Origin of the sequence: Rahnella victoriana (assembly GCF_021276285.1) — a bacterium.
GTDB classification, from domain to species: domain Bacteria; phylum Pseudomonadota; class Gammaproteobacteria; order Enterobacterales; family Enterobacteriaceae; genus Rahnella; species Rahnella victoriana.
On the sequence record NZ_CP089919.1, the window covers coordinates 1,440,363 to 1,901,735 of the forward strand.

Annotated in this window: 401 protein-coding genes, 10 tRNA genes, 6 rRNA genes, 3 other RNA genes, 3 pseudogenes and 1 riboswitch (2 of these 424 running past the window's edge); of the genes and pseudogenes, 197 read left to right on the forward strand and 226 right to left on the reverse strand. The window is 53.5% G+C overall.

Annotated elements, in window-relative coordinates:
* A protein-coding gene (gene yigL, locus J9880_RS06635; RefSeq protein WP_095924212.1) for a sugar/pyridoxal phosphate phosphatase YigL crosses the window boundary here: on the reverse strand, window positions 1-554 show its 5' portion. Its footprint begins 256 nt before the window's first position; 554 of the gene's 810 nt are visible here — the first part of the coding sequence; its start codon is at window positions 552-554; its stop codon lies beyond the left edge, outside the window.
* A 48-nt stretch (window positions 555-602) separates the two neighbouring features.
* A complete protein-coding gene (gene pldB, locus J9880_RS06640) occupies window positions 603-1,595 on the reverse strand; it encodes a lysophospholipase L2 (RefSeq protein ID WP_119822773.1) in 993 nt (330 codons plus the stop codon).
* A 137-nt stretch (window positions 1,596-1,732) separates the two neighbouring features.
* On the opposite strand from pldB, the gene rhtB reads away from it, so the two are divergent.
* Window positions 1,733-2,353, forward strand: coding sequence for a homoserine/homoserine lactone efflux protein (gene rhtB / locus J9880_RS06645; RefSeq protein ID WP_095924210.1), 621 nt, complete (start codon window positions 1,733-1,735; stop codon window positions 2,351-2,353).
* A 78-nt stretch (window positions 2,354-2,431) separates the two neighbouring features.
* Here rhtB and rhtC read toward each other — a convergent pair whose 3' ends face one another.
* The 3 genes from rhtC to pldA form a co-directional block, all read right to left on the reverse strand.
* A complete protein-coding gene (rhtC, locus tag J9880_RS06650; RefSeq protein WP_232770242.1) occupies window positions 2,432-3,061 on the reverse strand; it encodes a threonine export protein RhtC in 630 nt (209 codons plus the stop codon).
* Between the two features lie 37 nt (window positions 3,062-3,098).
* The gene (gene recQ / locus J9880_RS06655) at window positions 3,099-4,931 is read right to left on the reverse strand and encodes an ATP-dependent DNA helicase RecQ (protein ID WP_095924208.1); all 1,833 of its coding nucleotides are present in this window, start codon (window positions 4,929-4,931) and stop codon (window positions 3,099-3,101) included.
* Window positions 4,932-5,062: 131 nt separating this feature from the next.
* Window positions 5,063-5,941: a phospholipase A gene (pldA, locus tag J9880_RS06660; protein WP_095924207.1), complete on the reverse strand. Its 879-nt coding sequence runs from the start codon at window positions 5,939-5,941 to the stop codon at window positions 5,063-5,065.
* 253 nt (window positions 5,942-6,194) lie between these two features.
* Between pldA and J9880_RS06665 the strand changes: the two genes are divergently transcribed.
* Together J9880_RS06665 and rarD are read left to right on the forward strand one after the other, a co-directional pair.
* On the forward strand, window positions 6,195-6,677 hold the full coding sequence (locus tag J9880_RS06665) for a thioesterase family protein (RefSeq protein WP_095924206.1): 483 nt from the start codon (window positions 6,195-6,197) through the stop codon (window positions 6,675-6,677).
* 48 nt (window positions 6,678-6,725) lie between these two features.
* Complete coding sequence (gene rarD / locus J9880_RS06670) at window positions 6,726-7,640, forward strand: EamA family transporter RarD (RefSeq protein WP_232770243.1); 915 nt, start codon at window positions 6,726-6,728, stop codon at window positions 7,638-7,640.
* On the opposite strand, the gene J9880_RS06675 is transcribed toward rarD, so the two are convergent.
* Both J9880_RS06675 and corA read right to left on the reverse strand, forming a co-directional pair.
* Window positions 7,605-8,657, reverse strand: a complete 1,053-nt coding sequence (locus tag J9880_RS06675; RefSeq protein ID WP_408637231.1) for an AbrB family transcriptional regulator — start codon at window positions 8,655-8,657, stop codon at window positions 7,605-7,607. The genes rarD and J9880_RS06675 overlap by 36 nt on opposite strands.
* 21 nt (window positions 8,658-8,678) lie before the next feature.
* Complete coding sequence (gene corA, locus J9880_RS06680; protein ID WP_095924204.1) at window positions 8,679-9,629, reverse strand: magnesium/cobalt transporter CorA; 951 nt, start codon at window positions 9,627-9,629, stop codon at window positions 8,679-8,681.
* Between the two features lie 418 nt (window positions 9,630-10,047).
* Here corA and J9880_RS06685 point away from each other — a divergent pair, with 418 nt between their 5' ends.
* Window positions 10,048-10,524, forward strand: coding sequence for a WbuC family cupin fold metalloprotein (locus J9880_RS06685; protein ID WP_232770245.1), 477 nt, complete (start codon window positions 10,048-10,050; stop codon window positions 10,522-10,524).
* A 142-nt stretch (window positions 10,525-10,666) separates the two neighbouring features.
* On the opposite strand, the gene uvrD is transcribed toward J9880_RS06685, so the two are convergent.
* From uvrD to J9880_RS06720, 7 genes are all read right to left on the reverse strand, one after another.
* Complete coding sequence (uvrD, locus tag J9880_RS06690) at window positions 10,667-12,829, reverse strand: DNA helicase II (protein WP_232770246.1); 2,163 nt, start codon at window positions 12,827-12,829, stop codon at window positions 10,667-10,669.
* Between the two features lie 97 nt (window positions 12,830-12,926).
* Window positions 12,927-13,643: a 5-amino-6-(5-phospho-D-ribitylamino)uracil phosphatase YigB gene (gene yigB / locus J9880_RS06695; protein WP_232770247.1), complete on the reverse strand. Its 717-nt coding sequence runs from the start codon at window positions 13,641-13,643 to the stop codon at window positions 12,927-12,929.
* Window positions 13,643-14,554 (reverse strand): tyrosine recombinase XerC, encoded by a 912-nt coding sequence (xerC, locus tag J9880_RS06700; RefSeq protein ID WP_095924200.1) that lies wholly within the window; start codon window positions 14,552-14,554, stop codon window positions 13,643-13,645. The genes yigB and xerC overlap by 1 nt, the downstream gene beginning before the upstream one ends.
* A complete protein-coding gene (locus J9880_RS06705; RefSeq protein ID WP_095924199.1) occupies window positions 14,551-15,255 on the reverse strand; it encodes a DUF484 domain-containing protein in 705 nt (234 codons plus the stop codon). Before J9880_RS06705 ends, xerC begins: the two co-directional genes overlap by 4 nt.
* Window positions 15,252-16,076 (reverse strand): diaminopimelate epimerase, encoded by an 825-nt coding sequence (gene dapF / locus J9880_RS06710; RefSeq protein WP_095924198.1) that lies wholly within the window; start codon window positions 16,074-16,076, stop codon window positions 15,252-15,254. Before dapF ends, J9880_RS06705 begins: the two co-directional genes overlap by 4 nt.
* A 98-nt stretch (window positions 16,077-16,174) precedes the next feature.
* Window positions 16,175-16,381, reverse strand: coding sequence for an LPS translocon maturation chaperone LptM (gene lptM, locus J9880_RS06715; RefSeq protein ID WP_119822785.1), 207 nt, complete (start codon window positions 16,379-16,381; stop codon window positions 16,175-16,177).
* A 158-nt stretch (window positions 16,382-16,539) separates the two neighbouring features.
* The gene (locus tag J9880_RS06720; protein WP_119822786.1) at window positions 16,540-19,098 is read right to left on the reverse strand and encodes a class I adenylate cyclase; all 2,559 of its coding nucleotides are present in this window, start codon (window positions 19,096-19,098) and stop codon (window positions 16,540-16,542) included.
* 330 nt (window positions 19,099-19,428) lie between these two features.
* Here J9880_RS06720 and hemC point away from each other — a divergent pair, with 330 nt between their 5' ends.
* Genes hemC through hemY form a run of 4 tightly spaced genes read left to right on the forward strand, consistent with a single transcriptional unit; the run spans window position 19,429 to window position 23,481 of the window.
* Window positions 19,429-20,370 (forward strand): hydroxymethylbilane synthase, encoded by a 942-nt coding sequence (gene hemC / locus J9880_RS06725; protein WP_119822787.1) that lies wholly within the window; start codon window positions 19,429-19,431, stop codon window positions 20,368-20,370.
* On the forward strand, window positions 20,367-21,116 hold the full coding sequence (hemD, locus tag J9880_RS06730; protein ID WP_095924194.1) for a uroporphyrinogen-III synthase: 750 nt from the start codon (window positions 20,367-20,369) through the stop codon (window positions 21,114-21,116). The genes hemC and hemD overlap by 4 nt, the downstream gene beginning before the upstream one ends.
* 13 nt (window positions 21,117-21,129) lie before the next feature.
* Window positions 21,130-22,281 carry a uroporphyrinogen-III C-methyltransferase gene (hemX, locus tag J9880_RS06735; RefSeq protein ID WP_095924193.1) on the forward strand — a complete coding sequence of 384 codons (1,152 nt, stop codon included), beginning with the start codon at window positions 21,130-21,132 and terminating at the stop codon, window positions 22,279-22,281.
* Between the two features lie 3 nt (window positions 22,282-22,284).
* On the forward strand, window positions 22,285-23,481 hold the full coding sequence (gene hemY / locus J9880_RS06740; RefSeq protein WP_119822789.1) for a protoheme IX biogenesis protein HemY: 1,197 nt from the start codon (window positions 22,285-22,287) through the stop codon (window positions 23,479-23,481).
* Between the two features lie 726 nt (window positions 23,482-24,207).
* Here hemY and J9880_RS06745 read toward each other — a convergent pair.
* The 20 genes from J9880_RS06745 to trxA form a co-directional block, all read right to left on the reverse strand.
* Window positions 24,208-24,337: non-coding RNA, RtT sRNA (locus J9880_RS06745), on the reverse strand.
* A 34-nt stretch (window positions 24,338-24,371) separates the two neighbouring features.
* Window positions 24,372-24,448, reverse strand: a tRNA-Pro gene (locus J9880_RS06750).
* Between the two features lie 59 nt (window positions 24,449-24,507).
* Window positions 24,508-24,593, reverse strand: a tRNA-Leu gene (locus J9880_RS06755).
* A gap of 28 nt (window positions 24,594-24,621) precedes the next feature.
* Window positions 24,622-24,697: transfer RNA gene (locus J9880_RS06760), tRNA-His, on the reverse strand.
* 65 nt (window positions 24,698-24,762) lie between these two features.
* A tRNA-Arg gene (locus J9880_RS06765) sits at window positions 24,763-24,839 on the reverse strand.
* A 143-nt stretch (window positions 24,840-24,982) separates the two neighbouring features.
* Window positions 24,983-26,377, reverse strand: coding sequence for a bifunctional threonine/serine APC transporter ThrP (gene thrP / locus J9880_RS06770; RefSeq protein WP_095924191.1), 1,395 nt, complete (start codon window positions 26,375-26,377; stop codon window positions 24,983-24,985).
* A 240-nt stretch (window positions 26,378-26,617) separates the two neighbouring features.
* On the reverse strand, window positions 26,618-27,358 hold the full coding sequence (wecG, locus tag J9880_RS06775) for a lipopolysaccharide N-acetylmannosaminouronosyltransferase (RefSeq protein ID WP_119822791.1): 741 nt from the start codon (window positions 27,356-27,358) through the stop codon (window positions 26,618-26,620).
* Window positions 27,342-28,721, reverse strand: coding sequence for an ECA oligosaccharide polymerase (gene wzyE / locus J9880_RS06780; protein ID WP_095924189.1), 1,380 nt, complete (start codon window positions 28,719-28,721; stop codon window positions 27,342-27,344). The genes wecG and wzyE overlap by 17 nt, the downstream gene beginning before the upstream one ends.
* Entirely contained in the window at window positions 28,718-29,800 is a 1,083-nt protein-coding gene (locus J9880_RS06785) for a TDP-N-acetylfucosamine:lipid II N-acetylfucosaminyltransferase (protein WP_232770248.1), read from the reverse strand. The genes wzyE and J9880_RS06785 overlap by 4 nt, the downstream gene beginning before the upstream one ends.
* Window positions 29,797-31,047: a lipid III flippase WzxE gene (gene wzxE, locus J9880_RS06790; RefSeq protein ID WP_095924187.1), complete on the reverse strand. Its 1,251-nt coding sequence runs from the start codon at window positions 31,045-31,047 to the stop codon at window positions 29,797-29,799. Before wzxE ends, J9880_RS06785 begins: the two co-directional genes overlap by 4 nt.
* 1 nt (window position 31,048) lies before the next feature.
* Window positions 31,049-32,179 (reverse strand): dTDP-4-amino-4,6-dideoxygalactose transaminase, encoded by a 1,131-nt coding sequence (gene rffA / locus J9880_RS06795; protein WP_095924186.1) that lies wholly within the window; start codon window positions 32,177-32,179, stop codon window positions 31,049-31,051.
* 4 nt (window positions 32,180-32,183) lie between these two features.
* A complete protein-coding gene (rffC, locus tag J9880_RS06800; RefSeq protein WP_119822795.1) occupies window positions 32,184-32,882 on the reverse strand; it encodes a dTDP-4-amino-4,6-dideoxy-D-galactose acyltransferase in 699 nt (232 codons plus the stop codon).
* The gene (gene rfbA, locus J9880_RS06805; RefSeq protein WP_095924184.1) at window positions 32,860-33,741 is read right to left on the reverse strand and encodes a glucose-1-phosphate thymidylyltransferase RfbA; all 882 of its coding nucleotides are present in this window, start codon (window positions 33,739-33,741) and stop codon (window positions 32,860-32,862) included. The genes rffC and rfbA overlap by 23 nt, the downstream gene beginning before the upstream one ends.
* A 34-nt stretch (window positions 33,742-33,775) precedes the next feature.
* Entirely contained in the window at window positions 33,776-34,849 is a 1,074-nt protein-coding gene (gene rffG, locus J9880_RS06810) for a dTDP-glucose 4,6-dehydratase (RefSeq protein ID WP_207391109.1), read from the reverse strand.
* Window positions 34,840-36,102 carry a UDP-N-acetyl-D-mannosamine dehydrogenase gene (gene wecC, locus J9880_RS06815; protein ID WP_095924183.1) on the reverse strand — a complete coding sequence of 421 codons (1,263 nt, stop codon included), beginning with the start codon at window positions 36,100-36,102 and terminating at the stop codon, window positions 34,840-34,842. Before wecC ends, rffG begins: the two co-directional genes overlap by 10 nt.
* Window positions 36,099-37,229, reverse strand: coding sequence for a non-hydrolyzing UDP-N-acetylglucosamine 2-epimerase (gene wecB, locus J9880_RS06820; RefSeq protein WP_095924182.1), 1,131 nt, complete (start codon window positions 37,227-37,229; stop codon window positions 36,099-36,101). Before wecB ends, wecC begins: the two co-directional genes overlap by 4 nt.
* The gene (gene wzzE, locus J9880_RS06825) at window positions 37,226-38,278 is read right to left on the reverse strand and encodes an ECA polysaccharide chain length modulation protein (RefSeq protein ID WP_133824163.1); all 1,053 of its coding nucleotides are present in this window, start codon (window positions 38,276-38,278) and stop codon (window positions 37,226-37,228) included. Before wzzE ends, wecB begins: the two co-directional genes overlap by 4 nt.
* Window positions 38,279-38,326: 48 nt before the next feature.
* Window positions 38,327-39,412, reverse strand: a complete 1,086-nt coding sequence (gene wecA / locus J9880_RS06830) for a UDP-N-acetylglucosamine--undecaprenyl-phosphate N-acetylglucosaminephosphotransferase (protein ID WP_095924181.1) — start codon at window positions 39,410-39,412, stop codon at window positions 38,327-38,329.
* Between the two features lie 292 nt (window positions 39,413-39,704).
* The gene (rho, locus tag J9880_RS06835; RefSeq protein WP_013577536.1) at window positions 39,705-40,964 is read right to left on the reverse strand and encodes a transcription termination factor Rho; all 1,260 of its coding nucleotides are present in this window, start codon (window positions 40,962-40,964) and stop codon (window positions 39,705-39,707) included.
* 414 nt (window positions 40,965-41,378) lie between these two features.
* The gene (trxA, locus tag J9880_RS06840; RefSeq protein ID WP_013577537.1) at window positions 41,379-41,705 is read right to left on the reverse strand and encodes a thioredoxin TrxA; all 327 of its coding nucleotides are present in this window, start codon (window positions 41,703-41,705) and stop codon (window positions 41,379-41,381) included.
* Window positions 41,706-41,822: 117 nt separating this feature from the next.
* Here trxA and rhlB point away from each other — a divergent pair, with 117 nt between their 5' ends.
* Window positions 41,823-43,115: an ATP-dependent RNA helicase RhlB gene (gene rhlB / locus J9880_RS06845; RefSeq protein WP_119822797.1), complete on the forward strand. Its 1,293-nt coding sequence runs from the start codon at window positions 41,823-41,825 to the stop codon at window positions 43,113-43,115.
* 6 nt (window positions 43,116-43,121) lie between these two features.
* Entirely contained in the window at window positions 43,122-44,612 is a 1,491-nt protein-coding gene (gene gppA / locus J9880_RS06850) for a guanosine-5'-triphosphate,3'-diphosphate diphosphatase (protein WP_131694295.1), read from the forward strand.
* 85 nt (window positions 44,613-44,697) lie between these two features.
* Here gppA and rep read toward each other — a convergent pair whose 3' ends face one another.
* Window positions 44,698-46,722: a DNA helicase Rep gene (gene rep / locus J9880_RS06855; protein WP_232770249.1), complete on the reverse strand. Its 2,025-nt coding sequence runs from the start codon at window positions 46,720-46,722 to the stop codon at window positions 44,698-44,700.
* Between the two features lie 175 nt (window positions 46,723-46,897).
* Between rep and ppiC the strand changes: the two genes are divergently transcribed.
* Window positions 46,898-47,179, forward strand: a complete 282-nt coding sequence (ppiC, locus tag J9880_RS06860) for a peptidylprolyl isomerase PpiC (protein ID WP_015690589.1) — start codon at window positions 46,898-46,900, stop codon at window positions 47,177-47,179.
* Window positions 47,180-47,449: 270 nt separating this feature from the next.
* On the opposite strand, the gene ilvC is transcribed toward ppiC, so the two are convergent.
* Window positions 47,450-48,925, reverse strand: a complete 1,476-nt coding sequence (gene ilvC / locus J9880_RS06865; RefSeq protein ID WP_056772344.1) for a ketol-acid reductoisomerase — start codon at window positions 48,923-48,925, stop codon at window positions 47,450-47,452.
* Window positions 48,926-49,111: 186 nt separating this feature from the next.
* Between ilvC and ilvY the strand changes: the two genes are divergently transcribed.
* Entirely contained in the window at window positions 49,112-49,993 is an 882-nt protein-coding gene (gene ilvY, locus J9880_RS06870) for an HTH-type transcriptional activator IlvY (protein WP_095924177.1), read from the forward strand.
* A 50-nt stretch (window positions 49,994-50,043) separates the two neighbouring features.
* On the opposite strand, the gene ilvA is transcribed toward ilvY, so the two are convergent.
* From ilvA to J9880_RS06905, 7 genes are all read right to left on the reverse strand, one after another.
* Entirely contained in the window at window positions 50,044-51,588 is a 1,545-nt protein-coding gene (ilvA, locus tag J9880_RS06875; RefSeq protein WP_095924176.1) for a threonine ammonia-lyase, biosynthetic, read from the reverse strand.
* 5 nt (window positions 51,589-51,593) lie between these two features.
* Window positions 51,594-53,444 (reverse strand): dihydroxy-acid dehydratase, encoded by a 1,851-nt coding sequence (gene ilvD / locus J9880_RS06880; protein WP_095925244.1) that lies wholly within the window; start codon window positions 53,442-53,444, stop codon window positions 51,594-51,596.
* A 203-nt stretch (window positions 53,445-53,647) separates the two neighbouring features.
* On the reverse strand, window positions 53,648-54,577 hold the full coding sequence (locus J9880_RS06885) for a branched-chain amino acid transaminase (protein WP_095924174.1): 930 nt from the start codon (window positions 54,575-54,577) through the stop codon (window positions 53,648-53,650).
* 16 nt (window positions 54,578-54,593) lie between these two features.
* Window positions 54,594-54,857: an acetolactate synthase 2 small subunit gene (gene ilvM / locus J9880_RS06890; protein ID WP_013577547.1), complete on the reverse strand. Its 264-nt coding sequence runs from the start codon at window positions 54,855-54,857 to the stop codon at window positions 54,594-54,596.
* Complete coding sequence (gene ilvG / locus J9880_RS06895) at window positions 54,854-56,500, reverse strand: acetolactate synthase 2 catalytic subunit (RefSeq protein WP_232770250.1); 1,647 nt, start codon at window positions 56,498-56,500, stop codon at window positions 54,854-54,856. The genes ilvM and ilvG overlap by 4 nt, the downstream gene beginning before the upstream one ends.
* Before the next feature lie 147 nt (window positions 56,501-56,647).
* Complete coding sequence (gene ilvL / locus J9880_RS06900) at window positions 56,648-56,749, reverse strand: ilv operon leader peptide (protein ID WP_015699153.1); 102 nt, start codon at window positions 56,747-56,749, stop codon at window positions 56,648-56,650.
* A gap of 132 nt (window positions 56,750-56,881) precedes the next feature.
* Window positions 56,882-58,120 (reverse strand): MFS transporter, encoded by a 1,239-nt coding sequence (locus J9880_RS06905; protein WP_119822803.1) that lies wholly within the window; start codon window positions 58,118-58,120, stop codon window positions 56,882-56,884.
* A 366-nt stretch (window positions 58,121-58,486) separates the two neighbouring features.
* Between J9880_RS06905 and J9880_RS06910 the strand changes: the two genes are divergently transcribed.
* Window positions 58,487-60,022 (forward strand): YifB family Mg chelatase-like AAA ATPase, encoded by a 1,536-nt coding sequence (locus J9880_RS06910; protein WP_095924171.1) that lies wholly within the window; start codon window positions 58,487-58,489, stop codon window positions 60,020-60,022.
* A gap of 25 nt (window positions 60,023-60,047) precedes the next feature.
* On the opposite strand, the gene J9880_RS06915 is transcribed toward J9880_RS06910, so the two are convergent.
* Window positions 60,048-60,386, reverse strand: a complete 339-nt coding sequence (locus tag J9880_RS06915) for a DUF413 domain-containing protein (protein WP_095924170.1) — start codon at window positions 60,384-60,386, stop codon at window positions 60,048-60,050.
* 118 nt (window positions 60,387-60,504) lie between these two features.
* Between J9880_RS06915 and hdfR the strand changes: the two genes are divergently transcribed.
* Window positions 60,505-61,329, forward strand: coding sequence for an HTH-type transcriptional regulator HdfR (gene hdfR / locus J9880_RS06920; RefSeq protein ID WP_232770251.1), 825 nt, complete (start codon window positions 60,505-60,507; stop codon window positions 61,327-61,329).
* Window positions 61,330-61,340: 11 nt separating this feature from the next.
* Here the strand turns inward: hdfR and yjfF are convergent, their stop codons facing one another.
* From yjfF to btuB, 13 genes are all read right to left on the reverse strand, one after another.
* On the reverse strand, window positions 61,341-62,327 hold the full coding sequence (gene yjfF / locus J9880_RS06925; protein ID WP_232770252.1) for a galactofuranose ABC transporter, permease protein YjfF: 987 nt from the start codon (window positions 62,325-62,327) through the stop codon (window positions 61,341-61,343).
* Complete coding sequence (ytfT, locus tag J9880_RS06930; RefSeq protein WP_119822807.1) at window positions 62,327-63,346, reverse strand: galactofuranose ABC transporter, ATP-binding protein YtfT; 1,020 nt, start codon at window positions 63,344-63,346, stop codon at window positions 62,327-62,329. Before ytfT ends, yjfF begins: the two co-directional genes overlap by 1 nt.
* Window positions 63,347-63,356: 10 nt before the next feature.
* On the reverse strand, window positions 63,357-64,838 hold the full coding sequence (gene ytfR, locus J9880_RS06935) for a galactofuranose ABC transporter, ATP-binding protein YtfR (RefSeq protein WP_208294502.1): 1,482 nt from the start codon (window positions 64,836-64,838) through the stop codon (window positions 63,357-63,359).
* A 110-nt stretch (window positions 64,839-64,948) separates the two neighbouring features.
* The gene (ytfQ, locus tag J9880_RS06940; protein ID WP_015699160.1) at window positions 64,949-65,905 is read right to left on the reverse strand and encodes a galactofuranose ABC transporter, galactofuranose-binding protein YtfQ; all 957 of its coding nucleotides are present in this window, start codon (window positions 65,903-65,905) and stop codon (window positions 64,949-64,951) included.
* A gap of 403 nt (window positions 65,906-66,308) precedes the next feature.
* A tRNA-Trp gene (locus tag J9880_RS06945) sits at window positions 66,309-66,384 on the reverse strand.
* Between the two features lie 53 nt (window positions 66,385-66,437).
* Window positions 66,438-66,514 (reverse strand) — tRNA-Asp (locus J9880_RS06950).
* A 103-nt stretch (window positions 66,515-66,617) separates the two neighbouring features.
* Window positions 66,618-66,733: ribosomal RNA gene (gene rrf / locus J9880_RS06955) — 5S ribosomal RNA — on the reverse strand.
* A gap of 127 nt (window positions 66,734-66,860) precedes the next feature.
* Window positions 66,861-69,763, reverse strand: a 23S ribosomal RNA gene (locus tag J9880_RS06960).
* Window positions 69,764-69,977: 214 nt separating this feature from the next.
* Window positions 69,978-70,053, reverse strand: a tRNA-Ala gene (locus J9880_RS06965).
* A gap of 137 nt (window positions 70,054-70,190) precedes the next feature.
* A tRNA-Ile gene (locus J9880_RS06970) sits at window positions 70,191-70,267 on the reverse strand.
* A gap of 71 nt (window positions 70,268-70,338) precedes the next feature.
* Window positions 70,339-71,876, reverse strand: a 16S ribosomal RNA gene (locus J9880_RS06975).
* The 16S, 23S and 5S rRNA genes sit together here with 4 tRNA genes alongside, the layout of an rRNA operon.
* 408 nt (window positions 71,877-72,284) lie before the next feature.
* On the reverse strand, window positions 72,285-73,166 hold the full coding sequence (gene murI / locus J9880_RS06980; RefSeq protein WP_232770253.1) for a glutamate racemase: 882 nt from the start codon (window positions 73,164-73,166) through the stop codon (window positions 72,285-72,287).
* Window positions 73,111-74,973 (reverse strand): TonB-dependent vitamin B12 receptor BtuB, encoded by a 1,863-nt coding sequence (btuB, locus tag J9880_RS06985; RefSeq protein WP_095924164.1) that lies wholly within the window; start codon window positions 74,971-74,973, stop codon window positions 73,111-73,113. The genes murI and btuB overlap by 56 nt, the downstream gene beginning before the upstream one ends.
* A gap of 71 nt (window positions 74,974-75,044) precedes the next feature.
* Window positions 75,045-75,303, reverse strand: a riboswitch (cobalamin riboswitch).
* A gap of 141 nt (window positions 75,304-75,444) precedes the next feature.
* On the opposite strand from btuB, the gene trmA reads away from it, so the two are divergent.
* The gene (gene trmA / locus J9880_RS06990) at window positions 75,445-76,545 is read left to right on the forward strand and encodes a tRNA (uridine(54)-C5)-methyltransferase TrmA (protein WP_095924163.1); all 1,101 of its coding nucleotides are present in this window, start codon (window positions 75,445-75,447) and stop codon (window positions 76,543-76,545) included.
* An 83-nt stretch (window positions 76,546-76,628) separates the two neighbouring features.
* Here the strand turns inward: trmA and bglB are convergent, their stop codons facing one another.
* The 4 genes from bglB to fabR form a co-directional block, all read right to left on the reverse strand.
* Window positions 76,629-77,768 (reverse strand): beta-galactosidase BglB, encoded by a 1,140-nt coding sequence (bglB, locus tag J9880_RS06995; protein ID WP_119823873.1) that lies wholly within the window; start codon window positions 77,766-77,768, stop codon window positions 76,629-76,631.
* A gap of 24 nt (window positions 77,769-77,792) precedes the next feature.
* Window positions 77,793-79,379 (reverse strand): MFS transporter, encoded by a 1,587-nt coding sequence (locus J9880_RS07000; RefSeq protein WP_232770254.1) that lies wholly within the window; start codon window positions 79,377-79,379, stop codon window positions 77,793-77,795.
* Between the two features lie 277 nt (window positions 79,380-79,656).
* The gene (locus J9880_RS07005; protein WP_095924160.1) at window positions 79,657-80,016 is read right to left on the reverse strand and encodes a YijD family membrane protein; all 360 of its coding nucleotides are present in this window, start codon (window positions 80,014-80,016) and stop codon (window positions 79,657-79,659) included.
* A complete protein-coding gene (gene fabR / locus J9880_RS07010) occupies window positions 79,991-80,671 on the reverse strand; it encodes an HTH-type transcriptional repressor FabR (RefSeq protein ID WP_095924159.1) in 681 nt (226 codons plus the stop codon). The genes J9880_RS07005 and fabR overlap by 26 nt, the downstream gene beginning before the upstream one ends.
* Before the next feature lie 212 nt (window positions 80,672-80,883).
* Here fabR and sthA point away from each other — a divergent pair, with 212 nt between their 5' ends.
* Window positions 80,884-82,284: a Si-specific NAD(P)(+) transhydrogenase gene (gene sthA / locus J9880_RS07015; protein WP_095924158.1), complete on the forward strand. Its 1,401-nt coding sequence runs from the start codon at window positions 80,884-80,886 to the stop codon at window positions 82,282-82,284.
* Here the strand turns inward: sthA and oxyR are convergent.
* Window positions 82,267-83,190, reverse strand: a complete 924-nt coding sequence (oxyR, locus tag J9880_RS07020; protein ID WP_095924157.1) for a DNA-binding transcriptional regulator OxyR — start codon at window positions 83,188-83,190, stop codon at window positions 82,267-82,269. The genes sthA and oxyR overlap by 18 nt on opposite strands.
* A gap of 160 nt (window positions 83,191-83,350) precedes the next feature.
* Here oxyR and J9880_RS07025 point away from each other — a divergent pair, with 160 nt between their 5' ends.
* From J9880_RS07025 to J9880_RS07050, 6 genes are all read left to right on the forward strand, one after another.
* Window positions 83,351-84,112: a glutathione peroxidase gene (locus tag J9880_RS07025; protein ID WP_131693808.1), complete on the forward strand. Its 762-nt coding sequence runs from the start codon at window positions 83,351-83,353 to the stop codon at window positions 84,110-84,112.
* Between the two features lie 205 nt (window positions 84,113-84,317).
* On the forward strand, window positions 84,318-85,337 hold the full coding sequence (locus J9880_RS07030) for a LacI family DNA-binding transcriptional regulator (RefSeq protein WP_166654484.1): 1,020 nt from the start codon (window positions 84,318-84,320) through the stop codon (window positions 85,335-85,337).
* A 134-nt stretch (window positions 85,338-85,471) separates the two neighbouring features.
* A complete protein-coding gene (locus tag J9880_RS07035) occupies window positions 85,472-86,860 on the forward strand; it encodes a Sapep family Mn(2+)-dependent dipeptidase (RefSeq protein ID WP_119823879.1) in 1,389 nt (462 codons plus the stop codon).
* A gap of 2 nt (window positions 86,861-86,862) precedes the next feature.
* The gene (locus J9880_RS07040) at window positions 86,863-87,183 is read left to right on the forward strand and encodes a PTS fructose transporter subunit IIB (RefSeq protein ID WP_095924153.1); all 321 of its coding nucleotides are present in this window, start codon (window positions 86,863-86,865) and stop codon (window positions 87,181-87,183) included.
* A gap of 36 nt (window positions 87,184-87,219) precedes the next feature.
* Window positions 87,220-88,452 (forward strand): PTS fructose transporter subunit IIC, encoded by a 1,233-nt coding sequence (locus J9880_RS07045; protein ID WP_205948381.1) that lies wholly within the window; start codon window positions 87,220-87,222, stop codon window positions 88,450-88,452.
* 14 nt (window positions 88,453-88,466) lie between these two features.
* Window positions 88,467-89,534 carry an aminopeptidase P family protein gene (locus J9880_RS07050; protein ID WP_232770255.1) on the forward strand — a complete coding sequence of 356 codons (1,068 nt, stop codon included), beginning with the start codon at window positions 88,467-88,469 and terminating at the stop codon, window positions 89,532-89,534.
* Window positions 89,535-89,574: 40 nt separating this feature from the next.
* On the opposite strand, the gene argH is transcribed toward J9880_RS07050, so the two are convergent.
* From argH to argC, 3 genes are all read right to left on the reverse strand, one after another.
* Window positions 89,575-90,951, reverse strand: a complete 1,377-nt coding sequence (gene argH, locus J9880_RS07055) for an argininosuccinate lyase (protein ID WP_119823883.1) — start codon at window positions 90,949-90,951, stop codon at window positions 89,575-89,577.
* A gap of 86 nt (window positions 90,952-91,037) precedes the next feature.
* Window positions 91,038-91,811: an acetylglutamate kinase gene (argB, locus tag J9880_RS07060; RefSeq protein WP_095924150.1), complete on the reverse strand. Its 774-nt coding sequence runs from the start codon at window positions 91,809-91,811 to the stop codon at window positions 91,038-91,040.
* A gap of 132 nt (window positions 91,812-91,943) precedes the next feature.
* Entirely contained in the window at window positions 91,944-92,948 is a 1,005-nt protein-coding gene (argC, locus tag J9880_RS07065; RefSeq protein WP_095924149.1) for an N-acetyl-gamma-glutamyl-phosphate reductase, read from the reverse strand.
* 138 nt (window positions 92,949-93,086) lie between these two features.
* Here argC and argE point away from each other — a divergent pair, with 138 nt between their 5' ends.
* The gene (argE, locus tag J9880_RS07070; protein ID WP_195818217.1) at window positions 93,087-94,238 is read left to right on the forward strand and encodes an acetylornithine deacetylase; all 1,152 of its coding nucleotides are present in this window, start codon (window positions 93,087-93,089) and stop codon (window positions 94,236-94,238) included.
* A gap of 290 nt (window positions 94,239-94,528) precedes the next feature.
* Entirely contained in the window at window positions 94,529-97,174 is a 2,646-nt protein-coding gene (gene ppc, locus J9880_RS07075) for a phosphoenolpyruvate carboxylase (protein WP_095924147.1), read from the forward strand.
* Between the two features lie 73 nt (window positions 97,175-97,247).
* Here the strand turns inward: ppc and metF are convergent, their stop codons facing one another.
* The 3 genes from metF to metB form a co-directional block, all read right to left on the reverse strand.
* Window positions 97,248-98,156: a methylenetetrahydrofolate reductase gene (gene metF, locus J9880_RS07080; RefSeq protein ID WP_095924146.1), complete on the reverse strand. Its 909-nt coding sequence runs from the start codon at window positions 98,154-98,156 to the stop codon at window positions 97,248-97,250.
* A gap of 278 nt (window positions 98,157-98,434) precedes the next feature.
* On the reverse strand, window positions 98,435-100,870 hold the full coding sequence (locus tag J9880_RS07085; protein WP_095924145.1) for a bifunctional aspartate kinase/homoserine dehydrogenase II: 2,436 nt from the start codon (window positions 100,868-100,870) through the stop codon (window positions 98,435-98,437).
* Between the two features lie 2 nt (window positions 100,871-100,872).
* A complete protein-coding gene (gene metB, locus J9880_RS07090; protein ID WP_095924144.1) occupies window positions 100,873-102,033 on the reverse strand; it encodes a cystathionine gamma-synthase in 1,161 nt (386 codons plus the stop codon).
* Between the two features lie 330 nt (window positions 102,034-102,363).
* Here metB and metJ point away from each other — a divergent pair, with 330 nt between their 5' ends.
* Window positions 102,364-102,681, forward strand: coding sequence for a met regulon transcriptional regulator MetJ (gene metJ, locus J9880_RS07095; protein ID WP_004392248.1), 318 nt, complete (start codon window positions 102,364-102,366; stop codon window positions 102,679-102,681).
* Window positions 102,682-102,852: 171 nt separating this feature from the next.
* Here the strand turns inward: metJ and rpmE are convergent, their stop codons facing one another.
* Entirely contained in the window at window positions 102,853-103,065 is a 213-nt protein-coding gene (gene rpmE / locus J9880_RS07100; protein ID WP_112289349.1) for a 50S ribosomal protein L31, read from the reverse strand.
* A gap of 201 nt (window positions 103,066-103,266) precedes the next feature.
* Between rpmE and priA the strand changes: the two genes are divergently transcribed.
* The 7 genes from priA to rraA all read left to right on the forward strand — a co-directional run bounded on the left by priA (window position 103,267) and on the right by rraA (window position 111,357).
* Window positions 103,267-105,462, forward strand: coding sequence for a primosomal protein N' (priA, locus tag J9880_RS07105; RefSeq protein ID WP_232770256.1), 2,196 nt, complete (start codon window positions 103,267-103,269; stop codon window positions 105,460-105,462).
* A gap of 203 nt (window positions 105,463-105,665) precedes the next feature.
* Entirely contained in the window at window positions 105,666-106,694 is a 1,029-nt protein-coding gene (cytR, locus tag J9880_RS07110; protein ID WP_095924140.1) for a DNA-binding transcriptional regulator CytR, read from the forward strand.
* Window positions 106,695-106,793: 99 nt separating this feature from the next.
* Window positions 106,794-107,735, forward strand: coding sequence for a cell division protein FtsN (ftsN, locus tag J9880_RS07115; protein ID WP_095924139.1), 942 nt, complete (start codon window positions 106,794-106,796; stop codon window positions 107,733-107,735).
* A 115-nt stretch (window positions 107,736-107,850) separates the two neighbouring features.
* Complete coding sequence (hslV, locus tag J9880_RS07120) at window positions 107,851-108,381, forward strand: ATP-dependent protease subunit HslV (protein ID WP_095924138.1); 531 nt, start codon at window positions 107,851-107,853, stop codon at window positions 108,379-108,381.
* Between the two features lie 12 nt (window positions 108,382-108,393).
* Entirely contained in the window at window positions 108,394-109,728 is a 1,335-nt protein-coding gene (gene hslU / locus J9880_RS07125) for an HslU--HslV peptidase ATPase subunit (RefSeq protein ID WP_095924137.1), read from the forward strand.
* Window positions 109,729-109,824: 96 nt separating this feature from the next.
* The gene (locus J9880_RS07130) at window positions 109,825-110,751 is read left to right on the forward strand and encodes a 1,4-dihydroxy-2-naphthoate polyprenyltransferase (protein WP_232770257.1); all 927 of its coding nucleotides are present in this window, start codon (window positions 109,825-109,827) and stop codon (window positions 110,749-110,751) included.
* A gap of 120 nt (window positions 110,752-110,871) precedes the next feature.
* Entirely contained in the window at window positions 110,872-111,357 is a 486-nt protein-coding gene (gene rraA / locus J9880_RS07135; RefSeq protein ID WP_013577584.1) for a ribonuclease E activity regulator RraA, read from the forward strand.
* 63 nt (window positions 111,358-111,420) lie between these two features.
* Here rraA and zapB read toward each other — a convergent pair whose 3' ends face one another.
* The gene (gene zapB, locus J9880_RS07140) at window positions 111,421-111,660 is read right to left on the reverse strand and encodes a septal ring assembly protein ZapB (protein WP_013577585.1); all 240 of its coding nucleotides are present in this window, start codon (window positions 111,658-111,660) and stop codon (window positions 111,421-111,423) included.
* A 578-nt stretch (window positions 111,661-112,238) separates the two neighbouring features.
* On the opposite strand from zapB, the gene J9880_RS07145 reads away from it, so the two are divergent.
* The 3 genes from J9880_RS07145 (at window position 112,239) to glpX (J9880_RS07155) (ending at window position 115,810) form a co-directional block, all read left to right on the forward strand.
* Window positions 112,239-113,087, forward strand: coding sequence for an MIP/aquaporin family protein (locus J9880_RS07145; protein ID WP_119823896.1), 849 nt, complete (start codon window positions 112,239-112,241; stop codon window positions 113,085-113,087).
* 45 nt (window positions 113,088-113,132) lie between these two features.
* Window positions 113,133-114,656: a glycerol kinase GlpK gene (gene glpK / locus J9880_RS07150; protein ID WP_095924134.1), complete on the forward strand. Its 1,524-nt coding sequence runs from the start codon at window positions 113,133-113,135 to the stop codon at window positions 114,654-114,656.
* A 143-nt stretch (window positions 114,657-114,799) separates the two neighbouring features.
* Entirely contained in the window at window positions 114,800-115,810 is a 1,011-nt protein-coding gene (gene glpX / locus J9880_RS07155) for a class II fructose-bisphosphatase (protein WP_232770258.1), read from the forward strand.
* Window positions 115,811-115,865: 55 nt separating this feature from the next.
* Here glpX (J9880_RS07155) and emrD read toward each other — a convergent pair whose 3' ends face one another.
* Window positions 115,866-117,059: a multidrug efflux MFS transporter EmrD gene (gene emrD, locus J9880_RS07160; protein ID WP_232770259.1), complete on the reverse strand. Its 1,194-nt coding sequence runs from the start codon at window positions 117,057-117,059 to the stop codon at window positions 115,866-115,868.
* Window positions 117,060-117,382: 323 nt separating this feature from the next.
* Here emrD and fpr point away from each other — a divergent pair, with 323 nt between their 5' ends.
* The gene (gene fpr / locus J9880_RS07165; protein WP_232770260.1) at window positions 117,383-118,129 is read left to right on the forward strand and encodes a ferredoxin--NADP(+) reductase; all 747 of its coding nucleotides are present in this window, start codon (window positions 117,383-117,385) and stop codon (window positions 118,127-118,129) included.
* Window positions 118,130-118,145: 16 nt separating this feature from the next.
* Here fpr and J9880_RS07170 read toward each other — a convergent pair whose 3' ends face one another.
* Complete coding sequence (locus J9880_RS07170) at window positions 118,146-118,568, reverse strand: DUF805 domain-containing protein (protein ID WP_095924130.1); 423 nt, start codon at window positions 118,566-118,568, stop codon at window positions 118,146-118,148.
* Window positions 118,569-118,726: 158 nt separating this feature from the next.
* On the opposite strand from J9880_RS07170, the gene J9880_RS07175 reads away from it, so the two are divergent.
* Together J9880_RS07175 and tpiA are read left to right on the forward strand one after the other, a co-directional pair.
* Window positions 118,727-119,335, forward strand: coding sequence for a DUF1454 family protein (locus J9880_RS07175; RefSeq protein ID WP_232770261.1), 609 nt, complete (start codon window positions 118,727-118,729; stop codon window positions 119,333-119,335).
* Between the two features lie 127 nt (window positions 119,336-119,462).
* On the forward strand, window positions 119,463-120,230 hold the full coding sequence (gene tpiA / locus J9880_RS07180; protein ID WP_095924128.1) for a triose-phosphate isomerase: 768 nt from the start codon (window positions 119,463-119,465) through the stop codon (window positions 120,228-120,230).
* Between the two features lie 65 nt (window positions 120,231-120,295).
* Here tpiA and J9880_RS07185 read toward each other — a convergent pair whose 3' ends face one another.
* The 3 genes from J9880_RS07185 to cpxP all read right to left on the reverse strand — a co-directional run bounded on the left by J9880_RS07185 (window position 120,296) and on the right by cpxP (window position 123,315).
* Entirely contained in the window at window positions 120,296-121,285 is a 990-nt protein-coding gene (locus J9880_RS07185; protein ID WP_095924127.1) for a sulfate ABC transporter substrate-binding protein, read from the reverse strand.
* Between the two features lie 187 nt (window positions 121,286-121,472).
* Window positions 121,473-122,459: a 6-phosphofructokinase gene (pfkA, locus tag J9880_RS07190; protein WP_095924126.1), complete on the reverse strand. Its 987-nt coding sequence runs from the start codon at window positions 122,457-122,459 to the stop codon at window positions 121,473-121,475.
* A 346-nt stretch (window positions 122,460-122,805) separates the two neighbouring features.
* Window positions 122,806-123,315: a cell-envelope stress modulator CpxP gene (gene cpxP / locus J9880_RS07195; protein WP_095924125.1), complete on the reverse strand. Its 510-nt coding sequence runs from the start codon at window positions 123,313-123,315 to the stop codon at window positions 122,806-122,808.
* A gap of 152 nt (window positions 123,316-123,467) precedes the next feature.
* On the opposite strand from cpxP, the gene cpxR reads away from it, so the two are divergent.
* Genes cpxR through trmL form a run of 3 tightly spaced genes read left to right on the forward strand, consistent with a single transcriptional unit; the run spans window position 123,468 to window position 126,047 of the window.
* Window positions 123,468-124,169, forward strand: coding sequence for an envelope stress response regulator transcription factor CpxR (gene cpxR / locus J9880_RS07200; protein ID WP_013577597.1), 702 nt, complete (start codon window positions 123,468-123,470; stop codon window positions 124,167-124,169).
* Window positions 124,166-125,536, forward strand: coding sequence for an envelope stress sensor histidine kinase CpxA (cpxA, locus tag J9880_RS07205; RefSeq protein WP_119823910.1), 1,371 nt, complete (start codon window positions 124,166-124,168; stop codon window positions 125,534-125,536). The genes cpxR and cpxA overlap by 4 nt, the downstream gene beginning before the upstream one ends.
* 37 nt (window positions 125,537-125,573) lie before the next feature.
* Window positions 125,574-126,047 carry a tRNA (uridine(34)/cytosine(34)/5-carboxymethylaminomethyluridine(34)-2'-O)-methyltransferase TrmL gene (gene trmL, locus J9880_RS07210; protein ID WP_095924123.1) on the forward strand — a complete coding sequence of 158 codons (474 nt, stop codon included), beginning with the start codon at window positions 125,574-125,576 and terminating at the stop codon, window positions 126,045-126,047.
* A 54-nt stretch (window positions 126,048-126,101) separates the two neighbouring features.
* Here the strand turns inward: trmL and cysE are convergent, their stop codons facing one another.
* From cysE to J9880_RS07235, 5 genes are all read right to left on the reverse strand, one after another.
* Window positions 126,102-126,923: a serine O-acetyltransferase gene (gene cysE, locus J9880_RS07215; protein ID WP_095924122.1), complete on the reverse strand. Its 822-nt coding sequence runs from the start codon at window positions 126,921-126,923 to the stop codon at window positions 126,102-126,104.
* An 87-nt stretch (window positions 126,924-127,010) separates the two neighbouring features.
* Window positions 127,011-128,030, reverse strand: a complete 1,020-nt coding sequence (gene gpsA / locus J9880_RS07220; protein ID WP_047608257.1) for an NAD(P)H-dependent glycerol-3-phosphate dehydrogenase — start codon at window positions 128,028-128,030, stop codon at window positions 127,011-127,013.
* Window positions 128,030-128,500 (reverse strand): protein-export chaperone SecB, encoded by a 471-nt coding sequence (secB, locus tag J9880_RS07225; RefSeq protein WP_013577602.1) that lies wholly within the window; start codon window positions 128,498-128,500, stop codon window positions 128,030-128,032. The genes gpsA and secB overlap by 1 nt, the downstream gene beginning before the upstream one ends.
* A gap of 64 nt (window positions 128,501-128,564) precedes the next feature.
* Window positions 128,565-128,816: a glutaredoxin 3 gene (gene grxC, locus J9880_RS07230; RefSeq protein WP_013577603.1), complete on the reverse strand. Its 252-nt coding sequence runs from the start codon at window positions 128,814-128,816 to the stop codon at window positions 128,565-128,567.
* Between the two features lie 52 nt (window positions 128,817-128,868).
* The gene (locus tag J9880_RS07235) at window positions 128,869-129,300 is read right to left on the reverse strand and encodes a rhodanese-like domain-containing protein (RefSeq protein WP_119823914.1); all 432 of its coding nucleotides are present in this window, start codon (window positions 129,298-129,300) and stop codon (window positions 128,869-128,871) included.
* A 304-nt stretch (window positions 129,301-129,604) separates the two neighbouring features.
* Here J9880_RS07235 and gpmM point away from each other — a divergent pair, with 304 nt between their 5' ends.
* From gpmM to J9880_RS07260, 5 genes are all read left to right on the forward strand, one after another.
* The gene (gene gpmM / locus J9880_RS07240; protein WP_133823919.1) at window positions 129,605-131,149 is read left to right on the forward strand and encodes a 2,3-bisphosphoglycerate-independent phosphoglycerate mutase; all 1,545 of its coding nucleotides are present in this window, start codon (window positions 129,605-129,607) and stop codon (window positions 131,147-131,149) included.
* Between the two features lie 172 nt (window positions 131,150-131,321).
* The gene (envC, locus tag J9880_RS07245; RefSeq protein ID WP_408637232.1) at window positions 131,322-132,587 is read left to right on the forward strand and encodes a murein hydrolase activator EnvC; all 1,266 of its coding nucleotides are present in this window, start codon (window positions 131,322-131,324) and stop codon (window positions 132,585-132,587) included.
* Between the two features lie 2 nt (window positions 132,588-132,589).
* Window positions 132,590-133,513: a divergent polysaccharide deacetylase family protein gene (locus J9880_RS07250; RefSeq protein WP_131693820.1), complete on the forward strand. Its 924-nt coding sequence runs from the start codon at window positions 132,590-132,592 to the stop codon at window positions 133,511-133,513.
* A gap of 182 nt (window positions 133,514-133,695) precedes the next feature.
* Window positions 133,696-134,919: a glycosyltransferase gene (locus tag J9880_RS07255; RefSeq protein WP_095924117.1), complete on the forward strand. Its 1,224-nt coding sequence runs from the start codon at window positions 133,696-133,698 to the stop codon at window positions 134,917-134,919.
* Between the two features lie 2 nt (window positions 134,920-134,921).
* Entirely contained in the window at window positions 134,922-135,851 is a 930-nt protein-coding gene (locus tag J9880_RS07260) for a hypothetical protein (protein WP_232770262.1), read from the forward strand.
* Window positions 135,852-135,918: 67 nt separating this feature from the next.
* Here J9880_RS07260 and tdh read toward each other — a convergent pair whose 3' ends face one another.
* On the reverse strand, window positions 135,919-136,941 hold the full coding sequence (tdh, locus tag J9880_RS07265) for an L-threonine 3-dehydrogenase (RefSeq protein WP_095924115.1): 1,023 nt from the start codon (window positions 136,939-136,941) through the stop codon (window positions 135,919-135,921).
* 9 nt (window positions 136,942-136,950) lie between these two features.
* Window positions 136,951-138,147 (reverse strand): glycine C-acetyltransferase, encoded by a 1,197-nt coding sequence (gene kbl / locus J9880_RS07270; protein ID WP_095924114.1) that lies wholly within the window; start codon window positions 138,145-138,147, stop codon window positions 136,951-136,953.
* A gap of 242 nt (window positions 138,148-138,389) precedes the next feature.
* On the opposite strand from kbl, the gene rfaD reads away from it, so the two are divergent.
* The 12 genes from rfaD (at window position 138,390) to coaD (ending at window position 150,874) form a co-directional block, all read left to right on the forward strand.
* Window positions 138,390-139,322 (forward strand): ADP-glyceromanno-heptose 6-epimerase, encoded by a 933-nt coding sequence (gene rfaD / locus J9880_RS07275; protein WP_095924113.1) that lies wholly within the window; start codon window positions 138,390-138,392, stop codon window positions 139,320-139,322.
* 30 nt (window positions 139,323-139,352) lie between these two features.
* Window positions 139,353-140,402 carry an ADP-heptose--LPS heptosyltransferase RfaF gene (gene rfaF / locus J9880_RS07280; RefSeq protein WP_119823924.1) on the forward strand — a complete coding sequence of 350 codons (1,050 nt, stop codon included), beginning with the start codon at window positions 139,353-139,355 and terminating at the stop codon, window positions 140,400-140,402.
* The gene (rfaC, locus tag J9880_RS07285; RefSeq protein WP_095924111.1) at window positions 140,402-141,385 is read left to right on the forward strand and encodes a lipopolysaccharide heptosyltransferase RfaC; all 984 of its coding nucleotides are present in this window, start codon (window positions 140,402-140,404) and stop codon (window positions 141,383-141,385) included. The genes rfaF and rfaC overlap by 1 nt, the downstream gene beginning before the upstream one ends.
* A gap of 2 nt (window positions 141,386-141,387) precedes the next feature.
* Window positions 141,388-142,485, forward strand: coding sequence for a glycosyltransferase family 9 protein (locus tag J9880_RS07290; RefSeq protein ID WP_131693825.1), 1,098 nt, complete (start codon window positions 141,388-141,390; stop codon window positions 142,483-142,485).
* Window positions 142,478-143,482: a glycosyltransferase family 8 protein gene (locus tag J9880_RS07295; RefSeq protein WP_095924109.1), complete on the forward strand. Its 1,005-nt coding sequence runs from the start codon at window positions 142,478-142,480 to the stop codon at window positions 143,480-143,482. Before J9880_RS07290 ends, J9880_RS07295 begins: the two co-directional genes overlap by 8 nt.
* Window positions 143,479-144,765 carry an O-antigen ligase family protein gene (locus tag J9880_RS07300; RefSeq protein WP_131693826.1) on the forward strand — a complete coding sequence of 429 codons (1,287 nt, stop codon included), beginning with the start codon at window positions 143,479-143,481 and terminating at the stop codon, window positions 144,763-144,765. Before J9880_RS07295 ends, J9880_RS07300 begins: the two co-directional genes overlap by 4 nt.
* 69 nt (window positions 144,766-144,834) lie before the next feature.
* Window positions 144,835-145,842, forward strand: coding sequence for a glycosyltransferase (locus J9880_RS07305; protein ID WP_131693827.1), 1,008 nt, complete (start codon window positions 144,835-144,837; stop codon window positions 145,840-145,842).
* A 160-nt stretch (window positions 145,843-146,002) separates the two neighbouring features.
* Window positions 146,003-147,085, forward strand: a complete 1,083-nt coding sequence (gene rfaQ / locus J9880_RS07310) for a putative lipopolysaccharide heptosyltransferase III (RefSeq protein WP_131693828.1) — start codon at window positions 146,003-146,005, stop codon at window positions 147,083-147,085.
* On the forward strand, window positions 147,078-148,223 hold the full coding sequence (locus J9880_RS07315; RefSeq protein WP_232770263.1) for a glycosyltransferase family 4 protein: 1,146 nt from the start codon (window positions 147,078-147,080) through the stop codon (window positions 148,221-148,223). The genes rfaQ and J9880_RS07315 overlap by 8 nt, the downstream gene beginning before the upstream one ends.
* 120 nt (window positions 148,224-148,343) lie before the next feature.
* Window positions 148,344-149,618 (forward strand): lipid IV(A) 3-deoxy-D-manno-octulosonic acid transferase, encoded by a 1,275-nt coding sequence (gene waaA / locus J9880_RS07320; protein WP_232770264.1) that lies wholly within the window; start codon window positions 148,344-148,346, stop codon window positions 149,616-149,618.
* Window positions 149,618-150,385: a glycosyltransferase family 2 protein gene (locus tag J9880_RS07325; RefSeq protein ID WP_232770265.1), complete on the forward strand. Its 768-nt coding sequence runs from the start codon at window positions 149,618-149,620 to the stop codon at window positions 150,383-150,385. Before waaA ends, J9880_RS07325 begins: the two co-directional genes overlap by 1 nt.
* 6 nt (window positions 150,386-150,391) lie before the next feature.
* Window positions 150,392-150,874, forward strand: coding sequence for a pantetheine-phosphate adenylyltransferase (gene coaD, locus J9880_RS07330; RefSeq protein WP_095924102.1), 483 nt, complete (start codon window positions 150,392-150,394; stop codon window positions 150,872-150,874).
* Window positions 150,875-150,882: 8 nt separating this feature from the next.
* Here the strand turns inward: coaD and mutM are convergent, their stop codons facing one another.
* The 4 genes from mutM to radC form a co-directional block, all read right to left on the reverse strand.
* Window positions 150,883-151,692: a bifunctional DNA-formamidopyrimidine glycosylase/DNA-(apurinic or apyrimidinic site) lyase gene (gene mutM / locus J9880_RS07335; protein ID WP_095924101.1), complete on the reverse strand. Its 810-nt coding sequence runs from the start codon at window positions 151,690-151,692 to the stop codon at window positions 150,883-150,885.
* Between the two features lie 141 nt (window positions 151,693-151,833).
* Window positions 151,834-152,001 (reverse strand): 50S ribosomal protein L33, encoded by a 168-nt coding sequence (gene rpmG / locus J9880_RS07340; RefSeq protein WP_004392084.1) that lies wholly within the window; start codon window positions 151,999-152,001, stop codon window positions 151,834-151,836.
* A gap of 11 nt (window positions 152,002-152,012) precedes the next feature.
* Window positions 152,013-152,249: a 50S ribosomal protein L28 gene (gene rpmB / locus J9880_RS07345; protein ID WP_004931195.1), complete on the reverse strand. Its 237-nt coding sequence runs from the start codon at window positions 152,247-152,249 to the stop codon at window positions 152,013-152,015.
* A 265-nt stretch (window positions 152,250-152,514) separates the two neighbouring features.
* Complete coding sequence (gene radC, locus J9880_RS07350) at window positions 152,515-153,195, reverse strand: RadC family protein (RefSeq protein WP_095924100.1); 681 nt, start codon at window positions 153,193-153,195, stop codon at window positions 152,515-152,517.
* Between the two features lie 184 nt (window positions 153,196-153,379).
* Between radC and coaBC the strand changes: the two genes are divergently transcribed.
* The 3 genes from coaBC (at window position 153,380) to slmA (ending at window position 155,801) form a co-directional block, all read left to right on the forward strand.
* A complete protein-coding gene (gene coaBC / locus J9880_RS07355) occupies window positions 153,380-154,597 on the forward strand; it encodes a bifunctional phosphopantothenoylcysteine decarboxylase/phosphopantothenate--cysteine ligase CoaBC (protein ID WP_232770266.1) in 1,218 nt (405 codons plus the stop codon).
* A complete protein-coding gene (gene dut / locus J9880_RS07360) occupies window positions 154,575-155,033 on the forward strand; it encodes a dUTP diphosphatase (protein ID WP_013577627.1) in 459 nt (152 codons plus the stop codon). The genes coaBC and dut overlap by 23 nt, the downstream gene beginning before the upstream one ends.
* A gap of 171 nt (window positions 155,034-155,204) precedes the next feature.
* Window positions 155,205-155,801 carry a nucleoid occlusion factor SlmA gene (gene slmA / locus J9880_RS07365; protein WP_013577628.1) on the forward strand — a complete coding sequence of 199 codons (597 nt, stop codon included), beginning with the start codon at window positions 155,205-155,207 and terminating at the stop codon, window positions 155,799-155,801.
* 68 nt (window positions 155,802-155,869) lie between these two features.
* Here the strand turns inward: slmA and pyrE are convergent, their stop codons facing one another.
* On the reverse strand, window positions 155,870-156,511 hold the full coding sequence (gene pyrE / locus J9880_RS07370; protein ID WP_232770267.1) for an orotate phosphoribosyltransferase: 642 nt from the start codon (window positions 156,509-156,511) through the stop codon (window positions 155,870-155,872).
* Between the two features lie 83 nt (window positions 156,512-156,594).
* Complete coding sequence (gene rph, locus J9880_RS07375; RefSeq protein WP_013577632.1) at window positions 156,595-157,311, reverse strand: ribonuclease PH; 717 nt, start codon at window positions 157,309-157,311, stop codon at window positions 156,595-156,597.
* 126 nt (window positions 157,312-157,437) lie between these two features.
* Between rph and J9880_RS07380 the strand changes: the two genes are divergently transcribed.
* On the forward strand, window positions 157,438-158,301 hold the full coding sequence (locus J9880_RS07380; protein WP_095924097.1) for a YicC/YloC family endoribonuclease: 864 nt from the start codon (window positions 157,438-157,440) through the stop codon (window positions 158,299-158,301).
* An 81-nt stretch (window positions 158,302-158,382) separates the two neighbouring features.
* Here the strand turns inward: J9880_RS07380 and fabF are convergent, their stop codons facing one another.
* Window positions 158,383-159,657, reverse strand: coding sequence for a beta-ketoacyl-ACP synthase II (fabF, locus tag J9880_RS07385; RefSeq protein WP_095924095.1), 1,275 nt, complete (start codon window positions 159,655-159,657; stop codon window positions 158,383-158,385).
* Window positions 159,658-159,799: 142 nt separating this feature from the next.
* Window positions 159,800-160,420: a TetR/AcrR family transcriptional regulator gene (locus tag J9880_RS07390; RefSeq protein ID WP_095924094.1), complete on the reverse strand. Its 621-nt coding sequence runs from the start codon at window positions 160,418-160,420 to the stop codon at window positions 159,800-159,802.
* Window positions 160,421-160,763: 343 nt separating this feature from the next.
* On the opposite strand from J9880_RS07390, the gene J9880_RS07395 reads away from it, so the two are divergent.
* Entirely contained in the window at window positions 160,764-161,381 is a 618-nt protein-coding gene (locus J9880_RS07395; protein WP_095924093.1) for a trimeric intracellular cation channel family protein, read from the forward strand.
* A 20-nt stretch (window positions 161,382-161,401) separates the two neighbouring features.
* Here the strand turns inward: J9880_RS07395 and ligB are convergent, their stop codons facing one another.
* Complete coding sequence (gene ligB / locus J9880_RS07400) at window positions 161,402-163,099, reverse strand: NAD-dependent DNA ligase LigB (RefSeq protein WP_232770268.1); 1,698 nt, start codon at window positions 163,097-163,099, stop codon at window positions 161,402-161,404.
* Between the two features lie 278 nt (window positions 163,100-163,377).
* On the opposite strand from ligB, the gene gmk reads away from it, so the two are divergent.
* The 6 genes from gmk to J9880_RS07430 all read left to right on the forward strand — a co-directional run bounded on the left by gmk (window position 163,378) and on the right by J9880_RS07430 (window position 170,797).
* A complete protein-coding gene (gmk, locus tag J9880_RS07405; RefSeq protein WP_095924091.1) occupies window positions 163,378-164,001 on the forward strand; it encodes a guanylate kinase in 624 nt (207 codons plus the stop codon).
* A gap of 54 nt (window positions 164,002-164,055) precedes the next feature.
* On the forward strand, window positions 164,056-164,331 hold the full coding sequence (gene rpoZ, locus J9880_RS07410; RefSeq protein WP_015699238.1) for a DNA-directed RNA polymerase subunit omega: 276 nt from the start codon (window positions 164,056-164,058) through the stop codon (window positions 164,329-164,331).
* A gap of 19 nt (window positions 164,332-164,350) precedes the next feature.
* Window positions 164,351-166,459, forward strand: a complete 2,109-nt coding sequence (gene spoT, locus J9880_RS07415) for a bifunctional GTP diphosphokinase/guanosine-3',5'-bis pyrophosphate 3'-pyrophosphohydrolase (protein WP_095924090.1) — start codon at window positions 164,351-164,353, stop codon at window positions 166,457-166,459.
* Between the two features lie 5 nt (window positions 166,460-166,464).
* Window positions 166,465-167,163, forward strand: coding sequence for a tRNA (guanosine(18)-2'-O)-methyltransferase TrmH (gene trmH / locus J9880_RS07420; RefSeq protein WP_119823938.1), 699 nt, complete (start codon window positions 166,465-166,467; stop codon window positions 167,161-167,163).
* On the forward strand, window positions 167,160-169,241 hold the full coding sequence (recG, locus tag J9880_RS07425) for an ATP-dependent DNA helicase RecG (RefSeq protein ID WP_095924088.1): 2,082 nt from the start codon (window positions 167,160-167,162) through the stop codon (window positions 169,239-169,241). Before trmH ends, recG begins: the two co-directional genes overlap by 4 nt.
* 230 nt (window positions 169,242-169,471) lie before the next feature.
* Complete coding sequence (locus tag J9880_RS07430) at window positions 169,472-170,797, forward strand: PTS sugar transporter subunit IIC (protein ID WP_232770269.1); 1,326 nt, start codon at window positions 169,472-169,474, stop codon at window positions 170,795-170,797.
* Between the two features lie 54 nt (window positions 170,798-170,851).
* On the opposite strand, the gene gltS is transcribed toward J9880_RS07430, so the two are convergent.
* Window positions 170,852-172,063, reverse strand: a complete 1,212-nt coding sequence (gene gltS, locus J9880_RS07435; RefSeq protein WP_095924086.1) for a sodium/glutamate symporter — start codon at window positions 172,061-172,063, stop codon at window positions 170,852-170,854.
* A 238-nt stretch (window positions 172,064-172,301) separates the two neighbouring features.
* Between gltS and J9880_RS07440 the strand changes: the two genes are divergently transcribed.
* Together J9880_RS07440 and J9880_RS07445 are read left to right on the forward strand one after the other, a co-directional pair.
* Window positions 172,302-173,696, forward strand: coding sequence for a nucleobase:cation symporter-2 family protein (locus tag J9880_RS07440; RefSeq protein ID WP_133823903.1), 1,395 nt, complete (start codon window positions 172,302-172,304; stop codon window positions 173,694-173,696).
* Between the two features lie 154 nt (window positions 173,697-173,850).
* Window positions 173,851-175,566 carry an AsmA family protein gene (locus tag J9880_RS07445; protein WP_232770270.1) on the forward strand — a complete coding sequence of 572 codons (1,716 nt, stop codon included), beginning with the start codon at window positions 173,851-173,853 and terminating at the stop codon, window positions 175,564-175,566.
* A 6-nt stretch (window positions 175,567-175,572) separates the two neighbouring features.
* Here J9880_RS07445 and fabY read toward each other — a convergent pair whose 3' ends face one another.
* The 5 genes from fabY to typA form a co-directional block, all read right to left on the reverse strand.
* Complete coding sequence (gene fabY, locus J9880_RS07450; protein ID WP_095924083.1) at window positions 175,573-176,505, reverse strand: fatty acid biosynthesis protein FabY; 933 nt, start codon at window positions 176,503-176,505, stop codon at window positions 175,573-175,575.
* Window positions 176,506-176,538: 33 nt separating this feature from the next.
* Window positions 176,539-176,976, reverse strand: coding sequence for a D-aminoacyl-tRNA deacylase (dtd, locus tag J9880_RS07455; RefSeq protein ID WP_095924082.1), 438 nt, complete (start codon window positions 176,974-176,976; stop codon window positions 176,539-176,541).
* A gap of 18 nt (window positions 176,977-176,994) precedes the next feature.
* On the reverse strand, window positions 176,995-177,864 hold the full coding sequence (locus J9880_RS07460; RefSeq protein ID WP_095924081.1) for a virulence factor BrkB family protein: 870 nt from the start codon (window positions 177,862-177,864) through the stop codon (window positions 176,995-176,997).
* Window positions 177,865-177,875: 11 nt separating this feature from the next.
* Window positions 177,876-178,463, reverse strand: a complete 588-nt coding sequence (yihX, locus tag J9880_RS07465) for a glucose-1-phosphatase (protein ID WP_095924080.1) — start codon at window positions 178,461-178,463, stop codon at window positions 177,876-177,878.
* A 164-nt stretch (window positions 178,464-178,627) separates the two neighbouring features.
* Window positions 178,628-180,451: a ribosome-dependent GTPase TypA gene (gene typA, locus J9880_RS07470; RefSeq protein WP_095924079.1), complete on the reverse strand. Its 1,824-nt coding sequence runs from the start codon at window positions 180,449-180,451 to the stop codon at window positions 178,628-178,630.
* 457 nt (window positions 180,452-180,908) lie between these two features.
* Here typA and glnA point away from each other — a divergent pair, with 457 nt between their 5' ends.
* The 3 genes from glnA to glnG all read left to right on the forward strand — a co-directional run bounded on the left by glnA (window position 180,909) and on the right by glnG (window position 185,055).
* Window positions 180,909-182,318 carry a glutamate--ammonia ligase gene (glnA, locus tag J9880_RS07475; protein ID WP_232770271.1) on the forward strand — a complete coding sequence of 470 codons (1,410 nt, stop codon included), beginning with the start codon at window positions 180,909-180,911 and terminating at the stop codon, window positions 182,316-182,318.
* Between the two features lie 267 nt (window positions 182,319-182,585).
* Window positions 182,586-183,635 (forward strand): nitrogen regulation protein NR(II), encoded by a 1,050-nt coding sequence (glnL, locus tag J9880_RS07480; RefSeq protein ID WP_013577653.1) that lies wholly within the window; start codon window positions 182,586-182,588, stop codon window positions 183,633-183,635.
* Between the two features lie 7 nt (window positions 183,636-183,642).
* Window positions 183,643-185,055, forward strand: coding sequence for a nitrogen regulation protein NR(I) (gene glnG / locus J9880_RS07485; protein WP_095924078.1), 1,413 nt, complete (start codon window positions 183,643-183,645; stop codon window positions 185,053-185,055).
* A gap of 67 nt (window positions 185,056-185,122) precedes the next feature.
* On the opposite strand, the gene hemN is transcribed toward glnG, so the two are convergent.
* A complete protein-coding gene (gene hemN / locus J9880_RS07490) occupies window positions 185,123-186,496 on the reverse strand; it encodes an oxygen-independent coproporphyrinogen III oxidase (RefSeq protein WP_232770272.1) in 1,374 nt (457 codons plus the stop codon).
* A 187-nt stretch (window positions 186,497-186,683) separates the two neighbouring features.
* Window positions 186,684-187,235, reverse strand: coding sequence for a Der GTPase-activating protein YihI (yihI, locus tag J9880_RS07495; protein ID WP_119823949.1), 552 nt, complete (start codon window positions 187,233-187,235; stop codon window positions 186,684-186,686).
* A 580-nt stretch (window positions 187,236-187,815) separates the two neighbouring features.
* Here yihI and yihA point away from each other — a divergent pair.
* A complete protein-coding gene (gene yihA, locus J9880_RS07500; protein ID WP_095924073.1) occupies window positions 187,816-188,466 on the forward strand; it encodes a ribosome biogenesis GTP-binding protein YihA/YsxC in 651 nt (216 codons plus the stop codon).
* Window positions 188,467-188,613: 147 nt separating this feature from the next.
* On the opposite strand, the gene J9880_RS25240 is transcribed toward yihA, so the two are convergent.
* The 5 genes from J9880_RS25240 to J9880_RS07520 form a co-directional block, all read right to left on the reverse strand.
* Entirely contained in the window at window positions 188,614-188,661 is a 48-nt protein-coding gene (locus J9880_RS25240) for a spot 42 RNA, inhibition of DNA synthesis (protein WP_071892919.1), read from the reverse strand.
* A gap of 164 nt (window positions 188,662-188,825) precedes the next feature.
* Window positions 188,826-191,630: a DNA polymerase I gene (gene polA, locus J9880_RS07505; protein WP_119823954.1), complete on the reverse strand. Its 2,805-nt coding sequence runs from the start codon at window positions 191,628-191,630 to the stop codon at window positions 188,826-188,828.
* 389 nt (window positions 191,631-192,019) lie between these two features.
* Complete coding sequence (dsbA, locus tag J9880_RS07510) at window positions 192,020-192,643, reverse strand: thiol:disulfide interchange protein DsbA (RefSeq protein ID WP_056777623.1); 624 nt, start codon at window positions 192,641-192,643, stop codon at window positions 192,020-192,022.
* 46 nt (window positions 192,644-192,689) lie between these two features.
* Window positions 192,690-193,676, reverse strand: a complete 987-nt coding sequence (locus tag J9880_RS07515; RefSeq protein ID WP_095924070.1) for a serine/threonine protein kinase — start codon at window positions 193,674-193,676, stop codon at window positions 192,690-192,692.
* Between the two features lie 92 nt (window positions 193,677-193,768).
* Window positions 193,769-194,038, reverse strand: a complete 270-nt coding sequence (locus J9880_RS07520) for a YihD family protein (RefSeq protein WP_095924069.1) — start codon at window positions 194,036-194,038, stop codon at window positions 193,769-193,771.
* 152 nt (window positions 194,039-194,190) lie between these two features.
* On the opposite strand from J9880_RS07520, the gene mobA reads away from it, so the two are divergent.
* Together mobA and mobB are read left to right on the forward strand one after the other, a co-directional pair.
* On the forward strand, window positions 194,191-194,775 hold the full coding sequence (mobA, locus tag J9880_RS07525; RefSeq protein WP_131693841.1) for a molybdenum cofactor guanylyltransferase MobA: 585 nt from the start codon (window positions 194,191-194,193) through the stop codon (window positions 194,773-194,775).
* A complete protein-coding gene (mobB, locus tag J9880_RS07530) occupies window positions 194,775-195,299 on the forward strand; it encodes a molybdopterin-guanine dinucleotide biosynthesis protein MobB (protein WP_095924067.1) in 525 nt (174 codons plus the stop codon). Before mobA ends, mobB begins: the two co-directional genes overlap by 1 nt.
* Window positions 195,300-195,387: 88 nt before the next feature.
* Here the strand turns inward: mobB and rrf (J9880_RS07535) are convergent.
* The 4 genes from rrf (J9880_RS07535) to J9880_RS07550 all read right to left on the reverse strand — a co-directional run bounded on the left by rrf (J9880_RS07535) (window position 195,388) and on the right by J9880_RS07550 (window position 200,535).
* Window positions 195,388-195,503: ribosomal RNA gene (gene rrf / locus J9880_RS07535) — 5S ribosomal RNA — on the reverse strand.
* A gap of 127 nt (window positions 195,504-195,630) precedes the next feature.
* Window positions 195,631-198,536: ribosomal RNA gene (locus J9880_RS07540) — 23S ribosomal RNA — on the reverse strand.
* Window positions 198,537-198,777: 241 nt separating this feature from the next.
* Window positions 198,778-198,853: transfer RNA gene (locus tag J9880_RS07545), tRNA-Glu, on the reverse strand.
* Between the two features lie 143 nt (window positions 198,854-198,996).
* Window positions 198,997-200,535: ribosomal RNA gene (locus J9880_RS07550) — 16S ribosomal RNA — on the reverse strand.
* Window positions 200,536-201,053: 518 nt separating this feature from the next.
* Here J9880_RS07550 and J9880_RS07555 point away from each other — a divergent pair.
* Entirely contained in the window at window positions 201,054-201,743 is a 690-nt protein-coding gene (locus J9880_RS07555; protein WP_133822999.1) for a FadR/GntR family transcriptional regulator, read from the forward strand.
* On the opposite strand, the gene rbsR is transcribed toward J9880_RS07555, so the two are convergent.
* The 7 genes from rbsR to kup all read right to left on the reverse strand — a co-directional run bounded on the left by rbsR (window position 201,726) and on the right by kup (window position 209,641).
* Complete coding sequence (gene rbsR / locus J9880_RS07560; RefSeq protein WP_133823000.1) at window positions 201,726-202,736, reverse strand: ribose operon transcriptional repressor RbsR; 1,011 nt, start codon at window positions 202,734-202,736, stop codon at window positions 201,726-201,728. The two genes, J9880_RS07555 and rbsR, sit on opposite strands and share 18 nt — an antisense overlap.
* A complete protein-coding gene (gene rbsK, locus J9880_RS07565; protein WP_133823001.1) occupies window positions 202,737-203,666 on the reverse strand; it encodes a ribokinase in 930 nt (309 codons plus the stop codon). It lies immediately after the preceding gene.
* Window positions 203,667-203,732: 66 nt separating this feature from the next.
* Window positions 203,733-204,623 (reverse strand): ribose ABC transporter substrate-binding protein RbsB, encoded by an 891-nt coding sequence (gene rbsB / locus J9880_RS07570; protein WP_095924063.1) that lies wholly within the window; start codon window positions 204,621-204,623, stop codon window positions 203,733-203,735.
* A 23-nt stretch (window positions 204,624-204,646) separates the two neighbouring features.
* Window positions 204,647-205,618, reverse strand: coding sequence for a ribose ABC transporter permease (gene rbsC / locus J9880_RS07575; protein WP_013577668.1), 972 nt, complete (start codon window positions 205,616-205,618; stop codon window positions 204,647-204,649).
* Between the two features lie 6 nt (window positions 205,619-205,624).
* Window positions 205,625-207,130 (reverse strand): ribose ABC transporter ATP-binding protein RbsA, encoded by a 1,506-nt coding sequence (gene rbsA, locus J9880_RS07580; protein ID WP_119825604.1) that lies wholly within the window; start codon window positions 207,128-207,130, stop codon window positions 205,625-205,627.
* Between the two features lie 7 nt (window positions 207,131-207,137).
* Window positions 207,138-207,557, reverse strand: a complete 420-nt coding sequence (rbsD, locus tag J9880_RS07585) for a D-ribose pyranase (protein WP_095924061.1) — start codon at window positions 207,555-207,557, stop codon at window positions 207,138-207,140.
* Window positions 207,558-207,772: 215 nt separating this feature from the next.
* Window positions 207,773-209,641: a low affinity potassium transporter Kup gene (kup, locus tag J9880_RS07590; RefSeq protein WP_095924060.1), complete on the reverse strand. Its 1,869-nt coding sequence runs from the start codon at window positions 209,639-209,641 to the stop codon at window positions 207,773-207,775.
* A 267-nt stretch (window positions 209,642-209,908) separates the two neighbouring features.
* Here kup and ravA point away from each other — a divergent pair, with 267 nt between their 5' ends.
* The 23 genes from ravA to phoU all read left to right on the forward strand — a co-directional run bounded on the left by ravA (window position 209,909) and on the right by phoU (window position 233,946).
* Window positions 209,909-211,417: an ATPase RavA gene (gene ravA, locus J9880_RS07595; RefSeq protein WP_195817557.1), complete on the forward strand. Its 1,509-nt coding sequence runs from the start codon at window positions 209,909-209,911 to the stop codon at window positions 211,415-211,417.
* Between the two features lie 2 nt (window positions 211,418-211,419).
* Window positions 211,420-212,889, forward strand: a complete 1,470-nt coding sequence (gene viaA / locus J9880_RS07600) for an ATPase RavA stimulator ViaA (protein ID WP_232770273.1) — start codon at window positions 211,420-211,422, stop codon at window positions 212,887-212,889.
* 20 nt (window positions 212,890-212,909) lie between these two features.
* Window positions 212,910-213,371, forward strand: coding sequence for a transcriptional regulator AsnC (gene asnC, locus J9880_RS07605; RefSeq protein WP_095924057.1), 462 nt, complete (start codon window positions 212,910-212,912; stop codon window positions 213,369-213,371).
* 88 nt (window positions 213,372-213,459) lie between these two features.
* A complete protein-coding gene (gene mioC / locus J9880_RS07610; RefSeq protein WP_119825599.1) occupies window positions 213,460-213,903 on the forward strand; it encodes an FMN-binding protein MioC in 444 nt (147 codons plus the stop codon).
* Between the two features lie 379 nt (window positions 213,904-214,282).
* A complete protein-coding gene (mnmG, locus tag J9880_RS07615; protein WP_095924055.1) occupies window positions 214,283-216,172 on the forward strand; it encodes a tRNA uridine-5-carboxymethylaminomethyl(34) synthesis enzyme MnmG in 1,890 nt (629 codons plus the stop codon).
* Window positions 216,173-216,302: 130 nt separating this feature from the next.
* Window positions 216,303-216,923 carry a 16S rRNA (guanine(527)-N(7))-methyltransferase RsmG gene (gene rsmG / locus J9880_RS07620; RefSeq protein WP_119825597.1) on the forward strand — a complete coding sequence of 207 codons (621 nt, stop codon included), beginning with the start codon at window positions 216,303-216,305 and terminating at the stop codon, window positions 216,921-216,923.
* A gap of 649 nt (window positions 216,924-217,572) precedes the next feature.
* Window positions 217,573-217,971: a F0F1 ATP synthase subunit I gene (gene atpI, locus J9880_RS07625; protein WP_095924053.1), complete on the forward strand. Its 399-nt coding sequence runs from the start codon at window positions 217,573-217,575 to the stop codon at window positions 217,969-217,971.
* A 22-nt stretch (window positions 217,972-217,993) separates the two neighbouring features.
* A complete protein-coding gene (gene atpB / locus J9880_RS07630) occupies window positions 217,994-218,776 on the forward strand; it encodes a F0F1 ATP synthase subunit A (protein WP_095924052.1) in 783 nt (260 codons plus the stop codon).
* Window positions 218,777-218,825: 49 nt separating this feature from the next.
* Window positions 218,826-219,065 carry a F0F1 ATP synthase subunit C gene (gene atpE, locus J9880_RS07635; protein ID WP_004093904.1) on the forward strand — a complete coding sequence of 80 codons (240 nt, stop codon included), beginning with the start codon at window positions 218,826-218,828 and terminating at the stop codon, window positions 219,063-219,065.
* A 65-nt stretch (window positions 219,066-219,130) separates the two neighbouring features.
* Window positions 219,131-219,601, forward strand: coding sequence for a F0F1 ATP synthase subunit B (gene atpF, locus J9880_RS07640; protein WP_095924051.1), 471 nt, complete (start codon window positions 219,131-219,133; stop codon window positions 219,599-219,601).
* 14 nt (window positions 219,602-219,615) lie between these two features.
* Window positions 219,616-220,149, forward strand: a complete 534-nt coding sequence (gene atpH / locus J9880_RS07645; RefSeq protein ID WP_095924050.1) for a F0F1 ATP synthase subunit delta — start codon at window positions 219,616-219,618, stop codon at window positions 220,147-220,149.
* Window positions 220,150-220,161: 12 nt separating this feature from the next.
* Window positions 220,162-221,703, forward strand: a complete 1,542-nt coding sequence (atpA, locus tag J9880_RS07650; protein ID WP_013577682.1) for a F0F1 ATP synthase subunit alpha — start codon at window positions 220,162-220,164, stop codon at window positions 221,701-221,703.
* A 71-nt stretch (window positions 221,704-221,774) separates the two neighbouring features.
* Window positions 221,775-222,638 (forward strand): F0F1 ATP synthase subunit gamma, encoded by an 864-nt coding sequence (gene atpG / locus J9880_RS07655; RefSeq protein WP_013577683.1) that lies wholly within the window; start codon window positions 221,775-221,777, stop codon window positions 222,636-222,638.
* 32 nt (window positions 222,639-222,670) lie between these two features.
* A complete protein-coding gene (gene atpD / locus J9880_RS07660) occupies window positions 222,671-224,053 on the forward strand; it encodes a F0F1 ATP synthase subunit beta (RefSeq protein ID WP_095924049.1) in 1,383 nt (460 codons plus the stop codon).
* 27 nt (window positions 224,054-224,080) lie between these two features.
* Window positions 224,081-224,503 (forward strand): F0F1 ATP synthase subunit epsilon, encoded by a 423-nt coding sequence (locus J9880_RS07665; protein ID WP_095924048.1) that lies wholly within the window; start codon window positions 224,081-224,083, stop codon window positions 224,501-224,503.
* Between the two features lie 271 nt (window positions 224,504-224,774).
* Window positions 224,775-226,145 (forward strand): bifunctional UDP-N-acetylglucosamine diphosphorylase/glucosamine-1-phosphate N-acetyltransferase GlmU, encoded by a 1,371-nt coding sequence (gene glmU / locus J9880_RS07670; protein ID WP_195817558.1) that lies wholly within the window; start codon window positions 224,775-224,777, stop codon window positions 226,143-226,145.
* Between the two features lie 131 nt (window positions 226,146-226,276).
* Window positions 226,277-228,106: a glutamine--fructose-6-phosphate transaminase (isomerizing) gene (gene glmS, locus J9880_RS07675; RefSeq protein WP_095924046.1), complete on the forward strand. Its 1,830-nt coding sequence runs from the start codon at window positions 226,277-226,279 to the stop codon at window positions 228,104-228,106.
* A 165-nt stretch (window positions 228,107-228,271) separates the two neighbouring features.
* On the forward strand, window positions 228,272-229,144 hold the full coding sequence (gene rluF / locus J9880_RS07680; protein ID WP_232770274.1) for a 23S rRNA pseudouridine(2604) synthase RluF: 873 nt from the start codon (window positions 228,272-228,274) through the stop codon (window positions 229,142-229,144).
* A gap of 216 nt (window positions 229,145-229,360) precedes the next feature.
* Window positions 229,361-230,401, forward strand: coding sequence for a phosphate ABC transporter substrate-binding protein PstS (gene pstS / locus J9880_RS07685; RefSeq protein WP_232770275.1), 1,041 nt, complete (start codon window positions 229,361-229,363; stop codon window positions 230,399-230,401).
* A 94-nt stretch (window positions 230,402-230,495) separates the two neighbouring features.
* Complete coding sequence (gene pstC, locus J9880_RS07690) at window positions 230,496-231,452, forward strand: phosphate ABC transporter permease PstC (protein ID WP_095924043.1); 957 nt, start codon at window positions 230,496-230,498, stop codon at window positions 231,450-231,452.
* 1 nt (window position 231,453) lies between these two features.
* On the forward strand, window positions 231,454-232,341 hold the full coding sequence (gene pstA, locus J9880_RS07695) for a phosphate ABC transporter permease PstA (protein ID WP_119825590.1): 888 nt from the start codon (window positions 231,454-231,456) through the stop codon (window positions 232,339-232,341).
* A 92-nt stretch (window positions 232,342-232,433) separates the two neighbouring features.
* Window positions 232,434-233,201 carry a phosphate ABC transporter ATP-binding protein PstB gene (gene pstB, locus J9880_RS07700; RefSeq protein WP_013577692.1) on the forward strand — a complete coding sequence of 256 codons (768 nt, stop codon included), beginning with the start codon at window positions 232,434-232,436 and terminating at the stop codon, window positions 233,199-233,201.
* Window positions 233,202-233,211: 10 nt separating this feature from the next.
* Window positions 233,212-233,946 (forward strand): phosphate signaling complex protein PhoU, encoded by a 735-nt coding sequence (phoU, locus tag J9880_RS07705; protein WP_232770276.1) that lies wholly within the window; start codon window positions 233,212-233,214, stop codon window positions 233,944-233,946.
* A gap of 84 nt (window positions 233,947-234,030) precedes the next feature.
* Here the strand turns inward: phoU and J9880_RS07710 are convergent, their stop codons facing one another.
* The gene (locus J9880_RS07710) at window positions 234,031-234,723 is read right to left on the reverse strand and encodes a TetR family transcriptional regulator (protein WP_095924040.1); all 693 of its coding nucleotides are present in this window, start codon (window positions 234,721-234,723) and stop codon (window positions 234,031-234,033) included.
* A gap of 110 nt (window positions 234,724-234,833) precedes the next feature.
* Between J9880_RS07710 and J9880_RS07715 the strand changes: the two are divergent.
* Window positions 234,834-235,631, forward strand: a pseudogene (locus J9880_RS07715) (sugar phosphate isomerase/epimerase family protein); the annotation flags it as partial.
* Window positions 235,632-235,653: 22 nt separating this feature from the next.
* Here the strand turns inward: J9880_RS07715 and yieH are convergent.
* Window positions 235,654-236,319, reverse strand: coding sequence for a 6-phosphogluconate phosphatase (gene yieH, locus J9880_RS07720; RefSeq protein WP_095924038.1), 666 nt, complete (start codon window positions 236,317-236,319; stop codon window positions 235,654-235,656).
* Window positions 236,320-236,471: 152 nt separating this feature from the next.
* Between yieH and J9880_RS07725 the strand changes: the two genes are divergently transcribed.
* Window positions 236,472-237,809 carry an NCS2 family permease gene (locus J9880_RS07725; protein ID WP_095924037.1) on the forward strand — a complete coding sequence of 446 codons (1,338 nt, stop codon included), beginning with the start codon at window positions 236,472-236,474 and terminating at the stop codon, window positions 237,807-237,809.
* A 66-nt stretch (window positions 237,810-237,875) separates the two neighbouring features.
* On the opposite strand, the gene J9880_RS07730 is transcribed toward J9880_RS07725, so the two are convergent.
* Together J9880_RS07730 and J9880_RS07735 are read right to left on the reverse strand one after the other, a co-directional pair.
* Window positions 237,876-238,445, reverse strand: a complete 570-nt coding sequence (locus J9880_RS07730) for an NADPH-dependent FMN reductase (RefSeq protein WP_232770277.1) — start codon at window positions 238,443-238,445, stop codon at window positions 237,876-237,878.
* Between the two features lie 34 nt (window positions 238,446-238,479).
* Window positions 238,480-239,205, reverse strand: a complete 726-nt coding sequence (locus tag J9880_RS07735; RefSeq protein ID WP_133823007.1) for a 4'-phosphopantetheinyl transferase family protein — start codon at window positions 239,203-239,205, stop codon at window positions 238,480-238,482.
* A gap of 323 nt (window positions 239,206-239,528) precedes the next feature.
* On the opposite strand from J9880_RS07735, the gene J9880_RS07740 reads away from it, so the two are divergent.
* A complete protein-coding gene (locus J9880_RS07740; RefSeq protein ID WP_095924034.1) occupies window positions 239,529-241,424 on the forward strand; it encodes a methyl-accepting chemotaxis protein in 1,896 nt (631 codons plus the stop codon).
* 75 nt (window positions 241,425-241,499) lie between these two features.
* On the opposite strand, the gene J9880_RS07745 is transcribed toward J9880_RS07740, so the two are convergent.
* Window positions 241,500-242,387 (reverse strand): LysR family transcriptional regulator, encoded by an 888-nt coding sequence (locus tag J9880_RS07745; protein ID WP_133823009.1) that lies wholly within the window; start codon window positions 242,385-242,387, stop codon window positions 241,500-241,502.
* Window positions 242,388-242,488: 101 nt separating this feature from the next.
* Between J9880_RS07745 and J9880_RS07750 the strand changes: the two genes are divergently transcribed.
* On the forward strand, window positions 242,489-243,088 hold the full coding sequence (locus J9880_RS07750; protein WP_095924032.1) for a short chain dehydrogenase: 600 nt from the start codon (window positions 242,489-242,491) through the stop codon (window positions 243,086-243,088).
* 71 nt (window positions 243,089-243,159) lie between these two features.
* On the opposite strand, the gene mnmE is transcribed toward J9880_RS07750, so the two are convergent.
* From mnmE to rpmH, 5 genes are all read right to left on the reverse strand, one after another.
* A complete protein-coding gene (gene mnmE / locus J9880_RS07755; RefSeq protein ID WP_119825582.1) occupies window positions 243,160-244,524 on the reverse strand; it encodes a tRNA uridine-5-carboxymethylaminomethyl(34) synthesis GTPase MnmE in 1,365 nt (454 codons plus the stop codon).
* 112 nt (window positions 244,525-244,636) lie between these two features.
* On the reverse strand, window positions 244,637-246,271 hold the full coding sequence (yidC, locus tag J9880_RS07760) for a membrane protein insertase YidC (protein WP_095924030.1): 1,635 nt from the start codon (window positions 246,269-246,271) through the stop codon (window positions 244,637-244,639).
* A 2-nt stretch (window positions 246,272-246,273) separates the two neighbouring features.
* On the reverse strand, window positions 246,274-246,531 hold the full coding sequence (yidD, locus tag J9880_RS07765; RefSeq protein ID WP_095924029.1) for a membrane protein insertion efficiency factor YidD: 258 nt from the start codon (window positions 246,529-246,531) through the stop codon (window positions 246,274-246,276).
* Window positions 246,495-246,854, reverse strand: a complete 360-nt coding sequence (gene rnpA, locus J9880_RS07770; protein ID WP_071823635.1) for a ribonuclease P protein component — start codon at window positions 246,852-246,854, stop codon at window positions 246,495-246,497. Before rnpA ends, yidD begins: the two co-directional genes overlap by 37 nt.
* An 18-nt stretch (window positions 246,855-246,872) precedes the next feature.
* Window positions 246,873-247,013, reverse strand: coding sequence for a 50S ribosomal protein L34 (rpmH, locus tag J9880_RS07775; RefSeq protein WP_009637487.1), 141 nt, complete (start codon window positions 247,011-247,013; stop codon window positions 246,873-246,875).
* 685 nt (window positions 247,014-247,698) lie between these two features.
* Between rpmH and dnaA the strand changes: the two genes are divergently transcribed.
* The 6 genes from dnaA (at window position 247,699) to J9880_RS07805 (ending at window position 256,095) form a co-directional block, all read left to right on the forward strand.
* On the forward strand, window positions 247,699-249,090 hold the full coding sequence (gene dnaA, locus J9880_RS07780) for a chromosomal replication initiator protein DnaA (RefSeq protein WP_013573352.1): 1,392 nt from the start codon (window positions 247,699-247,701) through the stop codon (window positions 249,088-249,090).
* A gap of 4 nt (window positions 249,091-249,094) precedes the next feature.
* Entirely contained in the window at window positions 249,095-250,195 is a 1,101-nt protein-coding gene (gene dnaN / locus J9880_RS07785) for a DNA polymerase III subunit beta (RefSeq protein ID WP_013573353.1), read from the forward strand.
* A gap of 130 nt (window positions 250,196-250,325) precedes the next feature.
* Window positions 250,326-251,414 (forward strand): DNA replication/repair protein RecF, encoded by a 1,089-nt coding sequence (recF, locus tag J9880_RS07790; protein ID WP_112287222.1) that lies wholly within the window; start codon window positions 250,326-250,328, stop codon window positions 251,412-251,414.
* A 19-nt stretch (window positions 251,415-251,433) separates the two neighbouring features.
* On the forward strand, window positions 251,434-253,848 hold the full coding sequence (gene gyrB / locus J9880_RS07795; RefSeq protein ID WP_095924027.1) for a DNA topoisomerase (ATP-hydrolyzing) subunit B: 2,415 nt from the start codon (window positions 251,434-251,436) through the stop codon (window positions 253,846-253,848).
* A 142-nt stretch (window positions 253,849-253,990) separates the two neighbouring features.
* The gene (yidA, locus tag J9880_RS07800; RefSeq protein WP_195817562.1) at window positions 253,991-254,806 is read left to right on the forward strand and encodes a sugar-phosphatase; all 816 of its coding nucleotides are present in this window, start codon (window positions 253,991-253,993) and stop codon (window positions 254,804-254,806) included.
* 26 nt (window positions 254,807-254,832) lie between these two features.
* Window positions 254,833-256,095 (forward strand): DUF3748 domain-containing protein, encoded by a 1,263-nt coding sequence (locus tag J9880_RS07805; RefSeq protein WP_119825576.1) that lies wholly within the window; start codon window positions 254,833-254,835, stop codon window positions 256,093-256,095.
* Window positions 256,096-256,157: 62 nt separating this feature from the next.
* On the opposite strand, the gene J9880_RS07810 is transcribed toward J9880_RS07805, so the two are convergent.
* Window positions 256,158-256,535 carry a YceK/YidQ family lipoprotein gene (locus J9880_RS07810; RefSeq protein ID WP_232770278.1) on the reverse strand — a complete coding sequence of 126 codons (378 nt, stop codon included), beginning with the start codon at window positions 256,533-256,535 and terminating at the stop codon, window positions 256,158-256,160.
* 381 nt (window positions 256,536-256,916) lie between these two features.
* Between J9880_RS07810 and ibpA the strand changes: the two genes are divergently transcribed.
* Complete coding sequence (gene ibpA / locus J9880_RS07815; protein ID WP_013573359.1) at window positions 256,917-257,327, forward strand: small heat shock chaperone IbpA; 411 nt, start codon at window positions 256,917-256,919, stop codon at window positions 257,325-257,327.
* Window positions 257,328-257,469: 142 nt separating this feature from the next.
* Window positions 257,470-257,904, forward strand: coding sequence for a small heat shock chaperone IbpB (gene ibpB / locus J9880_RS07820; RefSeq protein ID WP_119825572.1), 435 nt, complete (start codon window positions 257,470-257,472; stop codon window positions 257,902-257,904).
* A gap of 72 nt (window positions 257,905-257,976) precedes the next feature.
* Here the strand turns inward: ibpB and J9880_RS07825 are convergent, their stop codons facing one another.
* Window positions 257,977-258,765, reverse strand: a complete 789-nt coding sequence (locus J9880_RS07825) for a YopT-type cysteine protease domain-containing protein (protein WP_133823013.1) — start codon at window positions 258,763-258,765, stop codon at window positions 257,977-257,979.
* Window positions 258,766-258,979: 214 nt separating this feature from the next.
* On the reverse strand, window positions 258,980-260,230 hold the full coding sequence (locus J9880_RS07830; RefSeq protein ID WP_095924021.1) for a valine--pyruvate transaminase: 1,251 nt from the start codon (window positions 260,228-260,230) through the stop codon (window positions 258,980-258,982).
* Window positions 260,231-260,503: 273 nt separating this feature from the next.
* Between J9880_RS07830 and J9880_RS07835 the strand changes: the two genes are divergently transcribed.
* Complete coding sequence (locus J9880_RS07835) at window positions 260,504-261,694, forward strand: hypothetical protein (RefSeq protein ID WP_232770279.1); 1,191 nt, start codon at window positions 260,504-260,506, stop codon at window positions 261,692-261,694.
* Between the two features lie 70 nt (window positions 261,695-261,764).
* Here J9880_RS07835 and ghrB read toward each other — a convergent pair whose 3' ends face one another.
* The 10 genes from ghrB to J9880_RS07885 form a co-directional block, all read right to left on the reverse strand.
* Window positions 261,765-262,742 (reverse strand): glyoxylate/hydroxypyruvate reductase GhrB, encoded by a 978-nt coding sequence (ghrB, locus tag J9880_RS07840; RefSeq protein ID WP_131693750.1) that lies wholly within the window; start codon window positions 262,740-262,742, stop codon window positions 261,765-261,767.
* On the reverse strand, window positions 262,739-264,031 hold the full coding sequence (locus J9880_RS07845; RefSeq protein ID WP_095924019.1) for an MFS transporter: 1,293 nt from the start codon (window positions 264,029-264,031) through the stop codon (window positions 262,739-262,741). Before J9880_RS07845 ends, ghrB begins: the two co-directional genes overlap by 4 nt.
* 43 nt (window positions 264,032-264,074) lie before the next feature.
* Window positions 264,075-264,824 carry a sugar phosphate isomerase/epimerase family protein gene (locus tag J9880_RS07850; RefSeq protein ID WP_095924018.1) on the reverse strand — a complete coding sequence of 250 codons (750 nt, stop codon included), beginning with the start codon at window positions 264,822-264,824 and terminating at the stop codon, window positions 264,075-264,077.
* A gap of 213 nt (window positions 264,825-265,037) precedes the next feature.
* Window positions 265,038-266,072: a LacI family DNA-binding transcriptional regulator gene (locus J9880_RS07855; protein ID WP_232770280.1), complete on the reverse strand. Its 1,035-nt coding sequence runs from the start codon at window positions 266,070-266,072 to the stop codon at window positions 265,038-265,040.
* A 68-nt stretch (window positions 266,073-266,140) separates the two neighbouring features.
* Window positions 266,141-267,427, reverse strand: a complete 1,287-nt coding sequence (locus J9880_RS07860) for an MFS transporter (RefSeq protein ID WP_131693752.1) — start codon at window positions 267,425-267,427, stop codon at window positions 266,141-266,143.
* 59 nt (window positions 267,428-267,486) lie between these two features.
* A complete protein-coding gene (locus J9880_RS07865; RefSeq protein ID WP_095924015.1) occupies window positions 267,487-269,613 on the reverse strand; it encodes an alpha-galactosidase in 2,127 nt (708 codons plus the stop codon).
* 143 nt (window positions 269,614-269,756) lie between these two features.
* Window positions 269,757-270,764, reverse strand: a complete 1,008-nt coding sequence (locus J9880_RS07870; RefSeq protein ID WP_232770281.1) for a LacI family DNA-binding transcriptional regulator — start codon at window positions 270,762-270,764, stop codon at window positions 269,757-269,759.
* 113 nt (window positions 270,765-270,877) lie between these two features.
* Entirely contained in the window at window positions 270,878-271,540 is a 663-nt protein-coding gene (locus J9880_RS07875) for an OmpA family lipoprotein (RefSeq protein WP_133823019.1), read from the reverse strand.
* Window positions 271,541-271,761: 221 nt separating this feature from the next.
* Window positions 271,762-272,205: an N-acetyltransferase gene (locus J9880_RS07880; protein ID WP_232770282.1), complete on the reverse strand. Its 444-nt coding sequence runs from the start codon at window positions 272,203-272,205 to the stop codon at window positions 271,762-271,764.
* Window positions 272,202-272,774 carry a DNA-3-methyladenine glycosylase I gene (locus J9880_RS07885; protein WP_133823020.1) on the reverse strand — a complete coding sequence of 191 codons (573 nt, stop codon included), beginning with the start codon at window positions 272,772-272,774 and terminating at the stop codon, window positions 272,202-272,204. Before J9880_RS07885 ends, J9880_RS07880 begins: the two co-directional genes overlap by 4 nt.
* 193 nt (window positions 272,775-272,967) lie before the next feature.
* Here J9880_RS07885 and J9880_RS07890 point away from each other — a divergent pair, with 193 nt between their 5' ends.
* The 14 genes from J9880_RS07890 (at window position 272,968) to J9880_RS07955 (ending at window position 290,125) form a co-directional block, all read left to right on the forward strand.
* Complete coding sequence (locus J9880_RS07890) at window positions 272,968-274,974, forward strand: autotransporter outer membrane beta-barrel domain-containing protein (protein ID WP_232770283.1); 2,007 nt, start codon at window positions 272,968-272,970, stop codon at window positions 274,972-274,974.
* Window positions 274,975-275,162: 188 nt separating this feature from the next.
* On the forward strand, window positions 275,163-276,077 hold the full coding sequence (glyQ, locus tag J9880_RS07895) for a glycine--tRNA ligase subunit alpha (protein WP_095924009.1): 915 nt from the start codon (window positions 275,163-275,165) through the stop codon (window positions 276,075-276,077).
* A 9-nt stretch (window positions 276,078-276,086) separates the two neighbouring features.
* Complete coding sequence (gene glyS, locus J9880_RS07900; protein WP_095924008.1) at window positions 276,087-278,156, forward strand: glycine--tRNA ligase subunit beta; 2,070 nt, start codon at window positions 276,087-276,089, stop codon at window positions 278,154-278,156.
* 283 nt (window positions 278,157-278,439) lie between these two features.
* Window positions 278,440-279,162, forward strand: a complete 723-nt coding sequence (locus tag J9880_RS07905) for a DUF3053 domain-containing protein (protein ID WP_095924007.1) — start codon at window positions 278,440-278,442, stop codon at window positions 279,160-279,162.
* Window positions 279,163-279,490: 328 nt separating this feature from the next.
* Window positions 279,491-279,937, forward strand: a complete 447-nt coding sequence (cmtB, locus tag J9880_RS07910) for a PTS mannitol transporter subunit IIA (RefSeq protein ID WP_095924006.1) — start codon at window positions 279,491-279,493, stop codon at window positions 279,935-279,937.
* A 30-nt stretch (window positions 279,938-279,967) separates the two neighbouring features.
* The gene (locus tag J9880_RS07915) at window positions 279,968-281,371 is read left to right on the forward strand and encodes a PTS mannitol transporter subunit IICB (RefSeq protein WP_095924005.1); all 1,404 of its coding nucleotides are present in this window, start codon (window positions 279,968-279,970) and stop codon (window positions 281,369-281,371) included.
* Window positions 281,368-282,648, forward strand: a complete 1,281-nt coding sequence (locus tag J9880_RS07920) for a zinc-binding dehydrogenase (protein WP_095924004.1) — start codon at window positions 281,368-281,370, stop codon at window positions 282,646-282,648. The genes J9880_RS07915 and J9880_RS07920 overlap by 4 nt, the downstream gene beginning before the upstream one ends.
* Window positions 282,645-283,613 (forward strand): class II fructose-bisphosphatase, encoded by a 969-nt coding sequence (gene glpX / locus J9880_RS07925; protein WP_095924003.1) that lies wholly within the window; start codon window positions 282,645-282,647, stop codon window positions 283,611-283,613. The genes J9880_RS07920 and glpX (J9880_RS07925) overlap by 4 nt, the downstream gene beginning before the upstream one ends.
* Before the next feature lie 17 nt (window positions 283,614-283,630).
* Window positions 283,631-284,158, forward strand: coding sequence for an MltR family transcriptional regulator (locus J9880_RS07930; protein WP_232770284.1), 528 nt, complete (start codon window positions 283,631-283,633; stop codon window positions 284,156-284,158).
* Entirely contained in the window at window positions 284,136-284,843 is a 708-nt protein-coding gene (locus J9880_RS07935) for a nucleoside/nucleotide kinase family protein (protein ID WP_195817573.1), read from the forward strand. Before J9880_RS07930 ends, J9880_RS07935 begins: the two co-directional genes overlap by 23 nt.
* A gap of 116 nt (window positions 284,844-284,959) precedes the next feature.
* A complete protein-coding gene (locus J9880_RS07940) occupies window positions 284,960-285,754 on the forward strand; it encodes a DsbA family protein (RefSeq protein WP_119825556.1) in 795 nt (264 codons plus the stop codon).
* Between the two features lie 525 nt (window positions 285,755-286,279).
* Complete coding sequence (locus J9880_RS07945) at window positions 286,280-288,193, forward strand: PTS mannitol transporter subunit IICBA (RefSeq protein ID WP_095923998.1); 1,914 nt, start codon at window positions 286,280-286,282, stop codon at window positions 288,191-288,193.
* Window positions 288,194-288,291: 98 nt separating this feature from the next.
* Window positions 288,292-289,440 (forward strand): mannitol-1-phosphate 5-dehydrogenase, encoded by a 1,149-nt coding sequence (locus J9880_RS07950; protein WP_232770285.1) that lies wholly within the window; start codon window positions 288,292-288,294, stop codon window positions 289,438-289,440.
* A gap of 136 nt (window positions 289,441-289,576) precedes the next feature.
* The gene (locus tag J9880_RS07955; protein WP_014411435.1) at window positions 289,577-290,125 is read left to right on the forward strand and encodes an MltR family transcriptional regulator; all 549 of its coding nucleotides are present in this window, start codon (window positions 289,577-289,579) and stop codon (window positions 290,123-290,125) included.
* Window positions 290,126-290,242: 117 nt separating this feature from the next.
* Here the strand turns inward: J9880_RS07955 and J9880_RS07960 are convergent, their stop codons facing one another.
* Window positions 290,243-290,851 (reverse strand): LysE family translocator, encoded by a 609-nt coding sequence (locus J9880_RS07960; RefSeq protein ID WP_095923996.1) that lies wholly within the window; start codon window positions 290,849-290,851, stop codon window positions 290,243-290,245.
* Between the two features lie 145 nt (window positions 290,852-290,996).
* On the opposite strand from J9880_RS07960, the gene J9880_RS07965 reads away from it, so the two are divergent.
* Complete coding sequence (locus tag J9880_RS07965) at window positions 290,997-292,490, forward strand: aminotransferase-like domain-containing protein (RefSeq protein WP_131693758.1); 1,494 nt, start codon at window positions 290,997-290,999, stop codon at window positions 292,488-292,490.
* Here J9880_RS07965 and J9880_RS07970 read toward each other — a convergent pair.
* A complete protein-coding gene (locus J9880_RS07970; protein WP_232770286.1) occupies window positions 292,459-292,881 on the reverse strand; it encodes a hypothetical protein in 423 nt (140 codons plus the stop codon). The genes J9880_RS07965 and J9880_RS07970 overlap by 32 nt on opposite strands.
* A 166-nt stretch (window positions 292,882-293,047) precedes the next feature.
* Between J9880_RS07970 and J9880_RS07975 the strand changes: the two genes are divergently transcribed.
* Window positions 293,048-293,407, forward strand: a complete 360-nt coding sequence (locus J9880_RS07975) for a YibL family ribosome-associated protein (protein ID WP_095923993.1) — start codon at window positions 293,048-293,050, stop codon at window positions 293,405-293,407.
* A gap of 247 nt (window positions 293,408-293,654) precedes the next feature.
* Here J9880_RS07975 and yiiM read toward each other — a convergent pair whose 3' ends face one another.
* The 4 genes from yiiM to fdhD all read right to left on the reverse strand — a co-directional run bounded on the left by yiiM (window position 293,655) and on the right by fdhD (window position 298,320).
* Entirely contained in the window at window positions 293,655-294,326 is a 672-nt protein-coding gene (yiiM, locus tag J9880_RS07980; RefSeq protein ID WP_232770287.1) for a 6-hydroxyaminopurine reductase, read from the reverse strand.
* A 107-nt stretch (window positions 294,327-294,433) separates the two neighbouring features.
* The gene (locus tag J9880_RS07985; protein WP_232770288.1) at window positions 294,434-296,380 is read right to left on the reverse strand and encodes a methyl-accepting chemotaxis protein; all 1,947 of its coding nucleotides are present in this window, start codon (window positions 296,378-296,380) and stop codon (window positions 294,434-294,436) included.
* A gap of 268 nt (window positions 296,381-296,648) precedes the next feature.
* Window positions 296,649-297,269 (reverse strand): superoxide dismutase [Mn], encoded by a 621-nt coding sequence (sodA, locus tag J9880_RS07990; protein WP_014333320.1) that lies wholly within the window; start codon window positions 297,267-297,269, stop codon window positions 296,649-296,651.
* A 208-nt stretch (window positions 297,270-297,477) separates the two neighbouring features.
* Window positions 297,478-298,320 (reverse strand): formate dehydrogenase accessory sulfurtransferase FdhD, encoded by an 843-nt coding sequence (gene fdhD, locus J9880_RS07995; protein WP_131693762.1) that lies wholly within the window; start codon window positions 298,318-298,320, stop codon window positions 297,478-297,480.
* A 145-nt stretch (window positions 298,321-298,465) separates the two neighbouring features.
* On the opposite strand from fdhD, the gene fdnG reads away from it, so the two are divergent.
* The 6 genes from fdnG to exaC all read left to right on the forward strand — a co-directional run bounded on the left by fdnG (window position 298,466) and on the right by exaC (window position 306,373).
* The gene (fdnG, locus tag J9880_RS08000; RefSeq protein ID WP_232770289.1) at window positions 298,466-301,513 is read left to right on the forward strand and encodes a formate dehydrogenase-N subunit alpha; all 3,048 of its coding nucleotides are present in this window, start codon (window positions 298,466-298,468) and stop codon (window positions 301,511-301,513) included.
* A gap of 12 nt (window positions 301,514-301,525) precedes the next feature.
* Window positions 301,526-302,437 (forward strand): formate dehydrogenase subunit beta, encoded by a 912-nt coding sequence (gene fdxH / locus J9880_RS08005; RefSeq protein ID WP_112291572.1) that lies wholly within the window; start codon window positions 301,526-301,528, stop codon window positions 302,435-302,437.
* Window positions 302,434-303,087 (forward strand): formate dehydrogenase cytochrome b556 subunit, encoded by a 654-nt coding sequence (gene fdoI / locus J9880_RS08010; RefSeq protein WP_119825538.1) that lies wholly within the window; start codon window positions 302,434-302,436, stop codon window positions 303,085-303,087. Before fdxH ends, fdoI begins: the two co-directional genes overlap by 4 nt.
* Window positions 303,084-303,998, forward strand: coding sequence for a formate dehydrogenase accessory protein FdhE (fdhE, locus tag J9880_RS08015; RefSeq protein ID WP_119825536.1), 915 nt, complete (start codon window positions 303,084-303,086; stop codon window positions 303,996-303,998). The genes fdoI and fdhE overlap by 4 nt, the downstream gene beginning before the upstream one ends.
* A gap of 93 nt (window positions 303,999-304,091) precedes the next feature.
* Window positions 304,092-304,733, forward strand: a complete 642-nt coding sequence (locus J9880_RS08020; RefSeq protein ID WP_095923985.1) for a glutathione S-transferase — start codon at window positions 304,092-304,094, stop codon at window positions 304,731-304,733.
* A gap of 101 nt (window positions 304,734-304,834) precedes the next feature.
* Entirely contained in the window at window positions 304,835-306,373 is a 1,539-nt protein-coding gene (gene exaC, locus J9880_RS08025; protein WP_095923984.1) for an acetaldehyde dehydrogenase ExaC, read from the forward strand.
* A gap of 128 nt (window positions 306,374-306,501) precedes the next feature.
* On the opposite strand, the gene J9880_RS08030 is transcribed toward exaC, so the two are convergent.
* Window positions 306,502-307,740 carry an MFS transporter gene (locus J9880_RS08030; RefSeq protein WP_095923983.1) on the reverse strand — a complete coding sequence of 413 codons (1,239 nt, stop codon included), beginning with the start codon at window positions 307,738-307,740 and terminating at the stop codon, window positions 306,502-306,504.
* A gap of 237 nt (window positions 307,741-307,977) precedes the next feature.
* Here J9880_RS08030 and J9880_RS08035 point away from each other — a divergent pair, with 237 nt between their 5' ends.
* The gene (locus tag J9880_RS08035) at window positions 307,978-308,973 is read left to right on the forward strand and encodes an acyltransferase (protein ID WP_232770290.1); all 996 of its coding nucleotides are present in this window, start codon (window positions 307,978-307,980) and stop codon (window positions 308,971-308,973) included.
* A gap of 5 nt (window positions 308,974-308,978) precedes the next feature.
* Here the strand turns inward: J9880_RS08035 and J9880_RS08040 are convergent, their stop codons facing one another.
* From J9880_RS08040 to J9880_RS08060, 5 genes and pseudogenes are all read right to left on the reverse strand, one after another.
* The gene (locus J9880_RS08040; protein WP_095923981.1) at window positions 308,979-309,893 is read right to left on the reverse strand and encodes a GlxA family transcriptional regulator; all 915 of its coding nucleotides are present in this window, start codon (window positions 309,891-309,893) and stop codon (window positions 308,979-308,981) included.
* A 47-nt stretch (window positions 309,894-309,940) separates the two neighbouring features.
* A pseudogene (locus J9880_RS08045) lies at window positions 309,941-310,483 on the reverse strand (isochorismatase family protein); the annotation flags it as partial.
* A 129-nt stretch (window positions 310,484-310,612) separates the two neighbouring features.
* Entirely contained in the window at window positions 310,613-311,209 is a 597-nt protein-coding gene (locus J9880_RS08050) for a DJ-1/PfpI family protein (protein WP_095923979.1), read from the reverse strand.
* 87 nt (window positions 311,210-311,296) lie between these two features.
* Window positions 311,297-312,328 carry an L-idonate 5-dehydrogenase gene (gene idnD, locus J9880_RS08055; RefSeq protein WP_232770292.1) on the reverse strand — a complete coding sequence of 344 codons (1,032 nt, stop codon included), beginning with the start codon at window positions 312,326-312,328 and terminating at the stop codon, window positions 311,297-311,299.
* Between the two features lie 122 nt (window positions 312,329-312,450).
* Window positions 312,451-313,653 (reverse strand): benzoate/H(+) symporter BenE family transporter, encoded by a 1,203-nt coding sequence (locus J9880_RS08060; protein WP_232770293.1) that lies wholly within the window; start codon window positions 313,651-313,653, stop codon window positions 312,451-312,453.
* A gap of 137 nt (window positions 313,654-313,790) precedes the next feature.
* Between J9880_RS08060 and J9880_RS08065 the strand changes: the two genes are divergently transcribed.
* Together J9880_RS08065 and J9880_RS08070 are read left to right on the forward strand one after the other, a co-directional pair.
* A complete protein-coding gene (locus J9880_RS08065) occupies window positions 313,791-314,357 on the forward strand; it encodes a helix-turn-helix domain-containing protein (protein WP_119825527.1) in 567 nt (188 codons plus the stop codon).
* 29 nt (window positions 314,358-314,386) lie between these two features.
* The gene (locus J9880_RS08070) at window positions 314,387-314,839 is read left to right on the forward strand and encodes a GNAT family N-acetyltransferase (RefSeq protein WP_095923975.1); all 453 of its coding nucleotides are present in this window, start codon (window positions 314,387-314,389) and stop codon (window positions 314,837-314,839) included.
* On the opposite strand, the gene J9880_RS08075 is transcribed toward J9880_RS08070, so the two are convergent.
* Window positions 314,836-315,309, reverse strand: a complete 474-nt coding sequence (locus J9880_RS08075) for a GNAT family N-acetyltransferase (RefSeq protein WP_229921155.1) — start codon at window positions 315,307-315,309, stop codon at window positions 314,836-314,838. The two genes, J9880_RS08070 and J9880_RS08075, sit on opposite strands and share 4 nt — an antisense overlap.
* An 11-nt stretch (window positions 315,310-315,320) precedes the next feature.
* Window positions 315,321-315,860 (reverse strand): hypothetical protein, encoded by a 540-nt coding sequence (locus tag J9880_RS08080; protein ID WP_095923973.1) that lies wholly within the window; start codon window positions 315,858-315,860, stop codon window positions 315,321-315,323.
* A 307-nt stretch (window positions 315,861-316,167) separates the two neighbouring features.
* Here J9880_RS08080 and J9880_RS08085 point away from each other — a divergent pair.
* Window positions 316,168-316,338: pseudogene (locus tag J9880_RS08085) on the forward strand (methyl-accepting chemotaxis protein); the annotation flags it as partial.
* Window positions 316,339-316,484: 146 nt separating this feature from the next.
* The gene (yfcF, locus tag J9880_RS08090; RefSeq protein ID WP_095923972.1) at window positions 316,485-317,114 is read left to right on the forward strand and encodes a glutathione transferase; all 630 of its coding nucleotides are present in this window, start codon (window positions 316,485-316,487) and stop codon (window positions 317,112-317,114) included.
* Here yfcF and J9880_RS08095 read toward each other — a convergent pair.
* The 3 genes from J9880_RS08095 to bhsA all read right to left on the reverse strand — a co-directional run bounded on the left by J9880_RS08095 (window position 317,106) and on the right by bhsA (window position 318,621).
* On the reverse strand, window positions 317,106-317,552 hold the full coding sequence (locus tag J9880_RS08095; RefSeq protein ID WP_095923971.1) for a GNAT family N-acetyltransferase: 447 nt from the start codon (window positions 317,550-317,552) through the stop codon (window positions 317,106-317,108). The two genes, yfcF and J9880_RS08095, sit on opposite strands and share 9 nt — an antisense overlap.
* A gap of 19 nt (window positions 317,553-317,571) precedes the next feature.
* The gene (locus J9880_RS08100; RefSeq protein ID WP_095923970.1) at window positions 317,572-318,207 is read right to left on the reverse strand and encodes a LysE family translocator; all 636 of its coding nucleotides are present in this window, start codon (window positions 318,205-318,207) and stop codon (window positions 317,572-317,574) included.
* A 156-nt stretch (window positions 318,208-318,363) separates the two neighbouring features.
* On the reverse strand, window positions 318,364-318,621 hold the full coding sequence (gene bhsA / locus J9880_RS08105; protein ID WP_095923969.1) for a multiple stress resistance protein BhsA: 258 nt from the start codon (window positions 318,619-318,621) through the stop codon (window positions 318,364-318,366).
* 405 nt (window positions 318,622-319,026) lie between these two features.
* Between bhsA and J9880_RS08110 the strand changes: the two genes are divergently transcribed.
* Window positions 319,027-319,275 carry a GlsB/YeaQ/YmgE family stress response membrane protein gene (locus J9880_RS08110; protein WP_056775793.1) on the forward strand — a complete coding sequence of 83 codons (249 nt, stop codon included), beginning with the start codon at window positions 319,027-319,029 and terminating at the stop codon, window positions 319,273-319,275.
* 63 nt (window positions 319,276-319,338) lie between these two features.
* Here the strand turns inward: J9880_RS08110 and J9880_RS08115 are convergent, their stop codons facing one another.
* The 11 genes from J9880_RS08115 to atzF all read right to left on the reverse strand — a co-directional run bounded on the left by J9880_RS08115 (window position 319,339) and on the right by atzF (window position 332,413).
* Window positions 319,339-319,722: a hypothetical protein gene (locus tag J9880_RS08115; RefSeq protein WP_133823040.1), complete on the reverse strand. Its 384-nt coding sequence runs from the start codon at window positions 319,720-319,722 to the stop codon at window positions 319,339-319,341.
* A gap of 5 nt (window positions 319,723-319,727) precedes the next feature.
* A complete protein-coding gene (locus J9880_RS08120; RefSeq protein WP_232770294.1) occupies window positions 319,728-320,138 on the reverse strand; it encodes a DUF2442 domain-containing protein in 411 nt (136 codons plus the stop codon).
* Window positions 320,116-320,274: a hypothetical protein gene (locus J9880_RS08125; protein ID WP_166654453.1), complete on the reverse strand. Its 159-nt coding sequence runs from the start codon at window positions 320,272-320,274 to the stop codon at window positions 320,116-320,118. Before J9880_RS08125 ends, J9880_RS08120 begins: the two co-directional genes overlap by 23 nt.
* 181 nt (window positions 320,275-320,455) lie before the next feature.
* A complete protein-coding gene (urtE, locus tag J9880_RS08130; RefSeq protein WP_014333364.1) occupies window positions 320,456-321,154 on the reverse strand; it encodes an urea ABC transporter ATP-binding subunit UrtE in 699 nt (232 codons plus the stop codon).
* A gap of 11 nt (window positions 321,155-321,165) precedes the next feature.
* Window positions 321,166-321,963, reverse strand: a complete 798-nt coding sequence (gene urtD, locus J9880_RS08135; protein WP_095925240.1) for an urea ABC transporter ATP-binding protein UrtD — start codon at window positions 321,961-321,963, stop codon at window positions 321,166-321,168.
* Window positions 321,964-321,971: 8 nt separating this feature from the next.
* Entirely contained in the window at window positions 321,972-323,045 is a 1,074-nt protein-coding gene (gene urtC, locus J9880_RS08140; RefSeq protein WP_232770295.1) for an urea ABC transporter permease subunit UrtC, read from the reverse strand.
* Complete coding sequence (urtB, locus tag J9880_RS08145) at window positions 323,045-324,613, reverse strand: urea ABC transporter permease subunit UrtB (RefSeq protein ID WP_232770296.1); 1,569 nt, start codon at window positions 324,611-324,613, stop codon at window positions 323,045-323,047. Before urtB ends, urtC begins: the two co-directional genes overlap by 1 nt.
* Before the next feature lie 187 nt (window positions 324,614-324,800).
* Window positions 324,801-326,072, reverse strand: a complete 1,272-nt coding sequence (urtA, locus tag J9880_RS08150; protein WP_119825515.1) for an urea ABC transporter substrate-binding protein — start codon at window positions 326,070-326,072, stop codon at window positions 324,801-324,803.
* An 85-nt stretch (window positions 326,073-326,157) separates the two neighbouring features.
* Window positions 326,158-326,880: a GntR family transcriptional regulator gene (locus J9880_RS08155; protein ID WP_095923964.1), complete on the reverse strand. Its 723-nt coding sequence runs from the start codon at window positions 326,878-326,880 to the stop codon at window positions 326,158-326,160.
* A gap of 40 nt (window positions 326,881-326,920) precedes the next feature.
* The gene (gene uca, locus J9880_RS08160; protein WP_232770451.1) at window positions 326,921-330,553 is read right to left on the reverse strand and encodes an urea carboxylase; all 3,633 of its coding nucleotides are present in this window, start codon (window positions 330,551-330,553) and stop codon (window positions 326,921-326,923) included.
* 12 nt (window positions 330,554-330,565) lie between these two features.
* The gene (gene atzF / locus J9880_RS08165; protein ID WP_232770297.1) at window positions 330,566-332,413 is read right to left on the reverse strand and encodes an allophanate hydrolase; all 1,848 of its coding nucleotides are present in this window, start codon (window positions 332,411-332,413) and stop codon (window positions 330,566-330,568) included.
* A gap of 285 nt (window positions 332,414-332,698) precedes the next feature.
* Here atzF and J9880_RS08170 point away from each other — a divergent pair, with 285 nt between their 5' ends.
* The 7 genes from J9880_RS08170 (at window position 332,699) to J9880_RS08200 (ending at window position 337,696) form a co-directional block, all read left to right on the forward strand.
* Window positions 332,699-334,144, forward strand: coding sequence for an alpha/beta hydrolase (locus J9880_RS08170; RefSeq protein ID WP_232770298.1), 1,446 nt, complete (start codon window positions 332,699-332,701; stop codon window positions 334,142-334,144).
* Window positions 334,145-334,216: 72 nt separating this feature from the next.
* The gene (locus J9880_RS08175; RefSeq protein ID WP_095923961.1) at window positions 334,217-334,675 is read left to right on the forward strand and encodes a MarR family winged helix-turn-helix transcriptional regulator; all 459 of its coding nucleotides are present in this window, start codon (window positions 334,217-334,219) and stop codon (window positions 334,673-334,675) included.
* Window positions 334,676-334,808: 133 nt separating this feature from the next.
* Entirely contained in the window at window positions 334,809-335,231 is a 423-nt protein-coding gene (locus J9880_RS08180) for an organic hydroperoxide resistance protein (protein WP_013573432.1), read from the forward strand.
* Window positions 335,232-335,515: 284 nt separating this feature from the next.
* Window positions 335,516-337,195 (forward strand): kdo(2)-lipid A phosphoethanolamine 7''-transferase, encoded by a 1,680-nt coding sequence (gene eptB, locus J9880_RS08185; protein ID WP_119825509.1) that lies wholly within the window; start codon window positions 335,516-335,518, stop codon window positions 337,193-337,195.
* Window positions 337,196-337,295: 100 nt separating this feature from the next.
* Window positions 337,296-337,372, forward strand: a tRNA-Pro gene (locus J9880_RS08190).
* A 32-nt stretch (window positions 337,373-337,404) separates the two neighbouring features.
* Window positions 337,405-337,534: non-coding RNA, RtT sRNA (locus J9880_RS08195), on the forward strand.
* A 32-nt stretch (window positions 337,535-337,566) separates the two neighbouring features.
* Window positions 337,567-337,696, forward strand: a non-coding RNA gene (locus J9880_RS08200) — RtT sRNA.
* Between the two features lie 101 nt (window positions 337,697-337,797).
* Here the strand turns inward: J9880_RS08200 and J9880_RS08205 are convergent.
* The 11 genes from J9880_RS08205 to J9880_RS08255 all read right to left on the reverse strand — a co-directional run bounded on the left by J9880_RS08205 (window position 337,798) and on the right by J9880_RS08255 (window position 348,764).
* Window positions 337,798-338,274, reverse strand: a complete 477-nt coding sequence (locus J9880_RS08205) for a type II toxin-antitoxin system YhaV family toxin (protein WP_232770299.1) — start codon at window positions 338,272-338,274, stop codon at window positions 337,798-337,800.
* A gap of 6 nt (window positions 338,275-338,280) precedes the next feature.
* Window positions 338,281-338,625, reverse strand: coding sequence for a type II toxin-antitoxin system PrlF family antitoxin (locus tag J9880_RS08210; RefSeq protein ID WP_014333376.1), 345 nt, complete (start codon window positions 338,623-338,625; stop codon window positions 338,281-338,283).
* Window positions 338,626-338,706: 81 nt separating this feature from the next.
* Window positions 338,707-338,862, reverse strand: a complete 156-nt coding sequence (locus tag J9880_RS08215; protein ID WP_014411453.1) for a type II toxin-antitoxin system RelE/ParE family toxin — start codon at window positions 338,860-338,862, stop codon at window positions 338,707-338,709.
* A 146-nt stretch (window positions 338,863-339,008) separates the two neighbouring features.
* Entirely contained in the window at window positions 339,009-340,388 is a 1,380-nt protein-coding gene (locus J9880_RS08220; RefSeq protein WP_232770300.1) for an MmgE/PrpD family protein, read from the reverse strand.
* 19 nt (window positions 340,389-340,407) lie between these two features.
* The gene (locus tag J9880_RS08225) at window positions 340,408-341,145 is read right to left on the reverse strand and encodes an ABC transporter ATP-binding protein (protein WP_232770452.1); all 738 of its coding nucleotides are present in this window, start codon (window positions 341,143-341,145) and stop codon (window positions 340,408-340,410) included.
* A gap of 41 nt (window positions 341,146-341,186) precedes the next feature.
* Window positions 341,187-342,053, reverse strand: a complete 867-nt coding sequence (locus J9880_RS08230) for an ABC transporter ATP-binding protein (protein WP_232770301.1) — start codon at window positions 342,051-342,053, stop codon at window positions 341,187-341,189.
* Window positions 342,046-342,981: an ABC transporter permease gene (locus tag J9880_RS08235; RefSeq protein WP_133823050.1), complete on the reverse strand. Its 936-nt coding sequence runs from the start codon at window positions 342,979-342,981 to the stop codon at window positions 342,046-342,048. The genes J9880_RS08230 and J9880_RS08235 overlap by 8 nt, the downstream gene beginning before the upstream one ends.
* Window positions 342,978-344,063, reverse strand: coding sequence for an ABC transporter permease (locus J9880_RS08240; RefSeq protein ID WP_232770302.1), 1,086 nt, complete (start codon window positions 344,061-344,063; stop codon window positions 342,978-342,980). Before J9880_RS08240 ends, J9880_RS08235 begins: the two co-directional genes overlap by 4 nt.
* A 28-nt stretch (window positions 344,064-344,091) precedes the next feature.
* Complete coding sequence (locus J9880_RS08245) at window positions 344,092-345,690, reverse strand: ABC transporter substrate-binding protein (protein WP_232770303.1); 1,599 nt, start codon at window positions 345,688-345,690, stop codon at window positions 344,092-344,094.
* Between the two features lie 449 nt (window positions 345,691-346,139).
* Complete coding sequence (locus J9880_RS08250; RefSeq protein ID WP_232770304.1) at window positions 346,140-347,579, reverse strand: M20 family metallopeptidase; 1,440 nt, start codon at window positions 347,577-347,579, stop codon at window positions 346,140-346,142.
* A 258-nt stretch (window positions 347,580-347,837) separates the two neighbouring features.
* A complete protein-coding gene (locus tag J9880_RS08255) occupies window positions 347,838-348,764 on the reverse strand; it encodes a LysR family transcriptional regulator (protein ID WP_119825492.1) in 927 nt (308 codons plus the stop codon).
* A gap of 89 nt (window positions 348,765-348,853) precedes the next feature.
* On the opposite strand from J9880_RS08255, the gene J9880_RS08260 reads away from it, so the two are divergent.
* From J9880_RS08260 to J9880_RS08290, 7 genes are all read left to right on the forward strand, one after another.
* A complete protein-coding gene (locus tag J9880_RS08260) occupies window positions 348,854-349,087 on the forward strand; it encodes a hypothetical protein (protein ID WP_162928653.1) in 234 nt (77 codons plus the stop codon).
* Between the two features lie 405 nt (window positions 349,088-349,492).
* A complete protein-coding gene (gene dppA, locus J9880_RS08265) occupies window positions 349,493-351,100 on the forward strand; it encodes a dipeptide ABC transporter periplasmic-binding protein DppA (RefSeq protein ID WP_037033811.1) in 1,608 nt (535 codons plus the stop codon).
* A gap of 205 nt (window positions 351,101-351,305) precedes the next feature.
* A complete protein-coding gene (gene dppB, locus J9880_RS08270; RefSeq protein ID WP_013573445.1) occupies window positions 351,306-352,325 on the forward strand; it encodes a dipeptide ABC transporter permease DppB in 1,020 nt (339 codons plus the stop codon).
* Between the two features lie 10 nt (window positions 352,326-352,335).
* Window positions 352,336-353,250: a dipeptide ABC transporter permease DppC gene (dppC, locus tag J9880_RS08275; protein ID WP_095923949.1), complete on the forward strand. Its 915-nt coding sequence runs from the start codon at window positions 352,336-352,338 to the stop codon at window positions 353,248-353,250.
* A gap of 10 nt (window positions 353,251-353,260) precedes the next feature.
* Entirely contained in the window at window positions 353,261-354,286 is a 1,026-nt protein-coding gene (dppD, locus tag J9880_RS08280) for a dipeptide ABC transporter ATP-binding protein (RefSeq protein WP_095923948.1), read from the forward strand.
* Window positions 354,276-355,298, forward strand: coding sequence for a dipeptide ABC transporter ATP-binding subunit DppF (gene dppF / locus J9880_RS08285; RefSeq protein ID WP_095923947.1), 1,023 nt, complete (start codon window positions 354,276-354,278; stop codon window positions 355,296-355,298). The genes dppD and dppF overlap by 11 nt, the downstream gene beginning before the upstream one ends.
* Window positions 355,299-355,447: 149 nt before the next feature.
* Complete coding sequence (locus J9880_RS08290) at window positions 355,448-355,849, forward strand: hypothetical protein (protein WP_133823053.1); 402 nt, start codon at window positions 355,448-355,450, stop codon at window positions 355,847-355,849.
* 41 nt (window positions 355,850-355,890) lie between these two features.
* Here J9880_RS08290 and J9880_RS08295 read toward each other — a convergent pair whose 3' ends face one another.
* A complete protein-coding gene (locus J9880_RS08295; protein ID WP_119825488.1) occupies window positions 355,891-356,370 on the reverse strand; it encodes an Hcp family type VI secretion system effector in 480 nt (159 codons plus the stop codon).
* A 406-nt stretch (window positions 356,371-356,776) separates the two neighbouring features.
* Here J9880_RS08295 and J9880_RS08300 point away from each other — a divergent pair, with 406 nt between their 5' ends.
* The 4 genes from J9880_RS08300 to J9880_RS08315 all read left to right on the forward strand — a co-directional run bounded on the left by J9880_RS08300 (window position 356,777) and on the right by J9880_RS08315 (window position 359,310).
* Entirely contained in the window at window positions 356,777-357,676 is a 900-nt protein-coding gene (locus tag J9880_RS08300) for a DUF3289 family protein (RefSeq protein ID WP_232770305.1), read from the forward strand.
* Window positions 357,673-358,113, forward strand: a complete 441-nt coding sequence (locus J9880_RS08305) for a DUF943 family protein (protein ID WP_133823055.1) — start codon at window positions 357,673-357,675, stop codon at window positions 358,111-358,113. Before J9880_RS08300 ends, J9880_RS08305 begins: the two co-directional genes overlap by 4 nt.
* Window positions 358,114-358,207: 94 nt before the next feature.
* On the forward strand, window positions 358,208-358,681 hold the full coding sequence (locus J9880_RS08310) for a DUF943 family protein (protein ID WP_232770306.1): 474 nt from the start codon (window positions 358,208-358,210) through the stop codon (window positions 358,679-358,681).
* Window positions 358,682-358,869: 188 nt separating this feature from the next.
* Window positions 358,870-359,310 (forward strand): DUF943 family protein, encoded by a 441-nt coding sequence (locus J9880_RS08315; RefSeq protein WP_232770307.1) that lies wholly within the window; start codon window positions 358,870-358,872, stop codon window positions 359,308-359,310.
* A gap of 210 nt (window positions 359,311-359,520) precedes the next feature.
* Here J9880_RS08315 and J9880_RS08320 read toward each other — a convergent pair whose 3' ends face one another.
* Window positions 359,521-360,168 carry an outer membrane beta-barrel protein gene (locus tag J9880_RS08320; protein ID WP_095923946.1) on the reverse strand — a complete coding sequence of 216 codons (648 nt, stop codon included), beginning with the start codon at window positions 360,166-360,168 and terminating at the stop codon, window positions 359,521-359,523.
* A gap of 159 nt (window positions 360,169-360,327) precedes the next feature.
* A complete protein-coding gene (locus J9880_RS08325) occupies window positions 360,328-360,957 on the reverse strand; it encodes a helix-turn-helix domain-containing protein (protein WP_119825476.1) in 630 nt (209 codons plus the stop codon).
* Window positions 360,958-361,318: 361 nt separating this feature from the next.
* Here J9880_RS08325 and J9880_RS08330 point away from each other — a divergent pair, with 361 nt between their 5' ends.
* Window positions 361,319-362,218 (forward strand): DUF3289 family protein, encoded by a 900-nt coding sequence (locus tag J9880_RS08330; protein WP_119825474.1) that lies wholly within the window; start codon window positions 361,319-361,321, stop codon window positions 362,216-362,218.
* Complete coding sequence (locus J9880_RS08335) at window positions 362,215-362,667, forward strand: DUF943 family protein (protein WP_119825472.1); 453 nt, start codon at window positions 362,215-362,217, stop codon at window positions 362,665-362,667. Before J9880_RS08330 ends, J9880_RS08335 begins: the two co-directional genes overlap by 4 nt.
* A 34-nt stretch (window positions 362,668-362,701) precedes the next feature.
* On the opposite strand, the gene J9880_RS08340 is transcribed toward J9880_RS08335, so the two are convergent.
* The 7 genes from J9880_RS08340 to J9880_RS25080 form a co-directional block, all read right to left on the reverse strand.
* Complete coding sequence (locus tag J9880_RS08340) at window positions 362,702-363,715, reverse strand: glycosyl hydrolase family 8 (RefSeq protein WP_232770308.1); 1,014 nt, start codon at window positions 363,713-363,715, stop codon at window positions 362,702-362,704.
* 9 nt (window positions 363,716-363,724) lie between these two features.
* On the reverse strand, window positions 363,725-364,204 hold the full coding sequence (gene bcsD, locus J9880_RS08345) for a cellulose biosynthesis protein BcsD (protein ID WP_119825470.1): 480 nt from the start codon (window positions 364,202-364,204) through the stop codon (window positions 363,725-363,727).
* Window positions 364,205-364,222: 18 nt separating this feature from the next.
* Window positions 364,223-368,185: a cellulose biosynthesis protein BcsC gene (locus tag J9880_RS08350; protein ID WP_232770309.1), complete on the reverse strand. Its 3,963-nt coding sequence runs from the start codon at window positions 368,183-368,185 to the stop codon at window positions 364,223-364,225.
* A gap of 82 nt (window positions 368,186-368,267) precedes the next feature.
* Window positions 368,268-370,751, reverse strand: a complete 2,484-nt coding sequence (gene bcsB / locus J9880_RS08355; RefSeq protein ID WP_232770310.1) for a cellulose biosynthesis cyclic di-GMP-binding regulatory protein BcsB — start codon at window positions 370,749-370,751, stop codon at window positions 368,268-368,270.
* A complete protein-coding gene (gene bcsA, locus J9880_RS08360) occupies window positions 370,748-372,847 on the reverse strand; it encodes a UDP-forming cellulose synthase catalytic subunit (RefSeq protein ID WP_095923940.1) in 2,100 nt (699 codons plus the stop codon). The genes bcsB and bcsA overlap by 4 nt, the downstream gene beginning before the upstream one ends.
* Before the next feature lie 29 nt (window positions 372,848-372,876).
* Complete coding sequence (bcsQ, locus tag J9880_RS08365) at window positions 372,877-373,680, reverse strand: cellulose biosynthesis protein BcsQ (protein WP_119825464.1); 804 nt, start codon at window positions 373,678-373,680, stop codon at window positions 372,877-372,879.
* The gene (locus J9880_RS25080) at window positions 373,671-374,432 is read right to left on the reverse strand and encodes a cellulose biosynthesis protein BcsO (protein WP_269812097.1); all 762 of its coding nucleotides are present in this window, start codon (window positions 374,430-374,432) and stop codon (window positions 373,671-373,673) included. The genes bcsQ and J9880_RS25080 overlap by 10 nt, the downstream gene beginning before the upstream one ends.
* 559 nt (window positions 374,433-374,991) lie before the next feature.
* On the opposite strand from J9880_RS25080, the gene hmsP reads away from it, so the two are divergent.
* The 3 genes from hmsP to J9880_RS08390 all read left to right on the forward strand — a co-directional run bounded on the left by hmsP (window position 374,992) and on the right by J9880_RS08390 (window position 380,328).
* Window positions 374,992-376,974 (forward strand): biofilm formation regulator HmsP, encoded by a 1,983-nt coding sequence (gene hmsP / locus J9880_RS08380; protein WP_232770311.1) that lies wholly within the window; start codon window positions 374,992-374,994, stop codon window positions 376,972-376,974.
* A 226-nt stretch (window positions 376,975-377,200) separates the two neighbouring features.
* A complete protein-coding gene (locus J9880_RS08385) occupies window positions 377,201-378,484 on the forward strand; it encodes a dicarboxylate/amino acid:cation symporter (protein WP_133823063.1) in 1,284 nt (427 codons plus the stop codon).
* 326 nt (window positions 378,485-378,810) lie between these two features.
* The gene (locus J9880_RS08390; protein ID WP_095923935.1) at window positions 378,811-380,328 is read left to right on the forward strand and encodes a M16 family metallopeptidase; all 1,518 of its coding nucleotides are present in this window, start codon (window positions 378,811-378,813) and stop codon (window positions 380,326-380,328) included.
* Between the two features lie 244 nt (window positions 380,329-380,572).
* Here J9880_RS08390 and kdgK read toward each other — a convergent pair whose 3' ends face one another.
* Both kdgK and J9880_RS08400 read right to left on the reverse strand, forming a co-directional pair.
* Complete coding sequence (gene kdgK / locus J9880_RS08395; RefSeq protein ID WP_232770312.1) at window positions 380,573-381,511, reverse strand: 2-dehydro-3-deoxygluconokinase; 939 nt, start codon at window positions 381,509-381,511, stop codon at window positions 380,573-380,575.
* Window positions 381,512-381,704: 193 nt separating this feature from the next.
* Window positions 381,705-381,908 (reverse strand): 2-hydroxymuconate tautomerase family protein, encoded by a 204-nt coding sequence (locus tag J9880_RS08400; RefSeq protein ID WP_095923933.1) that lies wholly within the window; start codon window positions 381,906-381,908, stop codon window positions 381,705-381,707.
* A gap of 322 nt (window positions 381,909-382,230) precedes the next feature.
* On the opposite strand from J9880_RS08400, the gene pdeH reads away from it, so the two are divergent.
* Together pdeH and J9880_RS08410 are read left to right on the forward strand one after the other, a co-directional pair.
* Window positions 382,231-383,007 (forward strand): cyclic-guanylate-specific phosphodiesterase, encoded by a 777-nt coding sequence (gene pdeH / locus J9880_RS08405; RefSeq protein WP_095923932.1) that lies wholly within the window; start codon window positions 382,231-382,233, stop codon window positions 383,005-383,007.
* Between the two features lie 212 nt (window positions 383,008-383,219).
* Window positions 383,220-385,274 carry an AsmA family protein gene (locus J9880_RS08410; RefSeq protein WP_232770313.1) on the forward strand — a complete coding sequence of 685 codons (2,055 nt, stop codon included), beginning with the start codon at window positions 383,220-383,222 and terminating at the stop codon, window positions 385,272-385,274.
* Window positions 385,275-385,332: 58 nt separating this feature from the next.
* Here J9880_RS08410 and J9880_RS08415 read toward each other — a convergent pair whose 3' ends face one another.
* The 4 genes from J9880_RS08415 to J9880_RS08430 all read right to left on the reverse strand — a co-directional run bounded on the left by J9880_RS08415 (window position 385,333) and on the right by J9880_RS08430 (window position 389,878).
* Window positions 385,333-386,100, reverse strand: a complete 768-nt coding sequence (locus tag J9880_RS08415; protein ID WP_119825454.1) for a CDP-diacylglycerol diphosphatase — start codon at window positions 386,098-386,100, stop codon at window positions 385,333-385,335.
* A 59-nt stretch (window positions 386,101-386,159) separates the two neighbouring features.
* Entirely contained in the window at window positions 386,160-387,482 is a 1,323-nt protein-coding gene (locus J9880_RS08420) for an MFS transporter (RefSeq protein WP_119825452.1), read from the reverse strand.
* A gap of 287 nt (window positions 387,483-387,769) precedes the next feature.
* Window positions 387,770-388,894 carry an inner membrane protein YhjD gene (gene yhjD, locus J9880_RS08425; protein ID WP_232770314.1) on the reverse strand — a complete coding sequence of 375 codons (1,125 nt, stop codon included), beginning with the start codon at window positions 388,892-388,894 and terminating at the stop codon, window positions 387,770-387,772.
* An 84-nt stretch (window positions 388,895-388,978) separates the two neighbouring features.
* A complete protein-coding gene (locus tag J9880_RS08430) occupies window positions 388,979-389,878 on the reverse strand; it encodes a LysR family transcriptional regulator (protein WP_165772352.1) in 900 nt (299 codons plus the stop codon).
* Between the two features lie 126 nt (window positions 389,879-390,004).
* On the opposite strand from J9880_RS08430, the gene J9880_RS08435 reads away from it, so the two are divergent.
* A complete protein-coding gene (locus J9880_RS08435; protein ID WP_095923926.1) occupies window positions 390,005-390,763 on the forward strand; it encodes an SDR family NAD(P)-dependent oxidoreductase in 759 nt (252 codons plus the stop codon).
* Between the two features lie 8 nt (window positions 390,764-390,771).
* On the opposite strand, the gene J9880_RS08440 is transcribed toward J9880_RS08435, so the two are convergent.
* Window positions 390,772-391,518, reverse strand: coding sequence for a flagellar brake protein (locus J9880_RS08440; protein ID WP_095923925.1), 747 nt, complete (start codon window positions 391,516-391,518; stop codon window positions 390,772-390,774).
* A 577-nt stretch (window positions 391,519-392,095) separates the two neighbouring features.
* Here J9880_RS08440 and J9880_RS08445 point away from each other — a divergent pair.
* Window positions 392,096-393,745 (forward strand): malate:quinone oxidoreductase, encoded by a 1,650-nt coding sequence (locus tag J9880_RS08445; protein ID WP_232770315.1) that lies wholly within the window; start codon window positions 392,096-392,098, stop codon window positions 393,743-393,745.
* A 69-nt stretch (window positions 393,746-393,814) separates the two neighbouring features.
* On the opposite strand, the gene J9880_RS08450 is transcribed toward J9880_RS08445, so the two are convergent.
* On the reverse strand, window positions 393,815-394,072 hold the full coding sequence (locus tag J9880_RS08450) for a hypothetical protein (RefSeq protein WP_119825442.1): 258 nt from the start codon (window positions 394,070-394,072) through the stop codon (window positions 393,815-393,817).
* A 57-nt stretch (window positions 394,073-394,129) separates the two neighbouring features.
* Here J9880_RS08450 and mqo point away from each other — a divergent pair, with 57 nt between their 5' ends.
* Window positions 394,130-395,782 carry a malate dehydrogenase (quinone) gene (mqo, locus tag J9880_RS08455; protein ID WP_095923914.1) on the forward strand — a complete coding sequence of 551 codons (1,653 nt, stop codon included), beginning with the start codon at window positions 394,130-394,132 and terminating at the stop codon, window positions 395,780-395,782.
* A gap of 514 nt (window positions 395,783-396,296) precedes the next feature.
* Here mqo and cytX read toward each other — a convergent pair.
* The gene (gene cytX, locus J9880_RS08460; RefSeq protein ID WP_232770316.1) at window positions 396,297-397,550 is read right to left on the reverse strand and encodes a putative hydroxymethylpyrimidine transporter CytX; all 1,254 of its coding nucleotides are present in this window, start codon (window positions 397,548-397,550) and stop codon (window positions 396,297-396,299) included.
* Window positions 397,551-398,267: 717 nt separating this feature from the next.
* On the opposite strand from cytX, the gene J9880_RS08465 reads away from it, so the two are divergent.
* The gene (locus J9880_RS08465) at window positions 398,268-399,305 is read left to right on the forward strand and encodes a virulence RhuM family protein (protein WP_131693690.1); all 1,038 of its coding nucleotides are present in this window, start codon (window positions 398,268-398,270) and stop codon (window positions 399,303-399,305) included.
* A gap of 18 nt (window positions 399,306-399,323) precedes the next feature.
* Here J9880_RS08465 and J9880_RS08470 read toward each other — a convergent pair whose 3' ends face one another.
* Complete coding sequence (locus J9880_RS08470) at window positions 399,324-399,980, reverse strand: Qnr family pentapeptide repeat protein (RefSeq protein WP_119825432.1); 657 nt, start codon at window positions 399,978-399,980, stop codon at window positions 399,324-399,326.
* A gap of 187 nt (window positions 399,981-400,167) precedes the next feature.
* On the opposite strand from J9880_RS08470, the gene dcp reads away from it, so the two are divergent.
* The 3 genes from dcp (at window position 400,168) to J9880_RS08485 (ending at window position 404,297) form a co-directional block, all read left to right on the forward strand.
* A complete protein-coding gene (gene dcp, locus J9880_RS08475; RefSeq protein ID WP_232770317.1) occupies window positions 400,168-402,321 on the forward strand; it encodes a peptidyl-dipeptidase Dcp in 2,154 nt (717 codons plus the stop codon).
* A gap of 150 nt (window positions 402,322-402,471) precedes the next feature.
* The gene (locus J9880_RS08480) at window positions 402,472-403,530 is read left to right on the forward strand and encodes a bifunctional transcriptional activator/DNA repair enzyme AdaA (protein WP_119825428.1); all 1,059 of its coding nucleotides are present in this window, start codon (window positions 402,472-402,474) and stop codon (window positions 403,528-403,530) included.
* A 14-nt stretch (window positions 403,531-403,544) separates the two neighbouring features.
* Window positions 403,545-404,297: an isocitrate lyase/PEP mutase family protein gene (locus J9880_RS08485; protein ID WP_195817604.1), complete on the forward strand. Its 753-nt coding sequence runs from the start codon at window positions 403,545-403,547 to the stop codon at window positions 404,295-404,297.
* Here J9880_RS08485 and J9880_RS08490 read toward each other — a convergent pair.
* Together J9880_RS08490 and J9880_RS08495 are read right to left on the reverse strand one after the other, a co-directional pair.
* Window positions 404,269-405,483: an MFS transporter gene (locus J9880_RS08490; protein ID WP_232770318.1), complete on the reverse strand. Its 1,215-nt coding sequence runs from the start codon at window positions 405,481-405,483 to the stop codon at window positions 404,269-404,271. The genes J9880_RS08485 and J9880_RS08490 overlap by 29 nt on opposite strands.
* A 132-nt stretch (window positions 405,484-405,615) precedes the next feature.
* The gene (locus J9880_RS08495; protein ID WP_119825422.1) at window positions 405,616-406,317 is read right to left on the reverse strand and encodes a TetR/AcrR family transcriptional regulator; all 702 of its coding nucleotides are present in this window, start codon (window positions 406,315-406,317) and stop codon (window positions 405,616-405,618) included.
* 84 nt (window positions 406,318-406,401) lie between these two features.
* On the opposite strand from J9880_RS08495, the gene J9880_RS08500 reads away from it, so the two are divergent.
* The gene (locus J9880_RS08500) at window positions 406,402-407,901 is read left to right on the forward strand and encodes an MDR family MFS transporter (RefSeq protein ID WP_232770319.1); all 1,500 of its coding nucleotides are present in this window, start codon (window positions 406,402-406,404) and stop codon (window positions 407,899-407,901) included.
* Between the two features lie 103 nt (window positions 407,902-408,004).
* Complete coding sequence (locus J9880_RS08505; RefSeq protein ID WP_095925237.1) at window positions 408,005-409,837, forward strand: ABC transporter ATP-binding protein; 1,833 nt, start codon at window positions 408,005-408,007, stop codon at window positions 409,835-409,837.
* Between the two features lie 9 nt (window positions 409,838-409,846).
* On the opposite strand, the gene J9880_RS08510 is transcribed toward J9880_RS08505, so the two are convergent.
* Both J9880_RS08510 and J9880_RS08515 read right to left on the reverse strand, forming a co-directional pair.
* Window positions 409,847-410,974 carry a GNAT family N-acetyltransferase gene (locus tag J9880_RS08510; RefSeq protein ID WP_232770320.1) on the reverse strand — a complete coding sequence of 376 codons (1,128 nt, stop codon included), beginning with the start codon at window positions 410,972-410,974 and terminating at the stop codon, window positions 409,847-409,849.
* A gap of 163 nt (window positions 410,975-411,137) precedes the next feature.
* Window positions 411,138-411,773 carry a carbonic anhydrase gene (locus J9880_RS08515; RefSeq protein WP_095923905.1) on the reverse strand — a complete coding sequence of 212 codons (636 nt, stop codon included), beginning with the start codon at window positions 411,771-411,773 and terminating at the stop codon, window positions 411,138-411,140.
* A 222-nt stretch (window positions 411,774-411,995) separates the two neighbouring features.
* Here J9880_RS08515 and msrA point away from each other — a divergent pair, with 222 nt between their 5' ends.
* Window positions 411,996-412,541: a peptide-methionine (S)-S-oxide reductase MsrA gene (gene msrA / locus J9880_RS08520; protein ID WP_095923904.1), complete on the forward strand. Its 546-nt coding sequence runs from the start codon at window positions 411,996-411,998 to the stop codon at window positions 412,539-412,541.
* On the opposite strand, the gene J9880_RS08525 is transcribed toward msrA, so the two are convergent.
* From J9880_RS08525 to J9880_RS08560, 8 genes are all read right to left on the reverse strand, one after another.
* Window positions 412,536-413,060: a sugar ABC transporter gene (locus tag J9880_RS08525; RefSeq protein WP_131693684.1), complete on the reverse strand. Its 525-nt coding sequence runs from the start codon at window positions 413,058-413,060 to the stop codon at window positions 412,536-412,538. The two genes, msrA and J9880_RS08525, sit on opposite strands and share 6 nt — an antisense overlap.
* Window positions 413,061-413,137: 77 nt before the next feature.
* Entirely contained in the window at window positions 413,138-414,328 is a 1,191-nt protein-coding gene (locus J9880_RS08530; protein WP_131693683.1) for a putative PEP-binding protein, read from the reverse strand.
* Complete coding sequence (locus J9880_RS08535) at window positions 414,325-415,521, reverse strand: hypothetical protein (protein ID WP_131693682.1); 1,197 nt, start codon at window positions 415,519-415,521, stop codon at window positions 414,325-414,327. Before J9880_RS08535 ends, J9880_RS08530 begins: the two co-directional genes overlap by 4 nt.
* Window positions 415,518-416,225 carry an L-threonylcarbamoyladenylate synthase gene (locus J9880_RS08540; protein WP_131693681.1) on the reverse strand — a complete coding sequence of 236 codons (708 nt, stop codon included), beginning with the start codon at window positions 416,223-416,225 and terminating at the stop codon, window positions 415,518-415,520. The genes J9880_RS08535 and J9880_RS08540 overlap by 4 nt, the downstream gene beginning before the upstream one ends.
* Before the next feature lie 244 nt (window positions 416,226-416,469).
* The gene (locus tag J9880_RS08545; RefSeq protein WP_131693680.1) at window positions 416,470-417,054 is read right to left on the reverse strand and encodes a helix-turn-helix domain-containing protein; all 585 of its coding nucleotides are present in this window, start codon (window positions 417,052-417,054) and stop codon (window positions 416,470-416,472) included.
* A 225-nt stretch (window positions 417,055-417,279) separates the two neighbouring features.
* Window positions 417,280-418,083, reverse strand: coding sequence for an alpha/beta fold hydrolase (locus J9880_RS08550; protein WP_131693679.1), 804 nt, complete (start codon window positions 418,081-418,083; stop codon window positions 417,280-417,282).
* A gap of 56 nt (window positions 418,084-418,139) precedes the next feature.
* On the reverse strand, window positions 418,140-419,093 hold the full coding sequence (locus tag J9880_RS08555; protein WP_119825418.1) for a DMT family transporter: 954 nt from the start codon (window positions 419,091-419,093) through the stop codon (window positions 418,140-418,142).
* 98 nt (window positions 419,094-419,191) lie between these two features.
* On the reverse strand, window positions 419,192-419,377 hold the full coding sequence (locus tag J9880_RS08560; protein ID WP_232770321.1) for a 4-oxalocrotonate tautomerase: 186 nt from the start codon (window positions 419,375-419,377) through the stop codon (window positions 419,192-419,194).
* Window positions 419,378-419,491: 114 nt separating this feature from the next.
* Between J9880_RS08560 and J9880_RS08565 the strand changes: the two genes are divergently transcribed.
* The 3 genes from J9880_RS08565 to J9880_RS08575 all read left to right on the forward strand — a co-directional run bounded on the left by J9880_RS08565 (window position 419,492) and on the right by J9880_RS08575 (window position 424,192).
* Complete coding sequence (locus tag J9880_RS08565; RefSeq protein WP_119825414.1) at window positions 419,492-420,379, forward strand: LysR family transcriptional regulator; 888 nt, start codon at window positions 419,492-419,494, stop codon at window positions 420,377-420,379.
* Between the two features lie 367 nt (window positions 420,380-420,746).
* A complete protein-coding gene (locus J9880_RS08570) occupies window positions 420,747-421,115 on the forward strand; it encodes a hypothetical protein (RefSeq protein WP_232770322.1) in 369 nt (122 codons plus the stop codon).
* Window positions 421,112-424,192 (forward strand): FKBP-type peptidyl-prolyl cis-trans isomerase N-terminal domain-containing protein, encoded by a 3,081-nt coding sequence (locus J9880_RS08575; protein ID WP_232770323.1) that lies wholly within the window; start codon window positions 421,112-421,114, stop codon window positions 424,190-424,192. Before J9880_RS08570 ends, J9880_RS08575 begins: the two co-directional genes overlap by 4 nt.
* Before the next feature lie 67 nt (window positions 424,193-424,259).
* On the opposite strand, the gene J9880_RS08580 is transcribed toward J9880_RS08575, so the two are convergent.
* Window positions 424,260-425,081, reverse strand: a complete 822-nt coding sequence (locus J9880_RS08580; protein WP_095923898.1) for an alpha/beta fold hydrolase — start codon at window positions 425,079-425,081, stop codon at window positions 424,260-424,262.
* A 325-nt stretch (window positions 425,082-425,406) separates the two neighbouring features.
* On the opposite strand from J9880_RS08580, the gene J9880_RS08585 reads away from it, so the two are divergent.
* From J9880_RS08585 to J9880_RS08595, 3 genes are all read left to right on the forward strand, one after another.
* Window positions 425,407-426,048 (forward strand): hydrolase, encoded by a 642-nt coding sequence (locus tag J9880_RS08585; RefSeq protein ID WP_095923897.1) that lies wholly within the window; start codon window positions 425,407-425,409, stop codon window positions 426,046-426,048.
* A gap of 104 nt (window positions 426,049-426,152) precedes the next feature.
* Window positions 426,153-426,572 (forward strand): DoxX family protein, encoded by a 420-nt coding sequence (locus J9880_RS08590; RefSeq protein WP_119825410.1) that lies wholly within the window; start codon window positions 426,153-426,155, stop codon window positions 426,570-426,572.
* 105 nt (window positions 426,573-426,677) lie between these two features.
* Complete coding sequence (locus J9880_RS08595; RefSeq protein ID WP_232770324.1) at window positions 426,678-426,869, forward strand: MFS transporter; 192 nt, start codon at window positions 426,678-426,680, stop codon at window positions 426,867-426,869.
* A 37-nt stretch (window positions 426,870-426,906) separates the two neighbouring features.
* Here the strand turns inward: J9880_RS08595 and J9880_RS08600 are convergent, their stop codons facing one another.
* The gene (locus J9880_RS08600) at window positions 426,907-427,815 is read right to left on the reverse strand and encodes a LysR family transcriptional regulator (protein ID WP_232770325.1); all 909 of its coding nucleotides are present in this window, start codon (window positions 427,813-427,815) and stop codon (window positions 426,907-426,909) included.
* 139 nt (window positions 427,816-427,954) lie between these two features.
* Here J9880_RS08600 and J9880_RS08605 point away from each other — a divergent pair, with 139 nt between their 5' ends.
* Both J9880_RS08605 and cho read left to right on the forward strand, forming a co-directional pair.
* Complete coding sequence (locus tag J9880_RS08605; RefSeq protein WP_095923893.1) at window positions 427,955-428,263, forward strand: antibiotic biosynthesis monooxygenase; 309 nt, start codon at window positions 427,955-427,957, stop codon at window positions 428,261-428,263.
* 120 nt (window positions 428,264-428,383) lie between these two features.
* Window positions 428,384-429,235: an excinuclease Cho gene (cho, locus tag J9880_RS08610; RefSeq protein WP_119825404.1), complete on the forward strand. Its 852-nt coding sequence runs from the start codon at window positions 428,384-428,386 to the stop codon at window positions 429,233-429,235.
* A gap of 67 nt (window positions 429,236-429,302) precedes the next feature.
* Here cho and gorA read toward each other — a convergent pair whose 3' ends face one another.
* From gorA to J9880_RS08640, 6 genes are all read right to left on the reverse strand, one after another.
* The gene (gene gorA, locus J9880_RS08615) at window positions 429,303-430,655 is read right to left on the reverse strand and encodes a glutathione-disulfide reductase (RefSeq protein WP_232770326.1); all 1,353 of its coding nucleotides are present in this window, start codon (window positions 430,653-430,655) and stop codon (window positions 429,303-429,305) included.
* A gap of 166 nt (window positions 430,656-430,821) precedes the next feature.
* Complete coding sequence (locus J9880_RS08620) at window positions 430,822-431,664, reverse strand: 23S rRNA (adenine(2030)-N(6))-methyltransferase RlmJ (protein ID WP_013573521.1); 843 nt, start codon at window positions 431,662-431,664, stop codon at window positions 430,822-430,824.
* An 80-nt stretch (window positions 431,665-431,744) separates the two neighbouring features.
* Window positions 431,745-432,473: a GntR family transcriptional regulator gene (locus J9880_RS08625; RefSeq protein ID WP_232770327.1), complete on the reverse strand. Its 729-nt coding sequence runs from the start codon at window positions 432,471-432,473 to the stop codon at window positions 431,745-431,747.
* A 90-nt stretch (window positions 432,474-432,563) separates the two neighbouring features.
* Window positions 432,564-433,601 carry an oxidoreductase gene (locus tag J9880_RS08630; protein ID WP_232770328.1) on the reverse strand — a complete coding sequence of 346 codons (1,038 nt, stop codon included), beginning with the start codon at window positions 433,599-433,601 and terminating at the stop codon, window positions 432,564-432,566.
* A gap of 27 nt (window positions 433,602-433,628) precedes the next feature.
* Window positions 433,629-434,882, reverse strand: coding sequence for a PTS sugar transporter subunit IIC (locus J9880_RS08635; RefSeq protein WP_131693671.1), 1,254 nt, complete (start codon window positions 434,880-434,882; stop codon window positions 433,629-433,631).
* Between the two features lie 15 nt (window positions 434,883-434,897).
* The gene (locus J9880_RS08640; protein WP_232770329.1) at window positions 434,898-436,208 is read right to left on the reverse strand and encodes a 6-phospho-beta-glucosidase; all 1,311 of its coding nucleotides are present in this window, start codon (window positions 436,206-436,208) and stop codon (window positions 434,898-434,900) included.
* A gap of 336 nt (window positions 436,209-436,544) precedes the next feature.
* Here J9880_RS08640 and prlC point away from each other — a divergent pair, with 336 nt between their 5' ends.
* Both prlC and rsmJ read left to right on the forward strand, forming a co-directional pair.
* On the forward strand, window positions 436,545-438,605 hold the full coding sequence (prlC, locus tag J9880_RS08645) for an oligopeptidase A (RefSeq protein ID WP_131693669.1): 2,061 nt from the start codon (window positions 436,545-436,547) through the stop codon (window positions 438,603-438,605).
* A gap of 9 nt (window positions 438,606-438,614) precedes the next feature.
* Window positions 438,615-439,361: a 16S rRNA (guanine(1516)-N(2))-methyltransferase RsmJ gene (gene rsmJ, locus J9880_RS08650; protein ID WP_095923886.1), complete on the forward strand. Its 747-nt coding sequence runs from the start codon at window positions 438,615-438,617 to the stop codon at window positions 439,359-439,361.
* A 78-nt stretch (window positions 439,362-439,439) separates the two neighbouring features.
* Here rsmJ and J9880_RS08655 read toward each other — a convergent pair whose 3' ends face one another.
* The 3 genes from J9880_RS08655 to uspA all read right to left on the reverse strand — a co-directional run bounded on the left by J9880_RS08655 (window position 439,440) and on the right by uspA (window position 440,803).
* The gene (locus J9880_RS08655) at window positions 439,440-439,802 is read right to left on the reverse strand and encodes a hypothetical protein (protein WP_014333459.1); all 363 of its coding nucleotides are present in this window, start codon (window positions 439,800-439,802) and stop codon (window positions 439,440-439,442) included.
* Window positions 439,803-439,840: 38 nt separating this feature from the next.
* A complete protein-coding gene (locus J9880_RS08660) occupies window positions 439,841-440,134 on the reverse strand; it encodes a hypothetical protein (RefSeq protein ID WP_047606423.1) in 294 nt (97 codons plus the stop codon).
* Window positions 440,135-440,362: 228 nt separating this feature from the next.
* Window positions 440,363-440,803, reverse strand: coding sequence for a universal stress protein UspA (gene uspA, locus J9880_RS08665; RefSeq protein ID WP_014333460.1), 441 nt, complete (start codon window positions 440,801-440,803; stop codon window positions 440,363-440,365).
* Between the two features lie 338 nt (window positions 440,804-441,141).
* Here uspA and uspB point away from each other — a divergent pair, with 338 nt between their 5' ends.
* On the forward strand, window positions 441,142-441,477 hold the full coding sequence (gene uspB, locus J9880_RS08670) for a universal stress protein UspB (RefSeq protein ID WP_095923883.1): 336 nt from the start codon (window positions 441,142-441,144) through the stop codon (window positions 441,475-441,477).
* 210 nt (window positions 441,478-441,687) lie between these two features.
* On the opposite strand, the gene pitA is transcribed toward uspB, so the two are convergent.
* Window positions 441,688-443,193 (reverse strand): inorganic phosphate transporter PitA, encoded by a 1,506-nt coding sequence (pitA, locus tag J9880_RS08675; RefSeq protein ID WP_095923882.1) that lies wholly within the window; start codon window positions 443,191-443,193, stop codon window positions 441,688-441,690.
* Window positions 443,194-443,514: 321 nt separating this feature from the next.
* On the opposite strand from pitA, the gene J9880_RS08680 reads away from it, so the two are divergent.
* Window positions 443,515-444,723 carry a BaiN/RdsA family NAD(P)/FAD-dependent oxidoreductase gene (locus J9880_RS08680; RefSeq protein ID WP_119825392.1) on the forward strand — a complete coding sequence of 403 codons (1,209 nt, stop codon included), beginning with the start codon at window positions 443,515-443,517 and terminating at the stop codon, window positions 444,721-444,723.
* Between the two features lie 133 nt (window positions 444,724-444,856).
* Window positions 444,857-445,828 (forward strand): FKBP-type peptidyl-prolyl cis-trans isomerase N-terminal domain-containing protein, encoded by a 972-nt coding sequence (locus J9880_RS08685; RefSeq protein ID WP_232770330.1) that lies wholly within the window; start codon window positions 444,857-444,859, stop codon window positions 445,826-445,828.
* A gap of 60 nt (window positions 445,829-445,888) precedes the next feature.
* Here J9880_RS08685 and J9880_RS08690 read toward each other — a convergent pair whose 3' ends face one another.
* Window positions 445,889-446,773, reverse strand: coding sequence for a LysR substrate-binding domain-containing protein (locus tag J9880_RS08690; protein WP_095923879.1), 885 nt, complete (start codon window positions 446,771-446,773; stop codon window positions 445,889-445,891).
* Between the two features lie 135 nt (window positions 446,774-446,908).
* Between J9880_RS08690 and J9880_RS08695 the strand changes: the two genes are divergently transcribed.
* Window positions 446,909-447,175, forward strand: a complete 267-nt coding sequence (locus J9880_RS08695; protein WP_119825386.1) for a hypothetical protein — start codon at window positions 446,909-446,911, stop codon at window positions 447,173-447,175.
* A gap of 146 nt (window positions 447,176-447,321) precedes the next feature.
* On the opposite strand, the gene J9880_RS08700 is transcribed toward J9880_RS08695, so the two are convergent.
* Window positions 447,322-449,022: a lysophospholipid acyltransferase family protein gene (locus tag J9880_RS08700; RefSeq protein WP_195817617.1), complete on the reverse strand. Its 1,701-nt coding sequence runs from the start codon at window positions 449,020-449,022 to the stop codon at window positions 447,322-447,324.
* 198 nt (window positions 449,023-449,220) lie between these two features.
* On the opposite strand from J9880_RS08700, the gene J9880_RS08705 reads away from it, so the two are divergent.
* The gene (locus J9880_RS08705; RefSeq protein WP_131693664.1) at window positions 449,221-450,447 is read left to right on the forward strand and encodes an MFS transporter; all 1,227 of its coding nucleotides are present in this window, start codon (window positions 449,221-449,223) and stop codon (window positions 450,445-450,447) included.
* On the opposite strand, the gene J9880_RS08710 is transcribed toward J9880_RS08705, so the two are convergent.
* Window positions 450,444-450,953, reverse strand: coding sequence for a GNAT family N-acetyltransferase (locus J9880_RS08710; protein WP_095923875.1), 510 nt, complete (start codon window positions 450,951-450,953; stop codon window positions 450,444-450,446). The two genes, J9880_RS08705 and J9880_RS08710, sit on opposite strands and share 4 nt — an antisense overlap.
* Before the next feature lie 511 nt (window positions 450,954-451,464).
* Window positions 451,465-453,315, reverse strand: a complete 1,851-nt coding sequence (locus tag J9880_RS08715) for a hypothetical protein (RefSeq protein ID WP_232770331.1) — start codon at window positions 453,313-453,315, stop codon at window positions 451,465-451,467.
* 263 nt (window positions 453,316-453,578) lie between these two features.
* Here J9880_RS08715 and J9880_RS08720 point away from each other — a divergent pair, with 263 nt between their 5' ends.
* Window positions 453,579-454,274 (forward strand): pirin family protein, encoded by a 696-nt coding sequence (locus tag J9880_RS08720; protein WP_232770332.1) that lies wholly within the window; start codon window positions 453,579-453,581, stop codon window positions 454,272-454,274.
* Window positions 454,275-454,336: 62 nt separating this feature from the next.
* On the opposite strand, the gene J9880_RS08725 is transcribed toward J9880_RS08720, so the two are convergent.
* Entirely contained in the window at window positions 454,337-457,051 is a 2,715-nt protein-coding gene (locus tag J9880_RS08725; RefSeq protein WP_232770333.1) for an autotransporter family protein, read from the reverse strand.
* A 401-nt stretch (window positions 457,052-457,452) separates the two neighbouring features.
* On the opposite strand from J9880_RS08725, the gene J9880_RS08730 reads away from it, so the two are divergent.
* The 4 genes in view from J9880_RS08730 to J9880_RS08745 are tightly spaced (at most 46 nt apart) and all read left to right on the forward strand, a layout consistent with a single transcriptional unit that may run on beyond the window.
* The gene (locus J9880_RS08730) at window positions 457,453-457,776 is read left to right on the forward strand and encodes a PTS sugar transporter subunit IIB (RefSeq protein ID WP_133823090.1); all 324 of its coding nucleotides are present in this window, start codon (window positions 457,453-457,455) and stop codon (window positions 457,774-457,776) included.
* On the forward strand, window positions 457,773-459,101 hold the full coding sequence (locus tag J9880_RS08735; RefSeq protein ID WP_095923869.1) for a PTS sugar transporter subunit IIC: 1,329 nt from the start codon (window positions 457,773-457,775) through the stop codon (window positions 459,099-459,101). The genes J9880_RS08730 and J9880_RS08735 overlap by 4 nt, the downstream gene beginning before the upstream one ends.
* A 46-nt stretch (window positions 459,102-459,147) precedes the next feature.
* Window positions 459,148-460,530 (forward strand): glycoside hydrolase family 1 protein, encoded by a 1,383-nt coding sequence (locus tag J9880_RS08740; protein WP_232770334.1) that lies wholly within the window; start codon window positions 459,148-459,150, stop codon window positions 460,528-460,530.
* 13 nt (window positions 460,531-460,543) lie between these two features.
* A protein-coding gene (locus J9880_RS08745) for a LacI family DNA-binding transcriptional regulator (protein WP_119825367.1) crosses the window boundary here: on the forward strand, window positions 460,544-461,373 show its 5' portion. Its footprint extends 88 nt past the window's final position; only the first 830 of its 918 coding nucleotides appear in the window; it begins with the start codon at window positions 460,544-460,546; the stop codon falls past the right edge of the window.

Below are 461,373 nucleotides of genomic sequence, written 5' to 3' on the forward strand. Positions count from 1 at the left end.
ATCACTTCCAGACAGACCGGCAGGGAGAAACTGACGTTTACACGGTCGCCCCAGCGCGCGTTGATCGCTTCTTCCAGTGGCAACAGTTTTTCGTGGTCTTCACAGGTGAAATACACTTTGCAGATGCCGTCGGTTTCCAGCAGGCCCGGTTCATACAGTTTGTATTTGAAAACGGATTCGCGGAAGAAATCATCCTGATCGGCACGGTCACGGTTCATGTACCAGTCATCATTACGATACACGTTGGTCAGGATATCCGGGTTGTTGTGCATGATGCCGAACAGGTCTTTGGCGATGTCTTCATCCAGATTGTGCGAGAAAATCAGGTCGCCGTCGGTGTTATGCACGCGCGCACCGTTGGAGGTGATCATGTACGCACTGATTTCCAGATTGTCGCGCATCTGCGCCACATCGATATGGTGACGCCCGGTGGCGAACACGAAATGCACGTCGCGCTGGGTCAGCAATTTCAGCGTCTCTTTGGCGAACGGGCTCAGGGTATGATCAGGTGATAGCAGCGTGCCATCTAAATCGGAAGCAACAACATGGTACATAGCGTTAGGTTCTAACCTCTGATGGAGTTGTGCGCGGCGAACCGCGGATTAAAGCTGTCGCGCAAAAAAGCGCATGATAGCGTCCAGCGCCTGTGCCCTCAGGTCGTCCCGTTCAAACAGGATCTCGTGGCGCGCGCCTTCGATGACCAGCGGTTTTTCCCCTTCACAAGGGTGCCCCGCCACGGCCATGGCCTGACAAAAAGCAAGATGGGACCGGTTATCCACCACACGGTCTTCGCTCGCCTGCAATAACAGAACAGGAGTGGTGATTTTTTCGGCTTCTTTCAGGATATGCATCCCCGCCTCAATCCCTTCACGCACCCAGTGATAGGTTGGACCGCCGACCTGCAACTCAGGGTAATCGGCATAAAACCGCAGATTACGGCGATAGCGTTCACGGCTGTGTGTCAGCTGGTTGACGACAAACGGCAGGGGCCGCCAGTGTCCGGTCCCCAGCGCATAACCGTCGCGACGAACCGGGCGATTCTCCGCCCAGTTGAGGATCCGGCGGGATACCCAGCCCGGCATCGGCAAATAAATGCCGGTCATCGGTGCGAGTAACGCCGCTGCATCGAACTGCCCCGGATTTTTCGCCAGAAACAGGGCGAGAATGGCACCGCCCATGGAGTGTGCCAGCGCGAACTTTTTCGCGTACTGACGTGGGGCAATCTCACGCTGATAAAAGGTCTCGAAATCGGCGACATAATCGTCAAAGTGCTTAACGTGGCCGCAATGCGGGTCATCCAGCATACGCCCTGAACGCCCCTGCCCCCGGTGATCCACAATCATCACATCGTAGCCGCAATGGAACAGGTCATACGCCACTTCGGGATATTTTACGTAGCTTTCGATACGCCCCGGTGACACCACGATGACCTTATCGTGCCGGGGCGAACAGAAGCGGACGTAGCGGATCGGCACGTCATCGACGCCGATGAACTCATCTTCTTCGCGTGTTCGCCAGAAATCCAGCAAGGGTCCGGTCGCAAAGGCGGAAAACTCCTTCTCACGTGTTAACCACTTCGCATAATTCACAGACATTCATTGATCCAAAGTTGTCAGACACAAGAGCAGGAAGGTGTTATTTGTGAGCTATAGCGCAACTATAGACAATAGCGTATTGTGCCATAAAACGACGTATTCATGTTCCATAAAAGGCGTATTCAGGGAGTCTCGCAATGACACTGGACTGGTGGTTAACCTACCTGCTCACCACTTCTATTTTAAGTTTATCCCCCGGTTCCGGCGCGATTAATACGATGAGTACGGGCATCAGCCACGGCTATCGCGGTGCGGTGGCGTCCATCGCCGGGTTACAGCTCGGTTTAACCATCCACATCGTGCTGGTCGGTATCGGGCTTGGCGCGCTGATCTCATCCTCGCTGCTGGCCTTTGAGTTTCTCAAATGGTTTGGCGCCGCGTACCTGATCTGGCTCGGTATTTGTCAGTGGCGTTCTGCCGGGGCGATTGACCTGAACGCGCTGGCCAGCAGCATGCCGCGCCGTCGTCTGTTCAAACGGGCCATCCTGGTGAACCTGACCAATCCAAAAAGCATTGTGTTTCTCGCCGCATTATTCCCGCAGTTTATCATTGCTCACCAACCTCAGGCTGCACAATACGTGGTACTGGGTGTCACGACGGTGGTTGTCGATATCATCGTGATGATCGGTTACGCCACGCTGGCTACCCGCATCGCCGGTTGGGTGAAGGCACCGAAACAAATGCAGTTGCTGAACCGCATCTTTGGCTCGCTGTTTATGCTGGTGGGTGTGTTGCTGGCAAGTGCGCGGAAGGTTTGATTTCTCAGAATGTAAAAAGGGTCCGGCATCAACCGAACCCTTTTTTATTAACCAGCTACTTCGCTTAACGATTTCCGCTTAACGATTAATAATCAGCGCAACACCAAAGCCCGCAAACACCACGCCCGCCACGCCATCAATCCATTTCGCTAAACGCTGATAGCCGCGTCGCATTTTCGGCAGCGCGAAGACCAGTGCCACTAATGAGAACCATGCCAGGGTTTCAACGACGATCAGCATGAATATGCCCAGACGCTCGCCGCCGCTGACGCTGTCGCCGACAAACATCGAGAACACGCTGCCGAAGTAGATAACGGCTTTCGGATTGGAAAGGTTGGTCAGCAGGCCGCGCATGAAAGTACGCCCGCTCGCCGGTAACGCGACGACGGGTTCTGCCGCCTCCGTCTCGTCAGACTGCTTTTTAGAACGCGCGGATTTCAGCAACTGCCAGCCCATCCAGCACAGATACAGGCCGCCGCCGACGGTAATAATCTGGTGCAACCAGGCCATTTTTTGCAGGATCAGATGCAGGCCCATCAGCGCCACCGCCGCCCAGACAGCAACACCGAGGGTAATACCAATCACGCCCATCATGGCTTCTTTACGCGAACGACTGGCCGCCGTTTGCGAGACAAAGAAAAAGTCCGGACCAGGACTCACCAGCGCGATCATGTGCATCATCGCAACCATCAGGAATAGCATCAGCATGATTAACTCTCTGTGTTATGTGTAGGAAACAGAATTCTTAGTCGTCGCCGTTATCAATATGGTCACGGATCATCGCCATAAATGGCCGCCCGAATTTCTCCAGCTTACGCTGGCCGACGCCGGTGATATCCAGCAAATCACTCGCGCTGACCGGCAGGTGTTCGGCCATTTCCAGCAGCGTGGTGTCGTTAAACACCACGTACGGCGGCACATTATTGTCATCCGCCAGCGATTTACGCAGTTTGCGCAATTTGGCAAACAGCTTGCGATCGTAATTCCCGCCATAGGTTTTCTGGCTGGCACTGCTTTTAATTTTCAGCGTCTGAATACGCGGTACCGCCAGCTGTAACGGGATTTCGCCACGCAAGACCGGACGCGCTGATTCAGTCAGTTGTAACGCCGAGTGCATGGCGATATTTTGTGTGATCAGCCCGAGGTGGATCAGCTGGCGTACCACGCTGGTCCAGTGTTCGTTGCTGTGTTCTTTGCCGATGCCGTAGACGCTCAGTTTTTCGTGACCGTATTCGCGGATACGCTGATTGTTCGAACCGCGCAGGACTTCGACCACGTAACCTAAGCCAAAACGCTGGCCGACGCGCGCAACCACTGACAGCGCCTTTTGCGCATCCAGTAAGCCATCGTAGCGTTTTGGCGGATCAAGGCAGACGTCGCAGTTGCCGCAGGCGTTCTGTTTACCTTCACCGAAATAGTTCAGCAACACCAGACGGCGACAGGTTTGCGCCTCCGCGAAGGCATTCATCGCATTCAGTTTGTGGCGTTCGACATCCTGCTGAGCGCCAGCCGGTTTTTCTTCCAGACAGCGGCGCAGCCACGCCATATCGGCCGGATCGTAAAGCAGTACCGCTTCGGCAGGCAGGCCGTCACGCCCTGCCCGGCCCGTCTCCTGATAATAAGATTCGATGGTGCGGGGAATATCGAAGTGCACCACAAAACGTACGTTAGGCTTGTTGATGCCCATGCCGAAGGCGACGGTGGCGACCACAATTTGCAGGTCATCACGCTGAAAACCTTCCTGCACGCGGGCGCGGGTGTCGTTATCCAGCCCGGCATGATACGCGCCGACACTCAGCCCGCGGCTTTGCAGACGGGCAGCGGTGTCTTCGACTTTGGCACGGCTGTTACAGTAAATAATGCCGCTTTTGCCGCGCTGATCCTGCACAAAGCGGATCAGCTGATCGAGCGGCTTAAATTTTTCCACCAGCGTGTAACGGATATTCGGACGGTCAAAACTGCTGACCTGAATCAGCGGATCGTTCAGTTCCAGCAGGCGGACGATATCGTTACGGGTGGCTTCATCGGCGGTCGCGGTCAGGGCGATCACCGGCAGTTGCGGATAACGCAGCTTGAGCTGACCCAGGGCGCGGTATTCCGGACGGAAATCGTGGCCCCATTGGGAAATACAGTGGGCTTCATCCACGGCCAGCATCGCCGGATTCCACTGTTGCAGCTGTTCGAGGAAATCGCCCATCATCAGGCGTTCCGGCGCGATATACAGCATTTTAATGCGTCCCGCGCGGCAACCGGCCATCACGTCCAGCTGTTGCTCACGGGTTTGTGTCGAGTTCAGGCAGCCGGCTTCAACACCCGCCGCCATCAGTTGGTCGACCTGATCTTTCATCAGTGAGATAAGGGGCGAGACGACCAGCGTCAGGCCGTCCATCACCAGTGCCGGGATTTGGTAGCACAGCGATTTACCGCCGCCTGTGGGCATCACCACCAGACAATCCCGGCCAGAAATGGCGGTATTAATGATAGTTTGCTGGCCTGGTCTGAATTGCTGATAGCCGAAGGTATCGCGTAATACCTGATGAGCCAGCTCTTCTTTGTTTATCACTGCCGCCGTAGACACTCAATTCCCCAACTGTTCAAACCACCCGGCTAAACCCGAAAGCCGCCGGGGCTGTACTGCTTCGACACCTAATATACCCTAAATCATTCAGGTTGCAGCCAACGCACCTGCAACCTGAAGTATGACGGGTATTACATGATGTCGTTAAGCATAATGCCCACACCGATGCGCGTCTGACGGTGATTGTAGTCGATCAACGACTCGCCGTAACCGCTGAAGACCTGCGTATAGAAGCGTACCTGTTTGGAAATCGGGTAGCTCCAGCCGGTGGTTGCGCCGCCGTAACCGGTATTCCAGTTGTAACGGCTTTCGACGCTGAACACGCTTTCGCCCCACGCATAGCCTATTTTCAGACGGTAATACCCCATGTACTTGGTGATGTCCGGGTTGTCGTCGTTTTTGTCACTTTCCGGAATGCGATACCAGGGTTTGAGATCAACCTGCCAGTTGCCGTTCTGCGCCATAAAGCGCGCGTAGACGCGGTTCCAGCTGCGGGATGTCGGGTCTGAGCGGCCGTTGGACTGATGAGCCACACCGTATTCGGCTTCACGCATTGTCCAGCCAAGGAAATCGTAATCCGTTGCCCAGGCGAGGAACAGTTGCGGCTCGTAGTTGGTCTCACGGAAGGGTGAAGACTGTCCGCTGTTGGAAAGTTGCCAGAAGGATTTCTGGGTATACGACGCGCCCAGCACCGAGTTTTCACCCGCAATGCCACGCCACAGCGGGAAGGCCAGGCTGAGCTGGAATGCCACTTCATCATGACGCGCATTGTCTGCCCAGTCATAAGACTGGATCGCTTTCTTATTGATATTGCTGGTATCGGTGTAAATCAGGTAGTTCGGTTCGTAAGGATACAACGTGAACGGGTTGTCGTGTTCCTGCAACATATTCGCAATAATACTGCCGCGCACCGCAGGTTTATCATGCACTTCCTGCACGGTGGCTTCTGCTGCATGGCCCAGTAATGGCATCGCCAGCATGGTGGCTCCGACAGCCCAATTTTTACGCATTCTTCCGTACCCTCGCCCTAAAGTGAACAATTCATTATTTAATATAAGCCAGCTGCCCGGCCGGATTTTTTTGCTGACTCACGTCAGGAAACCCCAAAGCAGGGCATTTTACACGCAAAATCATGCCAGCATGAGTATTGAATACATTTATCCTTTGCTGGCTAGAAATCCCGTCGCCCCGCACCTAAAATCAACAATCCGTTAACCTTTTCGGCGAACATACGGCTCACTTGTTTTCGTCAGGAATTTATTCATGTCTGCTTCATCCCTCAGCCACGAGGCCGCCCTGCAACTGATCGGCAATATTTTCGTTTACGATATGCCGTTTAACCGCGAACTCGGGCTCGAACTCAAACGTCTCGACTGCGATTATGCAGAGCTGAAATTTGCCAATCAGACCAAACTGGTCGGCAACGCCGCACAAAAAATCTTACACGGGGGCGTGATCGCCGCCGTGCTGGATGTCGCCGCCGGTCTGGTGTGTGTCACCAGTTCGCTGATCCGTCGCGACAAGCCGGATCACCCGTTGCTGGAAGCGGAAATGCGCCAGCGTTTAGCCAAAATGGGCACCATTGATTTGCGCGTGGATTACCTGCGACCGGGCCGTGGCGAATATTTTATTGCCTCGGCCAGCCTGATCCGCGCCGGGAATAAAGTGTCCGTGGCACGCGTGGATCTGCATAGCGACACCGGTATTCATATTGCGACCACTACAGCAACCTATATGGTCGGCTGATATCAGGTAAACTCCGCTTCTTTCCTTACTCTTTTTTCAGGTACCCACATGGACGCACAACGTACCCGGCAAGGTGTTATTTTTGCCTTTATCGCCTATCTGATCTGGGGGATCGCACCGGCGTATTTCAAACTCATCAAACAGGTTCCGGCGGATGAAATTCTGACGCACCGGGTGATCTGGTCTTTCTTCTTCATGTTAGTGCTTCTGTCGGTCAGCCGCAGCTGGGGCGATGTCCGGCGGGTGCTCGCACAGCCGAAGAAAGTCGTCATGTTACTGATCACCGCCCTGCTGGTCGGCAGCAACTGGCTGATTTTCATCTGGGCGATTAACCATAATCACATTCTGGAAGCCAGCCTCGGCTACTTTATCAATCCGCTGGTCAATGTGGTGCTCGGCATGTTGTTTTTGCGGGAAAGATTCCGGAGTTTGCAATGGTTTGCCGTGGCGCTGGCGTTCGCCGGTGTGCTGGTACAGGTGTGGATTTTCGGCTCGGTGCCGATCATCGCCATCGGGCTGTCGCTGACCTTTGCGTTTTACGGTCTGCTGCGTAAAAAAATCGGTGTGGATTCCCAAACCGGCATGCTGATAGAAACCCTGTGGCTGCTGCCGGTCGCCGGGATTTACCTGTTCTTTATCGCCAACAGCCCGACCAGCAATCTGTCCGCGAATCCGTGGTCGCTGGATCTGCTGCTGATGGCCGCCGGGATTATCACCACCATCCCGTTGCTGTTCTTCACCGCCGCAGCTGCCCGGCTGAAACTGTCCACACTGGGCTTTTTCCAGTATCTCGGGCCGACCCTGATGTTCCTGCTGGCCGTGGTGTTTTACGGTGAAACCGTTAACGCCTCCCAGCTCATCACCTTCGGCTTTATCTGGGCAGGTCTGCTGTGCTTTATCAGCGATGCGCTCTATACGCAGGGCCGTTTACGACGGGGGAGAAGCGGGCACAGCGCTGCGTGAGATAAAGCGCGCCATAGCGGGACCGGTGGCCAGGATGGTGATCAGACGCAACGTTTGCATCGCCATCACAAAACCTAAATCCGCATGGCTGCCCGCCGCAATAATCGCCACGGTGTCCAGCCCGCCCGGGCTGGTCGCCAGATACGCCGTCAGCATATCGACGTGCAGCAGTTTGGTCAGCACCCACGCCATTCCCCCGCAAATCAGCATCAGCCCGATAATCGAGGCAATCATCTGCGGCAGCGTACGCAAAGCCAGTTTGAAAATGGGCCGCGTGAAGCGCAATCCGACACTCCAGCCAATCAGCGTATAAGCCATCGCCAGCAGCCATTCCGGCACTTCTAAGGTCACGGTACCGGTGGAATGCAACACCGCGCCGACAATCGCCGGAAGCAGCAACGCGCCGGAAGGAATGCGCAGGCGCGGCCCCAGCCAGACACCGGCAACCGCCAGAAAGACCGTCACAAAGAAACGCCAGGTGAGCGGCGGGAGCCAGACCACAACGGCCGCCAGCGAGGCGCTGTCACCCATCGCCATGCGGGCGACAAAGGCGGCGGCGGTGGCGACAAACAGCACCCGCAGATACTGCATAAATGCCACCAGACGAACATCCGCACCGAAATCACCGGCCATCGCCACCATTGCGCTGGCACCGCCGGGTGACGATCCCCACGCACCGGTCGGGCCGGGCAACTGACTGAACCGCACCAGCAGCCAGCCGGAAAGCCCGCTGGCGAGCAGCGTCGCCACCAGCACCATCAGCACCAGCGGCCAGTCATTGAGTAACGGCGGGAGAATCGAGGGCGACAGGCTTTGCGCGATCATACAGCCCAGCACGCCCTGCGATATTTTGAAAAACAGCGGGTGAATACGCACGCTGGCGCCCAGCAGGCCCATGATGACGCCGACAATCATCGGCCCGAGCAGAAGCGCAGCAGGCACATGGAAGGTTTGAAAAATAATGCCCAGAATCAGTGAGGAAACGACGAGGATCACCCACTGCCCCGCCGGCGCCATCCTTTCCATCAGCATGGTCGGTTATAACCAGTTTTTACGTTTGAAGTATAAATAAGGCGCCAGCCCGGCGAGGATCATCAAGGCAATCGCACCCGGATAACCAAATGACCATTTCAGCTCAGGCATGAATTCGAAGTTCATCCCGTAGCTGGATGCCACCAGCGTGGGCGGCAGGAAGACCACGGATACCACCGAGAAAATCTTGATAATGCGGTTCTGCTCGATGTTGATAAAGCCCATCGCCGCCTGCATCAGGAAGTTCACTTTCTGGAACAGGGATTCGTTGTGCGGCAGCAGGGATTCGATATCGCGTAACACTTCACGCGCCTGCTCCAGCTGACCTGCCGGTAAGCGGGCTTTACGCACCAGGAAGTTGAGGGCACGCTGGGTATCCATCAGACACAAACGGACTTTCCAGCCGATATCTTCCAGCTCGGCGAGCGTGGAAAGCGCGGCGTCATATTCGTCGCCCTGATGCCCTTCCATGATCACCCGGCTGAGTTTTTCCAGATCGCTGTAGATATTTTCGATTTCATCCGCCAGCTGTTCGATTTTGGTTTCGAACAGATCCAGCAGCAGTTCATAGGCATTACCATCGACCAGTTTCTGGTTGCGGGCACGCATACGGTAGAGACGAAAAGCCGGTAATTCGCGTTCGCGCAGGGTATACAGACGGCCTTCGCGCACGGTAAAGGCCACAGTGCTGTTACCGGCATGATCGTCGGCATCTTCGTAATAAAAGAAGGAGTGAATGTGCAGACCGTCTTCGTCTTCAAAAAAACGTGCAGAGGCTTCGATGTCGTCCAGTTCAGGACGTGTCGCCAGGCTTTGCCCTAATTCACATTGAACACGCTCACGTTCCTGATCGTCCGGCTCAACCAAATCAACCCACAATGAGGTTTTGAGATCGTCTGACTCGTCCAGCTCTAAACGGGATAAGCGGCTGTTTTCTAATTTAAAAGCACTCAGCATGTGCCCGTTCTCCCAAGAATGACGGAAAGTGGACAACGCGTTGAAGCACAGAAAATCACGGGGTGAGACGTGTCACCGGCGTAATTCAGACCATGTTCAGATCTGACTCACAGCGACAGAACGGGGGTCGCTGACAACCACTAGGGCCATCAGCAAAGAGGAGGGCCTTAGAAGTGGTACCTGATGAACAGGTTATTGAGCCAGTATCTACTGGGTGTGTCCAAGGCGAAGTTCCTCATTGATAATAGTGCGCGCATGTTACGCCGGGAGTAAAAAGACTGTCAACCGCGAACAAATCTATACTGGCAACATTTATGCATAAAATTCAGGCTGACCGGTTCACCTTTTGCGGCTTATCGGAAGGCGCTTTTTTGGCTACACTCAATGCCCGGATTTCCTCACACTTTCAGAACCCAACATGATTAAGCAGATAAACCAAGACACCTTGTGTGACCTGATCACGCAGGCGGCGAATTCGCCGCGACTGCGTCAGAATCTGAATATCCACCCGGCACCGGAAGACGCAGTCCAGCGTCTGGCGATCGCCATGGAACCCGGCACGTACGTGCGTATTCACCGCCATCCGCATACGTGGGAAATGCTGACCGCGCTGCGCGGCCGCTTTCTGGTGCTGATTTACGATATCAGCGGTAAAGTCACCGAACGCCTGTGGCTCGGTGCAGAAACCCGTCTGCTGGAAATCCCGGCCAATACCTGGCACAGCGTGTTATCCCTCGACGAAGGCGGTGTGATTTTTGAAGTGAAACACGGCGCGTATCAGCCGGTACTGGAACAAGATTATCTGCCAGGCACCCCGCCGGAAGGCGAAGCAGGCGTAAAAGAAACGCTGGAATGGTATGCGAAAGCCGAAGTGGGTGAAACTTTTAGCCTCTGACCTTTCGGCTCCTCCCCCTGCGAAGGGGGAGGATGGGAGGGGGTTTTACAGACAAAACAGGAGATTAAGCGCGCTTAAACGTTGGTTTTTGACCTTAATACCCCACCCCAACCCTCCCCTTCGCAGGGGAGGGAGTTAAAAATCAGACGGCTTCGAGACGGGCGTAGGCGGCGACCAGCCACTTAATCCCTTCCCCCGGGAACGCCACCTGCAAACGGCTGTGTTCGCCGCTGCCTTCCATGTTAACGATGGTACCTTCACCGAATTTTGGATGGAGGACGCGCTGGCCGAGTTTGAAGCCGGTGTCGCTGACGCTGGTTGGCGTGCCGACGCTGCGGTTGCTCATCGGACGCGAGACATTGGCGCGCATTCTGACTTCTTCGACACAGTCTTCCGGCAATTCACCGACAAAACGTGACGGGCGGTGCGAGACTTCTTTACCGTATAAACGGCGGGTTTCCGCGTAGGTCAGGGTCAGTTTCTGCATAGCGCGGGTCACACCGACATAGGCCAGACGGCGTTCTTCTTCCAGACGCCCGCCTTCTTCCAGCGACATCTGGCTCGGGAACATGCCCTCTTCCATCCCGACGATAAACACCTGCGGGAACTCCAACCCTTTGGCCGAGTGCAGCGTCATCAGCTGCGTGGCGTCCTGATTGGCATCTGCCTGCCCTTCGCCCGCTTCCAGTGCGGCATGAGACAGAAATGCCTGCAACGGCATCAGGTCTTCGTCTTCATCCTGATAGCTGAACTGACGCGTCGCCGTTACCAGTTCCTCTAAGTTTTCAATACGAGCCTGACCTTTTTCGCCTTTCTCCTGCTCATACATGATGAACAGGCCGGAATCTTTGATCACCCGGTCAGTCTGCACATGCAGCGGCATATCCGCCGTTTCATGCGCCAGTGCGTCAACCAGTTCGGTAAAGCGTTGTAGTGAAGACGCGGCACGGCCCGCCAGCACTTTTTCCTGCAACAGCGCGCGCGTGGCCTGCCACATGGTCAGCTGACGATCACGGGCGGTCTGGCGCACCACATCCAGCGTACGGTCGCCGATACCGCGCGTCGGGGTGTTCACCACGCGCTCGAATGCGGCATCGTCATTACGGTTGGACATCAGACGCAAATACGCCAGCGCATCTTTGATTTCCTGACGGTCGAAGAACCGCTGCCCGCCGTAAATACGGTACGGCATCGCCATTTGCAATAAGGCTTCTTCCAGCACACGCGACTGGGCGTTGCTGCGGTACAGAATGGCACAGTCTTTCAGCGCGCCGCCGTTGTCCTGCCACGTTTTGATGCGGTTAACTACAAAGCGCGATTCATCCAGTTCGTTGAAGGCGCAATACAGTGAAATCGGCTCGCCTTCGCCGTCTTCGGTCCACAGGTTTTTCCCCATACGACCGTTGTTGTTTTCAATCAGCGAGTTGGCGGCTTTCAGGATGGTGCTGGTCGAGCGGTAGTTCTGCTCCAGACGGATGGTTTCCGCATTCGGGAAATCTTTCAGGAAACGCTGGATGTTTTCGACCTGCGCCCCGCGCCAGCCGTAGATCGACTGGTCATCGTCGCCGACGATCATCACGTTATTGTTATCGCCTGCCAGCAGACGAATCCACGCGTACTGAATGCTGTTGGTGTCCTGGAATTCGTCCACCATCAGGTTGGTAAAGCGTTCGCGGTAATGCTGTAAAATATGCGGCTTGTTCAGCCAGAGTTCGTGGGCGCGCAGCAACAGTTCGGCAAAATCCACCAGCCCGGCACGGTCACAGGCTTCCTGATAGGCCTGATAAATCCGCAGCCAGGTTGCTTCAATCGGGTTGTTGTAGGTTTCGACATGCTGCGGGCGCAGACCTTCGTCTTTTTTGCCGTTGATGTACCACATCGCCTGACGCGGCGGCCATTGTTTATCGTCGATGTTCAGCGCTTTGATCAGGCGCTTGATCAGACGCATCTGGTCGTCGCTGTCGAGAATTTGGAAATCCTGCGGCAGATTGGCGTCTAAATGGTGCGCACGCAGCAAACGGTGCGCGAGACCGTGGAAGGTACCGATCCACATGCCGCCCTGACTGGTGCCAATCAGCTGGTCGATACGGTGGCGCATTTCTGCCGCCGCTTTGTTAGTAAAGGTGACCGCCATGATGGAATACGGCGAGCACTTTTCGACCGCCAGCAGCCACGCAATGCGGTGAACCAGCACACGGGTTTTGCCACTGCCTGCCCCGGCCAGCACCAACAGATTGCTGCGCGGCGCGGCCACGGCTTCACGTTGTTTTTCATTCAGGCTGTCGAGCAGGTCAGAAACGTCCATAGGCACCGTTTGTCAGGATGAGAAAAGCACTCACGCGAAGATTATCGCCGCGAATGCATTTCTACTGTGAATTTATACAGAGTAATTTAAGAAGGGATTATAGCAATGCTGTCAGCGATGCCAACTGCGAAATCTCAATATGCGGCAACAGACGGGCATCCTTAATGTGCATCAGGTTGCCTTCGCGCAGATTAATCCAGCATGACTGCATCCCGCAATGCACGGCACCGGCGACGTCTGTCGTCAGGTCATCGCCGACGTGGAGGATGTTTTCCAGCGGAATATCCAGTTTCAGCGCGGTCTTTTTATACATGTCGGCATAAGGCTTGGCGCGGCCATGCTCACCGGCACGCAGGGTAAACTGCAAATATTGCGACAAACCAAACGCGGTCGGATCGGCATTGCCGTTGGTGATGCCCACCAGAGGCCAGCGTTCTGCCAGTGCCGCCAGCGCGTCATGGTTTTCACCCGGAACATAAATCCGGCTGCGCCACAGGGCGAAGGTTTCCATCGCGGCTTTTGTGCCCAGCGTGGCATCACTTTCGCTCAGACCTGCGCGCTTCATCGCCAGCAACACCGCCTGACGACGCCATTCGGTGACGTCGTGATAAATCTCCGCATCCTCTGCCAGCAGTTCTGCGCGCATCAGGCGGATGGTGTCCGGTGCCATGTCGGCCAGCGCCGGATGGAAACCCTGAATCGATTTCAGCGTTTCAGCATCGGTACGGCGGATAACGTCGTAATTGTCATACAGCGTGTCGTCTAAATCGAAGGTGATCGCTTCAATGCGTTTCAGCGGACGATAGAACTTCATCAGGATTTTCCTCGTTTAGCGCGGGGATGCGCGGCGTCGTAAACCGTCGCCAGATGTTGAAAGTCGAGGTGGGTATAAATCTGGGTGGTGGATAAATTCGCGTGGCCCAGCAGTTCCTGTACCGCACGCAGATCGCCGCTGGATTCCAGCACGTGCGTGGCAAAAGAATGTCGCAGTTTATGCGGATGGATATGGCTGTTCACGCCCTGTTTCACGCCCCACTCGGCAAACCGTTTCTGGACGTTTCGCGCCGAAATACGGCTGCCTTTGCTCGACAAAAACATCGCATCATCCTGCGGATTAAAATCAGCGCGCCGCGCCAGCCAGTGTTCAAGCCAGGTGACGGCCGTCCGGCCAATCGGCACTTTACGTTCTTTGCTGCCTTTCCCCAACACGCGCACTTCGCCGGAGGCCATATCGATATGTTTGCAGTCGATACCCACCAGTTCCGAAAGACGCAATCCGCCGCCGTACATCACTTCCAGCATCGCACGGTCACGCACGGAAAGCGGATCGTTGAGGTCGATTTCCAGCAGTTTATTCACTTCATCGACATCAAGATTTTTCGGCAGATGTTTGGGGGCGCGCGGCGTAGAAATACCTTTGGCGGGGTTGGCGCTCAATACGCCCTGACGTACCAGCCAGTCGAGAAAGCTGCGCAGTGAAGACATGCGCAGCGCCAGACTGGACGCCCCTAAACCGGCGCGTTTGCTGCGTGCCAGTAACATGCGGACTTTTGGCGCATCGAGTTGCTGCCAGCTGGAAATGCCGATCTCGCCGGAGAGGGCGATCAGGGCTTCTAACTGGCGGCTGTAATTGGTGGTGGTAAGCGGGCTGAGCTGACGTTCGACGTGCAGGTAACGCAGAAACGCCTCGACCGCAGGATACAGAGGCGATTCGGTGTGAGTCATACCCGTTCGATCCAGCGTTCCAGCAGGCCGGGCAGCATCTTAGCCAGCTGATCAAGTAAGACGGTGCCCATTCCCGGCTGATAATGCTGCGGGTCACGGCTGCTGAAAATCAGTACGCCCAGCTCACCCTGCTCGCCCATCAGCGACAGAGCAACGGAACCCACGGCTTTCGCCTGCGGTAATAACAGCAGTAATTCCGGGCCGTTCAGGCTGCCGAGATAATGCGGGGTTTCACCCAGACGCTGAATACGCATCGATTCAAACGCGCTGCGGCTCACTGCAAGATGGGTGAAGTCAGACGGCGCACCGATGCGCCAGCCTTCGCTGAACAGACGCACATTGGCGCCCGCCAGCCCCAGACTGCGCGCCCAGCGTTGCAGGCGGTTGAGCATATCCTGCAAACTGCTGGCCGCCGCAAGCGTGGCCTGAAGCTCAATCATCCGCCCGAACAGCGATTCGTTGATCGAGGCCTGCTCCATCAATAAGGTAATTTCTTCTTCAAGCTGCGCGATCTGATGACGCTGACGCCCGAGTTGCCATTCAACCAGCGAAGTGCTGCCTTTCACCGGATGCGGTACGTGCAGTTGCTCGACGCTGCGGGCATTGCGAATAAAGAAATCCGGGTTTTGCAGCAGATATTGCATCACGCTGTCGTCGTCGAGTGCTATCACCGGTTCAATCTGGTCATCAAGATTGTTCATAGATGAATAAATCCGTCGTAAACATGAGTGGCAGGTCCGGTCATATAGAGCGGATGACCCGGCCCTTTCCAGCGAATGTCGAGGCTGCCTCCCGGCAGTTCCACCTGAACTTCTTCTGCGAGTAAACCTTGCTGAATGCCGACCGCAACCGCCGCACAGGCGCCGCTTCCGCACGCCTGGGTTTCACCGGCACCGCGTTCGTACACCCGTAACTTCACGCTTTCCGGGCTGACAATCTGCATGAATCCTACGTTCACACGTTCGGGGAAACGTTCGTGGCTTTCGAGCATCGGCCCGAGAACCTCGACGTCTGCCGTCAGAACATCCTCAACCTGTAACACGCAGTGCGGGTTTCCCATCGACACCACGCCGCAGAATACTGTGCGCTCTTCCGCCCGCAGAATATAGGTCTTTTCCGGTTTCGCTGCACGGAAAGGCACCTGCTGCGGTTCAAAGACCGGCTCGCCCATATTGACCTGCACGTCTTCATCTTCCGTGACGGTCAGCACCATGCGACCTGTCTGCGTACTGACGCGGATATCGCGTTTGTTCGTCAGACCTTTAATCCGCACGAAGCGGGCAAAACAGCGCGCGCCATTGCCGCACTGCGCCACTTCGCTGCCATCCGCATTAAAAATACGGTAATGGAAATCCAGTTCGGGATCGTAAGGCGGTTCCACCACCAGCAGTTGGTCAAAACCCACACCACGGTGACGATCGGACAAACGGCGAATCAATTCAGGCGAGAAATAGACATTTTGAGTCACGGCGTCAACAACCATAAAATCGTTGCCCAGGCCGTGCATTTTGGAGAACTGCATAACTGACTCCGTTTACCGCTGGTCAAATCCAGTCGCGATGATCCCTGCTTGATATGGACCGGCGATCATCAGCCAGCACCTCTGACAATTTTCGTCAGTTAGTCATTATCAGGGCTCGAGGCGAGATCTTCTGGTGAAACGCCCTGCTGCTGGGATGAACCATCGTTACTGGTACCCGGAACCTGACTGGTTTTCTGGGTAGATGTTTTATCCGCTTTAGGGAAATACAGCGGCCCTTTAAGCCCGCAACCGGTAAGAGAAAAGAGTATTGTCGCGGCCAGAGACCAGCGTAAAGCGTTTTTCATTTTATGAATGCCCGTAATTCATGCGACCAAGCTCTCTATAATCGCAGGTGGATCATGAAAAGCAACAGGAATCGATAAATCCCACGGGCACATTTTCAGGGTTCAAAGGGAAGGAAAGCCGGATAATCTGCCACGCGTCCGCGATACGGACGCCTTTTCTAATGCAACTGGAATTGCTGTTTCAGCCGGGAAGGTTCCGCGTCGCTTTCAGGCAATGTGGCGCAGGTCGCCGTTAACGCATTGCTGCGGAAAGGGATCACCTGAATGCGCTCATCGAGGGAAACAATCTGGTAAAACTGCGGCAGGTTGAAGTTGATGAAGCTTGAGCCGTAGGTAAACCGGTCATGAGAAGACGAGTAGAAGCGGCTGACATCGCGCACCAGATCCTCTTTGCTGCCTTCACAATGGTGATAGACCTCGACGCGGTTCGATTCATCCAGAATATAGATGTTGAAACCAATGTCGTCCGCGCTGTCTTCAAAGAAGAACTGAATGATCCCTTCGCTGGCGTAGCCATCAATCACCGCCGGCAGATGCGCCTGGTCGGTTTGCAATTTGACTGACAGACCGTGCAGCTTGTTGTTGGAAATCGCACCGTAGAATTCGATCGCATTTTCCAGCTTTTGCACAGAAACGCTCAGACGTTCGAAGAACAGCCCCCAGGTTTGTCCGGCTACGCGCACGGCCTTGAAACGCCCCGGCTCGAGACGCTTGCTCGACAGGCGCAGCTCAATGCATTCGGTCACAAGCTGCTGGATACGGGTACGGATCAGACCCCGTAAATGCTGGCTGTAGCAGAACACTTCCACCGATTCCGGCGGCGCGGCATCCTGATGCATTTTGCCCAGAATGGTTTTCAGTGCTTCCAGCACCGCCTGTTCACCGCTGAAATGCAGTGTACGCACTTCATTCCATGAGTTGCGATAGAGCAGGTCAATGCTGCCGACCATGCATTCCTGATTCTGCCCGAAGCTGAACACATCCAGTTTACGGAAATCAAAATGCACGACCTGATTACGGAAGGCTGCGGTCGGATCGTGTTCCAGATTGACGATAATCGCTAAGTGACGAATTTCGCACGGGCTGTACAACGCTTTTGGCGTCGGTGCCGCCAGACGCAACGGGAAGTGATGCGAGACATCCGCCACCAGTTCGCGCAGTTTGGCGATATCACACAAGCTGCCACTTTTAATATGCAGCCGCGTGGTGGAGGTCAGCAGACCATTGAAATAGGCCCAGGCCACCAGTTTGTTCAGGTAGCGGTTATATTCAAGCGGCTGATGGCTGACGATAGAATCCATCGACGGCGACTGGTTATACAGATACCAGCCGGTGCGGTTGGCACGGCCAATCGGTACATGAATAAAGGTTAAATCGCTTTCGGACAAATCAGGCGAAATCTGCGGGTTCACCAGCGTGACTTTGCCCGGCAGCGCTTCAAACGCGGCGTACAACTTACGGGTCAGCACGCCGATATCCTGCGGGCTGGCACTGACGCTTAAATTGTTACGACGGGCAAAGCGGATCAGGTTGCGATAGCTTTGCATCATGGCATCAAGCAGTTCGTTATGCGCTTCGCGTACACGCTCGATTTTCCAGTTCGCCCGGTTATCCAGGATCGCCAGACGCTCTTCGTCCCATCCCCATTCAGCCACCAGCTGGCTGAGAATTTCACGACGCCAGCCGACCGACGCCCGTGCACGGGACAGTTTTTCGCACACTTTTAAATAGAAGCAACGGCGGACTAAATCAAGGCGGGTGGTGTCTTCAATCTGAGTGAGGTAGCGGGTCACGCGGTCGAGCATCATACAATAGGAATCAAGCCCGAAGCAGACGATCTCGCCCTGATGCAGACGTTGTTTGATATCCATCGCCAGCAATTGGGTTTGCGGGTATTCCCACGAATAGGTTTCCAGCAGCAGCGTTTTCAGCACCGCCTTATAAGGCGAGTCGATGCTTTTATACAACTGCCACAGGCTCGCCCCGAAATATTCTTCGGCGGACAGGGTACTGAGGCCACCGAGATCCAGCCATTCGTTCGGCGTCAGCGCGCCCTGCGCATACAGCGACAGCACATATTCATCGTAATGCGCTTCTTCTTCGCCCGGCACCATATTCCACAGAATACGCTTACCGGCCAGACGCACGGCGGTACGGTAGAATTCGTCGAGCAATAAGATGTGCTGCGTTGAACCGCAGTCTTCACCGCCCAGACTGCCACTTTCATTATGGCGGAAGCGGTTTTCGTCGATCAGGAAGAAGCTGACTTCCACGCCCAGCGAGGCGGCCCATTTTTCCAGCAGGGTGCATTTTTGCTGTAAGCGGTTGCGTTCTTCGTTGTCGAGCCAGGACTGATGACAGACCCAGATATCCAGGTCGGAGCTTTGGCTCTGACCGATGGAGGATGTGCTGCCCATGGAATAGACGCCGGTGATCGGTAATTCACCTTTCACCAGAGGCTCAAGTGCGCTGCCCCATTTCTCTTCAAGGTCAGTCAGGTAGGTTTGTTGGGATTCATCAGGCGTGAAAACACAGATACCATGCGGAACCTTACCTTCAAGGTATCCCGGCATCAGAGGGTGATGTTGATGTAAAAAGACAGGAAGCAGCTGATAGACCTGTTGAAACGCAGGACCCATGGCAGCCAGCGCACGATCGACCCGTAACTGGTTGATCGCATCCAATCTTTGCTTCAATGTCTCGATGTAGAGGTACAAGACGTTTCGCCTGATTATACAGTGTCTGGAAAGAACCCCGTTCCAAATCCGTCATTTATGGTGATGCTTATGCTTTGAACAACCGTGATTGTGCAAATAGTTGACGAATAATTGCTGGAAACGTGATCAATTTAACACCTTGCTGTTTGACCGTAAAGAAAGTAACGCACCACAATTACTCTTCCGCTTCTCTGGATTTTACCGTCTGTTCCGAAACGGAACAAATCTCTTAGACTCCCGTTAACCTTCCTTGACGAATGGCTTCTTACGCTGACAGCTTTCTATTGTCAGTGGTAGGATGGTCACAGAGACAGTTAAACGGTAACAAACATGTTAGACAAAATCATTCGAATTGCCACCCGCCAGAGCCCTCTGGCTTTGTGGCAGGCACAATATGTTCAAAGCCAGCTGATGGCCTGTCACCCCGGTTTGCAGGTGGAACTGGTCCCAATGGTCACCAAGGGCGATATCATTTTAGATACCCCGCTGGCCAAAGTGGGCGGTAAAGGTTTGTTCGTCAAAGAGCTGGAACTGGCGATGCTTGATGGCCGTGCCGATATCGCCGTGCACTCGATGAAAGATGTGCCGGTGGAGTTCCCTGAAGGTCTGGGACTGGTCACTATTTGTGAGCGTGAAGACCCGCGTGATGCATTCGTCTCCGGTCAGTACGCCAGTCTCGCAGACTTACCGCAAGGCAGTATCGTCGGCACCTCGAGCCTGCGCCGTCAGTGCCAGTTGCGTCAGAAACGTCCGGATCTGGTGATCCGCGATCTGCGCGGCAACGTTGGCACCCGTCTGTCCAAACTCGATAATGGCGAATACGATGCCATTATTCTGGCTGTCGCTGGCCTGAAACGTCTGGGTCTGGAAAACCGCATTACCTGCGCGATGACGCCGGAAGAGTGTCTGCCCGCTGTCGGACAAGGTGCCGTAGGCATCGAATGCCGTCTCGACGATCATATCACCCGCGAGTTACTCGCCCCGCTGGCACACCGTGAAACCACATTACGTGTGCAGGCTGAACGCGCCATGAATATGCGCCTTGAAGGCGGCTGTCAGGTGCCGATTGGCAGTTATGCAGAACTGGAAGGCGACGAGCTGTGGTTGCGTGCGTTGGTCGGCGCACCGGACGGCAGCCTGATGGTATGCGGTGAACGCCGTGGTCCTTCCGCCAATGCGCACAGCATGGGTGTGGATCTGGCAGAAGAGCTGCTGGCCAACGGCGCGCGTGAAATTCTGCATGAGGTCTATCAGGGGAACGCCCCTAAATGACCATTCTGGTCACCCGCCCCTCTCCGGCAGGAGAAGCACTGGTCAGCCGGCTGCGTACTCTGGGTCGGGTCGCCTTCCATTCCCCGTTGATTGAATTTGCACCGGGGAACCAGCTCGCATCGCTGCCGAACCTGCTATCCTCATTAAATCAGCAGGATCTGGTGTTTGTGCTCTCGCAACACGCGGTGAATTACGCTGACCGCGCCTTGCGTCAGTCCGCGACACGCTGGCCGGACACGTTAAATTATTACGCGATCGGACGCACCACGGGCCTGCTTTTTCACCGGGCCAGCAGCCTGCCGGTTCTCTATCCTCAGGATGGCGAAACCAGCGAGACATTACTGAATCTTCCGTCATTGCAGCGCATTCAGGGCAAAAAAGCACTGATATTACGCGGTAATGGCGGACGCGAATTGCTGGCAGAGACACTGGCTGAACGCGGTGTGGAGGTGACCTACTGCGAATGTTACCAGCGCAGCCCGGTTTACTACGATGCCAGCGAACAAAGTGCCCAGTGGCAACGCGCCGGAATTGACACGCTGGTCGTCACCAGCGGAGAAATGCTGCAACAGCTGTACCAGTTAGTTCCTGAATACTACCGACATTCATGGTTACTGCGCTGTAACCTGGTGGTGGTCAGCGAACGTTTGGCAACCCTCGCCAGCCAGCTTGGCTGGAGCGCGATTCGGGTTGCTGAGAATGCAGACAATGATGCGCTGATCCGCGCATTACAATTACCTGACTAAGGGATGTGCCAAAATGACGGAACAAAAAAATCCTTCCGCACCGGATGAGAACGTTGTGATCTCCCCGGCGGTTGAGAGCCCCCAGCCAGACGCTTCCGACCGGGATCAGGAGCTGAAAACGTTGCGCAAAAAGCAGCGCACCGCACCGGTATTAGGTGCCATCGCCATTGTCCTGGTGATCGCACTGGGTGCAGGTCTTTACTATCACGGCCACCAGCAATCGCTGGCGCAGGCCGCTGCAGACCAGTCACTTTCTGAACAACTCGATGCACTGCAAAAAACCCAGCAACAGGACAAACAGCAAATCGCCGCCCTGCTTGCTCAGCAATCGAAAAGTCAGCAGGAAGCAGACCGGCAGCAGGCTTCACTCAGTCGCCAGCTGAACGAATTACAGGATAAAGTCGCCAGCATTTCCGGCAGCGATGCCAAAACCTGGTTACTGGCGCAGGCCGATTATCTGGTGAAACTGGCCGGTCGCAAATTATGGAGCGATCAGGATGTGACCACCGCTGCTGCGCTGCTGAAAAGTGCCGATGCCAGCCTGGCAGATATGAACGATCCGAGCCTGATTGACGTGCGTCGTGCGCTGAACGAAGACGTGGGCAGCCTTTCGGCTGTCACACAGGTCGATTTCGACGGCATCATCCTCAAGCTGAATCAGCTGTCGAATCAGGTGGATAACCTGCGTCTGGCCGACAATGATACGGATGATTCTCCGATGGATAATGACAGCTCCAGCCTCTCTGGTTCGCTGGCCGAATGGCGTCAGAACCTGACCAAAAGCTGGCACAACTTTATGGATGACTTCATCACCATCCGCCGCCGCGATTCCAGTGCCGAACCGCTGCTGGCACCGAATCAGGATGTGTATCTGCGCGAGAATATCCGCTCGCGTCTGCTGATCGCCGCGCAGGCCGTGCCGCGTCATCAGGATGAAGTGTATAAACAGTCGCTGGAAAGTGTCTCGACCTGGGTTCGCGCCTACTTCGATACGACCGATCCGTCGACCAAAGCCTTCCTTGAAGATCTGGATAATCTCAGCCAGCAGTCTGTTTCAATGGATGTGCCGGATGAGCTGAAAAGCCAGCCGATGCTGGAAAAACTGATGCAGACCCGCGTGCGTAACCTGCTTCAGCAGCCCGCCGCCGCCACGCAGGGGGAATAACGCATGTTACGAGTTTTCGTGTTATTCCTGATTGTCTTTGCCGGCATCATCGTCGGCCCGATACTGGCCGGACATCAGGGCTACGTCCTGATCCAGACCGACAATTACAACATCGAGACCAGCGTCACCGGTTTGGTCATCATGATGATCGTACTGATTCTGGTGCTGTTCTTCATTGAATGGATCCTGCGCCGCGTCATGCGTACCGGTGCTCGTACCCGTGGCTGGTTTGCCGGGCGTAAAAGCTCTAAAGCGCGTAAGCAAACGAACGCCGCGATGCTCAAACTGGCAGAAGGCGACCATCGTCAGATGGAAAAACTGCTGGCGCGCAATGCCGATCACGCAGAACAACCGGTGGTGAACTATTTACTGGCCGCAGAAGCTGCACAGCAGCGCGGCGATGATATCCGTACCAATCAGTATCTGGAACGTGCCGCAGAAATTGCGGATACCGATCAGATGCCGGTCGACATTACCCGTGTCCGTATTCAGCTGGCCCGTGGCGAAGTTCACGCCGCACGTCATGGCGTGGACCGGTTGCTGGGGCAGTCGCCACGCCATCCGGAAGTCTTACGTCTGGCGGAGCAGGCATATCTTCTGACCGGCGCGTACGGCTCGCTGCTGGAGATTTTACCGTCGATGGCGAAAGCCGATATTCATACCGACGATGAAATCCGTGTGCTGCAGGAGCAGGCTTATATCGGCATGATGAATCAGCTGATGGCGGAAGAAGGCAGCGAAGGCCTGAAACGCTGGTGGAAAGATCAGAGCCGTAAAACCCGTCATGAAGTGGCGTTGCAGGTGGCGATGGCGACGCATCTGATTGAATGCAACGATCAGGATCTGGCGCAGGAAGTGATCCTCGACGGACTCAAACGCCAGTATGACGATCGTCTGGTGGCACTGATGCCGAAACTGCGTTCGGGTAATCCTGAACAACTGGAAAAAACGCTGCGTCAGCTGATCAAACAGAATGGCACAACGCCGCTGCTGAGCAGCACGCTGGGTCAGTTACTGATGAAGCACGGTGAATGGCAGCAGGCAAGCGATGCGTTCCGTGAGGCCCTGAAACAACGCCCTGACGCCTATGATTATGCCTGGCTGGCTGATGCGCTGGATAAACTGCACAAACCGGCTGAAGCGGCGGAGATGCGCCGTGAAGGGCTGATGCTGACGCTGAATAATTCACAGCAACCGTAAGAAAATTGCTGTCTGCGAAAGGCTCCTTCGGGAGCCTTTTTTATGTCATTAATACGTATACCCTAAATCATTTGAGTTGCAGAAAGGCGGCTAACGCAGCAATCCCGATGAGCTGACTTAAGTCAGTGATTCGGGTGACTCAGAGCAGCCAACACCTCTGCAGCTCAAAGGATGACGGGTATGGGCAAAAAAAAACACCTGCCGGTTATGCAGGTGTATAAAACAATCAGGTCCAGGACAACAGATTTAGTGCCTCACTCAACGTTTTGCCTTCTGGATGATAGCGCATCAGCGTTATCGGTCAGGATGACAATAGGCACTGTAAATTGGCTCTGCATCATTCCCAGGTTTATGAAGCCGGAGCAAACATAATAGGTGGAATGAGCATCTACGGCGGGAATATTGCAGGAGACGTGCCACTATGGCAATACCCGCTGAAAAATATTTAATCATGTTGATTATAAAGGGTTTTATTTTACACTGCAGCGATAACTCTTTTGACTGACCGCTGTTATCCCTCTCCTGCCCCCGGCGATCTGTCGTCTGTAAACGACATCAGAACCACCAGCTCAATTAACGCATGATTTTCAAAGAGATAAATGTCTCCCGTCAGAGACAAAAGAAAACGGGTATGTCGCGGATAAACAACAAAAGCGGGAAAGAGAAAATGAAAGGTTTACTACAGACGAAAAAAAACCTGCTTTAAAAAGCAGGTTTCTTAGAATGTGGTCGGCGAGAGAGGATTATGCGCATCTTCGATGCTTGCCCTGCGGGCCGTTGCTAAAGCAACGTGGTCTCGCTTCGCTCGGCTCAAACCTCCTTCGGAGGTTCTCATCCTCTTAACTACAGACGAAAAAAAACCTGCTTTAAAAAGCAGGTTTCTTAGAATGTGGTCGGCGAGAGAGGATTCGAACCTCCGACCCACTGGTCCCAAACCAGTTGCGCTACCAAGCTGCGCTACTCGCCGATGTCGTGCATCTTACTACTTTCTGACGCTAACTGCATCATTTAAATGTATTTTGTGTGTGGTGCGAAGGGAGGGACTCGAACCCTCACATCCGAAGGACACTAACACCTGAAGCTAGCGCGTCTACCAATTCCGCCACCATCGCATGTCACATCACAAAACCATTTTTAGAGTGGGGTGGCTAATGGGACTCGAACCCACGACAACTGGAATCACAATCCAGGGCTCTACCAACTGAGCTATAGCCACCATATCTCTAACTAACGTGAACTGTCTGACTTCAACATTCCACCGCAACTCTAGCGCATACTAAATGGTGCGCCCGACAGGATTCGAACCTGAGACCTCTGCCTCCGGAGGGCAGCGCTCTATCCAGCTGAGCTACGGGCGCTTAGCGCCGTTGCGGGTGGGGATACTACGGTTTTAACGTCTGGCTGTCTAGTGCTTTTTATCAGAAATATTGCGTTTGATTACGCTTTATCCAATACGCATTAAAAGTAAGCGTCTTGCCTTCCCCACCCATGACTTACGACGTTATTTTGCTTTTTCTGCCGTCTGCGCGGCACGCTTGTGCATGCCGAGGCCGAAGTATATCAGCGACACCGCCGCGATGAAAATACCGCCTACCAGCAAAGAAACCCGCGTATCCGGATTAATCGCCATACCGACCAGCACGCACGCCAGGAAAATCAGCGTCAGATAGTTGGTATAAGGAAAGAGAATCGATTTGAACGGATGGTTTTTCAGTTTCTCTTTATGTGCGTCGCGGAAACGCAGCTGGCTGATCAGCACCACAAACCACGGCACCATGCCCGGCAGGACACTGGCGCTGTAGACATACACGAACACCTTTTCAGGATTCGGGATGATGTAGTTCAGGCACGAACCGACCAGCAGACACAAAATGGTGATCGCAATACCGTACACCGGCACACCGCTTTTCGACACATTGCTTAACAACGCGGGCAACTGACGGTTTTGCGACAGCGCATACAACATGCGTCCGCAGCTGTACATGCCGCTGTTGCAGCCGGAGAGCGCAGCGGTCAGCACCACAAAGTTAATAATACCGGCCGCTGAAGCAATACCAATCTTCGCGAAGGTCAGCACGAACGGACTGCCGTGAGTGCCCATTTCGTTCCACGGGAAGATAGTGATGATAACGAAAATCGCACCGACGTAGAAAATCAGGATACGCCAGAGAATGTTGTTGATTGCACGTTTGAGCGTCACCTGCGGGTTCTTCGCTTCACCGGCGGTGATCCCCACCAGTTCCACGCCCTGATAGGACGCCACAACAATACACAGCGCAAACAGGAAACCCTTCCAGCCGCCGGCAAAGAAGCCACCGTGCGCGGTCAAATTGGCAAAGCCGACGGCTTCACCGTGGTTGCCAAAGCCGAAGAAGATGACGGCCAGCCCGACCACGATCATCACAATGATGGTGGTGATTTTGATCAGCGCGAACCAGAACTCCATTTCGCCATACAGTTTCACCGCGGCAAGGTTGGCCGCGGCGACAATGGCGACGGCGGCCAGTGCGGGGATCCACTGTGGCAACTCGGGGAACCAGTATTGTGCATAGACGCCGATGGCGGTGATTTCTGAAATCCCCACCGCTATCCACATAAACCAGTAACTCCATGCGGTGAGATAGCCGTAATACGGCCCCAGATATTTATGGGCATAGACGGCAAACGAACCGGCTACCGGCTCCAGATGCAGCATCTCGCCCATAGAACGCATGATAAAGAAGACGAACACCCCGGCCAGAATATAGGCCAGCAAGACCGACGGCCCCGCCCATTTCAGGGTACTCGCCGCGCCCATAAACAATCCGACACCAATGGTGCCGCCCAGTGCTATCAGCTCGATGTGCCTTGCCTCAAGCCCCCGGTGTAGCCCACCCTTTTCTTCTTGATTCGCCATAAATCCTCAATTTCTCGTGTTTGCATTTGCCTTCCGGAATGACCGGAATGTTATTTTTATTGTGATATTCCCCCGCTGAAGGCGGAAAAACGGCGTTATGGTTCCGCATTTCAGGATGAGTTGCAAACCACAATGAAGAAAGATACGCATTGCCAGACAAGACGGGATGCAAACGGCGGTAACGCGCGAAATGAAATGAGAGGTACAACGCCGCGCTTAAAATCCCGCGCGGCGCAAGTTTTACAGGCGACCGGTGTAGTAATAGCGAACGAATTTGAGCAGCTTAAGCTGACGGCGCAAACGGCTCGGTTGTAAAATCAGGCGGTAGAACCATTCCAGCCCCATTTTTTGCCAGATTTTTGGCGCGCGTTTCACATGGCCGGTGAAGACATCATAAGTTCCGCCAATCCCCATATAGAGGGCGTCGGGATGCACAAGGCGGCAATCGCGCATCAGGATTTCCTGCTTTGGCGAGCCCATCGCCACCGTCACAATGGCAGCGCCGCTGCTTTTCACCCGTTCGAATAACGCCGCACGCTGATCCGGCGGGAAATAGCCGTTCTGACTGCCAACAATATTGACGTTCCACTGCGCGCGCAGTTTCGCTTCCGTCTGCGCCAGCACATCCGCTTTGCCGCCGATCAGAAAGACCGGCGTGCCCTCGCGGCCTGCGCGCTGCATCAGCCCTTCCCAGAGATCGGCACCGGCAATGCGCGAAATCCTGGCCTGCGGGTATTTACGGCGGATGGCCCGCACGATGCTGATCCCGTCGGCATATTTATATTCCGCCTGACTGATCAGTGCGTTCATTTCCGGGTTGCTTTCGACGGTCAGCAGTTTTTCGGCATTCATCGCCACCAGCGCGCCGGTTTTGACCTGATGACCGGCAAAAAGATAATCGAGAAAATGGGCCATACTGCGAAAGCCCCAAAGGCGTATTCCACGAATATCGTATTGTGGAACGTTATTCTCCTGATTCATTCATTGTCCTTACGGCCAGAGGCTCCATGAGGTTTTTTCCGGCCGGCATTTTGGCACGGATCAGCCCGGCAGCGTCAAACATCCAGTACAGTAATTTTGCGGCGACCAGACAGGCACCGAAAACAACACAGAAAAAGACCACCCGCGAGAAGAAGGAATCCACGCCTTCGCGGGCAAGCACGATCATATTGAACACCGCACCAAAGCAGAAACTTTGCAGGATGGCCGCTTTGTAGGGGTTGGTGTCCGCCTTGCCTTTTTCGTACAACCAGTCGAACCATTTAATGATCATCCCGACCGCCACCGCGCCCAGCGGAATAAACCACACGCCGCCCATGACCACCAGCGAACCGATCAGCGTCGGCGATATCGCCAGCCCGGAATGGTTATCCAGCACGTCCCAGGTGAAATAGTTGGCTGAGTTGAGCACGATGCCCGGCCGGTCATGCCATAGCCAGGTCGGAATAAAGACATAGAAATCGCGGACGATAGGCGCCAGCCCCTGGAAGCTGATTTTGTCGTAATTTTGCAGCAGCAGCCCCAGATTTTCCCACGGTGAGAAGGTATCACGCGTCAGATACAGGAAGGTATAAAACGCTTCCGGGCCGCTGACGTTCAGGCCGTAGCGTTTCAGCGCCAGCCAGAACATGCCGACGATACCGAGCACGCCCGCCGCCGCCAGCATCCACAAACTGATCCAGCCACGGACAATGCCGATAAACAAAAACAGCGCGAAGGCGATGATGATGTTCGCCCGTGTACCGCCGACGATAATGTAAGTCAGCAAACCAAACGCGACGGTGCTGACCAGGAAAAACAGCCAGCGGCGCGGATCGGGTTTGAGAAAGAACACCACCAGCATCGCCGGAAGGAAGAAGTAGAAGAAACGTTTGAGCGCCACGCCGGACACATCACTGGAAAATATCTGGCTGTAAGATTTGAGCTTAAACAGCAGAAAACCGTTATGCATAAAGAAGATGGAAACGGTAACAATGGCAATCAGCGCCAGCATTATCCAGGTCAGATGGGTTTCCACGCGGTTCATGGTAAACAGCGGACGTGACGGCCCCTCACGCTTTGCCCTGAGCCGCGTTTTGTAACTGACGTAATAAATGGCGTAGAAACAGGTGGCGGCCAGCATGGCCTGCAACAGGTTTTCCACCGGCACGACCTGGACATCAAACTGGAAAACCAGCAGACAGGTCAGCGGGAAGCCAAAGTAAAACGTCAGCAGATAGAGCAGTGAAAACAAGACGTTGAAGTTAAAACGCACACGGCGAAATTCTTTATACGTCAGGGTCAGGATGAACAGCAGCGAGAAGCCGTAAACCACAGACAGGCCGCCAAGCTGTGCCAGTGTCATGATGTTTCTCCCGCCGCCAGCAGCAACGCCTGTTGCCAGCCCGCGATGTAATTCGGATTAAAGAACGCAATGTTGTGGCGATCAGTATGCAGTAACTGACGACGCGCTTCCGCCAAGGTTCTGGCATCCAGCGCATCACCGTAAAACAGCACCGGAAGATGCTGCTCGGCCAGATCCTGCCAGAACGGATTCTGACGGCTGACCACAAACGGCACGCCGAACTGGATCAGCAAACACTGTGTGCCGATACCCTGCTGGCGGTCAAAGATAAAATAGCCCAGCGAGCAACGGCGCAACACATCAAGGTAATCCGCAAAAGGCATTGAACCGGTCATCAGTTCAATGTTTTCGGGCGCAAACCACTTCAGCGCCTCAGTGCGCACCTGTTCGATATAACCGTCATTATTGGCCGGATACCCCATCGGAATAATCACCCGGATATCCGCGCCAAACTGCTGATGCAGCGAACGCAGCGCTTCACTATGACGGTTACTGCGATCGCCGGAATTACCGACCAGCACGGTCATGGGCCCTTCCGGTTCCGCTTGTTCGGCTGAAAGCGTCAGCGCCGGATCCATCCGCGTCGGGAAATAGAGTAACGACGACGGCACACGCGGGTGTCGCTGATGGAAATGAATCAGGTCGCCACGGGTGGCGAATACGTGACCGATCCGCCCCTGCGCCAGCCGTCGTAAAAGATAGAACAGGCGGAATTTCAGGCTTCCGGCAGATTCATAAAGATCGGCACCCCAGATATGCCAGCTGGCCTGCTGCGATTTAATTTTACCGGTCAGCAGGGCAATCCACAGGGTCGGGTTAAATTGCCCGTGGAAGAAAAAGTGATGGGTGCGATCCTGCGCACGGGCAATCACCGCGTCCGCCAGCGATTTTTTATCCGGATAAACCCGGATGTCCAGACGCGTAAATTCGGCAAAGGCCGACGCATCCGCTGTCGCCACCATAAAATGATAAATCAGCTTTTCAGGCGCGCATTCGGCCAGAACATCATTAAAAAAGCGCAGCACGGTGACATTATGGTGGGGAATGTCAGATCCCAAAACGTGAATCAGCGTTGTCATGCTCGTCTACGATAAATAACAAATACGGTGCAGCACAGGGCGAAATAAACGACATAGGTCGCCATATAGGCCTGCGCTGCGCCCAGAGAACCCCGTATCGGGATCAACCAGTGTGAGAATCCGGTCAGTAACGCGAACTGGCTGATTTCAGTCAGCACGTAAAAACGCAGAGAAGCTCTGGCGATCACCAGATACCCAAAAACATACGAGCCGACTTTCAGAACGTCACCGACCAGTTGCCAGGCGAACAGGTCACGCATCGCCACAAACTGAGAAGAAAACAGCAGCCAGATGGCGAAATCCCGTAACAGCCAGACCGTAAAACTGACGGCCGCCACGGCGGGCAATACGAACTTCAGCGATTTGACGATTTCGCGCGTCACGTCTTTTTTGTCGGTCAGGCGCGATAAAGTCGGCAATAAATACACGCTGAACGAGGCGGTGATAAATTGCAGATAGGCATCAGAAATGCTGCTGACCCCCTGCCAGATCCCCACGTCTTTCCAGCTGTAATGCGCCGCCAGCAGATTTCGCATCATCACATACGCCACCGGTAAGGTGACGGAGGTGATCAGCGCCATCAGCGTGAATTTTCCCAGATGGCTGGCAATAAAGCGATCCCAGCCCGGTTTCAGATACGCCAGCGGGAAGGATTTTCGCCGCCACAGCATCGCCCCGGCAGGCACCATGACCAGCGCAGGCACCAGTGCCAGACCGGCCAGCGCGCCTTCGTAGCCACCCAGTTTGAAACACAACAAATAGGCCAGTAAACCGATCAGACTGCCACCGATCACTGCCAGCGCGTTGCCCATGGCATCGCGGTAACCTTTCAGGATGGCCTGAAAATAGTTGGCGCAGGCAATCCCCATCTGAATAAACGCCACGGCACGGACAACGGACTGATAACGATCGTGCCCGAATAATCCGACGCTGATCGGGGCGGCCGCTATCAGAAACACCGCCGCCAGCAGCGCCGAAAAACCTAAAATCAGCGACGACGACGTCCCCAGCACGGCGTTTAGCCGGGCGGGATCCTGATGATGTTCAGCCACATATTTGGTGATACCGTTGAAAATACCGGCACCGGACAGCACGCCCAGGACGGTCACCAGCTGACGGAAATTCCCCGCCTGCCCGACGCCATCCGGCCCGAACGTCACCGCCAGCAATTTTACCACCAGCAGTCCGGCACCGATTTTAATCAGCGTGGAACCGGCGGTCCAGACTGACGCTTTTGCCAGCGACATATCAGGCGAAATATTGCAGCATGGCCGCGATCACCGCGCGCTGCGTGTCATCGGTCATGTTATAGAACAAAGGCAGGCGCACCAGACGCTCGCTCTCTTTTGTCGTGAAGCGATCGACGCCCGCAAAACGACCAAATTCTTCGCCCGCCGGACAGGCATGCAGCGGGATGTAATGGAATACGGTCAGGATATCCGCCGCTTTCATATGGCGGATGAACGCATCACGATCTTCAATATCATTCAGGCGCACATAGAACATGTGGGCGTTTTGCACGCAATCTTGCGGGACAGAAGGCAACTGCACGCGCCCCGCGTCGGCCAGATCCTGCAACGCCTCATAATACTGGTTCCAGATGGCCAGACGGCGCTGGTTAATTTTCTCAGCGGCGTCGAGATTTCCCCACAGATACGCGGCCTGCAAATCGGACATCAGATAGCTGGAACCAATGTCGCGCCAGGTGTATTTATCCACCTGACCACGGAAGAACTGGCTGCGGTTGGTGCCTTTTTCGCGAATGATTTCCGCACGGTCAATCAGCTTCGCGTCGTTAATCAGCGTCGCGCCGCCTTCACCGCCTGCGGTGTAATTCTTGGTTTCGTGAAAACTGAAGCAGCCAATATGCCCGATCGTGCCCAGCGCTTTGCCTTTGTAAGTCGACATCACGCCCTGCGCGGCGTCTTCCACCACAAACAGGCGATACTTGTCGGCCAGCGCCATAATGGTGTCCATCTCACAGGCCACGCCCGCGTAATGCACCGGGACAATCACTTTGGTTTTGTCGGTGATGGCGGCTTCTATCAGGGTTTCATCGATGTTCATGGTGTCCGGGCGGACATCCACAAAGACGATTTTTGCCCCGCGTAACACAAACGCGTTGGCGGTCGAGACAAAGGTGAAACTTGGCATGATCACTTCGTCGCCGGGCTGGATATCCAGCAATAACGCGGCCATTTCCAGCGATGCCGTACAGGAAGGCGTCAGCAAAACTTTCGGACAGTTAAAGCGCGTTTCGAACCATTGCTGGCAACGCAGGGTAAATCCGCCGTCACCGCATAATTTGCCGCTGCTCATCGCCTCGCGCATGAAATCAAGTTCAGTACCTGCCACCGGTGGCGCGTTAAAAGGGATCATCGTTTCACCTGTACAACCAATATGCCGTGCCGGTGACGGTGCCACCGCTGGCGAGATAAAGATTTAAGGCCGCGAGGTTGCTGGTTTGCGTGGCGACATATAAACGCGACACGCCCTGTTCAGCAGACCATTTTTTCGCAGCCGCCATTAATTTTTTGCCTGCTCCCCGTCCCTGACATTCAGGCCGGACGGCAAGCAGACCAATACGCGCTTCGCCATCGGGCAGCGTTCGCAGCGTCACAAAACCCAGACTGTTGCCCTGCTCATCATCGACCCACAGGCAAAGATGGTCGAACGTGCCTGATACGGCTTTCTCCGCCCACGTCGCATAAAAGCGGCCGCTGTCTTCGGGCTGATACCAGGGCGAGCGAAAACGGCTGAAGCGAAATGCCTGACGGGCAATCGCGGCCACCTCGGGCATATCCTCCGGAACCGCGAGGCGTCCCGCCGGTAGCCCGAGATCGGAAGGCCCGATCCGCACACAAACATCCGTCTCGCCCTCTGCCAGCCGGAAACCCAGCACAGAAAGTGCGTCCAGTGTGTCTGTCTCACCGGCATCCACTTTCGCCTGCACCAGCGCATACTGATCCAGCCTCTGCGGCGTGATTTCCGGCGCAGAAGCATCCGGCGTCAGGCGGGCGCTTTTAAGCTGAAAGAAATCGCTCTCCCAGCCCAGCGGCTCAATATTGCCGTGGACGCGCATGGAGCAAATCCAGTAAATACTGCCCGTAACCCGTTTTTGCCAACGTCCGGGCGGCGCGTTTTACGCCTTCATCGTCTAACCAGCCATTACGCCAGCCAATCTCTTCCAGACAGGCAATTTTGAAGCCCTGACGTTTTTCAACGGTCTGCACGAACGAGCTGGCTTCGATCAGACTGTCATGGGTGCCGGTATCCAGCCAGGCGAAGCCACGGCCCAGTAACTCGACCGACAGTTCGCCGCTTTCAAGGTACATCTGGTTGATGGAGGTAATTTCGAGTTCGCCGCGTGAGGAAGGTTTAACCTGTTTGGCGAAATCCACCACCTGATTGTCATAGAAATACAAACCGGTGACGGCCCATTTGGATTTTGGATGCGCCGGTTTTTCTTCAATAGATAAAGCCCGGAAATCGTCATCGAATTCCACAACGCCAAAACGCTCAGGATCCATCACCTGATAACCAAAGACGGTGGCACCTTTATCACGGGCAGCGACCGAGCGCAGTTTCGGGCTGAAACCCTGTCCAAAGAAGATATTGTCGCCCAGCACCAGACAAGTCGGCTGACCATCAATAAATTCTTCGCCAATCAGAAAAGCTTGTGCCAGGCCATCCGGGCTTGGCTGCTCGGCATACGTCAGCCTGATACCAAATTCTTCCCCATTGCCCAGCAGACGCTGGAAGAAAGGTTTATCTTCCGGCGTAGTGATAATCAGAATATCGCGGATACCTGCCAGCATCAGCACAGATAACGGGTAGTAAATCATCGGCTTGTCATAAATCGGCAACAGCTGTTTCGACATGCCACGCGTGATCGGGTGCAACCGGGTGCCAGAGCCACCGGCCAAAATAATGCCTTTCATCGCTTATCCTCCGTTGAACCTTGCAGAGTAAACATCAGTCCTTCAGACCCAGACGCTCACCACGGTAGCCGCCGTCCTGAACGCGCTGCCACCAGGTTTGATTATTCAGATACCACATCACCGTTTTACGTAAACCCGTTTCGAAGGTTTCTGCCGGTTTCCATCCCAGTTCACGCTCAATTTTGCCTGCATCAATCGCGTAACGGAGGTCGTGCCCCGGCCGGTCTTTAACGAATGTGATTAAATCGCGGTAATGCGCAAGGTGACCGGGCTTCTGCGGCACCAGTTCTTCCAGCAGTTCACAAATGCCCCTGACGACCTCAATATTTTTACGCTCGTTATGACCACCGATATTGTAGGTTTCGCCCACGCCACCTTCCGTCACAACCTGATATAACGCGCGCGCATGATCTTCAACATAAAGCCAGTCGCGGATCTGTCCGCCATCGCCATACACCGGCAGAGGTTTACCGGCTAATGCATTGAGGATCACCAACGGGATCAATTTTTCAGGAAAATGGTACGGGCCGTAATTGTTGGAGCAATTGGTCACCAATGTCGGCAGCCCGTAGGTGCGCAGCCACGCCCTCACCAGATGATCGCTGGCCGCTTTAGACGCAGAGTAAGGGCTGCTTGGTGCATAAGCCGTTGTTTCGGTGAACTGTGCATCGGTTGCTTCCAGATCGCCAAACACTTCATCCGTAGAAATATGGTGGAAACGGAATGCCTGCCGCGCGGGTTCCGGCAGGGTCTGCCAGTACTGACGAGCCGCTTCCAGCAACTGATAAGTGCCCACCACATTCGTTTCGATAAAGGCCGCCGGACCGTCAATAGAGCGGTCGACATGACTTTCAGCCGCCAGATGCATCACGGCATCAGGCTGATGGCGAGAGAAAACAGCATCCAGCGCCGGCCGATCATTAATATCCACCTGTTCAAAGGCATAACGGGGATCGTCTGAGACTTCCGCTAATGAATCGAGGTTTCCGGCGTAAGTCAGTTTATCGACAACGATAACCTTATCCGCTGTGCTCTGAATGATATGTCTGACGACCGCAGAGCCAATAAAGCCTGCTCCGCCGGTGACCAGTATTTTTTTCAACGCCATACCCCTTTGGTATCCACAATCCATGATTGCTCAATGTGATCGGCAGGGATCGCCTTGAACGACTGATGATCGACCAGCATAACCAGCAGATCGGCCTCTTTCAGCGCATCATCAAGCGTATGCAGGGTGACTTTACCGTTCAGGGAGGCTGGCAGTTGCTGAACATTAGGCTCAACGGCCCAGGTTTCCCCGGCGTGCCAGTCCGCAATAAGGTGTGTGACTTCGACTGCCGGGCTTTCGCGCAGGTCATCGATATTCGGTTTAAACGCCAGACCAAAACAGGCGATTTTGATCTCGGCGGCACGTTTGCCGGTTGTCGTGAGGCAATCGGCGAGCGCCGCTTTCACGCGATCCACCACCCAGTGTGGTTTACTGTCATTCACTTCACGCGCGGTGCGGATAATCCGCGCCAGCTCAGGGTTTTGCGCCACAATAAACCACGGATCAACCGCGATGCAGTGACCGCCCACGCCCGGTCCAGGCTGCAAAATGTTCACACGCGGATGACGGTTTGCCAGACGGATCAGCTCCCAGACATTGATTCCCTGCGCATCACAAATCAGTGACAGTTCATTGGCAAAAGCAATGTTGACGTCGCGGAAGCTGTTTTCGGTCAGCTTGCACATTTCAGCAGTACGGGAGTTGGTGATGACACATTCTCCCTTGAGGAAAATGTTGTATAACTCGCTGGCACGTTGCGAACACAGTGGTGTCATGCCGCCGATCACGCGGTCATTTTTAATCAGCTCAACCATCACCTGCCCCGGTAAAACACGCTCCGGGCAATACGCGATATTGACATCAGCCTGTTCGCCAGCCTGTTGCGGGAAGCGCAGATCAGGGCGCGCTTCGGCCAGCCATGCGGCCATTTGCTCCGTTGCGCCGACCGGCGATGTCGATTCCAGAATGATCAGATCGCCTTTCTTAAGCACTGGCGCGACGGAACGCGCTGCGGACTCAACGAATTTCATGTCCGGCAGGTGATCGCCCATAAACGGCGTCGGGACGGCGATCAGAAAAGCATCGGCAGGTTCAGGACGGGTCACTGCATGCAAAAAACCCGCGTCCACGGCCTGCTTCACCAGCAGGTCGAGATCGGGTTCAACGATATGGATCGCGCCACGGTTAATGGTGTCAACCGCGTGCTGGCTGATGTCCACGCCGACCACTTTTTTCTGGCGAGATGCAAAAGCCGCGGCAGTCGGCAGACCGATGTAACCCAGCCCGATGACAGAAATAGTATTAAAACTCATTGTGCTACCCAATGATTTTTCAGTGCGTCAAGAATATGGCGACAGGCATCCCCGTCGCCGTAAGGATTGTGCGCCCGGCTCATGCTGTTGTATTCATCTTCATTGTTCAGCAGTCGGTTGACTTCCTCGACGATTGTCGCGGGATCGGTTCCCACCAGCCGGACAGTTCCCGCATCAACGGCTTCCGGCCGCTCCGTGGTTTCCCGCATGACCAGCACAGGTTTGCCCAGCGAGGGCGCTTCTTCCTGCACCCCGCCGGAATCCGTCAGGATCAGACAGGCTTTATCCATCAGATACACAAACGGCAGGTAATCCTGCGGGTCGATCAGAATAATATTATCAATGCCTTGCAGAATACGGTTTACCGGTTCGCTGACGTTCGGATTGAGATGCACCGGATACACAATCTGTACGTCCGGATGCTGGCGGGCAATTTCTGCCAGCGCCGAGCAAATCCGTTCAAATCCACCGCCAAAGCTTTCGCGACGATGGCCGGTCACTAAAATCAGTTTTTTAGCCGCATCAAGGAAGGGATAGTTTTCAGCCAGTTGCTGCGCCAGTGAAGTGTCATTTTTGACGCGGTCACGCACCCAGAGCAACGCATCAATCACCGTATTCCCGGTGACAAAAATGCCGTCAGCAGAAATGCCTTCCCGCTGTAAATTGGTCCGGGCATTTTCGGTGGGCGCAAAGTGCCACTTTGCCAGATGGCCGGTCAAGACACGGTTGCCCTCTTCCGGCCATGGCGAGGACAGATCGCCGGTACGCAAACCCGCTTCAACGTGCCCGACCGGGATCTGATGATAAAAGGCTGCCAGACTGGCCGATAAGGTCGTTGTCGTATCACCATGCACCAGCACCACGTCGGGTCTGAATTCGTCCAAAACAGGCTTCAGGCCGGTCAGGATCCGGCTGGTGATTTCTGTCAGCCCCTGCCCCGGTTTCATGATATTGAGATCATAATCCGGGGTGATTTCAAAGAGCCTCAAGACCTGATCGAGCATTTCACGGTGTTGTGCCGTGACACACACCCGGGATTCAAAGGCCGCATCCTGCGACAACGCATGCACCAGCGGCGCCATTTTAATGGCCTCCGGACGGGTGCCGAAAATCGTCAACACTTTCACAATGTGTTTCTCTTGTTTTTACGGCGGGTCAGCGCAACGCCTGCACCGGTTAAACCGCCGACAATGCCCCACATGATCATCAGCAAGGCCCGGCGCGGACTGTCGCGTTTCACCGGCTCTTCAGGGGTTCTGAGATAACGGTAAGTCTGGAATTTCGCCGTCAGTGTCGGGCCGACATTCAGTGTCGACAGCATCGCCCGGTTCTGATCGTAATCCAGATCATACCCCGGCCCGGAAGCCTGCAATAATTCTAACCGCGCTTTCAGCATCGGCGTTCCCAGCAGGAACATGTCGGAATCAGGCAGTTCTTCGGCAGGCGTGTCCGTCACGCTTTTAGTGATATTTTGTTGCTGAGCAATCTTCAGCGCCTGCTCAGTGTTGTTCATTGTACGTTTGAAAATAGTCTGCGCGACTTCTTCCTGACGCTTCACCTGCGCTTTCATGGACTGCGTACGCGCCGCCCATGCGCCTTCCAGCTCGTCATATAAATGCTGTGCGGCACGGGCGCTGGCGAAATTCACATACTGGCGCAACAGTTTATTGGCATCTGGGGCGTTTTCAGCGGTCAGTTTGACAATATCATTGGGTACTTTCGCGTCGTCACGGGCGGTGAACTGAATGTCGTTAATCAGCTCATCCAGCAACACTGCATCCGCGCGGGGATCATTTTCCTGACGCTGTTTGTAATACGGGCTCTGCATCCAGAAGTCACGACGGGTATCGTAGGCAGCCAGTTGCATGACAAATTCATTGTACGCCTCCTCAGAGATGGGCGGACGGTTGTTGTCGGACTGCAGCGCATTACGTATATCTAAATTGCGCAGGAACTGTGCCTGAGAGAAATAGGACGACAGGTTATTCACGGTAGGACGATCGGTGATCGCCGTGGAACTCCACTCCTGTTTCATCAGGTAAGTCGACCCAAGCGCCACTAAAGCAAACAGTATTGCCAGACCTGCGATCCAGAATTTCCCTTTCCATAAGGTGCAACACAGGCCACGGATATCAAGTTCATTCTCGATGGTATGTTCGTTCTGGTTTCTTATCATTTCTGGTTTATCCACAGCCAGTTTGCCCCTGCATAAAAGAGAGAAAGATTAACAAACGGTCGAGCGACGAAAGCGTCTTTTTATCCGTTTAATAAACCGCGCAACACGCCAGGCGCGTTTTATGCAAACCCCGTAAAGCAGGAATGCGAAGAAGAACAGGATAAGCATGACCCACTCAGGCACAAAGGAAAGATGCTCACCAATAACACCGATAGCAGCCAGTATCGCCGCTGATAAGGTGATCAAAACAAAGGCCTGACGGGGAGTAAAACCGGCGCGCATGATCAGATGATGAATATGCTGACGATCGGCCGAAAACGGGCTCATGCCCTTACGCAGACGACGGTACATGATAGCAATCATGTCCATCAGGGGGATCGCAATCAGCCAGAGTGCGGTCACCGGATTCATCGGATGTGACTCGCCTTGCGTGCTTTGCAACAGGATCCAGATGACAGTGAAACCTATCAATGTGCTGCCCGCATCCCCCATAAAGACTTTATAACGCGGCCCCAGAATCCCCAGGTTCAGCAAGATATACGGCAAGGTGGCGGCAATCATGGCGAAGCACCACAACGCAAGTTCCATGTGCCCGCTGTCATACATCACGATACCCATCGCGCCAAAACTGACGCAAGACAGGCCGCCAAGCAGGCCATCGATACCATCCACCATATTAAAGGCGTTTATCGCGGCCCAGACAGCAAACAGGGTAAAGAGATAACCAAATGGCCCCAGCAGCATTTCCCACGGGCCGATAATATGCCCGAGATTGCGCAAGGTAAGATTGGCACAACTCATCATCGCAACAGCCACGCCGGCCTGCACCAGAGCACGAATTTTGACACTGATATCGTAGCGGTCATCCAGCGCACCGACAAAGACCAGCAACCCGGCGCACAGCAGATACAGCGAAGAGTGAGGAATGCGGTAATCCGTGATCAAAAAGGTAAAGCAGATCCCTGCGTACACAGAAATGCCGCCGACCAGTGGGATCATCCCCTGGTGACGCTTGCGGTAATTGGGCTTATCGACCAGACCGATGATATTCGCCATCTTCCTGGCGACGAATAAAAACAGGAATGAAAACAGGAAAACGAAGACGAGTTCAGTACTCATATTGAGTAAATTCACAGTTAAGAGATCTCTGCAAAAATAAGGTGCGTGGATTTGAGAGCAAAAAAGTTTTTAACTTCATAGCCTTGCAACACATCCTATGGTGACAGTTATGGTTTTGTCTCAGGCAATACCTTATCTGTTGCCCTATTGCCGGGCAATTTGCCGACACGATAGAGAAAGGGCAATGGAAAAACCATCAGCTATTATCCGAATAACCTGATGATCTCGCCAAAGTAGCGTTATGGTAGCTACCAAAAGCAAAAAACGCCACGACTGTGCGTGGCGTTTGTCTGACTTTTACACCAAATTACGAACGTTTCATCATGTCGAAGAAGTCGTCATTGGTCTTGGTCATAGCAAGCTTGTTGATGAGGAATTCCATCGCATCAATCTCACCCATCGGATGAATAATTTTGCGCAGGATCCACATTTTTTGCAGCTCTTCGGACGTGGTCAACAGCTCTTCCTTACGGGTACCAGAGCGGTTGTAGTCGATGGCAGGGAAGACACGTTTTTCAGCGATTTTACGCGCCAGGTGTAATTCCATGTTGCCGGTACCTTTAAATTCTTCATAGATAACTTCATCCATTTTAGAACCGGTATCGACCAGTGCGGTCGCGATGATGGTCAGGCTGCCGCCCTCTTCCACGTTACGTGCTGCACCGAAGAAACGTTTCGGACGGTGCAAGGCGTTGGCGTCGACACCACCGGTCAGGACTTTACCGGACGCAGGCACCACGGTGTTGTAGGCACGCGCCAGACGGGTAATGGAGTCCAGCAAAATGATCACGTCTTTCTTGTGCTCAACCAGACGTTTCGCCTTCTCGATCACCATTTCGGCGACCTGAACGTGACGGGATGCCGGTTCGTCAAAGGTGGAAGCGATCACTTCACCTTTCACCAGACGCTGCATCTCGGTCACTTCTTCCGGACGTTCGTCGATCAGCAGCACCATCAGTACGCAATCAGGATGGTTGTACGCAATGCTGGTCGCGATATTTTGCAGCAGCATCGTTTTACCGGCTTTCGGCGGAGCCACAATCAGACCACGTTGGCCGCGACCGATTGGGGAGGCCAGATCCAGTACGCGAGCGGTCAAATCTTCTGTTGAACCGTTACCACGTTCCATACGCAGACGTGAATTTGCATGCAGAGGGGTTAAGTTTTCGAACAGGATTTTGCTGCGGGCGTTTTCTGGTTTGTCGTAGTTAACTTCGTTAACTTTCAACAGGGCAAAATAACGTTCACCTTCTTTAGGTGGGCGGATTTTACCGGAAATGGTGTCGCCAGTGCGAAGGTTGAAGCGGCGGATTTGGCTTGGAGATACGTAGATGTCGTCGGGGCCTGCGAGGTAGGAACTGTCTCCGGAGCGGAGGAAACCAAATCCATCCTGCAATATCTCCAGTACGCCATCACCGAAGATGTCTTCTCCGCTTTTCGCATGCTGCTTCAATATTGAAAAGATAATGTCTTGCTTGCGCATGCGGGCCTGGTTTTCCAGTCCCATATTTTCGCCGAGTGCAATCAGGTCAGAGACCGGCGTATTCTTTAATTCGGTAAGATTCATAATGGTGGGTTCTTAAACTCGGGGTATGTCTCGAACATCTGTCGTGAATGGGTATGGCAGGGTCATCCATGCCTGTTTATTGTATGACACTTAAATAACAGCCCGAAAATCCAGCCGCAGGTAGTCGCTCGCGGGCGATTCTTGAGGGGCAGTGCTGATATTGAAGGTGTCTTAAAGCCGATTTTGTTAAAACCGTTAGATGGTCAAGCACAGTGCCAGTTCAATTTAATTATTATTCAAAGAAACTATCAGGCAGATGTTTTTGACACAACAGAGTAAAACGTAAGAATCAAACTACAGGTAAGCTCTATTTGCAGTAAGTCTAAACTTAGCATGCTTCTTGACAGGCGTCTAGCGGACAATGTGAAAAACACGGCAGCCCGCTAAACACCTGGCTTTGGTCATCCCGACCGATTACAGATTAGCTGTTAAGAACTCTTTCAGCTGACCTTTCGACAGTGCGCCAACTTTAGTTGCTGCGACTTCGCCGCCTTTAAATAACAGCAGGGTAGGAATACCACGGATGCCGTATTTAGGTGCAGTACCTGGGTTTTCATCGATATTCAGTTTTGCGATGGTCAGCTTGCCTTCGAACTCAGTGGCAATTTCATCCAGAATCGGAGCGATCATTTTACATGGACCGCACCACTCTGCCCAGAAATCGACCAGCACCAGCCCTTCGGCTTTCAATACGTCGTTGTCGAAACTGTCATCGGTCAGGTGAATAATTTTATCGCTCATGTTTACTCCAAAGGATTATCTTTACCTTGTTGATGTAGCATTAACCAACATTAGGTTGACTTTATTTCACCGGATACGCTTTCGTAAAGCAATAGTTAGCTGATATTCTACCACACTATGAGCAAAACACACTTGACCGAACAGAAGTTTTCCGACTTCGCCCTGCACCCGCTGGCAGTAGAAGCCCTTGAAAAGAAAGGCTTCCATTACTGCACTCCTATTCAGGCATTGGCATTGCCAATCACGCTCGCTGGGCGTGATGTTGCAGGTCAGGCGCAAACCGGTACCGGCAAGACGCTGGCTTTTCTAGCGTCTACTTTCCATTATCTGCTTTCTCACCCTGCTGCGGAAGGTCGTAAGACTAACCAGCCGCGTGCCTTGATCATGGCACCTACCCGCGAACTTGCGGTGCAGATCCATTCCGACGCCGAAGCATTATCTGAGTCAACCGGACTGAAATTAGGTCTGGCCTATGGCGGCGACGGTTACGACAAACAGCTTAAAGTGCTGGAAAGCGGCGTGGACATCCTGATCGGAACCACTGGCCGTTTAATCGATTACACCAAACAGAACCACATCGACCTGGGCGCGATTCAGGTGGTGGTGCTGGATGAAGCAGACCGTATGTTCGATCTGGGCTTCATCAAAGATATCCGCTGGTTGTTCCGCCGGATGCCACCTGCTAATCAACGCCTGAACATGCTGTTCTCAGCAACGCTTTCCTATCGTGTGAAAGAGCTGGCGTTTGAAAACATGAATAATGCCGAATCGATCGAAATCGAACCGGAACAAAAAACCGGTCACCGTATTCAGGAAGAGCTGTTCTACCCTTCAAATGAAGAAAAAATGCGCCTGCTGCAGACGCTGATTGAAGAAGAATGGCCAGATCGCTGCATTATTTTCGCCAATACCAAACACCGCTGTGAAGACGTCTGGGGCCATCTGGCTGCCGATGGTCATCGCGTTGGCTTGCTGACCGGCGATGTCCCACAGAAAAAACGCCTGCGCGTTCTGGAAGACTTCACCAAAGGCACGCTGGACATTCTGGTCGCGACTGACGTTGCTGCCCGTGGCTTGCACATTCCTGCCGTGACGCACGTCTTTAACTACGACTTGCCTGACGACTGTGAAGATTACGTTCACCGTATTGGCCGTACTGGCCGCGCGGGTCTGAGTGGCCATTCCATCAGCCTGGCTTGTGAAGAATATGCCCTGAATCTGCCGGCGATTGAAACTTACACCGGTCACAGCATTCCGGTCAGTAAATACAACAGCGATGCGCTGTTAACTGATTTGCCTCCTGCAAAACGTCTTGCCCGCACGCGCACCGGTAACGGCCCGCGTCGCAACAGCAATTCGTCTTCACGTCGCAGCAGTGCACCACGTAGCAACCGTAAACGTCCGGGCTGATAACCTATGCTAAGTTCCACCTCACTGTATGCAGCGATTGATCTGGGTTCTAACAGCTTTCACATGCTGGTGGTGCGTGAGGTGGCAGGCAGTATCCAGACCCTCGCCAGAATTAAGCGCAAAGTGCGTCTGGCAGCCGGTCTGGATAAACATAACCTGCTTTCTCAGGAAGCGATGCAACGGGGCTGGCAATGCCTGAAGCTGTTTTCTGAAAGATTGCAGGATATCCCGCGCGATCAGATCCGCGTCGTTGCCACCGCAACGTTGCGACTGGCCAGCAATGCCGACGAGTTTCTGGGCAAAGCGCAGGAAATCCTCGGCTGTCCGATTCAGGTCATTACCGGCGAAGAAGAAGCACGTCTGATTTATCACGGCGTTGCCCACACAACGGGTGGCCCGGATAAACGTCTGGTCGTCGATATTGGCGGCGGCAGCACCGAGCTGGTGACCGGCGTCGGCGCACAAGCCACCACGCTTTTCAGTCTGTCGATGGGCTGCGTCACCTGGCTGGAACGTTATTTTGCCGACCGCAATCTGGCAAAAGAAAACTTCGATCAGGCCGAGCAGGCGGCAATCGATATGATCCTGCCTGTGGCACCGGAGCTGATTGCCAATGGCTGGCAGATTTGTGTCGGCGCTTCCGGAACCGTGCAGGCCTTGCAGGAAATCATGGTCGCGCAGGGTATGGACGAACGCATCACGCTGCCTAAACTTCAGCAACTCAAACAGCGCGCCATCCAGTGCGGCAAGCTGGAAGAGCTGGAGATTGAAGGACTTACCCTCGAACGTGCGCTGGTTTTCCCGAGCGGACTCTCTATTCTGATCGCCATTTTCAAAACGCTGAACATCGAAATGATGACACTGGCGGGCGGCGCGCTGCGCGAAGGTCTGGTTTACGGCATGCTGCATTTGCCTATCGAACAGGACATCCGCCAGCGTACGCTGCGTAATCTGCAACGCCGCTACCTGCTGGATAACGAGCAGGCCGAGCGCGTGGCACAGCTCGCCGAGAACTTTTCTTTGCAGGTGGCGCAGGAATGGAAGCTGGATGCGCGGGCACGCGAACTGCTTAACAGCGCCTGCCTGATCCACGAAATTGGGCTGAGTGTCGATTTTAAGAAAGCGCCCCATCACGCAGCTTATCTGATCCGTCATCTGGATTTACCGGGTTTCACACCGGCACAGAAAAAACTGCTGGCGACGCTTTTGCAAAACCAGAACAACACCCTGGACATCCCGTTGCTCAATGAGCAAAACGCCGTGCCACCGCGTCAGGCACAGCGTCTTTGTCGCATTCTGCGACTGGCGATTATCTTTGCCAGCCGCCGTCGCGACGACACATTGCCTGCGGTGCGTTTGCGCGCCAATGATGATGAACTGAGCGTGATTGTGCCGCAGGGCTGGCTGGAACAGCATCCGCTGCGCGCAGAAGAATTAGAGCAGGAAAGTCACTGGCAGAGTTATGTCCACTGGCCGCTGTTTGTCGAAGAACAGTAACGCGTTGGTCTGAAAATCATAAAAAAAGCAGAGGACTGAGTGATCAGCCTCTGCTTTTTTATAGCTCATGTTCAGTGGCTTTTGGCTAATTGCCGCCCCTGGCTTTTGCCAGTTGCTCGCGGATTTTCTCCAGATGGCTTTGGCCTTTCACCATGCGTTCTTCGGCGCTGACCACTTTCCGTTCGCTTTCCCAGGCCAGATCGTCCTGAGGCAATTCCAGCAGAAACCGGCTCGGTTCGGGGCGGATCAGTTCACCGTACTGACGACGCTCGCGGCAAAGAGTAAATGTCAGCTCTTTCTGTGCACGGGTAATGCCCACATACGCCAGACGTCGCTCTTCATCCACGTTGTCTTCATCGATGCTGCTCTGATGCGGCAACAGACCTTCTTCCATGCCAACCAGATACACATAAGGGAATTCCAGCCCCTTGGAGGCGTGCAGGGTCATCAGCTGAACCTGATCCAACTCTTCGTCGTTCTCGCCGCGCTCCATCATGTCGCGCAACGTAAAGCGCGTGACCACCTGAGTGAGCGTCATCGGCTCATCCAGATCGGTGCCTTCCAGCATTTCCGTCATCCAGCTGAACAGCTGATTGACGTTTTTCATGCGCATCTCTGCCGCTTTCGGGCTGGGCGAGGTTTCGAATAACCAGCTTTCGTAGTCGATACCGTGGATCAAATCCCGCACTGCGGCGACAGGCTCGCGTTCGGCCAGCTCAGAAACAGCCCCCATCCAGTGCGTGAAGCGTTGCAGGGATTCCAGTCCGCGCCCGGTCAGATACTGCCCCAGCCCCATATCAAAACTGGCTTTGAACAGCCCTTTGTTGCGCTGATTCGCCCACTCGCCCAGCTTTTGTAACGTGGCCGCCCCGATTTCACGACGCGGCGTATTCACGATGCGCAGGAAGGCGCTGTCATCATCCGGGTTAGTCAGCACACGCAGATAAGCCAGCAGGTCTTTGATTTCCGGACGTGAGAAGAACGAGGTGCCGCCGGAAATGCGGTACGGGATGCGGTTCTGCATCAGCATTTTTTCAAACAGGCGGGACTGGTGGTTACCGCGATATAAAATCGCATAATCGCCATACGCGGTTTTATTGATGAAGTGATGGGCAATCAGTTCACCGACCACACGTTCAGCTTCGTGATCATCATTGTTGGCCGTCACCACTTTCAGCGTTTCACCATATCCCAGTTCAGAGAAAAGACGCTTCTCGAACACGTGCGGGTTATTGGCGATCAGAATATTGGCCGCTTTCAGAATACGCTGCGAGGAACGGTAATTCTGTTCAAGCTTGATGACCTGCAACTGCGGAAAATCTTCTTTCAGCAGCACCAGGTTTTGCGGCCGCGCCCCGCGCCATGAATAAATAGACTGGTCATCGTCCCCCACCACGGTAAAACGCGCGCGGTTGCCCACCAGCAGTTTCACCATCATGTACTGGCTGGTGTTGGTGTCCTGATATTCATCCACCAGCAGATAGCGCAACTTGTTCTGCCAGCGTTCGCGCACTTCTTCATTGCTTTGCAGCAACAGCGTCGGCAACAGGATCAGGTCATCGAAATCGAGAATATTACAGGCGCGCATATGGTCGTGATAAAGGCTGTAGCAGTGCGCGAAGATTTGATCGCGTTCTGATCGCGCCAGACCGGCAGCATGGGAAGGATCAACCAGATCGTTTTTCCAGTTTGAGATCGTCGACACTAACTGCTGCAACAATGTCTTATCGTTCTCGAGCCATTTTTCGCTCAGCTCTTTCAGCAGCGCCAGCTGGTCCTGATCATCGAATAAGGAAAAATTGGATTTCATCCCCAGCGCGGCAAATTCACGTTTGATGATTTCCAGCCCAAGCGTATGAAATGTGGCGATCAGCAAGCCCCGTGCTTCTTTGCGGCCCAGGGTTTGCGCGACACGCTCTTTCATTTCGCGCGCGGCTTTATTGGTAAAAGTTACCGCCGCGATGTGGCGTGCCTGATAGCCACATTCACGGATCAGGTGTGCGATTTTATTGGTAATTACCCTGGTTTTGCCGGAGCCAGCCCCCGCCAGAACCAGGCAGGGTCCGGTGACGAATTCGACGGCGTTTTGTTGGCTGGGGTTTAATCGCATGGCGTATTTTTGCTCACCTGATGGACAAGGACGGCGATTGTAGCAGAAACGTCGGCTGAGATTGACTGGCTTTACAGCGCAATTTCTTATCCCGGAACGCAGGCCGGATTCCCCCCGCGCCGTTTCAGATGTTACATTACGCGTCTGGAAACACTCTCGCAAAAAAGGTCTTATCATGGCAAAAACTGCCGCAGCAATGCACATCCTGGTAAAGGAAGAAGCACAGGCGCTTGATCTTCTGGAACAACTGAAGAACGGTGGCGATTTTGAGAAACTGGCTAAGAAGCATTCTACCTGCCCGTCAGGTAAGAAAGGCGGCCATTTAGGTGAATTCAAGCAAGGCGCAATGGTGCCGGCTTTCGATAAAGTGGTTTTCTCAGCACCACTGATCGAGCCACAAGGCCCGCTGCACACTCAGTTCGGTTACCACATCATTAAGATTTTGTACCGCAACTAAGTTCTGCTTCAGCCAGAACCAAAAGAAAGGGCACCGCATTTTCATGCAGTGCCCTTTTTATTTATCTTCCGAAAACCCTAAATAATTCGAGTTGCAGGAAGGTGGCAAGTGAATGACAAATCGGTCGGGAACCGATTTGAACAGCGCTCGCGCTGGCCCGCAGGGTGAGCCTCAGGGACGAGGCTCATTAATCCCGATGAGCTTACTCAAGTAAGTGATTCGGGTGACCGAACGCAGCCAACGCATCTGTAACTTGAAGTATGAAGGGGATCAGCTTGCGACGGCGATACGCTTCATATCGGTCATATAGCCACGCAGAGTGCGGCCGATTGACTCGATTGGATGATTGCGGATCGCTTCGTTAACGTCGCGCAGTTGCGCGTTATCAACCTGCGTTTCAGCCACTGATTTGCCCAGATCGCCTGCCTGCAGCGTGGTCATGAACTCTTTCAGCAACGGTACGGCAGCGTTAGCGAACAGGTAGTTACCGTATTCAGCGGTATCAGAGATAACCACGTTCATTTCGTACAGACGCTTACGTGCAACGGTGTTGGCGATCAGCGGCAGTTCGTGCAGTGATTCGTAGTAAGCCGATTCTTCGATGATGCCGGACGCCACCATGGTTTCGAAGGCCAGTTCAACGCCCGCTTTCACCATCGCAATCATCACAACGCCGTGGTCGAAGTATTCCTGCTCGGAAATTTTACCGTCGAACTGTGGTGCGTTTTCGAACGCGGTTGCGCCCGTTTCTTCACGCCAGGTCAGCAGGTTTTTGTCGTCGTTCGCCCAGTCAGCCATCATGCCGCTGGAGAATTCGCCGGAGATGATGTCGTCCATGTGTTTCTGGAACAGTGGCGCCATGATCTCTTTCAGTTGTTCGGACAGCGCATAAGCACGCAGTTTCGCCGGGTTGGACAGACGATCCATCATCAGCGTGATGCCGCCTTGTTTCAGCGCTTCGGTGATGGTTTCCCAGCCGAATTGCAGCAGTTTTTCTGCGTAGGCTTCATCAACGCCGTCAGCAACCAGTTTGTCGAAGCACAGCAGAGAACCGGCCTGCAACATACCGCACAGGATAGTCTGCTCGCCCATCAGGTCAGATTTTACTTCAGCCACGAAGGAAGACTGCAGAACGCCCGCACGGTGACCGCCGGTGGCTGCTGCCCAGGCTTTGGCAATCGCCATGCCTTCGCCTTTCGGGTCGTTTTCCGGGTGAACCGCGATCAGTGTAGGTACACCGAAACCACGTTTGTATTCTTCACGTACTTCGGTGCCCGGACATTTCGGGGCAACCATCACTACGGTGATGTCTTTACGGATTTGCTCGCCCACTTCAACGATGTTGAAGCCGTGGGAATAACCCAGGGTTGCGCCGTCTTTCATCAGAGGCTGAACCGCTTTTACCACCGCGCTGTGCTGTTTGTCTGGCGTCAGGTTAACCACCAGATCAGCCTGCGGGATCAGTTCTTCGTAGGTGCCGACTTTAAAGCCGTTTTCGGTCGCTTTACGCCATGAAGCACGCTTCTCAGCAATCGCTTCTGCACGCAGGGTGTAGGACACATCCAGACCGGAATCACGCATGTTCAGACCCTGGTTCAGGCCCTGTGCGCCACAGCCTACAATCACCACTTTTTTACCTTTGAGGTAGCTGGCTTCGTCCGCGAATTCATCGCGACCCATGAAGCGGCATTTGCCCAGTTGTGCCAGCTGCTGACGCAGGTTCAGTGTGTTGAAATAGTTAGCCATGTCTTGCTCCGTTCTATCGAGGTAAGTGCTGTTATTTTTTGTTTCACCGGTGAGCCGGTGAACGCCGTGAATTCACTATATGTCATGCGACACATTGCTTAAATTGATATATTACGAAGATGACGTTGCAGATTCTGCAATATACTTCGTTTGCTTCCTGTGAAACTCAAAAGCTGGATAGCCGTTATGGACTTACGTGATCTGAAACTGTTTTTACATCTGGCGGAAAGCCGCCATTTTGGCCGTTCGTCGAAGGCGATGCATGTCAGCCCGTCCACGTTGTCGCGCCAGATCCAGCGGCTTGAAGAAGAACTCGGCCAGCCGTTGTTTCAGCGTGATAACCGCACGGTGCAGCTGACCAGTGCGGGCGAACAACTCAAAAATTTTGCCCAGCAGACACTGCTGCATTATCAGCAACTGCGCAGCGGGCTGGACCAGCACGGGCCGACGCTGAGCGGCGAACTGCATCTGTTCTGTTCGGTGACCGCCGCCTACAGCCATTTGCCGCCGATCCTTGACCGTTTCCGCGCGCAACATCCGCTGGTCGAAATTAAACTGACCACCGGCGACGCCGCCGATGCGGTGGAGAAAGTCCAGTCCACCGAAGCGGATCTGGCGATCGCCGGTCGTCCGGAAAGTCTGCCGGGCAGCGTCGATTTCACACAGATCGGCGAAATCCCGATGATCCTGATTTCCCCTTCCCTGCCTTGCGCTGTCCGTACGCAGGTCAGCGAGCCGCATCCGGACTGGTCGCAGATTCCGTTTATCCTGCCGGAACACGGTCCCGCACGAAAACGCATCGACGTCTGGTTCAAACGTAACCGCCTGAGCAATCCGCTGATTTACGCCACGGTGTCCGGCCATGAAGCCATTGTGTCGATGGTCGCGCTGGGTTGCGGCATCGCGCTGATCCCCTCCGTGGTGGTGGATAACAGCCCGGAACCGGTGCGCAACCGTATTTCTGTTCTGGATAACGTCACGCTCGGCGCGCCGCTGGAGCTGGGCGTCTGCGTGCAGAAAAAACGTCTGAACGAGCCGCTGATCGACGCGTTCTGGCAGTTACTCTGAGTTTTCAGGCAATAAAAAACGGGACGCTTTTCAGGGTCCCGTTTGTCTTATCAGCCCGCCAGGAAGAAGCGGAACGCCGGATTATCACTTTCGTTGTGACAGTCATAGCCCAGCGCCGACAGGTTCTGTTCGAACTCCGGCTCTTCTTCGTTCAGCTCAAACGCCGCCAGCACGCGACCAAAATCGGTGCCGTGGCTGCGGTAATGGAACAGCGAAATATTCCAGTGCGTGCCCAGCGTGTGCAGGAATTTCAGCAATGCGCCCGGCGATTCCGGGAATTCAAAGCTGTAAAGCCGCTCGTGCAGAGGCTTAGTCGGACGCCCGCCCACCATGTAACGCACATGAAGTTTTGCCATTTCATCGTCGGACAAATCCACAACCTGATAACCGTCATGGTTCAGTTCAGCGATGATTTCCTGACGCTCGGCATGCCCGCGCGTCAGACGCACGCCGACAAATATGCAGGCGTTGTCCGCATCGGCATAACGGTAGTTAAACTCCGTCACCGAACGGCCGCCCAGCAGCTGACAGAATTTCAGGAAGCTGCCTTTACGCTCAGGAATGGTCACCGCCAGCAGTGCTTCGCGTTGCTCGCCCAGCTCGCAGCGTTCTGACACATAACGCAGGCCGTGGAAATTCACGTTCGCGCCGGAAAGCACATGCGCCAGACGTTCGCCCTGGATGTTGTGCTGCTGCACGTATTTTTTCAGCCCCGCCAGCGCCAGCGCACCGGAAGGCTCAGCAATTGCGCGCACATCCTCGAACAAATCTTTCACTGCCGCACAAATGGAATCGCTGTCGACGGTGATCACATCATCCAGATATTCACGGCACAGACGGAAGGTTTCGTTGCCGATACGTTTCACCGCCACGCCTTCGGCAAACAACCCGACACGCGCCAGATCCACCGGTTCACCGGCGTCCATTGCCGCGCGCAGGCAGGCAGAATCTTCGGCTTCGACACCGATCACCTGAATCTGCGGCATCAGCTGTTTGATCAGCACCGCCACACCGGCAGCCAGACCGCCGCCACCGACAGGCACGAAAACGCGATCGAGATGCGCATCCTGTTGCAGCAGTTCCATCGCCAGCGTGCCCTGTCCGGCGATCACCGCCGGATGGTCGAACGGGGGCACAAACGTCATGCCCTGTTCCTGCGACAACGTGATCGCTTTGGCTTTCGCCTCATCGAAATTCGCGCCATGCAGTAAAACTTCGCCGCCAAAATTACGCACCGCATCGACTTTGATATCGGCTGTCGCCACCGGCATCACAATCAGCGATTTGATGCCTTTTTTGGTGGCCGACAATGCGACGCCCTGCGCGTGGTTGCCCGCTGACGCCGTGACGACGCCGCGTGCGGCCTCGTCTTCGGTCAGGCTGGCGATCATCGAATACGCCCCGCGCAGTTTAAAACTGTGGACAGCCTGGCGGTCCTCCCTTTTCACCAGAATGGTGTTACCCAGCCGGGAAGAGATCTTTTCCATGACCTGCAAAGGCGTCACCTGAGCGACTTCATAAACCGGCGCACGCAGCACGGCACGCAGATATTCTGCGCCGCACGGCTGGTCGGGTAGAGGTTGTGATACCGCCATGTCTGTCAGCCTCCCAGCTTAGACTTGTCGCGTACTGCGCCTTTGTCCGCGCTGGTTGCCAGCAATGCGTAAGCACGCAGCGCAAGGGAGACCACACGTTCGCGATTTTTCGGCGTCCAGGCTTTATCACCACGCGCCAGTTCGGCTTCGTGACGCGCTGCCAGTTCCGCCGCAGGCACGTCCAGCACCATGCTGCGGTTTGGAATGTCGATGTCGATGATGTCGCCATCCTGCACCAGCGCAATCAGGCCGCCGCTGCCCGCTTCCGGAGAAACGTGGCCGATGGACAGACCGGAGGTACCGCCGGAGAAACGGCCATCGGTGATCAGCGCACACTCTTTGCCCAGCCCCATGGATTTCAGATAGGTGGTCGGATAGAGCATTTCCTGCATGCCCGGCCCGCCTTTCGGCCCTTCGTAGCGGATCACCACGACATCGCCGGAAACCACTTTGCCGCCGAGAATCGCTTCAACCGCGCTGTCCTGGCTTTCGTACACTTTGGCCGGACCACGGAACGTCAGGTTGGATTCATCCACGCCGGCAGTTTTAACGATACTGCCCGCTTCGGCGATGTTGCCGTAAAGCACGGCCAGACCGCCGTCTTTGCTGAACGCATGTTCCAGAGAACGGATACAGCCTTCGGCGCGGTCATCATCGAGCGTGTCCCAGCGGCAATCTTGTGAAAACGCCTGGGTGGTACGGATACCCGCCGGACCGGCGCGGAACATTTTTTTCACCGCTTCGTCTTTGGTCAGCATGATGTCGTACTGATCCAGCGTCTGGTTCAGGGTCAGGCCGAGAATGTTTTTCACGTCGCGGTTCAGGAGATTCGCGCGATCCAGTTCGCCCAAAATGGCCAGAACGCCACCGGCACGGTGCACGTCTTCCATGTGATATTTCTGGGTGCTTGGCGCGACTTTACACAGGTGTGGCACTTTGCGGGACAGACGGTCGATGTCGGTCATGTCGAAGTCGATTTCGCCTTCCTGCGCGGCAGCCAGCAGGTGCAGAACGGTGTTAGTCGAGCCGCCCATCGCGATATCCAGGATCATGGCGTTTTCGAATGCGGCTTTGCTGGCGATGTTGCGCGGCAATGCGCTTTCATCGTCTTTTTCGTAATAACGTTTGGTCAGCTCAACGATACGGCGACCGGCATTGAGGAACAGGTCGCGGCGGTCGGCGTGGGTTGCCAGCAATGAACCGTTGCCCGGCTGAGACAAACCCAGCGCTTCGGTCAGACAGTTCATGGAGTTGGCGGTAAACATACCGGAACAGGAACCGCAGGTCGGACAGGCAGAACGCTCGATTTGTTCGCTGTCGGCATCGCTGACGTTCGGGTTTGCGCCCTGAATCATCGCATCGACCAGGTCGAGTTTGATGATTTTGTCAGACAGTTTGGTTTTACCGGCTTCCATCGGGCCGCCGGACACGAAGATCACCGGAATATTCAGGCGCAGTGACGCCATCAGCATTCCCGGGGTGATCTTGTCGCAGTTGGAGATACACACCATGGCGTCTGCGCAGTGCGCGTTCACCATGTATTCCACGGAGTCTGCGATCAGCTCGCGAGAAGGCAGTGAATACAGCATGCCGCCATGACCCATGGCGATCCCGTCATCCACGGCGATGGTGTTGAATTCTTTCGCCACGCCGCCAGACGCTTCGATTTGTTCGGCAACCAGCTTACCCAGATCGCGCAGATGCACGTGACCCGGCACGAACTGGGTAAATGAGTTAACGACAGCAATAATAGGCTTACCGAAATCGTTATCGGTCATGCCGGTGGCGCGCCATAATGCGCGGGCGCCAGCCATGTTACGGCCGTGCGTCGTGGTGTGGGAACGGTACTTAGGCATGCTCTGTTCACTCCAAATCATTTCTGTTTAGCAGGCAGCGATATCGCTACCTGCTGAATGTCTAATTTATCCTCATCATTACCCTAAATCATTCGGGTTGCAGCAAGGCGGCAACTGAATGAATCCCCGGGAGCTTACTCAGGTAAGTGACCGGGGTGAATAAAGGCAGCCAACGCAGAAGCAGCCTGAAGGATGACGGGTAATTATTGTGGGTTGATTGGATCCAGCCAACCCCATTTATCTTCGGTTTTGCCGGTGAACAGGCCGAAGAAAGCATCCTGAATTTGTTTGGTGACCGGGCCACGCTTGCCAATGCCGACCTGAATGCCGTCGACGCTGCGAACTGGTGTGATTTCTGCGGCAGTACCGGACATGAAGACTTCGTCGGCCAGATACAGGGATTCGCGGGACAGAACTTGTTCGCGCACTTCCAGACCCATGTCTTTCGCCAGTTTAATAATAGCGTCACGGGTGATACCTGGCAGGGCTGAAGAGGTAAATGGCGGCGTAAACAGAATGCCCTCTTTCACTTCAAACAGGTTTTCGCCTGCGCCTTCAGACACATAACCGTGAACGTCCAGCGCGATACCTTCCTGATAACCGTGACGGCGCGCTTCGCTGCCGACCAGCAATGAGGAAAGGTAGTTACCCCCGGCTTTCGCGGCCGTTGGAATGGTGTTGGCGGCAACGCGGTTCCAGGAAGACACCATCGCGTCGATGCCCTGTTCCAGCGCTTCTTCACCCAGATACGCGCCCCACGGGAAGGCGGCGATGATCACATCAGTTTTGTAGCCATCCGGCGGGTTAACGCCCATACCCACATCGCCGACAAACACCAGCGGACGAATATACGCGCTGACCAGATTGTTTTTGCGCAGCGTCTCGCGGCAAGCTTCCATCAGCTCATCCACGCTCTGAGAAACCGGCATACGGTAGATTTTTGCGGAATCGCGCAGACGCTGCATGTGTTCACGGTGACGGAATACGACCGGGCCTTTGTGGGAGTCGTAGCAGCGCACGCCTTCGAATACGGAAGTGCCGTAATGCAATGCGTGTGACATGACGTGGACTTTCGCTTCTGCCCACGGAACCATCTCGCCATTGAACCAAATGTAATCAGCTTTCTTCGTCATTCTCTCGTTCCTTTACTCACGCATTCGCGCGTATTTGTTGTGATGTGTGTTGCTGGATCTCGACACAAGCGACATCCATAAGTTTGCGTAACTGTGAAGACAGTAAATCTACCGGCCGCTGACTGGCAACGGTCAATTCGATATTTATGTTTTCCGCATTAACCATCGGCGTCATGTTCATCGCGCACACCTGAAAACCACGGTGACGGACAACGCGTAATACGCGCTCCAACATTTCGGGGCGGAAACGGGCCTGAATTGAGACGTTATGTTGCATCATGACATTTTCTCCAGCATGGTTTCGTTGCCTGCGCCCGGTGGAACCAGCGGCCAGACATTCTCATTTTCGTCGATGGAAACCTGGAGCAAATACGGACCTTCGCTGTTGAAGAAGGCGTCCAGAGCGGCATCGACTTGATCTTTACGGTGGATACGTTGGCCGGGGATATTGAAGGCACTGGCCAGCGTGACAAAATCGGGGTTATCGGAGAGGTTGGTTTCACTGAAGCGTCCGTCGAAGAACAATTCCTGCCACTGTCGTACCATCCCTAACCGCTGGTTATCCAGCAACAGGATTTTGACGGGCAACTGTTTTCGCTTGATCGTGCCCAGTTCCTGAACGTTCATCATGAATGAACCATCACCGGAAACGCAGATCACCATGTCGTCGGGACGGGCAACCTGTGCGCCGACAGCAGCCGGAACGCCAAAGCCCATAGTGCCCAGTCCGCTGGAAGTGATGAAGTTTTCCGGACGGGTGAACTGCATGTGTTGCGCGGTCCACATCTGATGCTGGCCGACGTCGGTGGTCACCACGGCGCTGGCAGATTTACGGTCGGAGATTTGTTTCAGTAACAGCGGCGCATAAATCGATTCGCCCGGATGGTCGTAACGCCATTCGCCCTGCGCTTTCAGGGTCATCACTTCATCACGCCATGCGTTGATGTTCAGTGGCTGGTGCAGCGCCGGTAACAGCGTATTCAAATCACCCTGTAATGCCACGTGCGCCTGACGTAATTTGTTCAGTTCAGCCGGGTCGATATCCATATGGATAACTGCAGCGTCTGGCGCGAAGGTATTCAGCTTGCCGGTTACGCGGTCATCGAAGCGCGCACCGACGGCAATCAGTAAATCACAAGACTGAACGGCCAGATTCGCCGCTTTGGTGCCATGCATGCCCAGCATACCCAGATAGCACGGGTCGCTGGCATCCGGCGCGCCCAGTCCTTTCAGCGTGGCTACCGCGGGCATACCTGTCGCAGAAATAAACTCACGTAATGCAGGAACCGCCTGCGCGATACCGACACCACCACCGACGTAAACCATCGGCTTTTGCGCGGCGGCAATCATCGCGCGGGCTTGTTGCAGTTCAGCGGCCGGATGCGGGAACGTTTCTTCTACCGCGACCAGATGCGGCGGTAATTCGCCGACGGCCAGCTGGATATCTTTCGGGATGTCGATCAGAACCGGGCCCGGACGGCCGGAGCTGGCGATGGCAAAGGCTTCCGCCATGATTTCCGGCAGTGCTTCCAGCGATTCGACCAGAAAGCTGTGTTTGGTGCAGGCCAGAGACAGCCCTAAAACGTCGATTTCCTGGAAAGCATCGGTGCCGATGAAAGCAGAACCGACCTGACCGGTGATGGCAACCAGCGGAACGGAATCTAACAGCGCGTCGGCCAGACCGGTGATCAGGTTGGTCGCGCCGGGGCCGGAGGTGGCGATACAAACGCCGACTTTTCCGGTAGAACGGGCATAGCCGATGGCAGCCATTGCAGCGCCCTGCTCATGCCGGCACAACAGGTGTTCCACGCCGCCGTCATACAGTGCATCGTATACCGGCATGATTGCCCCGCCAGGATAACCAAATACTGTATTTACACCCTGCGCACGCAACGCTTGTACTACCCATTGTGCTCCGTTCATCTTTATTCTCCTGCCTTTTTGCGACAAGTGCAGAATATTATGCTGTTGCTCATTTTCCGACCCCGCTTCACTATTCTCTGAAATTCCTGACCCAAAAAAAAACCCCGGACCTTTCGGTGCGGGGTTTCTTTTCAGGTTCAGGCTTGTTTAATAAGCCTTTCTTCGTCCAAGTGCAGCCCCGCACGGTGGGATAATAATCACCACCACGCTAATCACGACTAGGCTAACTACGAGGAGAAGGGCTTTCATTTTTCGGTTTCTAAAATTCATATTGCGAACGATTGCCTACAGAGTTATCACAGTAAGATGTCTAATGACAACACTTTTATTACGTTATTATTTGCAGCGCATTGCAAAATCCACGAAAAATCATCTGAAAAATCAAACCTTAGCGCGGTGATCTGCAGTTTGATTATTTATTGCTCCGGCAATGGCTTTTCCGCGCGTATCCCGGCCAAACGCCACCAGAACAGAAATCAGGATGGCGACAGTACCGGCGACAATTGCCATCGCCAGTCCGTAATTGTGTCCGTGGCTTTCAGCAATGTAAGCCTGAAGCGTCGCATTGACGGATGCGATGAGGTTACCGAGCTGATACACAAACCCCGGCAGAACCGCGCGGGTGTTGGCGGGCACCAGTTCGGTCAGATAAGTCGGCACCACGCCCCAGGCGCCCTGCACCATAAACTGCATCAGAAACGCCCCCAGCCCCAGCATCCACGAACCGCCGGAAAATGCCCATAAAGGAATGACCGGCAGCGAAAGCAGCGCGGCAATAATAATCGCCTTCTTACGGCCAATTTTCTCCGACAGTGAACCGAAGAAGATCCCGCCGATAATTGATGCGATGTTGTAGCTTATGGCGATTAAACTGACGGTATGTGCATCGAAACCGTGCTGAACTTTCAGGAATGTCGGATAGAGATCCTGCGTGCCGTGACTGAAGAAGTTGAAGCCCGCCATCAGCACCACCAGATAAATACACAGCTTCCAGTTTTTCTTCAGCACCGGCATCAGCGCGGTGCTTTCGTTGCGTTCCCGCGCTGCCAGCCAGACCGGCGATTCCTGCACTTTGAACCAGATAAACGGCAGCAGGAAAACCGGCACAGCGCCAATCACAAACATGCCGCGCCAGCCAACCACATCAAACAGTAAACCGTACACCACCGCCGCCAGCAGATAACCAAACGGATAACCCGCCTGGAAAATCCCTGACATCATGCCGCGTGAGCGGTCAGGAATGGTTTCCATCGCCAGAGAAGACGCCACGCCCCAGACGCCGCCCATCGCAATGCCGTAAATCACACGCAGGATCAGGAAAACAGTCAGTGAAGGTGCCGCCGCAGTACAGAGTTCGAAGAAAGAAAACAGCGCGATATTGACCATCAGTACCGGCTTGCGTCCGTACTTTTCCGCCGCACGACCAAACAACAGCGCGCCTATTGGCCGCACGGCCAGCGTCAGCAGGATCGCCAGCGTGACCTGTTTGATATCCACCTGAAAAGCAGTGGCGATGTCACTGAGCAGAAAGACCAGAACGAAAAAATCAAAGGCATCGAGGGTCCAGCTCAGAAAGCTGGCGATGGCAACGTTACGCTGCCGGGAAGTCCAACCAAACATGGGTAAGTCCCTATTCCGGAATCGCTGTAGGCAGTGCACTGACCGGGGCATTCCGGAAAATTCCCGGTCAGGCAGAGAGATGTTAATCGGTGTTTTGTATTTGTTTATTTATTGTTAAATACACCAAGATTAAACACCGCTGCCGCTATGAACGGCAACTTAATTAGCCCGCTAATTTGTTTCCAGAGACCTCAAACTGTTAGGGAGTATTGCGGTCTGTGCGAGGCTTCTCGTAACTTTTCAGGTTAACCCGCTGACTTACAGATTATTTTTCCACGGCATTACGCATTCCGACAAACTTCTTCCCGCAGGGGCTTCAGCCTCAGGCATGCTGCCGTCAGGAGATTTCACAGCAAAGGAAAAAGCATGTCATTAGCCGTGGTGTATACCCGCGCCTCTCTGGGTGTTCAGGCGCCCGGCGTCTCGGTCGAAGTGCATATCAGCAACGGGTTACCGGCGCTGACGCTGGTCGGTTTGCCGGAAACCACCGTCAAGGAAGCCCGGGACAGGGTACGCAGCGCCATCATCAACTGCGGGTTTACCTTTCCGGCGAAACGCATCACCGTCAACCTGGCGCCTGCGGATTTACCCAAGGAAGGCGGCCGGTATGATTTGTCTATCGCGCTGGCGATTCTGGTGGCCTCAGAGCAGCTTCAGGGCGATAAGCTGGAGGAGTATGAGTTTCTGGGTGAACTCGGGCTTTCCGGTGCCCTGCGCAGCGTCAATGGCGCCATTCCGGCGGCACTGGAAGCGCAAAAAGAAGGCAGGGTGCTGATCCTGCCGCAAAATAATCAGATGGAAATGACGTTGCTGGATCCCGGTGTTGCGCGGGTCGCCGGGCATTTGTTGCAGGTCTGCGCCTTTTTGCAGGGCGAAGATAATCTGCCGCCCATTGAATTCCCCGCTCATCCGCCTGAACCCGCGCGTCAACCCGACCTCGCCGACATCATTGGTCAGGAACAGTCAAAACGCGCACTGGAGGTCGCGGCAGCAGGGGGACATAATTTATTGCTGATCGGTCCGCCGGGCACAGGCAAAACCATGCTGGCCAGCCGGTTGCCGGGATTGCTGCCACCGCTGAGTAACGAGGAAAAGCTGGAAACCGCGGCCATCGCCAGTCTGGTGTATAACCCGGAGGAGGACGGTGAATTCTCCCGCGTCCGCCCTTTCCGCGCGCCGCATCACAGCACGTCAATGAGTGCGCTGGTCGGGGGTGGCTCGCTGCCAAGGCCGGGGGAGATTTCGCTGGCACATAACGGCGTGTTGTTTCTCGACGAGCTTCCTGAATTTCAGCGGCAGGTTCTGGATGCCCTGCGCCAGCCTATGGAATCCGGCGAAATCACCATTTCCCGCGCCCGCGCGAAAGTGCGCTATCCGGCCAGAGCGCAACTGATCGCAGCGATGAATCCCAGCCCGACCGGACACTATCAGGGCGTGCATAACCGTACGCCGCCGCAACAGGTTTTGCGGTATCTGAGCCGGCTTTCCGGCCCGTTTCTCGATCGCTTTGACTTATCCATTGAAGTCCCGCTGTTGCCGCCGGGTATTCTGAGCCAGCAACATCATTCCCCTGCCATCAGGGAAAACAGTGCGCAGGTACGGGAGCGGGTATTGCTCGCCAGAGAAAGGCAGGTAGCACGGGCGGGGAAAATCAACGCCCATCTGAGCAGCAGTGAAGTTGAACGCTGGTGTGTGTTGACGCCGGGGGATGCGCAATTTCTGGAGGAGGTACTGCAAAAACTGGGATTGTCGGTCAGAGCCTGGCACCGCATTCTGAAAGTCGCGAGAACACTGGCGGATTTAGGGGGCGCAGAATCGATTGAAAGACGGCATATTGCAGAGGCACTGAGCTATCGCAGCATGGATAGGCTATTGTTAACGTTACATAAGAATCTGGCGTAAAAAAACGGGGCAACGCCCCGTTTCATTAGTCATCGCTTTCCGTGTAGTCTTCTACAGCGTCAGCCTGCGGTTTACCGCCAGACAGCGTGTGGAATTTCTTCGGACGACGCGTGCGGACAATGTATTTGTTCCACACTTTTTCAGCATCTGTTACAGGTTCGCGTGTACCGCGGCAAACCTCCAGGAACAGCTTTTCTTCGTCGGTAACGGGCTCACGTTTTCCCAGATCCAGCTCGTTAAAAGCAAAGCCGTAACGTTCTAGCATTTGCGCTTCTTTAATGGTGAAATCGCCATGCCGGGAGAACCCGCGAGGGTAATGTTTATTATCAAAAAAACGATTTGTCGTGGTGAAGCTTTCCGCCATCTGACACGCTCCTAATTCTCTCATGGTCGTGCTGTTATGGCGCGGAGTATTAGTTAGGCTTGACATTGTGTAAAACAAAACATTTAAATCTTAACGACAAAAAATATTGGAGATAGTTTTGGACACGGAATTACTGAAAACCTTTTTGGAGGTCAGTAGAACTCGCCACTTTGGTCGGGCGGCGGAATCCCTTTATCTGACGCAATCCGCTGTCAGCTTTCGTATCCGACAACTGGAAACCCAACTTGGCGCCAATTTATTCACACGGCATCGCAATAACATCCGCTTAACGCCCGCAGGAGAACGTCTGCTGCCTTATGCAGAGAATCTGATGTCGACGTGGCAGATGGCGAAAAAAGAGGTTGTACGCTCGTTACAGCACACAGAATTGTCCATTGGCGCCACGGCGTCGCTGTGGGAAGCCTATCTGACGCCGTGGATGCAGTCTTTGTACACTCAGCGCGGCACACTAAGACTGGAAGCGCGCATCGCCCTTCGTCAGTCGCTGGTGAAACAATTGCATGAAAGACAACTGGATTTACTGATCACCACTGAACCGCCGAAGATGGATGAACTGTCGAGTCAGTTGCTGGGTAATTTCTCGTTACGACTTTTTTCATCGCAGAAAACCGCAAGAGGGGAACATCCGCCCTATGTGAAGCTGGAATGGGGTGCCGATTTTCCGCAGCAGGAAAAACTGCAAAACAGCGATCAGGAACCGGTACTGACCACGACCTCCGCGCATCTGACCCGTCAGTTGCTGGAAAATACCGGCGGCTGCGCCTTCCTGCCCGCGCACTGGGCAAAAGAATATCCGCAACTTGCGGCACATGAGGATGTGCCACCGGTGATCCGACCGTTGTACGCCGTCTGGCTGCAAAACAGCGATCAGCAGGTTCTGATCCGTCAGTTACTCAAAACGCCACTAATCACTAATCTCTGAACCGTCCGGCCTCAGGACGGTTCAGGCCGCGGATGGCGCGCTCTTCTGGCGGCCCAGAACGTGCCCATGCCTTTTTGTAATCCGATGAAGATAAACAACAAAATACCCATCACGATTTTGGTCCACCACGAACTGAGTGTGCCGTCGAAGGTGATGTAGGTCTGAATCAGCCCCTGGATCAGCACGCCAAACAAACTGCCTAACACTGTGCCTACGCCGCCACTCAGCAGTGTTCCGCCAATAACGACAGACGCGATGGCATCGAGTTCCACGCCGCTCGCCGCTAGCGCATAACCTGCCGAGGTGTAGAGTGAGAAAATAATGCCAGACAGCACTGCCAGCGTACTCGACAGCATGTAGATATAAATCGTGGTACGACGGACGGGCACCCCCATCAGCGCAGCCGACACATTGCTTCCGCCGACGGCATAGACGTTGTTACCGAATCGCGTCCGGTGCGCCAGAATAATTCCGCCAAACACCACCAGCAGCATCACCAGAGCCAGTAAGGTGAAACGGCCTCCTCCCGGCATTTTCCAGGCATAATTAGCGAGGAAATCGTAAACCGGATGGTTAATCGGCAACGACTCTTCCGAGACGATAAAACTCATCCCACGCACGAAGAACATCCCCGCCAGCGTGATAATGAAAGCAGGCAGTTTCAGCGTATCAATGATCCACCCCATCAGGGCACCAAACGTGGCCCCCATCAGCAGCACAATGACAAACGCATAGCCAGGCGCTATACCGTAGGTCCCGATCAGTTTTGCCAGCAATACCCCGGTAAAGGCGATAACCGAGCCGACGGAAAGGTCGATACCACCGGAGAGGATCACGAAGGTCATACCGACAGCGACAATGCCCAGAAAAGCGTTATCGGTCAGCAAATCAAAAAAGACGCGGGTGGATGCAAACCCCGGGAACTGGGTGAAGCAATAGGCATATCCCGCCAGAAACACCACGATAGTAATCAGCAGCGGCAGATTTCTTTTAAGCATTATCCCTTCCTCCGGAACAGATTACTGAGCGAGACACGGGGCGACTGAACGACCAGTACGGCCAGCACCACCAGCGCTTTCAGCACCAGGTTGAATTCCGGTTTGAAGCCGGAGAGCAGGATGCCGGTATTCATACCCTGAATGATCAGCGCACCCACAACCGAAAGAAGCAGGTTAAAGCGTCCGCCTAACAGGGAACCGCCACCGATGACCACCGCCAGAATGGCGTCGAGTTCCAGCCATAGCCCGGCGTTATTGGCATCTGCGCCCCGGATATCAGCCGTCACGATAACGCCCGCCACCGCCGCACAAATGCCGCAAATCACATACGTGGATATCAGCACTAAACGGGCGTTTACCCCGGCGTTATACGCAGAACGGATGTTAATCCCCACTGATTCGATAAAAAGACCGAGCGCCGTTTTCCGCGTCAGCGCCCAGACCACAATCAGCATGACGATCGCGATAATCACCGGCATCGGCAGATAGAACAGAGAGCCGCTGCCGAACTGCGATAAACCGTTATGTTCAAAGGTGACGATTTGTCCCTCTGTAATCAGCTGTGCAATGCCGCGTCCGGCGACCATCAGCATCAACGTGGCGACAATCGGCTGAATTTGCAGAACCGCCACCAGAAAGCCATTCCACAAACCACAGACAGCACCGACGCCGACCGAGGCGAGCAGCACCATGATCAGCGGATAGCCCTGCACGGTCATAGTCGCAGCCGTCGCACCGGCAATCGCCATGACTGCGCCAACGGAAAGGTCGATGCCGCCGGTGGCGATCACCAGCGTCATCCCGAGAGCCAGTAAGGCAACCGGCGCGCCACGGTTAAAAATATCAACCAGGCTGCCAAACAGGCGGCCATCCTGAATGTGGATAGAGAAAAAGCCCGGTGCGACCAGACTGTCGATGATTAATATGGCGACGAAAGCGCCAATTTGCGTGGCACCTTTGGGAAATACCCATCTTACTTTGCGCGGTTTTCCCGTCATTTGCAGACTCCTGTTGTTCATCGCTATCTCCTCATTGCGCCGCAATGGCTTTCATAATGGCTGGCACGGAGATATCAGCCTGCTCGATTTCGGCAACATGACGACGGTCGCGAAGGACGACAATGCGATCGGCATAACCGGAGAGTTCTTCCAGCTCAGAGGAAATAACCAGTAACGCCAGCCCCTCATCGCACAGTTTTTCTATCAGACGAATGATTTCTGCGTGGGCACCGACGTCAATCCCACGGGTCGGCTCATCGAGTATGAGAAAGCGCGGATTGGTTGCCAGCCAGCGGGACAGCAACACTTTTTGCTGGTTACCGCCGGAAAGATACTGAATTTCCTGCTCAGTGCCGGGCGTACGAATGCCCAAGAGTTTGATAAACTTTTCGGCGATCTGATGCTGTTCTTTCATTGGCAACGGACGCAACCAGCCACGCTGAGCCTGTAAGGCAAGAATGATGTTTTCCCGCACCGTCGCTGCGCCGATAATGCCATCGGTTTTACGATCTTCCGGGCAATACCCAAACCCCAGTTTCGCCGCCTTTCTCGGCGTGCTGATGGTTTCCTCTTTGCCATCCACCCGCGCATTGCCGCTGTCATGGCCTTTAATGCCGAAAATCAGCTGAGCGGTTTCTGTCCGTCCGGATCCCAGCAGGCCGGCCAGACCGACAATTTCGCCGCGCCTGACTTTCAGGTCAAAATGTTCGACCACGCCGCGACGGCCATAGTCTTTGAAATCCACTAACGGCTCACCCGTCACATTCCGGTGTTCCGTGCGTTTAAGCAGGCTTTCATCAAAACTGTGACCCAGCATCATGGGGACAAGATCGATACGCGGTAAATCCACTGTCCGTTCTGACCCGACGCGCTTACCGTTTCGCAAAACGGTGATCCGGTCACTGATCCGATAAACCTGATCGAGGAAATGGGTGACGAAAATCATCCCCACACCTTTATCACGCAACTGAACCAGAATATCGAGCAACATGCTGACTTCTTTGGCATCCAGACTGGCCGTCGGCTCATCAAGGATTAAGACCTGGGCAGAAAGATCGACGGCGCGGGCGATCGCCACGATTTGCTGGATTGCAATGGAATAGGTTGAGAGTGGCTGGCTGACATCCAGATGCAGGCCATACCCCTCCAGAAGCGCGTCAGCCTGTTGTTCCATCTTGCGCTGATTGACCAGACCGAAGCGGGTAGGTTCACGCCCGATGAAAAGGTTAGCCGCAACGGAAATATTCGGCAGGAGGTTAACTTCCTGATAGACCGTACCAATCCCCAGCGACTGGGCATCAGCGGTATTGACAGGCTCGATGGGCTGGCCGTTGAGGAATACCTGGCCTGCTGAGCGTTTATAGACACCGGTGAGGGCTTTAATCATTGTGGACTTACCGGCGCCGTTCTCACCTAAAAGGGCAACAATTTCACCGCGTTCGAGGGTAAAGTCGACATTTTCCAGCGCCTTCACGCCGGGGAATTCTACTGACAGGCCGCGAACTTCAAGCAGCGTTTCTGAACCAGGATTATCCGTCACGTCACTACTCCTGCTGCATTCGCCACAGGCGAAAAGGGAATAATTTTTACCGGCTTGCCCGTGAGACAAGCCGGTAAACCGGCTTAATAACCCATGTTTTTCTTCATGTCATATTCTTTCTGAGCCATGTCCGGCAGGATCAACGCGGATTGAGTCTGAATGAATTTCTTCGGTTGAGTACCGTCCTTTTTCATCGCAATCAGCGCATCAAATGCAGGTCCAGCCATGTTAGGCGTCAGCTCAACAGAAGCATTCGCTTCACCCGCCAGCATAGCTTTGTAGATATCAGGAACACCGTCGATAGAGACGATTTTGATTTGCGAGCCCGGCTTCAGGCCGGCTTCTTTGATGGCCTGAATGGCACCAATCGCCATGTCGTCGTTATGCGCGTAAACGGCACAAATATTTTTGCCGTTTTGCTCTGCCTTGATGAAGCTTTCCATCACTTCTTTCCCTTTACTACGGGTGAAGTCGCCGGATTGGGAACGGATAATTTTGACGTTTGGCGCAGCTTTCAGGGCATCGGCAAAACCTTGTTTACGGTTTAACGCGACGCTGGCACCGACGGTTCCCTGCAATTCGACAACATTACAAGGTTTGCCCGCAGACTCTTTGACCAGCCAGTCACCTGCCACTTTACCTTCATAAACGCTGTCCGAGGCTACTGCTGCCGTATACAGGGAGGGATCACTGACCTCAATGGTGCGGTCTAACAGAAATACCGGGATCTTGGCTTCTTTCGCTTCCGTCAGTACAGGTGCCCAGCCGGTTGCCACAACAGGCGCGATGAATATGGCATCAACACCTTGCGCGATGAATGAACGTATCGCTTTGATTTGGTTCTCTTGTTTTTGCTGAGCATCGGCAATTTTCAGTGTAATGCCACGTTTTTCCGCTTCTGATTTAGATACTTTTGTTTCCGCAGAACGCCACCCAGACTCAGAGCCGATCTGCGAAAAACCAACAACCAGCGGAGCCGCCTGAGCTGCGCCACAAAGTACTGTTGCTACTGCTGCTGCCACAAATAAGCGTTTGTACATGTCTCTTTCCTCGCGTGTAGTCTGAGCTACTTTTTGTTATGACTCGTAGGGTACGGCCAGGACATTCACCCGACATATGCCCTCATCCGCTACGACCTGAGGCCGTAAAAAGGACAAAAACAAGAGTGCCGGGAACTGGTAGTCGTCATAAGACGATGATTAGGTTTAGTACATTGGGAAAAAGCGAGCATGAGCGAGGTCACATACGGGGAGAACAATCAATTAGTGCATGTATTCAGCCAAAACATGACCAAAAATAACCCGTAAAAGAGGGGAAATTGAGCGTAAAGGGTGCAAGAAATCGCTGACGGATTGTATTAAAGGCAAGAGGATAAGAAGAGGGAGGAGATTTCACAAAATTAAGACGAAAAAAAACCCCTCGCTTTCGCGAAGGGTTTCAATATGGCAGGGGCGGAGAGACTCGAACTCGCGACACCCGGTTTTGGAGACCGGTGCTCTACCAACTGAGCTACGCCCCTAAATTACGCTTACTATTATGCCTGCTAATTTAGCAGGCATAATTTTTAATAAGTGGCGGAACGGACGGGGCTCGAACCCGCGACCCCCTGCGTGACAGGCAGGTATTCTAACCAACTGAACTACCGCTCCACCGGTTCTTTCACATACATCAGAAAGCGTCTGATACATGTTTGTTCCTGTTATTTTCCTTGTCAGGGGAAAAGGAACACGTTCTTTATTATAAAAAATTGATGCCTGGCAGTTCCCTACTCTCGCATGGGGAGACCCCACACTACCATCGGCGCTACGGCGTTTCACTTCTGAGTTCGGCATGGGGTCAGGTGGGACCACCGCGCTACTGCCGCCAGGCAAATTCTGTTTCATCCATACCGCGTCGTGTCATGAGTTCTCATCACACACCGCCATACGAACCAATCTCGGAACAATCAGCTGAAAATCTACTTCAAAGTCTCTGCTAAAACACCTTTGGTGTTGTAAGGTTAAGCCTCTCGGGTCATTAGTACTGGTTAGCTCAATGCATCGCTGCACTTACACACCCAGCCTATCAACGTCTTAGTCTTAAACGTCCCTTCAGGTGGCTTAAAGCCACAGGGAAGACTCATCTCGAGGCAAGTTTCGCGCTTAGATGCTTTCAGCGCTTATCTTTTCCGCATTTAGCTACCGGGCAATGCCATTGGCATGACAACCCGAACACCAGTGATGCGTCCACTCCGGTCCTCTCGTACTAGGAGCAGCCCCTCTCAATCTTCCAACGCCCACGGCAGATAGGGACCGAACTGTCTCACGACGTTCTAAACCCAGCTCGCGTACCACTTTAAATGGCGAACAGCCATACCCTTGGGACCTACTTCAGCCCCAGGATGTGATGAGCCGACATCGAGGTGCCAAACACCGCCGTCGATATGAACTCTTGGGCGGTATCAGCCTGTTATCCCCGGAGTACCTTTTATCCGTTGAGCGATGGCCCTTCCATTCAGAACCACCGGATCACTATGACCTACTTTCGTACCTGCTCGAGCCGTCACTCGCAGTCAAGCTAGCTTATGCCATTGCACTAACCTCACGATGTCCGACCGTGATTAGCTAACCTTCGTGCTCCTCCGTTACTCTTTAGGAGGAGACCGCCCCAGTCAAACTACCCACCAGACACTGTCCTCACCCCAGATTATGGGGCCGAGTTAGAACATCAAACATTAAAGGGTGGTATTTCAAGGTTGGCTCCACGCAGACTGGCGTCCACGCTTCAAAGCCTCCCACCTATCCTACACATCAAGGCTCAATGTTCAGTGTCAAGCTATAGTAAAGGTTCACGGGGTCTTTCCGTCTTGCCGCGGGTACACTGCATCTTCACAGCGAGTTCAATTTCACTGAGTCTCGGGTGGAGACAGCCTGGCCATCATTACGCCATTCGTGCAGGTCGGAACTTACCCGACAAGGAATTTCGCTACCTTAGGACCGTTATAGTTACGGCCGCCGTTTACCGGGGCTTCGATCAAGAGCTTCTCCTTACGGATAACCCCATCAATTAACCTTCCGGCACCGGGCAGGCGTCACACCGTATACGTCCACTTTCGTGTTTGCACAGTGCTGTGTTTTTATTAAACAGTTGCAGCCAGCTGGTATCTTCGACTGGCTTCAGCTCCGGGAGCAAGTCCCTTCACCTACGCGCCAGCGTGCCTTCTCCCGAAGTTACGGCACCATTTTGCCTAGTTCCTTCACCCGAGTTCTCTCAAGCGCCTGAGTATTCTCTACCTGACCACCTGTGTCGGTTTGGGGTACGATTTCGTGTTACCTGGAGCTTAGAGGCTTTTCCTGGAAGCTTGGCATCAACTACTTCACCACCGTAGTGGCTCGTTATCACGCCTCAGGGTTAAAGTAATCCGGATTTACCAGGACTACACCCCTACACGCTTGAACCGGGACAACCGTCGCCCGGCTAGCCTAGCCTTCTCCGTCCCCCCTTCGCAGTAACACCAAGTGCTGGAATATTAACCAGCTTCCCATCGACTACGCTTTTCAGCCTCGCCTTAGGGTCGACTCACCCTGCCCCGATTAACGTTGGACAGGAACCCTTGGTCTTCCGGCGTGCGGGTTTTTCACCCGCATTATCGTTACTTATGTCAGCATTCGCACTTCTGATACCTCCAGCAAACCTCACAGTTCACCTTCGACGGCTTACAGAACGCTCCCTACCCAACAACGCATAAGCGTCGCTGCCGCAGCTTCGGTGCATGGTTTAGCCCCGTTACATCTTCCGCGCAGGCCGACTCGACCAGTGAGCTATTACGCTTTCTTTAAATGATGGCTGCTTCTAAGCCAACATCCTGGCTGTCTGTGCCTTCCCACATCGTTTCCCACTTAACCATGACTTTGGGACCTTAGCTGGCGGTCTGGGTTGTTTCCCTCTTCACGACGGACGTTAGCACCCGCCGTGTGTCTCCGTGATAACATTCTTCGGTATTCGTAGTTTGCATCGAGTTGGTAAGCCGGGATGGCCCCCTAGTCGAAACAGTGCTCTACCCCCGAAGATGAGTTCACGAGGCGCTACCTAAATAGCTTTCGGGGAGAACCAGCTATCTCCCGGTTTGATTGGCCTTTCACCCCCAGCCACAAGTCATCCGCTAATTTTTCAACATTAGTCGGTTCGGTCCTCCAGTTAGTGTTACCCAACCTTCAACCTGCCCATGGCTAGATCACCGGGTTTCGGGTCTATACCTTGCAACTTGACGCCCAGTTAAGACTCGGTTTCCCTACGGCTCCCCTATACGGTTAACCTTGCTACAAAATATAAGTCGCTGACCCATTATACAAAAGGTACGCAGTCACCCAACAAAGTAGGCTCCCACTGCTTGTACGTACACGGTTTCAGGTTCTATTTCACTCCCCTCGCCGGGGTTCTTTTCGCCTTTCCCTCACGGTACTGGTTCACTATCGGTCAGTCAGGAGTATTTAGCCTTGGAGGATGGTCCCCCCATATTCAGACAGGATGTCACGTGTCCCGCCCTACTCATCGAACTCACAACGTATGCATTTTTGTGTACGGGACTATCACCCTATACTGTGCGACTTTCCAGACGCTTCCACTAACACATACCCTGATTCAGGTTCTGGGCTCTTCCCCGTTCGCTCGCCGCTACTGGGGGAATCTCGGTTGATTTCTTTTCCTCGGGGTACTTAGATGTTTCAGTTCCCCCGGTTCGCCTCATTACACTATGTATTCATGTAATGATAATGTGTCGAAACACACTGGGTTTCCCCATTCGGGTATCGTCGGGTATAACGGTTCATATCACCTTACCGACGCTTTTCGCAGATTAGCACGCCCTTCATCGCCTCTGACTGCCTAGGCATCCACCGTGTACGCTTAGTCGCTTAACCTCACAACCCGAAGGTGTCTTAAAGACATCATCGCGCTGCGATTATTTGAGAGACTCTGTTACAGACTAATCCACCACTCAGTACTTCTACGGAGAGTGATGTTCAGCTGTAAACTTTCAATTTTCAGCTTGTTCCAGATTGTTAAAGAGCAAAATACTTCGCAGCATACTGTTTCCAATACACTCTGAAGTATTATTTAGGGGCTGTACGGTAATGGTGGAGCTAAGCGGGATCGAACCGCTGACCTCCTGCGTGCAAGGCAGGCGCTCTCCCAGCTGAGCTATAGCCCCATACAGTCACTTACAGATACCTTAATCACTAACACATCAGGAAGATGAGTTAGCCAATTACTTTCTCATCAAGGCGGAGTTCATACGACGTTTGCAACCGCAAACGAGTGTGACGACAACGCAGCATGAGGACGAATTGGTAGGCCTGAGTGGACTTGAACCACCGACCTCACCCTTATCAGGGGTGCGCTCTAACCACCTGAGCTACAAGCCTATTAAGGTATTTCTGCTCGTTACTTTCTATCAGACAATCTGTGTGGACACTGCACAATGCGTATCTTTAGGTAAGGAGGTGATCCAACCGCAGGTTCCCCTACGGTTACCTTGTTACGACTTCACCCCAGTCATGAATCACAAAGTGGTAAGCGCCCTCCCGAAGGTTAAGCTACCTACTTCTTTTGCAACCCACTCCCATGGTGTGACGGGCGGTGTGTACAAGGCCCGGGAACGTATTCACCGTAGCATTCTGATCTACGATTACTAGCGATTCCGACTTCATGGAGTCGAGTTGCAGACTCAATCCGGACTACGACATACTTTATGAGGTCCGCTTGCTCTCGCGAGTTCGCTTCTCTTTGTATATGCCATTGTAGCACGTGTGTAGCCCTACTGTGGGCCATGATGACTTGACGTCATCCCCACCTTCCTCCGGTTTATCACCGGCAGTCTCCTTTGAGTTCCCACCATTACGTGCTGGCAACAAAGGATAAGGGTTGCGCTCGTTGCGGGACTTAACCCAACATTTCACAACACGAGCTGACGACAGCCATGCAGCACCTGTCTCAGAGTTCCCGAAGGCACTAAGCTATCTCTAGCGAATTCTCTGGATGTCAAGAGTAGGTAAGGTTCTTCGCGTTGCATCGAATTAAACCACATGCTCCACCGCTTGTGCGGGCCCCCGTCAATTCATTTGAGTTTTAACCTTGCGGCCGTACTCCCCAGGCGGTCGACTTAACGCGTTAGCTCCGGAAGCCACGCCTCAAGGGCACAACCTCCAAGTCGACATCGTTTACAGCGTGGACTACCAGGGTATCTAATCCTGTTTGCTCCCACGCTTTCGCACCTGAGCGTCAGTCTTTGTCCAGGGGGCCGCCTTCGCCACCGGTATTCCTCCAGATCTCTACGCATTTCACCGCTACACCTGGAATTCTACCCCCCTCTACAAGACTCTAGCTTGCCAGTTTCAAATGCAGTTCCCAAGTTAAGCTCGGGGATTTCACATCTGACTTAACAAACCGCCTGCGTGCGCTTTACGCCCAGTAATTCCGATTAACGCTTGCACCCTCCGTATTACCGCGGCTGCTGGCACGGAGTTAGCCGGTGCTTCTTCTGCGAGTAACGTCAATGTTCAGTGCTATTAACACTGAACCCTTCCTCCTCGCTGAAAGTGCTTTACAACCCTAAGGCCTTCTTCACACACGCGGCATGGCTGCATCAGGCTTGCGCCCATTGTGCAATATTCCCCACTGCTGCCTCCCGTAGGAGTCTGGACCGTGTCTCAGTTCCAGTGTGGCTGGTCATCCTCTCAGACCAGCTAGGGATCGTCGCCTAGGTGAGCCATTACCTCACCTACTAGCTAATCCCATCTGGGCACATCCGATGGCGTGAGGCCCGAAGGTCCCCCACTTTGCTCTTGCGAGGTCATGCGGTATTAGCTACCGTTTCCAGTAGTTATCCCCCTCCATCAGGCAGTTTCCCAGACATTACTCACCCGTCCGCCGCTCGCCGGCAAAGTAGCAAGCTACTTTCCGCTGCCGCTCGACTTGCATGTGTTAGGCCTGCCGCCAGCGTTCAATCTGAGCCATGATCAAACTCTTCAATTAAAAGTTCGATTTGCTTCAACAAGTGAAGCGGTGCTCAAAAATTAACTTTCGTAATAATTCAACTAAATGAATTACTGCTTGGTCACTCTTTAAGACTTGATATTTTTTTGCCACCGAAGTGGCTGATATCGTCTTGTGAGTGCCCACACAGATTGTCTGATAAATTGTTAAAGAGCATGCCGCGGTTCGCAAGGAATCTTATGCGGCGCGGGAGGCGTATATTACGTTTTCCCGCTGAAGAGTCAAGAGATTATTCATTCGAACATTCTTCTTTTTCTCTTCCTGTCCGGGCGACTTGTCAGTCGTTGTTCCCGGTCAGTGGAGGCGCATTATAGGGAGTTCTCAGAAGGCCGCAACCCCTAAAATACAAATAATTTACTGACCGCTGAATCTTTCATCAAATGGCGTTTAAAGCGGCAATTCCTGGATACTTCTGAAGCCATATGACTGCAAAACAGGCAGCAAACTTTGCGCCTCTGCCGTCATCGCCATGCAATAGGCGACACTCTCTATTTCAACACCGGCTTTTTTTTCTGGAATAGCGACGTGAGAAGTCTCAATTAACCAATGTGCGCGGCGGGCAATCGCAGAACCGGAGTCGATCATACGCGTGCCGTCGGGCAAAACCTGTGACAGCTCTTGCGAAAGCAACGGGAAATGCGTGCAGCCTAATACCACGGTATCCGGCGGTTCACGTAAACGCAGCCACGGATGCAGGATTTTCTTCAATGCTGCCAGTGAGACTTCTTCGCCATGCAGCTTCGCTTCCGCCAGTTCCACCAGATCTGCAGAACCCAGCATCAGAATCTGACAATCCGTCGCAAAGCGTGCCACCAGATCATGCGTATAAGGACGCTGAACCGTCGCACGTGTCGCCAGCAACCCGACCACACCATTACGCGTTAATTTCGCCGCGGGTTTAATTGCGGGAACGACGCCGACAACAGGGCAATTGAATCTGGCACGTAAGGCAGGAAGAGAAACCGTGCTCGCGGTATTACAGGCGATAACAATAATAGAGAGGGGATGGCGTTTCGCCACTGCGCTGACAATCTCAACGACACGCTCAACGATAAATTCTTCAGACTTTTCACCATAGGGGAAAGCCACATTATCGAAGGCATAGATATAGTGCAGGTCCGGCAACATCTGCCGGACCTCATCATACACCGACAACCCGCCGACGCCGGAATCGAAAACCAGCACCGTCGGGCGGTCAGGAACTTGTGTGGTATCAGAAGGTATAGCTTCCAGAGAGGTAGAACTCACGTCCTGGTGTGGCATAGCCATAAGCCGTCTCGTAATCTTTATCAAACAAGTTGGCAATTCTACCACGAACCGTCAGATGTGAGGTCACAGGATATGATGCGGCGAGATCCCACAAACTGACACCACCGAGTTTAACGGTCTGATAAGGATAAGAACCGTAATCGGTATCGTAACGTTGTCCCAGATATTGATAGTTGATCGACCAGTCGATGTCGGCAATATTCCAGTCAATCTGATATTTCGCCTGTTGTTTGGCGCGACGGGCCAGAATTTCGTTGGTGGTCGCATCACGCGGGTCGAGATATTCCAGCGTAATCTGGTGTTGCAGCGGACCCGTATCGAAGGAACCTGTCCATTCCACTCCTTTAATTGTCGCTTTACCGATGTTGTAGTAAACGTTGGTCGAGTCGTCGTAATCAATCATCTGATCGATGTCGTTACGATAGACGTTCAGGCGCCAGCTAAGAGGACCGGTCAGCCCCTCCAGTCCACCTTCCCATTGCTTACTTTCTTCAGGCTTAAGATCAGGGTTGCCGCCATAGCTGCTATAAAGCTGTCCCAGATTCGGCGATTTATAGGCTGTACCGTAAGAAGCAATCAGTCGGTAGCCGTCGATGACTTCCCAGGCTGCACTGCTTTGCCAGGTGGTGTGCTGACCAAACTGCGAGTTATCGTCGCTGCGAACCGCGCCTTCCAGCGTGAAATCGCTGATTTTTTGCTGAGTGGTCAGATACACGCCGGTGTTGTGCTGGTCATAGCCATCGGCCAGATAATTGGTTCCCGGCTCGGTGGTCAGTTTCTGCCAGTCCAGACCGGCGCTGACTTCCCCTTTCCAGACCTGCAGGGTGTTACCCCATTGCACGTTGTACTGATCAGAATCATCCAGTGATGCGGAAGCGTCATACGGCCCGTACTTCGGATCGTAGTTATAGTCTTTGACGTGGCTGTAGCTGCCAATTAACTGCGTCGCGTAAATACCATTTTCATAACGCAGCCCCGTATCATAGGTACGGCTGTAAAGCTGACGGGTATCAATCAGCGCGCTGCCCGGCGAGTAATACGCATCATAAGCTGTGCGGTTATCGAAACCATAGGCACGGGCAAAGCCGCTGATCTCTTCATTGAACTGGTGTTGCAACGCCAGATACAGCGTCTTGTTCATGAAGCCGTCACGGTCTGGCTGAGGAACGCCGCCGGTGTTGCCGTCAGCGACCACGTCAATGCCACGGGTATAGGTGTAATCCCCTGCTGCCGTCAGCGTGGTGTTCTCACCCAGCGTCTGTTGCGTAGAGCCATTATAATTCTGATAACCATGGGAGCCGACACCCGCGCCGAGCGTGGTGCCGTCTTTATCACGCGTGGTAATAATGTTAACGACACCGCCAATCGCATCGGAACCGTACACCGCAGAACGCGGGCCACGAATAAACTCAATACGCTGAACAAGAGAAATAGGGATCTGGCTGATATCGGCCGCGCCGGAAATACCGGCCTGATTAAGCCGCACGCCGTCGATTAACACCAAAGTATGGCTGGAGTTGGTACCACGAACGAATAACGAAGCCTGCTGGCCCATTCCGCCGTTCTGGGCAATATCCACGCCGGGTAAACGACGCAGCACATCGGCCACGGATTTTGACTGCCATCTGTCGATATCGTCACGCGTCACCACATCGGTTGGCGCTAAAACAGAAGAAACAGGCTGTGGAAAACGGTTGGCAGTAACGACAAGATTATCGCTGCTGTTTGTGGAAGTGCTGTCTTGCGCCCACCCTGAAAAAGCCGTGACGGATAATGCCGTCAGCAGCACATGCTTTTTAATTGTCATGAATCGAGCATCCAAACTTAATTGGCGGATGCCGCAGAGGATCACCGGCGGTATTTCGCGACGACGATGATTAATGCGACGTAACATCGGCAGGTCTTCGGACTTAGGATTTGCAGGCTCATGAATTAAAAACACCTGCACCGGGCGATGACTTCCCATCTCCGCTACTCTCTTCCCTTTATATAAAGAGGGAAAGAAAAAGAAGAAACAGTGTCTGCATAATAAAGAATGCTATCGCCGTGATTTCCCCATACCGCTGCGCGCCAGTTCCGGATTCACACCGGATTCCCTTTTAACTCAGTCAATGAGGCCGAAGGGCAATCCTACGATCAACCCTTTTGGAAATCCAGACATCCGTAATGTCTGACGAACTTTCGCGGTATAAACACAACAAAGGTAGACATAAGGGAGACTTTCCCTACAATCCCCCGCAAAGTTTGTCCATTTACTTCCTGCCAGACGAGATAACCGATGACGCCTGAAAACCTGCCCATTGAACAATATGACGACCAGCTGGCGGAAAAGACCGCACGTCTCACGGCGATGATGTCGCCTTTTCATGCGCCGCAGCCTGACGTTTACCGTTCTCCTGTCAGCCATTACCGTATGCGCGCCGAATTCCGCGTCTGGCATGATGAAGGCGACCTGTACCACATCATGTTTGATCAGCAGACCAAAGCCCGCGTGCGTGTGAACCAGTTCCCGGCCGCCAGCGAACTGATCAACCGCCTGATGCCGGTGCTGATCGCCGCCGTGAAGCAAGATCCGGCATTGCGCCGTAAGATCTTCCAGATCGACTATTTATCAACCCGCAGCGGCAAAATCATCGCTTCCCTGCTGTATCACCGTAAGCTTGATGACGAATGGCAGCAGGCCGCCACTGCCCTGCGCGACCAGTTGCGCGCCGACGGTTTTGATATCCAGCTGATTGGTCGTGCGGCGAAAACCAAAATCATGCTCGATCAGGATTATGTCGATGAAGTGCTGCCGGTAGCGGGCCGCGATATGATTTATCGTCAGGTGGAAAACAGTTTCACCCAGCCCAATGCCGAGATGAATATTCAGATGCTGGAATGGGCGCTGAAGGCCACGGAAAACGCGACCGGCGATTTACTGGAACTTTACTGCGGTAACGGCAACTTCTCGCTGGCGCTGGCGCGTAACTTCCGCCGCGTACTGGCCACAGAAATCGCCAAGCCGTCAGTGGCTGCCGCGCAATTTAACATTGCCGCAAACCATATTGATAATGTGCAGATTATCCGCATGGCGGCAGAAGATTTTACCCAGGCACTGAACGGCGTGCGTGAATTCCGCCGTTTGCAGGATGTTGATTTGAGCGGATACGAATGCAACACCATTTTTGTCGATCCGCCACGCAGCGGGCTGGATGACGAAACCGTAAAAATGGTGGCAGGCTACGACCGTATTTTGTACATCTCCTGCAATCCGGAAACGCTGTGTGCGAATCTGGAAACACTGAGCAAAACACACCGCGTGACACGTCTGGCGTTGTTTGATCAGTTCCCGTACACCCACCATATGGAATCCGGCGTTCTGCTGGAAAAAATCTGACGGGCAAACGCGGAAACAGAAACGGGCACCTTTTGAGTGCCCGTTTTTATTTCAATCTCTTCTCAGCAAAAATACTGCCCGCCTTACAAGTAGACTCGCATATATTCTGACAGACAAAGGATCGCCATCGCCTGCCCGTAAGGCATCGAGGTCAGCGCAATTTCGCGATAGAAATCGAGATCATTGCCCATCGCTGTCCCGAATGAGGTTTGCGTCAGTTCCCCGGCCGGATTGATGTGCTTGATCACGCCCTGAATGGCTTTCTCCGCAACCGGCGCATAAGACGCATCGATATAACGTTTACGCACGGCTTTCAGAATGCCGTAGGCAAAACCGGCGGTTGCCGAGCTTTCAAGATAAGACTGCGGATCGTCGAGCAGCGTATGCCACAAACCGCTGTCGTCCTGACATTTCGCCAGCGCACTGACCTGACTTTCCAGCACCTGCAATAAATAGCGACGGGTGGCGTTATTTTCCGGTAAATCCACCAGTTCGAGGAATTCCGGGATCGCGATGGTCAGCCAGCTGTTGCCACGCGCCCAGCGGGCCTGCGCAAAGTTATGATGTCCGTCGAACGTCCAGCCGTGGAACCACAGACCGGTTTCTCGATCCATCAGATACTGCACATGCATCAGGAACTGATACGTCGCTTCTTCGACAAACTCCGGACGGTCCAGCAGCTTGCCAATTTTCGCCAGGGGCAACACGCTCATCATCAGCGTGTCATCCCACATTTGCTGATGATTTTCGTTGTTATAAACGATGTGCTGCATCGCGCCTTTATCGGTGCGCGGCATTTCATACATCACCCATTCCGCCCAGCGTTCCAGATAAGGACGCCATGCCGCATTGCCGGTTTCCTCGTAGCGATACGCCAGCGTCAGGAACGGGCTCATGGTATTGACGTTTTTGGTCGGCGTGCCTTCGGCCAGACGCGCGGTAAACCAGTCATCGATCACCGCCCGCATTTTTTCGTCGCCGGTCTGCTGATAATACTGATAAATGCCATACAGCCCGATGCCGTGCGTCCATTCCCAGCCTGCCCAGCCTTTGGTATCAATCACGCGGCCATCGTCCAGTCGCAACAGGAACTCACCGGTTTTATCTTCGATATTCACCAGATTGTCTGTCACGTTATGGATCAGCGATTTCAGTTCGCTGCGTGAAATGAAATGTTCCGGCTGTCGCAGTAAGGCACTGTGTTTAACTTCAAAAACTTTCATGGCTTTCTCCTGTGAATTCAAAACTTACAAACGTCCCTGGACCGGCATTTCAGCAGCATCTTCGCGGGTCAGCTTTTCTGGTGGCGGGTTATTGCGATGCAGATAACCGATGTTGTTATTGCCCCACAGAGATTCGTATTTCATCCCTGTCAGCATTTCGACCGTGGCACGGTCTTCCGGCGTAATTTGCTCCGGCACGATACGGTTGGCATCGCGCATTTTCTGTGTTTCGCGGGTCAGTACACCGTGCGTATTCTGATTAAGACGGAAGAACAGGGAAATGGTGAAACCGATACTGAGCATCAGTAAGGAGCCGATCACCAGCACGCCAAGAATGGTATGGCCGACTGCCGGTACCTGCTGGCTTTGCCCGGAAACGAATCCGGCGAGTTGCAAAATAATCCCCACCAGCATCACCGCGCCCGCCTGCGAGGCTTTACGGGTCAACGTCATCACACCGGCGAAAATCCCTTCGCGGCGCTGGCCGGTAATGGTTTCATCAACATCAGCAATATAGGTATAGATGTTCCAGGGCACGTAGTTGATGCCACCACGTCCCAGACCGGCCAGGGCAGAGATCAGCAGCAGTAATGACATCGAATCATTCATGCCGGTGAAATACAGCACACCGTAGGAAATGGTCGCCAGCCCGAACAGGGATACCGCGAGGCGATAAGACGGTGCCGGTCCGAAGCGGATACACAGCGGGATCATGCCGATAACCGCCACGAATTGCAGAATCGCCATCATGCCCATCAGGTTGGACGCAATCGACGCGCTTTGCATCAGCACAAACACCACGTAATAAGTGAACACGGCATTAAACACGTCCTGCGCGATATACCCGCCAAGGTATAAGCCCAGATGCTGACGGAAAATTTTGATGCGCAGTGTTGAAGACAATTCCACTTTCAGACGTTTCAGGCTTTGTGCCAGCGTCAGTTGCTGACGTTCACGCTCAATTTTCTTCGTGGCTTCAGATTTGAGCTCTTCCGGACGTTCCCAGGTAAAGAAATACACCAGCGTCAGAACGAAGGCGCAAATCACCGCAAAGACCAGACTCGAATAGAAGAAGGAGATGGCGTTATCTTTGCCGAAATGCTGCAACAGAATCCCCGGCAGGAAGGCGGCGAGAATCGCCGACAGCTGCGCCAGCGCGATACGTGCGCCTGAGAATTTGGTTTTCTGTTTGAAATCATCGGTCATCTCCGGCACCAGTGTTTCATACGGCACCAGGATCATGGTGTAGACGATATCGAACAGCAGATAGGTCAGCAGGTAGTAGACGTATCCCATGTCGCCCACCCACATAAAGCTGTAGCTGAACACACAAGGAATACCGAGCAGGATGAAGAACTTGCGTCGACCGAAACGCTTTCCGAGCCAGGTATTGCCGAAGTTATCGGTGAGATACCCCATCAGCGGACTGAGAACCGCATCGGCAACGCGCGCGGTGGCAAAAATAAAGGTCGCTTCGATGGGCGAGAGTCCGCAGAACGTGGTGTAAAAATAGAGCAACCACGCCGCAGTCAGGGCTGTTGTCCCCGCCCCCAGAAAATCGCCAGACCCGTAGGCGATGTAATTAAAAAATCCGATTTTACGTGTTTTCATTGCCGACTTGCCTCTGTTAAATCACCTATAGGCGTAGGCTGAATGCGAACGACAGCATGTCGTCCGGCCATGATTCAAATTAGCGAGGAGGCAGAATGAAAACCTTTTGGTTTTTGCCACTCAAACGAACTTTATGGCAATGAAATGAAGAAGTGGGCGATCAATATCTAAATATTGAACATAGGTTTGATATTAATGAAATGACAGTTCATTAAGTGAGGACGGAATAAGAAAAGGCAATCCGAAGATTGCCTTATAAGAAGAACCGGAAATGATATTACTGCGGGGAAGACTTACGTTTTTTCAGCTTCACACCAATCCACAGCACCAGCGCCACGCAAATCAGCGCGGGCAGGAAGTTCGAACCCAGTTCAGGGTATTCCGCCCGGACAATCGCGCTGTACAGCAGCAATCCCAGCAGAAAGCAGGCCGCAGCCAGCACCGGTAATCCTTTGGGCATTTCTCCCCGGTGATAACGTACATGCAGGCAATACACCGCCAGTACCAGAGAAATAATCGGGAAAATCGAAAACGTTACGACGGAACTGAATAACGCATCAAATGTGCCATTAATCGACAGCCCGGCAATCAACGCCAAAACCAGAGTGCCATTATCCTGGTTCGGTTGTTCGGTCATCTTCTTTACCTCGGGTCTTATTATTGATGGGAGTCACAGCCGTGCGTTCCTGCTGACGGCGATACCAGTAATACGCGCCCTTGGAGATCATCCGCAACTGCAGCACCAGCCGCTCTTCCAGCTGGCGGCGCTGTGCGATATCCACATCCAGCGCTTCCGCACCGGCGTTGAAAACGATGATCACCATGGCCTCTGCCTGCGCTTCGGTAAAACTGCGCGGCATGTGATTTTCGAGTTGCAGATAGTCGGCAAGTTCCGCAATAAAATGCTGAATTTCACGGGCGACCGCCGCACGGAATGCGGAAGACGTGCCGGAGCGTTCGCGCAGCAACAGGCGAAATGCGTTGGGATTATTACCGATGAATTCCATAAAGGTAGAGACGGATGTGCGGATCACACTGCCGCCTTTGGCGATACGCTGGCGCGCCTGACGCATCAGCTGACGCAGCATCAGCCCGCTTTCATCCACCATGGTCAGGCCCAGTTCATCCACATCACGAAAATGCCGGTAAAAGGAGGTTGGCGCAATGCCTGCCTCGCGGGAAACCTCACGCAGACTCAGACTGGCAAAGCTGCGCTCGGCACTGAGCTGACTAAAAGCCGCCTCAATCAGTGAGCGACGCGTGCGCTCTTTTTGTTGTGCTCTTACGCCCATAACCTTCATCCGGATAGTGTTCTTCTTTTTGATTATTCGCCCGATATCGCTTCACTATACCAAAATTTTTCACGGTCGGAGCCAAAGATACCACAGCATAAAGTGGGTCAGAATGTTGCTGCATTACCATTAAATGACAACTGCATGTGGGGTAAATAGGTGTAATATGTTACTTTCTCGTTGTGATTTTGTATAAAAATAGGTTTCGAACTATGCAACAGCACTCACATTTTGATGCCATCATCATTGGCTCAGGCCCTGGCGGAGAAGGCGCCGCGATGGGACTGGTTAAACAAGGCGCCCGGGTTGCTGTCATCGAACGCTATAACAACGTCGGTGGCGGATGTACTCACTGGGGAACCATCCCTTCCAAAGCATTACGCCACGCCGTCAGCAGAATCATCGAATTTAATCAAAACCCGCTCTACAGCGATAACTCCCGCACAATGAGTTCCAGTTTCCCCGACATTCTGCGTCACGCCGATTCCGTTATTAATCAGCAGACCCGTATGCGTCAGGGTTTCTATGAAAGAAACCAGTGCCAGCTGTTCTCCGGCGATGCCAGTTTTGTCGATGCCAATACCATCAATATCCGTTATCCGGACAACACACACGAACAAATCACCGCAGACAACATCATCATTGCCTGCGGCTCACGCCCTTACCGCCCGGCCAATGTCGATTTCGGACATCCGCGCATTTACGACAGCGACCTGATCCTCGAACTGAGCCATGAACCGCGCCATGTGATTATTTACGGTGCGGGGGTGATCGGCTGTGAATATGCGTCGATCTTCCGTGGTCTGAACGTGAAAGTGGACTTAATCAACACCCGCGACCGCCTGCTGTCTTTCCTCGATCAGGAAATGTCAGACGCCCTGTCCTATCACTTCTGGAACAACGGGGTGGTGATCCGCCACAACGAAGAATTCGAGATGATCGAAGGCGTGGAAGACGGTGTGATCATGCACCTCAAATCCGGCAAAAAAGTGAAAGCGGATGCGCTGTTGTATGCCAACGGACGCACCGGTAACACCGATAATCTGGGTCTGGAGAACATTGGTCTGGAAGCCGACAGCCGCGGTCTGTTGAAAGTAAACAGCATGTACCAGACGGCGCTGTCACATATCTATGCGGTCGGTGACGTCATCGGTTATCCGAGTCTGGCCTCGGCCGCGTATGATCAGGGCCGTATTGCCGCGCAGGCGATGATTCAGGGGGAAGCCAAAGTCCATCTGATCGAAAACATTCCGACCGGCATTTACACCATTCCTGAAATCAGTTCCGTGGGGAAAACCGAACAGGAACTGACGGCGATGAAAGTGCCGTATGAAGTGGGCCGTGCGCAGTTTAAGCATCTGGCACGCGCACAGATTGCGGGCATGAACGTCGGCAGTCTGAAATTGCTGTTCCACCGCGATACCAAAGAAATTCTGGGTATTCATTGCTTTGGTGAACGCGCAGCCGAGATTATTCATATCGGCCAGGCCATCATGGAACAGAAAGGTGAAGGCAATACTATCGAGTATTTCGTTAATACGACCTTCAATTATCCGACGATGGCGGAAGCCTATCGCGTGGCGGCACTGAACGGCTTAAACCGCCTGTTTTAAGACGGCGGTTTTATCCATGTAAGGTTGCATGTGCTCTTTGATGGCTTCGGCGAGCTGCTCGTAACGCCCGCGCAGTGGCGAACCGGGACGGTAGACCAGCGCAATGGTGCGGCGCGGTTCCGGTTTGTCACAGGCCAGATATGTCACACCATCACGGCTGCGCTCATTGGGCACGGCCAGTGATGGCAGCAATGTGATCCCGCTGCCCGCCGCCACCATATTGCGCAGGGTTTCCAGACTGGTTGCCCGGAAATGCGTATCTTCGTCCGCGCCCGCCTGGAAACAGAAACCCAGCGCCTGATCGCGCAGACAGTGCCCGTCTTCCAGCATCAGCAGTTTCTCACCGGCCAGATCGGCCATTGCCACGCGATCGCGCGATGCCCACGGATGATCGTCATAGATCGCCAGTTTCATTGGCTCATCAAACAGCGGCACTTCTATAAAAGCTTCACTCTCTTTCACCAGCGCCAGAATGGCACAATCGAGCTTTCCGCTGTCGAGCTGCGCCAGAAGCTGATGGGTTTGTGCTTCGTGCAGATACATTTCCAGTTTCGGAAAAGTTTTGTGCAGCGAAGGAATAATTTGCGGCAGCAGATAAGGCCCGACGGTCGGGATCAGCCCGATATGCATCGGCCCGGACATCGCCTCGCCCTGCTGGCTCGCCATCTCTTTGAGCACTTTCACTTCGCGCAACACCGTCCGCGCCTGATCGACCAGCAGCAGACCGGCCTGAGTGAACAACACTTTGCGGCTGGTTCTTTCCAGCAACATAACGCCCAGCTCATCTTCCAGTTTGCGGATCTGCCCGCTCAACGTTGGCTGACTGACATGGCATGAATCTGCGGCGCGACGAAAGTGACGAAACTCTGCCAGTGCCACCAGATACTCTAAATCGCGAATGTTCATTTTTCCTCCAGTCCCTATAAGGCGATGCGATAGCCGTTAACGATAGATAAGATAGCAATCAACGATTATATCTATCAACCATTATCGTGAATAATGCCTCCCAACGAAACGGCCACGCCGAAAACATATTCGATTTTATTTATTAATTAAGAGGTTATTCATGTTTGCAAGCCAGGAAGGGAAAAACGTACCGCAAGTCACTTTCCATACCCGTCAGGGCGACCAGTGGGTAGATCTCTCCAGCGATCAGCTGTTTAAAAATAAAACAGTGATTGTCTTTTCACTGCCGGGCGCGTTCACCCCGACCTGTTCATCGAGCCACCTGCCACGTTACAACGAACTGGCACCGGTGTTCAAAAGTCACGGCGTGGACAGCATTCTGTGCGTTTCCGTCAACGACACCTTTGTGATGAACGCGTGGAAAGCGGAACAGAACGCCTCCAACATTACCTTCATTCCGGACGGTAACGGCGAGTTCACCAAAGGCATGGATATGCTGGTGGAAAAAGCCGATTTAGGTTTCGGCCCGCGCTCATGGCGTTATTCCATGCTGGTGCGCAATGGCGTGGTGGAAAAGATGTTCGTTGAGCCAAACAAACCGGGCGACCCGTTTGAAGTGTCTGACGCCGACACCATGCTGAAATATCTGGCACCTGAATTTAAAGTGCAGGAATCGGTTTCCGTGTTCACCAAACCGGGCTGTCCGTTCTGTGCGAAAGCCAAACAAATGTTGCAGGAACGCGGCATTCAGTACGAAGAAATTGTATTAGGTAAAGATGCGACCACCGTCTCTCTGCGCGCCGTAACGGGCCGGGCGACAGTACCACAAGTCTTTATCGGCGGACGCCACATCGGGGGAAGTGACGATCTGGAAGTGTACCTGCACTCAGAAACGCAGGACGTGTGCGAAGTGGCACAGTAACCGACATAAGAAATCTGCTGTAAAAAGTAAGACAAGAAGTCCCTGCATTATCGACAAAAAGAAGCAAAGTAAGACTACGTGAACTTTCGGCGGACTTCGGGTCCGCCTTTTTTTATTTAACAATCCCCTTCTGAGATCGCCCACCCTGTTTTCCTGCTCTTCTCCTGCGACACTTTGCGGTTGTTTCATGGCGAATGGCGGAACGATGACAGCGCAAAAACCCCGCAACAAAATTACGCAGCAGGATGTCGCCCGTCTGGCAGGGGTGTCCGTTTCGGCGGTATCACTGGTGCTCGGCGGCAAAGGCCGTATTTCCCCGCAAGGGGTAGCGCGAATTTATCAGGCCATCGAACAACTGGGATATCAGTTGCCTGCCACCGCCGTCCCCGCCTCTTTGCCCCGCATTGGCCTGTTACTGCCGCATGACTGCGATTTTTCCGCCGCGTTACTGCCGGCGCTGGCGAAAACCCTGCAACAGGCCGGTTTTACCCTCGCACTTTCTTATGTCGATTTGCACCCTTCGCGGTTACTGGCTCAGGCCGGAACGCTTCTGACACAGGACATCTGCGGCATGCTGGTGTGCGGGAGGCTGCTCAACGATAACCCCGATGTGTTGCAGGCGCTGAGTTCACGCGCTGACGCCCGTCACATCGCCCTGACCGGGATCAGCGCCCATCATCATCCGGGTCCGGTTGCCGCCGTCCATCCGGACAATGCGCTGGCGGCACATCAGGCAACGGACGCCCTGCTTAAGCAACAGCATAAACATATCGCGTATCTCGGCGGCGAAAACCATTCGCTGGTACGCGCCGAAAGACTGGGCGGGCTTTCCGTGGCGCTGGGTAAAGCGGGCGTGGCCTTTTCACCGTCGCTCAGCCTGCCCTGCGCCGCCACCTTTGCGGATGCCTCCCGCGCCGCCGAACAGTTACTTAAACAGCACCCCAAAATCTCGGCAATCCTGTGCGATAACCCGACGGTTTTGCAGGCGGCGCATCACACGCTGCTTAGCGGAACACAGGCACACCGCTGGCGGTTGTTTTCACGGCGCATCGCCCTGACCGGTTTCGGCGAATGTGAGTCATCCCTGAAACTGCAATTGCCGGTGATTGCCGCCCGTCACCGCACGCTGGCCCGTCGGGTGCTGGAATGCCTGCAACATCAGCTGGACGGCAACACATTATTGCCCGGCGATCCCCGCCTGACGGTGCCTGCCGTCTTCCTTTAACCTGTCCGGCAGGCAGGTAAAAAAAATCGGCGAAAAATTTTACCCGTTTTATTTATCATTCCTGACCCGCGCCTTTTGACGCTTTTTCCACCACCGCTGATGCTGTATCCAGGTTTTTCACAGGGTCAGGGTCAATGATCGACTTCTCAGCACACGCCCGGGATCGGGCCACGCAGTTCCTCACATTACTCGCGCAATGGGTGGCTATCCCTTCGCCTTTCGACGCGGACAGCCGGCAGCCCGACGCCCCCTTTGGCCGCGGCATTGCCGATGCGCTGCACTGGTGGCAGACCCTGGGCGACAACGCCGGGCTCGCGACCCTGAATGTCGATCACCATGCCGTGCATATCGAATACGGCAGCGGCGACGAGATCGTGTATGTCTTTGGTCACGCCGATGTCGTGCCTGCCGGTGACGGCTGGCATTTCCCGCCCTATCAGCTGTCCCGTCTGGGCGACAAACTGATTGGTCGCGGCGTCGTGGATGACAAAGGCCCGATGATCGCCGCCTGGCTGGCGCTGGATATTCTGCGCGAGCTGAAACTGCCGCTGGCGCGCCGGATCCGGCTGGTGGCGGGCGGCAACGAAGAAACCGGCTTCCGCTGTATCCGCCGGTATTTTGAATCGCAGCCGCAACCGGCATTTGCCTTCACGCCGGACGGAAAATTTCCGGTGATCTACGGTGAAAAAGGTTCGCTGCTGGTCAGGCTGACGTCGCCGGTTGAACAGACCGGGCTGAACGTGGCCTGCGGCAACGTCGTGAACACCATTCCTGATGTCGCGCATCTGCGTGGCCTTTCACTTTACTCCGGCGGATGGACACTGGCGGACGGTTTTACGCTGCTGGCGGAACCGGCCTGCGCCGATCACTGGCAGTTGTATGGCCGTGGCGGCCATTCATCTAAACCGGAACAATGCCTGAATCCCATCACCGCCACGGCGCAGTTACTGCATCAGCGATTCAGCAGTCACTGGACGCAGCAACTTTGCGACATCACCGACGCGACAACCGGCCAGAACGGCGTGCGTTTTGCGCTGGATACCCCGGGCGAATGCGGGCAGATCCTGCTGGTGCCCACGGTACTCAACATCGGTAACGGGCAGATGACACTGACGCTCAACGTGCGCTATCCCGAGAATCTCAGTACAGAAGAGATTACCGCCAGCCTGACACGCTGGCTTCGCGGCTGGCCCGCAAGCCGTATTGATATTGAGCCGGTCAAACCGCCGGGCTTTTATCCGCCAGACAGTGCGCTGGTGCAGACGCTGCATGAGATTTACACCCGCCACACCGGCGATCACCATCATCCTTCCCGCACCACCGGCGCAGGCAGTTACGCCAGCGCGATGCAAAACGCCGTGATCTTCGGCTGTGAGTTTCCTGACGGCTCTTCCGGCAATACGCATGGTGCGGACGAATACGGCAGTTTGTGCCGCTTTATCAGCGCGACCGGCATGTACGCCGAAGCGCTTTACCGGCTGGCAAACCTGCCCGCCGCCACCCCAGAAAAACGAGGTATCTGAAAATGTCTGCAAAAAAACTGATTGCGCTGTGCGCCTGCCCGATGGGACTGGCTCATACCTTTATGGCTGCCGAAGCCATTGAAGTGGCCGCCCGTGAACGCGGTTATGAGGTGAAAATCGAAACACAGGGTGCCGACGGCATCCAGAACGAACTGACAGCGGAAGACATCGCGCAGGCCACGGTGATCATCCACGCCACCGGTATCACGCCGCAAAACATCGAGCGGTTTAATGGCGTTGAAGTGTATGAAGTCGAGCTGAAAGACGCCGTAAAAAACGCGGGCGGACTGATCGACGAAATCGAAGAAGATCAGCGCCAGTAATTCCACATTTGCTTTTTTAAGCGCAAGGAGTTCCCCGTGACGATAAGAAAAAGAGTCATCAACACCGGTCACAGTCAGGCCACAGAGACACCGGCGGCACCCGCAGGCAAAGGCCAGAGCCATGCCTGGAAAGAGTTCAGCAAACACATCATGACCGGCATTTCCTACATGATCCCGGTGCTGATTATGGGCGGTCTGATCGGCGCACTGTCGCAAATCATTCCTTATGTTTTTCTGGGTATGTCGCCGGATGAGTCGATCATGGCGGCGCTTAACAGTGGTCGTTTCAGCGGCAGTTCGGTGTGGATGCTGCAAATCGCCAGCATCATGGAAAGCTTTGGTTTCACGCTGTTTGGCTTTGCGATACCGATGTTCGCGGCGTTTACCGCCAACTCTATCGGCGGGAAAACGGCACTGGCGGCGGGCTTTATCGGCGGCTATGTGGCGATCAAACCGGTGGCTGTTCCGGCGCTGGTCGGCGGAGAATGGGCTGCCGTCGCGCCGGTCGCTTCCGGCTTCCTTGGTGCGATCGTGATTGCGTTTGTGGTCGGCTATTTCGTTCGCTGGCTGAATAACACCATCAAACTGCCGCACAACTGGCTGGCCTTCAAAACCACATTCTTCATCCCGCTGATTTCCGCCATTATGGCGATGTTGCTGATGGTATTCCTGATCACGCCGGTCGGTGGCTGGCTGAACACGCTGATCAAAGAAGCCTTGCAGGCCGCCGGCGCGGCAGGCACCTACTTCTACGCCACCTTACTGGCGGCGGCGACGGCGTTTGACCTGGGCGGTCCGGTCAACAAAGCGGCAGGGTTTGTGGCGCTGGGCTTCACCACCGAAAAAGTTCTGCCGATCACCGCGCGCTGTCTGGCCATCGTGATCCCGTCGTTTGGCCTGGGGCTGTCAACGGTCATCGATAAATGGCTGGTTGGCCGCCGTGTTTACGACCGCCAGTTCAATCAGATTGGCCGCACCGCGATTTTCCTCGGCTTTATGGGCATTTCCGAAGGGTCGATTCCGTTTGCACTGGAACGTCCGGGGTTTGTCATTCCGGTGTACGTCATCGGTGCCATTATCGGCGCGCTGCTTGGGGTTTCGCTTGGTGCGGTGCAATGGTTCCCGGAATCCGCTATCTGGGCATGGCCGCTGATCAGCAACATTCCGGCTTACCTGACCGGTCTGATCGCAGGTTCGCTGTTTATCGCCGTCACCTGCGTGTTCTACCGTAACCGCCTGATCAAAAAAGGCTTACTCGAGATCGCCTGAGTCCGGAGGACACCATGAGTCGTCAGCAACGTCTGACTGCCCTGCGCCAGCAGATGGCAGAGCAGCATATTCCCGCCGTGCTTCTGACCGACAGGTTCAGCAAATATGCGGTGGCGGATCTGTACAGTGCCTCCGGCTACGTGCTGGTCACAGCAACCGGCCTGTGGATACTGGTCGATGGCCGTTACAGCGCCGAATGCCAGCAGAACAATCCGGGCGCTGATGTGCTGACCCTCACGGCGCAGCAGACGCTGGCGGACTGTCTCACCCGATATCTGCCCGGCGACCGGCTATATGCCGATGCCAGCGCGTTATCGCATCTGGCATGGCAGGCGCTGGAAAAACAGTGCAATGTGCCGCTGCAACACCGGGATGCGTCGGCTTTGCGGATACATAAATATCCTGATGAAATCGTGAAAATCCGTCAGGCCGCCGCGATAGCCGACCATGCCTTACAGACGGTGATGCCGCTGATCCAACCGGGCATCAGCGAAAAAGCACTGGCCGACCATCTCGAAATGGCGGTCCGGCAGGCCGGTGGCAGCAAAACGGCCTTCGATACCGTCGTGGTGTCAGGCCCGCGCGGGGCGTTGCCACACGGGCGTCCGACAGAGAAAAAGCTGACGGCCGGAGAGCTGGTGACGATTGATTTCGGCGCGGTATATCAGCATTACTGTTCCGACATGACGCGGACTTTCGCGCTGGGCGAGGTCAGCCCGGCACTGAAGGCGATGTATGACACGGTATTTATCGCGCAGCAGGCCGCACGCGAGGCGGTCAGGCCTGGGATCCGTTGTCAGGAACTGGATGCCGTGGCGCGGGATAGCATTTCTGCGGCGGGGTATGGCGACTATTTCAGCCACAATCTCGGGCACGGTCTGGGATTAGATGTTCATGAAGCGCCCGCCCTCAGTCCGCAAAATGCGCAACCGCTGGAACCGGGAATGATCATCACGATTGAGCCGGGGATTTATATTCCGGGACTCGGTGGTGTGAGAATTGAGGATGACGTACGGGTGACCGAAACGGGAGGCGAACTGCTGACGCAGAGTCCGCGCCGTTGGGAAGAAATCGTTGTTTAGCCGGGTTTCTCCCCCTTCACAGGGGGAGAAATTTCAGGAATTACAGCCCTAAACGCGCTTTCGCATCGGCAATTGCCTGTGCGACCTGTTGCGGAGAAACGCCGCCTTTGGCTGCGCGTTTGTCGAGACAGGATTGCAGCTCAAGGATCGGATACACATCGTCGCCAATCACGCTGCTGAATTTCTGCAAATCGGTCAGCGGCAAGGCTTCCAGCGCTTTGCCCTGCTTAATCGCCTCCACCACCGCTTCACCGACAATATGGTGCGCTTCGCGGAACGGTACGCCTTTGGCGACCAGATAATCCGCCAGTTCAGTAGAGTTCGCGTAGCCCTGTTGCGCCGCTTCTTTCGCACGCGGACGTTTCACCTGAATGCCGTCCAGCACCAGAGACGCCATGTTCAGGCAATCCATCCAGGTATCGAGCGCGTCGAACAACCCTTCTTTGTCTTCCTGCATGTCTTTGTTGTACGCCAGCGGCAGACCCTTCATGGTCATCATCATGCCGGTCAGGGCGCCCTGCACACGGCCACATTTGCCACGGATCAGCTCCAGCGCATCCGGGTTTTTCTTCTGCGGCATCAGGGAAGACCCTGACGTCACGCGATCGGACAAATCGATAAACGCCGCTTCGCCGGTATTGAAGAAGATCAGGTCTTCGGCAAAACGGGAAAGGTGAACCATGCTGATCGCCGCGTTAGACAGCAGTTCAAGAACATGGTCGCGGTCAGACACGCTGTCGAGGCTGTTGCGGGTCGCGGAAGCAAAACCTAACCAGCCTGCCAGTTGTTCGCGATCCATCGGATACGCGGTACCGGCCAGCGCGCCACATCCCAGCGGGCTGACGTCCAGACGGGTCAGGGTATCTTTCAGGCGGCTTTCATCACGCGCCAGCATTTCGACATACGCCATGCACCAGTGCGCAAACGTCACCGGCTGCGCGCGTTGCAGGTGGGTGTAACCCGGCATCACCGCGTCCTGATTGGCTTCGGCAGTGGCGACCAGCGCCTGCTGTAAATGATGCAGCGCGTCGCCCAGTTCCACGACCTGCGCTTTGCACCACAGTTTAATGTCAGTCGCGACCTGATCATTACGGCTGCGGCCGGTATGCAGTTTCTTACCGAGATTGCCGACCTTGTCGATCAGTTTGCCTTCAACCCAGCTGTGAATATCTTCTGCGTCGCTGGCTAAAATAGCGCGCGGGTTGGCACGGACTTCTTCCAGCAGAACGGTCAGCGCCTCTTCCAGCTGAATTTGCTCGTCAGCCGTTAAAACGTTGACGGTCACCAGCGCTTTGGACCAGGCCACGGAACCGACGATGTCCTGCTCTGCCAGCCGGTAATCGAAACGCAATGAGTCATTCAGTTCTTTAAACCGCTGATCCGCTGCCTGAGTAAAACGTCCGCCCCAAAGTGCCATTTTCCTGCTCCTGAAATTTTTTATGCAAAAGGGCGCACTCTGCTGCGCCCTGACAAAAGTGTGTACCGGATACGCCGGACGATGCGTTACGCCAAAATGCGTGTGCCGATCGCGACGCCGTTAAACAGTGCCGGCAATTGCTCGGCGTGACGCCAGCTGGCGATATCGACCGGACGTCCGAGAGAACGTGCGGCGTCCAGCGCAGCGTGAACTTTGACGATCATGCCGTCAGTGATAATCCCCTGATCGATAAGCTGTTCGGCTTTCTCCGCACTCATCTCAGGAATGCGCTGGCCTTTGCCATCGAGAATGCCGCTCACATCAGACAGCAGGATCAGATCCGCGCCCAGCGTGGCCGCCAGCGCCGTCGCCGCCTGATCGGCATTGACGTTCATCAGTTCACCGGCAGCGGTGATACCGATAGAACTGACAATCGGCAGGTAGCCTGCACCGTGCAGCGTGTTGATCAGCGCCGGATTACCGGCTTCGGCTTTACCGACGTAGCCCAGTGATTCATCCAGTTGCGTCACGCTGACCGTGCCGCCGTCCGCCAGAGACAGCCCCACCGCATTGATGTGGTTTTTGACCGCCCAGGCCAGCAGGGTTTTGTTGGCGCTGCCCGCGAGCGCGCCGGTAATGATGTCAATCTGATCCGCCGGAGTCACACGCAGACCGGCTTTTTTCACCACCGGCAGATTCAGCTTTTTCATCAGCTCATCAACCAGGCAGCCGCCACCGTGAACAATGACCAGCGGGCGGTGATATTCCTGACGATAAGCCACAACCGCCATGAACAGGCGCTCAAGTGCTTCTTCATTGTCCAGCAACACACCACCTAACTTGATGACTAACGGATTCATAGCTGTTCGCGCCCCGACCGGTTGAGAATGTTAATTAATAACAATAGGTTTTGATTCAATCTACCACCCCTGCGCGTCTGAATAAACGCTCAGGGGCGGTTGTTTTCTGTTTACTGACAATCTGACGGAGGGTTAAAGCAGTGACTGCGTCTCAGGGAAACCGAAACGGATATTCATGCACTGAACCGCCTGCGCAGATGCGCCTTTCAGCACATTATCTTCCGTGGCGACCACAATCAGATGCTCACCTTTCACCGCAAAACCGATATCGCAGAACGGCAGGCCGACCACGTCTTTCAGCGCCGGAACGCCTTTGGTGTACAAGCGCACCAGCGGTTTATCGTGATAGGCATTATGGAAAGCTTCCGCCACGTCCTGCTCCGTCACACCGGCCTTCAGACGGCAGGTGATGGTCGCCAGAATACCGCGCGGGAAATTACCCAGATGCGGAGTGAAAATCACCGGCACCCCAAGATGCTCGACAATTTCAGGATGATGACGATGGTTGAACAATTTGTAAGGCTGAAGGCTGACTTCACAGAAGCTGTTGCCCAGCGTGGCTTTACGGCCCGCGCCGCTGACGCCGCTGGTGGCGTTGATCACCGGCCACTGGCTGTCGTTGAGCAACCCATTTTCGATAAGGGGTTTGAGCGCCAGCTGTGACGCAGTCGGGTAGCAACCCGGGACGGCAATCAGCTGTGCGTCTTTTAATTTGTCCGCCTGCCATTCGGCCAGGCCGTACACGGCTTTATCCAGCAAATCGGTATGCTGATGCTCAAAGCCGTAAAATTCGGTGTAAAACTCAGGTTTGCTGACACGGAAGGCACCGGAGAGATCGAAGACCACGCAGCCCGCCGCCAGGAACTGCGGCGCTAAATCGTGGCTGACTTCATGCGCCGTCGCCAGAAACACCACATCGACGCCTTTTGCGGCTTCCGCCACGTCGGTCAGCGGCCGGACCGGCAGATCGACGATGCCTTTTAATTGAGGATGCAAATCAGAAAGCAATTTTCCTGCATCTGCACTTTGCGCTGAAACCGTTAAACCGGTTATGTTCATATGTGGGTGGCGATTCAGGTATGCAGCGAGTTCAGCACCGGCATAGCCTGTGGCACCAACAATCAGCGTATTCAACATAGGGCTTGTTCACCTTCTCAATTTTTTGGGTAGGGGCCGGATGAATTTTTTCCGGTTTCCTTACGCGCTGGCTTATTGTATTTTTATTCACAATTATTGCATGAATATGAATACTACCCTAACTAAAGGCTGTCAACAGTGAAGATGAAATTACCTCCTTTTATTGAGCTCTACCGGGCGTTAATCGCAACCCCTTCCATCAGCGCCACAGACGCTGCACTGGACCAGAGCAATGAGACGTTAATCAATTTACTGGCAGGCTGGTTCGGTGATTTAGGCTTCAACGTCGAAGTGCAACCCGTTCCAGGAACGCGCCATAAATTCAATATGTTAGCCAGTACCGGTACAGGTGCGGGCGGTCTGTTACTGGCCGGTCATACCGACACCGTTCCGTTCGATGACGGCCGCTGGACACGTGATCCTTTCACCCTGACCGAGCATGAAAATAAGCTCTATGGTCTGGGCACTGCCGACATGAAAGGTTTCTTCGCCTTTATCCTCGATTCACTGCGCGATGTCGATCTGAGCAAACTGACTAAACCGCTGTATATTCTGGCGACCGCCGATGAAGAAACCACCATGGCCGGTGCCAGCTATTTCTCCAAAAACGCCAGCATTCGTCCTGACTGCGCGATCATCGGCGAACCGACCTCCCTCAAGCCGGTTCGTGCGCATAAAGGCCATCTGTCGAATGCCATTCGTATCACCGGTCAGTCCGGCCATTCCAGCGATCCGTCGCGCGGCGTGAACGCGATTGAGCTGATGCACGAATCGATTACCCATTTAATGACGCTGCGCAATACGCTGAAAACCCGTTACAACCACAGTGGTTTCGTCATCCCGTACCCGACCATGAACTTTGGTTACATTAACGGCGGCGATGCGCCAAACCGTATCTGCGCGTGTTGCGAAATGCATATGGATATCCGGCCGCTGCCGGGTCTGACACTCACCGACATTGACGGTCTGCTGAATGAAGCGCTGGCACCGGTCAGCGAACGCTGGCCGGGACGTATTGTGATTGAAGAACTGCATCCGCCGATCCCGGGCTATGAATGTCCGCCGGATCACCCGCTGGTGCAGGTGGTTGAGAAGCTGTTAGGTGTGGAAACGGAAATCGTTAACTACTGCACCGAAGCGCCGTTTATTCAGGAACTGTGTCCGACGCTGGTGCTGGGGCCGGGTTCTATCGATCAGGCGCATCAGCCAGATGAATATATTGATACGGCGTTCATTAAACCGACTCGCGAGCTGATTTCTCAGGTCGTTCATCACTTCTGTTATCACTGATCCTGAATGTCGGATTGATGAAGAAACAATCAGGGCGCTCACGGGCGCCCTTTGATACTGTACAAACGTGCGATTAGCCAAACTGATATCGTCGCGGTTGTAATTAAATTTCAGCGACATGGCCAAAAAGACCATTTTTCACGTGAGTGATCGGGGGTTTTTGGGTTAAAACAGGGGCTGAATTTAAAAAGTGTGGCCAGGTTGGCAGGGTGAACGGGGCAAGAATGCCTGACGGGTGAAAGTTATTTACAGAATATAAAAATTAAACGAGAGAACGGGTCAGAGGTAATATGAACGAACAATATTCCGCAATGCGAAGTAATGTCAGTACCTTAGGTAAATTGCTGGGCGACACGATCAAAGATACGTTGGGAGAACATATCCTGGATCGTGTTGAGAAAATCCGTAAGCTGTCGAAATCCTCCCGCGCCGGAAACGAAGCGGATCGACAGGAGTTGCTGTCAACGCTGCAAAATCTCTCTAATGATGAGCTGCTGCCTGTTGCCCGTGCTTTTAGCCAGTTTCTGAACTTAGCCAACGTGGCTGAGCAATATCACAGCATTTCGCCGCACGGCGAAGCCGCCAGCAATCCTGAAGCGCTGGCCCAATTGTTCGATCGCCTGAAATCCAAAAATCTCTCTGACCAGCAGTTACGTGATGCCGTTGACCAGCTTTCTATCGAACTGGTGCTGACCGCGCACCCGACAGAAATTGCCCGCCGCACGCTGATCCACAAACTGGTGGAAGTGAATAACTGCCTCAAACAACTCGACCATAACGATCTGGCCGATTACGAGCGCAAACAGATCATGCGCCGCCTGCGCCAGTTGATCGCGCAGTCATGGCATACCGATGAAATCCGCAAAAACCGCCCTTCTCCGGTGGATGAAGCCAAATGGGGTTTTGCCGTTGTCGAAAACAGCCTGTGGGAAGGCGTGCCTGCTTTCCTGCGTGAACTGAACGAACAGCTGGAATCCTCGCTGGATTACAAAATGCCGGTGGAAGCCGTGCCGGTGCGCTTCACGTCCTGGATGGGTGGTGACCGCGACGGTAACCCGAACGTCACCGCCGACATCACCCGTCACGTACTTTTACTGAGCCGCTGGAAAGCGACTGACCTGTTCCTGCGCGATGTCGCGGTACTGGTGTCAGAACTGTCGATGACCGAATGCACGCCGGAACTGCGCGAACTGGCTGGCGGTGCGGACATCATCGAACCTTACCGTGAAATCATGAAACAGCTGCGTTCACAGCTGACCAATACCCAGGTGTATCTGGAAGCCCGTCTGAAAGGCGAACGCGTCGCGCGTCCTCACGATTTGCTGGTGAAAAATGACCAGCTGTGGGCACCGCTTTACGCCTGTTACCAGTCACTGCAAGCCTGCAACATGGGCATTATCGCCAACGGTCAGTTGCTGGATACCCTGCGCCGCGTGCGTTGCTTCGGCGTGCCGCTGGTGCGTATCGATGTGCGTCAGGAAAGTACCCGCCACACCGATGCTATCGCCGAAATCACCCGCTATCTTGGTCTGGGTGATTACGAAAGCTGGTCAGAATCCGACAAACAGGCTTTCCTGATCCGCGAACTGAATTCAAAACGTCCGCTGGTGCCACGCCACTGGGAACCGAGCGCCGACACCAAAGAAGTGCTCGATACCTGTCAGGTGATCGCCGAAGCGCCGGAAGGCTCGATCGCGGCGTATGTCATTTCGATGGCGCGTACGCCGTCTGACGTGCTGGCCGTCCATCTGCTGCTGAAAGAAGCCGGTTGCCCGTTCCCGATGCCGGTCGCGCCACTGTTCGAAACGCTCGACGACCTGAACAACGCCGACGATGTGATGAAGCAATTACTGAGCATCGACTGGTACCGTGGTTTCATTCAGGGCAAACAGATGGTGATGATTGGCTATTCCGACTCCGCAAAAGACGCGGGCGTGATGGCGGCATCCTGGGCGCAATACCGTGCACAGGACGCCCTGATCAAAACCTGCGAGAAAGCGGGCATTGCCCTGACGCTGTTCCACGGACGCGGCGGTTCGATTGGCCGTGGCGGCGCACCGGCGCAAGCTGCGCTGCTGTCTCAGCCTCCGGGCAGCCTGAAAGGCGGCCTGCGCGTCACCGAACAGGGCGAAATGATCCGCTTCAAATTCGGTCTGCCGGAAGTGACCATCAGCAGTCTGGCGCTGTACACCTCCGCCATTCTGGAAGCCAACCTGTTGCCGCCGCCTGAGCCGAAAAAAGCCTGGGTGGACATCATGGAACAGCTGTCTGACGTGTCCTGCAAAATGTACCGTGGCTACATCCGTGAGAATAAAGACTTCGTGCCTTACTTCCGCGCAGCCACGCCGGAGCAGGAACTGGCGAAACTGCCACTCGGCTCCCGTCCGGCGAAACGTAAAGCCAGCGGTGGCGTCGAAAGCCTGCGTGCTATTCCGTGGATTTTCGCCTGGACGCAAAACCGTCTGATGCTGCCTGCCTGGCTGGGCGCGGGTGCCGGTTTACAAGCGGTAGTAGATGATGGAAAACGCGACGAGCTGGAAACCATGTGCCGGGACTGGCCGTTCTTCTCAACCCGTATCGGCATGCTGGAAATGGTGTTCGCGAAAGCGGACCTGTGGCTGGCGGAATACTACGATCACCGTCTGGTCGGGAAAGAATTGTGGCCGCTGGGTCAGCAATTGCGTGACCAGCTGGCAAGCGACATCAAAGTGATCCTGGCGATTTCTAACGACGATCACCTGATGGAAGATTTGCCGTGGATTGCGGAATCTATCGCCCTGCGTAACGTCTACACCGATCCGCTGAACGTATTGCAGGCCGAATTGCTGCACCGTTCACGCGAACTGGAACAGGACGGCAAGCAGGATGCCAATGTCGAACAGGCACTGATGGTGACGATTGCCGGCGTGGCGGCGGGTATGCGTAATACCGGCTAGTTTTGCTGACAGCACCCAAAGAAAAACCCGCGAATTCGCGGGTTTTTTACCTTCAGCGCCGGGCAAAAAAAGATTAAGCGCGAACCGGCACGGCGATATCAGGACGCACACCCAGCGTGTGGCAAATCGCATAACTCATTTCGGCACGGTTCAGGGTGTAGAAATGGAAGTCCTTCACGCCTTCACGGCTGAGGATTTTCACCATGTCCATCGCGATATTGGCACCGACCATTTTGCGGGTTTCGGCATCGTCATCCAGCCCTTCGAACAGGCTGTTCATCCAGTGCGGAACACGCACGTTAGTCATCGTCGCAAAGCGCGTCAGCTGTTTGAAATTCGACACCGGCAGAATGCCCGGCACGATTTCCACATCAATCCCCTGACCGGCGCAGCGGTCGCGGAAACGCAGGTAGCTTTCCACGTCGAAGAAGAACTGGGTAATCGCACGGTTGGCACCGGCATCAATTTTGCGTTTCAGGTTAATCAGATCGGACTGCGCGTTTTTGGCTTCCGGATGCACTTCCGGGTACGCCGCAACGGAAATATCAAAGTCGCCCACTTCTTTCAGCAACTGCACCAGATCGGTGGCATACATTTCCGGTTTGCCACTGCCTGGCGGTAAATCGCCGCGCAGGGCGACAATATGGCGGATACCGCTTTCCCAGTAATCCCGGGCGATCTGACGCAGTTCATCACGGCTGGCATCGATACAGGTCAGGTGCGGAGCCGCTTCCAGACCGGTACGTTCTTTAATGCCTTTAATGATGCTGTGCGTGCGGTCGCGCTCGCCGGAGTTGGCGCCGTACGTTACCGACACGAACTTTGGCCTGAGGCTGCTGAGGCGATCAATAGAGCTCCACAACGTATCTTCCATCTCGCTGGTACGTGGCGGGAAAAATTCGAAAGAAACGTTAATCTGACCCTGTAACTCGGCCAGATTCTGGTTCAGCGCTTCGCGCTGGTTTGCGTGGAAAAAGCTCATAAACACTACCTCATGGATCACTGCGTTTTGATTATGTTTCGTTATGATGGACGTTTGGACGTCTAAACGTATAGATAGAAAATGACGGAAAGCAGACAAAGTGTCAACGTTAAAATGATGGCAGGGGATGATTAATCTTCACGCAAACTGAAAGAATTTCACGTTGGGGACGTTTTGCTGTGGGAATTAAGCTCCTCCCCCTGCGAAGGGGGAGGCTGGGAGGGGGTTTAGCAGACCACTCCGCTCGTTGTTCCCATGAGAAGGACAGGCGCAGGGAATTACAGAAGTTGAGTAAGACGATTAAGGTCAGACTGCAATGCACCGGCGGTGACATCACGTCCTGCACCCGGCCCGCGGATCACCAGCGGGTTATCGCGATACCAGCGGCTTTCGATGGCGAACACGTTATCGCACGGCAGCAATGCGGCCAGAGGATGATCCTCACGCACAGCTTCCACGCCAACACGGGCTTTGCCGTTAGCATCGAAACGCGCCACGTAGCGCAGCACCAGACCCATTTCGCGGGCGGCTTCCAGACGCTGCAGCATTTGCTGATTCAGCGCCTCGCCGTCTTCAAAGAACTGATCGACAGAACCTGTCGCGCAGGCTTCCGGCACCAGCGATTCCACACGAACCTGCGTCGGCTCGATGTCGTAACCCGCTTCGCGCGCCAGGATCACCAGCTTACGCATCACGTCCTGACCGGATAAATCATCACGCGGATCCGGCTCCGTCAGCCCCTGCTGCCATGCCAGATCCACCAGTTCGGTGAACGGTAACGTACCGTCGAATTGCAGGAACAACCATGACAAGGTGCCGGAGAAAATCCCGCTGATCGCCAGAATGCTGTCGCCGCTTTCGCGTAAATCACGCACCGTATGGTTGACCGGCAAACCGGCTCCGACCGTGGCGTTATACAACCAGTGGCTGCCCGTTTTGGAAAACGCGTCGCGGATCTGACGGTATTTATGGGTATCCGATGCACCGGCCAGTTTGTTGGCGCTGATCACATGGAAACCGTAGCTGGCGAAATCGAGATACTGATCCGCCAGTTCGGCGCTGGCCGTCACATCCAGCACCACTAAATCGTCATAAGGATGCGCACGCATCCACAGGAACAGCGATTCTTCATCGTGTGCCTGCGATTCATCATCAAAGAAGGCCAGCGCGCGGCTGGCGTCCAGACCGTCGTAATTGAGCAGACTGCGCTTGCTGTCGACCACGCCGGCCAGCACAAACTCAAAACCACTGCGGGCAGAGATGTTCTTTTGCTCACGGGCGAACAGTTCCAGCCAGCGTGAACCGATGTTGCCTTTACCAAACAGCATCAGACCGATTTGCTTTTCAGCGCGGAACAGCGTTTTGTGCAGCCCCTGAATCAGGTGCGCGGTCGGGCCGATACGCAGTACGGCGACCAGACTGATGCCGTCTTCCGCCTGCCAGATAAACTCCACCGGCTGATCTTTCATTTCCTGATAGAAACGGTGACTGTGCAGCGGATTCTTACACACGCCCGCACCGACCAGCGCCACCAGCGCCAGCCCTTCACGCAGCGTCAGACGCGCCGGCAGGGCCGCCTCTTCCAGTACCTGTAATGCGCTGCCCGCCACTTCGGAGGTGTAGCACAGTTGCAGCAAATTACGGTCAGGATGGATGCCGGTACACAGCGGTTTGATCTGCGCACGTTTAAGCAGCAGCTCAACATCTTTTTGTGCCAGACCAAAATCGTGACCGGAAGGGATGACCATTTCGATCAGACAAATATCATCGTGGCTGGTGACAATTTTCGCGCCAGTACCGGACGCCAGCACGCGTTCAATACGCGTTGAGCCTTGTTCCGGCTGGTAGCTGCAACGCAGCTGTAAATCGATATCACTGCCGGACACCGGCTGTAACGTACGGGTGTGCAGCACCGGTGCCGCCAGACGCGCCAGCTCGCTGGCTTCATCGAGACGCAGCAACGGCAGCAAACAGGCATCTTTCACTTTGCGCGGATCGGCGCTGTACACCCCGGCCACATCGCTCCAGATGGTGACGCGGCTGGCATTCGCCAGTGCACCAATTTGGGTGGCGGAGTAGTCACTGCCGTTACGGCCAAGCAGCACGGTTTCACCCGCGTCGCTGCGGGCGATAAAGCCGGTCACCACCAGATATTGCTGAGGATGTTGCGCGAGCAGTTGTTGCAGCAGCGGATACGAACGGCCTTCGTCTACCTGAGGTTGAGCGGCGCGTTCGGCACGCAGGAATTCCCGGGCATCCAGCCAGGCTGCCGGTAATTCCAGTTTGCACAGCACGGCAGACATCAGGCGTGCAGACCAGACTTCGCCATGCCCGACGACTTCGGCGTAAATCGCATCGGTCATTTTGCCATCAAGCAAAACAGCCAGACGTTCGAGATCATGAATAAAGGAAGCAATAAGCGGTTCGGCCATTTCCGGCGGCAACAGGCCGGTTATCAAATCACTCTGATAACGGCGCAATGCCTGCTGAACCTGATGCGCGGAAATTCTGTCTGTCTGGCTGAGCTTCAGCCAGCTGATCAGCTGGTTGGTTGTGCTGCCTGCCGCCGACACCACCATCATGTCGCCCGGTTTGGCATACTCGGCCATGATCCCGGCAACGCGCAGATAACATTTCACGTCGGCCAGACTGCTACCACCAAATTTGTGCAGCTGACGGCTTCCCGCCGGCGCTGCAACCGCTATTGCATTCATACTTACCTCGTTGCCGCTGACTGGAATGCGTGTTCCAGATCAGCAATCAAATCTTCGCTGTCTTCAAGACCTACAGAAATACGGAGCAAGCTGTCAGAAATCCCGGCGGCTTTACGCGCTTCCGGCGCCATGCCGGCGTGCGTCATGGTCGCGGTATGAGAAATCAGGCTTTCGACGCCCCCCAGTGATTCTGCGAGGGTAAATAACTTCAATTCTTTCAGGAAATGACGCAGCTGAGCTTCATCTCCGTTAAATTCAAAACTGATCATGGCACCGAAGCCACGTTGCTGGCGGCGGGCAATGTCATGGCCCTGGTTTTCCGGCAGCGACGGATGATACAGCTTTTTGACCTGCGATTGTTTCTGTAAATAAGCCACAATCGCCAGGGCATTTTCCTGCTGCTGTTTCACGCGAACCGTTAACGTGCGCAAACCGCGCAATAACAGATAGCTGTCAAACGCGGCGGCGGTCACACCAATATTGTTCGCCCACCACGCCAGTTCTGTCGCGTGTTCTGCGGTCTTAGATATTACCGTACCGGCGACCACATCAGAATGCCCGTTCAGATATTTAGTACATGAATGGACGACTAAATCCGCGCCAAGCTGCAACGGATTCTGCAACGCCGGGCTGAGGAAGGTGTTATCCACTACCGTCAGGGCACCGGCGGCGCGTGATGCATCGCAAATCGCCTGAATATCCACCACGCGCAGCAACGGATTGCTCGGGGTCTCAATCAGCACCAGTTTCGGCTGTTCTTTCAGTGCTTCGGCCAGCGCCTGCGGGTCGCCCTGATCGACAAACAGCACGCGATACGCGCCGCGTTTGCTCAGGCTGTCGAACAGACGGTAGCTGCCGCCGTAGCAATCGTGAGGGGCCACCAGTAAATCGCCAGGTTTCAGAAAGACCGTACACACCAGATGAATGGCAGACATACCGCTGCTGGTCAGTACCGCACCGGCACCGCCTTCCAGATCCGCCAGCGCGCGCTGAACCACATCACGCGACGGGTTACCGCGACGTGAATAGTCGTGCGCTCTTGGCTGGTTGAAATCTTCAAAGTTGTAGGTGCTGGAAAGGTAGATAGGCGGAACTACACAACCATATTGCTGATCATTGTTCAGGCCACTGCCTACGGCAATGGTGGCTTGCTTGTGCGTCATAATCGTTTCTTCCTGACGAAATGCGAAAGATGAGGATGTAAAGAGTAACGCCCGGAGTTATAGACGTCAATACATCTGGACATCTAAACTTCTTTGCGTATAGATTGAGCAACAGAGCAATACCCGCTAAAATTATGGCGTTAATGAAGATGTCAGGCAGAACTGTCGCGCCGGAATAGTTAAGCGCAAGGTGACAAAATGAACAATGCCGCAGGGAAAATCGTGAGGTATCCCTGTTAAATTCCGACATTTACTTAGTGAGAACAGTGAAAATCGGGCATAATCACGCGGTTTTCAGAATTTTATTTTTTGATAAATTTAAGGTGTCCCATGGCTGAGTGGAACGGCGAATATGTCAGCCCTTACGCTGAACACGGTAAGAAAAGCGAACAAGTTAAGAAAATTACGGTATCCATTCCGCTGAAAGTCCTCAAGATCCTCACCGATGAACGCACCCGTCGCCAGGTGAACAACCTGCGTCATGCGACCAACAGTGAATTATTGTGTGAGGCTTTCCTGCACGCCTTCACCGGTCAGCCTTTGCCGAATGACGAAGACCTGCGGAAAGAGCGCAGTGACGAAATCCCGGAAGCGGCGAAGATCCTGATGCGTGAACTGGGTGTGGATCCTGATACCTGGGAATACTGATCGCCGCGTCGATGGCCTGAAAAATCCGTACGAACCCGTCGTGCGGATTTTTGGGTATCTGGCGATCACCGGGGTAATGGCGATCAAAAAGAAAGATTTGTCTGGCGGGATGTCAAACGGCAGGCAACAAAAAAGGCGCCAAAGGCGCCTTTTTTTGCTCTCAAGCGTAGCTTATTTGCTGCTTGGAACGCTGAAACGCTTGTTGAAGCGGTCAACGCGGCCACCGGTAGCCACTTCACGTTGCTTACCAGTGTAGAACGGGTGACATTCGCCACAAACGTCCAGGTTCAGATCGTGACCCACAGTTGAGTGAGTTTTGATAACGTTACCGCATGAGCAGTTTGCAGTAACTTCTACGTATTTAGGGTGAATACCTTTTTTCATGGAAAACCTCTTCTTAAGGCCGCGTCGCTATCCAACCCTGTTCTGTCAGACACCACGCGTAGTGGATGATAGGCTTTGAGTACGAAATGCACCAAAGGCGGCGAATCATACAGAATCTCTGAGAACCGCGCAATGATGTTCATGCATTTCGAAGGACACAGTGTACACTATCTCGTCATTTTTTTATAGTCTGGATCCACAATGCCTGTTGCCCACGTTGCTTTACCCGTCCCGCTCTCCCGTACTTTCGACTATCTGTTGCCACCTGACATGGCGGTTTCAAAGGGTTGCCGGGTCAGTGTGCCTTTCGGTAAACGCGACGCTATCGGCATTGTCGTCAACGTCAGTGAATCCAGTGATTTTGGCCTGGATAAGCTGAAACCGGTACGCGAAGTGCTCGACAGTTCCAGTCTGTTTACCCCTGATTTGTGGCGCATCCTGTTCTGGGCCGCCGACTATTATCATTATCCCCTCGGCGAAGTGCTGTTCCATGCGCTGCCGGTGTTGTTGCGTCAGGGCAAAGCCGCCGAGCTGACGCCACTGTGGCAATGGTTCGCCACCGAGCAGGGTCGCGCCACGCCGCTCGACAGTCTGAAACGTGCGCCCAAGCAACAACAGGCGATGGCTGCGCTGATGCAAAAGCCGCTTTACCGTCATCAGGTCGCCGATCTGGATCTGACAGATACAGCGTTGCAGGCGTTACGCGCCAAAGGACTGACGGATTTACGTAGCATCGCGCCCGCCACGCACGACTGGCGCAAGGATTTTTCGGTCGTCGGCGAACGTTTACGCCTCAATACCGAGCAGGCCACCGCCGTGGGGGCGATCCGCAGTGAAGACCAGCAGTTCTCCGCCTGGCTGCTGGCCGGTGTCACCGGGTCGGGCAAAACCGAAGTCTATCTCAGCGTGCTGGAGAATATTCTGGCACAGGGCCGGCAGGCACTGGTGATGGTGCCGGAAATCGGCCTGACGCCGCAAACCATCGCGCGTTTTCGCGAGCGTTTCAGCGCACCGGTGGATGTGCTGCACTCCGGCCTGAACGACAGCGAGCGTCTCGCCGTCTGGCTGCGGGCGCGTAATGGTGAAGCAGGGATTGTCATCGGCACCCGTTCATCCCTGTTTACGCCGTTTGCCCGTCTCGGCGTCATCATTATCGACGAAGAACACGACAGTTCTTATAAACAGCAGGAAGGCTGGCGCTATCACGCCCGGGATCTGGCGGTGTACCGCGCTCACGCTGAAAACATTCCGATTATTATGGGCTCGGCAACACCTGCGCTGGAAACGCTGCACAACGTGGAACTGGGGAAATATCGCCAGCTGAAACTGACCAAACGTGCCGGGAATGCCAAACTCGCCCGCCAGAATTTGCTGGATTTGAAAGGGTTGCAGCTGAAAGTCGGGCTGTCTCAGCCACTGATCCAGAAAATGCAGGAACATCTGAAAGCCGATAATCAGGTGATGCTGTTCCTCAATCGCCGCGGTTATGCCCCTGCCCTGCTTTGTCATGAATGCGGCTGGATAGCCGAATGTCAGCGCTGCGATCACTATTACACCCTGCACCAGAATCATCGCCAGTTACGCTGCCACCATTGCGACAGTCAGCGCGCCGTGCCGCATCAGTGTCCGCACTGCGGTTCGACGCAGCTGGTCTCGGTCGGTGTCGGCACCGAACAGCTGGAAAACGAACTGGCGCCGTTGTTCCCGGATACGCCTATCACACGCATCGACCGCGATACCACCAGCCGCAAAGGTTCGCTGGAACAGCATCTGAGTGAAGTCCATCGCGGCGGTGCGCGCATTCTGATCGGGACGCAAATGCTGGCAAAAGGGCATCACTTCCCGGACGTCACGCTGGTATCATTGCTGGATGTCGACGGCGCGCTGTTCTCGGCGGATTTCCGTTCTGCTGAGCGTTTTGCCCAGCTTTATACGCAGGTTTCCGGCCGTGCCGGACGCGCAGGCAAACAGGGTGAAGTGGTGTTGCAGACGCATCATCCTGAACATCCGCTGTTGCAGGTGCTGCTACAGCAAGGTTACGACGAATTCGCCAGACAGACGCTGGCGGAGCGCAAAAGCGTTTTTCTCCCTCCTTATACCAGTCACATTATGATCCGCTCGGAAGATCACGATAATCAGCAATCGGCGCTGTTCCTCCAGCAGTTGCGTAATCTGCTGGAATCCAGCCCGCTGAAAGACGATTCACTGTGGATCCTGGGGCCGGTTCCCGCCTTGCAGGCCAAACGCAGCGGACGTTTCCGCTGGCAACTGCTGTTGCAGCATCCTTCACGCCGCGTTTTGCAGCATCTGATCAAAAGCTCTCAGCCCCTGATTGCCAGCCTGCCGCAGGCTAAAAAAGTGAAATGGACGCTGGATGTCGATCCGATTGACAGCTGATCCCTAAGGAAAATCCGCATAAATACTCAGGTTTTTTGCGTGATGGATCGAAAAAAGCATCTGCGTCACACTTTTAATGCAAATTAGGTAACAAATCCTACTCACATTCTGTTTAGAATGTGATGAGCTACACATCATGCGTAGCCAGGCGAGGAATGTTGATGCTGTTGTGTCAGTTTGATGCTGTTGCAAGGAGAGAGACGTTGGAGCACAAGAAAGAATTACCCGCCGCAACAATGAAAGATGTGGCTGAACAGGCAGGCGTTTCAACAGCAACCGTATCCCGTGCATTAATGAATCCGGAGAAAGTCTCCGCCGCAACCCGTCAGAAGGTTGATCAGGCCGTCATGGCCGTAGGTTATTCTCCTCATGCCCTGGCCCGTAATCTGAAACGGAATGAATCACGCACGATCCTGGTGATCGTCCCCGATATCTGCGATCCGTTTTTCTCAGACCTGATCCAGGGGATCGAGCGCACCGCGGCTGAAAGCGGTTATCTGGTATTGATCGGCGACTGTGCTCAGCAAAATCAGCAAGAAAAAACCTTTATCAATCTGATCATTACCAAGCAAATTGACGGCATGCTCCTGCTCGGCTCTGATTTGCCTTTCGATGCCAGCAAAGAAGAACAACGTAATTTGCCGCCGATGGTCATGGCCAATGAATTTGCGCCGGAACTGGAACTGCCGACCGTCCACATTGATAACCTGACGGCGGCGTTTGAAGCCGTGCACTATCTTCTGAAACTGGGGCATCAGCGCATTGCCTGCATCGCCGGTCCGAAACATATGCCGCTGTGCCAGTACCGTTCACAAGGCTATGTGCAGGCGCTGCGCCGCAACGGGTTGAGCGTCGAGAGCAAACTGACCATTCATGGTGATTTCAGCTATGAATCCGGCGCACAGGCGGTAACAGAACTGATGTCGCTGCCCGTTCCGCCAACGGCGATTTTCTGCCACAACGATGTGATGGCGATTGGCGCGATGTTCCAGGCAAAGAAAATGGGTCTGCGCATTCCGCAGGATCTGTCGGTGGTCGGCTTCGATGACATCAAGGCCAGCCAGTATACCGATCCTCCGCTGACCACCGTGGCGCAGCCGAGATTCCAGCTTGGCCGTCAGGCCATGTTATTATTGCTTGAGCAGTTACAGGGAAATCCGGTACAAAATGGCTCTCTGCTGCTCGACAGTGAACTGGTGGTGCGTGAAAGCACGGCCGCCCCTAACGCGTGAGTCAGTATTTAGTCTGTTATGAAGTTTTAATTTCAGTATATGTTCAGGGTTAAGTAACATGACGCACTTCTTCATTCATTACGACACAGCGAAACGATAGTGGCACAAAGAGACTATGTAAGCCGTGGGCGCTCAGGAGCGCGGCGGAAAAGTACCAGCCGGAGTAAAAAACGCAGTTCCCCAACGATCTCCAAAACCATGGTGGTGTTAGCCGTTGCGGTACTGGTGGTGTTTGTCGGTGGCCTCTATTTTATTGCGCACAATAAACATGAAGAAACGACAGTGTTGCCGACGCACGCTGTCCGTCCGGGTAATGGATTGCCGCCTAAGCCAGAAGAGCGCTGGCGTTACATTAAAGAACTGGAAAACCGCCAGATGGGCGTGACCACGCCGACAGAACCGACGGCGGGCGGACAAGTCGAATCCAAAACGCAACTGACGCCGGAACAGCGCCAGCTTCTCGAACAGATGCAGGCCGATATGCGCCAGACGCCAACACAGCTGTCTGAAGTGCCGTATAACGACCCGAATCAGGTGACGCAGGCACCGGCGCATACCTCGCGTCAGGTTCAGCAGCAACAGCAGCCGACTTATGCGCAGCAACAGCCGGTGCAGACTCAGCCGCGTCAGGTTCAGCCAACGTATACGCCGCAAACGCAGCCGGTACGTGCGCCGCAGGCTCAGGTGCAAACCCAGCCCGTTCAGCCTAAACCGAAGCCAGTGGTGAAAGAGCCGGTAAAAGAAGCGCCGAAACCGCAGCAACCCGCCGCCATTACTCAGGCTGAGCCGGAAAAACCAAAAGCGCAGGAAAAAACCCAGCGCTTTATGGTGCAGTGCGGTTCTTTCAAAGGCAGCGAACAGGCGGAATCCCAGCGCGCCAAACTGGCGTTTGAAGGTTTCGAAGGCCGTATCACCACGGGCGGCGGCTGGAATCGCGTCGTCATTGGCCCGTACAACAGCCGCTCCGGTGCAGACAGCACCCTCACCCGCCTGAAGAGCGCAGGCATCTCCGGTTGCATTCCCCTCGCAACCGGGGGTTGAAAACCCGTAATCCTTCCCCAATCTATACTTTCAATATGCCTCGTAAGCTTGTGAGACACCCGGTGTGTCCCACAAGCCTGCGGGGATCTTTTCCGTCTGCAACGAGGAACCGCTCGTGACAACAATTGTAAGTGTACGCCGCAACGGCAAGGTCGTTATCGGTGGTGATGGCCAGGCCACATTGGGAAATACCGTCATGAAGGGCAACGTCAAAAAAGTACGTCGCCTGTATAACGACAAAGTGATCGCGGGCTTTGCCGGCGGTACGGCTGATGCCTTCACACTGTTTGAGCTGTTCGAACGCAAACTGGAAATGCATCAGGGTCATCTGGTGAAAGCCGCCGTTGAACTGGCGAAAGACTGGCGAACCGACCGCATGCTGCGCCGTCTGGAAGCACTGCTGGCCGTCGCGGATGAAAATGCGTCGCTGATCATCAGCGGTAACGGTGATGTGATCCAGCCGGAAAACGACCTGATCGCCATCGGTTCCGGGGGTCCCTATGCCCAGGCCGCTGCCCGCGCCTTGCTGGAAAACTCTGAGCTTGACGCCCGCGACATCGTTGAAAAATCGCTGAGCATCGCCGGTGACATCTGCATCTACACCAACCAATTCCACACTATTGAAGAATTGTCTTCTAAAGCGTAAGGATCGAAAATTATGTCTGAGATGACCCCGCGCGAGATTGTCAGCGAATTAGACAGCTACATCATTGGTCAGGATAAGGCGAAACGCGCCGTGGCCATTGCCCTGCGTAACCGCTGGCGTCGTATGCAGCTTGATGAAGCGCTGCGCCATGAAGTCACCCCGAAAAATATTCTGATGATCGGCCCGACCGGTGTTGGTAAAACCGAAATCGCCCGCCGTCTGGCGAAACTGGCGAACGCGCCGTTCATCAAAGTGGAAGCCACCAAATTCACCGAAGTCGGTTATGTCGGTAAAGAAGTGGATTCCATTATCCGCGACCTGACCGATTCCGCCGTGAAAATGGTGCGTCTGCAATCCATCGAGAAAAACCGTTATCGCGCTGAAGAACTGGCCGAAGAACGCATTCTCGATGTACTGATCCCGCCAGCAAAAAACAACTGGGGACAGGCTGACGAAGCGCAGGAACCTTCTGCTGCGCGCCAGAATTTCCGCAAAAAACTGCGTGAAGGTCAGCTGGACGATAAAGAAATCGAAATCAGCCTGGCATCCGGTCCGATGGGCGTTGAAATCATGTCCCCTCCGGGCATGGAAGAAATGACCAGTCAGTTGCAGTCGATGTTCCAGAGCATGGGCGCTCAGAAACAGAAACCACGCAAACTGAAAATCAAAGAAGCACTGAAGCTGCTGGTTGAAGAAGAAGCGGCGAAACTGGTGAATCCGGAAGATCTGAAAGAACAGGCGATCGAAGCCGTTGAACAACACGGCATCGTGTTTGTCGATGAGATCGACAAAATCTGTAAACGCGGCGGTCAAAGCTCCGGCCCGGATGTCTCCCGTGAAGGTGTTCAGCGTGACCTGTTGCCGCTGGTGGAAGGTTGTACTGTATCGACCAAGCACGGCATGGTGAAAACCGATCACATTCTGTTTATCGCATCCGGCGCATTCCAGACGGCCAGCCCGTCTGATCTGATCCCTGAGTTGCAGGGGCGTCTGCCGATCCGCGTGGAATTGCAGGCGCTGTCGACAGAAGACTTCGAACGCATTCTGACCGAACCGAGTGCTTCGCTGACTCATCAGTACAAAGCATTGATGGCAACCGAAGGCGTGAACATTGATTTCACCCCTGACGGTATCCGCCGGATTGCGGAAGCCGCATGGCAGGTAAACGAAACTACCGAGAACATTGGTGCGCGTCGTCTGCATACCGTTCTGGAGCGTCTGATGGAAGATATCTCTTACGACGCCAGCGAAAGCAGCGGAATCTCCATAAACATTGATGCAGATTATGTTAGAAGCCACCTTGACCAGCTGGTAGCTGATGAAGATCTGAGCCGTTTTATCTTATAATTTGCTCATACGTTCCGAAAGTGATCTTCAGGGAGGCGTTTGCCTCCCTGATTTTTTTTAGATTTCGGACTGATTCTTCACCTGAGCGAAATCACTATGAGCATAATCACTCCCTGCACCCCGACGACGCCCGCCCGCGCCTGGCTGGAAAGCCTGCGTCCTAAAACCCTGCCACTGGCTTTTGCCTCTATCGTCATGGGTTCTGCCATTGCCAGCCTGCAAGGCGTTTTCCATCCGCTGACCGCGCTGCTGGCACTGCTGACTGCCGGTTGCCTGCAAATTTTGTCGAATCTGGCAAATGACTACGGTGACGCCGAGAAAGGCAGCGACACGCCCGATCGCGTCGGGCCACTGCGCGGCATGCAAAAAGGGTTGATTAGCGCGGCACAAATGAAACGCGCGATTATCCTGACCATCGCCCTGACCATTATCTGCGGTATCGCACTTATTGCGGTGGCCTGCCAAAAACCGAGCGACGTGGTCGGCTTTCTGATCCTCGGTCTGCTCTCGATTGGCGCCGCCATCACCTATACCGTCGGCACGCGCCCTTACGGCTACATGGGGCTTGGCGACATTTCGGTGCTGATTTTCTTCGGCTGGATAAGCGTCGCGGGCACATTCTATTTGCAGGCGGGTTATTTCGACTGGATTGTGATGTTACCGGCGACGGCGACCGGCTTGCTGTCCACGGCGGTGCTGAATATCAATAATTTGCGCGATATCGAAACGGACAGCGCCAATGGCAAGAATACGCTGGCGGTACGTCTCGGGCCGGTCAACGCGCGTCGTTATCACGCCACCCTTCTGACTGCTGCCGTCCTCTGTCTGGCAGTTTTTTCCGCCGTGCACCTCCACCACTGGACCGGCTGGCTGTTTGTTCTGGCGATCCCGATGCTGGCAAAACATGTCATGCGGGTAATGAATTCGAAAACGTCCACGGAAGTGCGCCCGCTGCTGGAGCATATGGTGAAAACCGCGTTGCTGACTAACGTATTGTTTGCGGTGGGTCTGTTACTCAATTGAGTTAAATTGGCCTGATGTGCGTTTATCGGGTCACTTTTCACATTTAACAATTGATGATTTTGCCAACATCCGCCGGAAAGGGATATACTGAATACTCATGCAGCAACCAGATGAAATCCTATGAAATACGATACTTCCGAACTTTGCGACATCTACCATGAAGAAGTGAATGTCGTCGAACCCTTGTTCTCCAACTTTGGCGGCCGTACTTCATTTGGCGGGCAAATCACCACCGTGAAATGCTTTGAAGATAATGGCTTGCTTTATGATCTGCTGGAAGAAAATGGCCGGGGCCGCGTGTTGGTGATCGATGGCGGCGGTTCTGTTCGTCGCGCACTGCTGGATGCCGGACTGGCACGCCTGGCGCTGCAAAACGAATGGGAAGGCATCGTGATTTATGGTGCGGTCCGTCAGGTTGACGATCTGGAAGAACTGGATCTGGGCATTCAGGCTATGGCCGCTATTCCGGCTGGCGCAGGCAGTGAAGGGATCGGCGAAAGCGACATTCGTGTCAATTTCGGCGGCGTGACCTTCTTCTCCGGCGACCATCTATATGCCGACAATACCGGTATCGTGCTGTCGGAAGACCCGCTTGATATCGAGTAACGCTTTCTTGCAGCAACAAAAAAGGACGCCATGGCGTCCTTTTTCATTTGATGGCGGAAGTGCTCAGACTTCTTCCATTTTTCCCAACAATGCACGCAGACGATCCTGCCATACGTGTTGTTCTTCTTTCAGCTGCGCATTTTCACGCACCAGAGACTCATGATTACCGCTGGCTTGCTGAACTTCCTGAGACAGGGTGTTGTTCTGCTCTTTCAGTTCTTCGATTTCCATCTGCAACAGAGTAATGGTATCGATCGCTTGCTGAACTTTAGCTTCTAATTTCTCAAATACTTCAAATGACATTTTTCGGTCCCCTTATGTTCGCAAGGCGCACATCTTATGTTCTGCCGCATCGTCCGGACACGGCTCAAAAATTCCTGCACACCGTCGATTTTCATAACAAATTCATCAGAGAATTGCGCAAAACCGCCGGGTGTCTTAACGGGTGATTGTATGTAGCCAGCTGTGGTCTGTCTACCAGCAACCCCTTTATCCACGCAGTCTGTTGCAATTTTACAGCGCCGGGTATCAGGAAATGCTTAAAAAGCAGCGTCACTCACCAGAAATCCGGCTTAATACCGATTAACCTTAGCCGCCGCGCGGATAAGGTCGCTGATGTTCGTTTAAAAAGACAGGTTCGCTGAAAATGTTAAATCATGGACTTTTTGCGCTGCATCAAGTTCTGCCAATACGCGAAATCGCTCATTTTTATGACACAACACACAAATTTTGATTTCGCTATTTCTCGTTTATGCTCGTTAACGATAAATTCACATTACGTTCTCATTTAATGATGAACGCCAAAATCCGATTACGTTCACGTACGACATAACAGAAAAACTATAACTAACCATTAACATTATCCTTAGCAGGATCAAACTATGAGCCAAACCATGAGTTCCACATTAAAAGGTCAGTGCATCGCTGAGTTTCTGGGTACCGGGCTTATCATTTTCTTTGGTGCGGGCTGTGTCGCAGCAATGAAACTTGCCGGAGCTACCTTTGGTCAGTGGGAAATCAGTATCATCTGGGGTCTGGGCGTGGCAATGGCCATCTACCTGACTGCAGCCATTTCAGGTGCACACCTGAACCCGGCGGTGACCGTCGCACTTTGTCTGTTTGCAAACTTTGAAGGACGCAAAGTTCTGCCTTACATCATCGCGCAGGTCGCCGGAGCCTTCTGTGCCGCCGCACTGGTCTACGGCCTCTACTACAACCTGTTCTTCGATTTCGAGCAAAGCCACAACATGGTGCGCGGCAGCGTCGAAAGTCTGGATCTGGCCGGTATTTTCTCAACCTATCCAAACCCGCATATCAGCGTCTTGCAGGCGTTTCTGGTTGAAACCGTGATTACCGCCATTCTGATGGCGCTGATCCTTGGCCTGACCGATGATGGTAACGGTATTCCACGTGGCCCGCTGGCACCGCTGCTGATCGGTATCCTGATCGCCGTAATCGGTGCCTCCATGGGGCCGCTGACCGGATTCGCCCTGAACCCGGCCCGTGACTTCGGTCCGAAAGTGTTCGCTTTCTTTGCTGGCTGGGGCAAGGTTGCCTTCACCGGCGCACGCGATATCCCTTATTTCCTGGTGCCGATTTTTGGTCCGCTGCTCGGGGCTTCTCTGGGTGCCATCGCATATAAAGCGCTGATTGGTCGCCATCTGCCAAATCAGATTAATGAGCCGGCAGAAGAAAAAGCGTCTCAGCCATCCAAACAGCGTAAGGCCTGATCGGCTAAACTGTTCCACAGCTTACTCATTCGCAGGATGAATATTATGTCAGCAGATACGACTCACGAAAAAAAATACATTGTTGCACTCGACCAGGGTACAACCAGCTCACGCGCCGTAGTTCTGGATCACGATGCCAATATCGTCAGCGTGTCACAGCGTGAATTCACTCAGATCTACCCTAAATCGGGCTGGGTTGAGCACGACCCGATGGAAATCTGGTCATCGCAAAGCTCGGTGCTGGTGGAAGTGCTGGCGAAAGCCGACATTAACTCTGATCAGATCGCCGGTATCGGTATCACCAACCAGCGTGAAACCACCATCGTGTGGGAAAAAGAAACCGGCAAGCCAATCTATAACGCGATTGTCTGGCAATGCCGCCGTACTGCTGACATCTGTGAAAAGCTGAAAAAAGACGGTCTGGAAGAATACATCCGTCACAACACCGGTCTGGTGATTGACCCGTATTTCTCCGGCACCAAACTGAAGTGGATCCTTGACCACGTCGAAGGCTCCCGTGAGCGCGCCAAACGCGGCGAACTGCTGTTCGGGACGGTTGATACCTGGCTGGTCTGGAAAATGACGCAGGGACGTGTTCACGTGACGGATTACACCAACGCCTCACGTACCATGCTGTTTAACATCCATGATCTGCAATGGGATGACCGCATGCTGGAGGCGCTGGATATTCCGCGCGAAATGCTGCCGGAAGTCCGCCCTTCTTCTGAAATTTACGGCCAGACCAACATCGGGGGTAAAGGCGGTACGCGTATTCCGATCGCCGGTATCGCCGGTGACCAGCAGGCGGCGCTGTATGGTCAGCTGTGCGTACAACCGGGTATGGCGAAAAATACCTACGGCACCGGCTGCTTCCTGCTGATGAATACCGGTACCGAAGCGGTTGCCTCTAAAAATGGCCTGCTGACCACCATCGCCTGCGGTCCGCGCGGCGAAGTGAACTACGCACTGGAAGGTGCGGTGTTTGTCGGCGGTGCTTCCATCCAGTGGCTGCGCGATGAGCTGAAACTGATCAGCGACGCGACTGACTCCGAATATTTTGCCATGAAAGTGAAAGACACCAACGGCGTTTACGTGGTGCCAGCCTTTACCGGCCTTGGCGCCCCTTACTGGGACCCGTATGCCCGTGGCGCGATCTTCGGTCTGAGCCGTGGCGCGAACAGCAACCACATCATCCGCGCGACGCTGGAATCTATCGCTTATCAGACCCGTGACGTTCTGGATGCGATGCAGGCTGACTCCGGCGCACGCCTGCAGGCGCTGCGTGTGGATGGCGGTGCGGTGGCCAACAACTTCCTGATGCAATTCCAGTCAGACATTCTCGGCACCCGCGTTGAGCGCCCTGAAGTGCTGGAAGTCACCGCACTGGGTTCGGCTTACCTTGCCGGTCTGGCTGTCGGTTTCTGGAACGATCTGGAAGAAGTGCGCAGCAAAGCCACCATTGAACGTGAATTCCGCCCAAGCATTGAAACGACGGAACGTAATGTCCGCTATAAAGGCTGGCAAAAAGCGGTGGCACGCGTTCGCTCCTGGGAAGATCACGACGAGTAATCGCCGGATATTATCGCCAACACCTGTTTCTGAAACTCCCCATCCGGGGAGTTTTTTTATGCCCCTTTCCCGTTGTGCTAAAATCTGCGGCACAGATGAGCCTCGCCTCACCGACCTCTTTTTTTCTTTCTACAGGCTTTCCAATGAAACGTGAATTAGCAATCGAGTTCTCCCGCGTGACCGAAGCTGCCGCGCTGGCCGGTTATAAATGGCTGGGTCGTGGTGATAAAAACCTGGCCGATAACGCTGCCGTTCAGTCCATGCGCATCATGCTCAATAAGGTCGATATCGACGGCACTATCGTCATTGGTGAAGGGGAAATTGATGAAGCGCCGATGCTGTATATCGGTGAAAAAGTCGGGACCGGCAATGGCGATGCGGTGGATATCGCCGTCGACCCGATTGAAGGCACGCGCATGACCGCCATGGGTCAGTCCAACGCGCTGGCTGTGCTGGCGGTTGGCGACCAGGGTTCGTTCCTCAATGCTCCCGACATGTACATGGAAAAAATCGCCGTCGGGCCGGGCGCAAAAGGGGCTATCGATCTGAATCTGACGCTGGCAGAGAATCTTGCCAATATCGCCAACGCGCTGGGTAAACCGCTGACCGAGCTGACCGTCGCCGTTTTAGCGAAACCACGTCATGACGACGCCATCCGCGAAATGCTGGCATCCGGCGTGCGTGTGTTTGCGTTCCCTGACGGTGACGTGGCGGCAACCATTCTGACCTGTATGCCGGAAAGCGAAGTGGATGTGCTGTATGGCATTGGCGGCGCACCGGAAGGCGTGATTTCTGCGGCAGTGATCCGCGCGCTGGATGGCGATATGCAGGGGCGTTTACTGGCGCGTCATGACGTGAAAGGCGATACACCGGAAAATCGTCGTATCGGTGAAGAAGAACTGGCGCGTTGCCAGACGATGGGGATTGAAGCCGGTAAAGTGCTGCTGCTGGATGATATGGCGCGTAATGATAACGTGATTTTCTCCGCGACCGGCATTACCAAAGGTGATCTGCTGGAAGGCATCAGCCGCAAGGGAAATATGGCGACCACCGAAACGCTGCTGATCCGCGGTAAATCCCGCACTATCCGTCGCATCCGCTCGACGCATTACCTCGACCGCAAAGACGCGGCGCTGCACGAATTTATTATCTAAACCTCAGCTTCCGGTCATCAAAAAGCAGGGCCATTCGCGCCCTGCTTTTGCATGATCAGGCCGTATGCCCTTCATGCTGACTGCGGTTCGACATCGGTAACCAGCACAATAAAATCAGCACCGCCATGGCGAACATCAGTAATCCCAGACTGAACTGACCGATTTGCGGCAACATCGCAGACATCCACGCCACCAGTCCGGATCCCATATTCTGCAATCCCCCGACCAGCGCACCTGCCGCCCCCGCCAGATACGGGAAAGGCTCCATCGCACCCGTGGTCGCCAGCGGGAACAACATGCCCGCGCCGAAGAAGAACAACGATGCCGGAACAATCAGCGTCCAGATATTCATCATGCCCAGCCAGCCGGGGATCCACATCGCCAGACCGGCGAGCAGGCAACTGATCACCGAATGCCACATCAGTTGCTGAAAGCTTTTCTCCGTGCGACCGGCGTACCATGCGCCAAAGAACGCCGCCGGAATGGGCAGGATAAACAGCACGCTGACCATCACGCCGCTCAGGCCGAGCACGCCGCCCATCAGCACGCCACAGCTGGCTTCAAATACCGCTACGCCAGCCAGTGCGCCAACCAGCATCACCAGATAACGGCTGAAGTTGGCATCAGCCAGCAATAAACGCAGGCTTCCCAGCATCCTGCGCGGCGGATGATCGGCGGTGAATTCAGGACGGGTTTCCGGCAGCCAGCGGTACATCGAGAACGCCACGCCCGCGCACAGGATTAACAGGAAACCGAAACTGGCTCGCCAGCCCAGCCATGCGGACAACGCACCGCCAATCACCGGCGCCAGCAGCGGACTGACCAGAATGCCCATGTTCAGCAGGCTGTTGGCATGGCGCAACGCGCCGCCGCTGTATAAATCACGCGGCATGGTTCTCGCCATTACGCCCGCCACACCGGTGCCCAGCCCCTGAATGGCCGCAAAGGCAATCAGCATCGTCAGGCTGGTGGACATCATCGCGCCCGCCGCCCCTATCAGGAAAATCATCAGGCCGGTGAGGATCACCGGTTTGCGGCCAATGTTATCGGAAAGCGGGCCATAGACCAGCTGTGAGCCGCCGTAGGTCAGCAGATACGCGGCCATCACCCGCTGCACAGCGCCCGGTTTAACGGCCAGGCTGGCCGCCATATCGGCGATATTCGGCACGTAAATGGTTTGCGCCATTTGCCCGACAGCCACCAGCAAAATGAGCATGATAAGCAGGTGAATGTTTTCCAGATTTTTCATTTTTCAGTTCATTATCAGATAAGGTTGGTAAAGTGCAGAATAAATAACCAGTAAATTCAGCCGGACTACCGCGGCGCATAAGTTAACAAATTAAGATGAATAAGCGAGTATTGCGGGAAACTCTTCTGAACCTTTGCTGGCAGCGGCGGGAACCACATCTGTAACGCTGGGTGTACAGAAATCGATACTGGCTAACGGGTCATGAATAGGCTGATAACATTTAACCGATACGGGATCCGAAAAATTTGAAATAAAATCAGGACATAATTTCGCACTGCATATTTTGCACGACATGAAGAAACCAGAAACCACGGGAGTTTTTTATGGCTGAATGGGTGACAGGAAAAGTCAAAAAAGTTGAGCACTGGACAGAGAATTTGTTCAGCATCACCGTCAATGCGCCCGTCGATCCTTTTACCGCAGGCCAGTTCGCCAAACTTTCGCTGGATATTGACGGTGAGCGGGTGCAACGCGCGTATTCTTATGTAAACCCGCCATCCAGCGGTGAGCTGGAGTTTTATCTGGTGAATGTGCCGGAAGGAAAACTCAGCCCGCGCCTGCATGTGATGCAGCCCGGCGACGAGATGACTATCACCAAAGAAGCCGCCGGATTTTTCGTGATTGAAGAAGTGCCTGAATGCGACACCCTGTGGATGCTGGCAACCGGCACGGCTATCGGGCCGTATCTGTCAATTTTGCAGGAAGGAAAAGGGCTGGAGCGGTTCAAAAATATCGTTCTGGTTCACGCTGCACGTTTCGCAGCTGACCTGAGTTATCTGCCACTCATGCAACAGCTTCAGCGTCGCTATGAAGGCAAATTACATATTCAGACCGTGGTCAGCCGCGAGGAAATTTCCGGCTCCCTGACAGGCCGTGTTCCGGCTCTGATTGAAAGCGGCGCGCTGGAAGAGGCTGTCGGCCTGAAGATGCTGGCTGAAGACAGCCACGTCATGCTGTGCGGCAACCCGCAAATGGTTCGCGATACCCAGCAGGTACTGAAAGACACACGGGGTATGCGCAAACACCTGAAACGTAAACCGGGCCATATGAACAGCGAGCATTACTGGTAAGCCTGTACATAAAAAATCAGCGGAATTTCACCTCGTCCGGCTCCGGGCCAAAACGATTTGTGCCCGGCGTGCCGACAAAAGCGCCGCAGTCGATCAGCAACATGATGAAAATGACTGAAGGCGCCAGACGTCCGAGAACCCAGCTCCACATCTGTGGCATCGCCGCCGCCCAGTTCCCGGCAACCAGCATCCACGCCAATACAAACAACAGCGCCCACCAGGCGGATTTATTACGGTCATGTAATCTTTTCACCAGCACCGCAGCCGTCGGCCACAGTAACACCACCAGCGCGAAACCGGCGGACTGATAGGTAATCCATTCCTGTGCGGCAAAAAAGAAATCAGCCACCATCAGAATCAGCCAGCTGACCATCCAGAGCCAGAAATCGCGGCGGCCCAGGCGGCCGTTAAAAGAAAACAGTGCATGCTGTAACGTCATTGGCAGTCGGTTCCGTCAAATACAATGGGAGTAAATTGTTAAAACAGGCGGAGTGTAACCTACCGGCAGAGGCGACGAGAATCTTTACGCACTCCTTTTGACATTACCCCCCGTTCCCCGCTTTAATCGGACAGTTGAATCAAAATAAGACACGCCCTATGACTGTTGCTCAATCCTTATTACGCCTGACGCTGTCCGCGTTAATCCTGCTCGCTGGCCAGAACATCGCGCTGGCCGATCCGCCGGCTGACCATGCCGGCACCGAAGAGATGCCAAAAGCCCCTTACCTGCTGGCCGGTGCGCCGACATTTGAAACGACGCTGATCAATTTCCGCGCGAAATACAATGAGGCCAATCCGACCCAGCAGATTGGCGAGTTCCGCGCGATCAGCGATAAATCCGCGAACAGTTCCCTGACCCGCGCCGCCAGCAAGATTAATGAAAATCTGTATGCCTCGACCGCGCTGGAAAAAGGCACCGGGAAAATCAAAACGCTGCAAATCACCTATCTGCCGATTCAGGGCACAGAAGAAAAAGCGGCCCGCACGCTGGCAATCAGCTATATGGCAAACCTGATGCGTCAGTTTGATGCCACCCTGACCACCGAACAAAGCGTGGCGAGAGTCGCTTCTTTGATCGAGAAAGGCAAAGGTCAGCAGTTTTATAAGCAGGAAGTGGGCGCGGTACGTTTTGTGATTTCAGACAATGGCGAAAAAGGTCTGACATTCGCCGTTGAGCCGGTCAAGCTGGCGCTCGCCGAGCCGTGAGATGACGGTTTTTAATGACAAAAAGCAAAGCCTTTATGGTCAATGATCTCTATACTGTTGCACAGGTAATCTGCTTGTTTGGCAGAAATTTTAATCGACACTCGCGTCCCCTTTTGGAGGAAAAAACATGCGACATCCATTAGTGATGGGTAACTGGAAGCTTAACGGCAGCACCCACATGGTTAACGAACTGATTGCTGCTCTGCGTACTGAACTGAGCACAGTTGTAGGTTGTGGCGTTGCGATTGCTCCACCAGAAGTTTACCTGTCACAGGCTAAACACGCTCTGGCTGGCAGCCGTATCGCGCTGGGTGCTCAGAACGTTGATGCTAACCTGTCCGGCGCATTCACCGGTGAAATCTCTGCCGACATGCTGAAAGATATCGGTGCGAAATACATCATCATCGGTCACTCAGAACGCCGTACTTACCATAAAGAAAGCGACGAGTTCATCGCGAAGAAATTCGGCGTGCTGAAAGATGCTGGCCTGATCCCGGTTCTGTGCATCGGTGAAACCGAAGCAGAAAACGAAGCAGGCAAAACAGAAGCCGTTTGCGCTAAACAACTGGATGCCGTGCTGAACACGCTGGGTGCGAAAGCATTCGAAGGCGCAGTCATCGCTTACGAACCTGTTTGGGCGATCGGTACCGGCAAATCTGCCACGCCTGCACAGGCTCAGGCCGTTCACAAATTCATCCGTGATCACATCGCGAAACAAGATGCTGCGGTTGCTGAACAAGTGATCATCCAGTACGGCGGTTCCGTTAACGCGGCTAACGCTGCTGAGCTGTTCACCCAGCCAGACATCGATGGCGCACTGGTTGGCGGCGCATCACTGAAAGCTGATGCTTTCGCAGTGATCGTGAAAGCTGCTGCTGAAGCTAAACAAGCGTAAGCCTGTTTCTTCTGCGCATAAAAAACCCCGGCACGCCGGGGTTTTTTATTGTCTGGAAAACAGTCTTAACGTTTGCTGATTTGGTCAAAGATACCGTCGGTCGCGAAATGGTCTTTCTGTGCCTGTGCCCAGGTACCGGCCACCTGATCAATGGTGAACAGTTTAACTTTCGGGAATTCAGACGCGAATTTTTTCTCGATTTCAGCATCACGCGGACGGTAATAGTTTTCTGCCGCAATCGTCTGGCCTTCCGGTGAATAAAGGTATTTCAGATAGGCATCGGCCACCGTGCGGGTGTCACGCTTATCGACAACCTTATCGACCACAGAAACCGTTGGCTCCGCCAGAATCGATTCGCTTGGCGTCACGATTTCAAACTTATCTTTACCGACTTCTTTCGTCGCCAGCAGCGCCTCGTTTTCCCACGCAATCAGCACATCACCGATGCCGCGTTCAACGAAAGTATTGGTTGCGCCACGTGCGCCGGAATCCAGCACTTCGACGTTTTTGTACAATGCTTTCACGAAATCCTGAGCCTTCGCTTTGTCATTGTTGTTGTGATGCAGGGCATAACCCCAGGCCGCCAGATAGTTCCAGCGCGCACCGCCGGAAGTTTTAGGGTTCGGTGTAATCACCGACACGCCCGGTTTAATCAAATCATTCCAGTCGTGAATTTGTTTCGGATTGCCTTTACGTACCAGGAACACAATGGTGGATGTGTAAGGCGCAGAGTTATCCGGCAGACGGGTGATCCAGTTCTTATCGATACGGCCACGTTCAGCAATAGCATCAACGTCATAAGCCAGCGCCAGCGTCACCACATCCGCTTCGATGCCGTTGATAACCGATGTTGCCTGTTTACCGGAGCCACCATGAGACTGGCGAACGGTGACGGTATCGCCGGTTTTACCCTGCCAGTATTTGCTGAATGCTTTGTTGTATTGCTCATAGAACTCACGGGTGGGATCGTATGACACGTTCAGAATCTGAATATCTTTGGCAATTGCTCCCGTTGCCACCAACAGTAATCCCAAACCTGCAGCCCATTTACGCATCGCACTTTCTCCCGAAAATAGTTTCTATGGATTTCATTTATTTGTTCGATAAAGAGAGCCTGCCAGATAAAAATGAAACACATAAAGAATAAAAGGTTTTTTTCTATTACTTTCTGGAATAACCAAAAGCGAGGCGAAAAAAAACCTCCCGTAAAAGGAGGTTCTTATCGGAGCGTAACAAACTGTATCAGAACAGTTTTTTCGCCGTGTCGTACCAGTCTTCTTTGAATTTACTTTTCTTATTCTCTGGCGCGATACAAATCGAGATTAATTCGTGAACCATTTTCTCGTTTTCAACACCGACGCAGAAACCGCCATGAGAATAGTCACGATCTTCTTCCAGCAGCAGGTCCACCGCGTAAGCCCCCATGCGGGAAGCCAGAATGCGGTCGTAAGCCACCGGCGCACCGCCACGCTGAATATGGCCTAATACGGTGCCACGGGTTTCGCGGCAGGTTTCTTTCTCGATGTATTTGGCCAGCTCTTCGATGTTGTCTAACTTTTCAGTGATGGCAACGATCGCGTGTTTTTTGCCTTTCGCGATACCGGCTTTGATTTCAGCAACCAGATCATCACGTTTGAATTCCACTTCAGGGATAGCGATAAATTCGCAACCACCGGCGATGGCCGCTGCCAGCGTCAAATCGCCACAATAGCGGCCCATCACTTCAACGATAGAAATACGCTGGTGTGAAGAAGAGGTATCACGCAGACGGTCAATCGCTTCAACCACGGTGCCCAGCGCCGTGAAGAAGCCGATGGTGTAGTCAGTACCCGCCACGTCGTTATCGATAGTGCCTGGCAGACCGATACAACGGATACCGCCTTCTTTGGTCAGCAGGTCTGCACCTGCGTAAGAACCGTCACCCCCGATCACCACCAGGCCATCGATACCACGGTCTTTCATATTCTGCAGGGCGACTTTACGCATTTCCGGATCACGGAATTCAGGGAAACGCGCTGAACCCAGGAAAGTACCGCCACGGTTGATCATATCGGAGACGCTGTAGCGATCCAGTTTGCGCATGCGGTTTTCATACATGCCGAGGTAGCCATCTTCAATACCGTAGACTTCCAAATCTGCTGATAATGCGGAGCGGACAACGCCACGGATCGCAGCATTCATGCCTGGGGCATCGCCACCACTTGTCAGTACACCAATTTTTTTGATCATGACTACCTCTGAACTTGTAGATGCAATTTCTTAAGAATCTTGAGCCAGCCTGTTGGGCGAATTTTTCTTGTGCAGCCAAAAGGGCTTACTAGCGTTTGAGCCTATAGTATAACAAAACACCGGTGCTGAATTGATTCAAGTCAGCAAGAATACGCTTACACCGCTCTGTACTTCGCAATTTACTGATTCATACGGCTTTTACAAGATATTTCCAGATCGTTACGCGCAGATTTCCACCTTGTTAATTTCAAGTTTAAAACACAATCCCAAATTACAGACAAAAAAAACCCCACCATACGGTGGGGGAAGACAGGGATGGTGTCTATGGCAAGGAAAAACAGGGATCTTACTCGGTCGTGCTGGTACTACTCGTCTTCTGGGCAGAAGAGGGTTGTAAGCCAGATAACTGCATTTGCATCTCTTTCATGCGTTGCTCATGTTTCTGGTTTAATACGTTTTTTTGCTCAGGTGTCAGCAGATTAAACATCTGGTTGCGGATGCGGGCCATTTCAACCTGGCGATCCACTTGCTCCTGAGCCATTAACTCGGCTTGTGCGCGAACTGCGGCCTGATCAAACTTTTCGGCGGTGACCAGCCTGTGCATCGTTTCTATCTGTTCTACATTTACATGAGGCAGATCTTTACGAGCCTGATGCATCAGGTCACGCATTTGCTGGCGCTGCTGCTCAGTGAGATTTACACCATCAAACATGGTGTTGCGTTCCTGAGGCTTGTCCAACATCGTGCTATCATGTTCTGCTGGCATCGCCGACACTGGTTTTGCGCCATCTGCTAAAACGACACCTGAACTCAGCGTCAGAAGCGTGGCTAAACCGAATGAAGCTGCCTTAAACATCACATACTCCTAAAGTCTTTATCGCTGCATCGCGAATCATTGAAAAGCAGTCTAAACCTGCTGCTGCAAACAAGCGTCAGTGCTTGTAAAAGTACGTAAAGTCATGGAATAGCGGCAATTGATGACGTATTTTGCGTCTAGAGGTAAATACAATGAATAAAATTTTGTTGGTTGATGACGACCGTGAACTGACTTCACTTTTGAAAGAATTGCTCGAAATGGAAGGCTTTAATGTTGTGGTGGCTTACGACGGTGAGCAGGCATTAGAGAAAATCGATAATACCATCGACCTTCTGTTGCTTGACGTGATGATGCCGAAGAAAAACGGCATTGAAACCCTTAAAGAATTGCGCCAGCGTCACCAGACGCCAGTGATTATGTTAACCGCTCGCGGCAGTGAACTGGATCGCGTTCTCGGCCTCGAACTGGGTGCGGATGACTATCTGCCAAAACCGTTTAATGACCGCGAACTGGTGGCCCGCATCCGGGCAATGTTGCGTCGTTCCAACTGGAGCGAACAACAGCAAACCAATGAAAATAACGGCTCACCGACGCTGGAAGTGGACGGGTTGCAGCTGAACCCGGGACGCCAGGAAGCCAGTTTTAACGGCGAAGCGCTGGATTTAACCGGCACTGAATTTACCCTGTTGTATTTACTGGCAAAACATCTCGGACAGGTCGTTTCCCGCGAACATCTGAGTCAGGAAGTGCTGGGTAAACGTCTGACGCCGTTTGACCGCGCCATTGATATGCATATCTCCAATTTACGCCGTAAATTGCCCGATCGTCAGGATGGACATCCGTGGTTTAAAACCTTGCGCGGACGCGGTTATCTGATGGTTTCTGCTTCATGATAAACAGCCTTACGGCACGAATTTTTGCCATTTTCTGGTTCACATTAGCCCTGGTGCTGATGCTGGTATTGATGGTGCCGAAACTCGATTCACGCCAGATTACGCCGTTGCTCGATAACGAACAGCGGCAGGGCCTGATGATTGAACAACACGTTGAAGCTGAGCTGGCGACCGATCCTGCCAATGATCTGATGTGGTGGCGCAGGTTGTTCCGTGCCATCGACAAATGGGCACCGCCGGGTCAGCGTCTGTTGCTGGTCACCAGCGAAGGCCGGGTGATCGGCGCACAGCGTAACGAAATGCAGATCGTGCGTAACTTTATCGGTCAGTCTGATAACTCAGATCGCCCGAAAAAGAAAAAGTATGGCCGCGTGGAAATGGTGGGGCCTTTCTCCGTACGTGACGGTGAAGATAACTACCAGCTGTACCTGATGCGTCCGGCCAGCAGCTCCCAGTCTGACTTTATCAACCTGATGTTCGACCGCCCCCTGCTGCTGTTAATCGTCACCATGCTCATCAGCGCCCCTCTGCTGCTGTGGCTGGCATGGAGTCTGGCCAAACCTGCACGTAAGCTGAAGAACGCCGCAGATGACGTTGCACGCGGTAATCTCAAGCAGCACCCAGAACTCGAAGCCGGCCCGCAGGAATTCCTCGCGACCGGTGCCAGTTTCAACCAGATGGTCAGCGCCCTCGAGCGGATGGTCACCGCACAGCAACGGCTGATTTCTGATATCTCCCACGAACTGCGTACACCGCTGACCCGTCTGCAGCTGGCAACCGCACTGATGAGACGTCGTCATGGCGAAGGGAAAGAATTGCAGCGCATCGAAAATGAGGCGCAGCGTCTCGATGGCATGATCAACGATCTGCTGGTGTTATCACGCAGCCAGCATAAAAATGAGTTATCACGCGAAACCCTGAAGGCCAACGAACTGTGGGCCGGGGTGATTGATGATGCGCAGTTTGAAGCCGAACAGATGGGCAAAACCCTTGAGGTGACATCGCCTCCTGGCCCATGGAAACTGATTGGTAATGCGGCGGCGCTCGACAGCGCACTGGAAAACATCGTGCGTAACGCCCTGCGTTATTCGCATCATCACATTGTGCTGAACTTCGCCCACGACAGTGAAGGGATCACCATCACCGTTGATGACGATGGCCCCGGCGTGAGTGAGGAAGATCGCGAACAGATTTTCCGTCCGTTCTATCGCACCGATGAAGCGCGTGACCGGGAATCCGGCGGCACAGGTCTCGGACTGGCAATCGTGGATACTGCCGTTCAGCAACACCGGGGCAGCGTTAAAGCTGAAGACAGCCCGCTGGGCGGCCTTCGTCTGATTATCTGGCTGCCGCTGCACCAGCGTTAAGTTTCTGCTATTCTGCGTCCCTCTATCAGGGGGACGCATGCTTAACATTGTTTTATTTGAACCAGAAATCCCGCCCAATACCGGCAATATTATCCGCCTGTGTGCCAACACCGGATGTCAGCTTCACCTCATCGAACCTTTAGGTTTCGGCTGGGACGATAAACGTCTGCGCCGTGCCGGACTCGATTACCATGAATTCGCTCATATCAAACACCACGCGAATTATGATGCCTTTCTCAGCAGCGAAAACCCGCAGCGTCTGTTTGCACTGACGACCAAAGGAACGCCCGCGCACAGCGCCGTCAGCTATCAGGATAACGACTTCCTGTTGTTCGGCCCTGAAACCCGTGGCTTACCGGCGTCTGTTCTGGATAACCTGCCAGCACAACAGAAAATCCGCATCCCTATGCGCGCAGAAAGCCGCAGCATGAATTTGTCGAATGCCGTTTCTGTGGTGGTGTATGAAGCCTGGCGCCAGCTGGGATATCCGGGCGCATTGCTGAAAGAATAGCGTAGAGAAAATGCAGAAGATGGCATGCAGAACCATGCCATCTTAAAAGGTCGGTCAGATACCGTCGCCGAATTCAAAACCCTGCGCAATACCGTTGAAATGCTGATCCATATCCATGGAAGGACGCTCGCTTTCCGGCCGGCCGACAATACGCGCGGGTACGCCCGCCGCAGTGGTATGCGCAGGCACCGATTGCAACACCACCGAACCCGCACCGATTTTTGCCCCAGCCCCCACTTCGATGTTGCCGAGGATTTTCGCACCGGCCCCAATCATCACGCCTTCACGGATTTTAGGGTGACGGTCACCGCAGGTTTTGCCGGTACCGCCGAGGGTGACAGATTGCAGAATCGACACGTCATTTTCGACTACCGCCGTTTCACCGATGACAATCCCGGTGGCGTGGTCAAACATGATGCCGCAACCAATTCTCGCCGCCGGATGAATATCTACGCCGAATGACACAGAAATCTGATTCTGGAAATAAATCGCCAGCGCTTTGCGATCCTGCTTCCACAGCCAGTTACCGATACGGTATGCCTGCAGCGCATGGAAACCTTTCAGATACAGCAACGGGGTGGAATATTTGTCGACTGCCGCATCGCGCTGATGCACCGCCAGAATATCCCGGGCAGCAGAGAGGATCATTTGCTCGTCGTTGCGATAGGCTTCTTCAACCACTTCGCGGATCGCCATCGCAGGCATAATCGGGTTGCCCAGCTTGTTGGCCAGAATGTAGCTCAACGCGCCGCCCAACGTTTCGTGTTTAAGTAACGTCGCATGGAAAAAACTGGCCAGCATCGGTTCACACTCAGCCAGCGCTCGCGCCTCTGATTTGATGTTATTCCAGACCAGTTCTAATTCTTCTAGCGACATCACTTTTCCTTACGACTTTGCAAGTTCGGGTAATAAAAAGCCGCCCTGTCGGGAATACCAACAAGGTGGCTATGCTTCAGAGGCCTTTCAGTGGCTGTGTTTTTCGTCCTTGCTCGCGCGGGCCAGCAAACTGATCGCTGCTTCACGCGCATCTTTACCGCAGTACAGCACCTGGTAAATCTGTTCCGTGATCGGCATTTCAACGTTGTTCCGTTGCGCCAGCGCCCGTACTTCTTTCGTATTGCGATAACCTTCAACAACCTGGCCGATCGTGTCCTGAGCGGTCTGAACATCCTTGCCTTGCCCCAGCATAATACCGAAGCGACGGTTGCGGGACTGGTTGTCTGTGCAGGTTAACACCAAATCACCCAGCCCTGCCATGCCCATAAAGGTGGCAGGATCCGCGCCTAACGCGGAACCCAGACGGGTCATTTCGGCCAGTCCGCGGGTGATCAATGCGGTTCTTGCGTTCGCACCGAAGCCGATACCATCGGACATCCCGGCACCAATCGCAATCACGTTTTTAATCGCTCCGCCCAGCTGAACGCCGATAAAATCGGGGTTGCTGTAAACGCGGAAGCTTTTGCCGCAATGCAGCAACTGCTGCAAATCTTCGGCGAAACGGGCATCTGTCGCGGCCAGAGAAATTGCCGTTGGCATGCCTGCCGCCAGTTCTTTGGCAAATGTCGGGCCGGAGACCACGGCTAACGGAATGGCATCGCCCAGTTCTTCACGCGCGACATCCTGCAACAACCGTCCGGTTTCGGCTTCCAGACCTTTCGTCGCCCACACCACGCGCGCATCCGGGCGTAAATGCGGTTTCAGCTGACGCAATACGTCGCCAAAGACGTGACTTGGCACCACAACCAGCACATTACGGCTGGCCGCCAGTGCGACAGAAAGATTGGCTTCGAGCAGCAGATTGTCGGGGAACGGGACATCAGGAAGGAATGCCTGATTACAACGGGCGCGTTGTAATTCGTTGATGTTATCGGGATTGTGTCCCCACAGCACAACGGGATGGCCATTTCTGGCAAGAGTAATCGCTAAAGCGGTGCCGTAAGATCCGGCACCGATAACAGTCATTGACGCATTGACGGTTTTCATCAGGCATCCTGATGCGGTTCGGCACCTTCGCCTTCAGCTTGCTGTTGCAGATAGTTCATGAACAGCGCGTCAAAGTTAACAGGTGCCAGGTTCAGTTGCGGGAAGGTACCGCGGGAAACCAGGCTGGTGATGCACTCACGGGCATACGGGAACAGAATGTTCGGGCAATATGCACCCAGGCAATGTGCCATCTGGTTGCCATCGATACCGGAGATAGTGAAGATACCGCCTTGCTGGACTTCGCACAGGAACGCGGTTTCGTCGCCCAGTGAAGAGGTCACCGTCACACGCAAGACGACTTCGTATACGCCTTCCGCCAGCTGGCTGGACGCCGTATCAAGATCCAGTTTAACTTCTGGTTGCCAGTCTTGCTGGAAAACCTGAGGCGCATTTGGCGCTTCAAAAGAGATGTCTTTGGTGTAGATACGTTGGATCTGGAAAGCCATCTCGGTGTTATTTTGTTCTGACATGTGAGTAGTACCCTCGGGTTAATAGTCCTTTTAAACGCTTAATGAAAAACCGCGGCCGCCTTGTTTAACCCAACATCGGGTCAAGGCCACCACGGGCATCAAGCGCATGTAAATCATCGCAACCGCCAACGTGCTGTCCATCGATAAAGATCTGAGGAACGGTTGAACGACCGCTGCGGGCGATCATTTTCTCACGTTTATCTGCGTCGCCATCGATAGCAATTTCATCGAATGAAGCCCCTTTGCTGTTGAGCAGGGCTTTCGCACGATGGCAGTAAGGGCAGGTTGCCTTGGTATAGATTTCAATTTTAGCCATGGGTTCCACCTCTGGATCTTATATTTTAGTGCCGTTGCGATTGGCTGAATGCTTACTTACCGCGCGCCAGAGGCAGGTTTTCACCGCTCCAGCCGCTGATACCTTCTTTCAAGGTATAAACACGTTCAAAACCTGCGGTGATCAGGCCTTCTGCCGCAGTGCGGGAAGTCTGGCCGGTCGCGCAAACCACGATAACAGGCTGCGCTTTATGTTTCGTCAGTTCACCCAGGTTGTTGTTTTTAATGTCGGCAGACAGCACGTTATGTGATTCTGCGATGTGGCCTTTGCGGAATTCTTCACGCGCGCGCACATCGACAATAATGGCATCTTCTTTGTTGATCAGTCGGGTTGCTTCGCCACGAGTGATCTCTTTCACTTTAGAAAAACGTGTTTTAAAGGTGGTCACAATTACTGCAATCAGTAACGCAACCCACGCCAGGCTGAGAACCGGATGCGCACTGATGAATGGCATAATATCTTGCATGGGGTGTAGCAACTCCCGTCAGTTGGGGGAAAATTCAAGGCTTCAGAGTATACCTGCGCGTCGGAGCAAATACAGCCAGTAAGCGCGGGCGAATGCCACAAACTGCGGCACGTCTCGGAAAATTAACACGCCTTTATGCCGAAAGTTAACCCTCACCTCGCCTCATCTTTGATCTCCTCCGGCTATTCCCTTGCAGTGCTGGGGTAAAATCAGGCCGCCCGAATGCCCTTAGCCGCGCCTGTTCATGTCCTTTCAGCTGGCGAGCCTATTGAGCATTTCATCTTTTAAACTGAGGTCAATTGACATGTCGAGCAACAAAAAACCGATGGTTCTGGTTATTCTTGATGGCTATGGCCATCGCGAAGAACAACAAGATAACGCGATTCTGAATGCCAAAACCCCCGTCATGGATAATCTGTGGGCCACCTATCCGCATACCCTCATCGCTGCTTCCGGGCTGGACGTCGGTCTGCCTGACGGTCAGATGGGTAATTCCGAAGTGGGCCATGTCAATTTAGGCGCAGGCCGTATCGTGTATCAGGATCTCACCCGCCTGGACAAAGAAATCAAAGAAGGCGACTTCTTTAATAATAGCGTACTGACCGGCGCTGTAGATCGTGCCGTTACAGCAGGCAAAGCGGTTCACATTATGGGCCTGTTGTCTGCCGGTGGCGTACACAGTCATGAAGACCACATTATGGCGATGGTCGAACTGGCGCACCGTCGCGGCGCGAAAGCCGTGTATCTGCACGCCTTCCTCGACGGCCGCGATACACCGCCACGCAGTGCTGAAGCGGCATTGAAACGCTTCTCAGAGAAATTCGCACAACTCGGCACAGGCCGTATCGCATCTATCGTGGGCCGTTATTACGCCATGGATCGTGATAACCGCTGGGATCGCGTGCAACTGGCCTACGATTTGATGTCACAGGCCAAAGGCGCATTCACTGCCGATAACGCCCTTGCAGGTCTGCAAGCCGCTTATGCGCGTGATGAAAACGATGAATTTGTTAAACCCACCGTGTTGCAGGCGGCAGGCGAAGAATCCGCGGCCATCAATGACGGCGATGCTCTGATCTTTATGAACTTCCGCGCTGACCGTGCCCGTGAAATCACCCGCGCCTTTATCAGCCCGGATTTTGACGGTTTTACCCGTGAAAAAGTGATTAATTTCGGCGATTTCATCATGCTGACCGAATATGCCGCAGACATTAATGCGGCCTGTGCCTACCCGCCAGCCTCCCTGAAAAACACGCTAGGCGAATGGCTGATGGCTCACGGTAAAACACAGCTGCGAATCTCTGAAACGGAGAAATATGCCCACGTCACCTTCTTCTTTAACGGTGGCATGGAAGACTCGTTTGCAGGGGAAGACCGTATTCTGGTGAAATCACCGAATGTGGCGACCTATGACCTGCAACCGGAAATGAGTTCTGCTGAACTGACCGAAAAACTGCTGGGCGCGATCAACAGCGGCAAATACGACACCATTATTTGTAACTACCCGAATGGCGACATGGTCGGCCATACCGGTGTTTACGAAGCGGCGGTCAATGCGGTTGAAGCGCTCGATCATTGCGTGGCTCAGGTTGTCGATGCGGTGAAAGCCGTCGGCGGCCAGTTGCTGATCACCGCTGACCACGGTAATGCGGAACAAATGCGTGATCCGGCAACCGGTCAGGCGCATACCGCACACACCAGCCTGCCGGTGCCGCTGATTTATATTGGCGGGGACGCACAAGCTGTTGAAGGCGGTAAATTGTCTGATATCGCGCCGACTATGCTTTCCCTGATGGGCATGGAAATTCCGGCAGAAATGAGCGGCAAACCGCTGTTTATCGCCCGCTAATTTTTGTTAAAGCAGTGAAATAAAGGCGTGCTGACACCGGTTGGTACGCCTTTTTTGTTTGTGCATCAGCCGGTTGATTAGTGTTACGATACGAAAAGGGACAGCCATATTGTCTATCATTCACGGTCGACAAGCGGAAAAAAGATTGAGCAAATTCATTCATTTCAGCCTGATGAGAACCCGCCTTTCCGCTCAGGACAAGGCCGTATCTGCCTTCCCATCTCCAGCCTTATTCCTTTGCGCTTCGTTGCTTTTTCCCGGGGTGAGTGCCCACGCTGACGACAATAAAGATCAGCTCAAAACCATTCAGCAAAACATTGCGGAAAAAGAAAAAAGCGTCAAACAGCAGAAGCAACAACGCGGCACATTATTGCAGCAGTTACAGGCGCAGGAAAAAACCATTGCCTCCGCCAGCAGCGAACTTCGTGGCACTCAGTCCACCCTCGCGACGCTGGGAAAAGACATTTCCGGGCTTAATGCGTCCATCGATAAATTACAAAAACAGCAAAAGACGCAGGAAACCCTTCTCGCCCGGCAGCTCGATGCCGCCTTCCGCATCGGCCAGCACAAAGGCCTGCAGTTGCTGTTAAGCAGCGAAGAAAGCGAACGCAGCGAGAGGATCCTCGCTTATTTCGGCTATCTGAATGAATCACGACAGAAAACCATCGAAGAACTGAAACAAACGCGTACCACGCTGGCGGAACAGCGGGTCTCTTTGCAGGCCAAACAAACCCGGCAAAAAACGCTGTTAAACGAACAACAAACGCAGCAGCAAAAACTTGAGCAGGCACGCGCAGCCCGAAAACAAACCCTCACGGCGCTGGAATCCTCATTGCAAAAAGATGAGCAGAGCCTGACGGAATTGCGCGCCAACGAATCCAGCCTGCAAAACAAAATTGCGGCAGCTGAACGTGCAGCCAAAGCACGGGCGGAAAAAGAAGCACGTGAAGCGGCAGCAGTCAGGGCAAAAGAACAGCAGGCGAAAAAATCGGGTTCAACCTATAAACCGACCCAAAGCGAACAGTCGCTGATGGCCCGGACGGGCGGTCTGGGAAGGCCATCCGGTCAAAATATGTGGCCTGTTAATGGTTCGTTGATACACCGCTTCGGCGAACAATTGCAGGGTGAACTACGCTGGAAAGGGATTGTGATTTCAGCCAGAGAAGGCAGTGATGTGCGGGCTATCGCCGATGGACGTGTCATTCTGGCGGACTGGTTGCAGGGATACGGGCTGGTTGTGGTTATCGATCACGGCAAAGGCGATATGAGTCTGTATGGCTACAATCAGGACGCGCTGGTCAGCGTGGGCGATCAGGTCAGAAGCGGTCAGGCCATTGCTAAAGTGGGGAACAGCGGCGGACAAGGCCAGCCATCGCTGTATTTTGAAATTCGTCGTCAGGGCCAGGCAGTTAACCCACAGCCGTGGTTGGGAAGATAGCATTGCGATATAAAAAGTCCGTTTTAGCTGCCCTTTGTGGTACTGCGTTTTTCGTTTGTCAGGTTCAGGCAGCGAAATTATCCATCCTGATTGATGACTTTGGTTATCGCCAGCATGAGGAAAACCAGGTACTTCAGATGCCAAAAGCGGTATCCGTCGCGATTTTCCCCAATGCACCTGATTCGCAAATGATGATGAACAAAGCGCATCAGCAAGGCCGTGAAATTCTGATCCACCTGCCGATGGCGCCACTGAGCAAACAGCCGCTGGAAAAAGATACCCTGACACCGTCCATGAGTGCTGAGCAAGTGAAGCGCATTGTCGATCAGGCTATCAGCAATATCCCTTACGCGATTGGCATCAACAACCATATGGGCAGCGCCATGACCTCCAGCCTGACCGGGATGGAAAACGTCATGCAGGCGATGAACGCCCATAACCTGTTCTTCCTCGACAGCATGACTATCGGTAATACCCAGTCGGTGAAAGCGGCACAGGGTACGCGGGTAAAAGTCATTAAACGTAACGTGTTTCTGGATGATGTGCAGAACGAAGCTGAAATCCGCCATCAGTTTGAGCGCGCCATTCAGCTCGCACGCCGGAACGGATATGCCATTGCGATCGGACACCCGCATCCCACTACTGTGAAAGTGCTGCAACAGATGCTGCCGAATTTGCCTGCCGATATCCAACTGGTCCGCCCGAGCGATCTGCTGAACGAACCTCAGCGCAGCACGCCAGCCGGGAAAACGCCGCCGCCTGCATCAGCACGTAAACGGATCAGCCTCTGCCGCGTGAAACAACCTCTGCCGCAGATTTATGCCGACAGCATGTTTAAAATCCTCGGCGAAAGTCTGCAATCTTTACCGGCTGTGCAGTTTGCACAACATCAGTACGCCGTCATGACGACTTTTACCCAGAATTAAGGATCCTTCCCATTGATTTGGGCTTAATGATATCTGCGGGATAAATACATCCCCGAAGTCCACCCAATATATTGATATGGATGCGGTTACTGACAAGGTTAAATAAGTAGAGGTTATAGACATTGCCTCTTATAATGAGCATTGCATATTTTTTTGACCGGACTGAGCAAGGGCGCTAACCGATGGGACAAGATCGATCTAAAATTCTGCTGCTGGATAGCGGCAAGGAATGGGGAGGCGGAACTAACAGTATGTTAGAACTGCTGAAAAGAATCGATCGTGAACGGTTTGAAATCAGTTGCTGTTTTTACAACGATTACGCCAGAGATAACGGCGAAACCATCAGTCAGATATTAAACTCACTGAATGTGCCGGTATTTTTCATTCCTCAGGTTAAACAACCCACATGGGCTAAAGTCAGCAAAGAAGTCCTGAGGACGTTGTTTTTCTTTAGTGCGGGTCTGCGTCAGAAAGCCATCTATTCGATTGATAAAATCTGGCGAATTAACCCAAATATTCGCAAGATCCATTCTCTGCTTGAACTGGGGCAGTTCGATATTTTATATATGAACAACCAGCCAAGCTCTAACGTTGAAGGCTATTATTCTACTGAAGGCCTGCCAACAGAAATCGTGCAACATTGCCGCATTGAGCCGGTGCTGAACCGGGATGTTGTGCGGATCGTTAACCGGTTTTGCCACAGCATTATCTCTGTGTCACAGGGCGTTCAGGAACAGCTTCTCAAGCGGGGCGTACGCAAAGAATTGTGTTTCACCGTGTTCAACGGCATTGATATCCACCAGCCGTTACCTGATGGCGCAAAAATTCGCGAAGAATTAGGGGCCACTGATGAGACCTTTATCTTTGGCAGCATCGGATCGCTGATTAACCGTAAGGCGCATCACTTTACCTTACTGGCGCTCGACAAATTTAACCGCGCCTTCCCGGAAGCGAAATGGAAGATGGTATTTGTCGGCGAAGGCCCGAATTTACGGCGTCTTATCCAGCAAACTTCCGCGCTGAATATGATGGATAAAGTCATATTTACCGGTTTTCAAAGTAATGCGCTGGAATATCTGGCCGCTTTTGATGCCTTTATCTTGGGCTCTAAAAGTGAAGGGCTTCCGCGTGTCGTTCTGGAATCCATGTTACTGAAAACCCCGGTCATCGGATCAAATGTAACGGGAACGGCCGAACTGATAAGAAATGCAGAAACCGGCATGTTATTTGAGTATGGCGATGTCGAGATGCTCTTCAATCATATGAAAACGCTGTACCTCAACGCGCATCTGAGACATGAAATTGCAGAACAGGCGAACCTGAATGTTCGTGATAAATTTGCCATTGAAAAATATGTCTCTGGTGTGGAAACCGTTTTAAGCAGCGTGAAAAAGAAACAAGGCTGAATATGTTTAAATTCCTGAACTCCAAATATCGTCGCATTCTTTCGCGCCATAATTTGCCTTATGCAAATACTGTTATTGCGGGCAAACCAAAGAATAGCGTGACGTCGGTTGTAATCCCTTCCGCAGGCGCTGACTATATTGAAGAAGCCTGTCTGTGCGCGGAATTTGCTGACAAATTCGCAACCGGTTTGCAGGAAATCGTGATTGTTACCGATCAGGAGGCCAGCCAGTTCCGTCCGCTGCCTGAGAAAGTTCGCATCGTGACACTAAATCCTGAAACCAAATCTGGCGATTATCGCTATAAGCAAATTTACCTCAGCCGTCTGATTAAGCTGATGGCCCCCTTACAGGCCAAAACCGACGGTATTTTGATGATCGATTCAGACCTGAATCTGCTCAAAATGCCGGAAATACAGCTGCATGAAAATCACATTTATTCCAGCTTCCGTCAGGGCAAAATGATTGCCAAACTTGACGGCTGTGATCCTGAAACCATCCCGGCTTATTATAAAGACAGCATACGCCCTTATATTGTTGACCACGTGAATGGCGCATTTCTGGCCGCCACCCGTAAGACCTGGCAACGGTTATGTCCGCTGTGGATTATGTTCTTCAGAGATACCTGGAACATTCTGCCCGACAATCAGCCACCGACTGACCAGCTGCCTCTGGCGGCGATGCTCGATACGCTGGACATCAAAACTGTCAATCTGGGCGACTGGATGAACTGGCCGGTATCAAAAAAAATTGGCGGCACGCCGTCCGTTATTCCGAAAGAAGTGATCGGCGCTCATGGTGGATTCCCGCTGACCGAATGGCAAAAGTATCTGGCGTCACCGGATAATGCGCTGTTATTCAAAGGTCAGGATTACACACGCAAAGTGCGCTATCTGACGGATGCAGAGAAACAAACGGCAGACCCTGCGGTATAAAGCCTCCGTCCGTTGTCATAAAAAAGCCCGCTCATTCAGCGGGCTTTTGCCTTTCTATCGCGCCAGATCACCAGTTAAGGATAACTTTGCCGGAATGCCCGGAGCGCATCGCATCAAACCCTTTCTGAAATTCATCAATCGGGAAATGGTGGGTTATCAAAGGCGTAAGATCCAATCCTGACTGGATCAGGGCAGCCATTTTGTACCAGGTTTCGAACATTTCCCGGCCATAAATCCCTTTGATAAACAGACCTTTGAAGATCACCTGGTTCCAGTCGATCGCCATCTCGGTTGAAGGAATGCCTAACATTGCAATCCGCCCGCCGTGATTCATGGCATTGAGCATGCTGCGAAACGCCGCAGGCGCGCCAGACATCTCCAGCCCGACGTCAAACCCTTCCGTCATACCCAGTTCATCCATCACGTCCTGCAAGCTTTGCTGACTGACATTCACCGCCCGCGTGACGCCCATTTTACGCGCCAGTTCCAGGCGATATTCATTCATATCGGTGATCACCACATGGCGTGCTCCGACGTGTTGGCATATCGCCGCCGCCATAATCCCAATCGGCCCTGCGCCGCTGATCAGCACATCTTCACCGACCAGATCAAACGACAGTGCGGTATGCACCGCATTGCCGAACGGGTCAAAAATCGCGGCCAGATCATCAGAAATATTGTCCGGGATTTTGAAGGCATTAAAGGCTGGCAGCACCAGATATTCCGCGAAGGCACCCGGACGGTTGACCCCGACACCCTGGGCATTGCGACACAAATGCGTGCGACCGCCCCGGCAATTGCGGCAGTGTCCGCAGGTGATATGTCCTTCACCGGACACCCGATCACCGATGCTGAAGCCTTTCACTTCCTGCCCGATACCGACCACTTCGCCGACGTATTCATGCCCGACCACCATCGGCACGGGAATGGTTTTTTGCGACCATTCATCCCAGTTGTAGATATGCACATCCGTCCCGCAAATCGCTGTTTTGCGGATTTTGATCAGTAAATCGTTATGGCCTAATTCCGGTACCGGCGCATCCGTCATCCAGATGCCTTCTTCACGTTTGAGTTTTGCTAAGGCTTTCATCGACACTCCTCAGGCGATCACGCCCAGTTTTTTGCCAATACGGGTGAAGGCATCGACTGCCTGCTCGATGTGTTCTGTGCTGTGCGCCGCTGACATTTGCGTGCGAATACGCGCCTGCCCCTGAGGCACCACCGGGTAAAAGAAACCGGTGACATAAATCCCTTCCTGCTGCAAAAGCGACGCAAACTCCTGAGCCAGACGCGCCTCGCCCAGCATGACCGGAATAATCGCGTGATCGGCGCCTGCCAGCGTGAACCCGGCAGCCGTCATTTTTTCACGGAACAATGCTGAATTACGGAGCAGGCGCTCGCGCAGTTCGCTGCCTTCTTCGAGCATCGAGAGCACTTTAAGGGATGCCGAGACAATCGACGGGGCCAGTGAATTGGAGAAAAGATACGGCCGCGAACGCTGGCGCAGCCAGTCGATCACTTCCTGACGCGCTGCGGTATATCCGCCGGAAGCGCCGCCCAGTGCTTTGCCGAGCGTGCCGGTGATAATGTCCACACGCCCCATCACGTCGCAATATTCGTGGGTTCCGCGTCCTTCAGCACCGACAAAACCGACCGCGTGGGAATCATCCACCATCACGAGCGCATCAAACCGTTCAGCCAGATCGCATACACCTTTCAGGTTGGCGATCACGCCATCCATTGAAAACACGCCGTCCGTCGCCACCAGAATATGGCGGGCACCGTCGTCTTTGGCCTGCTGTAAACGGGCTTCCAGTTCTGACATATCATTGTTGGCATAGCGATAGCGTTTCGCCTTACACAAGCGGACGCCGTCAATAATCGATGCGTGATTCAGCGCATCCGAAATGATGGCATCCTCTTCACTCAGCAGTGTTTCGAACAAGCCGCCGTTGGCATCAAAACAGGAGGAATAAAGGATCGCATCGTCCATGCCGAGAAAGTCCGCCAGACGGTGTTCGAGTTCTTTGTGAGTATCTTGCGTGCCGCAGATAAAGCGGACAGATGCCATACCAAAACCGTGACTGTCGAGCCCTGCTTTGGCGGCTTCGATCAGCGCCGGATGGTTCGCTAATCCGAGGTAGTTATTGGCGCAGAAATTGATGACCGGCGTGCCGCCAGCCACTGAAACTTCAGCCTGCTGCGGCGTGGTGAGAATGCGTTCTTCTTTAAACAGCCCCTCAACCCGCGCCTGGTCGAGCTGATCTTCAAGCTGGCGATAAAACGAAACAGACATACAGTATTCTCCTGAAATGACTCATTCACGGAATACATTACTAATCTGCATATGAAATAACGATGAAACCACTCACAATATCTTTGTTTTGCAGCAGAGTTCACGCCTTACGGACTGAAACACAAGAATGCAGGTTATCGGACACCTTCCCAATGTGAGCTTCATTCTGAAGTGTTATGATATTACCCAATATAGTAGCTGCGCATGGTGCGCAGTTCTTCAAATGATTAAAGGTGGATCCCATGATAATCGTCACTGGCGGCGCTGGTTTTATCGGCAGCAATATTATTAAATCGCTCAATGATATGGGATACCGCGATATTCTGGTGGTCGATAACCTGAAAGACGGCACCAAGTTCGTCAATCTGGTGGATCTGGATATTGCGGATTATTGTGACAAAGAAGATTTCATTGCCAGTATCGTTGCAGGCGACGATTTAGGTGATATTGACGCGATCTTCCATGAAGGCGCGTGTTCGTCCACTACTGAGTGGGACGGCAAGTACATGATGGATAACAACTATCAGTACTCCAAAGATATCCTGCATTATTGCCTGGATCGCAGCATTCCTTTCCTTTACGCCTCTTCTGCCGCCACCTATGGCAGCCAAAGCACCAGCTTTGTTGAAGATCGTAAATATGAGCAGCCACTGAACGTCTACGGTTACTCCAAGTTCCTGTTTGACCAGTATGTTCGCGAAATCCTGCCACACGCGGAATCCCAGATTTGTGGTTTCCGTTACTTCAACGTCTACGGACCACGCGAAGGTCATAAAGGCAGCATGGCCAGCGTCGCATTCCACCTGAACAACCAGATTAAAGCCGGTGAAAATCCGAAGCTGTTCTCTGGCAGCGAAGGCTTCAAGCGTGACTTCATTTATGTGGGTGACGTGGCAGCGGTAAACCTGTGGTTCTGGCAGAACGGCGTGTCCGGTATTTTCAACTGCGGAACCGGCCGCTCTGAATCCTTCCAGGCAGTTGCGGATGCCGTGGTCGCGTACCACAAATCAGGCGATATCGAATACATTCCTTTCCCGGAAAAACTGAAAGGTCGTTACCAGTCCTTCACTCAGGCTGACATGACGGCGCTGCGTAATGCCGGTTATGACAAACCTTTCAAAACGGTTGCCGAAGGTGTGACGGAATACATGAGCTGGCTTAACCGCACAGTATAAGCGCTGCACACTGAGGAATGGATTAACGGTATGAAAATACTGGTAATTGGGCCGTCATGGGTCGGTGACATGATGATGTCACAAAGTCTCTACCGCACCCTGAAAGCGGCGCATCCGCAAGCGCAGATCGATGTGATGGCACCTGCCTGGTGCCGTCCTTTACTGGATCGCATGCCGGAAGTGCATCAGGCACTGGCTATGCCACTGGGGCATGGCGCTCTGGAGCTGGGCGAGCGCCGCCGTCTGGGCATTTCACTGCGCAATGAACATTATCAACGCGCCTATGTTCTGCCTAACTCGTTTAAGTCGGCACTGGTGCCGTTCTTTGCACGTATCCCTCAGCGCACCGGCTGGCGCGGTGAAATGCGCTATGGCCTGCTCAATGATCTGCGGGTGCTGGATAAGCCCGCGTTTCCATTGATGGTTCAGCGTTATGCTGCACTGGGCTACGATGCCCGACAAATCAACACCGCTGCCGACCTGCCGCAACCCATTCTGTGGCCGAAATTACAGGTCAGTGAAGCGGAAGTCACCGCCGTCAAAACCTCATTCTCTGTGGATAATGCCCGCCCGCTGATTGGCTTCTGTCCGGGCGCGGAATTTGGTCCGGCAAAACGCTGGCCGCATTATCACTATGCCGTACTGGCGGAAAAACTGATCAGCGAAGGCTATCAGGTGGTGCTCTTTGGCTCGGCGAAAGATAACGCGGCGGGCGAACAAATCCGTCTGGCACTGACGGACAATGCGCAACCTTTCTGTCTGAATCTGGCCGGTCAAACCTCGCTGGATCAGGCCGTTGTGATGATTGCCGCCTGTCATGCCGTCGTCAGCAATGATTCGGGTCTTATGCATGTCGCCGCTGCACTGGATAAACCGCTGGTCGCACTTTACGGACCAAGCAGCCCGGATTTCACGCCGCCACTCAGCCATCAGGCGAAAGTGATCAGGCTGATCACCGGTTACCATAAAGTCCGTAAAGGCGATGCAGAAGAAGGTTATCACCAGAGTTTAATTGATATTCAACCAGAGCAGGTTTATCAGGAATTAAGCCAGTTACTGAGTGCAAGGAAGGAGCTGTAATGCGGGTACTCATCGTCAAAACCTCGTCCATGGGCGACGTTCTGCATACGCTTCCGGCGTTAACGGATGCCATGCAGGCTATCCCCGGGATCCGCTTTGACTGGGTTGTGGAAGAAGGATTTACGCAAATCCCCGGCTGGCATCCGGCCGTTGATCGCGTGATACCGGTCGCCATCCGCCGCTGGCGCAAAAACTGGTTCGGATCTGAAACCCGTCAGCAACGCTGTGATTTTAAGCGAGAAGTGCAGTCTCAAACCTATGATGCGATCATTGATGCGCAGGGGCTGATGAAAAGCGCCGCGCTGATCACCCGTGTCGCCAAAGGTGAAAAACACGGTCAGGATTGTAAAAGCGCCCGTGAACCGTTCGCGAGCTGGTTCTACAACCAACGTCATGAAATCGATAAAAAACAGCATGCTGTAGAACGCACCCGCGAATTATTCGCCAAGAGTCTCGGGTATCAGAAACCTGAAACGCAGGGGGATTACGCCATCGCAGCACGGTTCCTTTCGCACCTTCCGGCGGATGCGGGGCAGTATCTGGTGTTTCTCCATGCCACCACCCGCGCAGATAAACACTGGCCGGAAGAACACTGGCGTGAACTGATTAGCATGCTGAGCGGGCAGGATATCCGCATCAAACTTCCCTGGGGAGCCGAGCATGAATATCAGCGCGCGATGCGTCTGGCCGACGGATTTCCTTTCGTCGAGGTCTTGCCGAAATTGAGCCTGGAAAAGGTAGCCGAAGTGCTGGCGGGCGCCAAAGCCGTGATTTCTGTGGATACCGGCCTGAGCCATCTGACAGCGGCACTGGATCGGCCGAACATTACGCTGTACGGCCCCACCGACCCCGGCCTGATTGGCGGCTATGGAAAAAATCAGTTTATCCTCAAGGCGGAAGATAACGCGTTGCAAAATCTGCCCGCAAAACGCGTTTTTGAGCGTCTGAACGACATCATATCAGCAACAGAGGAAGTGAACTGAGCATGAGCTATGTGATTATCTTCATTCTGTTGTGGCCGTTCAAAATGCTGATGAAACCTTTTCATCAGGGAAAGGGCCGAAATCTGGTCATCCAAACCGCCAAAATTGGCGACTTTGTGAATATCACTCCGCTGCTGAAACACCTGAAAAAATCAGACGTGCTGATCAGTAAAACCGTTTTACCCCTCGCGGAACGTGATTCCACCATTGAGAACCTCTATCTGATTGAAGATCATAAAAAATCTCTCATCAGCAAAATTCGTCTGGCCTTTAGACTGCTCAACCGTTACGACAATGTGTATCTGCTGCAACCTAACAGTATCAACGCGTTCTACGCAGCCTTTTGTAATGCCCGACATAAAGCCTTTCTGATTGCCTATACCCGCAAGTGGTATCACAGCATTTTTTATCAGACCGCAGATGTTGTTGTTCTGCATAAGAAAACAGACTTTACGCTGGAAAGTTATCTGAAGCTGGCGAATCCATCCCTGACTGCCGACAGTTATAAGAAGCACGCCACTTTTCCTTTGTGGATCCCGCAGGAAAGGCTGTCAGCACTGGTGGAGAGTGAACACATCAAAATCGGCATCAGTATTTCTGCCGGTAACAAAGCGAAAACGATCCCGACGGCAATATGGATTAAAATCCTTGATTCCCTGAAAGACCTTCCCTGCCAGTTTTATGTGTTTGGTCCTGAGAATGAGCAAAAATATCTGGATCAGTTACTGGCGCAAAAAGGTGACAGTGAAAATATCATCAGTCTGATTGGTAAGCTAAAATTACACGAGGTGCCACACGCCATTTCACTGATGGATATGTATATCGCTTCCGATTCAGGGAATGTCTATATTGCAGATGCTGTAGAGGTACCGGTGGTGTGTCTGGCGGGTCCCTGTGATCTGCGCGAGCAACATCCTACGTTTTCGCCGCTGATCCTTACACCGCAGGGTGAGGGTCTGGCTCCTGAATCGTTTATCTTCTCGGCACCTTATTCATTCAGGCACAGCGCAGAACAGCTTTTTGCTCTCAGTGATGAACAGTTAAATCAGATACGTTCTTTTGTCATCAGCAAAATGGGTCAGGAACAGAATCATGCCTAATCATGAATACCTGAATTATCTCGAGCAGAAAGAAGAGCTCGTAAACAATTTAGGGTTTTCAGTATTGCCGGTTGTTCATATTGCGTTCGGGATCAACAACGCCTATGCACGCGGCATGGGCATCACTGTTTTTTCTGTTATGGAAAATAATCCAGATTTGGCGTTTCATATTCATGTTTTTGGCAGCCCGCTGGATCAAAAATCAAAATCCCTCCTGCTCGAATTGGCCGCCGGTCGTCCTCTGGCCATCACTTGCTATGTCTTTAAAGAGTCGGCATTTGCGGATTTACCGCTGATGGGGCGTTATCCACAGGCCATTTATTACCGTCTGTTTACGCCGTACATTCTCGCTGACGTGACGTCAAAACTGCTTTATCTTGATGCAGATACATTGTGTCTGGGCAGTTATAAGCCACTGAATGACATGGATATCAGTGGTTACACGCTGGCGGCGGTGAATGACACCCAAAGGGCGCGAAATAAACTCTGCCCTCAGTTAGGGCTGGTGCAGGGTAACTACTTCAACTCGGGTTTTTTATATATCAACATCCCGCAGTGGATCGAGAGAAAAACGACCGAAAGAATTATTCAGGTCCTTTCTCAACGCGAAGGTGAATTAAAATTCCCGGATCAGGACGCCCTGAATATTGCGCTGGAAAATGAAGTGTTATTGTTACCTAAAAAATACAATTTCATCTGTGACATCATTTTAAACAAAGTTGGGAAGAAAACCCCTGTACCGCAGGATACAATCCTGATGCATTACACCGGAAAATGTAAGCCCTGGCATCTGTGGGGGTTGGGTGAGTTATCGGCGATTTATAATCAATATTACGATAAATCTCCGTGGCATGGTGTGCCACACGATCATCCCGTGTCCTATAAAGAAATGAAACGTTACGCGCAGGCGCTTTGGCATGAACGTCAATATATAACCAGCCTGTGCTGGATGACTAAATACATGAACAACAAGATCTTCAGGAAGAGTCATTTATGATCAGGAAGTTAATGGCATCCGTCAGACAATCGTCTTTTGATGAGAAGCTGGCTGCTGTATTTTTCTTATTTATCACGATTTCTATTTCTTTCTTTATGTACTCAGGCGAAGTTACCCGAAACTTCTTCTACATAATTACCTATATTTCAATTATTTACTTTCTATACCTGACTTTCAAAGTCGAGAAGAAAGTCCATTTTTATCTTTTCTCCTGGGTCGTTTTCCTGCTGGGGTTAAGCAAGTTACTGTGGGTGATGCTGACCACCAATGAGCACTATCCTCTGATCGCCTATCACTATCAGATCAGCGGAAAACGCATGATGTTAGCCGCCTTTGTGCTCTATGCCATTGAACATAACTTGCGCAAATGGACATTATCGCGCACTACCGTCAGAGCGGGCGTCATTATTATGTCGCTGATGTTTATTTTCATTTCCGTCATTCATATTGTGGTGTTTGTTAAAACCGGCCACAGAATAAAAATAAACTCTGATGCCCCGACGTCAGGGGGATATATCTTCACCATCTTCTCGCTGCTGGTGATGTACAGCATTAAATATTATTCATTCAAACATTACAGGTTACCCTGTCTGGTTGTGATGACATTAACCTTTGCGGTACTGGCTGCCACGCAAACCCGTTCGGCCATTATGCTTTTTGCCTTATTCAGCGTATTGAGCGTTCTTTACGATTTCGCCAAAAGTTCGCACACGTCGAAAATGATCTACGGGTTTGCCATCGGCGGTTTAATTATCGCTGCAGTTGTCTCCGGTCATCCTTATTATAATAAAGCGCTGGCCCGTATCGATAATCTGCAAAAAGAAGTGTCCTCTTACAGCGAAGGACATCGTAATTCATCCGTCGGGGCACGCTTCTCAATGTGGCGCGCGGGGATAAATGTTTTTGAACAACACCCGCTGGGTCAGTCGGCGGACAGTCGCAACGCGCTGGCCACCACGTTTATCCAGCAGCATGAAGGCGGTAACCCGGAAGCCCTGCGCAATCTGCAGTTCCATTTGCATAACGACATTATCGACACGCTGTCACTGCAGGGGATTTTTGGCGCCATCATTCTGGTCATCTTCTTTGCCGTCCTGCTGCTCTACCCTTTCAGACTGGTACCCAAAGGCTACGAATTCCTGCTGCTTTCGGTTCCGGTCATTTACTTCAGTCAGGGCGATACCCAGTTTTATAATCGTGAATCCCCCTATTTTATCATTCTGGTCTTCGGCTACCTGCTGATGCTGAGAATGAGCACCCGCACTTCATTGGGTAAATCCTGACCCTTCCGGACGGCGGGGCTGACCCGCCGTCCGGTTGTATGCCCTCTTTATCAGTGGAAATTGTGTGAAATGATCATGACAACGACATCCGAAAACATCCGGCTCAGCGCCATCATTCCTCTGTTTAATGCCGGGGAGATGTTTCGAAACTTTATGGATTCGCTCGTCGCTCAGACGCTGGAAAGCCTTGAGATCATCATTGTTAATGACGGTTCAACGGACGGTTCTGATAAGGTGGCTCAGGAATATGCCGACAAATATCCGCACATTCGTGTCATCCATCAGACCAACGGTGGCGTGTCCCGGGCGCGCAATGCCGGTCTGGACGTTGCCAAAGGTCAGTATGTCACCTTCCCGGATGCCGATGACATACTGGATCCGGCGATGTATCAGACACTGACAGACATGTGTGAACAGGATGATCTGGATGTCGCGCAATGCAATGGCGAGCGTTATTTTGTCGGGTCTGAGAAAGTAAAACCGATCATACCGGTTGACCGTTTAACCTCGACAGGTGTGCTGGATGGCGCAACCTGGCTGAAAATGGCGCTGGCAACCAACCGTTATCTGCATGTGGTGTGGCTGGGGGTCTACCGGCTTGAATTGATAAAGAAAAATGGCCTGTATTTTGAGCCCGGTTTGCATCATCAGGATATTCCCTGGACGACCGAGTTAATGTTCAACGCCCGTCGGGTGAGATATACCCAGCAGATCCTTTACCGCTATTACATTCATGGTCAGTCAATCAGTAACCAGAAGCGGACGGGGATGAAAAACGTTGAATATCAACGGCATTATTTGAAAATTGCCAAAATGCTGGATGAGCTGAATCAACGGTATAAAGACCGGGTCCACATCTATCCCGAGTTTCCACGTCAGGTCACCCGTGAAGCCCTGACGGTATGCCATTCTGTTCGTCGTGAACCGGACCCGGCGGCTCAGAAAGCCATGATCGAGGATATTTATACCTCCGGAACACGTAAGATAATGCTGCGTAATGCCCGCGGCCCGAAGCAGTGGTGGCAGCTCGTGCTGTGGCTCATCCGCCTGCACAAGTTACGTAAAAGACTCGCGTAAGATGTTTAAGAAAGGGACGATTCATTTACGTTCTTAACTCCATTATAACGGGTTCATAAACGTCGTTATTTATCTTTCTATATCAGTCAGATAAATAACTTCACAGCATACGATTCTTCACCTAAAATCAATTCACTATATTCTAATATCAGATAATAGAATGCCTAACTCCGAAGCCAAATATGCAGCACTAAAACCCAGAAGAATTCTTCTGGTTAAACTCCGTCATCACGGAGATATGGTGCTGACAACGCCGGTGATAAACAGGCTGCGTCAGCATTATCCCGATGCTGAAATTGATGTGCTTCTGTATAAAGAAACCCGACCGATCCTCAGTGAGCATCCTGCCCTGTCGCATATCCATGTCATTGACAGATCATGGAAAAAGCAGGGGATTCGCTATCAGCTACAGCAAGAATATCAGTTACTCAAAGCAATCCGCGCACGGCATTATGACCTGGTGATTAACCTCGCCGACCAATGGCGAAGCGCCCTGCTGGCGTTGTTCAGCGGTGCTAAAATCCGGTTAGGCTTCGACTATAAAAAGCGCCGCTCACTGATCTGGCGCACGGGTCACACACAGTTAGTGACCACCGAAAATCACAGCATTTTGCATACCGTTGAGCAGAATATGTCGATTCTGTCTCCGCTGGGCGTATCGACAGAGAATGCCCAGACCTCGATGCATTATTCAGAAAGTGACAAGGCATTTTGTCAGCAGTTACTTCTGAAAAATCAGGTCGCTGGCGACTATATTGTGATCCAGCCGACGTCCCGCTGGACGTTCAAATGCTGGGACGATGACAAATTTGCCAGCGTAATTGATGGCCTCGGCGATACCGGTCTCACCATAGTGATGACCGCCGGTCCGGATAAGAAAGAGCTGGATATGGTGCGCAAAATCCAGGATCTGACTCATAACACGCAGGTGATTTCCGTTGCAGGTCAGCTTTCCCTGACGCAACTGGCGGCAATGATTGACGGCGCAAAACTCTTTATTGGTGTCGATTCCGCACCGATGCATATGGCTGCCGCGCTCAATACGCCTTGCGTGGCCCTGTTTGGTCCGACGAAGATGCAGCACTGGCGCCCGTGGGGTCACAATAATACAACACTCTGGGCGGGTGATTACGCACCACTTCCATCGCCGGATTCAATCGATACCAAAACCCAGCAACGTTATTTGCATGCAATCCCTGTCAGCGATGTGATTGATGCCGCCAGGAGTTATCTGCATGACTGATGCCGCCGAGACCAAAAATATTCGCTTAGCCATTGTCCGGCAAAAATATCGCCCGGATGGCGGCGCGGAACGGTTCATCTCCCGCGCGCTGGAAGCCCTGGATGACCAGAATATTGATCTGAATATCATTACCCGCCAGTGGGAAGGCAAGCCCAATCCGCAATGGAAAATTCACCTGTGCAATCCGGCAAAATATGGCCGTGTATCGCGGGAGAAAGGATTTGCCGTGGCCGCCCGCCAGTGCTGGGAGCAGCAACATTTCGACATTGTGCAAAGTCACGAGCGCATTCCGGGTTGCGATATTTTCCGCGCCGGTGATGGCGCGCACCGCGTCTGGCTGGAACAAAGAGCACGCGTTATTTCGCCCTTCCAGCGGTTTCTCACCCGCATCAGCCCTTATCACCGCTACGTTCTGCAGGCTGAAGAAGCCATGTTTCACTCTGCGGAATTGAAAAAAATCATCTGTAATTCCGGGATGGTAAAGCGCGACATCATGCGCTGTTACGGCGTTGATGAGAGCCGTTTTGAAGTGATCTATAACGCCATCGATTCTGAAAAATTTATGCCTGCAACAGAGGAACAGCGCCGGAGTTCACGTGAGGCGCTTTCCATCCCTTCAGCCGCCGTCGCACTGATCTATGTGGGTTCAGGATTTGAGCGTAAGGGCCTGAAACCGGCGATTGAAGCCATTGCTTCCGGTGATCGCTACCTCATCGTTGTCGGGCAGGATAAAGATCAGAAAAAGTATAAGTTGCTGGCGCAACAATCAGGCTGTGCTGACCGCGTCCGCTTCACCGGCGTGCAAAACAATGTGCTGCCTTACTACCACGCCGCAGACGGCATGATTTTGCCGACGTTATATGACCCGTTCCCGAACGTCATTCTGGAAGCGATGGCCTGCGGTTTACCGGTGATCACCAGCCAGACCTGCGGCGGGGCCGAATTCATCACACAGGGGAAAGAGGGCTTTGTTTGCGATGCGCTGGATGTTGCCAGCCTGAGCGAATTCGTGAAGAAAATCCCTTCGCGTCAGGAAAATGACGACATGGGGAAAGCCGCCAGAGCGCGAATTTTGCCTTACAGCCCTAAAAACCTTTCACAACAGTTAGTTGCACTCTATCACTCATTACTGGTCTGATGACGTTTGTGCTGACATGATGAGTCGATCGCACTTATCTGATACCATGTGCCAATCTATCCGCCGGGACTATTTTCGCTATATGAAATTGACTTTCCCTAACGCAACGCCTCATAAAAGATGAATATTTTTTATAATATAATCATATATTTAATTCAGCCATTGATTTGGATCCGTTTGCTGTTGCGCAGCCGCAAGTCGCCTGCATACCGTAAACGCTGGGCTGAACGTTATGGCTTCTGCAAAGGGAAGGTTGTCTCCGGCGGCATTATGCTGCATTCAGTCTCCGTGGGTGAAACACTGGCGGCAATCCCGTTAGTCCGCGCCTTACGCCACCGTTATCCGTCGTTGCCCATCACCGTGACCACGATGACACCGACAGGTTCTGAGCGCGTGCAGTCCGCGTTTGGCAAAGGCGTGCATCACGTTTATCTGCCTTATGATCTGGCAGGATCGGTCAACCGCTTCTTGGATGAGGTCAACCCGAAGCTGGTGATCATCATGGAAACCGAGCTTTGGCCGAACCTGATCAGCGCCCTGCATCGCCGCAAAATTCCACTGGTGATCGCCAATGCCCGCCTTTCTGCCCGTTCAGCGAAGGGATATCAGAAGCTGGGTAAATTCATCCGTACCATTTTGCAACGCATCACCCTGATCGCCGCACAGAATCAGGAAGACGGCGAACGCTTCCTGTCTTTAGGGTTGAAACGCAATCAGCTCGCGGTCACCGGCAGTCTGAAATTCGATATCTCTGTCACGCCGGAATTAGCCGCCAAAGCCATCGCATTGCGCAGCCAGTGGGCGTCACGCCGTCAGGTATGGATTGCGACCAGCACCCATGAAGGTGAAGAAACCTTGCTGCTGGAAGCGCACAAAGAATTACTCAAAGCGCACCCGAACTTGCTACTGATTCTGGTACCGCGCCACCCTGAACGTTTCCCGGTCGCGTGCGACCTCACCCGTAAAGCGGGTCTGTCATTCATTCAGCGCAGCTCAGGTGAAGTTCCTTCTTCGGCTACGCAGGTGGTGATTGGCGATACCATGGGTGAACTTATGCTGCTGTACGGCATTGCCGATCTGGCGTTTGTCGGCGGCAGTCTGGTGGAGCGTGGCGGGCATAATCCGCTGGAAGCAGCCGCACATGCGCTCCCGGTACTGATGGGGCCACACACCTTTAATTTCAAAGACATCTGCGCCAAACTGGCTCAGGACGATGGCCTGATCACCGTGACTGACACGGCGTCGCTGGTGAAAGAGATTTCCACCCTGCTGACGGATGAAGATTATCGTCTCTATTACGGGCGTCACGCGGTCGAAGTGCTGCATCAGAATCAGGGTGCATTGCAACGCCTGCTGCATTTACTGGAGCCTTATCTGCCTGTCCGGAGTCATTAATGGCTGATAAAAAACGTTTATCCGTCGTGCTGATTGCCCGCAATGAAGCGGATTTGTTGCCGGAATGCCTGGAATCAGTGGCCTGGGCAGATGAAATTATTCTGCTCGATTCCGGCAGTGAAGATGCCACGCAGGACGTTGCCCGTCGCTACGGCGCTAAAGTCTTTCAGAACACCGTCTGGCCAGGGTTTGGCAAACAGCGCCAGCTGGCGCAAAGTCATGCCACCGGCGACTACATTTTGATGATTGATGCCGACGAGCGCGTCTCCCCTGAATTACGCCAGTCCATCGAAAACGTTCTGCATACCCCACGCGATAACACTGTTTATAGCCTCGGGCGCAGTAATCTTTTTCTCGGAAGATTCATGCGCCACAGCGGCTGGTATCCTGATCGCGTCAACCGCCTGTATCCTGCCGCTTTCCGCTATAACGATGATCTGGTGCATGAATCACTGAAGACGGAAAATGCCAGCGTGATCCCGTTGCAGGGTGACTTGTTGCATCTCACCTGCCGCGACCTTTTTGTTTTCCAGCGTAAGCAGCTTAGCTATGCGCAGGCATGGGCGGAGCAGCGTCACCAGCAAGGCCGCCGTTGCAGCTTCTTCTCGATCATTTCGCATACGCTGGGCGCCTTCAGCAAAACCTGGATCCTGCGGGCTGGGTTTCTGGACGGGAAGCAGGGGTTGATCCTGGCGGGCGTCAATGCACAATATACGTTCAATAAATATGCCGCCCTGTGGGCACTCAGTCACCAACTGCAAAAGTGAGCCATCATGAGCACTAAGGCAATTTATCCCGGCACGTTTGACCCGATGACCAACGGGCATCTTGATATCGTCACCCGTGCGGCGCTGATGTTCGATCACGTCATTCTTGCGATTGCCGCCAGCCCGGGCAAAAAACCGATGTTTACCCTGGATGAGCGCGTGGCGCTGGCAACACAGGTCACCTCGCATCTGGATAACGTCGAGGTCATTGGTTTCAGTGATTTGATGGCGAATTTCGCCAAAGCACAGGGGGCTAACGTGCTGGTACGCGGATTACGTGCGGTGTCTGATTTTGAATATGAGATGCAGCTGGCCAATATGAACCGCCATTTGCTGCCGACGCTGGAAAGCGTGTTTATGATGCCTTCGAAAGAATGGTCGTTTATCTCCTCTTCACTGGTCAAAGAAGTTGCCCGCCACGGCGGGGATATCACTCCCTTCCTGCCACAGGTCATTACTCAGGCACTGATGGAAAAAATCAGCGCCTGAATCATGAATTAGCGCTGACAGCGCGGGCAGAAAAACGTGGTGCGCTGAGCGTGTTTTTTACTCTCAACAGGCGTACCACATGCCCGGCAAGGTTCGCCAGCCCGTCCGTATACCTGCAATTCCTGCGCAAAATATCCCGGCTTTCCATCCGACTGTAAAAAGTCTTTCAGCGTCGTCCCGCCCTGTTCAATCGAGCGCAGCAATACCGCTTTAATCGTTCTCACCAGTAATTCCGTCTCATCACGTTTGAGCGAATGAGCAGGTCTGTCAGGTGAAATACCGGCAACAAACAAGGACTCGCTGGCGTAGATATTCCCTACCCCGACCACCAGTTTGTTGTCCATCAGCCAGGGTTTGATCGGCGATTTTTTTGTGCGCGATTTCTCAAACAAATACTCTGCTGTGAAATCTTCGCTTAACGGCTCCGGCCCCAGATGCGCCAGAACATTACTGGCCGCCAGATCAGCAGACCACAACCAGGCACCAAACCGTCGCGGATCGGTATAACGCAGCACATGTCCGGTATCCATGACCAGATCAACATGGTCATGTTTGCCTGCTTCTGTTTCTTCCGGCAGTACACGCAAACTGCCGGACATACCCAGATGGATGATGATCCAGCCGGTTTTCAGCTCGACCAGCAGATATTTTGCCCGGCGCTGCACACTCAGAACGGGCTGATCGCTTAACGCTAAGATTTCCGCCGAGACAGGCCAGCGCAGGCGTGGATTGCGCACGATGGCATGCAGTATCGTGTGACCTTTCAGATAGGGTTCAATCCCTCTGCGGCTGGTTTCAACCTCAGGTAATTCCGGCATAATTTCCCCTTGAGCAGAATCGTTTACAGAGTGTGTCGCAGTCGTCGATATCAGGCAAATAAAAGTCACGCCGAATGAAAACCACAAAATTCAGGCAATAAAAAACCCGGCCGGAGCCGGGTTTTTAGCAATCCACTAAAATTATTTAATTTTAGCTTCTTTGTAGATCACGTGTTGACGGACAACTGGATCGAATTTCTTCAGTTCCAATTTTTCCGGCTTAGTACGCTTGTTCTTCGTGGTGGTATAGAAGTGACCAGTACCAGCAGAAGAAACCAGCTTGATCTTCTCGCGAACACCTTTAGCCATGATGCAGTTCCTTAATACTTCTCACCGCGGGCACGCAGATCGGCCAAGACCGTCTCAATACCCTTCTTATCGATAACACGCATACCTTTAGCAGATACACGCAGAGTTACAAAGCGCTTCTCAGCCTCAACCCAAAAACGGTGGGAGTGCAGGTTCGGCAGAAAACGGCGTTTGGTCGCGTTCATTGCGTGGGAACGGTTGTTACCGCTCACCGGGCGCTTGCCAGTAACTTGGCAGACTCGGGACATGTCTATTCTCCAAAAATCAAATCAGCTCGAGCTTCGTATAGGGTATGGCCGCCTCGTCAGGCTTTTAGAGCCCATCTCAGCAAACTCCACTGAGAACCGACTCACTGTCGTCGGGTAAAAACCAATTCATCAGGTTAGAAACCTGCTGAGATAGGCTCTTAACGCCAAACCCAAGATTCTCAAAGGTGGCGTAGTATACGCTCTGTAGCGTAAGTGCTCAAGTCCCGAACAGCTAAAGATCCCTAAGGATCTTCAAAAAACGACGCTAAATCCAGCCGCGTTCGGCAAAAGATACCGTTTCTCCGTGACCTACAACCAAATGGTCAAGGACACGAATTTCCAGCAGCTGGCACGCTCGAATAATCTGTTCAGTCACTTTTCTGTCCATCAGACTGGGCTCAGCCCGACCGGATGGGTGATTATGCGCCAGAATTAGGGCTGCCGCATTAACCTTCATCGCACCACGAACAATTTCGCGGGGATACACTTCTACGTGCCCAATAGTACCAGCAAACATCTCCTCATGGCGAATAACGCGATGCTGGTTGTCGAGAAAAAGTACCAGAAATACCTCTCTTTCCCGAAAAACGAGCAAATTCTGCAAATATTCCCTGATGACCTCGGGGCTTAGCATCGCATTTTCGGCACTCAGGTGACGCAAATAGGCGCGGCGTGATAATTCAGACACCGCCACCAGCTGCGAAAACTTGGCGACGCCCATCCCTTTCGTACGCGCCATGGCCTCAAAATCGGCCATCAGTAATTTATGCAATGAACCGAATTCTTCCAGCAGGTTCTTTGCCAGATCCATCACATGTAATCCCCGGCATCCTGTACGCAGATAGATCGCCAGCAATTCCTGATCCGTCAGTTCCTTCGCACCCTGCTGCAACAATTTTTCCCGTGGTGGCATCATTCCCGGCCACTGGTCTGCTTGTTTCGTCATCCTGACTCCTTTTTCGCCGCGATTGTGGCACAACATTCCTTCCGCTAAGACGCTCAGTGAGTAAGCTTGCGAGACGTTACGCAAAATTTTTATTCTTCAGATTTCGGCGCATCGCCAATAGCTGTCATCATTCCCCGTTATGCTAAAATGTCGCTTCTTTCAGCTTTCAACCAATCGGACAATGATGATGACGGGACTTTCCGGCAAACATATTGTGCTCGGTATCAGCGGTGGTATCGCTGCCTATAAAGCACCAGAACTGGTACGTCGCTTACGTGAAAGAGGCGCAGACGTCCGCGTCGTCATGACTGAAGCGGCGAAATCCTTCGTGACGCCGTTGAGCCTGCAGGCAGTGTCTGGCTATCCGGTGTCTGACGACCTGCTTGATCCGGCTGCCGAAGCGGCGATGGGGCATATCGAATTAGGCAAATGGGCCGATTTAGTCATTATCGCGCCCGCGACGGCGGATTTGCTGGCCCGCATGAACGCTGGCATGGCCAATGATCTGCTGACGACGGTGTGTCTGGCGACAGCGGCACCGGTCGCCGTGCTGCCTGCAATGAATCAGCAAATGTACCGCGCTGCGGTGACGCAGGAAAATCTGCAAAGCCTGACGGCACGCGGCACGTTAGTGTGGGGTCCGGACAGCGGCAGTCAGGCTTGCGGCGATGTTGGCCCGGGACGCATGCTGGATCCGCTGGTGATTGTTGATATGGCGAACAGCCATTTTTCTGCGCGCAAGGATCTGGCACAGCTGAACATTATGGTCACCGCAGGTCCGACGCGCGAGCCACTGGATCCGGTTCGCTTCATCAGTAATCACAGCTCCGGAAAAATGGGTTTTGCGATAGCCAAAGCCGCCGCTGAGTGGGGTGCTAACGTGACGCTGATCGCCGGACCGGTATCGCAGCCGACACCCGCTAATGTCCGCCGTATTGATGTGGAAAGCGCGCTGGAGATGCAGCAAGCCGTGCGGCTTTCAGCAGCCACGCAGCAGATTTTCATTTCCTGTGCTGCCGTGGCAGATTATCGTGCGGAACGCATTGCAGATGAGAAAATCAAAAAGCAAGGCGATGAAATCACAGTAAAAATGATTAAGAACCCTGACATTGTTGCCGGTGTTGCGGCCATGACAGAAAACCGCCCTTACGTCGTGGGGTTTGCCGCTGAAACCCAGAATGTGGAAGAATACGCGCGGCAAAAAAGGATCCGCAAGAATCTGGATCTGATCTGCGCCAACGATGTTTCACTTGCCGGGCAAGGTTTCAACAGTGATTCCAATGCTTTGCATCTTTTTTGGCAGGACGGGGATAAAATCTTACCGCTCAGCGATAAGTCCCTGCTTGGCCAACGTTTATTAGAAGAGATTGTCAGCCGTTATGATGAAAAAAATCGACATTAAAATTCTCGACCCGCGCATCGGTTCGACTTTCCCTTTACCGGCTTACGCGACACCAGGGTCGGCGGGTCTGGATTTACGCGCCTGTCTGGATGCGTCGGTTGAACTGAAACCGGGCGAAACCACGTTGCTGCCAACAGGTCTGGCTATCCATATTGGTGATGCTAATCTGGCGGCGGTAATTCTGCCGCGCTCCGGCCTGGGCCATAAACATGGCGTCGTGTTGGGCAACCTGGTCGGCCTTATCGATTCTGATTATCAGGGCCAGCTGATGGTGTCGGTATGGAACCGCGGTCAGACGACCTTTGTTATCGAACCGGGCGAGCGCATTGCTCAAATGGTGTTTGTGCCTGTGGTTCAGGCAGAATTCAATCTGGTGGAAGATTTTGACGCCAGTGAACGCGGCGAAGGGGGCTTTGGCCACTCAGGTCGCCAATAAGAACCTGTTCAGCACCGCTGATTCTGACGCGATATTGAACAGATCCTTATCACTATCAGACCGTCACAACGCGAAGGGAACGAAATAAGCCGCAGGATCACAGCGATTCATGCGGCAGTTGTGCGGTTTCTCCATGATTTTAGCCGTTTTTTAGCAAGGGTCTATTCAGACATGGCAGAGAAAGAAACGACAAAAAGGAACAGGCGCGAAGAGATTTTGCAGGCATTAGCGCAAATGCTTCAGTCCAGCGATGGCAGCCAGCGGATCACGACTGCAAAGCTCGCCGCCAGCGTAGGTGTTTCAGAAGCAGCTCTTTATCGTCATTTTCCCAGTAAAACGCGGATGTTTGACAGCTTAATCGAGTTTATCGAAGACAGTCTGATCACCCGTATCAATCTCATCCTGCAGGATGAAAAGGATACGCTGAACAGAATACGTCTGATTTTGCTGCTGATTTTAGGGTTTGCAGAACGTAATCCGGGGCTGACCCGCATTATGACCGGTCACGCCCTGATGTTTGAACAGGATCGCCTGCAAGGCCGCATCAACCAGCTTTTTGAGCGAATTGAAGCGCAACTGCGTCAGGTGCTACGGGAAAAGAAAATGCGTGAAGGCAGCGGATTCATCAGTGATGAAACCCTGCTTGCCAGCCAGTTACTGGCCTTTTGCGAAGGGATGTTGTCGCGTTTTGTACGTTCGGAATTCAAGTACAAACCGACTCAGGACTTCGATACCCGCTGGCCGCTCATCTCTGCTCAGTTGCAATAAAGGCACGCCGCAGAGTCAGACGTCAGATATCAAAAAGGGCCGAAAGGCCCTTTTGTTTTCATCAGCGGTTATACGCCGTAAGTCTGCTGGTAAGTCCGGACCGCCGCCAGATGGTCAGCCATTTCGGTTTTCTCTTCCAGATACTCAATCAGGTCAGCCAGTGTAATGATTGAAATCACTTTACAGTGATAGTCACGCTCCACTTCCTGAATGGCAGAAATGTCCGCGCGTCCACGTTCCTGGCGATCCAGAGAAATCAATACGCCTGCCAGCGTGGCTTTATTAGCATTGATGATTTCCATCGATTCACGGATAGCAGTGCCAGCGGTGATCACATCATCCACCAGCATGACGCGCCCCTGCAACGGGCTGCCGACCAGTAAGCCGCCTTCGCCGTGATCTTTTGCTTCTTTACGGTTAAAGCAATACGGCACGTCACGTTCATGATGTTCAGCCAGCGCAACGGCCGTGGTCGTGGCAATAGGAATACCTTTGTAAGCCGGGCCAAACACTAAATCAAAATCAATCTTGGAATCCACCAATGCTTCGGCATAAAAACGTCCCAGTAACGCCAGATCACGGCCAGTGTTAAACAAACCGGCATTGAAGAAGTAAGGGCTGATACGCCCGGACTTCAGGGTAAATTCACCGAATTTCAAAACCTGTTTGTTCAGTGCGAACTCAATAAACTGGCGCTGATAGGCTTTCATTGATGGTCTCCTAGATAATGTCTTATTTCTCATTGTCAGCCCGCAGGCCATAAAAAAGGCGACTTCTCAGTCGCCTTAAAAAATTATTCCGCCAACGCCGCTTTCTGCGCCTGGAAGATGGTGTCGATTCCCCCTCTGGCGAGGGCAAGCAAACCGAGCAGTTCTTCATGGCTGAACGGCTCGCCTTCGGCGGTGCCCTGCACCTCAATCATGCGGCCATCTTCCATCATCACCACATTCATATCGGTTTCAGCTGCCGAGTCTTCGACATACTCAAGGTCGCACAGCGCTTCGCCTTTCACGATGCCGACTGACACTGCCGCCACCATACCTTTCATCGGGTTAGCTTTCAGTTTACCTGCCGCCACCAGCGCGTTCAGCGCATCGGCCAGAGCAACACAAGCCCCGGAAATAGACGCCGTACGTGTGCCGCCGTCAGCCTGCAATACGTCGCAGTCGAGCGTAATGGTAAATTCACCCAGCTTTTTCAGGTCTACCGCAGCTCGCAGGGAACGGGCGATAAGGCGCTGGATTTCCAGAGTACGGCCACCTTGTTTGCCTTTTGCGGCTTCACGCGCATTACGCGTATGGGTAGAACGCGGCAACATGCCGTACTCTGCGGTGATCCAACCTTGTCCCTGACCTTTCAGAAAACGCGGAACACCTTCCTCCACCGTCGCGGTACACAGCACTTTGGTATCACCAAACTCCACCAGCACGGAACCTTCAGCGTGTTTAGTGTAATGGCGGGTCAGTGTTACGGGGCGCACTTGTTGTGCATTTCGGCCAGCTGGACGCATGGATAGTTCTCCGGGTCGCGATTCGTGTTTGGCTGCGCATTATACGGACTTCGCGAGGTAATGCCTATCATGACCCGCCCGTGGAGGCTATAATCGCTGCATCTTTACATTAACAGGTACGCATACATGATCCGTAGTATGACCGCTTATGCCCGACGCGAAATTAAGGGTAACTGGGGCAGCGCAGCGTGGGAACTCCGCTCGGTAAACCAACGTTATCTCGAAACTTACATCCGTCTGCCCGAGCAATTCCGCAGCCTGGAGCCGGTTGTCCGTGAGCGTATTCGCGCCCGACTGACCCGCGGTAAAGTCGAATGTAATTTGCGTTTTGACCTCGACCCGAGCGCGCAGAGCACGCTGCAACTCAATGAAAAATTGGCGAAGCAACTGGTGGAAGCCGCGCAATGGGTGAAAATGCAAAGTGATGAAGGCGAAATCAATCCGCTGGAAGTCCTGCGCTGGCCGGGTGTGATGCTGGCTGAAGAACAAGATCTGGACGCCATCAGTACTGAATTGCTGCTGGCGCTGGAAACCGCGCTGGACGATTTCATCAGCGCACGCGAAAGCGAAGGCGCCGCACTGAAAACGATGATCGAACAACGCCTCGACGGTGTGAGCGCAGAAGTGGTGAAAGTCCGCGCCCAGATGCCAAATATTCTGCAATGGCAGCGCGAGCGTCTGGTCAGCAAGCTGGAAGACGCGCAGGTACAGCTGGAAAATACCCGTCTTGAGCAGGAACTGGTGCTGATGGCACAGCGTGTGGATGTGGCTGAAGAGCTGGATCGTCTGGAAGCGCACGTCAAAGAAACGCACAAAATCATGAAGAAAGAAGAAGCCGTTGGCCGTCGTCTTGATTTCATGATGCAGGAATTTAACCGCGAGTCGAACACTCTGGCCTCAAAATCGATCAATGCCGACGTCACGACATCAGCCATCGAGCTGAAAGTGCTGATCGAACAAATGCGCGAGCAGATTCAGAATATCGAGTAAATCTTCGCCTCACGCACAATAAAAAACGCCTCCGGTCATCAAAACCCGAGGCGTTTTTTTATGCTTTAACGAAGAGAGAAATTAATCTTCCCAGCGTTTCAACAGTACGCAGGCATTCACGCCACCGAAACCAAAGCCATTTGACAGGGCATAAGTAATGTCATGCTTTTGCGCGGTATTACCCACGATATTCAGACCTGCAGCCGCTTCATCTTTGTTTTCCAGATTCAGCGTCGGAGGAACGATTTGGTCACGCACGGCCAGAATGGTGAAGATGGTTTCCAGCCCGCCAGCCGCGCCCAGAAGATGGCCGGTCGCAGATTTGGTGGACGTCACCGCCAGCTTACCGTCTGTTCCGAACAGGGTTTTAATCGCATTGATTTCACCCAGATCGCCCACCGGCGTAGAGGTAGCATGAGCATTCAGGTGCTGAACATCTGAAGGCTGAATGCCTGCCTGACGCAGGGCGATTTTCATCGCGCGGCCCGCTCCGTTGCCGTCTTCCGCACCGGAAGTCATGTGATAAGCGTCACCGCTGGTGCCGTAACCGACAATCTCAGCCAGGATTTTGGCTCCACGCGCTTTCGCATGTTCCAGCTCTTCAATGACCAGCATGCCTGCGCCTTCACCCATGATGAAACCATCGCGTGCGCTGTCGAACGGACGGGATGCTTTCTCAGGATGATCTTCATGGCCGGTAGACATGGCTTTTGCCGCCGCGAAACCACCCAGGCTGACAGTATCGATAGCCGCTTCAGCACCACCACAAAGTGCAACATCCGCTTCATCGTTGCGGATCAAACGAACGGCATCACCGATGGCCTGAACACCCGCCGCACAAGCCGTGACCGGTGCACCAATCGGGCCTTTGAACTGATGTTTGATGGAAACCTGACCCGCCGCGAGATTCACCAGGAATGAAGGAATGGTGAAAGGCGACAAACGTTTGGCACCACGGCTGTCGTTGGTACGCACCGCATGGGCAATCGCCGGGAAGCCACCAATACCGGAACCGATGACCGTTGCAGTACGTTCCTGTTGTTCAGGGGTTTCCGCTTTCCAGCCAGCATCAGCAACGGCCATATCGGCAGCAGCCATCGCGAACAGAATAAAGCGGTCCATTTTTTTCTGGTCTTTCGGTACCACGAACTGATCCGGATCGAAGCCTGATTCAGGGTCCTGCTCTTTCGTTTGTACCTGACCACCGATTTTCACGCTAAGGGTTTCAACAATTTCTTCCGGCAAAACGCGGATACCAGACTGACCGGCCAGCAGACGCTTCCAGATAGTTTCGATATCACAGCCCAGAGGACTCACAGCCCCCATGCCGGTAATAACCACTCGACGATGAGTCATAAAACATTCCTCTCTGTCTGTTTAAGACGTAAGTTTCTGCCGGGACTTTTGCAAGCCTGACAAAAACGGGTTTCAGCGAATAGGGCTGACAGTATGTGACGAATTACGATTTTGTAAACCCGTAACCAAAAATTTTTCGTGGCTACTTTGCCAGACTGCGCAACACCAGACTGGTGATGGCCTGAACGCGTTCTTCGAGCTGTTCCGGTGTTTTTTGTTCCAGCAATAACGGATGAGAAAACGGCGTCGTCACACTGGTGATCGCCATACATACCTCATCCAGCGGCGTTTTACGCTCAAACTCACCGGATTCCCGCCCGTCATTGACCACTTTTTCCACGATGCTGTACATCATCGCCCGGTGATTAAGTGTCGACTTCCATTGTTGTGCGGAGGCTGTGGCCGCCAGATCATGCAATTTTCTATCCTGAAAGAAGAGCTCCAGACTACGTGTCAGCAGTGTTTTAAAAATAGATCGCAGGCGCAGAGTTGCACTTTGGTGGCTTTGCGCAATAAGCATCAGTGCATCATCTATCTGACCCACACGCTGTGAACAAATGGCTTCGCCAATCGCCTGTTTCGACTCAAAAAACTTGTAAATATAAGCACTTGAAACACCAATCGATTTGGCCAGATCGGCGACCGACGTTTTGGCGTAACCATACAGGCGGAAGTGCTCAAAAGCCGCATCAATGATTTGCTCGCGCCGTTCATGCTCGGCAGGTCCACGCTGTGTTAACGCAACCGGAATATCGGGCTTCATACACTCCTCCGGGCTGATAAAACAATTATGCAGTGCGTCAATGAGTGACGATTTCAATTAATCGTAACTTATAAACGATGAAAATACACCTCTGATGAAAAAGAGACGTCAGCCATATATGTGAGGGGAATGACCAGATAAACACGCAATCGCGATTTTTCTAATCTAAAATAAACTGACATTCTGTCTCATCCTTAAGTACTGGGCTGAATATCGGGTATTCGCATTAGATTTCATAATGTCAAAATCAATCTAAAAGAAAAACTCAGTCGTGAGCTGAAGATAAACGCATTACTCTGCGCGGCTACCGCTTTCTCATTACTGATTTGTCTGGCGTACATCCATGTTACTCACCGTTCTTTATATTATCGGGATCACCGCAGAAGCCATGACCGGTGCCCTTGCCGCCGGACGCCGGAAAATGGACTCCTTTGGGGTCATTATTATCGCGTCTGCGACGGCTATTGGCGGGGGTTCTGTCCGTGACATGTTGCTGGGCCATTATCCTTTGGGCTGGGTTAAGCATCCGGAATACATTGTGATCGTGGCTATCGCGGCACTCATGACCACCTGGCTTGCCCCACTGATGCAACATCTTCGCCGGCTCTTCTTAGTGCTTGATGCCTTAGGTTTAGTGGTGTTTTCAATCATCGGGACACAAGTCGCACTCGATATGGGGCATGGTGCCATCATCGCCTCTGTCTGTGCCGTCATCACCGGCGTTTTTGGCGGCGTGCTGCGGGATATGATGTGTAATCAGATCCCGCTGGTCTTTCAGAAAGAAATTTATGCCGGCGTTTCATTTGCCTCTGCCTGGGTTTACATCGGGCTGCAATATTTCTCTCTGCCGCACAATCTGGTGGTGATTATCACGTTGCTGGTCGGCTTTACCGCCCGACTGATCGCATTACGTTTCCGCCTTGGATTGCCGGTCTTCAATTATCCGCACTCTGACCACTGATCTGCCCTGCGGGTTTTCAGCTAGCGGAAAGCAGGCAATTGCGCCTGCTGTAACGCCCCGGTGATTGCCATGACGGCAGGGTGATGTATAAAGTCAAAAACCTGAGCGGCTCTTTTTTCCCCCATTCCCGCTGCCTTTGCCCAGTCGTGAGACGTCAGTTGTTTCAATTGGCTCCAGCCCTGCTGTTGCCCGGCAAATTTCAGGGCATAAGAAGGAAATCCCAGCGCGGACAGCCAGTGTCGCAAGTCCTTCTCCCTGGCAAAGTGAATCTGTGCCATCAGTTTTTGCGCCTGTTTAACTCCGATTCCCGGAACCGCAGCCAGGTCTTTTTCATTCAATGCTAACCAGCTGATCAGGGAGTCGGCAGGAATTGCATCCAGCAACTTTTGCCATGTCGCCCCGCCAAATCCTGCCATATCCAGGGCTTCAGGGCCGCTGAGCCAGATAAGACGTGAGAGAAATTGCGCCGCACACCCCGGACCGGGCGTAAAACAGGAAAAGGCGTTATAACGCTGCGGATCGGGCAATGACACCGGCGAACGCTCACTGACCCGCCATGTCACTTCATCAAGACGCGGGATCCCCTGCCCTGCCAGTGTGATGGCAACCTGATCACCGGGAAGCACATCCCATTGCCTGAAACGACTGACGGTCCCCACACTCACCTTACTGACTAACTTATCGTCCAGCCTCAGAGGGTTCAGGTTGAGGATGACCGTCACCTTCCCGCTTCGCCCTGTCGTCGTCGTGATGCCGGTAACATCAGTAAGCTGTCTGGCCGGGGGGTATTTCCAGGCGACAGCCCATGTGGGAGGCGTATTTTGCCAATATTTTCCCGCTGGCTCTTCTTCCTGACGGATGACGACACCATCAGTAGCAAAAGGTAATGCCTGGCGGAACCAGTGCTCGCGCCATTTTTCTACCTCTTCCGGTGTGCTGACCGGCAGCGTGAACTGAGCAACAACCGGAAAACCAAACCGGCTCAGTTTCTCAAGATGATCTGACATAAGGATCGGCCCATCCGGCCATGACCAGATAAACACCCCCACCTGTTTCAGGATGTCAGAAGCCGACGTACGCCGCATTGCACCCGCGACTTTTGATCTGGCATTCATACCCCCATCGACACTTTGCTGATGACCGGTCATCTTCAGGTAAAGCTCGCCCTGCAGCACTAACTCCGGGCTCACGTCCGGAACGGTGAGCGGGATCGCCGGTATTGATGCGGCTTTCGGCGTCCAGTTTTGTCCTTTCTCACCGTTCCCCCGGCTGATCAATGCAGTCAATTGCCCGTACCGGTAAACCAGCGACACCGCCACGCCATCGATTTTAGGCTGAATACTGAGATTCTTTCGTCCCTTCATCCAGTTCGAGACGGCCTGTTTATCTTTCATTTTATGCAGACCGGTGTGGGCGACCGGATGCGGGAATTCAGCAGTATCACCGGCGGGCACGGTCACTTCGGGCGCAGGCTGGCTGGCACACTGTAGCCAGACACGTTGTTTCTGACGTAACTGGTCATAGACCGAATCTTCTATCGGGCTGCTGCCGGACTGATGATAAGCCGTATCCCATCGGGTCAGCTGATCCGTGAGATGGCGGGTTTCCTGCGACAAGCGTGACGATGACCAGGCCGGACATTCCTGCGGCGGCATATCCTGACCGGACACAGAGAAAGTAAAAGAGAACAGGCAGATAAGAAAAATGAACTGGCGCATAGGCACCTCCTTGTGACCGCCAGTAAACGCGGGTATGGCGTTTCCCGCCACTGGCATCACCGGTTCTTGCGAGATGCTTTCCGGGTTATTTCATCTGTTGCAGTAACGAAGAAAAAATTTGGAATGCGGCACGTAAATCTGTCAGGAAAGGCTATTTTCTCAGGTGAAGTTGCGATGAAATACGTCTGGGCGCTGCACCGAATGCGGCGAGCGTGTATACTGTGCGAGAGATCACTCTTCGCATACTTCCTATCAACCCATTCAGTTGAAACGTCATCATGGTTCAAGGCACGCTATATATTGTCTCCGCCCCAAGTGGAGCAGGTAAATCAAGTCTGATTCAGGCTTTACTTAAAACACAACCGCTCTACGACACACAGGTTTCTATTTCTCATACCACCCGTTCTGTACGTCCTGGTGAGAAACATGGCGAACATTACTTCTTTGTCGACAAAGAAGCGTTTCGCGAGATGATTGAACGTGATGCCTTTTTAGAACACGCGGAAGTTTTCGGTAATTATTACGGAACGTCCCGTGAAGCCATTGAGCAGGTTTTAGCATCAGGTGTGGATGTTTTCCTCGATATCGACTGGCAAGGTGCTCAGCAAATCAGGAAAAAGATGCCGCTGGCGCGCAGTATTTTTGTTCTGCCGCCATCGAAAGATGAGCTTGATCGCCGCTTACGTGGTCGTGGTCAGGACAGCGAAGAGGTTATCGCCAAACGTATGGCACAAGCCGTGGCTGAAATGACACACTTTGCCGAATACGACTATTTAATTGTGAATGACGATTTTGATCTGGCTTTATCGGATTTAAAAACGATTATTCGCGCCGAACGTCTGCGTCTGAGCCGTCAGCGGCTCCGTCATGACGGATTAATCACCAAACTATTGGCAGACTGAAGTCACTTTCAGTATTATGCCCAGTCTTTCGTCACCCTGTGGAGTAGCACATATATGGCACGCGTAACTGTTCAAGACGCTGTTGAGAAAATTGGTAACCGTTTTGACCTGGTGTTGGTGGCTGCTCGTCGCGCACGCCAGCTGCAATCTGGTGGTAAAGATCCACTGGTCGCTGAAGAAAACGATAAATTCACCGTTATTGCCCTGCGCGAAATCGAAGAAGGCCTGATCACTAATCAGATCCTCGACGTTCGTGACCGTCAGGAGCAACAAGAGCAGGAAGCCGCAGAGATTCAGGCAGTGACTGCCATCGCTGAAGGCCGTCGTTAATTAACGAAACGGATCTCACTTGTATATCTTTGAAAGCCTGAATCAACTGATTCAAAAATACCTGCCGGAGGAGCAAATAAAGCGCCTCGTGCAGGCTTACCTCGTGGCGCGGGATGCGCACGAGGGGCAAACACGTTCCAGTGGTGAGCCCTATATTACTCACCCGGTGGCCGTGGCATGTATTTTGGCTGAAATGAGGCTCGATCATGAGACTCTGATGGCGGCGTTATTACACGACGTTATCGAAGACACGCCTGCCACTTACCAGGATATGGAACAACTGTTTGGCAAAAGTGTTGCTGAGCTGGTTGAAGGCGTTTCGAAGTTAGACAAGCTGAAATTCCGCGATAAGAAAGAAGCGCAGGCGGAAAACTTCCGCAAAATGGTCATGGCGATGGTGCAAGACATCCGCGTCATCTTGATCAAACTCGCTGACCGTACCCATAACATGCGCACACTGGGCTCTTTGCGCCCGGATAAACGTCGCCGTATTGCCCGCGAAACGCTGGAAATCTACAGCCCGCTGGCTCACCGTTTGGGTATTCATCACCTGAAAACCGAGCTCGAAGAGCTGGGCTTCGAAGCCCTCTATCCCAACCGTTACCGCGTCATCAAAGAAGTGGTGAAAGCCGCGCGTGGCAACCGTAAAGAGATGATCCAAAAAATCCTCTCTGAGATAGAAGGCCGTTTAACCGAAGCCGGAATTCAGTGTCGGGTCAGTGGTCGCGAAAAACACCTGTACTCGATCTATTGCAAAATGCACCTGAAGGAACAGCGTTTCCATTCCATTATGGATATCTACGCGTTCCGGGTGATCGTTAAAGAACTCGATACCTGCTATCGCGTGTTAGGACAGGCACACAGCCTGTACAAACCGCGTCCGGGTCGGGTCAAAGATTACATCGCCATTCCTAAAGCCAACGGCTATCAATCTTTGCATACCTCGCTCATCGGCCCGCACGGTGTGCCGGTTGAAGTGCAGATCCGTACGGAAGATATGGATCAGATGGCAGAGATGGGGGTGGCGGCTCACTGGGCTTATAAAGAGAACAGTGAAACCAGCACGACGGCGCAGATCCGCGCACAGCGCTGGTTACAGAGTTTGCTCGAACTGCAACAAAGCGCGGGCAACTCGTTTGAATTTATCGAGAGCGTAAAATCCGATCTGTTCCCGGATGAGATTTATGTCTTTACGCCGGAAGGCCGTATTGTCGAATTGCCTGCGGGCGCGACACCGGTCGACTTTGCTTACGCCGTGCATACCGATATCGGCCATGCCTGTGTCGGCGCGCGCGTAGACCGCCAGCCTTACCCGCTCTCGCAACCGCTGACCAGCGGACAGACCATCGAAATCATTACCGCACCGGGCGCCCGTCCGAATGCCGCCTGGCTGAACTTTGTTGTCAGCTCGCGCGCTCGTGCCAAAATTCGCCAGATGCTTAAAAACCTGAAACGTGATGATTCCGTTTCACTTGGCCGTCGTCTGCTGAATCATGCGCTGGGCGCCGGTAAAAAACTCTCAGATATTCCGCCGGAAAACATCAAAAACGAGCTGGATCGCATGAAGCTCGCCGCGATGGATGACCTGCTGGCTGAAATCGGCCTCGGCAATGCCATGAGCGTGGTGGTTGCCAAAAATCTGATGGGTGACCAGTCTTCAATGGCCACGTCCGGCACCCGCAATCTGCCGATTAAAGGTGCAGATGGCGTGCTGATCACGTTCGCAAAATGCTGTCGTCCGATCCCTGGTGACCCGATCATTGCGCACGTCAGTCCGGGTAAAGGTCTGGTGATCCACCATGAATCCTGCCGTAATATTCGTGGCTATCAGAAAGAACCTGAGAAATTCATGGCCGTTGACTGGGATGACCACCAGGAAACCGATCAGGAATTTATCGCTGAAATCAAAGTCGATATGTTCAACCATCAGGGTGCACTGGCGAACCTGACCGCAGCGATCAATGCGGCACAGTCGAACATTCAGAGTCTGAGCACTGAAGAAAAAGACGGTCGCGTCTACAGCGCCTTTATCCGCCTGACGACCCGCGACCGCGTTCATCTGGCGAATATCATGCGTAAAATTCGTATCATGCCGGACGTCATCAAAGTTACCCGCAACCGAAACTGATTGTTATGACCCCAGAACGTTATGCGCGCATCCGCGAAATGCTTGCGGCCCGACAGCCAGACCTGACGGTCTGCATGGAACAGGTGCATAAACCGCATAACGTTTCTGCCGTCATCCGCACGGCAGACGCCGTTGGCGTTCACGAAATCCATGCTGTCTGGCCCACCACCCGGATGAAGACGCTGGTCTCTTCGGCGGCAGGCAGCAACAGTTGGGTTCAGGTCAAAACTCACAAAACCATTCAGGATGCCGTCGCCAAAATGAAGGCGCAAGGCATGCAAATTCTGGCCACCAACCTGTCAGAGAAAGCCGTCGACTTCCGCGCGATTGATTACACCCGTCCGACCTGTATTTTGCTGGGTCAGGAGAAAACGGGCATCACGCCTGAAGCATTAGCCCTGGCAGACAGCGATATCATCATTCCGATGATCGGTATGGTGCAGTCTCTTAACGTTTCCGTCGCTTCGGCGTTGATTTTGTATGAAGCCCAGCGCCAGCGTGAAAACGCCGGCATGTATCGCCGCGACACCAGCCTGCTGAGCGAGAAAGAGCAACAGCGATTGCTGTTTGAAGGTGGCTATCCGGTGCTGTCGAATGTGGCGAAGCGAAAAAAACTGCCACGCCCTTTCATTGACGATCAGGGGCAAATTATTGCCGATGATGAATGGTGGTCTGCGATGCAAATGACGGTTAAAAAAAGATGAAAGGTCGCCTGCTCGACGCCATCCCGCTGACGTCGCTTTCCGGCGTCGGAGCCAGTCAGGCAGATAAACTCGCTAAGCTCGGCCTTGAAACTATTCAGGATTTACTGCTTCACCTGCCTTTGCGTTATGAAGATCGTACCCGCCTTTACACCATCAATGATTTGCAGCCCGGTATTTTCGCCACCATAGAAGGCGAAGTCCTGCGCAGCGATATCAGTTTTGGTCGCCGCAGAATGCTCACCTGTCAGATAAGCGACGGTACCGGCATGGTGACATTGCGCTTCTTCAACTTTAACGCCGCGATGAAAAACAGTCTGGCCGCAGGCCGTCGTGTCACTGCTTATGGTGAAATCAAACGCGGCACAATCGGCGCAGAAATCATTCATCCGGAATACCGCATTCAGGGTGAAAACAGCGAAGTGGTTTTGCAGGAATCGCTGACACCGGTTTACCCGACAACAGAAGGCATTCGTCAGGCAACGCTGCGTAAACTGACCGATCAGGCACTTGAACTGCTCGACACCGTGCCAATTGCCGAACTGTTGCCGGAAGAACTGAGCCGGTCGTTGATCCCGCTTCCTCAGGCGCTGCATTTGCTGCACCGCCCACCGCCTGATATCCAGCTTGCCGATCTTGAAAAAGGTCATCATCCGGCACAACGCCGTCTGATTATGGAAGAGCTGCTGGCGCACAATCTCAGTATGCTGGCCGTCCGCGCCGGTACACAAAGTTATAAAGCCCTGCCGTTGCATCATGACGACCGGTTGAAGAATCAGTTTCTCGCGTCCCTTCCTTTCAGTCCGACCGGTGCGCAGCAGCGCGTGGTGGCTGAAATCGAGCAGGATTTAGCGAAAAGTTATCCGATGATGCGCCTGGTTCAGGGCGACGTCGGTTCTGGTAAAACGCTGGTCGCTGCACTTGCCGCCCTTTGCGCTATCGCGCAGGGGCAGCAGGTCGGATTAATGGCACCCACTGAATTGCTGGCCGAACAACACGCCAATAATTTCCGTCAGTGGTTTGAACCGCTGGGCATTCAGGTAGGCTGGCTGGCAGGAAAACAAAAAGGTAAAGCGCGGCAGGCGCAGCAGGACGCGATCGCCAGCGGACAGGTGTCGATGGTGGTGGGAACGCATGCCATCTTCCAGGAACAGGTTTTGTTCTCTTCGCTTTCCCTGGTCATTATTGATGAACAGCACCGTTTCGGTGTACATCAGCGTCTGGCGCTGTGGGAAAAGGGGCTGCAACAGGGCTTCCACCCGCATCAGCTGATCATGACCGCTACGCCGATCCCCCGCACACTGGCGATGACTGCCTATGCGGATCTGGATACGTCCGTCATCGACGAACTGCCTCCGGGCCGTACGCCGGTGACAACCGTCGCGATCCCTGATACCCGCCGCAGCGACATCATCAGCCGGGTGAAAAGTGCCTGCGAACAGGAAAACCGTCAGGCTTATTGGGTGTGTACGCTGATTGAAGAATCAGAAATGCTGGAAGCTCAGGCCGCAGAAGCCACCTGGGAAGGGCTGAAAGAGGCGCTTCCGGCACTCAATATCGGACTGGTTCATGGGCGCATGAAAGCGCAGGAAAAACAGGCCGTCATGCAGGCGTTCAAACAGGGTGAAGTGCAGCTGCTGGTTGCCACCACCGTGATTGAAGTGGGCGTCGATGTTCCCAATGCCAGCCTGATGATTATCGAAAACCCGGAGCGTTTAGGACTGGCGCAGTTGCACCAGTTACGCGGACGCGTCGGGCGCGGTGCTGTCGCGTCTCACTGCGTTCTGCTCTATAAAACGCCCCTTAGTAAAACTGCGCAGAAACGTTTGCAGGTTTTACGCGACAGCAACGACGGCTTTGTCATTGCCCAGCAGGATTTAGAAATCCGCGGGCCGGGCGAATTACTGGGTACGCGCCAGACCGGCAGTGCCGAGTTTAAAGTCGCGGACCTGTTGCGTGACCAGGCGATGATCCCCGATGTACAGCGCATTGCGCGTTATCTGCAGCAGCAGTTCCCTGAACATGCCAGGGCCCTGATTGAGCGCTGGCTGCCAGAACGCGTCCGCTATACCAACGCCTGAGTCTCTTTTTCCTGCTCGTATACCCTCGAAACATTATTGAAAATGATGTTTCACCCTCAACACATTTTTGCCATTTCTCCTTATCCTCCCTCAACTGCGCTTTCTGCATCGGTTATTTGATAACCTTCACAGAGTGAGGCAAAGCCGGTAACCGGTTCCACACCCCACCACTACACTGATGATAATTAAGGCAACCCTGTCTGATGTCCTCAACATAAGGCCAAATCATCATGAGTATCAGCCAATCCCTCTTTACTTTTATAGAACAGAAAATCAGCCCCTTTGCCGCACGACTGTCCTCTCAGCGACATGTCATGGCGGTGCGCGACGGCTTCATTTCAGCAATGCCCTTTATGATTGTTGGATCATTTTTATTGGTTTTCGTGCATCCGCCCTTTTCGCCGGAATCGTCATGGGGTTTCGCCAGAAGCTGGCTGGCGCTCTCGGCAAAATATGAAGTGCAGATCCTGACGCCGTTCAATATGACCATGGGCATCATGTCGATCTATATCTCGGCATCGATTGCCTACAATCTGGCGCGCAGTTACAAACTTGACCCGTTCATGACAGCCATGCTGGCGCTGATGTCTTTCCTGCTGGTGGCCGCGCCACAAATTGATGAAAAGATGCCGACGGCGGCGCTGGGCGGTGTGGGGATCTTTACCGCCATTCTGGTGGCCATTTACGTCACGGAGCTGACGCGGTTACTGAAAAAATACAATATCGGCATCCGCTTACCCGAGCAGGTACCGTCAAACATTAAGCATTCATTTGATTTGCTGATCCCGATTATTGCTGTGGTAGTGACGCTTTTCCCGCTGAGTTTGCTGGTGCAATACGGGTTTGATATGTTGCTGCCGCAGGCAATTATGGCGCTGTTCGAGCCGCTGATTTCCGCCGCTGACTCGCTGCCTGCGGTGCTGCTGGCCGTGCTGATTTGTCATCTGCTGTGGTTTGCCGGTATTCATGGCTCAGCCATCGTTTCCGGCATGTTGCAGGCATTCTGGCTGACCAATCTCGGGCTAAATCAGACAGCCCTCGCTGCCGGTTTACCGATGACGCATATCATGACTGAGGCATTCTGGAATTTCCTGATCGTGATTGGCGGGTCCGGCGCGACCATAGGACTGGTGCTGCTGTTTTGTCGCAGTAAGTCAGCGCACCTGCGCACAATGGGGAAACTCAGTCTGGTGCCGAGCTGTTTCAATATCAATGAACCGGTCATTTTCGGCACGCCTATCGTGATGAATCCGGTCTTTTTCATCCCCTTCCTGCTGGCACCCATGGTCAACGCCGTCATCGCCTATCTGGCCGTGTCGACCGATCTGCTTCCGCATATGATTTCACTGGTTCCGTGGACGTCTCCGGCACCTGTCGGGGCGGCATGGGCAATGGGCTGGGATTTCAAAGTATCGATTCTGGTCGTTTTGCTGATGGCGCTGTCGATGGTGATTTATTATCCGTTCTTCAAGGTCTACGAGAAGCAGTTAATGACGCAGGAGAAAGCCGCTGAAGCTGAACAGGTGTTCACTGAAAAGGCCGACGCCACGCAATAACCGAAAGGGAAGGAAGGAGGCAGGCACAGAAGCGATGTTTCTGTGCCTGTTTTTTTAGCTGATAGCCGGGAATATCGGCAGCATCAGATAGAGTTTAATGACAATCGCATTGGCGATATCGATGAAGAAGGCGCCCACCATCGGCACCACCAGAAACGCAAGATGCGAAGGACCAAACTGATTGGTGATCGCCTGCATATTGGCAATGGCTGTCGGCGTAGCGCCCAGTCCGAAACCGCAGTGCCCGGCCGCCAGCACCGCCGCGTCGTAGTTTTTCCCCATCACGCGATAAGTGACAAAAATCGCGTAAAGCGCCATCGCGAGGGTTTGTACCATCAGAATCGCCATCATCGGCAGCGCCAGTGACGCCATCTCCCATAACTTCAGACTCATCAATGCCATGGCGAGGAACAGCGACAAGCTGACGTTACCCAGCACGGACACTGCGCGATCGAAGACACGATAAAAACCCAGCCATGCCAGCACATTACTCAGGATCACACCGACGAAGAGCACGCAGACAAATGTCGGGATTTCAAATGCCGAACCCTGCAACAGGCCGGAGATGTGCGTACCCGCGGTCAGGCAGATCGCAATCAGCGCGATGGTTTCCACCATCACCAGGGGCGTGATCATTCTGCCAATCGACGGTTTCTCAAAGGCACTCGGGTCGACCGTATCCTCAGGGGTACCGTGAGGTGTGGAAGAATGGCTCACCAGATAGCGCGCCACCGGGCCACCGATAATCCCACCGAGTACCAGACCGAAGGTCGCACAGGCCATGGCAACTTCTGTCGCGTTTTCAAAACCATAACGCTCGGTGAACAGCTTACTCCACGCCGCGCCGGTGCCGTGACCACCGGAAAGGGTAATTGACCCCGCCAGCAACCCCATCAGCGGATCCAGACCGAGCATTTTCGCCATGCCGATACCGATGGCGTTTTGCAAAAGCAATAAACCCACAACCACAAAAACCAGCAGGAAAAGGGATTTCCCCCCTGCTCTCAGGCTTGCCAGATTGGCGTTAAGGCCGATCGTCGCAAAAAATGCCAGCATCAGTGGCTCTTTTAAGGACATGTCGAAACCGACTTCCCAGCCGAACATCTGATTGGCGATCAGCAACAGCAAAGCGACCAGTAACCCTCCGGCGACGGGTTCAGGAATGGTGTATTTATTGAGGAATTTGACCGACTGGACGCATTTTCGTCCTAAAAGGAGTACCAACGTGGCGGCAACCAGTGTGCCGTAGGTATCGAGTTGAATCATTGACGAACTCCATTCTAAAATAAATCCAATAAAATTATTACGTTATAAACTTTTCGCTTACCGTTTTTTTCCCAGAGGCTGAATTAGAAGTCATTCACGCTGCATTACGCAAGAAAAACAGGCCATAAACGCCACCTAAACTCAAACCAGCCACTGAAAATTGCTGATAGCAAACGATTGCTTTTGTCGTTAATTTCAATAAAAATGCCCGCTTTGCCGCTTATTGGAATGCCACAACATGAGTTCGCAAACCGCAGAACAAGAAACACAGCAACCCGATCTCTCCCGCCAGCAAAAAAGTGAACTGATTTACCGGCTCGAAGACCGCCCGCCTTTACCTCAGACGTTATTTGCCGCCTGTCAGCACTTGCTGGCGATGTTTGTTGCGGTGATCACACCGGCATTACTGATTTGTCAGGCGCTGGGTCTGCCTGCACAGGACACTCAGCACATCATCAGCATGTCGCTGTTCGCCTCCGGTCTGGCGTCTATTTTGCAGATCAAAACCTGGGGGCCGGTCGGTTCCGGTTTGCTCTCCATTCAGGGCACCAGCTTTAACTTTGTGGCACCGCTGATCATGGGCGGAATGGCACTGAAGAACGGCGGCGCAGATGTACCGACCATGATGGCCGCGCTGTTCGGCACGCTGATGCTGGCTTCCTGTACTGAAATCATCCTGTCCCGTTTCCTGCATCTCGCGCGCCGCATTATCACGCCGCTGGTTTCCGGCATCGTGGTGATGATTATCGGGCTGTCACTGATTCAGGTCGGGCTGACGTCGATTGGCGGCGGTTACTCCGCCATGAGTGATCACACTTTCGGCGCACCGAAAAATCTGTTGCTGGCAGCCGTGGTGCTGGTGGTGATTGTTCTGCTGAACCGTCAGCGCAACCCGTACCTGCGTGTCGCTTCTCTGGTGATCGCCATGGCTGTGGGTTACCTGGTGGCCTGGATGATGGGGATGTTGCCGACCGCGGCTGCGCCAGCCACCCAAAGCAACTGGATAACCTTACCGACGCCGCTGTATTACGGGCTGGGTTTTGACTGGAATCTGCTGATCCCGCTGATGCTGATTTTCATGGTCACGTCGCTGGAAACTATCGGTGATATTACCGCGACCTCAGACGTTTCGGAGCAGCCGGTCAGCGGCCCGCTCTATATGAAGCGCATCAAAGGCGGTGTTCTGGCAAACGGCCTGAACTCAATGCTGTCTGCGGTATTTAACACTTTCCCGAATTCATGTTTCGGGCAAAACAACGGCGTGATTCAGCTGACCGGTGTTGCCAGCCGTTATGTCGGTTTCGTTGTCGCGCTGATGCTGATCGTACTGGGTCTGTTCCCGGCGGTGGCCGGGTTTGTGCAGCATATTCCTGAACCTGTTCTGGGCGGTGCGACCATCGTGATGTTCGGCACCATTGCCGCATCCGGTGTGCGTATTGTTTCCCGCGAGCGCCTGAACCGCCGCGCGATTATGATCATGGCGCTTTCTCTGGCCGTCGGTATGGGTGTTTCCCAGCAACCGCTGATCCTGCAATTCGCGCCCGACTGGCTGAAAACCTTGCTGTCATCCGGTATTGCGGCAGGCGGGATTACTGCGATAGTTCTGAATCTGGTTTTCCCTCACGAGAAGTAAACACAGGATGTAATCCGCGTGCAACAGCGGCAGAGGGTCTGGAACCCCTGCCGCTTTTTATTGTCTCCATTCTGCTAACCTGTTGAGAAAAGTCGCTGTTTGCGGCATAAACAAAGAATCTTTTTTCCACTTTCCCGCTACAGGGCTCCAGACGATGAGATTTATCGGTAAAATTTTGCTGACGTTCGCCTTACTTCTGGTACTGGCGATCGTGCTGGTGTACGTCCTGTTGCAAACGCGCTGGGCCGCTGGCTGGGTCAGCCGCTGGATCAGCAACAACAGCGAGTACCGGGTCTCCGTTGAGAAACTCGACCATAACTGGTCATCTCCGGGGCGCGTGACGTTAAACAATGTGGTCTTCGGGCAAAAGAATCAGCCGGAAATTCTCAGTGCCGGGGAAGTCGATCTGGATTTAAGCTGGCGTCAGATCACTGAACCGCGCTTTTTCGATCGCGTCGTTCTGATTAACGGACGTCTTAACGTCAGTCCTTCCTCAATGAATTTGCCGTTACAGGCCAATACCCTGCAACTGAGTAAGATGGCGCTCACCGGCAATGCCGCCGGCCTGGATATTCAGGGGCAGCAGATTAATGCCGGTATTTCGCCATGGCAGCCGAAACCTCATCAGCTTTTAGGCGATAAAGCCGACTTCCAGCTAAGCGCCGCCAGCCTGACGGTCAACGGACTGCCAGCCGAAAATGTGCTGATTCAGGGCAATATCAATAATAAAAATCTCACGCTGAGTAATTTTGGCGGTGATCTGGCGCGCGGTCAGCTGACCGGCAAAGCCACACAGGCCGCCGACGGCAGCTGGAACATCGAAAACCTGCGCCTGAGCAATGTGCGTCTGCAAACCTCCAAACCGCTTTCCGCTTTCTTCGATGACTTCCAGACCCTGCCCAAAGTGACCCTCCAGCGTCTTGATCTGATCGACGCGCGTTTGCAGGGAACGGACTGGGCCTTCAGCGACGTTGATTTGTCAGTACAGGATCTGACGCTGGAAAAAGGTGACTGGCACAGCGATGACGGCGAAATCACGCTGAATGCAACCGACATGATTGACGGCAATCTGCATATTCAGGATCCGATCATCAGCCTCGACCTTTCGCCGCAGGGCATTGCGATCAAACAAGCCACGGCGCGCTGGGAACGCAGTTTACTGCGCACAACCGGCAACTGGCTGCGCGCCAACAAACGCCTGCAGCTTGATGAAGTGTCTGTCGCGGGGCTGGAATACACATTGCCGGAAAACTGGAAACAGCTGTGGAATCAGGCACTGCCGGATTCGCTGTCAGAGGTGTTTATCAGCCGGTTCATTGCTAACCGCAATCTGATCATTGATATCAATCCGCAATTCCCGTTCCAGCTGACGGCGCTTGATGGCCTCGGCAACAATCTGCTGCTGGCGCGTAATCACCAGTGGGGGATCTGGAACGGCACGCTGAATCTCAATGCCAGCGAAGCGACCTTTAACCGCAATGATGTGCGTCGTCCCTCCATTACACTGAATGCGAACGACAGTCAGGTGAACATTTCCGAACTGAGTGCGTTCACCAAAGAAGGATTGCTGGAAGCCAGTGCGACGGTTGACCAGCAGCCGCAGCGTCATTTCTCGCTAAAAATGACAGGCCGCTCCGTGCCTGCCAATCAGCTGGAAAACTGGGGATGGCAGCATCTGGCGCTGGAAGGAAATGCGAATATGCAGCTCAATCTGCAAGGGCAGATGCCCGCAAATGTGGATTACAAACCGACACTCAGCGGGACATTGCAGGTGAACAGCGCCAGCGGGCAGTCCGTGACGGAAAGAATGGTCAGCGGACTGGTGTCCGGCGCGGCCACAACAGCAGCGCCAGTACCCGCTACGCCGTAATTCAGGTCAGTTGATTTCAGGTTCCAGCGGTGCGCCGGGTGCCGCTGGAAGCACCAGATAGGTGCCTTCAAACACCGCGCCGTCCACCTCATCACCGTATAAATTCACTTCAAGCTGCACGCGCGCTTTGCGCCCGCGGGCCAGACGGTCGAGGTCACCGCGAACAGAGCCGAGATCGGCCACCGCACGCGGCCTGCCGGTCACCGGCGTACTGTAGCGGATGTGGGCATCGGCCAGCACAATGGTGCCGCCCAGATGGCGCTCACGCAGCAATAACCAGATCAGCCCCCAGCCGGTCAGCGTCGCCAGTGAAAACAGACTGCCGGCGAAGAGTGTGTGGTGCGGGTTCTGGTTGCCCGTCTCAGGCATCGTGGTCACAAAACGCTGGCCGGTGTACTGACTGATACGGACGCCCATTTTTTCGCTGAGCGGAATATGGTCATACCAGGCCTGTTGCAGCTGACCGCACCAGTCTGGGCGATGCAGAATATCATCCAGCGTTTCGATCGGTTTGATCATCAGGAAATGGCGAACCGGCGTGGTTTGCGGGGTGGTAATTTCCCCCTGATTCACAAAGCCCAATTTGGCAAAGAAATCCACGGCATCTTCACGGGCGCTACAGACCACACGTTTCACCCCTTCCTGACGCGCCACAGACTCCAGGGTCATCGCCACCAGTGTTCCCAGCCCTTTGTCCTGCACATTCGGATCCACCGCCAGGAAGCGGATAGAGGCTTCATTATCGGCATTGATGTATAAACGACCCACCGCCACCGGCTCGCCGTGTTCATCCACCACCATCTGGTGATGTGCGATAGAATCGTAGGCATCACGCTCTGAACCCTCCGGCTGGTGCAGCGGTTTACGCAGCATTTCCCAGCGGAATCGGTAATAGGCGGCCAGTTCTTTTTCGGTCGTCGGTACTCTCAGGTGATACATAGATACTTTCTCTCCGGCGTTATGCCTTGTCGGTCAGACTTGTAGCCAGAAGGTCACCGGTCCGTCGTTCACCAGTGCCACTTTCATGTCCGCTGCAAAACGACCGGTTTCGGTCGCTATGCCTTTTTCCCGGCACTGCCCGCAAAAATACTGATATAACCGGTCAGCTTCCTGAGGTTCCGCCCCGCGTGAGAATCCCGGGCGCATGCCTTTTTGCGTGTCTGCCGCCAGTGTGAACTGCGACACCACCAGCAGACTGCCGCCAGCCTGCTGCACGTTCAGATTCATCTTGTCGTTTTCGTCACCGAAAATCCGGTACCCGATCACCCGTTCACAGAGGCGTTTGGCTTTTTGCTCATCGTCGCCCTGTTCAACACCCAGTAACACCAGTAATCCCGGCCCTATCTGGCCGCAGATTTCGCCCTCTATCGTGACGCTGGCATTCAATACCCGCTGAATTAACGCGATCATACATATCCTTCGGACTGATTATTCTTCTGCGATGTGTTGCGCGGACTGCAATTTCCTCAGAGAACGGAATTCTCCCAGTGTGACGGTAATTTCCGCCCCGAGAAGTACGATACACCAGCTGACATACACCCAGAGAAATAAAATGGGGATCACAGCCAGTACACCGTAAATCAACTGATACGACGGAAAAAGCTGAATGTATAAGGTGAAGATTTTTTTACTTAACTCGAATAAAGCCCCGGAAACCAGCGCGCCCACCAGCGCATCCTTTGCCGGAACTCTCACCGTCGGCACGACCTGATAAAGCAGCCAGAATGTCACCCAGGAAATCAGCAACGGCAGGATGCGCAGCGCGTGGTCGATCACCGAATGCACGCCGCTGATATTCAGCCAGTTCAGGGAGAGCAGATACGAGCTGACCGCCACACTGGCGACCAGCAAAATAGGCCCGAGCGTTAAAACCATCCAGTAGACGGCAAAGGAGAAGACGATCGGGCGCTTGGTTTTGCTGTCCCAGATTTTGTTCAGCACGCTGTCTACTGAGGCGATCAGAAGCAATGCGGTGACGATTAATCCGCAGGTGCCCACGGCGGTCATTTTGCTGGAGTTGGCAACAAACTGTTCCAGATAACGCTGGATGGTGTTGCCGGTGGCGGGCATGAAGTTGGAAAAAATGAAAGTTTTCAGCTGCATGCTGATGTCTGAGAAAACCGGGAATAACGCAAACAGCGAAAACACCACGGCGATCAGCGGCACCAGCGAAAGCAAAGAGACATAAGCCAGATGGCCCGCGAGAAGCGTCAGGCCATCTTTATCCGAACGCTTCAGCAGCAGGTGCGTGAATCTCCACAATGATTTTAGGTAGTGGCTCAGTGCCCTTTTCTGCATCCGTACATCCTTCAGGAAAAGTATTGCGGTACCGTCTGGTTATCTTCCACCCACACAGCCTGAATGCCTGCCTGCCGGGCAGCTTCAATATTTTCGGCAACGTCATCAAAGAACACGGCCTGATCGGCGGTAAACCCTTCGGTGTCCAGAACGTGCCGGAATATTTCAGGTTCCGGTTTGCGCATACCGAGATTTTGCGAGAGGTACATCGCATCCGTATTGGCTTCGATTTCCGGATAATGATGCGGCCAGAAATCCAGATGTAAGCGATTGGTATTTGACAGCACGACGACGCGATGACCTTCTTCGCGAAGCTTCTGGAATAAGGTAATGACTTCCGGACGCAGACCGACGAAAACGGCGTGCCAGCCCGCACTGAACTGCTCGAAGCTGAGCGCAATGCCCATTTCATCACACAGATCGGCGGCAAACTGTTCGTCGCTGATTTCACCGCGCTCGTGTTTCTGGAACGCCTCGCCCATTGAAAAACGCTCGGTCAGCATGGCCAGCGGCGTTCCGCTCAGATGGCTCCACACCCCCAGCACACGTTTGAAATCAATATCTATAATGACGTTTCCCATATCAAAAATGTACAGCATTGCACGCTCCTGATTTCAACGATGACAGTTAACTTTAGCGGTAAAACGTACAGGTGAACAGTGACATCTCTGCGGGGTTTAACGAACGGAGAAGAAAAAAACATAAAAAAAACAGGGTACCCGGAGGCACCCTGTTTCTGTGTAACGGCTAACGTGGAAGAAGATTAACCTTCTTTAGGGCCACGCATTGCACGTTTACGATCGTTCTCGGTCAGGTGACGTTTACGGATACGTACAGACTGAGGAGTCACTTCGACCAGTTCGTCATCATCGATGAATTCCAGAGCTTGCTCCAGAGACATTTTGATAGCAGGAACCAGAGTCGTTGCTTCGTCAGTACCGGACGCACGCATGTTGGTCAGTTTCTTACCGGTCAGGCAGTTCACGGTCAGGTCGTTAGAACGTGAGTGAATACCGATGATCTGGCCTTCATACACTTCTGCGCCGTGGCCCAGGAACAATTTACCGCGGTCTTGCAGGCTGAACAGTGCGAACGCAACAGCTTTACCCTGACCGTTGGAGATCAGCACGCCGTTCTGACGCTGGCCGATTTCGCCCGGACGAACGTCATCGTAGTGGCTGAACGTGGAGTACAGCAGACCGGTACCGGAAGTCATGGTCATGAATTCGGTACGGAAGCCGATCAGGCCACGTGCTGGGATCAGGTAATCAAGACGGATACGACCTTTGCCGTCTGGGATCATGTCTTTGACATCGCCTTTACGCTCACCCATGGCCTGCATGACAGAACCCTGGTGTTGCTCTTCGATATCCAGTGTCACGTTCTCGAATGGCTCTTGCATGCGGCCATCGATTTTACGGTTGATTACTTTAGGACGGGAAACCGCCAGCTCGAAACCTTCGCGACGCATGTTTTCGATCAGAACCGACAGGTGAAGTTCACCACGGCCTGAAACGCGGAATGCATCAGCATCTTCAGTTTCTTCAACACGCAAGGCAACGTTGTGCACCAGTTCTTTGTTCAGACGGTCAAGGATCTGACGTGAAGTCACATACTTACCTTCTTTACCACAGAACGGAGAGGTGTTGACGTTGAAGTACATGGTTACTGTTGGTTCATCAACGCTCAGCGCTGGCAGAGCTTCAACATTCGCCGGATCACAGATAGTGTCGGAGATGTTCAGTTCGCCCAGGCCGGTGATGGCGATGATGTCGCCCGCTTCAGCAACGGCCGCTTCGATACGCTCAAGACCCATGTGGGTCAGAACTTTACCGACTTTACCGTTACGGGTTTTGCCTTCGCTGTCGATGACAGTGATCTGCTGGTTAGGCTTAACGGTACCGCGTTTGATGCGGCCGATGCCGATGACGCCAACATAGTTGTTGTAGTCCAGCTGAGAGATTTGCATCTGGAAAGGTGCATCCATCTCAACTTGTGGCGGAGATACGTGGTCAACGATCGCCTGATACAGCGGGGTCATGTCTTCGGCCATATCGTTATGGTCGTTACCCGCGATACCCATCAATGCTGATGCATAGATGATTGGGAAATCGAGTTGTTCGTCGGTTGCGTCCAGGTTAACGAACAGGTCGAAGACCTGATCAACAACCCAGTCAGGACGCGCGCCAGGGCGGTCAACCTTGTTGATTACCACGATCGGTTTCAGACCATTAGCGAAGGCTTTTTTGGTCACGAAACGGGTTTGCGGCATTGGGCCATCCATTGCATCCACAACCAGCAGCACCGAGTCGACCATTGACATCACACGCTCTACCTCACCGCCGAAATCGGCGTGTCCTGGGGTATCCACGATGTTGATGCGGTAGTCTTTCCAATTAATGGCGGTGTTTTTTGCGAGGATGGTAATCCCACGCTCTTTCTCCAAATCGTTGGAGTCCATTACGCGTTCAGTGGCTTCTACACGCTCTCCGAAAGTACCGGATTGTTGCAGCAGCTTGTCGACCAGGGTGGTTTTACCATGGTCAACGTGGGCAATAATGGCGATGTTACGCAAATTTTCGATCACAGCTTTGCCTCAGGCATTAGAAATAGCGCGCTATTGTACACGTATTAAGCGAGGTTCTAAACAAGATCACAAGGATCTTGATGAAACAACTTATGGATGGTTACTTTGTGATCCCTTTCACGGTGCAAAAAGACCACTGAACCATTATGACGCACCGTTTTGGTGCCATGCATCTCAGAGTTAGCACCATTATAGTGCAGAAATTCCGTTATGGTGCATACTTATCGAGTGCAAGAGCCCTGTAAAATGGCGTTGTTTGCATTTTCTCAAAGTTGGCACACTTTTCGCTAATAGTTTTTAGGGTAAAAAAAAGTTTTTACAGGGTGAAGCGTCTGACCAGTCAAATAATAGCGCTGTTCAGTCCACACGCCAGTTCAAGTAAAGCTGTTATTTCCAACTAAAGACCAAAAATGGTTATTCGTTCCACGACGATAATGAGAAATTCGGGAGAACTAGTATGTCCGCTGAACACGTTTTGACGATGCTGAATGAGCATGAAGTGAAATTCGTAGATTTACGTTTCACTGATACCAAAGGCAAAGAACAGCACGTCACCATTCCTGCACACCAGGTTAGCGCTGACTTCTTCGAAGAAGGCAAAATGTTTGATGGCTCTTCAATCGGTGGCTGGAAAGGCATTAACGAATCTGACATGGTATTGATGCCAGATGCGAGCACTGCTGTTCTGGACCCATTCTACGAAGAAACCACCCTGATCATTCGTTGCGACATCCTTGAGCCAACTACGCTGCAAGGTTATGACCGCGACCCACGCTCTACCGCAAAACGTGCAGAAGACTTCCTGCGTTCTTCCGGTATCGCGGACACCGTTCTGTTCGGGCCAGAGCCAGAATTCTTCCTGTTTGATGATGTGCGCTTCGGCAGCAGCATCTCCGGTTCTCACGTGGCTATCGATGATATCGAAGGCGCATGGAACTCCAACACCAAATACGAAGGCGGCAACAAAGGCCACCGTCCTGCAGTGAAAGGCGGTTACTTCCCGGTTCCTCCGGTCGACTCCTCCCAGGATCTGCGCTCTACCATGTGTCTGACCATGGAAGAAATGGGTCTGGTTGTTGAAGCTCACCACCACGAAGTGGCAACTGCAGGTCAGAACGAAGTGGCAACCCGCTTCAACACCCTGACCAAGAAAGCCGACGAAATCCAAATCTACAAATACGTGGTTCACAACGTGGCTCACGCATTTGGCAAAACCGCGACCTTCATGCCAAAACCAATGTTTGGCGATAACGGTTCAGGTATGCACTGCCACATGTCTCTGTCCAAGAACGGTAACAACCTGTTCGCTGGCGACAAATACGGCGGCCTGTCTGAAATGGCACTGTTCTACATCGGCGGTATCATCAAACACGCTAAAGCAATCAACGCCTACGCTAACCCGACCACCAACTCTTACAAGCGTCTGGTCCCGGGCTACGAAGCGCCAGTGATGCTGGCTTACTCCGCGCGTAACCGTTCTGCATCCATCCGTATTCCACACGTATCAACGCCAAAAGCGATGCGTATCGAAGCACGTTTCCCTGATCCAGCGGCTAACCCATACCTGGCGTTTGCTGCACTGATGATGGCTGGCCTCGACGGTATCATCAACAAGATCCACCCTGGCGATGCGATGGACAAAAACCTGTATGACCTGCCGCCGGAAGAAGAAGCAGAAATTCCAAAAGTTGCAGGTTCACTGGAAGAAGCACTGAACGCACTGAACGAAGACCGCGAGTTCCTGACCCGTGGTGGCGTGTTCACTGACGACGCTATCGATGCTTACATCGGTCTGCGTAAAGAAGAAATGGACCGCGTGCGTATGACTCCGCATCCGGTTGAGTTCGAACTGTACTATAGCGTCTAAAAAAACAGCGTTTGATTTTTAATTGAACCTGAACTCAGCGCCGGTTTTCCGACCGGCGCTGAGAGAAATACCCGACTGGAGGACGGCGTTAACAACTCCTTCAGCGTCAAAATTAAGTATGACGATTTATATTTGTTGCCGTGGAAACTTTCAGCCCATCTCCGGATGGGCTTTTTTCTCCACACTCTTTCCTGCTTAACCCCTCAGGCCCGTGATTTCCCCGGGTAGCGAGATAAAATGCACCAATCAGGTGCGGGAGACTGCGGTATGGCAACTGGCAAACTGCCCGATGCTGGGCAGATCCTGAATTCCTTAATCAACAGCGTTCTGCTGTTGGACGACGAACTGGCGGTGCATTACGCCAATCCGGCGGCTCAGCAGTTACTGGCGCAAAGTTCCCGAAAGCTTTTTGGCACCCCTTTGCCAGAACTGGTGGGATATTTTTCGCTGAACATCGAGTTAATGCGTGAAAGTCTGACAGCCGGACAGGGCTTTACAGACAGTGAAGTGACGCTGGTGGTTGACGGTCGTGCGCATGTGTTGTCGCTGACCGCGCAGATGCTGCCGGAAGGTTTCATTCTGGTGGAACTGGCGCCGATGGATAATCAGCGTCGCCTGAGTCAGGAACAATTGCAGCATGCTCAACAGGTTGCTGCGCGTGATTTGATCCGCGGTCTGGCGCACGAGATAAAGAATCCGCTCGGCGGATTACGCGGTGCCGCGCAATTGTTATCCAGAGCGCTGCCTGATCCAGCCTTGCTGGAATACACCAAAGTCATTATCGAGCAGGCTGACCGTCTGCGTAATCTGGTGGACAGATTGCTTGGGCCGCAACGTCCGAGCCAGCATGTGACGCAAAGTATCCATCAGGTGGCGGAACGGGTTTGCCAGCTGGTATCGATGGAGAAGCCGGATAATGTTCAGCTGGTGCGGGACTATGACCCGAGCCTGCCGGAGCTGGCACACGATCCCGATCAGATAGAACAGATTTTGTTAAATATTACCCGCAATGCCTTGCAGGCGCTGGGGGAGGAAGGCGGCACAATTACATTACGCACACGTACCGCTTTCCAGATCACGTTACATGGCGTGCGTTACCGCCTGGTGGCCCGTATCGATATTGAAGATGACGGCCCCGGCGTTCCGGCGCATTTGCAGGACACCCTTTTTTACCCCATGGTCAGTGGCCGCGAAGGGGGCACCGGTTTGGGCCTGTCTATCGCGCGCAGTTTGATTGATCAGCATTCGGGTAAAGTTGAATTTAACAGTTGGCCAGGACATACCGAATTCTCGGTTTTCCTGCCTATTCGCCAGTGAGGTTCTTATGCAACGAGGGATAGTCTGGATCGTCGATGACGATAGCTCCATCCGCTGGGTACTTGAACGTGCGCTCACTGGAGCCGGTTTAACCTGCACCACGTTTGACAGCGGCAATGAAGTGCTTGATGCCATTGCGACTCAAACCCCTGACGTGTTGTTATCGGATATCCGTATGCCCGGGATGGACGGTTTAGCCCTGTTAAAGCAGATTAAACAACGTCACCCGATGCTTCCGGTCATCATAATGACAGCGCATTCCGATCTGGATGCCGCAGTCAGCGCCTATCAGCAAGGTGCCTTTGATTATCTGCCAAAACCGTTCGACATTGACGAAGCCGTGGCACTGGTTGAACGCGCCATCAGTCATTATCAGGAACAACAGCAACCGGCACGCAGCCAGCCGGCAAGTGGCCCGACTGCCGACATTATCGGCGAAGCGCCAGCCATGCAGGACGTGTTCCGCATCATCGGCCGTTTGTCCCGCTCTTCCATCAGCGTGCTGATTAACGGGGAATCCGGTACAGGTAAAGAACTGGTCGCGCATGCTTTACACCGTCACAGCCCGCGCGCCAAAGCGCCCTTTATCGCGCTGAACATGGCGGCAATCCCGAAAGACCTGATCGAATCCGAATTATTCGGCCACGAGAAAGGGGCATTTACCGGTGCCAATACCATTCGTCAGGGGCGTTTTGAGCAGGCCGATAACGGCACGCTGTTCCTCGATGAAATCGGTGATATGCCACTCGACGTGCAAACCCGTCTGCTGCGCGTGCTGGCAGATGGTCAGTTCTACCGTGTGGGCGGTTATGCGCCGGTGAAAGTGGATGTGCGAATCATCGCCGCGACGCACCAGAATCTGGAACTGCGGGTACAGGAAGGCAAATTCCGTGAGGATTTATTCCATCGCCTGAACGTTATCCGCGTCCATCTGCCACCGCTGCGCGAACGCCGTGAAGACATTCCGCGTCTGGCGCGTTACTTCCTGCAAGTGGCAGCCAAAGAACTGGGAGTGGAAGCGAAAAACCTGCATCCGGAAACGGAAACCGCACTGACGCGTCTGCCGTGGCAAGGCAACGTGCGCCAGCTGGAAAATACCTGTCGCTGGCTCACCGTGATGGCAGCGGGTCAGGAAGTGCTGATTCAGGATCTGCCCAGCGAACTGTTTGAGACGTCAGCCCCGGAAACCGGCGGTCAGAGTCTGCCGGACAGCTGGGCAACGCTGCTGGCACAATGGGCAGACCGCGCCCTGCGTTCCGGTCATCAAAACCTGCTGTCAGAAGCACAACCTGAAATGGAGCGTACGTTACTGACCACGGCGCTGCGCCACACTCAGGGACATAAACAGGAAGCCGCACGGTTGCTGGGCTGGGGACGCAATACCCTGACCCGTAAGCTGAAAGAACTGGGCATGGAATAATCCTTCTGTGTACCAGACAGCAAAACAGCCGCTTATGCGGCTGTTTTGCTTTGCTCAGCGAAGAAAATCAGATCACGCGGGAGAACTGCTGCTGACGCACCTGACGGCGCAGATAAATATCAAAACACATACAGATATTGCGGATCAGCAAACGTCCGCGCGGCGTCACCTGAATATGCGTGTCGCTCACCTCAACCAGCCCGTCTTCTGCCAGCGGCTTCAGCAGCGCCAGATCGTCGGCAAAATAGTCGGTAAACTGAAGGCCGTAACGCTGTTCGATATCAGCGAAATTCAGTTCAAAATGGCAGATCAGCGATTTGATCACGTCGCGGCGCAGGCAGTCATCATCGGTCATTTCCAGACCGCGCCATAACGCATTCCCCTGCTCTTCCACTCTGGCGTAATACGTTTTGAGATCTTTTTCGTTCTGCGCGTAGGTATCGCCGAGCATGCTGATCGCCGAAACGCCCATCCCCAGCAAATCGCTGTCGCCCTGAGTGGTATAGCCCTGGAAATTGCGGTGCAGTTTGCCTTCTCGCTGGGCAACCGCCAGTTCATCATCAGGACGGGCAAAGTGATCCATGCCGATAAAACGGTAACCGGAGGCGGTCAGCGAGGCGATGGTTTCCTGCAGAATTTTCAGTTTCTCTTCCGCGCCGGGTAAATCGGCATCTTTGATTTTACGCTGAGCAGCAAACAATTTTGGCATATGCGCATAGTTGAATACGCTCAGCCGGTCGGGATTAAGCTCAGCCACGCGTTGCAGTGTGTAGGCAAAACTCTCCGCCGTTTGTTTCGGCAGCCCGTAGATCAGGTCGATATTGGTCGAATTGAAACCCAGCGCGCGGGCGCGTTCCATCAGAGCAAAGATGAAGTCTTCATCCTGCTCGCGGTTCACCAGACGCTGCACTTCTTTATTGAAATCCTGAACGCCCATGCTCAGGCGATTAAAACCTTCGCTGCGCAGGTGATCGAGCACATCCAGCTCGATTTCACGAGGATCCACTTCCAGTGACATTTCTGCATCGGGCAGGATATCAAAGTGTGCCCGCAGAAGGCCCATCAGACGGCTTATCTGCGCTTTATTGAGGTAAGTCGGTGTACCACCGCCCCAGTGCAGCTGACTGACCTGACGGCCTTTAAAGAGCGGTGCACGGTGGCTGATCTCTTTTTCAAGCACGTTAAGATATTCTTCGGCTTTATGCTGCTGGCGTGTGACCAGTTTATTGCAGCCGCAGAAGTAGCAGAGTTTATGGCAGAAAGGAATGTGCACATACAATGAGAGCGTACGCGCCGGATAACGGGCGGCCGCATTTTCGAAAGCGATGTTGTCGTAGCTTTCACTGAACTCAAGTGCTGTGGGATAGGATGTGTATCGCGGGCCCGAATAATTGTACTTCTGGATCAGCGCTAAATCCCAGACGGTGGTCTGTTCTGACATAGGTGACTTACTCCTTCCGGCGTCGGATGCTGCCGGGTCGCCTTACAGGCAGGCTTGGGGCCTGCCGTGCAAAGGTCGCTCTGCGCAAACGTGCTTTGGTTTTCGATAACCGGCGTAGTTTACCGAATAACCAAAGCAGATAACATGCAAAGAGTAAGGCTATTGCCGGGATAACCCAGCGCATGGCTTAGAAACCTTCTTTCGGGTTCCCGCGCTTGAGCAACTGCATCATGTCTTCGTTCTTCACTTCTTCTTCGTCATCTTCGTCGTCGCCGAGTTCAATGCCGAGGATTTCCATCAGAACGTCGATGCGATCCAGAGTCTGGTCAACATAAGCCTGATCTTCTGCGCTTAACGCTTTGCCATCGTCGATGAGATCCAGCAAGGAATCCAGACGCTCATCGTTCTCAAGTAACGTCAGTTCTTCTTCCGGCGTCATCTTCGGTTTTGGATCTTGCTTCGGCTGTGCGGCTTTCTTCGCTTTCGCTGCATTGTTCGTGACGGTCTCAACGATCAATGGCACGGCTTTTTTACTGCCGATACGCGGATCGGCTTTTTTCGCGCCTGCGCCGTTCTGGTTCTGAGCCGCATCCGGGTTCGCGCGGGAGCCTGCTTTATGGCCACGGCGCTTGTTATCACGCTTGCGTTCGCGCGCTTCGATATCAAGCTCTACACGACTTTTCTTCTTCGTTTTCGCTGTCGCGGTATTGGCGCGCGGTGCTTTCGCTGGCTGTTTCATGGCATCTGCTCTTAGGTGTGTACATTTAGTATAGATTTGCGGCGGAATCTAGCAGAAAGCGGGCAAAGAAAAAAGGCAGCAAGGTAACCTTGCTGCCTTTTTCTTTCCTTCATGAGAAGGATGTTCATCAAACACTTTCCCTGTATAGCGTCAACGTCCCGGTTTTTCCTTTGCCTTTCAGAGCCTCCGGCTCCGTTCATCCCTAAATCGCGATGCATTTCCCGTGATCCCTGAATGCAATTATCGTCCGTGTTTCCCTGCTTGCCTTCATCGCGTAAGAATTACTTTACCCGACTGACACAAAGGCTCAAGATACCCGCCAGCTGTGTTTAAGGTGCAGAGAGCGCCTTAATTTTATCTTATTGAAATTGAATGACATTAAAAAATACAGCGTTAAAACAAGCGAAATAACCCGCATCATGAATAGCAAATGTCTTACATCATGAAGGCAATTTTCCCCCGCCTTCATCTCTGTGGTCCCTTCGCCTCATCATTCGGATTTTAAAAACACGAACACATCACGGCGCAGTTGCAGTTATAATCGCCAGCCAGATACTCATGCCTCACGGAGACGCACGCTTTGACCAGCCAAACTTACAACTATCATATGACCCATTTCGTCATGAGCGCCCCGGATATCCGGCATTTGCCATCTGACGCAGGCATTGAAGTCGCATTTGCTGGTCGTTCAAACGCCGGCAAATCCAGCGCACTGAATACCCTGACGCAGCAAAAAAGCCTTGCACGTACCAGTAAAACACCGGGCCGCACCCAGCTTATCAACCTGTTTGAAGTGAAACCGGGTATTCGCCTGGTCGACTTGCCGGGTTATGGCTACGCGGAAGTGCCGGAAGAAATGAAACGCAAATGGCAGCGTGCGCTGGGCGAATATCTGCAAATGCGCAACTCGCTGAAAGGTCTGGTTGTGTTGATGGATATCCGCCATCCGCTGAAAGATCTCGATCAGCAAATGATTCAGTGGGCAGTGGATGTCGGTACACCGGTGATGTTGCTGCTGACTAAAGCCGACAAACTGGCTTCAGGCGCACGTCAGGCGCAGATCAAAATGGTTCGCGAAGCTGTGAAGGAATTCATGGGCGACATTCAGGTCGAAGCGTTCTCGTCACCGAAGAAAATGGGCGTGGATAAACTGAGTGACAAACTGAACACCTGGTTCAGCGAAATCCCACCGGAAGTGCTGGAAGAAGCGCTGTCCGACGAAGGCGAATAATTGCGCCCTCCCGTAAGGGAAAATGTAAGTTAAGAACAGAAAGGGTGGCCGCAGGGTCGCCCTTTTTAATGGGCTTTTGTGGGTAAAAACCGACGAAAATCCAATAAAAAACGCCCCAGACATAAATGCCTGGGGCGGCTAAAATATTCAGCCAAATCCGATTACGTGAAGTAAAAGGTCTGAAAGATAGAACATCTTACCTCTGTACCCTACAAGAGAAACTTTACCCTATTTCCTGATGGGGAAAAAGAACTTTTTGTAGTTTACTTACACAAAAATCGCGGATTATGCGATCACCTTCATGGTCTGAGCCCATAATCCTGTAGCTTAATTACAAAAAAAGCTTAATAACTATTCACTTAGTGAGCCTGATCCCAGTTTTCACCGGTACCCACGTCAACTTTCAACGGCACGGCCAGCGTCATGCTTGATTCCATCAGGTTGCGGATTGTTTCGCTTGCTGCTTCAACATCATCCTTATGCACTTCAAACACCAATTCATCGTGTACCTGCATGATGATGCGGGCACGCGGTGCATCCGGTTGTTTCAGCCAGGCATCGACGCTGATCATGGCACGTTTGATAATGTCAGCCGCGGTCCCCTGCATCGGGGCATTAATCGCTGCACGCTCAGCACCTTTACGGCGCATGGCGTTGCTGGATTTAATGTCCGGCAGATACAGGCGGCGACCATCCAGCGTTTCAACATACCCCTGTTCCGACGCCTGAGCGCGGGTACGCTCCATGTATTCCAGCACGCCCGGATAGCGCTCAAAGTATAAATCCATATAACGCTGGGATTCTTTGCGCGGGATATTCAGCTGACGTGACAGACCAAAGGCGCTCATGCCATAAATCAGGCCGAAGTTAATCGCTTTCGCACTGCGGCGTTGCTCGCCAGAAACCTTCTCCAGCGGCGTGCCGAAGACTTCTGCAGCCGTTGCGCGGTGGATGTCTTTCCCCTCGGCGAACGCTTTCAGCAAACCTTCATCTTTCGATAAATGCGCCATGATGCGCAGTTCGATCTGCGAATAGTCGGCAGCCAGGATGATGTAATCCTTAGGCGCGATAAACGCCTGACGAATACGGCGACCTTCGTCATTACGCACCGGAATGTTTTGCAGATTGGGATCACTGGAAGACAGACGACCGGTGGCCGTTACCGCCTGATGATAAGACGTATGCACGCGCCCGGACTGCGGATTGATCATCAATGGCAGTTTGTCGGTGTACGTCGATTTCAGTTTTGCCAGACCACGATATTCAAGAATGACTTTTGGCAGCGGGTAATCCAGAGCCAGTTCAGCCAGAACTTCTTCATTAGTCGAAGGCGCACCACCCGGCGTTTTCTTCAGGATCGGCAGTTTCTGTTTTTCATACAGAATGGCCTGCAACTGTTTGGTTGAGGACAGATTGAAAGGTTCTTCTGCCAGCTCATGCGCCTTGTTTTCCAGCTCATTCAGGCGGATCGCCAGCTCTTTTGAATGGGCGGCGAGGATATTCTGATCAATCAGAACACCGGTACGTTCGATATGAGACAACACGGGCACCAGCGGCATTTCAATATCCGTGAAGACTTTTTTCAGGGATTCACTTTCCGCAATCCGGGGCCAGAGTGCCTGATGCAACTGCAATGTGACGTCCGCATCTTCCGCCGCATACGGTGCCGCTTGCTCCAGTGCGATTTGGTTGAAGGTAAGCTGGTTTTTCCCTTTGCCGGCAATTTCTTCAAAGCTCACCGTTTTATGTCCCAGATAGCGATCGGCAAGGCTGTCCATATCGTGACGGCCAGATACGCTGTCGAGCACATAAGACTCGAGCATGGTATCGAAGGCTATACCTTTTAATTCAATGTCGTAACGCAGTAAAACGCCGCGATCAAACTTCAGGTTCTGACCCACTTTCAGCTGTTTTTCATCTTCAAGCACAGGTTTGAGCTGTTTCAATACGTCATCGCGATCCAGCTGTACCGGCGCGTCCAGATAATCATGAGCGACTGGCAAATAGGCGGCTTTGCCTGCTTGCGTCGCAAAAGATAAACCGATGAGATTGGCCGTCAGCGTATCCAGACCATCCGTTTCAGTATCGAAGGCAAATACCTCAGAGGCTTTCAGATGACCGATCCATTCATCCAGCGTCGCCTGATCCAAAATGGTGACGTAACCGTCCTGAGAAAGTTGGTTAGGTTCGACCGATACCGCGGAGGCAGTTTCCTGATCGGCAGCTTTCTTTTTCGCTGCTGAAGGCGCTTTACCCGCCGACTTTTTACTGGTCAGCCAGGTGCCGGATTCGACATCAGCCAGCCAGCGCTTAAATTCATAACGACCAAATAACTGGTGAAGTTCATCCGCATCCGGTTCTGAAACGGTCAGTTCTGCGCAGGTCAGATCCAGCTTCACGTCCGTTTTGATGGTTGCCAGCTGGTAAGAGAGATAGGCAACGTCTTTGTTTTCCGCGAGCTTAGCGGCCATGGTTTTTGAACCACGGAAAGTCAGCGTCGACACTTTATCGAGATCCGCATATAAGTCATCAAGACCCCCAATGCCCTGCAACAGAGCCTGTGCGGTCTTTTCACCCACGCCCGGCACGCCAGGAATATTGTCCGAGGAATCGCCCATCAGCGCGAGGAAATCAATAATCAGTGAAGGCGGTACACCGTACTTTTCAACAACTTCATCTGGCCCCAGAATCGCATTGTTCATGGTGTTAATTAATGTCACTCCCGGGGTTACCAGCTGTGCCATATCTTTATCACCGGTACTGATCAGAACCGCATGCCCGGCTTTCTCTGCTTCGAGGGCCAGCGTACCAATCACGTCATCCGCTTCCACACCCGAGACCATCAGCAATGGTAAACCCATTGCCCTGACCATCTGATGAAGGGGCTCAATTTGAGAGCGCAAATCATCAGGCATCGGAGGGCGATGCGATTTGTACTGTTCGAAGAGTTCGTCACGGAAGGTTTTGCCTTTCGCGTCAAAAACCACTGCAACATGGCTTGGTGTGTATTGCAGCAACAGACTGCGCAACATATTCAGCACACCGTACATCGCGCCGGTCGGTTCGCCCGCAGAGTTGGTCAGCGGAGGAAACGCATGGTAAGCGCGATAAAGGTAGGACGAACCGTCCACCAGGATTAAGGGGTTTTCTGCTATCTGGGCCATAACTCTTCTTTATTCGTGATCAGACATGCCCTAAGGATGCCATAGCCAGCGGGAAAGACGAACCTTGAGAAGGAAATTCATTGCGAAGTTGCGAGGGATCTCGAAGGATCACCCTGTGGATAACTTTGTGAATAGTTTTTATAGGAAATTATTATCGGATCGCAGGGAGAGAATATGCCAACATTTTCGCTACTGGTATCATCAGGTTATCAGGGCGATTTATGAAATATTGGTGTAATAGAAGCTTAATAGCGATTGTGGATAGTAATATTTTTGAGGGAATAACTCGGGCCACTCCTAAATATATTTTCTGCCGTTATCATTTTTCAGCTTTAAATTTCCTGAGAATATAACACCAGCCCGAAGGCTGGTGTTGAGATGACAATGTCTTATTTTTTTGTCGCTAAGAAATTGATCACATCAGAATATTGTTTGACGTACATATCCATTGAACTGGTATCAAGCCCGTCATTTTTAACCATATATTTGCCGTTCACAAATACAGAGGGGACGCCTTGCAGCCCCAGATCCGCCGCCGCTTTCTCCTGTTGAACAACCAGGGATTTCACGACGAAGCTGTTCAGTGCAGCATCGTAATCTTCGCCTTTGACACCCGCCTGAATAAAGACTTTACGGATATCATCAGCATTCTGTACAGACTGTTGTTTCTGGACGGCATCAAACATCAGCGGACTGACTTTGTCTTCAACGCCCAAAGCAATAGCGACAGCCCATGCCTGAGTTAATTGCTTGCCTAATGGGCCCAGGAACTCAACGTGATACTTGGTATATTTAACATCTTTTGGCAGGTTCTTACGAATGCTGTCAGACACATGCCAGACTTGTTCGAACTGGTAACAGTGCGGGCAATAAAATGAGAAGAACTCAAGAACCTGTGGCTCATTAGCAACGGTTTTATCTAAAGTAACGTACTGCGCACCATCAGAAAATTGCGCGGCAGATACACTGAAGGCCATGACCATACCAACCAGTGCCAGGAATATCTTTTTCATATAAAGCCTATCTCCATTTAATTAAACTTCGAACGTTAATCGTGACTCAATACATTGGCATCAACTGTAAAGGAGGTGCCTGTAATTTCTTAACTTGCTCAGTAAAAGCGGCTATCTGACCACGCCAGAAGTCTTCATCCTGCATCCAGGGAAAACTTTTAGGAAACGCCGGATCCTCCCAGCGACGGGCAACCCAGGCCAGATAATAAACCATGCGCATAGCACGCAGCGGTTCAATCAAAGACAGCTCACGGGTATCTAACTCAGCAAACTCTCCATAAGCTTCCAGCAATATGTCCAGCTGGAGCCTTTGCTCATTTTGGTCGCCATGCAGCAACATCCAGAGATCCTGAATTGCCGGGCCATTGCGGGCATCATCCATATCCACAAACAACGGGCCATCGCGCCACAGAATATTCCCCGGATGGCAATCGCCATGCAGCCGCAGGGGCTGCCAGTCGGTGTGCCAGAATTCGCCTGTCGTGGCGATCAGGTTATCTGTTGCAGCAAAAAACGGCTCACGTAAACTTTTGGGAATAAGGGAACACTCCGCCAGGACTTCCCGCGGCCGGTAAAGGTATTCATCCAGACCGATCGTCGGCCGTGCGGTGAAAAGGCTTTCGCTGCCGACCTGATGGATGCGCCCAAGGAAACGTCCCACCCATTCCAGCTGATCAAGATTGTCTATTTCGTACTGACGCCCCCCGACACTTGGGAACACAGTAAACATATAACCCTGATAGTGATGAAGTGTATTGTCATTAATAGAAAGAGGGGCAACAGCAGGTATTTCGGCATCAGCCATATCGAGTGAAAAACGATGCTCTTCGTGAATTTGTTCTTCACTCCAGCGTTCCGGCCGGTAGAACTTCACCACATAGCGTTTTCTGTCTTCACCCAAAAACTGGTAGACACGGTTTTCATAGCTATTTAATGCAGTGAGGCCGGACTCAGCAATCAGACCGACGCTCTCTAACGCATCAAGGATAAGATCCGGCGACAATGCCTGAAAATTAAAAGCTGAATTGTTCATAACTTCATTCGGATTAGCCGCACAGAAAAATGATAATGGGAAATAGTATCATCTATTTTTCGCGGTTCGCATGAAGTTCACATAAGTTTACATCAATCTTTAATCACGCCACGGGCACGCAAAATGGCGGTTTTGAAGTCATCCTCATAATCTTTCTTCAGACCCGGGATTTCCGTGGTGCTGTCAGTACCGCGCATTTTCAGATGATAAATCAACGTATCATCGCTCAGTTCTCCTAAAGATCCCTGATAGCCACATTCCGTTGCCAGCTTTTGAATAAACTCCATCAGGTTAAGATCACAGTCTTCTTTCCAGGCCGGATGAAGCAGCTCGATCAACTCATTTACGCGATGTTCTTTCATGATATTCCCTCTCCACTGAGTGACAGACCCTAAAAATAACAGGGTTATTTCATCAGGGAAAGGACAAGCTTACGATGTAAAAGTTAAACCAGCCCGCCCCTGACGAAGGCGTTACAATGAAAGGAATATAGACGTTTCTGCAGGTAAACATAATGAGTATGGACAACATTACCGGCGTTATTTTAGCGGGTGGGCGTTCGAGCCGGATGGGGCAAGATAAAGGGCTGGTAGAAGTAAAGGGAAAGCCTTTATTTGAATACATTGCAGAGCGGTTGCGTCCGCACGTCGGCGAGATCTTGATCAGCTGCAATCAAAATGCGGATCGTTATGGCCGTGAATTTCAGACCTTTCAGGATATTACGGCGGATTTTTCAGGTCCACTGGCTGGCATGCTTGCCGCATTAACTGTCAGTAAAACGGAATGGGTTCTTTTCGTTCCCTGCGATGTGCCCGCTTTCCCGGCTAACCTGGCAGAAACCTTTCAGGAAAACGCTGCGGATCAGAAAGCCGTTTATGCCCGTGATCCTGAACGAGAACACCCGACACTTTGCCTGCTGAACCGTGATCTGATACCTGAGCTGAAATCATATCTGGAGAAGGGTGAGCGGAAATTAATGATTTTCTTTCATCAGATTGGTGCCAAAGCCGTATTGTTCAACGACTCTGCCGCGTTTTGCAATCTCAATACGCCTGAAGAGGTGGCACTCTGGGAAATTAACAACCTGGACTTATCCTGATGATCATAAACCATATACCTTTGCTGGGGATCACCGCTTACAGCGGAACGGGGAAAACGACATTACTCAAACAACTCATCCCCTGGCTACGTCAGCGCAGCATACGTACAGGTTTGATAAAGCACACTCATCATGATGTTGACGTTGATACTCCCGGGAAAGACAGTTTTGAGCTGCGTAAAGCCGGTGCAGACCAGACTATGGTTGCCAGTGACAGCCGGTGGGCATTAATGACGGAAACACCGCAGCAAGACCCGCTCAATCTCAGGTATCTCGCAACACGTTTTGACAGCGATAATCTGGATATGATCCTCGTTGAAGGGTTCAAGCACGAAGATATCGACAAAATTGTGCTTCACAGGAAAGGGACAGGAAAATCGCTGGAGCAGTTAATGGATATTCATGTTATTGCGGTGGCCAGTGATTGTCAGCCAGAGGATATACCAACGACAGTTAGCCTTATGAATATCAATGAAATAGAAGAAGTTGGGGAGTTTATTGTCCGTTGGCTGGCAAGACAGTAAAAACAACGCGATTAAGGTCGTTTGAATCGTCAAATCCTCCATAGCAAAAAGCCCTGTACGTCAGTACAGGGCTTTCCACTTATTTGATGCCTGGCAGTTCCCTACTCTCGCATGGGGAGACCCCACACTACCATCGGCGCTACGGCGTTTCACTTCTGAGTTCGGCATGGGGTCAGGTGGGACCACCGCGCTACTGCCGCCAGGCAAATTCTGTTTCATTCATACCGCATCGTGTCATGAGTTCTCACCACACACCGCCATACGAACCAATCTCGGAACAATCAGCTGAAAATCTACTTCAAAGTCTCTGCTAAAACACCTTTGGTGTTGTAAGGTTAAGCCTCTCGGGTCATTAGTACTGGTTAGCTCAATGCATCGCTGCACTTACACACCCAGCCTATCAACGTCTTAGTCTTAAACGTCCCTTCAGGTGGCTTAAAGCCACAGGGAAGACTCATCTCGAGGCAAGTTTCGCGCTTAGATGCTTTCAGCGCTTATCTTTTCCGCATTTAGCTACCGGGCAATGCCATTGGCATGACAACCCGAACACCAGTGATGCGTCCACTCCGGTCCTCTCGTACTAGGAGCAGCCCCTCTCAATCTTCCAACGCCCACGGCAGATAGGGACCGAACTGTCTCACGACGTTCTAAACCCAGCTCGCGTACCACTTTAAATGGCGAACAGCCATACCCTTGGGACCTACTTCAGCCCCAGGATGTGATGAGCCGACATCGAGGTGCCAAACACCGCCGTCGATATGAACTCTTGGGCGGTATCAGCCTGTTATCCCCGGAGTACCTTTTATCCGTTGAGCGATGGCCCTTCCATTCAGAACCACCGGATCACTATGACCTACTTTCGTACCTGCTCGAGCCGTCACTCTCGCAGTCAAGCTAGCTTATGCCATTGCACTAACCTCACGATGTCCGACCGTGATTAGCTAACCTTCGTGCTCCTCCGTTACTCTTTAGGAGGAGACCGCCCCAGTCAAACTACCCACCAGACACTGTCCTCACCCCAGATTATGGGGCCGAGTTAGAACATCAAACATTAAAGGGTGGTATTTCAAGGTTGGCTCCACGCAGACTGGCGTCCACGCTTCAAAGCCTCCCACCTATCCTACACATCAAGGCTCAATGTTCAGTGTCAAGCTATAGTAAAGGTTCACGGGTCTTTCCGTCTTGCCGCGGGTACACTGCATCTTCACAGCGAGTTCAATTTCACTGAGTCTCGGTGGAGACAGCCTGGCCATCATTACGCCATTCGTGCAGGTCGGAACTTACCCGACAAGGAATTTCGCTACCTTAGGACCGTTATAGTTACGGCCGCCGTTTACCGGGGCTTCGATCAAGAGCTTCTCCTTACGGATAACCCCATCAATTAACCTTCCGGCACCGGGCAGGCGTCACACCGTATACGTCCACTTTCGTGTTTGCACAGTGCTGTGTTTTTATTAAACAGTTGCAGCCAGCTGGTATCTTCGACTGGCTTCAGCTCCGGGAGCAAGTCCCTTCACCTACGCGCCAGCGTGCCTTCTCCCGAAGTTACGGCACCATTTTGCCTAGTTCCTTCACCCGAGTTCTCTCAAGCGCCTGAGTATTCTCTACCTGACCACCTGTGTCGGTTTGGGGTACGATTTCGTGTTACCTGGAGCTTAGAGGCTTTTCCTGGAAGCTTGGCATCAACTACTTCATCACCGTAGTGACTCGTTATCACGCCTCAGGGTTAAAGTAATCCGGATTTACCAGGACTACACCCCTACACGCTTGAACCGGGACAACCGTCGCCCGGCTAGCCTAGCCTTCTCCGTCCCCCCTTCGCAGTAACACCAAGTGCTGGAATATTAACCAGCTTCCCATCGACTACGCTTTTCAGCCTCGCCTTAGGGGTCGACTCACCCTGCCCCGATTAACGTTGGACAGGAACCCTTGGTCTTCCGGCGTGCGGGTTTTTCACCCGCATTATCGTTACTTATGTCAGCATTCGCACTTCTGATACCTCCAGCAAACCTCACAGTTCACCTTCGACGGCTTACAGAACGCTCCCCTACCCAACAACACCTAAGTGTCGCTGCCGCAGCTTCGGTGCATGGTTTAGCCCCGTTACATCTTCCGCGCAGGCCGACTCGACCAGTGAGCTATTACGCTTTCTTTAAATGATGGCTGCTTCTAAGCCAACATCCTGGCTGTCTATGCCTTCCCACATCGTTTCCCACTTAACCATGACTTTGGGACCTTAGCTGGCGGTCTGGGTTGTTTCCCTCTTCACGACGGACGTTAGCACCCGCCGTGTGTCTCCCGTGATAACATTCTTCGGTATTCGTAGTTTGCATCGAGTTGGTAAGCCGGGATGGCCCCCTAGTCGAAACAGTGCTCTACCCCCGAAGATGAGTTCACGAGGCGCTACCTAAATAGCTTTCGGGGAGAACCAGCTATCTCCCGGTTTGATTGGCCTTTCACCCCCAGCCACAAGTCATCCGCTAATTTTTCAACATTAGTCGGTTCGGTCCTCCAGTTAGTGTTACCCAACCTTCAACCTGCCCATGGCTAGATCACCGGGTTTCGGGTCTATACCTTGCAACTTGACGCCCAGTTAAGACTCGGTTTCCCTACGGCTCCCCTATACGGTTAACCTTGCTACAAAATATAAGTCGCTGACCCATTATACAAAAGGTACGCAGTCACCCAACAAAGTAGGCTCCCACTGCTTGTACGTACACGGTTTCAGGTTCTATTTCACTCCCCTCGCCGGGGTTCTTTTCGCCTTTCCCTCACGGTACTGGTTCACTATCGGTCAGTCAGGAGTATTTAGCCTTGGAGGATGGTCCCCCCATATTCAGACAGGATGTCACGTGTCCCGCCCTACTCATCGAACTCACAACGTATGCATTTTTGTGTACGGGACTATCACCCTATACTGTGCGACTTTCCAGACGCTTCCACTAACACATACCCTGATTCAGGTTCTGGGCTCTTCCCCGTTCGCTCGCCGCTACTGGGGGAATCTCGGTTGATTTCTTTTCCTCGGGGTACTTAGATGTTTCAGTTCCCCCGGTTCGCCTCATTACACTATGTATTCATGTAATGATAATGTGTCGAAACACACTGGGTTTCCCCATTCGGGTATCGTCGGGTATAACGGTTCATATCACCTTGCCGACGCTTTTCGCAGATTAGCACGCCCTTCATCGCCTCTGACTGCCTAGGCATCCACCGTGTACGCTTAGTCGCTTAACCTCACAACCCGAAGGTGTCTTAAAGACAACATCGCGCTGCGATTATTTGAGAGACTCTGTTACAGACTAATCCATCACTCAGTACTTCTACGGAGAGTGATGTTCAGCTGTAAACTTTCAATTTTCAGCTTGTTCCAGATTGTTAAAGAGCAATATCTTAAACACGACTCATTAAAGTCATCTTTAAGTTATTTTCTGTTCATAAAAGAACAGTTGATAATGTCTTTCACACATTATCGGAGTGGCGTCCCCAAGGGGATTCGAACCCCTGTTACAGCCGTGAAAGGGCAGTGTCCTAGGCCTCTAGACGATGGGGACACGAAAATTCCGTACCAGACCACATACATGGTTTGGCACTTTTCGTATCAGCGTAAGGTTGCCCTCACTGCATCAACAGGTGCTCTTGCTCATTAATTTCATCAGACAATCTGTGTGGACACTGCACAATGCGTATCTTTAGGTAAGGAGGTGATCCAACCGCAGGTTCCCCTACGGTTACCTTGTTACGACTTCACCCCAGTCATGAATCACAAAGTGGTAAGCGCCCTCCGAAGGTTAAGCTACCTACTTCTTTTGCAACCCACTCCCATGGTGTGACGGGCGGTGTGTACAAGGCCCGGGAACGTATTCACCGTAGCATTCTGATCTACGATTACTAGCGATTCCGACTTCATGGAGTCGAGTTGCAGACTCAATCCGGACTACGACATACTTTATGAGGTCCGCTTGCTCTCGCGAGTTCGCTTCTCTTTGTATATGCCATTGTAGCACGTGTAGCCCTACTCGTAAGGGCCATGATGACTTGACGTCATCCCCACCTTCCTCCGGTTTATCACCGGCAGTCTCCTTTGAGTTCCCACCATTACGTGCTGGCAACAAAGGATAAGGGTTGCGCTCGTTGCGGGACTTAACCCAACATTTCACAACACGAGCTGACGACAGCCATGCAGCACCTGTCTCAGAGTTCCCGAAGGCACTAAGCTATCTCTAGCGAATTCTCTGGATGTCAAGAGTAGGTAAGGTTCTTCGCGTTGCATCGAATTAAACCACATGCTCCACCGCTTGTGCGGGCCCCCGTCAATTCATTTGAGTTTTAACCTTGCGGCCGTACTCCCCAGGCGGTCGACTTAACGCGTTAGCTCCGGAAGCCACGCCTCAAGGGCACAACCTCCAAGTCGACATCGTTTACAGCGTGGACTACCAGGGTATCTAATCCTGTTTGCTCCCCACGCTTTCGCACCTGAGCGTCAGTCTTTGTCCAGGGGGCCGCCTTCGCCACCGGTATTCCTCCAGATCTCTACGCATTTCACCGCTACACCTGGAATTCTACCCCCCTCTACAAGACTCTAGCTTGCCAGTTTCAAATGCAGTTCCCAAGTTAAGCTCGGGGATTTCACATCTGACTTAACAAACCGCCTGCGTGCGCTTTACGCCCAGTAATTCCGATTAACGCTTGCACCCTCCGTATTACCGCGGCTGCTGGCACGGAGTTAGCCGGTGCTTCTTCTGCGAGTAACGTCAATGCACAGTGCTATTAACACTGAACCCTTCCTCCTCGCTGAAAGTGCTTTACAACCCTAAGGCCTTCTTCACACACGCGGCATGGCTGCATCAGGCTTGCGCCCATTGTGCAATATTCCCCACTGCTGCCTCCCGTAGGAGTCTGGACCGTGTCTCAGTTCCAGTGTGGCTGGTCATCCTCTCAGACCAGCTAGGGATCGTCGCCTAGGTGAGCCATTACCTCACCTACTAGCTAATCCCATCTGGGCACATCCGATGGCGTGAGGCCCGAAGGTCCCCCACTTTGCTCTTTCGAGGTCATGCGGTATTAGCTACCGTTTCCAGTAGTTATCCCCCTCCATCAGGCAGTTTCCCAGACATTACTCACCCGTCCGCCGCTCGCCGGCAAAGTAGCAAGCTACTTCCCGCTGCCGCTCGACTTGCATGTGTTAGGCCTGCCGCCAGCGTTCAATCTGAGCCATGATCAAACTCTTCAATTAAAAGTTCGATTTGCTTCAACAAGTGAAGCGGTGCTCAAAAATTAACTTTCGTAATAATTCAACTAAATGAATTACTGCTTGGTCACTCTTTAAGACTTGATATTTTTTTGCCACCGAAGTGGCTGATATCGTCTTGTGAGTGCCCACACAGATTGTCTGATAAATTGTTAAAGAGCATGCCGCGGTTCGCAAGGAATCTTATGCGGCGCGGGAGGCGTATATTACGTTTTCCCGCTGAAGAGTCAAGAGATTATTCATTCGAACATTCTACTTTTTCTCTTCCTGTCCGGGCGACTTGTCAGTCGTTGTTCCCGGTCAGTGGAGGCGCATTATAGGGAGTTCTCAGAAGGCCGCAACCCCTAATTTCACTTTTTTTATCAACCGTTCACAAAATCATCATTTTTGCCCAAAGTGAGTAAATAGACACCGTTTTCCGCTCAATACACGCCAGTTTTCCGCCAGAGGCTGGAGTAAACTCTGCTTATATAATAAGAGAAAGACATTCAGGAATACCTTACATGCTACTTAATGCGCATCAACAAGCGGCTCAGCGGAACCTTTCTTATCTGCTGGCAGAGAAAATTGCACAACGCGTTTTATCTGGTGAGTACCCGGAAGGCGCCATTCTTCCGGGAGAGAATGAGTTAGGGGAGATTTTTGGGGTCAGCCGGACCGCCGTCCGTGAAGCCGTCAAGACGCTGGCAGCTAAAGGGATGCTCTTACCGCGCCCGCGCATCGGCACACGGGTAATGCCACAATCGAGCTGGAACTTTCTTGATCAGGAATTGCTGACCTGGTGGATGACTCGTGAAAACTTCGATCAGGTGATGGCGCATTTTATTGTGCTGCGCCGGGCGCTCGAACCTCAGGCTTGTGCGTTGGCTGCGCTTTCTGCCAGTAAAGAGCAAAAGCATCAGCTCTCTCTCTATATGTATGAAATGCGCCAGCTGCATAACAACTTTGACCGGGAACGCTGGATAACGGTCGATACCCAGTTTCATCAGCTTATCTATGAAGCGGGGAAAAACCCTTTCCTGACATCGTTCTCGAATTTATTCAGTTCGGTCTATCAGAGTTACTTCCGGGCAATTACCGGTAATGAAGTGATCAAGCTGGAACATCATCAGCGGCTGACCGATGCGATTCTTGCCAGTGATGCGAATGCCGCAATGCTGGAATGCCAGAGCCTGTTACTTGCCGACGAATGATCCCACCGACTGACGCACCACCAGTTCCGGTGTCAGCACCAGAACCTGCGGTTCTGAATCCGGGTCCTGCAGACGATGCAATAAGGCATCCACTGCCAGTTCTCCCAGCGAGTCTTTAGGCTGATGGATAGTAGTCAGCGGCGGCATCATATATTGCGCCAGCTGGATATCGTCATACCCCATCACGGCAACATCATCAGGAACAGACAATCCACGCTGATAAAGTGCCTGATAAACCCCCACGGCCATGGCGTCGTTACCGGCAAACACCGCATGAGGCGGTTCGGGCAGCGCCAGCAACTGTTCCATCGCGGCTAATCCACCCTCGAATTCAAAATCGCCGCTGACTTCATAACCGGGGAAAATCTTCAGACCGGCTTTTTCCATCGCCTGGCGATAACCACTCAGCCGTTCCTGCGCGGTGGTTTTATCAAGAGGCCCGGTGATGCAGGCAATACGCTGATAGCCTTGCCGGATTAAAAATGTCGTCGCCATTTCGCCACCCAGCAACGCGTTATCCTGAATAATATCTATCGCGCCATCAAAGGGTGACCAGTCCATCATCACTATCGGCAGTGACGGATAGCGGCTGATAGCCTCTTTCGAAGGCCGGTGGTTTTCCGTGCACATGATCAGCAGCCCGTCGACCCGTTTCTGTAACAGGGTTTCCAGACTCCGGTTCATGCGTTCCGCATCATTATCGGTGTTGCACAAGATGAGGCTGTATCCGCGCTCATAGCAGCTGCGCTCGACGCCACGGACCACTTCCGAATAGAAAGGGTTGCTGCTGGCCGTCAGTAACATACCAAGCGTGCGGGTCTGGTTCAGTTTCAGGCTGCGGGCTAACGCGGAAGGAGCATAGTTGAGCTGCTCAACGGCGGCATTCACTTTCTCAGCAATGGATTCACTGACAAAACGATTTTTGTTGATGACATGAGAAACGGTGGAGGTTGAAACGCCCGCCAGGCGGGCGACATCTTTCATGGTGGCCAATCAGGCCTCCTGTTGTGCGAGGAAATCGTCTATTTCATTGCGCCACGGAACAGAAGGCTGAGCGCCAGGGCGTGTCACGGCGATCGCCGCCGCTGCATGCGCGAACCGGACTGCGCTGTCCATCGGCTTGCCTTCCAGTAATGCCGTGACGAGTGCGCCGTTGAAGGTGTCCCCGGCCGCAATGGTATCGACGGCTTTCACCCGGAATCCCGCCACCAACTTTCCTTCACCGTTCTGGCTCAGCCAGACACCCTTACTGCCTAATGTAATGATGACCGTTGCGATGCCTTTGTCATGCAGAGCATTAGCGGCACGCGCGGCATCCTCATTATTATCCACTTTAATTCCCGTCAGCTTTTCAGCTTCGGTTTCGTTCGGGGTGATCATATCCACCCGCGCCAGCAATTCATCGGGCAATTCACACGCCGGAGCCGGATTGAGGATCACCTGCGTGTCGTTGTCTTTGGCGATCTTCGCTGCCGCTATCACCGTTTCGAGCGGCGATTCCAGCTGCATTAATAAAGCAGAAGCAGCAATGACCTGCTGTTTATAGCGATCCAGATATTCCGGGGTCACCGCTTTATTCGCCCCCGCATCAATACCAATAACGTTCTCACCTTCCGCATTCACGAAAATCAGTGCGACACCGGTGGTGGTGTCTTTAATGGCTTCGACAGGGTACGTATCGATATGGTCACTTGCCAGTTGCTTACGCACCCGCTCGCCAATATCGTCATCCCCCACACAGGCAATAAAAGAAATATCAGCACCACTGCGACCGGCAGCAACCGCCTGGTTCGCACCTTTACCGCCAAAGGCGACGGTGTATTGCTTACCGATAACCGTTTCGCCCGGTTGCGGGAAGTGGTTGATATTCAGAATGTGGTCGGCATTGATACTGCCAAGCACTACCAGTTTGCCTGTCTTCATGTGGAGATCCCTGCGTTAAATAGCGCCTCCGGAAAGAGGCGCGGTGACATCTGGAGAAAGAGGGTATTACGGCTGAGCAACCAGTTTCAAATCAACAGGGATAACAGCGGGTACTTTTTCGCCTTTCAGGACTTTATCTGCCGTCTGAACGCCGATCACACCGATTTGCTCAGGACGTTGTGCCACGGTCGCGCCCATCTTGCCACTGTTAACCGCTTTGATACCGTCTTCGGTGCCGTCAAAGCCGACGACCAGCACATCCGTTTTACCGGCAGTCTGCAGGGCACGCAATGCGCCGAGCGCCATTTCGTCATTCTGAGCAAACACCGCCTGCACATCCTGATGCGCAGTCAGCAGGTTCTGCATGACGTTCAGACCTTTGGTGCGGTCAAAATCAGCTGGCTGGCTGGCGAGGATCTGGAAGTGGTGTTTTTCAGCCGCCTGGGCGAAACCTTTACCACGTTCGCGGGCAACGGATGTCCCGGCGATACCTTCCAGTTCGATCACTTTGGCATTTTCGCCCAGTTTCTTCGCAATGTAATCGCCGGCCATTTTACCGCCGAAGGCGTTATCGGATGCAACGTGGCTGGCAACCACACCTTTGGTCGCCTGACGGTCAAGGGTGATCACCGGGATCTTCGCCTGGTTTGCCATGGCGACGGCATTGCCGACTGCGTCAGAATCGGTTGGGTTGATCAGCACCAGTTTGGTGCCGCGAACCGTCAGGTCCTGCACGTTTGCCAGCTCTTTGGCCGGGTTGTTCTGAGAATCGAGAACAATCAGGTTATAGCCCAGTTTGTCCGCTTCTTTTTGCGCGCCGTCTTTCATGGAAACGAAGAACGGGTTGTTCAGTGTGGAAACGACCAGCGCAATGGTGTCTTTCGCCAGAACGTTAGCACTGAAAGAAGCGGTGATCGCTGCGGCGGAAACCCAGACAGCCAGTTTTTTCATATTCATGGTCATAAGTCCTGTAGGAGAGTTTATTTGTTGCTTTTGTTATCCACCAGAACCGCCAGCAGAATGACGACTGCTTTTACGATCATCTGGTAGTAGGAAGAAACACCTAATAAGTTCAAACCGTTATTCAGGAAGCCAAGGATCAGTGCACCGATCAGCGTTCCAACAATGCGTCCTTTACCCCCGGACAGGCTGGTTCCCCCTAATACCACTGCGGCAATCGCATCCAGCTCATATCCTGTACCAGCGTTAGGCTGCGCAGAAGACAGGCGCGCCACTTCGATGATACTGGCCAGAGCCGCTAACAAACCACACAGGGAGTAGACGATAATTTTAACTTTATCGACGCTGATACCTGACAGACGCGTCGCGGATTCGTTACCGCCCAGCGCGTAGATATAACGTCCTAAGCGGGTGTGATGCAGCATGTACCACGCCGCAATAAACACCACCGCCATCAGCCAGACCGGTGTCGGGATGCCCAGTGGGCGGCCGATACCAAACCAGCCAAATACATCGGCCACATCATTAAAACCGGTGCTGATCGGGCTGCCATTGGTGTACACCATCGTGATGCCACGCAGCAGCAACATCATGACCAGCGTGGCGATAAACGCCTGGACTTTGCCTTTGGCCACAATCATGCCGGTCACACCGCCCACGGCAGCGCCGAGCGCCAGTGCGGCACCCACGGCGACAAAGGCGTTCACTTCCAGCCCGACAATTGAGGCAGCGACGGCACCCGTCAGCGCCAGCAGCGAACCGACGGACAAATCGATACCGGACGTCAGGATCACCAGCGTCATGCCGACCGCCATAATGGCGTTGACCGACGTTTGCTGGAGGATGTTAAACAGGTTATTAACGGTAAAGAAGTTCGGGCTCATGGAAGAGACCACGGCAATCAACACCAGCAGCGCAATCAGAGACTTTTGCTCCAACAACCACTCTTTACTGATCCAGCGCTTTTTGGCTGGCAATGTCTGAGAACTCATATCTGATTACTCCTGCGTCACGCCGTATTGCTTGCCGACAGCGGCTGCCATCAACACTTCCTGCGTAGCCTGTTCTATCGGGAATTCACCGCTTAAATGACCTTCGTGCATCACCAAAACCCGGTCACTCATGCCGATCACTTCCGGCATTTCTGAGGAAACCAAAATGATGCTCAGCCCTTCGCGCTTGAACTGGTTTATAAGCTGGTAAATCTCTTTTTTGGCACCGACGTCAACGCCGCGCGTCGGTTCGTCGAGGATCAGGACTTTCGGCCGCGTCATTAACCCGCGGGCAATCGCCACTTTTTGCTGATTGCCGCCGGAAAGCAGGCCGATGGTCTGCATCATCGACGGCGTTTTAATATTAAACAGGCGGATGAAATCACCGACAGCCTGCTGTTCGTCGGCATGCTTCAGGCGACCGCCGCCGTGGCTGAAATAGCGCAGCGCGGTCAGCGACATATTTTCTTTCACCGACATGCCGAGCACTAACCCATCGCGCTTACGGTCTTCGGAGATATACACAATGCCGTTTGCCAGCCCGTCCTGCGGTGAGTGTGTCACCACTTCGCGGCCATCCAGCGCCACATAACCACTTTTACGCGGCAGTGCGCCGTAGAGTATTTTCATCAGTTCGGTGCGGCCTGCGCCCATCAAACCGGAAATCCCGAGGATTTCGCCACTGTGCAAATCAAAGCTGACGTTATCGACGCCCGGCCCGCTGACATCGCGAACCTGTAAACGCAGCGCGCCACGCTCATGATTAATGCGCGGATACTGTTCCTCGAGGCGGCGACCGACCATCATTTCAATCAGCGTGTCTTCTTCCAGCTCGCTGACCGGACGTTCTGCGATGAACTGTCCGTCACGGAACACCGTCACGTCATCGCAGATTTCGAAGATTTCTTTCATGCGGTGGGAGATATACACCACACCGCAACCTGCGGCTTTCAGTTCGCGGATCACGCTAAATAAAGAAGCCGTCTCGGTATCGGTCAGGGCATCCGTCGGTTCATCCATAATGATGACTTTGGATTCGAAGCTCAGAACTTTGGCAATCTCGACCATCTGCTGGTCGCCAATCGATAATTCACCGACCAGACGATCGCTTTTGTAACGCAGATTCAGACGCGCCAGGAGTTTGTCGGCTTCGGCATACATCTTTTTCCAGTTGATGCGGCCAAAACCGTTCACAAACTCACGGCCGAGGAAGATGTTTTCAGCAATCGTCAGTTGGGGGATCAGGTTTAATTCCTGATGGATGATGCCAATCCCGGCTTCCTGAGACGCTTTCGGTCCATTGAACGCCGCTTCCTTACCGAGGAAATGGACTGAACCGGCATCTTTTTGGTAGATGCCGGTCAGCACTTTCATCATGGTGGACTTGCCCGCGCCGTTTTCTCCCACCAGCGCCATCACACGTCCCGGATAGACGCTGAGCGCCGCGCCGGAAAGTGCTTTAACGCCGGGAAAGGCTTTATCAATGCCTGTCAGTTGCAGCAAAGGTTGCATAAAGGCCTCAGAAGGTTACGCCGGCACACAGAATAACGTTCGCGTAAGGCGAACATTCCCCGCTGCGGATCACAGCCCGACTTTTTTCGCTTTGCGCTTTGAATGCCTCATGACTGACGTAATCCAAAGCAATGGTGTTTCCCTGGTGTTGTTCGAGTTGTGTCAATTGGGCGAGCAACGCTTCATGGAGTTGAGGATTTTTAGTGAGGATTTCCTCGGCGAGGATAGCCCGCTCAACCTGCATCTCATGTGTCACTACCTCTAAGACTTGTAAAAAGGTGGGGACTCCCTGGGTCAGAGCCAGATCGATGCGTTGGCAAGCTGCTGGCACCGGAAGACCGGCATCGCCAATAACCAGCTGATCGGTGTGACCTAACCGGGCAATAACATGTGAGATTTCGGCATTTAATAGCGGTGACTTCTTCATTGTGAACTCCTACAGCGAAACGTTTCGCTCACGGAGGAGTTTATAAAGTTAACCGTACATGGCAACGGGGTTGTGATGAAATTGTGATCAGCGTCGAAACGTTTCGCTGAATGATTCAGAAACCGCAGAGAAATTTGAGTTAGTCGTTTCAGAAAGGGGAAAGCAGAAATAAAACAGGGCACCCGAAGGTGCCCTGTGACCGGCAGAAATGAGGATCAGATTTCTACCTGCGTGCCGAGTTCGATCACCCTGTTCGGCGGGATTTCAAACTGATCCGGCGCGCGCAGGGCGTTACGGCTGAGCGCCATAAAGAGTTTGCCACGGAAATAGAGATACCACGGACGTTTGGTCAGGATCAGCGATTCGTGCGACATAAAGAACGACGTTTCCATCATCCGGCACGGCAGGCCTTCCAGACCACAACGGTGGAACACTTCTTCCACATTCGGGGTTTCTTTAAATCCGTAACTGGCGACCACACGCCAGAACGTCGGCGAAAGCTGCTCGATGGTGACGCGCCGGACGTTATGCACATAAGGCGCATCTTCCGTACGTAACGTCAGCAGCACCACGCGCTCATGCAACACTTTGTTGTGTTTGAGGTTATGCAGTAAGGCAAACGGAATAACGTTGATGGCGCGCGACATATACACCGCAGTTCCCGGCACGCGAACCGGCGGGGATTTCTCCAGTGAAGCAATCATCGCTTCCAGGGAATTCCCGTGCTCGTTCATGCGGCGCATAAGGCGGAAACGTTCGCTTTTCCAGGTAGTCATGACGATAAACATGCACAGACCCAGCGTCAGCGGCAACCAGCCGCCGGAGAACAGTTTCGTGGCATTCGCCGCGAACAGCGGAATATCCATAAACAGCAGGCCGATCAGCAAAAGCCCGACCAGGAAAGGTTTCCAGTGCCAGTTCTTGAGCGCAACCGTACACGACAGAATACTGGTCAGCACCATCGTACCGGTCACGGCAATACCGTAAGCCGCCGCCAGATTGCTTGAATGCTCGAAGCTGGCGATAACGATAACCACCGCAAAATACAGCAGCCAGTTAATCGCCGGGATGTAAATCTGACCCGCTTCCATTTCTGACGTATGGATAATGCGCATTGGCGGTAAATAGCCCAGACGCACAGCCTGACGCGTCAGGGAGAACACACCGGAGATAACAGCCTGAGACGCGATAATGGTCGCCAGCGTCGCCAGCACCAGCAGCGGAATCAATGCCCAGTCAGGCGCCAGCAGGAAGAACGGGTTCTTAATCGACTCAGGGTCTTTCAGCAGTAACGCACCCTGCCCGAAGTAGTTCAGCACCAGAGAAGGCAGCACGACGGTGAACCAGGCCAGACGGATCGGGAATTTCCCGAAGTGGCCCATATCGGCATATAACGCTTCCACGCCGGTGATCGACAACACCACGGCGCCGAGTGCCAGGAAGGAGAACGACTTGTGCTCAATAAAGAAGTTAACCGCCCACATCGGGTTCATGGCGCGCAGCACTTCAGGATTCTGCATGATGCTGTTCACACCGAGAACGGCCAGCGTCAGGAACCACAACAACATCACCGGCGCAAAGAGTTTGCCCACGATGCCGGTGCCGTGTTTCTGAATAATGAAAAGCAGCGTCAGAACAGTAATAGACAGGGGGACGATATAAGGATCGAGTGAAGGTGCTGCGATTTCGAGACCTTCCATCGCGGAAAGGACGGAAATTGCCGGTGTGATGACCACTTCACCATAGAAGAAACTTCCGCCGATCAGGCCAAGAATGACCAGAACCGCAGTGGTACGAGCCGACGTATTCCTGCCCGCCAGAGACATCAGCGTCAGAATACCGCCTTCGCCTGCGTTGTCCGCCCGCATCACATAAGTGAGGTACTTGAGCGAAACAATGAGGATTAGCATCCAGAAAATCAGAGAAAGAAAACCAAAAACGACGCTGGGTTCAACGTTGAAACCATAGTGACCAGAAAAACACTCTCTTAAGGTATAGAGAGGACTGGTACCAATGTCGCCATAGACCACACCAATGGCGGCCAGGGTTACTGCTGGGAGTGACCGTTTATGTTCAGTGCTCATATTTCGTTTCTTTTTTGCTCGAACATCCGCAAGCGATGCGTGCGCTCAGACTTATGATGCCCACTAAAAGGCGCACAGTATGCACGAATAAATGGGATTGCCTACCCTTAAATGTGCAGCTAAACCGGCGTTCCTATGAACGAGGTCACATTTTTGATCATAGAAAATTTTTAGTAATCAACAAGCTATAACGATAAAAATAAACGTGGCATATCGTTACCAGCCAGTACACTATTCAACAACTAAATGGAAACCGGAAGAGACAGTATGGCGCAATCTCCCCTTCTGGCAGAACGGATCGCCCGTCTTGCTAACGCATTAGAACATGGCCTGTACGAGCGGCAGGATGCCATACGACTTTGCCTGCTGGCAGCCCTTTGTGGCGAAAGCGTTTTTTTGCTCGGCCCGCCGGGTATCGCAAAAAGTCTGATTGCCCGTCGCCTTAAATTTGCTTTCCGCCATGCCCGCGCATTTGAATATCTTATGACGCGCTTTTCCACACCGGAAGAGGTCTTTGGTCCGTTGTCGATTCAGGCCCTGAAAGATGAAGGCCGGTATCTGCGTCTGACCGAAGGTTATCTGCCTGAAGCTGAAATTGTTTTCCTTGATGAAATCTGGAAAGCAGGCCCTGCCATCCTCAATACGTTGCTGACCGCCATCAACGAACGCCGGTTCCGTAATGGCGAGCGCGAAGAAGCGATCCCGATGCGTCTGCTGGTCAGCGCCTCCAACGAATTACCCGAAGCCGATGGTGGCCTGGAAGCGCTCTACGACCGCATGCTGATCCGTCTGTGGCTGGATAAAGTGCAGGATAAGCAGAATTTCCGCTCCCTGCTGACCAGCCGTAATAATGAAAGCAGCAATCCGGTGTCGGAATCCCTGAGCATCAGCGATGAAGAATACCAGCAATGGCAGCCGGAGATCGACAAAGTCACTCTTCCGGACAGCAGCTTCGAGCTGATTTTCCAGTTGCGCCAGCGTCTTGATGCTCTCGATACCGCGCCTTATGTTTCCGACCGGCGCTGGAAAAAAGCCCTGCGCCTGTTGCAGGCCTGTGCCTTCTTCAGCGGGAGAACCTCTGTCACGCAGGTCGACCTGATCCTGCTGAAAGACTGTTTATGGCATGACCTCAACACGTATAACCTGTTGCATACCCAGATTGAACAGCTGATCACCGAACAGGCTTATCAGCAGCAGACGCTGTTGATGAAAATCCAGCAACTCAATCAGCAATGGATGCAGCATCAGCAACAACAGAGTTCACGTCAGTCGATTAAGCTTGGCAAAAAAGCCGGGATCTTCAGCCGTAAGCCGCAATACAGCCTGCCGGATACCCTGACAGCCAGCAGCCTGACGTTACTCTTACAGACACCTTTGCATCTGCATGAAATCAAAGTCACCCATCTGCTGTTCGAACGTCACATTCTCGAGGAATGGCTTAATAAAGGCGGCGTCCTGAAAGCCAAACTCAATGGCATCGGCTTTGCCCAGACCGTGGATTTGGAAATCGATGATAAACAGCAACTGCTGGCGCTGGATGTCAGTCGTTTGAGCACGCCGCTGACCCTGCCGGGCAATGAACATATCGCCGTTCCCGATGAGATGAAAAATACGCTCAGTGATCTGACGGCGAAACTGGCGCAACAGAGACATGAATTCAGCCAGCAGCAACACTGTCTGTTTGTTCCGGCAGAATGGATGGCCAAAATCGAAGCCAGCCTGCTGCAGGTGGCTGAGCAGTTGCGCCATCAGCAACAGACATTCAGCGGTCACTGATCATGTTCAGCCTGGAATCTTTGGATCTTCTGCTGGCGATCAGCGAAGCCGAACTGATCGAAGAACTGATCGTCGGCTTGCTGGCGGCGCCGGCACTCGCCGTTTTCTTCGAGAAATTCCCCCGTCTGAAGCGCGCACTGACCAAAGATCTTCCGGAGTGGAAATTACGCCTGCGCCAGAGGATCCACGAAACCCCCGTGCCGCCGGATCTGGCGAAAGAATTCTATCTCTATCAGCATTGCCAGCAGATCGACGCCGTGGCTTTTCAGGCCGGTCTGCCTTCCCTTATTGATGAACTGGTGCAACTCAACTCTCCTTTTGTCACAGAAGCCCGCACGCTGCTGGAAAACAATGAAACCTCGCGGACGGCGAAAACCGGTGGCAGCTTTCATACCTTGTTCCTTCAGCGCTGGCGCCTTAACCTGACTTTCCAGACGGTGAACGTTCATCAGCAGTTACTTGAGCAGGAACAGGAGCAGTTGCAGGAAGAATTGCTGCAACGTCTGGCGCTGAGCAGCGAGTTGTCTCCTTTATTAGCCGAGAACGACACGGCCGCAGGCCGTTTGTGGGATATGAGTAAAGGAAAGCGGATGCGGGGCGATATTCAGTCGCTGGCGCGCTTTGGTGCTTTTCTGCAACAGCAGCCCGAGCTGATGCATCTGGCCGAACAACTGGGCCGCAGCCAGACGGTCAAAACCAGTCCGCATGAAGATGCCAAAATGGAAACGCACCGGCTAATGGTGCGTGAACCCGCGACGGTGCCGGAAGAAGTGAATGGCATACATCAGAGCGATGATATTTTGCGCCTGATGCCGACCGAGCTGGTGACACTGGGGTTGCCTGAGCTGGAATACGAATTTTACCGCCGCCTGCTGGAAAAGCGGCTGATGACCTATCGCCTGCAAGGGGACGTGTGGCGGGAAAAAGTGGTCAAACGGCCGGTGGTTTATCAGCAACAAGAACCGCAACCGCGCGGGCCGTTTGTGGTATGCGTCGATACGTCCGGTTCTATGGGCGGCTTTAACGAACAATGCGCCAAAGCTTTCTGTCTGGCATTGCTGAAAATCGCCCTGGCGGATAACCGGCGCTGTTACATCATGCTGTTCGCCAGTGAAGTGATCCATTATGAGCTGACCTCAAATGGCGGTCTGGATCAGGCATTGCGCTTTCTGGGTCAGCATTTTCGTGGCGGTACCGATCTCGCAGCCTGTCTGAATGCCACACTGGATAAACTCGCGTCTCCGCAGTGGGAAGATGCCGATGCCGTGGTGATCTCGGACTTTATCGCCCAGCGGTTGCCGGATGAGGTACAAAAGAAGGTCAGAGCGCTGCAAAAGGAAAAACACCACCGCTTTCATGCCCTGGCGATGTCACACTATGGCAAACCCGGTATTCTGCGCATCTTCGATCACATCTGGCGCTTTGATACCGGAATTAAAAGTCGTGCTCAGCGACGCTGGCAGAGAAACTAAGCTTAAAGAGACAGGTAACCATGACTGAAATTTATCAGCTCGATGAGCTGGATCGCGGGATCCTCAATGCGTTGATGGAAAATGCCCGTACGCCTTATGCTGAACTGGCAAAAGTCTTCACCGTCAGTCCGGGGACGATCCATGTCCGGGTAGAGAAAATGAAGCAGGCGGGCATCATCACCGGCGCGCATATCACCGTAAATCCAAAACAACTGGGTTATGACGTGTGCTGTTTTATTGGCATCATTTTAAAAAGTGCCAAAGATTATCCGTCAGCGCTGAAAAAGCTCGAAAGCATAGAAGAAGTGGTCGAAGCCTATTACACCACCGGACATTACAGTATTTTCATTAAGATCATGTGCCGCTCAATAGATTCCCTTCAGCACGTACTTATCAACAAGATCCAGACAATTGATGAGATCCAGTCAACGGAGACCCTGATCTCCCTGCAAAACCCCATCACACGCACCATCCAGCCCTGACGCCTGATTTCTATACCCCTATTATCCACAGGTAGATCCCAGCTGATTCACAGCGTACAATAGCCTCCTTTTCCCGGGTGAGAGCATTATGTCTGACATTACCCTGATCAGTGGCAGTACGCTTGGCAGCGCCGAATATGTAGCAGAACACGTGGCAGAGAAACTGGAAGAAGCCGGTTTTTCCACCCAGATGTTTCATGGCCCGGAGCTGTATGAAGTCCCGCAGGAAGGGATCTGGCTGGTTGTGTGTTCTACACACGGTGCAGGTGAATTGCCCGACAACCTGCAACCTTTTATGGAGCAGCTGGAAGAACAGCAACCTGATCTGTCGAAAGTGCGCTTTGGTGCATTAGGTTTAGGCAGCAGTGAATATGACACCTTTTGTGGCGCGATCAGTTCTCTGGATCAAAAACTGACGTCATTAGGGGCAAAACGGATCGGTGATCGTCTTGAGATCGACGTGACTCAACACGAAATTCCTGAGGATCCCGCAGAGGTTTGGGTGATCAACTGGATTAATTTGATCAAATAAGTGTAAATTTCAGGCGATCAGATGTGGATAACTAAGCTTATAAGCAGGGTAAAACCCGTAGTTATCCCTCTAACAACCCCTGTACGCTTTTCATGCTGTGCATAACTCTCCATTCTGATCCCAGCTTATACTGGCCAGGATCACCGATCATTCACAGCATTCGATCCTTCTTAGCATCTTGATCTTCATGAACAAAAAAGACTTATGCACAGAGGATCGCGATCCTAATAGAAGTATTAATAAGAGATCTTTAAATAAAAAAGATCTTCTTTTAATTAGTGAAGATCCCCGGGGACTTGTGGAAGCTCTAAACTTGAGTAGAATCCCTCCTCCCAACGCCATACAAAGAAAGTTCGCTTGAACGCCGAGGTGCAGTCGCATGTTTTATCCGGATCAATTTGACGTCATCATCATAGGTGGTGGTCATGCAGGTACTGAAGCTGCAATGGCTTCTGCACGCATGGGACGTCAGACCTTATTATTAACCCACAATATCGACACGCTGGGACAGATGTCGTGTAACCCGGCTATTGGCGGGATCGGGAAAGGACATCTGGTAAAAGAAGTGGACGCTCTGGGCGGTCTGATGGCAACAGCTATCGATCATGCGGGCATTCAGTTTAGGATACTAAACGCAAGCAAAGGACCTGCTGTCAGGGCTACCCGTGCACAGGCTGACCGCGTTCTCTATCGCCAGGCCGTTCGTACCGCACTGGAAAACCAGCCAAACCTGATGATCTTCCAGCAGCCGGTAGAAGATCTGATCGTGGAAAACGATCGCGTCGTGGGTGCTGTGACCAAAATGGGGCTGAAATTCCGCGCCAAAGCAGTAGTACTGACCGTGGGCACCTTCCTTGACGGAAAGATCCACATCGGTCTGGAAAACTACAGCGGTGGCCGTGCTGGCGATCCTCCGGCGATCTCCTTGTCTCAGAGACTGCGCGAATTACCTTTACGCGTTAACCGTCTTAAAACCGGGACACCTCCGCGTATCGATGCACGCACCATTGATTTCAGCGTGCTGGCACAACAACACGGTGATAATCCGGCACCGGTATTCTCATTCATGGGCAACGCGTCGCAACATCCGCGCCAGATCCCGTGTTACATGACCTATACCAACGAAAAAACCCATGACGTGATCCGTAATAATCTGGATCGCAGCCCGATGTATGCCGGGATCATCGAAGGGATCGGCCCGCGTTACTGCCCGTCGATCGAAGATAAAGTCATGCGTTTTGCCGATCGTAATTCTCATCAGATCTTCCTTGAACCTGAAGGCCTGACCAGCAACGAAGTTTATCCGAACGGGATTTCAACCAGCCTCCCATTCGATGTACAGATGCAGATCGTCCGCTCAATGCAGGGGATGGAAAATGCGGTGATCGTTCGCCCTGGTTATGCCATCGAATACGATTTCTTCGATCCGCGTGATTTGAAACCTACGCTGGAAAGCAAATTTATCGCCGGTTTGTTCTTTGCAGGACAAATCAACGGCACAACAGGATACGAAGAAGCGGCCGCACAGGGCTTACTGGCCGGGCTGAATGCCGCCCGTAGCGCCAGCGAAGAAGAGGGCTGGGCGCCACGTCGCGATCAGGCTTATCTCGGCGTACTGGTCGACGACCTGTGTACCCTGGGGACCAAAGAACCGTACCGTATGTTCACCTCGCGTGCCGAATATCGACTGATGCTGCGTGAAGATAACGCCGACTTGCGTCTGACTGAAAAAGGCCGTGAGTTAGGTCTGGTAGACGATGCCCGCTGGGCACGTTTCAACGAAAAGCTGGAAATGATCGAGCAGGAACGTCAGCGTCTGCGTGGCATCTGGGTCAATCCTCACCACGCCCAGGTGGACGAAATCAACGCGCATCTTTCTGCTCCACTTTCCAAAGAAGCCAGTGCGGAAGAGTTACTGCGTCGTCCTGAAATGACTTATGAGCTGATCACCCGCCTTTCACCGTTTGCGCCTGCCGTACCGGATGTGCAGGCGGCAGAACAGGTTGAAATCCAGATCAAATACGAAGGTTATATCGCCCGTCAGCAGGAAGAGATTGAAAAACAACAGCGTAACGAAAACACCGTATTACCTGTCGATCTCGACTACCGCCAGGTCAATGGCCTGTCAAACGAAGTGATCGCCAAACTCAATGATCACAAGCCGACCTCCATTGGTCAGGCATCGCGGATCTCCGGGATTACCCCGGCGGCGATCTCAATTTTGCTGATCTGGCTTAAAAAACAAGGTTTGCTGCGCCGCAGCGCATAAACCGCCTGTCTGATGACCGCCCTTTGCTTCCAAAGCGGCGGTCAATTCTTACTTTTCCCGTCTTTCTGAGTGTTTTATCATTTCCCCTCCGGGCTGTTCCCGGAATACCGACTCTGTCTGAGGATTCACTGTGCAAAAGAAACTGGACTCGCTGCTTGCTGCGGCAGGAATAGCGTTACCCGATCAGCAAAAACAGCAACTGATTGGCTATGTTGAACTGCTGCATAAGTGGAACAAGGCTTATAATCTGACGTCTGTGCGTGACCCGATGCAAATGCTGGTGCGTCATATCATGGACAGCATCGTGGTGAATGAGCATTTGCAAGGCAGCCGTTTCATTGATGTCGGTACCGGACCGGGCCTGCCGGGCATTCCTCTTGCTATTGTTCGCCCCGATTCACACTTCACCCTGCTGGACAGTCTGGGGAAGCGGGTACGCTTCCTGCGTCAGGTTCAGCACGAACTGGGTCTGAAAAATATCGAGCCGGTACAAAGCCGTGTGGAGGAGTTTCAGCCTGAGCCACCGTTTGATGGCGTGATCAGCCGTGCCTTTGCCTCAATGCAGGACATGTTGTCCTGGTGTCATCATTTGCCGGAGAAAGGGCAGGGGCGTTTTTATGCCCTGAAGGGTGTGCGTCCTGATGATGAACTGGCTGTGTTGCCGGAAGGTATCACTCTGGAATCCGTGATTAAGTTGCAGGTACCGGAACTTGACGGGGAACGTCATTTGATCATTCTCAGCGCAAACTAAAGTTGAGATTTATCAAATAATATTTAAAAAATGCATGTGTTATCGGGGTTAAAATGAGCAGGCTAATTATATAACTGTGAGAACGTCCTCATCACCGCATTTTTACAGACTGATAGCATTTTGGAGATGTTTTTATTTTAATCCTGACTGTAATAGTCACTTTTGAAATTGAAGCCCCATCAAGCCGCTGATATTCAACTTGTAATGAAAATGTTGTTATTTGTTGGGTTGTTGTGTAAATAAATCGAGTCTATTTTTAAATAAGTTGGATATTCGAACAATATTCCATTAACAATTTGATTTATATAGCTTTTAAAAGGCCTGATTAGCTAAAGACATTCAAACCGCGCTGGGTATATAAAGGGACCCGAGTTAATTATGTGATCCAGTGCACGCTTCTTTGTCGGGTGATGAAATAACCGAATCAAAGTAAAAAGGGCAAATTCAGCTATAGTTTGGTTGTCAAAATAGTGATGAAGAGGAAAATTTAAATAATTGTTCACCTTTTCGCTACTTATCCATTGAATTCGTTCCTGTGCCCCGTATAATTTGCTCGGTTTTTGCTGCTTGACTCAAAACAGTAAAGGCAGTGATATACGGCATTCAGTATACCTCCAGCTAGGTACTCGATACGGAGAGAACAAACGTCATGTCTGTATCCGGTATTTTACACAGTACACATAGTGTGAAGGTTGCCAGAAAGCTGTTGATACTGCAGTTATTGACCTTTGTTCTGCTCAGTGCAGTATTTGGCTTCAAAAGCCTGGAATGGACCACATCGGCTCTTATGGGTGGGTTGGCCGCCTGGGTGCCAAATGTACTGTTCATGCTGTTTGCATGGCGCCATCAGGCGCAAACAACGGTCTCTGGACGGGTTGCCTGGTCCTTTGCAATCGGGGAAGCGCTGAAGGTGCTGGTTACGGTGATCTTAATGGTTATCGCACTTGGCCTGTTTAAGGCGGCTTTTGCTCCGTTGGGGTTGGCCTATTTATCGGTGTTGATGACTCAGATTTTGGCACCGGCCGTCATTAACAGTTACCGTACTTAACTACTAAAGGGTAAGAGGCATCATGTCTGCATCAGGAGAAATCTCTACTCCACAAGAGTATATCGGTCACCATCTGACTCAGCTTCAGATCGGGACGGGATTCTGGTCGATTAACATCGATTCGATGTTTTTCTCCGTGTTCCTCGGAGTACTCTTTCTGGTTATTTTCCATCGCGTAGCCAAAAACGCCACCAGCGGTGTACCGGGTAAACTGCAAACTGCAGTTGAACTGGTCGTTGGTTTCGTCGACAGCAGCGTGCGTGACATGTATCACGGCAAAAGCAAAGTGATTGCACCTCTCGCGCTGACCGTCTTCGTCTGGGTGTTTATGATGAACCTGATGGATTTGCTGCCAATCGATTTGCTGCCATTCATTGGCGAGCACATCTTTGGTCTGCCAGCGTTGCGTGTGGTTCCTACGGCTGACGTGAACATCACGTTGTCCATGGCACTTGGCGTATTCATTCTGATTCTTTTCTATAGCATTAAGATGAAAGGCTTTGGCGGTTTCATTAAAGAACTGACAATGCAGCCATTCAATCATCCGGTTTTCATTCCGATTAACCTGATTCTTGAAGGTGTCAGCCTGCTGTCTAAACCAGTTTCACTGGGTCTGCGACTGTTTGGCAATATGTATGCGGGTGAGTTGATCTTCATCCTTATTGCTGGCCTGTTGCCGTGGTGGTCACAGTGGGTTCTGAATGTGCCTTGGGCCATTTTCCACATCCTGATCATTACGCTACAAGCCTTTATTTTCATGGTTCTGACGATCGTCTATCTCTCGATGGCATCTGAAAAACACTGATTTTCTTTCAACACTACTGCGTTTTAACTGAAACAAACTGGAGACTGTCATGGAAAACCTGAGTATGGATCTGCTGTACATGGCTGCCGCTGTGATGATGGGCCTGGCGGCAATCGGTGCTGCGATCGGTATCGGCATCTTGGGTGGTAAATTCTTGGAAGGTGCTGCACGTCAGCCTGACCTGATCCCTCTGTTGCGTACACAGTTCTTTATCGTTATGGGTCTGGTCGATGCAATCCCAATGATTGCGGTTGGTCTGGGTCTGTACGTGATGTTTGCTGTCGCCTAACACTGAGTTCGCTCAGCGTTAATCGAACTACATCAAATAATTCACTTTGAAAGAGGCATTGTGCTGTGAATCTTAACGCAACAATCCTCGGCCAGGCTATCGCGTTCGTCCTGTTTGTCTGGTTCTGCATGAAGTACGTATGGCCGCCAATTATGGCTGCCATCGAAAAACGTCAGAAAGAAATTTCTGAAGGTTTATCTTCCGCAGAACGTGCCAAAAAAGAGCTGGACTTAGCGCAAGCCGATGCGACCGACCAACTGAAGAAAGCCAAAGCTGAAGCTCAGGTAATCATCGATCAGGCGAACAAGCGTAAAGCTCAAATCGTCGACGAAGCAAAAGCTGAAGCCGAGCAGGAACGTAACAAGATCGTGACGCAAGCCAAGGCAGAGATCGACGCCGAACGCCAACGCGCCCGTGAAGAGTTGCGTAAGCAAGTCGGGATTTTGGCCATTGCTGGCGCCGAGAAGATCATCGAACGTTCCGTGGATGAAGCTGCTAACAGCGACATCGTTGATAAACTGGTCGCTGAACTGTAAGGAGGGAGGGGCTGATGTCTGAATTTGTAACTGTAGCTCGCCCCTACGCCAAAGCAGCTTTTGACTTTGCCGTTGAGCACCAAAGCTTAGACCGCTGGCAGTCCATGTTAGCGTTCACGGCTGAAGTCACGCGCAATGAACAAATTGAAGAACTGCTTTCCGGTGCTAGCGCGCCAGAAACTTTGTCTAACACGTTTATTGCCGTATGTGGTGAACAACTCGACGACGCAGGCCAAAACCTGATTAAGGTAATGGCCGAAAATGGACGTTTACGCGTTCTTCCGGAAGTGCTGGAGCAGTTTATTGAACTGCGCGCCTCTCTCGAGGCTGTTGCTGAGGTTGAAGTAACCTCAGCCAATCCGCTTTCGGAAGAACAGCAGGCAAAAATTGCTGCTGCGATGGAAAAACGTCTGTCTCGCAAAGTTAAGCTGAATTGCAAAATTGACAAGTCTGTTCTTGCCGGTGTCGTAATCCGTGCAGGTGATATGGTGATTGATGGCAGCGTTCGCAGTCGTCTTGAACGCCTGGCAGACGTCTTGCAGTCTTAAGGGGACTGGAGCATGCAACTGAATTCCACCGAAATCAGCGAACTGATCAAGCAGCGCATTGCTCAGTTCAATGTGGTGAGCGAAGCTCACAATGAAGGTACTATCGTTTCCGTCAGTGACGGGATCATCCGCGTGCACGGCTTAGCCGATGTCATGCAAGGCGAAATGATTGCGCTGCCGGGTAACCGCTACGCTATCGCCCTGAACCTGGAGCGCGACTCCGTAGGTGCCGTTGTCATGGGCCCTTACGCTGACCTCGCCGAAGGTATGAAAGTAAAATGTACTGGCCGTATCCTGGAAGTTCCAGTTGGCCGTGGCCTGCTGGGCCGCGTTGTTAACACCCTGGGTGCGCCAATTGACGGTAAAGGTCCGGTAGAGCACGACGGCTTCTCCGCTGTTGAAGCAATCGCACCTGGCGTTATCGAACGTCAGTCCGTCGATGAACCTGTGCAGACAGGTTATAAGTCCGTTGATGCCATGATCCCAATCGGTCGTGGTCAGCGTGAACTGGTCATCGGCGACCGTCAAACCGGTAAAACAGCTCTGGCGATCGATGCGATCATCAACCAGCGCGATTCCGGCATCAAATGTATCTATGTGGCTATCGGCCAGAAAGCGTCCACCATTTCTAACGTGGTTCGTAAACTGGAAGAGCACGGCGCACTGGCAAACACCATCGTTGTTGTTGCAACTGCATCAGAATCTGCTGCACTGCAATACCTGGCACCGTACTCCGGTTGCGCAATGGGTGAATACTTCCGTGACCGCGGCGAAGACGCACTGATCGTTTATGATGACCTGTCTAAACAGGCTGTTGCTTACCGTCAGATTTCCCTGCTGCTTCGTCGTCCACCAGGTCGTGAAGCTTACCCAGGCGACGTTTTCTATCTCCACTCCCGTCTGCTGGAACGTGCTGCGCGTGTTAACGCCGAGTATGTTGAAGCATTCACCAAGGGTGAAGTGAAAGGCAAAACCGGTTCCCTGACTGCGCTTCCGATCATCGAAACGCAAGCGGGTGACGTTTCCGCGTTCGTTCCGACCAACGTAATCTCGATTACCGATGGTCAGATCTTCCTGGAATCCAACCTGTTCAACGCCGGTATTCGTCCTGCGGTTAACCCGGGTATTTCGGTATCCCGTGTTGGTGGTGCTGCTCAGACTAAGATCATGAAGAAACTGTCCGGTGGTATTCGTACCGCTCTGGCACAGTATCGTGAGCTGGCTGCGTTCTCGCAGTTCGCTTCTGATCTGGATGAGGCAACCCGTAAACAGCTGAACCACGGTCAGAAAGTGACTGAGCTGCTGAAACAGAAACAATACGCTCCGATGTCAATCGTTGCGCAGTCTCTGATCATCTTCGCAGCAGAACGTGGTTATCTGGAAGACGTTGAGTTGTCTAAAGTCGGTAGCTTCGAAGCGGCACTGTTGGCTTACGCCGACCGTGAGCACGGCGAGCTTCTGCAGCAAATCAACCAAACTGGTGCGTATAACGATGAGATCGAGGGTAAATTCAAAAATATCCTCGATACCTTCAAAGCAACCCAGTCCTGGTAATACCTGGCGGCCTTGCTGCCCTGCCTCTGGCAGATAAGCAGCAGGCCGTTTGGTCATGAGGAGAAGCAGAGATGGCCGGCGGAAAAGAGATACGTAGTAAGATCAGCAGCGTGCAAAACACGCAAAAGATCACTAAAGCGATGGAAATGGTCGCCGCCTCCAAAATGCGTAAAACGCAGGATCGCATGGCGGCCAGCCGTCCTTATGCAGAAACCATCCGTGAAGTGATTGGTCACCTTGCGCTTGGGAATCTGGAATACAAGCACCCGTACCTGGATGAGCGCGAAATTAAGCGCGTCGGGTATCTGGTGGTGTCTACCGACCGTGGTCTTTGTGGTGGTCTGAACATTAACCTGTTCAAAAAACTGCTGTCAGAGATGAAAGGCTGGTCCGAAAAAGGTGTTGAAGTTGATCTCGCCCTGATCGGTTCCAAAGCAGCCTCTTTCTTCGGCTCCGTTGGGGGCAACGTTGTTGCTCAGGTGACTGGCATGGGGGATAACCCTTCTCTGTCAGAACTGATCGGACCGGTGAAAGTGATGTTGCAGGCTTTCGACGAAGGTCGTTTAGACAAGTTATGCGTTGTTAGCAATAAATTCGTCAATACCATGTCTCAGGAACCACGCATCGTTCAGTTGTTGCCTCTGCCACCGGCAGAAGACGGCGAACTGGCGAAAAAATCCTGGGATTACCTGTATGAGCCGGACCCTAAAGCACTGCTGGATACCCTCCTGCGTCGCTATGTGGAATCTCAGGTTTATCAGGGCGTCGTAGAAAACCTGGCCAGCGAACAGGCCGCGCGAATGGTAGCGATGAAAGCCGCAACCGATAACGGCGGCAGCCTGATCAAAGAGCTGCAGTTGGTATACAACAAAGCTCGTCAGGCCAGCATCACTCAGGAACTCACCGAGATCGTCGGGGGAGCCTCCGCGGTTTAAGCTAGGTTTACGAATTACGTAGAGGATTCAAGATGGCTACTGGAAAGATTATCCAGGTAATCGGCGCCGTGGTGGACGTCGAGTTCCCTCAGGATGCAGTACCGAACGTGTACAATGCTCTTGAGGTAGAAAACGGTACCTCCAAACTGGTGCTGGAAGTACAGCAACAGTTAGGCGGCGGCGTTGTTCGTTGTATCGCAATGGGTACCTCAGACGGCCTGCGTCGCGGTCTGAAAGTGAACAACCTGGAACACCCAATCGAAGTACCGGTGGGTGTTGCAACACTGGGCCGTATCATGAACGTATTGGGTGAACCAATCGACATGAAAGGTGCAATCGGCGAAGAAGAACGTCGTGCGATTCACCGTGCTGCGCCTTCTTATGAAGAGCTGGCAAACTCCCAGGAACTGCTGGAAACCGGCATCAAAGTTATGGACCTGATGTGTCCGTTCGCTAAGGGCGGTAAAGTCGGTCTGTTCGGTGGTGCGGGTGTTGGTAAAACTGTAAACATGATGGAGCTGATCCGTAACATCGCGATCGAGCACTCCGGTTATTCTGTGTTTGCAGGCGTGGGTGAGCGTACTCGTGAGGGTAACGACTTCTACCACGAAATGACCGAATCCAACGTTATCGACAAAGTTTCCCTGGTGTATGGCCAGATGAATGAGCCACCAGGTAACCGTCTGCGCGTTGCACTGACCGGCCTGACCATGGCGGAGAAATTCCGTGATGAAGGTCGTGACGTACTGCTGTTCGTTGACAACATTTACCGTTATACCCTGGCCGGTACCGAAGTGTCCGCACTTCTGGGCCGTATGCCATCGGCGGTAGGTTATCAGCCAACGCTGGCGGAAGAGATGGGCGCTCTGCAAGAACGTATCACCTCAACCAAAAGTGGTTCTATCACCTCCGTACAGGCCGTTTACGTCCCTGCGGATGACTTGACTGACCCATCCCCAGCCACCACCTTCGCTCACTTAGATGCGACCGTGGTACTGAGCCGTCAGATCGCGTCACTGGGTATCTACCCGGCGGTTGACCCACTGGATTCTACCAGCCGTCAGCTGGATCCACTGGTTGTTGGTCAGGAACACTATGATGTGGCTCGTGGCGTGCAGTCTATTCTGCAGCGTTACAAGGAACTGAAAGATATCATCGCGATCCTCGGTATGGATGAGCTGTCAGAAGATGACAAGCTGGCTGTATCCCGTGCGCGTAAGATCGAACGTTTCCTTTCCCAGCCATTCTTCGTGGCCGAAGTCTTCACCGGTTCTCCGGGCAAGTTCGTATCGCTGAAAGATACCATTCGTGGTTTCAAAGGCATTATGGACGGCGACTACGATCACCTGCCGGAACAAGCGTTCTACATGGTTGGCACCATTGATGAAGCAGTGGAAAAAGCCAAGAAACTGTAACGCTAGCTTGTTGTGAGAGAGGATGACATGGCTGAAAAAGCTTACCATCTGGATGTTGTCAGTGCCGAAAAACGTATGTTTGAAGGCATGGTACAAAAGATCCAGGTGACGGGTAGCGAAGGCGAACTGGGTATTTTCCCGGGGCATGCTCCGCTGCTCACCGCCATCAAGCCTGGCATGGTGCGCATTGTTAAAGAACACGGTGAAGAAGAGTATATCTATCTTTCCGGTGGCATCCTTGAGGTGCAACCGAATGCAACGACCGTGTTGGCTGATACTGCAATCCGTGGGCAAGACCTCGACGAAGCGCGCGCGCTTGAAGCTAAGCGCAAAGCGGAAGAACACATTAGTGGTTCTCACGGCGACGTTGATTACGCTCAGGCGTCAGCGGAACTGGCTAAGGCGATCGCGAAACTTCGCGTTATCGAACTGACCAGAAAAGCGATGTAACGACATCAGTTTAAAAAGCGACCTTCGGGTCGCTTTTTTTTTGCTTTTAAAAAAGCCGTTTTTCAGTGTTTTTCCCAAGGCTAATTTCTGTTTTTAATGGAATACTTGGGTGATTACCGGACACTTTACCCTCAGATTTTTTGGTGTAGTCTATACCTTGTTCAACCCTTGCAGGCTGCGGCTTGCCGGTGGTTTTAGAAGCGAAATATGTAGTAATCCGTGCAGCGAACGGGTTACTTTTGTCACTCAAATTGGATTTGTCAGGTTACCTATGTCGAACAGCACACTGAGTGTGGTGATCCTTGCCGCGGGCAAGGGAACACGCATGTACTCCAACCTTCCTAAAGTTCTTCATCCCCTGGCGGGCAAGCCAATGGTTCAGCACGTCATTGATGCGGCCACGCAGGTGGGCGCCCGCAACGTGCATCTGGTCTATGGTCACGGTGGTGATTTGCTGAAGAAAAATCTGGCAGGCAGTGATCTGAACTGGGTATTGCAGGCGGAGCAACTGGGTACCGGTCATGCGATGCAGCAGGCGGCACCTTACTTTGCCGATGACGAAGATGTGCTGATGCTGTACGGCGATGTTCCGCTGATTTCCGTCGATACGCTGAATAATTTACTGCAAGCCAAACCGGAAGGTGGCATTGGTTTGCTGACTGTCGTACTCGATGATCCCACAGGTTATGGCCGTATTGTCCGCGAGAACGGTATTGTTACCGGCATCATTGAGCAGAAAGACGCCAGCGAAGAACAGCTGAAAATTCGCGAAATTAACACCGGAATTCTGGTGGCCAATGGCGCGTCATTCAAACGGTGGCTGAGCCAGCTGAATAACAACAATGCGCAGGGTGAATATTACATCACCGATATCATTGCGATGGCGCATGCCGAAGGGCATGTCATCGCCACGGTTCATCCGGCGCGTAACAGTGAAGTGGATGGCGTGAATAACCGTCTGCAACTGTCCCGTCTTGAGCGCGTATACCAGAGTGAGCAGGCAGAGCGCCTGTTACTCGAAGGCGTCATGCTGATGGATCCTGCCCGGTTTGATTTGCGTGGTGAACTGGCCCACGGTATCGATGTGCTGATCGACACGAATGTCATTATCGAAGGTCACGTCAAACTGGGTGATCGCGTCAAAATCGGCACCGGCTGTGTTCTGAAAAACTGCGTGATTGGCGATGACTGTGAAGTCAGCCCGTACAGCGTTTTCGAAGACGCCGTGCTGGAAAGCGGCTGCACTGTCGGTCCTTTCGCCCGTCTGCGTCCCGGCGCGGAACTGGCGGAAGGCGCACATGTCGGCAATTTTGTTGAAATCAAAAAAGCGCGTCTGGGCAAAGGCTCCAAAGCCGGCCATCTTTCCTACCTCGGCGATGCTGAGATCGGGGATAACGTGAACATCGGCGCAGGCACCATCACCTGCAACTATGATGGTGTGAACAAGCATAAAACCATCATCGGTCACGATGTCTTTGTCGGTTCAGATTCACAACTGGTTGCGCCTGTCATCGTGGGTAATAACGTGACGATCGCTGCCGGTACTACGGTCACGCGCGACGTGCCGGACAATGGTTTACTGTTAAGTCGGGTGCCGCAGGTGCATAAACCTGACTGGCAGAAACCGGTAAAGAAAAAATAAGCTGTTCATAATAATCCCCAACTCTCTACAAGGCTCGGGGAACCGCAAGTACACCGGAAAACGGGGCTTGCGGATAAATCAGGTCAGGCATCAAAAAAGGTCCCGAAAGACCTTCAATAGGAATAAAACTGATGTGTGGAATTGTAGGCGCAGTAGCGCAACGCGATATTGCTGAAATTCTGTTAGAAGGTTTACGCCGTCTCGAATACCGCGGGTATGACTCTGCCGGTCTGGCTGTCATCGATGCCGACGGGAAAATGGGGCGCTTGCGTCGTCTGGGTAAAGTCCAGATGCTGGCTGATGCACTGGATCAACATCCTTTGCATGGCGGCACCGGAATTGCTCACACCCGCTGGGCAACACACGGCGAACCTTCTGAAGCGAACGCTCATCCGCATGTATCTGATTACATTGCCGTGGTGCATAACGGCATTATCGAAAACCACGAACCTCTGCGTGAATTACTGATTGAACGCGGCTACCGTTTTGATTCCGAAACGGATACCGAAGTGATCGCGCATCTGGTGCATTGGGAACAACTTCAGGGCGGCACGCTGCTGGAAGTGGTTCAGCGGGTGATCCCGCAACTGCGTGGCGCATACGGCACCGTAGTGATGGACCGGCGTGATCCGTCCGTTCTGGTCGCCGCCCGTTCCGGCAGCCCGCTGGTGATTGGTCGTGGCGTCGGAGAAAACTTCATTGCTTCCGATCAGCTGGCGCTGCTGCCGGTGACCCGTCGCTTCCTGTTCCTGGAAGAAGGCGATGTGGCCGAAGTGAAACGTCGTTCCGTCAGCGTATATGACAAAAATGGTCATGCCGTTGAGCGTGTGGAAATCGAATCCAAAGTGCAGTACGACGCCGGTGATAAAGGCGTTTACCGTCACTACATGCAAAAAGAGATTTACGAACAACCGCTGGCGATCAAAAACACTCTGGAAGGGCGTTTCAGTCACGGCGAAGTCAACCTGAGCGAGCTGGGTGAAAAAGCTGACGAAATTCTCTCCCGTGTTCAGCACGTGCAGATTATCGCCTGCGGCACCTCATACAACTCCGGTATGGTGGCGCGTTACTGGTTCGAGTCGCTGGCGGGGATGCCGTGTGACGTCGAAATCGCCTCAGAATTCCGCTATCGCAAATCCGCCGTGCGTCCGGGCAGCCTGATCATCACGCTGTCTCAGTCTGGCGAAACGGCTGATACGCTGGCAGCGTTGCGCCTGTCGAAAGAACTGGGTTATCTCGGATCTCTGGCAGTGTGTAACGTGGCCGGTTCTTCTCTGGTGCGTGAGTCCGATCTGGCGCTGATGACCAAAGCTGGTACCGAAATCGGTGTGGCCTCAACCAAAGCGTTCACCACGCAGCTGACCGTTCTGCTGATGCTGGTGGCGCGTATGGGCCGCCTGAAAGGTATGGATCCTCAGGTCGAGCACGACATCGTTCACGCGCTTCAGGCGTTACCTGCGCGTATTGAACAAATGCTGTCGCTGGATAAAACCATCGAAACGCTGGCAGAAGGTTTCTCTGACAAGCATCACGCGCTGTTCCTTGGCCGTGGCGATCAGTACCCGATCGCGATGGAAGGTGCGCTGAAGCTGAAAGAGATTTCGTATATTCATGCGGAAGCCTATGCGGCGGGCGAGCTGAAACATGGCCCGCTGGCGCTGATCGATGCAGATATGCCGGTGATCGTCGTTGCGCCGAACAATGAGCTGCTGGAAAAACTGAAATCGAATATCGAAGAAGTGCGCGCCCGTGGCGGGTTGTTGTACGTCTTTGCCGATCAGGACGCCGGTTTCACCGACAGCGAAGGCATGAAGATTATCCAGTTGCCACACGTTGAAGAGATCGTCGCACCGATTTTCTACACCGTGCCGTTACAGCTGCTGTCTTACTATGTTGCCCTGATTAAAGGGACTGACGTGGATCAGCCGCGTAACCTGGCGAAATCTGTGACCGTCGAATAAAACCGACCGGTTTCAGTCATGGAATGTCTAAGCGCCTCCCGGGGCGCTTTTTTTTCATTACCGGCTTTTTTCTTTGTCAGCCGCGGTCACGATTCTGTGTCACGGACTTCGTAACCCGCGCCGGATAAGGTATAGTTCGCGTTTTTTACGAAGGTGCTTTGCTGAATGCTGAACAACTCCTCCATTCGTCTTAACAAATACATTAGCGAGAGCGGTATCTGCTCGCGCCGCGATGCCGATCGTTACATCGAACAGGGAAATGTTTTTATCAACGGCAGGCGTGCCGCGGTAGGTGCTCAGGTATTTGCCGGCGATGTGGTGAAAGTTAACGGTCAGCTTATCGAGCCGCGTGATGAAGAAGATCTGGTGCTTATCGCGCTGAACAAGCCGGTCGGTATTATCACGACGATGGAAGAAGGTGAACGGGACAACATCCGTGATTTCGTTAACCACAGCAAACGTGTCTTCCCGATTGGCCGTCTGGACAAAGATTCGCAGGGACTGATTTTACTGACCAACCACGGCGATCTGGTCAACAAAATCCTGCGCGCCGGTAACGACCACGAAAAAGAATACGTCGTGACCGTCAACAAACCGATCACTGATGAGTTTATTGCCGGTATGGGCGCGGGCGTGCCGATGCTCGGAACCGTGACCAAAAAATGCAAAGTGAAGAAAGAAGCACCGATGGTGTTTCGTATTACGCTGGTGCAGGGGCTTAACCGCCAGATCCGCCGTATGACCAAGCATTTCGGTTACGAAGTCACGAAGCTTGAGCGCGTGCGTATCATGAACATCAATCTGAAAGGTGTTCCGCTCGGTGAATGGCGTGATTTAACCGATGACGAGTTGATCGAACTGTTCCGGTTAATTGAAAACTCCTCATCAGAAGAAAAACCGACCAAAAAAGCGCCAGCCAAACCTGCTCAGGCGAAAAAACCCGCTGTCACAAAACCGAAAAATACGGAAAAGCCAGACGCTAACGCTGCGTCCCGCAAGCGTTTTGCACAGCCGGGACGGAAGAAGAAAGGGCGATAATCTGACCGTTTTTTGTCTTCAGCCGGTGTCAAAACCGGCATTTCCCTCGTAAAACCCCCGCTTTTTGCCCGTAACGTTCGAATTGTGACCAGTGTCATAAAACTGTCATATAACGTACATTTTACTGTCACTAAACTGTCCTATTTTCCTCCTGTGCCAAACACTTTAATTAACGTCGACATCAGTCGGGAAGTTTAAAACCACCAGGAGTGGAACATGAAATTGATGCGTAACACCGTCGCCGGTCTTGTAGCAGCGACTTTCTCCCTCACAGCAACGTCTGCTTTCGCTGCCACTAACCTGACTGGCGCTGGCGGTACTTTCCCTGCCCCTGTCTACGCGAAATGGGCAGACGCTTATCAGAAAGCCACCGGTACTCAGGTTAACTATCAGGGCATCGGTTCTTCCGGCGGCGTGAAACAAATCATCGCCAAAACGGTGGATTTCGGCGCATCTGATGCACCGATGAAACAAGAAGATCTCGACAAAAATGGCCTGTTCCAGTTCCCTACCGTGATCGGTGGCGTGGTACTGGCGGTGAACATCCCGGGCATCAAATCTGGTCAGCTGACGCTGGATGGCGCGACGCTGGGTGACATCTACCTCGGCAAAATTAAAAAGTGGAACGACGCGGCGATCACTAAGCTGAACCCGGGCGTGACACTGCCAGACACCAATATCGCGGTGGTTCGCCGTGCGGATGGTTCCGGTACTTCCTTCGTGTTCACCAGCTATCTGGCGAAAGTGAACAGCGAGTGGAAAGACAAAATCGGTTCAGGTTCTACGGTTAACTGGCCTACCGGTCTGGGCGGCAAAGGTAACGACGGCGTGGCCGCTTTCGTACAGCGTCTGCCGGGTTCAATCGGTTACGTAGAATATGCCTACGCCAAACAAAACAACCTGGCTTACACCAAACTGGTGGATGCCGATGGTAAAGCGATCAGCCCGACTGAAGAATCCTTCAGTGCAGCCGCCAAAGGCGCTGACTGGAGCAAAACCTTCGCTCAGGACCTGACCAATCAGAAAGGTGATAACGCGTGGCCAATCAGTTCCACCACCTTTATCCTGATTTACAAAGACCAGCAAAATGCAGAGAAAGGCACTGAAGTGCTGAAGTTCTTCGACTGGGCTTACAAAAACGGCAACAAACTGACCACCGATTTGGATTACGCCGCACTGCCTGATTCTGTTGTTGAGCAGATCCGCGCAGCCTGGAAAACCAATATCAAAGACAGCAGCGGTAAAGCACTTTACTAGGATCTGGCCTCGGGTCTGATATAGAGTACAAGTCTTCTGCTTCATTCCCTCTCCGGCCGGGGAGGGAATTAAATCTGAATTAAAAGAGAGTGGTATGGCTGAATACAAGCCGGCTATTAAGGCACCCAGCAAAAACGGTGACATCCTCTTCGGCGCGCTGGTCAAACTGGCTGCGCTGATTGTGCTATTTATGCTGGGCGGTATTATCGTCTCGCTGTTTATCGCGTCGTTACCCAGCATTGAAAAGTTCGGGCTGTCTTTCCTGTGGACGAAAACCTGGGATGCGCCGAACGAGCAATTCGGTGCGCTGGTGCCGATTTACGGCACGGTCGTGACCTCCGTGATTGCCCTGCTGATTGCGGTTCCGGTCAGCTTTGGTATCGCATTATTCCTCACCGAGCTGGCGCCGAACTGGATGAAACGCCCGCTGGGTATCGCGATTGAACTGCTGGCGGCCATCCCCAGTATTGTTTACGGCATGTGGGGTCTGTTCGTTTTCGCCCCGCTGTTTGCGCAGTACTTCCAGACACCGGTAGGCGACGTCCTTTCAGGTATCCCGATTGTCGGCGCACTGTTCGCCGGGCCGGGGTTTGGTATCGGCATTCTGGCAGCAGGCGTCATTCTTGCCATCATGATCATCCCGTACATTGCCTCCGTCATGCGTGACGTGTTCGAGCAAACGCCGGTGATGATGAAAGAATCTGCTTACGGTATTGGCTGCACCACGTGGGAAGTGATCTGGCGCATCGTGCTGCCGTTCACCAAAAACGGCGTGATTGGCGGCGTAATGCTTGGCCTTGGCCGCGCGCTGGGCGAAACCATGGCGGTGACCTTTATCATTGGTAACACCTACCAGCTCGACAGCGTCTCACTGTACGCGCCGGGCAACAGTATCACTTCGGCGCTGGCCAACGAATTCGCCGAAGCGGAAGCCGGTCTGCACACCGCTGCACTGATGGAACTGGGCCTGATCCTGTTCGTCATCACCTTTATTGTTCTGGCGCTGTCAAAAGTCATGATCCTGCGTCTGGCTAAGAAAGAGGGCCGTTAAGATGACGACACTCGAAATGCAAAGTAACGCAGCATTACTGGAATCACGTCGTAAACGTCAGGCATGGCGTCGTCAGAAAAACCGTCTGGCGCTGATGGTCTCCATGATGACCATGGCGTTTGGCCTGTTCTGGCTGGTGTGGATCCTGTTTACCACCGTTGTTAAAGGCGTTGATGGCATGTCGCTGGCGCTGTTTACGCAAAATACGCCGCCACCGAATACCGCAGGCGGCGGTCTGGCGAACGCCATTGCGGGCAGCGGACTACTGATTTTGTGGGCCACGGTGATTGGTACGCCACTGGGCGTCATGGCGGGGATTTATCTCGCCGAATATGGCCGTAAGTCCTGGCTGGCGGAATTCATTCGTTTCATTAACGACATTCTGCTTTCCGCACCTTCCATCGTTGTCGGCCTGTTTGTGTACACCATTATGGTGGCAAAAATGGGGCACTTCTCTGGCTGGGCGGGCGTGCTGGCGCTGGCGTTGTTACAGATCCCAATTGTTATCCGTACCACGGAAAACATGCTGAAACTGGTGCCTGACAGCCTGCGTGAAGCGGCTTATGCGCTGGGGACGCCAAAATGGAAAATGATTTCGGCCATCACCCTGAAAGCCTCGGTTTCCGGCATCATCACCGGCATCCTGCTGGCCATTGCCCGTATTGCCGGTGAAACCGCACCGCTGCTGTTTACGTCGCTCTCCAACCAGTTCTGGAGCACAGACATGATGCAGCCGATTGCCAACCTGCCGGTCACTATCTTTAAGTTTGCGATGAGCCCGTTTGGCGAATGGCAACAACTGGCCTGGGCGGGCGTGCTGCTGATTACGGTGTGCGTACTGTTGCTCAATATTCTGGCGCGTGTGATTTTCGCCCCGAAAAAGCAATAAGTTGATTCATTATTGATGGCAGACGATATCGCCTGCCGTCACTGTTTACCCGGCGTCGCCACGCGGCGCGCGAATAAGAGAGATGTCTGAGAATGACTGACGCATCCAACAGCAAAATTCAGGTTCGCGATCTGAACTTTTATTACGGCAAATTCCACGCGCTGAAAAATATTTCCCTGGATATCGCTAAGAACGAAGTCACGGCATTCATCGGCCCGTCTGGTTGTGGCAAATCCACGCTGCTGCGTACGTTTAACAAAATGTACCAGCTGTATCCGGAACAGCACGCGGAAGGCGAGATCCTGCTCGATGGCGAAAACATTCTGGTCGATAAACAGGATATCGCGCTGCTGCGCGCCAAAGTCGGCATGGTCTTCCAGAAACCGACGCCATTCCCGATGTCGATTTACGACAACATCGCTTTCGGTGTCCGTCTGTTTGAAAAACTTTCCCGCACCGATATGGATGAGCGTGTGCAATGGGCGCTGACCAAAGCCGCGTTGTGGAATGAATCCAAAGACAAGCTGCACCAGAGCGGTTACAGCCTGTCCGGCGGTCAGCAACAGCGTCTGTGTATCGCACGGGGTATTGCGATCCGCCCTGACGTTCTGCTGCTCGATGAACCGTGCTCCGCGCTGGATCCGATCTCTACCGGCCGTATCGAAGAGCTGATCACCGAGCTAAAATCTGATTACACCGTGGTGATCGTGACTCACAACATGCAGCAGGCTGCGCGTTGTTCAGATCGCACTGCGTTTATGTATCTGGGCGAACTGATCGAATACAGCGACACTGACTCGCTGTTCACGTCACCAGCGCGCAAACAGACTGAAGATTACATTACTGGCCGCTACGGTTGAGGTAAGAACAATGGACAACCTGAACTTAAACAAACATATATCCGGCCAGTTCAATGCCGAGCTGGAGCATATCCGTACGCAGGTTCTGGCGATGGGTGGCCTGGTTGAGCAGCAACTGACAGATGCCATCACCGCCATGCACAATCAGGATGCGGAACTGGCGCAGCAGGTCATTCAGGGCGATGACAAAGTGAACATGATGGAAGTGGCGATCGACGAAGCCTGCGTGCGCATTATTGCCAAGCGCCAGCCGACCGCCAGCGACCTGCGTTTAGTCATGGCGATCATCAAAACCATTTCTGAGCTGGAACGTATCGGCGACGTGGCGGATAAAATCTGCCGTACGGCGCTGGAAAAATTCTCGCACCTGCACCAGCCTTTGCTGGTGAGTCTGGAGTCGCTTGGCCGCCACACCGTGCAGATGCTGCATGATGTACTGGATGCCTTTGCGCGTATGGATCTTGACGAAGCGGTACGTATTTACCGTGAAGACAAGAAAGTGGATCAGGAATATGAAGGCATTGTGCGCCAGCTGATGACCTACATGATGGAAGATTCGCGCACCATTCCCAGCGTGCTGACCGCGTTGTTCTGCGCCCGTTCTATCGAGCGTATCGGCGACCGTTGCCAGAACATTTGCGAATTCATTTTCTACTTCGTCAAAGGCCAGGATTTCCGTCATGTGGGCGGCGATGCGCTGGACAAATTGCTGACCGACGGCAAAGGCGACGCGGATAAAGAATAAAAAGTCTTTGATATTCAGCGACAAAAAAGGCCTCTTACGAGGCCTTTTTGCTATCCGCTCTATAACAGCATCCGGTCAATACCCTTACTTCATGACATAGCGCAGTGCGACCTGCACCGCCAGCTGGCGGTAATGTGCGACCTGTAAATCCACTTCATCCGGATTTTCAAACAACGCGCCAAACGTATACTGGTTGGCGACCTGATGCACACACAGGCTGCTGATCAGCCGGTGCACGTCACGCGCCTGCGCGTCATCCTTAAACAGATGGCTTTGCTTACCGCGCGCGAGGATGTCTTCCAGCAGCGTTAAGGCCGTTTTGTTAATTTCACGGATGCTGGTGGACTGACGGATAAAGCGGCCGCGCAGCATGTTTTCCGTGGAGACAATCCGGATAAATTCCGGATGCGAGACGTGGAAATCAAAACTGGCTTCCACCAGTTTGACGATCGCTTCGGCGGGCGGGAATGAAGACAAGTCCAGCTCCAGCTCGTGCTGACGAATACCGCGATAAACGTGCTCCAGAACCAGCATGTACAGGGCTTCTTTGGTCTTATAGTGATAGACCACCATACGTTTCGTGGTGCTGGCATTGGAGGCGATGTTTTCCATGCGCGCGCCCATCAGGCCGGATTCAGCGAATTCAGCCAGCGCGCTGTCGAAAATGCGTTGTTTGAGCCCTATCGGATCATTTTTACGTCCCGGCGCCGGGGAACTTTGGCTGCTCAGCGTCTTATCCTCATCATTAACCTCATTCACGCCACAGAGAGTAACCATTGATTCGCTCAGTTACAATCTGTGCATATCCGTAAGCCTACAACACTTGACGAACGCTCTGCCAGAGTCCACTACTGTTAGTATCGAAACCTGACGAAAAGGACGCTATTTTGCCTGACACCACCCGGTTACGTTCGATTGCGACAGTTTCAGTACCAGGAACCTTGCCCGAAAAACTCACAGCGATAGCCGCTGCGGGATTTGATGGCGTGGAAATATTCGAAGATGATTTGCTTAAAAGTCCGGTCAAACCGACGGCTATCCGTAATCTGGCCGATTCCCTCGGCTTACGTATTTTTCTGCTGCAACCTTTCCGGGATGTCGAAGGGGTGCCCCCTCCGCGGCGGGTTGAGAAACTGGCCCGCGCCCGTCGCCAGTTTGATCTGATGAGTGAACTGGGTTGCGACCATTTGCTGGTGTGCAGTAACACCGATCCCGACAGTTCGCCGGAGCGGGATGTGCAGATTGCCGATCTCGCGGCGCTGGCCGACATGGCGCAGCCCTATGACATCCGCATCGGTTTTGAAGCGCTGGCGTGGGGGAAACACATCAACCGTTACCGGCAGGCGTGGGATCGCGTAAGGGAGGTCAACAGCCCGGCGCTGGGTATCGTGCTCGACAGCTTTCATATTCTGGCGGTGGGCGATAACCTCGACCGGCTGGATGAGGTGCCTCTGGAGAAAATCAGCTTCCTGCAACTGGCTGATGCGCCGTTTAAAGACATGAATGTGCAGCAGTGGAGCCGCAGCTACCGCTGTTATCCGGGGCAGGGCGATTTACCGCTGGTGGATTTCGTCAGCACGCTGAACCGTAAAGGATTCACCGGCCCGTGGTCACTGGAAATCTTCAACGATAAAACCCTGCCGCTGGCGGATGGCCTGCGCTCCCTGACGGAACTGGAAAAGCGGATGCAGGCGTACGAAAAAACCCTTAACCCGTGATCTGATACCCCATCTCCCGCCAGATCCCCGGCAGTTCACGCAGGTCGTGGAACGTCGTGACCAGCGGGTGATCCAGCGGGGGATTGTGCGGATCGGCGCAATAGTAAAAGACCGGGATGCCTGCGGTGATCCCGGCCTGTGCGCCCGCCACGGAATCTTCCACCAGAATGCAGTTTTCCACCGGCACGTTCATGACCTCGGCGGCTTTATACAACACGGCGGGATCGGGCTTCCAGCGCTGCAAATCGTAGCCACTGAATAACTTATCGCCCATAAAGGGCAGCAACCCGGTCAGTCCGAGGGAATGCTGCATTTTGGTGACCGGGCCGTTAGAGACCACGCACATCGGCACGGTGATTTGTTCCAGTAATTCGCGTGCGCCGTCAATCGGCTCAAGTTTGCTGTCAAACAACCGTGCGACGTGCTGGCGGAACACCCCTTCCATGTCTTCTTTCGGCACGTCGATCCCCTGCTCTTTATTGATGATGGCGATAATTTCGTACAGCTTTACGCCTTTGTATTTTTTGTACATTTCATCGAAAGAGACCGTCACACCAAAATGGGCAAACATCTCGACATAGGCTTCGCAACACAACAATTCACTGTCCACCAGCGTACCGTCGCAATCAAAAAAGACACATTTTACCTGTGACATACTTCCTCCGTGTGAGTGGTTCATCTATTGGTGTGCGTTATGGCACTGTACCCGAACGATAGATTTAATCCCATACATCCAGTGCTGGCGCTTTCCGGCTAAAATCCTTAGGATACCCCCCGATTGTTTTTCCCCCATTTTGGAACTCACCAATGAGCACACCACAGAGCAATGCGACTGCGGGTAAAGGTCTGGCCGAACGTCTGTTTAAACTGACGCAGCATGGCACCACCGTCCGCACAGAAACTATCGCCGGTTTAACCACCTTCCTGACCATGGTCTACATCGTCTTCGTGAACCCGCAGATTCTGGGTGTCGCAGGCATGGATAAACAGGCCGTCTTTGTGACTACCTGTCTGATTGCCGCGTTCGGCAGCATTCTGATGGGCGTGATCGCCAACCTGCCGGTCGCTCTGGCACCGGCGATGGGCCTGAATGCGTTCTTTGCGTTTGTGGTCGTGGGCGCGATGGGTGTTTCATGGCAGATCGGGATGGGCGCGATATTTTGGGGTGCCGTGGGTTTGCTGCTGCTGACCATTTTCCGTATCCGCTACTGGATGATTGCCAATATTCCGGTCAGCCTGCGTGTGGGCATCACCGCCGGTATCGGGCTGTTTATCGGCATGATGGGGCTGAAAAACGCCGGCATTATTGTCCCGAACCCTGACACCATCGTCACTATCGGTAACCTGACCTCGCACAATGTGCTGCTGGGCGTGCTCGGCTTCTTCATTATTGCCGTTCTGGCGTCGCGTAACTTCCACGCCTCTGTGCTGGTGTCGATTATTGTCACCACTGTGATTGGCCTGATGATTGGTGACGTGCATTACACCGGTTTCTGGTCGATGCCGCCGAGCATCACCACGGTTGTCGGTCAGGTGGATTTGAAAGGCGCGCTGAACATCGGTCTGGCGGGCGTTATTTTCTCCTTCATGCTGGTGAACCTGTTTGACTCCTCCGGCACGCTGATTGGTGTGACCGATAAAGCCGGTCTGGCTGATGCCCAGGGCAAGTTCCCGCAGATGAAACAGGCGCTGTACGTTGACAGCGTGTCTTCCGTAGCGGGGGCATTTATCGGCACTTCATCGGTGGGCGCGTACATTGAAAGCACCTCCGGCGTTTCCGTGGGCGGTCGTACCGGCCTGACGGCGGTAGTAACCGGTTTGCTGTTCCTGCTGGTGATCTTCATTTCCCCGCTGGCGGGGATGGTGCCGGAATACGCGGCGGCCGGTGCGCTGATTTATGTCGGCGTGCTGATGACTTCCAGTCTGGCGCGAGTTTCCTGGGATGACCTGACCGAAGCGGTTCCGGCGTTCGTGACTGCGGTAATGATGCCGTTCAGCTTCTCGATCACCGAAGGTATCGCGCTGGGTTTCATTTCTTACGTGGTGATGAAACTGGGTACCGGCCGCTGGAAAGAAATCAGCCCGTGCGTGGTGGTGGTTGCCCTGTTGTTTGTGCTAAAAATCGCATTTGTTGACGGGCACTAACCGGTCATCAAAATACCAAAAAAACAGCCCGCATTTGCGGGCTGTTTGCTTTTCTGACGGGCTGAATTACGGGGTGACGCGGCGGGTGTAGTCCGCAAAGGCGGTCAGCTGCCCACGCAGGAAATCGAGCGTGCCCTGGTCGATCACTTCGCCGATTTGGTCATCCACTTTATTCTGGATCACGCCGCCCATAAATTCAGGTTTGTTCATCACCATCGCATCCAGGAACACCAGGATCTGACGCAGATGATACTGACAGCGCGCGCCGCCGACCGGCCCCATGGAACTGGTCTGGATCAGCACCGGTTTACCGGCCAGAGGCTGATCAGGCAGGCGGGAAATCCAGTCAATCGCATTTTTCAGGCCGCCCGGAACGGAGTAGTTATATTCCGGTGTCACGATAATCACGCCGTCTGCCTGACGGATCTGCTGCGCGATAGCCTCGATTTCGGCCGGAAAGCCCTCTTCCTGCTGAATATCCGCATCGTACAAGGGCAATGTACCGATGGAAGGCAGCGCGTCAATGCTGACGCCTTCCGGTGCCACTTTCGGCAAGGTGCGGGCGACCATCCCGTTGTAAGACGCTTTACGCAGACTACCTAACAGTGTGACAAACTTCAGTGGTTGAGCTGACATGAATAACTCCTGTTATGGATGAGATGTTCGTGATTTATTTGGCTGGCGGCAGGCTGACGAACTTCATGAAGTGAGGCGATTCAGATTGCTGGTCGGTGGACAGGGTTTGCGTGCGGGTGAAGCCATTTTCGGGTTCGTAGCGCCAGCACTGCAAACGGATAATCGAGGGCGATTGCGCACATGCCCAGGTAATCGACCCTTCAATGTCGCTCATCACCTGCGCCTCCGGTGTGACGGTGGATCGCAAACGGCCTGAGGCCGGATTCAGACTGAGCGTCAGCGGGCCGGGATCGTTCAGGCCGGACATTTTCAGCATGCTCTGGCGGATACACCACAGTTGCAGCGAGGATTCCACCGGATCGGATTGCATGGCAATCCAGGTTTTTTCTACCGCAGAAAGCTGTAACTGTTGTTGCGGATTGACCAGCGCACTGCGGGCATGAATGATTTCGAGATCCAGACCGACTTTCCCTTCACTGCTGATCAAAACCCCAACGGTGCTTCCCGCATACGCAAGGCTGAAATCAGGCAGATCGGGCGATTCAAAACTCGGGCGACCACTGGGTAAAGTGATCACGTTCGGCAGCTCGGCAATGCCGTACAGGTAGAAAATCATTTCTGCCAGCAGGACACGGCCGTTGAGAAAACGTCGTCGCTGTTTTTCGGAAAGGTGTCTCGCGGAAATGACGATATCTCCGGGCAACCGGTGGGTATCCGGTTCGGCATCCGTCAAAGCCCATCTTGCAAAATGGCACGCCATTGTTCACTCCATGATTAATGGTTCGTACATATTCTCTCTGTTGTCAGAAAGAATAACATTAAGAGAAATCATTAAAAACCGCTTAAAACCCGCATCACAGCACACTTTTTTCACTTTTCAGAAAGTTTTTCATAACCATAAAGTGAAAGTAATCACAGTCTTAATCCCTTGTTGAGAAAAAATCTCATCGGCATGATGTTCTGGTTTTTCACTCATATGATCTGCGCACCAGATATATCTACTATAGCAACATAAAGAAACGTCAGAATATGCCGTTACTAGTTAAGCAGCGATCTCGCTGCTTTGCCTGTGAGTACCCTAAAATGTTAAAAACAACGCAATCCCGCTTTATCGCATTGATCAGCTTGTTTTTTATTGTGCTGGTCATCGTTACGCTTATCGTGATCCAGGTGTATATCGCCCCCCAACTGAAACAGACAGAAAGCAATCTGGTTGCCAATCAGGTGGATGATGTGGCGGTCGCGATTAATGACCGTCTGAATAAAGTCGAGTCTCAGGTTCGTACCATCACCCAGACTGTCGCACAAATGGACAGCGACAGTATCGATCGTTTGCTTCCGGCGCTGGTCGATCAGTACGGTGATGCGGCGGTGTTCGGTGGGGGGATCTGGCCGCTGCCCAACCAGCGTGATCCGGCCAAAATTAAATTCAGTACCTTCTTTGCCCGTAATAATAACAATCAGCTGACGGTCAATACGTTCTGGAACAGCGCTGAATCGCCAAACTATTTCGATCAGTCCTGGTATCTGGCGGCGTCAAAAGGCGAAAAGGGCCAGTGTGTCTGGGCGCCTGCGTATTTTGATGATGCCAGCACTCAGCCGCGAACCAACTGCGCCATGCCGATCTACAAAGGGGAGAAGCAATGGGGCGTCGCCACCATCGATGTCACGCTGGGGTTCTTTAACCAGCTGGTGACGGAAATGGAGAAAAAGGTTAACGCGAAAATTTATATCGTGGAGAAAGACGGCACCATCGTCGGCACCAGCCATTCCGGTGATGAAAAACTGCCGAAGCTGGCTTCACTGGGCGAAACCTCCCCGCTGGCCATGCAAATCCGTAAAAGTCTGGATCAGATCAACGGTCAGGCCAGTCTGGTGGCGGATTACGATAACGACGGCACGTCGCACACGATGTTTATGAGCAACATTCAGGGGCCATGGTTCATCGCCACGGATATGCCTACCAGCCAGTTGCTGGCGCGCAGTCACAGCATCCTTGCGAGTCTGGGGCTGGTGCAGATCCCGATGGTCTTGCTGCTGCTGATCGTCCTGATTGCGGCAATCAAAATTTTCATGCGTCAGCTGGCGGCACTGAATAAAAACATCGCGCAGCTTTCGGCTGGCGGCGCGGATTTAACCCAGCGTCTGCCGGAAAGCCGCAGTCCCGAGTTCAATCAGATCAACCAGAGCTTCAACAGTTTCCTGTCATTCCTGCAATCCATTCTCCGTCAGGTCGGCGACAGCAGTCTGGCAATCACCTCGGCTTCACGCCAGATTGCCAGCGGTAATCTGGATCTCTCGGCGCGTACCGAGGAACAGGCCAGTTCGATTGTGGAAACGGCGGCGTCAATGGAACAGCTGACCAGCACCGTGAAACAGAACGCCGCCAATGCGGAAGGGGCCAATCAGCTGGCGCGCGATGCCTCGGCTGTGGCCGAGAAAGGCTCGGAAGTGGTGAAACAGGTCGTGGATACCATGGGCTCTATCACCCGTTCCTCGCACAAGATTGTCGATATTATCAGCGTGATCGACGGCATCGCTTTCCAGACCAACATTCTGGCGCTGAATGCGGCGGTTGAAGCGGCGCGTGCAGGCGAGCAGGGGCGCGGTTTCGCCGTGGTGGCGTCCGAAGTGCGCAGTCTGGCGCAGCGTTCGGCGACCTCTGCGCGGGAAATCAAAAAGCTGATTGAGGATTCAGTGGCGGATATCTCCACCGGCAGCGAGCTGGTGGCGACGGCGGGAACGACAATGGATGAAGTCATGGGCGGCGTAAATAACGTGGCGACGCTGATGAACGAGATCATGTCTTCCAGCCAGGAGCAAAGTCTGGGTATCGAGCAGGTCAACGTTGCGATCACTCAGCTGGATAATGCCACCCAGCAGAACGCCGCGCTGGTCGAACAGGTGTCTGCTGCTGCGCAGGCGATGCAGGATCAGACCGTTCAGCTGGAAACCGTGGTGGCCGGATTTAAACTCTGATCGTGTCCGACTAAATTTGATTTAATTGAACGGTAAGTGAGCGATCACTTACCGCTTTTCATTTTGTGGCATGACTCAGTAAAAGGCGTGTTCAGTCATGAAGTTAATCAGGCTGTTGAGCTTGGCGCGCGGCCTGAAATCAGGCAGATACACCAGATGCACCGCCCGGGGCTGCGGAATAAAAGATTCAAGCACCGGGATCAGCTTCCCGCTGGCGATGTCTTGTGCCAGCAATACTTTGGGCTGCAATAACAAACCGGCGCCTTCCAGTGCGGCGGCACGCAACGCATGGCCGTCGTTGGAGACATAGCGGCTGTTCACCGGCCACGCCGACGTGGTGCGTTCTGCATTCGCCAGTTGCCAGCCTTCGCTCTGATTCCAGACGGTATGCACCAGACACGGGTGCGTTTTCAGATCGTCCGGTGAAACGGGCGTGCCGAACTGCTGCAAATACCCCGGAGACGCACAGATCACCATTTCATAAGGCTTCAGTGGCTTTGCGACCAGCCGGTCATCGCCGATCTCACCGATACGGATCGCCGCGTCAAAACCTTCACCGATCAAATCGACCCGGGCGTTACTCAGTATCAGTTCCACGTTCACTTCAGGATGTTTTTGCAGATAACGGGCCAGCATCGGTGCCACGACACTGGAACCCAGCGATACCGGCGCGCTGACCCGCAGCAGCCCGGTCGGCACGCTTTGCAGGCTTTCCATTGCGCTTTCGGTGAATTTCATCTGATCCAGCACCCGTTTGCCGTTTTCATAAAGCACTTCACCGGCATCGGTCAGGCTTTGCCTGCGGGTGGTGCGCTGCAACAGGCGGGCATTCAGATGCTTTTCCAGTTGCTGAATGTGTTTACCGACCATCACCGCCGAGATCCCCAGTTTTTCTGCCGCAGCACTGAAATTTCCGGTTTCGACTACGCTGACAAAGACTTCGATATTCCGCAGCTTATCCACATTACAAACCCTGAGTTAGAACAGAACGAAGAATATGAGTCTATATCTAACCCTCAGTTTGGTGAAAGATGATCTGACAAACCAACGTTGAGGGATCTGTGATGAAAATTTTAGTGATTGGCGGTACAGGCACATTAGGTCAGGCGGTGATTCGGGAGTTTGGCGCAGACCATGAAATCATCACCGCAGGCAAAAACCGGGGCGATTTTCAGGTCGATATCACTGACGAAAACAGCGTGAAAACGCTTTTCCGCAGCACGGGAAATGTCGATGCGATTATCGCCACCACCGGCAGCCTGCACTTTGGCCCGCTGACTGAAATGACGGCAGAACAGTTCAACAGCGGATTACAGGACAAATTACTGGGGCAGGTACGCATTGCGCTGATCGGTCAGTCATTCCTGAACGACGGCGGGTCGATCACGCTGACCAGCGGCATTATTGCGGATGAACCTATCCGTCAGGGAGCAAACGCCACCACAGTGAACGCGGCTGTGGAAGGTTTTGTCCGTGGCGCGGCGATTGAACTGCCCCGGGGGATTCGCATCAACGTGGTCAGCCCGACCGTGGTGGAAGAGTCACTGAAAGCTTACGGCCCGTTCTTCCCCGGCTTTGAGGCGGCACCGGCAGCGCGTGTGGCAAAAGCCTATCGTCGCAGTGTGGAAGGTGCGCAAACCGGGCGCGTTTATAAAGTCTGGTAAGGCGTAATCTGTTGAATCCAATAAAAAACCCACATTGGGTAATGTGGGTTTTGTTGGTGGCGAAGGGCTGATTATTTACCGATACAGAAGCTGGAGAAAATCCGCCCCAGCAAATCATCAGACGTAAATTCGCCGGTGATTTCGCTCAGCGATTGCTGTGCCAGGCGCAATTCTTCTGCCAGCAATTCACCTGCCCATGCACCCAGCAACTGATCTTTGCCCTGAACCAGATGCTGTGCGGCCTGTTCCAGCGCCTGCAGGTGACGGCGACGGGCGAGGAATCCGCCTTCCATATTATGGTTGAAGCCCATCACCTGTTTCAGATGATCGCGCAGCAGATCCACGCCATCGCCCGTACGGGCAGACAGACGAATAAGTGAGTGACCATTCACTTCCGTTTGTCCCAGGGCTTCGCCGGTGATATCGGCTTTATTCCGCACAACGACAATCGGCAACGTCGCAGGCAGGCGGGCCATAAATTCTGGCCAGATGTCTGCCGGCTCGGTGGCCGCCGTGGTGGTGCCGTCGACCATAAACAGCACTAAATCCGCCTGTTCGATCTCATTCCACGCACGTTCGATACCAATACGCTCCACTTCGTCGCTGGCTTCACGTAACCCGGCGGTGTCGATGATGTGCAACGGCATGCCGTCGAGATGGATGTGTTCGCGTAAAACGTCGCGCGTGGTACCCGCAATATCGGTGACGATTGCCGCTTCACGGCCTGCCAGCGCGTTCAGCAGGCTCGATTTACCGGCGTTCGGACGACCGGCAATCACTACTTTCATCCCTTCGCGCAGCAGGCTGCCCTGACGTGCTTCCGCACGTACGGCGTCGAGATCGCCCATCACGGTATTCAGTTGCGCTTCGATTTTGCCGTCGGACAGGAAGTCGATTTCCTCATCGGGGAAGTCGATTGCCGCTTCGACGAAGATCCGCAGGTGAGTGAGTGCTTCCACCAGATGATGAATACGGTTCGAGAAAGCGCCCTGTAAGGAGTTAACCGCAGACCGTGCGGCTTGCTCGGAACTGGCGTCGATAAGGTCAGCAATCGCTTCAGCCTGTGCCAGATCGAGTTTGTCGTTAAGGAATGCCCGTTCAGAGAATTCGCCCGGACGCGCAATACGCACGTTTTCGAGCGCGATAATGCGTTTGAGCAGTAAATCCAGGATCACCGGCCCGCCGTGGCCCTGCAACTCAAGCACGTCTTCACCGGTAAAGGAATTCGGGCCGGGGAACCACAGCGCGATGCCCTGATCCAGCGTGCTGCCATCGGCATCCTGAAACGGCAAATAATCGGCATAACGTGGTTTCGGCAGTTTACCTAAGACAGCCTGTGCCACATCACGCGCCGCCCGGCCGGAAATGCGCAAAATGCCCACACCACCGCGGCCGGGTGGGGTTGCCTGGGCAATAATGGTATCTGAGGTGCTCATAGCAATGATCTCTGTTGGTCTTTTTACGGATATGCAAAAGGCGGTCAAATGACCGCCTTTGTCTTTAATCATCAAGTTTAGCGGTCAGGACGAAAGCCGCCCTGACATTCACTTATGACTTTTTCTTGTCGCGGCTGTGCAGGCCACGTTTTTCCAGCCCGCGATAAATCAGCTGCTGCTGGAGAATGGTGACCAGGTTACTGACGATGTAGTACACCACCAGACCGGACGGGAACCACAGGAAGAACACGGTGAAGATGACCGGCATGAAGGTCATGATCTTCTGCTGCATCGGGTCAGTGACGGTGGTCGGCGACATCTTCTGGATGAAGAACATCGTGATACCCATCAGAACCGGCAGAATGTAGTACGGGTCTTGCGCTGACAGGTCATGGATCCACAGGATGAATGGCGCATGGCGCAATTCAATGGAACCAGACAGCATGTAATACAGTGCCAGGAAGATTGGCATCTGAATAACCAGCGGCAGACAACCCCCCAGCGGGTTCACTTTCTCAGACTTATACAGCGCCATCATTTCCTGACTCATGCGCTGTTTGTCATCACCGATACGTTCACGCATGGCGGCCAGTTTCGGCTGCAGCATACGCATTTTCGCCATCGACGTGTACTGTGCGCGGGTCAGTGGGTACATGATACCGCGGACAATAAAGGTGATTACGATGATCGAGAAGCCCCAGTTACCGACAAACCCTTGAATGAATTTCAACAGTTTGAACAGTGGCTGAGAGATGAACCACAACCAACCGTAGTCAACCGTCAGATCCAGGTGAGGCGCGATAGCGGCCATCTTGTCCTGAATTTCCGGGCCAACCCACAGGATAGACGCAACTTGTTGCTGCGCACCTGGTGCAACGGTAAACGGCGTGCCTTTAAAGCCAATCGTTGAGATACCGTTATTGGTGGTCGTGAAGAAGGTATTGGTGTCTTTCGCTGACGGGATCCACGCGGTAGCAAAGTACTGCTGCAACATCGCAACCCAACCGCCCTGTGTGGTGACATTCAGCGCTTCGCTCTTATCGAACGCGTACTTCTGATATTTGTCATCACTTGAGGAGTATGCCGCGCCGCGGAACGTGTGCAGAGCAAAGTTATTGCTGCCGGTATCACGGTGCTTAGGCAATTCGGTGGTTTGTTTCAGCTGGCCAAACATGGTCAGTTCAAGCGGGGCTGCCGTGGTGTTGTTGATGTTGTATTCAACGTTTACCGCGTAAGAGCCACGTTTGATCACGAAGGTTTTGGTGTAAATCGCACCGTTTGCCGCCGTGTAAGTCATCGGAATGCGCAGTTCAGACTGGCCTTCAGCCATTGTGAAGGTATCGGAGCTCGCCTGGAACAGAGGGCGTTCGCCGTTAGCCGGATTGTCTGGACCGTTTTTGCCTGTCAGGCCGCTTTGCGCCTGATAGAGGAAATTAGGAGTGGTTTCCAGTAACTGGAAAGGCTGGTCAGAGCCTAAAGTCGTCGGGTACGCCTTCAGCAGAGCCTGCTCAATGTCGCCACCACGGGTGTTGATCGTTAATGACAGCACATCACTGTTAACTGTAATTAATTTGCCCTGTCCGCTATCAGGAACAGCCTGATTAGCAGCATCACCGTTTGCAGTGTTCGCAGTCTGTTGCGTGGTCTGGTTGGCCGGTTGCGGAGCGTGGTCCGTTTGCCATGCCTGCCAGATCATGAAAGACACGAACAGCAGAGCGATGAGGAAAAGATTGCGTTGCGAATCCATCGTTAGTGTTCTCTGTTATTGTCGGTTTTCGGCGGTACGGGGTCATCACCACCTGGGTTCAAAGGATGGCATTTTAATACGCGTTTCAAAGTCAACCAACTGCCTTTTAACATGCCAAAACGACCAATTGCTTCAATACCGTATTGAGAGCAGGTTGGTCGAAAGCGGCAATGTGGCCCGAGCAACGGACTGATGAATAACTGATAACCACGTATCAGCTTTATCAGGATGCGGGAGCCTGTCGGCAATGTCGACGCCATAATTTCTCCAACGCTTCCGTCAGCGCGCGATTATCTAAATCGGCGACACCCTTCTTGGCGACCACCACAAAATCCATCGACGGCAGCGTGTGCTGATTCAACCGGAAACTTTCGCGGGTTAGGCGTTTAATCCGATTGCGTTCATGTGCGCGTTTGACGTGTTTTTTTGCGACGGTGAGACCGATGCGGGGATGCCCCAGCTCGTTCAGGCGGCCGAGTATGGTGATTTGCGGCGTGCCAGCCCGTTGTGGCTGCTGGAAGACGAAAGTGAAATGACGGGGAGTTAACAAACGTAACTCCCTGGGAAAAGCGAGCTTAACCACTAAATAGGTTAGCTTTTATTACTTAGAAGCTGACAGACGGGTACGGCCTTTCGCACGACGGCGAGCCAGAACCTGACGACCATTTTTGGTGGCCATACGAGCACGGAAGCCGTGGCTACGGTTGCGCTTCAATACGGACGGTTGGAAAGTGCGTTTCATGGCGATTTCTACCTAAACTTAAATTATTACTGATCAGTAAACGCGAAGACATTTCGGCGAAAAAACGACCGGTGCCTTTGTCGCAACATATAAAGAAGCGGGATTGTAATAACTGTACAGTCCTGAGTCAATTTACATTGCCAGAAATGGTTCAAGTGTTTACCAGAATTGCCCGTGGTCACACCGCAATATCCATCTGGTTATGACCATCAGGAACACAGGCTTCACACGTAGGGCTGAGGATTATACGGACTCTGCCATAAATCGCAAGGATCCTCGGCTGATCCTTATCCACAGGCATGAGATCTTTCTCGCAATGTGATGAAATTTAGCTCAGCGGACTCCTATTTTTTCACCAGAGTGATGATTACATCGCCTAATTTAAAAAGGATCGGCTAAGCTTACCCACTTGCCGATCGCTGCCTGTGGATAAAAAGGATCTAAACTGTCAGGAAGGGGAGGATCTCTGTGCCGGATTGCGTTATGATCCGCCATTCCGATCGCGATCCCAGCAGGGAAGTGATCGACACAAACCGTAAAAAGCGGTTCGCACGTGACTTTACGCCACTGACAGGGTGGTGAGAGAAATTTCCCCCATTGCCGGGCGGAACGTGTGCCAAAAATCATGATTTAAAAAATATCCTGATCCTTTTCTTTTTTGATACTTGTTCGAGTGGAGTCCGCCGTGTCACTTTCGCTTTGGCAGCAATGTCTTGCCCGTTTGCAGGATGAACTACCTGCCACAGAATTCAGTATGTGGATACGCCCCCTGCAGGCGGAACTCAACGACAATACGCTGGCGCTGTACGCCCCGAATCGTTTTGTCCTGGATTGGGTTCGTGACAAATACCTAAACAATATTAACGGCTTGCTTAATGATTTCTGCGGCACGGATGCACCGTTGCTGCGATTTGAAGTCGGCAGCAAGCCGGTGATCCAACGCGTCAGCCAGCCTGTCGCGGCCAGTGTCAGTTCACAGGCTGCGCCTGCGATCCCACGTCTGGCGCCTTCCCGTCCAAGCTGGGACAGCTCACCGGTTCAGCCCGAGCTGTCTTATCGCTCTAACGTCAACCCGAAACATACCTTTGATAACTTCGTAGAAGGTAAATCCAACCAGCTGGCCCGCGCGGCGGCGCGTCAGGTGGCGGATAATCCGGGTGGCGCATACAACCCGCTCTTCCTTTATGGTGGCACCGGCCTGGGTAAAACCCACTTATTGCATGCGGTCGGTAACGGCATCATGGCGCGCAAAGCCAATGCCAAAGTGGTGTACATGCACTCCGAGCGTTTTGTTCAGGACATGGTCAAAGCCCTGCAAAACAACGCCATTGAAGAGTTCAAACGCTATTACCGTTCTGTCGATGCATTGCTCATCGATGACATTCAGTTCTTTGCCAATAAAGAGCGTTCGCAGGAAGAGTTCTTCCACACTTTTAATGCCCTGCTGGAAGGCAATCAGCAGATCATCCTGACCTCGGATCGTTATCCAAAAGAGATCAACGGTGTAGAAGATCGTCTGAAATCGCGTTTCGGCTGGGGTTTAACGGTGGCGATCGAGCCGCCTGAATTAGAAACCCGCGTAGCGATCCTGATGAAAAAGGCCGACGAGAACGATATCCGTCTGCCGGGCGAAGTGGCCTTCTTTATTGCTAAACGTCTGCGTTCCAATGTGCGTGAGCTTGAAGGCGCACTGAACCGCGTGATCGCCAATGCCAACTTTACCGGCCGTGCGATCACTATCGACTTCGTTCGTGAAGCGTTGCGCGATTTGTTAGCGCTTCAGGAGAAGCTGGTCACTATTGATAATATTCAGAAAACAGTGGCCGAATATTATAAAATCAAGGTCGCTGACCTGCTTTCCAAACGGCGCTCCCGTTCGGTAGCCCGCCCACGCCAGATGGCGATGGCGCTGGCGAAAGAGCTGACCAACCACAGCCTGCCAGAAATCGGCGATGCGTTCGGTGGTCGGGACCATACCACGGTGTTGCACGCCTGCCGTAAAATCGAGCAGTTGCGTGAAGAAAGTCACGACATCAAAGAAGATTTCTCCAACTTAATCAGAACATTATCTTCCTAGCGCTATGAAATTTATTGTTGAACGTGAGCATTTGCTGAAACCACTGCAACAGGTCAGTAGCCCGCTGGGTGGACGACCTACGTTGCCTATTCTGGGTAACCTGTTATTACAGGTGACGGATGGCGCGCTGTCGCTGACCGGGACGGATTTGGAAATGGAGATGGTGGCGAAAGTCGCGCTGTCTCAGCCACATGAAGCGGGTGCCACCACGGTACCGGCGCGTAAATTCTTTGATATCTGCCGTGGATTGCCCGAAGGCGCGGAAATTTCCGTCGCTCTCGACGGCGACCGCATGCTGGTAAAATCAGGCCGCAGCCGTTTCTCGCTGTCGACCCTGCCGGCGACGGATTTCCCTAATCTCGACGACTGGCAAAGCGAAGTAGAATTCACCCTGCCGCAAGCCACGTTGAAACGTCTGATCGAAGCCACGCAGTTCTCGATGGCTCATCAGGACGTGCGTTATTATTTAAACGGCATGTTGTTCGAAACCGAAGGTGAAGAACTGCGTACTGTTGCCACCGACGGCCACCGTCTGGCGGTATGTTCTATGCCGATCGGCCAGTCGCTGCCTTCGCATTCGGTCATCGTGCCGCGTAAAGGCGTGATGGAACTGGTGCGTCTGCTGGATGGCGGTGACACCACATTGCAGCTGCAAATCGGCAGCAACAATATCCGTGCTCACGTCGGCGACTTTATCTTTACGTCCAAACTGGTTGACGGTCGTTTCCCTGATTATCGCCGTGTATTGCCGAAAAATCCGGACAAAACGCTGCAGGCAGGCTGCGATTTGCTGAAACAGGCGTTTGCCCGTGCAGCGATCCTGTCCAATGAAAAATTCCGTGGCGTGCGTTTGTATGTCAGCCATAACCAGCTGAAAATCACCGCGAATAACCCGGAACAGGAAGAAGCAGAAGAAATTCTGGATGTCGGCTACGAAGGCACCGAAATGGAAATCGGCTTTAACGTCAGTTACGTGCTGGATGTGCTTAATGCGCTTAAGTGCGAAGACGTGAATCTTCTGCTGACCGACTCTGTTTCCAGCGTGCAGATCGAAGACGCGGCCAGTCAGTCGGCGGCGTATGTCGTCATGCCGATGAGGCTCTGATCGGGCGATCTTACTTGTCATTTTGCGATTGGGCAGTGCCCGCAATGTCACGTACCTGAGTACGCTCCGCTTGCTGTGCGCTGTCCGCACGCAAACTGGCTGCGACGATGACGCCCTGGAATGGATGTAGATGGCCTTAACGCGCTTACTGATAAAAGATTTCCGCAACATCGAGGCGGCGGATTTAGATCCGTCGCCCGGTTTTAACTTTCTGGTCGGTCCCAATGGCAGCGGTAAAACCAGCGTGCTCGAAGCGGTCTATACGCTGGGGCATGGCCGCGCTTTTCGCAGTTTGCAGGCCGGACGCGTTATCCGTCACGATCAGCCGGAGTTTGTTCTCCATGCGCGTGTGGATGACGGCGGTGATCGTGAGTTGTCGATTGGCCTGAGCAAAAGCCGTCAGGGCGACAGTAAAGTGCGCATTGATGGCAGTGACGGACACAAAGTGTCTGAGCTGGCACAGATGCTGCCGATGCAATTGATCACACCCGAAGGCTTCACCCTGCTTAATGGCGGGCCGAAGTACCGGCGGGCATTTATTGACTGGGGTTGTTTTCATCACGACCCCGGTTTTTTTATCGCCTGGAGCAACCTGCGACGGTTACTCAAGCAGCGCAACGCCGCGCTGCGACAGGTGAGTCGTTATGCGCAAATTCGCGCCTGGGATCAGGAGCTGATCCCGTTAGCCGAGCGCATTAGCGAATGGCGGGCAGCATACAGCGACGCGATCGCGGCTGATATCAGTGCGACCTGCGCGCAATTCCTGCCTGAATTCGCCCTCAGTTTTTCTTTCCAGCGTGGATGGGACAAGGAAACGGAGTACGGCGAGTTGCTGGAGCGTAATTTTGAGCGCGACAGAGCCTTAACTTATACCGCATCAGGCCCGCATAAAGCGGATTTCCGCATTCGTGCCGACGGCACGCCGGTGGAAGATTTACTGTCCCGCGGGCAGTTGAAGTTACTGATGTGCGCGCTGAGACTGGCGCAGGGTGAGTTTCTCACCCGACAGAGCGGGCGGCGTTGCCTGTATCTTCTTGACGATTTTGCCTCTGAGCTGGACGCCGACCGACGTCGGTTGCTGGCCGATCGCCTGAAAGCCACCCAGGCACAGGTTTTTGTCAGTGCGATAAGCGCTGAGCAAGTGACCGACATGATGGGTGAAAAGGGCAAGATGTTCCGCGTGGAACAAGGTAAAATAGCCGTTCTATCACAGGACTAAAAATGAGCGAGAAACGTTGATGTCGAATTCTTATGACTCCTCAAGTATCAAGGTATTAAAAGGGCTGGACGCGGTGCGTAAGCGCCCCGGCATGTATATCGGCGATACCGATGACGGCACTGGTCTGCACCACATGGTATTCGAGGTTGTGGACAACGCTATCGACGAAGCCCTCGCGGGCCACTGTAAAGAGATTCAGGTCACGATCCATGCGGATAACTCTGTGTCCGTACAGGATGATGGTCGTGGCATTCCGACCGGTATTCATGAAGAAGAGGGCGTTTCTGCTGCTCAGGTCATCATGACCGTTCTTCATGCCGGCGGTAAATTTGACGATAACTCGTATAAAGTCTCCGGCGGTCTGCATGGCGTGGGTGTTTCCGTCGTTAACGCCCTGTCGGAAAAACTGGAACTGGTTATCCGCCGCGAAGGCAAAGTCCATACTCAGACTTACGTGCACGGTGAGCCTCAGGATCCGCTGAAAGTGATTGGCGATACTGACGTGACCGGTACCACGGTACGTTTCTGGCCAAGCTTCAACACCTTCACCAATCACACTGAATTCGAGTATGACATTCTGGCGAAACGCCTGCGCGAACTGTCATTCCTGAACTCCGGCGTGGCTATCCGCCTGCTGGACAAGCGTGATGGTAAAAATGATCACTTCCATTATGAAGGCGGTATCAAAGCTTTCGTGGAATATCTGAACAAAAACAAAACCCCAATCCATCCGACCGTGTTCTATTTTTCCACGGTAAAAGATGACATTGGCGTTGAAGTGGCGTTGCAGTGGAACGATGGTTTCCAGGAAAACATTTACTGCTTCACCAACAACATTCCACAGCGCGATGGCGGGACTCACTTAGCCGGTTTCCGTTCGGCGATGACCCGTACCCTGAACGCGTACATGGATAAAGAAGGCTACAGCAAGAAATCTAAAATCAGCGCCACCGGTGACGATGCCCGTGAAGGCCTGATTGCTGTGGTGTCGGTGAAGGTTCCGGATCCTAAGTTCTCTTCTCAGACCAAAGACAAACTGGTTTCTTCCGAAGTGAAAACGGCCGTTGAAACGCTGATGAACGAGAAGCTGGTGGATTACCTGATGGAAAACCCGTCAGACGCCAAAATCGTTGTTGGTAAAATCATCGACGCAGCGCGTGCCCGTGAAGCAGCACGTAAAGCCCGTGAAATGACCCGTCGTAAAGGCGCGCTGGACCTGGCTGGCTTGCCAGGCAAACTGGCGGACTGTCAGGAACGCGACCCGGCTCACTCCGAACTGTACTTAGTGGAAGGGGACTCAGCGGGCGGCTCTGCAAAACAAGGCCGTAACCGTAAGAACCAGGCGATTCTGCCGTTGAAAGGTAAAATCCTCAACGTTGAGAAAGCGCGCTTCGACAAAATGCTCTCTTCTCAGGAAGTGGCCACGCTGATTACCGCACTCGGTTGCGGCATTGGCCGTGACGAATACAACCCGGACAAACTGCGCTATCACAGCATCATCATCATGACCGATGCCGACGTCGATGGTTCGCACATCCGTACCCTGTTGCTGACATTCTTCTACCGTCAGATGCCTGAAATTGTAGAACGTGGCCACGTGTTTATCGCCCAGCCGCCGTTGTACAAAGTGAAAAAAGGCAAGCAGGAACAGTACATTAAAGATGACGAAGCGATGGATCAGTATCAGATTTCCATTGCGATGGACGGGGCAACGTTACACGCCAACGCTCATGCGCCAGCCCTGGCGGGTGAACCGCTGGAGAAACTGGTCGCTGAACATCACAGCGTGCAGAAAATGATTGGCCGCATGGAACGTCGTTATCCGCGTGCGCTGCTGAATAACCTGATCTATCAGCCGACCCTGCCGGGTGCAGATCTGGCTGATCAGGCGAAAGTGCAGGCCTGGATGGAATCGCTGGTGGCGCGTCTCAACGAGAAAGAGCAGCACGGCAGTTCTTACAGCGCGATCGTGCGTGAAAACCGCGAACATCAGCTGTTCGAGCCGGTTCTGCGTATCCGCACCCACGGTGTTGATACCGATTACGATCTGGATGCCGACTTCATCAAAGGCGGCGAATACCGCAAAATCTGTGCGCTGGGCGAACAGCTGCGCGGCCTGATCGAAGAAGATGCCTTCATCGAACGTGGCGAACGCCGTCAGCCCGTGACCAGCTTCGAACAGGCGCTGGAATGGCTGGTGAAAGAATCCCGTCGTGGTCTGTCGATTCAGCGATACAAAGGTCTGGGTGAAATGAACCCTGAGCAGCTGTGGGAAACCACCATGGATCCTGAGCAACGTCGCATGTTACGTGTGACCGTGAAGGATGCCATCGCCGCTGACCAGTTGTTCACGACGCTGATGGGCGATGCGGTTGAACCGCGCCGCGCCTTTATCGAAGAGAACGCCCTGAAAGCCGCCAATATCGATATCTGATAAGGGTCTGAGCTGATAAAGAGTCCGAACCGGGAAACCGTTTCGGACTTTTTTTTCGTCTGACGCGACCCGCATTCCGGCTGGCTTTACAGCGGCTAATCGCGTTAGCATTGAAGCAGGTTATTTAAACTCTGAGGATGCTATGGCTATTGAATTAATTGCAATTGATATGGACGGGACGTTGCTCAATCCGCAACATGAAGTCACTCCTGCCGTTAAAAAAGCGTTGTCAGAAGCACGGGCAAAGGGTGTGCAAATCGTTCTGGCGACTGGCCGTCCTTTTATTGGCGTACAGCGTTATCTGATGGAACTGGATTTACAGCAGGAAGGGTGTTACTGCATCACCAACAACGGTGCGCTGGTGCATAATGCCAAAGATGGCAGCGTGATCGCCGAAATAGCCCTCAGAATTGAAGATTATCACTACTTTGAACAACTGGCCCGTCAGCTCGGTGTTCACTTCCACGCACTGACCAAAACAGACCTGTTTACCGCCAACCGTCATATCAGCAAATACAGCGTGCATGAATCTTTCACCACCGGTATTCCGCTGCAATTCTGCCCTGCTGAAGAAATGGATCCGGCGCTGACCTTCCCGAAAGTGATGATGATTGATGATCCGGAACTGCTGGATCGCGCCATCAGCCAGCTTCCGGCAGAAGCGAAAGAACGCTACACCATCATGAAAAGTTCGCCGTATTTCCTCGAAATCCTGGATAAACACGTGAATAAAGGCGAAGGCGTGAAAACCCTGACCGAAAAACTGGGTATCGCACGTGAAAGCGTGATGACCCTCGGCGATCAGGAAAACGACATTGCGATGCTTGAATACGCCGGAACGGGTGTGGCGATGGGCAATGCGCTCGACAGCGTCAAAGCCGTCAGCCAGTTCGTGACCAAAACCAACATGGAAGACGGCGTGGCCTTTGCCATTGAGAAATTCGTACTCAACGTCTGATCCTGCCCTGAAGGAGCCTCGCGGCCATGGAAAAACAGCTTACCGCTGATGCCCGCGGGCACCAGCTGACCAACATTAACGTCTGGACGCCGGACAGCCAGTGGCTGGTGTATGACGTCCGTCCGCACGGCGGTTCTTTTACCGGCTCAACCATTGAGCGTGTGAATATTGAAAGCGGTGAGACGGAAGTGCTTTATCAGGCGAAGGATGGCGCGCACGTCGGCGTGGTAACGGTCAGCCTGCAACATCCCGCGCGTTATGTGTTTATTCATGGCCCGGAAAATCCCGATGAAAACTGGCAGTACGATTTTCATCACCGGCGCGGTGTGATGGTCTCGGAGCCGCAGCGCGCCGGTGCCGTCACGCTGGATGCGATGGATATCACCGCCCCCTTTACCCCCGGTGCGTTGCGGGGTGGCACGCATGTGCACGTTTTCAGCCCGGACAGTTCACGCCTGAGTTTTACCTACAACGACCATGTCTTACATGAGCGGGATCCGGCACTCGACCTGCGCAATGTCGGTGTGGCGATTTCAGGGCATCCGGTCACACCTCCAAAACATCACCCCCGTGAATATGATGGCAGCCATTTCAGCGTCCTGGTCAGCGAAACGACGGCCACACCGCAGCCCGGCAGTGATGAGATTAACCGGGCTTATGAAGAGGGCTGGATTGGCCGCGAAGGCTATATAAAACCGGATGGCAGCCGTCAGCGCTGGGCGCTGGCCTTTATCGGCGATACCCTTTCTGCTGGTGGCGAAAAGCATCCGGAAATCTTCGTGGTGGATTTACCTGAGAATGATGCGGATTACCGTCAGGCGGGTGATAAACCTTTGCAGGGCACGGCGGAAACACTGCCTGCGCCACCCGACGGCGTGAAACAGCGGCGGATCACGTTCACTGAAAAAGGCGTGGCGAGCCAGCCGCGTCACTGGTTGCGGGTTTCACCGGATGGCGCCCGGATTGCGTTTCTGATGAAAGATAAAAACGATGTGGTTCAGGTCTGGACTGTATCACCCAACGGCGGCGCGCCGGTACAAATCAGCCATTGTGAGCACGGCATTCAGTCCGCATTCAGCTGGAGTCCGGACGGACAGTCGTTGGCGCTGGTCTGCGACAACAGCGTGATGCGTCTGGATGTGCAAAGCGGAGAAATGCAGCGGTTAACGCAGAGAACGGAGATTGCGCCTTGCGCTGATGCAGTCGTGTATTCACCGGATGGCAGTAAAGTGGCGTTTATGCGCCAGTGTGGGGAATTCGCTCAGATTTTTGTTACTCACGCTCGGTAGTTCTTTGAGTAAACCGGCCAGGGTTTGAAACGATCCCATAGTGTTGGCCGGCTTTTGTACGTTTATTTTTTATGCGCCGAAGACGTGTGACCGCGATCGGTGGTGGTCATTGGCGGAACATGATCGATATCGACCCCGTTACTCAGCGCAATATTGTGTTCCTCGCTGGCCTTAACGCGATCGCGGGTGGTCACTGTCCCGCTGCGATAGTAATCGTAAGGCAGCAATACCGTATCCAGCAGGGCGCTGAACGGTAAATCGATTAACAGCAGTGGCGTCATCGCCCAACTGGTGTCATCGCTTTTCATCATATTCACATCCGCGCGTGCACCCGAATAATACCCTGTATCGCCCCCGGTATGGGTCATCACGCTGGAACATCCGCTCGTCGCTAAAAAAACACATCCTGTCATCAGCGGCGTTAATGCAAATTTCTTCATGTTAGAACTCATCTTATGCTGTCAGGCTGAGTTTTTAAGTCAAAGGGACTTATACCACTCAGCACAAAAAATTAACAAAGCAAGCTGTAGCTCTGTGGCTGCGATCCCATTAAGTGTAATTACTATTTGAAATCTTGCAGGAATCCGCCTGCTCTCCCTGGTTTTTCACCCTGACCTGTCATGTATTTTGGCTGTCAGCCTATAAACAGCAGCCAAATTTTTTTGTTTTTACCGGCTTGAAAAAATCCCTTTCGTCTCCATTTTTACTGTACGACGCAGGAGGAGGAACGCCGGAAGGGTTCTCCTGTCATCACTGCGACGCTGGCCTGTCCGACTGGAAGGCTATTTAAAAATACTCGCTGAATATCAGGAGAAGTTGGCATGCGTAATTTTGATTTATCCCCGTTATACCGTTCTGCCATTGGTTTTGACCGTTTATTTAATCTCATCGAATCGGGTCAGAATCAGGGCGGCGGCTATCCCCCTTATAATGTCGAGCTGGTTGACGAAAACCATTACCGGATTGCGATCGCGGTAGCCGGTTTCGCCGAATCTGAGCTGGACATTACCGCGCACGACAACATGCTGCTGGTCAAAGGTGCACATGCACCCGGCGACACTGAGCGGACGTATTTATATCAGGGCATTGCGGAACGTAATTTCGAGCGCAAATTCCAGCTGGCTGAGCATATCCAGATAAAAGCGGCCAATTTGTCGAACGGTTTGCTGTATATCGATCTGGAACGTGTCGTTCCTGAATCGTCCAAACCGCGGCGTATCGAAATCCGCTGATTTACCGGCAATAAATCCCTTGCGGCCATCGTTATTGACCGCCAGAAATTGAAAAAGTTTAGGCTCGCCGTCAGGGAGCTGCACCGTCACAGCCAAAAGGGTGGCGGAATTAACCAACTTGCTTCATAGAAGGAGTGACATTATGCGTAACTACGATATTTCCCCATTACTGCGTCAGTGGATTGGATTCGATAAATTAGCCAGTTCAATGCAGGGCGCGGATCAGGCGTTTCCGCCATACAATATTGAAAAATACGACGATAACCATTACCGGATTTCACTGGCGCTGGCGGGTTTCCAGCAAAGCGAACTGAATATTGAAGTCGAAGGGCCGCGTTTGACGGTCAGCGGCGCGCCTGCACAGCCGGAAACCAAAGTGGAATATCTGCATCAGGGGTTAGTGATTAAGCCTTTCACCCTGAGCTTCACGCTGGCAGAACATATGCATGTGTCGGCGGCTGAGTTTACCCATGGCCTGCTGCATATCAATCTGGTGCGGGATGTGCCGGAAGCGTTGCAGCCGCAAAAAATTGCGATTGGTACAGAGAAACCGGCACTGGAAAATCAATCTGAATAAACGTGATCTGTTTATGTTCCCCCGATGAGGGGGAACATAAAGCAGGATGTGATGAGAAGTGTATGATGTTAATCAGTAAGTAAAACGAGAGATAATTATGTTGTTATACTCTTTATAAAATTCGTAAAATAAAAAATAAAGAGCAGACTTAAAATACTCTCGTCCTGTTTTTGTGTCAGGATAGGATATTTCACCGTAATTAGGATCAAAAAACTTTATCCTTTTTTGTCCGGTGGTGAGACTTACTGCGTGTCCGCTACCCCCGCCTCTTATGTTTAACAGGTAACCGAAGTTTGAATCAATATGCTTCATTAAGGTTTCTATTCTTTCCTCGATGTCTTCAATCGGTGATAATTCAACTCTACTGATAAAGTTAATCTTTCCCTGAATCTTTACCAACAAATTAATAGCATCGGCAGTCGTGACGTATTCTATCTGTTTGGGCGTAGTTATCTTTTTTATATTGCTGACTGCTGCTGCACCATTTTGGGCCGCTGCCTGGGATTTTGCCTGTTCAGCGGCAATCTTTCTCGCCAGACTGATCTCACCAAATTGTTCCTGATAATTCATGATGCCCAGTGTGAGCCGATGGCACTCAGGGGAATCAAGATATTGTTTGAATGTGCTCCAGTTACGTCCTTTTACCAGATAGGCCGCAGACAGGCCAAGACACACACCTCGTAAACCATATAATTCTTTATTCATTCCCGGAAGTCGGAAGCTACCAATCCATGCTCCTGCCAGGTTTCTGGGGTTATCGCTTACCCAGCGATTTTTCCGCATATAAGCATTTTGATCAAAAGGAGAGTATTGACCATGAGTTTGAGAGGCAAATAGCGCTAATTTATTTTCTATAGACATGGGTGATTTTTCTAAGAGTTAATTTGTGGATGAATGTCTTACGAAAAAGTAGGGTTTCATATTAAGATTTTTTCATGAGCGAAATGCTTAATGATAAATTAAGTATTTGTTTAATTACGGGGCTATACAGGATTTGTTTTAAATAAAGGATGCTTTCTGGAAATAAAAAGGCCAGGGTAATTAAGCTGTTACTCCGGCCTTAAATAATAAACTCTCAACCTTCCGCGTGCGCTTTTTCCACTTCTTCCGCCAGAATCTTCACACCGCGCTCGATCTGCTCAGCGTCTGGTACGTAGTTCATGCGCATACACTGATGGGTGTGCGGCCACGGATGTTCGAGACCCGGGAAGAAATAATCGCCCGGTACCATCAGCACCCCGCGCTGTTTCAGCCGCTGATACAGCACTTCGGTAGTGATCGGCAAATCTTTGAACCACAGCCAGAGGAAAATTGCGCCTTCGGGTTTGTGGATCAGGCAACGTTCTTCCGGCAGATAACGGCGCAGCGTGGCGATGGTTTCCTGCACGCGCTGGTAATAGAAAGGTTTGATCACTTCTTCGGAAAGCCGCAGCAGATCGCCACGTGCAATCATTTCATTGGCGATGGCCGGGCCGACACTGCCCGGCGACAGGCTGATAATCCCGTTCATATTACTGATCGCTTTGATGATTTTCTCATCGGCAATCACGATACCGCAGCGCGAACCCGGCAGGCCGAGTTTCGACAAACTCATGCACAGAATAATATTCGGATTCCACAACGGCGTGGCCTCGGTGAATACGATGCCGGGGAACGGCACGCCGTAAGCGTTATCGATGAGTAACGGAATATCTTTCTGCTGCGCCAGCGCATCAAGGCGGATCAGCTCTTCGTCAGTAATCACGTTACCGGTCGGGTTGGTCGGGCGTGAGACGCAGATCAGGCCGATGTCATCGGTAATGTTCAGATGATCGAAATCGACGTGATACTTGAACTGGCCTTCCGGCAGTAATTCTATGTTTGGCTTAGCCGAAACAAACAGATTTTCGTCCAGACCGGCGTCGGCGTAACCGAGGTATTCCGGTGCGAGCGGGAACAACACTTTGGACATGCTGCCATCAGCGCGACGTCCGGCGAACAGATTGAATAAATAGAAGAAGGCGCTCTGGCTGCCATTGGTCAGCGCGATATTTTGCGCATCAAGTTGCCAGCCCAGTTCTTTCTGCAACATTTCTGCCAGAGCATGACGCAACACGTCTTTGCCCTGCGGGCCGTCATAATTGCACAGTGCTTCGGTCAGCTTGCCTGCGGCCAGCATTTCCGCCAGCAGTGTCTGGAAGTAATCCTGCATCTCAGGAATTTGAGCCGGATTGCCCCCGCCCAGCATCACCGCGCCGGGCGTGCGTAAACCGTCATTCATGTCGCCCATCAGGCGTGTGATGCCTGAAAAACGGGTAAATTTGTCACCGAAAGCAGAAAACGTCATAGAAAGCTTTGTATGTTATCGAAATGTGATGTCCACCATAACGCCTGCCGCAAGGCAGTGCAATCGGACCAGCGGGTTTTGGCGTGGAGAAGTATTAAAAAAGATGAACACGGAAAATCATTCACTGTATTTCTCAAATATCCCTGCGCGGATCCCTTTATGCTTAATGACAGAGTAATAAAAACCGTCTTGTTATATTTGTTTCCCCCTTGGCATAATTATTTTTCGAAACATATAAACAAGGTTGATAAAATGAAAAGAAGCATAATTATAATGAATCTCTTCACGGCAGGCGGAGGAGACCATGCGCTGGGGAAGAAAATAAAAGACATCGCGCGGAGCACCGGGGCTGAGGGGGAATTAATTACGGTGAATGCTAAAACAAGACATATTAATGTTCAGGGAAAGGAGTTATTCAATCCGGGTAAAGAATTGAATTATGATGACCCGATAGTTATTGTAACGCCCCACAGTCTCTTGTCTCCCGATGTATTATCGACAGTGCTGGCTGATTTTTTCTATCAGCTGGACATCATAACGTGCAATACCGTTATTCTGATTGATGAAATGGACGTGAGCCGTGACGTCGGTTCATCCGATCGGGACTATGAGGTCGCCCTGTTGAGCTGGTGTGTGGAAAATATCATTATCCATAGCCTGGGATTCTCTAAGAAATCGCTGGGTTATTTGCCCATGCCTGAGCGGGAAGTGATCAATATAAAAAAATCATCCAAACAAGACATCATTAAATTGCTGGACAGTTACAATTTATCTTTACCGAAAAGTTGTAGTTTATATTTTGCCTATTTAAGTTCGGATACCGTAGTAGCCTGTTCTCAAATTTTCATTATTAATACGCTGATCGAAGACAGAGAGTTGCAGAATAATTCAGTGTATGTCCTGGTGTGCAGGGAAAAAGAGAACATGGCGCGTTTGTTGAAAAGCCTTAAAGAGTGCTTTGCAGGGACACCTTATGAAGATTTATTTTCTGAATGTCATTACTCAATGATGAAAGACGAAAATAAAATCCAGCGTCACGGCTTTTCCCGCGGTACGGGGAAGAAAAAAATACATATCTTTATTACCCACACGATTCCCGGCACCACATTCAAAAACCTGACCAGTATCAGCAAGTCCGGCATGATGTCGGGCGATCAAAGCCTTTCCGACTATTTGTCACTGAAAAAGCGTTTACCTTATTACGACAAGCAAACCTGGAAAGATCCTCTTATTGACGGATTGAATGCCCGTGCTCATGAACTGGGGGGCGAAGAATTGCTCAACAAATTTCAGTCGATGGTCGCGGGAAGAGAAGGCTATACCCGCAGCATCGTCCTTAAACTTTTGGCACCCGAGGATGTCCCGACACCGGCACTGAAAAACAGCCTTCAGGCGTTTAACCTGGAAATGTATGCAAGAAAAGCAGACAGAAAAATCAGAGAGATATTACTGAAATACCTCTGACTTTTTTCAATACTGACAGGGAGACCGGCCGCAGGCTTTGCCCGGACCGGTTCCTGAAAACCCCTGTCGCTTATTTCTTCAGGACTTCCGGGTTAACGCAGAACTGTTTCACGTCACCCTTGAGTGCTGCGATCAGATTGTCCACGGCACAGGCTGCCATGTCGTAACGGGTTTCATGGGTCGCAGAACCGATATGCGGCAGGGCCACCACGTTCGGCAGGCTCAGCAGCGGAGAATCTTTCGGTAGTGGCTCGGTTTCAAACACATCCATGCCAGCGCCATAAATGGTGCCGTTTTTCAGCGCCTCAATCAGGGCCGGTTCATCAATCACCGGACCACGTCCGGCGCTGACCAGAATGGCGCTGGATTTCATTTTCGCCAGTTGCTCTTTGCCAATCAGATGGAACGTTTGTTCGGTCATTGGCAGCAAGATACAGACGAAATCAGACTCTTTCAGCAGTTCATCCAGCTCGCATTTACGCGCGCCAAACTTCTCTTCCGCTTCTTTATGCTGGCTGCGTGCATTGTACAAAATCGGCATGTCGAAGCCGAAATGCGCGCGTTGTGCCAGCGCCAGACCGATACGTCCCATGCCGACGATGCCCATGGTTTTATGGTGAACATCAGTGCCGAACCAGTCCGCGCCAATGTTATCGTTCCATTCACCGGCTTTCACACGCCCGGCCACATTCACCACCCGACGCGCGGTGGACAGCACCAGCGCCATCACGGTATCGGCGACGGTATCGGTCAGCGCCGTCGGCGTGTGCATCATCGGGATTTCGCGGCGGGTCAGTTCTGCCACGTCAAAGTTATCGTAGCCGACGGAAATGGTCGAAACGGCGCGCAGACGTGGCGCATGGTCAAACAGTTCCTTATCCACTTTTCCGCCCGAACCCAGCAACCCTTCCGCATTTTGCAGTGCATCAAACACCTGAGCGCGGTTTTTATCCGTGATGCCATCAAATTCAGTGATGGTGAAATGCTCTTCGAGACGCTGATGCAGATCTGCGGGTAATTTTTTATATAAAACAATAGACGGCTTCATGACTTACTCCCTTGGGTTAAGGAAACTTCTTTCGGCTGAATGTTGGCCTTTCGCGGTCTCACCAGCAGGGTTAAGCCTGCGGAAACCAGTAACGACACGGCCATGAAAATGAAGGAGGCTGCCGGGCTGCCTGTGTTGCCGTTGAGATAACCGACAAACCAGGAACCAAAAAACGAGCCCAGCGCGCCCAGACTGTTGATTAATGCCATTGCGCCACCGGAGACATTTTTCGGCAGCATTTCAGGAATGATGGCAAAAAACGGCCCGTACGGGGCATACATTGCCGCAGCGGCAATGACCAGTAAACTGTACGAAAGCCAGAAATTGTTTGTGCCAGCGGCCCATGAACCAAAGAACGCCAGCGCGCCGACCAGCAATAAAGGCCAGACAAACAACTTACGGTTTTGCATTTTGTCCGATGCCCAGGACACCAGGATCATGGCGATAGTGGCGGCCAGATAAGGGGCGGAAGATAACCAGCCCGCTTCGACCATGCCCATTGATTTTCCGTCGCGCAAAATCGACGGCAGCCAGAGCACGAAGCCATACACGCCAATGCTCCAGAAGAAATATTGCAGGCAAAGCATCACCACATTGCGCGAGCGGAAGGCTTCCCGGTAACCGCCCACCGCCTGAATGTCTTTCTGCTCTTTTTCCAGCTGTGCGGCCAGCGCCTGTTTTTCCTGATCGCTCAGCCAGCCGACCTGTTCGGGCTTATCTTTGACGGTGAACCACCAGATAACGGCCCAGATCACCGCCGGAATACCTTCGAAGATAAACATCTCGCGCCAGCCAAAAGATTTGATCAGATAGCCGGAAAGCACCGACATCCACAACACCGTCACCGGATTGCCGAGGATCAGAAAGGTATTGGCGCGCGAGCGTTCGGATTTGGTGAACCAGTTACTGATGTACACCAGCATGGCGGGCATCACAGCGGCTTCCACCACGCCGAGCGCAAAGCGGATCGCCGCCAGCATCGGAATGTTCGTCACCACGCCGGTCAGCGAGGCGAATCCGCCCCACAATAACAAACACCAGAAAATCAGTTTCCTGACACTGCGGCGTTCGGCGTAAATCGTGCCGGGGATCTGGAAGAAGAAATACCCTAAGAAAAACAGCGCGCCCAGCAGGGACGACATGCCTTTGGTGATATGAAGATCATCGTTGATACCGGCCGCCGAAGCGAAACTGAAGTTTGAGCGGTCGACATACGCCAGACTGTAAGTGATGAACACGATCGGCATGATGTACCACCAGCGGCGGGTGGCGATCCTGGACTGGCTCATAACTGTTTCTCCTGATAGTGCATCAGCACGGTCCCGACGGCGCTTACTGACGTAACAGTTCGACGTAATGGCGCGTCACCGCGGTCAGATCATCACCCTCAAGCGGGAATTCGATACCGCGTGGAACATCCTGAGGCAGGCTTTTCAATAAAGGTTCCCAGCTGCCATCGCTGTTATCGAGTGCGACGGCATGCCATTTCCCGGCCCGTTGTTCCGCTGCTTTAACATGCACATACCCTACATGTCGCGCCAGGCGCTCAGCGGCCACTGCCGGATCCTGTCCGACCCACAGCCAGTTGGCCATGTCGAACGTCATGCTCAGTGGCAGATGCAGTGATTCTGCGGCAAACATAAACGCATTAATGCGCGACAGAATGCCGTATTCCGGCGTCTGGTCATTCTCAACCACCAGCTTTACCGGACTGGATGCCAGCAAGACTTTCAGCGGCGTCAGGTCTTCGCCCGGCTCAAATTCGCCAAGGGAAAACTTGATGGTGCGGGCATTCAGCCTGCGCGCCTCTTCGAAATAGTGTGGTGCATCAGGATTAAGCTTGCCACCCGGCGCAAACAGGGCAAAAGGCACGGAGTACACGGCAAATAAACCGTTCTGCTGAATTTTTTCGGCCAGCGCAGGCAGGGAATCCAGATCGGCGGGAGAGAACAATTCACGGCGGATTTCCACACCGTCGGCCTTCGCTTCTGCGATGATCGGCAGGACTTCCGCCTGTCCGCCAAGGGCGTTGACGACGCTGTTTCCGTAAGCGGCGGTGACAATGACGACTTCTCTTTTCATGAACGTTTATCCTGTGAGGGCGCTGCGTAAAATGCGGCGCGGGCGATCATTTCCGAAACCTCATTTTAGTGGAACAAATGACGGGCCGTGCCGTTGTTAACGTTTTGTTTCGTTTTATACACGCTAATTGGAACCGGTTCCATGTGACAGGACAAAAGCACAAAAATATGATCCCGCTCACGAAGAACGGGGAGATAACAGGAAGGAAAAGGCTCAGCGGGCAGCCGTGGAACCGCGCGCCATCAGCTCGCCGGAAAACTCCAGATCGGTGACCGGTTCGGTATTGCCCTGGATCCGCGTCACCAGTTGACGCAGTGCCGCCACGCCCATCTCGTAGGTCGGTTGCCTGAGCGTGGTGATCCCGACGCCCGCCAGATCCGCCCACACCAGTTCGTCGAAACCGGATAAACCGATATCCGGCCCCCAGCGCAGATTCAGCCGCTGCATGGCGCGCGCTACCTGTAACGTCAGCGCGCCGTTCACGCACATCACGGCTTTATGCTTATCCGCATGGCGCGCGACAAAACCCTGCAGCAGCGTATCCAGCCCTTCGGTATTGCTCAGCTCGATTTCGCCTTGTTCGGCAATATGTTGCGGGGACTGCTGCATACATTTCAGGAAGGCGTGTAAGCGGTCGAAACGGGTATTGATGGTGGCGGGTTCGCTGATGAACAGCAGGGCTTCAAAACCCTGTTGCAGAAGATGACCGGTCATCATCTGTGTGGCTTCGACGTTTTTCAGGCCGATGACGTCGCAGGCGAAATTCGCGACTTTGCGGTCAATCAGCACCATCGGTAAATTGGCCTGTTGCAGCGTGGAAATCGCCGCTTCGCGCATACCCACGGCGTTCACTACAATGCCATCCACGCGATAACTGCTGAGCAGTTGCAGGTAATGTTTTTCCTGATCCAGCTCGTTGTTGGTGTTACACACCAGCAGCGTCAGCCCTTCCTGACGGCAGGCAGCTTCAACGCCGCGCATCACATCGACAGAATAGGGATTGGTAATATCAGCGAGGATCAGCCCGATAAGACGCGTCTGGCCGCTTTTCAGGCTGCGCGCCATCTGGCTCGGCTGATAATCCAGCAGGGAGATGGCCCGTCCGATGCGCTCTTTCAGGGCATCGGACAGCAGGTGTTTTTCACCGTTGAGATAGCGTGACACGCTGGTTTTACCGGTTTTCGCGGCGCTGGCGACGTCACGTATCGTGGCGCGGACAGCCGCGCCCGGTTCCTGTTTTTTGCTCACAGCCTTTCTCCCCTCATGCTTGTCCCACGGAGACTAGCACAGAGTGCCGAAAGGCTGCATCCCGTAAGTCAGCGCAATCCTTCTGCCGTTTGTACCACCGGGACCACCTCCACCTTCGGCCTGCTGCTCAGGGTAAACGCCGAAATGATCGTCACGCCAAAGGCAATACCGCCGAGGATCAGATAGGTATCGCTGAAGCCGATACGGTCATACAAATTGCCCGCGAACGCCGAGAGGAAAATCGCGGCCAGTTGTTTGGCAAAGTTAAATCCGATCAGATAAATGGTCGCCGAGAACCGGACATCAAAAATCTGCGTGATGTATTTGAACACGCCGACCAGCAGGAATGGCACTTCCAGCGCGTGCAGCATTTTCAGCAGAATGACTTCAATCGCCGTGGTGGCAAAGGACGAACCGACGATGCGGATCGACATAATGGTGCCCGCCAGCAGCAGCGTATTTTTCGCGCCGATGCGGTTAATGATCCACGGCGAACAGAACATGATCAGCGCGTTACACAGCTCGCCCGCCGTGGTGACATAACCGAACATTTCCGTGCCCTGCTGCGGAGACGCGAAAAAGGTTTTGAAGAATGTCGCGAATTGCTGATCAAACACGTCATACACACAGGCCACGCCGATCACATACAAAATCAGCATCCACAGTTTGCGTTCTTTCAGTAACAAAGCCGCCGTTTTCAGCGAGAATTGCGGCTGATTGGCACCGAGTTTATCCAGAACCTGCGCATTTTTATTTTCCTGCGGACGGGCAATCAGCAGCAAAATCATCAAAATGATCGCCGCGCCGGACCCCATCCAGAACACGATGTCCGGGTTGATATTAAACAGCACGCCCGCCGTTGAGGCGCAAATCCCCCAGCCGAAGCAGCCGAACATCCGCGCCTTGCCGTATTCAAACGAACTGTTACGGCTGACCCTTTCGATATACGCCTCGGTGGCGCCGGAACCGCCCGCAAACACGAACCCGATATACGCGCCGCCAAGAATGGCACCGAGCACGATATTGAGTTTTAACAACGGGGCGAAAACGTAAATGAAGAACGGCGCAAACAGGAACAGCAGCACCGCGATGATCCACAGCAGGTGTTTCTTCAGACCGAGTTTGTCGGAAATGATGCCGAAAATCGGCTGAAACAGAATGGCAAACAGCGACATGCTGGAAAACACGATGCCGGTTTCCGTTTTACTCAGACCGATCACGTCAGAAAGCCAGATCGGTAAAAACGGATAACAGGTCGCCATAATGAAGAAATAGAGGAAGAAGTAGCTGCCAAATATCCAGAAGTTAGTATTTTTTTTATAGAAGCAACGATCGGAAGTTTGTGTAGGGTTCATAGTGATTTCCTTGCCGAAACCATGAAAACCGGCACTGTCGCACCGGCGTTTTTTTGTTGTTATCTGATTTCTTCGAAGCCCAGCAGCAGGGCACTTTCCGGATCCAGTACCGGCAGGGTCAGCCCGGCATTGGCCAGCCATTCGCCGCTCAGCACCGGAGATTCATGCAGCCATGCCGGTTGCACCCGCATGGTGTGACCGCTGCCGCCGCCGGCCAGCAATGGCGGTTCATCCAGCACCGTCACGCGATAACGCGCATCAGGTTTCAGCCCCGGCACCCGTAACACACCGGGTAGCGACCAGGTCGGCATCGCCAGCTGACTGACCAGAAATACTGCGCTGTCGGCGTCTGCACTGACCACGCCGTTAATTAGCACCGTCCCGTCATGGGTATCCACGCGGTAAACATCGCCGCTGTGCAATAAAGGGCGTAACTGCTGATGCAGGCGGGTGTATTTGGCGAAACCGGCGCGTTCCGCATCGCCTTCTTTCACCGGATCCAGTTCAATGCCCATGTGGCCGAACAGGGCGGTCAGGCCACGGAATTCGATGCTGTGCTGGCGCGAGGTGGCGTGGCACAACTTGTTGCCGATGTGCGATCCCATCACTTCCGGCGGGAAGAAATAGCTCATGCCGCGCTGAATTTTCTGCCGCTCCAGCGCGTCGTTATTGTCCGACGTCCAGAACCGGTGACTGCGTTTGAGCACCTCGAAATCAATACGGCCGCCGCCGGAGGCGCAGGATTCAAACTCGATCTGCGGGAAGCGTTCGCCCAGCACATCGAGCAAACGGTAAAACTGCTGCGTTTGCGCTGTCAGCGCCGCGCGGCCTTGGTGTCCCGGCTGAACGATTTCGCGGTTCATGTCCCATTTCACATAATCCACATCGTGCTCGCCGAGCAGCCAGCTCATGCGTTCCACCAGATAATCAAACACCTGCGGATTGTTCAGATCGAGCACAAACTGATGACGCCCGCTCGGTTGCTGATAGCCCGGCAATGCCAGCAGCCAGTCCGGGTGCGCGCGGTATAAATCAGAATCCGGGTTAATCATTTCCGGTTCGACCCAGATACCGAATTCCATGCCGAGTTTTTTGACGTGGTCGATCACCGGTTTCAGGCCATTCGGGTATTTCTTCTCGTCGAGATACCAGTCACCGAGTGCGGCGCGGTCATGGTCGCGACCCCGGAACCAGCCGTCGTCGATAATGAAGCGTTCCACGCCTAACGCGGCAGATTCAGTCGCCATCTGCATGATGTAGCCGGGATCGTGATCGAAATAAATCCCTTCCCAGGTATTGAGATGCACTGGTCGTGGTTTTTCTGTCGGGAAACGCAAAATCTGTTCACGCACAAAGCGGTGGAATTGCTGACTCATGCGGTTCAGGCCGCTGGCGGAATAACTGGCGTACAGCCACGGTGTTTCCAGCGTTTCGCCTTGCTCAAGACGTTGTTCGCCGGGGAAATACAGGGCTTCGGCCTGCACCAGACGGCGGCCATCCACTTTGATGTCGGCGCGCAGGCGGTGGTTGCCGCTCCAGCCCAGATGCAGGCCCCAGACTTCACCCTGTTCCTCACTGAAACCCGGATGACCGATCATCATCGCAGGGAAATATTCGGAAGAGGTTTTGCCACGGCGGTTTTCCTGAATGATGCCGCCGTGATCAAGCTGCGTGCGGTGCGGCTGGAATTCTTTGATCCAGCGGCCATGAAACGCCATCACTTCACCGGCACGCTCCGGCAGCGGCAGCGTGACGGCCAGCCGCGTTACCTGATAGGACCCGGGTTTGAGGTTGGTCAGGCTGTTGCGCGCCTGCAACACGCCGCTGTCGTCGAGGCGCAATTCACTGCGAAATTGCAGCCCGGCAATCGCGTCTTCGGTGGTGATGATGAGCTGATTTCCCTCGTGCTTCACCTGCGTGGTATTGAACACCGGCGACCAGTCCAACCCGTCGCGATGGCCTTCCATGCCCGGCGTGCCAAAAGAGCCGCGCCCGGTATCGGCACTGACATTCACCGGCGCTTCGACATCAATGCGGCCGTTCGGTACCGCGCGGCTCAGGGAAATCAGGTCATCTGCTGAAAACTGGCTGAGGCGCTTTCCCCAGTAAAGGATTTCGGCGAACGGCGTGCAGCGGACGATCAGGCTGGTGTGCGCGGCGGTTAAATGGACGATCTGGTTTTCCATAGTTTCACGACTCCGTCAGAAGAAACGCGCCTGCAAAAAAACGCGATTTGATGGTGTAACTATTGATCCGAAACGTTTCGGATGGGAAATGTGAATCGTCAGATTTGTGATATAGGGTGGAAAAATAACCGGAAGGGGAAATATCAGCGTGGTGGATGTACGGTGACGCCTGCCTGTAATTCCGGCTGCCAGAGCACCTGTAAATCCGTCAGCGGTTCATTGCGGATCAGCGCGAGAGTCATGGTGGCAATTTGCAGCCCGACCGCTTCGCGGGTGCCCTGCCGGACGGCGGTCACGGCGACATCGGGCACGCTGTCGGACGGCAATCCGTCAAAAATAATCAGCGACACGCCGCCGCTGAGCAACAGACCGGCTTCGTGCAACGCCAGCGCAGCGCCTTCGCCGTGCATATTGCAGTCGCAGACTATCGCCGTAGGCGGCACCGGTAAAGCCAGCAACGCCTGCGTGGTCTGATATCCGGCGCGACGGCTGGGGCTGATTTTGTGAATGTAATCCGGAACTTGCGTCAGACCGTTTGCCTGCAATCCGTCGAGATAACCCTCATAACGCTGTCCGATAAAAGACTGCTGATTGTTCTCGCCGAGAAACGCGATGCGCTGATGGCCGAGTGCGGCAAGATGATCGACTGCCATCTGCATACCGGCACGGTTATCGAAATCAAACCAGGCGTAATCCTGCGTCAGACAGCCGCTGCGACCGAGCGCCAGAAACGGGAAATGACGCTGCTGCAAATCCAGCAGGCGCGGATCGTTATCCAGCGTATGCGCCACCAGCATGGCATCGACGCGTTTGCTTTCGATAAGACGCCGCCAGGAAAAGGTGCCTAATTCATCCGGTACCAGCAGTAAATCGATTTCATATTTGGCCAGTTCGCGGGTGATGCAGCCGACCATTTCGATAAACGCAGAGTTGCTTAACGGATGGGAAGTGAAGGGGAAAATGAGACCAACGGCGTCGATCTTACCCATTTTTAACCGGCGGGCGAGGGTATTCGGGCGATAACCGCGAAGCCGGGCGGCGGCCTGAACCCGTGCGCGGGTGTCTGCTGAAACGTCATCGTAACCGTTCAGCGCACGGCTGACGGTGGTCACGGAAATACCGAGATCTTTCGCGATAGCTTTCAGAGACATACTGACACCCGTAACGCAGTTGAGAAGACACGTTGCGGGAGAATATCACAAGCCAAACAAAACGGGGCCATGTGGCCCCGCTGTTATCAGGGGTATTACAGCGTTTCAGATTTTTACTGCAACGGACTCAGCGTGATTTCCACGCGGCGGTTCTGCGCTTTACCGGCTTCCGTGCTGTTGCTGGCGATCGGATTGTCCGGGCCTGCACCGGTGGTATGAACACGGCTGCCTTCAACACCCTGAGTGATCAGTGCGCTGCCCACGCCGTCCGCACGTTGCTGTGACAGTTTCATGTTCAGCGCGCGGGTGCCGGTGCTGTCGGTGTAACCGACCACGTTAACGGCGGTTTTCGGATACTCTTTCAGCACCATCGCCACGCCGGTCAGCGTGTTCGCGCCTGCCGGTTTAAGCGTGCTGCTGTTGGTGTCGAAGGTCACGTTGTTTGGCATGTTCAGCACGATGTTATCGCCCTGACGGGTCACGCTGACGCCGGTGCCTTTCATTTTGTCGCGCAGTTTAGATTCCTGCACATCCATGTAATAGCCCGCACCGCCACCCAGTGCAGCGCCTGCCGCCGCGCCGATCAGCGCGCCTTTGCCGCGATCGTGTTTAGAAGAAGACAGCATACCGACGCCTGCGCCGAGCGCGGCACCAATACCTGCGCCAATGCCGGATTTCCCTGCTTCTGATTCGCCGGTGTAAGGGTTAGTGGTACAGGCAGACAGGCCCATCGTGACGCAAAGTACGCCCGCAACCACAAGTAATCTTTTGCTCATCTTATTTCCTTCAGGATGTTTATTATTCAGAACTTCACCGCTGCATTATGACTGTGCGCTTTCCGACAAGTTGCACAGAAAAAGGTGTCAAAACATAAACAAATGCAACGGGAGGACATCAGTCCTGCGGCGTTCCGGCGCTCTTTATGCGCAATTTCGGGGCGTTAAGCAGTAGGAGAATTCCGGATATCCGTTTTTGTCTTTTTACGGATTTTCAGAACTTATTCAGAAAGGGGACGATACCAGCGCAGAATATACGTGGGCATGTCAGTGCCGGGATGGCGGGTGCTGGCAGTGACTTCAAACTTTTCCTTGCGATAGAACGCCACCGCCCGGTCGTTTTGCTGATACACCTCCAGCAACAGCACCGGATATTCCTCTTTGGCCGTCGCCATCAGGCGCTGCGCGGTGCCATCACCGTAATGAGAGGCTTCCACAAACAGCGCGCCGATAAACTGCTGATTCAGCACGCTGATAAAGCCGCAAACCTGATCATTTTCGTCGCAATCAACCCAGGTTCTGGCTTTGGGCAGAAATTCTTCCCTGACCATTTGCAGGCTTTCAATCCAGTAGGATTCAGCAATAAAAGCATGGGAAAGCAATGAACTGCGCAGCCAGAGCATAAGAATGGCGTCGGTATCGCCGGGCCGCGCAGCGCGGATCATGACGGCTGATTCGCCGGATGGCAGAAGCAATAAGACTGATGATCGTTCACCAGCCCTGCGGCCTGCATAAAGGCATAACAAATCGTCGAGCCGATAAATTTAAACCCTTTCTTCTTCAGCGCTTTCGACATGGCATCGGACACCGAAGTGGTCGCCGGAACGCCTTCCGGGCCGAGCGGAGTATTGATGACCGGCTGATGCCCGACAAAGCTCCAGATGAATTCTGCAAAGTCTTCGCCGCTGGCCTGCATCGCCAGATACGCCTGCGCGTTGCCGATAATGGCTTTGATTTTGCCACGGTGACGGATGATGCCCGCATCGAGCACCAGACGCTCGACATCGTCATCGGTCATCTTCGCGATGCGCACCGGGTCAAAGTGGTGGAAATTCTGGCGATAGCTGTCGCGTTTTCTCAACACGGTGATCCACGACAGACCGGCCTGCTGGCCTTCCAGGCACAACATTTCAAACAGCGTGCGGCCATCTTTGATGGGGACGCCCCATTCCTTATCGTGGTACTCGAGATAAATCGGTTCTTTCGAAACCCAGCTGCATCGGGTGGTCGCCATGGGGTTGTCCTTGTAAACGGCTTAACTGTGCGGGCCTCAGTGTGTGGGTTCTCGGATAACTCTGCAACGTCGCAATTTACACACCCCCGCCTTGACGCTGGTCGGATCTGAACAATATTTAAAGCCAATCATTACGCATTCCTTACGTTTAATCATAGCGTTGAAACGTCCATATTTTAGGGAAATCACATTTATGGCAGGCAGAAAGAGTTCCGTTTTGCGCCTCACGAAAGGCGCTTTTGCTGTGGCGTTGTGTCTGGGGTTACAGGCTCCCGCACAGGCTTTTGATCAGCTTTATGTTTTCGGCGACAGCCTGAGTGACACCGGCAATATTGGCCGCTGGACGTTCGACAGCAGTTCGCATCAGCTCTATGACGAAATCCTGGCGGGCAACATCGGCACAACCTTAACCCCTTCCTCAAAAGGCGGCCTGAACTATGCCGAAGGCGGCGGCGTCGCGGTACCGGGGCTGGATTCCGACTACACCACGCAGGCGCAGGTACAAGCTTATCTGGCTTCGACCGGCGGCAAAGCCGATCCAAACGGGCTGTATATTCACTGGATTGGCGGCAATGATCTGGCGGCGGCGGCGCTGAGCCTTAACCCGATCACCGCGGTGGAAATCGCCACCAACAGCGCGACGCAGGCCGCCTCGCAGGTGAATGATTTACTGAAAGCCGGGGCAGGCACGGTCGTCGTGCCGACAGTGCCGAATATCGGCCTGACGCCGGTGCTGATGGAAGGCGTGATCCAGGTCGGATTGTTGCCGGTGCAGCAACAGGCGCTGGAAGCGGCCTACCAGTATCTGAATGCGCAAAATACGCCGGACGCCGATGCGCGCACCGAAGCCATCCATAATGCGCTGGCGGCCGCGGCCACCGAAGGTTCAAACATCCCGCTGATTCAGGAGACCCTCGCCAAAGGGCTGGCGGCGGCATATGACGCCCTGAAAGGCGTTGCGGGCGGCCTGACGGACACTTACAACACCACCGAAGATATCGCGCTGGCCAGAACCGGCGGCAATATTGCGCGTGTGGACATCAACGGATTGTTCAACGAAGTGGTGGCCGATCCGGCGCTGTACGGTTTCGCCAATACCGCCGGTATCGCCTGTCCGGTCGGCACATCCGCCTCGGAATGTACCTCGGATCTGCCGGGCTTCGACGCCAGCAAAGCCTTCCTGTTTTCCGACCATTTCCACCCGACACCTCAGGCGCACGCGCTGATTGCCCAATATATGCAGTCAGTACTTGATGGCCCGCTGGAAGTTTCCGCGCTGAGTCAGGGCTCGCTGGCGCTGGCGCGGAATACACAAGGGTTGCTCGACAGCCGTTACCAGCAATTGCGCACGCAGGACAACGACGCCGGAACCTTCGGCATGTTCGGGGGATATGCCGGACAAAGTTCGGACAGCAAATTCAATCCGTCACTCGGTCTGGGCGATGGCGATCTGACGTCTAACTCACTGAATATCGGTATGGATTACCAGTTTGCCGATCGCTGGATGATGGGGCTGATGCTTTCCGGATCTGATGATAAGGATGATCCGAGCGACCATTACAGCTACCGCACGCGCGGCAAAATGGCGACGGTGTTCACCGGCATCAAAATCGCCGAAAATGGCTGGATCAACGGCGATATGCACTACGGTTCGCTTAATTATGATGATATCAAACGCAGCATCACCCTCGGCCCCGCTACCCGCACCGAGCGCGGTGAAACGGACGGTAAACAGATGGGCTGGCGCGTGACCGCAGGCTGGGATTTCCCGGTTTTACCGGTGCTGAAAACCGGGCCGGTGGCGCAGTACAGCTGGGATTACAGCAGCGTGGAAGCCTACAGTGAAAAAGGCAACAACAGCACCTCGATGCGTTTTGGTGATCAGACTTCCCATTCACAAATCGGCGCGCTGGGCTGGCGTCTGAATGCCGAACTGGGCATCGTGAATCCGTATGCGCAGGTGACCTATGACCGTCAGTTTGGCGATAACACTTACAGCACCACCGGCGCGATCAAATCCACCCGCACCCGCTTCAGCCGTACCACCGGCGAGCAGGACGACGACTGGGTCGATATGACCGCTGGCCTCAACGTGCAGATCACCCACAGCATTTCGGCTTTTGCTGCGATCTCGCAAACCACCGGGCTGGATTCCGGTGAACAAACCTCTTATAACGCCGGGCTGAGCGCACGGTTTTAAAGGCTAAAGGGGCGTTCAGCCCCTTTGTCATCAGATTTTGTCTCCATTCTATTATCCCGTTCTGTATTTTTTGGAATGCAAACTGACTTCAATGACTCCAATCTTAGTCATTCTGGCTGATTATCTTCCGTTCAGCGGGTATACTGTCGCACTCTCTTTAAACCCACTTTCTCGCGTGCGAATCCAACATGCAAAAGTTTGATACCAAGACATTTCAGGGCCTGATCCTGACACTGCAAGATTATTGGGCGCAGCAGGGCTGCACCATTGTTCAACCGCTGGATATGGAAGTCGGCGCAGGCACCTCGCACCCGATGACCAGCCTGCGCGCACTCGGCCCTGAGCCTTTTGCGGCAGCCTATGTTCAGCCATCACGTCGTCCGACTGACGGCCGCTACGGCGAGAACCCGAACCGCCTGCAGCACTATTATCAGTTCCAGGTGATGATCAAACCGTCACCGGAAAACATTCAGGAGCTGTACCTCGGCTCGCTGAAAGAGCTGGGTCTCGACCCGCTGATCCACGACATTCGCTTCGTTGAAGATAACTGGGAAAACCCGACGCTCGGCGCCTGGGGTCTCGGCTGGGAAGTGTGGCTGAACGGCATGGAAGTGACGCAGTTCACTTACTTCCAGCAGGTTGGCGGTCTGGAATGTAAACCCGTGACCGGTGAAATCACCTACGGTCTGGAACGTCTGGCGATGTACATTCAGGGCGTGGACAGCGTTTACGATCTGGTGTGGAGCAACGGTCCGCTGGGCAAAACCACCTACGGCGACGTGTTCCATCAGAACGAAGTGGAGCAATCCACCTATAACTTCGAATACGCCGATGTCGATTTCCTGTTCACTTGTTTTGAACAGCACGAGAAAGAAGCGCAAACCCTGCTGGCACTCGAAAATCCACTGGCCTTGCCTGCTTACGAGCGCATCCTGAAAGCGGCCCATTGCTTCAACCTGCTCGACGCGCGTAAAGCGATTTCTGTGACTGAACGTCAGCGCTACATTCTGCGCATCCGTACCCTGACTAAAGCGGTAGCTGAGGCGTATTACGCTTCCCGCGAAGTGCTGGGCTTCCCGATGTGCAAAAAGAACGAGAAGTGAGATAAGTCAATGACTGAAAAAACATTTCTGGTGGAAATCGGCACGGAAGAACTGCCACCGAAGGCTCTGCGCAGCCTTGCTGAATCTTTTGCAGCTAACCTGACTGCGGAGCTGGATGCGGCGAATCTGCCACACGGCGACGTCAAATGGTTTGCCGCACCGCGCCGTCTGGCGCTGAAAGTCTCCGGTCTGCATGAATCCCAGGCTGACCGCGAAGTTGAAAAACGCGGCCCGGCTGTGGCGCAGGCATTTGATGCCGAAGGCAAACCAAGCAAAGCCGCTGAAGGCTGGGCTCGCGGTTGCGGTATCACCGTTGATCAGGCCGACCGTCTGGTCACCGACAAAGGCGAATGGCTGGTTTACCGTGCGCACGTCAAAGGCGAAAGCGCGCAACAACTGCTGCCGGCGATGATCGCCACCTCACTGTCTAAGCTGCCAATCCCTAAACTGATGCGCTGGGGCGATTCCGACGTGCAGTTCGTGCGTCCGGTTCACACTGTGACCCTGCTGTTAGGCGATGAGCTGATCCCGGCGAAAATTCTCGGTATCGAGTCTGCGCGCACTGTTCGCGGTCACCGTTTCATGGGCGAGCCTGAATTCACGATTGATAATGCCGATCAGTATCCACAGATTCTGCTGGAACGCGGCAAAGTCATTGCGGATTACGAACAGCGTAAAGCGATTATCAAACAGGATGCCGAGAAAGCCGCGAAAGAGATTGGCGGTATCGCCGATCTGAGCGAAAGCCTGCTGGAAGAAGTCGCGTCTCTGGTCGAATGGCCGGTGGTGCTGACCGCGAAATTCGAAGAGAAATTCCTGGCGGTTCCGGCGGAAGCGCTGGTTTACACCATGAAAGGCGACCAGAAGTATTTCCCGGTGTACGACGCTGCGGGCAAACTTCTGCCGAACTTCATCTTCGTAGCCAACATCGAATCGAAAGATCCGCAGCAAATCATTTCCGGTAACGAGAAAGTGGTGCGTCCGCGTCTGGCCGATGCCGAGTTCTTCTTCAATACCGACCGTAAAAAACGTCTCGAAGATAACCTGCCGCGTCTGGAAACCGTATTGTTCCAGAAGCAGCTGGGTACACTGCGTGACAAAACCGACCGTATTCAGGCGCTGTCTGGCTGGATCGCTGAGAAAATCGGTGCCAACGTCGAGAACGCCAAACGCGCCGGTCTGCTGTCAAAATGCGACCTGATGACCAACATGGTCTTCGAGTTCACCGACACGCAGGGCGTGATGGGCATGCACTATGCGCGTCACGACGGCGAGCAGGAAGACGTCGCAGTGGCACTGAACGAACAGTATCAGCCACGCTTTGCGGGTGACGAGTTACCGGCTTCGCTGGTGGCGTGTGCGCTGGCAATCGCGGACAAGATGGACACACTGGCCGGTATCTTCGGCATCGGTCAGCATCCGAAAGGCGACAAAGACCCGTTTGCCCTGCGTCGTGCCGCGCTGGGTGTTCTGCGCATTATCGTTGAGAAAAACCTGCCGCTTGATCTGCAAACCCTGACCGAAGAAGCGGTGCGCCTATACGGTGACAAGCTGACCAACGCCAAGGTTGTTGATGAAGTGGTTGATTTCATGCTCGGTCGTTTCCGCGCGTGGTATCAGGAAGAAGGTCACGCGGTCGATACCATTCAGGCTGTGCTGGCACGTCGTCCGACCAAACCGGCAGATTTCGATGCCCGTGTGAAAGCGGTGAGCTACTTCCGTACGCTGGACGAAGCGGCAACGCTGGCTGCGGCCAACAAGCGCGTGTCCAACATCCTGGCGAAATCCACGGACGTTCTGCTGGATCACGTTCACGCTTCCGTACTGAAAGAGCCTGCTGAGCTGAAACTGGCGACGCATCTGGTGGTTCTGCGCGACAAACTGGAACCGCTGTTTGCTGCCGGTCAGTACAAAGAAGCGCTGGTGGAACTGGCTGCGCTGCGCGAAACCGTCGATACCTTCTTCGACACCGTCATGGTAATGGATGAGAACGAAGCGATTCGTATCAACCGCCTGACGCTGCTGTCTAAACTGCGGGAGCTGTTCCTGCAGGTGGCGGATATTTCGCTGCTTCAGTAAATTTAGCTTTTGCGCCCTCCCCTGCGAAGGGGAGGGTTGGGGTGGGGTATTACAGCAACATCAAAAGTTGAGGTATGCGTTGACCCTTGTTTTGTCATTAAAACCCCCTCCCGGCCTCCCCCTTCGCAGGGGGAGGAGCAAGGCACCTTATCGGATGCCAATTTCTACGCTTTTTTAAAAAGCGTTCTCCCCCCAATTGTTCTATTCTATAACCCGCATGGAATGCACAGCATCGGCAGGGAACTGGCCGGTAAAAGAACATTGAAATCAGGAGTCAGGACTCATGGCTGTAGGGATCAGAAGCGGTGCATTTTCTCGCTGGCTGGCGCCGTTTATCGCACTGCTGGTGGTGTTTCAGCTCACTGCATGCGGCGATAAAGAACCGGAGCAACGCAAAGCCTTTATCGATTATTTGCAAAATACCGTGATGCGCAGCGGGCAAAATCTGCCGTCGCTGAGTGAAGATCAGAAACAACGTTTTGGTAATTACGCGAATGACTACGGCATCATTCTGTCATTCTCCCGCCAGATGAAAGGTGCCGTTGAAGGCAGCCTGGTGCCAGTGGTCAGCGCGATTGGTCAGGTGCGTACGCCGCAGGATTACATGACTCAGCGCAGCGCGTTGCAACAGGCGGCAAGCACGCTGAGCTTGCTGAATGCGCAGTTGCGTGACTCAAAAGTGAAAGCCGACACCGCGATGGCGGCATTGAAACAACCGGACGATCTGAAAGCCGTTTACGGTCAGGTGTATAACAACGTGGTGACCCAGCCTGCAAACGTGCTGACTCCGCTGGTGCCTGCACTGCAAAGCTTCACGCAGGATATCGCGTCTGTGGGTGATTTCCTGCAACAGCAGGGCACTCAGGTTGCTTTCGCCAACGGCGGCGTGCAGTTCCCGACGCAGCAACAGGCCACGCAGTACAACACCATGATGTCGAATCTGGTGGGTAAACAGCAGACATTGCTTCAGGCGCAAAAAGTGGCGCAGGGCGATTTCGGCAACTAAGCCAGTTAGTGTTGTGATGAACTTAAGCCACGCTCAAATGCGTGGCTTTTTTATGAGTTGAAACCGGATGCAATAATGCGAATATGATGTTGATCACAAAGCAGAACAATAATAAAAAATCATAATTTGTGATTTTATTCACAAACAGGCTATTGCTCTATTAGTTTATTTATGAAATTCGTCTTATCCGTGTGATCTCTGTAGGCTTTTAATATTGCCATTGCGGTTTTTATAATGCAGATCACAAATTCATGTTGGTTTGATTAAATCCATTTCAAAGAATATGCTCCTGAATATAAATTCTCATCGATAAAAATAAGGGTTAATCATGTCGTCATTAATGGATTTTTTCGAACATGAAAGTATTGCGATATATTCATCCGCTGAAAATTGGTCTCAGGCGATAGATTTATCCATGAGAAATCTGCTGGAAAGAAAATGTATTACGCCGGATTATATTCAGGCGATTAAAGACACTACCCGTGAAATTGGGCCCTATTATTTACTCGCACCAGGCATTGCCATGCCACATGCAAGGCCGGAATGCGGCGCGCTGCAGACGGCTCTGAGTTTCACGCTGTTGCGCGAAGGCGTAAGCTTTGATGCTGAAAGCCCGCCAGTCAGGCTGCTTATCGGATTAGCGGCGAAAAATTCTGATTCACATATTGAGGCGATTCAGGCGTTAAGTGAAATGCTTTGCGAAGATGAAGTTATTGATGAATTACTCAATGCAAATAACCCAGAGGAATTAATTAATATCATTCAGCGTTATTAGTTCTATCCTAACACTCAACAGGATTTTAATATGGCTAATAAATCAATGCGCGCCAGAGTGCAAGCTTTTGGCGGGTTTCTCACAGCGATGGTCATCCCCAATATAGGTGCCTTTATTGCCTGGGGTTTTATTACGGCGTTATTTATTCCCACAGGATGGACCCCTAATTCGCATTTCGGGCAACTCGTTAGCCCGATGATTACCTATTTATTGCCTCTGATGATCGGGTCTACGGGCGGGCATCTTATTGGCGGAAAACGCGGTGCCGTGATGGGCGGTATCGGCACCATGGGCGTCATTGTCGGTGCCGATATTCCCATGTTCATCGGGGCGATGGTGATGGGGCCGCTGGGCGGTTATCTCATTAAAGTGGTCGATAAGGCGCTGGAGAAACGTATTCCGGCGGGCTTTGAGATGGTGATCAATAATTTCTCACTCGGCATTCTCGGCATGCTGCTTTGTCTCTTGGCGTATGAAGTGATCGGCCCGGCGGTAATGGAAGCCAATAATTTTGTGAAACAGGGCATTGAGGCGCTGGTGGCGACCGGTTACCTGCCGCTGCTGTCGGTGATTAATGAACCCGCCAAGGTGCTATTCCTGAATAACGCCATCGACCAGGGTGTTTACTATCCGCTAGGCATGCAGGATACGGCGGTCGCCGGAAAATCCATTTATTTCATGGTGGCCTCTAATCCCGGCCCCGGGCTTGGCATCCTGTTGGCGTTTTCGCTGTTCGGCAAAGGGCTGAGCAAAAAGTCCGCGCCCGGCGCGATGATCATTCATTTTCTCGGTGGTATCCACGAGCTGTATTTCCCGTATGTGCTGATGAAGCCGCTGATGATTATTGCCATGATTGCGGGCGGTATGGCCGGTATTTATGTCTTCGAACTGTTTGGGGCGGGGCTGGTGGCGGGGCCAAGTCCCGGGTCTATCTTTGCTTATCTGGCGCTGACACCGCGCGGCGGTTTTATAGGAACCTGTGCGGGCGTGCTGGCGGGAACCGTTGTCTCTTTTGTCGTCGCCTCAGCCATTTTGAAATTCGATAAATCACCTGCGGAAGACAGTTTTGCGGATTCTCAGGCCGCCAGCAAAAAACGCAAAGCCGAAGGCAAAACCGGTATACAGCCTGTGGCAGTCAGTATCCGGCTGATCGCTTTCGTGTGCGATGCGGGCATGGGATCGAGCGCAATGGGCGCCACCACGTTTCGTAAGAAGCTGCAAAAAGCCGGTTATGAAATCGAAGTGAAGCACTACTCCATCGAAAACATTCCGGCAGATGCCGACATTATTGTGACTCATGCAAGCCTTGAAGGCCGTGCGCAACGGGTTACTGACCGTCCACTTATCCTGATTAAAAATTATCTCGGCGATCCGGCACTTGATGTGCTGCTTGCTGACATCACTTCAACACCTCAGCAAGGAGTAACAGCATGAAGACCCAGGTGGCAGCGATTTATGGAAAAAAAGATGTGCGTCTGCGGGAGTTTGAACTGCCGGAAATCACTGATGACGAACTGCTGGTGAATGTGGTGTCTGACAGCATTTGCCTTTCAACTTACAAAGCGGCGCTGTTGGGGGGTGAACACAAACGTGTGCCGGAAAATATTGCCGACCACCCTGCTATCACGGGTCACGAATGCGCGGGTGTGATCGTGCAGGTGGGCAAAAATCTTACTGGACGATTTGAAGCCGGAAAACGTTTCGTGCTGCAACCGGCAATGGGATTGCCAAGCGGTTATTCTGCCGGTTACAGCTACGAAACCTTTGGCGGTAACGCGACCTATATGATTATCCCGAAACAAGCTATCGACCTCGGCTGCGTTCTGCCGTACGAAGGGCACTATTTCGCCGCCGCCTCGCTGGCTGAGCCGATGTGCTGCATTATCGGCGCGTATCACGCCAGCTATCACACCACGCAATATGTGTATGAACATCAGATGGGCATCAAAGCGGGCGGAAATCTGGCGCTGCTGGCGTGCGCGGGCCCGATGGGCATTGGCGCGATTGATTATGCGATTAACGGCGATGTGCGTCCGTCGCGGGTGGTGGTGGTGGATATCGACGAACAGCGGCTGGCACGCGCAGAGCAGCTTCTGCCGGTGGCTATGGCAGCAGAAAAAGGTATCGAGCTGGTGTATATCAACAGCAAAACGTTGTCTGATCCGGCTGCCGCGTTGCGCGAACTGACTGGCGGCCAAGGATTTGATGATGTCTTTGTTTTCGCGGCCGTGGCTGAAGTTATCGAACTGGGCGACGCGCTGCTGGGCGAGGACGGTTGCCTGAATTTCTTTGCCGGCCCGACCGACAAAAACTTCAGCGTTCCCTTCAATTTCTACAACGTTCACTACGGTTCGACGCACATTGTCGGCACATCTGGCGGTTCGACCGGCGATATGGAAGAGGCGCTGGCGCTGACGGCGGCGGGACGTATTCAGCCTTCCTATATGATCACGCATATCGGCGGCCTGAACGCCGTACCGGAAACCGTGCTCAATCTGCCCGACATTCCCGGAGGTAAGAAACTTATTTATAACGGTATTTCCTTGCCGCTGACCGCTATTGATGACTTTGCTGAATTAGGCAAAACCGATCCGTTGTTTGCCCTGCTGGCAGAACTTGTCATGCCGACACATGGCGTCTGGAATGAGCAGGCTGAGCAGGCATTACTCAACCATTTTAACGTCTTATCGTGTCAGCAGAGGCACCTATGAAAACTCTGGCTTACGATATTTTCAAAACTACCGAATGTGCCGCATTGTCAGTATGGCCACTGCTGGGATGTGGTGATAAAAATCAAATAGATGGCGTCGCGGTAAAAGCCATGCGTCATGCACTCAATCAGATAGCAATGCAGGGACGGATTGTTATTGGTGAGGGTGAAATCGATCAGGCGCCGATGCTTTATATCGGAGAACGTCTGGGGACGGGGGACGGACCGCATGTGGATATTGCTGTCGATCCGATTGAAGGTACCCGGATGGTGGCGATGGGACAAAGCAATGCACTGGCCGTTATCGCTTTTGCGCCACAAAACACCTTGCTGCATGCGCCTGATATGTACATGCGTAAGATGGTGGTGGGTTCGCAGGCCAAAGGCGCCATCGACCTGCGTCTTTCGCTGGTCGAAAACTTATCTCGTATTGCAGAAAAACTGGATAAGCCACTGAGTGCCTTGCGCATGATCACGCTCGACAAACCCCGTCATCACGACGCCATCGCACAGGCGAATGCACTTGGCGTCAAAGTGTATGCCATTCCTGATGGCGACGTGGCGGCCAGTTTGCTGACGTGTCTGCCGGATGCACAGGCTGATGTGATGTATTCGATTGGCGGTGCGCCTGAAGGGGTGATTTCGGCCTGTGCAATCCGGTTATTGGGGGGTGATATGCAGGCAGAGCTTATCGACTTTTGCGAGGCTAAAGGTGACACGCCGGCTAACCGCGAACTGGCTCAGGCTGAGCATCATCGCTGTGAAAAAATGGGTGTGTTAATTAATCACATTTATCCGCTGAATTTACTGGTTAAAAGTGATCAGGTTATTTTCTCGGCGACCGGGATCACTCAGGGTGACCTGGTCTGCGGCATCAGGCAAATCGGCGACCGCCTGCAGAGTCAGACACTTTTGATTAACGGCACCGATGGCACCTGTAATATCATCAATTCTCTCCATTACTGATAACGGCTAAGGGAAGGATGACTGTATTCACTGAAGATCAGGTGCTGGAGATGCTCTCCGGCCAGACGAATCTCAATGATTTTTTGCATGCCGCTAATGCCATTCTACTCAGCGGCATTAAACAGTTCCTTCCCCACCTTTTTATCAATAATGACGAGGATATCCGCGAATTTGCCGTAAAGCCTTTACTCGCTAAATCTGGCCCGCTGGACAGTATTGATGTGTCCCTGAGGCTGATTTATGCGCTGGGAAAAATCAAAAAAACGGTCTATGCAGATATTTTGCTGTTTTCTCAGCTGGACGAGCACCTGAAAGCAGGTGCCGAAATTGTGGAATTTCATGAAGAAACCGCTTATGAATTTATCCAGAATTTGAGCTGTGTGACGGATAACACACTGATGTTCCAGTCTGTCGAGAAAATGAAATATGCCGGTTTTGAAACCTTCAGTAAGGCACGTTACGGCAATCTGGTGAGGACGGCACTGTCGCTGGCAGTGACGGATTTACTCAAGGAACTGACTTATGAATGTGATGCTGACCATTAACGGACTGACCACTAAGGCTTTTTTCCCCGACAACGATATCGCGCAGTTACACCTTCCTCTTTTACAACGTTTTTCCCTCCAGCAACGCCAGTTAAACCGGCCTTTGGTGGTGTTTCTGGTCGCCCCTCCTGGCACCGGTAAATCGACGCTTTCCGCCTTTTGGCAAAAACTTTCTACTGAAACGCCGGCGCTCGTTCCGTTACAGACCTTGCCCATGGACGGTTTTCATCAGCGTAATGGCTGGCTGGATGCGCATCATCTTCGCCAGCGTAAAGGCGCGCCAGAGACGTTTGATATCATAAAACTGCGCGATGCATTGATGGCGTTACGCGAGCCGGGAAGCTGCTGGCCGGAGTATAGCCGCACATTGCATGAGCCGGTTGAAGACGCGATCCGCGTCACCGCGCCTGTGCTGATCGTTGAGGGAAACTGGCTGCTACTCGAAGATGAGGGCTGGCGGCAACTGGCGGAATATTGCGACCTGAGCGTTTTTATTCATGCCAGTCCGGAGGTTCTGCGTGGCCGGTTAATTGACCGTAAAATTCGCGGTGGACTGACGCCTGAACAGGCCAGTGATTTTTACGCTGCCACGGACGGGCCTAATGTGGCGCGGGTTCTGAAGGGGAGTCGCCGCGCAGATATCGTGCTGCACATGTCGGCCGATGGCGCATATCATTTTGAGTGATGGTTACTGCGGGATTTATAAAAAATGACAATTTTTTTCCTGCAAACGTGGCTGAATTCCTCTACTTTTGAAGGCAACTGTCCGTTTTTCCCCGTATTTCACTTTAAGGATTTTTGATGAAACGTCAGACGATGACTCTGTTGGCTTCCCTGGTGCTGGCGCCGACGCTGGCTTTTGCTGCCGACAGCGCAACCGCAGATTTCACCCCGGCGCAGCAGGAAGCCATTGGTAAAATTGCGGCGGATTACATGTTGCAGCACCCGGAAATTCTGGTGCAGGTCAGTCAGAAACTGCAGGCGCAGCAGGCTGATCAGCAACAACAGCAAACCCTGAGCGCAGTGCTGGCCAATACCAAAGCGCTGGTGAATGATCCGGCCACCCCGAGCTACGGCCCGAAAGACGCCAAAGTGGCATTCGTGGAATTCTTCGATTACCAGTGCCTGTATTGCAGCCACATGGCGCCGCTGGTTGAGCAAACCGTGAAAGCGAACCCGAACGTGCGTTTCGTCTTCAAAGAATGGCCAATCTTCGGTGATCGCTGGAAAGCATCCATCACCGCCGCAGAAACCGGCATGGCGATCTGGAAAGAGAAGGGCGCGCAGGCGTATTTCGACTATCACAACAGCATTTACCGCACCGGTCACGACGAAGGCAAGCTGACCGATGCGGATATCGCGGGCGCAGTGAAAGCCGCCAAAGCCACAGCACCAACCGACGCACAGCGTAAAGCCACGCACGAAGCCATCGCCGCAAACGACGAGCTGGCGCGTACATTGGGCTTCAGCGGCACGCCTGGTTTCGTGGTGATGCCAACCAGCGGTGCCACTGCAGAAAACACCACCGTGCTGCCGGGCGCTGTCTCCGCAGAAGAATTGCAGGCAGCCATTGTGAAGGCGCAGGGCGGGAAGTAATTCTCTCTGTAAAATACGATTTAATCACGGCGGACTGTCTGACAGTTCGCCGTTTTGTTTTCCCGCTCCCCCTGTAATTTTATTTCAACATCCCCTCTGTAAACTCCCTTTTCCTTTCCTCTGACACGTCTGAATGCTTTTTAAGCGAAATACGCAAGTCCGGCCAAAAATACTTTGTGACGAATATCACGTTTTTATGATAAAGACTCGTTAACAAATAGTGACTTAAGTCACATTTTTTGCGGTGTCACGCTTAAATTATCGTCAGTGTAGCTGGGTTACAACCTGTTTTTGTGATGGTGATCACCAAAATGCAGGGGGTAATGACCGTATACATGTGATCTCCATCACGGGCAGCCGGGTGGCTACGCGAGGCCTATAATCACGTGGTAGAGTCCGCCTCGCAGACAGCAATTCGACGGACGGATTTTTAAAGCAGTGGCACAAAAACCGAAATAACCGTCACCGATAATTAACTGATATCACGCGCTCTATTGTCAGCGCGTATCAATAGGGGTGCGTTTTATGTTTTCACCAGACGTTAAGATCAAAGTTCAAAACTTTGGTCGCTTCCTGAGTAACATGGTAATGCCCAACATCGGCGCGTTTATCGCCTGGGGTATCATTACCGCTCTGTTCATTCCTACCGGCTGGATCCCTAATGAAACATTAGCGAAGCTGGTTGGCCCGATGATCACTTATCTGCTGCCATTGCTCATCGGTTATACCGGTGGTCGTCTGGTCGGTGGTGACCGTGGTGGTGTGGTGGGTGCAATCACGGTGATGGGTGTGATCGTGGGTGCGGATATGCCAATGTTCCTCGGCGCCATGATTGCAGGTCCGCTGGGCGGCTGGTGCATCAAGCGTTTCGACCGCTGGGTTGACGGTAAAATCAAAAGCGGCTTTGAGATGCTGGTTAACAACTTCTCAGCCGGTATTATCGGTATGTTGCTGGCGATCCTGGCCTTCCTGGCGATTGGTCCGCTGGTAGAAGCGCTGTCTAAAGTGCTGGCGGCAGGTGTGCATATCATGGTTATTCATAACCTGTTGCCACTGGCTTCTATCTTTGTTGAACCGGCGAAAATCCTGTTCCTCAACAACGCCATCAACCACGGTATCTTCTCTCCGCTGGGTATCCAGCAGGCGACTGAAACCGGTAAATCAATCTTCTTCCTGATCGAAGCGAACCCGGGTCCGGGTATGGGCGTCCTGATGGCGTACATGTTCTTCGGTCGCGGCAGCGCCAAGCAATCTGCGGGCGGCGCGGCAATCATCCACTTCCTGGGTGGTATCCACGAAATTTATTTCCCATACGTTCTGATGAACCCGCGTCTGTTGCTGGCGGTGATTCTGGGCGGTATGACGGGCGTGTTCACCCTGACCCTGCTGAACGGCGGTCTGGTGTCTCCGGCATCTCCGGGTTCTATCCTGGCAGTTCTGGCGATGACGCCAAAAGGCGCCTACTTCGCTAACATTGCCGCCATCGTGGCAGCCTTTGCGGTCTCCTTCGTGATTTCTGCTTTGCTGCTGAAAACCACTAAAGCGAAAGACGGCGACGATCTGGACGAAGCCACCCGTCGTATGCAGGATATGAAAGCCGAGTCTAAAGGCGGCAAACCTGCTGCTGCGGGCGTAGCGGGCGACCTGTCTACCGTACGTAAAATCATCGTTGCCTGTGACGCCGGTATGGGTTCCAGCGCAATGGGCGCCGGTGTGCTGCGCAAAAAAGTGCAGGATGCGGGGCTGACCAATATCAGCGTGACCAACAGCGCCATCAACAACCTGCCTGATGACGTGGATCTGGTGATTACGCACCGTGACCTGACTGAACGCGCGATGCGTCAGGTGCCACATGCACAGCACATTTCGCTGACTAACTTCCTCGACAGCGGCCTGTACACTGACCTGACGTCACGTCTGGTGGAAGTGAACAAAGCCAGCCAGTACAAAGAGAAAGTGACCACAACGCTGGGTGACAGCATCGTGGCGGACAGCGAAAACGAAAACCTGTTCCGTATCAGCGAAAGCAACATCTTCCTGAACCTGCAGGCGAATACCAAAGAAGAAGCTATCCGTTTTGCCGGTGAACAACTGGTGAAAGGCGGTTATGTTCAGGCAGAATATGTGGACGCGATGCTGGCACGTGAGCAACTGACCTCCACGTATCTGGGCGAATCCATCGCCGTGCCACACGGCACCATTGAAGCGAAAGATCGCGTTCTGAAAACCGGTATCGTCTTCTGCCAGTATCCGGCGGGAATCCGCTGGGGCGAGGATGAAGATGACCGCGCACGTCTGGTCGTCGGTATCGCAGCGCGCAATAATGAGCACATCAACGTGATCACCAAACTGACCACCGCGCTGGATGAAGACGGTGTGATCGAACTGCTGGCGAATACCCACAGTGTGGAAGAAGTGCTGAACATTCTTCGCGGTTAACAGTGAACGTTTAATCGAAAAGTAATTACTAAGCGGGTCTTGCGAGACCCGCTTGTTGATTCGGAGCCGGGTGCTCCTCACGATTTGAAGGAATAAATATGAAAGCATTACATTTTGGTGCAGGTAACATTGGTCGCGGTTTTATCGGTAAATTACTTGCTGATGCCGGGATTGAACTGACGTTTGCGGATGTCAGCCCTGCCTTACTGGATGCGCTGAACAGCCGTAAAGGTTATGACGTGCACGTTGTCGGTGAACAGGCCACCGTTGAGCCTGTCAGTAATGTGAATGCCGTGAACAGCGCCGGTCAGGATGCCATCAACCTGATCGCGGAAGTCGATCTGGTGACCACCGCCGTCGGCCCGACCGTACTGGAAAAAATCGCGCCAAACGTGGCTAAAGGTCTGGTGCTGCGTCATCAGCAGGGCAACGAAAAGCCCCTGAATATTATCGCCTGTGAAAACATGGTGCGCGGCACCAGCCAGTTCAAACAGCACGTATTCAATGCGCTGCCGGAAGAAGAAAAAGCCTGGGTTGACGCCCATATCGGCTTTGTCGATTCCGCCGTGGACCGCATTGTGCCTCCTGCCGCCGCAGGCACTACCGATCCGCTGGAAGTGACAGTTGAAACCTTCAGCGAATGGATTGTGGATAAAACCCAGTTCATAGGTGAATTGCCGGACATCGCTGGCATGGAACTGACCGATAACCTGATGGCGTTTGTTGAGCGCAAACTGTTCACCCTCAATACCGGCCATGCGATCACCGCATATCTCGGCCAGCAGGCGGGTCACGCGACCATCCGTGATGCCATTCTTGATGAGAAAGTGCGTCTGGTGGTTCGCGGAGCGATGGAAGAAAGCGGTGAAGTGCTGATCCGTCGTTACGGTTTTGACCCGGAAAAACATGCTGCCTACATCGAAAAAATTCTGTCCCGTTTCGAAAACCCTTACCTGCATGACGATGTTGAGCGCGTTGGCCGCCAGCCGCTGCGTAAACTGAGCGCAGGCGATCGTCTGATCAAACCGTTGCTGGGTACGCAGGAATATCGCCTGCCGAACGACAATCTGGTGAGAGGCATTGCCGCCGCCATGCGTTACCGCAGCGAGCAGGATCCGCAAGCGAAAGAACTGGCAGAACTGCTGGAGAAAGTCGGGCCAAAAGCCGCCCTCGCCCAGATTTCAGGTCTGCCGGAAGAAGGCGAAGTTGTGGCGAAAGCCGTCGCTCTCTACGAATCGATGCACTGATACTGCGTTTATTTTGATTTCGCCAACACCAGGCAAAGAAAGCCCTGTCGGGCAGGATGTTTCTGCCCGACATGCGCGCATCATGGATGACGCCAGGGGCGCTGTCAGCATCGGCTCTTTACTGCAAGTAAGCCCTATGGAAAAAGCTCAGGCGTTTGAAAACCGGGTACTTGAAAAGCTCAATGCGGGTAAAACCGTGCGCAGCTTTTTGATGACCGCCGTGGAATTGCTGGCCGAAGCGCTGGATATTCTGGTAGTGCAGGTTTTTCGCAAAGACGATTACGCAGTGAAATATGCTGTCGAACCCTTACTGACCGGCACCGGTCCGCTCGGGGATTTGTCGGTGCGTCTCAAACTGATTTACGCGCTCGGCGTGATCAGCCGTCATGAATACGAAGACGCCGAATTACTGATGGCGCTGCGTGAAGAGCTGAATTACGACGGTGAAGAGTATCGTTTTACTGATGATGAAATTCTCGGCCCGTTCGGTGAACTGCATTGTGTGACGGAACTGCCTCCGGCACCGACATTCCTGAAACCGGGAGAAGCCGACGAATCGCTGATCGCCATGCAACGCCAGCGTTACCAGCAAATCGTCCGCTCCACGATGGTCCTTTCCGTGACCGGGCTGATCGCCCATATCAGTAATCAGCAGCCTTCCAGGCTCTCTCCGGTGCAAAAATAAATCCCCGTCATACTTCGAGCCACAGATGCATTGGCTGCGATCTGTCACCTGAGTAAGCTTATCGGGACGCCATCACTTGCCGCCTTTCTGCAACCCGAGCTATTTTGGGGATTCATTTTAGTTAAGCGCATGGCGCACTTCGCCGACCAGCAGCCACAGCGCGGTTAACGCCATCATGCCGCCCATGATCGTGTTGAACATCTTCAGTTTCCATTCCACTCGTAACGCCTGACGTAACCTGTCACCCATTACCACCCAGACCAGAATGCACGGCAGATTGATCAGCGCGAAGCCGAGACAAATCAGCAGCGTGTGATGCAGCATATTGCCGTCCGGCGGGGTAAAAAGAATCGCCACGTTGGTCGCCATCAGCCAGGCTTTCGGGTTCACGGCCTGAAAAAGTGCGCCGCTGAACAGGTTCATCGGCTGCTGCTTTTCGCCTTCTTTCGGCGTGCCGGAACGGTAGATTTTCCACGACAGCCAGAACAGATAGGCGCAACCCAGCACGGCCATCGGCAGACGCACCACATTCATCCAGCTGAGTAAAATCGCCAGCATCGAGGTCATCAGCGCGCACTGCACCACGCAGCCCAGCGTGATGCCAATCATCATGGGCACGCTGCGGCGTAAGCCGAAGTTCACCCCGGACGCCGCCAGCAACAGATTGTTCGGGCCGGGCGTAATGGACATCACGGTGACGTAACTGACAAAAGCGGTATCGATCATTTTAGTTTTCCTGCATCCCCTGTTTTCCAGATAACCAGAGTAAACAGGGAACAGGAAAGGTAACAGAACCAGAAATACGCTATTGTCATGGTTACAGATTGCATAACGAAAAACTGTACCCCTCACTTTTCACGGAACTGACACCATGACTGACACCGCGGATTTCAGCGATACCCGATATAACCAGCTGGCGGAACAACTGGCGGACGCCATCCGTCGCGGCACACTGGCTCCCGGCAGCCGTTTGCCCTCGGTCCGGCGCAGCGCGCAAACCTGGTCAGTCAGCATCAATACCGTGGTGGCGGCTTACCGGCGGCTGGAAGATCGCGGGTTTATTGAGGCGCGTCCGCAGTCAGGATTTTATGTCCGGGCCGCGCTGCCTGCGCTGACTCATCAGCCGCAGGAACAACCACAGACGCCAGCCGCAGAACCGGCGGACGAAGTGCTGGATCTGATCGACAAAGTGTTCGCCTCGCAAATCGACCCGACATATACCAATCTTTCGCTGGCCTGTCCGCAGTCGAACGACTTTTACCCGACCGGCAAACTGGGACGGATTATGTCGTCTTTGCTGCGCCGTCAGCCGAATCTGATCGGCCAATATGCGCTGCCGCCGGGCAGTCCGGCGTTACGTCAGCAAATCGCCCGCCGTGCGCTGACGCTGGGCATGATTTTAGAACCCGCCGACATCACGATTACTCACGGTTGTATGGAAGCGTTACAACTGGCGCTGCGCGTCACCACCCAACCGGGCGACAGCGTCGGGCTGGAAACGCCGACTTACTTTTATCTGCTGCCGATGCTGGCGAGCCTCGGTCTGAAAGCGGTGGAAATACCGACCGATCCGCAAACCGGCCTGTCGCTGGATGTGCTGGAAATGCTGCTGAATGAGAAGCGGCTGAATGCGGTGATCGCCATGCCGACGGCGCAAAATCCGCTCGGCTTTACCATGCCGCTGGCGGCGAAAAAACGGCTGGCGCGCCTGATGAACGATCACCAGGTACCGCTGATTGAAGACGGGCTATACGCAGAAATCCAGTTCGGCGCGACGCTGTCTCCGGCGGTAAAAGCCTTTGACCGCGACGGCTGGATCCTGTTTTGCACCAGCTTTACCAAAACGCTGGCGCCTGATTTTCGCATCGGCTGGGTAGAGGGCGGGCGCTTCGCCGATAAGCTGCATAAACTGAAAGCGGTGTCGTCGATGGCGGAATCCGCGTTGCTTTCGCAAACGCTGACGGTGTTTCTCGAGTCAGGCGGTTATGACCATCATCTGCGGGCGCTGCGCAAACGCTACGCGTCGCAGGTCGAGCAGGCACGTGCGCTGATCGCCCGGCACTTCCCGCAAGGCACCCGTGCCACACAACCGGCAGGCGGGTTTGTGATTTGGGTGGATTTTCCGCCGGGCGTCGATTGCGTCACGCTGTTCCGCCAGTTGCTGAAAGATAAAATCTGCATGACGCCGGGGCAACTGTACTCACCCAGCGGCCGCTACAGTAACGGCCTGCGGTTGTCGTGCTGTTATGTTTTCGATACCCGCTATATTTCCGCGATGATACGTATCGGCGAGCGCGCGTGTGAGATGTGTGGTTTGCCGCCGGGGCTGGCAGTTACAGGAACGGATTCTTACCCTGATAAATAATGTTAATTTTTGAGAAAGAGAGGTTTCCGGGATGGATCAGTTCTTCAACCGTACTGCCTGCTGAGATCAAATTCCCGGTTAAATGCGGATCGTTGTTGAAAGTAAAGAGAAAGCAATATCTTGCGCTGTCACGGTATTTGGGTTCTCCCAGAAACAGTTGGGTAAAGGCGCGTTTAGCGTTGAAAGCATGCATTCCCCTGACCAGATAGATCCCTGATTTTGCAGCGTATCCGCGTCTTTCATAATTGGGGCGGGTCATAAAACAGCGGCTGGCGATAATTTTAGGGAAGGTGTCAGCAGACGTATAGTGAATGTACAGTGGCCTTCCGTTGAACATGCCGTTGTTTAAATGCATTTCCAGACGATGGTCGTGACTGAATGTCGGGTTCATGATGCCTCTTTCCATGAGTGAAGAATGTTGGCGGTTACCCTAATCTGATTTTTTGATGCAAACATCCTGAAAGTCTTCAGAATAAAATGTATGCCGCACAAATCGAGCATCTCGCGCATCGGGCTGTTACACTTACCCCAATTGTTCACTACACGAATTGGTCATCATGAAAGAAGTCGAAAAAGTCGAGATCAAACGCCTCAGCGATATGCTGGATGCACTCAATCACAAAGATGCGACCGTGATTCAGGCGGGTAATGCTGAGTTAATTGCTAAGCATGAAGAAGAGAAAGAAAAACTGGCTGCCGAGATCGCGCGTCTGAAAGATGTGCGTGTGAAAAAACTCAGCACCGAAGCGCAGAAGCTGGAAAAGCTGTTCAGCCGTGAAATCACCAAGAAAGAACAGGCTGATATGGGCACGCTGAAAAAAACCGTTCGTGGCATCGTGGTGGTTCACCCGATGACCGCACTGGGCCGCGAAATGGGCCTGAAAGTCGTGACCGGCTACGCGAAAAAAGAATTCTGATGAAATACTCCCTCCCATACGAAGGGGAGGAGCAAAACCAAAATCAGTTCAGGTTTTATTGCAGCTGAGCGCGAAACACGATTAGCTCCCTCCCCTGCGAAGGGGAGGGTTGGGGTGGGGTATTAAACTAAAATCAAAGAGTTGAAGTGTGCTTTGACTCGGGTTTTGTCTTTAAAACCCCCTCCCAGCCTCCCCCTTCGCAGGGGGAGGAGCGAAGAAACCCCTCCCGCTACACCCGATCAGTTTCTTACTTCCCAAACAATCTCCGGCCAAAATCCTCGATCTTGCGATTTACCAGCCGCATCTGCATGGTTTTACTCCAGCTCGCTGAAATCCCCGCAGCAGACATCAGACGGCGATATTGTTCCTCATCAAACGGCATGTTAAACGCGATAGAAATCGCTTCGGCCACCGATACGTCACTGTTGCGCGTCAGCAACTCCAGCGGCCGGTCGCCACTGACATTCCCCGTACTCACCACCCGATATAACCACCCGCAGCGCCCGCTTTGTTGTAACAGCGGTGACAGATTCTGACAGTCGAGAAAATGGTTGAGCTTGTAACAGGGCGCACGCGGCTGTGTGACCTGAATCAGGGCGTCGCCCCAGCGGAAGATATCGCCGATAAACACGTTATCTTCGGTCATGCCGAGCGTTGAAAGGTTTTCGCCAAACGCTGGCGGATGGAAACGGTCTTCTTCTTCGGGAAACTGCTGACGCAGCCAGGCGTAATGCTCGCGGGGGAAATGACACAGCGCGCGGTCAGCGCCGCCGTGATAAGCCTTCTCGGCCTGCTGATCGCCTTCCAGTCCGCAAGGCGTTAAGGCGACGCCGCCATCAACCTGACGTTTGGCAATCGCACTGGGTGAAAAATCGGGATACTGCTCGATAGTACCGATGTACACGTCGGGATAATGCATACGCTCTCCGCTGCTGAAATGTCACTGATACCAGCATAACCTGCATTGGACAGCGGGAGTAGAAGGAATCCCTGCGCACAGAGGGTGTGCGCAGGCTTCTCAGCAAATCAGAACGTTTCCCAGTTATCCTGACTGGTTTTGCCTTGTACCGGCGGGGCGAGAGTCGGGCGGCGCAGGGCGGCGGAGGCTGGCGCATTCAGCGTGTTGCCGTTGTCGGCCAGACGGAATACCGAGACCGCCTGCGTCAGCGTCGCGGCCTGATCTTCCAGAGAATCGGCGGCAGCAGAGGATTGCTCGACCAGCGCGGCGTTTTGCTGCGTGGTGCTGTCCATTTCGACAATCGCCTGTGAAATCTGACTGATGCCACGGCTTTGCTCGTCGGATGCAGACGCGATTTCCCCCATGATATCGCGCACATGCGAGACGGACTTCACGATGTCCTGCATGGTACGGCCAGTGTTTTCCACCAGCTTCGCGCCGGTGTTAACGCGCTCCACCGACTCGGCAATCAGCCCTTCGATCTCTTTTGCGGCCTGCGCACTGCGCTGGGCCAGTGTGCGCACTTCAGAAGCGACGACGGAGAATCCGCGTCCCTGTTCTCCGGCACGCGCGGCTTCCACCGCGGCGTTCAGCGCCAGAATATTGGTCTGGAAGGCGATGCCGTTGATGACCGAGGTAATTTCGGCGATACGTTTTGAACTGCCGGAAATCTGCTGCATGGTATCGACCACCTCGCCGACCTGCTTGCCGCCGAGCGTGGCGGTGCCGGACGCTTCGCTGGCCAGTTTGCTGGCGTGATGAGCGTTATCGGCATTCTGTTTCACCGTCGCGCTTAACTCTTCCATGCTGGCGGCGGTTTCTTCAACGGCCGCAGCCTGCTGTTCGGTGCGTGAGGAGAGGTCAGTATTCCCGGCGGCGATTTCGGCTGCCGCGTGGGAAACCTGCGAAACGCCGGAGCGGATTTCATAAATCATGGTACTGAGATTCTGACTCATCGCGGAAACCGCATTCATCAGCATACCCAGCTCATCGCGACGGGTGGTCGGATGCGCAACGGTCAGATCGCCTTGTGCAATCCCCTCCGCCGTTTTCAGCGTATCACGCAGCGGCTGGGCAATCTGGCGGGTGATACGCCAGGCAATAATGATCCCCACCAGCATCACGATCAGCGTAATCACCATCATGATCATCTGCGCATTACTGATGTCTTTATGGGTGTTAGCCAGTTCGTTTTGGAAGATTTTCGCCACCAGCGTGTTCATCTCTGTGGCTTTCACCGACAGCAGTTGCGAGTTCTTCTGCTCATCTTCATAAGCGGGCATATAAGCGACAACGTGGCTTTTATAGGTCGCGAGCGCCGACATCAGCGGAGCCAGCGTCGCCTGCTGGTTCGGCAGTAACAGGGCATTCAGTTTTTGAGCGTTGGCCTGCGTGTCGTCAATAGACTTCAGCAGTTTGGCTTCGGATCCTTTATTGATGCTCAGCAACAGGCCACGCACGTTGTAACGCACGCTGATCAGTTTCTGAATCACTTCGGCCAGTGACAGGCGAATGGAAGGCTCAGCATCTTCCACGCGCAACTGATCCTGCAAACGCGTTACCACGGCTTCGGTTTCGGAAAGATTCCAGCTGGCCCGCACCGCATCTTTGCGATCGACCGCTTTTTTAAATGCGGCCTGCGCCTGCTGATATTCATGAATTTTTACCGGCACCTGATCAAGATTCGCCTGACTGGCGGCGTCCCATTCCAGTTTGTCTTTGGATTGAGCGATCAGCTGCGACAGTTCGGTAATTTTGTCCTGATTCTGTTTGAGATACGCCGGGTCATAATTAAGCTGATACAGCGTCCGGCTGAGACGGGCATCGTTGAGTAACGCATTCATCTGATTACTGAAATCGACTTTTTCAGCACGCTGGCTGATGTCGTTAAATTTAATCATTCCCGCCGCAGTGATGATGGCGGCGATGATCAGCACCAGTCCGAAACCCAGACCCAGTTTGGTACCGACCTTAAGATTATTCATCCACTGCGAAAGACCCGATCCGTTGCTCATAATCATTCTCCGTCAAACATCCCTTTTAAATAGACATGCGGTTTTGTGACGCCTTTGTGAACAATCTATCGGTAGGCTGTTTCATAAACTTTATAGGATGTGTGGCGTATTTTTGATTAATGCGAGCGGGGTCTGAAAATGATGAAAATCGGGAGAATAATTCTCTGTATAACAGTGATCAGGCGAACAAATTCAGGACATAAAAAAGGCGGGTCACCGACCCGCCATACGCGAAAACATCTTGCCCGTTACGGGCGGCAGCGCGAAATTACTTCGCTTCAGCCAGACGTTTTGCTGCTTCGTCCCAGTTTACAACGGCCCAGAAGGCTTTGATGTAGTCAGGGCGTTTGTTCTGATATTTCAGGTAGTAAGCATGTTCCCACACATCCAGACCCAGCAGCGGGTAACCGGAAGCGCCAGAAATCGCTTCGCCCATCAGCGGGCTGTCCTGGTTAGCGGTAGAAACAACGGCCAGTTTGCCATCTTTCAGTACCAGCCATGCCCAGCCTGAACCGAAACGGGTTGCAGCTGCTTTCTCAAACGCTTCTTTGAAAGCGTCAACGCTGCCGAAATCGCGTTCAATCGCAGATTTCAGTTCGCCCTGCAGGGTGGTGCCGGTTTTCAGGCCTTTCCAGAACAGGCTGTGGTTAGCGTGGCCGCCTGCGTTGTTACGCAGAACAACTTTCTTGTCTGCAGGAACCTGATCCAGTTTGGTGATCAGTTCTTCAACCGGCAGTGCAGCCAGTTCCGGCAGGCTTTCCAGCGCAGCGTTCGCGTTGTTCACGTAAGTCTGGTGGTGTTTAGTGTGATGGATTTCCATCGTTTCTTTGTCGAAATGCGGTTCGAGTGCGTCGTATGCGTAAGGCAGTGATGGCAGTGAATAACTCATGTTCATCGTCTCCATAGTGTAGGGCGGCACTTTCATTGTGAGCACCGCGTAATCAGTCGGATCATTATAGTTAATTAAATGATATTGAAAATGATTATCTATGCTCCACGCTTTCTGCCATGCCCCGTAAGCCTCTGTTATACGGGGCTTAGAACCAGATAATCACAAACAATCCTAAATTGTCTAAAGGCACGCGGTGCTTAGCCGGTCAGCGCAACCGCTGCGGATGCGTATACACCGTTGCCCGTCCCGGTTTGCTGAAACCGACCAGCGTCAGGTTACATTTTTCGGCGACGTCTACCGCGAGCGTGGTGGCGGCGGAGACGGCGAACAAAATTTCGATGCCGCACATCGCGGCTTTCTGCACCATTTCATAGCTGGCGCGGCTCGAGACCAGCGCGGCACCGGCTTTCCAGTCGTGTTGTTTTGCCCGCACACCCAGCATTTTATCCAGCGCCACGTGGCGGCCCACGTCTTCGCAGCCGCCAGTCAGTTCGCCTTCCGGCGTGATCCACGCGGCGGCGTGCGTGCAGCCGGTGAGCTGGCCGATTTCCTGCACGGATTTCAGCTGATGCAGCGCCTTATCCAGATTCGCCAGTTCAAAAGTCTGGGTGAATGGCAGCGGCGCGAGCGGGCGGAAAAGATCACCTAACTGCTCGATACCGCAGACGCCGCAACCGGTGCGGCCAGCCATGGCGCGGCGGCGCTCTTTCAGCCCGGCGAAACGGCGGCTCGACAGCTCGATATTAACTTCAATCCCGTTACAGTTTGGTGTCACTTCCATCCCGTAAATATCACTGGCGGATTCAATAATCCCTTCTGACAGCGAAAAGCCCAGCGCAAAGGCTTGCAGATCCTTCGGGGACGCCATCATTACCACATGCGAAATCCCGTTATAGACCAGCGCAACGGGGACTTCCTGAGCAATCCAGTCATCTTCAGGCTCATTGAGATGAGCGCGCTGCATCACCGGTTTTTGGCTCGCTCCGATGATCTGAGTCACTTTTTTGTCATCTTTTTCGCCCAGTTCTTTTACTTGATGGACATCCATTGGCAATAACCTTATAAACATTCCGGCTACATAAGCCGTACAAACTGTCAGGACTTTAGGCCTTAATTTTACCGCTTCCGGGTTTGTTCGTGAAAGCGGCAATTTGAAAAGCAATGTGTTAACAAATGATGGGAAGGAGTCTTTCATGCAAGTCAGCAGAAGACAATTATTCAAAATATGTGCTGGCGGTATGGCCGGCACCACAGCGGCATTATTAGGATTCACTCCGACAATGGCGCTGGCGGAAACCCGCCAATACAAACTGCTTCGCTCCCGTGAAACCCGCAACAACTGCACGTACTGTTCTGTCGGGTGCGGCATGCTGATTTACAGCCAGGGCGACGGCGCGAAAAACGTCACTGAAAATATCTTCCACGTAGAGGGTGACGCCGATCATCCGGTCAGTCGTGGCTCGTTGTGCCCGAAAGGCGCAGGCGTGCTGGATTACATCCACAGTGAAGGCCGTCTGAGATATCCGGAATACCGCGCACCCGGCTCTGACAAATGGCAGCGTATCTCCTGGGATGAGGCGATTTCCCGTATCGCCCGCCTGATGAAAGATGACCGCGACGCCAATTTTGTCGAGAAAAATGAAAACAACGTCACCGTAAACCGCTGGCTGACCACCGGCATGCTGTGCTCGTCGGCGGCCAGCAACGAAACCGGTCTGCTGGATCAGAAATTTACCCGCGCACTGGGCATGGTGGCGATCGACTGTCAGGCGCGGCTGTGTCACGGCCCGACCGTGGCGGCACTGGCCCCGACCTTCGGTCGCGGCGCGATGACCAACAACTGGGTCGATATTAAAAACGCCAACGTCATTTTAATTATGGGCGGAAATGCGGCAGAAGCGCATCCGGTCGGATTCAAATGGGTGATTGAGGCCAAAACCAAAAATAACGCCAAAGTCATCGTCGTCGATCCGCGTTTCAACCGCAGTGCCGCCGTGGCCGATATTTATGCGCCCATCCGCGCCGGTTCGGACACCGCCTTCCTGCTCGGCATGATCAACTATCTGATCACCCACAATAAAATTCAGACTGAATACGTCCGGGAATACACCAACGCCAGCCTGCTGGTGCGTGAAGACTACGAATTTAATGACGGATTGTTCAGCGGTTTCGATGCGGCGAAAAAATCCTACAACAAAGAAAGCTGGCACTATCAGCTCGATGAAAAAGGCTTCGCGAAACAGGATAAAACCTTACAGGACCCGCGCTGTGTGTGGAATCTGCTGAAAGAGCATGTTTCCCGTTACACGCCGGAACTGGTTGAGCGCCTGTGCGGCACCTCGAAAGAAGATTTTCTGCTGATAAGCTCGATTCTGGCGGAAACCTGCGCGCGCGATAAAACCTCGACCATCCTCTATGCGCTGGGCTGGACGCACCACACCGGCGGCGCGCAAATCATCCGCTGTGCGGCGATGATCCAGTTGCTGCTCGGCAACATCGGGATGCCGGGCGGCGGCGTCAATGCACTGCGCGGTCACTCCAATATTCAGGGTTACACCGACCTCGGTTTGCTGTCGCTGAACCTGCCGGGCTATATGCCGTTGCCATCGGAAAAACAGACGAATTTCGCCGATTATCTGCAACAGATCACGCCGACACCGCTGGTGGACGGGCAGGTCAATTTCTGGAAAAACACGCCGAATTTCTTCGTCAGTATGATGAAAAGCTTCTGGGGCGATCACGCCACGGCGGAAAACGACTGGGGCTTTGACTGGCTGCCAAAATGGGATAAAAGCTACGACGTGCTGCAACAGGCCGAGCTGATGACCGAAGGCAAACTGAACGGGTATATCGTGCAGGGCTTCAACCCGCTGGCGGCTTTCCCGGACAAAAACAAATCCTCGCGCGCGCTTTCGAAACTCAAATACATGGTGGTGATCGACCCGCTGGTGACCGAGTCCTCGAACTTCTGGCAGAACCACGGCGCGATGAACGACGTGCAGACCGCGGATATTCAGACCGAAGTGTTCCGCCTGCCGTCTTCCTGTTTTGCGGAAGAAAATGGTTCGATTGTGAACTCCGGCCGCTGGCTGCAATGGCACTTCCAGGCGTCTGAGCCGCCGGGTGAGGCGCTGCACGACGGCAAAATCATCGCCCGTCTGTTTATGAAACTGCGCGAGCTGTATCAGCAGGAAGGCGGTGCCAATCCGCTGCCGGTGATGAATATGGCGTGGGATTATCAGGATCCGCTCGACCCGCTGCCGGAAGAAATTGCCCGCGAAGCCAACGGTAAAGCCCTGGCCGACATTCATGACGAGCAGGGCAATCTGCTGGCGAAAAAAGGCCAGCAGTTGTCGACCTTTGCCCATCTGAAAAACGACGGCACCACCGCCAGTTTCTGCTGGATTTACGCCGGTAGCTGGACCGAAGCCGGTAACCAGATGGCGCGCCGCGATAACGCCGATCCGTCCGGTCTGGGCTGTACGTCCGGCTGGGCATGGTGCTGGCCGCTCAACCGCCGCATTCTGTATAACCGCGCCTCCGCCGACCCGAAGGGTCAGCCGTGGGATCCAAAACGCGAAATCATCCGCTGGGATGGCGCGAAATGGATTGGTTTTGATGTCCCGGATTACAGCGCTGCTGCACCGGGTTCCGGCGTAGGACCGTTCATCATGCAACAGGAAGGCGTCGGGCGTTTATTCGCGACCGACAAAATGGCGGACGGCCCGTTCCCTGAGCATTACGAACCGATCGAATCGCCGATTGGCACCAACCCGCTGCATCCGGCGGTGATTTCCAATCCGGTCGCCCGTATTTTTGCCAGCGATGTGCCGAATATGGGCACTGCCAAAGATTTCCCGTATGTGGCGACCACCTATTCGATCACCGAATTATTCCGCCACTGGACCAAACATGCGTTGCTGAATGCCATCGCGCAGCCTGAACAGTTTATCGAGATCGGCGAAGGTCTGGCCGCCTCGAAGGGTATTGCGCAGGGCGATGAGGTGAAAATCTCTTCGAAGCGCGGATTCATCGTGGCGAAAGCCGTGGTGACCAAACGCATCCGGCCGCTGACCATCGACGGTAAGCACGTCGACACCATTGGCATCCCGTGCCACTGGGGTTTTGAAGGCGCGACGCGTAAGGGCTATTTAGCCAACACGCTGACGCCGTCAGTCGGTGACGCTAACTCGCAGACGCCGGAATTCAAGGCGTTCCTGGTTAACGTGGAAAAGGTCTAACGGAGGCGAATTATGGCAATGCAATCTCAGGACATACTTCGTAAGTCCGCAACCAACGGGTTCACGCCTGCACCGCGTGCCCGTGACCATCAGCAGGAAGTGGCGAAACTGATCGACGTTACCACCTGCATCGGCTGTAAAGGCTGTCAGGTCGCCTGTTCCGAATGGAACGACCTGCGCGATGAAGTGGGTATCAATACCGGCGTGTACGATAACCCGATGGATCTCAGTGCGAAATCCTGGACGGTGATGCGTTTCTCGGAAGTGGAACAAAACGGCAAGCTGGAATGGCTGATCCGCAAAGACGGCTGTATGCACTGCGCCGATCCGGGCTGTTTGAAAGCCTGTCCGGCGGAAGGCGCAATTTTGCAGTACGCCAACGGCATCGTCGATTTTCAGTCAGAACATTGTATCGGCTGCGGTTACTGCATCGCCGGTTGCCCGTTCAACGTCCCGCGTATCAACAAACAGGATAACCGTGCCTACAAATGCACGCTGTGCGTTGATCGCGTGAGCGTCGGCCAGGAACCCGCTTGTGTGAAAACCTGCCCGACCGGCGCAATTCATTTCGGCACCAAAACCGCGATGCAGGATCTGGCCGCAGAACGCGTCAGCGAACTGAAAGGCCGCGGTTTTGAGCACGCCGGTTTGTACGATCCGCAGGGCGTCGGCGGTACGCACGTGATGTACGTGCTGCATCACGCTGACAACCCGCAGCTGTATCACGGCCTGCCGAAAGATCCGGCGATCAGCGCCGCAGTCACTTTATGGAAAGGTGTCTGGAAACCGCTGGCGGCGGTCGGCTTCGCCGTCACCTTTGCGGCGGCAGCCTTCCATTTCCTTGGTGTCGGGCCGAACTATGTGAAAGAGGAAGAGCACGCAGAAGAAGGCGAAAAACATGACGATGAGGAGAAACGGCCATGAAAAAAGAGAAGTTAATCCAGCGCTATAACCTGGCAGAACGCCTCAATCACTGGATTGTTGCCTTTTGCTTTGTGACGCTGGCGCTCAGCGGCATCGGCTTTTTCTTCCCGTCGTTTAACTGGCTGATGAACGTGTACGGTACGCCGCAACTGGCGCGTATCCTGCACCCGTTCTTTGGCGTGGTGATGTTTGTTTCTTTCCTCGGCATGTTCTTCCGTTACTGGAAGCACAATTTGCCGGAAAAAGACGACATCGTGTGGGCGAAAAATATCGGCAAAGTGCTGACCAACCATGAAGTCGGCGACACCGGACGCTATAACTTCGGCCAGAAATGCGTGTTCTGGGCGGCGATCAGTTGCCTTATGTTGCTGATGGCCAGCGGCGTCATTATCTGGCGTCCGTGGTTTGCGGATTTCTTCCCCATCCCGCTGATCCGTCTGGCGCTGCTGGTGCATTCACTGGCCGGTATCGGGCTGATTCTGGTGATCATCATGCACGTCTACGCGGCGACCTGGGCGAAAGGGTCGATCGCGGCGATGACCGGCGGCAAAGTCCCGGCGTCATGGGCGAAATATCACCATCCGCGCTGGTACCGTCAGGTGCGTGAGGAAGAGCAGAAAAAAGAACACGACGAGAGGAAGGCCGGATGAGTATCCAGATGGTTCCACAGGACGAACTGGCAGACGGTAAAACCACGGCGGGAAACATCCCGCCGGTATTGTTCGCCAACCTGAAAACGCTCTATCAGCGCCGTGCCGATCGTCTGCGCGCGCTGGCAGAAGACAGCCCGCTCGACGGGTATCTCAACTTCGCTGCGGCGATTTGTGATGCACAGCAGCGCGTGCTGAAAGAATTTCCGCTCAGTATCGATCTGAGTCAGGAATTAGAGAAAGCCGCCGGTAAACCGCCGCTCGACTGCCGTCTGTTTCCGCGCACGGCGCACTGGCTGACCTTGCTGGATGCGCTGATCGCCGTGCTGAAAGCGGAAGCGTCGGAACCGGTGCGCGCGGTGCTGGAACGCCTTGAACATTCTCCGGGGCTGCAACGGGAAATGATGGCGACGCAGTTACTGAATCAGGATTTCAAACACGTTCCTGCCGACAAAGCGCCCTTTATCTGGGCCGCGTTGTCGCTGTACTGGGCGCAGATGGCGGCGCAACTGCGTGGCGTCGGGCGGGCGGATTACGGCGAAAATCGCCAGTTCTGTCCGGTGTGCGGCAGCGTGCCTGTTTCTGCGGTGATTTCGTTGGGTGCCCAAAGCGGCCTGCGCTATCTGCACTGCAATCTGTGCGAAAGCGAATGGCATGTGGTGCGCGCCAAATGCAGCAACTGCGATGAAATGGAACATCTGAATCTGTGGTCGATCGATGACGAGCAGGCGACAGTGAAAGCCGAAGCCTGTGACGATTGCGGCGCTTACCTGAAAGTGATTTATCAGGAAAAAGACCCGCAGGCAGAGGCCGTGGCAGACGATCTCGCCACGCTGTTGCTGGATGACCGGATGGAAGACAAAGGTTTTTCCGGCAGCGGCATCAACCCCTTCCTGTTTCCCGCGGAATAATCTGTAAAACTGGCAGCCTGCGTCGCTTCATGGCGAAGAAGGCGCAGGGCTGCTAGCTTTAAAACAGGTTCCGGCGAAAACGAGGAGGGTCTGATGAAGTTGATCGGCAGTTATACCAGCCCGTATGTGCGAAAGATTTCGGTGATGTTGCTGGAAAAGGGCATCCCGTTTGATTTCATTAACGACACGCCCCACGAACCGGACTGCAAAATTACCCGCTTCAATCCTCTCGGAAAAGTCCCCGCGCTGGTCACCGACGACGGCGAAGTTTTCTATGATTCCCCGATCATTGTGCAGTTCATCGAGCTGATGAATGTCGCGCCGACGCTGTTGCCGTGGCAGCCGCTGGACGCCCTGCGCGTGAAGCAAATCGAAGCCCTGGCCGATGGCGTCACCGATGCCGCTGTGGCGCTGGTGATGGAAGGGCGGCGCGATGCCGACAAGCGTAACGAAGCCTGGATTTTGCGTCAGCGGGAAAAACTGCTGCGCGGGCTGGATGCGCTGGAAAGCCATGCCGCAAAGCGCACGTTGCTTAACGGCGAAAGCCTCAACGTGGCTGATATCGCCGTCGCCTGCTGTCTGGGCTACCTCAACTTCCGGCGTATCGCGCCGGGCTGGTGTGTCGGGCATCCTGAGCTGATCAAACTGGTCGAGCGCCTGTTCCAGCGCGAGAGTTTTGCGCGCACCACACCACCGGGGAGTGGTAACGTCAGCGTTGCAGCAAAAAAGGTGTGAAGCTGCTCGAAGAGTTCTCTTTACATCCCGCCTGAGAGACACCCACCGCCTACGCTTTATGCAGCGTTCTGCTAAAACCTGCTGCATAAAGGAGTTCCATCATGGCTTATGATAAAAATCCTCATGCCGTCAAACCGGAAGAATACGGTTTCCCGCTCAAACTCAAAAAACAATACGACAATTTCATTGGCGGTGAATGGGTCGCGCCGGTGAAAAATGAATATTACGACAACCTGACGCCGGTAACCGGCGAAGTGCTGTGCAAAGTTGCCAGCTCCGGCACTGAAGACGTCGATCTGGCGCTGGATGCCGCCCATAAAGCCAAAGACGAATGGGGCAAAATGCCGGTGCAGCAGCGGGCAAACCTGTTGCTGAAAGTCGCCGATCGCATGGAACAAAACATCGAACTGCTGGCAAATGCCGAAACCTGGGATAACGGTAAACCGATCCGCGAAACCAGCGGCGCTGACGTGCCTTTAGCCATCGACCACTTCCGTTATTTCGCCTCCTGCGTGCGTGCTCAGGAAGGCGGGATCAGCGAAATCGACAGCGAAACTGTCGCCTATCATTTCCACGAACCGCTGGGTGTGGTGGCGCAAATTATCCCGTGGAACTTCCCGCTGCTGATGGCCTGCTGGAAAATGGCACCGGCGCTGGCGGCAGGTAACTGCATCGTGCTCAAACCGGCCAAACTGACGCCGCTTTCCGTTCTGCTGCTGATGGAGCTGGTGCAGGATATCCTGCCTGCCGGGGTCATCAACGTGGTCAACGGCGCGGGCGGGGAAATCGGCGAATATCTGGCGACGTCCAAACGCATCGCGAAAGTGGCGTTTACCGGTTCGACGGAAGTCGGCCAGCAAATTGCCGGTTATGCCGCACAAAACCTGATCCCGGCGACGCTGGAACTGGGCGGCAAATCGCCGAATATCTTCTTCGCGGATGTGATGGATAAAGAGGACGAATTCTTCGACAAAGCGCTGGAAGGCTTTGCGCTGTTCGCCTTCAATCAGGGCGAAGTCTGTACCTGTCCGAGCCGCGCGCTGGTGCAGGAGTCGATCTACGAACGCTTTATGGAACGCGCCATCAAACGCGTCGAAGCCATCAAAACCGGTAACCCGCTGGATATCGAAACCCAGATGGGCGCGCAGGTATCTGCCGGACAGATGAAAACCATTCTGGATTACATCGAAATCGGGAAGCAAGAGGGCGCGGAAGTGCTGACCGGCGGCGCGAAGAAAAAACTCGAAGGCTCGCTGAACGAGGGTTATTACCTGCAACCGACAATTTTGCTGGGTAAAAACAACATGCGTGTTTTCCAGGAAGAAATTTTCGGACCGGTGCTGGCGGTAACCACCTTCAAAGACATGGATGAGGCGCTGCAAATCGCCAACGATACGGCGTATGGATTAGGGGCGGGCGTCTGGAGCCGTGACGGCAACGTGGCGTATCACATGGGGCGTAACATTCAGGCAGGCCGTGTCTGGACCAACTGCTACCACGCCTATCCGGCGCACGCGGCATTCGGTGGCTACAAACAGTCCGGTATCGGGCGTGAAACCCACAAGATGATGCTGGATCACTATCAGCAAACCAAGTGCCTGCTGGTGAGTTATTCGAGTAAACCGATGGGGCTTTTCTGATTCTGAGTTGCCATTAATACCCCACCCCAGCCCTCCCCTTCGCAGGGGAGGGAGCAGGTCGGTGCTTTTACTCCTCCCCCTGCGAAGGGGGAGGCGGGGAGGGGGTTTTGCAGACGACTCAGATCGAATCACACCACGCTGTTCGGCGGCAGAACCACCTGACGGCTGCGCAGGAACACCGCGACCAGCGCCAGCCAGGCGAGGCCGCTTAACAGGTTGAACATGTTGAACATCCCCGCGCCGCCTTCGACGTAAGCCACTTTTGCCAGCTCAATGCCCAGCGTGAAGATCAACATACTGATGACGCCCATCGCGGCGGAGACTGTGCCTTTGCTCATGTCGCTGGAGAACAGCGTCAGGCGGTACAAACCGGCATTCGCCACACCAATCCCGAAGGCATACAGGCTCAGACCGGCAGTCATCCACAAATACGCATGGGCGGAAACCAGCGTGGCCGCCGCGGCGATCAGCAGACCGGCCACCATCGGGCCTGCACCCAGCTTAATCAGGTATTCGACGGTGCGTTTGCCGGACAGGCGCGCCAGCGTCACGTTACCGATGATCAGCGCGCCGAAAATCGGCACCTGCAACAATCCGTAATCGTAGGCCGCTAAGCCTTCACCGCTGATTAAAATCACCGGCGACTGCGCAATCCATGTCAGCAGCGGCAGGCTGGCAAAACCAATCGCCAGCGCGCCGCACAGGAACTGGCGGTTTTTCAGCACGTGTTTGTAATCACGCAGCAGACTCGGCATGGAGAAGGGTTCGCCCAGACGGGAAGCGGTCTCCGGCATGGATTTCCACAAGCCCCACAACGCAATCGCGGCGAGCACGGCGAAAATCACAAACATCGACTGCCACGGCGCAACGTGGATCAGCGCCGCACCGGCCAGCGGACCGAGCAGTGGCGCAATCAGGGCGACGTTGGCCATCATGGCGGTGATTTTGATACACACCGATTCCTCGAAGGATTCCTGTATCGCGGCATAGCCGACGGCGCCAATAAAGCACAGGCTGATGCCCTGCAGGAAACGCATCACCATAAACTGCTCGATGTTTTGTGCGAACAAAATCGCCAGACAGGTGATGATGAAAAAGCTGACGCCCGCCAGCATCACAGGACGACGCCCGCGCCGGTCGGACAGCGGTCCGAGCAGCCATTGCAGGAACATGCCGCCCGCCAGATACGCGGTCATGGATGTCGGCACCCATTCTTCCCCGGCATTAAAATTAGCCACGACGGCCAGCATGCCGGGTTGGATCATATCGTTGCCGATATAGGTCGCAAACTCGAACAGCACCAGGCACAGAGGGAACAAAAGCGCCTGCCGCCCCAGAAGGGACGCAGTATTTGGAGAATTATGCATTTTTAGTTATTCACAGACGTAAGGCTAATCGGTTGAAAATTAGCAGAAAATAAGAGACTGTCCGGGCGGGTTTCGCAGGCGAGGCAGTAATGCTGGCTATTTTGCCGATTATTTGAGCGCAACGCAATCTTCCGATTCACCTTCAGCACAATCTGAGATCGGCACTTTTACCTTGTTTGCCGTTCAAAAGCTGGCTAGGCTGCAAACACCCCATCGATAAGAAGGAAATTGCCGGGAATGAGCCAAAAAATCAGCTGGATTGACAACCTGCGCGCGCTCGCCTGCATGATGGTGGTGATGATCCACGCCAGCACGTCGCTGGTGGTCAATTTCGCGGCGGTGCATACGGCTGAATGGACGGTGGCAAACCTGCTTAATTCTGCGTCACGGGTCTGTGTGCCGCTGTTCTTTATGATTTCCGGCGCGTTGTTCTTTGGCGAAAAGAGCGCGCAAAAAAGGCATTTCCTGCGCGTCACGTTATGCCTGCTGTTCTACAGCGCCGTCTCGCTTCTCTATATCCTCACGATGACAAAAATCGGATTTTGGCCGTCTTTGCGTCTGATGCTGGAAAAACCGGTGTTTTATCATCTTTGGTTCTTCTACGCGATCATCGTGATTTACCTGCTTTCCCCGCTGATTAACGTTAAGGCCGTCCCGGGAAAATACGTGCTGATCGCGGGAATATTGCTCGGTGTGCTGGCGAATCCGCAGCTTCCTGAGGTGACATGGCAGAAAATCCACCTTCTGCCACTGGATTTGTACATCAGCGGCGATACCTTCTACTACGTCCTTTATGCCCTGATGGGGCGCGCCATCAGCCAGCTTAATACCGGGAGAACGGCGGTCACGCTGGCGGCTGGCGGCCTGTTTATCCTCAGCACCCTGGCGATTGCCACGGGAACCTACCGGCAGATGCAGATTAATCAGAATTTCGCCGACACTTTCTACGTTTACAGCGGGCCGCTGGTGTTTATCTCCGCCATATCGCTGTTTGTGGCGTTCAAAAATGCGCTGACACAGCGCATTCTGCCGGGATTTGCGCTGATCTCACGTCATTCACTGGCGATCTACGGCTTTCATGCGTTAATCATCATCGGCCTGCGCAGCCAGCATCTCGACTTCCCGCAATTCCCGCTGCTGAACATCATCTGGCTGTTTATCTGCGGACTGGGCGGCGGTTTATTACTGGCAATGGCGCTGGGGAAAATAGACCGAAGGAACTGGGTGAGCTGACACCGCTAACGCCACCGCTCCTGCGCCCGTCTGAACTGCCTTGCTGACGAGAATCCGGCGGCGAGTGCGGCTTTTTCGATCCCCGCGCCTTGTTGCAGGCGTTGTTGTGCGACGGCGATGCGCAGTTGTTCGTGGTAATCGCGCACGCTGATCCCCAGATGCTGGCGGAACAAACGGGTGAGGTGGCGGCCGCTGATGTGCGCTTTGGCGGCGACATCTTCCACCTGCCAGGCGGATTCCGGTTCGGCGGCCATCAGGTTTTGCGCGCGGTGCACGGCAGGGTGCAGGTGATTGCGGTAACGCAGCCACGGAGAAAGCTGCGGGTCATCACCGCCACGGCGGAAATACACCACCATTTCGCGGGCGACATCCAGCGCGGCCTGCGCGCCCAGATGTGTGGCGATCAGATGCAGCGCCAGATCGATACCCGCACTGATACCGGCGCTGGTCAGCACTGAGCGGTCTTCGACAAATATGCGGTTATCTTTGACCTGCGCGGCGGGCACCTGCTGGCGTAAACGGTCGATCACGTCGTGGTGCGTGGTGCACTGATAGCCATCGAGCAGCCCGGCTTTTCCGGCCAGCAGGCTGCCGGAACAGATGCAGACTAACGTTAAACTCCCCGCCTCAATGGCGCTTTTCTGCTGACGCAGCCAGTCGCAGGCGGTCAGCGCCACCGGCGAGGTAAAGTTTTCGGCGGATTCGGCGACGCCGGGCATGATCAGAATACTGCCTGCGGGCAGACCTTGCGGGAGTGGCTGCAAATGGCTGACCGTCAGGCCTGTCGACATCATCACTTCCGGCTGCGGCCCGATGTAGTGCAGCCGGAACTGACCGCTCAGGCGCAGCGCTTCAGCCGGACCGGTCAGATCCAGCGACATCACGCCGGGGAGCGTCACAAAGTAGACATTTCGCTGCATCGTGTTTCATCCGTCCGCAGGGGAAAACGCTATCTTCACACAGCGCGGTCGAGTTCCGCCAGCGCACCGCTCACGTCGGTCACGGTGGCAAAGCGGTCGGCGAGCACCAGTTCGGTACGCAATTTGATCTCCTGCGCGCTCAGTGTGACGCCGCTGGCGTGGGTCATCGGGAAGGTCAGTGTCGCTTCGGTCACGAAAGTCACTGTGTAGCCCAGGTCGGAGGCCACGCGTGCCGTGGTTTCGCAGCACTGTTCGGTGCGTGTTCCGGCGATGATCAGATGCGTGATGCCTTTTTCACGCAGCCAGCCGTCGAGGCCGGATTCTGTCAGGGCGTTATGCACGTGTTTATGCACGACATGTTGCGGCTGATGGGTGAGGAAAGACATCGGTGTCACCAGGCCGGAATCCAGCGAAAACACGCCATCCGGATTGACGTGAAATACGTCGATGACCGGCACGTTGCGGGTCTGACAGCCGGCGATCAGGCGGGTTAACGCGTCGCTGAACGCCGGTAAATCTTCCTGCTGCCAGAAGTCTTTATGTTCGAAGGAACGCTGAACGTCGATATTTAACAGGGCGCTGTGTGTCATTTCCGGACTCCATCTGTTGAGTGTGAAGTCAGTGTGCGCCTGAATTAAGATGAGATGAATGCCAAAAACGGACAGGATACTGACCGGGGCGGACGACCTGCGCCATCCGCCATCGGTTCTGTTTTTTGATCAAAGTTTCTGATCGGCGCGCCAGTGGTGATAATCGATATGATCGGCCTGGAAATTGGTGGCTTCGGCATTGCCGGTCAGGCGGTAAGCCAGCTGGAATGCGAAATCAAACGCCAGCCCCAGCCCTTTGCCGCTGAGCAAATTGCCGTCTTCCACAAAGGACTGATTGACGTAAACGCCGTCTTTCACGTCTTTGTATAAATCGCCGGAGCAGACATAGCGGCGGCCTTTCAGCAGGCCATTTCCACCCAGCACGCGGGCGGCAGCGGAGCACAGCGGGCAAATCAGTTTACCGGCCTCGTCGTGACGGCGGACAAACTCTGCCACTTCTTTGCTGGCCGCCAGCGCCACGGATCCTTCCGGTCCGCCGGGCATCACCACGGCATCGAATAAACGGTCGCCCTGCGCAGACAGCAATTCGTTGGCCTGCATCTGAATGCCGTGATAGGTGCGCAGCGTCTGACTTTTCTGGCAGGCCAGCGTGGTGACCTGAATCTCCAGCCGCTCGAGAATATCGAGCACAATCACCGCTTCGCCTTCTTCAAATCCGTCGGCCAGCAGCAGGGCGACCTGTTTCTTCGCGTTGTCCTTTACCATAATGCAAAAGTCCTCTGAGGATAAAAATCAGAGGACATCATAAAATGAAACGTTGTTTTGATATTGTGAGTGGCGTTGCAGAGTGAACTAGAAAACCAACTGCACTTTCGACGCTTTGGATTTATCCATCGCGTAGTCCAGTGCTTCCACCAGACTTTCCTGCGGGAATTCCGCCGACAGCAATGGCATCGGATCCACGGTTTTATTCGCCAGCCATTCCACCGCAGTGTTAAATTCTTCCGTGAAGCGGAAACTGCCGACCCAGTTAATTTCTTTAGCAATCAGCATCATCAGCGGGAATTCATTCACCACCGGCCCCATACCGACCTGCACCAGCGTGCCGCGCGCACGGGTCACTTCCAGACAGCGGCGGATGGATGAAGGATGGCCTGAGGCGTCAAAGGCCACGTCGAAAAAGCCTTTCTGCGCCTGATATTCGCTGAAATCGCCCTGTGCGGCATCCAGCGCTTTGCTTGCGCCTACCGCCAGTGCCAGCGTGCGGCAACGTTCGCTCGGGTCTGTCACCAAGATTTGCGCTGCGCCTTTGGCTTTCGCTGCCAGCACGATTAAGCAGCCAATCGGGCCGACGCCGGACACAAACACGGTTTTGCCATGAATATCACCCGCCTGGTTCACGGCATGAATGGCGACAGCCAGCGGTTCGGCGAACACCATCAGACGGTCGCTGACCTGATTGTCGTAAGGAATGCACTGGGCGCTGTCGACAATTTTATACTGCGTGAACGCGCCGTTGATGTGCGGAAAGTACATCGCGCTGCCGAAGAATTTCATGGTGGTGCACTGGTTCTCGTCGCCGGACAGGCAATATTTGCAGGCCTTGCATGGCTTACTCGGATTCAGCGCCACTTTCTGACCGGGCTGCAAACGCGGGTTGTCGGATTTCTCCACCACACCCACCACTTCATGGCCGAGCACCATTGCCTCGCGCACTTTGAAATCACCGACGGCACCGTGTTCGTAATAATGCAGATCGGAACCACAGATGCCGCCACGGGTGATTTTCACCAGCGTGCCCTGGCCGGTGTAGTCGAGGGTCTGGTTGATCACTGAAACGTCTTTTTTCCCGGTCACGACACAAGATTGCGTGCTGATAGTCATGGAATTCTCGCTCTTTAAAGGGCCTGATTGCGCCCAGTAAAGAGGGTTTACCCGCCGGAAAATGTGACCGTCGTCACTTTGTGCCGTGTTACGAAAACCTGTTACCCATAACTTGAACGCACTCAACCTTTCCCGGCGGAGTTATCACGGTTTCGCGCCGGAATGCTGAGGATCAGATGCGTGATCACACCGCCCGCCAGCCCCCAAAATGCTGAGCCGACGCCCAGCAGCGTGACGCCGGACGCGGTGATCAGAAATGTAATAATCGCCGCATCGCGCTGTTTTTCATTTTCCAGTGCGCGGTACAGGCTGCCCGCAATGGTGCCGAGTAACGCCAGCCCGGCGATGGTGTGGATCAGCGCCTCCGGCAGCGTGGTAAAGACCATGCCGATCGAGCCACCAAACACGCCCGCGATCAGATAGAAAATGCCTGCCGCGACGGCAGCCATATAGCGTTTTTTCGGATCAGGATGAATATCTTCACCCATGCAGATCGCGGCGGTAATGGCGGCGATACAGACGGTAAAACCGCCGAACGGCGCTAAAACTAACGCCGTCAGCGCGGTCCAGGAAATCAGCGGGGAAACGGGCAGGTGATAGCCGTGGGCTTTCAGCGTGGCGATCCCCGGCGCATTCTGCGAGGCCATGGTGACGACAAAAAACGGAATGCCGATGCCGATCATCGATGAAAGCGTGAAATGCGGCATCACAAACGCCGGTGCCGCGAAGGTCAGTGTCTGGCCGTGCAGCGCAATATCGCCCTGGAAACCGGCGACAATCAGCCCGGTGGCCAGCGCGAGCACCACCGCATAGCGCGGCAGGGCGCGTTTCGCCAGCAGATACACCAGACACATGCTGCCCGCGAGGGCGAAATGACTTTGCAGCGAGGTAAACGCGTTCAGCCCGAAACGCAGCAGAATGCCGCCGAGCATGGCGGCCGAAAGTGCCTGAGGAATGTAATGCATCAGCCGGGCGAACAGGCCGGTCACGCCGCACAGCAGAATCAGCCCGGTGGCAAACACAAACACACCGATCGCCTCATTCAGCGAGGTGCCGGGCAGGCTGGTGACCAGCAACGCCGCCCCGGGCGTGGACCAGGCGGTCACTACCGGCGTGCGGTAATACAGCGAAAGACCGATGCTGGTGACGCCCATGCCCAGCCCCAGCATACTCAGCCAGCCGCCAATCTGTGCGACGCTGGCACCCGCCGCTTCCGCCGCCTGAAAGATAATCGCCGCCGAGCTGGTATATCCGACTAAAACCGCCACAAATCCGGCGATCACCGCCGAAAAGGTAAGATCCTGCACACTGAAACGCGAAGCCATGGGTGAAAATCCTTCTGGTTACCGGCCACTGGCGGTATGCTGTTGTGCGTTATAGCGCACGTTCGATGCGCTCAAGATATCACTGTGCGTTATAACGCACAATCGCGATGAACGATCATCGTCGCAGAGGAGACACAATGCAGGAACTCACCCGCCATATTGGCAGCCAGCTGAAGGCCGTGCGCAGCGAGCGCGGCTGGAGCCTCAGCCAGACGGCTGAACACACCGGTGTCAGCAAGGCGATGCTCGGACAAATTGAGCGTGGCGAATCCAGCCCGACGGTGGCAACGCTGTGGAAAATCGCCAGCGGGCTGAATGTCTCGTTTTCAGAATTTCTCGAAACCCCGCCCGCGCAGTCGGCGGCGTTGCATCGGCATGGCCTGCTGACCACGTTCGACAGCGCGACCTCGGGGATGCGCGTGGTGCCGCTGTTTCCTTATGACGCCACGCTGCGGATGGACATGTTTGTTATCGATCTCGAGCCGGGCGGATGCAGCGAATCCACACCGCATGAAGCGGGCGTGATTGAGCATGTGATTGTGATCGACGGGGAACTGACGCTGACCGTTGATGGCGTGACGCGCCTTCTCCGCGCCGGTGAGGCGCTACGTTTTGCGGCCGATTGTCCGCATGGATACTGCAACGACAGCGGCCATTCCGTGCGTTTCCACGACCTGATACATTATCCGCAGTCACGCCCGTAACCTTTTCATTTCCTGAGGAGAATGACCCGATGAGCCAGCCGCACGATGTGGTGATCCGTCCGTTAACCCCCGCTGATCGCGACAGCTGGGAAGTGTTATGGCGCGATTATCTGGATTTTTATCAGTCAACGCTCGATCCGGCGCAGTTTGATTACACCTTCCGGCGGTTATCGCAGCCTGATTATGCCGACATGTTTGGCTATGTGGCTGAACATCAGGGAAAGCTGGTGGGGCTGGTGAACTGTATCAATCACGATCACGGCTGGCATATGCAGCAGGTGGTGTATTTGCAGGATTTATACGTCGATGACGCCGCGCGGAAACTGGGGATCGGGCAAAAACTGATTGAAGCGGTATACGCTTACGCCGACGACAATCAGAAAGCCAATGTCTACTGGACGACGAAAACCACCAACCATACGGCCCGTAAATTGTATGACCGTATTGGTACGCTGACTGACTTTATTAAGTATCAGCGCTAAAGCGGTTTGCGCATATTCATTTTGGTGGTGACGTAACCCAGGCTGGCGTACAACGCCTGCGCTCCGGGGTTGCTGGCGAACACATTCAGCTCAATCGCCACACTCCCGAGATCGCGCAGGCGGTCTTCCATCAACCGAAATGCCGCAGCGGCATGGCCCTGACGGCGAAATTGCGGGAAGACCGTCAGCTCATACACAAACGCGCTGCGCACGCCGTAGCGTTCCACGTTCGCGAACCACAGATAGCCTGCCGTTTCGCTGTGTTCTTCTGCGCGGATTTCATAAAGATAATGGTCCGGCGTATCGATGCCCTGTGGCAACGCGCTTTGCGTCGAACTTCGCGCGCGTTCCAGCGCGGTATCCGCCCGCCACAGACCGGCGGTCACGTTCTCTTCGGCATAATCCTTCGCCAGTTGTTCGGCAAATTCTGCATAAAATCCGGCACTCATGGGCACTAAAACGGTCATCATTTCCCTCTGATTTACTGACTGGTTTCCGCCTTTTTATAAGGCGTGACATAGCATTCGCTGATGGTGGTTGAATGGCTTTCAACCTGCGTGATGATGTAGCCCTTATCGGTCAGCGCGACGGAGCTGTAAGGGGTTTCATTGTGCTTATCGGCGATCACCTCTTCGAAAGACTGAATGATTTTGGCTTTCTCATTCGCCCGCGCCGGATCGTCCAGCCCGTCGACCTTGATCATCGCCTGCTTGAACTGGTTACTGAAGGCGGTTTTTCCCGCCCGGCTTTCGATCACCGCTTTGATGTTAACCGTGATGTCATTGCCGAGCAAAAACAGCGTATTGCTCTGGTAAACCAGCACATTTTTACGCTTCGCGACCACAAAGCCGTTTTCAATGACTTTCATCTTGCTGTTGTTGGCGTACGTCACGTCATCAAGGCAGATGGTTTTATCCCCGATCTTAAACTGGCTGAAACGCGCTTTGATTTCTTTCGGCGTGGAAGCAGCCTGCGAACAGAGCGGCGCGAGCAGCAGAAGTGGTAAGAACCATGACTTCATAGGAGTTTCCTGAACAGGTGCTGAATCAGCCGACATAACAGCAGTATAGGGAGAGCGGCGCAGGATGCGAACGTTTATCTTTACGGGAGAGTTTTTTACCGTTTTGGCTATAGCATCTCCGCCTGTTGCCGATAATTCAGACGATAAGGGAATTCCCGCTTCTGCCGGGCCAGCATCAGGGACAGATTATCCGCGTTATTTCATCGTGAGTTTTCACTGTACGTTTTTCTGTTCCGGGGTAGTTTTATGAGTCAGATGCAGGCGCTTTCACCGGCGGCCAGAGTTGACCGCCAATGCCACCAAAATTGCCGGTAAGGGTGACAGCATCATGACGGATGTTGTCGGTATTATGGGCGATATTGACGACAGTTCGCGGCGTCTCTCTGAGATCACGTCCGTGATTAATGGCATTGCATTCCAGACTAACATTCTGGCGCTGAACGCCGCGGTTGAAGCCGCGCGTGCAGGTGAGCAGGGGAGCAGATCGCGTTTTTGCTCCTCCCCCTGCGAAGGGGGAGGCGGGGAGGGGGTATTAAAGCGTTCTCTGAACGAGTTTTTAACGACACCCCCCGCTTTCTGCGCTATGTTTTTCTTCCTTTTGCTTTCTTTTTTCAGGAGATTTCCATGAGCCAGCCTTCACTGATTTTGTACTCTGATGCTGATTTTTTCAGTCCTTACGTGATGTCTGCTTTTGTGGCGCTGACTGAAAAGGGCATTCCGTTTGAACTGGAAACGGTCAGCCTGGCAGATGCGGAGAACCTGAAAGAAACCTATTCGGCGCTGTCCATGACCCGTCGCGTTCCGACGCTGACCAACGGCACCTTTGTGTTATCCGAATCGTCGGCGATTGATGAGTACGTTGAAGCGCTTTTCCCGGCGCCGACGTTTCCGGCTATCTATCCGGCCGATCCGGAAAATCGCGCTAAAGCGCGTGAAGTGCAGGCGTGGCTGCGCAGTGATCTGATGCCGATCCGTGAGGAGCGTTCGACAGAAGTGGTGTTTGCCGGCGCAAAACGCCCGGCACTCAGTGAAAAAGGGCAGCAGGCAGCCGAAAAACTGTATGCCGCCGCAGAGCGTTTGCTGGGGGATAAAGAACATTTATTTGGCGAATGGAGTATTGCGGATGTCGATCTGGCGCTGATGCTCAACCGTCTGCATCTGAACGGTGATGTGATGCCGGAAAAACTGGCCGCTTACGCAGAAGCGCAATGGCAGCGGCCATCGGTTAAGGAATGGCTGGCGCTTTCAGCCTAAGGTTTTGGTCAGAAAAAACCGGGTATGCGTCGAGGGCGCATCGTCCGGCGCGCGGGTATCGGCGATGTAATCTTCCAGCGCCATCTGCATGTGATAGCCCATACGTTCGTAGAAAGGCCGCGCCTGAAAACTGAATGTATCGACCAGCGAATACCGGCAGCCCCGCGCTTTGGCTTCTTCTTCCGCTTCTGTTATCAGCTGCGTGCCGACATCCTGTCCACGCAGCGATTCATCCACCCACAGCATTTGAATGTACATCCACTTGCCGACCGTTTCCGCCACAATGCCCGCCTGTTTGTTACCCTGTTCATCTTCCACAAAAATACCTAATGCGCGGAATTTCGATTGCGGGACAAAGTTTCTGTTGAAATTACGCAGTGCCGTTTTGATCTCCTCGAGATCGTTTTCGGTCGGGGCATGGCTGAGACGGGTCTTCATGACAGGATTCCTTTTATCGTTAACGTTTTGTCGTGGCGAGTCGTACTGCAAAGGCAAGAAAAACGGTGCCAGTTAAGCGATCAAGCGTTCTGACCACTGCGGGGCGGCGCAACCAGCGCGATAACGGCCGCGTGGCGGAAATCATGGTGATGGACCAGAGTGTGCCGATCACGGCGTGCATGGCGGCGAGCCCAAAAATATAAGGCCCGACCGGATAGCCGGTAGCGACAAACTGCGGCAGGAAAGAAACATAAAATACGCCGACTTTCGGGTTCAGCACATTGCCAAACAATCCCCTTATGAACGGAGAATTGCCGATGCGCAACACTTTCCCGCTGCCCTCCGGCGCGGACATGTTCATTTCGCTCCGCGGTTTGAGCAGCATCTGCAAACCGAGCCAGGCCAGATAAGCTGCGCCGGTCCACTTAAGCAGTGTAAATGCCATTTCAGACGCCGCAAGAACCGCGCCTAAGCCGAGTGCCACCATCGCGCCCCAGATAAGACAGCCGGTACTGATGCCAAATGCTGACAATAATGCTTTTTTGCTGCCCTGACTGGCCGCCGTGCGCAGAACCAATGCGGTATCCAGGCCCGGTGTCAGCGTTAAAATTCCGGCAGCAAGTGCATAAGAAAGGAGAGATTCGGTAACGGTCATGGCTTTTCCTGATGAGCGAAAAAACCAGAATAGTGAACAGGATGGGAGAGTTGCAATCGCGAATTTAAACGAAATTCGGCATAAAAATACTGGCAAATAAAAAAGCCTGTGGAAGTCGGGCTTCCACAGGCTTTTCAGAGGGTTTTTCGCAGGCGATTATTTGTAGATTTCAGCGTCAGCGTGCAGTTTGTTGTTACCGGTCACGGAGATGATGCGGTAAGAAGAGGCACCGGCTTCTTTCGCTTGTTGAGACAGTTTCGCTTCCAGGCCGCCGATTGTGGTGGAGTTGGCTGCGGAAATCACACCGATTTTTTGCATGTCGCCGGAAGGCTGAGTGATCTGCTCTGCCGCGAAGCTACCGAAAGAAATCAGGGAGAGGGTGGCAGCTACAGCAAAAATTTTGACGTTTTTCATGATGATTCATCCATTCAGGTTATGAGAGTGAAAGGTGGTTGCCTTTCGATGAATGTATAATAGGCCTGTCTGGCGGAGATGAAAAACGGATTGATTTGAGTATCTCATTCAAAATATTTGGTCTACTTTTTACGCAGTTTTACGTGCGAATGCGGGTAGCTGACGTAACCGCATTCGTGCTGACACAGCCTGAAATTGCCTTAGATTTCTCTGCGTTTTTCTTCCTTCCTGCTGATTTTGGGCGGTTTTGTAGAATCGGTGCTAGACTTTGATTGCAGTTCAAGAAGAGGGGCGTTCGTGTAAAACACACGTTCTGCTCGCAGAGCGCGAAACGTTCTGCTTTTGTTTGGCTGACTTGGCTGAACAATATTCACGGTAACGGAAATTTATTCGGAGGAGTCGAAAATGGGAATTTTATCCTGGATTATCTTTGGTCTGATTGCAGGTATTCTGGCTAAGTGGATCATGCCGGGCAAAGATGGCGGCGGATTCATTCTGACCGTTGTTCTGGGTGTCGTTGGTGCCGTCGTGGGCGGGTACATCAGTACGTTCTTCGGTTTTGGCCGCGTAGACGGATTCAACTTCGGCAGCTTCGTTGTCGCCGTGATCGGTGCGATTGTCGTGCTGTTTATCTACCGCAAAATCAGAAGCTAAGGTGTCAACCTTAGGTTGAGATGTGAAAAGCCGCGCAGGTCGCGGCTTTTTTGTGTCTGTGAATCACTCCACCGGCGACGTCGGCAGCCGCACGATGTCCTGATTTTCATTGCCCATCCAGTACACGCCTTCCTTCGCCCAGAACGGTCCTTCGATAAAATCGAGCAGGTCAGAATACTCCTCGTAAAACTGTTTGCCGTCGCGGTTGTAGACACGCATATAGCCGGAATAATGCCCGCCGTCGCCCGGCATGGTCATGCGCGGGATAAATTCAAACGTCTTGTACTCACGCACCACATACTCTTTATTCGGACTCCACTGCTCCGAAACCAGCTTCCCCTGTTTCCACCACTGATGGCCTGCGGCGATCACCGCCATCAGCACCGCCAGCACGACCCAGCGTTTACGCTGACGCACCAGGGCTTCCTGACTTTTGATTTTTGGCATTAACTTCACTCTGCATTTTTACGCGGACGTCCGCCTTTTTTGCCGTTTACCCTGCTGGCATTGGCTTTCGCGGCACTGCGCATCGCGCCATTAACCGATGCCACAATTTTTTGTAAATCACTGGCATCAAAAAGGATTTTTGCCAGCAACCCTGGCAGATAGATATCCACATCGCATGCCGGAACACGCAATGCTTTACTGAAACCATCCACTTCAGCGGTGTTCAGCTGCTCCCGGGTGGCGTGCTGAAGTTCTGCTATCAAATCAATATTAATCAGATAGCCCACGCCATTACCGTGCATGATCATAAAGGCATGTTGCTCCGGACGATAGTCGACAGAAACAGGGCGGGAAGGGTCGCTGGCCGTTTGCTCCCCGCGTTTTAATGCCGCTTCAAATCGTGTCATTGGTGCCATGGATCTTCTCCCATTCAGCATTGAGCGTGACGATATTTGCTTCCAGATAACGGAACAAACCTTTGATCTCCGCGAACGTGCCGACACCATAGATTTCCATGGTATCGAAGTTAAGTGAATGACGGTCAAAAGCCATTTTGATTCTTTGATCTCCGCGCCGGAGATGTACATGACGGGGCAGATGATCATGGCTGTACACCATAATCAGCCATCCTGAAAAACGCAGAATTGTGGGCATGAGTTTATCCATAAACCTAGCAGTTAGGTTTATGGTAGGCCTGACGGGGGGAATAAGCGAGCGTTACTTTATCAGCGGGCTAAATCGCCACCAGACCCCGCACGCCTTCGGCTTCCATTTCGTCGCCACGGCCGCGTTTGACGATGCTGCCGCGTGACATCACCAGATAGCTGTCGGCCAGTTCGGCGGCGAAATCGTAGAATTGTTCGACCAGCAGGATCGCCATGTCACCCCGTGCGGCGAGCTGTTTGATCACCGCGCCGATTTCCTTAATCACCGACGGCTGAATGCCTTCGGTCGGTTCGTCGAGGATCAGCAGGCTGGGTTTACAGGCCAGCGCGCGGCCAATGGCCAGTTGTTGTTGCTGGCCGCCGGACAAGTCCCCGCCCCGGCGATGTTTCATTTCCAGCAGGATCGGGAACAGGTGGTAGATTTCATCCGGCACCTGTTTTGCGTGGCTGCCGGAAAATCGCGACAGACCCATCAGCAGATTTTCTTCGACGGTCAGGCGCGGAAAAATTTCGCGACCCTGCGGGACATAGGCGATGCCCGCCTGCACGCGCTGGTGCGGTTTGCGGCTGTTGATCACCTGATCCTGCCAGCGGATGGTGCCGGATTTGGCCGGGATCAGCCCCATCAGGCATTTCAGCAGTGTGGTTTTTCCCACGCCGTTGCGCCCGAGCAGACAGGTCACTTCACCGATTTTTGCCTCAAAAGACAGGCCGCGCAGAATGTGGCTGCCGCCGTAAAACTGATTCAGTTCATTTACCTGCAACATAATGCGATTCCTCAGCGCCCTAAATACACGTCGATAACCTGCTCGTTGGCCTGCACATCGCGCAGCGAACCTTCGGCCAGAACCTGCCCCTGATGCAGCACCGTCACGTGGTCGGCGATGGTTTCCACAAAGCCCATATCGTGTTCGACCACCATCAGTGAATGTTTGCCCGCCAGTTGTTTGAACAGCTCGGCGGTGTATTCGGTTTCGGCGTCGGTCATGCCCGCTGCCGGTTCGTCGAGCAGTAATAAATGCGGCTCCTGTACCAGCAACATGCCGATCTCCAGAAACTGTTTCTGCCCATGCGAAAGCAGGCCCGCCGGCCGATGCCGTTCCGCCGCCAGACGCAGCGTGCCGAGCATGTCATCAATGCGGTCGCGCTGCTCGCTGTTCATTTTGGCGCGCAGACAGGCCCATACGGATTTATTGGTTTTCTGCGCGATTTCCAGATTCTCGAACACGGTCAGCGCCTCAAACACCGTCGGTTTCTGGAATTTGCGCCCGATGCCGGACTGCGCGATGCGCACCGGATCCAGTTTGGTCAGATCGGTGCGCTGATCGTAAAAAACGCGCCCGCTTTGCGGTTTGGTTTTGCCGGTGATCACGTCCATCAGCGTGGTTTTCCCCGCGCCGTTCGGGCCGATGACGCAGCGTAATTCGCCGACGCCGATGTTCAGCGACAAATTGGTCAGCGCCTTAAATCCGTCAAAGCTGACGTTAATGTTTTCCAGCTGCAAAATCGGATCGGTTTGTTCACGGTGCCTGTCCGCCAGATGTGGCTGGGTAAACAGGTCTTCGGTCATGGTCATCGGACTCATCAGGATTTCCTCTTGCGCAGCAGGCCAATCACGCCTTGCGGCAGGAACAGCGTCACCAGAATAAACATGCCGCCGAGCACAAACTGCCAGTATTCGGGGATGGCGACCGTGAACCAGCTTTTCGCGCCGTTGACTATGCCTGCGCCAATAATCGGGCCGATCAGTGTGCCGCGGCCGCCGAGCGCCACCCAGATGGCGGCTTCGATGGAGTTGGTCGGCGACATTTCGCCCGGGTTGATAATCCCGACCTGCGGCACGTACAACGCGCCCGCCAGGCCGCACAACATGGCGGAAATCGTCCAGACGAACAGCTTGAAACCTTTCGGATCGTAGCCGCAGAAAATCAGCCGGTTTTCAGCGTCGCGCACGGCGGTCAGCACGCGGCCATATTTACTGCGCGCCAGGCCAAAACCGAGCGCCAGACTGGCCACCAGCACCAGAACCGTGGCTAAAAACAGTCCCACGCGGGTGCTGGTGGCGGTGACCGGAAAGCCGAGCAGGGTGGTGAAACCGGTGAAGCCGTTGTTGCCGCCGAAGCCGGTTTCATTGCGGAAAAACAGCAACATACCGGCGTAGGTCAGCGCCTGCGTCATGATCGAGAAATAGACGCCTTTGATTTTTGAGCGGAAAGCAAAGTAGCCGAATACAAACGCCAGTGCGCCCGGCACCAGCACGATCAGGCACAGCGCCCAGGCAAAATGCTGCGTGCCTGCCCAGAACCACGGCAGTTCGGTCCATGAGAGGAACGACATAAAATCCGGCAGCCCGCTGCCTGCCGCCTGCCGCATTAAATACATGCCCATCGCATAACCGCCGAGGGCGAAAAATAACCCGTGACCGAGCGACAGCAAACCGGCGTAGCCCCACACCAGATCGAGTGCGATCGCGACGATCGCATAACAGAGGATCTTACCGATCAATGTCAGCGTGTAGGTGGAGATCGCCAGCGGATTTGTGGCGGGCAATAACGCCAGAAACGGCATCACAATCAGGATGATGAGCACCAGCGTGCCCACCGAAATCGCAATCTTCGGCGCTTTTTGTACGCCGGTAATCGTCAGAGGCTGGCTCATCAGTCAATCACCCTGCCTTTGAAGGCGAAGAGTCCCTGAGGACGTTTCTGGATAAACAGGATAATCAGCGCGAGGATCAGGATTTTCCCCAGTACCGCGCCGATTTCCGGCTCAAGAATTTTGTTCACAATGCCCAGACCAAAGGCCGCCACCACGGTGCCCGCCAGTTGTCCGACGCCGCCGAGCACCACCACCAGGAAGGAGTCGATGATGTAACCCTGACCGAGTTCCGGGCCGACATTGCTTAGCTGCGACAGCGCGACGCCGCCCAGACCGGCAATGCCGGAACCGAGGCCGAACGCCAGCATATCGACGCGACCGGTCGGCACGCCGCAACAGGCCGCCATCGCGCGGTTTTGCGTCACGGCACGGACGTTCATGCCAAGGCGCGTTTTATTGAGCAGCAGCCAGGTCAGGCCGAGCACCAGCAGTACGAAGATGATCACCGCGATGCGGTTGTACGGCAGCACCAGATTCGGCAGCAGCTGAATGCCACCGGAGAGCCAGCCGGGGTTCGCCACTTCAACGTTCTGCGCACCAAACAGCATGCGCACGCCCTGGATCAGGATCAGGCTGATGCCCCAGGTGGCCAGCAGGGTTTCCAGCGGACGCCCGTATAAATGGCGGATCACCGTGCGCTCCAGCGCCATGCCGATCCCGGCGGTAATGAAAAAGGCCACCGGCAGCGCGACCAGCGGATACAGCGCCAGCAATCCCGGCGCGTAGTGCTGAAACAGCGACTGCACCATGTAGGTGGAGTAAGAGCCGAGCATGAGCATTTCGCCGTGCGCCATGTTAATCACGCCCAGCAAACCGTAAGTGATCGCCAGCCCCAGCGCGGCCAGCAGCAGAATCGAGCCGAGGGATAATCCGGTAAAAGCCTGTCCGAGCAGATCGCCGATTAACAGGCGATGTTGTACCGCTTTCAGGCTGGCGAGCGCGGCGTTGCGCACCGTGGCATCGGCTTCCGTTTGCGGATCAGTCAGACTTTGCAGACGGCCTTGCGTATCCGGGTCGCCCGACGTGCCGAGCAGTTCAACGGCTTTCAGGCGTACCTGCGGGCTGGCATCGGTCAGCTGTAAATTCGCCAGCGCGATGGAAAGGGCGTCGTGCACCGTGCTGTCTTTTTCCAGTTCAAGACGATGGGTCAGCAGCGGCAGCTGATCGGCCTGCGCTTCACGTTGTAAAGCTCTGGCGGCCTGCAAACGGACGGCGCTGTCGGTGCTCACCAGACGGTGCGCGGAAAGCGCATTGGCAATCAGAATGCGCAGGCGGTTGTTCAGCCATACTTTTTTGGTGTCACCCTGCGGTTGGACGTCGCCTTCCAGCGGCGTCAGCTGATCGCCATTGCGGATGAATGCGTGTTTTGCTTCATCGATGACGACGTTTTCCTGCTTCAGCGCCTCAAGCAGCGGCAACCTTTCCGGCTGCGGATCCGCCGCCCATTGCTGTAATAACGTGGCCTGCTGGCTGCGGCTGGCGGCAGCAAAGTCATTCGCCGCCCCCGCCTCGGCCAGCAACGGAAGGCAACAAAGCAGGAAAAGCAGTGATCGGATGAGGATTCTCATAATGTTCTCGCCGCATAAAGTTGATGCTGGTTTGCTCCTCCCCCTGCGAAGGGGGAGGAGTGAAAGGCGCCGATCTGCTCCCTCCCCTGCGAAGGGGAGGGCTGGGGTGGGGTATTAATGGCGACTCAGTGTCAAAAAACCCACACCCCATCCCAGCCTTCCCCTCGTGAGAGGGGAAGGAGCTTAATCAGTTACTGGCTGTTTTCACCGGGGTATCTGGCTTTTTATCGTTACCCGCGATGTACGGGCTCCACGGCTGGGCGCGGATCGGTTTGTCGGTCTGCCAGACCACGTTGAACTGACCGTTGGATTCGATTTCGCCGATCATCACTGGTTTGTGCAGGTGATGGTTGGTTTTATCCATGGTCAGCGTGAAGCCGGACGGCGCAGCGAAGGTCTGCCCGGCCATGGCGGCGCGGACTTTATCCACATCCGTCGTGCCCGCTTTTTCCACCGCCTGCGCCCACATATGGATGCCGACATAGGTCGCTTCCATCGGGTCGTTGGTGACGGCGGTATCGGCATTTGGCAGTTTGTGTGCCTTAGCGTAAGCCTTCCATTCGGCGACGAATTTCTTGTTAGTCGGGTTATCGACAGACTGGAAGTAGTTCCACGCCGCGAGGTCACCGACCAGCGGTTTGGTGTCGATACCGCGCAGTTCTTCTTCGCCGACGGAGAACGCCACCACCGGCACATCCGTCGCTTTCACGCCCTGATTCGCCAGTTCTTTGTAGAACGGCACGTTGGAATCGCCGTTGATGGTGGAGATCACGGCGGTCTTGCCGCCTGCGGAGAATTTCTTAATGTTGGAAACGATGGTCTGATAATCGCTGTAACCGAACGGCGTATAGACTTCTTCGATGTCGCTGTCTTTCACGCCTTTCGAATGCAGGAAGGCGCGCAGGATTTTGTTGGTGGTGCGCGGATAGACGTAGTCAGTGCCGAGCAGGAAGAAGCGTTTGGCCGCGCCACCGTCTTCGCTCATCAGATATTCCACCGCCGGAATGGCCTGCTGGTTAGGCGCGGCACCGGTATAGAACACGTTTGGCGACATCTCTTCGCCTTCGTACTGCACCGGATAGAACAGCAGGCCGTTCAGTTCTTCAAACACCGGCAGCACGGATTTACGCGACACCGACGTCCAGCAGCCGAACACCACCGCGACTTTATCCTGCGTCAGCAACTGACGGGCTTTCTCGGCGAACAGCGGCCAGTTTGAGGCCGGATCGACCACCACCGGCTCCAGCTTTTTACCCAGTACGCCGCCTTTGGCGTTGATGTCGTCAATGGTCATCAGCGCGATGTCTTTCAGCGGGGTTTCCGAAATGGCCATGGTGCCGGAAAGCGAATGCATGATACCGACTTTGATGGTGTCGGCCGCCTGCGCGCTCCAGGCTAAACCCATGCTGACTACGGTGGCGGAAAGAGCAAAGGCTTTAATAAAACGTCGACGTTGCATAGATGAATCCTCTGTAAAATTGCTGTGATGTAAATAGGTTAAGAGAACGCTGTTATGGTGAAAGTCGAAAAAACATTTAAAAAAGTCATGACGGGTGGCCCTCGTCACTCTCCGCCCGCGCCCGGTGCAGCATATGCAAAGTAATTTTGCGCACCTCGGCTTTACTGACGGCAATGTGGTCGTGTAACTGGCGCTGCGCCTCCTCAGTGTGTTGTTGGATGATGGCGAGCAAAATGCTCGCGTGTTCTTTATAGGTGGCGTTCACACGCTCACCTTTGGTGAAATCCAGCCGCCGGATGATGCGGATTTTCTCCGTCAGCTCACGGTGGATACGCGCCATTTCGGCGTTTCCGGCTGCCGCCACCAGCGTCATGTGAAACTCTTCGTCATAACGCGACACCAGCTGACCCTCCGCCAGTTGCGGCTGATCGACCCAGAAGGCTTTCAGTTCCGCCAGTTGCAGCGGCTGAGCGGCAGGCGGCAGCGCACACAGACGCTTTACCGCTTCCAGTTCCAGCACGATGCGCAGGTCATACAGTTGCTCGAAAAAATCGAAATCGAACGGGCGAACCTGCCAGCCGCTGCGGAAAAACACTTCGACATAGCCTTCGTGCTCCAGCCAGAACAGCGCCTGACGCACCGGGGTGCGGCTGACGTCCATGCGGTCGGCGATGTCGTTTTCGCTGAACCGGTCGCCCGGCAGCAGGCGGAAGCTGAAAATGTCGTCTTTCAGCTGCTGATAAATCCGTTCCGCCAGCCCTTCCGGACGGTTTTTACTGCGTGAAGATTTCGGGTCCGTCAGTTGCATAAAATATTCCCCTGGATGTTTAAAACGGCGCTGACCTGCATTAAACGGCGGTATCCAGCCACAGCAGCGCATCACCTGGCCCGACCGGACGGCCTTGCTGGCAACTGATTTTCAGTACGGTACCGGCGCATGGCGCGTTGACCGACAGCTCCATTTTCATCGCTTCCACCACGATCAGCGGCTGGCCTGCTTCGACCTGCTGACCCGGTGCCACCAGAATTTTCCAGATATTGCCGTTGAGATCGGCGCTGACTAAATGACCGTCCTGATCCGCGTCGTCCTCCACTGACGGCACGGCATTGGCGGCGGCTTCCACGGCGGCGCTTTCGGCCTCATGCCAGTGCGCCACCTCGCGGGTAAAGGCTGCGGTTTGTCTGGCGCGGAAATCAGCAATATCGGCGGCGTTGTCGGCAAGAAATTGGGTGTATTGCGCAAAATCGAACTCAGTTTCTTCAATGGTGATTTGCGCGCGCCCTTCGCGGAACGCTTCGCGCTGAATTTCCAGTTCGGCTTCGGTCACTTCATAGAACCGCACCTGATCGAAGAAATGCAGCAGCCACGGCTCGCCGTTTTTAAACTGCTCATTCTTAAGAAACTTGTTCCAGATCGGCAGCGTGCGGCCGACCAGCTGATAGCCGCCCGGCGAATCCATGCCATAAATGCACATGTACATGCCGCCGATGCCGACCGTGCCTTCAGCGGTGAAAGTGCGCGCCGGGTTGTATTTGGAACTCAGCAGGCGATGGCGCGGATCGACCGGCACCGCGCACGGCGCGCCGAGGTAGACATCGCCCAGCCCGAGGATCAGGTAGCTGGCGTCGAAAATGATGTTTTTCACCTCGTCGCGGCTCGCCAGCCCGTTGGTGCGCTGGATGAAATCGACGTTATTTGGCAGCCACGGCGCATCGGCACGCACGGTTTGCTGATAGCGTTCGACCGCGCCAAGCGTGGCGGAATCTTCAAAGGCCATCGGCATATGCACGATGCGCGTCGGGATTTTCAGCTGGCTGACATCGGCCAGATTGTGTTCCAGCGTCAGCAAATGTTGCAGCAGCGCGGTCTGATGCAGCACGCGGCTGTCGTAGCGGATTTGCAGCGAGCGCACGCCCGGCGACAGTTCTTCTATCCCTTGCTGACCGGCGGCCCTGATGGCGTTCATCAGCAGGTAAATGCGCATACGTACCGCCAGATCCAGCACGTTATCGCCGTACTCAATCAGCACATAGCCGTCACCGGCCTGACGGTATTCCACCGACGGGCGTTCTGCCGTGGCCGGAAGCGCCGCAAGAATGGTGGCGGAAGCCGTGGTGTCCGGCAGCAACGACGGCACCGGCAGCGCCATTGCGTTGACCGGCAGCAGCGAATCGATCGTGCCTTGCTGCGCCCGTTCCAGCGCCTGCGCCTGCTCAAAACTGATCGGGTGGAAACGGATTTTATCGCCCGGTTTGACCTGGCCGACTTTCCACAATTCCGCGCTGGCGATGGTCACCGGACAGACGAAACCGCCGAGGCTTGGCCCGTCGCGGGTCAGAATGACCGGGAAGTCGCCGGTGAAATTGATCGCGCCAATGGCGTATTCGCAGTCATGCACGTTCGACGGATGCAGACCCGCTTCGCCGCCGTCCTGCCGCGCCCATTGCGGTTTCGGGCCGACCAGCCGCACGCCGAGGCGGTTGGAGTTGTAATGCACCTGCCATTCGGCGGCGAAGAAAGTGTCGATAGATTCCTGAGTAAAGAAATCCGGTGCGCCGTGCGGCCCGTAAAGCACGCCGATATTCCAGATATCGCCATACACCGGCACGAGAGTGTCTGCCGCCGCCTGCGGCACACTGACCGGTGCGGGCGTGGTGCAGGCCGCGAGTTCCGGCTGTGAAATGCTCAGCATGTCGGCGACGCGCAGCGTCCGGCCCGCGTGACCGCCAAACTGCCCGAGCGCGAAGGTCGAACGGCTGCCGAGATACACCGGCACGTCGAAGCCATTACGTACCGCGAGACAGGTGCGGCAGCCCCGCGTGGCGCGGCCAAGCGTCAGCGTCTGACCGGCTTTTACGTTCACCGGCTGCCAGTACGCCACTGTTTCGCCGTCGAGATCGGCCGGACAGCTTGCGCCGGTCAGCGCGATCACCGCGTCGCAATGAAAGCGCAGGGTTGGCCCCTGCAACGTAAATTCCAGACCGGCGGCATCAGGATGATTACCGACAATGCGGTTGGCGAGACGGAAGGCAAAATCGTCCATCGGGCCGGAAGGCGGCACGCCGATATCCCAGTAGCCGAGGCGTCCCGGATAATCCTGCACGCTGCTGTAGGTGCCGGGGGCGATCACTTCGATGACGTTGGGCGCATAAGCAAAACTGTCGAGCATGCGCGTCCACATTTCGCCGTCGCGGAACACCGGCGTGGCAACCACCTGACGCAGATAATCGATGTTGGTGGCGATGCCGTGCAGACGGGTGGCGGCCAGCGCAGCCGACATTTTCGCCAGTGCGTCCTGACGGTCGGTGCCGTGAACAATCAGTTTGGCGATCATCGGGTCGTAAAAGGCCGACACTTCACTGCCGGTAGACACCCAGCCGTCAACGCGCACGTCGTCGGGGAAAAAGACCTCGGTCAGCACGCCCGGACTCGGCTGGAAATTCTTCAGCGGATCTTCGGCGTAAATACGCACTTCCATCGACGCACCCTGCGGGGCTTTTTCCATTGCAGTCCAGTCCAGCGGTTGGTCTGCGGCGACGTTCAGCATGCAGTCAATCAGGTCCAGACCGGTGACCATTTCGGTGACCGGATGCTCAACCTGCAAGCGGGTATTCACTTCGAGAAAATAGAATTCGTCGCGCGCGGCGTCATAGATAAATTCAACGGTACCGGCGCTGCGGTAATCCACCGATTCACCGAGCTGCACGGCGGCGCGATGCAACGCCTCGCGGCTGGCCTGCGGCAGATTCGGCGCAGGGGTTTCCTCCACCACTTTCTGATTGCGGCGCTGCAACGAACAGTCGCGTTCGCCCAGCGCCACCACGCGGCCTTTGCCGTCGCCGAAAATCTGCACTTCGACGTGACGGGCGCGATCGACAAAGCGTTCGAGAAACACACCGGCGTCGCGGAAAAACTGTTCGCCGAGACGCTTTACGCTGTCCCACGCGGCGCGCAGTCCCGCTTCGTCGTCGCAGCGTGTCAGCCCAATGCCTCCGCCGCCTGCGGTACTTTTCAGCATCACCGGATAGCCGATGCCGGCCGCCGCCGTGACGGCCTCTTCAATGTTGCCGAGCAAACCGGTGCCCGGCGTCATCGGCACATTCGCGGCACCGGCCAGTTCACGGGCGCGGTGCTTGAGGCCAAACTCGCGGATTTGTCCGGCCGTCGGGCCGATAAACGCTATCCCCGCCGCCTCGCAGGCATCGGCAAACTCTGCGCTTTCGGATAAAAAGCCGTAACCCGGATAAATCGCCTGCGCGCCGGTTTCTTTCGCGGCGTCCAGAATTTTGTCGATCATCAGGTAGCTTTCGCTGGCCTTGTCACCGCCCAGCGCGATGGCAATATCGGCCTGCGCGACGTGCGGCGCGTTGCGGTCGGCATCGGAATAGACCGCCACGCTGGTGACGCCCAGACGTTTCAGCGTGCGGATCGCGCGGCAGGCAATTTCGCCACGGTTAGCAATCAATACGGTGTTGAACATCATCGTGGCTCCTCAGAGTTTTACCGGTGCAGTCAGGCTGTGGATGTAACTTCTCCAGCCACCAAAGGCGGTGATATCGGTGGCCTCGCTGATCGCCCACGGCTCGCAGATAAAACCTTTCACCGTGCGGCCATCGGCCAGTTCCAGCGTCCCGATCCCAAGCGGCGCCGGGATCTCCGCAACGAACTCACCAAAGCGCGCCAGCGGGATATCCCACAGTTCGACGATAATGGCGCTGCCGCCTTCCGCCCGTACCAGCCCCGGTTTTGGCGGTGTGGTATTGGCAAGGGCATAAAGCTTGTAGGCTGCGGCGGTGGTGGTCTGTTCGACGCGCACCGCATGGCGGCTGGTGAGCTGAACGTTCAGCGGCATGCCGGTCAGATGGGCGCCGACCACGGCGACGCGCACGCTGGCGGCACTGACCGGCGCGGGTGTCATGAATTCTTCGGATTTCACCGGCAGCCCGGTCGCGCCGAGCGGCAGGCTCAGACTGCGCTGCCACTGACGGCCAAAACTGGCCAGCGCATCGTCGTGCCACGCGGGCGCAATCAGCGTGATCCCGGCAGGCAGACCATCGGCGCGCAGGCTGGAAGGCAGCGCCAGCGCGGACAAATCCGCCAGATTGGTGAAGTTGGTGTAAATACCGAACTGCGAGTTATAGAGCACCGGCTCCTGCGCCATCTCCTGCTGCGTGCGGATGGTCGGCGACGTCGGCACCACCAGCGCATCGAACCCTTCCAGCGTCTGATTGATTTTGCGGGCCAGTTCCGCCCGTAAATACTCGGCGCGCCAGGCATCGCAGGCACTGTAATCCAGACCGCTGGCGACAATGCCGCGCACCACCGGATCCATCGCGTCGGGGTTGTCTTCAAAAATTTCGCCGACCGCCACGGTGCGTTCGGCGACCCACGCGCCGGAATACAACTGTCCGGCCAGTTCGCGGAACGGCGTGAAATCCACGGGTACAAGGGTGATGCCGCTGCTGTTCAGTCGTTCCAGCGCCTGATCGAACTCAAACTCCGCCAGTGCATCGCCAAAAAATTCCAGACTGTCCGGCACGGCAAAGCGCGGATGCGGAGACATGGCGACGGGCGCGGTAAGCGGATTTTTACGCGAATAGGCGTCGGCGGCGTCATAACCGCCCGCCGCGTGAGCGACGGTCTGGGCATCGGCGACGGTCAGGGCGAAAACCGAGACGGCGTCATTCAGGCGGCAGGCGGGCACCACGCCGGTATTCGACAGCCAGCCTTTGGTCGGTTTCAGCCCGACGACGTTGTTAAAGCCTGCCGGAACGCGCCCGGAACCGGCGGTGTCTGTGCCGAGCGAGAACGCCACCAGCCCGCGGGCCAGCACCGAGGCCGATCCGGAGCTGGAGCCGCCGCTGACAAAGTCGGGGTTGAAGGTATTGTTTACCGCGCCGTACGGTGAGCGGGTGCCCACCAGGCCGGTAGCAAACTGATCCAGATTGGTTTTACCGACCAGCACCGCGCCTTTGGCTTTCAGATTGGCGACGACGGTGGCATCCGCTTCCGCGGTATAGGCAAACGCCGGACAGGCCGCCGTGGTCGGCCAGCCTGCCACATCAATATTGTCTTTAACGGCAAACGGCACGCCAAACAGCGGCAGGGCGCTGAGCGATCCCCCTGTCTCTGCGCGCAGGCTTTCCAGATGATGAATTTGTGCTTCAAGCTGTTCCGCCGTGGCGAGATAAAGCCAGGCGTTATCGGTCTCACTCAGACTGCCGCGCACCAGCGAAAGCGTGGTACGAAGACTGTCCGGCGCGCTGCGATAATGTTGCTGCCACTCCCGCAAGGTAAAACCGCGATAGGGCGATGTGACGGTATCTGAAGTCAAAGCCATAGTGTGAATCCCATCTGGTATACAAGATTGAATTCATCTAAGCAAAGCCTGTGCCAGATTATTATCCCTTGATATTTCTGGGTTTAAGGTTGGTTGCATGACCGGCCTGTATAATTGTTGCACCACGCAAGTCATGCAACTGAACAAAAATGGGGCGAAAATTTGCGCTTTGTGCAGCTACCGTTCAAGGTAATTGCATTATGATTATTTCCAATAATGCTCAGGAAGGGCATATCTTTTAAATGCTGTCTTTCTCCGAAACTGTCTTTAGGAAACCCCTATTTAATGCAACTTCGTCATCTCTCTGAACGCCTGAAAAAGCTGTTGCTGGCGCTGATTCTGGTGATTATTACGCTGCTGGCTGTGCGGACTTATGACGCGTTGCAGGGACCGCCGCTTGAGCCGTGGCACAAACTGGTGCCGGACGAACTGAGTACGGAGCAGCTGGATAAGAGCGACTGGGCCGCGTATTTGCGTGCCGAGCAGCAGGCGTTTGTGGAAGTGAAGCAGCAGGTGACGGATAAGCTGGATCGCGAGGAGCGGATCCCGCTCAACCGTTATTACGATCGCAGCCCGATTTATCCGGAGCATTTTGCGCAGGACTGGAACCGCTCTTATGAGCTGATGCCCGACGGTAAGCCGGTCGGTGCGGTGGTGCTGTTGCATGGGCTGACGGATTCCCCGTACAGCCTGCGGCATATCGCAGAAGATTACCGTCGCCGTGGGTTTGTGGCGGTCGGTATCCGCCTGCCCGGTCATGGAACGGTACCCGGCGGTCTGACGCGGGTGGACTGGGAACAGTGGCTGGCGGCGACGCGGCTGGCGGTGCGTGAGGCGCGGCGTGTGGCAGGGACGGAGGTGCCGCTGCAACTGGTCGGTTTCTCCAATGGTGGCGCGCTGGCAATGAAATACACGCTGGATTCGCTCGATGATCCTGCACTGGCGCGTCCTTCCCGCGTGGTGCTGATCTCCCCGATGATTGGCGTGACAAGCTTTGCACGCTTCGCCGGATATGCGGGCTGGCCGGCCATTTTTCCGGCCTTCGCCAAAACCGCCTGGCTGAACCTGATGCCGGAATTTAACCCGTTTAAATACAATTCCTTCCCGGTGAAAGCCGCCCGGCAGTCTTATCTGCTGACCCATGTTTTACAGCAGCAGATCAGCCGGGACGCGGCATCCGGCAAGCTGGCACAGTTACCGCCGTTGCTGGCTTTTCAGTCTGTTGTCGATTCCACCGTCAGCGCCCGTGCGGTGGTGACGGCGCTGTTTAATCAGCTCCCCGCCAACGGCAGTCAGCTGGTGTTGTTTGATATTAACCGCAGTGCGTACGTCGGCCCGTTGCTGCGTCCGGCGTCAGAAACTGCCGTGGAGCGTTTGCTGCCTGCACCGCCACGCGCTTATCAGACGACGGTGATCACCAATGCCTCGCCGGATGATGCGGCGGCTGTGGCGAAAACCACGGCGGCGGGGCAGGGTGCGGTCACGGTCAGTCCGCTGGGGCTGAATTACCCGTCTGAATTCTATTCGTTATCGCACGTCGCGCTGCCTTTCCCGACGGACGATTCGCTGTACGGGCGCAATCCGCAGGGGCCTGCGCAGTTTGGTATCCGTCTGGGGACGCTGGCCGCCCGGGGTGAAAATGGCGCGCTGGTGGTGAGTATGGACCAGCTGATGCGGGTTTCGTCCAACCCGTTTTATCCCTATATGTTGCAGCGGATCACGGGCTTCTGATCAAGGCCGCTGAGGGTTTTTTTAAAAGTGCTTGCGATAATATCGCGCGCTATATATATTGGCGGCATGAACATGAAAACAGACATCGGCTCCACACAAAACGGCATGCTGCATCTGGATCAACAGATGTGTTTCGCGCTGTACTCCGCGAATCTGGCGCTGCATAAGGTTTACCGTAAATTGCTCGGCCAGCTCGACCTCACGTATCCGCAATATCTGGTGATGCTGGTGCTGTGGCAACGCGATGAAGTCACGGTGTCTGACATCGGCGAAAAACTGTTTCTGGATTCGGCGACGTTAACGCCGTTGCTCAAACGTCTCGAAGCCGCCGGTTTGCTGGTACGTCAGCGCGCCAAAGCCGACGAACGTCAGGTGATCATTTCCCTGACGGAGGCGGGCAAAACGTTACGCGACAAAGCGCAGGGCATTCCCGAAGCCATTCTGTGTGCCACGGAATGTGATGTCGGCGAAATCGTGGCACTGAAACAGCAGCTGGAAGTCTTACGGGCTAAACTTCAGGATAAAGCCTGAGTCTGAAGACGTTGAATCAGGTAAACAGACGAGTCTGAAAGCATTTTTAGCGTCGTCTGGTAGTATCAAATAAGTAGTGTGCGATTAAATCGTTTAAAATTTACTAATCTCTTTCACTGATAAGGAACGAAATATGTCTATTGAAAAAGTTGTGTATCGTGCTCATGCATCCGCTACCGGTGGCCGTGATGGCCGTGCGACTTCCGATGACGGCGTTCTTGACGTCAAACTGGGCGTACCTAAAGAAATGGGCGGCATGGGTGGCGGTACCAACCCTGAGCAGCTGTTTGCTGCCGGTTATTCCGCCTGTTTCCTCGGCGCACTGAAAGCCGTGGCCGCGCAGGAAAAAATTAAAATCCCTGCTGACGCTAAAATCGAAGGCGCGGTAGGTATTGGTGCGATTCCGGGCGGTTACGGTATCGAAGTGCAGCTGGATATCACCCTGCCGGGCTTTGAACGCAGCGAAGCCGAAGCACTGGTGGCAAAAGCGCATCAGGTTTGCCCGTACTCCAACGCGACCCGTGGCAATATCGACGTCACGCTGAACGTGAAATAACGCATCTGAAATAACGTGCTGTTCCGCAACGCCTGCACCAGGGATTGTTGTGACATAAAAAATGCAAAAATGTCAGGGAGGCTTCGGCCTCCTTTTTGCTTTTTAACGCCTTTTCTCATGGAAACGGAAAAGATTCAGAAAGAAAACACGACGCCGCTGTTCATGCGGAACAATTCTGAAAGCCGCATAAAACCTCATTCTCAGCATAATCTGTGAACCAGTCCGGCATAAACATGTCACAATGATTCCAGATTTTTCAAAATACGTTAGGAAAGTGACTTTTCATGAATAGAGTGAAGACTCTATCGCAGCAAAATATTTCTTTATTGTTAGCGATTTACATTGGCATCTTCCTGAATGTCTCTGTGTTCCAGCGCCGCTTTGCCGCATTGGTCAATCATTTCACGTCGGCAGAACTGGTTCAGGCTGTCACAGAAGTCTGTGCCATCGTCTTATTTACCTTTTTTGTTCTGCGTTTGCTCTCGCTGGGAGGACGGCTGTTTTTCCGCATTATCGCCAGTTTGCTGGTACTGATTTCCGTGGCGGCCAGCTACTACATGGTGATGTTCAATGTGGTGATCGGCTACGGCATTGTGGTGTCGGTCATGACCACCGACATCGATCTGAGCAAAGAGATCATTGGCTATCACCTGTTTATCTGGATGGCACTGGTCAGCGCGATACCGCTGTTCCTTATCTGGAAAAACAACCTGCGCCTGACGCTGATCGAACAGATAAAAACGCCGGGGCAGCGCCTCATACCGTTAGGCGTATTGCTGGCGGCGGTGCTGCTGGTCTGGCTGCCATTGCGGTCCCTTGATCACGCGCAGAGCGTGAATGAGAAAAAAACCAACGTGGATTTGCCGAGTTATGGCGGTGTGGTCGCGCACTCCTATCTGCCGTCTAACTGGCTGGCCGCGCTGGGTTTGTATGCGTATACGCAGGTGGATGAAAGCCGGGATGCGGGTAATTACTTTGATCCGGCGAAGAACTTCACCTACGTGGCGCCTGCTGACATTGATGACACTTATGTCGTGTTTATCATCGGTGAAACCACCCGCTGGGATCACATGGGCATTTTAGGTTACGAGCGCGATACCACGCCGCGCCTGTCTAAAGAGAAGAATCTGGTGGCGTTTCGCGGGACGTCCTGCGATACGGCCACTAAGCTCTCTCTGCGCTGTATGTTCGTGCGCGAAGGCGGTACGGCAGATAACCCGCAGCGTACCCTGAAAGAGCAGAATATCTTTGCCGTGATGAAGTCGCTGGGATTCACCTCCGAACTGTTCGCCATGCAAAGCGAGTTGTGGTTCTACAACAATGCCGACACCAATAATTTCTCCTTCCGCGAAATTATTGCCTCGGAAAAGCGCAACGACGGTAAGCCGGTCGATGACATGTTGCTGGTCAATGAGTTACAGGAATCCCTGAGAACGCATCCGAAAGGTAAGCATCTGGTGATCCTGCACACCAAAGGCTCGCACTATCTCTATTCCCAGCGTTATCCACGCAGTTACGCCCGCTATACGCCGGAATGTAAGAGCAACACCTGCACCAAAGCGGAACTGATCAATGCATTCGATAACAGCGTGCTGTACACCGATACCTTTATCGATAACGTGATTGATCAGCTGCGCGATAAGAAAGCGCTGGTGTTTTACGCGTCTGACCACGGTGAATCTATTGATGAGAACTCGCATCTGCACGGTACGCCGCGCGAGATGGCGCCGCCGGAGCAGTTCCGCGTGCCGATGATGGTGTGGGCTTCCGACAGTTTCCTCGAGCAGCCGGATCATAAACTGGCGTTTGAGCAATTGCAGGCGCAGCAGCGTATCGGCGCGAAGAAACGCCATGTTGAGTTATTCGACTCGATTCTGGGGTGTCTGGGTTACACCTCGCCAGATGGAGGTATTAATCCGGCGAATAACTGGTGTGCCAAACCTCAGGCAGAACAGAAGCTATAGGTCATTTTGGCAACGCATCGGATAATTTCTGGTCAGTCAGTCCGGATGTTTTAAAAAGCCATTGACGCTCTGAGGGGGTCGCAGTAAGATGCGCCCCATTCGGCGAGTAGCGCAGCTTGGTAGCGCAACTGGTTTGGGACCAGTGGGTCGGAGGTTCGAATCCTCTCTCGCCGACCACATTTGAAAAACCTGCTTTTAAAGCAGGTTTTTTTTCGCCTGTAGTAAAGAGGATGAGAACCTCCGAAGGAGGTTTGAGCCGAGCGAAGCGAGACCACGTTGCGTTAGCAACGGCCCGCAGGGCAAGCATCGAAGATGCGCGTAATCCTCTCTCGCCGACCACATTTGAAAAACCTGCTTTTAAAGCAGGTTTTTTTTCGCCTGTAGTAAAGAGGATGAGAACCTCCGAAGGAGGTTTGAGCCGAGCGAAGCGAGACCACGTTGCGTTAGCAACGGCCCGCAGGGCAAGCATCGAAGATGCGCGTAATCCTCTCTCGCCGACCACATTTGAAAAACCTGCTTTTAAAGCAGGTTTTTTTTCGTCTGTAAAAAGCCCGCGGCCTTCCGGTTGCGGGCTTTTTGCTTTGTGGCGTATCTGAGGGAGACTAAGGTACTTGTTCCGCCGCTACCTTCCCTGACGCCTCGAAAAGTGCCTGCCAGTTGTCTGGCGGTTCACCGCTTTTCAACATCTTGCGAAACATCCGGTATGCGTCTGTTTTGCTTTCGTAAGCGCGTAATTCTTTATCATCATTCACCCAGGCGTAAATAATGATCCGGCTTTTCAGGTTGTAACGGAAAAACAAACGGTACTGCTGGAAGAATTTTGCCCTGAACCAGTGTGAGAATTCCCCGCCTAACGTATCGCCCTGACGGAATTCAACACGCGCCGGATCCTGCGGGATAACGTCAAACATCAGCTTATTGATCGCAGCCAGCCGTTTGGTGGCATTTTTACTTTTATAGCCCGCCGGATCTTTGCGGCGCAGTAAAACAACCTGATCAGTGAGTGCCTGTATTTGTTGCAGGATCAGAGGATGAGCGAGAAGGGTCCATCCGTTAATCTCCATGGCCTGATTGTGCATAATCCTTTACTCGTCATCGTCAGAAAGCGGGCTCTCAAGATCGATAGCCATCCCGGCGGTCAGTACATTGATTTTTTCATGCAGGGATAATGTTACCGGCTGCATATTTTCCGGGTTATTGAGCATATCTTTTGCCACAAAACCGAGAAAGGCACTGATAACAGGGTCTTCCGCTTCTTCGAGTTGCCTCGAAATAACCACCTGCCCGTCTGGCAAAATCTTGTACTGGATCCGATCATTTTCGGTGAGATTTAATGCCTTACGGATAGTGGCCGGAATGGTGGTCTGGAAGCGGCGGGTGACTTTGGATTCGGCTTCGAATTTTATTCCCCATACTGCCGAGGCTGACATAATGAGACTCCATAATGATGCTTATTTGAGCAATTTTGTCAGCGTAATGCATTTGCATTGCCAATGCAAATGCATTGCTTTTCACTTCATCATCTTCAAATCGCCTTTGCGGTGATTTTTATGATCCTGATAGAAATTCTCATGCGAATCCAGGCTGAGCAGATACAGTTCAATTTTTTCTTCGCGCCAGCAATAACCCAGCAAAGCCTGCTGCTTTTCCAGCGGGAATTTATGCACCCTCAGGTCACTGAGATCGCCTTTCTTGAGTTCCCTGAGCCGCGAGAATAGGCGTTGCCCCACACGTAAGAAAGGGGCATTTTCGCCGGATTTTCATCCCTGCGAGGCATCACGTAAAAATGCCCGGCACGCCGTTTTTCTTGCACTCAACCTTGCGCGCCATCGCGCAAAGGCTCGTCAAACAATGCGGCTAAAAATTCCAGATCTTCCTGTTCTTCCAGCCGGTTAAGCTGGCGGAAAAGGCCGCTGGCATTGCTCATCGTCGCGCAGCAGTCGGTGAATTTTCGCAGTCTGTCAGCGTCGCTGAACGGCTCGCGGTTGCTGCCTTTCGCCAGCTTGCGGCCCGCCTGTAAGGTGCGGCCATCGCGCAACGTCAGCGTGACCTCATGGGTCAGGCGCTCCTCCGGCGGCAGCCCGGCTTCCTGTTCCGGCGTATAGCAGCGCATGGAAATGCGGGCCAGACGCGCCGGTTCAGCGAGTTCTGCGACCCGCGCAGGGGTGAAATCACTGACGCCCAGCGAGCCGTGGCGCAGCCAGGTATCGACGCAGTACTGCATCGAGAAACGTGCCTGCATTTCGTTGACCGGCTGCGGATACGCCAGATTGCGCAGATTGGCGATGCCGACCAGCGTATCAACGGCCAGCACGTCGTCGTCGCTGAAATCATGCTGCGCACGCAGATCATCCAGCGCATCGATAATCATGTGCGTCGAGCCGCAGCACGGATGACGTTTCGGCATCACGCCGGTGGTTTCAATGACATGCAGATGAGTGCCCAAAATGGCCGGAATATCCCAGCCCGGCGGTGTCAGGCCGCCAAACATTTCCAGAAAGCCTTGTGGCGCTTCCAGAATATCAATGCGCCCCTGCATCTGCTGGCGGGCGAAATTCGCCGCGTCCACCGCATTGCGGGCCGCCCATCCGGCATGCAGCGGTTTGACCGGGGTGCCGAACTGCCCTTTGGTGCCGGAAGCAAAACTGACGGCATTGCTCAACGCGCGCGCGATACCGGCCTGATCCAACCCCATCAACCAGGCGACCCCGGCTGCGCTGCCGATGCAGCCGACGGTCGAGGTGCCGTGCCAGCCTGCAGTGTAATGCGAAGGCGCGACGCCGGATCCGACAAACGCCTGCGCCTGTAGCCCGATCAGATACGCCTGTACCAGTTGTTCGCCACTGGCGCGGATGTCATCGCCGACCGCCAGCAGCGCCGGAACCAGCACCGCAGACGCATGGCTCATGCCCGGCGCGAAGTTGTCGTCATAATCGATGGCGTGTGCGGCCGTGCCGTTGACCAGCGCCGCGATGGCCGCCGGGGCACGTCCGCCGCCAGCTAAGCGTGAACTGGCGTGCGGGGTGAAATACGTTTCGCTGGCAGCACGCACCGCCCGGCTGGAAAAATCATCCTGTCCGGCGTACAGGCAGGCCAGCGTATCGGTGATCGCCTCGCGGGCTTTGCGGCGGGCTGTCGCGCTGAAATCGGGCTGGCTGCAACACCAGCGGGCAATGGCTTCAATCACATTCATGGTGTTTCCTTCAACGGCGTCAGTGGCGGCTGGCGGCAAGAAATTGTTGGGTATAAGGCTCGCGGGCGTCACCGCTGCGGATTTCACCGGCAGTCAGTTCTTCCAGCAATTTTCCCTGATGCATAATGGCGACGCGGTCGCACAGGTGCGCGACCACGGCCAGATCGTGCGTCACCATCAGGTAAGTCAGGTTGCGTTCACGGCGCAGTTTTTTCAGCAGATTGAGGATCTCCGCCTGCACTGACACGTCCAGCGCCGAAGTCGGTTCGTCGAGCAGCAACACCTGCGGTTCGATGATCAGCGCCCGTGCCAGCGCCACGCGCTGACGCTGGCCGCCGGAAAGCTGATGCGGATAGCGGTAACGGAAGGCGTCGCTCAGGCCGAGGGCATTGAGCACGTCGCTGATGCGTTCTTCACGGCGGTCCATGCCGTGGATCACCAGCGGTTCCAGCAGCGTGTGATACACCATTTTGCGCGGATGCAGCGAGGCATACGGATCCTGAAACACCATCTGCACCTGCCGGTAATAGTCTTTATCGCGCACCGGATGTTGCTCCCGGTTCTGATACAAAATTGCGCCGTTGTACTGCGTATTCTGGCCGGTCAGCGTGCGCAGAATGGTCGATTTTCCGCAGCCGGATTCGCCGATCAGTCCGTAACTTTCACCGCGGGCGATGTGCAGGGTCACGCCATCGACCACCGTTTTGCGGTGATGGCCTTTGCCGAAGGTAATGCTCAAATCGACGGTCTCGATCATCCGGTCGGCGGTGAGCGGTGGCGGGGTGATGAATGTGGTCATCAGCAGGCTTCTCCGTAGCGGTATACCGGGCCGGTCAGCCACGCGGGGTCGCGTGCCGGAATGGCGAGCATGTCTACCGGATGCTGTAAATCCGGCTGGCTGGCGAGCAGGGCGCGGGTGTAAGGATGTCTGGCGTTATGCAGCTGATCGGCTGAGATTTCTTCGAGAATGCGCCCGGCGTACATCACCAGGGCGCGGTCGCAGAAACTCGAGACCAGACTCAGGTCGTGAGTGATAAACAGCAGGCCGGTTTTGCGCCGTGCCAGTAAATCATCCAGCACGCTGAGCACCTGCTGACGCACCGTGACATCCAGCGCCGACGTGGGTTCGTCGGCAATAATCAGATCAGGTTCCGGGATCAGCATCATGGCGATCATGATGCGCTGGCCCATGCCGCCGGAAATCTCGTGCGGATAGAGATCAAAGACCCGCTCCGGGTCACGGATATTCACCGCTTCCAGCATCGCCAGCGCTTTCACGCGGGCTTCTTTTTCGCTGACATTGAAGTGAATGCGATACGCCTCGTTAATCTGATGACCGACGCGCATCAGCGGATTCAGCGAGAATTTTGGATCCTGCATAATCATCGAAATGCGTTTGCCGCGGATTTTCCGCATCTGGCGCTCGCCGGTGCTGAGCAGGTCGATATCGCCAAACTGCATGCGGTCGGCGCTGACGCTGGCACCCTGCGGCGTCAGTTTCAGCAGCGACCGGCCGGTGAGCGATTTGCCGGAACCGGATTCGCCGACAATCGCCACTTTTTCACGTCCCACCGAGAAGGAGATCCCGCGCACCGCGTGGTTTTCCTGCCGGTGGCCTTTGAAGCGGATATTCAGGTTTTGTACATCAAGCAATGTCTCAGTCATGGCGCAGATCCAGTACGTCGCGCAGGCCGTCACCGAACAGGTTAAACGCCAGGCTGGTGAAAAGAATCGACAGGCCGGGAATGGCCGCAATCGTCCAGTGAGTCATCATGAACTGACGGCCGGAAGAGAGCATCGCGCCCCATTCCGGGCTGGGTGCCTGTGCGCCGAGGCCGAGAAAACCGAGGCCGGAAGCGGTCAGGATAATCCCCGCCATGTTGAGCGTCAGGCGTACCACCACCGACGGCAGACACATCGGAATGATGTGGCGCAGGATGATGCGCATCTGCGACGCACCCTGTAACCGCACGGCGGCGACGTAATCCATTTTGCGGATAGACAAGGCTTCGGCGCGTGCCAGCCGGGCAATCGGCGGCCAGGCGGAAAGCGAAATCGCGATAATCGCATTTTCGATGCCGGGGCCGAGGGCGGCGACAAAACCCAGCGCCAGGATCAGGCTCGGGAACGCCAGAAAGATATCGACGATGCGCATCAGAATGGTGTCCGTCCAGCCGCCGACGGTGCCCGCCAGCGTGCCGACCAGCAAACCGAGCGGACCGACAATCAGCGCCGTCAGGCCGGTGATGTAGAGCGTGATGCGTGCGCCATAAATCAGACGGCTGTAAATATCGCGTCCGAGTTCGTCGGTCCCCAGCCAGTATTCCCGGTCCGGCGGTGCCAGCCGCAGGTGCAGGTTTTGGGCATAAATATCGTGCGTCGCCAGCCACGGCGCGAAAATGGCGACCGCGACGATAAACAGGATGACGATCAGCCCGAACAGCGCCGACGTATTCCGGCGAAAGCGCCGCCACTGGCTCAGGCTTTGCTGGACACGCGCCTGCCACGGCGTGGCAGGAACCGGGGCATCGAGCCACGCCCGCAGGGAAAACGCCGGACGGGCAGTGAGATGAGGTTTAGCGGAGTCGGTCATGATTGCTCCTGAAGGGTTCGCGGATCAAAGATGCGGTAAAGCAGGTCGCAGATAAGGTTCAGCGCCACAAAAATCACGCCGATCAGTAACGAGCAGCCGACCACGGCGTTCATGTCGCCCGCCAGCATGGCGTTGGTGAGATAGCGGCCAAAACCCGGCCAGGCGAACACGGTTTCGGTCAGCACCGCGCCTTCAAGTAAAAAGGCGTAAGACAGCGCGACGACCGTCACCACCTGCACCGCGACGTTGCGAAAGGCGTGGATCCACACACTGCGCGCCCACGACAGCCCTTTGACGCGCGCGGTGATCACATATTCCTGCCCGAGTTGTTCAATCATAAAACTGCGGGTCATGCGGCTGATGTACGACAGGCCGCTGAGGCCAAGAATTGACGCCGGTAAAATCAGGTGGCTGAAGACGTTGCGAAAGGCTTCCCAGTTGCCGGTCAGCGCGGTGTCGATCAGATAAAACCCGGTGACTTTTTGCACGTCAAATTCATACATAAAGTCGATACGCCCCGGCCCGCCGATCCAGCCGAGTCCGGCGTAAAACAGCACCAGCCCCATCAGCCCCAGCCAGAAATTCGGCGCGGAATGCCCCAGCAGGCCGATAAAGCGGATGCAGTGATCAAACCAGGTATTGCGGTACATCGCCGACAACACGCCCGCCGGAATGCCCAGACAGGTGGCGATCAGCGCCGCCAACGTCGCCAGCTCCAGCGTGGCCGGAAACACGCGGGCGATATCGGTGGTGACCGGATTGCCGGTGGTCAGCGCGTTTCCGAAATCCAGCATCGCGACGTTTTTCAGGTAGAGAGCAAATTGTTCCCACAGCGGTTTGTCCAGCCCGAGCAGGTGATACATCTTCTGATAGGCTTCCTGACTGGCGTTATCGCCGAGCACTGACACCACCGGATCAATCGGCAGCAGGCGGCCAATAAAAAAGGTCAGCGCCGCCAGCCCCAGTAATGTGCAGAACACGGAAACCAGCAATTTACCCAGCCGGGCGGCGCTTTCGCGCAGCCGCAGCCAGAGAGGTTCAGCGGGTGACATTCCCGCCGCGGTCGGGTCGAGTTGCGACATCGGGCGCTCCCTGGTGAGTGTGTAATGCTTATTTAGACGCCAGCGCGTAATACACGCGGAAGCCGTTCCACGTCCAGTCCTTGACCTGTTTGGTCAGACCGGCGGTGTTGTACATCTGGAACATGATCGCCATCGGGCCTTGCTGCATCTGCTCTTCCTGTAAGGCGTGGTAGAGCGCGATACGTTTTTGCTCGTCCGGTTCGAGCAGGGCTTCGGTGACTTTTTTGTTCATCGCCGGATCGAAATACGAGGCGCGCCAGCTCGGGTACTGGGTTTTCTTGGCTTCCTTGCTGTTGTCCGGGTTGTAGACCAGACGCGAGGCGTTGCCGTGCGCGTCCGGCACCGAGGTCTGCCACGCCATCATGGCGCTCTGGAATTCACGTCCGCGCACGCGGCTGAATAACTGGGCATTGGCCATGCTTTCGATGGAGAGTTTTACGCCGATTTTCGAGGCATTTTCCTGCGTACTTTGTGCGATAGGCGCGGAGTGCGGCAGGGTGCCGATGATCAGTTTGGCGGAGAATCCGTCGGGATAACCGGCTTCGGTCAGCAACTGTTTGGCTTTCGCCAGATCCAGTTTGAACGGCTGTCCGGCGTCTTTATCCAGCGCACCAAAAGCGCCGAGCTGGGCGAAACTGGCGCGCGGCACACCGAGATACGGCATCACGGTGGAAGCCAGCCCCTGATAATCAATCAGATAACGCATCGCGAGGCGCACTTTCGGGTTTTTGAAAATCGGGTCTTCGCTGTTAAAGGTCCAGAAAAACAGTTGCGGCTTGAGGACTTTCTCCACGTTGACCTGACCGCCTTTATCCAGATCACGTAAATCGTCCGGGGCCAGATCACGGGCGATATCCACATCCCCCTGCGTCAGCAGCAGGCGCTGCGTACCGGTTTCCGCGACGTGGCGGATCAGGATGCGTTGCAGTTTCGGCTTCGCGCCCCAGTAATCTTTATTCGCCTGCAGCACCACGCCTTCACCGGCGTTCCAGCGCATCAGCTGATAGGCTCCGACGCAGGCGGTGTGCGTGGTCAGGTATTTGTTGCCCATGTCGTCACCGACGGCATTTTTCTCCACCAGCGCCTTATCCAGCGTGGTCGAGACGTTGTTAGCGGCGATGGCCTGCAACACCAGATTGGTCGGGTACGGCTGGTCGAAAGTCATCACCAGCGTGTTGTCATCCGGCGCGGTAATGCGCTGTCTGACGTTATCTTTGGTAAAGCCGTATTCGGTCAGGGTGGCGGAGTTACCGAAACCGAGCAGCACCACGCGCTGCAACGACCAGGCGACGTCTTTCGCCGTGGCCTGATTGCCGGACGGGAAGGTCATGCCGGTATTGAGGTGGAAGGTGATTTGTTTGCGATCCGGTGAGATATCCCAGCTTTTCGCCAGACGGGGGATCACTTTGGATTCGTCTTGCGGATCAAAATCCACCAGCGTATCGCAGGTGTTTTTGATGATTTCATTGGTCACCACTTCGCCGATCTGCGCCGGGTCAAAGGTGCTGATCGCGTCAATATTCCATGCCATCACCAGCGAATCAGCCGGTGTCGCCGCCTGCGCTGCCGTGCTTCCCAATGTGAGGCCAATCAGTGTGGCGAGCATTTTTGTTCTGGTGTTGAGCATAAATCGGGTTCCTTTGATTAAATTTTTTCTCATCCCCTTCGCAGAAGAAGACGTTTTCGGCCAGCTCCCGCCCCTTCACAGGGGGAGGAGTAAAAGCGCCGGTCGGCTCCCGCCCCGGCGAAGGGGAGGGTTGGGGTGGGGTATTAATGGCATCACCGGAGTCGCCTGCTAAACCCCCTCCCGGCCTCCCCCTTCGCAGGGGGAGGAGTAAAAGCGCCGGTCGGCTCCCGCCCCGGCGAAGGGGAGGGTTGGGGTGGGGTATTAATGGCATCACCGGAGTCGCCTGCTAAACCCCCTCCCGACCTCCCCTTCGCAGGGGGAGGAGTAAAAGCGCCGGTCGGCTCCCTCCCCGGCGAAGGGGAGGGTTGGGGTGGGGTATTAATGGCATCGCCGGAGTTGCCAGCTAAACCCCCTCCCGTCCTCCCCCTTCGCAGGGGGAGGCGCACACATTATTCAGGACGTGGCTGAACCGGCGGTTTGACTTCCGGCGGGATCGGGCACACGTAAGGGGTTTCGGCGGTCAGTTCCTGATGCGCCTGTTTCGCGGCTGCCATCAGCGTGCTGTCGGTCAGGGTGTCGATGGCGGTGGCGGCCATGATTTTGGCGACGTAAGCCAGCCCTTTGTGCGCGGCGGGCATTTTCCCCTGCGCGGTGAGCTGCCACGAATGGCCCGGTGTCCCGATGGCGTAAGTCGGGACGTGCGCCTGCACGGTGGGCATTTTCCAGCTGATGTCCCCGACGTCGGTCGACCCCAGCATCAGTTCGCCGGAGGTTTCCAGCGGGACAATGAATTCACATAACGGCGAGGCGTCCTGCGGTTTTTTGAGGCCGATGCGGCGGTAGGCGCTTTGCAAATCCTGCGGGCTGAGCGTGGCCTGAATTTCAGCGGCAAAGGCTTTGTCAGCCGCGTCGAATCCCAGCGGGCCGAGCAGTTCAAAGTTACGCTGCATGGCTTCTTCCAGCGGACGGTTGCCCAGCAGATTCGCCACGGCGCTCATGATGCTGATATCGACGGTGGTTTCGGTCATCATCGCCGCACCCTGAGCGACTTTCTTCACGCGCTCGTTGAGTTCAAACATGGCGTGAACGTCGCGGGAACGGATGGCGTAACGCACGGCGGCACGCGCCTGCACCACGTTCGGCGCGATGCCGCCGGAATCGAGCATTGCGTAGTGAATACGGGAATCCTGCGGAACGTGTTCGCGCAGATAGTTGACGCCGACGTTCATCAGTTCAACGGCATCCAGCGCACTGCGGCCAAGATGCGGCGACGCGGCGGCGTGTGAGGAGCGGCCATGGAAGACGAAATCCATGCGGGTGTTGGCCAGCGATTCGGCGCGGGCGACTTCAGAAAAGGCATTCGGATGCCAGGTGATGGCGATATCCACGCCGTCAAACGCCCCGGCGCGGGCCATAAAGGATTTCGCGGCACCGCCTTCTTCCGCCGGACAGCCGTAATAGCGCACACGCCCCGGTGTACCGGTTTGTGCCAGCCAGTCTTTCAGCGCGGTGGCCGCCAGCATCGCGGCAGAACCCAGCAGGTTATGGCCGCAGCCGTGGCCCTGACCGTTGCCCGGCAGCGGCTCAGGACGGGCAATGCCTGCCACCTGACTCAGCCCCGGCAGCGCATCGTATTCGCCGAGAATCGCAATGATCGGGCCGCCTTCACCGGCTTCGCCCATCACCGCAGTCGGAATGTCAGCGACGTTTTCCGTGACGCGAAAACCCTGCTCTTTCAGCATCGCCGTGTGCTCGGCGACGGAACGGTATTCGGTATAGCAAATTTCCGGCATACCCCAGACGCGATCGCTCAGGGCGGTGAACAGGGCTTTTTTGGCGTCGATCAGGCTCCAGACGGTTTCTTTATTCTGCGCAGATGCGTTATTCAACGGAGACTCCTTGTGCCAGTGGCTACAGTTTCGTGAAGTGAATGTGTCGGAGGAACCTGTTCAGAATGTGTGCAGGGGCGACAAAGATCCAATGAGTCTTTCATCTGACCCATTCTGAAATTGCATAGATTTTTTCAGGTATGCGAAAACGGCATAGTCAGTGTGACTATCTGAACAGAAAGGATAATTTACAGGTCGCGGGGAGCTTCCCGCAGGCTGGCAGGCGTGGAGCAGAACATGTTTTGCCGCCTGAAAACGTCAGGCGACGGCGCGGGTCTGATGCAGCAGGCTGGCTTTATTCCACAGCCGTTCGGCCTGCGGGGTACGGAATTTTTCCAGCCGGTAAAGACGGATGCTGGCCTGAATATCCCAGCTGCGTTCCCCGGCACGGAGCAGCGATCCGCTCGCCAGTTCTTCACTGATCAGGCTGGTGGGCAGCCATGACACGCCGCAGCCGGACACGGTCATCGCTTTCAGTCCGCTGCACATCGGATTTTCGTAAATCGGTTTCAGCGGCAGCGGGCGCGAGGCAAACAGGGCGGTCAGCGCGTGGGCGAAGAAGGAACGGTTGCCGTAACTGAGATAAGGCAACGGGGTACGTGTGCCGCTAAAGGTGTGTAAAGGAAACAGCGGTTTGCCTTTATCGTCCGGCGCACACACCGCCAGCGCATTTTCTTTTCCCAGTTCGATATACGGAAAGCGTTCGAGCTGTTTCATCAGCGGAACCGAATCGTGGGCGTACGTCAGCAGAAAATCGGTTTCGCCATCCAGCAGCAGCGAAATATTGCCGCTGAAAGAGGGCTGCTGATCGCACAAACGGATATAGCCGTACTGATGCGACGGGTCGATCTGGTTAATCCAGTCGGGGAAAAAGGTCAGGGAGAGCGTATTAAGCGCCGCGAAATGCACGATGGCGTGCTTCTGCGCATGACGCTCACGCAGATCGCTGCGCAACTGCGTCATGGAAAACACCAGTTCTGCGGCGGTATGCAGGAAATCCTGGCCTTCCGGAGTCAGTCGTATCGGGTAGGTTTTGCGGTCAAATAACGGCACGCCTAACCATTCTTCCAGTTGTTTAATCCGGCGGCTCAGCGCGGACTGGGTGATGTTCCTTTCGCTGGCGGCTCGCGTAAAGCTATAGCACTGAGACACACTGAGAAAATCTTCAAACCACTTCAGTTCCATCACAAAACCTCTGGCGGGTGATAAGCCCTTAAGAACTAGCAAGAAGTGCGCCAGAGTTTAAAAACTGATTAACATATTGGTTTCAATCCATGTCCGCCCGCAACCCGGCTTATGCCGGAAAAACAGACAACATCAGTACGCTAAATCACCTGCACCACCAGCGTGCAATTGCGCTATTTTGGGGTGTTTTGCGGTGGCGTGCGCAAACGCTTTCGCTGACGACTCCGCGCCGTTTGCTGCACTTCCCAGCATTTTCCGCTGGTTTCCACCCCTATCTCAAAAATAACCGTTCATATATTCATCATTTAGCCAGAAATTTTTAGGGATTTAAAATGGGCGAAACCCCCAGGAATATTCTTTTACAAAGGGGAATATGTGGTTATTCCCTGCGCAGACTGAACATTCGTCCTGAATTGGTTAACAAAATGTTTTTTTATGTTTGTTTGTTGTAACTCACAGTCTGTGTAAATGCCTGATGGTTATATTGACGTCAAGGAAAGGAGTTGCCAAATTGATAGCCCCAAGGAAGACCAGTGATTATTTCCGGTAAGATTTTGTAAAGCCAGCTTTACACTTCGAAGGAAAAAAATGGCAGTTCACCATGCTCTGGTTGGACTTATTGCAGCGCACGAGCAAACACAGTCACCCGCAAATAAAAATAAAGGGTGACGTGAGCTGTATACACAACACACACATCCACATCACCATTAATCGATGGAGCAGAAGCGATGACAATCTCTTTAGGTAAGTCGGGGCTACTGAAATTCAGTATGGGCCTGATTGCGCTGACCGTTGCGGCCAGTGTCCAGGCAAAAACGTTAGTGTATTGCTCTGAAGGTTCACCTGAAGGCTTTAACCCTCAGCTGTTCACCTCAGGCACCACGTATGACGCAAGCTCCGTGCCTATCTACAACCGTCTGGTTGAGTTCAAGATCGGGACCACTGAAATTCAGCCGGGTCTGGCTGAGAAGTGGGACGTGTCTGCTGATGGCAAAACCTACACCTTCCATCTGCGCAAAGGCGTGAAATGGCAGGACAACAAGGAATTCAAACCGACCCGTGATTTCAACGCGGACGACGTCGTGTATTCCTTCGAACGTCAGCTGGACAAAAATAACCCATACCACGGCGTTTCTGGCGGCAGCTACGAATACTTCGAAGGCATGGGCATGGGCGATCTGATCAACAAGATCGTGAAAGTGGACGACAACACCGTGCAGTTCGTGCTGAACCGTCCGGAGTCTCCATTCCTGGCTGACCTGGCGATGGACTTCGCTTCCATCCTGTCTGCGGAATACGCTGACAACATGCTGAAAGCGAAAACCCCTGAGAAAGTCGACCTGGATCCGATCGGTACCGGTCCGTTCCAGCTTCTGCAATACCAGAAAGATTCACGCATCCTCTACAAAGCCTTCCCGGGCTACTGGGGCACCAAGCCGCAGATCGACCGTTTAGTCTTCTCCATCACGCCTGACGCGTCCGTGCGTTACGCGAAATTGCAGAAAAACGAATGCCAGGTAATGCCGTACCCGAACCCGGCAGATATCGCGGCAATGAAAAAAGATAAATCCATTAACCTGATGCAACAGCCAGGTCTGAACGTGGGTTATCTGTCCTTCAACGTTGAGAAAAAACCACTGGATGAAGTGAAAGTGCGTCAGGCACTGACCATGGCTGTGAATAAAAAAGCCATCATCGATGCGGTTTATCAGGGTGCTGGCCAGCCGGCTAAAAACCTGATCCCACCAACAATGTGGGGCTACAACAAAGACGTCGTGGATTACGAATACAATCCTGAGAAAGCCAAAGAGCTGCTGAAAGAAGCAGGTCACGCAGACGGTTTCGCTATCGATCTGTGGGCGATGCCGGTACAGCGTCCGTACAACCCGAACGCACGCCGTATGGCTGAAATGATCCAGGCTGACTGGGCGAAAATTGGCGTGAAAGCCAACATCGTGACTTACGAGTGGGGCGAATACCTCAAGCGTGCGAAAAATGGCGAGCACCAGTCTGTGATGATGGGCTGGACCGGCGACAATGGGGATCCGGATAACTTCTTCGCCACCCTGTTCAGCTGTGCGGCAGCGAAAGACGGTTCCAACTACTCCCGCTGGTGTTACAAGCCGTTTGAAGATCTGATCCAGCCAGCCCGTGCTGAATCCGATCACGCCAAACGTGCTGCGCTGTACCAGCAGGCTCAGGTTGTGATGCATGACCAGGCACCTGCGCTGATCATCGCTCACTCCACCGTGTACGAACCTGTTCGTAAAGAAGTTAAAGGGTATGTCGTCGATCCGCTCGGCAAACACCACTTCGAAAACGTCTCAATGGAGTAATTGACTACTGAGCGCACAGGGAGCTGCGTTGTGCGGTGCTCGCAATTTTCGCCTACCTAATGGTATGTCTCAATTGCTCTGCTCCTCCGCCTTGCTCGCTGAGCGCTCACTACGTCTTTTAGTTCAGCGATATAAAGTTTTGTGAGCTATCAATAAGCCCGGCGAGCTACGGTTCTCCGGGCATTTTATACAGAGAGTACGGGATATGTTGCAGTTCATACTCCGACGTCTGGGGTTAGTTATCCCAACGTTTATCGGCATTACTTTGCTGACTTTTGCCTTCGTACACATGATACCAGGCGACCCGGTCACCATCATGGCAGGCGAGCGCGGTGTTTCCCCCGAACGTCACGCCCAGCTGATGGCAGATATGGGGCTCGACAAGCCTCTCTACCAACAATATTTCCACTACGTGAACGGCGTGCTGCATGGCGACCTGGGCACGTCCTTAAAAAGCCGCACCCCTGTCTGGCAGGAATTCGTACCGCGCTTTAAAGCAACACTGGAACTGGGCATCTGCGCGATGATTTTCGCGATCATTGTCGGTATCCCGGTGGGCGTGCTGGCGGCGGTAAAACGGGGATCGATATTCGACCACACGGCAGTGGGGATCTCGCTGACCGGCTATTCGATGCCGATATTCTGGTGGGGGATCATGCTGGTGATGCTGGTCTCGGTGCAGCTTAATCTGACGCCCGTGTCGGGGCGAATAAGCGACACCGTCTTTCTCGATGACAGCCTGCCGCTGACCGGCTTTATGCTGATCGACACGCTGTTCTGGGGCGAACCGGGTGATTTCGTCGATGCCGTGATGCACATGATTTTACCGGCCATCGTGCTGGGCACCATTCCGCTGGCGGTGATTGTGCGTATGACCCGTTCTTCCATGCTGGAAGTCCTGGGCGAAGACTACATCCGTACCGCGCGCGCCAAAGGCGTCAGCCGTATGCGGGTGATCGTCATCCACGCACTGCGCAATGCGCTGCTGCCGGTGGTGACCATCATTGGTTTGCAGGTCGGTACGCTGCTCGGCGGCGCCATCCTGACGGAAACCATCTTCTCCTGGCCGGGACTCGGCCGGTGGCTGATCGATGCACTCCAGCGCCGCGACTATCCGGTCGTGCAGGGCGGGGTGTTGCTGGTCGCTACTCTGATCATCGTGGTTAACCTGCTGGTAGATGTGCTCTACGGCGTGGTCAACCCGCGTATTCGCCACAAGAAATAAGGGGCGCACAATGTCTCAAACCACTGAGCCGGTCGCTAACGAGTTAGTGACGGCTGCGCCAGTGCCGATGCCGCCGATGCGCGAATTCTGGCATTACTTCAAGCGTAACAAAGGGGCCGTTGTCGGCCTGGCTTACATCATTATCATGCTGGTCATTGCGATTGGCGCAAACGTGATCGCTCCTCATCTGCCTGCTGAACAGTTCCGTGACGCGCTGCTGCGCCCGCCGGTCTGGATGGAAGGCGGTAGCTGGAAATTCCTGCTGGGCACCGATGACGTCGGTCGCGATATTCTTTCGCGTCTGATGTACGGCGCGCGTTTATCGCTGCTGGTCGGCTGTCTGGTGGTGGTGCTTTCGCTGATCCTCGGCGTGGTGTTCGGTCTGTTTGCCGGGTACTACGGCGGTGTGGTGGACGCCATCATCATGCGCGTGGTCGATATCATGCTGGCCCTGCCAAGTCTGTTGCTGGCACTGGTGCTGGTGGCGATTTTCGGTCCGTCGATTGTCAATGCCTCGCTGGCGCTGACCTTCGTTGCCCTGCCGCACTATGTCCGCTTAACCCGCGCGGCGGTGCTGGTGGAAGTGAACCGCGACTATGTGACCGCATCGCGCGTGGCCGGTGCCGGGTCTGCCCGTCAGATGTTCGTCAACATTTTACCTAACTGCTTAGCGCCGCTGATTGTTCAGGCATCGCTCGGCTTCTCCAACGCCATCCTCGATATGGCAGCGTTGGGCTTCCTCGGCATGGGCGCACAGCCGCCAACGCCGGAGTGGGGCACCATGCTGTCGGACGTCTTACAGTTTGCTCAAAGTGCCTGGTGGGTCGTGACCTTCCCGGGTGTGATCATCCTGCTGACGGTACTGGCATTTAACCTGATGGGTGATGGCCTGCGTGATGCCCTCGACCCTAAACTTAAGCAGTAAGGGGTTGGAGATGGAAACAACATTAACGAATGACGTTCAGGTCGGCAAAACGTTGCTGACCGTGGATAAGCTCTCCGTTCACTTTGGTGACGAAGGGACACCGTTCCGCGCGGTAGACCGTATCAGTTACAGCGTGAAACAGGGCGAAGTGGTCGGGATTGTCGGCGAGTCCGGCTCCGGTAAATCCGTCAGTTCACTGGCGCTGATGGGGCTGATCGACTTCCCCGGCAAAGTGATGGCAGAAAAACTGGAGTTCGGTGGCCGTAACCTGCAGGGCATCAGCGAAAAAGAGCGCCGCCAGATTGTCGGTGCCGAAGTCGCGATGATTTTCCAGGATCCGATGACCAGCCTGAACCCGTGTTACACCGTCGGTTTCCAGATTATGGAAGCCATCAAGGTGCATCAGGGCGGCAACAAAAAGACCCGTCGTCAGCGCACCATCGATCTGCTGAATCTGGTCGGTATTCCTGACCCGGCTTCGCGTCTCGATGTCTATCCGCATCAGCTTTCCGGCGGGATGAGCCAGCGCGTGATGATCGCCATGGCGATCGCCTGTCGCCCGAAACTGCTGATTGCCGATGAGCCGACGACCGCGCTCGACGTGACCATTCAGGCGCAGATCATCGAGCTGCTGCTTGAGCTGCAACAGAAAGAGAACATGGCACTGATGCTGATCACCCATGACCTGGCGCTGGTGGCGGAAGCCGCGCATCACATCATCGTGATGTACGCCGGTCAGGTGGTGGAATCGGCCAAAGCCACGGAAATCTTCCGTGCGCCGCGCCATCCGTACACGCAGGCGTTGCTGCGATCCTTACCGGAATTCGCCGCTGACAAAGCCCGCTTACAGTCGTTGCCGGGCGTGGTGCCGGGTAAGTATGACCGCCCGAACGGCTGTCTGCTCAATCCGCGTTGTCCGTATGCGACCGACCGTTGCCGTAAAGAAGAACCTGCGCTGCGTGACCTCGCGAACGGGCGTCAGTCGAAGTGCCATTATCCGCTGGATGATGCCGGGAGACCTACTTATGAGTCCTGATAACACCAAAGCGCAGCCGCTGTTGCATGCGATTGACCTGAAAAAACATTACCCGGTGAAGAAGGGCATCTTCGGCCAGGAACGCACGGTGAAGGCGCTCGATGGCGTGTCGTTTACCCTCGAACGCGGCAAAACGCTGGCGGTGGTGGGCGAATCCGGCTGCGGGAAATCCACCCTTGGCCGTCTGCTGACCATGATTGAAGTGCCGACCGGCGGTGAACTGTATTATCGCGGGCAGGATTTGCTGAAACCTGACGCCACCGCTGAAAAGCTGCGTCGTCAGAAGATCCAAATCGTGTTCCAGAATCCTTATGGATCGCTCAACCCGCGTAAGAAAGTCGGCCAGATCCTCGAAGAACCTTTGCTGATCAACACCAAACTGACCCGCGAAGAACGTCGCGAGAAAGCGCTGGCGATGATGGCGAAAGTCGGCCTGAAAACCGAGCATTACGACCGCTATCCGCACATGTTCTCCGGCGGTCAGCGTCAGCGTATTGCTATCGCCCGCGGTCTGATGCTGGATCCGGACGTGGTGATCGCCGATGAACCGGTATCTGCACTCGACGTTTCCGTGCGTGCGCAGGTACTGAACCTGATGATGGATTTGCAGCAGGATCTGGGGCTGTCCTACGTCTTCATCTCGCATGATTTGTCCGTGGTGGAACATATCGCCGACGAAGTGATGGTGATGTATCTCGGTCGCTGCGTGGAGAAGGGGTCGAAAGAAGCCGTCTTCAGCAATCCGCGCCATCCTTACACGCAGGCATTGCTGTCCGCGACGCCGCGTCTGAACCCGGACGAGCGTCGTGAACGCATCAAACTGACCGGCGAGCTGCCAAGCCCGCTGAATCCGCCAGCCGGTTGCGCGTTCAACGCCCGCTGCCGCCGCGCGTTCGGCACCTGCAAACAGTTCCAGCCGCAGCTGAAACAGTACGGCGACCAGCTTGTCGCCTGTTTCGCCGTCGATCAGGATGAAACCGGCACCACGCAGACGGTCGCCGTAAATCAGTAATCCCGGCCGATATAACGAAGCCCGCGAAAGCGGGCTTTTTTGTGTCTGTATTAAACGCCTTTACTCAGTGGATGCGTGGGCAGATACTTTTGAGCCAATAACCGACGAAAAGCAGAACTTAGAATATTCCAACAAGGGGAGTACGTCAGATGGTGAAAGGGATTGTTGTTATATTCTTTCTGGCAGTAATAGGTAATGCTTATGCCAGCGGGAAAACTGAAAATATATTGGTATTTAAAGGGAGTAAATTTTTAATAAATATTAAGAACAATTGCCCTGAGGGGTATGTAGATTGTCAGGACGTAGATTATTATTCGATAAATTTGAAAACAAAATCTGAATTGAGGTTAAAAGGAGAAACCTGGAATAAAAAAGGTAGTGATGATAACATTGGTTTTATTTTTAAAAACAAAGACTATATTTATACTATAAGTGATAGTGATACACCTATTACTTCATCGACTCCCGATAAATGCTATGGTCTGCTCCAGCTTAATGTTTATCATAACAATACATTGATTGCACATGATGATGAAGTATGCGAAAAATGAAGCGCCACAGAATAATTTATTGTGGCGCAGCGCACCTTGCGTTAATACACCCTTTCATCCCAAATGCTATACCCCGTCGTACCCGCAGTATGATGAGTTGCGATGATAGACTGGTAATTAAATGAGATCACTTCAAAAGATTGCGTGTCATGACCCGGAATATTCTCCGGGTCATAAGATGAAATATGGCATAGGGTCGCTTGGGTTAATCTGACAGTATAATATTTTTCTTGTTTCCCGGTATTGGAGGTTCTGTATTTATCCAGAATCACTTCCATTTCTTCATTAGTAGAAACACCAATCATCAGTAATGGTGATGATTTATCTATTGGTTTCTTAATAATCAATGGGTGATGATTAACGTTTTGCTCCCGACTAATATCATGATCAGCGGAGTAGACAAGTATCTGATCCTCATGACCTGCCTGATATCGGTTGCCAATAGAATCATAGGTTGAACAACCCGCTGAAATGAGCCCCTGATTCTTTCCTTTTATCGTTAAGTATAAGTTGTTAGCCATATTAAACGTCCCATGTTTTCCTTTGATGTTCTATTCAAAACCTTTCTGTTGATCTTCGCAACAAAACATACGGCTCCGGACCTTCCCTGAAAATACCCCTTTCGTTTACTTTAACCGATAATAATACCCGCCATGGTGCCGCGTAATGCCTTAATTAACAGGGTGTTTTCTATTATTATCTGTGCCACGTAACCTGAGATTTTCTTTTGTGGTTTTTTCATAATGTTTAGAATTTTACAATTCAGATCAATATATTGTTATAAATTCGTATTAGTGTAAGGGTCAGACATGATGACATGAGTGAATCATTACCGAAGATTAATTTATTTTTTATATGGATAGCTCTTATGCATTCTCATTATGAATTGTTCATTGAGCTGCATGCTTTCATGAAAAAGGAATTTACATGTCGCAGATCAGATTACCCGCTGTTATTTACGCTACGCAACCAGGTCATAAGACTCGGGATGATTTAAATTGTGGTGATATGACCGAGCACGAACTTAAGACCGTTTACGGTCTTGATGATGTATCAGCTAAAGTGAATCCCTATAATTTTACCCGGAAGAGCGAAATATCGCTTACTCCTTTCATGGATTACAGCGCGTTTAATTTCCCGACTTCCTCTGTTACTGACCCCTTCGACCATGATCCAGCTTTGTTCCGTCGTTTACACGATGAAATGATGAATACCCTTAACCGGCAGCAATGTTCCGATATTCTGTTTGATGAAATGAGGGCGTTGTCTAAGCCCTTTGCTTTATATGGTGCTTATAGCGAACTTATTGTGAAAATGATAAATCATTTACAAGGTAACAGTGGCACCGTTTTCAGGGATTATCTTTTGAATAAGGCTCTGAAGGATCAGATTGACCATGATTTTTCTGCGAGTAGCAGTCTGAATACCATAAAAGCGACTCTACTCAAGAGAATACACTGGGAACGTAATATTTATCCTCAGGATGATGAGCATTTTTTTGGCAGAGATTTAAACTTGAGCGTCCTTCCAAAATTTAGAAGATTCAAAGATAATTTCAATGGCATGGGAATAACTGTTCACGATACTTATGCCACTCAAATAACACTAAAAGAACTCACTATTACGGATGGTAAATATAAGGCTCTTGTAAATTATAAGGTGCAGGATCATTTTGGATTAGATAAGACAGATATTTCAAATATTAAATTCAGAAACTTGCGTTTTTTCAGAATATGGTTTGTTCTACAACGTTGGGAAAAATTTGTATTTAAACCATTTATAACTGAGATGAATTCAGATATTTATTTTTATGGAGGTATTAGATGAAACAAAAATACGCCTTCATTATTATATTAATGACGATTTTATTCATTTACTTCTTTTTTATGAGAAAAGCGAGAGTTATCTATGTTCATGAAGATGAATATAATACCGTTATCGTTGTTAGAAATTTCCCGATTACCCAATGGGGCAAAATATTCTGGTGGGAAAATAACAAGGACTTTATTAAAGAAAAATATGGAGTCCCAAAAAATTATAATAAGGGTGATTATTCCATAGCTATATTGGATGAAAGTGATGGGTTTAAAAAGGACACTGAAGCTAATTTCTATTGGTTTAGTTTTGAACATACCGATCTCTATTGTTTTGATGAAATTAAGTCAGAAAAAAGATGTGTGGAAAAAAATATTTTAATGAATATTCAAAATGGAATGGATAAGAAAATATTCTATTATATAGACGGGAAGTTAATAGTAAAATGATAAGGTTATGTTCGATGAAAGATATGTTAATTAACAAGGTGTTTTGGCACTCCTGCCCATCATACTTTAATTCTTTGTTTGAGTGATTTCTTCAATGGAAATAGATACATCTGCCATTTGCAATTCAATGAAAAAGAAGATAATTATCGTCTCTGTTCTGTGTGTTGTAATATCAGCATGCTTTCTTCTCTTTAGAAAAACAGAGGTTATTTTCTTACAACATGTGGAAGGGGTAACCGATATTGTCGTTAAAAAATTCCCAATAACAAAAATTGGAAAAATATCGTGGTGGAAAGATAATAAGTTTGTTCTTAAAGATAAATACGGCATGCCTAAGCGTGATAAAAATGGTGTGTACTTTATTGCGATTTGGGATGGAAGTGAGGGATTTAAAAAAATAGCTGAGTCTGATAATCCATACTGGTATTCTTCCTCCGGAAATGATCTCTTCTGTTTCGATGAGATAAAGTCAGAAAATAGATGCGTGGAGCATATTATCCTGATGAAAATCATTAGTATAAAAGAAGGGGAAGTGGATTACATTATAGACGGAGATTATATTAAGTAGTGAAAGGGATAAGCACCTTTTCGTAACATGGCCATTTAGTGCTTACTCTAACTAACTAACTAACTAACTAACTAACTAACTAACTAACTAACTAACTAACTAACTAACTAACTAACTAACTAACTAACTAACTAACTAACTAACTAACTAACTAACTAACTAAAATGGATCTTCAGAAAAGCAGACACATGAAAAAAATCATACTCACCATCACCATTTTGGGTGTTCTAATAGTTACTTACTTAAATTTTTTTAGAAAAACTGAGGTTATTTTAGTACATAATGAAAAAGAAATGACTGTAATAGTGGTAAAAAATTTTCCGTTTACGCAAACAGATAGGCTCAGATGGTGGAAAGAAAATGAGAAAGTTATAAAAGAAAAATATCATATCCCAAATCGTGCTGATGGTGGCGTTTACTATATCGCTATTCTGGATGTAAATCATGGACTGAAAAAAGTATCAGAGGCAGATTATACATCGTGGTATTCACTGTCTAAAGATGATCTTTTCTGTTTCGTTGAAATAAAATCAGAAAGAAGATGCATTGAAAAAAATGTGCTTATGGAGATAACGGCCGGAATAGATGGAAGTATAGGGTATATTTTTGAAGATGGATTTGTTGATTAGCAATGCACTATTATTTTCTTTTTTTATGCGCTGAGATTTTTATTAGCATCCGCCTGAAAAAAAAGCAAAAAAAAATGCCCGACAGTGCATATCGGGCAAACGGACTTAATGGAACTTATTATTGTGACTACGTTCGCGATCAAGGTGTGAAGGTGATCGGTTTTTGAGGTTACTGCTACCATCATCCGTGGTTCGGTGACGTGCTGTTGATCAGCGGTCGGCAGGCGTTGCCATTGGCATGTCGTTATGCTGACCAAAGCGGTAGACCACACCGGCAGAGACGGAACTGACATCGCTGCTGATGCCGATCTGATTCGAGTTGCCTACGTTGCTGACCCACTGGTATTCCAGACGGCCTGCCCAGTTTTTGGTGAAGGCATATTCCGTACCGACTGCCGCCAGAGGGCGAACACCGGTTTCGAAATTGTCATGACCATTGTTTTTGGTTTCAGCGCGGTACGCCATGGCACCGGCGCGGCCATAAATATCCCAGTCATCAGTCAGACCGTAGCTGGCTTTCAGGGACATTTGCAGGCCCTGGCTTTCCAGTTTGGAGCCGGAAGCGCCGTGGTTACCGTGAATATCCATGTTGCCCATATAATCGTAGCCGCCTTCAACCGCCAGCCATGGGGTGATCTGATACCCGCCGAATACGCCGCCGCTGACATTGTCTTTGTCGTAATCAAAGTCGGTGGCTTTGCTGAGGTTATCGTTGAAGTTGCCTTTACCGCTGGCATCAAAATAGTGTGACCAGCCCAGTTTTGCCCCGCCGTACCAGGTATTGGTATCCGCAGCGGCATAGACGCTGGAGACAGCGCAGACGTTTAATAAAAGTATCGCGACAAGTGTCTTTTTCATATATTCCCCGGATTCTGTTTCTGTCCGCCGTGGAACAGAATGTCTTGAAGTGTGAAGTTGTCGGGGAAAATACTAATTAAAAATCCGGATGGGATAAAACGGTAATCTGTTTAAAATTAAATTTTGGAAGTATCGGGAATAATTATTATTCCCGGCTGGCTAAAATTCTTCAGGTAATTTAGTCAGTTCCAGTAAATATCCTCCCCGACTGGTCTCGATATAGTCACCGGCTTTAAGGGCGTGAATGACATTTAATACACTGCTGCGCGATAAATGCGTGCGCTCCTGTATATATTCGAGAATAGAAATGCGTAAGCGGGTGTCGGCAGATAACAGGATCATCTCCTGCAAATGGTTTCTGATGACGGAATAAGTACGTTGCTGGACGACCAGCGCGTCGCGGTAGAAAAGATAACTGCTGAAGTACGACAGGGTAGCGGCGACATCCTGCCAGAGGGTGTTTTCGCTGAAAATCGCCATGGCCTGAGCGGCATCCACACGACGCAGAGCAGCCTGCGTATCCACGCGTAATGTCTGGCTGTGAACTTTCTGCATCGCCTCGGCAATCCCGAAGACCAGCGGTTCATAAGCCGTTGCCATCACCAGCCCGTCAGAGGCGCGCAGCACCGACACTTCGCCTTCCAGAAACAGATAAAACTGCGGATTACCCTGATAAGCCCACGCCAGTCTTTTACGCGGAACGACAGTGATGGGAGTACTGACCGGCATAAGCGCGGATATCAGCCGACTGACAGAGTCTTCAGGACGTTGCGGGGGCGTTATTTTCACGGTTCCTCACTCGATACGTGGTTCGTTTCATCTATTATAGCCAGGTATATTAACTATTCTTTTTACTTTAATAGATAATAATACCTTTTTCCACCGTGGATCTAAGAATGAACAGTCTCCTCTTTTTACTGCTCAGCAGTACCCAATCACCCTGACGTGATTTTTTGTCGGCATCCTTTGATAAGGAAATTCGATTTTGACAATGTAGATCAATAATTAATTTAATAGTCGTATTAATGTGGTGAGCAATCATCGCATGCGTTGATTTACCTCTGTAATTAACAATGTTTTTATATGGTCAGGGTTTTTATATATGCGATATGAATAACTATACCATTGCGTTCTTTTAGAGGAGATGACTATGTCTCAGATATCATTACCGTCCCTTATTTATTCGACTCCGCCCGGCAAGAAACCCCTGGATGATTTAAATTATGGTGACCTGACAGAACAAGAACTCAAATCCATTTATGGTCTTGATGATGTATCATCGAAAGTGAACCCTTATAACTTTACTAAGAAAAGTGAAATATCGTTTACACCGTTCACGGATTACAGCGCGTTTAATCTTCCGTCTACCTCTATCATTAACCCGTTTGATCATGATCCTGCTTTGTTTGGTCGCATGCATGAAGAAATGCTGAATACACTTAACCGGCAGCAATGCTCCGATATTCTGTTTGATGAGATGAGAAGCTTGTCACGTCCTTTTGCGTTCTATGGAATTTATAGTGAGCTTATTGTGAAAATGATAAATCATATGCAAATGAACAGTGGCATGCCATTTAGAAATTGGCTTTTAAATAGGGCGCTTAAAGATCAAATTAGCTATAGCATGTCAGGATCCAGCAGTTTAGATGCTATACGTTTAGCACTAAGAAAGTGGATTGATTGGGAGAGTGAATCATATCCTCAGATAATGAAATATGAATTAAATAAATCAATTGAAAGAAGTAAACTTCCAAAGTTTAACAGATTAAAAGATAATTTTAATGGAATGGGAATAACAGTTCACGACACTTTCGCTACGCAAATAACCTTGAAATCCCTCTCCATTTCAGACAATGCTTTTAAAGCGGTTATCAATTATAAAGTTCAGGATCATTTTGGGTTAGATAAGATTGATATATCGAAACCAACATTCAAAGCTTTACGTTTTTTTAGAATTTGGTTTGTCTTGCAACGGTGGGAAAAATTTGGGTTTAGACCATTCGTGACAGAAATGGAAACAGATGTGGATATTTCAGGGAGTAGGGAATGAGCAAACATAAATTGGGTTTAATAATTTTTTTAACAGTGCTAATCGTTTTTTTGGGTGTTATAAGAAAACCTGAGATTATGCTTGTTCAGCAAGATGATAACTATACGGATATAGTCGTAAAAAACTTCCCGCTTACACAGTTTAGAAAAATGATGTGGTGGAAAAATAACAGGGCTATCATAAAGGAAAACTACAACTCACCACGCCCTGATAAATACGGGAATTATCATATAGTCATTTGGGATGGAAATGATGGATTTAAGAAGATGCCTGTCGGTTCGACCTTCCTCAGTTCGGATACTCATGATCTCTATTGTTTTTCGGTGCCAGACTCCGGGGAAAGCTGCATTGAGAAAAATATAGTGATGGAAATACAAAACTGGAGAAATGGTAAAACAATGATCCGTATCGGTAATGATGAAATAATACAGTCACCACAGAACGAATGAAGTATTCCATTCTGTGGTGATCAATATTGCTCCCTTACCCTTTATGACTTGCCCACCAGCTCAGCAGTTGCAGGGTGGAAGAGTAGTAATCGTCTTTCGGGGCCAGATTCGGGCTGATGGCCGCGGCATTCGCCATGGTGAAATCACGAACGGCTAATAAGCCCGGCGACATGTTGTAGCCCGCTCTGGTGCCGGTCATCACGTCAATCCAGGCTGGCGTCGCGTTACGCGGTGATTTCTGCCACCACAAGATGAACGGTGCCATCTGCGGGCTGCCCGGATGCGCCCAGCCGAGATACAGCGGGATACGCACGGCATCGTAACTGAACCGCGTCGGCCAGCGGCTGGCCGGTTTCAGGGTGCCATCGGCCTGCATATCGACCCAGTCGGTCGGCAGACGGAATTCACCAAACGCCATTTTACTGAGCATCGCGGTGCCGCTTTCATCCAGATCTTTCCATACTTTCAGATGGCTGTGGGCATAAAACGCCTGCCACGCCGGGAAGATGAAATAAGATGGATTGACGGTCACGTTGCTGGTCTGGTTGAAACCTTTCACGCCCGGCAGCATCACTTTGTAACCGGCATAATCAATCACATTGTATTTGATCAGCGCCGCCTGCAATTTCTCCGAGGCTTTGGTGTAACGGCTGTCGTTCCACTTATCGCCCGCCAGCAGGAGCGCCCAGGCCATCAGCGTATCGCCATCAGAGGCATTGTTAGTATCCGCTACATGCGGGGTGCTGTTCGGGTCATAACGCCATGAATACAGCCCGATATCTTTGCGGTAGAGCGTGGTGTTCGCCCACTGCCAGAGTTTATCGAACGTCGCCTGATCGTCATTGAAGACCGCCAGCAACATGCTGAATCCCTGGCCTTCGGTGTGACTGACGTTTTTATTGGCGGTATCGATGATTCGCCCGTCAGGCATCAGAAAGCGACTTTTATACGCAGACCAGCCAGAATCCTGAGCCATTACAGCGGAACTGAAAAACGCAAAGATAAGGCTGAACCACAGCACCCGTCTGTAGCGTCGAAATGCCAACATAGAAATTCCTTACAAACCATTTTGATAACGGAAAACGAATGCGCCTTCCGGCGTGCTTTCCTGCCAGCGCAGCGGAACATACGGCTGCCCGCCCTGCGATAACAGCCATCCGGCATACAGGCCTTCAAACAACGCGATCAGCGCGATACGCCACAGCTCGTCGTCCTGTCCCTGCGGAGAAACCGGCCAGGCGATGTGTACCAGCGCCAGTTGTTGCTGGGTGGCTTCCAGTTTCACCACACCCCAGTCAAAACGACTGAGGATGTGATTGATATTGTCTTCCAGTTCGCCGAGCGTCGCAGAGACGGGCAACGGATGCTGGCTTGCCAGATTGTTGCCCATCAGCGTGAGAAAACGGCGACCGTCTTCATCGTCAGCGGAGGCCAGAATACCTGAAAATAGCACCTGCACCAGGCTTTGCCAGCCCGGTGTGGTGTGACGCTGGCGGTAATATTCCTGCGCGACCTGCGTGTAATTGTTTTCTTGCATGGTTTTAGTCCACCGGAATTAATTTTGACCCATCAGGTAACGGAAGTAGACCTGCGCTTTGCTTTCGTTGTAATCACCGAAAGTATCGTAGCCAACCTGTCCGCCAATCTGCATGCTCTTGTTCAGGTGATAATTGCCACCCACGCCCGCATTCCAGCCGATACCATTCTCTGTTTTACCGCTGTAATAGGCATCAGTGCCGTAGCCTGCTGCCACCAGATCTTCCAGCTGTTTCTGCAGGTCCGGGTTGTTCGGGAAGTAGGCGCTCTTATCCTGTGAATAAGACTGATAACCCACAGAACCGGACAGTTTCAGATCCCAGTCGTCATATTTCTGGGTGTATTCCACCGGGAAGGAGACGCTGACATAGTTTTGCGGGCTGAAGTAGCCGCCCTGACCAAAGCTGTAATAGCTGAGGTTTTTGTCGAAGTCCATGTAACCGACGTTGATACCGGTTTTAAGCTCGCGGTCGTCATAACGGTACGGACGGACGTACAGACCGGCATTGGCGTTCACCGATTTGTTGCTCTTCACGTTGTTACCGAGATAGCTGTAATACCCCGCTTCGGCGTAGAAACCGGCGTCGCCGTCATCGTACGACAGATTGACGCTGCCGCCGTTTTTGGTGACCTGGCCCCATTCTTTGCCGCTGTAATTATCTTTGGTGCCGACGTAGGACAGAATACTGTCGGTGACCGCACGACGTTCCGCCGTGACCCGCAGGGTGGTGAAGTCGGTCAGTTTAGGTGCCCATTGCACGCCACCGACCAGCGAGTTCAGATCCTGCCCGAGCGGCGTGCTGCCGATGTCGGCTTTATAGCTGTCACCGGTCAGCGCGGCGTTGACTTCCACGCCGGTCGCGCTTTGATTACCTGCCGCAGGCGCGGAGTACGTCGTGGGATCCGTGCCGGTAATGGTGTTGTACGCTACGCACTGATCGGACGTTGCATTGGCGGAAGTGCAATTGGCGCTGGAGTTAGCCGCTGCGGCCGCCTGCAATTTGGCAAAGGTGCTGTAGTTGGCGATATCCAGACCGGCGGCTGCTGCGGCTGCGGCCACATCTTTTTGCGCTGACTGCGCTGCTGCCAAAGCACCCTGACCAAAGCGGGTATTGCCGGTGCCCGACGGGCTGCCTGCGCTGAGGGAAACCGGCGTGACGCCGATGCTCAGGCGTGAGGTATCAAACGGCACGAAGGCAAAGGTCATCGGCGCTTTGGCTTCGGTCAGCTGGCTGAGACCGCTTTCGCCGTCACGGCCACGAATCGACATATCGCCCTGCGCCCAGGTCGCGGTTTTGCCCTGCAAATCGTCGAGCATGTCGTCGATCTGTTTCTCGGTGGCATTACGCTGCGTCACTGCTGCCGGTGTGGCGGTGGCGGCCGGAATGTTCCCCGGCGTGGTCACCTGATCGGACACCTGCCACGGCAGCACGGTGCCGTAAGAAGATTGCGTCGCCGGACGTGAAGCCGACGTTCGCGTGGTGCGGTTGATGAACGGGTTGTCGCTGATCTGCAAGCCGGCGACCTGCGCCGTGCTGTCCGCGCCTTCCAGCCCGATCATCTTACCTTTCGCCGAACGCAGTAACGCCAGTGCCTGCTGGTGATCGCCCTGTGCTTCGGCGACGCGCGCTTCGAGCAACAGACGGTCAGGCGTACGCGGTCCGCGCAGTCCTTCCATCAGCGTTTTCGCCCGATCGTTATCCCCTTCACCCAACGCCACGTTAATCGCCCCAATGCGCGCATCCTGCGTCGGGGTATCGTTGCTCATCAGGTAGTTATAGACCTGACCGGCTTGTTTATTGAGTTTGCCGGACTGATACAGACGGGCCATCGCCAGCATCAGATCGCGGTTTTGCGGATCGGCCTGTAAGGCGACGACCAGCTTGTCGTAGGCTGCCGCATACTGACCTTGCTCGCGCAGCTGATCAGCCTGATTGATCACAAAACCGTTACGCAGGCTGGCCAGCGCCGTCGGTGACGTGCCGGACTGAATCTGCGGATTTTGCAGGAAGGCCTGCGCTTCGTTGGTCAGGCCGGCCTGATTCAGCACGGAAACCTGATCGGCGTAATCTCCGGCATTGCCGTTGACGCCCTGACGCATATTCTGGCGGACCAGTTGCACCGCCAGCGGAAGCTGACCGGCTGCAGCCAGATTTTTCGCCAGCGCACCGACATCTGCCGGTGCGGTTGGCGGATTCTGTGCCAGTGCGCGCAAGGTGTTAGACGCGGCGGCGGTATTGCCCTGTTGCAGATAGCTTTCCGCATCGGCCATTTGCGCATTGAAGTTGGCGCGCTGCGCCAGTTCACGCATGCCCTGATTCTGACTGCTGCGCGGAATGCGTGAGAGCAGGGCGTTGGCGGTTGACCAGTTTTTGGTTTCCGACGCGAACAGGGCGGCGGCGTACAGATCGGCGGAAGACGCGCCCGGACGCGAAGACGGTGCCATGATCGACTGCGCCTGTGCGGTCTGTCCCTGCGATTGCAGGATGCGCGCCATATCCAGTTTTACCCAGACGTTCGACGGCTGACGTTCCTGCGCCTGCTGAAGAATATTCAGGGCGCGCTGCGGATCGTTGTTCGCCACGGCCTGTGCGGCCTGACGGCGCATTGGCTCGATGACATCCGCCACGGTCGGCGGATTCATTTTGGCCTGCAAACCGGCTGGCAGGGTTTTCAGTACCTGATTCGCTTCGGCGGTTTTATTCTGCTGACGCAGCACGTAATACAGCCCGGCGCGGGCATCGGCGTTGTCACCCAGCGCGCTGTATTGCTGTTCCGCACCGGCCAGATCGCCTTTGCGGCGCAGGATATCGGCACGCAGCAGGCTGGCGGACTGGCCTTTTTCGCCACCGACCTGGGTCAGCGGGGTGACCGCCGCCAGTGCGGCGTCGTAACTGCCGGAACCGGCGGCGTCTTTGGCTTTCGCCAGTTGGGCGTAGAACGCGGAATCCTGTGCCTGATTGCTCAGCTGGGCGCTGTTCGGGCCGCCCTGTGCAGCGGCTTTGCTCAGATACTGTGACGCCTGCTCAAAGTTGCCACTGCGTTGGGCGATATAACCCAGACCGGCCAGTGCATCGGCGTCGTTCGGGTTATCGGCCAGCACGCTTTCAAACTTCGCTTTCGCGCTGTTAACGTCGCCGCTGTTCAGGGCGGTGAAACCCTGACCTTTCGCCGCGCCGCCAATGTTTTTCTGGAAATAGGCCATCACGGCGGTGTCATTCGGATGACGCGCCTGATAACCCTGATACAAATCACGGTCATCTTCCTGCGGAGCCATCCACAACAACGCCTGACGCAAGGAGCGGTCGGCTTCTGTGCTGGAACCGGCCAGGGTGCTCAGCAGTTTGATACCGTCGCGGCGGGTGGATTCCTGATAGGTCAGCACTTTACCCAGACCGAGTCGCGCCTGCGTGTCGTCCGGACGTGAGGCGACGCGTTGTTGTAAACCGGCAATCGCCTGCGGCTGGAGCGATTTGTCGCCCGCCATGGTCAGGTAATATTCGGTCGCCAGACTGTCGATCGGCTGGTTGCCGTTAAACAGGGTGCGGTACGCCGCCAGCGCGCCGCTGACGTTGCCTTGTGCGGCCATCTGGCGGGCAGAGGCCAGTTGCGCCGGGGGAATAGACTGCATGGCTTTCGCGCTGTTGAGCGACGCCAGACGCGGGTCATCCGGCGAGACCGCCGACAGTTTTTCGCGCCACTGGTTAGCGGCGGTTTTATCACCGCCCTGCATGGCATACAGCGACATCAGGTACAGCGCCTGCGTGTTGTTTGGCTCAACCAGCAACACTTTCTGCAACGCATCTTTTGCCAGATCGTCATGGGCGCGTTCATGCCAGTAAGCGGCCTGATCAAACAGGGCTTTCATGGCCGGGTTGGTGGTGTCCGCCGCCAGGGTGGCGTGACTGAAACTTGCTACTCCGGCGATCCCTACCAGATAAATAGCCCTGATCACCGCCAGGGACAGTTTATGTTTATTCATTTTCCAGCTCCGGTAATCGCCAGAGAGTCGCCGCCCGAAACCGGGAGGAACGTCATTGTTTTTGTTATAAAGCCGATGCTTTTCATTTCTGACCCAGACGTTTAGCGGCATGACGACGCAGGACGACGAACAGGCTCAGGCCGATAACCAGCGAAATCAGGGTGGCAATAAAGGACAAGATCACAATGTGTGTGCTGGCGTACCAGAGCACCATCATGTACCACGGCATTTGTCCGGTCGGGAATTGCTGGCCGACGGAGAAGCTGCGGATACCGTTTTCATCGGTAATGATCGCCAGATCGCCACGCACGTTGGCGTTGATTTTCGGTGATTTCAAATCGTTATGGATTTTCAGCAACTGCTGATCGTCCGTGCCGGTAGCCACCACGACCACGTGATCGGCGGACCAGCGCGAGCGGTAGCTGACGAAGCCACGCCATGCGCCGGTAGACGACAGATAGCGGTCCGCATCCACCGGCTGGCGATACCAGTCGCCGGTCAGCCAGGCCACCACGCGTTGCACCTGGGTCGGCGTTCTCACACCCATCGAACCCGCATTGGCACTGAACGGCGAATCCGCCAGTAACTGCTGGTTGAACGGTGTGTCGCCGAGCGTGGTGACGGCCAGAATATCGCGATCAAACAGCGGGTTATTCTGCTCATCCCCTTTCAGACCAAAGGCGACCTGCACATGATTAACCGGCATACCGGTGGCTTTACCGGCGCGGGAGGCCAGATTCAGCAGGGTGTGGATTTCATCCGCGCCCGGTGCTGGCGGCAGCAGCATCAGGGTGTCGGAGAAGTCCGCCAGTTTGGAGTACGGATAAGACGCACCGACGAAATACGACAGGTTCGGCAACTGGGTAAAGTGGTAGCTTCCGCTCAGGTCGATGAAGGATTTCGGATCGATACGGCTCTTGATGTTGTCGCTGGTCAGAATGCTGCACGGCGCATCTTTTTTCGGCTTGATGTCGAAATAGAATTGCAGCTGGTTGTCGCCGTAAATCAGGTAAGGCGCGAGTTGCAGCGTGTAGCGTTCCTGACGACTGTCACCGCCGAGGCGACGCCAGATGTTTTCCAGCAGACCGACTTTGTTGACGGTCAGGCTGCGCAGGAAGTTGCTGTTGATGGAGACGTTCAGTCTTGAACTGTCTTCATCAATCCAGTTTTCGGTCGGGAAACGGTAATCAATGCGCACCGGAATGTTATGGCCATCCCACATGAACAGGTCAGGCGCGGCGCGGAACGCCACCTGAATGCCATCATGATAAATGCCGTTGGAAATCAGTGAATCCGGATCTTTACCCGCCAGCTCGCCCAGCGTGACCGGACGGGAAGTGTCGATCCAGCGCGGCGCGTCATAAGGTTTGCTCGACGGGATCGTCTGCTGCGTCACATCCAGATGATCGGTGTTATTCGGCAGACCGGCGCTGATCAGGCGATACGCGGCCTGACGCAGTTCGTTATCGTCGTTGCCCAGCACCAGCAGCAGTTTGTAGACCGGATTGATCGGATTATCGATGATCTGAATCGAGGCACCACTGCTTGCCGGCAGGGTCAGGGAGCCGATTTTATCCCCCGGTTTGCCGAACAGAATACCGTTCTGATCCGGTAAATCGTTCAGGATGACCGGAAAATCAACGCTGCGATAATCGGACAACATGCCGAGATAAGACGAGACCATCGCCGCTGCGCTGACATCGCCCGGTTTCATGGACGCGGAGAAGCCCATGGTGATTTTGGACTCCTGCATTTGCAGGCCATCAAAGAACGGGCGCGGGAAGTTACCCAGATTGCGGCCAATGTTCAGCTGCTGACCTTCCAGCCCGATGCTGGTGGTCGGCAAAATCGTGACCCAATACTTGTCCGACTGATCTTTCTCGCAGGTCATGGTGTTGCTGTCATGCACGCGGAAGCTCAGGTTGTTGTTCGACACCACCATGGCCGACGGAATGTCCAGATCGTAGACATCGCCGCCGTTGCTGCTCTGGTTCAGCGGCAGGTTACCCAGCGGCTGGCCGTTGAGCATCAGTTCAAGCGTGGTATCGCGGGCAATCAGCGCCGGGGAAATTTTCAGTGCCAGCGACAGGTGCGCATTGGTCACCACTTCATCCGCAGGCAGCGTGAAAATAATACCGGACTGCAACTGGCCGCCGCTGAGCGTCAGCCCGTTCGGCTGGCCCATTTCGGCGACCGTCACATTGCTGGTCACCGGCTGCACCAGCGGCATGACGGGCGCAGGGGCAGCGGAAGGATCGGCAGACACATCAGGCACCGGCGCGCTGTTATTCGCCGGTGTGGTGTCCGTCTGCGGCGCATCGGCGGCAGGCGTGGTGTCACTGGCTGGCGCACTTTCGCCCGGCATGGGGGTGACCGGCGGCAGCCATGACGGCGCGGCAGGCAGGCTGGTTGCCGGATCGAGTGCAGGGGCGGGCGTTTCTTCCGCCTGTGACAACGGCAGGCTGCTGAAAGTCAGTAACACACCGGTGGTGATTTTTCTGAACAGGGACATGCCCCGCACAGCAGATAAACGGCGCTTCATCATCAGGTTACGAGTTCGATTCATGCTGCTTCACTCTTGCTGGTGGCGTCAGCGGGTTTATTTTTGGCGCGGCGTTCTTTCCAGGTGTTATAGAACAACTCAAACACGCAACGGATGATGCTTGCCAGTGATTTGAACGGATTATCCGGCGGATATTCTTCACCAATCCAGGCATCAGCGCGGCATAACACCACGCGCACCAGTTCGCGGCGTTTCGACAACGGCAGGTTTTCAAATTGCAGACGCAGACGGTTTTTGTCTCCGCTGACTTGCGTCACCGGGAAGCTCTCCGCACCGGAAGAAAGCTGGATCTCCACTTCTTCAATTTCTTCATTGAGATAGCGCACATCCGGCGTCACCAGTTGCACACCGCCCATCGACATATCAATGGTGGTGGTGCGCAGTGAAATGCCGTTGGCGTAATGAATAATCGCCGGGATCGCCACGTCGATACGGATGGTTTTACGCACCTGACGGGTTTCTTTCGCTACGGCAATCGCCGCCAGTAAAATCAGCACGCTGAAGCTGCCCCACGCAATGTTCAGCGCGACAACACTGGGGTCGATGGCAAAGTAATCATGAAATACGGCGCGCACGATGCCGTATCCGATACCCGCAAGCATCAGGATCGCGACAATCAGGTGCGGTTTGACGATGTTGAAATCGAAGAAACCGACATCCAGCAAACCGCCTTTATCCGTCACGTTAAATTTGCCGCGTTTTGGCGCGAACATGGTCACAATCGTTGGCAGGATCAGGTGGAAGGCCATCACGGTTTCGTAGATTTCGCCCCAGAAGGTATAGCGGAAACGGCCATTCATGCGGGAGTTGATGTACAGCGACATCACCAGGTGCGGCAGCGCGTAAGCAAAGATCAGGCTGGCGGACGAGGAAATGATGTTCAGGTTAAACAGCAGGAATGCCAGCGGCGCGGTCAGGAACACCACGCGCGGCAGGCCGAACTGGAAGTGCAGCATGGCGTTGAGATAGCACAGACGTTGCTGCCATTTCAGGCCACGGCCGAGCAGCGGATTATCCACACGGAAAATCTGCGTCATGCCGCGCGCCCAGCGGGTACGCTGAACCACGTGCAGACCGAGACGTTCCGTCGCCAGACCGGCTGCCAGCGGGATATCCAGAAACGCGGTATTCCAGCCACGGCGCTGCATTTTCAGCGCGGAGTGGGCATCTTCGGTGACGGTTTCCACGGCGAATCCGCCGACTTCTTCCAGCGCCACGCGGCGGATCACCGCACAGGAGCCGCAGAAGAAGGTCGCATTCCAGTTGTCGTTACCTTGCTGAACCGGGCCGTAGAACAGGGCGCCTTCGTTCGGCATGGTGCGGCCGGCAGAAAGGTTACGTTCGAACGGGTCAGGCGAATAGAAGTAGTGCGGCGTCTGGATCAGCGCCAGACGGGGGTCTTTCAGGAAGCTGCCGACGGTCGCCTGCAGGAACGCGCGTGTCGCCACGTGGTCACAGTCGAATACGCAAATCAGCTCGCCTTTGGTGAGTTTCATCGCATGGTTCAGGTTACCGGCTTTGGCGTGGGAGTTGTCATTACGCGTAATATAGCCAACGCCTGCATCCGCCGAGAACACCGCAAATTCATCGCGTTTACCGTCATCGAGCACATAAATTTTGATTTTGTCTTTCGGATAATCGATGCACTGCGCCGCCAGCACGGTATCACGCACCACGTCGAGACTTTCGTTGTACGACGGAATATACACATCGACCGTCGGCCACAGGGAGGTGTCATCCGGCAACGGTTCGATGGTGCGTTTTAATGGCCAGGTGGTTTGCAGGTAGCCCAGCAATAAGATAATCCAGACATACAGTTCGGCGAGAAATAAACCGATCCCTAAGATGGCTTCTATCGTTGAATTAAAATGCAGCGTTTCTGTCGCGCGCCAGTAAATATACCGCGTCGACATCATGACGGACATGATGACCATGACCACACTGATGCGGCGGCTTTTACTGATGCCCAGCAGGAATAACAGCCCGATGCTGATCAGGCCAAAAATGTACTGCTTCTGACTGTCCATCGGGGCAATAATGATGACTGCTGCCACCGGCAGCAGCAGAAGCACAAGTAAGGAAAACAGGAATTTATTCATCGCTTTGGGGTCGCTGTTAACAGTGATAGTTAATAACTGCCAGATTTAGGTGCGGCGTGTAATTCACCATCACCGACTTTAATCCCTAAAATGGCGGCGACTTTCTTGCTGATCAGTTCAATATCAAATGCCGAAGCAGAGACCGGACTGAAATCAATAATAGAGCGCTGCGAGGCATTCGCCTCTGGCACACATTCATCCCTGTGGATTGTGCCTAATAATCTTTCATTTAAACGCTGTTCGAAAAATTGCGTGACGTCGCGGCTTAATGTCCGGCGGGTGTCACTTTGGTTAACCACATAATATTCACCCTTCTTATTATTAAGCGGGGTACCAATTAATTTATTCTTTTCCATTAAAGGCAATAAAGATAATGACGCGGTATCCGCCAGCATCACCACAACATGTAAATCCGCAATCGCCTGAACGGCTTTTAATGCCGGACTCGGACCCGGAGGGAAATCGGCAATAATAATCAATCCCGGATAATTCAGGACGGTGTTTAATCCGCGCTGTAAAAAATGCGGATCGCTGGCGAGCTGGTGTTCGAATTCCAGCCGCTGATCTTCCGTCACTTCGCCGTAAGGTAAGACAAAGGTATTGGAACCCGCTTTGAGGATGAACTGACTCCAGTCGGATTCATTCCCCGAACCGGCGACAAAACCACGGGTATCGGAAATCGGCACACCGAAATGCAGGCGAAGGGCGTTCTGCACGTCAAAATCGATGACCAGCACTTTGCTGCCACTGCGGGCAAGGGAATAGGCCAGATTGGAGGCCACCGTGGTTTTTCCTACCCCACCTTTCGGTGAACAAACGCAAACTAACGGCATGAGGCAATCATCTCTAACAAGGGTTGAAGCGGTGTGTCGCGATGTAAATAAGCGCTGGCAGGCTGCGGAGCCCGTTGTTTAAACATCTGTTTAAAGCGCTGGTTAGCATCAGCAGACGCCGGAGACGCCACGTGCGCCGGGCTGGCGGGTAACGGGCTGCGCACTGGCGCGGGTTGCTGTACAGGTGGTGCGGCGCGGACCGGTGCAGGCTGGGCAACCGGTGCCGGTGTCTGAACCGGCGGCGCTTCAGGCATGGCTTTACGCAGGGAATCGAGCAAACCTGACCCACTGTCAGGGATCACAGACTGCGCGTGCAACGTCGGTGCCGTGTGAACAGGCTGATGTTGCGCGGGCTGTGACGCCACAGGGGCAGGGGGCAGTGTTTCGCGCAGCGCATCCAGCAAGCCAAAACCGGCAGCCGGCGGAGCCACTTCCGATGACATCGGCGTGCTTTGCGCGTGCGTGGCAGGCTGCGTTTCCGGTTGCGGCGCGGCATGATGTTCAGACGCAGCCTGAGCCGCAGATAAGGAAAACTCATCCGCTGAAATGGCTTGTGGGGTGGGTTGCGTCGTGCGGCCATTGTCGAGGGGACCCGCAGGTTCTTCGCTGGCAGAAACTTGTTTAATCAACGTCCATTGATTCATTGAACCCGTAATGGATTCACCCGTTGATTTTTCATTAAGCTCTTTATAATCAAGCTTTTCCAACTTCGTCTTATCCATAAAACGTTTAATATCATCATATTTATTCATAAATCCCGCCCGGTAGGATTATATATATCGGTGTTTTCTGGACGTCAAAACGGCCCGGATTGGCCGCTAACAAAGCGTGTGGAAGGTTTAATTTTTTTAAAGTTTTATGTGGGAATAAGACTCGTCTTAATATATCAGTTCTTTTACAGCTTAGAGCACATTTTACAAAAAATAAGAATTTCCCGCATAAAAAACAACACCTCTATAACTGGCTGTCACACAAGGTTTTTAGCCTTCATTTGCTGGTTGTTTGTCTTAATGTAGTGGAATAGTTTGTCTTTACCGTGATCACCAGCACACTCACTTCATAAGTTGTATTCAAGTCAGGATGTTCGGTTTTTCCTTATTATTCGATTACAGTAAGTAATGTATGGATTTCGTAAGTTAAATAACCTCATGAATTATCAGTGTAGAAGCCTTCCGGCAAAGATGTTGTTTTTTATAGTCAAAACGTGGTGTAACGCCTCGAAATAACACGTTATAAGGTATACTGCGCAGAAGTGCCGTGCCTGCTCAGGCGGGCGGGGCAAATCGGGTCGGCGATTGATGGAGAATTAAGTTGCGGGTCAGGCGTTCACTAACGATCAAACAGATGGCGGCGGTATCCAGTATTGCGGCAATCACCATTTGTATTTTCATCGTCATCCAGCTGTTTCACTTTGTGCAGCAGCGGAGGGATGATTACGCCCAGCAACTTGAAAACATAGCTCATTCTGTCCGGGTTCCGCTGTCTCAGGCGGTGCTGGATGTCGATCTGGAAGAAACGCAGGATATCCTGAACACCCTGCAACCGGTGGGCATATTAAGCCGCGCCGATGTCGTGATGCCTAACCAAATCGCCGCGCTGCACACGCATTTCCCGCCTGGCCGCCCGGTGCCGCAATGGGTCACCCGGGGCTTTAATTTACCGGTGACGATTTCCGTTCCTCTCTATTCTGCGGCGGCCAGCCCGAAAGATCCCAAACCGCTGGCTTATCTGGTGTTGCAGGCAGATTCCTACCGCATGTATCAGTTTATTGTCAGCGCGCTGTCGACCATGCTGACGACGTACCTTTTACTGGCGCTGATCCTGTCGATTTCCCTGAGCTGGATTATTAACCGGCTGATCGTTAAACCGCTGCGCAGCATCGCCAGTGATCTGGAATCCCTGCCGGAAAGTGATGTGCCACACCATCAGCTGACCCTGCCGCCACGCCATGAAGACGATGAAATCGGCATGCTGGTGCGCAGCTATAACCGCAATCAGCAGCAGCGGGAAAAAGCCCGTCCGCCTGTCACCGAAATGCTGCTGCCGTCAGAGGGTGCGCTGAACAGCGAAGAACAGTTTATGCAGCGCCTGCAACACCGTCTGCATGGCGCGGAGCTGGAAAAAGGTTTCCATCTGCTGCTGATCGGCATTGAGAGCCTGCGCGATGACGGCCATGTCGATTGTCCGCTGATCTCATCCATCATGGAGGTGCTGCCGGAGCATTGCCTGATGGCGCGTCTGAGCTACAACGAGTTTGCGGTGCTGGCGGGCGATATTCCCCGGCCCTTTATGGCGATGCGTCTGGCCAGACACATCATGGAGCGCATCAATGCGCCGCAGGAAAGCCATGCGGGCAATATGTCGCTGCATCCGACCGGCAGTATTGGCATCGTGCAATACACCGGCGAATTCCCGGTGAGCGCGCAGCAACTGATGGTCAACGCGCGGGCGGCGAGAGTGTCGGCGTATCAGCAGGGGAAAAACCAGATCCTGTTCTTTGAACCGGAACTGACGGCGAAAATCCAGAAGCGCCTGTTGCAGGAAAACGAAATCCTGCATGCGATGGAGCAGAACGACTTCACCTTGTTTATCCAGCCGCAGGTCAATATGAAAACCGGCGAGGTGGTCGGTGCGGAAGCCCTGTTGCGCCGCAAAATGACGGACGGCAGTTACGGGCTGGAAAGCGATTTTATTGTGCTGGCCGAAGAAATTGGCGTCATGAGTTTGCTGGGATACAAAATTCTTGAACTGGGCTGTCAGATCCTGGCGGACTGGCAACGGCGCGGCATCACGTTACCGTTGTCCGTGAATCTTTCCGGTGCTCAGGTGCAGCAGCGTAATTTCCTGCCGGAGCTGCGCAGCCTGCTGAGCCGCTATAAAATCAATCCGGGGCAACTGGTGCTGGAAATCACCGAAACGGCACGTATTGATGATTTAGATCGCGCGCTGCTGTTACTCAGCGAACTGCGCGCTGTCGGCGTTTCGATTGAACTGGATGATTTCGGTCTGGGTTACTCCGGTCTCGAATACCTCAACCGGCTGCGTTCGCTGCCGATTGACGTGATTAAAATTGACCGCAGTTTCGTCAGCGTTCTGCCTGACGATGAAGTGATGGTGAATATCGTGGCCTCGATAGGCCGCGCCATGAATATTCAGCTGGTGGCGGAAGGTGTCGAAAATGAAGCCCAGCGCCGCTGGCTGCTGAAGGAAAATATTCACATCGGACAGGGGTATTTATTCTCCGCACCGCTTTCCAAAAAAGAGTTTGAACGCCAGTTCTGCCAGCCTTCCTGATCCTGCCTGCCGGCGGGAAAACCCGCCTGTTTCCTCACTTTTTTACTTTCTTTACTTACTAAATTCTCAGCTGAATGGTTTCCGCTCTGGTTTTTCATGAGTCGCCATTGCAGAGGGAAACAAAATATTTCCATCATGTTGTGTTGGTGTTACTTTCCGGCTGTCGCTCATGACCTCCGACCCTACAAAATAAAGGGCGATACAATCACATCAGGATGGCAATAACATGAAAAAATCAATCTTCAAGAGCCTGTATTTTCAGGTTCTTTTGGCAATTACCGTCGGTGTTCTGCTGGGCCATTTTTACCCTGAGCTGGGCGCTCAGATGAAACCACTTGGTGATGGTTTTGTTAAATTAATCAAAATGATCATCGCCCCTGTGATCTTCTGTACGGTGGTTACGGGCATCGCCGGCATGGAAAGCATGAAAGCCGTTGGCCGTACCGGTGCGATCGCGCTGCTGTACTTTGAAATTGTCAGTACGCTTGCGCTGATCATCGGGCTGGTGATCGTCAATATCGTGCAGCCGGGTGCCGGGATGAACGTTGACCCGGCGGCACTGGATGCCAAAGCTGTGGCGGTGTACGCCGAGCAGGCGCAAAGTCAGGGCATCATTCCGTTCCTGCTGGATGTGATCCCGTCCAGCGTCATTGGCGCGTTCGCCAGCGGCAATATTTTGCAGGTGCTGCTGTTTGCCGTGCTGTTCGGTTTTGCGCTGCACCGTCTGGGCCATAAAGGCCAGCTGATTTTCAACGTCATCGAAAGCTTCTCGCAGGTCATTTTCGGCATCATCAATATGATCATGCGTCTGGCTCCGCTGGGTGCATTCGGCGCGATGGCCTTCACCATCGGCAAATACGGCGTCGGTTCGCTGGTGCAACTGGGTCAGCTGATCCTGTGCTTCTACCTGACCTGTATTTTGTTCGTGGTCGTGGTGCTGGGGCTTATCGCCCGCTTCACCGGCTTCAGTATCTTCAAGTTTGTGAATTACATTAAAGAAGAACTGCTGATCGTGCTGGGTACGTCCTCCTCCGAATCCGCCTTGCCGCGTATGCTGGATAAAATGGAGCGCCTGGGCTGTAAGAAATCAGTGGTCGGTCTGGTGATCCCGACCGGTTATTCCTTCAACCTCGACGGCACCTCAATTTACCTGACGATGGCGGCGGTGTTTATCGCCCAGGCCACCAATACGCATATGGATATCTGGCATCAGATCACCCTGATTGTGGTGCTGTTGCTGTCTTCCAAAGGCGCGGCGGGTGTCACGGGCAGTGGCTTTATCGTGCTGGCGGCGACACTGTCTGCGGTAGGGCATTTACCGGTTGCCGGTCTGGCGCTGATCCTGGGTATTGACCGCTTTATGTCAGAAGCGCGTGCGCTGACCAATCTGGTCGGTAATGGCGTGGCGACCATTGTGGTGGCGAAATGGTGTGATCAGCTCGATGAAGGACAGTTAAAGGCGACGCTGAACGGTCAGAAAGGTCTGACAGAAGCCGAGAAATCTGCCTGAATTTTCTGAATAAACGTCAGTAAGCGGAAAGAAATTCCGAAAAGGGTTTCCGAAAACGCATTTATTTAGCCTCAATCTCGCCTAATAACCCCCGGTTACTTGATGTAACCGGTGGATTATCTTCATAATATGTCCCTCTGATGCCTCATCCGGCGTTACTTCCCAGAATATTTTTGCAGGCTGCGCGACATTGCGAAAAATGTGCGGTCTAACGAAGGGCTGTATTTTACGTCCTAAAACTTACGCATTCAGTTCCTGTGGGCGAGTCAACTGACACCGGCAGGACAGCAAATTGAAAATTGGATTGTCATTACGTAGGGGTTCACATGCAGGGCACCAAAATCCGTTTACTCATTGGTGGATTGCTGCTGGCAGCAGCCGCAAGTCATGTGCAAGCTGAAGCATTACAACCAGACCCGGCCTGGCAGCAGGGGAAGCTGGACAATGGATTTACCTGGCAGTTGCTGACCACGCCGCAACGCCCGAGCGATCGCATTGAATTACGTCTGGTCGTGCGCACCGGGTCGCTGGCAGAATCCGCCCAGCAAACCGGCTATGCCCATTTCCTTCCTCGTCTGGCGCTGATGCACAGCGAAGGCTTCAGCACGGCTCAGCTACAGTCTTTGTGGCAGCAAAGTATCAATCCGCAGCGGCCTTTGCCGCCTGCTGTCAGTTCTTATGATTTCACCTTATATAACCTGAGTTTGCCGAACAACCGTCCGGAGCTGCTGAAAGACGCGCTGAACTGGCTGGCAAACACCGCAGGAAAAATACCGGTCACTCCGGCGCTGGTAAACGCCGCGCGGCAGGAATCGCAGGATCCGGTCGGCTCGTTACCGCAAAATACGCAGGATCCCTGGTGGCGTGCCCGTATCGCCGGTTCGACGCTGGTCGGCCATAATCCTGACCAGTTACCCACCAAACCTATCAATATCGACGCATTAACCAAATTCTATCATCAGTGGTATACCCCTGATGCGATGACCTTATTTGTGGTCGGGAATGTCGATGGCCGCGGTCTGAGTGAGCAAATCAACCGCACTTTCTCTTCGCTGAAAGGCAAACGTGAAACGCCGCAGACCCTGCCGACGCTGTCTGAAGTCACCACCAAATCCATGACCGTGATGGATGAAAACCTGACGCAGGATCGCGTGTCGTTAATGTGGGATAACGCATGGCAGCCGATCCAGGAGTCACAGGCGCTGGCCGCGTACTGGCGCAGTGATCTGGCGCGCGAAGCGTTGTTCTGGCATTTGCAGGAGCAGCTGAAAAGCGCCTTTGAAAGTAAGAAAGACGCGACGACTCCGGCTCCGGCACTGGGCTTTGACTGCAATGTGCAGTACCAGCGCGCGCAATGTGCCATCCGCATTGAAGCGCCTCAAGCCAAACTGACCGAGCTGTTTAAGCGTCTGTCGGAAGAATTGCTGGCAGTGCGCGACAAAGGGATTTCTCAGGCGGAATTTGATGCGCTGATTGCGCAGAAGAATGATCAGCTGAGTAAACTGTTCGCGACTTACGCCCGCACCGATACCGATGTGCTGATGAGCCAGCGTTTACGTTCACAGCAAAATGGCGTGGTGGATATCGCCCCGGAACAGTATCAGCAATTGCGCCAGCAGTTCCTTTCGACGCTGACCTTACCGGTCCTGAATCAGGAACTGAAGCAGCAGTTGTCCCGCGAGCCAGCGTTACTGATCGCGCAACCGAAAGGGGAACCTGAAGTGAATGCGGCAGAATTGCGGGCGGTGTATGACAACGTCATGGCTCCGGCGGAGACCGCTCCGGCGGCAGAAGCACCTGCCGGGGATGTGCCGGCGGCTTCGGCGGCAACGAGTGCGCAATAAGCAGATTGTTGAGTAAGAATTCGGTCGACTCCCTCCCCTGCGAAGGGGAGGGTTGGGGTGGGGTATTAAAGATAAATCATAGGGTTAAAGCGTGGTTTGACCGCTGTTTTTGTTTTTAAAACCCCCTCCCAGCCTCCCCCTTCGCAGGGGGAGGAGCAGAGCCAGCGCGTTTTTAATCACGTTTGTTGAGTAAGAATTCGGTCAGCTCCCCCCCCTTCGCAGCAGAAGCAGAGCCAGCGCGTTTTTATCCCCGGTCTGGCATAAACTCCATCGGGATGATCGCCCCGCGATGCTGAATCACGGTACTGGCAGTCTCATGCCCGCGCACCGCCGCTTCCACCGCGCTGCCGCCGGTGAGTCTCACCGCCAGATACCCGGCACTGAACGAATCCCCGGCCGCTGTGGTATCGATGACTTTCTCTTTCGGCAGTTTTACGGCAGGTACATCATGTAGCTCGCCTTCGGCGCTGGAGACGATGCAGCTGTCGGCGCCGCGTTTGACCACGACTTCACTGACACCCAGCGCATGCGTGCGCGCAATCACTTCATCGTAAGGCTTCTGGCCCCACAGCATGTCTTCATCGTCAAGGGTCAGGAAGGCGATATCGGTGCAGGAAAGCATGGTGTTATACGCAGCCTGGGTTTGCTCTTTGCTGGCCCACAGGCGCGGACGGTAATTGTTGTCGAAAATCACTTTGCCACCGCGTGAACGGCAGGCTTTCAGCAGGGTCATCAGACGATCACGGCTTTCGTCGTTGAGGATCGCCAGACTGATACCGCTCAGGTACAGATAATCAAACTCTGCCAGTTTCTGGCAAATCTCTTCCGATTGCGGGCTGTCGAGCCAGTAACGCGCGGCGGCGTCGTTGCGCCAGTAGTAGAAGGTGCGCTCGCCGGTGCTGTCGGTTTCAATCACATACAGACCCGGCAGTTTGTTATCCAGACGCTGGGTGAGATCCGTGTTCACGCCTTCCTGCTGCCAGGCCTGCAACATTTCATTGCTGAAACTGTCGGTGCCGAGCGCGGTCACGTAATGCACGTTCAGCGCATCAGGGGAAACCTGGCGGGAAATATAAACAGACGTGTTCAGCGTGTCGCCACCAAAACCACGGTGAAGCGCATCGCCTTTCTGAGATAATTCGATCATGCATTCGCCGATAACGGCAATGTTTTTGCGGGTCATTGTACCTGGCCTATGTCTGAAGCATTAAAACGAAAGGAAAGAAAAGACCGTCATTATTGCGCTCTAGTCTCTTCATAAGAATGCGGTCAGTCAAATAAATTAAAACGAGGTTTTATTTTTTTAGGCAGGAGGCAAAAAAACGAAGCAAAAATGCAGGAAAAAGTGGAAGTGGCAGCACTTCCACCTGAGGGCGTTACTTGCTTTCCTGTCGCAACTCGGTCACCGGACGGCCACCCAGACCCCAGTTATCGGTATCGATCTCATCAATGATCACCGTCGTGGTGGCCGGATTTTTACCCAGCGTATCCACCAGTAACTGCGTCACACCGGCAATCAGGGCTTTTTTCTGTTCTGCCGTCGCGCCGTCGCGGGTAATTTTGATATTAACGTAAGGCATTTTTTTCTCCGGGTTGTGAATGGGCGGTCAATGACATGTTTCAGTGCCTCCAATGTAGAGCCTGCGGAAAAGAACTTCCAGCGCGGTTTTTTGGTTTTTTATGCGCACAGATTGCAGGGAAATGCGGAGTGATTAAAGTTTCCCCGCGCAGCGCCGATAGATAACTCTACTAAAGAAAGCCAGGAAATCGGGCTACTTTGCCTCCATGAAACACGGTGTTTCCTGAAACACAGGCTGTTGACATGAATCTCATTGTAGTCACGCAACACATGTTGCCGCATGTCCCTGATAATCCGATTCTTATTCATGACGGCAGAAAAATATGATCACGAAGATGATGTTAGGGCTGATTACGCCTTCTTTTACCGCCATAGAGCGCGTAAAAGCACAATCTTACTGGCGTCAGTGTCAGAGAGTGTACCGTTTTCAGCCCATTTATCGCACCACAGGAAAGCTGTTGGGAATTGAATTACTGACCGGGGTTTTCCATCCTGCGAACCCGCATAAATTCATTTCGCCGGAAGCGTATTTTGTCGCGATTGCGGTGGGTAAACGCCTGCAAATCGTGCAGGAGCAACTCGACCTGTTGCAACGCTGGCAGACGATGTTTATCGAACATGAATTACTGGCGTCGATTAACGTCGATGGTCAGGTGCTGGAAATGCTGCAATCTGATTCGGCGCTGCGGGCGCAAATCAGCGCCATGCCGTACGTCCGTTTCGAACTGGTCGAAAGCGCCGAACATGCGCTGAGCATTCCGCTGTCGCAAATCGAGCAATCCGACCGTTTATGGCTGGATGACTTCGGGCAGGGTATCGCCAACTTCTCTTCCTTCACGACCTGGCATTACGAATACATCAAAATTGCCCGCGACCTGTTTATCCTTCTGGGGCAGAGCGAAGAAGGCTCACGGCTGTTTTACACGCTGGTGACGCTGATGAACCGTTACAGTAAAGGCGTGATTATAGAAGGGGTCGAGACCGCCGCAGAATGGGCGATGGTCTGTAATTCCGATGCGCTGGCCGCACAGGGGTATTATCTGGCGCGCCCGACGATTTTCGATAATCTGGACAACCTGCCGATACATTTCAAAGGATAATGGATCACACCTGACCCGCTAAGGCTAAGTCTCAAAGTGTCTGGTGAGTTGCTGTGGTGTGATGCATTTCCAATGCCTTGATTTCACTTCTCTTTCCTTTTCTTCCTCCTGCGGTTTCTTTCCCCTGCGTTTATACCGTTTCCGGCAAGCTGCGATGAATTCTACTATGGTTAAACTCTGGGATTCGTTAACTGTCTGAAAGGAACAGATTTATGACGCGCACAGGTAAAGTGATTTCCTGGGTTGTGGGTGTGATTATCATTCTGTTGATTGCTATCGTGATTTTCATCGCGATGTTCGACTGGAACCGGCTCAAACCCACCATCAATCAAAAAGTCAGTACAGAACTTAACCGCACTTTCGCCATCCGTGGCGATCTGGGCGTCGACTGGTCGCGTCATAAAGATGAAGCGGGCTGGCGTGCGTGGGTGCCCTGGCCGCACATTCATGCGGAAGATATCGTGCTCGGCAACCCATCCGATGTACAGACCGGCGAAAAAGACGCGCAGATGGTGAAACTCGCCCGCGTCGATGCCAGCATTGCGCCGCTGGCGTTATTGCATAAAGAAGTGCTAATCCCCACGATCTGGCTGAAACAGCCGGATGCCTCGCTGCTGCGTCTGGATAATGGCAAAAATAACTGGACGTTCAACCTCGCCAACAGCGAGAAGAAAGACCCGGCGCAACCGCCTTCCGCCTGGTCATTTACCCTCAATGACATCGTATTTGACCGCGGTCAGATCGATTACAAAGATGCCCAACTGAAAGCCGATTTCCGCGCGGTGATTGATCCGCTGGGCAAACCGCTGCCGTTTACCGAAGTGGTCGGTGATAAGAGCGATGCACCGAAATCCAAAACACCGCCTTACGTGTTTGGCTGGAAAGTGGACGGAAAATACAACGGCGAATCCCTCTCCGGCAGCGGTAAAATCGGCGGCATGCTGGCGTTGAAAGATCCCGATGCGCTGTTCCCGTTACAGGCGGATGTGCGCTCCGGCAACACGCGGGTGGCCGTGACGGGGACCTTGCAGGATGCGATGAATCTCGGCGGTCTGGATTTACGTCTCAAATTCTCCGGCCAGACGTTGTCCGATTTGTATGGTCTGACCGGTGTGTTGTTACCGCAAACCCCGCCGTATTCCACCGACGGCCATTTATCGGCGACGTTACACGGCAAAAACGGCGCGGTTTACCGTTATCAAAACTTTAACGGCGAAATTGGCGACAGCGATATTCACGGTTCACTGACCTATCAGGCCAGTAAACCGCGGCCTAAACTGAGCGGCGAAGTGGTTTCCAAACAGCTGCGCTTTGCCGATCTGGCGCCGCTGATTGGTGCCGATTCCAACAAGGATAAAGCCAAACGCGGCGAAACGACCCGCCAGCCTTCCGACAAAGTCTTGCCGGTGGAGAAGTTCGATACCAAAAGCTGGCGCGTGATGGATGCCGATGTGAAGTTCAGCGCCAAACGCATTGAGCACGGCAAATCCCTGCCACTGAGCGATCTGAGCACTCATCTGAAACTCAACGATGGCGAGATCCTGCTCGACCCGCTGCGTTTCGGTGTGGCGGGCGGTAATCTAAATTCCACCATCCGGCTGGAAGGCGACAAATCGCCGATGCAGGCGCGTGCGGACATTCATGCACGTAAGCTGAAACTGAAACAGTTGCTGCCAAGCGTGCAGTCGATGGAGCGCAGTCTGGGTGACCTGAACGGTGACGCAACCCTGACCGGCACCGGGAACTCCGTCGCCGCGCTGCTGGGGACCAGTAACGGCGACATGAAAATCCTGATTAACGATGGCGTGATCAGCCGTGGCCTGATGGAACTGGCCGGTCTGAATGTCGGTAACTATGTGGTGAGTAAACTGTTTGGTGATGACGAAGTGGCGATTAACTGCGCCGCCGCCAACGTTAATGTCAGGAACGGGCTGGTTACGCCACGTCTGTTTGTGTTCGATACCGAGAATGCGGTGATCAACATTACCGGCAACACCAACATGGCGACCGAACGGCTGGACCTATCGATCAATCCGGAAAGTAAGGGGGTACGTATCCTGACCTTACGTTCACCGCTGTATGTGCGCGGCACGTACAAAAATCCGGATGCGGGTGTCAAACCGGGGCCGTTGATCGCCCGGGGTGCGGCAGCCGTCGCGCTGGGTGCCGTCGTCGCTCCGGCCGCTGCCCTGCTGGCGCTGATTTCCCCAAGCGACAATGAAGAAAACCAGTGCGGCCCGATATTGCAGCAGATGAAAGAGAAGTAAGCTCCTCCCCCTCGTGAGAGGGGAAGGCGCTGGCATTAATCACCTTCGGGTATCTGTATTACTGAGGCACCGGATCCAGTACCGCACAATTGTGGTCCTGGATCTCTTCCGTGGAGGCGTTATTGAGTTTCAGCAGGTCGCGTTCGCTGGCGAGCAGCAGGAAGTCGCCGCCCGGCAGGGTGACCATCGCCATACCGAAATGGCCCATCTTCTTCTCCGCTTCCGGGACGCCTTCTGCCAAAAGCCGGAACGCGCCTTTCTCATTCAGCTCGGCTGAGGTCACTTTGCGCGCCAGATAAGTGTGCCCGAGCAATTTATCCGGCAGTGCCTGCCAGTTATACCCCATCTGCCCGCCATCCCTGCTCAGCGTGGTTTTCACCTGCGGCAAAAGACAGGAAATATGGATATGCAGCTGATTCTGCGAGCGGCCGTATTGTGAGTTGATCGCCAGCGAAACATTGGCGTCATCAATCGGTTTGCCGTATTTATCCGCCATAAAATGCCGCGCATTCCATGCCTGACTGAAAAAGTTCGGTGTGGCCGGTTCCAGCAGGGCGGGGCTTTCCATACCGGTGATGCGCGCGGTGGGCATCAGCAAATATTGCAGCGGGCCGTTCAGGTCTTTCAGCACCACAAATCCATGTTGTTCATCCACCTGCACACAAGGATCGGGTTTGCCCGTGCTTTGCTGATTCGGCACGCATTTCTTACTGACGATGTTCCACAGGGCGTTCGGATTGGAGGTGTGAGGCCAGAAATACCAGAGGGCCGCAGCAATGACGATAAGCAGGAGCAGGACAGGCAGGATAAATCGACGCAAGCGCATAAGAAACCTTCGCTGAAGAAACCGTGCCGGGCGCAAACCGGGCACGGTGTCCGGGTCAGTTACAGTGACTGATGGGCGGTTTCTTTCGACAGTAACAACGCGATCAGCGTCAGCGTTGCCATTGAGGCCAGATAAACGCCCACATAGAACAACCCGTAATGGGTTGCCAGCCAGGTGGCGATGTACGGCGCGACGGATGCGCCCAGTATCGAAGACACATTATAGGAGAAGGATGCGCCGGTATAGCGAACTTCTGTCGGGAACAGTTCCGGCAGCAGCGCGCCCATCGGGCCGAAGGTCAGCCCCATCACCATAAAACCACACAGCAGGAACACCATCACCAGCGCCTGTGAACCGGCACCCAGAATGGTCGGGAAGCACAGCGCGAAGACGATCATCAGCAGCGTAATGCAAATCATGGTTTTGCGACGGCCAAACTTATCCGCCAGCTGACCGGCTACCGGCACCATCACGCCGAAACCGATCACACCAATCATCAGCATCAGCAGGAATTCGTTACGCGGAATGCCCAGACCCACCGGTTTCGCCGCCGTGCCGTAACCCAGTGAATACACGGTCATGATGTAGAACAGCGTGTAAGTCGCGACCATGATGAAGGTGCCGAGGAGGGTGGCTTTTTTGTATTTGGTGAACAGCGTGCCGATCGGCACTTTGACCTGTTTGCCCGCTTTGGCGATTTTGGCGAACACCGGCGTTTCGTGCAGGGAAACGCGCACATACAGACCGACGATGACCAGCACCGCAGAAAGCAGGAACGGCACACGCCAGCCCCAGGAAATGAACTGTTCGTCCGTCAGCAGCCACGACAGCAGCAGGAACATGCCGTTGGCGAAGAAGAAGCCAATCGGTGCGCCAAGCTGCGGGAAAGAACCGTACAGGGCACGTTTCTTCGCCGGGGCATTCTCAGTGGCGAGCAGCGCCGCGCCGCCCCATTCACCGCCCAGTCCCAGCCCCTGACCAAAGCGCGCCAGTGCCAGCAGCAACGGTGCGAAGACGCCAATCGTCGCGTACGTCGGCAGCAGGCCGATCACCACGGTGGACACGCCCATGGTCAGCAAAGACGCCACCAGGGTGACTTTACGGCCAACGCGGTCGCCGAAGTGACCGAACAGCGCGGAGCCGATCGGACGTGCGATAAAGGCGATGGCGAAGGTGGCAAGCGACTGTAGCGTGGCTGCCGTCGGATCCCCCTGCGGGAAGAAAATATGCGGGAAAACAATCACCGCAGCGGTGGCATAGATGTAAAAGTCGAAGAATTCGATGGCCGTACCGATAAGCGATGCCACGATGACTTTGCCGCGGGAGTTCTGACTCACCAATTGCGCGTCAGCTTCTAATTCTGGAGTGATAGTGGCTTGCATAAGTGTTTCTTATTTGTAATGAGTGGGAGGGATCTAATGTAAATAAATGTATATCGAAAAGGCATCTTATGCAGAGCGCGGCGGTATTTCAACGCAACGAAAGCAGGGGGAAAGGGCAATTCAGGGTGGATCGGGGGAATGTTTTATCAGGGCAGGATTTCGCCAATCATAAGTTTGGCGAATGGGTAAAAGTCAGAGTAACTGACTGCAAAACCGCGAAATAAAAGTACGGCTCTTAGTCAGTTATTCTGGTTTTCAGGGTTACGCCCGGCTTTATTTGGTGTTATTCACTGCTTTTTAACTTCATTCTCAGCATTAACGTCGGTTATATGCATTTCATCTGGCACGATGAGGTTGTCCGGTGTGTATTCACTGTCGTTTCCCGTGGCCGTTTTTGCGTGTTTGGTGGCCTTTTGCTTCGGATCCGGCATCGGCGGGTCATCTTTGTATTTCGCCGTGGCGATCCACGCCGCGACAAACAGCGTCAGACGGGCGAAGAAATAGAAGAACGCCATCAGACCGATCACTGACCCGAACGCCGCACCGGAAGGCGAGGTCGCCAGTTTCGGCAGCGTCATGGTCATCACGAATTTGATCACCTCAAAGCCTACCGCTGCCAGCAGCGTGCCGCGCAGTAAGGCTTTTTTGCGAGGCTTATGGCGCGGCAACATCCAGAAAATCCACAGGAACAGCAGATAGTTGGCGGCAATGGAAATCACCAGCGTAATACTGGTCATCACCGGACGCAGCCAGTCGATGCCGCCCAGCCCCAGTGCATCGACAATGGTTTTTTGCGCCGCACCGGCAATAGACGTCAGAGACAGCGTGATGATCAGCGCCAGCACCAGCCCGGTCAGGGAAATAAAATCGCGGATGTAGCGGCGGTAAATCTTCTCCTGATCCTGCGGATTGCGTTCCCAGACATCACGCGACTGAGCGCGGATCGCCTCACGCAAATTGCCCATCCAGCTGACGCCGGAATACAGCGCAATCAGCAGACCGGACAAGCCCACGGCGGTACGCTGCTGAATGGCGGTATTCACCGTGCTTTTCAGCGTATTCGCCAGATTCGGGTCACTGATGCTGTTGACGATTTTGTTGATCAGCTGGGCCAGCAGATCGGGATTTGAGGCCAGCACAAACCCCACGGCGGCGAAAGACACCATCAGAATGGGGATCAGCGACAGAAAGGAGAAATAGGTGATGGCCGCGCCGAACTGGCTGCCCAGGCGATCGTTAAAACGTTCCATGGCACGCAGCAGATGCGCGACCCAGCCCCAGGACTGGACGTGCTCCACCAGCCGCGAGAAGCGGCCAATGTTTTTATCCACCGTCTGATTGCCGGTTTTGAGGTTAATCAGCGGCGCGGTAGTTTCCTGCGTTTTCGGTTCTTTTTTTGAAATGATGGGCATTGATCCATGTCGTCCATAAAAGTGCATCCAGCCTTAAGTATAGACACCTGAGTTGCTCAGGCTATGCCGCAGCGGTTTAACCGCTCAGGCAATGAACGTTTGGGTGATTTCTGTCAGCCAGTCCATAAACACTTTTACGCGGCGGGAAAGGTTCAGGCGGTGCGGATAAACCAGTGTGACCGGCATCGGCGGCGCACGGAACTGCGGCAAAATACTCACCAGCTGGCCGCCCGCCAACGCGTCACGCACGCCGATCAACGGTGCCTGAATGATCCCAAGACCGGCCAGACAGGCAGAGACGTAAGTTTCGGTGCTGTTAACGGTCACCGCGCCGCCACTTTTCACCGTTTTTACCTGCTTGCCGTCGAGATATTCAAAGGCGGAGGTGTGGCTGCCGAGGGTCTGTTCGTAATGCACCATCGCATGTTGCGCCAGCTGATCAGGGTGATCCGGCGTGCCGTAACGGCGCAGATAACCGGGGCTGGCGCAGTTAATCACGCTGAGCTGGCCGAGGGGACGCGCAATCAGCCCGGAGTCTTTCAGCGTGCCGGAGCGGATCACACAGTCAAACCCCTCGCGCACCACATCCACACGATGATCGGTGCTGCTCAGTTCAATTTCCAGCGCCGGATAACGGTTAAAAAACTCGGCCAGTCGCGGCAACACCAGATGCGTTGCCATTCCCACAGACATATCGACGCGCAACCGCCCGCTGACGCTGGCCGGATTCGACTGAAACATCGATTCCAGTTCATCCATGCTGGCCAGCAACTCCTTGCAGCGTTGATAAAAGACTTGTCCGTCCTGCGTCAGTTGCACGCGGCGCGTTGAGCGGTGCAGCAGACGCGCCGACATCCGCGTTTCCAGTTGTTGCACCAGACGCGACACACTGCCTTTCGGTAATCCCAGACTTTCTGCCGCACGGGTAAAATTGCTCAGCTCCGCGACCCGTACAAAAACCTGCATTGATTGAATTTTATCCACATTTTGCCTGATTGTTGTTGATACTGAGACAGTGAAACTCATTATGGACCATTTATCACGCCTGAGTAATCCAATAGGCTGTATTTCATCCGATGCAGAAGATGCAAAAAGCCAATGAGGTCTGAAATGAATCGTAAAATCGCAATTGTGACCGGCGGAAGCCGTGGTTTAGGCAAGAATGCCATTGAAAAGCTGGCAAAAAAGGGCGTTGACGTGATTCTGACTTACCACAGCCAGGCCGCTGCGGCGCAGGAAGTGGTCGCCACGGTGGAAGCTCAGGGCGGAAAAGCCGTTGCCTTGCCGCTCAATACCGGCGAGTCCGGCAGCTTTGACGCTTTTGTGGCGCAGGTAAAAACTCAGCTGCAACAGGTGTGGCAGCGCGACACTTTTGATTTTCTGGTCAACAATGCCGGTGTGGGTTTGCATGAGTCTTTTGCGCAGACTACCGAAGCGCAGTTTGATCTGATGATGAATGTGCACCTGAAAGGGCCGTTCTTCCTGACCCAAAAACTGCTGCCGCTGATGGCCGGCGGTGGCCGCATCCTGAATATTTCCAGCGGTCTGGCGCGGTTTGCGCTGCCGGGATCATCCGCTTACGCCATGATGAAAGGCGCGATTGAAGTGCTGACCCGCTATCAGGCAAAAGAACTGGGTGCGCGGGGCATCACCGCCAACGTGCTGGCTCCCGGCGCGATCGAAACCGACTTCAGCGGTGGCATGGTGCGCGATAACCCGGAAGTGAACAAAATTGTTGCCAGCAACACGGCACTGGGGCGCGCCGGATTACCGGATGATATCGGGGATATGGTGGCGCTGATGCTCAGCGATGAAGCGGGCTGGATGACCGCCCAGCGCGTCGAAGCGTCAGGCGGCATGTTCATCTGATGGCAGGTTCAGTCGTGCTGGAAACGCTTTGCTTTCATATGTTGCTGTTTTTCCAGCTCGAAAATCGCCCGTTGCAGGTCACGTTCCTGCGCGGGCGACAAATGCGGAAACTTAAAGCTCAGCCGCTGCGTGCTGACCGTCTCGCCTTTATTGCTCACTGATTTGCGCGCCATTGCGCCCAGATACTCTAAATCCACTTTAAAGGTGCCCAGTTCGGCAAGCTGGATCATCGAATCTTTCAGCACGGAACCGGAGGTGATCTCCGGCGGCGTGATCCCGTCAATTTCCAGCCCCAGCCCGCCCAGGGAAATGTCCCTGACACGGTAGGCGAACTCGGTCGCGTCCGGTAAGGTTCCGCTGCAACGGTAATCCGGCAGCCACGGCACATTCACGCGGAAATACTCACGACGTTGAATGAAATACAGCACCGGGGGAATATCGCAGGTAAAGGTAGGCAAACCTTCAAACGTCACCTGACGGACTTTGCTGCAGGAGTACTCTACTTTCGCGCCGGTCGGTTCAGCGACAAAACTCAGCGAGTCCGCTTCCATCGCCAGACCGTTTTCATAATCTGAGCTGCCCAGATCGAACAGGAACTGGTGGTTATCGGGATCCACGTCCAGAATTTTACTGATAAATTGCCCGCGGGCGTGGCTGACCATTACCAGCGTCTGATTCTTCTTTAAGTCACGCAGAACGGACAAGATTGCCAGCGTGTTCCGCTTAGCAAACGACTCTTTGGATACTTCGCTCACCTGCCACACCTCATAAGAAATAAATGCAAATTAATGGCGCAGCCGTTGCCGTATAAGACGCCCGATAGGGATTATCGGCTACGCAGAACAAAACTTTATCCGGAATTAAGGCGGTTCTTTATGGGTAAAATGGGCAATTGCTGTGCGAGAGTATGCCATTTTGTCCGCCCCTGACTTTATATATAGGCTATCTTTCACACCATTGAAGGTCTATTTCCCCTCTGTCTCAGATTTTTATTATCAGATTCGTCCTTTGCCACCGGACGACCAGCGTGTAATTTCACTGCGAAACTAACTTATGTAATTATTTAAAGTATTAAACTATTTTTAATGCACGTAACGACGATGTTAAATTGTTTACGAAATCTCGATAATATGAGTATTCGGTAACATTTGTGTGGTTGATTTTGTGATCATCTGCGCCGTTGTCGTCACTCCCCATTATTGTCCTTTCATACTCTGTGGAAATAAGCGTTTATTTCCCTCCGCACCGGGTTGTTGATTTCGTTTATCCAGCGCAAATCTGGATAGCTTTCACCTGCAAAACTAAAACTAAACATTCAGAGAAACAGACGTCATGAGAAAGATACTCGCCATGATCCTCTGCCTTAACGTGGTTGCTTTCAGCCAGTCAGCGTTGGCAGAAGATGAAAAGCCCGTTGATGTGTTACTGATCGGCGGCGGCATTATGAGCGCGACGCTGGGGACATACCTTCAGGAATTAGAGCCAGACTGGTCCATCGACATGGTTGAGCGTCTGGACGGTGTGGCGCTGGAAAGCTCCAACGGCTGGAACAACGCCGGTACCGGTCACTCTGCGCTGGCGGAAATGAACTACACGCCGGAAAAAGCCGACGGCAGTATCGATATCTCCAAAGCGGTCGAAATCAACGAATCCTTCCAGATTTCCCGTCAGTTCTGGACCTATCAGGTTGAGAACGGCGTGTTGCACAACCCGCGTTCTTTCATCAACAGCACGCCGCACATGAGTTTTGTGTGGGGCGACGACAACATCAATTTCCTGCGTAAACGTTTTGCGGCGCTGCAACAAAGCACGCTGTTCCGTGGCATGGAATATTCAGAAGACCCGGCGCAAATCAAACAGTGGATCCCGCTGGTGATGGAAGGGCGTGATCCGGCGCAGAAAGTCGCGGCGACCCGTATCCCGATCGGCACCGACGTCAACTTCGGCGAGATCACCCGTCAGCTGGTGGCGTCGTTGCAGAAGAAACCTAACTTCTCGCTGAGCCTCGGCCACGAAGTCCGCGACATCAAACGTAACCCGGATAACACCTGGAACGTGACCGTTGCCGACCTGAAAAACGGCGACAAAGAAAGCGTCATCAAAGCCAAATTCGTGTTTATCGGCGCAGGCGGCGCGTCCCTGACGTTGCTGCAAAAATCCGGCATTCCGGAAGCGGATAACTACGGCGGCTTCCCGGTCGGCGGCGAATTCCTGGTGACCGAGAATCCGGACGTGGTGAAACGCCATCTGGCAAAAGTGTACGGTAAAGCGTCTGTCGGCTCACCGCCGATGTCCGTGCCGCACCTCGACACCCGTATTCTGGATGGCAAACAGGTTCTGCTGTTCGGACCGTTCGCCACCTTCTCCAGCAAATTCCTGAAAAACGGTTCCCTGTGGGATCTGTTCGGCAGCGTCAATTTCTCCAACATCATGCCGATGACCCATGTGGGTATCGACAACTTCGATCTGGTGAAATATCTGGTCAGCCAGGTGATGCTCTCCGACGACGACCGTTTCGATGCGTTACGTGAATACTTCCCGGATGCGAAGAAAGCAGACTGGCGTCTGTGGGAAGCCGGTCAGCGCGTGCAGATCATCAAAAAAGATGAGAAAGAAGGCGGCGTTCTGCGTCTCGGCACCGAAGTGGTCAGCTCGAAAGACGGCAGCATCACCGCGCTGCTGGGCGCTTCTCCGGGCGCATCTACCGCAGCGCCGATCATGCTGCACCTGATGGAAAAAGTGTTTAAAGACAAAGTTGCGACGCCAGAATGGCAGGCCAAACTGAAGGACATCATCCCTTCTTATGGCACCGAACTGAACGGCAACGTGGCGGCAACCGAGAAAGAACTGGGCGACACCAGCCGCGTTCTGATGCTCGACAACCCGCAGCCAAAAGCCGCAGAACCGGCTCCGGCGGCGGACAATTCTTCAGCCCCTAAAAAGGGTGAAGAGCAGAAGCAGGTTGCAGACGTCGCGCTGTAATCTGATTCCGTAAAAAGTGATCGTAAAGGCGCGGGCAACTGCGCCTTTTTTAACATCTCACGTTTGCCATCAAACCCGATTTAGCACAAATTGCACGTTCTTTGACCGCCAGAAACCCCTCCAAAACTCTTTTGCAGAACCCTTAAAATCCAGCGGTGACGCGGCCTGAGCCACTGTCTGGGATCCCGTCTGCCTGTTTTTTTGAAACGTTAAATCCTTTTTTAAATTTTGTAGTGATAATGTTATATTCGTAGCCATCATTTGAAAAAATGAAGTTTCAGTAACGATCCCGCGTGTTTTTTTGCTAATTTCTTGTTCGATAGCCATAACAATATTCCTAACGAATAGCCAAAACAGAACTGAACATTTAGAGAAACAGACGTCATGAGAAAGATACTTGGTATGCTTCTCAACCGTGACTCACTGGGTGCCAGCGAGCCTGCGGCCGCAGAAGACGAAAAATCCGTTGATGTATTGCTGGTCGGCGGCGGAATTATGAGTGCAACCCTGGGGACTTATCTCCGGGAACTCGAGCCGGACTGGTCGATCCATATGATCGAACGCATGGATAGCGTGGCGCAGGAAAGCTCCAACGGCTGGAATAACGCGGGTACCGGCCATGCCGCGCTCGCAGAAATGAACTATACCCCGCTCATGCCCGACGGTTCTGTCGATATCACCAAGGCCGTGGCGATCAACGAAGCCTTCCAGGTTTCCCGTCAGTTTATGGCGTATCAGGTGCAGAAAGGTGTGCTGAATAATCCGCGCTCGTTCATCAACAGCGTGCCGCACATGAGCTTTGTCTGGGGCGATGAGAATATCGATTTCCTGCGCAAACGTTTTGCTGCCCTTCAGGAAAGTACGCTGTTCCGTGGCATGGAATATTCGGAAGACCCGGAACTGATCAAACAGTGGATCCCGGCAGTGATGGAAGGCCGTGATCCGGCGCAGAAAGTCGCCGCAACCCGCACCACCGCAGGCACGGACGTGAACTTCGGTGAAGTGACCCGTCAGCTGGTTGAGGCGTTGCAGAAACAATCCAACTTCACGCTGGCAAACGGTCAGGAAGTGCGGGATATCCAGCGCAATCCGGACAAAACCTGGCGCGTTACCATCACCGATCTTAAACACAGCCACAAACACCATGTCGTGAATGCCAAATTCGTGTTTATCGGCGCAGGCGGCGCGTCGCTGACGCTGCTGCAAAAATCCGGCATTCCGGAAGCGCGTGAATACGGCGGTTTCCCGGTGGGGGGCGAATTCCTGGTGACAGAAAATCAGGATGTGGTGAAACGCCATCTGGCGAAGGTTTACGGCAAAGCCGCCGTGGGCGCGCCACCGATGTCGGTTCCGCATCTCGACACCCGTATTATTGATGGCAAACAGGTTCTGCTGTTCGGGCCGTTCGCCACCTTCTCCAGTAAATTTCTGAAAAACGGGTCCCTGTGGGATTTGTTTGGCAGCGTCAACAGCTCGAACCTGCTGCCAATGACCCATGTCGGCGTGGGCAACTTCGATCTGGTGAAATATCTGGTCGGGCAGGTGATGCTCAGTGACGAAGACCGTCACGCCGCGCTGAAGGAATTTTTCCCGCAGGCCGAGCAGAAAGACTGGAAACGCTGGGTCGCCGGACAACGTGTGCAGGTTATCAAAAAAGATGGCAAGCACGGCGGTGTGCTGCGTCTGGGCACCGAAGTGGTGAGCGCAAAAGATGGCAGCATTGCCGCCTTGCTGGGTGCATCACCGGGCGCGTCAACGGCGGCGCCGATCATGATGAAGTTGCTGGAAACCGTCTTTAAAGAGAAAGCCGCCAGTGCAGAATGGCAGGCCAAATTCCGGGAAATCATCCCGTCTTATGGCACCAAACTGAACGGCAATGTGGAAGCGACCGAGAAAGAACTGCTGGAAACCAGCCGTATCCTCGGGCTGGAAACCCCGTCGCTGAAAACCACACCGGTTGCCGATGTGGTTCAGCTACGTCCGCTGGATGCTCAGGCGAAACAAGAGCCGAAACAGCCTGCGGATATCGCGCTTTAATTTCCTGTTTTCAGGCACAAAAAAACCGCTTAAAAAGAGCGGTTTTTTTTATTGGTGATTTAGTTAGCGCTAAACCAACCTTTTAAAACAAGCGGGAACGAGCAACCTCAACGAAAAGAACTGTACATGATTCACCCGAAACGAACAAGTTGAGTGACAATAAAATTGTCTTACTTTTTACATGGTCTTAGTGCTAGTCTGCGCGCGGAGCTAGTTTCGCCTGTTTAGCGACAGGTCACCGGGCTCAGGAAATAGCACTTAAGTACCGCGGGGACGAGCAACCTCAACACTGCTTGTCCTTCTCCTGTCGGTCCCGGTGCTTATGGGTGAAACGCGGCTATAAAAGGCCGTAACAATGAAAAAGTGTATATACGCACTGATCGTTGTGCTGGGTTCTTTGATGACGTCTGAGAATGATGGATGGAACGTTAACGTTTCTCATATCAATATTAACGTCAACATGGGGTCTGGTTTATAGCAGTAGAGAAACCGCCCTTCGGGGCGGTTTTTTAACTCAGGCTTTACGCCCTAATCCCCAGCACACCAGTCCCGCCACCAGCAGCGACGGAAGAGTCGCGCCCACATCAGGCAGCAGATTTGCCATCAGATGATAGACCGCAATTCCGATAAACCAGGCTGCGACAGATCGCAGATTGAGGTTTTCGGTGGTCTGCCGGCGCAGGACAAAATGGTGCGTCAGCACCACGCCGAACAGCGGCGCGAAGACTGAACCAATCAGCAGCAGGAAGTTTTCGTATTGCGTCAGCGGCACCGACCAGGCGATCAGCGTACACAGCAGGCCGATACCCAGCGTCAGCTTACCGACGCTGACCGGCACGGAAGTGCCTGCCGACACCGCCGCCGAATGGATATCCGCAAAGGCATTTTCATGTTCATCCACCAGAATCAACAGCAGCGGAATGCCCAGCGCGATACCGGAAAGTGCCAGCAGCAGCGCATTGGCATCGGTCGGGGTGCTGACAAACGCCAGCGTATAGGTCACGCCGAGCAACATCATCCACACGCTGCCGAGGAAATATCCGCACGCCGTGCCCCAGAAGTTTTGTCGCGCAGATTTGCCAAAACGGGTGTAATCCGACACCAGCGGCAACCACGAAAATGCCATCGACACCACGATGTCACAGGCCAGCGCGAAGGGCATCGAACCGTCTCCGGCGCTGTGCCACAGCGTGGATAAATCCGTATGCAGGAACAGATAACCGGTCAGCCATGCGCAGCTCGCCAGCAGCAACCAGATACCCCAGCGGCGCAGCACCACGCGGATAAACGCCAGTGGCCCGCTGGCCGCCAGCAAGGTAGCGACAGCGCCGAAAATAAACGTCCAGAGTGTCGGATTCGCCCAAAAACTGTCATCGCCCCAGGCGCGTTTCGCCAGCAGACTGGCGGCATCACGCATCACCACAATTTCGAACGCGCCCCAGCCAATCAGTTGGATCAGATTGAACAAGACCGGCAACACCACGCCGCGTTTACCGAGGCTCAGTTTCAGCGACGCCATTGATGATAAACCGGTTTGCCCGCCGGTTACGCCGACCAGCGCCAGCAGCGCAACGCCGACGGCAGACCCCAGCCCAATCGCCGCCAGTGCTCCTGCCAGTCCGAGGCCCGGCGCAAGAATCGCCCCGGCCTGCAACACCATCAGGCCCATGCCGAGTGAGAACCACAGCGAGAATAAATCTGACCAGCCCAGCACCCGTGATTTTTCCGGCACAGACGCCTGAGGAGAGTAAATACTATTATCTTTCATGAGGTTAATTTTGTGGCTAAAGCGAATGCCTGTTATAGCATATTGCGGTGAGATCCCGATGAAGGGCGGGGGAGAAGCGCACTTTTCGGCGGGGCGTGAGGATTTCAGACACAAAAAAACCGCTTCAGAGAGCGGTTATTTTGTTGAGGAAGTTCAGTTAGCGCTAAGCTTTCTCAATTTTCATTTGCTTAAAATAAGCGGGACAAGCAGCCCAGACCGGGTAAATATACCTAAGTGAAGAATCCCCGGCAAGCTTAAATTATGATCAATAACCTTATAAATATAATGGCCTTAATGGTAGCATCTGCGCGGGGCTAGTTTGCCCGTTTAGCGGCGGGTCACCGGGCTTGTAATTGGCACTTAAGTACCGCGGGGACAATCAGCCCAGACGCTGCTTGTTCTTCTCCAGTCGGTCCCGGTGCTTATTGGTGAAACGCGGTTATAAAAGGCCGCAACAATGAAAAAGTGTATTTATGCACTGATCGTTGTACTGGGTTCTTTGATGACGACTGAGAATGATGGATGGAGCGTTAACGTTTCTCATATCAATATCAACGTCAATATTGGCCCGGTTTTATAGCAGTAAATGAACCGCCCTTCGGGGCGGTTTCATGCGAGGGTTAGATTAACCGCTATTTTTGCAGTCCGGGGAAACAGGTAGAATAAATCCATTGTTTGCTGAATCAACGCCCTTGCTGGCTGAAGGAGTAAGTACCGGTGGATGAACACATTACGCCTCTGGCGCCGGAAGGTGAGTTTGTTCTTTTCCAAACTCATGACGGGCGGCTACGTATAGAATGTCGCTTTGAATCGGAGACGCTATGGCTATCGCAGGCTCTGATTTCCGAAATTTATCAAAAAGATGTTCGGACCATTAACGAACATTTGATGAATATCTATAACGACGGTGAGCTTGAGCGAGATGCAACCATCCGGAAATTCCGGATAGTTCGTCAGGAAGGGACGCGGGAGGTTTCCCGGCAGATTGATTATTACAATCTTGATGCCATCCTTGCGGTCGGATATCGCGTCCGCTCTGCCCGTGGTACGCAATTCCGTCAGTGGGCGACACAAACCCTGCAAGAATATGTCATTAAAGGGTTTGTCATGGACGATACACGACTGAAAAATCCGCCAGTGGGTCAGTCAGTCGTGCCGGATTATTTCGACGAAATGTTGGAGCGCATCCGGGATATACGTGCCAGCGAACGCCGTATTTATCTTCGTATCAAAGATATTTTTGCGATGGCGGCTGATTATCGGCCCACAGATAAAGATACCGCGCGTTTCTTTCAGGCAATCCAGAATAAGTTGCATTTCGCCTGCACCGGCCTTACAGCGGCGGAAATTATCGCTCAGCGCGCGAATGCCAGCCAGTCGGATATGGGACTGACCAGTTTCAAATGTGATCAGGTGCGTAAGACTGATACCACGATTGCGAAAAATTACTTACGCGAAGAAGAAATTGATCAGCTGAATCGCATTATTTCAATGTGGCTGGATTACGCGGAAGATCAGACTAAGCGCCGCCAGCAGATATTTTTAAAAAGCTGGGAGGATAAACTTGAGCAATTCCTCAATTTCAATGAGTTTGACGTTTTGCAGGGCAGCGGTAAAACCAGCAAAAAAGAAGCGGATGAAAAAGCCTGCAAGCAACATGAGAAATTCGCTGAACAGCGTCGCAAGCTGAAAGAGGCCGAAGGCGAAAAAAGTAATATTGAGGCGCTTTGCACTCTCGCACAGAAAAAACGTTAACTGCGCTTTCAAATCCCGTCATTTCGAATGAATGACAATCACCCCCAACTTTTCCAGCAAATGACTTTGCTGCCAGTCATCGATTTTCACGCCATCGAGATCGACTTTACGGATATTCAGTTCGCCCAGATCTGAATTCGTCAGGTCGCAATGGGTGATGTTGACGTTATTCCAGTCAAACTCAGTGAATTCGCCACCGGAAAGGTCGGCGCCGCTGAAATTTGCACCCTGCACGTTCGCGCCGGTCCAGCGGTTTTCCCACAGTTCGCATTTTTCCAGAATGACGTTGCGGAAGTTGGCATAACTGAAGTTATTTTTGGTCATGAACGCGCTGCAAAACCAGGTGCGTGGGGTGATCATATTCATAAAACTGGCACCGCTGAAATCTGCGCCGGTGGCTTTGCATTCGCGGATTTCACAGCCCAGCGCCTGAATATTTTTGAAATCCGCCATCGTCAGATCGCAATGTTTGAAACTGGCATCCTGCAATCTGGCATGCTGGAAAGAGCAGCCTTTTTGCTCTTCATCATCGTAAAACAGACAATCGACAAACGCGGTTTCTGACAGATCGGTGCTGTCGAAACGGCAGCGGTAAAAGCGGCAATTCTCCAGCGTTTCGCCGGTAAATTGTTTCACGCTAAAACGCTGGTCGCTGAATGTCTGGTCTTTGATCATCGGATCCTCTGTCGTCTTTGATGCCCTGCAAAGGCCGATATCCTGACAGAAAACGTTTGCCGAAAATATGGAATCCGCCTCGTAATAACACGATTTACCTACGTTTGCCTTTTGCCGGATCGGCGAGCGAGGTCTATTCTCAATGACTTAACGGAGCACTTCTCTCACTCAGATAAGGAAGACTGGAATGCGTTTGTCATCTCTCTTTTTGGCAACCAGCCTGGCTGTCAGCCAGTTTGCAGGGGCTGCGGAAAGCGCCAGGCCCGCCACGCAGGAGCATGCTATGAATCACGCCATCAATGCAGATAACCCATTTCTGAAACCCAGCCCGCTGGAATATCAGGCGCCGCAATTTAATCTCTATAAAGACAGTGATTATGAACCGGCGATCCTCGATGGCATCCGCCAGAAACTGGCTGAAGTCGATAAAATTGCCAGCGACACGGCGCCGCCGACCTTTGAAAATACCTATGTGGCGCTGGAAAAATCCGGCGTCATGCTGCAACGCGTACAGAATGTTTTTGGTGCGATGACCGGTGCGAACACCAACGACATGCTGCAAAAAATTGACGAAGACACCTCGCCAAAACTGGCCGCGATGGACGACAGCATTCATCTCAACAGCAAACTGTTTGCGCGTCTGAAAGCGGTGTATGAGCAGCGTGGCAGTCTGAAAATTTCGCCGGAATCGCAGCGCCTGATCGCCGTGACGTTTAAGGATTTCGAGCTGGCAGGTGCCAATCTTTCTGATGCGGATAAAGATAAACTGAAGGCGCTGAATCAGCAGGCCGCAACACTCAGCACCCAGTTCACCAACAAATTACTGGCCGCGACCAAAGCGGGCGGGCTGACGGTGAAAGACAAAGCGCAACTTTCCGGGCTGAGCGATGCCGAACTGTCGGCTGCCGCGCAGGCCGCCAAAGATCGTAAGCTGGATAACGCCTGGCTGCTGGTGCTGCAAAACACCACGCAGCAGCCGTTATTGCAATCGCTGGAGGATCGCAACACGCGCAAGGCGCTGTATGAAGCCTCGATCAATCGCGCCGAAAAAGGCGATGCCAATGACACCCGCCAGCTGATTGCGACGCTGGCAAAAGTCCGTGCCGAACAGGCTCAGGTGCTCGGCTTCCCGAGCTATGCCGCGTGGAAGCTGGAAGATCAGATGGCGAAAACACCGCAGGCTGCGCTCGATTTTATGCACAAAATTGTGCCAGCCGCGACCGCCCGCGCGCAGCGTGAGGCCGCTGATATTCAGGCGGAAATCGATAAACAGAAGGGTGGCTTTAAAGTGGCTGCCTGGGACTGGCAGCACTATGCGCAGCAGGTGCGCAAAGAGAAATATGATCTGGACGACGCGCAGATCAAACCCTATTTCGAGCTGAATAATGTGCTGGAAAACGGCGTGTTTTATGCCGCGAATCTGCTGTACGGCATCACTTTTAAAGAACGCAAAGACCTGCCGGTGTATAACCCGGACGTACGGGTGTTTGAGGTGTTCGATAAAGACGGTAAATCGATGGCGTTGTTCTATGCCGATTATTATCAGCGCGATAATAAAGGCGGTGGCGCGTGGATGAGCAATTACGTCGATCAGTCGAAATTGCTGGGCAATAAACCGGTGATTTACAACGTGGCGAATTTCCAGAAACCGGCGGCGGGGCAACCGGCGCTGCTGTCGTGGGATGACGTGATCACTATGTTCCACGAGTTTGGTCACACGTTGCACGGCCTCTTTGCCGATCAGGAATACCCAGGCCTTTCCGGCACCGCCACACCGCGTGATTTTGTCGAATTCCCGTCGCAGTTTAACGAGCATTGGGCGAGCGACCCGAAAGTGTTTACTCACTTCGCCAAACATTATCAGACCGGCGAAGTGATGCCGCAGGCCCTGCAGGACAAAATCGAGAAGGCCAGCAAGTTCAACAAAGGTTATGACATGACCGAACTGCTGGCGGCGGCGTTACTGGATATGCACTGGCACAGCCTGAGCGCGGACGCTCCGCAGCAGGATGTGGATAAGTTCGAAGCGGAGTCGCTGGCGAAAGACAAGGTGAATCTGGCGTATGTGCCGCCGCGCTACCGTTCCAGCTATTTCCAGCACATCTGGGGTAACGGCTATGCCGCCGGATATTACGCCTATCTGTGGACCGAAATGCTGGCCGACGATGCCTTTGCGGGTATCACTGAACAGGGCGGACTGACGCGGGAGAACGGTCAGAAATTCCGTGATCAGATCCTCTCGCGCGGCAACAGCGAAGATCTCGAAAAACTCTATGAAACCTGGCGCGGCAAAGCGCCGTCGATTGAGCCGATGCTGAAAAATCGCGGGCTGAAGGAGTAAAAATAGCCGTGCCCGGTATCCTGCCGGGCACGGACACTCTTGTCGGAAAGGATTAACGGAAATAGTTAAAATCAACGCCCGAAAAACGTCGCTACCCCTGCTCAAATTCCCCTATGCTTTTCCCCATGTCTCCGGTCTGCGAGTGAAATCATGTTGTTCGATTTGCCTGAAGATGATGTTCTTTATGCTGCGCTGATTGCCCGTGATCCTGCTTACGATGGCTTTGCCTTTGTCGGCGTGAAAAGCACCGGTATTTTCTGCCGGCTGACCTGTCCCGCGCGTAAACCCAAACGTGAAAATTCCGTATTTTATCCATCGATGGTCAGCGCGATGGAAGCCGGATTCCGGCCGTGTAAACGCTGCCGGCCGCTCATGCAGGGCGGCGAAAAAGACCCGCTGGTGCTGAAATTACTGGCCGCGCTGGAAAATGAGCCGGACAGAAAATGGAGCGAGGGCGATGTGCAGGCGATGAATGTCGATCCTTCCACTGTCCGTCGCGCCTTTAAACGGCAGTTTGGCATCACCTTTCTGGAAATGGCGCGTTTGCGGCGGGTAGGTAAAGGTGTCGATGCGCTTACTCACGGTGAGGCCGTGATTGAGGCGCAACTGGACGCCAGCTTTGGATCCGGTAGCGGATTTCGTGCAGCGATCACCCGGCAAATCGGCAGTAACCCCAGTCAGGCGAGAAAGCATCAGTTTCTGAAAGCAGACTGGCTGGATACGCCCATCGGTTCAATGCTGGCAATTGCCAGTCGCGAGGCGCTGTATCTGCTGGAGTTTATTGACCGTCCGGCATTGCCGAATGAAATTGAGCGGCTGAAACAGCTCACATCCTCTGAAATTATTTTTGGACGAACGCCACTGGTTGATCAGGTTGAACAGGAGCTGGCGGCCTATTTCGCGGGTGAAACACACACATTCGCCACGCCGCTGGCAGAGTTCGGCTCGTTATTTACCCGTAAAGTCTGGGATGCGCTCAGAGACATTCCGGCCGGTGAGCTGCGCAGTTATTCCGCGCTGGCGGCAGATATCGGGCAGGCAACGGCGTCCCGCGCGGTGGCGCGCGCCAACGGGGCTAACCAGATTTCCATTCTGATCCCTTGTCATCGCGTAATCGGTGCCGATGGTTCGCTGACAGGCTATGGCGGCGGATTATGGCGCAAGCGATGGCTGATTGAACACGAACGAAGAATGGCGCTAAGCCGCTAAACGAGGAGCAGGGTATGAGTCACCAAAGTCAGGCAGTGGCATTTTCAGATCTTCACCAGAAATATAATCCGGTCGTTTTATACAACATCTGGGATGCGGGCAGCGCGCTGGCCGTGGAACAGGCAGGCGCCAAAGCCATCGCGACCGGAAGCTGGTCGTGTGCGGCGGCGCAGGGTTATCAGGATGGCGAAGCCATGCCTTTTGCCAGCCTGTTACACACAGTGCAACGCATTGCCTCTGTGATCAGTCTGCCTCTGACGGTGGATTTCGAAACAGGTTATGGCGCTGATCGCCGCGATAATCTGGCTGCGCTTTTGCAATCGGGTGTGGTGGGGATAAATGTTGAGGATCAGCAGTTGGGATTATCGGCGCTAAATGACGTCCGTGAGCAATGCGGGATTTTACACTCGCTTCGTCAGGTGGCAGAGGCTCACGGGATTTCCTTATTTATGAATGCCCGAACCGATGTCTTTTTGCAGCAACCCGATGCCACGCAACATCCGGCGCTGATGGCCGAAGCCAAAAAGCGGCTGGCCGCCTATCAGGATGCGGGCGCCAGCGGGTTTTTTGTGCCCGGTTTGAGTGACGTTGGACTAATTGCTGAACTTTGCGATGTATCGGCTCTGCCAGTGAATGTGATGGCCAGCAGCCTGACGCCGCCGCTGGCTGAACTCACTGCGGCGGGTATCAGCCGGTTAAGCTACGGCCCCTATCCTTATATCGGACTGATGGAAACGCTTAAACAGCAGGCACGCGCGCTGTATTAGCCGCCAGCCGGTGCCCCATCCAGAAGAACACCAGGCCGCCCATCGAGGCGGCGATCAGCGCGATAAACATCACCGGCGGGGCGGCGTAACTCAGCAGAAAACCGCACATGACCGGGTTTATCGCGCCGCCCAGATTGCTCAGGTTCTGCATGCCGTAGTAGCTGCCTTTCATGTTTTCCGGGGCGATAAAGTCGATAAACATGTATTCCACCGGAATGACGATCAGTTCGCCGAAGCTGAAAATCGCCATGGCGATCACCCAGAACAACACCGATTGTCCGGCGGTCATAAAGCCAATCAGGCCGATGATGAAGAAAATCGTGCCGAGAAGCAGCCATTTCAGCAGGCTGTTTTGTTTCATCCGGCTGCTTAATACGTACTGGAACGCGATAACAATCACGGCGTTGGTGATCATCACCGCGCCGATGATTTTGTACGCGAAGGCCGCGTTCGACACCAGAATCAGGTACTGCGACAGATAACCGGCGAACTGCCCGAACACCACTGAACCCAGCGTACTGCCCAGCGTGAAGTAAATCAGTCGCCGGTCGCGGGCGAGAATACCCAGCGTCTGGCGCAGATTGGGTTTCGGCAGCGGAGTTTGCTCCTGCTCCGCTTGCGGCGGTTTATGCGCAATATTGCGCAATCCCCAGGTCAGGGAAATCACGGTGCCCAGCGCCAGTACGCCGGAAATCACAAACGGCAGCATCGGGCTGAAACCGGCCAGCCAGACGCCCAGCGATGAACCGACCGCCCAGCCGACGTTTACCAGCGTGTAGTTCATCGAAAAGGCTTTCACCCGTTTTTCCACCGGCAACCAGCTGGCGATACAGGCTTTAAGCGTGATGCTGAACAGGGCATAAGAGGCATTCAGCAGCGCCAGAACCAGCAAAACACCGGTCACATTGGGCAGCACCGGCAGCAGTAAAAAACTCAACCCGAACAGGCTGATCGAGACGGTGATCAGTGTCCGGTGGTTGAATTTATCCACCAGATAGCCGCCATACAGGCTGCTGAGAATGCCGATCGCCAGACTGGCCCCGAGAATAATCCCGACACTTTTGGGCAGCAGATGATAGTGCTCGGTCAGATAAATGGTAATAAACGGCAAGGTAACGCCACGTCCGATAGTAAGTACTAATGAACTGGCTAGTAACGCGAGGATTAACGGCGGCATTCCCTTCATGATGAACGGCATTCCCTGATTAACGGCAACATTTTTGTTACATGATAAAGGAGTCTGCGCAGTATTTTTCATTACAAAAAAGAGGGATTTAAGAGAGTTGCGCGGGCGAACCCGCGCCGGTCAGGATCCTGCTTATGACTTCTGCGGTGCAAGGCCGTGGAACAGCAGCAGGGCGACGTGTTTGCGCAGCATATCGGGTGAGATCGGCGACGCGCCTTCCTGACGCATTTTCATGGAGGCCATCGGGAACAGCGTCAGGCCGAACAGGGAGATGAACAGCAGCGCCGGATTCAGATCCGGGTTCAGCCGTCCTTCCGCCTGCCAGCGGGTAATGCATTCCTGCACGATTTTACGGTTTTTATCGCCGTTACGTTCTTCCATGCGTTTTTTCAGCATACCGCTTTCGCTGATCACTTCGCGTACCCACAGCGGTGCCACCCACGGGTATTTTTCTGCCGCATCAATCATGCACTGTGCCATGTGGGTGATTGCCATCAGCGGGTCGTCGGCATGGGTTTCGAAAATGTCGGTGAAACCGGCGCGCACCGGCTGGAAACGTTCGTCGATCATCACGTCCAGCAGCTGTTCGCGGGTTTTAAAATAGTAATGCAGCATGGCGGTGGTGACGCCCGCTTCTCTGGCGATCATGCTCAGCGGTGTTTCGGCAATGCCGGACTGGGCAAACAGTTTCAGGGCGGCATCCAGCAGCAGTTCGCGTTTATCTTCACCTTTTTTGGCACTGCGCGGCCGTCCCGGACGACGGGCGGGCGAGGTGACTTCCTTTTGATCCTTTTGTGCGGATCCTGGCGATTCTGAGATTTTTCTGTCTGCCATAAGGCGGGTGATCCATTGACCAGATGAATTTGATGCTTCAATATTAATTATACAGTTAATTAATTACAAGTCAGGATGTCATTCATGACGACAATAAATTCGGCACCGCGCGACGTGACGGAACAGAAGCCTTCGATAAAGCTGCTGTTCTCCGCGCTGATGCTGGTGATGCTGCTGGCCGCACTTGACCAGACGATTGTGTCCACCGCGCTGCCGACCATCGTCAGTGAACTCGGCGGGCTGGATCAGCTTTCGTGGGTCGTGACCTCTTATCTGCTGGCGTCCACGATTGTGGTACCGCTGTACGGTAAGTTCGGCGATCTGCTGGGGCGCAAGGTCGTGCTGCAAACGGCGATTATCGTGTTCCTGCTCGGTTCGGTATTGTGCGGGCTGGCGCAGAACATGACGCAGCTGATCCTGATGCGCGCCTTGCAGGGGCTGGGCGGTGGCGGGCTGATGGTGGTCAGTATGGCCGCGGTCGGTGATGTGATCCCGCCTTCTGAGCGCGGAAAATATCAGGGGCTGTTCGGCGGCGTGTTTGGCCTGGCGACGGTGATCGGGCCACTGATCGGCGGTTTTCTGGTAGAACACATTTCGTGGCGCTGGATTTTCTACATCAACCTGCCACTGGGGATTTTTGCCCTGCTGGTGATTGGCGTGGCGCTGAAATCACAGAGCGCACGCATCCGCCATGAAATCGATTTTCTCGGCGCGGGGTATCTCGCGGCGGCACTGACCTGCATCATTTTGTTCACCAGCGAAGGTGGCACGGTGTATCAGTGGTCGGATCCGCAACTGTGGTGCATTCTCGCCTTCGGTATCGTGACACTCGGCGGCTTTATTTATGAAGAAACGCTGGCCGCTGAACCGATCATTCCGCTGGGACTGTTCCGCGACCGTACCTTCCTGCTCAGTTGCGCGATCAGCTTTATTATCGGCATGTCGCTGATGGGGTCGATGACCTTCCTGCCGCTGTATTTGCAGGTGGTAAAAGGCTCGTCGCCGTCGGAAGCCGGGATGCAACTGTTGCCGCTGATGGGCGCGTTGCTGGTCAGTTCGATTATCAGCGGACGGCTGATCAGCCGCATCGGGCGTTACCGTATCTTCCCGATTATCGGCACCTTGCTGAGTTTTGCCGGCATGGTGTTACTGGCTCTGCTGAAAGTCAGCACGCCGGTGCATATGTTGTATCTCTACATCGGCGTGCTCGGCCTTGGCCTCGGGATGGTGATGCAGGTGCTGGTGCTGGCGGTGCAAAACTCGGTATCGATGAAACAGATGGGCGTGGCGACCTCCGGGGTGACGCTGTTCCGCTCGATTGGCGGTTCGATTGGTGTGGCGATGTTTGGGGCCATTTTCACCCACGTCCTGCGTGATCAGCTGGTGGCGCTGATCCCCGAAGGCACGGTGCTTCCGCGTTCCCTCAGCGCGCAGGCGGTGCAGGAATTACCCACCGCCATCCGCGCTGATTATTTGCAGGCGTTTGGCTCGGCGCTGCACTCGGTGTATCTGATCGCCGCCTGCGTGATGGTGCTGGCGTTTGTTCTGTCGCTGTTGCAAAAAGATGCGGTGCTGAAGAAATAAGCGGCGGCACTCTGCGCGATATGCACTAAGCTTTCCCCTTTACGGCGTTGAAATGGCATGGAAATCCGGCAACGCCGACAGGGATATCATCAAGGGGATCGCTATGCTGTTTCGCCGTTTCGAGCGAATGATCGACATCTTCCGTGAGGCACCGGCCGCTCAGCCGCCGGATCAGGTTCTGCCTTTCTATCTTTATTATCTGCGTCAGGTCTGGCCAAGCTTTGCGATTTTGCTGGTGGTGGGGCTGGTCTGCGCGCTGATTGAAGTCTCGCTGTTCAGCTATCTCAGCCAGATTATCGATCTGACCAAAGACACGCCGCCGGGCAGTTTTTTCACCGACCATATGGGCGAGCTGTTGTGGATGGCAGCGGTGGCGATGATCCTGCGGCCGGTATTTATCGGGCTGCATGATTTGCTGGTTCACCAGACTATCAGCCCCGGCATGACCAGCATGATCCGCTGGCAGAACCATAAGTATGTCCTCAAACAAAGTCTGAACTTTTTCCAGAGCGATTTCGCCGGACGCATTGCCCAGCGCATCATGCAGACCGGGAACTCGCTGCGCGATTCTGCGGTGCAGGCGGTGGATGCCATCTGGCATGTGGTGATTTACGCCGCCAGTGCGCTGTTCCTGTTTGCCGAAGCCGACTGGCGGCTGATGATCCCGCTGATTATCTGGATTTTCGGCTATGGCGTGTGCCTGCGTTATTTCGTGCCGCGCGTGAAACAACGTTCGGTGCAGTCGTCGGAAGCGCGCTCAAAACTGATGGGCTGCATCGTTGACGGTTACACCAATATCACCACGCTGAAACTGTTTGCGCATACCGATCTCGAGCAGAAATACGCCCGCGAAGCGATCACCGAACAGACGGAGAAAACCCAGCTGGCGGGGCGTCTGGTCACCGGCATGGACGTGTCGATCACCACGCTGAACGGCCTGCTGATCGTCAGCACCACCGGTCTGGCTTTGTGGTTGTGGACGCAGTCGCTGATCAGCGTCGGGGCCATCGCGCTGGCGACCGGCCTGGTTATCCGTATTGTGAATATGTCCGGCTGGATCATGTGGGTGGTGAACGGTATTTTCGAAAATATCGGTATGGTGCAGGACGGCCTGCATACCATTGCGAAACCGCTGAGCGTCACCGATCAACCGCAGGCGAAAGCACTGAAAGTCGATCAGGGTGCGATCCACTTTGATCATGTGGACTTCAATTACGGCAAAGGCGGCAGGGTGATCCATCATCTGGATCTGGCGATCCGTCCCGGCGAGAAGATCGGCCTGATCGGACCTTCCGGCGCGGGGAAATCCACGCTGGTGAACCTGCTGCTGCGCCTGTATGACATCGACGGCGGCCGCATTCTGATTGATCAGCAGAACATCGCGGAGGTCACGCAGGAAAGCCTGCGCGCGCAAATCGGCATGATCACGCAGGATACCTCGCTGCTGCACCGTTCGATCCGCGATAACCTGCTGTACGGACGGCCGGACGCAACGGAAGAAGAGTTGCAGCTGGCAATCCGTCAGGCACGCGCCGACGAATTTATTCCCGAACTCTATGATTCGCTGGGCAGAACCGGGCTGGATGCGCATGTCGGCGAACGCGGGGTGAAACTTTCCGGCGGCCAGCGTCAGCGTATCGCGATTGCCCGCGTATTACTGAAAAACGCACCGATTCTGATCATGGATGAAGCCACGTCGGCGCTGGATTCCGAAGTGGAAGCGGCGATTCAGGAAAGTCTTGAGACGCTGATGGGCGGCAAAACGGTGATTGCGATTGCACACCGCTTATCGACGATCGCTAAAATGGACCGGCTGGTGGTGCTGGAAAAAGGGCAGATTGTTGAGACGGGCAATCACGCCGAACTGCTGGCGCACGGCGGGCTTTATGCGCGCCTGTGGCAACATCAGACCGGCGGATTTGTCGGCATGGATTAAGGCCGGAAATTAAACGGCATCGTGCCGGTAGGGCAGTACTTCGCGGGCTTCGTCCGCCCAGCGCTGCACGGCGGCACGTTCTTCCAGCAGAAAATCTTCCACGGCGTCACGTAAACCCGGATGCCGTAAATAGTGCCACGAGTCGGTGATCACCGGCTCAAAGCCGCGCAGCAGTTTGTGTTCACCCTGTGCGCCCGCGTCAAAGCGCGCCAGCCCGCTGGCAATCGCGTATTCCATTCCCTGATAGAAACAGGTTTCAAAATGCAGCCGGTCGAATTCTGCCAGGCAGCCCCAGTAACGCCCGTAAAACGTATCGCCACTGATTAAGCTGAACGCCATTGCCACGTCGCGGCCGTTTTGTTGCGCGAAGACGACGCGGATCGCCTCCGGCATTCTTTCCGCCAGCAGACTGAAAAAAGCGCGGGTCAGATACGGCGACTGGCCGCGAATATGATAGGTGTTGCTGTAGCAGGCATAAACGAAATCCCATTGTGATTCAGTTACCTGCGCGCCTTCCCGCCAGACAAAATCAATTCCCTGCGCGGCTACCTGTTCGCGCTCTTTGCGAAACTGTTTACGCTTGCGTGATGTCAGCGCATCGAGGTAATCCTGAAAATCGCGGTAACCGCGATTCTGCCAGTGATATTGCAAACCCTGCCGGTGCTGCCACACCGCTTCACTGCCCATCAGCCGGTTGGCGCGCTCGTCGGTAAAATTGATGTGCGCGCCGGTCAGGCCGTTCTCTTCCAGATAATCCGGCAACGCCTGCAACAGGCTGATGGCGGCAGATTCCTCGCCCAGCAACCGTGCGCCGGTCACCGGGCTGAACGGCACCGCGCCAAGCCATTTCGGGTAATAGGCAATGCCCGAACGCTGGCAGGCATCCGCCCAGCCCTGATCGAAGACGTATTCGCCATAAGAATGGCGCTTGCGGTAGCCGGGAATGGCGGCGCGGATTTCACCGTTTTCCTGCCAGAGCAGATGCTGCGGACGCCAGCCGGAGTGGGGTCCCAGGCTACCGCTGTCTTCCAGCGCCGATAAAAAGGCATAACTGAGGAAAGGCTGTTGCGCAGGCACCAGCGCATCCCACTGTGCAGCAGGACAATCGGCCAGACGGTCTAACGTGATAACAGGCATCAATTATTCTCGCTGTGGCGTAAAAGAGAAATCGGTTAACTGTCGTTCAGGCAGGGGGATATTACGGCAGAGGGTAAGACAACAATATAATAAGACTTAAGTCGCTGATTTATCATCCGGAACATTATTTAACACTGTTCCGGATGTTTTATTTTACGGGCAATTAACTGGCGCGGACTTCCGGATTATCTGACAGCGAAATAAAGGATGCGCTTTTCGCATCAAAGGCTTCGATGCAACCGGATTCAATATCATACACCCAGCCGTGCAGGGTAATTTCCCCTTTCGCCAGCGCGACCGCCACGCAAGGATGCGTACGCAGGTTGCTCAGCTGAGCCACGACGTTCTGGTGCACCATACCGTTCACACGAGCTTCTGGATTTTCGTGTTCGACGGATTCATTAATCGCTTTCGCGGCATCGGAATAACGCAGCCAGTGCGCGACCGCAGGCATGTGATCCAGACAGGTGCAGTTAGCGATGGCGCTCATTGCGCCGCAGTTGGAATGCCCGCAGATGACGATATCTTTCACGCCCAGTGCTTTAACGGCGTACTCGACCGTAGCGGAAACGCCGCCCGGTTCCGGCCCGAATGGCGGCACAATATTCCCGGCATTACGGATCACAAACAGTTCACCCGGTTCACGTTGCGTCACTAATTCCGGCACCAGACGGCTGTCGGAACAGGAGATAAACAGGGTCTTAGGATTTTGGTTTAACGCGAGTTCTTTGAATAGCTTAGAGCGTTGAGGAAACGCCTCTTTCTGGAATCTGAGGAAGCCTTCAATTACGTCTTTCATAGGGGAATTCCGTGTATTTCAATGTCAGTGAGTCTGCCACGAAAAAAAAGGCAGATCAATCAGACGCAATATCAGCATTATTTCTGTGGGAAATTAACTGACACAAAATATTCTCTTTTTCTGCGCAGAAGAAATTCACACAGCCGGTTATTTATTGTAAACCCTTTATCTCAGTGTCATCTGTCCCCATATTTCCTTTTTTGCCTAAATTAAGGAGTCTGCATGACAATCGAATACGCTATTTTCGGCGGTGGTTGCTTCTGGTGTACGGAAGCGGTGTTCAAAGACGTCATCGGCGTCGAGTCGGTGGAAAGTGTGTACACCGGCGGCCGTCGCCCGAATCCGACCTATGAACAGGTTTGCACCGGCACGACCGGCCATGCAGAAGCCATCCGCGTCGGTTTTGACCCGGAAAAACTGAGCTACGGCGATCTGCTGGATATCCACTTTGTGACCCACGATCCGACCCAGCTTAACCGTCAGGGGAATGACGTCGGCACGCAATACCGTTCGGCGATTTTCCCGGCCAATGAACAGCAGAAAGCGGAGGCGGAAGCCGCCATACTGCGCGCGCAGCATGATCACCGTGATCCGATCGTGACCAGCATCGAACCGCTCGGCGAAGTGTACGTGGCCGAAGGCTATCACCAGAATTACTGGGATGGCGCCGGGCAGCAGAACCGTTATTGCATGGCAGTGATCCCACCGAAACTGCAAAAGTTGCGTAAGAGCTTTGCGCAGCGCACCAAATCTTTGCAGCAGTCATAACGGCGGGTTGCGCAGTTGTGGCGTGACAGGTTCGTAGAAATACACGTCAGCTGTTCCCGCGAATAAACCGGTTTTTTCGCGGGGGATGACATACGCCACCCGATAAGCCGGGCACGCATCAAGCCCGGCAGCCTGCATTTCCCGTGACGGCCAGCGCAGCGCCGTCCCGGCCATGTTGAGAGGCCGTGCACTGAGCAGCAGCAGTTCATCTTCGGCAACGTCAGGTGCCGGTTCTGCGCATTCGTACAGGTTTCGGTGCCAGTCGCTGATGTAAGCCTGCCAGCGCGCGAAACTGCCTCCTCCTTTCTGCCGGTATTCCTCACCAGCGATCACCTGTGCGTCCCTGACGGTATGAATCGCGAGATAAACCGGACAGCCCGGCGTCAGGGCTTTGAAGCGTTGTGAAGTGCTGAATCCGCTGACGGAAATCAGGGCGGGCAGCTTTTCAAGGCTGTAAAAATCATTCCAGCTTTCTTCGCTTTCAGGATCGGTATACGTGCATTCCACGGTATAAAACATCGGCTGACCTCGCCCTGAAGAACAGAAACCGGTGAAATCAGGGGGCCGGACATAAGCCCCCGTGAGTCAATACGCGGTCATTTTGCTGAACGCGGAGTGCCGGAGATATGAAATACAGTACAAAGCTCATTGACCTGAGCGGAGCAAATGAGTTCGCCCACACCGGCCTGCAGCAACTCGGCCATCACCTTCTCATTGCGGCGCACTTCGCCACACACAAAAGTATGCACGCCATGTTCACGGGCGCATGACACCACCCGTCGCAAGAGACGGATATTGGCATTGCTGGTAGGTGAAACGGAAAGTGCCTGATTGTTGCGGCAAACTCCGTTGAACAGGGAGAACAGATCCGACGTACCAATCGCCATAAAATCAACTTTTGCCGTCGTGAACAAATCATCCAGTTCTTCAGCCAGCGCCGGGACTTCCAGCGTAAAGCCCAGTTCAACGCCTGAACGTTCAATGCCTGCCTGTTCGACCATCTCCACGAAAGTGCAGTATTCCCCGATAGTGGAAATGAACGGCGCGCTGATTTTTATCGGGGTATCGAATTCCTGCTGGAAGCGGCGGATGGCGGCTAATTCCGGCGCCCACTGTGTAATGATACGTGGCCCGCGCACGCCCATGTCCGGGTTCATTTCCGCAGGGACGCTGACCCCGACCTCCGCCAGCTCCGCCGTCGTCAGATCAGAGAGGACGCAACGAATGCTGGTCCAGTTTTGTTTGCCCAGCTCGACGAGCTGCTCATACAGGAAGTCTTCGATATGGGCATTGTCGTTGTACGCTTCCGGCTCCTGACTAAAGAGCTGGAACAGGCAGAACTTGAATCTGAAATAGCCCAGCGATTTGACACCGAAACGGCGATAAATGGCGAGATTACGCTGATTCAGTACGGAACAGATGGCGCTGACCGGCACGTCTTCGCGCAGAGAAGTCAGGCCATCTTTGTTCACGATGCACCGGCTGGTTTTGTCGAATTCTTCTTCGTTATACACCACCAGTCCGATCCCCGATTCATGGAGCATTTTACGGGCGTGGTCGGAGAATTCATTACGGGTCACGACGACTGATCCGACGGAAGGCGTGGCAATAATTTTGCTGGCAACGGCACAGTCCAGACTCGGGGTGAAAAGAATATGCTCCAGATCACCGGAGAGTTCGCCGAGAGAGTGCGTGATCATGCCCACGGTTTCAGGTTCCGGGGTGATGATGATTCTGCCTGCTGATCTCCGCGCGGCTGGCTGACTGATAAGTTCTGAAGTGATCATTTCTTTTCCTTGAGGGTAAGAGAGTTATGGGAATCAACCAGGGTAACGCCATCGCCCCGAAGGATATGGTCGGTTGCTGAAAGAATGGCGGCGCAGTAGCCCAGCGTATTGTGGACAAAGGCTTGCAGAACGACTTCGGTGATATCGCCGATGCGTCTGACAGACAGATGTTGCTCAGTGGCCAGCAGCACGAAACCGGAAGGCAGGCCGGAATAGGCTCTTGAACCGATGGTGTTCGTGGTGACGTGGATCAGCGAAGGTTCGGTGGACTCCAGGGCACGGGCGGCACCGATCAGGTCCTCCGTCCCGATATCCAGATCGCGCAGGAAAAAGCGCTGGATCTGATAACCGGGCGGCTGGGTCAGCACTCGCAACGACACATTGTTCGCGCTGGTGGCCGGGGCAAAACGCAACATGGAATCCGCAACCTGAGACACGCCCGGACGCAGGTTATCTCGCGGATCTTCCGTTCGTGATCCGACACGACGGGTGCCAAAATTGGAAGATGCGGTATCCGGGTGGACGATATCGACCTCGCTGTGTACCAGAACGTCGTGCAGTGCGATGCCTCGCCCGGAACAGTAATCCGCCAGAATACGCAGCCCGGTTGTCCAGCCGACGCACTGACAACTCCCCATGGCATAACTGCCTGACATCTGTGCGCCTGCCGCCGTGCGGCTGGCAAGGAAATGCGTGGGTTCGGCGTTCATCAGCGCCGGATAAAGCGCCGGAAGATCGGCGTTTTCGGCCACGCCAATGACCACGCGGGCAATGGCTTCCAGTTTTTCGAGGTGGCGGGGGGAGCGGATATGTCGGCGACTGGTCGCCAGTATCGCCAGGCTGAAGTGACCGAGATCAGACACGTCTTCATCCAGATCACGGAAATGGATGCGGAAAGTACGCCCGTCAATCGCCAGTACATTTTCGCCGCTATGGGTGGTCACTCTGCCGAAAAGCTGCGGGTTGGCCAGCAGCAGACGCGCTTTGAGTTCTTCGAGCGGTCCGCGTGATTCCGCGCCCACGCCTTCGCTATCAACCGGGTGCGTCAGTATGTCCGTCACCGGATGCGCCACCTCTGCAGTGGCCGACAAATAGAGAAGATTCGAACCGATATCCGCGCCCATGCCGACCAGTAAAACGCGTTCTGACGTGGCATGTCCGGTGTAAGGCGTATCTAAATGAACGTGGCTCACAGCGTGATTTCTCCCATGCGCAGGGTCATCACTTCTTTATAGGCACTGTGTTCTGTCACCAGTGTCGGGAAGAGACTGCTCAGACGTGCGGCAGGGAAACGGCCCTGGCGAACCAGATGGGGCGGGTTAAAGGTAAAGTCGACAACCGTGTTGCTCTGGAACGGGCCAGCGGCGTCATCCCAGCCAATCGGTCCGCCGTCAATGACCAGATCTGCGTGTTTCCCGAGATCGTTAATCGCCTGTTCGCGGGTCACCTGATGGCCACCGGTGCCTGAAATGTTGGATGACGTGAGGGCAATCGGGCCGAAGTCGCGTCCGATTTCATACATCGGGCTCATCCCGTGACAGAAAAGACCGACCGTAGGGGCACCCATTGTCATTTGTTCGGGAAAGGTGGCGGACTCGGCAGATTTGAAGAAAATCGGCGTGGTCATGCCTAACAGCAGTTCGGCGATCAGTTCATCGGAGAACTCTGGCGGGATTTCCGCGTATTTACGTGCATCAGCAGGATCGCCGATACCTAAGGTAAGCGGCCCGAATTTAGTGCGTTCTTTCATTTCGAAGATCCGGGCGATTCCGCGGGCACTGTGAGCAGAACAAAATACGCCGTAATTCGTCACGCTGGGCGCGACAATGACGCCATCGTTTTTCAGTAATTCAAGTGCATATTGATGCGTTTCTTCGTTATAAACTCGAATATCCATTTTGAAACTCCAGAGTTATTACCTTCTTGCGAAGAGCTGATAAAAAATAAAATTCGCCGGAGAAATAAAGGCGTGTTTATTTAACGCACCGATTATTGCGTAATACGTTTTCTGTGAACGCTCAATATCATGCTCAAAACGCTCAATATGAGGAGGGGACGTTGTTTGGCGGAAAGTGAATATTTTTCACATTAATACAAAACGCCCGGTCAGATGTGCCGGGCGTGATAAAAATCAACAAGCATTACCCCCGGAGAGGCATGTTAAGGGCATTTTCGCGGAATGAGGAAGGGCAGGTAATATTGGTCAGGTTATTTGTCACCGCAGAAGGCCCGGTACCGAAGTAAGAAATAAAGTTTCGGGTAAAACAGGCAGAAGAATGGTACCCGCATTCCTGTGCCACTGTTTTGATGGACTTACGTGTCGTTTGCAGCAATGTCATGCCGTGGTACAGCCGCGCCTCACGCAGCAAGATACGCAACGAGGTATTTTCCTCCGCCAGACGACGCCGTAACGTTGCGCCGCTCATGTGCAGGCGCTCCTCGAAATCAGCGGAACACCAGTCATGGCCGGGATTGTCCAAAACAAGTAAACGGATACGTACACTGAGGGACGCGTCTCTCACTTCGATAAACTCCCGGTATCCGCTGTGTTCTAATGCCAGCGCCAGTCCCAGTAAAGACTGATTAAATATAATGGAATCGGACATCACGGGATCTACTGCCAGTACCGAAAGAAAATTCCATAACATCACCAGGGGTGGCAGAATTTTGCCGGATGAAACCGGGGCGAATTTATCTCCCGCCCGGTAGAGTTCTAAATTACGCATTGATTTGCCTCTGAGCACCTGTTTTTATATTTATGTGAACCGGTCATTCAGAGATCCATTCAACATCCGTTGCGGTCTCTGGTTATTATTACCCGTTCGCTATCACCTGTTTTCCCTGATTGAAAAGGGGTGAGTGTTTAGGTACTTCAGAACCACTCTTTCCAAAAAAATAACGTCTTTATAATTGCTTTCTACTATTTCACCGTGTGGCGGGTCATCTTCTGATTAAACGCTGATCTTCTCCCTGACGTCGTGACTGAAATCCTTTGCCAGAAAACACAACATCTCACCCAAGATTTCCCCGGATTTTTCAAAAAGCGGGATATGTGCGGCATTGCGCAGTACAACGAGTTCGCCATGACGAGCGGTTGCCATTTCCTGTGCGGCGGCGGGCGTGGCGACCATATCGTGTTCGCCAACCAGTACCCGTAGCGGCACCTGCGTATTGCGGGGCTGTTTCGGCTCAATCTGAGACAGGACATCCGCGCATTTCGCATACCCTTCATCAGAAGTACGGTTGAGCATCTGCTTCATGCCGAGCGCCGCCGGAGTATCCCGAAATTCCGCCGTGACCCAGCGGCCGAAAATTTCCGGAGCCAGGGAATCTAAACCGTTTTGGCGAATATTGTCGGCCATGGTGCGCCAGAATGACGATGACGCCGGGGCGAGATAAGTGTCGATAAGCACCATTGAGCGCAGGCGCTGAGGTGCGGTATCGGCAATATGCTGTGCGATCAGCCCGCCGATGGACACCCCTGCGACGGAAAACGTACTGATATCAAAATAGTCGGCGATGCGGAGGACATCGTCAGCCAGATCTTCCAGTGAGAAAGGCGCTTGCCCGGTTTCACTCAGACCATGCCCGCGCATATCCAGACGCAGTACGCGATAGTGACGGGTCAGCGCCGGAACCTGCGCATCCCAGATATGAAAGTTCGTTCCCAGAGAATGCAGTAATACCAGAACCGGCGCATCAGTCGGGCCTTGCAAATCTACGTGCATGATCAGGTCGTTGCATTTCACAAACATAATGTAAAAGTCCTTGTTAAACAGATGAATAAATCCCGTGTGTGCAGTAAAAACTCTCAGTTATTGCGCACAGGGACGCCCACGCTTTTCTGTGTGCGATAGCGCAGATAGAGATTGTTGAGGATCAGCGCAGAACCGGTGATACAGGCACCCGCGATTTCCGGGGCGCTGGGTTCGACACCGGTCATGGCGGAGATAGAGAACGCGGTGATCGGGACGATATCCATAAACAACACCCCGTTAAGTGGTGTCAGGATTTTATTGCCGATATTCCAGCACAGGATGCCGATAAAACTGGCCACGAAGGCGGTGTAAAAGACATGCGGGATCACATACACGAAGTCGCTGACGGCGGGCACGGCCACGAGGCCAGTGATATACAGCAGCGCGTTTAATACCAGTACGCTGGTCATCCCGAGAACGCTGGTTAATGCGGTGTATTTAAGCGGTGACCAGGTCGGGAAAAACGACGCGCCCACGGTGTAAAATACCCAACACAGTGCGCCGAAAATAATCAGGGCGTTGGCTTTGTAGCTGGAAGGTGAATCAAACAGGCTGGCATAGTGCCCTTTGGTGATCACGGTCATCACCCCAAAAAAAGACATCATAATCAGGCCAACGGAAACCGCGGGCGGGACGATTTTGCGCAATACGCCGTTTACCAGAATACCCAGCATCGGCATGGTCGCCATCATGATCGACGTGGTTAACGCGCCGTTTTCTCCGGCCATTTGCTGGCCCAGAAAAACAAAAAAACCAAAACCGACAAAAGCCGCTGAACCTAATAACCAGGCCAGACCTACGCGTTCACCTTTCAGGTTCAGCCCCTGTTTTCCTTCGCGTAATCTCAGCGCGATCACTAACGCGATCGCCGCGAAACCATAGCGCAGGGTGGTGAAAGTATAAGGGTCAAGATGTCTCAGCGCGCTGGTCATCATCGGGAACGTCGCGCCCCAGGATAAGGTCGCTATCAGACAGCAGATAACGCCCGCAGAGTAAGAATTTTTCATTTCTTTATTTCTCGGTTAAGTGGCAATCATAATGAAATCATTCAGTCATCCGGCACAGGGAACATGTGCCGGGTGGTCAGTCTTCTTTCGCCTGAGAATTATTCCCCCAGCAGTTTCCCGCCTTTTGCCCAATGCGTTTTAGGGACTTCAGTAATCACCACATCAAGGCTTTCAGGCTTGCAGTTGAGGGTTTCTGCCGCGACACGGGTGACTTCCCGGGCGAAATCGCTTTTTTGCTCAGGCGTACGGCCCGGCACCAGTTCTAAACGGATAATTGGCATCATGGTTCCTTATTTTTCAGCCCCCCGGCTGAGGGGCTGAATCTGATTTTTACTGAAGCGCGTTAAATGATAAATATGTGTTAAGTTGAATGAATTGAAACCTGCAGGTTCATAATCATGAGCAAATTGTCCGGAATGGAAATGTTCGTCAGAGTGGTGGAATGTGGCAGTTTCACCGCGGCAGCGGTGGCCAGCGGCGTCTCACCCACGATGGTGGGCAAGCAGATCCGGGAGATTGAACAACGGCTCGGTGCGCGCTTATTGCACCGCACGACGCGGCGTCAGCAACTGACGGAAGTCGGCCAGCTCTATTTTGACCGCTGTCGCCGGGTGCTGTCGGAAGTGGAGCTGGCGGAGAGCAGCGCCATGGAATTGCAGGCCGCGCCGAAAGGGCTGGTACGAATGATTGCCCCGGTCAGTTTCGGCTGTCAGTGTCTGGTGCCTGAACTGAGTGCCTACATGGCGCAGCATCCCGATGTGGACGTGATGCTGAATCTGGATAACCGCGTGCCGAATCTGAGTCAGGAAAATTACGAATTAGGCATTCAGATCGGGGAAGTGTGCGAGCCGGGCGTGGTGGCGCGTCCGTTACGCCCGTATCGCCGGATACTGGCCGCGTCGCCGGACTATATCCGTCAGCACGGTATGCCGGAACATCCCGATCAGCTCGGCAATTACAGCTGCCTCGGCCTGTCCTACTGGCTGCATCAGGACCGCTGGGATCTGATGGGGCCGGAAGGGGAAACCTTTAAGGCGTTTATCAGTGGCCGGTTCATGTCTAATCAGGGCAATTCCCTCAGGATTGCGGCACTCAATGGCTGCGGGATTGTTCTGCAACCCGATTATGTGTTGATGGACGATATCGCGCAGGGCCGTCTTGTTCCCGTATTACCGGCATGGTCGTATAAGCCAACGCCCTTGTACCTGATATATCATCAGGATAGTCGTCCCTCTGCCAAATTACGCAGTGTCATTGATTTTCTTATGGAACGTCTGGGGGCATGAAATCCCAGAATGAGAATTATGCTTACCAATAATCCTAAGCGCGAATGAGGGGCATTTCTTTTTTAACGGAAAGCGTTAATTTATTATTTCCGCCTCCGCTTTGGCCGGTTAAAATTCTGGATGACATAGCACAATTTTGACGCGCTATCGGGTCATCTGACGCAGGAAAAGGTGTTTTTGCAGGCTTGCGGAGACCGGGTTTTGGCACTAAATTTACTTTTTTTATCCTCTAATGCCATGATTAACCGTCTTTTATAAGTTGTTTTGGGTTGGCTACATATTCATTTAAGTGAAAGTGGGTGTTCCACGGGCGATTTTGCTGGGAAAATAATGTGTTCCATCAGTAAAACCCTACAGGATAACTTCCATGAATAAGCCCGGCTTAACGTCTTTGGCACTCCTGGCGTTAATCGCTTTGAGCGCATGCAGTACGAAAAATAATGTGGCGACAATAAAAGAGACACCGACAAATAAAACGTCGAATAATACCTGTGTTAATGAATTCAAAGCATTACAGCGTCTCTCTCCTCACGATTTTGAAATTTACCAGCAACAGTTTAATCAGCTGACGAAATCTTATGATGTGTATAAAGCGAATAAGGGTCTGATTAATAAAGATGCTCAGGAAATCCTGAACATCGAGCTGGATTCAAAATTAAAACTTATCTGCGCAAGAGTTAAAGGTGCGACCTTTAAGAGCATGGACGAGCGCTCTCAGGAAGTGAATAAAATATGATGGCGCGAGTGAAGTCTTTCTTCTTAATTCTGCTCCTGATCAATATACAGGGAGCCCATGCTGAAGAGCCGGTGGATGCTAACCTGAGTCTTTTGGATCAGTTGCAAAGTGAAAATTTAATTTCTGCTCCAGAACCTTCTGTTTTTGCGGAAAAAGATAAGACTTCCTCTCCGCTGATCCAGCCTCCAAAAAATATTGTCGTGCCGAAAGCCCCTGTTGAAAAACCCGTCGCTGTCGAAAAACCGGTAGCGCCAAAACCGCGGCCTAAACCGACGCCAGCGCCAGCCAGGAAAACCCCCAAAGCGCCTCAGCCTGCGAGCACTCAATCGGTACCGGCGGTGCCTGCCACTGCGGATGTCAGTGACACCCAGAAAAAGGCCAACGATCAGCTCAAAAAATCCCTTGAGGCAGCAAAATCCACCGCAGAAAAATCCCGTGACCAATACGCGGCGTTGCAAAAATCCTATGCGGATACACAAAAAGAAAACCAACAGCTACAAACGCAGATTGCGGCGTTAAAAGCCAAACCAGTTGTGACCCCGCCGTCGGCAGACCAGAAACTTGCGCAGAAAAAAGCGCAGGATGAACTGAAACAACTGCAAAATTCGCTGAAAAATACACAACAAGAAAATCAGCAGATCAAATCGCAGTTACAGACGCTGCAGGTCAGCAAGAAACAAGCCGAAAGCCTGACGGAAAAATTGTCCGTTGCGCAGACCGCGTCTAAAAAATCTCAGGACGAAGTGGCCGGTATCCAGCAGTCGTTGAAAAAGACCAAAGCTGAAAATGATCAACTGAAAGCGCAGCTTACCGCGCTGAAAACCAATCAAGACGGGGTCGCGAAAAAATCCTCTGAGCAGGTGGCGACGTCGCAGCTGGCAGCTAAAAAAGCCCAGAAAGAGATTGCCACCCTTGAGGCGAGCTTTAAGAAATTAACCAGTGAAAATACGCAACTCAAAACACAACTCGATACCGTGAAAAAGCAATCCTCCGTGCGAATTGAACAGCTCAGCTCATCCGCGCGTGCTAACGGTAAATCGCTGGCTGAATTCGCGGTACTGAATGCGACATTACAGCAGGCGACAGAAGAAAATCATCAGCTCAAAACCCGGCTCGAGACGCTGCAAAAGCAGTCGACGGAACAGGCTGATAAGTTGCAGGCTTTACAAAGCAATGGCTCTAAATCCCAGGCGAATGTCGCTGAGTTGCAGACGACAGCAAAACAAGCCGCCGCTGAAAATGCACAGCTGAAAGCGCAACTGGCCGATTTGCAAAAACAGGGAGACAGCCAGAACGAGAAGATTGCGTTTGCCGTGGCCGCCAATAGCAAGTCTCTCGGTGAAAATCAGGTTCTGCAGAAAACCCTTAAACAGGCCACTGATGAAAATGCGCAGCTGAAAACTCAGCTGGCAGGTCTGCAAAAACAGGGCACTGCGCAGAATGGCAAACTGTCCGAATCTGAAGCCGCCAACAAAAAGTCACAGGCTGACTATCTGGCCGTGCAGAAAACCCTTAAACAGGCCGCTGATGAAAATGCACAGCTGAAAACCCAGCTGGCAGACTTACAAAAACAGAGTGCCGCGCAGAACGACAGACTGTCTGTGTCAGAGACGGCCAATAAAAAGTCGCAGGTCGATTATCAGACCTTGCAGAAAACCCTTAAACAGGCCGCTGATGAGAATGCACTGCTGAAAACCCAGCTGGCAGACTTGCATAAACAGGGCACCTCGCAGAATGGCAAACTGTCCGACTCTGAAGCTGCCAATAAGAAATCTCAGGCAGATTATCTGGCCTTGCAGAACAGCGTGAAACAGGCTGCGGATGAAAATGCGCAGATGAAAACTCAGCTGGCAGCGTTGCAGAAACAAGGCGCGGCGCAAAATGAAAAGTTGTCTGCGTCTGAAGCCGCCAATAAGAAATCTCAGGCGGATTATCTGGCCTTGCAGAAAACCCTGAAACAAGCCACCGATGATAAAACGCAACTGAATACCCAACTGGCAGCGTTGCAGAAACAAAGCGCCGCGCAGGCTGAAAAACTGATTGCGTCTGAAGCCGCCAATAAGAAATCTCAGGCGGATTATCTGGCCCTGCAGAAAACCCTGAAACAAGCCACGGATGACAACGCGCAACTGAATACCCAACTGGCAGAGTTACAGAAACAAAGCACCGCACAGGCTGAAAAACTGGCTGCGTCTGTGGCTGCGAATCAAAAATCGCAGAATGAGTATCAGGCGTCGCAAACGGCATTAACAACCTCTTCTGAGGATGTGAAACGCCTGACAACCCAGCTCAGCGAGAGTCAGCTGGCGGCGACCAAAGTTACGGAAGAAAAAAATAAACTGACAGCCGAACTGGATAAAACGAAGAAAGACCTCGCCTCACACAGTATCGCTGCCGTGACAAAATCTGGCGGAGAGCTGATCAGTGATGCCGAACTGAAAGCGTTGCAGGCGAAAGAAAGCAAGAAAACCGGCCGTTCTTATTCTGTCGGGTATTTGCTGGGGCAGGCCGCGAATTCAAAAATCGAGCAGGTGGTATCCGCCGGTGAAAAAATTGATCGCAATGTGATTATCAAAGGCTTTGTTGACCGCATGAATGAGCTGTCCAGCATGTCGACAGAAGACATGCGGGAGTCGCTGAACAGTCTGGACAGTGATATCCGCTCTCGTCAGGAAAAGCAAAAGATGTCCAATGTAGAGAATAACCAGAAAATTCTCGATAAAGCGGGCAAAACGAAAGGTGCGGTGAAAGCCAAATCGGGCTTCATTTACCAGATCACTAAGCCAGGTTCTGCCCCTAAAGTGACGATGGAGAAAAGCATTCGTCTGCGGATTATTGAGAAACTGGGCGACGGTAAAGTCATTGCCAGCGAAAAAGACGATAATGTGATCAGCGCGGCCGTCACGGAAATCCCGGCAGTGCTTCAGGAAGTCGTGCTGAATCTGGGTTTGCAAGGTGAAGCCACATTGTATATTCCGCCTGAACTGGCGTATGGCAAAGACGGCATTCCGGGTAAAATCCCGCCGAATTCACTTTCGATCATGAATATCAAAATATTAGGTGTGAAAGACAAGTAAGAGTGGCCGGATAAAAAAAGGCAGGCGATCGTCAGATCACCTGCCTTTTTTATTTCTGCGCCCTGATTTATTTACCGCTCAGGAACGCCAGTAAATCTTCATTCAGCTGATCCTGATGGGTAACCGCAAACCCGTGCGGTGCGCCTTCATAAACTTTCAGCTCTGAATTCTTAATCATTTCTGCGGCCAGTTTGCCGGTGGCTTCAAACGGCACGATCTGGTCGGCGCTGCCGTGGATCACCAGCGTCGGCACGGTGATTTTCGCCATGTCCGGGCGGAAATCCGTCTCGGAGAATGCCGTCACACAATCAACGGTGCCTTTCAGCGACGCCATCAGCGCGATGTTCAGCGTCTGGGTCATTATGCCGTCAGAAACGGTCATGCCCTGATTGGTGCCGTAGAACGGCGTCGCAAAGTCACTGATAAATTGTGCGCGGTCTTTCAGCAGACCGGTTTTGATGCCGTCGAAGACCGATTTATCCACGCCCTGCGGATGATCTTCCGTCTTAATAAACAGCGGCGTCACCGCGCCTAACAACACCAGACTGGTGACACGTTCTGAGCCGTAACGGCTGATATAACGCGTCACATCGCCGCCACCCATTGAGAAACCGACCAGCGTGACATCATGCAGATCGAGATGTTCGATCAGGTCGTTGATATCGGACGCGAAAGTGTCGTAGTTGTAACCTTCCCACGGCTGTTCTGAACGGCCAAACCCGCGACGGTCAAAGGCGATAACGCGATAACCGCGATCAGCCAGGAAATTCATCTGGCTGTCCCACATATCGGCGTCCAGCGGCCAGCCGTGGCTGAATAATACCGGCTTACCTTTGCCCCAGTCTTTAAAATAAATTTGAGTGCCGTCTTGGGTATTGAATGTGCTCATGTTTATTTCCTCAGCGATTGTTTTTGCAGGTTTTGCGTATTGTGTGTTGTGTTGCAATCAACATTAGGCGTGGCGGGGAAATATTGCTAACAGGTTATTTTTGACAAGTCGTTAAAAGATTTTGGTGTTCCTATCATTATGAAAAATAGGCGTATTCATGACTGTTTATATAGGGGGTGCCCTGTCAAAAAAATCTGAACAAGTTGCCAAATTCTTTCCGCTATCTGCTTTTCGACTCCTGACCTATTGTTAATTCCAGCAGCACAACAACACAACGTTAAATACAAACACACAACCCAACAATGCACTCTGAGAGGAAATGAAAATGTCTAAATTCGATTTGCTGGACCCACAGAATTCCACCCTGATTTTCATCGACCATCAGCCACAAATGTCTTTCGGCGTCGCCAATATCGATCGCCAGCAGCTTAAAAATAATACAGTCGCTCTGGCTAAAGCGGGCAAAGTTTTTAACGTGCCGGTGATTTACACCTCGGTGGAAACGGAAAGCTTCAGCGGCTACATCTGGCCGGAACTGCTGGCGGTTCACCCTGACGTGAAACCGATTGAGCGTACCTCAATGAATTCCTGGGAAGACGCGGCATTCGTCAAAGCCGTTGAAGCCACAGGTCGCAAAAAACTGATTATCTCTGCCTTGTGGACAGAAGTCTGTCTGACATTCCCGGCGCTGATGGCGATGAAAGAAGGCTACGAAGTGTATGTGGTGACCGACACTTCCGGCGGCACCAGCGTGGATGCCCACGAACGTTCCATCGACCGTATGGTGCAGGCCGGTGCCATCCCGGTGACCTGGCAGCAGGTTCTGCTTGAGTACCAGCGCGACTGGTCCCGTAAAGAAACCTACGACGCGGTTATGGATCTGGTTCGTGAGCACAGCGGTGCCTACGGTATGGGCGTCGATTATGCCTACACCATGGTTCACAAAGCGCCACAGCGCCAGGGTTAATACCGGCATCCTTCGCTTGCCGCCTTCCTGCCGCGCGAATGATGAGGTATTAAAATTAACAGGCCGGAACCGCGCCTTGAGCAGGTTCCGGCAGGAGAGAAATCATGCGTCACGCCCCTGTTTCCAGTCTGTCGGCTCCTGTTGTCCCTTTCCCGGTTATCCGCTGGTTTGCCCTGCTGGCCCTGTGCGCCGCGTATTTGCAGGGCGGTATCGTCAAGTTGTTCGATTTTCCCGGTGCCATCGCTGAAATGCAGCACTTCGGATTATCGCCTGCCGCGCCAATGGCTGCCGCAGTCATTGTGCTGGAACTGGGAGCCTCTGCGCTGATCCTCTCCGGGCGATATCGGTGGGCTGGCGCGCTGGCACTGGCGCTGTTCACCTTCTGCGCCAATTTTATGGCGAATGCGTACTGGCAGGTTTCCGGCCATGAACGCGCGATGATGATGAACGGATTCTTCGAACATATCGGGCTGGCCGGTGCGTTTGTCTATGTCGCATGGAATGATATTAAGGGGCGGGTATGAGCCAGAACAGTGTCGCGGGCGGGGCGTTTTCACCGCTGAAACAGGGATTATTCGCCACGATCTGGGTGGCGACCATCCTCGGCAATACCGGCAGCTGTCGCGCTGATGCAAACCGCCGCCACGCTGATGGGGCCCGCCTGGCAGGCGATTGTGCCGGAACTGGTGAAGTCCTGGCACGAACATTTGCGTCAGCATCAGCGTGTGTCGCATGCGGATGCCGATCTGCAAAGCGAGGTAACGCGTTATCATCGCGGTGAGAATAAACCGCAGATGCATCACTATCTGTCGGTGCGTTAGCCAGAGTAAAAAGCCGCATGATGCGGCTTTTTGTTTTTCAGTCCTGGCTGTACACCGCCGCAATGCCCTCGAAATCCTGCAAATTTTCGCGCCACCACATCGCCGCATTGCCGGTAGCATTTTCGTTCCAGGCCATAAATGCCTGATCGCGGCGGGTTTCGGTATCGAGACGGCGCTCAACCAGCGCACCGCTTGCCAGATGTGGCGCGGCCAGATAACGCGGCAGATAGCCGCAGCCCAGCCCGGCAATCTGTGCATGAACTTTGGTGTTAAAGTCATGAACGCTGAGCATTTTCTGCTCATCCAGTACCCGCAAATCCGCGCCTGTCCCGTGACGCGACGTGTCATGAACCACCACGGCGCGGTACTGACGGATTTGCTCGCGCACCAGCGGTTCCGGCATTGCGGCGAGCGGGTGATGCGGCGCAACGGCAAACACATATTCCAGCCAGCCGATCGGACGGTATTCGATGCCACTGCGGGTAACCGGTTCCTGCACGGCACCGAAAACAATGTCGGCCTCGCCATAACTCAGGGCTTCCCAGCACCCGGCGAGCACGTCGTGGCGGAACAATAACTGCGTGTGCTGATGCTCGGCGTAAAAACGGTCAATCAGCGGCGCCAGCAGGGCGAACGGCACTGAGGCATCGACGCTGATGGTCAGTTTGCTTTCCCAGCCGCTTTCCACGTATTGCGCCTGTTGTTCCAGCTCGCTGACGGCGCGCAGCAGCACGCGGCCCTTTTCCAGCATCAGGCGACCGGTCGGCGTGAAGGTCGCGCGATGTCCGGAGCGGTCCAGCAGTTTAATGCTCAGATCACTTTCCATTTTCTGCACGGTATAACTCAGTGCCGACGCGGTTTTAAACAGTCTGGCCGCCGCCGCCGCAAAGGTGCCGTGTCTGTCCAGCGCATCCAGGATCAGCAGCGCTTCAAGGCTTAATCGCATTATTCTTCCCCACCCCAAAATTGTTTAACAACAACCCAAAATATTTCCGTTATCAATAGCCGTGCGGATTTCGTATCGTTTATGAATATAACGCAACATTCAGTTAACCAGAATACCGGTTACTCAGAAGGAATATCCCATGGCTTATCCACATCAACCTGAACAGATCACCCTGGTGATCACCCACGGCGTACGGCGGGATAAGCTGGCGGAATACGAAAGCTGGCTGGAACAGCTGAAGACGGATGCGGCACGGTTTCCCGGTTATCAGAATGTGAATATCCTGCGTCCGGTGCACGGTGAAACCACCTACACCGTGCTGGTGCGGTTTGATAACGTCGATAATCTGTATCTGTGGATACAATCCGATCAGCGCGACACCCGCGAGGCGGCATTAGGTAACCTGCTGAGCGGACAGGAATATATCGGGATGCGTACGCAGGCGTGAGTTCCGCCGTGCAATATTTACACAATGATTATTTCGCAAAGGTTGAAGACTGTATAAAACGCCAGTATTATCTGTCTGTTTTCTATACGACATTTATCCGGTTAAAGCAGGTCAGCTATTTTGTGGAATCCCGAAAAAGAGCTTTTTACGGAGCTTTATCAGTACCCTGAACACCTTCGCCATACCTTAGAAAATTTACCCGGCAGCAGCGGCGTCTATATTTTTTACGGCGACGACAACGCCTTTCCGCTGTATATCGGCAAAAGTGTGAATATCCGCAGCCGCGTAATGTCGCACTTCCGCAATCCTGCCGAAGCTAAACTTCTGCACATGACCCGCGATATTGAATTCATCAAAACGATCGGTGAAGTGGGGGCATTGTTGCTGGAATCGGATCTGATCAAAACCCGGCGACCGCTGTTTAATAAGCGTCTGCGCACCGCCCGCAAACTGTGCTCCATCCGCCTGCAGGCGCTGACGGCCAGCATTGTGTTCAGTGATGACGTGGATTTTTCGCACAGTGAAGATCTGTTTGGCCTGTTCAAAACGAAAATGTCGGCACTGGAAAAGCTCCGTGATATCGCCGATCAGGAAAAACTCTGTTACGGCGCGCTGGGGCTGGAAAAAGGGGCAAAAAACCGCGCCTGTTTCCGCTTCTCACTGGGAAAATGTGCCGGAGTCTGTTGCGGTAAAGAATCGCCGGAGGCCCATCAGGCGCGCCTGCGGGAAGCGCTCAGCGCGTTAAAAATCCGCAGCTGGCCGTATCCGGGCCGCATCGCCATCGCCGAAGAAGCCAACGGGCTGACGGATTATCATGTCATCAATCACTGGTTCTATCTGGGCACCGTCAGCACACTGGAAGCCGCTAAAGCATTCGATATCGCCGTGCCCCATTTTGACCGCGACAGTTATAAAATTCTCTGTAAGCCGCTGTTCGAGGCGGACAGTTCGAAAGTGATTTTGCTGGACTGAAGGTCATAAAAAAGGCTGCCGGTGGCAGCCTTTCAATTCATCGCGCTTTCAGCGCAATGCCCGCGAATTAACGCATGGTCACAAACTCTTCCGCGCCGGTCGGGTGGATAGCGACGGTGTTGTCGAAGTCTTTCTTGGTTGCGCCCATTTTCAGTGCGACCGCGAAGCCCTGCAACATTTCGTCCATGCCATAACCGATGCCGTGGATGCCGACGATTTTCTCTTCAGCACCGACGCACACCAGTTTCATGCGGCATGGCTGGCGGTGCTGCGTGACGGCGGTGTACATGGCGGTGAATGCGGATTTATAGACTTTCACGTTCTCTTCGCCGAACTGCTCTTTCGCCTGCGGTTCGGTCAGGCCGACCGTACCGATTGGCGGGTGGCTGAACACTACAGTGGCGATGTTGCTGTAATCCAGATGCTCGTCAGGTTTGTTGTTAAACAGACGCTCAGACAAACGACGGCCCGCGGCAACTGCAACCGGCGTCAGTTCAACGGCACCGGTGTTATCGCCCACCGCGTAAATACCTTTTACGCTGGTGTTCTGGAACTTATCGACGACGATGTAACCTTTATCGTTGGTTTTCACGCCGGTGGCTTTCAGGTTGAAATTGTCCGTTTCCGGTTCGCGGCCAATCGCCCACACCAGACTGTCCACTTCAAATTCCTGGCCGTTTTCCAGTTTCAGCGTCAGGCTGCCACTGGCATTTTTCACCACTTCTTTCGGAATGGATTCTTTATGCAGCGCCGGGCCTTCGGTTTCCATCACTTCCACCAGCGTCTCGACGATCAGTGGATCGAAAGTACGCAGCGGCGCGTGTTTACGCACGAACAGATGCGTTTCGGCACCCAGCGCGTTCATCACACCGGCGATTTCCACCGCGATGTAACCTGCGCCAACGACGGCAACACGTTTTGGCATTTCGGTCAGATCAAAGAAACCGTCTGAATCGATGCCGTATTCTGCACCCGGAATATCCGGATGGCTCGGACGGCCACCGGTGGCGATCAGGATGTGATCCGCTGTGATCTTCTCGCCGTTCACTTCAACGGTATGATCGTCAACGAAACGCGCGAAACCTTTGATCACGTCAACGTTGTTTTTGCCCAGCACGTTGTCGTAAGAAGTGTGGATGCGGTCGATATAGGCGGTACGGTTGGCGACCAGCGTTTTCCAGTTAAAGCTGTTCACGGTGGTGTCAAAGCCGTAATCCGGGCCGTAGTTGCGGATCGCTTCCGCGATTTGCGCAGCGTGCCACATCACTTTTTTCGGGACACAACCCACGTTGACGCATGTGCCGCCCAGCTCTTTAGCTTCGATCAGCGCGCATTTTTTCCCATACATGGCTGCACGGTTGATTGATGCGATACCGCCGCTGCCGCCGCCAATTGCCAGATAGTCATAATGTTTGGTCATCGTTTTATCCGTAAGTTGTGAAAAATGGAGACACTGATTCAGCGTCGTTAATCTCAAAATTTGGTTAAGAGTTTAACGTGTTGTGGAAAAGATTGGATCAATGATTGCGATAGGTTTGATAGCTGAGACCTTTGAAAAAGGCCTCAGCGAGGGGGAAAAGCTTTACTTACTCAGGCACAACCCAGTTAACTGTAGTATGACCGGTACCGGAAGGCACCAGCACTTTGAGCAACCACGGCAGCACGTTGTTCATCTGCTGCTCGAGTTTCCACGGCGGGTTAATCACGATCATGCCGGAAGCGGTCATGCCGCGCTGATCGCTGTCCGGGCGCACGCCCAGTTCGATTTGCAGGATGCGGCGGATGCCGGTCGCTTCGAGGTCACGCAGCATTTTCTTGATTTGCTGGCGCATGACGACCGGATACCACAGCGCGTAAGTGCCGGTGGCAAAACGCTTGTAGCCTTCCTGAATGCCTTTTACCACGTCCTGATAATCGGTTTTCATTTCGTACGGCGGGTCCATCAGGATCAGGCCACGGCGTGAAGGCGGTGGCAACTGGGCTTTCAGCTGCTGATAACCGTCAGCGCGCGCAACGCGGGTGCGGTCATCTTTCTGGAATTCACTGCGCAGCAGCGGGAAATCGCTCGGGTGCAGTTCGGTCAGGTGCAGCTTGTCGTCTTCGCGCAGCAACTGACGGGCAATCAGCGGCGAACCCGGGTAATAACGCAGATTTTCATTGCGGTTGAAGTGATTGACGACCGACATGTAGGCCGCCAGTTCTTCAGGAATATCATCGCGCTGCCAGATGCGCGCGATGCCTTCCAGATATTCGCCCGTGCGTTCGGCGTGCTCGCCGCTCAGCTGATAGCGCCCGGCACCCGCGTGGGTGTCGAGATAAAGGAAGGGTTTTTCTTTTTCTTTCAGAGATTCAATGATCAGGCTCTGAACGGTGTGTTTCAGGACGTCGGCATGGTTGCCGGCGTGAAAACTGTGGCGGTAACTCAACATAACTTTATTGTTCCGGAGTGGCGTATTGCCGACAGTATAAACTGTTTGCCCCCTTCATACTTCACGTTGCAGGGTTGATCTTACTTTCCCACCCAGCTGTTCTTGATTTTAAATTTGTCTGCGCGGTTATAACTGATTGAGTAGTTGAAGGTTTTTCCGTCTTCCAGTTTGGTAATACCCGACACTTTCAGCATCGGCAGACCGGTTTCAATCTCAAGCAGTGCGGAAAGCGTGTCGTCAAACAATGAGGCTTCAATCACCGAATTGTAAAATTTAATTTTCCGGCCGGTTTTATTTTCAATGAATTCATATAAAGAGGCATGTTGTAAAACCGATTCAGGAATAGTGTCGATCACTTTGCAGGGAATATAGGAATCTTCGATCAGGACCGGCATATTGTCCACCAGCCGGACGCGGCGGATATAATGCACGTCGTCATTTTCATTAATATCCAGCTGATTGGCGATATATTCACCGGCTTTACGCGTTTTCAGGCTGATTAAGCGGCTGGAGACTTTCACGTCATCTTTAAATTCGCGCGAAAAACCGAGAATAGAATCGCTGGTGCCGTTATTGAGCAGATAAACATTGTCTTCAATCACTTTGGTGACGAACATCCCTTTGCCATGAATGCGTTCGATAAAGCCTTCCTGCTCCAGCATATGCATGGCTTTTTGCAGCGTCACGCGTGTCACTTCAAAGCGAGCCGCCAGTTCCCGCTCGGAAGGAATTTTGTCACCGACACGATATTCTTTGTTCAGGATGGCCTGTTTCAGGCTGTTTTTGATATCAATATAACGGGCGGCCATTAGCGTAACTTCTTCATGTCAGAGTTATTTTTGAGCAGTATAGACACATGCCCTGCTGACCGGAAGCTTCCGCTCCCGGTCAGCGGCTTTTTAGCGAAGCCTGATCAGCGCGGGGGCAGGTTGTTCAAATGCCCGGTGCAGAATTTCCATTGTGGTCATCACCTCAGCGGCTGGCACATATGGCGCACGTCCCTGACATATCGTGGCACAGACGGCGTCATAAACGCGGCCATAATCGCCGTTGCCCGCATCGACATGTTCGGTAAGGGTGTGGCCGTTGTCATCAATGTATTTCAGCACGCCATATTCCGTTTCCTGACCAAAATCCGGTGTGCCCGGTAATTTCCCGGCTTTCAGACAGGTTTCCTGCTGATCGATATTCAGTTTAATAAAGGAGCCTTTTTCCCCGTGAAGAATAAATTTCGGGTAAGGCTGCATCACCAGATGGCTGCATTTAATTATGGCTTTGGTTTCACCGTAATAAAGTTGCAGTTCAAAAGTATCGTCAGGGTTGTTTTTATTTCTCACCGAACGGATGTCGTAATGCACATGTTCTGGCCGTCCGAACAGGCTGACGACCTGATCGACAAGATGCACGCCCAGCCCGTAAAAAGCGCCATGAGTGTAATCTGCCGGGGCATCAGGCGCGTCAGGACGGAAGTAATCGAAATGACTTTCGAACTCGACAATGTTACCCAGCACGCCGCTGCTGATGACTTTTTTAGCTGCTAAGAAGCAACTGTCGAAGCGCCGGTTCTGATACGGCGTGACCGTCAGCCCTTTTTCGGCGGCAAGCGCGAATAACGATTGTGCCTCGGCCAGCGTCCGGGTAAAGGGCTTTTCGACAATGACGTTTTTCCCGTGCTCAAGGCACAGTTTTGCGTAATCGTAATGGGTTTGCGGCGGCGTACACAGCGTGACCAGCGTAATGCTTTTATCATGCAGGATATCGTTCAGATCATCGGTAAACCGGATCCCCTGATAAGCCTCTTCTTTTTCACTCTCCGGGCGACGGGCGATATCGAAAATCGTTTTAACCTGAAACGTCTCGCGTCGCTGCAAAACGTAAGGCAAATGGTAGCGCATCGCGCTTTTTCCAAATCCCACAAAAGCACAGTTTATTTTCATGATGTCTCCTTCCGTTTTTGCCTGCATTTATGCGCTGACCTGCGCAGCATTAACCGGGACTGCGGCTTCTTCCTGAGCCAGCTGTTTCTTTTCCATCAGCCGGAAGAAGGGATAATAAATGATTGTCGAAATAATAATCATGACGCCTGACCACAAAGCCGCGGGAATATTGCCGCCGGTGGCGAAATAACCGTTCAGCAAAGGCGGCATCGTCCAGGGGATTTGTAATACCGGGCGACCGATAATATTAAAGGTCATCAGAAAATATGACATGGTGCATAACAGCATCGGCGTGATAATTAACGGCAACATCATCAGCGGGTTAAATACCATCGGAACGCCGAAAATCACCGGCTCATTGATACAAAACAGCGAAGGCGCAAATGACATCCGGCCCAGCGATTTGTAATAACGACTTTTCGACACCATCATCGCCAGCACCAGTCCCATTGTCGCGCCGGACCCGCCGGTACAGATGAAGAAGTTATAGAAGCCTTCGGCGAAGATATGCGGTATCGGCTGGTGGCTGAGATAGGCCTGGGTATTTTCCACAATAAACTTCAGGAATATCGGCGCGGTAATGCCTGACAGCACGTTGGTGCCGTGAATGCCGCAGCACCAGAGCAGTGAGATCAGAAAGACCAGTATTAACATGCCGGGCAGCGTGCCTAAGCCGATAACCAGCGGGCTGAGGATCAGCGTGAAGAATGCGTTGATATCAAAATGCAAAATTACCCGCACAAACCACACCAGCGCCAGACAGACAATCGCCGGTATGACGCTGACAAAGGATTGCAGCACGGCGGGTGGCACGTTGTCCGGGAGCCGGATATAGATCTTATGCTGGATAAAAAAGCGAATGATATAGACGGTGAGGATGGAAAGAATAATGGCGGAGAATAACCCCGCCGCGCCGAGATTATCGACGTTCAGCGTGTAGTCATCATTTAGTTGCGCCATCAGGAACACGGCGACGGTAATCGCACAGCAGGTCAGCCCGTCGAGCTTATAATGTTTCGCCAGATTATAACTGATACCCATTGCCGAAATTAAACCAATAATTCCGAAGGTGACCAGCACCGGGGCATTTAATGCCTCACCAAAAGTGCCTAAATATTCCGTCCATCCGGGAATAGGCAGGTTGGCGATAATTAAGAAAATACTGCCGGAAATAATAAAAGGCAGTGTCAGCGTAATGCCGTTACGCACCGCGACCAGAATAACGTTATCCCCGACCCTGACCAGACACGGCACCAGCCGTGATTCTATGAATTTCATCATAATGATTTATACCCGTTATTGTGGATATTGCGGCAGAAAAGGCCGGTTAACCGCCAGGTATTCGTCGAGAATTTTTTCGGCGATATTCACCGATGGCATCAGCGGATGCACCGAAAGCGCCATTAATGCCGTGGAATAATCGCCGGTCACGGCGGCTTCGATGGTGAGTTCCTCAAAGGCTTTTACGCTCTGGATCAGGCCACGGATTTTCACCGGCAAACGCCCGTAAGCCAGCGGATGCGCGCCCTGACGGTCAATCATGGCGTTGGTTTCTACCACACTGTTTTCGTCGAGATCCGGCGTTGCACCGCGATTGAGCGTATTGACGACGTGGATCTCCTGCCGGTTGTTATAAATCGCGCTGATAATCGAACAGGCAGTATCCGAGTAATACGCACCGCCCCGGCTTTCCAGTTCTTTCGGTTTGCTCTCAAGCTGCGGGTTTTTATAGAGTTCAAAAAGCTGGCGTTCTATTTCACGCGTTTGTTCTCCGCGTGTGCCGTGCGTCTGGCTGTCTTTTACGCTGTGCGCCACCATCTCACGCTGCAGATAGAAATACTTCAGGTAGGAAAGGGGATAAAGCCCGAGCGCGCGGAGAAAGGCCGGTGGCAGGCCGGTTTCGGGAATGTTTTTCAGTTGATTCTGGCCGTTGCCTTGTGCCAGTTTTTCGATAAATTCTTCCGTGACGTCATGACCGCTGACGGCAATCTGATCGGCAAAAATCAGATGATTCAGCCCCATCACGCGGGCATACACGTCTTCACGCCGGACGTCATACACCTTCGCGATATCCATCATCATGCTGTTCGCACCGCTGCAAATGCCCAGCGTTTTAATGGACGAATATTTTTCGATAGCTTCGGTGACAATCCCTGCCGGATTGGTGAAATTGATCAGCCACGCATCCGGGCACAGTCTTTCCATATCGCGGCACAAATCTAACAGCACGGGGATGGTGCGCTGCGCCTTCATAAAGCCGCCCGCGCCGGTGGTTTCCTGCCCGAGAACGCCGTATTTCAGCGGGATCGCTTCATCGTGAATACGGGCTTCCTGCTGGCCGACGCGCAGCTGAGTGGTGACGAAATCCGCATCACGCAACGCGGCTTCGCGGTCGGTGGTCAGATGCACCGTCATCGGCAGCCCGGCTTTTTTGACCATCCGCTGTGCCAGCGCACCGACGATTTTCAGCTTTTCCTCTCCGGCTGCGATATCCACCAGCCAGAACTCTGAGACCGGTAATTCGGCGTAACGGCGGATAAAGCCGTCGATCAGTTCCGGGGTGTAGCCTGAGCCGCCGCCCAGCGTGACGATTTTGAGTGTTTTCATTCCCTGCCAACTCCCTGTTTTGTAGAAAAACCATACTGGCGTATGCCAGATGACAGAAAGCTAGCACGAATAACCTTTCTGTAAACAGGGTTTACCGCGCGGGCACAGACAAAGATGAAAATTGCGAGGCAGGTCTTGCTGCAACCTGATAATTCGAGCGTGAGTGATTGATAACGTGAATATCTGTGGCGGCCGGGGGAAATCGCCGTCAGCCATTGATTTCCCCGCAACTTGACCGCATGTTAGAAGTTACGTCATCTTTAAGACGACCCGAATTCACGGCGTGGTGCGCCACCGGCGCATCAGCCCCAAACGCTATTACGAAGGACTGGCCCTATGACTGAACAGCAAAACGCGTCGAATCCGCTCTTACAACCGTTCTCCCTGCCTCCTTTCTCTGCGATCAAGCCTGAACATATTGTCCCTGCGATGAAATCCGCGATCGAAGAAAGCCGTCAGACTATTGAACGTGTGGTCGCGCAGGGCGCGCCTTATACCTGGGAAAATCTGTGTCAGCCGCTGGCCGAAAGCGACGATCGCCTGAGCCGCATCTGGTCGCCAGTCGGGCATCTCAATGCCGTCAAAAACAGCCCGGAACTGCGTGAAGCCTACGAGCAGTGCCTGCCTATTTTGTCTGAATTCAGCACCTGGACCGGGCAGCATGCCGGTTTGTATCAGGCATACCGCGATTTAAAAGACAGCGAACATTTCAGTACGCTGTCCCTGGCGCAGAAAAAAGCCATTGATAACGCGCTGCGTGATTTCGAGTTATCCGGCATTGGTTTGCCGATGGAAAAACAAAAACGCTATGGCGAAATTTCCGCGCGTCTGTCTGAGCTGGGTTCGACCTACAGCAACAACGTGCTCGATGCCACTATGGGTTGGAGCAAATTAATCACTGATGAAAACGACCTGAAAGGTCTGCCGGAAAGCGCACTGGCGGCGGCGAAAGCGCTGGCAGAATCGAAAGAGCAGGAAGGCTGGCTGTTAACGCTGGATATCCCGAGCTATCTGCCGGTGATCACTTACGGCGAAAACCGTGAGCTGCGCGAAGAAATGTACCGCGCGTTTGCGACCCGCGCTTCCGATCAGGGGCCGAATGCCGGTAAGTGGGATAACAGCGAAGTGATGGCCGAAGAACTGGCGCTGCGCCACGAACTGGCCCAGCTGTTAGGTTTTGAATCCTACGCGGATATGTCTCTGGCCACCAAAATGGCCGAAAGCCCGAAACAGGTGATCGACTTCCTGAGCGGTCTGGCAAAACGTGCGCGTCCGCAGGGCGAGCAGGAGCTGGCGCAACTGCGTGCCTTCGCCAAAGAACATTTCGGCGTGGATGAGATGGAAGCCTGGGATTTGCCGTTCTACGGTGAAAAACAGAAACAGCATCTGTTCTCCATCAACGACGAGCAGTTACGCCCTTATTTTCCTGAGCAGCGTGCGCTGGAAGGGTTGTTCGAAGTGGTGAAACGCATTTACGGCATCACCGCCAAAGAACGTAAAGACGTCGAAACCTGGCATAAAGACGTGCGTTTCTTCGACCTGTTCGATGAAACCGGCGACCTGCGCGGCAGCTTCTATCTCGACCTGTACGCCCGCGAACACAAACGCGGTGGCGCATGGATGAACGACTGCGTCGGCAGTATGCGTAAAGCCGACGGCGAACTGCAAAAACCGGTCGCGTACCTGACCTGTAACTTTAACGGCCCGGTGGGCAACAAACCGGCGCTGTTCACGCATAACGAAGTCACCACGCTGTTCCATGAGTTCGGTCACGGCCTGCATCATATGCTGACCCGCATCGACACCCCGGGAGTGGCCGGTATTTCCGGTGTGCCGTGGGATGCCGTCGAACTGCCAAGCCAGTTTATGGAAAACTGGTGCTGGGAGCCGGACGCACTGGCGTTCATCTCCGGTCATTTCGAAACCGGCGAACCGCTGCCGAAAGAAATGCTGGATAAAATGCTGGCGGCGAAAAACTATCAGGCGGCGCTGTTTATCCTGCGTCAGCTGGAGTTCGGCCTGTTCGATTTCCGCATGCACGCGGAATACGATCCGGCGAAAGGCGCGCAAATCCTGCAAACTTTGGCAGAAATCAAGAAACAGGTTGCCGTGGTGCCGTCACCGTCATGGGGACGCTTCCCGCACGCCTTCAGCCACATTTTTGCAGGCGGTTATGCGGCCGGTTACTACAGTTATCTGTGGGCAGAAGTGCTGTCTGCCGACGCCTATTCCCGCTTCGAAGAAGAAGGGATTTTCAACCGCGAAACCGGTCAGTCGTTCCTGGATAACATCCTGTCGCGTGGTGGTTCCGAAGAGCCGATGGCGCTGTTCAAACGCTTCCGCGGGCGTGAGCCGCAGCTGGATGCTATGCTGCGCCACTACGGAATCAAAGGATAACCTCTGCCTGTGAGTGTGTGTTTACTGTGTGAAGAAGGCGCCGATGAAGGCGCCTTATCTGTTCTGGCGCAGCGCTGGAGCCTGACGTCTGACCCGGATGCCGTGATGGCGCTGGTGCTGACGCCTGAACGTCTGGAATTACGCAAACGTGACGAGCCAAAACTCGGCGCGATCTATGTCGATTTCGTCGGCGGCACCATGGCGCACCGCCGAAAATTCGGCGGCGGGCGAGGTGAGGCGGTAGCCAAAGCCGTCGGCATCAAAGGCAGCTATCTGCCGGATGTGGTCGATGCGACCGCCGGACTGGGTCGTGATGCGTTTGTGCTGGCGTCGCTGGGCTGCAAGGTGCGGATGCTGGAACGCAATCCGGTTGTCGCGGCATTGCTCGATGACGGGCTGGCGCGTGGCTATCGTGATGCAGAAATCGGCCCGTGGCTGCGTGAGCGCATGACGCTGCTGCACGCCTCCAGCCTGACCGCGCTGGCGGAACTGTCGCCTAAACCGGAAGTGGTGTATCTCGACCCGATGTATCCGCACAAACAGAAAAGTGCGCTGGTGAAGAAAGAGATGCGGGTATTTCAGGGATTAGTCGGCCCTGACGAAGATGCCGATGGCCTGCTGGAACCGGCACGCCGGTTAGCGACAAAACGCATTGTCGTGAAACGCCCGGACTATGCTCCGCCAATGGCCGACATCGCCGCACAGGCCGCAGTGGTGACCAAGAGCCACCGGTTTGACATCTATACGCCGTTATAGACAGCCGCTGTTGTAAAAATCACAACGAGATGAAACAGAAACCAGAACGCACTGCACATACGTTCTGGTTTCTAATTTTCATGCCTGATTACGCAAATCTTCAATAAACTCAGTGACCGGCACGGTTTTTTCGCGATCACGCTGTGCTTCGTCGATCTTGTTTAGCTGGTCAATCAGGATCTTTTTCATTTCCGCTTCTGCAAAACGCGTAAGCAAATCCCTGACCATTGGCTGGTAGCCAATCTGATGATGTGCCGCGATAGTTTTCAGGTTACTGAGCAGCGATTTTTGCAGCCTGATAGAGATCGCCTGAAGTTCCATCATGTCATCGAACTCAGCCGCAAGAGAGGGGGAGATTGCCTCTGCGTGTTCTTCGGATGCACCCAGATCGCGGTTATCCCACATGTCTGCATTATCCTGAGCGTCGTGGCGGGTTGTCATAATGTCTTCCTCTAAATTATGGGTGTTACTGCCGGTTTTCACAGAGCACCTTTACTGGCGTAAATTCGCCTTTCAATCTCGTTAGGTTCAAAAGCGGACTTCAGCTGTGCCGGAAGCCCGTTGTGGGGTGGGATAAAGCAGATTTTAAGCGTCCTTCCCCTGTTCGTTTCAGCAATAAACCACAAGGTGGGTGGCGTTGTCTGATGCTGCTCGCGGATATCCTTCAGATAATTGCCCTCGCGGTTTGCAAAGCATTCGAAGACTTCTTTTTCCACAACACTGTGTTTTACAAGCAATTTCTCTTTCACTGCCGGTGAAAACTGGATTTTCATAATACATCCTGTATGAAAAGCTTCGTCCGTATATACCCATTATTTTTATTTATTATTCATAATAAACAAATGGATGTGAATTATATCTGAATATAAAAACATACTGTATATACAGGCTACGCGCTTGCTCACAGATTAACCAGTTTTTTGCGGCTAAAAGACAAAAAAAATGCCCGCCGGTTTTCACCTGCGGGCATTTTTATGTCAGCGTTAACGCAATAATAAGTCTTACGCTTCTTCTTCCTCATCACGCAAAGGCACGATCAGCATGTCGATATGAACGGTGTTGATCAGCTGGCGTGCGGAAGACATCAGCTTGCTCCAGAAATCTTGGTGATGACCGCACAGCACTAAGTCCACGCCATATTTGTTGATGGCATCGACCAGCACCTGCGCCAGATCACCGCTGCCGCTCAGGGTTTCTGAAATCGGATAGCCGGCATTTTGCGACAGTTCATTTAACGCGTGATGCGTTTCTTCGGAAATACGTTTCTGCATGTCACCCAGATTAACGTCGATCAGGCCGGTATACAGGTCTGAATAGTTCACATCGACGTGGATCAGGGACACTTTGGCGTTATACGGACGCGCCATGGAAACGGCTTTTTCGACCAGAACTTTGCTCTCCGGCGACAGGTCCACAGCAATAAGTATGTGTTTGTAAGCCATAAGAAAACTCCTTCCATAAGTCAGTAAATAGCAAGATCAGCATCATGCGAATGTCATGACTTCAGTATAGCGCCAAAATGGCCAAATAAATCAAGCATACAGATCCCATTTCCATATCTGAAAATCTATAGATGCAAATAATATGAACAGTTCCGCATTCATTTCCTACACTGAATAATGCAGGCTTCTCCTGCTTTGGCAATCTTCTGTGATACGAAAAGAGGGCGGACGCAGGTTGTCCGGAGGTGTGAAATCGCGGAAAGGCAGGGCGAAACGTCGGGTGTGCGCCGGTAAGCAGAGGCGCATTGCGCGGGGTCAGTTCGCCTTGAGGGGGAATCATGATCAGTCCCGTTGCGCTGTTTTGGGCTTTATGTTTTGTGTGTGTAGTGAATATGCTGCGCTATTACTCTTCTTTGCGCGCATTGCTGGTGGTACTGCGGGGGTGCGATCCGCTGCTGTATCAGTACGTCGATGGCGGGGGATTCTTTACCTCTCACGGTCAGCCCGGCAAGCAAATAAGGTTGGTGCGCTATATTTATGCTCAGCGCTACGTTGAACATCACGATCCTGAGTTTATCCGCCGTTGTGAACGGGTCCGCGGTCAGTTTATCCTGACAACTGCACTGGTCGGATTAATATTGATCAGTATGTTAGCGATGCTGATCTGGTATTAGCATACCCTTCGTACTTGAAGCTGCAGCGGCGTTAGCGGCTCTCGTTCACCCGAATCACTGACCTGTGTCAGCTCATCGGGATTATCTCGCTTGCTGCCTTGCTGCAACTCCAGTTACTTTGGTGATGAATTAGGGAGGATGTGTGAAAAAGGAAACAAAAAAGGCGACCTGCTGAGCAGAGTCGCCTTTTTAATGCCGGTCAGATAAGGATCAGATCAGCTTCAGCGCAATCCAGTACAGCACGCCGGAAAGGACAATCGACACTGGCAGGGTTAAGATCCACGCCATGGCGATGTTTTTCACCGTCTTCGACTGCACACCGCCGCCATCGACAATCATGGTACCTGCAACCGCAGAAGACAGTACGTGCGTGGTGGAAACCGGCATGCCGGTGTAACTGGCCACGCCGATAGACACCGCCGCCGTCAGCTGGGCAGACAGGCCCTGTGCGTAGGTCATGCCTTTCTTACCAATCTTCTCGCCGATAGTGGTCGCCACACGTTTCCAGCCAATCATGGTACCGATGGCCAGTGCGAGCGCCACAGCGATGATGATCCAGATAGGCGCGTATTCGACCGTCTGCAGAATGTCGGTTTTCAGCTCGCCGAGGAAGCGTTTGTCCGCCGCGGAGGTTTCCGGCAGCTTCGCGACTTTATCCGCAGTATCAGAAACACACATCAGCAGACGACGCATATGGCTGCGTTCTTCCGGTGACAGGTCGCTGTAGGACTGCAAATTGGTCAGCAGGGTCTGAGCGCGCCCAATGGCGTCAAGTGCGTGGCTGCTGTCGCAGTGGAACACTTTCGGCTCGTCGGTAGGCGCAATGTTGACGTCCGGTGCAGGCACCAGCGGCGTCAGCGCAACGACGTGTGGGACGGCATCCACATGCTGCTGATAGTACTGACCGAGGTGCGTCACGGCATCGCGGGTACGGGTAATGTCGTATCCGGTCGCGCTCATGTTCACCACGAAACCTGCCGGTGCCACACCGATCAAGACCAGCATGATCAGGCCGATACCTTTCTGGCCGTCGTTTGCGCCGTGAGAGAAACTCACGCCGATAGCCGACAGGATCAGGCCAATACGGGTCCAGAATGGCGGCTTCTTCTTGCCGTCTTTCTTTTCACGTTCAGCAGGCGTCAGGTGGATACGGGCATGTTTCTTGTTGCCACTCCAGTAACGGCGCAACAGGAAAATCATGGTGCCTGCCATAATCATCCCGACCAGCGGTGAGATAATCAGAGAGGCAAAAATGCCGATCATTTTCGGGATGTTTAACGCATCGACCACAGACGTGTGGGTCATTAATGCATTGGTCAGCCCGACGCCAATGATGGCACCAATCAGCGTGTGGGAACTGGACGCCGGCAGGCCAAAGTACCAGGTGCCGAGGTTCCAGATGATCGCCGCCAGCAACATAGAGAACACCATGGCGAGGCCATGTGCGGAACCTACGTTAAGCAGTAAATCGGTTGGAAGTAAATGGACGATGGCATAGGCCACACTCAAACCACCGAGCAGGACGCCAAAGAAGTTAAATACCCCTGCCATCACGACCGCTAATTGCGAACGCATTGCCCGGGTATAGATGACGGTTGCTACTGCGTTGGCTGTGTCATGGAAACCATTAATGGCTTCGTAGAACAGAACAAACAGTAACGCGAGAATCAATAAAGAACCGGTATGAATATCCAATCCGGCAAATAGATGCAGCATAATTGTTACGCCAGTTAGTGGTCATGAACGCCGCGCATTATCTGCGAGAACAGGGGGACGGGAAAAGGAAAATATGACATTTTTTTGACTAAAAACAGTTCAATATTTGGCTTTGTTTCAATTAAATTTTTATTTATCAAAACGTTATTCCCTCTTTACTCACAGAAACATTTACTTACGACGTTCAGAAAGCGGACAGTCTGGCTGGTCTAAGCGGCGGCTGTCCCTTACAATCCGCGGCATCATGCGGCCTGAACGCCCATCGGTAAGGGGTAAACCCTATCTAAAACGTAGTTGAATTTTCATAAAGAGAGGCCAAAAGTGGAACAGGTTGATGTGGTAGTCATTGGTGCAGGTGCGGCGGGTATGTTCTGCGCAGCACAGGCCGGACAAGGTGGCTGCCGGGTTCTGCTGCTGGATAACGGGAAAAAAACCGGGCGTAAAATTCTGATGTCAGGCGGCGGACGCTGCAATTTCACTAACCTTTACGCCGAACCCGCTGCCTATCTTTCCGAAAACCCGCATTTTTGTAAATCCGCGCTGGCGCGTTATACCCAGTGGGATTTCATCGATATGGTCAACCGCTACGGCATCGCCTGGCATGAGAAAACCCTCGGTCAGTTGTTCTGTGATGATTCTGCCCAGCAAATTGTGGCAATGCTCGATAAGGAATGCGAACTGGGTCATGTCGATGTGCGTCTGCGCAGCGAGATTTCCGACGTTCAGAAAACCGAAGAGGGCTTTATTATCAAGGTGAACGGCTCAACTGTAAGTACTCACTCACTTGTGATTGCCAGCGGCGGACTTTCCATGCCGGGACTGGGCGCTTCGCCGTTTGGTTACCGTCTTGCCGAACAGTTTGGTTTGAAAGTCCTGCCGACCCGCGCCGGTCTGGTGCCTTTTACCCTGCATAAACCGCTGCTGGATCACTTACAGACGCTCTCCGGCGTGTCAGTGCCTGCGGTACTGACGGCGGAAGATGGCACTGTTTTCCGTGAAAGCATCCTGTTCACCCATCGCGGCATGTCCGGCCCGGCGGTTTTACAGCTTTCTAGTTACTGGCTGCCTGGCGAGTTTGTGAGCGTTAACTTACTTCCTGATGTCGATCTGGCGGCGTTTCTGAATGAACAGCGTCAGGCACATCCGAACCAGAGCCTGAAAAATACGCTGGCGATGCAACTGCCAAAACGCCTGGTCGAATGCCTGCAAACCCTCGGTCAGTTACCGGACGTCACGCTGAAGCAGCTGAATGTGCCGCAGCAGGCCGAACTGGTTGAACAACTGCAAAACTGGCAGGTGCAACCGAATGGCACCGAAGGCTACCGCACGGCAGAAGTGACGCTTGGCGGCGTCGATACCAAAGAATTATCCTCAAAAACCATGGCTGCCGCTAAGGTGCCGGGTCTGTATTTCATCGGCGAAGTGGTGGACGTCACCGGCTGGCTGGGCGGTTATAACTTCCAGTGGGCCTGGAGTTCGGCGTGGGCATGCGCGCAGGATCTGATGGCGCGATCGTTTGCGGTGAAATGATTTTTAGCGCCTCCCCTTCGCAGGGGAGGGAGCCGACCGGCGCTTTTACTCCTCCCCCTGCGAAGGGGGAGCCGGGAGGAAGTCTGCGTCATATTTATCAGCAACCTACAATCAACAATTCACAAGGAAAGTTATGAACCTCTCACGCCCTAAAGGACTTTATCTGTTCAGCCTCCTGACATTGTCGGGGTTTGCTTCATCTTCAAATGCGGCTGAACAGGCTGTGGTGGAGACGCCACCTGCCGCGCTCACCGCTCCGGCTGTTGTGGTGCCGGAGAAACCGGTGAAAGCTGATGAGACTGCGCCTGCGCCAGCTCAGGCAGTCAAGCCGGATGCGGTACCGGTTGAGACGTCAGACGCGACACCGCCAGCGGCTGCGGAACCCGCTCCTGCACCGCCGGTGAAAGCATCGCCTTCTGAAGAGGTGACCGCAGAAAGTATTAAAGCGGCGGGTATTGAACCTGCACCGGCAAACATGCTGGAAAGTGAAGAGCAAAAGCGGGCGTATGCCAGCGGTGTCATGCTGGCGCACTTTATCGAGGAGCAACTCGCGGTGCAGAAAAATCTGCATATCACCCTGAATAAGAATATTTTGCTGGCCGGTATCGCAGATACGTTTAGTCATCAGGGCAAGATGAGCGACGAAGATATCCGTCTCACCATGTCCACGTTTGATGAGCAGGTCAAAGTACTGACGCAGGCGCAAAATGCGAAAAAACAGGCGGCAGATAAAGCCTATATTGAGGATTTTGCAAAACGGGAAGGCGTCAAAAAGACGAAGCAGGGTTTATTATATCTGATTGATAACAAAGGTGAGGGTCCGGGGCTGAAGAATACGGATACCGTGCAGATCAATTATAAAGGCACCCTGGTTGATGGCACCGTCATTGACGGGCCGCAGGTCGATAATGCTTATCAGATTTTCCGCATTTCGGAAATGCCGCCTGTGTTGCGAGACAGCGTGAAATTAATTCGTAAAGGGGGGCAGGTAACGGTGGTGATCCCGCCATCCACACTCGAAAACACGAAAGACGGCAAAGCGACATCGCCGCTCAATACCGTCGTGATTTACACTATTGCTGTGGCGGATGTGAATAAGCCATAAATGAATGCCTGAGCGGCCGGATGATATTTTCTCGCAGGTTATTGCGCTGAAAATGATTATCTACTGTTTCAATAGCTGGATAATTCTTTCCAGCCGCTCATCATTTTTCGCCTTGCTGTGAATATAGGCATAAATATCCAGCGTATCTTCTTCCATCCAGGGGATTTCTACCCTGCGCAGGGCGAGATGTGCCGGGATATGTTTGAGCAGAAACGCCGGGAAAAACATAACAAAATCACTTTTCTCAATGCAATAAAGCATATTGAGCAACGAGTTAGAGCGATAACGGATATTTCTCTGATGGGACAGGCCATAAAGTTTTTCAGGAAGATAAGCATTGGTCTCGGCAGAGCTGAGTACAATATGTTCTTCGGCCATCCATTGCTCGCTGCTGAGCTTATTTTTAATTCGCGGATGCCCGTCACGGCACAAACCGATGATCCGCGACTGGGCGATTTTGGTCGAAATAAACGAGTGGTTAAGCCTAATGGCGGAACCAATATCAATATCGACTTCCCGGGAGACCAGCGCGGTGACCCGCTGATCTTCGAGCATGATGCGGTTGTTAAATGTAAAATTAAGTTCTTCCGGAAATCTGTTGTTTTCTAATAATTTATCCATCAGATAATATTCAATCATCGTGTTGGTGCGGATAATAACATTAGAGATTTCAGGGGTTACATCCGTCGTGATCATCACGGAATGCGATATTTCTTCGTCAATCTTCTTAAAGGAAGGATAAAGCTGGTTCGCGAGCGGCGTGGCTTTAAGTCCTTTCACGGATTTGAAAAATAACGGATCATTATAATAATCACGCAGTTTATTTAATGCATAGGTCAGTGTGGGCGATGATATGCCCAGCGCCTGTGCGGATTTTGTCATGCTTCTTGTTTCAAAGATCAGAACCAGGGTTTTTATGAGGTTATAGTCAAATTTATTGTTCATATTTTCTTTCTAATCAAAGGCATAAGGTGGGTAATGAAAATATTTCAAATCACGACTTCGAAAAAACTCTATTGAGTATCCGGCCAGTGAAATGCCTAATAACACCCATGGCCGAACTGATGAAAAGAAGGTGTGATGAAAGTCCTGACTGATAAATCCAATTTTGAGAAATGGTTTATGGAAGATTTTTTAAATATCAACCATAACCCTTTGAATGCTTCGATCTTCACTGATGAAGAATTAGAAGAGGTTCTCACTGAATCTGTGCCGGACTCCTTTCCCTGCCTGGCCTTTATTGACGAACAGAGCCTATATTCCGGTGGGAATCAGGTGCGGTTTGTCTATAAAGAAGAAATAAGGGTAATGCAAAAATTGCTGGAAGAAAATGGCGTAATTTACTAAACAAGCGAAAAATCATTGCAATAAAATAACCAAAATATGCGAAGAGAATATATTGGTTATATATATTGATGTGGTGAATGGTTTTGCCATAAAAAGGGCGCAATTTTTTGCGCCCTTTTTTTTTGTGAATCACGCTGCCAGCAGCGTCAGTGATGCACCCCAATATATCGCTCAAATTTGGCCGGTTTTAACTGGCTGAGGTCCACCAGCACCAGCCCGTCGATGCAGTGACTGAACTCAGGATCACTGCCGAAATCAATAAACTGCACGCCGCCGGTTTCGCAAAGTTCGGAATACTGTTTATACAGTGCCGGAATACTGCATCCGAGATTCGCCAGCAGGCGTTTCAGGCGCTGTAAATCTTCCTGATAGTCATCACCGCAAAACTGTGCCAGCACGTCGGGCAGCGAGGCCGGATAAGGGCGTCGTGAGGTCGCCAGCGGCAGCGTCGGCGGGAAATAAAGCCGGTAGAACGCCACCAGCAGATCGCGAGCCGGCAACGGCATACCGCCGGAAATCGACACCGGTCCGAACAGATAACGGGTCTGCGGATATTTCGCCAGATACGCCCCGATACCAAGCCACAGATAATCGAGCCCGCGCTTGCCCCAGTAGGCGGGCTGAATAAAGCTGCGTCCGAGTTCGATACCCTGCGCCAGGATCGGATCCATCTGATGGCCGTACTGAAACAGGCTCTGGCTGTAGATTCCGTTCAGCCCTTTGCTGGCGACGTGTTCTGCGGTGGGGATAAACCGGTAAGCGCCGACAATTTCCAGCGCCTGCGGATCCCATAACACCAGGTGATAATAATCGTCATCATAGCCGTCGAGATCACGACGGCGGCCGCTGCCTTCACCTACGGCGCGGAAGGCGATTTCACGTAAACGCCCCAGCTCGCGCAAAATCGGCACGGTGTCTTCGCCGTGGCGGCGGTAGAGATAAATCATCTTGCCGTCGGGCGTCTTGCCCAGCACTTCGCTGGCTTCCAGTGCGTGTTTCAGCACCGCGCGGTCTTCCGCACGGGCAATGGACGTTTCGGTATGGAACAACCCCGGCTTGCCCGCGCCGAGACGGTAAAGATGTTTGCGGAAACGTGCCGCCAGATCGCCCGCCTGCATCTGGCCGTCGTGCCAGCCTGAGTAGGGGATGCGTGCGCCAATTTTGAGTGTCAGGCTGTTGCCGCGCTGACCAAACATCTCATGCACCAGCAGCAGTGTGCTGAGCGGTCGGTAAATCATTGAGCTGAGATAAAACAGCGCGCTGTTGCTGCCGCTGATATGCACCGGGACCACCGGCGCACGGGCTTTGGCGGCGAGACGGATAAAACCGGTGTGCCATTTGCCGTCGCGCACGCCTTTGCTGCTCATTCGTGAGACTTCGCCCGCCGGAAACACAATCAGCACGCCCTGATTTTCCAGATGCTCCTGCATTTGCGTCACCTGATTGCGCCGCGTGCGGTTGCCCATGTTATCCACCGGGATCATCAGACTGCCGAGCGACGAGACCAGCGACAGCAACTGATTTGCCACCACTTTGACGTCCGGACGCACCGACGCCACGGCGTGCAGAAGCGCCAGTCCGTCCAGCGTTCCGATCGGATGGTTCGCCACAATCACCACCGGGCCGTAACTCGGGATTTGTTCCCGGTCGCGTTCGGTCAGTTCACAGCGGATGGCAAAATGCTCAAGCACCTGCTCGGCCATATCAATCCCTTTCAGGTGCCGGTACTGGTCGGCAAAGCGGTGGAACTCTTTTTCGCGGAACAGGATTTTTAACAGACGGCGTTGCCAGGAAGGGGTTTTTTGCTGCGGGTCGAGATCCTGAAACAGGGTATCCATGCTGAACATAGGATGTCCTCCGGTTGAAGTCTCCCGACCATAATCAGCGCCGATGACAGTGATGTGTCACTTTGATGGCAGTACGTCGAAGGCTGAGTAAAACAACGGTTCAATTTGTTGCGAAAGTAATCAATTACTAATAAAGTCAAAGACTCATTTACGGCTTCGTAACACGCCTGAACCTTCTTTCGTGAGACGCTGATTTCCATGCCTGAACCTGCTTCGCCCGACCTGACGTCCGCCAGTTCCTCAAAGACCACGCTGCGCATCCTCTCCATTCTGGTGTTTAACTTTGCCAACTATCTGACCATCGGCCTGCCGCTGGCGATCCTGCCGGGTTATGTGCATGAACACCTCGGCTATAGCGCGTTCTGGGCGGGGCTGGTGATCAGCCTGCAATACTTCGCGACGCTGCTGAGCCGTCCGTATGCCGGGCGTTATGCGGATAAAGTCGGGCCAAAAAGGGTGGTGATGTTCGGGCTGAGCGGCTGTCTGCTCAGTGGCGTGTTTTATCTGCTGGCACTGTGGTTTGACGCCTCACCGGCGGTCAGTCTGGCGCTGCTGTGTCTGGGGCGGTTGCTGCTCGGTGCCGGGCAAAGTTTTGCCGGCACCGGGTCGACGCTGTGGGGCATCAGCGTGGTCGGATCCCTGCATATCGGCAAGGTGATTTCGTGGAGCGGGGTGGTGACGTACGGCGCGATGGCGATGGGTGCGCCGCTCGGCGTGCTGATTTTCAGCGCCGGTGGCCTGAGCCTGCTGTCACTGTGCATCATTCTGGTGGCGCTGGCAGCATTGATCACGGCGTGGCGCAAACCGCCGGTGACCGGCAAAGCCTCGACGCAAATCCCGTTCCGTCAGGTGTTAGGAAAAATACTGCCCTACGGCATGATGCTGGCGCTGGCTTCCACCGGTTTTGGCGTGATCGCCACCTTCATCACGTTGTTTTACGCCGCCAAAGGCTGGTCGGGCGCGGCGTTCTCCCTGACATTCTTCAGCGTGGCGTTTGTCGGTATGCGGCTGTTATTGCCCAACAGCATCAACCGTTTTGGCGGATTGCGCGTGGCGCTGGCCTGTTTTGTGGTGGAAATCGCCGGGCTGATGATAGTGTTTTTCGCGCCGACGGCGTGGGCGGCAATGGCGGGGGCGTTCATCACCGGCGTCGGGTTCTCGCTGGTTTATCCGGCGCTGGGCGTGGTGGCAGTCAAAAAATTGCCGCAGGAAAATCAGGGCAGCGCGCTGGCGACCTATTCGGCCTTTCTCGATTTATCGCTGGGGATCACCGGGCCGCTGGCCGGGGTGTTGATGACGCAGGCGGGAATCGATGCGATTTATCCCGGCTCGGCGCTGCTGGTGTTAATCGCGATGGCGCTGGTGGTGCGGTTGCTGTTACGTCAGCCCGCGCAGGACACCCGCGCCACGGTCAGTACAGATTAAGCCGGTGAGCGGACGCCGTGGATGCGCCCCATATGCAGCGTATCCACCAGTTCGCCGTCGCGCATCGCGTAGCACGGGCTGAGGCCTTCAACGCTGAATCCGAACTTTTTATACAGCCCGATCGCCACGTCATTATCGGCATAGACCGTCAGCTCGACGCGGGTCACATGCAGCCATTTGTCGCACAGCTCCAGGGCGGCGGCGATAAGCGCGCTGCCGACGCCTCTTCCCTGAAATTGCGTATCCACACCAATACCGAATGTGGCCACATGGCGGCGTCGCCAGGGCTGCTCGACCATCAGGGTCAGATTGCCCACCAGTTTGCCGTCGATACAGGCCACCAGCGCGAACCGGCCGGGCGCGGCATTGGCAAGCCGGTCTTCCCATAGCGTGGCAGGCGGGTAAGGGAGTTGCAGGGTGTCGCTGAAAACAGGAACCTGAGCGTATAGGTGTTGAAGCGCCTCTGCATCCCGGGCTTCAGCGTGACGAATGACTATTTCGCTCATGGCGACACTCCTCTTTTTGTGGTTACTGTTTGAATATCCTCTACATTTATCAGGAAAAGGAAAACTGTCAATCGAATGTTCGGTGAAAAATAATGCTTTACAAGTGCGAATGATAATGATTATTATTGCCATGCGTTCCGGGGATGGCCTCACACCAAGGTCAAACGGGTCCCCAATGAGCGCACGACATTGCTCACATTGCTTCCAGTATTACTTAGCCAGCCTTATGTGCTGGCTTTTTTTTCTTCATATTTTGAGCTGTGGATGCGTTGGCTGCGTTCGCTCACCCCGGTCACATACTTGTGTATGCTCCCGGGGATTCGCTTACTTGCCGCCTTACTCGGCCCATCCTTGGGCCTCGCCCCTGAAGGGGCCGCTGCAAGCAGCGTTCAAATCTGCTCCCGGCAGATTTGTCCACAACTCAAACTATTTCGAAAAAATTTCCTTTCATATTATGGGGTCGCTCGCTGGCCGCGTTCCTGCGACTCACATTCTTTCGAAAAATCCTGCTTCAGGGAAAACTCATATTCTGCTGCCATATCACCCGATCTCCGGCGGGCGGCTGGGCGATGACGGTGCTGCCGGATAGGCGGTTGTTGAGAAACATCAGTGAGCTGGCGGGTTGGGCGGTGACGTCGGTGAAATCCAATGTTGCCTGCGTCAGCGTTGAGGAAAGAATATCGATTTGCTTCGGCGCGGTGCCGGAGAGGGTGAAGCCAACCTGATTAAACTGTGACGCCTGAACCGACAGCGTGGCGGATTTCAGGATGAGCGGGGCAAATTCCGGGGTGGCATTGAAGATACAGCGGACAAAATTCAGCGGCGCGGTGCTGTCAAATGAATGCCCGTTGATGTCGTTAAACACCGTATCGGTAAAGGTGATCGCGGCGGTCACGTTGCTCTGCACCACTGGCGCACCGTCCTCTTGCAGGGAAAACTGACACTGACGGATAACGTTCGGGCGCGCCGCGCGTTGCGATGCCTGACTGATGATCAGCGTGCGATCGGCGGTGCAGCCGGTCATCTGCAACCCGTCGGCATTCACCCACAACATCCCGGATTGCGGGATCGTCTCATTGGCGATCACCACCAGATCTTCCAGCGTCAGTTCGCTGACGGCAGAACGCGCGACAAACCACGGGCAGACGTGCTTGCGTACATTGATACGTTTGGCGCTGCCTCCCCAGGTGGCACCGGAATTGGCAAAGGTCATCAGGCCGGAGTTGCCGGTATAAGTGAGATCGTGTTCGTACTGACCGTGCGTGACGAACGGGCCTTTTTCCGCGCTCTGTCCGCTGGCGTGACAGTTTTCGACCAGGCAGTACGCCGATGCGGTGAAATCATTTAAATGCCGCGCATTTGCGACGCTGCAATCACTGACATGACCGTACAGGCAATAGATTTGCTGCGTCAGATAACCGGCACCACCAAAAGCGGTATTTGGCGGATTGATAAGGGAACATTGCTGCGTCAGATAATGGGTATTCCAGCGGCGCATCACCACCGGCCAGAAAGAACCTGTTGAATGAATGCCTGCCACATTGGCGTACACCGCGTATTCAAATGCCAACGGATGACTGCCGGTCAGCTGATCCTCTCCCGCGCCGGAGAACTGCATATTTTTGATGGTGACGAATTCCACCGGCTCGACTTTTTGCCAGCTGATCACCCTGCCCGCCAGCAGTTCCCAGCCGTTGTAATAGCTAATCTGAATATGCGTGCTGTCAGGAATGGCGATGATTTCCACCAGCTTTTGCAGCTCGCGCTCTGCCGCGCCTTTCACCGGTGCCACCTGAACCGCATACCAGTCGCCCACGCTGAACAGTGACGAGTCGGCGACCGGGAAAATATCCGTCTGCTCCTGCAACGTTTCTGTCAGCGTGAAGGTGACGGGGGTGCCGGTGACGCTGCCCTGGAAAAACAGCACGGCAGCAAACGGATCATTGGCCGGTGCGCTGGCAATGCCGGTGGTGAAAACGCGGTTGTTCTGAAAATCCAGCGTGATATCTGAACGGGAGAAACGATGGCGGCGCTGAAAGAGCAATTCCGTGAACGCCAGAATCTGTGTCATTGCCGGATCATTCACTAACGCATCCAGCGCATCGTCGGCGGGTTGATCGGCATTGAGAATGCCGAAAGTGCGGAAATCGCCCACGCCCTGATGAATAAGCCGCCAGCGCCCGTTGGCCGAATGGTCAGAACTGATCACGGTGCCGTTATTGGCGGGCAGATCGCAGTCATTGTCCCAGTGATAATGGCCGCCGCCGCCGTCACCGGCCTGAAAATAACCATTAACAAAAATATTATGATCCAGATGATTTTTGAGATTCTTCAATGCGGAGACAGAATTGACTGTTTTCATGAGGGGATCCTTTTGAGGCTCAGGGGTGAGCCACTTTATTTTGTTATATCTCCGTGTTTTCAACCACAATATGCGGCCCTGTACGGGCTGGCACAACGGATGCTGTATTTATCAGGAGGTTATTCTGCTCGATATTTTCTTCAAATCCTTTGGAATGCGTCACCTGCATTTGTTCATATTTTTTGAACAGAGGAGTGAAGTTTTTACGCTTTCTTATTCTCAGCCGTTGACTAGACTAGAGAAAACATTGAGGAGAGTTGAACATGATTTACTTACGCAAAGCACAAGAACGCGGTCACGCAAGTCACGGCTGGCTGGAAAGCTGGCATACCTTCTCTTTCGCCGATTACTACGATGCCCAGTTTATGGGGTTCTCCGCGCTGCGGGTGATCAATGAAGATTTCATCGACGCGGGGCAGGGTTTTGGTAAGCATCCGCATAAAGACATGGAAATTCTGACCTACGTGCTGGAAGGCACCGTGGAACATCAGGACAGCATGGGCAACAAAGAGCAGATTCAGGCCGGTGAATTCCAGATTATGAGCGCCGGTACCGGCGTGACGCACTCTGAGTACAACGGCAACAGCGACCGTAAACTGCACCTGTATCAGATCTGGATTATCCCGAACCAGAAAGGGCTGGAACCGCGTTATGAACAACGCATGTTCGATGCGCCGCAGGGTCGCCAGCTGGTGCTTTCACCGGATGCCCGTGATGGCTCGCTGAAAGTGTTCCAGGATATGGAATTGTCCCGCTGGGCGCTGAAAAAAGACGAACAGTCTGTTTATCAGATTCAGGCTGAACGCCGCGTGTGGATCCAGGTGGTGAAAGGCACGGTTTCCATTAACGGCCAGAAAGCCGGGGCGAGCGATGCGCTGGCGATCTGGGATGAAACGGCACTGTCGGTTCACGCCGATGAGGACAGCGAAATCCTGCTGTTTGACCTGCCGCCGGCCTGATCACAGGTGATTCAAAACGTAAGGCGATGCAATGGCATCGCCTTTTTTGCGTCCTGAATTCATTATTTAAAGCTGACATTAATGCCGATATTGCCCCGGTAACCTTCCTGTTTACCGTCAAAGCCCCGCGTATAACTCACACTGGTATAAAACGTGGCGTTTTTGCTCACCGGCGCGGTGATCCCGCCGCCCGCCTTCCAGGTGCTTTGCGTGAAATCAGGCGAAATGCGGGTACTGCCGATGGTGACGGCCGGCGCATCGCTGAATGTCGATACCGCATCAAGGTTCAGGTACGGCGTTATGTTGGGCTGACCGGCCTGTGGCTGATGCGAAAGCCGCAAGCCGCCCCGCGCCTGAACGCTGTTGTCCGTGGTTTTGTCTACCGTGGCAATGCCGTCATTAAACCCTTTCATATGCAAATACTGATAAATCACCTGCACCTGCGGTTCGAGTCGCCAGCTTTGGGTTATCGCCAACGGAATGCCGCTCTCGGCTGACAACGCCACACCGTACCCGTCCTGTTTGGCATCGTTTTCACTGTGGAAATCGGTGTGGTAATCGGTAATCTGTCCGACAAAATCCAGATACGCGCCGTCGTTGGTTTTCAGGGTGTAATAGCCCCCGACGCCGTAAGCATCGGTCGACACATCTCCGGTATCGGCGGATTCCCCGACCAGCCTGCGTGCGCTGTCCGAACTGCCGGTTTTCTGATCGCCCAGCGAAATCATCACCCCGGCATGCACCGTGTTGCCGCGCGGCGTGTCATCCTGATACAAATCCTTGCCGATCTGGATATAGCGAATGTCGCTGTCAAAACTGAAACGACCAACATCATAATTATCATGCGACCCGCCGACGCGCCCCCAGGTCCCGTCCTGACTGCGTTTCACACTGTCGCCGGTACGTTCATGGTAAGACCCCATCGAGTTAAAACCGTACTGCCGGTTAAGGAAGGGCGAAGCAATATATCCGACGACATCCGTCCGGTAGGCGATCACCGGCTTAGGCGTGGGCTGCGGTGTCGGGTCGGGCGTCGGATCCGGGTCAGGTGTCGGATCAGGCACCGGTTCCGGCGGCGGCACCGGCTCGAGATAAGTGCGTAAATACCAGTCTTTCGACGAGGTCGGGCTGCCTTTATACAGGTAATAATCAAACGCCCCTGCGCTGACTTTTTTCAGCAGTTTCAGCGAGGACGTATCAGTGCCATCCACCTGCACCAGCCGGATGCCGTCGCCCTGCGTCAGCGCACCGCTGCCGCCGGTATTGCGGACCAGCACGCCAAATTGTCCGCTGGCGTTGCCTGTAATGTGCAGTAAATCGGTCGGGGAATCATCACTGCCAAGCCGGGTATTCAGGTTCAATGCCCCGTTGCCGGACAGCGTATTCGCGGTCAGCGTGCGAAAACTGTCCTGCTGAGGCTGAGTGAAGTTCAGCAGACTGTTATCCATCGAGACATTACCCAGCACGGAATCGCCGGTCAGATTCCACACCGACTGATTATTCAGCGACAGCGAACTGAGGTTTTGCACCGCGCCGGTCAGTACGGAGGCGTCCAGCGTCATGTTCGTTTTCGCGGTGGTGGCATTGATAATGTTGCCGATAATCTGGCTTTGATCACTGACATTCACCGTGGTGGTGCCGTTGCCGGCAAAGGTCATGGCCGCGTTAATGCCTGAAATACGGGTGGCGTTATCGATGACCAATTGAGCATTACCGTCGTAAATCTTGCTGATGCCGACATTGCCGCTGGTGATGGTTGAATTATCAAGGCGAAGTTTTTGTAATTCATTCTCCGTCATCGGAGCGGCTTGCAGGTCGATACCCTTAGAAGTATCACCTGGCGTAGAAATACGCATTCCATTTTCCAGTATCAGATCATTGGCACCGATCACGGTTATCCCGTTAGTCATGGGGGCCTGAGTGGTGATGGAGCCACCGCTGATCTGCACATTACTGCCGTTTTCTACCATCATGCCGTTGGCATATTGCCCGGATGTTTCGATATCGACATCGCTCATTTTCAGGTTACCGAAGTCCACTATCACGGCATTGCTTTGATCACTCTTTGTGATGATGGTGCCGCGCTCATAAGTGACATTTGAAAAACGTTCATTGGAACCTTCGATCGTTATTCCCTGACGAACCTGAGACAAAAGTGACGTATTCAGTAATGTTGCATCAGAATTACTGATAACAATGGCCGAACTATTGGACGTTCCCCCCAGATGATTCACCGTTAAACCAACGGCATTCAGTGTGGACTCATTATTCACTTCCAAGGCATTGTCCGCATTACGGGCATTAACGGTGGCATTAATCATATTCGCCGTGGCGTTACTATTAATCACCACTGCCGCACTGTTAGAATTAAGGGTCGCGTCGTTGATATTTAAAACACTGCCTGCATCTTGTATCGTTACCGCATGGGAAATTTCCCCGGACTGACTGTTGTGATTAATCACGGAATCTTTTCCGATATTAATGACACCGCCATTTTGCGCGACAAGCGAGGAGCCAAGCTGGCTGCCGGACGCGTTGAACGTGTTAGCCAGGAACGTCAGTTGTGCACCGTTATTGACCATGATCCCGTATTTTATCAGCGGGTTATCAGCAACGATGTTTTCGTTATCCTTGGTGGAAAAGGTCAGCTTTTGATTGTTCGTCAGCAGCAATGGCAGGGTGTAATTTGCCGCACTGGCGCTCATGACGGCAATATTGGGCAGGCAACACGCCAGCAGAATACATCGTGTTATTTTACAGGTGTTAAACGCCGGCATCAGGCATTCCTTAAAGATAATAAGCGGTGAATGCCGGACAATGTATTCATTAATCCTCAGGGCATAAAATCATTCAATATCAATTTTTCATTGTTTTTCGCCGGTGAGATTAATAGGGTTTTATGTTGTTTATTGGCGGAATAAATCAGAGGGATGATACCCGGTGTGAGAGTGCGGTGATAATTGTGAGGCGGCATTTTCCCTTAGCTGCTCTTTTTCTCTCTGCGAAAGACATTTACGCAAAATGTGAAACATTTCACATCGCCGGACAAACGGCATGAAATTTTATGAACAGGCTCGCACATTTCCCCTGAAGGCATGGAAACCGGTTTCCATAACGCCTCAAATACCCTCAGCAAGAAGAAACGGGCAGAACATAAATCATCTGGGAGTGAAGCAAAATGAAAAGAATCATGCTTTGTTGTTCGGCGGGGATGTCGACCAGTTTGTTGGTGCGCAAAATGAAAGAAGTGGCGGCAGAGCGCGGCGAAGAAGTGCAGATCGATGCCTTCGGTGCCAGCGAATTTGACGAAAAATTCCGTGATTATCAGGTGGTGTTGCTCGGGCCGCAGGTGCGTTACATGCAGGCTGATTTATCCAAAAGAGCCGCAGAATTTAATATTCCGGTCGAGACCATCAACATGATGGATTATGGCATGCAGCGCGGCGACAACGTGCTGGACTTCGCTTACGGCCTGATCGCACGGGAAGGAAGCCGCGTATGAGTGGTCTCTATCAGGCGATGGTTAACGTCATCGAAAAACACATCACGCCACTGGCGGGCAGCGTCGGCCAACAGCGGCATGTCATTGCCATCCGCGACGGCTTTATCGCCGCGCTGCCGTTTATGATTATCGGCTCGTTCATGCTGGTGTTTATCTTCCCGCCTTTCTCGCCGGACACCACCTGGGGCTTCGCGCGCGGCTGGCTGGATCTGTCGCTGAAATACCGCGAACAGCTGATGCTGCCGTGGTATCTGAGCATGGGCGTGATGACCTTCTTCATCTCCGTTGGCATCGGGGCGAGTCTCGGCAAGCATTACAAACTCGACCCGATCATGACCGGTTTGCTGGCCTTTATGGCGTTTCTGCTGGTCGCCGCGCCGTACCATGACAAGCAAATCTCCACCCAATATTTTTCCGGCGAAGGCATCTTTACCGCCATTCTGACGGCGATTTATGCCGCCGAAGTGTATGCGCTGCTCAAACGCCGCAACATCACCATCCGCCTGCCGAAAGAAGTGCCGACCGGCGTGGCGCGTTCGTTTGAAATCCTGATCCCGGTGGTGGTGATTGTCGCCACATTACATCCGCTGAACCTGTTTATTCAGTCGACAACCGGCATGATTATTCCTGAAGCGATCATGCATTTGCTGGCACCGCTGGTGTCCGCCTCGGATTCCCTGCCGGCGATTTTGATCTCGGTATTTATCTGCCAGGTGCTGTGGTTTGCCGGTATTCACGGTGCGCTGATTGTCACCGGCATCATGAACCCGTTCTGGATGACCAATCTGGCGCTGAATCAGACCGCATTGCAGGCCGGCGCGCCGCTGCCACACATTTATCTGCAAGGATTCTGGGATCACTATCTGCTGATTGGCGGCGTCGGTTCGACCCTGCCGCTGGCGATTTTACTGCTGTGCAGCAAAGCTGTGCACCTGCGCACTATTGGCCGCATGGGCGTGGTGCCAAGCTTCTTTAACATCAACGAACCGATCCTGTTCGGCACGCCGATTATCATGAATCCGGTGTTCTTCCTGCCGTTCACGCTGGTGCCGATGCTTAACGCTGTCTTTGCCTACACCGCCACCAAACTGGGCTGGGTTGCACAAGTGGTCTCGCTCACACCCTGGACAACACCTGCGCCGATTGGTGCGTCATGGGCCGCAAACTGGGCATTCAGTCCGGTAATTATGTGCCTGTTCTGTATGGTGTTATCAGCCGTAATGTATTACCCGTTCCTGAAAGCCTATGAACGTACGTTGCTGAAACAGGAAGCGGAAAAAGCCACGGCACAGACGGCGGGCAATGCCGTGCCGGCGAATTCTTAACCATTCACAGTTAAAAACGTAAAGCTAACGGACAGCGAGGATGACGATGAAATACGCATTTCCAAAAGAATTCTGGTGGGGCAGTGCCAGCTCAGCGCCGCAGACGGAAGGTGAAACACTGAGCCACGGCAAAAGCGCGACGGTATGGGATCACTGGTATTCACAGCAGCCAACACGTTTTCACAACGACGTCGGCCCGCAGGAGACCTCCACGTTTTACAAGAACTGGCGTGAAGACATCGCCCTGCTGAAACAGCTGAATCACAACACGTTTCGCACCTCGATTTCCTGGGCGCGTTTGATCCCCAACGGAAGGGGTGACGTGAATCAGGAAGCGGTGACGTTTTATAATCAGGTGATCGACGAAATGCTGGCGCAGGGTGTGCAGCCGTTTATCAATCTGTTCCACTTCGATATGCCGATGGCGATGCAGGAAATCGGCGGCTGGGAAAACCGCGACGTGGTGCAGGCATATGAAAAATATGCCGATACCTGTTTTGAACTGTTCGGCGACCGCGTGAAGCACTGGTTTACCTTCAACGAACCGGTCGTGCCGGTGGAAGGCGGCTATCTGTATGATTTCCATTACCCGAACGTGGTGGATTTCAAACGGGCGGCCACCGTGGCGTATCACACCATGCTGGCGCATTCGCTGGCGGTGAAAGCTTATCGCGCCCGCCATCTCAGCGGCGAAATCGGCATTATCCTCAACCTGACGCCGTCTTATCCACGTTCGCAAAACCCGGCCGATCTGAAAGCCGCCAACATTGCAGACCTGATGTTTAACTGCAGTTTTCTCGATCCGGCGCTGCGCGGTGAATATCCGCAGGAACTGGTGGAATTGCTGAAAAAGCACGATCAGCTTCCGGCGTGTCAGCAGGGCGATAAAGAACTGCTGCAGCAGGGCGTGGTAGATTTACTCGGCATCAACTATTACCAGCCGCGCCGCATTCAGTGTCGCGACAGTATGGTGAATCCGGAAAGTCCGTTTATGCCGGAATGGTTCTTCGATAACTACGTGATGCCGGGCCGTAAAATGAACCCGCACCGTGGCTGGGAAATCTACGAACAGGGCATTTACGATATCCTCACCAATCTGCGCGAAAACTACGGCAATCCGCGCTGTTTCATTTCCGAAAATGGCATGGGCGTGGAGCATGAATTGCGCTTTGAAAAGGATGGCCGCATTGAGGATGATTACCGCATTGAGTTCGTCAGCGGGCATCTGAAATGGCTGCATCGTGCTTTACAGGAAGGCAGCGGCTGTCTGGGTTATCACATGTGGACATTTATTGATTGCTGGTCATGGATGAATGCCTATAAAAACCGGTATGGTTTCATTCAGCTGGATCTGGAAACGCAGAAACGTACCGTGAAGAAAAGCGGCGAATGGTTTGCGGCGGTGTCTAAAAATAACGGTTTCGATTAACACAAGGAAAGACATGGCAAACATTAACGACGTTTCGCGGCTGGCGAAGGTGTCGAAAGCGACGGTGTCCCGTGTCCTGAGTGGCAGCCGCGGTGTGAAAGAGGAAAGCCGCCTGGCCGTAATGCAGGCGGTGGAAACGCTGCAATACAAACCGAGCGTGATCGCGCAGTCGCTGTCCACGCAATCCACCGGCTGTATCGGGGTGATTTGTGCGACGGAAAACATTAACCAGTCCACCGGTTATCTTCACGCGCTGGAAAAAGAATTACGGCTGAACCAGAAGTATCTGTTGCTGCGCTTTGCCACCGACGCGGCGAGCCTGACGCACTCTGTGGACGAAATTGGCCGCGGCCTGTGCGATGCGATGATTGTGATCGGCGCGCGTTTTGCGTTGCCCAAACTGCCCGAAAACGTCATCACCATTGACTGTCTCGATGCGGATTCAGAGCGCAGCATTCATTTTGACCGCAGCTTCGCGGCCGAAACTGCCTGTCAGTATGTGCTGAAACAAGGGCGCAGACAGATTGCCCTGATCAATCCGGAAAGTCAGGAAGCGGCAGGGCAGATCCTTCAGGGTTATCATCTGGCGCTGGAGAAATTTCTGCTGCCTTATGACCGGCGGCTGGTGCACAGCGGCGCGCAGGCGCTGACACAGTTGCTGGCGCAGAACGTGCCGTTCAACGCGCTGCTGGTGCCGGACGACGCCACCGCGCAGGATGCGCTTCGTCAGCTGATGCAGCACGGGCGCAGCGTTCCCGAAAACGTGATGGTCTTCAGCCTCGGCAGCACGTTGCCACCGGGGGTTTCGGCGGTTCCGGCGATTGCATATCCGCTGGAAACACT

Excerpts from the sequence above, each read along its gene's own strand:
- pldB (WP_119822773.1), bottom strand. The coding sequence starts at position 1,595 with ATGTCTGTGAATTATGCGAAGTGGTTAACACGTGAGAAGGAGTTTTCC.
- rhtB (WP_095924210.1), top strand. The coding sequence starts at position 1,733 with ATGACACTGGACTGGTGGTTAACCTACCTGCTCACCACTTCTATTTTA.
- rhtC (WP_232770242.1), bottom strand. The coding sequence starts at position 3,061 with ATGCTGATGCTATTCCTGATGGTTGCGATGATGCACATGATCGCGCTG.
- pldA (WP_095924207.1), bottom strand. The coding sequence starts at position 5,941 with ATGCGTAAAAATTGGGCTGTCGGAGCCACCATGCTGGCGATGCCATTA.
- J9880_RS06665 (WP_095924206.1), top strand. The coding sequence starts at position 6,195 with ATGTCTGCTTCATCCCTCAGCCACGAGGCCGCCCTGCAACTGATCGGC.
- rarD (WP_232770243.1), top strand. The coding sequence starts at position 6,726 with ATGGACGCACAACGTACCCGGCAAGGTGTTATTTTTGCCTTTATCGCC.
- J9880_RS06675 (WP_408637231.1), bottom strand. The coding sequence starts at position 8,657 with ATGGCGCCGGCGGGGCAGTGGGTGATCCTCGTCGTTTCCTCACTGATT.
- corA (WP_095924204.1), bottom strand. The coding sequence starts at position 9,629 with ATGCTGAGTGCTTTTAAATTAGAAAACAGCCGCTTATCCCGTTTAGAG.
- J9880_RS06685 (WP_232770245.1), top strand. The coding sequence starts at position 10,048 with ATGATTAAGCAGATAAACCAAGACACCTTGTGTGACCTGATCACGCAG.
- uvrD (WP_232770246.1), bottom strand. The coding sequence starts at position 12,829 with ATGGACGTTTCTGACCTGCTCGACAGCCTGAATGAAAAACAACGTGAA.
- yigB (WP_232770247.1), bottom strand. The coding sequence starts at position 13,643 with ATGAAGTTCTATCGTCCGCTGAAACGCATTGAAGCGATCACCTTCGAT.
- xerC (WP_095924200.1), bottom strand. The coding sequence starts at position 14,554 with ATGACTCACACCGAATCGCCTCTGTATCCTGCGGTCGAGGCGTTTCTG.
- J9880_RS06705 (WP_095924199.1), bottom strand. The coding sequence starts at position 15,255 with ATGAACAATCTTGATGACCAGATTGAACCGGTGATAGCACTCGACGAC.
- dapF (WP_095924198.1), bottom strand. The coding sequence starts at position 16,076 with ATGCAGTTCTCCAAAATGCACGGCCTGGGCAACGATTTTATGGTTGTT.
- lptM (WP_119822785.1), bottom strand. The coding sequence starts at position 16,381 with ATGAAAAACGCTTTACGCTGGTCTCTGGCCGCGACAATACTCTTTTCT.
- hemC (WP_119822787.1), top strand. The coding sequence starts at position 19,429 with ATGTTAGACAAAATCATTCGAATTGCCACCCGCCAGAGCCCTCTGGCT.
- hemD (WP_095924194.1), top strand. The coding sequence starts at position 20,367 with ATGACCATTCTGGTCACCCGCCCCTCTCCGGCAGGAGAAGCACTGGTC.
- hemX (WP_095924193.1), top strand. The coding sequence starts at position 21,130 with ATGACGGAACAAAAAAATCCTTCCGCACCGGATGAGAACGTTGTGATC.
- hemY (WP_119822789.1), top strand. The coding sequence starts at position 22,285 with ATGTTACGAGTTTTCGTGTTATTCCTGATTGTCTTTGCCGGCATCATC.
- thrP (WP_095924191.1), bottom strand. The coding sequence starts at position 26,377 with ATGGCGAATCAAGAAGAAAAGGGTGGGCTACACCGGGGGCTTGAGGCA.
- wecG (WP_119822791.1), bottom strand. The coding sequence starts at position 27,358 with ATGAATCAGGAGAATAACGTTCCACAATACGATATTCGTGGAATACGC.
- wzyE (WP_095924189.1), bottom strand. The coding sequence starts at position 28,721 with ATGACACTGGCACAGCTTGGCGGCCTGTCTGTGGTTTACGGCTTCTCG.
- J9880_RS06785 (WP_232770248.1), bottom strand. The coding sequence starts at position 29,800 with ATGACAACGCTGATTCACGTTTTGGGATCTGACATTCCCCACCATAAT.
- wzxE (WP_095924187.1), bottom strand. The coding sequence starts at position 31,047 with ATGTCGCTGGCAAAAGCGTCAGTCTGGACCGCCGGTTCCACGCTGATT.
- rffA (WP_095924186.1), bottom strand. The coding sequence starts at position 32,179 with ATGATCCCTTTTAACGCGCCACCGGTGGCAGGTACTGAACTTGATTTC.
- rffC (WP_119822795.1), bottom strand. The coding sequence starts at position 32,882 with ATGCGCGTCCACGGCAATATTGAGCCGCTGGGCTGGGAGAGCGATTTC.
- rfbA (WP_095924184.1), bottom strand. The coding sequence starts at position 33,741 with ATGAAAGGCATTATTTTGGCCGGTGGCTCTGGCACCCGGTTGCACCCG.
- rffG (WP_207391109.1), bottom strand. The coding sequence starts at position 34,849 with ATGGCGTTGAAAAAAATACTGGTCACCGGCGGAGCAGGCTTTATTGGC.
- wecC (WP_095924183.1), bottom strand. The coding sequence starts at position 36,102 with ATGAGTTTTAATACTATTTCTGTCATCGGGCTGGGTTACATCGGTCTG.
- wzzE (WP_133824163.1), bottom strand. The coding sequence starts at position 38,278 with ATGATAAGAAACCAGAACGAACATACCATCGAGAATGAACTTGATATC.
- rho (WP_013577536.1), bottom strand. The coding sequence starts at position 40,964 with ATGAATCTTACCGAATTAAAGAATACGCCGGTCTCTGACCTGATTGCA.
- trxA (WP_013577537.1), bottom strand. The coding sequence starts at position 41,705 with ATGAGCGATAAAATTATTCACCTGACCGATGACAGTTTCGACAACGAC.
- rhlB (WP_119822797.1), top strand. The coding sequence starts at position 41,823 with ATGAGCAAAACACACTTGACCGAACAGAAGTTTTCCGACTTCGCCCTG.
- gppA (WP_131694295.1), top strand. The coding sequence starts at position 43,122 with ATGCTAAGTTCCACCTCACTGTATGCAGCGATTGATCTGGGTTCTAAC.
- rep (WP_232770249.1), bottom strand. The coding sequence starts at position 46,722 with ATGCGATTAAACCCCAGCCAACAAAACGCCGTCGAATTCGTCACCGGA.
- ppiC (WP_015690589.1), top strand. The coding sequence starts at position 46,898 with ATGGCAAAAACTGCCGCAGCAATGCACATCCTGGTAAAGGAAGAAGCA.
- ilvC (WP_056772344.1), bottom strand. The coding sequence starts at position 48,925 with ATGGCTAACTATTTCAACACACTGAACCTGCGTCAGCAGCTGGCACAA.
- ilvY (WP_095924177.1), top strand. The coding sequence starts at position 49,112 with ATGGACTTACGTGATCTGAAACTGTTTTTACATCTGGCGGAAAGCCGC.
- ilvA (WP_095924176.1), bottom strand. The coding sequence starts at position 51,588 with ATGGCGGTATCACAACCTCTACCCGACCAGCCGTGCGGCGCAGAATAT.
- ilvD (WP_095925244.1), bottom strand. The coding sequence starts at position 53,444 with ATGCCTAAGTACCGTTCCCACACCACGACGCACGGCCGTAACATGGCT.
- J9880_RS06885 (WP_095924174.1), bottom strand. The coding sequence starts at position 54,577 with ATGACGAAGAAAGCTGATTACATTTGGTTCAATGGCGAGATGGTTCCG.
- ilvM (WP_013577547.1), bottom strand. The coding sequence starts at position 54,857 with ATGATGCAACATAACGTCTCAATTCAGGCCCGTTTCCGCCCCGAAATG.
- ilvG (WP_232770250.1), bottom strand. The coding sequence starts at position 56,500 with ATGAACGGAGCACAATGGGTAGTACAAGCGTTGCGTGCGCAGGGTGTA.
- ilvL (WP_015699153.1), bottom strand. The coding sequence starts at position 56,749 with ATGAAAGCCCTTCTCCTCGTAGTTAGCCTAGTCGTGATTAGCGTGGTG.
- J9880_RS06905 (WP_119822803.1), bottom strand. The coding sequence starts at position 58,120 with ATGTTTGGTTGGACTTCCCGGCAGCGTAACGTTGCCATCGCCAGCTTT.
- J9880_RS06910 (WP_095924171.1), top strand. The coding sequence starts at position 58,487 with ATGTCATTAGCCGTGGTGTATACCCGCGCCTCTCTGGGTGTTCAGGCG.
- J9880_RS06915 (WP_095924170.1), bottom strand. The coding sequence starts at position 60,386 with ATGGCGGAAAGCTTCACCACGACAAATCGTTTTTTTGATAATAAACAT.
- yjfF (WP_232770252.1), bottom strand. The coding sequence starts at position 62,327 with ATGCTTAAAAGAAATCTGCCGCTGCTGATTACTATCGTGGTGTTTCTG.
- ytfT (WP_119822807.1), bottom strand. The coding sequence starts at position 63,346 with ATGAACAACAGGAGTCTGCAAATGACGGGAAAACCGCGCAAAGTAAGA.
- ytfQ (WP_015699160.1), bottom strand. The coding sequence starts at position 65,905 with ATGTACAAACGCTTATTTGTGGCAGCAGCAGTAGCAACAGTACTTTGT.
- murI (WP_232770253.1), bottom strand. The coding sequence starts at position 73,166 with ATGGCTATGCCACACCAGGACGTGAGTTCTACCTCTCTGGAAGCTATA.
- btuB (WP_095924164.1), bottom strand. The coding sequence starts at position 74,973 with ATGACAATTAAAAAGCATGTGCTGCTGACGGCATTATCCGTCACGGCT.
- trmA (WP_095924163.1), top strand. The coding sequence starts at position 75,445 with ATGACGCCTGAAAACCTGCCCATTGAACAATATGACGACCAGCTGGCG.
- bglB (WP_119823873.1), bottom strand. The coding sequence starts at position 77,768 with ATGAAAGTTTTTGAAGTTAAACACAGTGCCTTACTGCGACAGCCGGAA.
- J9880_RS07000 (WP_232770254.1), bottom strand. The coding sequence starts at position 79,379 with ATGAAAACACGTAAAATCGGATTTTTTAATTACATCGCCTACGGGTCT.
- J9880_RS07005 (WP_095924160.1), bottom strand. The coding sequence starts at position 80,016 with ATGACCGAACAACCGAACCAGGATAATGGCACTCTGGTTTTGGCGTTG.
- fabR (WP_095924159.1), bottom strand. The coding sequence starts at position 80,671 with ATGGGCGTAAGAGCACAACAAAAAGAGCGCACGCGTCGCTCACTGATT.
- sthA (WP_095924158.1), top strand. The coding sequence starts at position 80,884 with ATGCAACAGCACTCACATTTTGATGCCATCATCATTGGCTCAGGCCCT.
- oxyR (WP_095924157.1), bottom strand. The coding sequence starts at position 83,190 with ATGAACATTCGCGATTTAGAGTATCTGGTGGCACTGGCAGAGTTTCGT.
- J9880_RS07025 (WP_131693808.1), top strand. The coding sequence starts at position 83,351 with ATGTTTGCAAGCCAGGAAGGGAAAAACGTACCGCAAGTCACTTTCCAT.
- J9880_RS07030 (WP_166654484.1), top strand. The coding sequence starts at position 84,318 with ATGACAGCGCAAAAACCCCGCAACAAAATTACGCAGCAGGATGTCGCC.
- J9880_RS07035 (WP_119823879.1), top strand. The coding sequence starts at position 85,472 with ATGATCGACTTCTCAGCACACGCCCGGGATCGGGCCACGCAGTTCCTC.
- J9880_RS07040 (WP_095924153.1), top strand. The coding sequence starts at position 86,863 with ATGTCTGCAAAAAAACTGATTGCGCTGTGCGCCTGCCCGATGGGACTG.
- J9880_RS07050 (WP_232770255.1), top strand. The coding sequence starts at position 88,467 with ATGAGTCGTCAGCAACGTCTGACTGCCCTGCGCCAGCAGATGGCAGAG.
- argH (WP_119823883.1), bottom strand. The coding sequence starts at position 90,951 with ATGGCACTTTGGGGCGGACGTTTTACTCAGGCAGCGGATCAGCGGTTT.
- argB (WP_095924150.1), bottom strand. The coding sequence starts at position 91,811 with ATGAATCCGTTAGTCATCAAGTTAGGTGGTGTGTTGCTGGACAATGAA.
- argC (WP_095924149.1), bottom strand. The coding sequence starts at position 92,948 with ATGTTGAATACGCTGATTGTTGGTGCCACAGGCTATGCCGGTGCTGAA.
- ppc (WP_095924147.1), top strand. The coding sequence starts at position 94,529 with ATGAACGAACAATATTCCGCAATGCGAAGTAATGTCAGTACCTTAGGT.
- metF (WP_095924146.1), bottom strand. The coding sequence starts at position 98,156 with ATGAGCTTTTTCCACGCAAACCAGCGCGAAGCGCTGAACCAGAATCTG.
- J9880_RS07085 (WP_095924145.1), bottom strand. The coding sequence starts at position 100,870 with ATGAATGCAATAGCGGTTGCAGCGCCGGCGGGAAGCCGTCAGCTGCAC.
- metB (WP_095924144.1), bottom strand. The coding sequence starts at position 102,033 with ATGACGCACAAGCAAGCCACCATTGCCGTAGGCAGTGGCCTGAACAAT.
- metJ (WP_004392248.1), top strand. The coding sequence starts at position 102,364 with ATGGCTGAGTGGAACGGCGAATATGTCAGCCCTTACGCTGAACACGGT.
- rpmE (WP_112289349.1), bottom strand. The coding sequence starts at position 103,065 with ATGAAAAAAGGTATTCACCCTAAATACGTAGAAGTTACTGCAAACTGC.
- priA (WP_232770256.1), top strand. The coding sequence starts at position 103,267 with ATGCCTGTTGCCCACGTTGCTTTACCCGTCCCGCTCTCCCGTACTTTC.
- hslU (WP_095924137.1), top strand. The coding sequence starts at position 108,394 with ATGTCTGAGATGACCCCGCGCGAGATTGTCAGCGAATTAGACAGCTAC.
- J9880_RS07130 (WP_232770257.1), top strand. The coding sequence starts at position 109,825 with ATGAGCATAATCACTCCCTGCACCCCGACGACGCCCGCCCGCGCCTGG.
- rraA (WP_013577584.1), top strand. The coding sequence starts at position 110,872 with ATGAAATACGATACTTCCGAACTTTGCGACATCTACCATGAAGAAGTG.
- zapB (WP_013577585.1), bottom strand. The coding sequence starts at position 111,660 with ATGTCATTTGAAGTATTTGAGAAATTAGAAGCTAAAGTTCAGCAAGCG.
- J9880_RS07145 (WP_119823896.1), top strand. The coding sequence starts at position 112,239 with ATGAGCCAAACCATGAGTTCCACATTAAAAGGTCAGTGCATCGCTGAG.
- glpK (WP_095924134.1), top strand. The coding sequence starts at position 113,133 with ATGTCAGCAGATACGACTCACGAAAAAAAATACATTGTTGCACTCGAC.
- glpX (WP_232770258.1), top strand. The coding sequence starts at position 114,800 with ATGAAACGTGAATTAGCAATCGAGTTCTCCCGCGTGACCGAAGCTGCC.
- emrD (WP_232770259.1), bottom strand. The coding sequence starts at position 117,059 with ATGAAAAATCTGGAAAACATTCACCTGCTTATCATGCTCATTTTGCTG.
- fpr (WP_232770260.1), top strand. The coding sequence starts at position 117,383 with ATGGCTGAATGGGTGACAGGAAAAGTCAAAAAAGTTGAGCACTGGACA.
- J9880_RS07170 (WP_095924130.1), bottom strand. The coding sequence starts at position 118,568 with ATGACGTTACAGCATGCACTGTTTTCTTTTAACGGCCGCCTGGGCCGC.
- J9880_RS07175 (WP_232770261.1), top strand. The coding sequence starts at position 118,727 with ATGACTGTTGCTCAATCCTTATTACGCCTGACGCTGTCCGCGTTAATC.
- tpiA (WP_095924128.1), top strand. The coding sequence starts at position 119,463 with ATGCGACATCCATTAGTGATGGGTAACTGGAAGCTTAACGGCAGCACC.
- J9880_RS07185 (WP_095924127.1), bottom strand. The coding sequence starts at position 121,285 with ATGCGTAAATGGGCTGCAGGTTTGGGATTACTGTTGGTGGCAACGGGA.
- pfkA (WP_095924126.1), bottom strand. The coding sequence starts at position 122,459 with ATGATCAAAAAAATTGGTGTACTGACAAGTGGTGGCGATGCCCCAGGC.
- cpxP (WP_095924125.1), bottom strand. The coding sequence starts at position 123,315 with ATGTTTAAGGCAGCTTCATTCGGTTTAGCCACGCTTCTGACGCTGAGT.
- cpxR (WP_013577597.1), top strand. The coding sequence starts at position 123,468 with ATGAATAAAATTTTGTTGGTTGATGACGACCGTGAACTGACTTCACTT.
- cpxA (WP_119823910.1), top strand. The coding sequence starts at position 124,166 with ATGATAAACAGCCTTACGGCACGAATTTTTGCCATTTTCTGGTTCACA.
- trmL (WP_095924123.1), top strand. The coding sequence starts at position 125,574 with ATGCTTAACATTGTTTTATTTGAACCAGAAATCCCGCCCAATACCGGC.
- cysE (WP_095924122.1), bottom strand. The coding sequence starts at position 126,923 with ATGTCGCTAGAAGAATTAGAACTGGTCTGGAATAACATCAAATCAGAG.
- gpsA (WP_047608257.1), bottom strand. The coding sequence starts at position 128,030 with ATGAAAACCGTCAATGCGTCAATGACTGTTATCGGTGCCGGATCTTAC.
- secB (WP_013577602.1), bottom strand. The coding sequence starts at position 128,500 with ATGTCAGAACAAAATAACACCGAGATGGCTTTCCAGATCCAACGTATC.
- grxC (WP_013577603.1), bottom strand. The coding sequence starts at position 128,816 with ATGGCTAAAATTGAAATCTATACCAAGGCAACCTGCCCTTACTGCCAT.
- J9880_RS07235 (WP_119823914.1), bottom strand. The coding sequence starts at position 129,300 with ATGCAAGATATTATGCCATTCATCAGTGCGCATCCGGTTCTCAGCCTG.
- gpmM (WP_133823919.1), top strand. The coding sequence starts at position 129,605 with ATGTCGAGCAACAAAAAACCGATGGTTCTGGTTATTCTTGATGGCTAT.
- envC (WP_408637232.1), top strand. The coding sequence starts at position 131,322 with ATGAGAACCCGCCTTTCCGCTCAGGACAAGGCCGTATCTGCCTTCCCA.
- J9880_RS07255 (WP_095924117.1), top strand. The coding sequence starts at position 133,696 with ATGGGACAAGATCGATCTAAAATTCTGCTGCTGGATAGCGGCAAGGAA.
- J9880_RS07260 (WP_232770262.1), top strand. The coding sequence starts at position 134,922 with ATGTTTAAATTCCTGAACTCCAAATATCGTCGCATTCTTTCGCGCCAT.
- tdh (WP_095924115.1), bottom strand. The coding sequence starts at position 136,941 with ATGAAAGCCTTAGCAAAACTCAAACGTGAAGAAGGCATCTGGATGACG.
- kbl (WP_095924114.1), bottom strand. The coding sequence starts at position 138,147 with ATGTCTGTTTCGTTTTATCGCCAGCTTGAAGATCAGCTCGACCAGGCG.
- rfaD (WP_095924113.1), top strand. The coding sequence starts at position 138,390 with ATGATAATCGTCACTGGCGGCGCTGGTTTTATCGGCAGCAATATTATT.
- rfaF (WP_119823924.1), top strand. The coding sequence starts at position 139,353 with ATGAAAATACTGGTAATTGGGCCGTCATGGGTCGGTGACATGATGATG.
- rfaC (WP_095924111.1), top strand. The coding sequence starts at position 140,402 with ATGCGGGTACTCATCGTCAAAACCTCGTCCATGGGCGACGTTCTGCAT.
- J9880_RS07290 (WP_131693825.1), top strand. The coding sequence starts at position 141,388 with ATGAGCTATGTGATTATCTTCATTCTGTTGTGGCCGTTCAAAATGCTG.
- J9880_RS07295 (WP_095924109.1), top strand. The coding sequence starts at position 142,478 with ATGCCTAATCATGAATACCTGAATTATCTCGAGCAGAAAGAAGAGCTC.
- J9880_RS07300 (WP_131693826.1), top strand. The coding sequence starts at position 143,479 with ATGATCAGGAAGTTAATGGCATCCGTCAGACAATCGTCTTTTGATGAG.
- J9880_RS07305 (WP_131693827.1), top strand. The coding sequence starts at position 144,835 with ATGATCATGACAACGACATCCGAAAACATCCGGCTCAGCGCCATCATT.
- rfaQ (WP_131693828.1), top strand. The coding sequence starts at position 146,003 with ATGCCTAACTCCGAAGCCAAATATGCAGCACTAAAACCCAGAAGAATT.
- J9880_RS07315 (WP_232770263.1), top strand. The coding sequence starts at position 147,078 with ATGACTGATGCCGCCGAGACCAAAAATATTCGCTTAGCCATTGTCCGG.
- waaA (WP_232770264.1), top strand. The coding sequence starts at position 148,344 with ATGAATATTTTTTATAATATAATCATATATTTAATTCAGCCATTGATT.
- J9880_RS07325 (WP_232770265.1), top strand. The coding sequence starts at position 149,618 with ATGGCTGATAAAAAACGTTTATCCGTCGTGCTGATTGCCCGCAATGAA.
- coaD (WP_095924102.1), top strand. The coding sequence starts at position 150,392 with ATGAGCACTAAGGCAATTTATCCCGGCACGTTTGACCCGATGACCAAC.
- mutM (WP_095924101.1), bottom strand. The coding sequence starts at position 151,692 with ATGCCGGAATTACCTGAGGTTGAAACCAGCCGCAGAGGGATTGAACCC.
- rpmG (WP_004392084.1), bottom strand. The coding sequence starts at position 152,001 with ATGGCTAAAGGTGTTCGCGAGAAGATCAAGCTGGTTTCTTCTGCTGGT.
- rpmB (WP_004931195.1), bottom strand. The coding sequence starts at position 152,249 with ATGTCCCGAGTCTGCCAAGTTACTGGCAAGCGCCCGGTGAGCGGTAAC.
- radC (WP_095924100.1), bottom strand. The coding sequence starts at position 153,195 with ATGACGAAACAAGCAGACCAGTGGCCGGGAATGATGCCACCACGGGAA.
- coaBC (WP_232770266.1), top strand. The coding sequence starts at position 153,380 with ATGATGACGGGACTTTCCGGCAAACATATTGTGCTCGGTATCAGCGGT.
- dut (WP_013577627.1), top strand. The coding sequence starts at position 154,575 with ATGATGAAAAAAATCGACATTAAAATTCTCGACCCGCGCATCGGTTCG.
- slmA (WP_013577628.1), top strand. The coding sequence starts at position 155,205 with ATGGCAGAGAAAGAAACGACAAAAAGGAACAGGCGCGAAGAGATTTTG.
- pyrE (WP_232770267.1), bottom strand. The coding sequence starts at position 156,511 with ATGAAAGCCTATCAGCGCCAGTTTATTGAGTTCGCACTGAACAAACAG.
- rph (WP_013577632.1), bottom strand. The coding sequence starts at position 157,311 with ATGCGTCCAGCTGGCCGAAATGCACAACAAGTGCGCCCCGTAACACTG.
- J9880_RS07380 (WP_095924097.1), top strand. The coding sequence starts at position 157,438 with ATGATCCGTAGTATGACCGCTTATGCCCGACGCGAAATTAAGGGTAAC.
- fabF (WP_095924095.1), bottom strand. The coding sequence starts at position 159,657 with ATGACTCATCGTCGAGTGGTTATTACCGGCATGGGGGCTGTGAGTCCT.
- J9880_RS07390 (WP_095924094.1), bottom strand. The coding sequence starts at position 160,420 with ATGAAGCCCGATATTCCGGTTGCGTTAACACAGCGTGGACCTGCCGAG.
- J9880_RS07395 (WP_095924093.1), top strand. The coding sequence starts at position 160,764 with ATGTTACTCACCGTTCTTTATATTATCGGGATCACCGCAGAAGCCATG.
- ligB (WP_232770268.1), bottom strand. The coding sequence starts at position 163,099 with ATGCGCCAGTTCATTTTTCTTATCTGCCTGTTCTCTTTTACTTTCTCT.
- gmk (WP_095924091.1), top strand. The coding sequence starts at position 163,378 with ATGGTTCAAGGCACGCTATATATTGTCTCCGCCCCAAGTGGAGCAGGT.
- rpoZ (WP_015699238.1), top strand. The coding sequence starts at position 164,056 with ATGGCACGCGTAACTGTTCAAGACGCTGTTGAGAAAATTGGTAACCGT.
- trmH (WP_119823938.1), top strand. The coding sequence starts at position 166,465 with ATGACCCCAGAACGTTATGCGCGCATCCGCGAAATGCTTGCGGCCCGA.
- recG (WP_095924088.1), top strand. The coding sequence starts at position 167,160 with ATGAAAGGTCGCCTGCTCGACGCCATCCCGCTGACGTCGCTTTCCGGC.
- J9880_RS07430 (WP_232770269.1), top strand. The coding sequence starts at position 169,472 with ATGAGTATCAGCCAATCCCTCTTTACTTTTATAGAACAGAAAATCAGC.
- gltS (WP_095924086.1), bottom strand. The coding sequence starts at position 172,063 with ATGATTCAACTCGATACCTACGGCACACTGGTTGCCGCCACGTTGGTA.
- J9880_RS07440 (WP_133823903.1), top strand. The coding sequence starts at position 172,302 with ATGAGTTCGCAAACCGCAGAACAAGAAACACAGCAACCCGATCTCTCC.
- J9880_RS07445 (WP_232770270.1), top strand. The coding sequence starts at position 173,851 with ATGAGATTTATCGGTAAAATTTTGCTGACGTTCGCCTTACTTCTGGTA.
- fabY (WP_095924083.1), bottom strand. The coding sequence starts at position 176,505 with ATGTATCACCTGAGAGTACCGACGACCGAAAAAGAACTGGCCGCCTAT.
- dtd (WP_095924082.1), bottom strand. The coding sequence starts at position 176,976 with ATGATCGCGTTAATTCAGCGGGTATTGAATGCCAGCGTCACGATAGAG.
- J9880_RS07460 (WP_095924081.1), bottom strand. The coding sequence starts at position 177,864 with ATGCAGAAAAGGGCACTGAGCCACTACCTAAAATCATTGTGGAGATTC.
- yihX (WP_095924080.1), bottom strand. The coding sequence starts at position 178,463 with ATGCTGTACATTTTTGATATGGGAAACGTCATTATAGATATTGATTTC.
- glnA (WP_232770271.1), top strand. The coding sequence starts at position 180,909 with ATGTCCGCTGAACACGTTTTGACGATGCTGAATGAGCATGAAGTGAAA.
- glnL (WP_013577653.1), top strand. The coding sequence starts at position 182,586 with ATGGCAACTGGCAAACTGCCCGATGCTGGGCAGATCCTGAATTCCTTA.
- glnG (WP_095924078.1), top strand. The coding sequence starts at position 183,643 with ATGCAACGAGGGATAGTCTGGATCGTCGATGACGATAGCTCCATCCGC.
- hemN (WP_232770272.1), bottom strand. The coding sequence starts at position 186,496 with ATGTCAGAACAGACCACCGTCTGGGATTTAGCGCTGATCCAGAAGTAC.
- yihI (WP_119823949.1), bottom strand. The coding sequence starts at position 187,235 with ATGAAACAGCCAGCGAAAGCACCGCGCGCCAATACCGCGACAGCGAAA.
- polA (WP_119823954.1), bottom strand. The coding sequence starts at position 191,630 with ATGGCCCAGATAGCAGAAAACCCCTTAATCCTGGTGGACGGTTCGTCC.
- dsbA (WP_056777623.1), bottom strand. The coding sequence starts at position 192,643 with ATGAAAAAGATATTCCTGGCACTGGTTGGTATGGTCATGGCCTTCAGT.
- J9880_RS07515 (WP_095924070.1), bottom strand. The coding sequence starts at position 193,676 with ATGAACAATTCAGCTTTTAATTTTCAGGCATTGTCGCCGGATCTTATC.
- J9880_RS07520 (WP_095924069.1), bottom strand. The coding sequence starts at position 194,038 with ATGAAAGAACATCGCGTAAATGAGTTGATCGAGCTGCTTCATCCGGCC.
- mobA (WP_131693841.1), top strand. The coding sequence starts at position 194,191 with ATGAGTATGGACAACATTACCGGCGTTATTTTAGCGGGTGGGCGTTCG.
- mobB (WP_095924067.1), top strand. The coding sequence starts at position 194,775 with ATGATCATAAACCATATACCTTTGCTGGGGATCACCGCTTACAGCGGA.
- J9880_RS07555 (WP_133822999.1), top strand. The coding sequence starts at position 201,054 with ATGCTACTTAATGCGCATCAACAAGCGGCTCAGCGGAACCTTTCTTAT.
- rbsK (WP_133823001.1), bottom strand. The coding sequence starts at position 203,666 with ATGAAGACAGGCAAACTGGTAGTGCTTGGCAGTATCAATGCCGACCAC.
- rbsB (WP_095924063.1), bottom strand. The coding sequence starts at position 204,623 with ATGAATATGAAAAAACTGGCTGTCTGGGTTTCCGCCGCAGCGATCACC.
- rbsC (WP_013577668.1), bottom strand. The coding sequence starts at position 205,618 with ATGAGTTCTCAGACATTGCCAGCCAAAAAGCGCTGGATCAGTAAAGAG.
- rbsA (WP_119825604.1), bottom strand. The coding sequence starts at position 207,130 with ATGCAACCTTTGCTGCAACTGACAGGCATTGATAAAGCCTTTCCCGGC.
- rbsD (WP_095924061.1), bottom strand. The coding sequence starts at position 207,557 with ATGAAGAAGTCACCGCTATTAAATGCCGAAATCTCACATGTTATTGCC.
- kup (WP_095924060.1), bottom strand. The coding sequence starts at position 209,641 with ATGAGCACTGAACATAAACGGTCACTCCCAGCAGTAACCCTGGCCGCC.
- ravA (WP_195817557.1), top strand. The coding sequence starts at position 209,909 with ATGGCGCAATCTCCCCTTCTGGCAGAACGGATCGCCCGTCTTGCTAAC.
- viaA (WP_232770273.1), top strand. The coding sequence starts at position 211,420 with ATGTTCAGCCTGGAATCTTTGGATCTTCTGCTGGCGATCAGCGAAGCC.
- asnC (WP_095924057.1), top strand. The coding sequence starts at position 212,910 with ATGACTGAAATTTATCAGCTCGATGAGCTGGATCGCGGGATCCTCAAT.
- mioC (WP_119825599.1), top strand. The coding sequence starts at position 213,460 with ATGTCTGACATTACCCTGATCAGTGGCAGTACGCTTGGCAGCGCCGAA.
- mnmG (WP_095924055.1), top strand. The coding sequence starts at position 214,283 with ATGTTTTATCCGGATCAATTTGACGTCATCATCATAGGTGGTGGTCAT.
- atpI (WP_095924053.1), top strand. The coding sequence starts at position 217,573 with ATGTCTGTATCCGGTATTTTACACAGTACACATAGTGTGAAGGTTGCC.
- atpB (WP_095924052.1), top strand. The coding sequence starts at position 217,994 with ATGTCTGCATCAGGAGAAATCTCTACTCCACAAGAGTATATCGGTCAC.
- atpE (WP_004093904.1), top strand. The coding sequence starts at position 218,826 with ATGGAAAACCTGAGTATGGATCTGCTGTACATGGCTGCCGCTGTGATG.
- atpH (WP_095924050.1), top strand. The coding sequence starts at position 219,616 with ATGTCTGAATTTGTAACTGTAGCTCGCCCCTACGCCAAAGCAGCTTTT.
- atpA (WP_013577682.1), top strand. The coding sequence starts at position 220,162 with ATGCAACTGAATTCCACCGAAATCAGCGAACTGATCAAGCAGCGCATT.
- atpG (WP_013577683.1), top strand. The coding sequence starts at position 221,775 with ATGGCCGGCGGAAAAGAGATACGTAGTAAGATCAGCAGCGTGCAAAAC.
- atpD (WP_095924049.1), top strand. The coding sequence starts at position 222,671 with ATGGCTACTGGAAAGATTATCCAGGTAATCGGCGCCGTGGTGGACGTC.
- J9880_RS07665 (WP_095924048.1), top strand. The coding sequence starts at position 224,081 with ATGGCTGAAAAAGCTTACCATCTGGATGTTGTCAGTGCCGAAAAACGT.
- glmU (WP_195817558.1), top strand. The coding sequence starts at position 224,775 with ATGTCGAACAGCACACTGAGTGTGGTGATCCTTGCCGCGGGCAAGGGA.
- glmS (WP_095924046.1), top strand. The coding sequence starts at position 226,277 with ATGTGTGGAATTGTAGGCGCAGTAGCGCAACGCGATATTGCTGAAATT.
- rluF (WP_232770274.1), top strand. The coding sequence starts at position 228,272 with ATGCTGAACAACTCCTCCATTCGTCTTAACAAATACATTAGCGAGAGC.
- pstS (WP_232770275.1), top strand. The coding sequence starts at position 229,361 with ATGAAATTGATGCGTAACACCGTCGCCGGTCTTGTAGCAGCGACTTTC.
- pstC (WP_095924043.1), top strand. The coding sequence starts at position 230,496 with ATGGCTGAATACAAGCCGGCTATTAAGGCACCCAGCAAAAACGGTGAC.
- pstA (WP_119825590.1), top strand. The coding sequence starts at position 231,454 with ATGACGACACTCGAAATGCAAAGTAACGCAGCATTACTGGAATCACGT.
- pstB (WP_013577692.1), top strand. The coding sequence starts at position 232,434 with ATGACTGACGCATCCAACAGCAAAATTCAGGTTCGCGATCTGAACTTT.
- phoU (WP_232770276.1), top strand. The coding sequence starts at position 233,212 with ATGGACAACCTGAACTTAAACAAACATATATCCGGCCAGTTCAATGCC.
- J9880_RS07710 (WP_095924040.1), bottom strand. The coding sequence starts at position 234,723 with ATGGTTACTCTCTGTGGCGTGAATGAGGTTAATGATGAGGATAAGACG.
- yieH (WP_095924038.1), bottom strand. The coding sequence starts at position 236,319 with ATGTCACAGGTAAAATGTGTCTTTTTTGATTGCGACGGTACGCTGGTG.
- J9880_RS07725 (WP_095924037.1), top strand. The coding sequence starts at position 236,472 with ATGAGCACACCACAGAGCAATGCGACTGCGGGTAAAGGTCTGGCCGAA.
- J9880_RS07730 (WP_232770277.1), bottom strand. The coding sequence starts at position 238,445 with ATGTCAGCTCAACCACTGAAGTTTGTCACACTGTTAGGTAGTCTGCGT.
- J9880_RS07735 (WP_133823007.1), bottom strand. The coding sequence starts at position 239,205 with ATGGCGTGCCATTTTGCAAGATGGGCTTTGACGGATGCCGAACCGGAT.
- J9880_RS07740 (WP_095924034.1), top strand. The coding sequence starts at position 239,529 with ATGTTAAAAACAACGCAATCCCGCTTTATCGCATTGATCAGCTTGTTT.
- J9880_RS07750 (WP_095924032.1), top strand. The coding sequence starts at position 242,489 with ATGAAAATTTTAGTGATTGGCGGTACAGGCACATTAGGTCAGGCGGTG.
- mnmE (WP_119825582.1), bottom strand. The coding sequence starts at position 244,524 with ATGAGCACCTCAGATACCATTATTGCCCAGGCAACCCCACCCGGCCGC.
- yidC (WP_095924030.1), bottom strand. The coding sequence starts at position 246,271 with ATGGATTCGCAACGCAATCTTTTCCTCATCGCTCTGCTGTTCGTGTCT.
- yidD (WP_095924029.1), bottom strand. The coding sequence starts at position 246,531 with ATGGCGTCGACATTGCCGACAGGCTCCCGCATCCTGATAAAGCTGATA.
- rpmH (WP_009637487.1), bottom strand. The coding sequence starts at position 247,013 with ATGAAACGCACTTTCCAACCGTCCGTATTGAAGCGCAACCGTAGCCAC.
- dnaN (WP_013573353.1), top strand. The coding sequence starts at position 249,095 with ATGAAATTTATTGTTGAACGTGAGCATTTGCTGAAACCACTGCAACAG.
- recF (WP_112287222.1), top strand. The coding sequence starts at position 250,326 with ATGGCCTTAACGCGCTTACTGATAAAAGATTTCCGCAACATCGAGGCG.
- gyrB (WP_095924027.1), top strand. The coding sequence starts at position 251,434 with ATGTCGAATTCTTATGACTCCTCAAGTATCAAGGTATTAAAAGGGCTG.
- yidA (WP_195817562.1), top strand. The coding sequence starts at position 253,991 with ATGGCTATTGAATTAATTGCAATTGATATGGACGGGACGTTGCTCAAT.
- J9880_RS07805 (WP_119825576.1), top strand. The coding sequence starts at position 254,833 with ATGGAAAAACAGCTTACCGCTGATGCCCGCGGGCACCAGCTGACCAAC.
- J9880_RS07810 (WP_232770278.1), bottom strand. The coding sequence starts at position 256,535 with ATGAAGAAATTTGCATTAACGCCGCTGATGACAGGATGTGTTTTTTTA.
- ibpA (WP_013573359.1), top strand. The coding sequence starts at position 256,917 with ATGCGTAATTTTGATTTATCCCCGTTATACCGTTCTGCCATTGGTTTT.
- ibpB (WP_119825572.1), top strand. The coding sequence starts at position 257,470 with ATGCGTAACTACGATATTTCCCCATTACTGCGTCAGTGGATTGGATTC.
- J9880_RS07825 (WP_133823013.1), bottom strand. The coding sequence starts at position 258,765 with ATGTCTATAGAAAATAAATTAGCGCTATTTGCCTCTCAAACTCATGGT.
- J9880_RS07830 (WP_095924021.1), bottom strand. The coding sequence starts at position 260,230 with ATGACGTTTTCTGCTTTCGGTGACAAATTTACCCGTTTTTCAGGCATC.
- J9880_RS07835 (WP_232770279.1), top strand. The coding sequence starts at position 260,504 with ATGAATCTCTTCACGGCAGGCGGAGGAGACCATGCGCTGGGGAAGAAA.
- ghrB (WP_131693750.1), bottom strand. The coding sequence starts at position 262,742 with ATGAAGCCGTCTATTGTTTTATATAAAAAATTACCCGCAGATCTGCAT.
- J9880_RS07845 (WP_095924019.1), bottom strand. The coding sequence starts at position 264,031 with ATGAGCCAGTCCAGGATCGCCACCCGCCGCTGGTGGTACATCATGCCG.
- J9880_RS07850 (WP_095924018.1), bottom strand. The coding sequence starts at position 264,824 with ATGAAAAGAGAAGTCGTCATTGTCACCGCCGCTTACGGAAACAGCGTC.
- J9880_RS07860 (WP_131693752.1), bottom strand. The coding sequence starts at position 267,427 with ATGAACCCTACACAAACTTCCGATCGTTGCTTCTATAAAAAAAATACT.
- J9880_RS07865 (WP_095924015.1), bottom strand. The coding sequence starts at position 269,613 with ATGGAAAACCAGATCGTCCATTTAACCGCCGCGCACACCAGCCTGATC.
- J9880_RS07870 (WP_232770281.1), bottom strand. The coding sequence starts at position 270,764 with ATGTCTCTGAAAGCTATCGCGAAAGATCTCGGTATTTCCGTGACCACC.
- J9880_RS07875 (WP_133823019.1), bottom strand. The coding sequence starts at position 271,540 with ATGAGCAAAAGATTACTTGTGGTTGCGGGCGTACTTTGCGTCACGATG.
- J9880_RS07880 (WP_232770282.1), bottom strand. The coding sequence starts at position 272,205 with ATGATCCGCGCTGCGCGGCCCGGCGATACCGACGCCATTCTTATGCTC.
- J9880_RS07885 (WP_133823020.1), bottom strand. The coding sequence starts at position 272,774 with ATGGCGACCACCCGATGCAGCTGGGTTTCGAAAGAACCGATTTATCTC.
- J9880_RS07890 (WP_232770283.1), top strand. The coding sequence starts at position 272,968 with ATGGCAGGCAGAAAGAGTTCCGTTTTGCGCCTCACGAAAGGCGCTTTT.
- glyQ (WP_095924009.1), top strand. The coding sequence starts at position 275,163 with ATGCAAAAGTTTGATACCAAGACATTTCAGGGCCTGATCCTGACACTG.
- glyS (WP_095924008.1), top strand. The coding sequence starts at position 276,087 with ATGACTGAAAAAACATTTCTGGTGGAAATCGGCACGGAAGAACTGCCA.
- J9880_RS07905 (WP_095924007.1), top strand. The coding sequence starts at position 278,440 with ATGGCTGTAGGGATCAGAAGCGGTGCATTTTCTCGCTGGCTGGCGCCG.
- cmtB (WP_095924006.1), top strand. The coding sequence starts at position 279,491 with ATGTCGTCATTAATGGATTTTTTCGAACATGAAAGTATTGCGATATAT.
- J9880_RS07915 (WP_095924005.1), top strand. The coding sequence starts at position 279,968 with ATGGCTAATAAATCAATGCGCGCCAGAGTGCAAGCTTTTGGCGGGTTT.
- J9880_RS07920 (WP_095924004.1), top strand. The coding sequence starts at position 281,368 with ATGAAGACCCAGGTGGCAGCGATTTATGGAAAAAAAGATGTGCGTCTG.
- glpX (WP_095924003.1), top strand. The coding sequence starts at position 282,645 with ATGAAAACTCTGGCTTACGATATTTTCAAAACTACCGAATGTGCCGCA.
- J9880_RS07930 (WP_232770284.1), top strand. The coding sequence starts at position 283,631 with ATGACTGTATTCACTGAAGATCAGGTGCTGGAGATGCTCTCCGGCCAG.
- J9880_RS07935 (WP_195817573.1), top strand. The coding sequence starts at position 284,136 with ATGAATGTGATGCTGACCATTAACGGACTGACCACTAAGGCTTTTTTC.
- J9880_RS07940 (WP_119825556.1), top strand. The coding sequence starts at position 284,960 with ATGAAACGTCAGACGATGACTCTGTTGGCTTCCCTGGTGCTGGCGCCG.
- J9880_RS07945 (WP_095923998.1), top strand. The coding sequence starts at position 286,280 with ATGTTTTCACCAGACGTTAAGATCAAAGTTCAAAACTTTGGTCGCTTC.
- J9880_RS07950 (WP_232770285.1), top strand. The coding sequence starts at position 288,292 with ATGAAAGCATTACATTTTGGTGCAGGTAACATTGGTCGCGGTTTTATC.
- J9880_RS07955 (WP_014411435.1), top strand. The coding sequence starts at position 289,577 with ATGGAAAAAGCTCAGGCGTTTGAAAACCGGGTACTTGAAAAGCTCAAT.
- J9880_RS07960 (WP_095923996.1), bottom strand. The coding sequence starts at position 290,851 with ATGATCGATACCGCTTTTGTCAGTTACGTCACCGTGATGTCCATTACG.
- J9880_RS07965 (WP_131693758.1), top strand. The coding sequence starts at position 290,997 with ATGACTGACACCGCGGATTTCAGCGATACCCGATATAACCAGCTGGCG.
- J9880_RS07970 (WP_232770286.1), bottom strand. The coding sequence starts at position 292,881 with ATGAACCCGACATTCAGTCACGACCATCGTCTGGAAATGCATTTAAAC.
- J9880_RS07975 (WP_095923993.1), top strand. The coding sequence starts at position 293,048 with ATGAAAGAAGTCGAAAAAGTCGAGATCAAACGCCTCAGCGATATGCTG.
- yiiM (WP_232770287.1), bottom strand. The coding sequence starts at position 294,326 with ATGCATTATCCCGACGTGTACATCGGTACTATCGAGCAGTATCCCGAT.
- J9880_RS07985 (WP_232770288.1), bottom strand. The coding sequence starts at position 296,380 with ATGAGCAACGGATCGGGTCTTTCGCAGTGGATGAATAATCTTAAGGTC.
- sodA (WP_014333320.1), bottom strand. The coding sequence starts at position 297,269 with ATGAGTTATTCACTGCCATCACTGCCTTACGCATACGACGCACTCGAA.
- fdhD (WP_131693762.1), bottom strand. The coding sequence starts at position 298,320 with ATGGATGTCCATCAAGTAAAAGAACTGGGCGAAAAAGATGACAAAAAA.
- fdnG (WP_232770289.1), top strand. The coding sequence starts at position 298,466 with ATGCAAGTCAGCAGAAGACAATTATTCAAAATATGTGCTGGCGGTATG.
- fdxH (WP_112291572.1), top strand. The coding sequence starts at position 301,526 with ATGGCAATGCAATCTCAGGACATACTTCGTAAGTCCGCAACCAACGGG.
- fdoI (WP_119825538.1), top strand. The coding sequence starts at position 302,434 with ATGAAAAAAGAGAAGTTAATCCAGCGCTATAACCTGGCAGAACGCCTC.
- fdhE (WP_119825536.1), top strand. The coding sequence starts at position 303,084 with ATGAGTATCCAGATGGTTCCACAGGACGAACTGGCAGACGGTAAAACC.
- J9880_RS08020 (WP_095923985.1), top strand. The coding sequence starts at position 304,092 with ATGAAGTTGATCGGCAGTTATACCAGCCCGTATGTGCGAAAGATTTCG.
- exaC (WP_095923984.1), top strand. The coding sequence starts at position 304,835 with ATGGCTTATGATAAAAATCCTCATGCCGTCAAACCGGAAGAATACGGT.
- J9880_RS08030 (WP_095923983.1), bottom strand. The coding sequence starts at position 307,740 with ATGCATAATTCTCCAAATACTGCGTCCCTTCTGGGGCGGCAGGCGCTT.
- J9880_RS08035 (WP_232770290.1), top strand. The coding sequence starts at position 307,978 with ATGAGCCAAAAAATCAGCTGGATTGACAACCTGCGCGCGCTCGCCTGC.
- J9880_RS08040 (WP_095923981.1), bottom strand. The coding sequence starts at position 309,893 with ATGCAGCGAAATGTCTACTTTGTGACGCTCCCCGGCGTGATGTCGCTG.
- J9880_RS08050 (WP_095923979.1), bottom strand. The coding sequence starts at position 311,209 with ATGGTAAAGGACAACGCGAAGAAACAGGTCGCCCTGCTGCTGGCCGAC.
- idnD (WP_232770292.1), bottom strand. The coding sequence starts at position 312,328 with ATGACTATCAGCACGCAATCTTGTGTCGTGACCGGGAAAAAAGACGTT.
- J9880_RS08060 (WP_232770293.1), bottom strand. The coding sequence starts at position 313,653 with ATGGCTTCGCGTTTCAGTGTGCAGGATCTTACCTTTTCGGCGGTGATC.
- J9880_RS08065 (WP_119825527.1), top strand. The coding sequence starts at position 313,791 with ATGCAGGAACTCACCCGCCATATTGGCAGCCAGCTGAAGGCCGTGCGC.
- J9880_RS08070 (WP_095923975.1), top strand. The coding sequence starts at position 314,387 with ATGAGCCAGCCGCACGATGTGGTGATCCGTCCGTTAACCCCCGCTGAT.
- J9880_RS08075 (WP_229921155.1), bottom strand. The coding sequence starts at position 315,309 with ATGATGACCGTTTTAGTGCCCATGAGTGCCGGATTTTATGCAGAATTT.
- J9880_RS08080 (WP_095923973.1), bottom strand. The coding sequence starts at position 315,860 with ATGAAGTCATGGTTCTTACCACTTCTGCTGCTCGCGCCGCTCTGTTCG.
- yfcF (WP_095923972.1), top strand. The coding sequence starts at position 316,485 with ATGAGCCAGCCTTCACTGATTTTGTACTCTGATGCTGATTTTTTCAGT.
- J9880_RS08095 (WP_095923971.1), bottom strand. The coding sequence starts at position 317,552 with ATGAAGACCCGTCTCAGCCATGCCCCGACCGAAAACGATCTCGAGGAG.
- J9880_RS08100 (WP_095923970.1), bottom strand. The coding sequence starts at position 318,207 with ATGACCGTTACCGAATCTCTCCTTTCTTATGCACTTGCTGCCGGAATT.
- bhsA (WP_095923969.1), bottom strand. The coding sequence starts at position 318,621 with ATGAAAAACGTCAAAATTTTTGCTGTAGCTGCCACCCTCTCCCTGATT.
- J9880_RS08110 (WP_056775793.1), top strand. The coding sequence starts at position 319,027 with ATGGGAATTTTATCCTGGATTATCTTTGGTCTGATTGCAGGTATTCTG.
- J9880_RS08115 (WP_133823040.1), bottom strand. The coding sequence starts at position 319,722 with ATGCCAAAAATCAAAAGTCAGGAAGCCCTGGTGCGTCAGCGTAAACGC.
- J9880_RS08120 (WP_232770294.1), bottom strand. The coding sequence starts at position 320,138 with ATGGCACCAATGACACGATTTGAAGCGGCATTAAAACGCGGGGAGCAA.
- J9880_RS08125 (WP_166654453.1), bottom strand. The coding sequence starts at position 320,274 with ATGGCTTTTGACCGTCATTCACTTAACTTCGATACCATGGAAATCTAT.
- urtE (WP_014333364.1), bottom strand. The coding sequence starts at position 321,154 with ATGTTGCAGGTAAATGAACTGAATCAGTTTTACGGCGGCAGCCACATT.
- urtD (WP_095925240.1), bottom strand. The coding sequence starts at position 321,963 with ATGACCATGACCGAAGACCTGTTTACCCAGCCACATCTGGCGGACAGG.
- urtC (WP_232770295.1), bottom strand. The coding sequence starts at position 323,045 with ATGAGCCAGCCTCTGACGATTACCGGCGTACAAAAAGCGCCGAAGATT.
- urtB (WP_232770296.1), bottom strand. The coding sequence starts at position 324,613 with ATGAGAATCCTCATCCGATCACTGCTTTTCCTGCTTTGTTGCCTTCCG.
- urtA (WP_119825515.1), bottom strand. The coding sequence starts at position 326,072 with ATGCAACGTCGACGTTTTATTAAAGCCTTTGCTCTTTCCGCCACCGTA.
- J9880_RS08155 (WP_095923964.1), bottom strand. The coding sequence starts at position 326,880 with ATGCAACTGACGGACCCGAAATCTTCACGCAGTAAAAACCGTCCGGAA.
- uca (WP_232770451.1), bottom strand. The coding sequence starts at position 330,553 with ATGTTCAACACCGTATTGATTGCTAACCGTGGCGAAATTGCCTGCCGC.
- atzF (WP_232770297.1), bottom strand. The coding sequence starts at position 332,413 with ATGGCTTTGACTTCAGATACCGTCACATCGCCCTATCGCGGTTTTACC.
- J9880_RS08170 (WP_232770298.1), top strand. The coding sequence starts at position 332,699 with ATGCAACTTCGTCATCTCTCTGAACGCCTGAAAAAGCTGTTGCTGGCG.
- J9880_RS08175 (WP_095923961.1), top strand. The coding sequence starts at position 334,217 with ATGAAAACAGACATCGGCTCCACACAAAACGGCATGCTGCATCTGGAT.
- J9880_RS08180 (WP_013573432.1), top strand. The coding sequence starts at position 334,809 with ATGTCTATTGAAAAAGTTGTGTATCGTGCTCATGCATCCGCTACCGGT.
- eptB (WP_119825509.1), top strand. The coding sequence starts at position 335,516 with ATGAATAGAGTGAAGACTCTATCGCAGCAAAATATTTCTTTATTGTTA.
- J9880_RS08205 (WP_232770299.1), bottom strand. The coding sequence starts at position 338,274 with ATGCACAATCAGGCCATGGAGATTAACGGATGGACCCTTCTCGCTCAT.
- J9880_RS08210 (WP_014333376.1), bottom strand. The coding sequence starts at position 338,625 with ATGTCAGCCTCGGCAGTATGGGGAATAAAATTCGAAGCCGAATCCAAA.
- J9880_RS08220 (WP_232770300.1), bottom strand. The coding sequence starts at position 340,388 with ATGAATGTGATTGAAGCCATTGCCCGCTGGTGTTGCAGCCAGCCCGAT.
- J9880_RS08225 (WP_232770452.1), bottom strand. The coding sequence starts at position 341,145 with ATGATCGAGACCGTCGATTTGAGCATTACCTTCGGCAAAGGCCATCAC.
- J9880_RS08230 (WP_232770301.1), bottom strand. The coding sequence starts at position 342,053 with ATGACTGAGACATTGCTTGATGTACAAAACCTGAATATCCGCTTCAAA.
- J9880_RS08235 (WP_133823050.1), bottom strand. The coding sequence starts at position 342,981 with ATGACCGACTCCGCTAAACCTCATCTCACTGCCCGTCCGGCGTTTTCC.
- J9880_RS08240 (WP_232770302.1), bottom strand. The coding sequence starts at position 344,063 with ATGTCGCAACTCGACCCGACCGCGGCGGGAATGTCACCCGCTGAACCT.
- J9880_RS08245 (WP_232770303.1), bottom strand. The coding sequence starts at position 345,690 with ATGCTCAACACCAGAACAAAAATGCTCGCCACACTGATTGGCCTCACA.
- J9880_RS08255 (WP_119825492.1), bottom strand. The coding sequence starts at position 348,764 with ATGGAACTGAAGTGGTTTGAAGATTTTCTCAGTGTGTCTCAGTGCTAT.
- J9880_RS08260 (WP_162928653.1), top strand. The coding sequence starts at position 348,854 with ATGTCCGCCCGCAACCCGGCTTATGCCGGAAAAACAGACAACATCAGT.
- dppA (WP_037033811.1), top strand. The coding sequence starts at position 349,493 with ATGACAATCTCTTTAGGTAAGTCGGGGCTACTGAAATTCAGTATGGGC.
- dppB (WP_013573445.1), top strand. The coding sequence starts at position 351,306 with ATGTTGCAGTTCATACTCCGACGTCTGGGGTTAGTTATCCCAACGTTT.
- dppC (WP_095923949.1), top strand. The coding sequence starts at position 352,336 with ATGTCTCAAACCACTGAGCCGGTCGCTAACGAGTTAGTGACGGCTGCG.
- dppD (WP_095923948.1), top strand. The coding sequence starts at position 353,261 with ATGGAAACAACATTAACGAATGACGTTCAGGTCGGCAAAACGTTGCTG.
- dppF (WP_095923947.1), top strand. The coding sequence starts at position 354,276 with ATGAGTCCTGATAACACCAAAGCGCAGCCGCTGTTGCATGCGATTGAC.
- J9880_RS08290 (WP_133823053.1), top strand. The coding sequence starts at position 355,448 with ATGGTGAAAGGGATTGTTGTTATATTCTTTCTGGCAGTAATAGGTAAT.
- J9880_RS08295 (WP_119825488.1), bottom strand. The coding sequence starts at position 356,370 with ATGGCTAACAACTTATACTTAACGATAAAAGGAAAGAATCAGGGGCTC.
- J9880_RS08300 (WP_232770305.1), top strand. The coding sequence starts at position 356,777 with ATGTCGCAGATCAGATTACCCGCTGTTATTTACGCTACGCAACCAGGT.
- J9880_RS08305 (WP_133823055.1), top strand. The coding sequence starts at position 357,673 with ATGAAACAAAAATACGCCTTCATTATTATATTAATGACGATTTTATTC.
- J9880_RS08310 (WP_232770306.1), top strand. The coding sequence starts at position 358,208 with ATGGAAATAGATACATCTGCCATTTGCAATTCAATGAAAAAGAAGATA.
- J9880_RS08315 (WP_232770307.1), top strand. The coding sequence starts at position 358,870 with ATGAAAAAAATCATACTCACCATCACCATTTTGGGTGTTCTAATAGTT.
- J9880_RS08320 (WP_095923946.1), bottom strand. The coding sequence starts at position 360,168 with ATGAAAAAGACACTTGTCGCGATACTTTTATTAAACGTCTGCGCTGTC.
- J9880_RS08330 (WP_119825474.1), top strand. The coding sequence starts at position 361,319 with ATGTCTCAGATATCATTACCGTCCCTTATTTATTCGACTCCGCCCGGC.
- J9880_RS08335 (WP_119825472.1), top strand. The coding sequence starts at position 362,215 with ATGAGCAAACATAAATTGGGTTTAATAATTTTTTTAACAGTGCTAATC.
- J9880_RS08340 (WP_232770308.1), bottom strand. The coding sequence starts at position 363,715 with ATGTTGGCATTTCGACGCTACAGACGGGTGCTGTGGTTCAGCCTTATC.
- bcsD (WP_119825470.1), bottom strand. The coding sequence starts at position 364,204 with ATGCAAGAAAACAATTACACGCAGGTCGCGCAGGAATATTACCGCCAG.
- J9880_RS08350 (WP_232770309.1), bottom strand. The coding sequence starts at position 368,185 with ATGAATAAACATAAACTGTCCCTGGCGGTGATCAGGGCTATTTATCTG.
- bcsB (WP_232770310.1), bottom strand. The coding sequence starts at position 370,751 with ATGAATCGAACTCGTAACCTGATGATGAAGCGCCGTTTATCTGCTGTG.
- bcsA (WP_095923940.1), bottom strand. The coding sequence starts at position 372,847 with ATGAATAAATTCCTGTTTTCCTTACTTGTGCTTCTGCTGCTGCCGGTG.
- bcsQ (WP_119825464.1), bottom strand. The coding sequence starts at position 373,680 with ATGCCGTTAGTTTGCGTTTGTTCACCGAAAGGTGGGGTAGGAAAAACC.
- J9880_RS25080 (WP_269812097.1), bottom strand. The coding sequence starts at position 374,432 with ATGAATAAATATGATGATATTAAACGTTTTATGGATAAGACGAAGTTG.
- J9880_RS08385 (WP_133823063.1), top strand. The coding sequence starts at position 377,201 with ATGAAAAAATCAATCTTCAAGAGCCTGTATTTTCAGGTTCTTTTGGCA.
- J9880_RS08390 (WP_095923935.1), top strand. The coding sequence starts at position 378,811 with ATGCAGGGCACCAAAATCCGTTTACTCATTGGTGGATTGCTGCTGGCA.
- kdgK (WP_232770312.1), bottom strand. The coding sequence starts at position 381,511 with ATGACCCGCAAAAACATTGCCGTTATCGGCGAATGCATGATCGAATTA.
- J9880_RS08400 (WP_095923933.1), bottom strand. The coding sequence starts at position 381,908 with ATGCCTTACGTTAATATCAAAATTACCCGCGACGGCGCGACGGCAGAA.
- pdeH (WP_095923932.1), top strand. The coding sequence starts at position 382,231 with ATGATCACGAAGATGATGTTAGGGCTGATTACGCCTTCTTTTACCGCC.
- J9880_RS08410 (WP_232770313.1), top strand. The coding sequence starts at position 383,220 with ATGACGCGCACAGGTAAAGTGATTTCCTGGGTTGTGGGTGTGATTATC.
- J9880_RS08415 (WP_119825454.1), bottom strand. The coding sequence starts at position 386,100 with ATGCGCTTGCGTCGATTTATCCTGCCTGTCCTGCTCCTGCTTATCGTC.
- J9880_RS08420 (WP_119825452.1), bottom strand. The coding sequence starts at position 387,482 with ATGCAAGCCACTATCACTCCAGAATTAGAAGCTGACGCGCAATTGGTG.
- yhjD (WP_232770314.1), bottom strand. The coding sequence starts at position 388,894 with ATGCCCATCATTTCAAAAAAAGAACCGAAAACGCAGGAAACTACCGCG.
- J9880_RS08435 (WP_095923926.1), top strand. The coding sequence starts at position 390,005 with ATGAATCGTAAAATCGCAATTGTGACCGGCGGAAGCCGTGGTTTAGGC.
- J9880_RS08445 (WP_232770315.1), top strand. The coding sequence starts at position 392,096 with ATGAGAAAGATACTCGCCATGATCCTCTGCCTTAACGTGGTTGCTTTC.
- J9880_RS08450 (WP_119825442.1), bottom strand. The coding sequence starts at position 394,072 with ATGGCTATCGAACAAGAAATTAGCAAAAAAACACGCGGGATCGTTACT.
- mqo (WP_095923914.1), top strand. The coding sequence starts at position 394,130 with ATGAGAAAGATACTTGGTATGCTTCTCAACCGTGACTCACTGGGTGCC.
- cytX (WP_232770316.1), bottom strand. The coding sequence starts at position 397,550 with ATGAAAGATAATAGTATTTACTCTCCTCAGGCGTCTGTGCCGGAAAAA.
- J9880_RS08470 (WP_119825432.1), bottom strand. The coding sequence starts at position 399,980 with ATGATCAAAGACCAGACATTCAGCGACCAGCGTTTTAGCGTGAAACAA.
- dcp (WP_232770317.1), top strand. The coding sequence starts at position 400,168 with ATGCGTTTGTCATCTCTCTTTTTGGCAACCAGCCTGGCTGTCAGCCAG.
- J9880_RS08480 (WP_119825428.1), top strand. The coding sequence starts at position 402,472 with ATGTTGTTCGATTTGCCTGAAGATGATGTTCTTTATGCTGCGCTGATT.
- J9880_RS08485 (WP_195817604.1), top strand. The coding sequence starts at position 403,545 with ATGAGTCACCAAAGTCAGGCAGTGGCATTTTCAGATCTTCACCAGAAA.
- J9880_RS08490 (WP_232770318.1), bottom strand. The coding sequence starts at position 405,483 with ATGAAGGGAATGCCGCCGTTAATCCTCGCGTTACTAGCCAGTTCATTA.
- J9880_RS08495 (WP_119825422.1), bottom strand. The coding sequence starts at position 406,317 with ATGGCAGACAGAAAAATCTCAGAATCGCCAGGATCCGCACAAAAGGAT.
- J9880_RS08500 (WP_232770319.1), top strand. The coding sequence starts at position 406,402 with ATGACGACAATAAATTCGGCACCGCGCGACGTGACGGAACAGAAGCCT.
- J9880_RS08505 (WP_095925237.1), top strand. The coding sequence starts at position 408,005 with ATGCTGTTTCGCCGTTTCGAGCGAATGATCGACATCTTCCGTGAGGCA.
- J9880_RS08510 (WP_232770320.1), bottom strand. The coding sequence starts at position 410,974 with ATGCCTGTTATCACGTTAGACCGTCTGGCCGATTGTCCTGCTGCACAG.
- J9880_RS08515 (WP_095923905.1), bottom strand. The coding sequence starts at position 411,773 with ATGAAAGACGTAATTGAAGGCTTCCTCAGATTCCAGAAAGAGGCGTTT.
- msrA (WP_095923904.1), top strand. The coding sequence starts at position 411,996 with ATGACAATCGAATACGCTATTTTCGGCGGTGGTTGCTTCTGGTGTACG.
- J9880_RS08525 (WP_131693684.1), bottom strand. The coding sequence starts at position 413,060 with ATGTTTTATACCGTGGAATGCACGTATACCGATCCTGAAAGCGAAGAA.
- J9880_RS08530 (WP_131693683.1), bottom strand. The coding sequence starts at position 414,328 with ATGATCACTTCAGAACTTATCAGTCAGCCAGCCGCGCGGAGATCAGCA.
- J9880_RS08540 (WP_131693681.1), bottom strand. The coding sequence starts at position 416,225 with ATGGATATTCGAGTTTATAACGAAGAAACGCATCAATATGCACTTGAA.
- J9880_RS08545 (WP_131693680.1), bottom strand. The coding sequence starts at position 417,054 with ATGCGTAATTTAGAACTCTACCGGGCGGGAGATAAATTCGCCCCGGTT.
- J9880_RS08550 (WP_131693679.1), bottom strand. The coding sequence starts at position 418,083 with ATGTTTGTGAAATGCAACGACCTGATCATGCACGTAGATTTGCAAGGC.
- J9880_RS08555 (WP_119825418.1), bottom strand. The coding sequence starts at position 419,093 with ATGAAAAATTCTTACTCTGCGGGCGTTATCTGCTGTCTGATAGCGACC.
- J9880_RS08560 (WP_232770321.1), bottom strand. The coding sequence starts at position 419,377 with ATGATGCCAATTATCCGTTTAGAACTGGTGCCGGGCCGTACGCCTGAG.
- J9880_RS08565 (WP_119825414.1), top strand. The coding sequence starts at position 419,492 with ATGAGCAAATTGTCCGGAATGGAAATGTTCGTCAGAGTGGTGGAATGT.
- J9880_RS08570 (WP_232770322.1), top strand. The coding sequence starts at position 420,747 with ATGAATAAGCCCGGCTTAACGTCTTTGGCACTCCTGGCGTTAATCGCT.
- J9880_RS08575 (WP_232770323.1), top strand. The coding sequence starts at position 421,112 with ATGATGGCGCGAGTGAAGTCTTTCTTCTTAATTCTGCTCCTGATCAAT.
- J9880_RS08580 (WP_095923898.1), bottom strand. The coding sequence starts at position 425,081 with ATGAGCACATTCAATACCCAAGACGGCACTCAAATTTATTTTAAAGAC.
- J9880_RS08585 (WP_095923897.1), top strand. The coding sequence starts at position 425,407 with ATGTCTAAATTCGATTTGCTGGACCCACAGAATTCCACCCTGATTTTC.
- J9880_RS08590 (WP_119825410.1), top strand. The coding sequence starts at position 426,153 with ATGCGTCACGCCCCTGTTTCCAGTCTGTCGGCTCCTGTTGTCCCTTTC.
- J9880_RS08595 (WP_232770324.1), top strand. The coding sequence starts at position 426,678 with ATGCAAACCGCCGCCACGCTGATGGGGCCCGCCTGGCAGGCGATTGTG.
- J9880_RS08600 (WP_232770325.1), bottom strand. The coding sequence starts at position 427,815 with ATGCGATTAAGCCTTGAAGCGCTGCTGATCCTGGATGCGCTGGACAGA.
- J9880_RS08605 (WP_095923893.1), top strand. The coding sequence starts at position 427,955 with ATGGCTTATCCACATCAACCTGAACAGATCACCCTGGTGATCACCCAC.
- gorA (WP_232770326.1), bottom strand. The coding sequence starts at position 430,655 with ATGACCAAACATTATGACTATCTGGCAATTGGCGGCGGCAGCGGCGGT.
- J9880_RS08620 (WP_013573521.1), bottom strand. The coding sequence starts at position 431,664 with ATGTTGAGTTACCGCCACAGTTTTCACGCCGGCAACCATGCCGACGTC.
- J9880_RS08625 (WP_232770327.1), bottom strand. The coding sequence starts at position 432,473 with ATGGCCGCCCGTTATATTGATATCAAAAACAGCCTGAAACAGGCCATC.
- J9880_RS08630 (WP_232770328.1), bottom strand. The coding sequence starts at position 433,601 with ATGAAAATAAACTGTGCTTTTGTGGGATTTGGAAAAAGCGCGATGCGC.
- J9880_RS08635 (WP_131693671.1), bottom strand. The coding sequence starts at position 434,882 with ATGATGAAATTCATAGAATCACGGCTGGTGCCGTGTCTGGTCAGGGTC.
- J9880_RS08640 (WP_232770329.1), bottom strand. The coding sequence starts at position 436,208 with ATGAAAACACTCAAAATCGTCACGCTGGGCGGCGGCTCAGGCTACACC.
- prlC (WP_131693669.1), top strand. The coding sequence starts at position 436,545 with ATGACTGAACAGCAAAACGCGTCGAATCCGCTCTTACAACCGTTCTCC.
- J9880_RS08655 (WP_014333459.1), bottom strand. The coding sequence starts at position 439,802 with ATGACAACCCGCCACGACGCTCAGGATAATGCAGACATGTGGGATAAC.
- J9880_RS08660 (WP_047606423.1), bottom strand. The coding sequence starts at position 440,134 with ATGAAAATCCAGTTTTCACCGGCAGTGAAAGAGAAATTGCTTGTAAAA.
- uspA (WP_014333460.1), bottom strand. The coding sequence starts at position 440,803 with ATGGCTTACAAACACATACTTATTGCTGTGGACCTGTCGCCGGAGAGC.
- uspB (WP_095923883.1), top strand. The coding sequence starts at position 441,142 with ATGATCAGTCCCGTTGCGCTGTTTTGGGCTTTATGTTTTGTGTGTGTA.
- pitA (WP_095923882.1), bottom strand. The coding sequence starts at position 443,193 with ATGCTGCATCTATTTGCCGGATTGGATATTCATACCGGTTCTTTATTG.
- J9880_RS08685 (WP_232770330.1), top strand. The coding sequence starts at position 444,857 with ATGAACCTCTCACGCCCTAAAGGACTTTATCTGTTCAGCCTCCTGACA.
- J9880_RS08690 (WP_095923879.1), bottom strand. The coding sequence starts at position 446,773 with ATGAACAATAAATTTGACTATAACCTCATAAAAACCCTGGTTCTGATC.
- J9880_RS08695 (WP_119825386.1), top strand. The coding sequence starts at position 446,909 with ATGAAAGTCCTGACTGATAAATCCAATTTTGAGAAATGGTTTATGGAA.
- J9880_RS08700 (WP_195817617.1), bottom strand. The coding sequence starts at position 449,022 with ATGTTCAGCATGGATACCCTGTTTCAGGATCTCGACCCGCAGCAAAAA.
- J9880_RS08705 (WP_131693664.1), top strand. The coding sequence starts at position 449,221 with ATGCCTGAACCTGCTTCGCCCGACCTGACGTCCGCCAGTTCCTCAAAG.
- J9880_RS08710 (WP_095923875.1), bottom strand. The coding sequence starts at position 450,953 with ATGAGCGAAATAGTCATTCGTCACGCTGAAGCCCGGGATGCAGAGGCG.
- J9880_RS08715 (WP_232770331.1), bottom strand. The coding sequence starts at position 453,315 with ATGAAAACAGTCAATTCTGTCTCCGCATTGAAGAATCTCAAAAATCAT.
- J9880_RS08720 (WP_232770332.1), top strand. The coding sequence starts at position 453,579 with ATGATTTACTTACGCAAAGCACAAGAACGCGGTCACGCAAGTCACGGC.
- J9880_RS08725 (WP_232770333.1), bottom strand. The coding sequence starts at position 457,051 with ATGCCGGCGTTTAACACCTGTAAAATAACACGATGTATTCTGCTGGCG.
- J9880_RS08730 (WP_133823090.1), top strand. The coding sequence starts at position 457,453 with ATGAAAAGAATCATGCTTTGTTGTTCGGCGGGGATGTCGACCAGTTTG.
- J9880_RS08735 (WP_095923869.1), top strand. The coding sequence starts at position 457,773 with ATGAGTGGTCTCTATCAGGCGATGGTTAACGTCATCGAAAAACACATC.
- J9880_RS08740 (WP_232770334.1), top strand. The coding sequence starts at position 459,148 with ATGAAATACGCATTTCCAAAAGAATTCTGGTGGGGCAGTGCCAGCTCA.